General features: G+C 66.8%; 433 protein-coding genes, 4 tRNA genes and 1 pseudogene (2 of these 438 running past the window's edge). 181 read left to right on the forward strand and 257 right to left on the reverse strand.

Annotated features, from left to right (window positions below; all coding sequences use genetic code 11):
* A protein-coding gene (locus ACFVUS_RS12945; RefSeq protein ID WP_387764554.1) for a substrate-binding domain-containing protein crosses the window boundary here: on the forward strand, positions 1–268 show its end. 1,244 nt of this gene lie to the left of the window's left edge; only the last 268 of its 1,512 coding nucleotides appear in the window; its start codon lies beyond the left edge, outside the window; its stop codon occupies positions 266–268.
* A gap of 75 nt (positions 269–343) precedes the next feature.
* Here ACFVUS_RS12945 and ACFVUS_RS12950 read toward each other — a convergent pair whose 3' ends face one another.
* The 4 genes from ACFVUS_RS12950 to kdpF are packed head-to-tail and all read right to left on the reverse strand — an operon-like array spanning position 344 to position 5,133.
* Positions 344–1,225 (reverse strand): potassium-transporting ATPase subunit C, encoded by an 882-nt coding sequence (locus ACFVUS_RS12950; RefSeq protein WP_387764556.1) that lies wholly within the window; start codon positions 1,223–1,225, stop codon positions 344–346.
* Position 1,226: 1 nt separating this feature from the next.
* On the reverse strand, positions 1,227–3,374 hold the full coding sequence (kdpB, locus tag ACFVUS_RS12955) for a potassium-transporting ATPase subunit KdpB (RefSeq protein ID WP_387764558.1): 2,148 nt from the start codon (positions 3,372–3,374) through the stop codon (positions 1,227–1,229).
* 1 nt (position 3,375) lies between these two features.
* Positions 3,376–5,046, reverse strand: coding sequence for a potassium-transporting ATPase subunit KdpA (gene kdpA / locus ACFVUS_RS12960; protein WP_387764560.1), 1,671 nt, complete (start codon positions 5,044–5,046; stop codon positions 3,376–3,378).
* Positions 5,047–5,133: a K(+)-transporting ATPase subunit F gene (gene kdpF, locus ACFVUS_RS12965; RefSeq protein WP_387765547.1), complete on the reverse strand. Its 87-nt coding sequence runs from the start codon at positions 5,131–5,133 to the stop codon at positions 5,047–5,049.
* A 293-nt stretch (positions 5,134–5,426) separates the two neighbouring features.
* On the opposite strand from kdpF, the gene ACFVUS_RS12970 reads away from it, so the two are divergent.
* From ACFVUS_RS12970 to ACFVUS_RS12985, 4 genes are all read left to right on the forward strand, one after another.
* Complete coding sequence (locus tag ACFVUS_RS12970) at positions 5,427–6,095, forward strand: hypothetical protein (RefSeq protein ID WP_387764562.1); 669 nt, start codon at positions 5,427–5,429, stop codon at positions 6,093–6,095.
* Positions 6,096–6,419: 324 nt separating this feature from the next.
* On the forward strand, positions 6,420–6,572 hold the full coding sequence (locus tag ACFVUS_RS12975; RefSeq protein ID WP_387764564.1) for a hypothetical protein: 153 nt from the start codon (positions 6,420–6,422) through the stop codon (positions 6,570–6,572).
* On the forward strand, positions 6,569–9,067 hold the full coding sequence (locus tag ACFVUS_RS12980) for a DUF4118 domain-containing protein (RefSeq protein ID WP_387764566.1): 2,499 nt from the start codon (positions 6,569–6,571) through the stop codon (positions 9,065–9,067). Before ACFVUS_RS12975 ends, ACFVUS_RS12980 begins: the two co-directional genes overlap by 4 nt.
* Positions 9,064–9,765 carry a response regulator gene (locus tag ACFVUS_RS12985; RefSeq protein ID WP_387764568.1) on the forward strand — a complete coding sequence of 234 codons (702 nt, stop codon included), beginning with the start codon at positions 9,064–9,066 and terminating at the stop codon, positions 9,763–9,765. The genes ACFVUS_RS12980 and ACFVUS_RS12985 overlap by 4 nt, the downstream gene beginning before the upstream one ends.
* A 3-nt stretch (positions 9,766–9,768) precedes the next feature.
* Here the strand turns inward: ACFVUS_RS12985 and ACFVUS_RS12990 are convergent, their stop codons facing one another.
* Complete coding sequence (locus tag ACFVUS_RS12990; protein ID WP_387764570.1) at positions 9,769–10,965, reverse strand: cytochrome P450; 1,197 nt, start codon at positions 10,963–10,965, stop codon at positions 9,769–9,771.
* 148 nt (positions 10,966–11,113) lie between these two features.
* Positions 11,114–11,551, reverse strand: coding sequence for a MarR family winged helix-turn-helix transcriptional regulator (locus tag ACFVUS_RS12995; RefSeq protein WP_387764572.1), 438 nt, complete (start codon positions 11,549–11,551; stop codon positions 11,114–11,116).
* Positions 11,552–11,633: 82 nt separating this feature from the next.
* On the opposite strand from ACFVUS_RS12995, the gene ACFVUS_RS13000 reads away from it, so the two are divergent.
* From ACFVUS_RS13000 to ACFVUS_RS13030, 7 genes are all read left to right on the forward strand, one after another.
* Positions 11,634–12,299 carry a maleylpyruvate isomerase family mycothiol-dependent enzyme gene (locus ACFVUS_RS13000; RefSeq protein ID WP_387764574.1) on the forward strand — a complete coding sequence of 222 codons (666 nt, stop codon included), beginning with the start codon at positions 11,634–11,636 and terminating at the stop codon, positions 12,297–12,299.
* A 60-nt stretch (positions 12,300–12,359) separates the two neighbouring features.
* Positions 12,360–13,028 carry an HAD family hydrolase gene (locus ACFVUS_RS13005; protein WP_387764576.1) on the forward strand — a complete coding sequence of 223 codons (669 nt, stop codon included), beginning with the start codon at positions 12,360–12,362 and terminating at the stop codon, positions 13,026–13,028.
* 153 nt (positions 13,029–13,181) lie between these two features.
* Positions 13,182–13,646, forward strand: coding sequence for an OsmC family protein (locus ACFVUS_RS13010; protein WP_387764578.1), 465 nt, complete (start codon positions 13,182–13,184; stop codon positions 13,644–13,646).
* A complete protein-coding gene (locus tag ACFVUS_RS13015) occupies positions 13,643–13,924 on the forward strand; it encodes an acylphosphatase (RefSeq protein ID WP_387764580.1) in 282 nt (93 codons plus the stop codon). Before ACFVUS_RS13010 ends, ACFVUS_RS13015 begins: the two co-directional genes overlap by 4 nt.
* 36 nt (positions 13,925–13,960) lie before the next feature.
* A complete protein-coding gene (locus tag ACFVUS_RS13020; RefSeq protein ID WP_387764582.1) occupies positions 13,961–14,959 on the forward strand; it encodes a hypothetical protein in 999 nt (332 codons plus the stop codon).
* Entirely contained in the window at positions 14,959–16,125 is a 1,167-nt protein-coding gene (locus ACFVUS_RS13025) for a glutathionylspermidine synthase family protein (RefSeq protein WP_387764584.1), read from the forward strand. The genes ACFVUS_RS13020 and ACFVUS_RS13025 overlap by 1 nt, the downstream gene beginning before the upstream one ends.
* Before the next feature lie 39 nt (positions 16,126–16,164).
* Entirely contained in the window at positions 16,165–16,614 is a 450-nt protein-coding gene (locus ACFVUS_RS13030) for a DUF350 domain-containing protein (protein ID WP_387765550.1), read from the forward strand.
* On the opposite strand, the gene ACFVUS_RS13035 is transcribed toward ACFVUS_RS13030, so the two are convergent.
* From ACFVUS_RS13035 to ACFVUS_RS13060, 6 genes are all read right to left on the reverse strand, one after another.
* Entirely contained in the window at positions 16,611–17,198 is a 588-nt protein-coding gene (locus ACFVUS_RS13035) for a dihydrofolate reductase family protein (RefSeq protein ID WP_387764586.1), read from the reverse strand. The genes ACFVUS_RS13030 and ACFVUS_RS13035 overlap by 4 nt on opposite strands.
* A 111-nt stretch (positions 17,199–17,309) precedes the next feature.
* Complete coding sequence (gene mutM, locus ACFVUS_RS13040; RefSeq protein ID WP_387764588.1) at positions 17,310–18,167, reverse strand: bifunctional DNA-formamidopyrimidine glycosylase/DNA-(apurinic or apyrimidinic site) lyase; 858 nt, start codon at positions 18,165–18,167, stop codon at positions 17,310–17,312.
* Positions 18,168–18,173: 6 nt separating this feature from the next.
* On the reverse strand, positions 18,174–18,938 hold the full coding sequence (rnc, locus tag ACFVUS_RS13045; protein WP_364630453.1) for a ribonuclease III: 765 nt from the start codon (positions 18,936–18,938) through the stop codon (positions 18,174–18,176).
* 19 nt (positions 18,939–18,957) lie between these two features.
* Complete coding sequence (gene rpmF / locus ACFVUS_RS13050; RefSeq protein ID WP_330182376.1) at positions 18,958–19,140, reverse strand: 50S ribosomal protein L32; 183 nt, start codon at positions 19,138–19,140, stop codon at positions 18,958–18,960.
* A gap of 81 nt (positions 19,141–19,221) precedes the next feature.
* Entirely contained in the window at positions 19,222–19,836 is a 615-nt protein-coding gene (locus ACFVUS_RS13055; protein WP_387765553.1) for a YceD family protein, read from the reverse strand.
* 76 nt (positions 19,837–19,912) lie between these two features.
* Entirely contained in the window at positions 19,913–20,659 is a 747-nt protein-coding gene (locus ACFVUS_RS13060; RefSeq protein WP_387764591.1) for a DivIVA domain-containing protein, read from the reverse strand.
* Positions 20,660–20,911: 252 nt separating this feature from the next.
* Here ACFVUS_RS13060 and ACFVUS_RS13065 point away from each other — a divergent pair, with 252 nt between their 5' ends.
* Both ACFVUS_RS13065 and ACFVUS_RS13070 read left to right on the forward strand, forming a co-directional pair.
* Complete coding sequence (locus tag ACFVUS_RS13065) at positions 20,912–21,448, forward strand: GtrA family protein (RefSeq protein ID WP_387764593.1); 537 nt, start codon at positions 20,912–20,914, stop codon at positions 21,446–21,448.
* Positions 21,449–21,895: 447 nt separating this feature from the next.
* The gene (locus ACFVUS_RS13070) at positions 21,896–22,750 is read left to right on the forward strand and encodes a hypothetical protein (RefSeq protein ID WP_387764595.1); all 855 of its coding nucleotides are present in this window, start codon (positions 21,896–21,898) and stop codon (positions 22,748–22,750) included.
* 138 nt (positions 22,751–22,888) lie between these two features.
* Here the strand turns inward: ACFVUS_RS13070 and coaD are convergent, their stop codons facing one another.
* From coaD to ACFVUS_RS13085, 3 genes are all read right to left on the reverse strand, one after another.
* Complete coding sequence (gene coaD / locus ACFVUS_RS13075) at positions 22,889–23,374, reverse strand: pantetheine-phosphate adenylyltransferase (protein WP_387764597.1); 486 nt, start codon at positions 23,372–23,374, stop codon at positions 22,889–22,891.
* Between the two features lie 140 nt (positions 23,375–23,514).
* Positions 23,515–24,072: a 16S rRNA (guanine(966)-N(2))-methyltransferase RsmD gene (rsmD, locus tag ACFVUS_RS13080; protein WP_387765556.1), complete on the reverse strand. Its 558-nt coding sequence runs from the start codon at positions 24,070–24,072 to the stop codon at positions 23,515–23,517.
* Positions 24,073–24,148: 76 nt separating this feature from the next.
* Positions 24,149–27,553 (reverse strand): pyruvate carboxylase, encoded by a 3,405-nt coding sequence (locus ACFVUS_RS13085; protein WP_387764599.1) that lies wholly within the window; start codon positions 27,551–27,553, stop codon positions 24,149–24,151.
* Positions 27,554–27,997: 444 nt separating this feature from the next.
* Between ACFVUS_RS13085 and ACFVUS_RS13090 the strand changes: the two genes are divergently transcribed.
* The gene (locus tag ACFVUS_RS13090) at positions 27,998–28,177 is read left to right on the forward strand and encodes a DUF1737 domain-containing protein (protein ID WP_387764601.1); all 180 of its coding nucleotides are present in this window, start codon (positions 27,998–28,000) and stop codon (positions 28,175–28,177) included.
* Positions 28,178–28,180: 3 nt separating this feature from the next.
* Here ACFVUS_RS13090 and ACFVUS_RS13095 read toward each other — a convergent pair whose 3' ends face one another.
* Both ACFVUS_RS13095 and ACFVUS_RS13100 read right to left on the reverse strand, forming a co-directional pair.
* On the reverse strand, positions 28,181–28,552 hold the full coding sequence (locus ACFVUS_RS13095) for an SgcJ/EcaC family oxidoreductase (protein ID WP_387764603.1): 372 nt from the start codon (positions 28,550–28,552) through the stop codon (positions 28,181–28,183).
* Positions 28,539–29,447 carry an IclR family transcriptional regulator gene (locus ACFVUS_RS13100; RefSeq protein WP_387764605.1) on the reverse strand — a complete coding sequence of 303 codons (909 nt, stop codon included), beginning with the start codon at positions 29,445–29,447 and terminating at the stop codon, positions 28,539–28,541. The genes ACFVUS_RS13095 and ACFVUS_RS13100 overlap by 14 nt, the downstream gene beginning before the upstream one ends.
* A gap of 102 nt (positions 29,448–29,549) precedes the next feature.
* On the opposite strand from ACFVUS_RS13100, the gene ACFVUS_RS13105 reads away from it, so the two are divergent.
* On the forward strand, positions 29,550–30,764 hold the full coding sequence (locus ACFVUS_RS13105; RefSeq protein ID WP_387764607.1) for a DUF445 domain-containing protein: 1,215 nt from the start codon (positions 29,550–29,552) through the stop codon (positions 30,762–30,764).
* A 216-nt stretch (positions 30,765–30,980) separates the two neighbouring features.
* Entirely contained in the window at positions 30,981–32,402 is a 1,422-nt protein-coding gene (locus tag ACFVUS_RS13110) for a short-chain fatty acyl-CoA regulator family protein (protein ID WP_387764609.1), read from the forward strand.
* A gap of 83 nt (positions 32,403–32,485) precedes the next feature.
* On the opposite strand, the gene recG is transcribed toward ACFVUS_RS13110, so the two are convergent.
* Positions 32,486–34,753, reverse strand: coding sequence for an ATP-dependent DNA helicase RecG (recG, locus tag ACFVUS_RS13115; protein WP_387764611.1), 2,268 nt, complete (start codon positions 34,751–34,753; stop codon positions 32,486–32,488).
* Entirely contained in the window at positions 34,754–36,664 is a 1,911-nt protein-coding gene (locus tag ACFVUS_RS13120; RefSeq protein WP_387764613.1) for a DAK2 domain-containing protein, read from the reverse strand.
* 195 nt (positions 36,665–36,859) lie between these two features.
* Here ACFVUS_RS13120 and tnpB point away from each other — a divergent pair, with 195 nt between their 5' ends.
* From tnpB to ACFVUS_RS13135, 3 genes are all read left to right on the forward strand, one after another.
* Complete coding sequence (gene tnpB, locus ACFVUS_RS13125; protein WP_387764615.1) at positions 36,860–38,275, forward strand: IS607 family element RNA-guided endonuclease TnpB; 1,416 nt, start codon at positions 36,860–36,862, stop codon at positions 38,273–38,275.
* Between the two features lie 193 nt (positions 38,276–38,468).
* Complete coding sequence (gene rpmB, locus ACFVUS_RS13130; RefSeq protein WP_039799620.1) at positions 38,469–38,660, forward strand: 50S ribosomal protein L28; 192 nt, start codon at positions 38,469–38,471, stop codon at positions 38,658–38,660.
* A 92-nt stretch (positions 38,661–38,752) separates the two neighbouring features.
* Entirely contained in the window at positions 38,753–39,247 is a 495-nt protein-coding gene (locus ACFVUS_RS13135) for a GNAT family N-acetyltransferase (protein ID WP_387764617.1), read from the forward strand.
* Between the two features lie 15 nt (positions 39,248–39,262).
* Here the strand turns inward: ACFVUS_RS13135 and ACFVUS_RS13140 are convergent, their stop codons facing one another.
* Genes ACFVUS_RS13140 through ACFVUS_RS13150 form a run of 3 tightly spaced genes read right to left on the reverse strand, consistent with a single transcriptional unit; the run spans position 39,263 to position 41,256 of the window.
* The gene (locus ACFVUS_RS13140) at positions 39,263–39,532 is read right to left on the reverse strand and encodes a hypothetical protein (protein ID WP_387764619.1); all 270 of its coding nucleotides are present in this window, start codon (positions 39,530–39,532) and stop codon (positions 39,263–39,265) included.
* Positions 39,533–39,568: 36 nt separating this feature from the next.
* Positions 39,569–40,246, reverse strand: a complete 678-nt coding sequence (locus ACFVUS_RS13145; RefSeq protein ID WP_387764620.1) for a uracil-DNA glycosylase — start codon at positions 40,244–40,246, stop codon at positions 39,569–39,571.
* A gap of 47 nt (positions 40,247–40,293) precedes the next feature.
* A complete protein-coding gene (locus ACFVUS_RS13150) occupies positions 40,294–41,256 on the reverse strand; it encodes a thiamine-phosphate kinase (RefSeq protein ID WP_387765559.1) in 963 nt (320 codons plus the stop codon).
* Positions 41,257–41,457: 201 nt separating this feature from the next.
* Between ACFVUS_RS13150 and ACFVUS_RS13155 the strand changes: the two genes are divergently transcribed.
* Positions 41,458–42,225 (forward strand): DUF3515 domain-containing protein, encoded by a 768-nt coding sequence (locus ACFVUS_RS13155; RefSeq protein WP_387764622.1) that lies wholly within the window; start codon positions 41,458–41,460, stop codon positions 42,223–42,225.
* A 1-nt stretch (position 42,226) separates the two neighbouring features.
* Here ACFVUS_RS13155 and ACFVUS_RS13160 read toward each other — a convergent pair whose 3' ends face one another.
* The 3 genes from ACFVUS_RS13160 to ACFVUS_RS13170 all read right to left on the reverse strand — a co-directional run bounded on the left by ACFVUS_RS13160 (position 42,227) and on the right by ACFVUS_RS13170 (position 44,785).
* Positions 42,227–42,523 carry a DUF6191 domain-containing protein gene (locus ACFVUS_RS13160; protein ID WP_387764624.1) on the reverse strand — a complete coding sequence of 99 codons (297 nt, stop codon included), beginning with the start codon at positions 42,521–42,523 and terminating at the stop codon, positions 42,227–42,229.
* 80 nt (positions 42,524–42,603) lie between these two features.
* The gene (locus ACFVUS_RS13165) at positions 42,604–43,704 is read right to left on the reverse strand and encodes a D-alanine--D-alanine ligase family protein (protein ID WP_387764626.1); all 1,101 of its coding nucleotides are present in this window, start codon (positions 43,702–43,704) and stop codon (positions 42,604–42,606) included.
* Positions 43,705–43,789: 85 nt separating this feature from the next.
* On the reverse strand, positions 43,790–44,785 hold the full coding sequence (locus ACFVUS_RS13170; RefSeq protein ID WP_387764628.1) for an NAD(P)H-dependent glycerol-3-phosphate dehydrogenase: 996 nt from the start codon (positions 44,783–44,785) through the stop codon (positions 43,790–43,792).
* 152 nt (positions 44,786–44,937) lie between these two features.
* Between ACFVUS_RS13170 and cofC the strand changes: the two genes are divergently transcribed.
* The 3 genes from cofC (at position 44,938) to ACFVUS_RS13185 (ending at position 48,832) form a co-directional block, all read left to right on the forward strand.
* Entirely contained in the window at positions 44,938–45,627 is a 690-nt protein-coding gene (gene cofC / locus ACFVUS_RS13175) for a 2-phospho-L-lactate guanylyltransferase (protein ID WP_387764630.1), read from the forward strand.
* A gap of 62 nt (positions 45,628–45,689) precedes the next feature.
* A complete protein-coding gene (locus ACFVUS_RS13180; RefSeq protein ID WP_387764632.1) occupies positions 45,690–47,879 on the forward strand; it encodes an RNA degradosome polyphosphate kinase in 2,190 nt (729 codons plus the stop codon).
* Positions 47,876–48,832, forward strand: coding sequence for an NUDIX domain-containing protein (locus ACFVUS_RS13185; RefSeq protein ID WP_387764634.1), 957 nt, complete (start codon positions 47,876–47,878; stop codon positions 48,830–48,832). The genes ACFVUS_RS13180 and ACFVUS_RS13185 overlap by 4 nt, the downstream gene beginning before the upstream one ends.
* 195 nt (positions 48,833–49,027) lie before the next feature.
* Here ACFVUS_RS13185 and ACFVUS_RS13190 read toward each other — a convergent pair whose 3' ends face one another.
* The 3 genes from ACFVUS_RS13190 to leuC all read right to left on the reverse strand — a co-directional run bounded on the left by ACFVUS_RS13190 (position 49,028) and on the right by leuC (position 51,914).
* Entirely contained in the window at positions 49,028–49,669 is a 642-nt protein-coding gene (locus tag ACFVUS_RS13190; protein WP_364630377.1) for an HU family DNA-binding protein, read from the reverse strand.
* Positions 49,670–49,825: 156 nt separating this feature from the next.
* The gene (gene leuD, locus ACFVUS_RS13195) at positions 49,826–50,434 is read right to left on the reverse strand and encodes a 3-isopropylmalate dehydratase small subunit (protein ID WP_153807886.1); all 609 of its coding nucleotides are present in this window, start codon (positions 50,432–50,434) and stop codon (positions 49,826–49,828) included.
* Positions 50,435–50,489: 55 nt separating this feature from the next.
* Entirely contained in the window at positions 50,490–51,914 is a 1,425-nt protein-coding gene (gene leuC / locus ACFVUS_RS13200; RefSeq protein ID WP_387764637.1) for a 3-isopropylmalate dehydratase large subunit, read from the reverse strand.
* Between the two features lie 138 nt (positions 51,915–52,052).
* Between leuC and ACFVUS_RS13205 the strand changes: the two genes are divergently transcribed.
* The gene (locus tag ACFVUS_RS13205; RefSeq protein ID WP_364630371.1) at positions 52,053–52,754 is read left to right on the forward strand and encodes an IclR family transcriptional regulator; all 702 of its coding nucleotides are present in this window, start codon (positions 52,053–52,055) and stop codon (positions 52,752–52,754) included.
* Positions 52,755–52,898: 144 nt separating this feature from the next.
* Complete coding sequence (locus tag ACFVUS_RS13210; protein WP_364630368.1) at positions 52,899–53,402, forward strand: PPOX class F420-dependent oxidoreductase; 504 nt, start codon at positions 52,899–52,901, stop codon at positions 53,400–53,402.
* Between the two features lie 58 nt (positions 53,403–53,460).
* On the opposite strand, the gene ACFVUS_RS13215 is transcribed toward ACFVUS_RS13210, so the two are convergent.
* The 4 genes from ACFVUS_RS13215 to ACFVUS_RS13230 all read right to left on the reverse strand — a co-directional run bounded on the left by ACFVUS_RS13215 (position 53,461) and on the right by ACFVUS_RS13230 (position 56,095).
* Positions 53,461–53,533 (reverse strand) — tRNA-Glu (locus ACFVUS_RS13215).
* 75 nt (positions 53,534–53,608) lie between these two features.
* Positions 53,609–53,680, reverse strand: a tRNA-Gln gene (locus ACFVUS_RS13220).
* A gap of 167 nt (positions 53,681–53,847) precedes the next feature.
* Positions 53,848–55,308, reverse strand: a complete 1,461-nt coding sequence (gene gltX, locus ACFVUS_RS13225) for a glutamate--tRNA ligase (protein ID WP_387764640.1) — start codon at positions 55,306–55,308, stop codon at positions 53,848–53,850.
* A gap of 13 nt (positions 55,309–55,321) precedes the next feature.
* Complete coding sequence (locus ACFVUS_RS13230; RefSeq protein WP_387764643.1) at positions 55,322–56,095, reverse strand: fumarylacetoacetate hydrolase family protein; 774 nt, start codon at positions 56,093–56,095, stop codon at positions 55,322–55,324.
* Positions 56,096–56,420: 325 nt separating this feature from the next.
* Between ACFVUS_RS13230 and ACFVUS_RS13235 the strand changes: the two genes are divergently transcribed.
* Positions 56,421–57,599 (forward strand): MFS transporter, encoded by a 1,179-nt coding sequence (locus ACFVUS_RS13235; protein WP_387764645.1) that lies wholly within the window; start codon positions 56,421–56,423, stop codon positions 57,597–57,599.
* 271 nt (positions 57,600–57,870) lie between these two features.
* Here the strand turns inward: ACFVUS_RS13235 and ACFVUS_RS13240 are convergent, their stop codons facing one another.
* Both ACFVUS_RS13240 and serA read right to left on the reverse strand, forming a co-directional pair.
* Complete coding sequence (locus ACFVUS_RS13240) at positions 57,871–58,878, reverse strand: 3-isopropylmalate dehydrogenase (protein WP_375954823.1); 1,008 nt, start codon at positions 58,876–58,878, stop codon at positions 57,871–57,873.
* 218 nt (positions 58,879–59,096) lie between these two features.
* Complete coding sequence (gene serA, locus ACFVUS_RS13245; RefSeq protein ID WP_387764648.1) at positions 59,097–60,695, reverse strand: phosphoglycerate dehydrogenase; 1,599 nt, start codon at positions 60,693–60,695, stop codon at positions 59,097–59,099.
* A 198-nt stretch (positions 60,696–60,893) separates the two neighbouring features.
* Here serA and ACFVUS_RS13250 point away from each other — a divergent pair, with 198 nt between their 5' ends.
* On the forward strand, positions 60,894–62,015 hold the full coding sequence (locus tag ACFVUS_RS13250) for an alkaline phosphatase family protein (RefSeq protein ID WP_387764650.1): 1,122 nt from the start codon (positions 60,894–60,896) through the stop codon (positions 62,013–62,015).
* 110 nt (positions 62,016–62,125) lie between these two features.
* Here ACFVUS_RS13250 and ACFVUS_RS13255 read toward each other — a convergent pair whose 3' ends face one another.
* The 5 genes from ACFVUS_RS13255 to ACFVUS_RS13275 form a co-directional block, all read right to left on the reverse strand.
* Positions 62,126–62,542 (reverse strand): globin domain-containing protein, encoded by a 417-nt coding sequence (locus tag ACFVUS_RS13255; protein WP_387764652.1) that lies wholly within the window; start codon positions 62,540–62,542, stop codon positions 62,126–62,128.
* Between the two features lie 43 nt (positions 62,543–62,585).
* Complete coding sequence (locus ACFVUS_RS13260; protein ID WP_387764654.1) at positions 62,586–63,305, reverse strand: DivIVA domain-containing protein; 720 nt, start codon at positions 63,303–63,305, stop codon at positions 62,586–62,588.
* Positions 63,296–64,483: a globin domain-containing protein gene (locus ACFVUS_RS13265; RefSeq protein WP_387764656.1), complete on the reverse strand. Its 1,188-nt coding sequence runs from the start codon at positions 64,481–64,483 to the stop codon at positions 63,296–63,298. Before ACFVUS_RS13265 ends, ACFVUS_RS13260 begins: the two co-directional genes overlap by 10 nt.
* A gap of 947 nt (positions 64,484–65,430) precedes the next feature.
* Positions 65,431–65,646, reverse strand: a complete 216-nt coding sequence (locus ACFVUS_RS13270; RefSeq protein ID WP_387764658.1) for a cold-shock protein — start codon at positions 65,644–65,646, stop codon at positions 65,431–65,433.
* Positions 65,647–65,892: 246 nt separating this feature from the next.
* A complete protein-coding gene (locus ACFVUS_RS13275) occupies positions 65,893–67,923 on the reverse strand; it encodes an ATP-binding protein (protein ID WP_387764661.1) in 2,031 nt (676 codons plus the stop codon).
* Between the two features lie 285 nt (positions 67,924–68,208).
* Here ACFVUS_RS13275 and ACFVUS_RS13280 point away from each other — a divergent pair, with 285 nt between their 5' ends.
* Positions 68,209–68,862 carry a dihydrofolate reductase family protein gene (locus tag ACFVUS_RS13280; protein WP_387764663.1) on the forward strand — a complete coding sequence of 218 codons (654 nt, stop codon included), beginning with the start codon at positions 68,209–68,211 and terminating at the stop codon, positions 68,860–68,862.
* Between the two features lie 181 nt (positions 68,863–69,043).
* Positions 69,044–70,156 (forward strand): MBL fold metallo-hydrolase, encoded by a 1,113-nt coding sequence (locus tag ACFVUS_RS13285; RefSeq protein WP_387764665.1) that lies wholly within the window; start codon positions 69,044–69,046, stop codon positions 70,154–70,156.
* On the opposite strand, the gene ACFVUS_RS13290 is transcribed toward ACFVUS_RS13285, so the two are convergent.
* Together ACFVUS_RS13290 and ACFVUS_RS13295 are read right to left on the reverse strand one after the other, a co-directional pair.
* Positions 70,157–70,663 carry a GNAT family N-acetyltransferase gene (locus tag ACFVUS_RS13290; protein ID WP_387764667.1) on the reverse strand — a complete coding sequence of 169 codons (507 nt, stop codon included), beginning with the start codon at positions 70,661–70,663 and terminating at the stop codon, positions 70,157–70,159. It abuts the gene before it with no gap.
* Positions 70,664–70,802: 139 nt separating this feature from the next.
* Positions 70,803–71,258, reverse strand: coding sequence for a winged helix-turn-helix transcriptional regulator (locus tag ACFVUS_RS13295; RefSeq protein ID WP_387764669.1), 456 nt, complete (start codon positions 71,256–71,258; stop codon positions 70,803–70,805).
* Positions 71,259–71,337: 79 nt separating this feature from the next.
* On the opposite strand from ACFVUS_RS13295, the gene ACFVUS_RS13300 reads away from it, so the two are divergent.
* Genes ACFVUS_RS13300 through ACFVUS_RS13310 form a run of 3 tightly spaced genes read left to right on the forward strand, consistent with a single transcriptional unit; the run spans position 71,338 to position 73,512 of the window.
* Positions 71,338–72,015, forward strand: a complete 678-nt coding sequence (locus ACFVUS_RS13300; protein ID WP_387764671.1) for a nitroreductase — start codon at positions 71,338–71,340, stop codon at positions 72,013–72,015.
* A gap of 40 nt (positions 72,016–72,055) precedes the next feature.
* Positions 72,056–72,637 (forward strand): TetR/AcrR family transcriptional regulator, encoded by a 582-nt coding sequence (locus ACFVUS_RS13305; RefSeq protein WP_387764673.1) that lies wholly within the window; start codon positions 72,056–72,058, stop codon positions 72,635–72,637.
* A gap of 8 nt (positions 72,638–72,645) precedes the next feature.
* Positions 72,646–73,512 (forward strand): oxygenase MpaB family protein, encoded by an 867-nt coding sequence (locus ACFVUS_RS13310; protein WP_387764675.1) that lies wholly within the window; start codon positions 72,646–72,648, stop codon positions 73,510–73,512.
* A gap of 730 nt (positions 73,513–74,242) precedes the next feature.
* Here ACFVUS_RS13310 and ACFVUS_RS13315 read toward each other — a convergent pair.
* The 6 genes from ACFVUS_RS13315 to ACFVUS_RS13340 all read right to left on the reverse strand — a co-directional run bounded on the left by ACFVUS_RS13315 (position 74,243) and on the right by ACFVUS_RS13340 (position 82,904).
* Entirely contained in the window at positions 74,243–75,070 is an 828-nt protein-coding gene (locus tag ACFVUS_RS13315; protein WP_387764677.1) for a DUF6339 family protein, read from the reverse strand.
* A gap of 17 nt (positions 75,071–75,087) precedes the next feature.
* Positions 75,088–75,984 carry a hypothetical protein gene (locus ACFVUS_RS13320; protein ID WP_387764679.1) on the reverse strand — a complete coding sequence of 299 codons (897 nt, stop codon included), beginning with the start codon at positions 75,982–75,984 and terminating at the stop codon, positions 75,088–75,090.
* The gene (locus ACFVUS_RS13325; RefSeq protein WP_387764681.1) at positions 75,984–77,972 is read right to left on the reverse strand and encodes a hypothetical protein; all 1,989 of its coding nucleotides are present in this window, start codon (positions 77,970–77,972) and stop codon (positions 75,984–75,986) included. Before ACFVUS_RS13325 ends, ACFVUS_RS13320 begins: the two co-directional genes overlap by 1 nt.
* Positions 77,969–78,985, reverse strand: a complete 1,017-nt coding sequence (locus ACFVUS_RS13330; RefSeq protein ID WP_387764683.1) for a PD-(D/E)XK motif protein — start codon at positions 78,983–78,985, stop codon at positions 77,969–77,971. Before ACFVUS_RS13330 ends, ACFVUS_RS13325 begins: the two co-directional genes overlap by 4 nt.
* Positions 78,986–78,987: 2 nt before the next feature.
* The gene (locus tag ACFVUS_RS13335) at positions 78,988–81,546 is read right to left on the reverse strand and encodes a Z1 domain-containing protein (protein WP_387764685.1); all 2,559 of its coding nucleotides are present in this window, start codon (positions 81,544–81,546) and stop codon (positions 78,988–78,990) included.
* A gap of 125 nt (positions 81,547–81,671) precedes the next feature.
* Positions 81,672–82,904, reverse strand: coding sequence for a DNA cytosine methyltransferase (locus ACFVUS_RS13340; protein WP_387764687.1), 1,233 nt, complete (start codon positions 82,902–82,904; stop codon positions 81,672–81,674).
* A 166-nt stretch (positions 82,905–83,070) separates the two neighbouring features.
* On the opposite strand from ACFVUS_RS13340, the gene ACFVUS_RS13345 reads away from it, so the two are divergent.
* Positions 83,071–84,258, forward strand: a complete 1,188-nt coding sequence (locus tag ACFVUS_RS13345) for a DNA cytosine methyltransferase (protein ID WP_387764689.1) — start codon at positions 83,071–83,073, stop codon at positions 84,256–84,258.
* 27 nt (positions 84,259–84,285) lie between these two features.
* On the opposite strand, the gene ACFVUS_RS13350 is transcribed toward ACFVUS_RS13345, so the two are convergent.
* From ACFVUS_RS13350 to ACFVUS_RS13365, 4 genes are all read right to left on the reverse strand, one after another.
* Complete coding sequence (locus ACFVUS_RS13350) at positions 84,286–87,219, reverse strand: Z1 domain-containing protein (RefSeq protein ID WP_387764691.1); 2,934 nt, start codon at positions 87,217–87,219, stop codon at positions 84,286–84,288.
* Positions 87,220–87,223: 4 nt separating this feature from the next.
* Positions 87,224–88,756: an ATP-binding protein gene (locus ACFVUS_RS13355; RefSeq protein WP_387764693.1), complete on the reverse strand. Its 1,533-nt coding sequence runs from the start codon at positions 88,754–88,756 to the stop codon at positions 87,224–87,226.
* A gap of 131 nt (positions 88,757–88,887) precedes the next feature.
* On the reverse strand, positions 88,888–89,826 hold the full coding sequence (locus ACFVUS_RS13360) for a lipase family alpha/beta hydrolase (RefSeq protein ID WP_387764695.1): 939 nt from the start codon (positions 89,824–89,826) through the stop codon (positions 88,888–88,890).
* Positions 89,827–89,957: 131 nt separating this feature from the next.
* Positions 89,958–90,590: a TetR/AcrR family transcriptional regulator gene (locus tag ACFVUS_RS13365; protein WP_387764697.1), complete on the reverse strand. Its 633-nt coding sequence runs from the start codon at positions 90,588–90,590 to the stop codon at positions 89,958–89,960.
* 120 nt (positions 90,591–90,710) lie between these two features.
* Between ACFVUS_RS13365 and ACFVUS_RS13370 the strand changes: the two genes are divergently transcribed.
* Positions 90,711–91,481, forward strand: a complete 771-nt coding sequence (locus tag ACFVUS_RS13370; protein WP_387764699.1) for an SDR family NAD(P)-dependent oxidoreductase — start codon at positions 90,711–90,713, stop codon at positions 91,479–91,481.
* Between the two features lie 107 nt (positions 91,482–91,588).
* Positions 91,589–91,951, forward strand: coding sequence for a hypothetical protein (locus ACFVUS_RS13375; protein ID WP_387764702.1), 363 nt, complete (start codon positions 91,589–91,591; stop codon positions 91,949–91,951).
* Between the two features lie 87 nt (positions 91,952–92,038).
* On the opposite strand, the gene ACFVUS_RS13380 is transcribed toward ACFVUS_RS13375, so the two are convergent.
* From ACFVUS_RS13380 to ACFVUS_RS13395, 4 genes are all read right to left on the reverse strand, one after another.
* Positions 92,039–92,785 carry a short-chain dehydrogenase/reductase gene (locus tag ACFVUS_RS13380; RefSeq protein ID WP_387764704.1) on the reverse strand — a complete coding sequence of 249 codons (747 nt, stop codon included), beginning with the start codon at positions 92,783–92,785 and terminating at the stop codon, positions 92,039–92,041.
* 24 nt (positions 92,786–92,809) lie between these two features.
* Positions 92,810–93,667: an SDR family oxidoreductase gene (locus tag ACFVUS_RS13385; protein ID WP_387764706.1), complete on the reverse strand. Its 858-nt coding sequence runs from the start codon at positions 93,665–93,667 to the stop codon at positions 92,810–92,812.
* Between the two features lie 148 nt (positions 93,668–93,815).
* Entirely contained in the window at positions 93,816–94,340 is a 525-nt protein-coding gene (locus tag ACFVUS_RS13390) for a PadR family transcriptional regulator (RefSeq protein WP_387764708.1), read from the reverse strand.
* Between the two features lie 61 nt (positions 94,341–94,401).
* The gene (locus ACFVUS_RS13395; RefSeq protein WP_387764710.1) at positions 94,402–95,220 is read right to left on the reverse strand and encodes a TetR/AcrR family transcriptional regulator; all 819 of its coding nucleotides are present in this window, start codon (positions 95,218–95,220) and stop codon (positions 94,402–94,404) included.
* Positions 95,221–95,299: 79 nt separating this feature from the next.
* On the opposite strand from ACFVUS_RS13395, the gene ACFVUS_RS13400 reads away from it, so the two are divergent.
* The gene (locus ACFVUS_RS13400; RefSeq protein WP_387764712.1) at positions 95,300–95,980 is read left to right on the forward strand and encodes a hypothetical protein; all 681 of its coding nucleotides are present in this window, start codon (positions 95,300–95,302) and stop codon (positions 95,978–95,980) included.
* 3 nt (positions 95,981–95,983) lie between these two features.
* On the opposite strand, the gene ilvC is transcribed toward ACFVUS_RS13400, so the two are convergent.
* The 3 genes from ilvC to ACFVUS_RS13415 are packed head-to-tail and all read right to left on the reverse strand — an operon-like array spanning position 95,984 to position 99,495.
* Entirely contained in the window at positions 95,984–96,985 is a 1,002-nt protein-coding gene (ilvC, locus tag ACFVUS_RS13405; RefSeq protein WP_364632745.1) for a ketol-acid reductoisomerase, read from the reverse strand.
* A gap of 57 nt (positions 96,986–97,042) precedes the next feature.
* Complete coding sequence (gene ilvN / locus ACFVUS_RS13410; RefSeq protein ID WP_153810031.1) at positions 97,043–97,546, reverse strand: acetolactate synthase small subunit; 504 nt, start codon at positions 97,544–97,546, stop codon at positions 97,043–97,045.
* Positions 97,543–99,495 carry an acetolactate synthase large subunit gene (locus tag ACFVUS_RS13415; protein ID WP_387764715.1) on the reverse strand — a complete coding sequence of 651 codons (1,953 nt, stop codon included), beginning with the start codon at positions 99,493–99,495 and terminating at the stop codon, positions 97,543–97,545. Before ACFVUS_RS13415 ends, ilvN begins: the two co-directional genes overlap by 4 nt.
* 300 nt (positions 99,496–99,795) lie before the next feature.
* Between ACFVUS_RS13415 and ACFVUS_RS13420 the strand changes: the two genes are divergently transcribed.
* The 3 genes from ACFVUS_RS13420 (at position 99,796) to ACFVUS_RS13430 (ending at position 102,939) form a co-directional block, all read left to right on the forward strand.
* The gene (locus ACFVUS_RS13420; RefSeq protein WP_387764717.1) at positions 99,796–100,656 is read left to right on the forward strand and encodes a PH domain-containing protein; all 861 of its coding nucleotides are present in this window, start codon (positions 99,796–99,798) and stop codon (positions 100,654–100,656) included.
* Between the two features lie 129 nt (positions 100,657–100,785).
* Entirely contained in the window at positions 100,786–102,627 is a 1,842-nt protein-coding gene (gene ilvD, locus ACFVUS_RS13425; RefSeq protein ID WP_387764719.1) for a dihydroxy-acid dehydratase, read from the forward strand.
* A gap of 12 nt (positions 102,628–102,639) precedes the next feature.
* Positions 102,640–102,939, forward strand: a complete 300-nt coding sequence (locus tag ACFVUS_RS13430; RefSeq protein ID WP_387764721.1) for a hypothetical protein — start codon at positions 102,640–102,642, stop codon at positions 102,937–102,939.
* A gap of 81 nt (positions 102,940–103,020) precedes the next feature.
* Here ACFVUS_RS13430 and ACFVUS_RS13435 read toward each other — a convergent pair whose 3' ends face one another.
* Entirely contained in the window at positions 103,021–103,962 is a 942-nt protein-coding gene (locus tag ACFVUS_RS13435; RefSeq protein WP_387764723.1) for a DoxX family protein, read from the reverse strand.
* 135 nt (positions 103,963–104,097) lie between these two features.
* Here ACFVUS_RS13435 and ACFVUS_RS13440 point away from each other — a divergent pair, with 135 nt between their 5' ends.
* Positions 104,098–105,246 carry a PQQ-dependent sugar dehydrogenase gene (locus ACFVUS_RS13440; RefSeq protein ID WP_387764725.1) on the forward strand — a complete coding sequence of 383 codons (1,149 nt, stop codon included), beginning with the start codon at positions 104,098–104,100 and terminating at the stop codon, positions 105,244–105,246.
* Between the two features lie 121 nt (positions 105,247–105,367).
* On the opposite strand, the gene gatB is transcribed toward ACFVUS_RS13440, so the two are convergent.
* The 4 genes from gatB to ACFVUS_RS13460 are packed head-to-tail and all read right to left on the reverse strand — an operon-like array spanning position 105,368 to position 110,530.
* A complete protein-coding gene (gene gatB / locus ACFVUS_RS13445) occupies positions 105,368–106,882 on the reverse strand; it encodes an Asp-tRNA(Asn)/Glu-tRNA(Gln) amidotransferase subunit GatB (RefSeq protein ID WP_387764727.1) in 1,515 nt (504 codons plus the stop codon).
* 14 nt (positions 106,883–106,896) lie between these two features.
* A complete protein-coding gene (locus tag ACFVUS_RS13450; protein ID WP_387764729.1) occupies positions 106,897–109,392 on the reverse strand; it encodes an ABC transporter permease in 2,496 nt (831 codons plus the stop codon).
* On the reverse strand, positions 109,389–110,147 hold the full coding sequence (locus tag ACFVUS_RS13455; protein ID WP_387764731.1) for an ABC transporter ATP-binding protein: 759 nt from the start codon (positions 110,145–110,147) through the stop codon (positions 109,389–109,391). The genes ACFVUS_RS13450 and ACFVUS_RS13455 overlap by 4 nt, the downstream gene beginning before the upstream one ends.
* Before the next feature lie 53 nt (positions 110,148–110,200).
* Complete coding sequence (locus ACFVUS_RS13460) at positions 110,201–110,530, reverse strand: hypothetical protein (RefSeq protein ID WP_387764733.1); 330 nt, start codon at positions 110,528–110,530, stop codon at positions 110,201–110,203.
* A gap of 199 nt (positions 110,531–110,729) precedes the next feature.
* On the opposite strand from ACFVUS_RS13460, the gene ACFVUS_RS13465 reads away from it, so the two are divergent.
* The 6 genes from ACFVUS_RS13465 (at position 110,730) to ACFVUS_RS13490 (ending at position 117,794) form a co-directional block, all read left to right on the forward strand.
* Positions 110,730–112,115 carry a sensor histidine kinase gene (locus ACFVUS_RS13465; protein WP_387764735.1) on the forward strand — a complete coding sequence of 462 codons (1,386 nt, stop codon included), beginning with the start codon at positions 110,730–110,732 and terminating at the stop codon, positions 112,113–112,115.
* 13 nt (positions 112,116–112,128) lie between these two features.
* The gene (locus tag ACFVUS_RS13470) at positions 112,129–112,788 is read left to right on the forward strand and encodes a response regulator (RefSeq protein WP_387765562.1); all 660 of its coding nucleotides are present in this window, start codon (positions 112,129–112,131) and stop codon (positions 112,786–112,788) included.
* Between the two features lie 51 nt (positions 112,789–112,839).
* Positions 112,840–114,732 (forward strand): protein kinase, encoded by a 1,893-nt coding sequence (locus ACFVUS_RS13475; protein WP_387764737.1) that lies wholly within the window; start codon positions 112,840–112,842, stop codon positions 114,730–114,732.
* A gap of 133 nt (positions 114,733–114,865) precedes the next feature.
* Positions 114,866–115,675, forward strand: a complete 810-nt coding sequence (locus ACFVUS_RS13480) for a hypothetical protein (protein WP_387764739.1) — start codon at positions 114,866–114,868, stop codon at positions 115,673–115,675.
* Positions 115,676–115,775: 100 nt separating this feature from the next.
* The gene (locus ACFVUS_RS13485; RefSeq protein WP_387764741.1) at positions 115,776–116,675 is read left to right on the forward strand and encodes a hypothetical protein; all 900 of its coding nucleotides are present in this window, start codon (positions 115,776–115,778) and stop codon (positions 116,673–116,675) included.
* Between the two features lie 87 nt (positions 116,676–116,762).
* On the forward strand, positions 116,763–117,794 hold the full coding sequence (locus ACFVUS_RS13490; RefSeq protein ID WP_364630227.1) for an ATP-dependent 6-phosphofructokinase: 1,032 nt from the start codon (positions 116,763–116,765) through the stop codon (positions 117,792–117,794).
* Positions 117,795–117,800: 6 nt separating this feature from the next.
* On the opposite strand, the gene ACFVUS_RS13495 is transcribed toward ACFVUS_RS13490, so the two are convergent.
* From ACFVUS_RS13495 to ACFVUS_RS13515, 5 genes are all read right to left on the reverse strand, one after another.
* Positions 117,801–118,001, reverse strand: a complete 201-nt coding sequence (locus tag ACFVUS_RS13495) for a DUF397 domain-containing protein (RefSeq protein WP_364630224.1) — start codon at positions 117,999–118,001, stop codon at positions 117,801–117,803.
* A complete protein-coding gene (locus tag ACFVUS_RS13500; RefSeq protein WP_387764744.1) occupies positions 117,998–118,879 on the reverse strand; it encodes a helix-turn-helix domain-containing protein in 882 nt (293 codons plus the stop codon). Before ACFVUS_RS13500 ends, ACFVUS_RS13495 begins: the two co-directional genes overlap by 4 nt.
* 280 nt (positions 118,880–119,159) lie before the next feature.
* Positions 119,160–121,349 (reverse strand): protein kinase, encoded by a 2,190-nt coding sequence (locus ACFVUS_RS13505; RefSeq protein WP_387764746.1) that lies wholly within the window; start codon positions 121,347–121,349, stop codon positions 119,160–119,162.
* Positions 121,350–121,421: 72 nt separating this feature from the next.
* Positions 121,422–122,081, reverse strand: coding sequence for a response regulator transcription factor (locus tag ACFVUS_RS13510; protein WP_364630215.1), 660 nt, complete (start codon positions 122,079–122,081; stop codon positions 121,422–121,424).
* A gap of 176 nt (positions 122,082–122,257) precedes the next feature.
* Positions 122,258–123,475, reverse strand: a complete 1,218-nt coding sequence (locus ACFVUS_RS13515; RefSeq protein ID WP_387764748.1) for a sensor histidine kinase — start codon at positions 123,473–123,475, stop codon at positions 122,258–122,260.
* 166 nt (positions 123,476–123,641) lie between these two features.
* Here ACFVUS_RS13515 and ACFVUS_RS13520 point away from each other — a divergent pair, with 166 nt between their 5' ends.
* From ACFVUS_RS13520 to ACFVUS_RS13530, 3 genes are all read left to right on the forward strand, one after another.
* Positions 123,642–124,604 carry a hypothetical protein gene (locus ACFVUS_RS13520; protein WP_387764750.1) on the forward strand — a complete coding sequence of 321 codons (963 nt, stop codon included), beginning with the start codon at positions 123,642–123,644 and terminating at the stop codon, positions 124,602–124,604.
* Positions 124,605–124,699: 95 nt separating this feature from the next.
* Positions 124,700–126,202, forward strand: a complete 1,503-nt coding sequence (locus ACFVUS_RS13525; protein ID WP_387764752.1) for an alpha/beta-hydrolase family protein — start codon at positions 124,700–124,702, stop codon at positions 126,200–126,202.
* A gap of 85 nt (positions 126,203–126,287) precedes the next feature.
* Positions 126,288–127,151: an SDR family NAD(P)-dependent oxidoreductase gene (locus ACFVUS_RS13530; RefSeq protein ID WP_387764754.1), complete on the forward strand. Its 864-nt coding sequence runs from the start codon at positions 126,288–126,290 to the stop codon at positions 127,149–127,151.
* Between the two features lie 87 nt (positions 127,152–127,238).
* On the opposite strand, the gene gatA is transcribed toward ACFVUS_RS13530, so the two are convergent.
* Positions 127,239–128,708, reverse strand: a complete 1,470-nt coding sequence (gene gatA, locus ACFVUS_RS13535; protein WP_387764756.1) for an Asp-tRNA(Asn)/Glu-tRNA(Gln) amidotransferase subunit GatA — start codon at positions 128,706–128,708, stop codon at positions 127,239–127,241.
* The gene (gatC, locus tag ACFVUS_RS13540; RefSeq protein WP_364632740.1) at positions 128,705–129,004 is read right to left on the reverse strand and encodes an Asp-tRNA(Asn)/Glu-tRNA(Gln) amidotransferase subunit GatC; all 300 of its coding nucleotides are present in this window, start codon (positions 129,002–129,004) and stop codon (positions 128,705–128,707) included. The genes gatA and gatC overlap by 4 nt, the downstream gene beginning before the upstream one ends.
* Positions 129,005–129,280: 276 nt before the next feature.
* Here gatC and ACFVUS_RS13545 point away from each other — a divergent pair, with 276 nt between their 5' ends.
* The 3 genes from ACFVUS_RS13545 (at position 129,281) to ACFVUS_RS13555 (ending at position 131,034) form a co-directional block, all read left to right on the forward strand.
* Complete coding sequence (locus ACFVUS_RS13545; protein ID WP_364630203.1) at positions 129,281–129,931, forward strand: amino acid-binding protein; 651 nt, start codon at positions 129,281–129,283, stop codon at positions 129,929–129,931.
* A gap of 166 nt (positions 129,932–130,097) precedes the next feature.
* Positions 130,098–130,511 (forward strand): hypothetical protein, encoded by a 414-nt coding sequence (locus ACFVUS_RS13550; RefSeq protein ID WP_387764759.1) that lies wholly within the window; start codon positions 130,098–130,100, stop codon positions 130,509–130,511.
* Position 130,512: 1 nt separating this feature from the next.
* The gene (locus ACFVUS_RS13555) at positions 130,513–131,034 is read left to right on the forward strand and encodes a hypothetical protein (protein WP_387764761.1); all 522 of its coding nucleotides are present in this window, start codon (positions 130,513–130,515) and stop codon (positions 131,032–131,034) included.
* 101 nt (positions 131,035–131,135) lie between these two features.
* Here ACFVUS_RS13555 and ACFVUS_RS13560 read toward each other — a convergent pair whose 3' ends face one another.
* Positions 131,136–131,636 (reverse strand): GNAT family N-acetyltransferase, encoded by a 501-nt coding sequence (locus ACFVUS_RS13560; protein WP_387764763.1) that lies wholly within the window; start codon positions 131,634–131,636, stop codon positions 131,136–131,138.
* Between the two features lie 45 nt (positions 131,637–131,681).
* On the reverse strand, positions 131,682–133,760 hold the full coding sequence (gene ligA, locus ACFVUS_RS13565; protein ID WP_387764765.1) for an NAD-dependent DNA ligase LigA: 2,079 nt from the start codon (positions 133,758–133,760) through the stop codon (positions 131,682–131,684).
* Positions 133,761–133,880: 120 nt separating this feature from the next.
* Between ligA and ACFVUS_RS13570 the strand changes: the two genes are divergently transcribed.
* Positions 133,881–134,300, forward strand: a complete 420-nt coding sequence (locus ACFVUS_RS13570; RefSeq protein WP_387764767.1) for a PPOX class F420-dependent oxidoreductase — start codon at positions 133,881–133,883, stop codon at positions 134,298–134,300.
* A 56-nt stretch (positions 134,301–134,356) separates the two neighbouring features.
* On the opposite strand, the gene ACFVUS_RS13575 is transcribed toward ACFVUS_RS13570, so the two are convergent.
* Positions 134,357–135,073 (reverse strand): SDR family oxidoreductase, encoded by a 717-nt coding sequence (locus tag ACFVUS_RS13575; RefSeq protein WP_387764769.1) that lies wholly within the window; start codon positions 135,071–135,073, stop codon positions 134,357–134,359.
* Between the two features lie 100 nt (positions 135,074–135,173).
* On the opposite strand from ACFVUS_RS13575, the gene ACFVUS_RS13580 reads away from it, so the two are divergent.
* Positions 135,174–136,022 carry a LysR family transcriptional regulator gene (locus tag ACFVUS_RS13580; protein WP_387764771.1) on the forward strand — a complete coding sequence of 283 codons (849 nt, stop codon included), beginning with the start codon at positions 135,174–135,176 and terminating at the stop codon, positions 136,020–136,022.
* Between the two features lie 13 nt (positions 136,023–136,035).
* Here the strand turns inward: ACFVUS_RS13580 and ACFVUS_RS13585 are convergent, their stop codons facing one another.
* Positions 136,036–136,830 (reverse strand): ArsR/SmtB family transcription factor, encoded by a 795-nt coding sequence (locus ACFVUS_RS13585; protein ID WP_387764773.1) that lies wholly within the window; start codon positions 136,828–136,830, stop codon positions 136,036–136,038.
* A 149-nt stretch (positions 136,831–136,979) separates the two neighbouring features.
* Here ACFVUS_RS13585 and ACFVUS_RS13590 point away from each other — a divergent pair, with 149 nt between their 5' ends.
* The gene (locus ACFVUS_RS13590) at positions 136,980–138,233 is read left to right on the forward strand and encodes an ATP/GTP-binding protein (protein ID WP_387764775.1); all 1,254 of its coding nucleotides are present in this window, start codon (positions 136,980–136,982) and stop codon (positions 138,231–138,233) included.
* Positions 138,234–138,318: 85 nt separating this feature from the next.
* The gene (locus ACFVUS_RS13595) at positions 138,319–138,684 is read left to right on the forward strand and encodes a hypothetical protein (protein ID WP_387765565.1); all 366 of its coding nucleotides are present in this window, start codon (positions 138,319–138,321) and stop codon (positions 138,682–138,684) included.
* Between the two features lie 43 nt (positions 138,685–138,727).
* Here ACFVUS_RS13595 and ACFVUS_RS13600 read toward each other — a convergent pair whose 3' ends face one another.
* From ACFVUS_RS13600 to ACFVUS_RS13635, 8 genes are all read right to left on the reverse strand, one after another.
* Positions 138,728–139,567, reverse strand: a complete 840-nt coding sequence (locus ACFVUS_RS13600; RefSeq protein ID WP_387764777.1) for an SAM-dependent methyltransferase — start codon at positions 139,565–139,567, stop codon at positions 138,728–138,730.
* A gap of 112 nt (positions 139,568–139,679) precedes the next feature.
* Entirely contained in the window at positions 139,680–140,726 is a 1,047-nt protein-coding gene (locus ACFVUS_RS13605) for a methionine synthase (protein WP_387764779.1), read from the reverse strand.
* 224 nt (positions 140,727–140,950) lie between these two features.
* Entirely contained in the window at positions 140,951–142,072 is a 1,122-nt protein-coding gene (gene mnmA / locus ACFVUS_RS13610; protein WP_387764781.1) for a tRNA 2-thiouridine(34) synthase MnmA, read from the reverse strand.
* Between the two features lie 2 nt (positions 142,073–142,074).
* Entirely contained in the window at positions 142,075–143,295 is a 1,221-nt protein-coding gene (locus ACFVUS_RS13615) for a cysteine desulfurase family protein (protein ID WP_387764783.1), read from the reverse strand.
* 103 nt (positions 143,296–143,398) lie between these two features.
* Positions 143,399–144,205, reverse strand: coding sequence for a helix-turn-helix domain-containing protein (locus ACFVUS_RS13620; RefSeq protein WP_387764785.1), 807 nt, complete (start codon positions 144,203–144,205; stop codon positions 143,399–143,401).
* Positions 144,206–144,209: 4 nt separating this feature from the next.
* Positions 144,210–144,776 (reverse strand): hypothetical protein, encoded by a 567-nt coding sequence (locus ACFVUS_RS13625; RefSeq protein WP_387764787.1) that lies wholly within the window; start codon positions 144,774–144,776, stop codon positions 144,210–144,212.
* 286 nt (positions 144,777–145,062) lie between these two features.
* On the reverse strand, positions 145,063–146,094 hold the full coding sequence (locus tag ACFVUS_RS13630) for a fused (3R)-hydroxyacyl-ACP dehydratase subunits HadA/HadB (RefSeq protein ID WP_387764789.1): 1,032 nt from the start codon (positions 146,092–146,094) through the stop codon (positions 145,063–145,065).
* A gap of 157 nt (positions 146,095–146,251) precedes the next feature.
* Entirely contained in the window at positions 146,252–147,229 is a 978-nt protein-coding gene (locus tag ACFVUS_RS13635; RefSeq protein WP_387764791.1) for a helix-turn-helix domain-containing protein, read from the reverse strand.
* 482 nt (positions 147,230–147,711) lie between these two features.
* Here ACFVUS_RS13635 and ACFVUS_RS13640 point away from each other — a divergent pair, with 482 nt between their 5' ends.
* Together ACFVUS_RS13640 and ACFVUS_RS13645 are read left to right on the forward strand one after the other, a co-directional pair.
* A complete protein-coding gene (locus ACFVUS_RS13640) occupies positions 147,712–149,487 on the forward strand; it encodes a hypothetical protein (protein ID WP_387764793.1) in 1,776 nt (591 codons plus the stop codon).
* On the forward strand, positions 149,484–149,885 hold the full coding sequence (locus ACFVUS_RS13645; RefSeq protein ID WP_387764795.1) for a hypothetical protein: 402 nt from the start codon (positions 149,484–149,486) through the stop codon (positions 149,883–149,885). Before ACFVUS_RS13640 ends, ACFVUS_RS13645 begins: the two co-directional genes overlap by 4 nt.
* Here ACFVUS_RS13645 and ACFVUS_RS13650 read toward each other — a convergent pair.
* On the reverse strand, positions 149,882–150,682 hold the full coding sequence (locus ACFVUS_RS13650) for an alpha/beta fold hydrolase (RefSeq protein ID WP_387764797.1): 801 nt from the start codon (positions 150,680–150,682) through the stop codon (positions 149,882–149,884). The two genes, ACFVUS_RS13645 and ACFVUS_RS13650, sit on opposite strands and share 4 nt — an antisense overlap.
* Positions 150,683–150,887: 205 nt before the next feature.
* Here ACFVUS_RS13650 and ACFVUS_RS13655 point away from each other — a divergent pair, with 205 nt between their 5' ends.
* The 6 genes from ACFVUS_RS13655 to ACFVUS_RS13680 all read left to right on the forward strand — a co-directional run bounded on the left by ACFVUS_RS13655 (position 150,888) and on the right by ACFVUS_RS13680 (position 154,392).
* Positions 150,888–151,418: a phenolic acid decarboxylase gene (locus ACFVUS_RS13655; protein WP_387764799.1), complete on the forward strand. Its 531-nt coding sequence runs from the start codon at positions 150,888–150,890 to the stop codon at positions 151,416–151,418.
* Between the two features lie 32 nt (positions 151,419–151,450).
* Complete coding sequence (locus ACFVUS_RS13660; RefSeq protein ID WP_387764801.1) at positions 151,451–151,939, forward strand: MarR family winged helix-turn-helix transcriptional regulator; 489 nt, start codon at positions 151,451–151,453, stop codon at positions 151,937–151,939.
* Positions 151,936–152,748: an ABC transporter ATP-binding protein gene (locus ACFVUS_RS13665; RefSeq protein ID WP_387764803.1), complete on the forward strand. Its 813-nt coding sequence runs from the start codon at positions 151,936–151,938 to the stop codon at positions 152,746–152,748. The genes ACFVUS_RS13660 and ACFVUS_RS13665 overlap by 4 nt, the downstream gene beginning before the upstream one ends.
* Positions 152,708–153,556, forward strand: coding sequence for an ABC transporter permease (locus tag ACFVUS_RS13670; protein WP_387764805.1), 849 nt, complete (start codon positions 152,708–152,710; stop codon positions 153,554–153,556). Before ACFVUS_RS13665 ends, ACFVUS_RS13670 begins: the two co-directional genes overlap by 41 nt.
* Positions 153,557–153,660: 104 nt before the next feature.
* Positions 153,661–153,816: a DUF6131 family protein gene (locus ACFVUS_RS13675; RefSeq protein ID WP_387764807.1), complete on the forward strand. Its 156-nt coding sequence runs from the start codon at positions 153,661–153,663 to the stop codon at positions 153,814–153,816.
* A gap of 216 nt (positions 153,817–154,032) precedes the next feature.
* Complete coding sequence (locus ACFVUS_RS13680) at positions 154,033–154,392, forward strand: STAS domain-containing protein (RefSeq protein ID WP_387764809.1); 360 nt, start codon at positions 154,033–154,035, stop codon at positions 154,390–154,392.
* Positions 154,393–154,400: 8 nt separating this feature from the next.
* Here ACFVUS_RS13680 and ACFVUS_RS13685 read toward each other — a convergent pair whose 3' ends face one another.
* The 7 genes from ACFVUS_RS13685 to ACFVUS_RS13715 all read right to left on the reverse strand — a co-directional run bounded on the left by ACFVUS_RS13685 (position 154,401) and on the right by ACFVUS_RS13715 (position 160,612).
* A complete protein-coding gene (locus ACFVUS_RS13685) occupies positions 154,401–155,342 on the reverse strand; it encodes an anti-sigma factor RsbA family regulatory protein (RefSeq protein ID WP_387764811.1) in 942 nt (313 codons plus the stop codon).
* Positions 155,343–155,350: 8 nt separating this feature from the next.
* Complete coding sequence (locus ACFVUS_RS13690) at positions 155,351–155,797, reverse strand: ATP-binding protein (protein WP_387764813.1); 447 nt, start codon at positions 155,795–155,797, stop codon at positions 155,351–155,353.
* A gap of 45 nt (positions 155,798–155,842) precedes the next feature.
* Positions 155,843–156,286 (reverse strand): response regulator, encoded by a 444-nt coding sequence (locus tag ACFVUS_RS13695; protein ID WP_387764815.1) that lies wholly within the window; start codon positions 156,284–156,286, stop codon positions 155,843–155,845.
* Positions 156,283–157,899: a CHASE3 domain-containing protein gene (locus ACFVUS_RS13700; RefSeq protein WP_387764817.1), complete on the reverse strand. Its 1,617-nt coding sequence runs from the start codon at positions 157,897–157,899 to the stop codon at positions 156,283–156,285. Before ACFVUS_RS13700 ends, ACFVUS_RS13695 begins: the two co-directional genes overlap by 4 nt.
* The gene (locus tag ACFVUS_RS13705) at positions 157,896–159,083 is read right to left on the reverse strand and encodes a PP2C family protein-serine/threonine phosphatase (RefSeq protein WP_387764819.1); all 1,188 of its coding nucleotides are present in this window, start codon (positions 159,081–159,083) and stop codon (positions 157,896–157,898) included. Before ACFVUS_RS13705 ends, ACFVUS_RS13700 begins: the two co-directional genes overlap by 4 nt.
* A gap of 102 nt (positions 159,084–159,185) precedes the next feature.
* Positions 159,186–159,725, reverse strand: coding sequence for a TerD family protein (locus ACFVUS_RS13710; protein ID WP_387764822.1), 540 nt, complete (start codon positions 159,723–159,725; stop codon positions 159,186–159,188).
* 59 nt (positions 159,726–159,784) lie between these two features.
* On the reverse strand, positions 159,785–160,612 hold the full coding sequence (locus ACFVUS_RS13715) for an RNA polymerase sigma factor SigF (RefSeq protein ID WP_387764824.1): 828 nt from the start codon (positions 160,610–160,612) through the stop codon (positions 159,785–159,787).
* Between the two features lie 199 nt (positions 160,613–160,811).
* Here ACFVUS_RS13715 and ACFVUS_RS13720 point away from each other — a divergent pair, with 199 nt between their 5' ends.
* Positions 160,812–161,576 carry a GAF and ANTAR domain-containing protein gene (locus ACFVUS_RS13720; RefSeq protein WP_387764826.1) on the forward strand — a complete coding sequence of 255 codons (765 nt, stop codon included), beginning with the start codon at positions 160,812–160,814 and terminating at the stop codon, positions 161,574–161,576.
* A gap of 9 nt (positions 161,577–161,585) precedes the next feature.
* Here the strand turns inward: ACFVUS_RS13720 and ACFVUS_RS13725 are convergent, their stop codons facing one another.
* The 10 genes from ACFVUS_RS13725 to ACFVUS_RS13770 all read right to left on the reverse strand — a co-directional run bounded on the left by ACFVUS_RS13725 (position 161,586) and on the right by ACFVUS_RS13770 (position 171,542).
* On the reverse strand, positions 161,586–162,626 hold the full coding sequence (locus ACFVUS_RS13725; RefSeq protein ID WP_387764828.1) for an AraC family transcriptional regulator: 1,041 nt from the start codon (positions 162,624–162,626) through the stop codon (positions 161,586–161,588).
* A 135-nt stretch (positions 162,627–162,761) separates the two neighbouring features.
* Complete coding sequence (locus tag ACFVUS_RS13730) at positions 162,762–163,718, reverse strand: lysophospholipid acyltransferase family protein (RefSeq protein WP_387764830.1); 957 nt, start codon at positions 163,716–163,718, stop codon at positions 162,762–162,764.
* Between the two features lie 6 nt (positions 163,719–163,724).
* The gene (locus ACFVUS_RS13735) at positions 163,725–164,570 is read right to left on the reverse strand and encodes a GNAT family N-acetyltransferase (protein ID WP_375954967.1); all 846 of its coding nucleotides are present in this window, start codon (positions 164,568–164,570) and stop codon (positions 163,725–163,727) included.
* 211 nt (positions 164,571–164,781) lie between these two features.
* Positions 164,782–165,849 (reverse strand): S-adenosylmethionine:tRNA ribosyltransferase-isomerase, encoded by a 1,068-nt coding sequence (locus ACFVUS_RS13740; RefSeq protein WP_387764832.1) that lies wholly within the window; start codon positions 165,847–165,849, stop codon positions 164,782–164,784.
* Positions 165,846–166,532, reverse strand: a complete 687-nt coding sequence (locus ACFVUS_RS13745) for an SDR family NAD(P)-dependent oxidoreductase (RefSeq protein ID WP_387764834.1) — start codon at positions 166,530–166,532, stop codon at positions 165,846–165,848. Before ACFVUS_RS13745 ends, ACFVUS_RS13740 begins: the two co-directional genes overlap by 4 nt.
* A 122-nt stretch (positions 166,533–166,654) precedes the next feature.
* A complete protein-coding gene (locus tag ACFVUS_RS13750; protein ID WP_387764837.1) occupies positions 166,655–167,410 on the reverse strand; it encodes an ABC transporter permease in 756 nt (251 codons plus the stop codon).
* Positions 167,407–168,426 (reverse strand): ATP-binding cassette domain-containing protein, encoded by a 1,020-nt coding sequence (locus tag ACFVUS_RS13755; RefSeq protein WP_387764839.1) that lies wholly within the window; start codon positions 168,424–168,426, stop codon positions 167,407–167,409. Before ACFVUS_RS13755 ends, ACFVUS_RS13750 begins: the two co-directional genes overlap by 4 nt.
* A gap of 55 nt (positions 168,427–168,481) precedes the next feature.
* Complete coding sequence (locus ACFVUS_RS13760) at positions 168,482–169,099, reverse strand: PadR family transcriptional regulator (protein WP_387764841.1); 618 nt, start codon at positions 169,097–169,099, stop codon at positions 168,482–168,484.
* Between the two features lie 9 nt (positions 169,100–169,108).
* Entirely contained in the window at positions 169,109–170,137 is a 1,029-nt protein-coding gene (locus ACFVUS_RS13765) for a hypothetical protein (RefSeq protein ID WP_387764843.1), read from the reverse strand.
* A 112-nt stretch (positions 170,138–170,249) separates the two neighbouring features.
* Positions 170,250–171,542, reverse strand: a complete 1,293-nt coding sequence (locus ACFVUS_RS13770) for an NAD(P)/FAD-dependent oxidoreductase (protein ID WP_387764845.1) — start codon at positions 171,540–171,542, stop codon at positions 170,250–170,252.
* Between the two features lie 113 nt (positions 171,543–171,655).
* Here ACFVUS_RS13770 and ACFVUS_RS13775 point away from each other — a divergent pair, with 113 nt between their 5' ends.
* Both ACFVUS_RS13775 and ACFVUS_RS13780 read left to right on the forward strand, forming a co-directional pair.
* Entirely contained in the window at positions 171,656–172,513 is an 858-nt protein-coding gene (locus ACFVUS_RS13775) for a LysR family transcriptional regulator (RefSeq protein ID WP_387764847.1), read from the forward strand.
* Between the two features lie 64 nt (positions 172,514–172,577).
* A complete protein-coding gene (locus ACFVUS_RS13780; protein ID WP_387764849.1) occupies positions 172,578–172,988 on the forward strand; it encodes a DUF1707 domain-containing protein in 411 nt (136 codons plus the stop codon).
* Positions 172,989–172,991: 3 nt separating this feature from the next.
* Here ACFVUS_RS13780 and ACFVUS_RS13785 read toward each other — a convergent pair whose 3' ends face one another.
* The 4 genes from ACFVUS_RS13785 to ACFVUS_RS13800 form a co-directional block, all read right to left on the reverse strand.
* Positions 172,992–173,933, reverse strand: a complete 942-nt coding sequence (locus ACFVUS_RS13785; protein WP_387764851.1) for an aminoglycoside phosphotransferase family protein — start codon at positions 173,931–173,933, stop codon at positions 172,992–172,994.
* A 74-nt stretch (positions 173,934–174,007) separates the two neighbouring features.
* Positions 174,008–174,460: a hypothetical protein gene (locus tag ACFVUS_RS13790; RefSeq protein ID WP_387764853.1), complete on the reverse strand. Its 453-nt coding sequence runs from the start codon at positions 174,458–174,460 to the stop codon at positions 174,008–174,010.
* Positions 174,461–174,604: 144 nt separating this feature from the next.
* Positions 174,605–175,564, reverse strand: coding sequence for an electron transfer flavoprotein subunit alpha/FixB family protein (locus ACFVUS_RS13795; protein WP_387764855.1), 960 nt, complete (start codon positions 175,562–175,564; stop codon positions 174,605–174,607).
* Between the two features lie 36 nt (positions 175,565–175,600).
* Positions 175,601–176,386 carry an electron transfer flavoprotein subunit beta/FixA family protein gene (locus ACFVUS_RS13800; protein ID WP_387764857.1) on the reverse strand — a complete coding sequence of 262 codons (786 nt, stop codon included), beginning with the start codon at positions 176,384–176,386 and terminating at the stop codon, positions 175,601–175,603.
* Between the two features lie 192 nt (positions 176,387–176,578).
* Here ACFVUS_RS13800 and ACFVUS_RS13805 point away from each other — a divergent pair, with 192 nt between their 5' ends.
* The 4 genes from ACFVUS_RS13805 (at position 176,579) to ACFVUS_RS13820 (ending at position 181,404) form a co-directional block, all read left to right on the forward strand.
* Positions 176,579–177,361 carry a class I SAM-dependent methyltransferase gene (locus ACFVUS_RS13805; RefSeq protein WP_387764859.1) on the forward strand — a complete coding sequence of 261 codons (783 nt, stop codon included), beginning with the start codon at positions 176,579–176,581 and terminating at the stop codon, positions 177,359–177,361.
* On the forward strand, positions 177,358–178,917 hold the full coding sequence (locus ACFVUS_RS13810; RefSeq protein ID WP_387764860.1) for a 1,4-alpha-glucan branching protein domain-containing protein: 1,560 nt from the start codon (positions 177,358–177,360) through the stop codon (positions 178,915–178,917). Before ACFVUS_RS13805 ends, ACFVUS_RS13810 begins: the two co-directional genes overlap by 4 nt.
* A complete protein-coding gene (locus ACFVUS_RS13815; RefSeq protein WP_375954989.1) occupies positions 178,914–180,176 on the forward strand; it encodes a glycosyltransferase family 4 protein in 1,263 nt (420 codons plus the stop codon). The genes ACFVUS_RS13810 and ACFVUS_RS13815 overlap by 4 nt, the downstream gene beginning before the upstream one ends.
* A 76-nt stretch (positions 180,177–180,252) precedes the next feature.
* Positions 180,253–181,404 (forward strand): serine hydrolase domain-containing protein, encoded by a 1,152-nt coding sequence (locus ACFVUS_RS13820; protein ID WP_387764862.1) that lies wholly within the window; start codon positions 180,253–180,255, stop codon positions 181,402–181,404.
* Between the two features lie 4 nt (positions 181,405–181,408).
* Here ACFVUS_RS13820 and ACFVUS_RS13825 read toward each other — a convergent pair whose 3' ends face one another.
* The 3 genes from ACFVUS_RS13825 to ACFVUS_RS13835 are packed head-to-tail and all read right to left on the reverse strand — an operon-like array spanning position 181,409 to position 183,159.
* Entirely contained in the window at positions 181,409–181,843 is a 435-nt protein-coding gene (locus ACFVUS_RS13825) for a cupin domain-containing protein (protein ID WP_387764864.1), read from the reverse strand.
* 27 nt (positions 181,844–181,870) lie between these two features.
* Positions 181,871–182,416, reverse strand: coding sequence for a DUF1697 domain-containing protein (locus ACFVUS_RS13830; protein ID WP_387764866.1), 546 nt, complete (start codon positions 182,414–182,416; stop codon positions 181,871–181,873).
* A complete protein-coding gene (locus ACFVUS_RS13835; RefSeq protein WP_387764868.1) occupies positions 182,413–183,159 on the reverse strand; it encodes an acyltransferase in 747 nt (248 codons plus the stop codon). The genes ACFVUS_RS13830 and ACFVUS_RS13835 overlap by 4 nt, the downstream gene beginning before the upstream one ends.
* Positions 183,160–183,378: 219 nt before the next feature.
* Here ACFVUS_RS13835 and ACFVUS_RS13840 point away from each other — a divergent pair, with 219 nt between their 5' ends.
* Positions 183,379–184,539: an FAD-dependent oxidoreductase gene (locus tag ACFVUS_RS13840; RefSeq protein ID WP_387764870.1), complete on the forward strand. Its 1,161-nt coding sequence runs from the start codon at positions 183,379–183,381 to the stop codon at positions 184,537–184,539.
* A 136-nt stretch (positions 184,540–184,675) separates the two neighbouring features.
* On the opposite strand, the gene ACFVUS_RS13845 is transcribed toward ACFVUS_RS13840, so the two are convergent.
* Positions 184,676–186,232: a multicopper oxidase family protein gene (locus tag ACFVUS_RS13845; RefSeq protein WP_387764872.1), complete on the reverse strand. Its 1,557-nt coding sequence runs from the start codon at positions 186,230–186,232 to the stop codon at positions 184,676–184,678.
* 202 nt (positions 186,233–186,434) lie between these two features.
* Between ACFVUS_RS13845 and ACFVUS_RS13850 the strand changes: the two genes are divergently transcribed.
* The 3 genes from ACFVUS_RS13850 to ACFVUS_RS13860 all read left to right on the forward strand — a co-directional run bounded on the left by ACFVUS_RS13850 (position 186,435) and on the right by ACFVUS_RS13860 (position 189,882).
* Positions 186,435–187,670, forward strand: coding sequence for a sensor histidine kinase (locus tag ACFVUS_RS13850; protein WP_387764874.1), 1,236 nt, complete (start codon positions 186,435–186,437; stop codon positions 187,668–187,670).
* Entirely contained in the window at positions 187,667–188,317 is a 651-nt protein-coding gene (locus tag ACFVUS_RS13855) for a response regulator (protein ID WP_387764876.1), read from the forward strand. Before ACFVUS_RS13850 ends, ACFVUS_RS13855 begins: the two co-directional genes overlap by 4 nt.
* Positions 188,318–188,511: 194 nt before the next feature.
* Positions 188,512–189,882: a PQQ-binding-like beta-propeller repeat protein gene (locus ACFVUS_RS13860; protein ID WP_387764878.1), complete on the forward strand. Its 1,371-nt coding sequence runs from the start codon at positions 188,512–188,514 to the stop codon at positions 189,880–189,882.
* 5 nt (positions 189,883–189,887) lie between these two features.
* Here the strand turns inward: ACFVUS_RS13860 and ACFVUS_RS13865 are convergent, their stop codons facing one another.
* Positions 189,888–190,340 (reverse strand): MarR family winged helix-turn-helix transcriptional regulator, encoded by a 453-nt coding sequence (locus ACFVUS_RS13865; RefSeq protein WP_387764880.1) that lies wholly within the window; start codon positions 190,338–190,340, stop codon positions 189,888–189,890.
* A 111-nt stretch (positions 190,341–190,451) separates the two neighbouring features.
* Here ACFVUS_RS13865 and ACFVUS_RS13870 point away from each other — a divergent pair, with 111 nt between their 5' ends.
* Positions 190,452–191,450, forward strand: coding sequence for an SMP-30/gluconolactonase/LRE family protein (locus ACFVUS_RS13870; protein ID WP_387764882.1), 999 nt, complete (start codon positions 190,452–190,454; stop codon positions 191,448–191,450).
* A 200-nt stretch (positions 191,451–191,650) separates the two neighbouring features.
* Positions 191,651–192,985 carry a hypothetical protein gene (locus ACFVUS_RS13875; RefSeq protein ID WP_387764884.1) on the forward strand — a complete coding sequence of 445 codons (1,335 nt, stop codon included), beginning with the start codon at positions 191,651–191,653 and terminating at the stop codon, positions 192,983–192,985.
* On the opposite strand, the gene ACFVUS_RS13880 is transcribed toward ACFVUS_RS13875, so the two are convergent.
* The 5 genes from ACFVUS_RS13880 to ACFVUS_RS13900 form a co-directional block, all read right to left on the reverse strand.
* Positions 192,926–194,134 carry a class I SAM-dependent methyltransferase gene (locus ACFVUS_RS13880; RefSeq protein WP_387764886.1) on the reverse strand — a complete coding sequence of 403 codons (1,209 nt, stop codon included), beginning with the start codon at positions 194,132–194,134 and terminating at the stop codon, positions 192,926–192,928. The genes ACFVUS_RS13875 and ACFVUS_RS13880 overlap by 60 nt on opposite strands.
* Before the next feature lie 12 nt (positions 194,135–194,146).
* On the reverse strand, positions 194,147–195,124 hold the full coding sequence (locus tag ACFVUS_RS13885; protein WP_364629992.1) for a class I SAM-dependent methyltransferase: 978 nt from the start codon (positions 195,122–195,124) through the stop codon (positions 194,147–194,149).
* Positions 195,125–195,172: 48 nt separating this feature from the next.
* Entirely contained in the window at positions 195,173–195,940 is a 768-nt protein-coding gene (locus ACFVUS_RS13890; RefSeq protein WP_387764888.1) for an enoyl-CoA hydratase-related protein, read from the reverse strand.
* A gap of 79 nt (positions 195,941–196,019) precedes the next feature.
* Positions 196,020–196,790, reverse strand: coding sequence for an NUDIX hydrolase (locus ACFVUS_RS13895; RefSeq protein ID WP_387765568.1), 771 nt, complete (start codon positions 196,788–196,790; stop codon positions 196,020–196,022).
* 61 nt (positions 196,791–196,851) lie between these two features.
* Positions 196,852–198,075: an MFS transporter gene (locus ACFVUS_RS13900; RefSeq protein WP_387764890.1), complete on the reverse strand. Its 1,224-nt coding sequence runs from the start codon at positions 198,073–198,075 to the stop codon at positions 196,852–196,854.
* Between the two features lie 83 nt (positions 198,076–198,158).
* Here ACFVUS_RS13900 and ACFVUS_RS13905 point away from each other — a divergent pair, with 83 nt between their 5' ends.
* The gene (locus ACFVUS_RS13905; protein ID WP_387764892.1) at positions 198,159–199,031 is read left to right on the forward strand and encodes a LysR family transcriptional regulator; all 873 of its coding nucleotides are present in this window, start codon (positions 198,159–198,161) and stop codon (positions 199,029–199,031) included.
* Positions 199,032–199,048: 17 nt separating this feature from the next.
* Here the strand turns inward: ACFVUS_RS13905 and ACFVUS_RS13910 are convergent, their stop codons facing one another.
* The 8 genes from ACFVUS_RS13910 to ctaD form a co-directional block, all read right to left on the reverse strand.
* Positions 199,049–199,501: a MoaF N-terminal domain-containing protein gene (locus tag ACFVUS_RS13910; protein ID WP_387764894.1), complete on the reverse strand. Its 453-nt coding sequence runs from the start codon at positions 199,499–199,501 to the stop codon at positions 199,049–199,051.
* 199 nt (positions 199,502–199,700) lie between these two features.
* Positions 199,701–200,534: an ABC transporter ATP-binding protein gene (locus ACFVUS_RS13915; protein WP_387764896.1), complete on the reverse strand. Its 834-nt coding sequence runs from the start codon at positions 200,532–200,534 to the stop codon at positions 199,701–199,703.
* A 25-nt stretch (positions 200,535–200,559) separates the two neighbouring features.
* Entirely contained in the window at positions 200,560–200,796 is a 237-nt protein-coding gene (locus ACFVUS_RS13920; protein ID WP_387764898.1) for a hypothetical protein, read from the reverse strand.
* 136 nt (positions 200,797–200,932) lie between these two features.
* On the reverse strand, positions 200,933–201,688 hold the full coding sequence (locus ACFVUS_RS13925) for an aminoacyl-tRNA hydrolase (RefSeq protein ID WP_387764900.1): 756 nt from the start codon (positions 201,686–201,688) through the stop codon (positions 200,933–200,935).
* A 70-nt stretch (positions 201,689–201,758) separates the two neighbouring features.
* Positions 201,759–202,211: a protease inhibitor I42 family protein gene (locus ACFVUS_RS13930; RefSeq protein ID WP_387764902.1), complete on the reverse strand. Its 453-nt coding sequence runs from the start codon at positions 202,209–202,211 to the stop codon at positions 201,759–201,761.
* A 93-nt stretch (positions 202,212–202,304) separates the two neighbouring features.
* Positions 202,305–203,534 carry a phosphoserine phosphatase SerB gene (gene serB / locus ACFVUS_RS13935; protein ID WP_387764904.1) on the reverse strand — a complete coding sequence of 410 codons (1,230 nt, stop codon included), beginning with the start codon at positions 203,532–203,534 and terminating at the stop codon, positions 202,305–202,307.
* A 168-nt stretch (positions 203,535–203,702) separates the two neighbouring features.
* Positions 203,703–204,650, reverse strand: coding sequence for an NAD(P)H-dependent flavin oxidoreductase (locus tag ACFVUS_RS13940; protein WP_387764906.1), 948 nt, complete (start codon positions 204,648–204,650; stop codon positions 203,703–203,705).
* A 196-nt stretch (positions 204,651–204,846) separates the two neighbouring features.
* Positions 204,847–206,586 (reverse strand): cytochrome c oxidase subunit I, encoded by a 1,740-nt coding sequence (ctaD, locus tag ACFVUS_RS13945; RefSeq protein ID WP_387764908.1) that lies wholly within the window; start codon positions 206,584–206,586, stop codon positions 204,847–204,849.
* A gap of 188 nt (positions 206,587–206,774) precedes the next feature.
* Between ctaD and ACFVUS_RS13950 the strand changes: the two genes are divergently transcribed.
* Positions 206,775–207,878 carry an ABC transporter substrate-binding protein gene (locus ACFVUS_RS13950; protein ID WP_387764910.1) on the forward strand — a complete coding sequence of 368 codons (1,104 nt, stop codon included), beginning with the start codon at positions 206,775–206,777 and terminating at the stop codon, positions 207,876–207,878.
* Between the two features lie 85 nt (positions 207,879–207,963).
* Here ACFVUS_RS13950 and nrdF read toward each other — a convergent pair whose 3' ends face one another.
* Together nrdF and mgtE are read right to left on the reverse strand one after the other, a co-directional pair.
* The gene (gene nrdF / locus ACFVUS_RS13955; protein ID WP_387764912.1) at positions 207,964–208,926 is read right to left on the reverse strand and encodes a class 1b ribonucleoside-diphosphate reductase subunit beta; all 963 of its coding nucleotides are present in this window, start codon (positions 208,924–208,926) and stop codon (positions 207,964–207,966) included.
* A 122-nt stretch (positions 208,927–209,048) separates the two neighbouring features.
* Positions 209,049–210,473, reverse strand: coding sequence for a magnesium transporter (mgtE, locus tag ACFVUS_RS13960; RefSeq protein ID WP_387764914.1), 1,425 nt, complete (start codon positions 210,471–210,473; stop codon positions 209,049–209,051).
* Between the two features lie 468 nt (positions 210,474–210,941).
* Between mgtE and ACFVUS_RS13965 the strand changes: the two genes are divergently transcribed.
* The 4 genes from ACFVUS_RS13965 to ACFVUS_RS13980 all read left to right on the forward strand — a co-directional run bounded on the left by ACFVUS_RS13965 (position 210,942) and on the right by ACFVUS_RS13980 (position 215,024).
* A complete protein-coding gene (locus tag ACFVUS_RS13965) occupies positions 210,942–211,607 on the forward strand; it encodes a response regulator transcription factor (RefSeq protein ID WP_387764916.1) in 666 nt (221 codons plus the stop codon).
* On the forward strand, positions 211,604–212,899 hold the full coding sequence (locus ACFVUS_RS13970; RefSeq protein ID WP_387764918.1) for a sensor histidine kinase: 1,296 nt from the start codon (positions 211,604–211,606) through the stop codon (positions 212,897–212,899). The genes ACFVUS_RS13965 and ACFVUS_RS13970 overlap by 4 nt, the downstream gene beginning before the upstream one ends.
* 47 nt (positions 212,900–212,946) lie before the next feature.
* Positions 212,947–213,621, forward strand: a complete 675-nt coding sequence (locus ACFVUS_RS13975) for a histidine phosphatase family protein (protein WP_387764920.1) — start codon at positions 212,947–212,949, stop codon at positions 213,619–213,621.
* Between the two features lie 128 nt (positions 213,622–213,749).
* Positions 213,750–215,024, forward strand: coding sequence for a PucR family transcriptional regulator (locus tag ACFVUS_RS13980; RefSeq protein WP_375955046.1), 1,275 nt, complete (start codon positions 213,750–213,752; stop codon positions 215,022–215,024).
* Between the two features lies 1 nt (position 215,025).
* Here the strand turns inward: ACFVUS_RS13980 and ACFVUS_RS13985 are convergent, their stop codons facing one another.
* Positions 215,026–216,243 (reverse strand): lipase family protein, encoded by a 1,218-nt coding sequence (locus ACFVUS_RS13985; protein ID WP_387764922.1) that lies wholly within the window; start codon positions 216,241–216,243, stop codon positions 215,026–215,028.
* A 270-nt stretch (positions 216,244–216,513) separates the two neighbouring features.
* Between ACFVUS_RS13985 and ACFVUS_RS13990 the strand changes: the two genes are divergently transcribed.
* The gene (locus tag ACFVUS_RS13990) at positions 216,514–216,774 is read left to right on the forward strand and encodes a hypothetical protein (RefSeq protein ID WP_375955049.1); all 261 of its coding nucleotides are present in this window, start codon (positions 216,514–216,516) and stop codon (positions 216,772–216,774) included.
* Here ACFVUS_RS13990 and ACFVUS_RS13995 read toward each other — a convergent pair.
* The 7 genes from ACFVUS_RS13995 to ACFVUS_RS14025 form a co-directional block, all read right to left on the reverse strand.
* Positions 216,748–217,806, reverse strand: coding sequence for an alpha/beta hydrolase (locus tag ACFVUS_RS13995; protein WP_387764925.1), 1,059 nt, complete (start codon positions 217,804–217,806; stop codon positions 216,748–216,750). The two genes, ACFVUS_RS13990 and ACFVUS_RS13995, sit on opposite strands and share 27 nt — an antisense overlap.
* Before the next feature lie 433 nt (positions 217,807–218,239).
* Entirely contained in the window at positions 218,240–220,345 is a 2,106-nt protein-coding gene (gene nrdE, locus ACFVUS_RS14000) for a class 1b ribonucleoside-diphosphate reductase subunit alpha (RefSeq protein ID WP_387765571.1), read from the reverse strand.
* Positions 220,346–220,377: 32 nt separating this feature from the next.
* The gene (nrdI, locus tag ACFVUS_RS14005; protein WP_387764927.1) at positions 220,378–220,848 is read right to left on the reverse strand and encodes a class Ib ribonucleoside-diphosphate reductase assembly flavoprotein NrdI; all 471 of its coding nucleotides are present in this window, start codon (positions 220,846–220,848) and stop codon (positions 220,378–220,380) included.
* Between the two features lie 4 nt (positions 220,849–220,852).
* Positions 220,853–221,092 (reverse strand): redoxin NrdH, encoded by a 240-nt coding sequence (locus tag ACFVUS_RS14010; RefSeq protein ID WP_387764929.1) that lies wholly within the window; start codon positions 221,090–221,092, stop codon positions 220,853–220,855.
* 451 nt (positions 221,093–221,543) lie between these two features.
* Positions 221,544–222,434, reverse strand: coding sequence for a G1 family glutamic endopeptidase (locus tag ACFVUS_RS14015; RefSeq protein WP_387764931.1), 891 nt, complete (start codon positions 222,432–222,434; stop codon positions 221,544–221,546).
* A gap of 107 nt (positions 222,435–222,541) precedes the next feature.
* Positions 222,542–223,108, reverse strand: coding sequence for an NAD(P)H-dependent oxidoreductase (locus ACFVUS_RS14020; protein ID WP_387764933.1), 567 nt, complete (start codon positions 223,106–223,108; stop codon positions 222,542–222,544).
* A 205-nt stretch (positions 223,109–223,313) separates the two neighbouring features.
* Positions 223,314–223,883 carry an NADPH-dependent FMN reductase gene (locus ACFVUS_RS14025; protein ID WP_387764935.1) on the reverse strand — a complete coding sequence of 190 codons (570 nt, stop codon included), beginning with the start codon at positions 223,881–223,883 and terminating at the stop codon, positions 223,314–223,316.
* Between the two features lie 157 nt (positions 223,884–224,040).
* On the opposite strand from ACFVUS_RS14025, the gene ACFVUS_RS14030 reads away from it, so the two are divergent.
* Positions 224,041–224,664 (forward strand): TetR/AcrR family transcriptional regulator, encoded by a 624-nt coding sequence (locus ACFVUS_RS14030; protein WP_387765574.1) that lies wholly within the window; start codon positions 224,041–224,043, stop codon positions 224,662–224,664.
* 4 nt (positions 224,665–224,668) lie between these two features.
* Entirely contained in the window at positions 224,669–225,508 is an 840-nt protein-coding gene (gene nadE, locus ACFVUS_RS14035) for an ammonia-dependent NAD(+) synthetase (protein ID WP_387764937.1), read from the forward strand.
* A gap of 62 nt (positions 225,509–225,570) precedes the next feature.
* Here nadE and ACFVUS_RS14040 read toward each other — a convergent pair whose 3' ends face one another.
* The 3 genes from ACFVUS_RS14040 to moaA all read right to left on the reverse strand — a co-directional run bounded on the left by ACFVUS_RS14040 (position 225,571) and on the right by moaA (position 227,082).
* Positions 225,571–225,705, reverse strand: a complete 135-nt coding sequence (locus tag ACFVUS_RS14040; protein ID WP_387764939.1) for a hypothetical protein — start codon at positions 225,703–225,705, stop codon at positions 225,571–225,573.
* 83 nt (positions 225,706–225,788) lie between these two features.
* A complete protein-coding gene (locus ACFVUS_RS14045) occupies positions 225,789–226,031 on the reverse strand; it encodes a MoaD/ThiS family protein (protein ID WP_387764941.1) in 243 nt (80 codons plus the stop codon).
* The gene (moaA, locus tag ACFVUS_RS14050) at positions 226,024–227,082 is read right to left on the reverse strand and encodes a GTP 3',8-cyclase MoaA (RefSeq protein ID WP_387764943.1); all 1,059 of its coding nucleotides are present in this window, start codon (positions 227,080–227,082) and stop codon (positions 226,024–226,026) included. The genes ACFVUS_RS14045 and moaA overlap by 8 nt, the downstream gene beginning before the upstream one ends.
* A gap of 86 nt (positions 227,083–227,168) precedes the next feature.
* Here moaA and glp point away from each other — a divergent pair, with 86 nt between their 5' ends.
* The 3 genes from glp (at position 227,169) to ACFVUS_RS14065 (ending at position 229,899) form a co-directional block, all read left to right on the forward strand.
* Positions 227,169–228,374: a gephyrin-like molybdotransferase Glp gene (gene glp, locus ACFVUS_RS14055; RefSeq protein ID WP_387764945.1), complete on the forward strand. Its 1,206-nt coding sequence runs from the start codon at positions 227,169–227,171 to the stop codon at positions 228,372–228,374.
* 87 nt (positions 228,375–228,461) lie between these two features.
* Positions 228,462–229,478: a bifunctional molybdenum cofactor biosynthesis protein MoaC/MoaB gene (gene moaCB / locus ACFVUS_RS14060; RefSeq protein ID WP_387764947.1), complete on the forward strand. Its 1,017-nt coding sequence runs from the start codon at positions 228,462–228,464 to the stop codon at positions 229,476–229,478.
* A complete protein-coding gene (locus tag ACFVUS_RS14065; protein WP_387764949.1) occupies positions 229,471–229,899 on the forward strand; it encodes a molybdenum cofactor biosynthesis protein MoaE in 429 nt (142 codons plus the stop codon). The genes moaCB and ACFVUS_RS14065 overlap by 8 nt, the downstream gene beginning before the upstream one ends.
* An 11-nt stretch (positions 229,900–229,910) precedes the next feature.
* Here ACFVUS_RS14065 and ACFVUS_RS14070 read toward each other — a convergent pair whose 3' ends face one another.
* On the reverse strand, positions 229,911–231,275 hold the full coding sequence (locus tag ACFVUS_RS14070) for a uracil-xanthine permease family protein (RefSeq protein ID WP_387764951.1): 1,365 nt from the start codon (positions 231,273–231,275) through the stop codon (positions 229,911–229,913).
* Positions 231,276–231,456: 181 nt separating this feature from the next.
* Between ACFVUS_RS14070 and pucL the strand changes: the two genes are divergently transcribed.
* Complete coding sequence (gene pucL / locus ACFVUS_RS14075; RefSeq protein ID WP_387764953.1) at positions 231,457–232,377, forward strand: factor-independent urate hydroxylase; 921 nt, start codon at positions 231,457–231,459, stop codon at positions 232,375–232,377.
* A 1-nt stretch (position 232,378) separates the two neighbouring features.
* Here pucL and ACFVUS_RS14080 read toward each other — a convergent pair whose 3' ends face one another.
* Positions 232,379–233,887: a PucR family transcriptional regulator gene (locus ACFVUS_RS14080; protein WP_387764955.1), complete on the reverse strand. Its 1,509-nt coding sequence runs from the start codon at positions 233,885–233,887 to the stop codon at positions 232,379–232,381.
* Positions 233,888–234,004: 117 nt separating this feature from the next.
* Here ACFVUS_RS14080 and ACFVUS_RS14085 point away from each other — a divergent pair, with 117 nt between their 5' ends.
* Positions 234,005–235,084, forward strand: a complete 1,080-nt coding sequence (locus tag ACFVUS_RS14085; RefSeq protein ID WP_387764957.1) for a CobW family GTP-binding protein — start codon at positions 234,005–234,007, stop codon at positions 235,082–235,084.
* A gap of 3 nt (positions 235,085–235,087) precedes the next feature.
* On the opposite strand, the gene ACFVUS_RS14090 is transcribed toward ACFVUS_RS14085, so the two are convergent.
* The 7 genes from ACFVUS_RS14090 to ACFVUS_RS14120 form a co-directional block, all read right to left on the reverse strand.
* The gene (locus ACFVUS_RS14090; protein ID WP_387764959.1) at positions 235,088–235,384 is read right to left on the reverse strand and encodes an MTH1187 family thiamine-binding protein; all 297 of its coding nucleotides are present in this window, start codon (positions 235,382–235,384) and stop codon (positions 235,088–235,090) included.
* A complete protein-coding gene (locus tag ACFVUS_RS14095) occupies positions 235,336–235,647 on the reverse strand; it encodes a hypothetical protein (RefSeq protein WP_387764961.1) in 312 nt (103 codons plus the stop codon). Before ACFVUS_RS14095 ends, ACFVUS_RS14090 begins: the two co-directional genes overlap by 49 nt.
* A gap of 235 nt (positions 235,648–235,882) precedes the next feature.
* Positions 235,883–236,908 carry a sulfate/molybdate ABC transporter ATP-binding protein gene (locus ACFVUS_RS14100; RefSeq protein ID WP_387764963.1) on the reverse strand — a complete coding sequence of 342 codons (1,026 nt, stop codon included), beginning with the start codon at positions 236,906–236,908 and terminating at the stop codon, positions 235,883–235,885.
* Complete coding sequence (cysW, locus tag ACFVUS_RS14105; RefSeq protein WP_387764965.1) at positions 236,905–237,714, reverse strand: sulfate ABC transporter permease subunit CysW; 810 nt, start codon at positions 237,712–237,714, stop codon at positions 236,905–236,907. The genes ACFVUS_RS14100 and cysW overlap by 4 nt, the downstream gene beginning before the upstream one ends.
* Positions 237,711–238,595, reverse strand: coding sequence for a sulfate ABC transporter permease subunit CysT (cysT, locus tag ACFVUS_RS14110; protein ID WP_387764967.1), 885 nt, complete (start codon positions 238,593–238,595; stop codon positions 237,711–237,713). Before cysT ends, cysW begins: the two co-directional genes overlap by 4 nt.
* 35 nt (positions 238,596–238,630) lie before the next feature.
* The gene (locus ACFVUS_RS14115) at positions 238,631–239,671 is read right to left on the reverse strand and encodes a sulfate ABC transporter substrate-binding protein (RefSeq protein WP_387764968.1); all 1,041 of its coding nucleotides are present in this window, start codon (positions 239,669–239,671) and stop codon (positions 238,631–238,633) included.
* Between the two features lie 197 nt (positions 239,672–239,868).
* On the reverse strand, positions 239,869–239,958 hold the full coding sequence (locus tag ACFVUS_RS14120) for an Ms4533A family Cys-rich leader peptide (RefSeq protein WP_324192512.1): 90 nt from the start codon (positions 239,956–239,958) through the stop codon (positions 239,869–239,871).
* A 70-nt stretch (positions 239,959–240,028) separates the two neighbouring features.
* On the opposite strand from ACFVUS_RS14120, the gene ACFVUS_RS14125 reads away from it, so the two are divergent.
* On the forward strand, positions 240,029–241,087 hold the full coding sequence (locus tag ACFVUS_RS14125; protein ID WP_387764970.1) for a M48 family metallopeptidase: 1,059 nt from the start codon (positions 240,029–240,031) through the stop codon (positions 241,085–241,087).
* Between the two features lie 39 nt (positions 241,088–241,126).
* Here ACFVUS_RS14125 and ACFVUS_RS14130 read toward each other — a convergent pair whose 3' ends face one another.
* Both ACFVUS_RS14130 and ACFVUS_RS14135 read right to left on the reverse strand, forming a co-directional pair.
* A complete protein-coding gene (locus ACFVUS_RS14130; RefSeq protein WP_387764972.1) occupies positions 241,127–241,381 on the reverse strand; it encodes a hypothetical protein in 255 nt (84 codons plus the stop codon).
* A gap of 152 nt (positions 241,382–241,533) precedes the next feature.
* A complete protein-coding gene (locus ACFVUS_RS14135; RefSeq protein WP_364629863.1) occupies positions 241,534–241,770 on the reverse strand; it encodes a hypothetical protein in 237 nt (78 codons plus the stop codon).
* Positions 241,771–241,835: 65 nt separating this feature from the next.
* Between ACFVUS_RS14135 and ACFVUS_RS14140 the strand changes: the two genes are divergently transcribed.
* The gene (locus ACFVUS_RS14140) at positions 241,836–243,890 is read left to right on the forward strand and encodes a glycoside hydrolase family 15 protein (protein WP_387764975.1); all 2,055 of its coding nucleotides are present in this window, start codon (positions 241,836–241,838) and stop codon (positions 243,888–243,890) included.
* Positions 243,891–243,899: 9 nt separating this feature from the next.
* Here ACFVUS_RS14140 and ACFVUS_RS14145 read toward each other — a convergent pair whose 3' ends face one another.
* The 4 genes from ACFVUS_RS14145 to ACFVUS_RS14160 form a co-directional block, all read right to left on the reverse strand.
* Positions 243,900–245,720, reverse strand: a complete 1,821-nt coding sequence (locus ACFVUS_RS14145) for a hypothetical protein (RefSeq protein WP_387764977.1) — start codon at positions 245,718–245,720, stop codon at positions 243,900–243,902.
* The gene (locus tag ACFVUS_RS14150; RefSeq protein ID WP_387764979.1) at positions 245,717–248,191 is read right to left on the reverse strand and encodes a hypothetical protein; all 2,475 of its coding nucleotides are present in this window, start codon (positions 248,189–248,191) and stop codon (positions 245,717–245,719) included. The genes ACFVUS_RS14145 and ACFVUS_RS14150 overlap by 4 nt, the downstream gene beginning before the upstream one ends.
* 397 nt (positions 248,192–248,588) lie before the next feature.
* On the reverse strand, positions 248,589–250,442 hold the full coding sequence (gene lepA, locus ACFVUS_RS14155; RefSeq protein WP_387764981.1) for a translation elongation factor 4: 1,854 nt from the start codon (positions 250,440–250,442) through the stop codon (positions 248,589–248,591).
* Between the two features lie 85 nt (positions 250,443–250,527).
* Positions 250,528–250,956: a hypothetical protein gene (locus ACFVUS_RS14160; protein WP_387764983.1), complete on the reverse strand. Its 429-nt coding sequence runs from the start codon at positions 250,954–250,956 to the stop codon at positions 250,528–250,530.
* A 124-nt stretch (positions 250,957–251,080) separates the two neighbouring features.
* On the opposite strand from ACFVUS_RS14160, the gene ACFVUS_RS14165 reads away from it, so the two are divergent.
* The 5 genes from ACFVUS_RS14165 to ACFVUS_RS14185 are packed head-to-tail and all read left to right on the forward strand — an operon-like array spanning position 251,081 to position 257,133.
* Positions 251,081–251,656, forward strand: coding sequence for a type II toxin-antitoxin system PemK/MazF family toxin (locus tag ACFVUS_RS14165; protein WP_375955094.1), 576 nt, complete (start codon positions 251,081–251,083; stop codon positions 251,654–251,656).
* Positions 251,657–251,711: 55 nt separating this feature from the next.
* Entirely contained in the window at positions 251,712–253,175 is a 1,464-nt protein-coding gene (locus tag ACFVUS_RS14170; RefSeq protein WP_387764986.1) for a serine/threonine-protein kinase, read from the forward strand.
* Entirely contained in the window at positions 253,162–254,406 is a 1,245-nt protein-coding gene (locus ACFVUS_RS14175) for a hypothetical protein (protein ID WP_387764988.1), read from the forward strand. The genes ACFVUS_RS14170 and ACFVUS_RS14175 overlap by 14 nt, the downstream gene beginning before the upstream one ends.
* Before the next feature lie 9 nt (positions 254,407–254,415).
* Complete coding sequence (locus ACFVUS_RS14180) at positions 254,416–255,840, forward strand: serine/threonine-protein kinase (protein ID WP_387764990.1); 1,425 nt, start codon at positions 254,416–254,418, stop codon at positions 255,838–255,840.
* Positions 255,841–255,852: 12 nt separating this feature from the next.
* The gene (locus tag ACFVUS_RS14185; protein ID WP_387764992.1) at positions 255,853–257,133 is read left to right on the forward strand and encodes a hypothetical protein; all 1,281 of its coding nucleotides are present in this window, start codon (positions 255,853–255,855) and stop codon (positions 257,131–257,133) included.
* A 93-nt stretch (positions 257,134–257,226) separates the two neighbouring features.
* Here ACFVUS_RS14185 and ACFVUS_RS14190 read toward each other — a convergent pair whose 3' ends face one another.
* From ACFVUS_RS14190 to ACFVUS_RS14205, 4 genes are all read right to left on the reverse strand, one after another.
* Complete coding sequence (locus ACFVUS_RS14190; RefSeq protein ID WP_364629836.1) at positions 257,227–258,006, reverse strand: aquaporin; 780 nt, start codon at positions 258,004–258,006, stop codon at positions 257,227–257,229.
* A 54-nt stretch (positions 258,007–258,060) separates the two neighbouring features.
* Positions 258,061–258,903, reverse strand: a complete 843-nt coding sequence (locus ACFVUS_RS14195) for a transglutaminase domain-containing protein (protein WP_387764994.1) — start codon at positions 258,901–258,903, stop codon at positions 258,061–258,063.
* Positions 258,900–259,868, reverse strand: a complete 969-nt coding sequence (locus ACFVUS_RS14200; RefSeq protein WP_387764996.1) for an alpha-E domain-containing protein — start codon at positions 259,866–259,868, stop codon at positions 258,900–258,902. Before ACFVUS_RS14200 ends, ACFVUS_RS14195 begins: the two co-directional genes overlap by 4 nt.
* 63 nt (positions 259,869–259,931) lie before the next feature.
* Complete coding sequence (locus tag ACFVUS_RS14205) at positions 259,932–261,566, reverse strand: circularly permuted type 2 ATP-grasp protein (RefSeq protein WP_387764998.1); 1,635 nt, start codon at positions 261,564–261,566, stop codon at positions 259,932–259,934.
* Between the two features lie 208 nt (positions 261,567–261,774).
* Between ACFVUS_RS14205 and rpsT the strand changes: the two genes are divergently transcribed.
* Together rpsT and ACFVUS_RS14215 are read left to right on the forward strand one after the other, a co-directional pair.
* Positions 261,775–262,038, forward strand: coding sequence for a 30S ribosomal protein S20 (gene rpsT / locus ACFVUS_RS14210; protein WP_375955107.1), 264 nt, complete (start codon positions 261,775–261,777; stop codon positions 262,036–262,038).
* A 189-nt stretch (positions 262,039–262,227) separates the two neighbouring features.
* Positions 262,228–262,971, forward strand: coding sequence for an LGFP repeat-containing protein (locus tag ACFVUS_RS14215; RefSeq protein WP_387765000.1), 744 nt, complete (start codon positions 262,228–262,230; stop codon positions 262,969–262,971).
* Positions 262,972–263,082: 111 nt separating this feature from the next.
* Here ACFVUS_RS14215 and holA read toward each other — a convergent pair whose 3' ends face one another.
* From holA to sigI, 9 genes are all read right to left on the reverse strand, one after another.
* Positions 263,083–264,057: a DNA polymerase III subunit delta gene (gene holA / locus ACFVUS_RS14220; RefSeq protein WP_387765002.1), complete on the reverse strand. Its 975-nt coding sequence runs from the start codon at positions 264,055–264,057 to the stop codon at positions 263,083–263,085.
* Positions 264,058–264,099: 42 nt separating this feature from the next.
* Complete coding sequence (locus ACFVUS_RS14225) at positions 264,100–265,677, reverse strand: ComEC/Rec2 family competence protein (RefSeq protein ID WP_387765004.1); 1,578 nt, start codon at positions 265,675–265,677, stop codon at positions 264,100–264,102.
* A 240-nt stretch (positions 265,678–265,917) separates the two neighbouring features.
* Positions 265,918–266,934, reverse strand: a complete 1,017-nt coding sequence (locus ACFVUS_RS14230; RefSeq protein ID WP_387765006.1) for a helix-hairpin-helix domain-containing protein — start codon at positions 266,932–266,934, stop codon at positions 265,918–265,920.
* A gap of 458 nt (positions 266,935–267,392) precedes the next feature.
* Positions 267,393–268,235: a DegV family protein gene (locus tag ACFVUS_RS14235; RefSeq protein WP_387765008.1), complete on the reverse strand. Its 843-nt coding sequence runs from the start codon at positions 268,233–268,235 to the stop codon at positions 267,393–267,395.
* A gap of 167 nt (positions 268,236–268,402) precedes the next feature.
* Positions 268,403–269,182: a diglucosylglycerate octanoyltransferase gene (octT, locus tag ACFVUS_RS14240; RefSeq protein ID WP_387765010.1), complete on the reverse strand. Its 780-nt coding sequence runs from the start codon at positions 269,180–269,182 to the stop codon at positions 268,403–268,405.
* On the reverse strand, positions 269,172–269,831 hold the full coding sequence (locus tag ACFVUS_RS14245; RefSeq protein WP_387765012.1) for a histidine phosphatase family protein: 660 nt from the start codon (positions 269,829–269,831) through the stop codon (positions 269,172–269,174). The genes octT and ACFVUS_RS14245 overlap by 11 nt, the downstream gene beginning before the upstream one ends.
* Complete coding sequence (gene rsfS / locus ACFVUS_RS14250; RefSeq protein ID WP_387765014.1) at positions 269,831–270,244, reverse strand: ribosome silencing factor; 414 nt, start codon at positions 270,242–270,244, stop codon at positions 269,831–269,833. Before rsfS ends, ACFVUS_RS14245 begins: the two co-directional genes overlap by 1 nt.
* Positions 270,241–270,885, reverse strand: a complete 645-nt coding sequence (gene nadD, locus ACFVUS_RS14255) for a nicotinate-nucleotide adenylyltransferase (RefSeq protein ID WP_375955120.1) — start codon at positions 270,883–270,885, stop codon at positions 270,241–270,243. The genes rsfS and nadD overlap by 4 nt, the downstream gene beginning before the upstream one ends.
* 21 nt (positions 270,886–270,906) lie before the next feature.
* Positions 270,907–271,773, reverse strand: a complete 867-nt coding sequence (gene sigI / locus ACFVUS_RS14260) for an RNA polymerase sigma factor SigI (RefSeq protein WP_387765017.1) — start codon at positions 271,771–271,773, stop codon at positions 270,907–270,909.
* 125 nt (positions 271,774–271,898) lie between these two features.
* Here sigI and ACFVUS_RS14265 point away from each other — a divergent pair, with 125 nt between their 5' ends.
* Complete coding sequence (locus tag ACFVUS_RS14265; protein WP_387765019.1) at positions 271,899–272,774, forward strand: hypothetical protein; 876 nt, start codon at positions 271,899–271,901, stop codon at positions 272,772–272,774.
* 194 nt (positions 272,775–272,968) lie between these two features.
* On the opposite strand, the gene ACFVUS_RS14270 is transcribed toward ACFVUS_RS14265, so the two are convergent.
* Positions 272,969–273,322 carry a hypothetical protein gene (locus ACFVUS_RS14270; RefSeq protein ID WP_387765021.1) on the reverse strand — a complete coding sequence of 118 codons (354 nt, stop codon included), beginning with the start codon at positions 273,320–273,322 and terminating at the stop codon, positions 272,969–272,971.
* A gap of 190 nt (positions 273,323–273,512) precedes the next feature.
* On the opposite strand from ACFVUS_RS14270, the gene ACFVUS_RS14275 reads away from it, so the two are divergent.
* Both ACFVUS_RS14275 and ACFVUS_RS14280 read left to right on the forward strand, forming a co-directional pair.
* Complete coding sequence (locus tag ACFVUS_RS14275) at positions 273,513–274,829, forward strand: helix-turn-helix domain-containing protein (RefSeq protein WP_387765023.1); 1,317 nt, start codon at positions 273,513–273,515, stop codon at positions 274,827–274,829.
* A gap of 107 nt (positions 274,830–274,936) precedes the next feature.
* A complete protein-coding gene (locus ACFVUS_RS14280) occupies positions 274,937–275,347 on the forward strand; it encodes a hypothetical protein (RefSeq protein ID WP_387765025.1) in 411 nt (136 codons plus the stop codon).
* A gap of 95 nt (positions 275,348–275,442) precedes the next feature.
* Here ACFVUS_RS14280 and ACFVUS_RS14285 read toward each other — a convergent pair whose 3' ends face one another.
* From ACFVUS_RS14285 to ACFVUS_RS14310, 6 genes are all read right to left on the reverse strand, one after another.
* Positions 275,443–275,790, reverse strand: a complete 348-nt coding sequence (locus tag ACFVUS_RS14285) for a DoxX family protein (RefSeq protein WP_387765027.1) — start codon at positions 275,788–275,790, stop codon at positions 275,443–275,445.
* Between the two features lie 119 nt (positions 275,791–275,909).
* Positions 275,910–276,596 carry an RsiV family protein gene (locus ACFVUS_RS14290; protein ID WP_387765029.1) on the reverse strand — a complete coding sequence of 229 codons (687 nt, stop codon included), beginning with the start codon at positions 276,594–276,596 and terminating at the stop codon, positions 275,910–275,912.
* Positions 276,597–276,725: 129 nt separating this feature from the next.
* Positions 276,726–277,052, reverse strand: a complete 327-nt coding sequence (locus tag ACFVUS_RS14295) for an MmcQ/YjbR family DNA-binding protein (protein ID WP_387765031.1) — start codon at positions 277,050–277,052, stop codon at positions 276,726–276,728.
* Between the two features lie 10 nt (positions 277,053–277,062).
* Positions 277,063–278,511 (reverse strand): VWA domain-containing protein, encoded by a 1,449-nt coding sequence (locus ACFVUS_RS14300; protein ID WP_387765577.1) that lies wholly within the window; start codon positions 278,509–278,511, stop codon positions 277,063–277,065.
* A 46-nt stretch (positions 278,512–278,557) separates the two neighbouring features.
* A complete protein-coding gene (locus ACFVUS_RS14305) occupies positions 278,558–279,502 on the reverse strand; it encodes an AAA family ATPase (protein ID WP_387765033.1) in 945 nt (314 codons plus the stop codon).
* A complete protein-coding gene (locus tag ACFVUS_RS14310; protein ID WP_387765035.1) occupies positions 279,463–280,731 on the reverse strand; it encodes a glutamate-5-semialdehyde dehydrogenase in 1,269 nt (422 codons plus the stop codon). The genes ACFVUS_RS14305 and ACFVUS_RS14310 overlap by 40 nt, the downstream gene beginning before the upstream one ends.
* A 297-nt stretch (positions 280,732–281,028) precedes the next feature.
* On the opposite strand from ACFVUS_RS14310, the gene ACFVUS_RS14315 reads away from it, so the two are divergent.
* Positions 281,029–282,555, forward strand: coding sequence for an MFS transporter (locus ACFVUS_RS14315; protein WP_387765037.1), 1,527 nt, complete (start codon positions 281,029–281,031; stop codon positions 282,553–282,555).
* A gap of 78 nt (positions 282,556–282,633) precedes the next feature.
* Positions 282,634–283,491, forward strand: coding sequence for a ribokinase (locus ACFVUS_RS14320; RefSeq protein WP_387765039.1), 858 nt, complete (start codon positions 282,634–282,636; stop codon positions 283,489–283,491).
* A 54-nt stretch (positions 283,492–283,545) separates the two neighbouring features.
* Here the strand turns inward: ACFVUS_RS14320 and ACFVUS_RS14325 are convergent, their stop codons facing one another.
* Positions 283,546–284,124, reverse strand: a complete 579-nt coding sequence (locus ACFVUS_RS14325) for a TetR/AcrR family transcriptional regulator (RefSeq protein WP_387765041.1) — start codon at positions 284,122–284,124, stop codon at positions 283,546–283,548.
* Positions 284,125–284,243: 119 nt separating this feature from the next.
* On the opposite strand from ACFVUS_RS14325, the gene ACFVUS_RS14330 reads away from it, so the two are divergent.
* A complete protein-coding gene (locus ACFVUS_RS14330) occupies positions 284,244–285,941 on the forward strand; it encodes a nitroreductase family deazaflavin-dependent oxidoreductase (RefSeq protein ID WP_387765043.1) in 1,698 nt (565 codons plus the stop codon).
* A gap of 272 nt (positions 285,942–286,213) precedes the next feature.
* Positions 286,214–287,056 (forward strand): class I SAM-dependent methyltransferase, encoded by an 843-nt coding sequence (locus ACFVUS_RS14335; protein ID WP_387765045.1) that lies wholly within the window; start codon positions 286,214–286,216, stop codon positions 287,054–287,056.
* Positions 287,057–287,256: 200 nt separating this feature from the next.
* Here ACFVUS_RS14335 and ACFVUS_RS14340 read toward each other — a convergent pair whose 3' ends face one another.
* The 7 genes from ACFVUS_RS14340 to ACFVUS_RS14370 form a co-directional block, all read right to left on the reverse strand.
* Positions 287,257–288,288: a zinc-binding dehydrogenase gene (locus ACFVUS_RS14340; RefSeq protein ID WP_387765047.1), complete on the reverse strand. Its 1,032-nt coding sequence runs from the start codon at positions 288,286–288,288 to the stop codon at positions 287,257–287,259.
* A gap of 1 nt (position 288,289) precedes the next feature.
* Positions 288,290–289,495, reverse strand: coding sequence for an LLM class flavin-dependent oxidoreductase (locus ACFVUS_RS14345; protein ID WP_387765049.1), 1,206 nt, complete (start codon positions 289,493–289,495; stop codon positions 288,290–288,292).
* A gap of 98 nt (positions 289,496–289,593) precedes the next feature.
* A complete protein-coding gene (locus tag ACFVUS_RS14350) occupies positions 289,594–290,472 on the reverse strand; it encodes a VOC family protein (RefSeq protein WP_387765051.1) in 879 nt (292 codons plus the stop codon).
* 18 nt (positions 290,473–290,490) lie between these two features.
* Positions 290,491–291,570: a 2Fe-2S iron-sulfur cluster-binding protein gene (locus ACFVUS_RS14355; RefSeq protein WP_387765053.1), complete on the reverse strand. Its 1,080-nt coding sequence runs from the start codon at positions 291,568–291,570 to the stop codon at positions 290,491–290,493.
* Positions 291,571–291,706: 136 nt separating this feature from the next.
* Positions 291,707–291,952, reverse strand: coding sequence for a hypothetical protein (locus tag ACFVUS_RS14360; RefSeq protein ID WP_387765055.1), 246 nt, complete (start codon positions 291,950–291,952; stop codon positions 291,707–291,709).
* An 11-nt stretch (positions 291,953–291,963) separates the two neighbouring features.
* Positions 291,964–293,118, reverse strand: a complete 1,155-nt coding sequence (locus ACFVUS_RS14365) for a Rieske 2Fe-2S domain-containing protein (protein WP_387765057.1) — start codon at positions 293,116–293,118, stop codon at positions 291,964–291,966.
* A gap of 86 nt (positions 293,119–293,204) precedes the next feature.
* Complete coding sequence (locus ACFVUS_RS14370; RefSeq protein WP_387765059.1) at positions 293,205–293,717, reverse strand: flavin reductase family protein; 513 nt, start codon at positions 293,715–293,717, stop codon at positions 293,205–293,207.
* Positions 293,718–293,965: 248 nt separating this feature from the next.
* Here ACFVUS_RS14370 and ACFVUS_RS14375 point away from each other — a divergent pair, with 248 nt between their 5' ends.
* From ACFVUS_RS14375 to ACFVUS_RS14405, 7 genes are all read left to right on the forward strand, one after another.
* On the forward strand, positions 293,966–294,802 hold the full coding sequence (locus ACFVUS_RS14375; RefSeq protein ID WP_387765061.1) for an IclR family transcriptional regulator: 837 nt from the start codon (positions 293,966–293,968) through the stop codon (positions 294,800–294,802).
* 68 nt (positions 294,803–294,870) lie between these two features.
* Positions 294,871–295,521 (forward strand): PadR family transcriptional regulator, encoded by a 651-nt coding sequence (locus tag ACFVUS_RS14380; protein WP_387765063.1) that lies wholly within the window; start codon positions 294,871–294,873, stop codon positions 295,519–295,521.
* Positions 295,522–295,600: 79 nt separating this feature from the next.
* Positions 295,601–297,316, forward strand: coding sequence for an MFS transporter (locus ACFVUS_RS14385; RefSeq protein WP_387765065.1), 1,716 nt, complete (start codon positions 295,601–295,603; stop codon positions 297,314–297,316).
* Positions 297,317–297,464: 148 nt separating this feature from the next.
* A complete protein-coding gene (locus ACFVUS_RS14390) occupies positions 297,465–298,685 on the forward strand; it encodes a bifunctional 3,4-dihydroxy-2-butanone-4-phosphate synthase/GTP cyclohydrolase II (RefSeq protein ID WP_387765067.1) in 1,221 nt (406 codons plus the stop codon).
* Positions 298,686–298,717: 32 nt separating this feature from the next.
* Complete coding sequence (locus ACFVUS_RS14395; RefSeq protein WP_387765069.1) at positions 298,718–299,341, forward strand: hypothetical protein; 624 nt, start codon at positions 298,718–298,720, stop codon at positions 299,339–299,341.
* A gap of 86 nt (positions 299,342–299,427) precedes the next feature.
* Positions 299,428–300,030, forward strand: a complete 603-nt coding sequence (locus ACFVUS_RS14400) for a hypothetical protein (protein ID WP_387765071.1) — start codon at positions 299,428–299,430, stop codon at positions 300,028–300,030.
* A 24-nt stretch (positions 300,031–300,054) separates the two neighbouring features.
* Complete coding sequence (locus tag ACFVUS_RS14405; protein ID WP_387765073.1) at positions 300,055–300,999, forward strand: alpha/beta hydrolase fold domain-containing protein; 945 nt, start codon at positions 300,055–300,057, stop codon at positions 300,997–300,999.
* Positions 301,000–301,007: 8 nt separating this feature from the next.
* Here ACFVUS_RS14405 and ACFVUS_RS14410 read toward each other — a convergent pair whose 3' ends face one another.
* Positions 301,008–301,370, reverse strand: coding sequence for an MmcQ/YjbR family DNA-binding protein (locus ACFVUS_RS14410; RefSeq protein ID WP_364632730.1), 363 nt, complete (start codon positions 301,368–301,370; stop codon positions 301,008–301,010).
* A 173-nt stretch (positions 301,371–301,543) separates the two neighbouring features.
* Between ACFVUS_RS14410 and ACFVUS_RS14415 the strand changes: the two genes are divergently transcribed.
* Together ACFVUS_RS14415 and ACFVUS_RS14420 are read left to right on the forward strand one after the other, a co-directional pair.
* The gene (locus tag ACFVUS_RS14415) at positions 301,544–303,844 is read left to right on the forward strand and encodes a LuxR C-terminal-related transcriptional regulator (RefSeq protein WP_387765075.1); all 2,301 of its coding nucleotides are present in this window, start codon (positions 301,544–301,546) and stop codon (positions 303,842–303,844) included.
* An 83-nt stretch (positions 303,845–303,927) separates the two neighbouring features.
* Positions 303,928–305,547: a GMC family oxidoreductase gene (locus ACFVUS_RS14420; protein ID WP_387765077.1), complete on the forward strand. Its 1,620-nt coding sequence runs from the start codon at positions 303,928–303,930 to the stop codon at positions 305,545–305,547.
* A 9-nt stretch (positions 305,548–305,556) separates the two neighbouring features.
* Here ACFVUS_RS14420 and ACFVUS_RS14425 read toward each other — a convergent pair whose 3' ends face one another.
* The 9 genes from ACFVUS_RS14425 to ACFVUS_RS14465 all read right to left on the reverse strand — a co-directional run bounded on the left by ACFVUS_RS14425 (position 305,557) and on the right by ACFVUS_RS14465 (position 314,971).
* Positions 305,557–306,237 (reverse strand): DUF998 domain-containing protein, encoded by a 681-nt coding sequence (locus ACFVUS_RS14425; RefSeq protein ID WP_387765079.1) that lies wholly within the window; start codon positions 306,235–306,237, stop codon positions 305,557–305,559.
* Positions 306,238–306,279: 42 nt separating this feature from the next.
* On the reverse strand, positions 306,280–307,068 hold the full coding sequence (locus tag ACFVUS_RS14430) for a TetR/AcrR family transcriptional regulator (RefSeq protein WP_387765081.1): 789 nt from the start codon (positions 307,066–307,068) through the stop codon (positions 306,280–306,282).
* 7 nt (positions 307,069–307,075) lie between these two features.
* Complete coding sequence (locus ACFVUS_RS14435) at positions 307,076–308,614, reverse strand: cytochrome P450 (RefSeq protein WP_387765084.1); 1,539 nt, start codon at positions 308,612–308,614, stop codon at positions 307,076–307,078.
* Positions 308,615–308,703: 89 nt separating this feature from the next.
* Entirely contained in the window at positions 308,704–309,936 is a 1,233-nt protein-coding gene (locus ACFVUS_RS14440) for an RNA polymerase sigma factor (protein ID WP_387765086.1), read from the reverse strand.
* On the reverse strand, positions 309,937–310,353 hold the full coding sequence (locus tag ACFVUS_RS14445) for a YciI family protein (protein ID WP_387765088.1): 417 nt from the start codon (positions 310,351–310,353) through the stop codon (positions 309,937–309,939). It abuts the gene before it with no gap.
* 96 nt (positions 310,354–310,449) lie between these two features.
* Positions 310,450–310,971 carry a DUF664 domain-containing protein gene (locus ACFVUS_RS14450; protein ID WP_387765090.1) on the reverse strand — a complete coding sequence of 174 codons (522 nt, stop codon included), beginning with the start codon at positions 310,969–310,971 and terminating at the stop codon, positions 310,450–310,452.
* A gap of 105 nt (positions 310,972–311,076) precedes the next feature.
* Positions 311,077–311,931: an alpha/beta fold hydrolase gene (locus tag ACFVUS_RS14455; RefSeq protein ID WP_387765092.1), complete on the reverse strand. Its 855-nt coding sequence runs from the start codon at positions 311,929–311,931 to the stop codon at positions 311,077–311,079.
* Positions 311,932–313,092 carry a 3-hydroxy-9,10-secoandrosta-1,3,5(10)-triene-9,17-dione monooxygenase oxygenase subunit gene (hsaA, locus tag ACFVUS_RS14460; RefSeq protein ID WP_387765094.1) on the reverse strand — a complete coding sequence of 387 codons (1,161 nt, stop codon included), beginning with the start codon at positions 313,090–313,092 and terminating at the stop codon, positions 311,932–311,934. It abuts the gene before it with no gap.
* A gap of 121 nt (positions 313,093–313,213) precedes the next feature.
* Positions 313,214–314,971 carry an alpha/beta hydrolase gene (locus tag ACFVUS_RS14465; RefSeq protein ID WP_387765096.1) on the reverse strand — a complete coding sequence of 586 codons (1,758 nt, stop codon included), beginning with the start codon at positions 314,969–314,971 and terminating at the stop codon, positions 313,214–313,216.
* A 402-nt stretch (positions 314,972–315,373) separates the two neighbouring features.
* Here ACFVUS_RS14465 and ACFVUS_RS14470 point away from each other — a divergent pair, with 402 nt between their 5' ends.
* Positions 315,374–316,399, forward strand: coding sequence for an ATP-grasp domain-containing protein (locus ACFVUS_RS14470; RefSeq protein ID WP_387765098.1), 1,026 nt, complete (start codon positions 315,374–315,376; stop codon positions 316,397–316,399).
* 49 nt (positions 316,400–316,448) lie between these two features.
* On the opposite strand, the gene ACFVUS_RS14475 is transcribed toward ACFVUS_RS14470, so the two are convergent.
* Complete coding sequence (locus tag ACFVUS_RS14475) at positions 316,449–317,957, reverse strand: FAD-dependent oxidoreductase (RefSeq protein ID WP_387765100.1); 1,509 nt, start codon at positions 317,955–317,957, stop codon at positions 316,449–316,451.
* 168 nt (positions 317,958–318,125) lie between these two features.
* Between ACFVUS_RS14475 and ACFVUS_RS14480 the strand changes: the two genes are divergently transcribed.
* The 5 genes from ACFVUS_RS14480 to xylB all read left to right on the forward strand — a co-directional run bounded on the left by ACFVUS_RS14480 (position 318,126) and on the right by xylB (position 325,335).
* Positions 318,126–320,519 (forward strand): PEP-utilizing enzyme, encoded by a 2,394-nt coding sequence (locus ACFVUS_RS14480; RefSeq protein WP_387765102.1) that lies wholly within the window; start codon positions 318,126–318,128, stop codon positions 320,517–320,519.
* A gap of 221 nt (positions 320,520–320,740) precedes the next feature.
* Complete coding sequence (locus ACFVUS_RS14485; RefSeq protein WP_387765104.1) at positions 320,741–321,685, forward strand: tyrosine-protein phosphatase; 945 nt, start codon at positions 320,741–320,743, stop codon at positions 321,683–321,685.
* Positions 321,686–321,806: 121 nt separating this feature from the next.
* Positions 321,807–322,811 carry a glycoside hydrolase family 172 protein gene (locus ACFVUS_RS14490; RefSeq protein ID WP_387765106.1) on the forward strand — a complete coding sequence of 335 codons (1,005 nt, stop codon included), beginning with the start codon at positions 321,807–321,809 and terminating at the stop codon, positions 322,809–322,811.
* A gap of 111 nt (positions 322,812–322,922) precedes the next feature.
* Positions 322,923–323,930, forward strand: a complete 1,008-nt coding sequence (locus tag ACFVUS_RS14495) for a zinc-dependent alcohol dehydrogenase family protein (protein WP_387765108.1) — start codon at positions 322,923–322,925, stop codon at positions 323,928–323,930.
* 16 nt (positions 323,931–323,946) lie between these two features.
* Positions 323,947–325,335, forward strand: coding sequence for a xylulokinase (gene xylB / locus ACFVUS_RS14500; protein WP_387765110.1), 1,389 nt, complete (start codon positions 323,947–323,949; stop codon positions 325,333–325,335).
* 87 nt (positions 325,336–325,422) lie between these two features.
* Here the strand turns inward: xylB and ACFVUS_RS14505 are convergent, their stop codons facing one another.
* A complete protein-coding gene (locus ACFVUS_RS14505; protein ID WP_364629662.1) occupies positions 325,423–325,593 on the reverse strand; it encodes a CopG family transcriptional regulator in 171 nt (56 codons plus the stop codon).
* A gap of 190 nt (positions 325,594–325,783) precedes the next feature.
* Between ACFVUS_RS14505 and ACFVUS_RS14510 the strand changes: the two genes are divergently transcribed.
* Positions 325,784–326,647 carry an alpha/beta fold hydrolase gene (locus ACFVUS_RS14510; RefSeq protein ID WP_387765113.1) on the forward strand — a complete coding sequence of 288 codons (864 nt, stop codon included), beginning with the start codon at positions 325,784–325,786 and terminating at the stop codon, positions 326,645–326,647.
* Between the two features lie 52 nt (positions 326,648–326,699).
* On the opposite strand, the gene ACFVUS_RS14515 is transcribed toward ACFVUS_RS14510, so the two are convergent.
* The 4 genes from ACFVUS_RS14515 to ACFVUS_RS14530 form a co-directional block, all read right to left on the reverse strand.
* Complete coding sequence (locus tag ACFVUS_RS14515; RefSeq protein WP_387765115.1) at positions 326,700–328,175, reverse strand: FGGY-family carbohydrate kinase; 1,476 nt, start codon at positions 328,173–328,175, stop codon at positions 326,700–326,702.
* 1 nt (position 328,176) lies between these two features.
* Entirely contained in the window at positions 328,177–329,595 is a 1,419-nt protein-coding gene (locus ACFVUS_RS14520) for an L-fucose/L-arabinose isomerase family protein (protein WP_387765117.1), read from the reverse strand.
* A gap of 63 nt (positions 329,596–329,658) precedes the next feature.
* Positions 329,659–330,525: a glycosyl hydrolase family 32 gene (locus ACFVUS_RS14525; RefSeq protein WP_387765119.1), complete on the reverse strand. Its 867-nt coding sequence runs from the start codon at positions 330,523–330,525 to the stop codon at positions 329,659–329,661.
* An 18-nt stretch (positions 330,526–330,543) separates the two neighbouring features.
* Positions 330,544–331,656 carry a DUF6236 family protein gene (locus ACFVUS_RS14530; protein ID WP_387765121.1) on the reverse strand — a complete coding sequence of 371 codons (1,113 nt, stop codon included), beginning with the start codon at positions 331,654–331,656 and terminating at the stop codon, positions 330,544–330,546.
* 193 nt (positions 331,657–331,849) lie between these two features.
* Between ACFVUS_RS14530 and ACFVUS_RS14535 the strand changes: the two genes are divergently transcribed.
* Positions 331,850–332,938 carry a winged helix DNA-binding domain-containing protein gene (locus tag ACFVUS_RS14535; RefSeq protein WP_387765123.1) on the forward strand — a complete coding sequence of 363 codons (1,089 nt, stop codon included), beginning with the start codon at positions 331,850–331,852 and terminating at the stop codon, positions 332,936–332,938.
* Positions 332,939–332,945: 7 nt separating this feature from the next.
* Here ACFVUS_RS14535 and ACFVUS_RS14540 read toward each other — a convergent pair whose 3' ends face one another.
* Both ACFVUS_RS14540 and ACFVUS_RS14545 read right to left on the reverse strand, forming a co-directional pair.
* Complete coding sequence (locus tag ACFVUS_RS14540) at positions 332,946–333,725, reverse strand: tyrosine-protein phosphatase (protein WP_387765125.1); 780 nt, start codon at positions 333,723–333,725, stop codon at positions 332,946–332,948.
* A complete protein-coding gene (locus ACFVUS_RS14545) occupies positions 333,715–335,880 on the reverse strand; it encodes a pyruvate, phosphate dikinase (protein ID WP_387765127.1) in 2,166 nt (721 codons plus the stop codon). Before ACFVUS_RS14545 ends, ACFVUS_RS14540 begins: the two co-directional genes overlap by 11 nt.
* Before the next feature lie 387 nt (positions 335,881–336,267).
* Between ACFVUS_RS14545 and ACFVUS_RS14550 the strand changes: the two genes are divergently transcribed.
* The gene (locus tag ACFVUS_RS14550) at positions 336,268–337,887 is read left to right on the forward strand and encodes a FadD3 family acyl-CoA ligase (RefSeq protein WP_387765129.1); all 1,620 of its coding nucleotides are present in this window, start codon (positions 336,268–336,270) and stop codon (positions 337,885–337,887) included.
* An 18-nt stretch (positions 337,888–337,905) separates the two neighbouring features.
* Here the strand turns inward: ACFVUS_RS14550 and ACFVUS_RS14555 are convergent, their stop codons facing one another.
* The 7 genes from ACFVUS_RS14555 to ACFVUS_RS14585 all read right to left on the reverse strand — a co-directional run bounded on the left by ACFVUS_RS14555 (position 337,906) and on the right by ACFVUS_RS14585 (position 343,889).
* Positions 337,906–338,499: a Dabb family protein gene (locus ACFVUS_RS14555; protein ID WP_387765131.1), complete on the reverse strand. Its 594-nt coding sequence runs from the start codon at positions 338,497–338,499 to the stop codon at positions 337,906–337,908.
* Complete coding sequence (locus ACFVUS_RS14560; RefSeq protein ID WP_387765133.1) at positions 338,496–338,822, reverse strand: hypothetical protein; 327 nt, start codon at positions 338,820–338,822, stop codon at positions 338,496–338,498. The genes ACFVUS_RS14555 and ACFVUS_RS14560 overlap by 4 nt, the downstream gene beginning before the upstream one ends.
* Positions 338,819–339,721 (reverse strand): LLM class F420-dependent oxidoreductase, encoded by a 903-nt coding sequence (locus ACFVUS_RS14565; RefSeq protein WP_387765135.1) that lies wholly within the window; start codon positions 339,719–339,721, stop codon positions 338,819–338,821. The genes ACFVUS_RS14560 and ACFVUS_RS14565 overlap by 4 nt, the downstream gene beginning before the upstream one ends.
* 111 nt (positions 339,722–339,832) lie before the next feature.
* Positions 339,833–340,648: an SDR family NAD(P)-dependent oxidoreductase gene (locus tag ACFVUS_RS14570; protein ID WP_387765137.1), complete on the reverse strand. Its 816-nt coding sequence runs from the start codon at positions 340,646–340,648 to the stop codon at positions 339,833–339,835.
* Between the two features lie 11 nt (positions 340,649–340,659).
* The gene (locus ACFVUS_RS14575) at positions 340,660–341,391 is read right to left on the reverse strand and encodes a glucose 1-dehydrogenase (protein WP_387765139.1); all 732 of its coding nucleotides are present in this window, start codon (positions 341,389–341,391) and stop codon (positions 340,660–340,662) included.
* A gap of 1 nt (position 341,392) precedes the next feature.
* Positions 341,393–343,120, reverse strand: coding sequence for a 3-oxosteroid 1-dehydrogenase (kstD, locus tag ACFVUS_RS14580; protein WP_387765141.1), 1,728 nt, complete (start codon positions 343,118–343,120; stop codon positions 341,393–341,395).
* 13 nt (positions 343,121–343,133) lie between these two features.
* Complete coding sequence (locus tag ACFVUS_RS14585; RefSeq protein WP_387765143.1) at positions 343,134–343,889, reverse strand: glucose 1-dehydrogenase; 756 nt, start codon at positions 343,887–343,889, stop codon at positions 343,134–343,136.
* A gap of 162 nt (positions 343,890–344,051) precedes the next feature.
* Between ACFVUS_RS14585 and ACFVUS_RS14590 the strand changes: the two genes are divergently transcribed.
* The 5 genes from ACFVUS_RS14590 to ACFVUS_RS14610 all read left to right on the forward strand — a co-directional run bounded on the left by ACFVUS_RS14590 (position 344,052) and on the right by ACFVUS_RS14610 (position 348,025).
* Entirely contained in the window at positions 344,052–345,173 is a 1,122-nt protein-coding gene (locus ACFVUS_RS14590) for an LLM class flavin-dependent oxidoreductase (RefSeq protein ID WP_387765145.1), read from the forward strand.
* A gap of 33 nt (positions 345,174–345,206) precedes the next feature.
* A complete protein-coding gene (locus ACFVUS_RS14595; RefSeq protein WP_387765147.1) occupies positions 345,207–345,959 on the forward strand; it encodes an SDR family NAD(P)-dependent oxidoreductase in 753 nt (250 codons plus the stop codon).
* 98 nt (positions 345,960–346,057) lie between these two features.
* Positions 346,058–346,999 carry an alpha/beta hydrolase gene (locus tag ACFVUS_RS14600; RefSeq protein WP_387765149.1) on the forward strand — a complete coding sequence of 314 codons (942 nt, stop codon included), beginning with the start codon at positions 346,058–346,060 and terminating at the stop codon, positions 346,997–346,999.
* A gap of 62 nt (positions 347,000–347,061) precedes the next feature.
* The gene (locus tag ACFVUS_RS14605) at positions 347,062–347,523 is read left to right on the forward strand and encodes a pyridoxamine 5'-phosphate oxidase family protein (RefSeq protein WP_387765151.1); all 462 of its coding nucleotides are present in this window, start codon (positions 347,062–347,064) and stop codon (positions 347,521–347,523) included.
* A gap of 88 nt (positions 347,524–347,611) precedes the next feature.
* Complete coding sequence (locus ACFVUS_RS14610) at positions 347,612–348,025, forward strand: DUF4189 domain-containing protein (RefSeq protein WP_387765153.1); 414 nt, start codon at positions 347,612–347,614, stop codon at positions 348,023–348,025.
* A 122-nt stretch (positions 348,026–348,147) separates the two neighbouring features.
* On the opposite strand, the gene ACFVUS_RS14615 is transcribed toward ACFVUS_RS14610, so the two are convergent.
* The 3 genes from ACFVUS_RS14615 to ACFVUS_RS14625 form a co-directional block, all read right to left on the reverse strand.
* A complete protein-coding gene (locus ACFVUS_RS14615; RefSeq protein WP_387765155.1) occupies positions 348,148–348,516 on the reverse strand; it encodes a DUF5313 family protein in 369 nt (122 codons plus the stop codon).
* Positions 348,516–348,980: a MarR family winged helix-turn-helix transcriptional regulator gene (locus ACFVUS_RS14620; RefSeq protein WP_387765581.1), complete on the reverse strand. Its 465-nt coding sequence runs from the start codon at positions 348,978–348,980 to the stop codon at positions 348,516–348,518. Before ACFVUS_RS14620 ends, ACFVUS_RS14615 begins: the two co-directional genes overlap by 1 nt.
* A 91-nt stretch (positions 348,981–349,071) precedes the next feature.
* Positions 349,072–349,506, reverse strand: a complete 435-nt coding sequence (locus ACFVUS_RS14625) for a nuclear transport factor 2 family protein (RefSeq protein ID WP_387765157.1) — start codon at positions 349,504–349,506, stop codon at positions 349,072–349,074.
* A gap of 103 nt (positions 349,507–349,609) precedes the next feature.
* Here ACFVUS_RS14625 and ACFVUS_RS14630 point away from each other — a divergent pair, with 103 nt between their 5' ends.
* Together ACFVUS_RS14630 and ACFVUS_RS14635 are read left to right on the forward strand one after the other, a co-directional pair.
* Positions 349,610–350,164: a TetR/AcrR family transcriptional regulator gene (locus ACFVUS_RS14630; RefSeq protein WP_387765159.1), complete on the forward strand. Its 555-nt coding sequence runs from the start codon at positions 349,610–349,612 to the stop codon at positions 350,162–350,164.
* A 166-nt stretch (positions 350,165–350,330) separates the two neighbouring features.
* Complete coding sequence (locus tag ACFVUS_RS14635) at positions 350,331–351,551, forward strand: RtcB family protein (RefSeq protein WP_387765161.1); 1,221 nt, start codon at positions 350,331–350,333, stop codon at positions 351,549–351,551.
* Positions 351,552–351,605: 54 nt separating this feature from the next.
* On the opposite strand, the gene ACFVUS_RS14640 is transcribed toward ACFVUS_RS14635, so the two are convergent.
* Together ACFVUS_RS14640 and ACFVUS_RS14645 are read right to left on the reverse strand one after the other, a co-directional pair.
* Complete coding sequence (locus ACFVUS_RS14640; RefSeq protein ID WP_364629602.1) at positions 351,606–352,088, reverse strand: hypothetical protein; 483 nt, start codon at positions 352,086–352,088, stop codon at positions 351,606–351,608.
* 101 nt (positions 352,089–352,189) lie between these two features.
* Entirely contained in the window at positions 352,190–352,936 is a 747-nt protein-coding gene (locus ACFVUS_RS14645; protein WP_387765164.1) for an MBL fold metallo-hydrolase, read from the reverse strand.
* 71 nt (positions 352,937–353,007) lie between these two features.
* On the opposite strand from ACFVUS_RS14645, the gene ACFVUS_RS14650 reads away from it, so the two are divergent.
* On the forward strand, positions 353,008–353,610 hold the full coding sequence (locus tag ACFVUS_RS14650) for a TetR/AcrR family transcriptional regulator (RefSeq protein ID WP_387765166.1): 603 nt from the start codon (positions 353,008–353,010) through the stop codon (positions 353,608–353,610).
* A gap of 192 nt (positions 353,611–353,802) precedes the next feature.
* Entirely contained in the window at positions 353,803–355,920 is a 2,118-nt protein-coding gene (locus ACFVUS_RS14655) for a RecQ family ATP-dependent DNA helicase (RefSeq protein WP_387765168.1), read from the forward strand.
* Here the strand turns inward: ACFVUS_RS14655 and ACFVUS_RS14660 are convergent.
* Positions 355,917–356,405, reverse strand: a complete 489-nt coding sequence (locus tag ACFVUS_RS14660; protein ID WP_387765171.1) for a MarR family winged helix-turn-helix transcriptional regulator — start codon at positions 356,403–356,405, stop codon at positions 355,917–355,919. The genes ACFVUS_RS14655 and ACFVUS_RS14660 overlap by 4 nt on opposite strands.
* A 111-nt stretch (positions 356,406–356,516) precedes the next feature.
* Between ACFVUS_RS14660 and ACFVUS_RS14665 the strand changes: the two genes are divergently transcribed.
* The 4 genes from ACFVUS_RS14665 to ACFVUS_RS14680 are packed head-to-tail and all read left to right on the forward strand — an operon-like array spanning position 356,517 to position 360,433.
* On the forward strand, positions 356,517–357,359 hold the full coding sequence (locus tag ACFVUS_RS14665; RefSeq protein WP_387765173.1) for an NAD(P)H-binding protein: 843 nt from the start codon (positions 356,517–356,519) through the stop codon (positions 357,357–357,359).
* A 46-nt stretch (positions 357,360–357,405) separates the two neighbouring features.
* The gene (locus ACFVUS_RS14670) at positions 357,406–358,872 is read left to right on the forward strand and encodes an MFS transporter (RefSeq protein WP_387765175.1); all 1,467 of its coding nucleotides are present in this window, start codon (positions 357,406–357,408) and stop codon (positions 358,870–358,872) included.
* Positions 358,873–358,878: 6 nt separating this feature from the next.
* A complete protein-coding gene (locus ACFVUS_RS14675) occupies positions 358,879–359,295 on the forward strand; it encodes a MarR family winged helix-turn-helix transcriptional regulator (RefSeq protein WP_387765177.1) in 417 nt (138 codons plus the stop codon).
* Between the two features lie 40 nt (positions 359,296–359,335).
* On the forward strand, positions 359,336–360,433 hold the full coding sequence (locus tag ACFVUS_RS14680) for a methyltransferase (RefSeq protein ID WP_387765179.1): 1,098 nt from the start codon (positions 359,336–359,338) through the stop codon (positions 360,431–360,433).
* Between the two features lie 195 nt (positions 360,434–360,628).
* Here the strand turns inward: ACFVUS_RS14680 and ACFVUS_RS14685 are convergent, their stop codons facing one another.
* Complete coding sequence (locus ACFVUS_RS14685) at positions 360,629–361,153, reverse strand: DUF4254 domain-containing protein (protein ID WP_387765181.1); 525 nt, start codon at positions 361,151–361,153, stop codon at positions 360,629–360,631.
* Between the two features lie 379 nt (positions 361,154–361,532).
* Between ACFVUS_RS14685 and ACFVUS_RS14690 the strand changes: the two genes are divergently transcribed.
* Positions 361,533–363,953: a DUF6585 family protein gene (locus tag ACFVUS_RS14690; protein WP_387765183.1), complete on the forward strand. Its 2,421-nt coding sequence runs from the start codon at positions 361,533–361,535 to the stop codon at positions 363,951–363,953.
* A gap of 8 nt (positions 363,954–363,961) precedes the next feature.
* On the opposite strand, the gene proB is transcribed toward ACFVUS_RS14690, so the two are convergent.
* The 9 genes from proB to ACFVUS_RS14735 all read right to left on the reverse strand — a co-directional run bounded on the left by proB (position 363,962) and on the right by ACFVUS_RS14735 (position 376,563).
* On the reverse strand, positions 363,962–365,062 hold the full coding sequence (proB, locus tag ACFVUS_RS14695; RefSeq protein WP_387765584.1) for a glutamate 5-kinase: 1,101 nt from the start codon (positions 365,060–365,062) through the stop codon (positions 363,962–363,964).
* Between the two features lie 132 nt (positions 365,063–365,194).
* Positions 365,195–366,646 carry a GTPase ObgE gene (obgE, locus tag ACFVUS_RS14700; RefSeq protein ID WP_387765185.1) on the reverse strand — a complete coding sequence of 484 codons (1,452 nt, stop codon included), beginning with the start codon at positions 366,644–366,646 and terminating at the stop codon, positions 365,195–365,197.
* A 157-nt stretch (positions 366,647–366,803) separates the two neighbouring features.
* On the reverse strand, positions 366,804–367,070 hold the full coding sequence (rpmA, locus tag ACFVUS_RS14705) for a 50S ribosomal protein L27 (protein ID WP_153806057.1): 267 nt from the start codon (positions 367,068–367,070) through the stop codon (positions 366,804–366,806).
* A gap of 40 nt (positions 367,071–367,110) precedes the next feature.
* Positions 367,111–367,422, reverse strand: a complete 312-nt coding sequence (rplU, locus tag ACFVUS_RS14710; RefSeq protein WP_067568881.1) for a 50S ribosomal protein L21 — start codon at positions 367,420–367,422, stop codon at positions 367,111–367,113.
* Positions 367,423–367,805: 383 nt separating this feature from the next.
* Positions 367,806–371,144: a translation initiation factor IF-2 N-terminal domain-containing protein gene (locus tag ACFVUS_RS14715; RefSeq protein WP_387765188.1), complete on the reverse strand. Its 3,339-nt coding sequence runs from the start codon at positions 371,142–371,144 to the stop codon at positions 367,806–367,808.
* Positions 371,145–371,552: 408 nt separating this feature from the next.
* Entirely contained in the window at positions 371,553–371,969 is a 417-nt protein-coding gene (ndk, locus tag ACFVUS_RS14720) for a nucleoside-diphosphate kinase (protein WP_376069818.1), read from the reverse strand.
* Between the two features lie 60 nt (positions 371,970–372,029).
* On the reverse strand, positions 372,030–372,437 hold the full coding sequence (locus tag ACFVUS_RS14725; RefSeq protein WP_387765191.1) for a DUF4233 domain-containing protein: 408 nt from the start codon (positions 372,435–372,437) through the stop codon (positions 372,030–372,032).
* On the reverse strand, positions 372,434–373,804 hold the full coding sequence (locus ACFVUS_RS14730) for a bifunctional folylpolyglutamate synthase/dihydrofolate synthase (RefSeq protein WP_387765587.1): 1,371 nt from the start codon (positions 373,802–373,804) through the stop codon (positions 372,434–372,436). Before ACFVUS_RS14730 ends, ACFVUS_RS14725 begins: the two co-directional genes overlap by 4 nt.
* 65 nt (positions 373,805–373,869) lie before the next feature.
* Positions 373,870–376,563: a valine--tRNA ligase gene (locus tag ACFVUS_RS14735; protein ID WP_387765194.1), complete on the reverse strand. Its 2,694-nt coding sequence runs from the start codon at positions 376,561–376,563 to the stop codon at positions 373,870–373,872.
* 432 nt (positions 376,564–376,995) lie between these two features.
* Here ACFVUS_RS14735 and ACFVUS_RS14740 point away from each other — a divergent pair, with 432 nt between their 5' ends.
* Complete coding sequence (locus tag ACFVUS_RS14740; protein WP_387765197.1) at positions 376,996–377,787, forward strand: alpha/beta fold hydrolase; 792 nt, start codon at positions 376,996–376,998, stop codon at positions 377,785–377,787.
* Between the two features lie 23 nt (positions 377,788–377,810).
* On the opposite strand, the gene ACFVUS_RS14745 is transcribed toward ACFVUS_RS14740, so the two are convergent.
* Complete coding sequence (locus ACFVUS_RS14745; protein ID WP_387765199.1) at positions 377,811–378,602, reverse strand: helix-turn-helix transcriptional regulator; 792 nt, start codon at positions 378,600–378,602, stop codon at positions 377,811–377,813.
* Positions 378,603–378,845: 243 nt separating this feature from the next.
* Here ACFVUS_RS14745 and ACFVUS_RS14750 point away from each other — a divergent pair, with 243 nt between their 5' ends.
* The 5 genes from ACFVUS_RS14750 (at position 378,846) to ACFVUS_RS14770 (ending at position 384,839) form a co-directional block, all read left to right on the forward strand.
* A complete protein-coding gene (locus ACFVUS_RS14750) occupies positions 378,846–380,069 on the forward strand; it encodes a 2-deoxy-scyllo-inosose synthase (RefSeq protein ID WP_387765201.1) in 1,224 nt (407 codons plus the stop codon).
* A gap of 2 nt (positions 380,070–380,071) precedes the next feature.
* Positions 380,072–381,370 (forward strand): DegT/DnrJ/EryC1/StrS family aminotransferase, encoded by a 1,299-nt coding sequence (locus ACFVUS_RS14755; RefSeq protein WP_387765203.1) that lies wholly within the window; start codon positions 380,072–380,074, stop codon positions 381,368–381,370.
* Positions 381,371–381,426: 56 nt separating this feature from the next.
* Positions 381,427–382,509: a cytochrome P450 gene (locus ACFVUS_RS14760; protein WP_387765205.1), complete on the forward strand. Its 1,083-nt coding sequence runs from the start codon at positions 381,427–381,429 to the stop codon at positions 382,507–382,509.
* A gap of 7 nt (positions 382,510–382,516) precedes the next feature.
* On the forward strand, positions 382,517–384,076 hold the full coding sequence (locus tag ACFVUS_RS14765) for an MDR family MFS transporter (RefSeq protein WP_387765207.1): 1,560 nt from the start codon (positions 382,517–382,519) through the stop codon (positions 384,074–384,076).
* 79 nt (positions 384,077–384,155) lie between these two features.
* A complete protein-coding gene (locus ACFVUS_RS14770) occupies positions 384,156–384,839 on the forward strand; it encodes an AAA family ATPase (protein ID WP_387765209.1) in 684 nt (227 codons plus the stop codon).
* A gap of 35 nt (positions 384,840–384,874) precedes the next feature.
* Here ACFVUS_RS14770 and ACFVUS_RS14775 read toward each other — a convergent pair whose 3' ends face one another.
* The gene (locus ACFVUS_RS14775) at positions 384,875–385,801 is read right to left on the reverse strand and encodes a YegS/Rv2252/BmrU family lipid kinase (protein ID WP_387765211.1); all 927 of its coding nucleotides are present in this window, start codon (positions 385,799–385,801) and stop codon (positions 384,875–384,877) included.
* A complete protein-coding gene (locus ACFVUS_RS14780; protein ID WP_387765590.1) occupies positions 385,798–387,375 on the reverse strand; it encodes an FAD-binding oxidoreductase in 1,578 nt (525 codons plus the stop codon). Before ACFVUS_RS14780 ends, ACFVUS_RS14775 begins: the two co-directional genes overlap by 4 nt.
* Before the next feature lie 116 nt (positions 387,376–387,491).
* On the opposite strand from ACFVUS_RS14780, the gene ACFVUS_RS14785 reads away from it, so the two are divergent.
* Both ACFVUS_RS14785 and ACFVUS_RS14790 read left to right on the forward strand, forming a co-directional pair.
* On the forward strand, positions 387,492–388,118 hold the full coding sequence (locus tag ACFVUS_RS14785; protein WP_387765213.1) for a TetR/AcrR family transcriptional regulator: 627 nt from the start codon (positions 387,492–387,494) through the stop codon (positions 388,116–388,118).
* Entirely contained in the window at positions 388,115–389,656 is a 1,542-nt protein-coding gene (locus ACFVUS_RS14790) for an FAD-dependent oxidoreductase (protein WP_387765215.1), read from the forward strand. Before ACFVUS_RS14785 ends, ACFVUS_RS14790 begins: the two co-directional genes overlap by 4 nt.
* Positions 389,657–389,849: 193 nt before the next feature.
* On the opposite strand, the gene ACFVUS_RS14795 is transcribed toward ACFVUS_RS14790, so the two are convergent.
* Positions 389,850–390,335: a hypothetical protein gene (locus ACFVUS_RS14795; RefSeq protein WP_387765217.1), complete on the reverse strand. Its 486-nt coding sequence runs from the start codon at positions 390,333–390,335 to the stop codon at positions 389,850–389,852.
* A gap of 233 nt (positions 390,336–390,568) precedes the next feature.
* Here ACFVUS_RS14795 and ACFVUS_RS14800 point away from each other — a divergent pair, with 233 nt between their 5' ends.
* Complete coding sequence (locus tag ACFVUS_RS14800; protein WP_387765219.1) at positions 390,569–391,936, forward strand: FHA domain-containing protein; 1,368 nt, start codon at positions 390,569–390,571, stop codon at positions 391,934–391,936.
* A 180-nt stretch (positions 391,937–392,116) separates the two neighbouring features.
* Here the strand turns inward: ACFVUS_RS14800 and ACFVUS_RS14805 are convergent, their stop codons facing one another.
* From ACFVUS_RS14805 to ACFVUS_RS14815, 3 genes are read right to left on the reverse strand one after another with little or no spacing between them, the layout of a single operon-like run.
* Positions 392,117–394,462 (reverse strand): protein kinase, encoded by a 2,346-nt coding sequence (locus ACFVUS_RS14805; RefSeq protein WP_387765221.1) that lies wholly within the window; start codon positions 394,460–394,462, stop codon positions 392,117–392,119.
* A complete protein-coding gene (locus tag ACFVUS_RS14810) occupies positions 394,459–396,027 on the reverse strand; it encodes a hypothetical protein (protein ID WP_387765223.1) in 1,569 nt (522 codons plus the stop codon). Before ACFVUS_RS14810 ends, ACFVUS_RS14805 begins: the two co-directional genes overlap by 4 nt.
* Positions 396,024–396,626: a hypothetical protein gene (locus ACFVUS_RS14815; RefSeq protein ID WP_387765225.1), complete on the reverse strand. Its 603-nt coding sequence runs from the start codon at positions 396,624–396,626 to the stop codon at positions 396,024–396,026. The genes ACFVUS_RS14810 and ACFVUS_RS14815 overlap by 4 nt, the downstream gene beginning before the upstream one ends.
* Before the next feature lie 31 nt (positions 396,627–396,657).
* On the opposite strand from ACFVUS_RS14815, the gene ACFVUS_RS14820 reads away from it, so the two are divergent.
* The 9 genes from ACFVUS_RS14820 to ACFVUS_RS14860 all read left to right on the forward strand — a co-directional run bounded on the left by ACFVUS_RS14820 (position 396,658) and on the right by ACFVUS_RS14860 (position 404,131).
* Entirely contained in the window at positions 396,658–396,891 is a 234-nt protein-coding gene (locus tag ACFVUS_RS14820) for a hypothetical protein (protein ID WP_387765227.1), read from the forward strand.
* Between the two features lie 33 nt (positions 396,892–396,924).
* Entirely contained in the window at positions 396,925–397,182 is a 258-nt protein-coding gene (locus ACFVUS_RS14825; RefSeq protein ID WP_387765229.1) for a hypothetical protein, read from the forward strand.
* Between the two features lie 433 nt (positions 397,183–397,615).
* Entirely contained in the window at positions 397,616–399,916 is a 2,301-nt protein-coding gene (locus tag ACFVUS_RS14830; RefSeq protein WP_387765231.1) for an FdhF/YdeP family oxidoreductase, read from the forward strand.
* 6 nt (positions 399,917–399,922) lie between these two features.
* Positions 399,923–400,735, forward strand: a complete 813-nt coding sequence (gene fdhD / locus ACFVUS_RS14835) for a formate dehydrogenase accessory sulfurtransferase FdhD (RefSeq protein ID WP_387765233.1) — start codon at positions 399,923–399,925, stop codon at positions 400,733–400,735.
* Between the two features lie 100 nt (positions 400,736–400,835).
* Entirely contained in the window at positions 400,836–401,210 is a 375-nt protein-coding gene (locus ACFVUS_RS14840; protein ID WP_387765235.1) for a nuclear transport factor 2 family protein, read from the forward strand.
* A gap of 82 nt (positions 401,211–401,292) precedes the next feature.
* Positions 401,293–401,844 (forward strand): hypothetical protein, encoded by a 552-nt coding sequence (locus tag ACFVUS_RS14845; RefSeq protein ID WP_387765236.1) that lies wholly within the window; start codon positions 401,293–401,295, stop codon positions 401,842–401,844.
* Between the two features lie 6 nt (positions 401,845–401,850).
* Positions 401,851–402,078 carry a hypothetical protein gene (locus ACFVUS_RS14850; RefSeq protein WP_387765238.1) on the forward strand — a complete coding sequence of 76 codons (228 nt, stop codon included), beginning with the start codon at positions 401,851–401,853 and terminating at the stop codon, positions 402,076–402,078.
* Positions 402,079–402,103: 25 nt separating this feature from the next.
* On the forward strand, positions 402,104–402,673 hold the full coding sequence (locus ACFVUS_RS14855) for a carboxymuconolactone decarboxylase family protein (RefSeq protein WP_387765240.1): 570 nt from the start codon (positions 402,104–402,106) through the stop codon (positions 402,671–402,673).
* Positions 402,674–402,748: 75 nt separating this feature from the next.
* Complete coding sequence (locus tag ACFVUS_RS14860) at positions 402,749–404,131, forward strand: ATP-binding protein (RefSeq protein ID WP_387765242.1); 1,383 nt, start codon at positions 402,749–402,751, stop codon at positions 404,129–404,131.
* A 43-nt stretch (positions 404,132–404,174) separates the two neighbouring features.
* Here ACFVUS_RS14860 and ACFVUS_RS14865 read toward each other — a convergent pair whose 3' ends face one another.
* The 6 genes from ACFVUS_RS14865 to ACFVUS_RS14890 all read right to left on the reverse strand — a co-directional run bounded on the left by ACFVUS_RS14865 (position 404,175) and on the right by ACFVUS_RS14890 (position 410,414).
* Positions 404,175–405,089, reverse strand: coding sequence for a DUF389 domain-containing protein (locus ACFVUS_RS14865; protein ID WP_387765244.1), 915 nt, complete (start codon positions 405,087–405,089; stop codon positions 404,175–404,177).
* 205 nt (positions 405,090–405,294) lie between these two features.
* Positions 405,295–406,575 (reverse strand): ATP-dependent Clp protease ATP-binding subunit ClpX, encoded by a 1,281-nt coding sequence (clpX, locus tag ACFVUS_RS14870; protein ID WP_364629498.1) that lies wholly within the window; start codon positions 406,573–406,575, stop codon positions 405,295–405,297.
* Between the two features lie 267 nt (positions 406,576–406,842).
* Positions 406,843–407,520, reverse strand: a complete 678-nt coding sequence (locus ACFVUS_RS14875; RefSeq protein ID WP_364629495.1) for an ATP-dependent Clp protease proteolytic subunit — start codon at positions 407,518–407,520, stop codon at positions 406,843–406,845.
* 33 nt (positions 407,521–407,553) lie between these two features.
* Positions 407,554–408,135 (reverse strand): ATP-dependent Clp protease proteolytic subunit, encoded by a 582-nt coding sequence (locus ACFVUS_RS14880; protein ID WP_364629492.1) that lies wholly within the window; start codon positions 408,133–408,135, stop codon positions 407,554–407,556.
* Positions 408,136–408,287: 152 nt separating this feature from the next.
* Positions 408,288–409,682 carry a trigger factor gene (gene tig / locus ACFVUS_RS14885; RefSeq protein ID WP_387765247.1) on the reverse strand — a complete coding sequence of 465 codons (1,395 nt, stop codon included), beginning with the start codon at positions 409,680–409,682 and terminating at the stop codon, positions 408,288–408,290.
* A gap of 171 nt (positions 409,683–409,853) precedes the next feature.
* The gene (locus ACFVUS_RS14890; protein ID WP_387765249.1) at positions 409,854–410,414 is read right to left on the reverse strand and encodes an FKBP-type peptidyl-prolyl cis-trans isomerase; all 561 of its coding nucleotides are present in this window, start codon (positions 410,412–410,414) and stop codon (positions 409,854–409,856) included.
* A gap of 179 nt (positions 410,415–410,593) precedes the next feature.
* On the opposite strand from ACFVUS_RS14890, the gene ACFVUS_RS14895 reads away from it, so the two are divergent.
* Both ACFVUS_RS14895 and ACFVUS_RS14900 read left to right on the forward strand, forming a co-directional pair.
* Positions 410,594–412,162 carry a 3' terminal RNA ribose 2'-O-methyltransferase Hen1 gene (locus tag ACFVUS_RS14895; protein WP_387765251.1) on the forward strand — a complete coding sequence of 523 codons (1,569 nt, stop codon included), beginning with the start codon at positions 410,594–410,596 and terminating at the stop codon, positions 412,160–412,162.
* Positions 412,162–414,738: a polynucleotide kinase-phosphatase gene (locus ACFVUS_RS14900; RefSeq protein WP_387765253.1), complete on the forward strand. Its 2,577-nt coding sequence runs from the start codon at positions 412,162–412,164 to the stop codon at positions 414,736–414,738. Before ACFVUS_RS14895 ends, ACFVUS_RS14900 begins: the two co-directional genes overlap by 1 nt.
* 130 nt (positions 414,739–414,868) lie before the next feature.
* On the opposite strand, the gene ACFVUS_RS14905 is transcribed toward ACFVUS_RS14900, so the two are convergent.
* Positions 414,869–416,917: an ArnT family glycosyltransferase gene (locus ACFVUS_RS14905; protein WP_387765255.1), complete on the reverse strand. Its 2,049-nt coding sequence runs from the start codon at positions 416,915–416,917 to the stop codon at positions 414,869–414,871.
* A gap of 80 nt (positions 416,918–416,997) precedes the next feature.
* Entirely contained in the window at positions 416,998–417,477 is a 480-nt protein-coding gene (locus ACFVUS_RS14910) for an NUDIX domain-containing protein (protein ID WP_387765257.1), read from the reverse strand.
* Positions 417,478–417,671: 194 nt separating this feature from the next.
* Between ACFVUS_RS14910 and ACFVUS_RS14915 the strand changes: the two genes are divergently transcribed.
* Positions 417,672–418,433 carry a hypothetical protein gene (locus ACFVUS_RS14915; RefSeq protein ID WP_387765259.1) on the forward strand — a complete coding sequence of 254 codons (762 nt, stop codon included), beginning with the start codon at positions 417,672–417,674 and terminating at the stop codon, positions 418,431–418,433.
* On the opposite strand, the gene ACFVUS_RS14920 is transcribed toward ACFVUS_RS14915, so the two are convergent.
* The gene (locus tag ACFVUS_RS14920) at positions 418,434–418,772 is read right to left on the reverse strand and encodes a hypothetical protein (RefSeq protein ID WP_387765261.1); all 339 of its coding nucleotides are present in this window, start codon (positions 418,770–418,772) and stop codon (positions 418,434–418,436) included.
* A 130-nt stretch (positions 418,773–418,902) separates the two neighbouring features.
* Here ACFVUS_RS14920 and ACFVUS_RS14925 point away from each other — a divergent pair, with 130 nt between their 5' ends.
* Positions 418,903–419,616 carry a GntR family transcriptional regulator gene (locus tag ACFVUS_RS14925; RefSeq protein WP_387765263.1) on the forward strand — a complete coding sequence of 238 codons (714 nt, stop codon included), beginning with the start codon at positions 418,903–418,905 and terminating at the stop codon, positions 419,614–419,616.
* A 1-nt stretch (position 419,617) separates the two neighbouring features.
* Here ACFVUS_RS14925 and ACFVUS_RS14930 read toward each other — a convergent pair whose 3' ends face one another.
* The 4 genes from ACFVUS_RS14930 to pflB all read right to left on the reverse strand — a co-directional run bounded on the left by ACFVUS_RS14930 (position 419,618) and on the right by pflB (position 424,345).
* Complete coding sequence (locus ACFVUS_RS14930) at positions 419,618–420,454, reverse strand: hypothetical protein (protein ID WP_387765265.1); 837 nt, start codon at positions 420,452–420,454, stop codon at positions 419,618–419,620.
* 97 nt (positions 420,455–420,551) lie between these two features.
* Positions 420,552–421,226 (reverse strand): response regulator, encoded by a 675-nt coding sequence (locus ACFVUS_RS14935; RefSeq protein WP_387765267.1) that lies wholly within the window; start codon positions 421,224–421,226, stop codon positions 420,552–420,554.
* A 120-nt stretch (positions 421,227–421,346) separates the two neighbouring features.
* Positions 421,347–422,093: a pyruvate formate-lyase-activating protein gene (gene pflA, locus ACFVUS_RS14940; RefSeq protein ID WP_387765269.1), complete on the reverse strand. Its 747-nt coding sequence runs from the start codon at positions 422,091–422,093 to the stop codon at positions 421,347–421,349.
* Positions 422,093–424,345: a formate C-acetyltransferase gene (gene pflB, locus ACFVUS_RS14945; RefSeq protein WP_387765271.1), complete on the reverse strand. Its 2,253-nt coding sequence runs from the start codon at positions 424,343–424,345 to the stop codon at positions 422,093–422,095. Before pflB ends, pflA begins: the two co-directional genes overlap by 1 nt.
* 120 nt (positions 424,346–424,465) lie before the next feature.
* Here pflB and ACFVUS_RS14950 point away from each other — a divergent pair, with 120 nt between their 5' ends.
* On the forward strand, positions 424,466–425,716 hold the full coding sequence (locus tag ACFVUS_RS14950) for a GAF domain-containing protein (RefSeq protein WP_387765273.1): 1,251 nt from the start codon (positions 424,466–424,468) through the stop codon (positions 425,714–425,716).
* On the opposite strand, the gene ACFVUS_RS14955 is transcribed toward ACFVUS_RS14950, so the two are convergent.
* Together ACFVUS_RS14955 and ACFVUS_RS14960 are read right to left on the reverse strand one after the other, a co-directional pair.
* A tRNA-Pro gene (locus tag ACFVUS_RS14955) sits at positions 425,695–425,771 on the reverse strand. The genes ACFVUS_RS14950 and ACFVUS_RS14955 overlap by 22 nt on opposite strands.
* 41 nt (positions 425,772–425,812) lie before the next feature.
* A tRNA-Gly gene (locus ACFVUS_RS14960) sits at positions 425,813–425,883 on the reverse strand.
* A gap of 421 nt (positions 425,884–426,304) precedes the next feature.
* Here ACFVUS_RS14960 and ACFVUS_RS14965 point away from each other — a divergent pair.
* The 5 genes and pseudogenes from ACFVUS_RS14965 (at position 426,305) to ACFVUS_RS14985 (ending at position 432,921) form a co-directional block, all read left to right on the forward strand.
* A complete protein-coding gene (locus ACFVUS_RS14965; protein ID WP_364629462.1) occupies positions 426,305–427,309 on the forward strand; it encodes a GGDEF domain-containing protein in 1,005 nt (334 codons plus the stop codon).
* Positions 427,310–427,535: 226 nt separating this feature from the next.
* Positions 427,536–428,415 (forward strand): annotated as a pseudogene (locus ACFVUS_RS14970) (DUF1542 domain-containing protein).
* Positions 428,416–428,794: 379 nt separating this feature from the next.
* Positions 428,795–430,069 (forward strand): phosphatase PAP2 family protein, encoded by a 1,275-nt coding sequence (locus ACFVUS_RS14975; protein ID WP_387765593.1) that lies wholly within the window; start codon positions 428,795–428,797, stop codon positions 430,067–430,069.
* 60 nt (positions 430,070–430,129) lie between these two features.
* Positions 430,130–431,404, forward strand: coding sequence for a glycosyltransferase 87 family protein (locus ACFVUS_RS14980; protein ID WP_387765276.1), 1,275 nt, complete (start codon positions 430,130–430,132; stop codon positions 431,402–431,404).
* Between the two features lie 20 nt (positions 431,405–431,424).
* The gene (locus ACFVUS_RS14985) at positions 431,425–432,921 is read left to right on the forward strand and encodes a DUF4246 domain-containing protein (RefSeq protein WP_387765278.1); all 1,497 of its coding nucleotides are present in this window, start codon (positions 431,425–431,427) and stop codon (positions 432,919–432,921) included.
* On the opposite strand, the gene ACFVUS_RS14990 is transcribed toward ACFVUS_RS14985, so the two are convergent.
* Positions 432,888–434,132: an MFS transporter gene (locus ACFVUS_RS14990; RefSeq protein ID WP_387765280.1), complete on the reverse strand. Its 1,245-nt coding sequence runs from the start codon at positions 434,130–434,132 to the stop codon at positions 432,888–432,890. The two genes, ACFVUS_RS14985 and ACFVUS_RS14990, sit on opposite strands and share 34 nt — an antisense overlap.
* 203 nt (positions 434,133–434,335) lie before the next feature.
* On the opposite strand from ACFVUS_RS14990, the gene ACFVUS_RS14995 reads away from it, so the two are divergent.
* Positions 434,336–434,779 carry a hypothetical protein gene (locus ACFVUS_RS14995; protein WP_387765282.1) on the forward strand — a complete coding sequence of 148 codons (444 nt, stop codon included), beginning with the start codon at positions 434,336–434,338 and terminating at the stop codon, positions 434,777–434,779.
* A 14-nt stretch (positions 434,780–434,793) separates the two neighbouring features.
* Here the strand turns inward: ACFVUS_RS14995 and ACFVUS_RS15000 are convergent, their stop codons facing one another.
* Together ACFVUS_RS15000 and ACFVUS_RS15005 are read right to left on the reverse strand one after the other, a co-directional pair.
* A complete protein-coding gene (locus tag ACFVUS_RS15000; protein ID WP_387765284.1) occupies positions 434,794–435,606 on the reverse strand; it encodes an Fpg/Nei family DNA glycosylase in 813 nt (270 codons plus the stop codon).
* 82 nt (positions 435,607–435,688) lie between these two features.
* The gene (locus tag ACFVUS_RS15005) at positions 435,689–436,162 is read right to left on the reverse strand and encodes a ribose-5-phosphate isomerase (protein ID WP_364629447.1); all 474 of its coding nucleotides are present in this window, start codon (positions 436,160–436,162) and stop codon (positions 435,689–435,691) included.
* 189 nt (positions 436,163–436,351) lie between these two features.
* On the opposite strand from ACFVUS_RS15005, the gene ACFVUS_RS15010 reads away from it, so the two are divergent.
* Entirely contained in the window at positions 436,352–437,272 is a 921-nt protein-coding gene (locus ACFVUS_RS15010) for a M48 family metallopeptidase (protein WP_387765596.1), read from the forward strand.
* Positions 437,273–437,371: 99 nt separating this feature from the next.
* Positions 437,372–438,358, forward strand: a complete 987-nt coding sequence (locus ACFVUS_RS15015; protein WP_387765599.1) for a M48 family metallopeptidase — start codon at positions 437,372–437,374, stop codon at positions 438,356–438,358.
* A gap of 64 nt (positions 438,359–438,422) precedes the next feature.
* Here the strand turns inward: ACFVUS_RS15015 and ACFVUS_RS15020 are convergent, their stop codons facing one another.
* Positions 438,423–439,064 (reverse strand): DsbA family protein, encoded by a 642-nt coding sequence (locus ACFVUS_RS15020; protein ID WP_387765286.1) that lies wholly within the window; start codon positions 439,062–439,064, stop codon positions 438,423–438,425.
* Between the two features lie 163 nt (positions 439,065–439,227).
* Here ACFVUS_RS15020 and ACFVUS_RS15025 point away from each other — a divergent pair, with 163 nt between their 5' ends.
* The 3 genes from ACFVUS_RS15025 to ACFVUS_RS15035 all read left to right on the forward strand — a co-directional run bounded on the left by ACFVUS_RS15025 (position 439,228) and on the right by ACFVUS_RS15035 (position 442,208).
* Complete coding sequence (locus tag ACFVUS_RS15025) at positions 439,228–440,448, forward strand: NAD(P)/FAD-dependent oxidoreductase (protein WP_387765288.1); 1,221 nt, start codon at positions 439,228–439,230, stop codon at positions 440,446–440,448.
* Between the two features lie 104 nt (positions 440,449–440,552).
* On the forward strand, positions 440,553–440,957 hold the full coding sequence (locus ACFVUS_RS15030) for a YciI family protein (protein WP_387765290.1): 405 nt from the start codon (positions 440,553–440,555) through the stop codon (positions 440,955–440,957).
* Between the two features lie 9 nt (positions 440,958–440,966).
* The gene (locus ACFVUS_RS15035) at positions 440,967–442,208 is read left to right on the forward strand and encodes an RNA polymerase sigma factor (protein ID WP_387765292.1); all 1,242 of its coding nucleotides are present in this window, start codon (positions 440,967–440,969) and stop codon (positions 442,206–442,208) included.
* Between the two features lie 142 nt (positions 442,209–442,350).
* Here the strand turns inward: ACFVUS_RS15035 and ACFVUS_RS15040 are convergent, their stop codons facing one another.
* A complete protein-coding gene (locus tag ACFVUS_RS15040; RefSeq protein ID WP_387765294.1) occupies positions 442,351–443,274 on the reverse strand; it encodes an AraC family transcriptional regulator in 924 nt (307 codons plus the stop codon).
* Positions 443,275–443,392: 118 nt separating this feature from the next.
* On the opposite strand from ACFVUS_RS15040, the gene ACFVUS_RS15045 reads away from it, so the two are divergent.
* The gene (locus tag ACFVUS_RS15045) at positions 443,393–444,067 is read left to right on the forward strand and encodes an NAD(P)H oxidoreductase (RefSeq protein WP_387765296.1); all 675 of its coding nucleotides are present in this window, start codon (positions 443,393–443,395) and stop codon (positions 444,065–444,067) included.
* 98 nt (positions 444,068–444,165) lie between these two features.
* Here ACFVUS_RS15045 and ACFVUS_RS15050 read toward each other — a convergent pair whose 3' ends face one another.
* Positions 444,166–444,999, reverse strand: coding sequence for a phosphoribosylaminoimidazolesuccinocarboxamide synthase (locus tag ACFVUS_RS15050; RefSeq protein ID WP_387765298.1), 834 nt, complete (start codon positions 444,997–444,999; stop codon positions 444,166–444,168).
* A 171-nt stretch (positions 445,000–445,170) separates the two neighbouring features.
* Here ACFVUS_RS15050 and pepN point away from each other — a divergent pair, with 171 nt between their 5' ends.
* The 3 genes from pepN (at position 445,171) to ACFVUS_RS15065 (ending at position 449,147) form a co-directional block, all read left to right on the forward strand.
* On the forward strand, positions 445,171–447,759 hold the full coding sequence (gene pepN / locus ACFVUS_RS15055) for an aminopeptidase N (protein ID WP_387765300.1): 2,589 nt from the start codon (positions 445,171–445,173) through the stop codon (positions 447,757–447,759).
* Positions 447,760–447,954: 195 nt separating this feature from the next.
* Positions 447,955–448,560 carry a ClpP family protease gene (locus ACFVUS_RS15060; protein ID WP_387765302.1) on the forward strand — a complete coding sequence of 202 codons (606 nt, stop codon included), beginning with the start codon at positions 447,955–447,957 and terminating at the stop codon, positions 448,558–448,560.
* Positions 448,557–449,147, forward strand: coding sequence for a ClpP family protease (locus tag ACFVUS_RS15065; protein WP_387765304.1), 591 nt, complete (start codon positions 448,557–448,559; stop codon positions 449,145–449,147). Before ACFVUS_RS15060 ends, ACFVUS_RS15065 begins: the two co-directional genes overlap by 4 nt.
* Before the next feature lie 347 nt (positions 449,148–449,494).
* Here the strand turns inward: ACFVUS_RS15065 and ACFVUS_RS15070 are convergent, their stop codons facing one another.
* From ACFVUS_RS15070 to ACFVUS_RS15090, 5 genes are all read right to left on the reverse strand, one after another.
* Positions 449,495–449,782, reverse strand: coding sequence for a helix-turn-helix domain-containing protein (locus ACFVUS_RS15070; protein WP_387765602.1), 288 nt, complete (start codon positions 449,780–449,782; stop codon positions 449,495–449,497).
* Between the two features lie 499 nt (positions 449,783–450,281).
* Positions 450,282–450,749, reverse strand: coding sequence for a DUF5130 domain-containing protein (locus ACFVUS_RS15075; RefSeq protein WP_375955361.1), 468 nt, complete (start codon positions 450,747–450,749; stop codon positions 450,282–450,284).
* Positions 450,736–451,017 (reverse strand): hypothetical protein, encoded by a 282-nt coding sequence (locus tag ACFVUS_RS15080; RefSeq protein ID WP_364629408.1) that lies wholly within the window; start codon positions 451,015–451,017, stop codon positions 450,736–450,738. The genes ACFVUS_RS15075 and ACFVUS_RS15080 overlap by 14 nt, the downstream gene beginning before the upstream one ends.
* A gap of 77 nt (positions 451,018–451,094) precedes the next feature.
* On the reverse strand, positions 451,095–452,690 hold the full coding sequence (locus tag ACFVUS_RS15085) for a glycoside hydrolase family 13 protein (RefSeq protein WP_387765605.1): 1,596 nt from the start codon (positions 452,688–452,690) through the stop codon (positions 451,095–451,097).
* Positions 452,691–452,868: 178 nt separating this feature from the next.
* Complete coding sequence (locus tag ACFVUS_RS15090) at positions 452,869–453,273, reverse strand: globin (protein WP_387765307.1); 405 nt, start codon at positions 453,271–453,273, stop codon at positions 452,869–452,871.
* 235 nt (positions 453,274–453,508) lie between these two features.
* Between ACFVUS_RS15090 and ACFVUS_RS15095 the strand changes: the two genes are divergently transcribed.
* Positions 453,509–454,204 (forward strand): HNH endonuclease, encoded by a 696-nt coding sequence (locus ACFVUS_RS15095; RefSeq protein ID WP_387765309.1) that lies wholly within the window; start codon positions 453,509–453,511, stop codon positions 454,202–454,204.
* A gap of 17 nt (positions 454,205–454,221) precedes the next feature.
* Here the strand turns inward: ACFVUS_RS15095 and ACFVUS_RS15100 are convergent, their stop codons facing one another.
* The gene (locus ACFVUS_RS15100; protein ID WP_387765311.1) at positions 454,222–454,794 is read right to left on the reverse strand and encodes a helix-turn-helix domain-containing protein; all 573 of its coding nucleotides are present in this window, start codon (positions 454,792–454,794) and stop codon (positions 454,222–454,224) included.
* A gap of 272 nt (positions 454,795–455,066) precedes the next feature.
* Between ACFVUS_RS15100 and ACFVUS_RS15105 the strand changes: the two genes are divergently transcribed.
* Together ACFVUS_RS15105 and ACFVUS_RS15110 are read left to right on the forward strand one after the other, a co-directional pair.
* A complete protein-coding gene (locus ACFVUS_RS15105) occupies positions 455,067–455,975 on the forward strand; it encodes an AzlC family ABC transporter permease (protein ID WP_387765313.1) in 909 nt (302 codons plus the stop codon).
* Positions 455,976–456,071: 96 nt separating this feature from the next.
* The gene (locus ACFVUS_RS15110) at positions 456,072–456,389 is read left to right on the forward strand and encodes an AzlD domain-containing protein (protein ID WP_387765315.1); all 318 of its coding nucleotides are present in this window, start codon (positions 456,072–456,074) and stop codon (positions 456,387–456,389) included.
* A gap of 8 nt (positions 456,390–456,397) precedes the next feature.
* Here ACFVUS_RS15110 and ACFVUS_RS15115 read toward each other — a convergent pair whose 3' ends face one another.
* From ACFVUS_RS15115 to ACFVUS_RS15130, 4 genes are all read right to left on the reverse strand, one after another.
* Complete coding sequence (locus ACFVUS_RS15115) at positions 456,398–457,129, reverse strand: dienelactone hydrolase family protein (RefSeq protein ID WP_387765317.1); 732 nt, start codon at positions 457,127–457,129, stop codon at positions 456,398–456,400.
* Positions 457,130–457,221: 92 nt separating this feature from the next.
* Positions 457,222–457,899 (reverse strand): hypothetical protein, encoded by a 678-nt coding sequence (locus ACFVUS_RS15120; RefSeq protein ID WP_387765319.1) that lies wholly within the window; start codon positions 457,897–457,899, stop codon positions 457,222–457,224.
* Positions 457,900–457,915: 16 nt separating this feature from the next.
* Positions 457,916–458,362, reverse strand: coding sequence for an acyl-CoA thioesterase (locus ACFVUS_RS15125; RefSeq protein WP_375955372.1), 447 nt, complete (start codon positions 458,360–458,362; stop codon positions 457,916–457,918).
* A 14-nt stretch (positions 458,363–458,376) separates the two neighbouring features.
* Positions 458,377–458,714 carry part of the coding region annotated (locus tag ACFVUS_RS15130; protein WP_387765321.1) for an NAD-glutamate dehydrogenase domain-containing protein on the reverse strand (this coding region is incomplete at its 5' end). Its footprint extends 1,485 nt past the window's final position, so 338 of the 1,823 annotated nt are shown.

Consider the following 458,714-nt stretch of genomic DNA (forward strand, 5'->3'; position numbering starts at 1 on the left):
CGAGAACGCCGACGCCGCAAAGGCTTCCGATGTCAAACCGGTGACCATCGCGGGCCAGTCCCCCACTCGCGAACAGGTCGCGGCGCACACCTATCCGTTCTGGAATGTCGAATACGCCTACAGCAACGGCGAACTGCCCGCCGACTCACTGGCGGCGGCCTTCCTGCGCTATCTGACCGATCTCCAGGGCAAGGATGTGCTGCGGTCGTACGGCAACACCCCCTGCACGGAATTGCCGAATCCGACCACCTGCACCCCGAATCCCTGACGCGCGAGGGCCACGGTCACCCGAGGGAAAGTGACTGTGGCCCCGCGTCTTCCACCGGCGCACGCCTGGCGGGTATCAGGCCCGGAACGGGTACCTGTTGTCCAGGTCGAGGTTGAGTTCGACCACGTTCACGCGCGGCTGGCCCATGAAGCCGAGTACGCGGCCGCTGCTGTGGGCGTCCACCAGTTCCCGCACCTGGTCCTCGGAGATGGTGCGGGCCTTGGCGATTCGAGCGATCTGGATATCCGCGTACGCCGGGGAGATGTGCGGGTCCAGACCGCTGCCGCTGGCGGTGACGGCATCGGCGGGCACCACAGGCTGGGCGGGGGCGTCACCGCGGATGGGGACGATGAGCCCGGCCGAGTAGTCCTCGCCGTCGACGGCGCATTCGACCTTCACGCCCTTGTACTCGGCCAGGAACGGCGTCTTGGTCACCGAGCAGAACTCGTTGACGCTCACCACTTTTTCCGGATGATCGACGGTGCCGTTGGTCTCGCGCGGGCCGATCACCGAGAGCACCGCGCCCACGCCGCCGGGGGTGCAGAACGGGCGGCTGCCGTCCACACCTTCCAGTTCGCCGATGGTCTTGCTGCGAGCACACACGGTGGTGAGCAGACCGGTCTTGTCCGGCGCGCTGTCCACGATGTTCTCCGGACCGAGATTGCTCGCGGCCGTTGCGGTCGGATCGTAGCCGCTGGAACCGGCGGCCGACGGACGGCTCTGGAAGTACTGCACCAGCGCGTTGCCCTTGTCATCGGTGAAGGATTGCCCGATGAGGCTGGAGCCCACCGTCTTTCCGCCCGATTCGATGAGCGAGCCGTTGGCGTTGTCCTTCAGGCCGGGCAGCTGCGCGACCGCGAAAACCGCCAGCGGATAGATGATTCCGGTGATCGCGGTCAGTACCAGTAGCGCGCGCAGGGCCGCCACATGCTGCCGGATCCAGGTTGACATGCGCATTTCAGGACATCCCGGGGAGGAATTGGACGACGAGGTCGATCAGCTTGATCCCGATGAACGGGGCGATGATCCCACCCACGCCGTAGACGGCCAGGTTGCGGCTCAACAGCTTCGAGGCTGCCGCGGGCTTGTAGGCCACGCCGCGCAGCGCCAGCGGGATCAGCAGCACGATGATGATCGCGTTGAAGATGACCGCGGACAGGATGGCGGACTGCGGGCTCGCCAGCCGCATCACATTCAGCATGTCCAAGCCGGGGTACAGCGCCACGAACAACGCCGGAATGATGGCGAAGTACTTGGCGATGTCATTGGCGATGGAGAACGTGGTGAGCGCGCCGCGGGTGATCAGCAATTGCTTGCCGATCTCCACGATCTCGATGAGCTTGGTCGGATCGGAGTCCAGATCCACCATGTTCCCGGCCTCTTTGGCGGCCGAGGTGCCGGTGTTCATGGCCACGCCGACGTCCGCCTGGGCGAGCGCGGGCGCGTCATTGGTGCCGTCACCGGTCATGGCGACCAGGCGGCCACCGGCCTGCTCCTTCTTGATCAGCGCGAGCTTGTCCTCGGGAGTCGCCTCGGCGAGGAAGTCGTCCACACCCGCCTCATCGGCGATCGCCTTGGCGGTCAACGGATTGTCGCCGGTGATCATGACGGTGCGGATGCCCATCTTGCGCATCTCGTCGAAGCGCTCGCGCATGCCCTGCTTGACCACATCCTTGAGATGGATGACGCCGACCAGCCGAGCCGTACCGTCCTTGACCTCCGCGACCACCAGCGGGGTGCCGCCGGAAGCGGAGATGCCGTCCACGGTCTGACCGACCTGCTCCGGAATCGAACCGCCCTGTGCGCGCACCCATTCGGTGACCGCACTGGCCGCGCCCTTGCGCAGCTGATGCCCGCCGGACAGGTCCACACCCGACATGCGGGTCTGGGCGGTGAATTCCACCCAGGTCGCGCCGGTGAGCTCACCGGGGGTGCGCTCGCGCTTGTTGTACGCGGTCTTGGCGTACACCACGATGGAGCGGCCCTCGGGGGTTTCGTCGGCGAGGCTGGAAAGCTGTGCGGCATCGGCCATTTCGTCGGCGGTGACACCCGGCATCGGCACGAAGTCCGAGGCCTGGCGATTGCCGAGGGTGATGGTGCCGGTCTTGTCCAGCAGCAGCGTGTTCACATCACCGGCGGCCTCGACCGCACGGCCGGACATGGCCAAGACGTTTCGCTGCACCAGCCGGTCCATACCGGCGATGCCGATGGCCGAGAGCAGCGCCCCGATGGTGGTCGGGATCAGGCAGACCAGCAGTGACACCATGACGATGCCGGTGATGCCATTTCCGTTGAGCGCCAAGCTGTCCGGCACGCCCGGCAGGTTGACCTTGGAATAGATGGCCAGCGGCTGCAGGGTCGCCACCGCGAACACGAAGATGATGGTGAGCGCGGCGAGCAGGATGTTCAGCGCGATCTCGTTCGGCGTCTTCTGCCGCGACGCGCCCTCGACGAGGGCGATCATCTTGTCGATGAAGCTGCCGCCCGGCTCCTGGGTGATCTTGACGACCACCCGGTCGGACAGCACCGTGGTGCCGCCGGTAACCGCCGAGCGGTCGCCGCCGGACTCCCGGATCACCGGCGCGGATTCACCGGTGATGGCCGATTCGTCCACCGAGGCAATGCCTTCCACGACATCGCCGTCACCGGGAATGACCTGACCCGCCTCGACGACCACGAAGTCGCCGCGCTGGAGTTCGGCCGCGGCGACCTTCTCCTCGATCACCCGCGCACCGGGTGACCAATTGGCCAGGCGGCGAGCGACGGTGTCGGTCTTGGCTTTCCGCAGCGTATCGGCCTGCGCCTTACCCCGGCCCTCGGCGACCGCCTCCGCCAGATTGGCGAAAAGCACCGTCGCCCACAGCCATACGACGATGGCCCAGCCGAAGAAGGAGGGATCGGTGATCGCGAGGATGGTGGACCACACCGCGCCGATCTCCACGATCAGCATCACGGGGTTGCGCCACAGGGTGCGCGGGTCCAGCTTCATGAAGGCGTCCGGCAACGACTTCAACAGCAACTGCGGGTCGAACAGTCCGCTGGTGACCCGGCCCTTGGGCGGCGACGCTTCCGGCGTCACCGCGGGTTCGATGGTGGGAGCAGACATGTCAGTGGATTCCTTCGGCGAGCGGCCCGAGCGCCAGCGCGGGCAGGAAGGTCAGGGCGACCAGGATGATGGTCACGCCGACGACCATGCCGATGAACTGCGGCCGATGGGTCGGGAGCGTGCCGATCGATTCCGGCGTGGAGCCCTGCTGTGCCAGCGAACCGGCCAGTGCGAGAACGAAAATGATCGGCAGGAAGCGGCCGAAGACCATGGCCAGGCCGAGCGCGGTGTTGTACCACTCGGTATTGCCGGACAGGCCCGCGAAGGCCGAACCATTGTTGTTGGCGGCGGAAGTGAAGGCGTACAACACTTCCGAGAGTCCGTGCGGTCCCCCGTTCGCCATACTGGCGCGCTGTCCGGGCATGGCCATCGCCGCCGCCGTGCCGATCAGCACGATGAGCGGACTGATCAGGAAATACGAAGCGGCGAGCTTGATTTCGCGCGGGGTGATCTTCTTGCCCAGGTATTCCGGGGTGCGCCCGACCATGAGGCCCGCGACGAACACCGTGATGACCGCCAGGATCAGCATGCCGTAGAGACCGGATCCGGTACCGCCGGGCGCGACCTCGCCGAGCTGCATATTGAACATGGTCATCATGCCGCCGAGGCTGGTGTACGAATCGTGGAACGAGTCCACCGCACCGGTCGAGGTGAGCGTGGTCGCCGAGGCGAAGGTCGCCGAATTCGATACGCCGAAGCGGGTTTCCACGCCTTCCAGGGACGCGCCGAGCGCGGTCGGGACCGTGCCGTGGTGCTGCAACTGGAACAGATTGGTCAGCATGGTGCTGGCCAGCGCGATCACCGACATGACCGCGACAATGGCGTAACCCTGCTTCTTGGAGCCGACCATGCGCCCGAAGGTGCGCGGCAGCGAGAAGCTGATCACCAGCAGCAGGAAGATCTCCAGCCAGTTGGTCCAGGCGTTCGGGTTCTCGAACGGATGCGCGGAGTTGGCGTTGTAGAAGCCGCCGCCATTGGTGCCGAGTTCCTTGATGACCTCCTGGCTCGCCACCGGTCCGCCCGTAATCGTCTGCGTCCCACCGGTAATGGTCTGCGCGACCTGATCGTGCAGGTGGAAGTTCTGGATCACCCCGCTCGCGACGAGCACGATGGCGGAGACGAATGCCAGGGGCAGCAGAATACGGATGGTTCCCCTCACCAGATCCACCCAGAAATTGCCCAGATCGCCGGTGTGCCTGCGCGCGAAACCGCGCACCAGCGCCACCGCCACGGCCATACCGACCGCGGCCGAGACGAAGTTCTGCACCGCGAGCCCGGCCATCTGCACCAGGTGACCCTGGGTCGATTCACCGGAGTAGTTCTGCCAGTTCGTATTGGTGACGAAGCTGACGGCGGTGTTCCAGGCCAGCGCCGGGGTCATCTCGGTGCCCGGATCGTTCAGGTGCAACGGCAGTTTGCCCTGAATCAGCTGGAGGAAGAACAGGAACAGAATGCTGACGGCCGAGAAGGCCAGCACGCTGCGGGCGTAGACGCCCCAGGTCTGTTCGACCCCGGGCTGGACGCCGATGGCGCGGTACAGGCCGCGTTCGGCCTTGGAATGCTTATCGCTGCTGTAAACCCGGTACATGTAATCGCCGAGCGGTACGTGCACCAGGGCCAGCGCGATCACCAGGGCCATCGTGAAGATGAGCCCCGCGGTAGTCGTGCTCACTTAGAACCTTTCCGGGTACAGCAACGCCGCGATCAGAAAAACGGCGATGCCGACGGCCAGAACCAAACCGATAATGTTCTGCGTCACAGCCGTTCCACCCCGCGCTGGATCAGGCCGAGCAGGGCGAAAATCGCCACCGTCAGCACCGTGAACACCACGACGGACATGTATCGAAACCTCTCTCTAACCGGTGCCGCACCTCAGGTGCGGCAGAGCGAGTCAAGCGGTCGATTGGTCGCTATTCGAGGTCCTTTACGCCTTCTTAGCGTCCCGCACCCCCGCATTGACGTTCCGCTTACGCACTCGGCTCGGTGTGTCGGAATCCCGGCGTGGCGGGGGACTTCCGTACCCTCGATCAGGCAGCCGACAAGGGAGGCCCCATGTTCGAACGCGCACTACAGAAGTCAGTGGAGCTGGTCCTGCGGGGCAGCACCGGAATTCAGGCCCCGCTCGCCGCGAAATACGTGGCGCGACTGCACCGCAAACATCCGGATCGGTCCCCGGCAGGCATCGAACAGGGCCTGGAATTGCGCTATTTGACCGTAGTCACCATCAGCGGCACCCTGGCCGGGCTCTCGGCCGCGGTCCCCGGTGTCGGCACCCTGATCGGATTGGCCGTCAGCGGCGTCGAATCGGTGTTCTTCCTGGAGACCTCGGCGCTGTACGCGGCCTCGCTGGGCGCGGTGCACGGGATGGGCGACCTGCCCGCCAAACAGCGCCGCACGCTGGTTGCCGGGGTGGTGCTGGGCGAGACCGGCGAACAGCTGCTCGGCAAGGGCGCGAGCCAATCCGCGCGCGACTGGGCCAGCACCGTCGGCGATCACCTGCCGGTGATCAAGAACATCGACAACGCCATGGCCAAACGCTTCATCGTGCAATTCGTCGTCAAACGCGGTGTGCTCATGTTCGGCAAGACATTGCCCGCGGGCATCGGCGCGGTCATCGGGGCCGTGGGCAATCGCGCCCTCGCCAAAACCGTGATCGGCAATGGCCGGCGCACTTTCGGCCCCGCGCCGACCAGCTGGGACCGGGCGTTCGCCACGAAATAGCTTTGGCACGATCGGTCACATCGCAAGCCGCGTTAGGTCATAACTCGCCCTTTACAGTTGGCGACGGTTCTGGGAATCGTGTGGGTAACCAGACCACTTCGAGGGGTGGAGGTCCCGCCCTCGCGCTCCCGGTGGCCAGTACCCGCGGGGCGGGCCCTCCACCGAAAACTCCGCCCGGAAATCCACCGGGGCGGCCACTGTCACCGGGATCACGACGCGCGGGCGTTAAGAAAGCGTCAGTGCCGGTCGCTTCGGCGAAATCGACGGTAATCCTTGGGAGTCCGGCCATCGCGGCCGGGCTTTTCCGTTGATTGAGGAGAGATCGTGCCGGACATCGTCGTTCCATTGATGGTGATATTCGGATTCCTGGCTGCCGCGCTGTTGCTGCGCGTCCTGGCGACCGCCGAACCGAATCGCGTGCGGGTGCGCGCGGCCCGCCCGGACTTTCCGGCCCCGCGCGTGATGATGGACGAGTGAAACGCGGCCAGCTACGGATCTACCTCGGCGCTGCCCCCGGAGTGGGCAAGACCTTCTCGATGCTGTCGGAGGCGCATCGGCGGATCGAACGCGGTCGCGATGTGGTCGCGGCCGTGGTCGAGACGCACGGGCGATCCAAGACGGCCGAGATGCTGGCGGGCATCGAGCGGATCGCCCCCAGGATGATCGAGTATCGCGGCACCACGCTGCCGGAACTGGATGTGGAGGCGGTGCTGCGGCGCGCGCCCGCGGTGGTGCTGGTGGACGAGCTCGCGCATACCAATGTGCCGGGCAGCAAACACGAAAAGCGCTGGCAGGACGTACAGGAACTGCTGGACGCCGGAATCGATGTGGTGTCCACGGTGAATGTGCAGCACCTGGAGAGCCTCAACGATGTGGTCGAGCAGATCACCGGGGTGGTGCAGCGAGAGACGGTGCCGGACTGGGTGGTTCGCTCCGCGGATCAGGTCGAACTTGTCGACATCACTCCGGAAGCGTTGCGGCGCAGGATGTCTCACGGCAATGTGTACGCGGCGAGCAAAGTCGATGCCGCACTGCGCAATTACTTCCGGCCCGGCAATCTGACCGCGCTGCGCGAACTCGCGCTGCTGTGGCTGGCCGATCAGGTGGACGCTGCCTTGGCGAAATACCGTGCGGATCACCAGATCACCGATACCTGGGAGGCGCGCGAACGCCTGGTGGTGGCGGTGACCGGAGGCGGCGAATCCGAGACCATCGTGCGGCGCGCCAGCCGCATCGCGGCCAAATCCAGCGCCGAACTCATTGTGGTGCACGTGGTTCGCGGTGACGGGCTGGCCGGGGTGTCCGCCCAGCGGCTCACCCGGCTCCGCGATCTGGCCACCGGACTGGGTGCGAGCCTGCACACCGTCACCGGTGACGATGTTCCCACGGCGCTACTGGATTTCGCGCGTCAGGTGAACGCGACCCAGCTGGTGCTGGGCACCTCGCGGCGCTCGCGCTGGGCGCGCATGCTCGACGAGGGCATCGGCGCGACGGTGGTGCAGGAGTCCGGCAAGATCGATGTGCACATGGTCACGCACGAGGAATCCAATCGCGGCTTCCGCTGGTCCTCGCTCGCACCGCGCGAACGCAAACTCGGATCCTGGTCCGCCGCACTGCTGGTGCCCTCGATCATCTGCCTGATCACCGCGCTGTGGCTGGACAGCTGGCTGAATATCGGCGGTGAGAGCGCGGTGTTCTTCATCGGCGTGATCGTGGTGGCGCTGTTCGGCGGCGTCGCGCCCGCGACGCTGTCGGCGCTGCTCTCGGGGGTACTGCTGAACTGGTTCTTCACCGCGCCGCGCTACAGCCTCACCATCGCCGATCCGGACAACTTCCTCACCATCGTGGTGCTGCTGATGGTCGCGGTGGCGGTATCGGCGCTGGTGGATGTGGCGGCCAAGCGAACTCGCGAGGCGCGCAAGGCATCCCGGCAGGCCGAACTGCTGACGCTGTTCGCGGGCGCGGTACTGCACGGCGCGGATCTGCCGGATCTGCTGGAACGCGCGCGCGAGACCTTCAATCAGGAGGCGGTCAGCCTCATCACCGATGACGAGATGGTGGCCTCGGTCGGCGAGGATCCGCCCACAGAGGTGATCGACGCCTTCACCGCGGTGGAGGCGGGCGATGATCTGCACTGGCTGCTGCTGCGCGGCCGGGCGCTGTCCTCGGGTGATCGGCTGGTGCTCGGCGCGGTCGCGAATCAGGCCGCGGGACTGGTGAATCAGAAGCGTTTGCAGCAGGAGGCGGGTGCGGCCCAGGCGGTCATGGAGGCCGATAAGCTGCGCCGCGCGCTGCTGTCCGCGGTCAGCCACGATCTGCGCACGCCACTGGCCGGGGCCAAGGCTGCGGTCTCGAGTCTGCGCAGCGACGATGTCGAGTTCTCGCCCGAGGACACCGCCGAATTGCTTGCCACGGTGGAGGAATCGGTGGATCAGCTGACCGCGCTGGTCGGCAATCTGCTCGATTCCTCGCGGCTCGCGGTGGGGGTGATCAAACCGCAGATGCGGCGCACCTACCTCGACGAGGTGGTGCATCACGCGCTCATGGGCATGGGCACCCGGGGTATGGGGCGCAGTGCCATGAACCGGGTCGAGGTGGAGGTGGGCGCGGTCTGCGTGCGCGCGGATTCCGGACTGCTGGAGCGGGTGCTGGCCAACCTCATCGATAACGCGGTGCGCTACTCCCCCGGCGACTCGCCGGTGCGGGTGACGGCGGAGCACACCGGGAAGCGGGTGGCGATTACCGTGGTCGATACCGGACCCGGGGTACCGACCGGTATGGAAGATCAGCTGTTCGAACCCTTCCAGCGGCTCGGTGATCGTGACAACTCCACCGGCGTCGGCCTCGGCCTGTCGGTGGTGCGCGGATTCGTCGACGCCATGGGCGGCACGGTGCACGCCGAGCCAACCCCAGGCGGCGGCTTGACCATGGTGATCGACCTACAAGCATGCGATGAACAGGAGAATCCGTGACGAACGCGGCGCCGGCGCCGACGAAAGTCCTGGTCGTCGATGACGAACCGCAGATCCTGCGGGCACTGCGCATCAACCTGTCGGTGCGCGGTTACGAGGTGACCACGGCCGCCACGGGAGCCGCGGCGTTGCGCGCGGCCGCCGAGAAACATCCGGACGTGGTGGTGCTCGATCTCGGGCTGCCGGATATGGACGGCATCGAGGTGCTCGCCGGACTGCGCGGCTGGTCCACCACCCCGGTCATCGTGCTGTCCGCCCGCACCGACTCCTCGGACAAGGTCGAGGCGCTGGACGCGGGCGCGGACGATTACGTCACCAAACCCTTCGGCATGGATGAGTTGCTGGCCCGGCTGCGCGCGGCCGTCCGCCGCTCGGCGGGCACCGCCGACACCTCCGAACCGGTCATCGAAACCTCGTCCTTCACAGTCGATCTCGCCGCGAAGAAGGTCACCCGGCACGGGCGCGATGTACACCTGACCCCCACCGAATGGGGGATGCTCGAGATGCTGGTGCGCAACAAGGGCAAGCTGGTGGGCCGCCGCGAAATCCTGCGCGAGGTCTGGGGTCCGTCCTACGCCACCGAAACCCATTACCTGCGTGTGTATCTCGCCCAGCTACGGCGCAAACTCGAAGACGACCCATCCCGCCCCAAACATCTGCTCACCGAGGCGGGAATGGGCTACCGCTTCCAGGTCTGAGCGCTAGTCGCGACTCAGGCGCAGCGGCAGCGACTTCAGTCCGTTGTTGAGATTGGAGCGGATGCGGCGGGCCTCGCCGGTCTGCTCGATCGCCGGGAAGCGGGCGAGCAATTCCTCGAAGAAGACGCGGCCCTCCATGCGGGCCAGGTGGACGCCGAGGCAGAAATGCTGGGCCAGGCCGAAGGACAGGTGCGGGTTGGGGTTTCGGGTGATGTCGAAGCGCTGCGAATCGGTGAAGACGTCCTCGTCGCGATTGGCGGAGGTGTACCACATGGCCACCTTGTCACCGGCCTTGATGGGGACGCCGCGAATCTCGGTATCGGCGGTGGCGGTGCGCCGGAAGTAGTGCAGCGGATTGGCGAAGCGCAGAATCTCTTCCACCGCACCGGGAATCAGCGCCGGGTTGGCGCGCAGGGCGGCCAATTGTTCCGGATGCTCCAGCAGCAGTTGCAGTCCCGAGGACAGCATGGTTTTGGTGGTGTCGTTCCCGGCGATCACCAACTGGGTGAAGAAACTGCCGAACTCGATGTCCGACATGGCTTTTCCTCCGAATTCACCGGCCAGGATGAGCGAGGTGAGATCAGCCCGCGGCTCCTGCTCGCGCCGCGCCATGGAGAACTGGATGGCGTAGATCGCCATCTTGGTCATCTCGGCGGTGGTGTCGAAATCGCCGACCAACTCCGGATCCTGTTGGCTGGTGGACTGTTCCGCCCAGTGCCGGATATCGGGCCAATCCGCTTCCGGAATCCCGAACAGTCCGCCGACCACCTGACTCGGCAGCACCCCGGCCACCTCGTGCACGAATTCCACGTCACCGCCGGTGTTTTCGAGCAGCCGCCGGGTCAGCTCCCGAACCCGGTCCTCCATCTCGCCGATCACCCGCGCCTTGAAATGCTCGGCCAGTGGCCTGCGGTAATCGGTATGCCGGGGCGGATCCATCATGAGCAGCATGTTCCGGGTCTGCTCCAGCCGTTCGGGCGGCTGATTCTCCAGCATCACGCCCTCCTGTTCGGCGGAGAACAGCAGCGGATTGCGCGCCACATGCGCGACATCCGCATGTTTGAGAATCGCCCAGTACCCCGGCTCACCGGGCATGTCCTGCCAGTACACCGGCCGCGTGCCGCGCAGTTCGGCGAACATCTCGTGGATCGGCCCGTCCACATAGAGTTCCGGATCGTAGATATCCATGACCGTGCCCACGGCCCACCTCGGTATTCACTTGCGGGTGTATGTCTTTCACGTCGGACGCTAACCGCGCGGCACTCCCCGCGATCGCGTTTCCTACACACCATCTCATTCAGTGGACACCGTGTCAGCGAAATCCGCGGAACAGCGGTCCGCCCACGTATCAGGCGTAGGGATCGGTGATTTCACGCAACCGCGACAACGCCTCGCGCAGTTGAGCCGTACGACGTTCGCCCAGATGAGCGGCCCACTCACGCTCGATACCCGCCGACACCCCATTGCCCAACTCGGCCATCCGCCGCCCGCGTTCGGACAACCGCACCAGCCGCGCACGCCCGTCGGTCGGATCGGGCACCCGCTCCACATATCCCGCACGCTCGAGCTGGTCGACCAGAAATCCCGCGGTCTGCTTGGTCACCTGCGCCCGCTCCGCCAATTCGGTGAGCCGGGTGCCATCCGGACCGATCTGCGCAGCGAGGCGGCCCTGCGCGATGGTGATGTCTCCGTACCCGGCCTCGACCAGGGCATCGAAGGTGCGCTGTTCCATCGACCGATGGGCGATGAACATGAGCAGACCCACGTTCATCTCATCGTCTGCCATCGCAACTCCTTGACGTTTAGTCAGATCCTCTTACTATATTAGACAGAGAGGCTGACTAATCCTATCGGAAGCGGGAACCATCATGGATCGTGAATCCAGTTGGCGGATCATCGAACAGCAGCGACTGGCCATCGCGGATCTACTGGCCGACCTCTCCGATGCGGAATGGGAGCAGCCGTCGCTGTGCCCGGGGTGGCGGGTCCGCGACGTAGCCGCGCACATCGCCTGCGCGCCACGGCCGCCATCACCGAAAACCATGCTGCGCACCGCGATTCGAGCGCGCGGCAACTACAACCGGCTGATCGATATGCTCACCCTCGACTACGCCGCCGAACCGGGCCACGACCTGGTCGCCGAACTGCGCGCGCACGCCGCATCGCGAAAGCTGCCCGCGCTCACCAACTATCGCAATATCCACTTCGACACCATCGTGCACGGTCAGGACATCGCGATTCCGCTGGGCCGCACACTGCGGGTCACCCCGGTGGCCGCTGCCGCCGGAGCCGATCGCGCCGTCGAGGTCGGCTGGCCGGTATGGAATCGCCACCGTTTGGACGGCCTGCGCCTGATCGCCACCGACACCGTCTGGACCTACGGCCTCGGCAGTGAGATCCGCGGACCCGCGCTCGCGCTGCTGCTGCTGGTCACCGGCCGTGCCGCCGGACTCGCACAGGTCCACGGCCCGGGCGTGGCCACCCTGGCCGCCCGGCTCGAAAACACCTCGGCCGCACCGGCGGAGTTCGACTGACCGGCCCGTCCGGTCACCCCCGGCGCGCGGGGTCCGGGGGTGACCGGGACGATGGAGCACATGTCTGTTGCCGCGATCGTCTTCGATATGGACGGTGTACTGATCGACACCGAACCCATCTGGGAGGAGGTGCGCCGCGCGTATATCGCCGAACTGCACGGGCGCTGGCTGCCCGATACCCAGGACCGGTTCATGGGGATGAGCACCGCCGAATGGGCCACGTACACCAGCGAAGATCTGCTCGACGGCCGCCGCACACCCGATGAGGTGGCCGAGGATGTCATCTCCCGCATGGCCGCGCGCTATGCCGAGCATCTGCCGCTCATGCCGGACGCGGTGGAGACCGTGCGCCGCTTCGCCGATAGTTTCACCCTCGGCCTGGCCAGTTCCTCACCGCGCAGGCTCATCGATGTGGTGCTGGACCATATGGGTGTCACCGACCTGTTCCACACCACCGTCTCCACCGAAGAGGTCGAACGCGGCAAGCCCGCACCGGACGGCTACCTCGCCGCCGCGGCCGGACTCGACATCGACCCCTCGAACTGCGTGGCCATCGAGGATTCCAGCAATGGCCTGCGCGCCGCCCACGCCGCCGGCATGACGGTCATCGCGGTCCCACACCCGCGCTACCCACTCAAACCGGACGCGCTCGCGCTCGCCTCCCACGTCGCCGAGAACCTGAAGTCCCTCACCCCCGAGCTGGTCGTGGACCTCACACCGGTGCGCTGAGCGGAATTCCGCTGCCTACAGCGCTGTTTCGAACCGAACGGTAGAGAACACGGGCGCATCGTCCCGCGACCCATACCGACGGCCGCCGTCATCGGCCGGTTCGCCCGGATGGGCCTCGCGGCGCGCCCCGAGCACGAATGCGAGGATCTTGGTATGTCCGAACAGACCGCCGCGCCCCAGAACGCCGCAGCCGCCCCGTCCGCCGAACCGGTCGAACTGTGGGCCGAGCGCACCGGGACCCGGGCCTACACCGGCCGCAATAATCGCGGCGGCGAGGTGCTCATCGCGTCCGCGGGTGTGCCCGGCGCGTTCACCCCGGGCGAGTTGCTCAAGATCGCGCTGGCCGGATGCACCGGGCTCAGCGCCGATTTCACTCTCTCCCGCAAGCTCGGCGAGAGCTTCGACGCCACCGTGCGCGTCTCCGGCGACGCCGACCGCGAGAACGAGACCTACCCGGAGCTCAATGAATCCTTCGAACTGGATCTGAGCGAACTCGACCAGGCCACCCGCGAACGCCTGCTGGTCGCCGCGCAGCGCTCCATCGACAAGGTCTGCACCGTCGGCCGCACCCTCAAGGCCGGAACCACCGTCAACCTGACCTTCCGCGTCGACGAATGACCGAAACCCCCGTCCGGCTCAGCGCCTGGGCGCACGGGCAGGTGCAGGGCGTGGGCTTTCGCTGGTGGACCCGGTCCCGCGCCCTGGAGTTGGGCCTGACCGGGTACGCCCGCAATCACCGCGACGGCCGCGTGCACGTGGTGGCCGAAGGTCCGCGTACGGCGTGCGAAACCCTGCTGAGCCTGCTACGTTCCGGCGACACACCCGGTCGGGTCGACCTGGTCGTTACGGACTGGTTGGACGCCCAGGGCGGCATAATCGGATTCGAGGAGCGCTGATGTGCGCGCAGGTCGAGAAGCCCCAGGAGTCGATCGTTGGCCATTGAACGTTTCGGCGGCACCCCGGACGACCCGAACCGGCAGCCAGACCCGGATAGCTCCGCGAAAACTCCCGATCCCGCGATCAACCCGGCCACCGGACGCCCGTGGGGCAGCGGGGGACGCACCCTCCCCACACGCGGCGACTCGCAGGAGACCACCCCCGAGCCCGCCGCGGCACCCGAGCCTGACGGTTCCACCGCGCCCACGGTGTCCTCCGAACCCGCCGGTTCCTCCGAGCCCGCCGCGTCCCCCGAGCCAGCTGTGTCCCCCGAGCGCGCCGCGCCTTTCGATGCGCCGACCGCGCCGACCGCTCCGGTAACCCAGCCGACCGGATTCGCGCCGCCGCCCACCTTCGAACTTCCGGTGCCGCCGGTGTATCCGCCGTCGCCGCCGCAGCCCGCCCCCCAGCCGCGACGCGGCAGCGTGAATCGGCAGGAGGCCGGGGTCACCGCGCCCCGCCCGCCGACGGTCGCGGAGGCGCGAGCGCGGGAGAAGGCGCGCAAGCGCGCCGAGGAGGCCGAGCAGGCCGCCACCGAGGCCGCGGAGACCAAGCGCAAGAAAAAGAAGAAGGTGCTCATCGGCGGCGCGGCCGTGGTCGGCGTGGCGGCGCTGGTGGGCGGCGGATATCTGGCCTATGACGCGCTGACCACCCCCGAGGTGACCGCCTACTGCACGGTGGTGGCCAAGAAGGGTCAGGTGGTCGCGGTCGGCAACGGCCAGACCGTCACCGCCACCAGTGACAATCAGGAAATCGTCATTCCGGACAACTACTGCGATGATGCCAAGCGCACGGGCAGCACCGGACTGGGCGGAATCTTCATTCTCAATGGCAGTCAGTACCGCTACTACTACGGTGGCAGCGGCAACACCATCGGCCACGCACCGACCGGCGGCAGCACCGTGCTGCCCAAGGGCGCGGACGTGAAAACCAAGAGCGGCAGCACGATTCAACGCGGCGGGCTCGGCTCCAAAATCAGCGGTGGAGGTTCTTGATGCGGCGAGTGCGGAGCACTCCGCGCCCGGGTTGGCAGCAGATCATCGAGAGTCAGGGGCTGGTCTACGGCTCGCCCGGACGCGATACCAATGGCCAGCCGCGCCCGTACTGGGACGAATCGGTGCACTACGAATTCGATATGGCCGAGATCCTCTCGCTGGAGGCGCAGGTCGAGGTGCTGCACACCATGTGCCTGCACGCCGTCGAGCAGATCATCCTGACCGAGCGTTTCGCCGATTTCGGTCTGCCGCAATGGAGTTGGGAACCGATCGCCAATTCCTGGAAGCGTTCGGACCCGCATATCTACGGCCGTTTCGACCTGCGCTACGACGGTCGCGGCCCCGCGAAACTGCTGGAGTACAACGCCGATACCCCCACCTCCCTGCTGGAGGCGGCAATCGTGCAGTGGCACTGGCTGACCGACACCCACCCGGACGACGATCAGTGGAACTCGTTGCACGAGAAGCTGGTCGAGCGCTGGGGCGAGGTCCGCGACCTGCTGCCCAGCGCCGAACTGCACTTCACCTGGTCCGGCGCGGACTCCTCCGGTGAGGACAATGTCACCACCGCCTATATGCAGGAAACCGCCGCCGAGGCGGGCTTCGACACCATCGCGCTGCCCATCGAGGAAATCGGATTCGACACCGAGCTGGAACGTTTCGTGGATCTGGCCGAGGCCCCGGTCGATTCCATCTTCAAGCTCTACCCCTGGGAATGGGTGCTGGACGACGACTTCGGCAAGCGCGTCACGCAATCCCTGCCGGGCACCATGTGGATCGAACCACTGTGGAAGACAATGCTTTCCAACAAGGCGCTACTGGCGGTGCTGTGGGAGATGTACCCCGGGCACCCGAACCTGTTGCCCGCCTACCTCGATGACCCGCACGAGCTCACCGAATACATTCGCAAACCCAAGCTCGGCCGCGAGGGCGCGAATATGACCATCGTGGGCGCGGGCATGGAAACCGCCACCGGCGGCGTCTACGGCGAAGAGGGCTTCGTCTACCAATTGCTGGACCCGCTACCGGAATTCGACGGTATGCGCCCGGTGCTGGGCGCCTGGATCGTCGGCGACACCTCCGCGGGCCTGGGCATCCGCGAAACCGTCGGCCTGATCACCGATGACACCTCCACCTTTGTGCCCCACCGCATTCCGCAGCCCTGACCCCCAACCTTCCACCCCTACTGGAGGACCCACCAGATGATCACCACGCTCGCGCTCGAATCGGGATATTGGAGCTCACTCGGTCGTGGCGTAGGCGCGATCCTCCTGTACGCGCTGATCGGCCTGGCGCTCATGCTCATCGGCTTCTACGCCGTGGATCTGACCACCCCGGGCAACCTGCGTCATATGGTCGCCCAGGGCCTGCCCAACGCGGTGATCGTCAGCGCCGCGGGCATGCTCAGCATGGCGTTCATCGTGGTGCTGGCCATCTACGCGCAGGCGGGCAAGCTGTCCGAGGGTCTGATCGCGGCGCTGATCTACGGCCTGGTCGGCATTGTCGCCCAGGTGATTTCGGTGCGCGTGATCGAAGCGGTGCTCGGCATCAATATCGGCGACGTGCTGAAGAGCCCCACGTTCTCCACCGAGGCTCTGGTCGTCGCCGCCGCGCATTTCGCGCTCGGCCTGGTCGTCGCGGTCGCGATCCTCTAGCGCACCCGGCTGTACTTGAGGAAGGCCACGCCGTCCTCGAAGACCCGGCTGGTGAGCACCCGGTAGCGGGTGGCCTCGGGCAGCCGGGATCCGGCCGTGCCGAACAGCGGGCGGCCGTGCCCGAGCACGATCGGATACAGCTTCAGGAAGATCTGATCGATCTCGGGCAGCAGGGTCTGCGCCAGCTCACCGCCGCCGCACAACCAGATGCCGAGCCCCTTCTCCCGCTTGAGCTCCCGCACCCGCGCCAGCGGATCCCCGGTGATCAATTCCCCATCCGGATCGGGCGCCTCGGGCAGCGTCTGCGAGACCACGAACTGCCGCAGATGCGAATACGGGCTGGACGTCCCCGTGCGTACCCCGAAATCGTGCGTCTTACGTCCCATGATGACGGTGTCGAAGGTGCTGAAGGGCTTGCGGTCCACACCGAGCGCCTCGCGGACCTTGGTCGGTAGCGTCTCGGGATACTGCGCGATGATCGCGGGACCGTGGTCACCCCCGACCGGGAAGAAATCCACCGAACCATCCTCGGAAGCGATGAATCCGTCGATGGTGGCTGCCACGTAGTAGGTCAGTTTGCGCATTGGTCCCTCCAGCCGGCACCACACATGCCGCTGTCAAAAAGGTAGCGCTTCAATGCCTTCGATAGGGAGACTAGTCCGAACAGCGGGCATGAACTGTCAGTGACGTGGCGATCAGCCGCGGGGCCGGGGCTGGCAGCGCGGGCAGGAGAACGACGACCGGTTCATGAACTTCTCCCGGATCATCGGGGCCCCGCAGCGGCGGCAGGCTTCGCTCTCGCGCCCGTAGGCGTTGAGCGAGCGCTCGAAGTACCCGGATTGCCCGTTCACGTTGACGTAGAGCGCGTCGAAGGAGGTGCCCCCGGCCTGGAGTGCCTCGCTCATCACGGTGCGCACCTCGTCCAGCAGGCCGCGCGCGACGGGACGGGTCAGCTTGGCCGCCACCCGTTCCCCGTGCAGCTTCGCCCGCCACAGCGCCTCGTCCGCATAGATATTGCCGACCCCGGACACCACGGTCTGATCGAGCAGTACCCGCTTGATCTCCGAATTCTTGGCGCGAATGGCCGCGACGATCTTGTCGTCATCCACGAGCGGATCCAGCGGATCGCGCGCGATATGCGCGACCGGTTCGGGCACCAGCGTCCCGTCCACCTCGACCAGCTCCGCGAGCTGCCAGCCGCCGAAGGTGCGCTGATCCACGAACCGCAGCTGATCGCCGGTATCGAGATTGGCGATGATGTGCGCGTGCTTCTCCAGGGCGGCGTCGGCAGGCTGCACCAGCATCTGCCCGCTCATGCCCAGATGCACGACGAGGGAGAGATCGGGCTCATCGAAGGTGAGCCAGAGGAATTTGCCGCGCCGCTGCGCGGATTCGACCCGCAGGCCGGAGAGCCGGGCGATGAGATCATCGCCGCCCTCGAGATGCCGTCGCACCGAACGCGGATGCTTGACGGTCACCGAATCGACGACGCGGCCCACCACATGTTCGGCGAGCCCGCGCCGTACGACTTCGACTTCGGGAAGCTCGGGCATCGGCGGCTACTGCGCCGATTCCCCGGCGGCAGCGGCACTTTCGGCGTTCAACGCCTGATAGGCGGCGCCCGCGGCCTTCTGCTCGGCTTCCTTCTTGGAGCGGCCCACCCCTTGGCCGTACGCCTTCCCACCGATCACCGCGGTGGCGGTGAACTCTTTATCGTGGTCGGGTCCGGTGGAGGTGATCTCGTAGCTGGGCACGCCGATACCGCGCTCGGCGGTCAGCTCCTGCAGACTCGTCTTCCAGTCGAGCCCGGCACCCATGCGGGGTCCACGCTCGAGCAGGTCGGCGAACAAGCGCAGCACCACGCCACGGGCGGTGTCGATGCCGTGCTCGAGATGCACCGCACCGAGCAGCGATTCCATGCCGTCGGCGAGAATGCTCGGCTTGTTCCGGCCACCGGTGAGCTCTTCGCCCTTACCGAGCAGCAGATGAGTACCGAGTCCGCCCGCGCCGAGGGTGCGAGCCACCTCGGCCAGGGCATGCATATTCACCACGCTGGCACGCAGTTTGGCGAGCTCGCCCTCGGACTTATCCGGATGCTCCAGATAAAGACGTTCGGTGATGCTCAGGCCGAGAACTGAGTCGCCCAGAAACTCCAGGCGCTCATTGGTCGGGAGCCCACCGTTCTCGTAGGCATACGACCGGTGAGTGAGCGCGAGGCGCAACAGGTCCGGTCGCAGGCCGACGCCGAGCGCTTCGAGCAGGCTGGAATGGTCGGCGGAGTCACCCACGGCGGGCACCTCCGCCGCGTCCTTGCTGGCGGTCACGATCGGCTGGATCAGAGAATCAGACCGCAGCGGTGACCTGGCGGCCCTTGTACGTGCCGCACGAGGGGCACGCGATGTGCGGCAGGGTCTGCTGGCCGCAGGCACGGTTCGGGCAGGTGATCAGGGTAGGCGCACTGGCCTTCCACTGGCTCCGGCGCGAGTGGGTGTTGGAACGGGACATCCGGCGCTTCGGAACGGCCACGACTACTTCTCCTCTGTCCTCTGACTCACGGCGCCATTGTGGCCCGCAAGGATAAATCTGTTGATGGGTCCGGTACAGCGCCTAAGCGCCGCTTCCGGGGGCTGCGTCACCGACGACGTTGTCGTCCGCGACATCCAATTTCGCGAGCCCGGCCCAGCGAGGGTCAAGTATCTCATGACCATGGCCGGAACCCGCAATCGCCATCCGTACGCCGCATTCGGGGCACAATCCGGCACAGTCCGGCTCGCAGAGCGGCTGTAGCGGCAGCTCCAGACCGACGGCGTCGATGACGGCCGCTTCGAGTTCGATCATGTCATCGACCAGGCGATGCACTTCGTCTTCCTCGGTGGTCTTCTCGGTATTGCTGTCCGGGTAGGCGAACAGCTCGGTGAGATGCAGCTCGATATCGTCGGTGAACGATTCGAGACAGCGCGAGCACTCACCCTCGATGGGCGCGTGCACGGTACCCAGCACCAGCACGCCCTCGGAGACCGACTGCAGGGTCAGATCGAGTTCGACCTCACCGCCCGCGGGGATGCCGACCATTTCCAGGCCGATCCGGTCGTCGGTGCTGAAGGTGCGCTGGACCGGGAGGATCGAGCCCGGCTTGCGGCCCAGGCGTCGCGTATCCAGATTGAAGCCCGCGTCGTCGACCGTGGTGCGACGGTGACGCGGCTTGGAACCGGATTCGGACATCAAGGACTCACTCACGTTCGGTATGGAATGGGCAACCACCCAACAATACCGAAACGCGCTGCCGCACCCAAACCGGCTAGCGGCGGAACTCGGCGGCGTAGTCCTGCACGCTCGTACCGGAACGCACCTGGTTGCGGCCGCGGCCGATGATGCGCAGGGTGCCGTGCAGGGTTTCCTCGAAGTCGGCCAGCTTGCCGTCGACGTAGTCATCGCATTCGGTGCGCAGGCGATCGGAATCGGCCTGGGCGGTATCGATGAGCCGGGCGGATTCCACGTGCGCGGCCCGGACCACCTCGGTGGCCGAGACCAGGCGTTCCTGTTCGGCCTTGCCGTCGGCGACCGAACGGTCGTAGCTGGCCTGGCCCGAGGCGGTCATGCGATCGGCCTCGGCACGGGCGCGGCCGGTGACCATGTCGTATTCCTTGTTGCCGTCGGTGACGACGCGTTCGGCCTCGGCTTCGGCCGAGCTGACCAGGTGTTCGGCGTGCGCGCGGGCCTCGGCGACCATGCGGTCGGCGTGCGCCTTGGCATCGGACAGGATGCGGTCCGCCTCGTCACGCGCCCCGGTGACGGTGTCGTGCGCCTGCTGATTCGCGCCGCTCACCGTGCTCTCGGCGGAATTGCGGGCATCGACCACGATCTTGTCGCGGTGGTCGAGCACGTCCTGGGCGTCGTCGAGTTCACCCGGCAGCGCCTCGCGCACATCGTCGAGCAGTTCGAGCACCTCACCGCGCGGCACGATGCAGTTGCGCGTCGGCGGAATGCCCCGCGCCTCCTCGATGATGGCCACGAGTTCGTCGAGCGCTTCGAATACGCGGTACATGTTGCTACCCCACTCTCCTGCCTGGACTACACGGCGAGACCTCCGCGGGAACAAGTCTGCCCTTCCGAGCGCTGTCACCAAGGTTCGAACCCGGCGTGTCGGAGACCTGTTTCACACCACACGAAAAGAAGTGGAGGAAACCCCTCCAGTTGGTTTACATTCAAGCAACAAGAAATTGTTGTGTCGGGACGGCGGAGCCTCTACAGGGATGACTCCGCAGGGCACGTCCCGACGTGTTCGAGGGATATGACGATGGCTGTTCTGGACATGCCGCAGCGGGCCGCAGCGCCCGGCACCGCGCTGGTCGACGCCTACGCATATGGCGCCGAGGCCATGGTCTCGGGCACCGAGGCCGTCCGCACCGCCGGTGCGCGCTGGACCGAACAGGTCGGCGCGTGGTTGCGCAGCGAACACGCCATCGCCCAACTGCTGCGTTTCGCCCTCGTCGGCGGTCTCAGCAATATCGGATACCTGCTGCTGTTCCTGGCGTTCTACGGCGGCGGGCCGCAGCTGGCCAATCTGGCCGGATCGATCGTGAGCACGGCGCTGGCCAATGAACTGCACCGGCGGTTCAGCTTCCACGCGGCCGGGCGGGTGCGCTGGTACACCGCGCAACTCGAGGGCGGCGGGCTGGCGCTGGCGGGTCTGGCGATCACCTCGGCGGGACTGGCGCTGCTGGAATCGACCGCGCCGGGACTCGGCAATATCGCCGAAGCCGCTGCGGTACTGGCGATCACGGCCGCCGTCGGCACCATTCGCTTCCTGACCCTGCGGCTCTGGGTCTTCTGACACCCGCTTCCCCGAATCCTCGCACTCGCCGAAAAACGGCCATGGGTGCGAGGATTCGCTATTTCCGGGAGTAGGGAACCCACTCGGCGATGCCTGCGTCAAAGCAAGCATCGACCGATTGAAAGGGGTTCCTCCCATGCAGAGATCGCACGGATGCCTCGGCGGACGGCGCGATACCCGCCGCCCCACTCCCCCGCGCCCCGCCGGACGAGCCCACGCATCCTGCGTCAGACATGGCTGGCGGCGCGGACGCCCGCGCGGGGAGGGCGAATGAAGCGCCCGCGCGAGTCCACCCCGAATGCCGACACCGAACGCCGACGGCATTGCGCGCCAAAGGGATTGGCCCGGCGCCTGCTCGAAGGATGCAGCCCGCCGGATGACACCGCACCCGGCCGGGAGGGGCGCGGGAGATCATTTGCGAGTGATTCGACGCCATGGGGTATCGCTATGGCCGCGGGTGTGTCCGCCCAGAATTGGCGGGATCGGCATCGGCTGTTGATCGAGGCCGTGCTGCCGGAGATGGCGGAAGGCAGTGTGGTGAGCCATCAATCGGCCGCGGTGCTGTACGGCGCTCCGCTGTGGCGGACCACGCTGGATCGGGTGTGCGTGACGCGCAATCGGCGCGGCGGTGGGCGGACCAGGCCGTACACGAAAGTGCATGGGTCACCGCTGGATTCGGCGGTCGAGATCGACGGGATGCTGGTCACCCCGCCCGCGCGGACAGTGATCGACCTGGCGCTCGCCCTGCCGTTCGAGGCGGCCGTGGTGGCGGGTGACGGCCTCACCGGGATGTTCGGCCTCACCGAAGCCGAACTGGCCGAAGAACTCTCACGCGCGAGATGCCGTCACGGTATCGCCCAGGCCAAACGGGTGGTCGCGGCGCTGGACGGCCGCAGTCAGAGCGCGGGCGAATCGCTGAGCCGCCTGATGCTGCGCCGCCAGGGTCTACCCGCACCCGCCACCCAGGGCAATGTGCTGACCCCCGACGGCCGTTTCGTGGGCCGAGTCGACTTCTACTACGAGGAATTCGCCACCCTCTGCGAATTCGACGGCCCCCTCCGCTACGGCCGCCTGCTGCACGCCGCGGGCAATGTCCCCGAAGCCCTCCGCCGCGAACAGGTCCGCGAAACCTACTTGCGCGCCTTGGGTTTCCACGTCATCCGCTGGACCTGGAACGAACTCCACACCGACGACCCGGCCCGCCGCCTACGCGCCGCCCTGTCCCGCCCTCGCCGCGCCGACGGACGCATGGAACCGGCTCCCGCCCCGGCCCCACGCCAGATCCCGACACTGCGCCTATAGGCGGGGTGGCGCTAACGCAGAGGCCGGTGTGGTGCGATCGGTCCGATCGCACCACACCGGCCTTTGCGAGTTCCCTTGCGGCAGTCGGCCTGCCGCCCAAGCGCCCGCGACCGAGGCCACCTGCCACTGCGGAGCGGATCAGCCCTGGTTCTCCGCGATGCGGGCCATGAGCGCCTTGTGCACGACCGGGGGGAGCAGGTCGGAGATGTCTCCGCCGAGTTTGGCGACTTCCTTGACCAGTGAGCTGGAGACGAAGGTGTACTCCGGGTTGGCGGCGATGAAGTAGGTGTCCACCCCGGTGAGCTTGCGATTCATCTGCGCCATCTGGAGCTCGTACGCGTAGTCGGTGGCGTCCCGCAGACCCTTGACGATCGCGGTAACCCCTTGCTCGCGTGCGAAATCCACGAGCAGACCCCGCCAGGACTCGACGCGAACATTCGGCAGATCCGCCGTCACCTCGCGAATGAGCTCCATCCGCTCCTCGACGGTGAACATCCCCTGCTTATTGGGGTTCACCACCACCGTGACGATCACCTCGTCGAACTGCTCAGCCGCGCGGGCGAACACATCGACATGTCCCTTGGTCACGGGATCGAACGACCCCGGGCACAATGCTCCAGCCATGGCCGAACGCTACCGCAGCCGCCGGGAATCAGCCCACGCGCCCACCGACCGCCAGTGCGTTTCATCGTGGGGGTAACCACGGCGGGAAACGGGCGAAACCCGGCCGTGAGTGCCCCTCTCGCGACAGTGTCGCGCGGGCCTCAGCCCTCGTATTCGGCTAGGTCCAGGCGGGTTTCGCCGTATACGCGGGACTTCAGGGGCGCATACCCGTCGGGCCAGATCAGTTCGGGTGAGCGGGTTGAGCGTTCGACCACGATCAGCGCACCGTCGTGGAGCCAGCCGTGGGCGATCAGTGCGCGTAGGTTGTCCAGCACCTCGTCGATCTCGACCGCGTAGGGCGGATCGGAGAAGACGAGGTCGTACGGGGCGGTGGGGGCGCCGCCGAGGGTGCCGGCGACAGTGGTCATTCGGAGTTCCGCGCCGGGGAGGCCCAGGTCCGAGATATTGCCTCGGATGATCGTGGCTGCCTTGCGGTCGGATTCGACCAGCAGTGCGTGGGATGCCCCGCGGGACAACGCTTCCAGGCCCAGCGCGCCAGAGCCCGCGTACAGATCCACCACTCGCATGTCGTCGAAATCCATGCGGGCTTCGAGGAGGTTGAACAGGGCCTCGCGGACCCGGTCCGAGGTGGGGCGGGTGCCCGCGGGCGGGACGCGTAGTCGGCGTCCGCCCGCGGTACCGGAGATGATGCGGGTCATCGGCGGGCCGCCGATTCCCCCCGCGCGCACGATGTCTCGTGCCGCGCGGAGTCGATGGCGAGCCGGGTGGCGACCGTCATTCGGCCGCGGCCTCGGTGAGGCGGAGTTCGACGAGCAGGTCGCCGCCCTCCACCTGCTGGACCTTGCTGATGGCGACGCGCTTGATGACGCCGCCGCGAGGGGCGGTGATGGCGGCTTCCATCTTCATGGCCTCGATGGTGCCGATGGTGTCGCCCGCGGAGACCGAATCGCCTTCGGAGACAGCGAGGGTCACGACGCCCGCGAACGGTGCGGCGAGGTGGCCCGCGTTGGTCTTGTCGGCCTTCTCGGCGGTGGGGACCTCGCTGGCGATGGAGCGGTCGCGCACCGTGATGGGGCGCAGCTGGCCGTTGAGGATGCACATCACCGTGCGCATACCGCGCTCGTCGGGTTCGGAGATGGCCTCCAGGCCGATGAGCAGGGTGACGCCCTTGTCGAGCTGGACGCGGTGTTCCTCGTCGTGGCGCAGGCCGTAGAAGAACTGGTTCGCGGACAGGTTGGTGGTGTCGCCGAACTTCTCGCGGTGCGCGAGGAATTCGGAGGTGGGCCCGGGGAAGAGCAGGTTGTTGAGGGTGGCGCGGCGTTCGTCGGAGGTGCCGTTCAGGGCGGCCTCGTCATCGGCGGTGAGCTGGGTTTCGGGCTTGGCCGGACCGCGACCGGCGAGCGCGCGGCTGCGGAACGGTTCGGGCCAGCCACCGGCGGGGGTGCCGAGTTCGCCGCGCAGGAAACCGATTACCGAATCGGGGATGTCGTAGCGCCCCGGATCGGTGGCGAAATCCTCGACGTCGACGCCGGTGCCGACCAGGGCGAGAGCGAGATCGCCGACGACCTTGGAGGACGGGGTCACCTTGACCAGGCGGCCCAGGAGCCGGTCCGCCGCAGCGTATTTCGCTTCGACCTCTTCGAACTGATCGCCCAGGCCGAGCGCGATGGCCTGCTGGCGCAGATTCGAGAGCTGACCACCCGGAATCTCATGGTGGTACACGCGCCCGGTCGGGCCGGGCAGCCCGGATTCGAACGGCCCGTACACCTTTCGCAGCGCCTCCCAGTACGGCTCGAGGTCGCACACGTTCTGGAGATTGAGTCCGGTGTCGTGCGGCGAATTCGCCGCCGCGGCAACGATTGCCGAGAGCGCGGGCTGAGATGTGGTGCCCGCCATGGGTGCGCTCGCACCGTCGACGGCGTCCGCACCGGCCTGCCAGGCGGCCAGGTAGGTGGCCAGCTGCCCGCCGGGGGTGTCATGGGTGTGCACATGCACCGGCAGGTCGAATTCACGGCGCAGCGCGGTCACCAGGGTCGCGGCGGCGGGTGCGCGCAGCAGTCCGGCCATATCCTTGATGCCGATGATGTGCGCCCCGGCCTCGACGATCTGCTCGGCGAGCTTGAGGTAGTAGTCCAGGGTGTAGAGGTCTTCGTTCGGGTTGGACAGGTCCCCGGTGTAGCTGAGCGCGACTTCGGCTACGGCGGTGCCGGTTTCGCACACCGCGTCGATGGCCGGGCGCATCTGGTCGACATTGTTGAGCGCGTCGAAGATGCGGAAGATGTCGATACCGGTCGCGGTGGCCTCGGAAACGAATGCGCGCGTGACCTTTTCGGGGTACGGCGTGTAACCGACGGTATTGCGTCCGCGCAACAGCATCTGCAGGTTGATGTTCGGCACCGCTTCACGCAGCGTGGCCAGACGCTCCCACGGATCCTCGTACAGGAACCGCAGTGCCACGTCATACGTTGCGCCGCCCCAACATTCGATCGACAGCAGTTCCGGCGTCAGCCGCGCCACATGTCCGGCGACGTCGAGCAGGCCGTTGGTGCGCACGCGGGTGGCGAGCAGCGACTGGTGCGCGTCGCGGAAGGTGGTGTCGGTGACCGCCACACCCTGCTGCTGCCGCAGTGCCTTGGCGAACCCCTCGGGGCCCAGTTGCAGCAGTCGCTGCCGCGATCCGGGCGGCGGGGGCACGGTCATATCGAGCGCGGGCAGTTTGTCGTGCGGGTACAGCTTGGTGGGCCGGGTGCCGTGCGGCTTGTTCACGGTGACGTCGGCCAGGTAGTTCAGGATCTTGGTGCCGCGGTCCGCCGAGCTCTTGAGCGTGAGCAGTTGCGGCCGTTCATCGATGAACGAGGTGGTGACGCGGCCGGCGCGGAAGTCCGGATCGTCCAGCACCGCCATCAGGAACGGGATATTGGTCGTCACGCCACGAATACGGAATTCGGCGACGGCGCGGCGAGCGCGCGCCATGGCGGTCTGGAAGTCCCGGCCGCGGCAGGTGAGCTTGACGAGCATGGAGTCGAAGTAGGCACCGACCTCCGCGCCGACATTGGTGCCGCCGTCGAGGCGGACGCCCGCGCCACCCGGGGACCGGTAACCGGTGATACGACCGGTATCGGGCCGGAACCCATTGGCCGGATCCTCGGTCGTGATCCGGCACTGCAACGCCGCACCACGAATAACAATCGAATCCTGGCTCAACCCAAGATCTTCCAACGACTCACCCGAAGCGATCCGCATCTGCGACTGCACCAAATCCACATCGGTGATCTCCTCGGTCACCGTGTGCTCGACCTGGATACGCGGATTCATCTCGATGAACACATGATTGCCACGCTCATCCAGCAGGAATTCCACGGTACCCGCGCACGAGTAACCGATCTCCTTGGCGAACGCCACCGCGTCCGCGCAAATACGATCCCGCAGTTCCGGATCCAAATTCGGCGCCGGAGCCATCTCGATGACCTTCTGATGCCGCCGCTGCAACGAACAATCCCGCTCGTACAGATGAATCACATTGCCCTGCTGATCAGCCAGAATCTGCACCTCGATATGACGAGGATTGATCACCGCCTGCTCCAAGAACACCGTCGCGTCACCGAACGCGGACTCGGCCTCCCGCGCGGCGGCCTCGATGGCCTCACGCAACTGAGCCTTATCGGCCACCCGGCGCATACCGCGCCCACCACCACCGGCCACCGCCTTGACGAAGACCGGGAACTCCATGCTCTCCGCGGCCGCCAGCAGCGTGTCCACATCCGAGGACGGCTCACTCGACGCCAGCACCGGCAGCCCCGCGGCCTTGGCGGCGGCAATGGCCCGCGCCTTGTTACCCGTCAGCTCCAGCACATGCGCGGACGGCCCGACGAAGGTGATCCCCTCGGCGGCGCACGCGGCGGCCAGATCCGGGTTCTCGGAAAGAAAACCGTAACCGGGGTAGATGGCATCCGCGCCGGAAGTCTTTGCGGCCTTGATGATCTCGGCGATGGACAGATACGCCCGCACCGGATGGCCGGGTTCGCCGATCTGGTACGCCTCGTCGGCCTTCAACCGATGGACCGAGTTGCGATCCTCGTACGGGAACACCGCGACGGTGCCGGTGCCGAGTTCGTAGGCCGCGCGGAACGCGCGAATGGCGATCTCGCCGCGGTTGGCGACCAGGACTTTGGAGAACATTCGACCAAGGTACCTGGCCCCGGGTATCGAACGGGCATCGAAGTCGGCTTCGCAGCAATCTTCACAGTCACATACCGGTCGGTTGCGAATTTGTGTTCATCACCTGGACACATAGCCTCCGGTGAGGTTAGCCGGAACTGCGCACGGGGATTCGCCGACTTGCTAAGGCCAGCCGCCGAAAACGTCCCCGCGCTCACCTCGGCGTCCCTACCGAGCGAGCAACCGGTGCGAATCCGGCACCGTCCTGCGGCGTGACCAACGCCTCTCCCTGCCCCGCAACGGTTCTCCACGGGACGCGCGATAGGGCGGCGGCGTCAGCACGCCACGAGTCCTGCTGGGCGGGACGCACAGACCGCCCCTCCATTGGACGCGACAGCCGAGGCCCGGTTACGGGCGCGGCCCAATGCTCACACCGCGCGAAATCCACGCCTCTAGGCTCGACCCATGACCAGCCTCCCGCGCCTGCGCTACCGCCTGATCACCGGACCGGACGACGCGACCTTCTGCGAGCGGGTCAGCGCGCTGCTCGACGAGGGCTACCGTTTGCACGGCTCCCCGTCGGTGACCTTCAACGGCGCGAATGTGATTGCGGCACAGGCGGTCATCCTCGATTCCGAGGACTGAGCCTCAGCCCCCGAAGGCGCGGGTGATGGGTGCCATGTCGAAATAGTCGCGCCAGGCGGAGATTTTGCCGTCGGCGATTTCGAAGGTGCCCATGACCGGGAGGTCGGTGGCAGTGGTCGCGGTGCGCAGGGTGTCGGTGCGTTCGTTCATGACCAGATTGCCCGTGACCAACTGGCGGTGAATGGTGAAGTCGATGCCGTCCAGGGCGGCGGCGAAACCGGCGATGAAGTCGCGAATGGCCTGGCGACCGACCACCGGTTCCATCGGAATGTTGTGGTAGACGGCGTCTTCGGTGAAGAAGGAGGCGATATGGTCCGGATCGGGTTTCGCCCAGGCGGCGCACATTTCGCGGACCAGGGCATCAGGGTCGGACATTGTTCTTCCTTTCGACGCCGTCGCCGATGCGGCGGGCGGCGGCGGCCAATTCGGTGAGATAGCGGCGGCGTTCGTCGCGGGTGACATCGGTGCGGAGCGGGCCGATCTGGAGTTCCATCACCGCGTGGCCGCTGCCGTCGAAGACGGGGGCGCTGATATAGCTCAGCGGCAGTGGAACATCCTCGTCGAGGGTGGCCCGGTCGTAGGCCGGGCCGACGATGGTGGCCAGTTGCGCCAGTACGCGCCCGCGCAGATCCTTGTTCGCGGGATGCTCGGACAGGTGATCGGCGACCTCCGACAGCACCCGGGCGGTGGGCAGACTGTCGGGTTCCAGCCGCCAGGCGCAGAAGCCGTTGGCGCGCAGTGTATTCAGGACTTCGCGGTATTCGTCGCGGCGTTCGGGGCCGCGGGTGTCGAGCCAATCCTGTTGGCGGCCCGGACCGCAGTGCGCGATCATGCCCGCGCCCGCCGGGGCGCGCAGCGGGATGCGGACACCGGATTTCATGCCGACGGTGAGCCGGTCGCGGGTCACCGCCAGGAATTCGAGGTATTCGCCGTCGATGGTGGTCAGGGCCGCACCGCAGTCGACCTGTTCGGCCAGCCGCTCCAGTTCGGTATTGAGCCAGGCGCGGTCACCGCGCGAATCGGCGGCGCGGACGCCGAGCGCGGCCAGTGCGGGGCCGACGCGGTAGGTCAGATCGGGCAGGCGGCGCACCCAGCCGCGTTCGGTGAGCGCGGCCAGAATGGCCCCGGCGGTGGAGCGATTCAGATCGAGGTTGTCGGCGATCTCGGCGGAGGTGAGCGGGGTGCGCTGGGCGGCCAGCAATTCCACGATGGAGATGACGCGCTGGGTGGGCGGGGAGCTGTCGGCGGTCCTCGTCTTGCCAGCGGGCACGCGTGTCTCCTAGCCTCTCGATACGAATAACCGAATCACAGGATTCGAATAATCGCACCAGGGAGCGGTCATGGCAATACGTACAGCGCGGCAGCTCGCGTCGTGATCGCTGATTTCACCGAGCACTGGCTGCTGTACTGCTCGATCCCGGTGGTGGCGGCGCTCATCGGCTGGGTCACCAAGATCGTAGCCGTGCGGATGCTGATGTATCCGCTCGAATTCCGCGGTATCCCACCGTGGTTCGGCTGGCAGGGCGTGATTCCCCGGTCCGCACCACGCATGGCAACCATCGCCGTCGACCTGATGTTCGGCAAACTCATCGATCCGCGAGACATCATCGCCCGCATCGATATCGCCGAGCTGACAACGCGTTTGCGCGAACCGCTCGACGCGGGCGTGGACTACATGGTCCGCGAGATGATGCTCGAGCATCAACCGCGCCTGTGGGTGAACATGCCAGATGTCGCGCGGCGCGCGATCATCGAACGCGCGCAACGGGATCTGCCGCGGCTGATCGAGGACATCGTGTTCGATCTGCGCACCAATATCGATCAGGTGATGGATCTGCGCGGTATGGCGATCAACGCGCTGGTGGACGATAAGCGGCTGCTGGTGGAGATGGTGCGCCGGGTGGGCGCGCCCGAGCTGCGCTTCATCGTGCGATCCGGGCTGATATTCGGCACCGTTCTGGGTTTCGTGCAGATGATCACCTGGTCGTTCACCCATTCCCCCTGGCTCATGCCCGCTTTCGGCGGTTTCACCGGCCTGGTGACGGATTGGCTTGCGCTGCAAATGATCTTCCGGCCGATCAGACCGGTCGGCATCGGACCGCTGCGCTGGCAGGGCCTGTTCCATAAGCGCCGCGAACAGGTGTGCGCCGATTACGGCGATCTGATCGCCACCGAAATCCTCACCCCCGCACGGATTCTGGAAGCCGTGCTGAACGGCGAGCGTGCCGACCGGTTGGCATCACTGCTGAATCATCATGTGAGCGAATTCCTCAACGTACAGACCGGTCCGGCGAAACCGCTCATGCTCATGGTCGCGCGGGACAGTTACACCGCCATCGAGCGCGATGCCGTCGGCTTCGTGCTCGAGTATGTGCGCGCGGCGGCCCATTCCGGACTCGACCGGCATGCCATCGAGGCCCTGGACGTGCGCAGTCTCGTGATCGAGAAGACCAAACAGCTCACCGACGACGAGTACGAGGGCCTGCTGCGGCCGGCGTTCAAACAGGACGAGTGGAAGCTGGTCGCCATCGGAGCGGTCCTCGGATTCCTCGTCGGCGAACTTCAGGTTCACCTCATACTGACCTGACCGGACCGATCCGCTGTCCGATTGCTACCCCGGTTCGACAACGGCCGGGGTGGCTCCCGCGTACGATGAGTGCCTTGCGTATGAGAATTCATCTCCCCGAATTCGCACGCTACGCAGCCGCATCGCGAAGGCGAAACGCCACGCAGTAATACGAAATTGCGGCGAGTCCTTTCAAATTGCGATGTTTGCGAAGCGCGATCGGTAGCATCCTGCACTGTGCGCAAGATGTATGCGGGTGCTCGACTACGGCGGTTGCGCGAGGAACGGCGAATGACCCAGGCGGCCCTGGCCAAATCCCTGGATCTCTCGCCCAGCTACCTCAACCAGCTAGAGCGGGATCAGCGGCCACTCACCATTCCGGTACTGCTCAAATTGAACTCCACGTTCGATCTTGATGTGCAGTTCTTCGCCGCCGATTCCGATGCCCGGCTGGTCTCGGACCTACACGAGATCCTGGTCGAGGCCGCGGGCGGAAACGCGGCCCCGGTCGCCGAGGTCGAAGACCTGGCCACCCGGATGCCCGAAGTCGCGAAAATCGTTGTGGCCATGCACCGTCGACTACGCGCGGCCACCGATCAACTCGATCTGCTGTCCTCGAAAGTTGCCACCCCGACCGGGGCCCCGGGCGTACCCATGCCCTACGAGGACGTGCGGGACTTCTTCTACGACCACCACAATCACATCGCGCAACTGGATCTGGCCGCCGAGCGGCTGTTCGAGGACTGCGGGCTGACGGTGGGCTCCCTCGATCGCCAACTCGCGCGCGTCGCCGAGGAACGCGCGGGCGTCACCGTACTGGTGCGCGGCGACGGCGCGGACCCGAATGTGCCCAAGCGCCACTATGAACCGGAAACCCGCACGCTCACCCTGGCGCGGCGATTGCGGCCCGGGCAGCGCGCCTTCCAGATCGCCTCGACGCTGGCATTCCTGTTGCACGGCAACCTACTCGACGAGGTGCTGGACGAAACCCCTTCGCTCAGTGGGGAATCCAGAACCCTGGCCCGCATCGGCCTGGCCAATTACTTCGCGGGCGCACTCGTATTGCCCTACAGCAAGTTCCTGCGCTCGGCCGAGGAACTGCGCTACGACATCGACCTGCTCAGTCTGCGTTTCGAAGTCGGCTTCGAAACCGTCTGCCATCGCCTGTCCACCCTGCAACGCCAGGGCCAGCGCGGGGTCCCGTTCTTCCTCATTCGCACCGATCGCGCGGGCAATATCTCGAAACGCCAGTCCGCCACCGCCTTCCACTTCTCCAGAGTCGGCGGCAGCTGCCCGCTGTGGGTCGTGCACGAGGCCTTCGCCCATCCCGGCCGCATGCTCACCCAGGTCGCGGCCATGCCGGACGGCCGCCGCTACCTCTGGATAGCCCGCACCACCACACCGACCCCCACCGGATTCGGCACCGCCGGAAAAGAATTCGCCATCGGCCTGGGCTGCGATATCGAATACGCCGACCGCCTGTCCTACTCGCGCGGCCTGCAACTCGAGGACCCCACCGCCGCCATCCCCATCGGCGCGGGCTGCAAGGTCTGCGAGCGCCCCAACTGCGCCCAGCGCGCCTTCCCTCAGATAGGCCGCCCCCTGGCCATCACCGAAAACACCAGCAGCGACCTGCCCTACCCCCGCCTCCCGCGCTAGACGGACGTTCACCAGGAACTGATGGTCGCCGGATTGGGCGAATTCAGTGCATGAGTTCCTGGTGAACGATTGTCCGAGCGAGGTTATGACTTGGCGAGGTATTCGAGGCGTTCCCCGTCCACAGCGGCGTGCATCATGCCGGCCAGGCCCGGATGCTTCTTCAACCCCGGATCGGATTCTGTTACCTCCCTGGCCAATTGCTGCGCCGCGGTGATCACCTCGAGGTCGTCGAGCAGGGAGAGCAGGCGCAGGCTCCGGGCGGTGCCGGATTGGGCGGAGCCCAGCACATCGCCTTCGCGGCGCTGGCGCAGGTCGAGCACCGCCAGTTCGAAACCGTCGGTGGTTCCGGCGACCGCCTCCAGGCGGGCCATGGCGGTGCCGACCGGGCCGGATTCGGTGATGAGCAGGCACAATCCGGGGTGTTTGCCTCGGCCCACGCGGCCGCGGAGCTGATGCAGCTGGCTGACGCCGAAACGGTCGGCGTCCATGATCGCCATGACGGTGGCGTTCGGAACGTCGACGCCGACCTCGACCACCGTGGTGCAGACCAGTACATCGATCTCGGCGTCGTTGAAGGCGCGCATGACGCGGTCCTTCTCGTCCGAGTGCAGGCGGCCGTGCAGCAGGCCGATGCGCAGGTCTTTCAGCGGTCCGGTGCTCAGCATCTCGAAGATGTCGACCGCCGAATGGGTGGTGGGGCCTTCCTTCTCTTCCTCGGACTTCTTGCGGCCCTTGGTTTTCCCGTTCTCCTCTTCATCGCCGATGCGGGAGCACACCACATAGGCCTGACGGCCCGCGCCGACCTCCTCGTGAATGCGTTCCCAGGCGCGGTCCACCCAGGACGGTTTCAGCTTGGCGGGCACCACCTTCGAGGTGATCGGCGAGCGGCCGCGCGGGAGCTGGGTCAGGGTGGAGGTTTCCAGATCGCCCAGGGTCGTCATGGCGATGGTGCGCGGGATAGGGGTCGCGGTCATGACCAGCAGGTGCGGGCTTATGCCGTTCTTGGCCTTGGCGCGCAAGGCATCTCGCTGTTCCACACCGAAACGGTGCTGTTCGTCGACGATCACCATGCCGAGATCGAAGAATTCGACCGAATCCTGGATGAGGGCGTGCGTGCCGATGAGGATGCCCGCCTCGCCGGTGACGGCGTCCAGCAGTGCGGCGCGTTTCTGGCCGACCGACATGGAGCCGGTCACCAGCACCACCTTGGTGGCGATATCGGCCGCACCGAGTTCACCGGCCGTGGCGAGGTCGCCCAGCATTGCCTTGAGCGATCGATAGTGCTGGGAGGCAAGAACTTCCGTCGGTGCGAGCAGCGCGCACTGCTGGCCGTTGTCGACGACCTGGAGCATGGCGTGCAATGCGACGATGGTCTTGCCGGAGCCGACCTCACCCTGGAGCAGGCGGTGCATCGGATGGGTGCGGGACAGATCGGCGGAGATCTCGTCGATCACCGTGCGCTGGCCCTCGGTCAGTTCGAAGGGCAGGCGCTTGTCGAAAGCGGCTGCGATGCCGTCGGTTCGGGGCGGGCTCGGCTTGGCGGTGCGACCCTCGGCCTGATGCCGGCGCTCGGCGAGCACCAACTGCAAGGCCAGGGCTTCGTCGAAACGCAGTCGGCCCCTGGCCTGATCGATATCGGTCTTGCTGTCGGGTAGGTGAATCAGGCGCAGCGCGTCCGAGACCGGGAGCAGCGAATGCTCCTCGAGCAGATCCACCGGGAGCGGATCCTCGATGGGGTCGAGCTGATCGAGCACCTGACGCACACAGCGCAGCAGATCCCAGCTCTGCACCTTGGCGGTGGCGGGATAGACCGGGATGAATTCGCGTTCGAAGAACGAGACATCCACGCCGCCCGCACCTTTCGCGGTCGCCGCCAGACCGCGCAGCGCACCGCCGCCGCGCACCGAGGTGAGGTTCTCGATGGAACCGCCCTCCTTGTCCGGCAGGATCAGATAATCCGGATGCGAGAGATTCCAGCGGTCCGGCCGCCACCAGTGCACGGTGCCGGACATCATGGCGCGCACGCCCTCCTTCACCAGATGGCGCACCTTGTCGCCATTGAAGAAGGTGACCTCGATGGGTTTCGAGCCGCCGGTATCCAGGCTCACCTTGAGCAGGCTGCCGCGGCGGTTCTTCATCGGGCGCAGATCGGTTTTGGTGACCCGGCCCATGACGGTGATGTGCTGGCCCTCCTCCGGCGCCTCCTCGGTGAGAGGCTGGCCCTGGGTGGCGTAGCGCAGCGGATAGTGACGTAGCAGGTCCTCGACGGTATGCATGTCGAAGGCCTCGGCCAGCGGTTCGGCGGCTTTCACCCCGAGCACATGGTCGAGCCGATCACCCAGTGTCGCCACCTATTCCACCCCGATCTGCACCAGATCACCGGCCTGCCCGCCGGGATACACCACCACCTCGACACCCGGGAACGCGGCGCCGATGTGCTCGGCCAACTCCTGCGAAAGTCCTTGCGGCGCATCCGCGCCGATGAGCATGGTGACCAATTCGCCGCCCAGGCCCAGCATTCGATCCAGCAGCGTACGCCCGGCCGCCCGCGGATCGGGGTCGATCACCACCACATCGTGCCCGACCAGGCCGAGTCCATCACCCGCATCGCACATGCCGACGATCGTCAGCGCGCGTTCGGGCGCGATTCGCAAAGCGCCCCAACGGGTTCCGGCGGCGGCCTCGGACATGGCGAAGACATCGTCGGCGGCGGCGCGCCCGGCGTCGTGCATGGACAGCGCCGCGAGTCCCTGCACCATCGATCCGCTCGGCAGCATCAGCACATCGCGATTCCCGTCGCGCGCCGCCACACTCACCGCCATCAACTCGTGCGCGGGCAGCGCGCCGTTCGGCAGCACCAGCACCTCGCGATGCGGCAACCGTCTGATCCCGGCCAGCAGCGACTCCGCCGTCACCCGCCCCTGAAGCACCTGCGCCCCGGCGTCCTCGAACAGCCTTACCACCCCGTCCCCGGTGGCCACCGCCAGAATGCCGCGCTCGCCCGTACCCAGCGGCACCGGCCCCGCGGCCGCCAGCGTCTCGATCCGAATCCCGCTCAGCTCCCCGGCCGCGATCCCCGCCTCGACCGCGGCCCCCGCATCCGCACAGTGCACATGCGCCGACCAGGTACCCGCCCCATCCCCCACCACGACAACCGAATCCCCCAGCCCACCGAGCTTTTCGCGCAACTCGGCCACACCCGCCTCATCGGCCCCGGTCAGTAGGAACATGACCTCATAGTGCGGTGCCCCACCGACAAGTACGTGCGCACCACCGTCATCCGCATGCTCGGCACCGTTATTCGCATGCGCGCCACGGTCATCGAGCGCCCCCTCCCCCGATCCGGCCACCCGATCAATAGGCCCCGTCGCCACTTCCCCGCGCTGACCACCGGCACCCGACCCGGTGGACACCGCGCGCTCGGCCTGCCGCAGATACTCGGGACGGCCCGGAGCCTGCCCACCGGTGACGACCACCAATTCATCGAGCAGCACGAGCAACCCGCGCGCCCCGGCATCAACCACCCCCGCCCGGCGCAGCACTCCCAATTGCGACGTCGTCTCCCCCAGCGCCTTGGCCGCCCCATCGGCGGCGGCCAGCGCCACCGCGCTCAATACCTGTTCCGTACATTCCGCCGCGTGATCGGCCGCCCGATCCAGCACGGTAAGCATGGTCCCCTCCACCGGCGAACTCAGTGCCCCACGCACCAGCCGTGCGGCTCGCCGCAGAGCCAGCCGCAGCGTCGCCTCAGTGAGGTCTTCATCACGCACCGCATCGGCCATCCCCCGCAGCACCTGCGAAAGGATGATCCCCGAATTCCCCCGCGCCCCGATCGTCGCCGCCCGCGCCATGGCCGAGGCAACCACCCGCGCGGGCAGTCCCCCACCTGCACCCTCGGTCGATCCGCTCCCAGCCTCGATCGATCCGCCCCCAGCCTCCGGCGATCCGACCGCCGCCCGAACAGTCGCCACCCGCGGACCCGGTACGGCCGTGGCCTCCGCCTCAGCGCCCACACCGTCCGATACCGCCGCGAGCCCAGCGGGTTCGACGATCCGGCGGGTCGTGCCGCGATTGGCCGCCTCCTCGGCGGCAAGAATGGCGGCGCGCATGGTGGCCAGGAGGTTGGTACCGGTATCGGAATCCGCGACCGGGAACACATTGAGGGCGTTGATCTCATCGCGGTGCCGTTCCAGCCCGGACAGGCAGGCCTGTCCCCAGCGCAGCAGCGCCTCACCGTCGAGCACGTCCCCTACCCCGGGCACCGGCACCGTCCTTTCACCGCACATCAAAGTCGCTGTTCCCCCCGGCTGCCAGCCTAGTCGGGAGTCCCCGCACCGCGCCGTCACCTGACGTTCCGACGCTTTACAACCGGTTCCGACGAGTTCCGGTGCAGAACTGTTTGCGTGTCGGCCGATACATGGTGCCGTGTCGCATCCGAGCCACTTAACATCGAACAAGTGAGCGAATCCATTGTTCATTACGACCTGGAGACCGAGAAGGTCACAGTTCTTCAGGCATACCGCTTCGCGCTCGATCCGAGGCCCGATCAGGAACACGAGCTGGCCTCACACTGCGGAGCACAGCGTTTTGCCTACAACTGGGGTCTGGCACATATCAAAGCCAATCTGAACCAACGGGACGCGGAAAGAACCTATGGGCTGTCGGGCCAGGAACTGACCCCACCGGTGTCATGGTCCGCCTACAGCCTGCGCAAGGAATGGAATCGAGCCAAGGACGACGTCGCGCCCTGGTGGCCCGAGAATTCAAAGGAAGCTTACGCGTCAGGTCTGGCGAATCTGTCTGCCGCCCTGACGAATTGGCAACGGTCACGCACGGGACAACGCGCTGGTCGATACGTTGCGTTTCCCACGTTCAAGACCAAATCCACACGGCTGTCCTGCCGGTTCACCACGGGCAGCTTCGGCCTCGTCGCTGACGACCGCCGACATGTGCGATTGCCCCGGATCGGAGGCGTCCGCACCCACGAATCGACTCGCAAACTGGCTCGCCATATCGCACGCGGAACCGCCCGCATCCGCTCGGCCACCGTCACCTTCCGCGCGGGCCGATGGTTCGTTTCCTTCTCGGTTGAGGTCGAACGTGCCCCCCGGACGCCAACTCAGCCAAATTCGGTCATCGGTGTCGATGTGGGAATCCGATCGCTCGCGTTCCTGTCGACCGGCGAATCGATCCCGAATCCGAAGCACCTCGACGCCGACCTAGGGAAGCTGCGTCGCTTGCAGCGCCGAGCCGAGCGACGGCGAGGACCGGACCCGCGAAGAGAAGCCGCACCATCGAGGCGGTGGCACAAGACCCGGACCCAGATCGCCCGGGTGCACGCACGAGTCGCCAATGCGCGCCGTGACGGTCTTCACAAACTGACCAGCGGTATGGCCTCCCACCACGGCACGATCGTGATCGAACAGCTCAACGTGTCCGGGATGCTGAAGAACCGAACCCTGGCACGTGCGATCGCGGATGCGAGCTGGGCCGAGTTACGACGACAACTGGAGTACAAGACCCACCGGAATGGCGGATCACTCCAGGTAGCCGATCGCTGGTACCCGAGTTCCAAAACCTGTTCGGCCTGCGGCGAAGTGAAAGCCAAACTGCGCCTCCAGGACCGGATCTTTGCCTGTGATCACTGCGGGTTCACACTGGATCGAGATCTCAACGCCGCCCGCAATCTCGCGGAGCTGGCGACGTCCACGGCGAGTTGCGCCGGGACGGAAAACATGCCCGCTGGAAACCCGGGTAAGCCCCGCCTCGCGCGGGCAGCGGGTACTGCCACGGGAAGACCCTCCCACGCACGGGCGGGCCAACCCTGCCGGAGTAATCCGGCAGGTCGCGGAGGCCGTCCGGCGGCTTCGTGAACGGCAATTGGACATGGCCTGCCGGGGACGGTTACTCTTGCACGGTTGCCCGACGCGGGCACTGATCCTTCTCAGGCATCAGAAACGCGTTCGCTAGCGATTCGCTGGCAGGCACGTCCCCAGACATTACGTTTCCGGACTCGCTGTTTATTCGAGCAGCGCGTCCCAACATGACATGAAGGAGCTCGCGACTATGGCTGCCGTCTGCGACGTCTGCGCCAAGGGCCCCGGCTTCGGTAAGTCGGTTTCGCATTCGCACCGGCGCACCAACCGTCGTTGGAATCCGAACATTCAGACCGTGCGCGCCCAGGTTGCCCCCGGCAACACCCGCCGCATGAACGTGTGCACCTCCTGCCTGAAGGCCGGCAAGGTCGCCCGCGGCTGATTACCGCTTTTCTGTAAGAGCCCCGGCACCCACAATGGGTGATCCGGGGCTTTTGCTGTGCCCGGGGCACATTCATCGGGCAGGGGGCGAAAATGCGTGAGTGGCAGGTGGTTCCGCTCGGAGCCGAACACGTCTACAGCATGGCCGAATGCCATATCGCGTGCTGGCGTGAGGCGTATCAGGGATTGGTGCCCGCGCATGTGCTCGACGCGTTCGATGTCGATAAGCGCGCGGCGGCATGGGAGAAGATCCGGGTGAACTATCCCGGTCGCAATATCGTCGCCGTGCGCGATGACACGGTGATCGGATTCGCCAGCGCCGGACCATCGCGCGATGAATCACCGGTCGCGGAACGCGAAATCAGCGCCATGTATGTCCGGAAAGCCTGGTATGGCACCGGAGTTGCGCACACCCTCATGGAAACGGTGCTGGCCCAGGACGCCGATACCTCCCTCTGGGTGTTCGAGGAGAATCCGCGTGCCCGGGCCTTCTACCGCAAATTCGGCTTCGAACCCGACGGTGAACGCCGAGTCGAAGCCTTCACGCCCTCCATCGAAATTCGAATGGTGCGCCGCGCGGGGCGCTGAGGGCGTGCTGGTCGATCAGCGATCGCCGGTGAAGCAATCCAGGTTCTGGCTGATCGTCATCGGCAGGCAGGCGATCCGCGAGGTCACCTGCGAGCTCATCGTGGTGGCGCTATTGGTGTCGAACAAGCTCGCCACCTGGGTGCCACCCTCATTGTTCGTCGCCACCGGCGCGTTGGTGAAGGGCTCGAGCGTCAACGGTGCGGCATTGGCGGCAGCCGGAGCGGCGGCGAGGGCCGCTCCCGCCGCGAGCACCACGAAAACACCACGGGCAGTCTTGTTCTGCATTCACATGCTCCTGAATCGGATCAACGGATTCGCGCTCTAGGGCAGACGCCAGTCCACCGGCGCGGCACCCAATGTACCCAGCAATTCATTGGTTCGGGAGAACGGGCGCGATCCGAAGAATCCGCGCGAGGCGGACAACGGTGAGGGATGGGCGGATTCGATGTACGGCGTGGACCCCAGCATCGGCTTCAACGTGGAGGCGTCCTTACCCCACAGAATGGCGACGAGCGGCTGATCACGGGCCACGAGCGCGCGAATTGCCTGCTCCGTCACCGCTTCCCAGCCTTTACCGCGATGCGAGGCCGCCTGGCCCGGCTGCACGGTGAGAACTCGGTTCAACATGAGCACACCCTGATCCGACCACGGCGACAGATCACCGTTCGACGGCATCGGCAGTTCGAGATCCTTGGTGAGCTCGGAGAAGATATTGGCGAGGCTGCGCGGCACCGGTTTCACATCCGGTTCCACCGAGAAACTCAGCCCCATGGCATGGCCGGGAGTGGGGTACGGATCCTGGCCGACGATGAGAACCCGGACCTTGTCGAACGGCCGCTGGAAAGCGCGCAGCACATTCTCCCCCTTGGGGAGATAGCCACGGCCCGCGGTGTTTTCGGTACGGAGGAATTCGCCCATCTCGGCAATGCGGTCGGCCACCGGTTCCAGGGCCTCGGCCCACCCTGAATCGACGACCTCCGACAGCGGTTTATTGCCCATGTCGGGAGAACTTATCGTGACGAGTTTCGGGAGGGAAGACCGCCCACCTATGCGAAGGATTCCCAACCGGCGGGTCCGTTTCGGGCGATGCCGTCGACCGTCACACCGGAGCCCTCGATGACGCGGCCGATACGCACCCAACCTGCGGGAAGATCAACGGCATCAGCGAAAGTCGCGGCGAAGGCGTGATCCTCGCCGCCGGTCAGCACCCAGTCGAGGGCGTTCGCGTCGATCGCGTCGGCGATCACCTCCAGCACCGGATCGCGCAACGCCACGGAATCGAGATCGACAGCCACACCGGAGGATTCGGCGATATGACCCACATCCGCGAGCAGGCCGTCCGAGACATCGGTGAGGGCGGTGATCCGCACCATATCCGGCAGCGTCAGCACCTCGTCGTACGGTGGCTGCGGAACCTTGTGCACGGCAATGACATCGGCGAAACGTGAGGTGTCGACGCAGCGGAAGTGCTCGGGCTCGACGCCACCGTGCAGCAGCGCGAAACCCGCGCCCGACCAACCCAGCAGCCCGGCCACCGCGACGATATCGCCCGGCCGCGCACCGGATTTCAGGATCGGCTCGCGTCCGTCCGGATCGCCGAACGCGGTCACCGAGATCACCAGCAGCGGGGCGCTCACCACATCGCCGCCCGCGATGGAGGCCCCGGCCCGTTCGGCCTCGGCCCACATGCCGTCGGCGAGATCGGTGACGAAATCGATGGGGGTCTCGGGCGGACAGCCGAAGGACACCACGAACGCGCTCGGCGTGGCTCCCATCGCCACGACGTCGGCCGCGTTCTGCGCGATCGCCTTGCGCCCGATGTCATGCCCACTGGACCAGTCGAGCCGGAAATGTCGGTCTTGCACCAGCATGTCCGTTGTCACCACGAACCTGCCATCGGGCGCGGCCACCACCGCGGCGTCATCGCCGGGTCCGAGCAGCACCCCCGGGCCCTGTTTGCGCCCCGCGTTGATCCGGGCGATCACCCCGAACTCCCCCACCTCGCGCACCGTCCGCGCATCGGCCGCGTACCCCGGAAATTTCACACGGGAGCCACGACGCTGACTGCTGCTGGCGGTGATGACGGTCTCCTCGGCAATGAGTGGGCTGCGGACGCTCGACCTGGAAACGGTACCCTCGGACACGCAATCGACGACCACCAGCCGGGACGCGCTGTGCCCGGCCCGGCACGATCGGGGACCGACAACCGGATGAGCACCGACACCCACGGCAGCGACGCCACCGAACCCGGCACGGTAGATATCGCCAAGCCCGCCGCAGACGCGAGTGACAGCGCTGCCGCCGATACGCGGGCGGCCGCCGAGGAGTCGAAGTCCGGCACGACCACCGAGCCCGCGAACTCGGCGGGCAGCGGCGCACAGGCGGCCGCCGCGGGCGCGGAGAAGTCCACGGGCACCGGCGAATCCGATGACGAACCGGCCGAACGCCGCTCACCCGCGCTGATCGCGACCGCCGTGGCGCTGCCCATCGCGCTCGTGGCGGGCGTGCTGGTGATGGGTGTGCTGGCCAATCGGCATCCCGCGCGCGAGCCGCTGGTGCTGGGTGCGGTGCAGGCTCCCGCCGCGGCCGGGCCGCTGTGCTCGGCGCTGCTGCCCGCGCTGCCCGAGAAGCTCGGCGACTACACCAATTCCGAACTGGTGCAGCCCGCACCGGTGGGCGCGAAGGCGTGGCAGCTGTCCGACGGCGGGGACGCCATCGTGCTGCGCTGCGGCCTGGATCGGCCGCTGGAGTTCAATCGCGCCTCACCGTTGCAGGTGGTGAACGGCGTCAACTGGTTCGATGTGCGCGATCAGACCAGCGGTGCCGCCTCGGGCACGTACTGGGCGGTGGATCGCGGCACGTACATCGCGCTGACCATGCCCGACAATGCGGGACCGACTCCGCTGCAAGAGATTTCGGATGCCGTCAGCAAGGCGATGCCGCAGCAGGCGCTGGATCCGGGACCGCTGCCGAACTAGGTCAGAGCTTGGGCAGTCGGGCTTTGCCGGTGGTGAGGTCGATTTTCAGGCCGTCGGTGCCGTCGCCCGGATTCTCCCGGTGCATCAGGACCGATTGGCGCTGTTCGAATTCATGCTTCTTGCCGGATTCGAAGACCGAGCCGAATTGTTCGAAGCCGATGGCGGCGGCACTGCGATTCTCGTCTTCGCCGCCGCGCATCCACGGGAGCCCGGTGCGGCCGGTCACCTTGCGGTAGCCGACCTCCGCGAAGGCGACCACGATTATCAGGATCGCCAGGCCGGGGATGGTCATAGCCATGAGCACGCCATCCAGGTTACGCGGCGCCCCGGCGGCTGCCATCGACCTCAGGTCTGACGGCAGCTCCACCGGTTGGGGGGTCAGCGCAGGCCGGTGCCCCGGGCCAGCGCGGTTTCCACCAGCGTGGTCACCAGTTCGCCGCGGTCGATGCCGGTGGCCTCCCACATGCGCGGGTACATGGAGATGGCGGTGAACCCGGGCATGGTGTTGATCTCGTTGATGACCGGGCCGTTCGCGGTGACGAAGAAGTCGACGCGAGCCAGTCCCTGGCAGTCCAGCGCCCGGAACGCCTGTACGGCGAGTTCCCGAATCTGTTGCGACACATCGTCGTCCAGCTTGGCGGGGACATCGAATTCGCACACGTCGTCGAGGTATTTGGTGTCGAAGTCGTAGAACTCGGGGCCTTCGGGGGTTTCCTCCGGCATCCGAATCTCCGCCACCACACTGGCTTCCACCCGGCCGTCCGGGAATTCCAGTACGCCGCACTCGACTTCGCGGCCGATGATCCCGGCCTCGATGATCACCTTCGGATCATGCCGGCGCGCAACGGCGATGGCGGCGTCGAGCTCATTCCAGGCGTCGACCTTGGTGATGCCGATGGAGGAGCCGCCGCGCGCGGGCTTGACGAACACCGGCAGGCCGAGCCGATCGCGATCGGTCTCGGACAGCGTCGCGGTGCCCGCCCGCAGCACCACCTGAACGCCGATCGGAAGACCTTCCGCCGCAAGGAGTTTCTTGGTGAATTCCTTGTCCATACCGGCGGCGCTGGCCAGTACGCCCGGCCCCACATACGGCACCCCGGCGAGTTCGAGCAGGCCCTGGAGCGTGCCGTCCTCACCGAATGGCCCGTGCAGCACCGGGAATACCACATCCACGCTGCCGATCGCCGCGTCCGCGCTGTCGAGCGGAACCAGTCCGCCCGCGCGACTGGGATCGGCGGCCAGGGTCAGCTCGGTGCCGATCGAATCCACCGACGGCAGTTCCCGGCTCGCGTCCGCGGTGAGCGCGTGCGAGTCCGCGGCATTGAGCACCCAGGTGCCGTCCCGGGTGATGCCGATCGGAACCGCCTCGTACCGTTCGGGATCGAGGCTGCCCAAGACCGTACGGGCCGACACACACGAGACGCCATGCTCGTTGCTGCGCCCGCCGAACACCACCGCCACCCGGATCCTGTTGGTCATGCCCGGAACCATATCCGGCGGTGATGGCAGCGCGGTTACGCGGTAGCCCCAGGTCGCGTCGCAATCACGCCATGCCGCATCGCGATCACTCGGATTTGAGGCGACGCCCCAGCAGTTGTCCGACGGCATCGGCGGTGGGCAGCCCCTCGTGGCAGACCTGATGCATGGCATTGGTCAGCGGCATCTCCACCCCGTGCGCCGCGGCCAGCGCCCGCACCGATGTGCAGGACTTCACACCCTCGGCGACCTGGCCATGAGTGGCCTGCTGCGCGGCCTCCATGGTGCCGCCCGCGCCGAGCACATGTCCGAAGGAGCGGTTGCGCGAGAGCGGTGAGGTGCAGGTGGCGACCAGATCGCCGACCCCGGCGAGTCCGGCGAGCGTCACCGGTTCCGCGCCGACCGCCACACCCAGCCGGATGATCTCGGCGAGCCCACGCGTGATGAGGCTGGCAATCGAGTTGTCGCCCAACCCCATTCCGGAGGCGATACCGCAGGCCAGCGCGATCACGTTCTTGCACGCGCCGCCGATCTCGCAGCCGATCACATCGTGATTGGTGTACGGCCGGAAGTATCCGGTGGCGCTGGCGTGCTGCACCGCCTCGGCCCGCGCGGTATCGGTGCAGGCGACCACGGTCGCGGCGGGCTGCCGATCGGCGATCTCGCGCGCCAGGTTCGGCCCGGACAGCACCGCGACCCGGCTCGGATCCGCACCGCTGACTTCGGCGATGACCTGACTCATGCGCAGCAGCGTGCCGGTCTCGATGCCCTTGGCCAGACTCAGCAGCGTGGCGTCCGCCGGAATATCCGGCTGCCATTCGGCGAGATTGGCGCGCAGCGATTGCGATGGCACGGCCAGCACCACGATGTCGGCTCCCGCCAACGCGATCCGATGATCATCGGTGGCGGCGATCGGCGGCAGTGTCACCTCGGGCAGATACCAGGGATTGCGATGCTCGCTACCGAGCACCTTGGCCACCTCGGGCCGTCGCGCCCACATCGTGACGTCGGTTCCCGCCTCCGCCAACACCTTCGCGAACGCGGTCCCCCACGACCCCGCCCCCAACACCGCTGCCCTAGCCATCTGCCCAATATAAGCGCGCCCGAAATCCACCGCGCCGAGCATCGCAAACCGGGTACTCCGGGCGCAGGGAAGCGAGAGCGGGTACTACGGGTTATCGAGGAGCGTGGGCGGGCGCTCACATGGTCGTCACTTTGGAGTGGGAGGATTCGGGCATGCGGTCGACCGTGCACGCCGTGATCGCGGTGAAGAATCTCGAGCTGGCCAAGAGTCGGCTCGCGGATCGGCTGCTGCCGCGTGATCGGCCCAGATTGGTGCTGGCGATGCTGACCGACACCGTGACCGCGGCGGTGAATACGGCGGGCGTCGGATCGGTGACGGTGGTGACGCCGGATCCGGTGGTGAGTGAATTGGTGCGCGGGCTCGGTGCGCGCGTACAGCCCGAACCGGCGATTCCGGGTGGGCTCAATGCCGCGCTGGCGGCCGGGGCGGCGGCGATCCGCAATGCGCACGGCCCGGTCGATCTGCTTGCGCTACAGGCTGATCTGCCCGCGTTGCGGCCGCGCGAACTGGCCGACATGTTGAGCGCGGCGAAACATCGACGCTCGGTGGTTGCTGACCATGACGGCAGCGGCACCGTGGCACTGCTGGTACGGGATCCGGGCACGGCCCTGGATCCGCTCTTCGGCCCGGATTCGGCCCGCAGGCATATCGCCGCGGGCGCGGTCGAATTGCTCGGTGACTGGCCCGGATTACGGCAGGACGTGGACACCGCGGCGGATCTGGATCGCGCCGCCGCGCTCGGCGTCGGCGCGGCCACGGACACGCTCCTCAGTGAAATCGGCGTGTCGCAGGCGTGTCGGGGAGTCGAACAAGTACAGCGAACCGGTTCCTCACTGTGCTGACCGGGCGTGATCTGCGCTGCAATGGACGGTGTCAGAACGGCACCCCGCACACGACATAAGGAATGATCGTGAGAGTGAGCGATACGGATACCGTCAAGCAACCGCCGCTACTACCCGCGGCCCCGCCCGCGGCCACCCCACCGCCCACTGCCACGGCAGCGGCACGTTTGCCACAGGATCGGTACCTGAACCGAGAACTCAGCTGGCTCGACTTCAACGCGCGCGTGCTCGCGCTCGCCGAGGACACCTCGCAGCCCCTGCTGGAGCGCGCGAAATTCCTCGCGATCTTCGCGTCCAATCTCGACGAGTTCTATATGGTGCGCGTCGCCGGACTCAAACGCCGCGCGGAGACGGGTCTGTCGGTGCGGTCCGCCGATGGGCTGTCCCCCACCGAACAGCTGGAGATGATCGCGGCCCGCACCCAGGATCTGGCGGCCCGCCATGCCCGGGTATTCCTCGATCAGGTGCTGCCCGCCCTGACCGCGGAGAACATCGCCATCACCCGCTGGGCCGATCTCGACGACGGTGAACGGCAGCGGCTGTCCGGGTATTTCCAGGATCAGGTCTTCCCGGTGCTGACCCCGCTGGCCGTCGATCCGGCGCACCCGTTCCCGTACATCAGCGGCCTGAGCCTGAATCTGGCTGTCACGGTGAAGGATTCGGTCACCGGCGGCGAGCACTTCGCGCGCGTCAAGGTGCCGGACAATGTGGACCGCTTCGTCCGCGTGCGCCGTTCGCCGCGCGAATCCGGTGCGGCGCAAGGCACCGGACTGGCCCCGTTCCTGCCGATGGAAGAACTGATCGCCGCGCACCTGGATCAGCTTTTCCCGGGAATGGAAGTGGTGGAACACCATTCGTTCCGCATCACCCGCAACGCCGACCTAGAGGTCGAGGAGGATCGCGACGAGGACCTGCTACAGGCCCTCGAGCGCGAACTCGCGCGCCGCCGCTTCGGATCGCCGGTGCGGCTCGAGGTCTCGGACGATATGACCGAGCACATGCTGGATCTGCTGCTGCGCGAACTGGATGTCGATCCCGGCGATGTCATCCAGGTGCCCGGCCTGCTCGACCTGTCCTGCCTGTGGCAGGTGTACGGCGTGGACCGCCCCAATCTCAAGGACGCCCCGTACGTGCCAGCCACCCCGCCCGCCTTCGGCGAACGGGAAACGCCCCGAAACGTTTTCGCGGCGCTGCGCGAGGGCGATGTGCTGGTGCACCACCCGTACGACTCCTTCTCCACCAGCGTGCAGCGCTTCATCGAACAGGCCGCGGCCGATCCGCAGGTGCTGGCGATCAAGCAGACGCTGTACCGCACCTCGGGTGACTCCCCGATCGTGAACGCGCTCATCGACGCCGCCGAGGCCGGCAAGCAGGTGGTGGCGCTGGTCGAGATCAAGGCCCGCTTCGACGAGCAGGCCAACATCAAATGGGCTCGCGCACTGGAACAGGCGGGCGTGCACGTGGTCTACGGCCTGGTCGGTCTCAAGACGCACTGCAAGACCTGCCTGGTGGTGCGTCGCGAGGGCGCGACCATCCGGCGCTACTGCCATATCGGCACCGGTAATTACAATCCGAAGACCGCGCGGTTGTACGAGGACGTCGGCTTGCTCACTGCCGCACCGGAAATCGGCGCGGATCTGACGGATCTGTTCAACTCGCTGACCGGATACTCCCGAAAGTCGAGTTACCGCAACCTGCTCGTCGCGCCCATCGGTGTGCGGCAAGGGATTATCGAGCGCATCGAGCGCGAGGTGGAACTGGCCGCGCAGGGTGAACCGGCGCGAATCCGCTTGAAGGCCAACGCCCTGGTCGACGAGCAGATCATCGACGCGCTGTATCGGGCGTCGCAGGCGGGCGTTCCGGTACAGGTCGTGGTGCGCGGCATCTGCGGGCTGCGCCCGGGCGTGCCCGGGATGAGCGAGAACATCGAGGTGCGCTCGATTCTCGGCCGCTACCTGGAGCATTCGCGCATCCTGCACTTCGCCGCCCAGGATCAGTACTGGATCGGCAGCGCCGACATGATGCATCGCAATCTGGACCGGCGCGTGGAAGTGCTGGCGCAGGTGAAGGATCCGAAGCTGGCACAGCAGTTGGGCGAGGTCTTCGACTCCGCGCTCTACCCCACCACCCGCTGCTGGGTGCTGCGGCCCGACGGCAGCTGGGTGGCCCAGCCCGATCCCGATGTCGACGGCGAAGAGATTCGCGACCATCAGGACTACCTCATGCGACTGCGGCGTCCGGATCGCCCGTGACTCCACCGGACTACTCCCCCGCCGCCGATTTCCCGGATCCCCGGGTGAAAGCCAACATTCCGGCCGCGGGGGCCGTGCTGTGGCGTTACGCGCCCGACGGGGGCATCGAGATCGCCCTCGTCCACCGGCCCAAGTACGACGACTGGTCGCTGCCCAAGGGCAAGGTGGATCCGGGCGAGAGCCTGGTGATGACGACGGTGCGAGAAGTGGCCGAGGAGACCGGGATCCGCTCCCGGCTCGGCCGCTACCTCGGGCACGTCACCTATCCGGTGACCGGGCATCGCAAGCTCAAGCGCGTGGACTACTGGGCCGCACAGATTCTCGACGGCGATTTCGAATCGAACGCGGAAGTCGATGTGCTCCAGTGGCATCGGATCGACGGGCTGATGGACGCGCTGTCCTATCCCATGGATCGCCACATCGTGCGCAATTTCCTTCGGCTGCCGCCGGATACGGCCACCATGCTGCTGGTGCGCCATGCCAAGGCGGGCCGCCGGGACCGGTTCTCCGGCGATGACGACGAACGCCCGCTCGAAAAGGCCGGGCGCGCACAGGCTCGCGAGCTGGTGCCGAATCTGCTGGCGTTCGGCCCCACCGAAATCCATTCCGCCCCACCGGTGCGCTGTGTCCAAACCGTGACCCCGCTCGCCGAAAACCTGGGCCTGGACATCGAACTGGAGCCGCAGCTGTCCGAAACCGGTTATGCCGCCGCCCCCGACACCGCGCGCAAGCGCATTCGGGATCTGGCGGCCGAGCGGGAGATTCCGGTGATCTGCAGTCAGGGCAAGGTGATTCCGGATCTGCTGGAGTGGTGGGCGGACAAGGACGGCGTGACCCTGCCGCCCGCCCGTAATCGCAAGGGCAGCGTCTGGGTGCTCTCGGTGCAGCAGGGCCGCCTGGTCGCCGCCGATCATCTCGATCGCGCATTGAAACCGACCGACATTCAGCGCTAGGGCATTTCGAGCCGCCGGGATATTTCGCACTAGAGATTTGCGGCAATTACCCGGCGGCCGAACCATTTCCGGCCTCTGACGGGCCGAATGCCCGCGAACAACTACCCCCGAACGTGCGAAACGGCCCGGCGATGCCGGGCCGTCTCACATGTTGTGCCTTGCCGAAAACCCGTCAGCGACGGGCTGTTCGAGCTATCAGCGGCGGGCGGTGCGCTTCGCCGCGGTCTTCTTGGCCGGCGCCTTCTTGGCCGGAGCCTTCTTGGCGGCGGTGGCCTTCTTGGCGGCGGTGGCCTTGACGGCGGTCTTCTTGGCCGGCGCCTTCTTGGCGGTGGCCTTGGTGACCGTCTTCTTGGCAGCAGCCTTGGTGGCCGTCTTCTTGGCGGTGGCCTTCTTGGCCGGAGCCTTGGTGGCCGCCTTCTTCGCCGTGGTCTTGGCCGGTGCCTTGGTGGCGGCCTTCTTGGCGGTCTTCTTGGCAGCGGCCTTCTTCGCACCGGCCGGCTTGCCCGACACCGGAGCAGCCACACCACGTTTCACGGCCGGGCCGCTCGCGGTGATCTTCTGCTTGCCGGCGATGATCGCCTTGAACTGAGCGCCGGGACGGAAGGCAGGCACCGAAGTCGGCTTCACCTTGACGGTTTCGCCGGTGCGCGGGTTACGAGCAACGCGCGCTGCGCGCTTACGCTGTTCGAACACACCGAATCCCGTGATGGTGACGCTCTGACCTTTGTTCACAGCACGCACGATCGTATCTACCATCTGCTCAACTGCAGCAGTAGCGGTGCGCCTGTCAGTACCCAACTTCTCGGTCAGAACATCGATCAGTTCCGCCTTGTTCATTGAATCCTCCGCAGACTAATGGCCCGTCGTCGGACCGACTAGGTACCACGGTAAACCTTCTTTGAGCAAGAGTCTATCTGCCACACCCATTTTGATGAGAGATGGCACACGACCAGCTACCTCGTTTGGGGGCGTTCAGCTAACGCCCCCCAATGATTACGTCTGCGAAATACGCGCCGGAATGGTGGTGGGTTTCCATGTCGGCCTTGCGTTTTCGAACTGACCGATCTGGTCGCTGTGCCGCAGAGTGAGGCCGATGTCGTCCAAACCTTCCAGCAGTCGCCACCGCGTGTAGTCGTCAATATCGAACGGCAACACGACCGTTCCGGCCGTCACGGTGCGCGCCTCGAGGTCCGTCGCCAATTCCAAACCGGGCTGTTCCTCGAGCAGTTTCCAGAGCAATTCCACATCGCTCTGCGCCATCCGAGCGGTCAGAAGCCCGTCCTTACCGGCGTTTCCGCGGAAGATGTCCGCGAAGCGGGACGAGATCACCACGCGGAACCCGTAGTCTTTCAGCGCCCAAACCGCGTGCTCGCGTGAGGAACCGGTGCCGAAATCCGGACCGGCGACCAGCACACTGCCGCGGTTGTAGGGCTCGGCGTTCAGAATGAAGTTCGGATCCGTTCGCCATGCCGCGAAGAGTCCGTCCTCGAAACCCGTTCGGGTAACGCGCTTCAGGTAGACGGCCGGGATGATCTGGTCGGTGTCGACGTTGGATCGGCGGAACGGAACACCGATCCCCTTGTGGACCTTGAAGGCTTCCATCGTGTTTCTCCTGATGTCTGTGAGGGCAGCGGATTACGGGCCGGTAAAGCCGAAATCAGTTGAGATCCGCCGGTGAGGACAGGGTTCCGCGCACCGCGGTGGCGGCCGCGACCAGCGGCGACACCAGGTGGGTGCGACCGCCCTTGCCCTGTCGCCCTTCGAAGTTCCGGTTCGAGGTGGAGGCACAGCGCTGACCGGGCGAAAGCTGATCGGGGTTCATTCCCAGGCACATCGAGCAGCCCGCCTGCCGCCATTCCGCGCCCGCCGCGGTGAAAATCTCGCCCAGCCCTTCGGATTCGGCCTGCGCGCGCACCCGCATGGAACCGGGAACGATCAACATGCGCACGCTCTCGGCGATCTTGCGGCCCTTCAAAACATCGGCCACCGCACGCAAATCCTCGATGCGGCCATTCGTGCAGGAGCCCACGAAAACGGTATCCACGGTCAACTCGCGCAGCGGGGTGCCCGGCGTCAGGTCCATGTACTGCAACGCCTTTTCGGCGGCCTGACGCTCGTTCTCGTCGACGATCTGCTCCGGGTCCGGCACCGATTCCCCCAGCGGCAGACCCTGTCCCGGGTTGGTACCCCAGGTGACGAACGGGGTCAGCGCACTCGCGTCGATATGCACCTCGGCATCGAAAACCGCGCCCTCATCGGTCTTCAGCGCGTCCCAGGCGGCGACGGCGGCATCCCAATCCGCGCCCTCGGGGGCATGCGGACGGCCCTTGAGGAACTCGTAGGTGATCTCGTCCGGGGCCACCATGCCCGCGCGCGCACCGGCCTCGATGGACATGTTGCACATGGTCATCCGGGCTTCCATGGACATCGAGCGCACGGCCTCGCCGCGGTACTCGAGCACATAGCCCTGACCGCCGCCGGTGCCGATCTGCGCGATGACCGCCAGAATCACATCCTTGGAAGTCACCCCGTCGGGCAGCGTGCCGTCGATATTGATGGCCATGGTCTGGAACGGGCGCAGCGACAAAGTCTGCGTTGCCAGAACATGTTCCACCTCGCTGGTGCCGATACCCATTGCGAGCGCGCCGAAAGCACCGTGCGTGGAGGTGTGCGAATCACCGCAGACGACGGTGGTGCCCGGCTGGGTCAGACCCAGCTGCGGACCGACAACGTGCACGATGCCCTGATCGAGATCGCCCATGGGGTGCAGGCGAACACCGAATTCCTCGCAGTTCTTGCGCAGGGTGTCGACCTGCAGCCGGGAGACCGGATCGGCGATCGGCTGGTCGATATCGATCGTCGGGACGTTGTGGTCCTCGGTGGCGATGGTGAGATCCGGGCGGCGCACCGGGCGACCGGCCGCGCGCAGGCCGTCGAACGCCTGCGGGCTGGTGACCTCGTGCACCAGGTGCAGATCGATGTAGATGAGGTCGGGTTCGCGATGCGCGCCTTCACCTTCGCCTTGGACGACGACGTGCTGGTCCCAGACCTTCTCCGCCAGAGTGCGTGGCCGCTCGGCCATATCTCCATCACCTCTCGATAGACATTCCCGTGCCGGGGCTGTTGACGCGGGGAGCGCCCGACCACCCGGGCCGAATGGCTCCGGGGCCTGGGCGACGCGGTTTGCGTTTCCCAGTATGCGAGACGCTAATATCGTTCTATGAGACAGCATAGCGGTATCGGTGTTCTGGACAAAGCCATGGCGGTCCTGCACGCCGTAGCCGAGCAACCCTGCGGCCTCAATGAGTTGTGCACCCGCACCGGCCTGCCCCGCGCCACCGCGCATCGCCTGGCCGTGGGCCTGGAGACACATCGCATGCTGGCCCGCGACAGCCAGGGCCTGTGGCGCCCGGGGCCCGCCCTCTCGGAGCTGGCTACCACCGCGAGCGATCCGCTGCTGGACGCCGCCGCCACCATCCTGCCGCGCCTGCGCGAGATCACCGGCGAGAGCGTGCAGCTGTACCGGCGGGACGGCAACGCGCGCGTCTGCGTGGCCTCGATGGAGCCCGCGTCCGGGCTGCGCGACACCGTTCCGGTGGGCGCGCGCATGCCGATGACCGCCGGTTCCGCGGCGAAAGTCCTGCTGGCCTGGGCTGATCCGGATCTGCAGCGCACGGTGCTGCCCGAGGCGGTATTCGGCGAGCGCGCGCTGGCCGAGGTGCGGCGGCGCGGCTGGGCGCAGAGCGCGGCCGAGCGGGCGGCCGGGGTGGCCAGCGTGTCCGCTCCGGTGCGCGATGCGACCGGCGTGGTGATCGCGGCCGTCTCGGTCTCCGGGCCGATCGATCGGATGGGCCGCCGGCCGGGCGCGCGCTGGGCCGCCGATCTCGTGGCGGCGGCGGACGCCTTGCACAAACGGCTCTGACGGGCCCGCACAGCCGTTTTCACGCCCCCGCCGGGAATCCGGTGGGGGCGTCGGCGTTTTCGGGCCGCAGCGGGACGATCAGCGCATCCGATACCGGACGGTCCGGTGTGACCCGCCTCATACGCCGTAAATTACAGTCGGCCGATGGGAGTTAATCAACGCGCTCAGATCACGATGTCCGACCCGGAGATCGCGGAATTCCTGCGGCGCAGCCGAATCGCCAACCTCGCCACGCTCGGTCCCGCGGGCACCCCGCACCTGACCGCCATGTGGTACGGCCTGATCAACGGCGAAATCTGGTTCGAGACCAAGGCGAAATCGCAGAAGGCGGTGAATCTGCGCCGCGATCCGCGGGTGACCGTGCTGCTCGAGGCCGGGGACACCTACGACCAGTTGCGCGGGGTGTCCATCGAGGGCCGCGCCGAGATCATCGATGACGATCCCGCGGCGCTGTTCCAGGTGGGAATCAGTGTGTGGGAGCGGTACACCGGGCCGTACAGCGAAGAGATGAAGCCGTTCGTGGAGCAGATGCTGAACAAGCGCATCGCGATTCGCATCGTGCCCGAGCGAGTACGCAGCTGGGATCACCGGAAACTGGGACTTCCCGCAATGCCGTTGGGCGGCAGCACGATCACCGATCAGGATTGAGCAGGGCGTATGTGAAAAGCGAAGGCCCCCAGCCGATTGGCTGGGGGCCTTTACTTTGTAGTCCCGACGGGATTTGAACCCGCGCTACCGCCTTGAGAGGGCGGCGTCCTAGGCCGCTAGACGACGGGACCAGGAGTGCTGTCGATTTCTCGGTGGCCGGACCACCGAATCTCCAGCATTTCGAAAGCTTCGAAAAGCTCTCGGAGCTGGGGTACCAGGACTCGAACCTAGAATGGCTGAACCAGAATCAGCTGTGTTGCCAATTACACCATACCCCATTGACCTGGGCTTTCAGGTTGCTCCCAGTGGGAACTCCCTGACCGCTTCCGGCCGAGAAGAAGATTAGCAGCACCTGCCGGGTTATATACAAATCGGCTGGTCAGAGGCCGGTTTTCGAACTGTTCGAGCGTTGTTCACCGGCGCTCTGCCAACCTCTTGCTCCCGACTAGCCCGCGTTCGCGGCGCGCAACCGGCGCAGCGACTCCGCGCGGCCGAGCAGTTCCATCGACTCGTACAGCGGCGGGCTGATGTGCGATCCGGTCAGCGCGACGCGCACCGGGGTGAACGCCTTACGCGGTTTGAGACCCAACTCGTCGACGAGCGCGGTCTTGAGCGCTTCCCCGAGTGCGGCCGCATTCCATTCCGAAACACCGTCCACTGCCGCGATAGCCGCCTGTAATACCGGAACGGCATCGGCGCCGAGATTCTTTTCCCGTGCGGCCGGATCGATCGTGAAATCTTCGGCGGGCACGAACAAGAACTCCAACAGACCCCACGCGTCACCCAGAACCACGATGCGGGTCTGCACCAAATCTGCGGCCGCAAGGAAGAGCTTCTCGTCGATCTCCGCGCCGATATGACCGTGTTCGGTCAGATACTCACGGAGCCGGTGAGCGAAATCACCCGGCTCCAGCAACCGAATATGTTCGGCGTTCAGAGCGTCGGCCTTCTTCTGATCGAAACGGGCCGGATTCGAATTTACTTTCGATATATCGAACGCGGCGACCATGTCGGCCATGGAGAAGACGTCATGATCATCGGCGATGCTCCAGCCGAGCAGCGCCAGATAATTCAGCAAACCCTCGGGAATGAACCCGCGATCGCGGTGATGGAAGAGATTCGACTCCGGATCCCGCTTGGACAGCTTCTTGTTGCCCTGGCCCATCACGAACGGCAGATGCCCGAACTCCGGGGTGCGCTCGGCGACGCCGATCCGAATCATCGACTCATAGAGCGCCAACTGCCGGGGCGTAGAGGACAAAAGGTCCTCGCCGCGCAAAACATGGGTGATCTTCATAAGCGCGTCGTCGACGGGATTGACCAGCGTATAGAGCGGATCGCCATTACCGCGGGTGAGCGCGAAGTCCGGCACCACCCCGGCGCGGAAGGTGGTCTCACCGCGCACCAGGTCGTTCCAGGTGAGGTCGTGGTCGGGCATCCGCAGCCGGATCACCGCGGGACGGCCCTCGGCCCGGTAGGCCGCGATCTGCTCGGCGGTGAGGTCGCGGTCGAAGTTGTCGTAACCCAGTTTGGGGTCGCGTCCGGCGGCCTTGTGCCGAGCCTCGACTTCCTCAGGGGTGGAGAAGGATTCGTAGGCCTCCCCCGCCTCCAATAGCCGTCGCACCACGTCGAGATGAAGGTCACGGCGCTGGGACTGCCGGTACGGCTCGTACGGGCCGCCGACCTCCGGGCCCTCGTCCCAGGTGAGGCCGAGCCAGCGCAGCGCGTCCAGAATGGCCCGGTAGGAGTCCTCGGAATCCCGTGCGGCGTCGGTGTCTTCGATGCGGAAGACGAATTTTCCGCCGGTGTGGCGGGCGTAGGCCCAGTTGAACAGCGCGGTGCGGACCAGGCCGACATGCGGTGTGCCGGTGGGGGACGGGCAGAATCGGACCCGAACGTCAGTCATGTCTCTCTCTCGATCAGCGTTTGGCGGCAACGGGATTGGTGAGGGTGCCGATGCCTTCGACGGTCACCGACACGCTCTGACCGGCCTGCAGTGGGCCGACACCGGCGGGAGTGCCGGTCAGGATGACATCGCCGGGCAGCAGCGTCATCACGGTGGTGATCCACTCGATCATCTTCGGAATATCGTGCAGCAGAAGTGAAGTGCGACTGCGTTGCTTCACCTGGCCGTCGAGCTCGGTGCTGATCTCCAGATCCGAAGGGTCCAGCGAGGTCTCGATCCACGGGCCGAGCGGGCAGAAGGTGTCGTAACCCTTGGCGCGGGTCCACTGGCCGTCATGCTTCTGCTGATCGCGCGCGGTGACGTCATTGGCGATGGTGTAACCCAGAATCACCTGATACGCCTGGGCGGCGGGCACATCCTTGCACGGGCGGCCGATGACGATGGCCAGTTCGCCCTCGTAATCCACCTGAGAGGAGCTGGGCGGCAACACAATCGGCACGTTCGGGCCGATGATGGAGGTGTTCGGCTTCATGAAGATGACCGGGTCAGCCGGTGCGGGACCGCCCATTTCGGCCGCGTGGTCGGCGTAATTCTTACCGATGCAGATCACCTTGCTGGCCAGAATCGGCGCCAGCAGGCGGACATCGGCGAGCGGCCAGCTGCGGCCGGTGAACGTCGGGTTGCCGAACGGATGTTCGGCGATCTCGCGGGCCACGGCGCTCGGGCCGTCCCCTTCGATGCTTACGAAAGCGACCCCATCTGGGCTGGCAACTCGACCTAGGCGCATGTTTCGCATCCTATCGACCGGCTTCCACCTGCCCTAATGCACCCGACCGGCGGGAGCGGGGGCGATCGGGGCGGGCCCCGGGGCCGCGGGCGCACGACCCACTGAGAGGCTGCGGCATGCCCGCCCGCATCGGGTCATCGGAAATGTGGAAAGCCCTTGTACGCAAGACAACTCGATGCCCCGGCGGGGTTCCCCGAACCGCCCCGAGAGGTGTGAGCAAATAGACAGCATGCCCCTGAAATAGCCAAATGCCCCAGGTGTATCGTAAGGTCCGATGTTCACAGAGTAAGACATCAGTTCCACATAGTGAGATAGAGGTGCGGACATGACCACCGTGACACAGATCGGATCGGCCCAACGGTGGAGCATGCTGGCCCTCGGCGTCTTCGCGCAGAGCGCCAGCGCGGTCTTCGTGAACGGCACCCCGTTCCTGCTGCCCGCCCTGACCGATCGCGGATTGTCGCTGGCCACGGCCGGTTTACTGGTCGCCATGCCGGTCGTGGGACTGGTCTGCACGCTGATCGCGTGGGGTTATGTGGTGGACCGGATCGGCGAGCACAAGGTCTTGGTGGCCGGTCCCGCGCTGATGTTCGTCGCGGGCGTCGCCGCGGCCACCGTCACCAACTACATCGCGCTGGGCGCGCTGCTGTTCATCGGCGGCGTCGGCGCGGCGAGCACCAACGGCGCCAGCGGGCGCGTCATCGTGGGCTGGTTCCCGCCGGATAAACGCGGACTGGCCATGGGAATTCGGCAAACTGCACAACCGCTGGGCGTGGGCATCGGGGCGCTGAGCATTCCGGCCATCGCTGCGGCACATGGCTTCTCGACCGCCATCCTGGTGCCCGCGCTGATGGCCGGCGCGGCCGCGATCGCCTGCCTGGTCGGCATCATCGATCCGCCGCGCCCCCAATCAACCGGTGACACAGGACGTCCCGCGAATCCCTACCGCGGCGATTCCACGCTGTGGCGCATTCACGCGGTGTCGGTGCTGCTGTGTGTTCCGCAGGGCACGCTGTGGACCTTCGCACTGCTGTGGCTGCACCGCGATGTCGGCTGGTCACTGGCGGCGGCGGGGGCGCTGGTCACGATCACCCAAATCCTGGGCGCGGGAGGGCGAATCGGCGCGGGCGTCTGGTCCGACCGGGTCGCGAGCCGGTTGGGTCCACTGCGCACGGTCGCCATCGCGGCGGCAATCTCCATGGCCGCGTTGGCCTTCGCGGCATGGGCGCAGTGGTGGTGGGCGGCGATTCCGATTCTGGTCGCGGCCTCGGTCATCACCGTCACCGATAACGGGCTGGCCTTCACCGCCGTGGCCGAGATCGCGGGTCCGTACTGGTCCGGGCGCGGTCTGGGCATTCAGAACACCGGTCAGAATCTGGCCGTGGCGGCGGTGGCGCCGGGTTTCGGCGCGTTGATCACGGCGGCCGGATTCCCGATCGTCTACGCGCTGGCGGCGGTGATCGCGGCGGTCGCAGTCCCGTTGGTGCCCAGGGCTTCCCGTTGATCTTTCAACCTCGGGCACGCTGACCGCTGATCTCCCGCAAATCCGGAAGGGCTGCCCCCGTTACGTTTTCGCATCCGAATGCATGAATGCGATATGTCTCACTGCCCCACCAGGTTTCAATTCCAGACACCCGAAATGCCGCGAAACGGAGCTTACTCGCCGGTAAACACCTGTGCGACTCAGGGATTCGGAACGCGAACGGCCCCGCCCCGGGAATCCGGGAACGGGGCCGTTCGGCGTTCTCAGCGCCGGATCGGGTGGTGCGGTCCGATCAGACGGCGGCGGCGATGCGGTCGCCGACCTCGACGGTGGAGGCCGGGCCGGTGCGGACCGACAGATCCTTGGCCACGGCGGCCTCGATGCGCGCGGCCTCCTCGGTCTTGCCGAGATGGTTGAGCAGCAACGACACCGAGAGAATCGCGGCGGTCGGATCGGCCTTGGACTGACCGGCGATATCGGGGGCCGAACCGTGCACGGGCTCGAACATCGACGGGTTGGTGCCGGAGGCGTCGATATTGCCCGACGCGGCCAGGCCGATACCACCGGAGACCGCGGCCGCCAGGTCGGTGATGATGTCGCCGAACAGATTATCGGTGACGATCACGTCGAAGCGGCCCGGATCGGTCACCATATGAATGGTCGCGGCATCGATGTGCTGGTAGGCGGTTTCGATATCCGGGTACTCCGCGCCGACCTCGGCCACGGTGCGGGTCCACAGCGAACCGGCGTAGGCGAGCACATTGTTCTTGTGCACCAGGGTCAGATGCTTGCGGCGCGCCCGCGCGGCCTCGAAGGCGTAGCGCACCACGCGCTCGACACCGAAACGGGTATTGGTGGAGACCTCGGTCGCGACCTCGTGCGGGGTGTTCACCCGGATCGCGCCACCGGTACCGGTGTACGGACCCTCGGTGCCCTCGCGGACCACGACGAAATCGATCTCCGGGTTACCGCTCAACGGGCTGGTCACGCCCGGGTACAGCTTGGACGGACGCAGGTTCACGTGGTGATCGAGCTCGAACCGGGTGCGCAGCAGCAGCCCGCGCTCGAGCAGTCCGCTCTGTACCGACGGGTCGCCGATCGCGCCCAGCAGGATCGCGTCGTGCTGCTTCAGCTCCGGAATCACGTTGTCGGGCAGGATCTCCCCGGTCGCATGGAACCGCTTGGCGCCCAAGTCGTATTCGGTCTTCTCGACACCGGGCACCACCACGTCGAGCACCTTGAGTGCCTCGGCGATGACCTCGGGACCGATACCGTCGCCCGGGATGACAGCGAGTTTCATGAGATCCATGCTCCGTTCGATAAGCGCGGGGTGAGTCCTCCCCACGCCGTGCGGGAGAGTCCTCAGCCACCCTAGCGAGTGCCGGGAATAGCCCTTTCACCAGGGGCGACCGCTCCCAACCACTGGGATATGGGGTGTCTCTCGCAGATGCGCGACGCCCCTCCCGAATGGTGGGAGGGGCGTCGTTTCACGCGTTTTCGGGCAGCGCCCGGGTTCTGCTAGTCCAGGTTGACCTGGGCGACCTTGGCCGCACCGACGGCCTCGGCGATCGCGGACTGCACCTCGGCCGGAACCTCGGAGTTGACGCGCAGGATGACGGTGGCGCCGTCCTGGTCCAGGTCCTGGGTGAGCTGGGCGGCCAGGATGTCGATACCGGCTTCGCCGAGCTTGGTGGCGAGGCGGCCGAGCTGACCCGGCTTGTCCTCGTACGCCAGCACGGCCAGGTTCAGGCCCTCGGCGCGCATATCGTAGTTGCGGCCGTTGATGTTGACGATCTTCTGGACCTGGTGCGGCTCGGTCAGGGTGCCGGCCACGTTCAGGGTGCTGCCGTCGCCGAAGACGGCGCGCAGGTCCACCAGGCTGCGGTGGGTGGGGCTCTCCGACACGGTGGTGACGGTGGCCTCGAGGCCGCGTTCCTTGGCCAGCGCCGGGGCGTTGACGAAGGTGACCGAGTCTTCGATGAGGGCGGAGAAGACGCCGCGCAGCGCCGAAAGCTCCAGCACCGCAACATCACTCGCGCTCAGCTCACCGCGGACCTGGACCTCCAGGCTGACCGGGAGCTCCGAGGACAGCGCGCCGAGCAGGGCGCCCTGCTTGCGGACGATCTCCAGCCACGGGGCGACCTCTTCGGAGACCGAACCGCCGGTGACATTGACCGCGCCGGGGACGAACTCACCGGCGAGGGCGAGCTTGACCGACTTGGCCACATCGGTGCCCGCGCGATCCTGCGCCTCGGACGTGGAAGCGCCCAGGTGCGGGGTGACCACGACCTGCGGCAGCGCGAAAAGCGGGCTGTCGGTGCAGGGTTCGGTCTCGAACACGTCCAGACCGGCGGCGCGCACGTGGCCCGAGGTGATGGCGTCGGCCAGGGCCTGCTCATCGATCAGACCGCCGCGGGCGGCGTTGACGATGATGACGCCCTTCTTGGTCTTGGCCAGGGTCTCGCTGTTCAGCATGCCCTTGGTCTCGGGGGTCTTGGGCAGGTGAATGGAGATGAAGTCGGCGCGCTCGAGCACCTCGTCCAGGGTCAGCAGTTCGATGCCGAGCTGGGCGGCGCGGGCCGGCGAGGTGTAGGGGTCGTACGCGACGATCTTGGTCTCGAAGGCCGCCAGACGCTGCGCGAACAGCTGGCCGATGCGGCCCAGGCCGATGACGCCGACGGTCTTGCCGAGGATCTCGACACCGTTGAACTTGCTGCGCTGCCAGGTGTGCTCGCGCAGCGTGGCATCGGCGGCCGGGATTTGGCGCGCGGCCGAAAGCAGCAGCGTCACAGCGTGTTCGGCGGCGGTGTGGATATTCGAGGTGGGCGCGTTGACGACCATGACACCGCGTTCGGTGGCGGCCGGCACGTCGACATTGTCGAGGCCGACGCCCGCGCGGGCGACGATCTTCAGGTTCTTGCCGGCCTCGAGGACCTCGGCGTCGACGGTGGTCGCGGAGCGGACCAGCAGCGCGTCGGCCTCCGGGACGGCGGCGAGCAGCTCGGGCCGGTTGGGGCCGTCGACCCAGCGAACCTCGACGGCGTCACCGAGTGCGTCGACGGTCGACTGGGCGAGCTTGTCGGCGATCAGAACTACAGGACGGCCTGCTTGGCTCACTGTGGGGTACTCCTGCGGGAAAGGGATCCGGGATTTACGGGCGCTAGCTTAGTGGTCCGGATTTGATCTCGGATTACCGCCCGGTAGACACGTGCCATCACATCGGTGACGTGGGCCTTTTCCCGGCCATCGAGACTCTCGTGGTCAATTGTCCAGTTTTGCCGCGCGAGCGGGGTCCGATGATCTAGGTTGCGCGGCATGTCTCCAAGGTCGACTCGCGCTCCCCTATCGCCCCGCACCGCTCGCGTACTCGCGGCGGCGGCGCTGACCACCCTGCCGCTCGCCGCCGCGGCGCCCGCGATCGCAGCACCCACGGTGAACAAGGTCGTGGTCATCGGCATCGACGGCACCCTGTACAGCGAGGTGCTGGCCGCCAACGCACCCAACCTCGGACTGCTGGCCGCGCAGGGCACGCTGGCGCGCACCTCGATCGCGCCGCACACCACCATGTCGTGCGTCTCCTGGGCCACCGCGCTGACCGGGGTCTGGGATAACAAGCACGGCATCAAGGACAACGACTCCACCTGTACCCCCGCGCCTTTCGCGCAATATCCGACGGTCTTCACCCAGCTCGAACAGGCTCGGCCGAACCTGATCACCGAATCGCTGGGCACCTGGGACAAGATCGGCATGATCGCCCGCACCGGAAATCCGCACGCGGACAAGGTGTCCGTGACGCAGATCGACCCGACCGGCGCGGGCGTCTGCGAGACGACCGCGGATTCGAACGCGGCGGCGCAGGTGGTTTCGGCGGTCACCGATGACGGCCCGGATCTGGTGTTCACGCATCTGGATCAGGTCGATATCACCGGACATACGCTGCGCGGGATCTGGCCGCAGGCATATCGGGACGCGATTCAGCGGGCGGACGCGCTGGTCGGGAAGATCACCCGCGCGGTCGACGCGCGGGCGGCCGCGCATACCAACGAGCGCTGGACGATCCTGGTCACCACCGATCACGGACATAAGCCCGAGGGCGGGCACGGCGGCCAAAGCGCCTATGAGACAGCTAGTTTCGTGATCGCACGCGGGCCGGACTTCGCGGGCGGCGCACAGAACAACGGATACACCCTGGCCGATATCACCCCGACGGTGCTGGATCTGCTCGGCGTGCCCGCGCCGTCGAACCTGGACGGCCGGTCGATGCGGGACGGCGGTTCGGGCAATCCCGCCGCGCCGGTGCCGAATACGCCCGCCATCGATTCCGGTGCGACGGGTTCGTCCTCCGGCTCGGCCGAGGCGGCGATGGTGAACAACCCGCTGTGCATCCTGGGCACCGGCTCCGGGAGCGGTTCCGCCAGCGGCTCGGCCGGTAAATGACCTCCGCCATTCCGGCCTGAGCCTTCGTCATCCCGGCATGCTTTTGGCCGGGATCCACAGCCGCAGTGTGGATCCCGGCCAAGAAGCGCGCCGGGATGACGAGGTGGGCGTCAGGCGGTAGCGGCGGCCGGTTCCGCCGCGGCGGAGATCATGATCTCGGCCACCGCACCGTAGGCGGCGGTCCAGGTGGCGGCGAGCTCCGGCGTCCACTGCTCACCGAGGAAGTACTCGAGGGTCGCGAGCAGCGAGGCCCCCGCGACCGGGTAGTGGTCCGCGATCACGCCGAGCTTGCCGTGCCGGCGACCCAGCCCCTGCACGAAAGACGGGTCCGCACCCAGGGTTTCGACATTGGTGACGATCCGGCCCAAACCGTTCAGGAAGCGCGTGCGCTGTTCGCCCATATCGTCGGGGAACATGCCGCGCACCTCGGGATGCGATTTGAACAGATGATCGTAGAAGTACTCGACCGCTTCCGGACCGGCAGCGCCGACCTGAACCCAACTCGACTGCAATGCTTCGATATTCACTGTGGTTCCCCCACTTCTCTTTCCTGCGTTGATGATTCGGTAGTCAGTTGTCCGAAGGCTGCCATGAGCCGGTGACCGGCAGATCACGCGAACGTGAAGAGCCGCTGGTGATTTCCGTGCCGGGATCGTTCGCGCCGGGCATGGGGAGCAGGGCCAGTTTGTCCACTTCCACCGACAGCGTCATGATCATCGCCTGCAATTGATTGCGCAGCAGTCCGGAGTAGGCGCGCAGCTGTTCGGTCGACTCGTGGCTGCCGCCATTGCCGCGCACCCCGGATTCCCTTGCCTGATAGAGCATTTCGCGCTGCTGCTCCCGGGCGACCCGCATCAGGTCGCGGGCGTGCTCCTCGGCCTGTTCCACGATGGAATCCGCGGACAATTGCGCGCGATTGAGCACATCGACCGCCTGGGCGCTGATGCCGAGCGCGTCCTTGGCCATCTCACCCTGCAGCCGGGAGATCTCCCAGTTGGCGTTGGCGAGCTGGCGCTGCATTTCGGCGAGTTCACCGGCGGAGGCCATGGTCTGCATTTGATTCTGCAGCGCATCGCATTTCGCGGCCAGCTGCCGATTCTCCCGTTGCAACCGGGCCAGTTCCTCGGAATTGCTGGTCAGCGTCAGCTGCCGATTCTCGCGCGCCACCTTGGTCATGGCACCGCGCACCTGGGTGAGGAACAGATCGACATCGTCCGCGTCGTACCCGCGGCGCCCCAGTCGCGCACCCTTGAACCGGGCGGATTGAATGTCTTCGGGTGTCACATCCATTGGCCAACCTTGTCGAATCCGCGCTGCTGGGCAGCCTGATCGGCCGCCGCCGATTGGCCGAACGTCTCGAATCTGATTGCGTGCCGGGGCATTCCGGCGCCGGTGAGCGCGGAAACGGTGGCGGCGACCATATTCGGCGAACCGCACACCAGTGCGGTCGCGCCGCCGGTCAGATCGCGCCCGCGCGCCGCGACCGCGCCGACCGTGCCCTGCACACCGTGGAATCCCGGATCCTCGGAAACGACCGGGGTGTAGGTGAACCACGGATTCTCGGTGCGCAGGGTCAGCGCCTCGTGGTCGTAGAGATTCCAGGCGGTGCGCACCCCGTGGAACAGGTGCACGCGCGGTGCGATCCCGGTGCCGTGCGCCTCGTCCTCGATGCTGTCCAGCACCGCGCGCAGCGGGGCCAAGCCGGAGCCGCCCGCGATGAGCAGCAGATTGTCGACCGCGTTCGGCGGAATCACGAAGGCCGTGCCCACCGGTGCGCCCAGCCGCAGGCGATCACCCGGCCGGACCGATCTGGCGAAGGTCGCGCTGACCTCACCGCCGTCCACCACTTGGACGTGGATATCGAAGGTGCCGTCGGCGCGCGGCGCGTTGGCGGGCGAGTAGTAGCGCCACAGTCGCGGGCGCTGCGGGATCTCGATGGCCAGGGACTGGCCCGCGGCGTACCGGTAGGGCTGCAACGGTCGCACCGTGTGCACGGTGACATCGATGCTGCGCTTCTCGGTGGCGACGATTTCCGCCTCCCACCAGGCGGGCTGGCCGTCGATCTGTTCGGCCTGTTCGGCCGCGGCGATCATGATGCCCGCGACGGCCTGGTACGCGGCGGTCCAGGTCTGCGCCAATTCCTCGGTCCAGCGCGGACCGTGGAAGTGCGCGAGGGTGGCGAGCAGGGATCCGCCCGCGGCCGGATAGTGCGCGGCGACCGCGCCGAAGCGGCGGTGGTCGCGGCCCAGTTGGGCGACGAATTCGGGATCGGCGGCCAGGGTTTCGACATTGCTGACGATGCGGCCGAGAGCGGCGAAGAAGCGGCCGCGCTGGGTGGTCATCCGGATCGGGAACATGTCCCGGACCTCGGGGTGCGCCAGGAACAGGTGAGCGTAGAAGTACTGGATGGCTTCGTCGCCGGCGCGTTCTACGAGGCGCCAGCTGGCTTTGAGGGCATCGACGTTCATCGGCCCCGCTTTCTCTTGGACGGCCGTCTGACCCCGGCCAACCTAGGGCATCGGGAGAGGGCTGTCGAAACGAGAGAAAACTTCGTTTGACCGGCTAATTATCGGCTATCACAAGCGGTTGCGATGCAGGCCACATACGGGCCGTGATGGGCATGTGATCGGTCACGAATTCGCCGGAAATGACAAAAGGCCGACCTCAGGGCTGCGAAACCCGAGGTCGACCTTTTCAGCTTGTGTGGCGCTATTTAGCGGCCGAAAGAGCCGGTCCACAGCGTGTTCAGGATGCCATGCAGTGCGGCACCGAAGGTGTCGAACAGGCCACCCAGAGCAGCGGAACCGGTGTCGATGATAACGGGGATCATGTAAATGCCTCTCAATGAATCTCGGTTGTACTTCCGACAGCCAGCATATCGGCGGACTTTTCGAGCTCGTTACGGGGCATTAGCGTGATGTGATCGGCGTCACAGGATTCAGATTGTGTGACCCGAGTCATCTTCAGATCAAATTCGCGTCTATAACGCGCCAATCACGCCCCTATTTCCATGGGCATGCGCATCGTGAAAATGCCTGGACCAGCCGGTATTCCGGCGCCGGAAGACGGTTCCGTGACACCACCACTCCCCCGCCCCACACAACTCCACCGGAGAGCACGGCGACAGTTGCCACCCGATTCGAATCGACCATCGGAGAGAGTGTTCCGTTCGGCACGGGATCGCGCCGACCACGGATTATTCGATATTGCTCGAAATATGCGGGCCGCTCGCGCATTTCGCCGAATTCACGATCGCGCCGAGGCAAACAGCGCGCAGGTACACGACAATTGCGATCGCAATGTGCCCGTCAAATGCCTGGTACAGCCGCATCGAAGTCGCACGAGGCGCAATGGAATTCACCGGTTGCGCACCGGCCCATGGCGGACCACGCACCATCCACTATCGCGGAATTACTCAGAAACTCGCCGCGATGACCCGCACGATGACCGCCTCCGGTCCCGGCTTGGTGCGGCGCACCTCGAACTCCACGCGCTGCCCCTCGGCCAGCGAACGAAAACCGTCACCCTCGACGGCGGTGTACTCCACGAACACATCCGGACCGCCGCCGTCGGGGCTGATGAATCCGAAGCCCTTCGCGCTGTCGAACCACTTGACCGTGCCGTACAGCATTACCAAACCTTCTCGACCGTGCGGATACCTGAGTCGCGCCCCCGCGCGCGGGTCCATGGTGTCACGCGGACGGCGGCCGCACGCACGCGCCCGGACGGGGCGTCCGACTCGTCCGTTTCGCCGGGACGGGGGCGATCCCGATGTGACAAGTCCCGAAAGTCCGAACCCGCGAAAAGCGACGCGACACCCACGCCGTTGGAGGTGCCGCGTCGCGCTGGGGGGTTGCCCGCCGCGCGGGCCGATTCGCTAGCCCGCCCGGGCCGTGCCTTCGTCCTCCTGGCCGCCGCGCATGGCGTAGACGCGGTCCAGGAAGTCGCGATGCGCGCGCAGGGTGGCGTCCAGCAGTTCCCGCCAGGTGCGGCGGTCCACCCGCTGATCGCTCATCAGCGAGGACAGCGAGGCCGGGCCCAGGCGGTCGATGTGGTCGACGATGAAAGTCAGCCTGCGGCGCGGGAATTGGGCGCCGATGCGGGGATTCTCATCGAGGAAGCGATCGAGTTCGTAGAGGTAGTTGACCGCGCGGTTGTACTCCTCGTCGGTGAGGTGATAGTCCATCCGCTTGATCTCCACGATCCACAGCTCACCCGAATCGTGCAGCAGGACGAAGTCGGGTTCGCGTTTCGGGCTGCCGATGGCGCTGGTGAGCAATGCGGTGCCGAATTTGTGTGCGTACCAGCGTTCGAAGCTGGCCCGCACGCGTTTGAGCGATTCGTTCATGCCCAGCGGCGTCCATTCGGGTGCGAGCAGCCAGGGCGCGCTCTCGATGAGCTCCTGGAAGGGCCGCTCGAGCGAACGGCGCTCATCGATGAGCGCGCGCAGCCGATCGACCACCGCGACACGTTCACTGGCGATCTGGCCGAGCGAGTAGATCTCCGCGATCCGGGCCCGTTCGAACAGCGCCACCACCACATCGAGCTCCTGGTCGGCGTCATCCGCTATCTCCTTGAGGGTTTCGAGCAGGCTGCGCTGCGGACCGAGCGAAAGCGCCAGCCGCACCATGTTCTCGATATGGGCGGGATCGTCGAGTGAGGCGCGATCCTTGTGCGCCACCAGGATTCGCGCGGCGTCGATCACCGAATCGCGGAACAGCCGGTCTCCCGGCGCGATCGACTCCAGGGTCTGGCGCAGCCGGGAGCGCTCCACGAACTCCTCCCAGACCCGGCGTCGAATGGATTTCTCACCGACCCGGCCGATCTCCTTGATCAGCGCCTGACCCCACTGGGCGAGCGCCTCCCCGCGCGGGGAATTCCACATGATGTCCTGGCGGTCGGAGCGGACCAGATCCTCCTCATCGTCGAGCCAGTCCACGTGTACCGCGCCGACCAGGTAGGAGCGCAGTTTGAACTCGCCGGTGAATCCGGCGGGGATGCCGAAATCCCTTGTCTGCGCGACGATTTTGCCGCGCGCGTAGATGCGCACCCCGGCCATGGCGTCATCGCGGTACGGCTGTTTCGAGTAGGCGATCCAGCCGGTGATCGGCAGGAATTTATGCCCGAAGCGCACCGGCACCCGGCTCACGTCGATGCGGGTGTCCTCCATGACATCGATGGCCAGATCACTGAGCGTGAAGCTCTCCTGTCCGATGCAATTGCGCACCTGCACCCGCCAGTCCGAGCGTTCGATACCGAAGCGCGAGGCGAGCTGGCGGCTCAATTCGGTGCCGGTATTCACCCTCTTGCGGAAGAAGTTTCGCAGAATGACGGTCGTGCCGCGCTTGGCGGTGAAGGTGCCGTCCAGCGGACCCGGCTGCGGGTAGTAGTCCCGTTCGGTGTCCGAGAGCATATCGTCCAGATCCATCACCAAATGGGAGACGGGCCAGCCCAGTGCGCCCTCATCGCCGGAATGGCTGCCGGCGGTGATCACTTCGATGGTCCGGCAGATGCCGAAGGCGGCGAGCTTGCCGATTCCCTTGCGTCCCATCACCGGTCGCCCGCGGTCGCGGGACAGGTCGGTGCCGTAGCGGACGCGCCGGTCCGAGCCGACCATCAGATAGTGCTGATTGATCTCGTCGGTGGTCATGCCATGTCCGTTGTCGGACACCACGATCTGGTACGCGGGCTCGTCCGCGGCGCGTACCGTTCCGGCGAGGGTGACGCCCCACGGTAGTGAGACCTCCACCTCGGTGGCGTCGGCATCGTAGGAGTTGGCGATGAGTTCGGCCAGTACGGCCGAAACCCGGTCGTAGAGCCGGATTCCGAGTTTGTCTATGGCCAGCCGACTGATCCGCATCGTGTACTTGTGGTCGTCCTGCGCGGCCGCATGCACGTCGTTGTACATGGTGGTCCCCAATTGCCCTATCGATAGCCTTCGTTCAGCTATCCCTGATATCGATGCAACGCCACGTGATTAACAAAGGGCTGAACATTCACCTACCAGTTCGTCACGGTCATGTTCCGACATTCACCGAGGGGTAGCCCAGTGCAACGGCAAGGTCTCGGTTAACGGTTAGGTGACCGAATCGTGCTCTGATCAAAGCTTTTTCGCCGAACCGATTGCGGATCGCAACCGGTTGGATCTATGCTACTAACCGATTGCAAAACACAACCAGTTATGAGGTGCGTCATGCCGAAACTTCGAGTGCACAACCTGTCGATCTCCCTGGATGGCTACGTCGCCGGGCCGGACCAGAGCCCGGACAATCCCCTGGGCGTGGGCGGAGAGGATCTGCACACCTGGATCTTCGATACCGACTACGGTCGCGGCATGTCCGGCGCGGCGGCGACCGGCGAGGACAGCGTCGACCAGCGCTACGCCGTCGAGGGCGATGTCAACATCGGCGCGACCATCATGGGGCGCAATATGTTCGGGCCGATCCGCGGCGAATGGCCGGATCACTCCTGGACCGGCTGGTGGGGGCCGAACCCGCCCTACCACCACGACACGTTCGTCCTCACCCACCACCCGCGGCCATCGGTGGAGATGGAGGGCGGCACCGTCTTCCACTTCGTGAACGACTCCCCCGAAGCGGTATTGAAGCGCGCCTTCGACGCGGCGGGCGGCCAGGATGTGCGGCTCGGCGGCGGCTCCGCCACGGTGCGCCAGTTCCTGCGCGCGGGGCTGGTGGACGAACTGCACCTGGCCCAGGTGCCACTGCTGCTGGGCGCGGGGGAACGCCTCTACGACGGGCTGGGCACCCTGCCGGGATACGAATGCACCCGCGTGGATTCCGCGCCGAAGGTCACCCACCTGACCTTCACCCGTCGCGCGGAGCACTGAGAATCGCAGCGAGAGGGCCTGGCCGCGCCCAGTCTCCGCCGGCGCATGCGAGTTTCCGCTGGGCGGCGGCATCTGATTTCCGCCCGATCCCGGTGCTGCCGGACGCTGACAAGCCGCGCGAATCCGGGCAGAATGCGGGCGACGGGGCGGGGCCGGTGGTTCCGCGGGCGAGAGGACTACCGTGGCGCGCAAGCCTGAGCTGGGCAATCTGGGCGAATCGATTCAGCGTGGCCTGGTGGAACCGCTGCGGCGCGGCCTGGGCACGCTGGCCGAGCGCGTCAGCGCGCAGCCCCTCCCCGAGCCGACGCTCGCGGAGACCATCGCGGCGCGGCGGCGCTTCTTCGGCGCCGATATGGTGGACGCCGAAACCGGTGCCGTGCGCTCGGATCAGGTGCTGCTGAGCTGGTTCGGGTGCGCGAGTTTCGCTGTGGCGCTGGGTGGTTCGGTGTTCCTACTGGACGCCTGGGTGCCGCGCGGCGCGACCTCCGGATATGTGCCGACCACGCCCGCCGAGGTGGCCGCGCTGCGACCGGCCGCGATCTTCATCGGGCACGGGCATTTCGATCATGCCGCCGATGCCGGGCCGATCGCGCAAGCCAGCGGCGCGGTGATCCATGGCACCGCCGAGCATTGCGCCACCGCGCGCAAACAGGTCAAAGCACCCGAATTCGCCTGTGTGACATTGGGTTCGAGCACCTCGCTACCGGGTGCCCGCTACGATTTCGAGCTCGCGCCGGGGGTGTCGGTGACCGCGATCCGGCACATCCATTCCGCGCGCACCGAACGATACGAGGGTGCGGACGCCTGCGAGCCGGTGAAACCGATTCCGCAGATCGGCGATATGCGCAGGTATCCGACGACGCTCGCCGACACCGCCCATCTCACGCGGCGATTGACCGATCCGGAAGGCGGTGTGCTGCTTTACCAGTTCCGCACCGGGAACTTCACGCTCACCTGGCACGACTCGTCCGGTCCACTGTTGGACAAGGCTCCGGAGGTGCTGGACGCGCTGCGCGAGCTGCCACCGTCGGATGTGCACGTGGGCGCGGTACAGGGGTACAACCAGTTCACCAACGGTCTGCGTGACCCGCGCAGCTATATCGAGGCGCTGCGGGCGAAGGTGTTCGTGCCCAACCATCATGACAATTGGCTGCCGTTGATCACCGCGCGCGGCTCGGCCTTCCGGGCTCCGTTGGAGACCGCGCTGGCGGGCATCCCCGACGGCCCGAGGCTGCGCATGCTGCTCGATCCGGACGACTACATCACGCCCGGAGTGCTCGCCTTCGACGCGTAATCAGCTGAACCGCAACAGCATTGTCAGGCTGGTGCTCCCGGCCGGATTGGTGTGCGCGGAACTCGGGATCACCACGAAACCCAGGCGTTCATACAGTCGCAGCGCCGGATTCTCCTGTCGCACACTCAAACTCACGCGTTCATAGTGCGGACGGGCGAGCTCGAGCAGCCCGGTCATCAGCGCGGTGCCGATCCGGCCGCCGCGCTGTCCGGGCGCGACTCCGATTGCCAGCTCCGGAGTTTCGTCATCCACATACCCGTAGGCGGCATTGTCACCGGCGAACAGCCGCAGCCATGCCGCTCCACGCAGTGCCCCGTCCCGCTCCGCGATGACGCCGAGATCCCCCGGTGCGCCCCAGCCCTCGACGTAGTGCGCCAGTGACGGCACATCCCGCAGTTCCTCGGGCGAAACCCGGCCCTGCTCATGGGAATACGACGCTTCGAACAGCATCGCCCACAGGAATTTCTCGTCCGCGGCCTCGGCAGGACGCACCGTCAACTCACCCATGCCGCCGACTATAGGACCGGCCGGCCACAGTGGTGCCGGATCGCCCATGCCAGCGCTGGCGACTCCCCCTGTAGGACCGGCGCTCTCCGCCGAGCTGCCAGCTCACCACTGAGCCGGCGGCTCACGGGTGGACGAGCGGTCACATCTGCGCCAGCATCCCCGGTCCCGCCTCGGGCACGACATCACGCGCGGTGAGTTCGTGTTCGCAGCGATCACACGCCAGGTGGACGTGCGCCTCACCCTCGCAGTCCCGATGCCGGTAGTACACGGGCGGCCCGTCCGGGGCCATATGCGCATCGCCCCAATCCTTGAACGCCATCAGGATGGGATACACCTCATGCCCCTTGGCGGTGAGCCGATACTCCTCGTGCACACCGACTTCCGGCTTCTGCTTAACGAGAATCCCATGCTCGACCAGCCGGTCCAGCCGATCCTGCAACCGCCCCCGCGAGATCCCCAAATAGTTCTGAAACCCATTGAACCGCCGCACCCCCGAGAACGCCGCCTTCAGCACCAGCAGCGTCCACCGATCCCCCAGCACCACCAGCGACCGGGTAATCGAACAGGGCTCCTCGGCAAGCTCCTCATACCGCATCTCCCAATCCTACCCATTTGGTCCTAATATGAGACCAAGTTCAACCGGTCTCATTTCGAGACCAAAGGAGAGGCGACCCATGACCGACCCCTACACCACCCTGCGCACCCTGCTCGACGACCGCTACACCTGCCGAGCCTTCCGCCCCGACCCGGTCCCCCGCGAGACCATCGAACAGATCCTGACAGCGGCTCAGCGCACCCCGTCCTGGTGCAACACCCAGCCCTGGCAGCTGACCATCACCGACGGCGACGCCACCAACCGCTTCCGCAAGGCATTGCTGGACCACATCAACGGCACCCCCACCGAATCCGACCTCCCCTTCCCCCCTGCCTACAACGGCGTCTACCGCGACCGCCGCCGAGAGTGCGGCGGCGCGCTCTACACCGCCGTCGGCGTAGCCCGAGGCGACCACGAAGGCTCCCTCCGCCAAATGCTCCGCAACTTCGAACTTTTCGACGCCCCCCACGTAGCCATCCTCACCACCGAGGCCGACCTCGGCATCTACGGCGCAGTCGACTGCGGCCTATACCTCACCTCCTTCCTCCTCGCCGCCCAAAGCCTCGGCATCGCGACCGCGCCCCAAGCCGCGCTGGCCTCCTATTCCCCGTTCCTTCACGAGTACTTCGGCATTCCCGAGGAGCGCCAGATCATCGCGGGGGTGTCCTTCGGCTATCCCGACGCCGACCACGCCGTCAACGGATTCCGAACCACCCGTGCGGATCTCGCGAACGTGATCACCTGGCACACCAACTGATTCCACCTCGCGATCCGCGAGACCGGGTTAACCTACACACGTGTCGGTTAACCCGGTCCGCCGCCTGAAGGGCGCAGAACGTCGCGTACTCGTGCTGGAGGCCGCCCGAAACCTTTTCGCCGCCAACGGCTATGACGCGGTCTCGATGCGCGATATCGCCACCGCCGCGGGCATAACCCGCCCCGTCCTCTACGACCATTTCCCCTCGAAGAAGGATCTGGTCCTGGACCTGCTGACCACCGAAACCGAAGCGCTACTGGCCCGCATCACCGCGGAAGTGGCCGCCGCACCGGAGTCCCGCCTCCCTCGCGCCCTGCGCGCCTACTTCACCTTCATGCTGGAACGCCCCCTCGCGACGCGCCTGATCCTTTCTCCCACAAAGGATCCCGATATCGCCGAGGTGGTGGCGCACCTGAGCGCCCTGTCCCACCGGGGCATCCTGGCCCTACTCCCGCCGCCGAACCCCGACGCCTCCCCGCACACCCCGGAGATCGCGGCAACGATCCTCGTGTCATCGGTTGTGGCGGTGGCGAATTGGTGGCTGACCCATCCCGAGGTCCCCGTGGACGAGCTGGTCGACACCACGCTCGCCCTACTCTCCCCCGGCTTCTCCCAGAGTTAGGCATGCCCGTGTTCGACAAACTCCCCGGCTGGAACACCTCCGCACCCCTGGGTCCGAACTCCTTGACCTGGAAGCACTTCGGCGATATCCGCTCGATGCTCATCCTCGGCCGCGCCGGCACCCTGCAGAACATGCACCCCGTCCTGAACGCCGCCCTACAGGAACATTCGAACTTCTTCACCGACCCCATGGACCGCTTCGACCGCTCGGTGGCCCCCATCCAAGCGATGATCTACCAACCCGACGCCGAATCCCGCGCCCGCAAGGTCCGAGACTTCCACAAACCGATCAAAGGCATTGCCCCCGAAGGCAACCGCTACCACGCCCTGGACCCCGAAGTCTTCTGGTGGACCCACGTAACCTTCTACGAATCCATCATCGCCACCCAAGAATTCTTCGGCACCCCCTTCACCGAAGCCGAAAAAGCCCAGTTGGTCGCCGAGGGCCTCACCTGGTGGCGCCTATACGGCCTCTCCGACCGCCCAGCCTTCGGCGACTACGACAACTACCGCGCCTACTGGCTCCACATGTGGCAGGAGGTCCTCCAATCCAACAAAACCACCACCTTCGCCGCCACCATCCACAAAGCCAAAGTCCCCACCCCACCCTTCATCCCAGCCCCCCTCTGGCCCCTGATCCGCTACCCCATCATGTCGATAGGCGTCTGGCTCTCCAACGCCACCATGCCCCCCGAAGCCCGAAAGATATTGGGCTGGAACTGGACCCGCACAGACCAACTAGCCTTCACCCTCTTCCGGCACACAGTCCGCACAGCCTGGACCCTCGCCCCCGAACGCCTTCGCTACATCCCCGACGCCTGGGATGGGATGCAACAAACAGCAACTATTCACAACGAGAAGTTATCCGCAGGCTGACCAATTCCGCAGCTCGCGCAACCGCTGGTCAACCGCCGGTGGAGGATGCTCAATGGCTGTGATCAGAACCCGCAGTGACCTACCGACCGAAGTCCCCGTCGCGATCTTCATCGACCCCGGCCACTTCGACCACGCCGCCGAGACCGGCCCGATCGCGCAAGCTAGCGGCGCGGAGTGCACGGCACCGCCGAACACTGCGCCACCGCCTGCAACCAGGTGGACGACGCAGCCGAATTCACTTGTGTAGAACTGGGTTCCACCACTTCCCAACCCGGCGACCGTTACGATTTCGAGCTCGCACACAGCGCTCTCAACTGTGAACACCCGCCACTAAGCCGCTCCCTGCAACATACCTCCTTCCCCACCCAGCACCCCGAAATCCGCAGGCGAACCCCACCCTTCGACGTACCGCGCCAATGCATGCATCGCCCAGAGCCCATCCGACGACACCTGGCTTTTCGCATGCGAGCAGGAAGCCTCGAACAGCATGTCCCACAAGAATTTCTCATCGACCACCTCGTCCGGGCGAATCATCAACCGACCCATCCCGTGACTGTCGAGGCGCGTGATCCAGATTGACCCGTCGCTGAGGCCTGTGCAACTCATCCCCAACACCGGTTCTGCGATCCTCACACGGCGATTCGTACCCGCGTTGAATCCGCCTATCTACGGTTCCAGCGCTGGTTGCCAACGTGTCCTTCACCAACGGAATCGATCGGTCGGTCGAGACTCAGGTCGAACCAATCTGCGCGCTCAAGGGTGCCGCGACGTCGGCCCGTTGCGACGCGGCGTAGCCGGACCATCCCGCGAGAACCAATGCAGCCAAGACTGTTTCGCGTGCTATTGCTCGGAGTTCGGCATCGAGAGCTTCTTCGTCCACCGCGTCGAAAACGACGAACGGGGCCAATCGCAACAGCCGTTTCAGGAAGTCCCGCAGCGTCTCTCGCTCCGGAATACCCTTCAGGTCGAGACTGTTCCATACCCGAAGGATCGACTTCACCAGATGCGGACTACCGCCCAGCGCGGAGCGGCGCGCATAGATCTGGTCGAACGCGGCTTCTCCCAAGACACGCAGCGCGGCATAGGGATCGAGATCATCAGGGGCATAAACCAACTGCGCTCGCCACCAGAGTCGGCCGAAAACATGTCGGTCCAGACGCGAACCCAGGATTCGTTCACGATACGCCCGGTTAGAGGCAGTAGGTCCCGGAAAGCGCCACTGCGCGATATCCGGCATCAGAACGAGCGACAGGAAGGCCCACACGTCACTCGCCGCGGCTTCCGCGGGCGCCAAATGCATAGTGCGATGCAAACATTCGGCGACCCTTAGGTCGAATATTGTCGACTGATCCGATGTCGGCGCGTCGGGATAGCCTGAGGCCGCCGCTAAGGAAAGGATCTGGTCGCGAAGTTCGGTCAATACATCTGCAGTCGCGCGGGCGCCACCGGTCGCCACGTAGACTGCGGACTCGTCTGTGGCAGACCATCGTCCGATCAGCTCAGCGACGCCGAGTTCCTTGTGCTCACGCTCCAATTCCTTCGCACGTACCTTCAACAATCGGGGATAAAGTAGTGTCATCCGAGACCGTCCAGATTGTTGATGGCCGCCTGAATTTCCGTGGCAAGCCTGCTCGGTGAACGGTCCGCGAGCGCCCGAACCTCGCCGATGGACTGCTGCGGGAACAGCTTGCCGAACAGGGCTTGTAGGGTCGCGCCCAGCGACTCGTCAGGGAAGTTCGCCGAATCCTCGAACTCCGAGTGCGCGAGAGCATGTTCGATCATCGTCCGAGCCACATCCACGTAAACCATCGACATGGCTAGCTGATCCTGAGCGCGCGGTTTCGACGCATTCTCCAGAGCGCCTGAGATCGCCCGTTTCCGCTCGTTCACCAGCAGTAGCAACGAACCCATCGTGGCGGCCTCTAAGTTCGATCCAATCTCCAGGTACCAGGAAGCATCGGTCGGGTAGTTGGTCTTCTCGAAATCGATTACAGCCATGGGGAATTGAGGGGCATCACCTTGGAGGCGGATGCTGTGGCGGTCGCTCCACAGCACAGAGCCCGCACGGCGCGCAGCGATCGGTCGGTCGACCCCGTCGCGACGCCGCGCAAGCACAACAACGGTATCCAGTAAAAGGGTTCCGCCCAGATCAGTGCCGGGCAGCACCACCTCCAAGCCAATCGGACCGTCGGAGGTGAGCGCAACTCGCGCAGCCGTACCCCTTAGCTTCGAACCCGTCGACGTCCAGACCACCGCCACCGAAATCGGCGTTCCAGGTGCAAGTCTCGCGGCGGCGAGCGCGCCGTCCAGGTCGACGGTCACTCGGCGGCGCAGTGTGAGCACCGTTTGGTAGTCCCAATGTGGGTACGCAGCAGGCAATGGAAGTTCGTCACCGTCCAGATCGATCCGCCACTCCTCGGCACGGATGAGCGCTGAATCCGGAATGCGGTATGGCAACGCGCGCACCGGCATCAGGCATTCACCGCCTCTACGGTGAGGCCGATCTCGGTCATGGTGTCCACTGCCGGTTTGACGACCGCCTTCCACGTTCGGCCGTCACCACCCTCGATGACGAAAGTCGGGCTAGCGCTCAAATGTCCTTGTTCATTCTCCCATCCCACAAGCCCAGGTTGTTCCGCACCAGCCGGCGGATCGATTTCACGGCCGCCATCGGTGGTCAGAGCAATGGCCAGTTCCGCACCAACTCGCTGCAGCATTTCCACTGGCAGGCGGAACTCCTGGATAAGTACGGCAGTGCCCAAGTACTCGTCGAGATATGGCTCACCCACATAAACGACTTTCGGGCGCGATACCCGACGACGTTGCGGCTTAACTCCGTTCGAGCCAGCCGCAGCGGCACTGTCACCGTACAAAGCAGTACAGCCTTCTGAAGGATCATGACCGCCATCGGGGATCGACGGATAATCGTCACCATCCATAAGCGGTTGGGCGGGAAGCTCCGGTTCATCGAGTATTTCCGGCCTACGCCGCAGCACCGGCGCTCTGGTATCGCCGGGGCGGCCGTAATCTGTTGCCGCTCCGATCCCCCACGCACCCCCAACCAGTGGCGAGAATTTGTCGCTCGCGGCGCCGAGCGATACCTGCGCCACATCCAGCGATCCGCTACCCTGCAGGTCGAGAAGCCCTTCGACCTCCTCGCGAATGCGTTTGAAAGTAACACTGACGAACGTGCGATCTGGAAGTTCCAGCGACTGAAAATTCCAGCTGTCGTGAGTCGGCGGTTCAGCCGATGCATACACCTCGTCCAGCGCTGTGTCTGCCCGGAAAACCCCCGCGTACGAGATGAGTTCACTCGCCGGCTTTGGACCCGGCCAGTAGGTGACCACGAGTTCGGCAGGTCTCATCAGGCACACATGATGAACGTTGCGTTCAAATCCGGCCATCTCCGACGCTCGATCCGATTCGAAGGGCGGGGCGACCTGCCGCGTAAGGCCGAGTCGGCCCAGCAGACGTTTGGGTCTCTGCGACCGCAACTCACGCCCCTCAGCTCCAGCCATAGCCTGATAAGCGCCGACGAACAAGCGGAGCGGGTAGGTCTGAGTCGGGTCGGGCACAGTGTGCGTGATGCCGTCACATGTCACGGTGAATCGCATGGGGACCACGCCGTTCAGTCGTGCGAGCATCTTCGGCCACAGCTGCCAGGCGATCGTCTCCGCCAGATAGTCGGCTACCTCGGCAGCCTCATTACCCTCCAGATCGGGATCGACCAGCGTGACCGTGGTGCCGGTTTCATCGTCGCTGAAGGGCCGCAATCCCAACTGTCGGGCTATGGCCTCGGCCTCAGCACCCACGAGCGGCTCGATGACCTCGCCCGAGTTGTCGCCCCACCAGTGCCGACCGGTGTAACGACGATCGCCGTTTCGCTCCACAGCCTGGTAGCTCTTCCACAGCGCCGCGCCCATCAGACGGGTCTCCAACCGTCCTTCGTACTCGCAACGGGTGTGCACCAGAACGACTCCCGGGCGAGAGACCAGGTACAGGATCCCCTTGCCGAACCCATAGGTTCCGCCGCCCAGAATCATGTCTCGGGGCTCGCCGATATTGCGGATAAACGAGACAAAGTCTCGTTGACCATCGGTGACGATATCCGCCCGAGTGGGTCCGCCGAGGCCGGTGGTTCCCAGATCGGAGATCGAAAGCAGACGAATCAAGCCTTGCTGCAACGATTTTCGGAGCGGAAGGTACGCGTCGACGGGTGCGTTACGCAGCAAATGCTGACGCCACGCCGACGTATCGGCCGCACTCACCGTCTGCAGATCGATGCGATAGTCGACAGTCGTCCTATCATCGATCCGGGCATCCCAGCTGTTCTGCGCCGATTCACGCACCAGAATGGTCATATGGTCCAACTCGGGTTTGCCAAGCTGGTTCCTGATTCCTTGTGCCGCACTCGCCCCTTCGGGCGGATACGGCTGCGAGAACCACATCGGAGCGGTCATACGGACTCCTCGATCATGCTGCGCAGGTACCGAACCGCCTCATCGTCAGTCAGTGGAAGCGGCGGCTCCGACGACAGATCGACGATGTACTCGACATCTTGCACATTCATAGGAACTCCAGCAGCGCTGAGCATGCCGAATGTCAACTTGGGGAAGGCGGAATCCACTCGGTACCAACGTTCCTCAGAGATGTTGAAGCGCACTTCGCGATACTGGTCGACATCCGCAGCACGGTATCCGGCTTCGACGAGAAGGCTCGAAAGGCCGCTTTCGTCATCGGAGAACACCATGATTCGGTCGACAAGATCCTGCAACGCCAGGCCCCCTACATCGGTGGGCTCCAACCGGAACCAGACCAGTCCAAGCGAGCCATCGCGTGGGGCGTCCAGCTGATCCAGACCGTGTACCCGAATCCTCCGACCCTCCGTGGACAGCGATGCCTTGACTTCCAATGCCGTTGTCGCACCGGAGAAATCGTGGCGGTACCTGGTGGGTCCTTTCCAGAGCAGATGAGCACTACTACTCAGCTCCAACATGCGTTGCAGGATGAGCAGCTCCGCGAACAGGCCCGCCATTTGATGCGGACCCAGGAGCGAGCCAGAGGTCTTGAAAAGCGCCTTCCAGTGATCGAGAACAGAGTTCATGCCCTTGAGAGGGCTTCCGCTCGATCCTTCTACGGCGATGAGCACATCGGCGCAGAGCGTGGTGAAGACACCGTTGAAGTCACGCTGCAGACAGGCCAGATCCGCGTAGAGCTGGTATGAGGTCTTCGATTCCAACGGTCGCTTGATCAACCGCAGAACCGGACCGTCCATGTTCCTGCGCACCTTCTGATGCGATTCCACCGGTATCAGCACATGCCGATTCCCCAACGAATCAACCGCTGCCGCTACAGGTCCGCTGGGGGTGTCGACCGGGAGATCTGAAACGCGCAGCGTCTGCTCCGTCGAGGCCGGAGCCGCCTCCAACAGCTTCCAGTGCTCCTCGATGATGCCGCGTAGGCCGGGCCCCATAGTCAGTCCTCTGCGTCGAGGACGCTATAGTCGACCTCTTCCGGCTCCACGCCGGACAGGTCCGCGGAAACATAGTGCGCTTCCCATGGCACGGTGCTGTCGTCACCGGTGGGCTCAGGAAAGACAAGGCCCACTCCTATCACATGCTCGTCAGCATTCAACGAAACACGCGTCGTTCTATCGATACTCGGCTCCGACACCTTATCGATCGGGTACAGAACCAGCAGACCTGTATCGGGGAACTGTAGCCGCCGCTCCTTGGTGATCTCCTTCTCCGTGAGCGATGAAATGTTGCCTGCCAGGTCGATTGCCGCATCTTTACGACTCATCAAGGTCTTGATATATGCGAATCCGGACTCGGTAGTCTTCATCCGGGAACGAATCACCCGCTTGACCGCGATGCCGTCGGCGAACTCGTAGCTCTTGTCAGGAGTCCCGACGGCATTGCCGATGATGGCCAAGTTCCATCGCCGCAGCGCACCGGCGTTGCGAATGCGCTTTTCGATGTAGCGAGACATCAAATCGGCGTCAGCCTCGTGGGAAGTCTCGTGGAACCGATACGTCCTCAGGAACTCAAGTACGAGATCGCTCGGCACACCACGAAAGACGTAAAGCCCCTTCTCCGGCTGCTTCTCGACCGGCACGCCGACCTGTAATGCTTCCGAGACCAGTGCACCCGCAGCCCTCTGATTCTCCAGGAGCCATTCGGAGTCGGTACGGAAGTAACGTGTCTGAATCCGCTTGCCGCCGTAGCCTGCTGCCGCCGTGACCGCATCCTCCATCTTCGCCGCGGCGGTTACCTTCAACGCGGGATGAGTCCGAATCCGGACCGCGAAGGTCATCGGATCTTCGTCCTCGGTCAGATACACGTCTATGTCACGTCGCATCTCGGCTTCAACCGTAGCCAGATGCCGGAACCAATCCGACAACTCCTCGGTCATCCAGATACGGGGTAGATCGGCATACCCGTTGCGGTACCCGAACCATCGACCCATCTGCAGGAGCGTGTCGTACACGGTGACCGCACGGACGAAGTAGCTGACCATCAGCCCTTCAAGGGTCAGACCCCTGGAGAGGGTATTACCACCTACCGCGACAGCAACCACAGGACCGTTTTCATAATCGAGCCGCTCAGTACTGCCTGAGTTATCCATGATCACGCGGCAATCATGAAGAACCCCAGGTAGTTTCGCCAACAGCTCATCAAAAGCAACCTTGGTCTCACCGAAGTCCGCCGCGGCCACTCGCGCGGTTTCCTCGTCCCAGATCGTACGCAGCTGCGATAGGATCTCCGTATCATCGAGTCGATGCTTGATCTTCTCGCGGAGCCCCTCCAACGGTGCACGGAAGCTGTTGTGTACAGAGGTTCGCACACTGGTGTGAATCAGCATGGTGGAGTGGGGATTTCCCGTTCCACGTACTCGCCGAGCCGCGGTCCCGAGCCAGAAGTACAGCACGGACCGACGCAACGAATCAGTCAATTCCGGTAGAAATCCCTCGGCCTCGGCTCGCGTCTTCGGCCGAACGAGCGGGACATCCTCCTCGGGAATGATGCGAATCATGTCGAAGCCGTCGTCGACGTCCTCGGGATCTTCACCATCCAGCGCATACCGCCCGAACAACACCTCTGTCCCGAAATGCCCCTGTGGCTGCGGTAGATTGACGATGAAGTCCTTCGGGTAGAGATCTTCCGATGAGGGATCTATGAGCAGATTCGCAAATGGAGACGCGGTATATCCCACGTAGGCCGACTTCGGCAGGCAGTCGAGGATCTCCCGTATCAAGGGGTTGATCCTCGTTGTCGCGACGGTCGCCTGATCTGCCTCGTCATCAATGATGATCGCCGGCGTGTCCCCCAGGTAATCCGAGGCGTCACGCAGCCATCCGACCAGCTTGCGCAGCACCGGAGCGTTCTTCTTCACCACACAGAGCACATGGGTCTTGTTGTTCTTGCCGAAGTAGCTCGCCGGGTTGGCCGTCGGTGTGAAGTCACGATCCAACCCGGTGATCTGTGACCATCCGGTTGGATTCGGTTCGACCAGTTGCTTGATCAGGCGAGCTTGGGTCTGACGGCGCAGCCCGTTGTGGATCCCGGCGAGCACGATGAAGAGCTTGTATCCACGGTCCGCGGCCTTAGCCGTCACCGCTGTGAAGCTCGTTGTCTTTCCCGACTGGACGTAGCCGACAACCAGCCCCCGCGTGGAGAACTTCTTCTCACGGGGATGGTTGAGCAGTGAGACGATCCGAGTCGACGACTCGTCGAGCTTCTTAATCGCGGTATCGGACCAACCGTCGCCAGTCAGGATCTTCTCGAGGTTGGGCCAATTCTTGTCGCCGGACTGTGGACCGGTGTACCAGGTGTACCGATTGCCGAGGACGACCGAGCGCGGTTCCTCCATTTCACGGATCTCGATCATCTTCTGCTCATGCCTGTCCCGAATCGCCTGGACCACGCGCTGGTCCACGCCAAGCACAGCAAGCTGCTTGACCGCGCCCTCGGGTGTCGTCCTGTCCAGCAGCATCTTGAACACGTTGTACTGGTCTTCGACGGGGTCCGCCACGGCACTCCTAGATCTCGGTTTGTTCGATACACCCGAGGAAAGCCTAGACAAACAGGCCGACGATCACGGAGATCGCGAGCACCGCGATGACAATTCCCCGTTATTGGCACGATCCGTCATATCGGTTATGCCAATACCTCGTCCAGATTGACTGTGAACAGCTCACTCTGGTGCCCGAGCTCGACGACGTCAGCCCGCTGCGGCATTACTTCGAGCGTCGATCGCAGTCGACCCTCACCGCCTTTTGTGCGTTCCCAAGAGTCCCCGACGGCTTGGCTGAGAGCAGCTTCGTTGGGCTTCTTACTGAACACGGCAGCGGCCAAGATGTGGGCACCTACCCGTGGCGGAATAGCATTTCCAACCTGCTGGTACTGATCACTACCCGACCAGGGGTAGTCGAGCGGGAACGTCTGCAATCTCCCGGCTTCTTGTGGATACAACCGTTCGAGCTCATCCTTGCCGACGACGATCTTGTTGCGGCGCACCTTTCCTGTAATAGTCGCGGATGGCTCGGTCGATTTGCGGCGGCCACGCAGCTTGGGGTTACCGCCGGTCCCATAATTGGAGACGACTTCGAACGTCAACGGGCGATCGGGAAGATCGAGATCCTTTGCCCATTCCGGTCGCGCGAGCGCCTCTCCCATGGTGTTCCACTCCAGCCATTTTGTGTCACCCTCGGAGCGGGTCCGACTCTTGTAGTACGGGCGGTGGGTTTGCCGCGGAAATTGCGCGTCCCGGTTCCTGCAAGCAATTAGTATTGCTCGACGGCGAGTCTGCGGTACGCCGAATTGTTCGGTGTGTACCAGATCTACTACAGCGTCGTAGCCATGCTTGAGCAATACTCTCTTATAGGCGTCCCATACCGGCTTCACCGTCGGCACCTGCTCCAAAACTATTGTCTCGAAAGGCCTTCCCAGATTCAAAGCGGCGAGCGTCCAAAGCAGTGGTTGCAGAACCAGCCCCGTCCGAACGTCGTCCAATTTCTCGAGCTCCTCGGTGACATCCTCGCCGTTTGCGATTCGCTCAACGAACCCGAGCACCTGTGTCAATGCCTTCCGACCGGCGCCCGCGCCCGCGACCGAATATGTCTGGCAGGGCGGGCCTCCGGCGAGAATGGTCGCATTGGGAAATTCATCCAGGAGTCCAGGGAGACGAACATCGGCCTTGCGCGTGCCGAGCTCGGCCGCGACGCGGGTCATGCACGCGTCCGCGTCGAACTCGATGCCGACAGCCGGGATACCGAGCCACCTCGCTGCGACGTCCAACCCGCCAGGGCCCGCGAAGAGGTCGATCATCTCGACTTCCGAGGGAGCCACGGCGTCGAAGGAGAGGTCGTCGTCCACGGGGTCGAAGGGCATGTGATCAGATCCTAGTCAGCCGGAACGTTGCCCGATCGCCAAGTCCGAAAGTGCCTGCGATCACAGCCTCACCCGACGAATCCCGTTCGCCGACTTTGTCGGTATGTCTCGCTACTGTCGTGCGGACCGCTCGCACCTAGCGAGCATCCGCGTGAGGGGCTTGATCGTGACGTTGGAATCTGAGCAAACCAAGTCGCACAGTCGGCAGGGCTTCACGTCGATAGAGATCTGTGCTGGCGCTGGTGGTCAGGCGATTGGCCTGCACCAGGCCGGCTTCGATCATCTGGCCCTGGTTGAGATCGACCCATTCGCAGTCGAGACACTCGAGCTGAACATCCGACAGCACGATGTTTGGACAGGGTCGAAGAGTGAAATCCTCCAGATCGACGTCAAGACGTTCGACCCCTTCCATGACCTGGTACGAACCGATCGAAGGCTCGCACCCGGCGAACTCGATCTGCTAGCCGGGGGCGTGCCCTGCCCACCGTTCTCGCAGGCGGGCAAGCAACTCGGCAAGGACGATGAGCGAGATCTGTTCCCCCGCATGCTCGAACTGATCGAGATTCTCCGGCCACGAGCAGTGATGATCGAGAACGTCCGCGGGATCATGGATCCGAAGTTCTCGACCTATCGCGACTGGATCACGGTAAAGCTGGAGGGCGGCATGCTCTTCGGCGACGACGGCCAGATCGTGCAGGACAAGGGCCTGGGATACCAGGTTTGTGCTTGGAATGTTCTGGAGGCCAGCGACTTCGGAGTGCCACAGTTACGTCCTCGCGCAATCCTCGTAGCATTCCGCGAAGACGTGATCCAAGGCTTCGACTATGTACTGCCCACCGCCACACACGCGCAGCCGATCAGTGTCGCGGAAGCCCTCGAATCGTCGATGTACAAGCGATTTTCACCGTACCTTGCAGGCGCTCACGCACCGACGGCCCGCTCCGCTTTCGATCGATGGCTGAAGGTGTGTCACCAGCGCAGTACCGAGCCCGACGGCGGAATTGCGCCCACGCTGGTAGGTGGATCGAAGAAGCATGGTGGCGCAGATCTTGGGCCCAGCCGGGCCAAGGCGGCGTGGAGACGGTTCGGGGTTGACCCGATGGGTATCGCGAACGACCCCGAAATCCCTGCCACGAAGCGCACTGAAGATCGAGACCTCTTCCGTCCGGATGGCCCGATGCTCACGGTGCGGCAAGCCGCCATCCTGCAGGGATTCCCCAGCGATTGGGAGTTCGCAGGAGGGAAAACGGCGCAATACAGGCAGGTGGGAAATGCATTCCCACCGCCGGTAGCCAAGGCGGTCGGTATCTCAATCAGGGATGTGTTACAGGCCGCGAGGGAACGTGACTGTTAACGTTTCACCCCCCGACCGCAGCGACGATCACGAATGATCGCCAGTGTCGATGATCGCCGTGTCCTTCGACGAATCCCTGGTCGTGAACCGTAGGACGCGGTCTCCGTTGGGGCGGGCGGAGGCGGGAGCGATGAAGGCGAAGGCCGAGACAACGTGCCCTGAATCGACTGTGCCGGAAGCTGCTTCGTCACGGTGAGCGGGTTCGACTATGGGGTAGAGCACGATTACGCCACGACGGCCTGCTGCCAAGCGTTCGACGTTGGGGTCGCCAGAGTCTGCTAGAGCGTCAGCGATCCGGTATGCGACACCACGGTGTTTCGGGTCGCTGATGGCACCGAATAGCGGGCCGCGACGGCGGTCTCGGTCGAAGTACGAGTACTGGCGTTCGGAGGTGCCGATTCGGGCACGCCTACCGGACTTGTTGTGTTGGGGCGCCAGCACGACCCAGTCGTCGACCATCGAACGGTCGGAGATCTGTTGCAGGTAGGTCAGGTGGGGTTCGAATTGGCTTGGCGCACACCAACGTAGCGCTTCGAACATTTCCAGCGCTTCGGCAGCCTCCAGAATGCCTGTGAAGGCCGAGAAGGCATGGACGCCTACGGAATTGCCGAAATCGTAAGTCAGTCTCGTGCTTTCGACGGATAGTGACTCGAGTACAGGAAGCCACAGTCGGGTGTTGTGGCGCAGGTCGGGCTTCGATGTCGGGTAGGCGGTTGGCTCTTCCCATCGTCCGGCGGACTGGATTTCCACCAGGCGGGCGTTGTACATCTTGTTCGGGCTGGTCGGCATGAGGGTCGGGAGGTGCTGGGAGACCAAGGGGGGCACCTGGGCCGGGGTCAGTTGGGGTACGCCGTCGATCATGACCGCGTATTGCTCCAGCTCTTGGCGGAAGCTCTCCTCGTCCATGCACACCGCTTCGAATGCCTTGTACAGGTCGATGTCCTGCTTGCCGTGCGTCTCTTCGCGACCGATGTAGAGGCGAACAAGATCTCGGTAGCCTTTGCGGAAGCCGAACCAGCGACCCATCTGCATGAGCGAGGAGGCGTTGGTGGAACGTCGGCGGAAGTAGGTGACCGTCAGGCCCTCGACTGTGAAGCCGCGGGACAGCTTTTGACCGCCGATCAGGATCTTCCAGATCGAACGGCGGTCGAAATCGGCGTCGCCCGTCTCCAGATCCTTGTCACCATTCACGACAATGATCGGCTTTTGATCGGCACCGATGTTCATCACGGCGGGACCCACGTAGGGCATCAGATCTTCGTACGTGGTGGGGACCGAGTACCCATCAGCACGAACACCGGACACCGGGGCTATGTCGGATTCGAAGAGAGCACGAAGACGCTGGTGGCCGCGGGAGCTGGAATAGCCTGCCTCCCACCAGATTTTCGTGATTCGGCCGAGAAGTTCGCGGTGTGACTCCACCCAGTTGGATTCATGAATGAGCATGGTGTGGTGCCGGAAGTAACCCTCGCCGAGCCCATCTCGGTCCTGGCGATAGAGCTTGACCGCGGCGGTGAGGACGAACATGTCAACGGCCCGCTCCAGCGGCACGGTGTCATCCTCATCCGCGACGACCACGTCACGCACATGGGCAAGCTCGTTGGAGTTGCTCAAAGATCGTTCCACGTCCGGATCCTCGGGATCGAAATCGTGGAAGTCGCTCGCACCCATGTAGCCCTCGGGGCGGGCGAGCGAGATGATGAAGTCCTTCGGGAAGATGTCGGCGCTGTCGCTCGGATCGACGAAGACGTTGGCGTATGGGGTCGCCGTATAACCGACGTACTGGGCTCGCGGCAACATCGTGAGCAGCTGAGAGATCTTCTCGTTGATGGCCGTTCGTTCCGTGTCCGGCTTGGGACGCGAGGTATTGACCGATGCTTCGTCGGACTCGTCGTCGATGATCAGGACCGGGATTTCGGCGAGGGGCGTGCGGATCTTGTTCAGGTCCTTGACGAGCTTGGTGAGGACGGCCTTGTTCTTCTTCACCACCATCAGGCGGGCGGCCGCCCGGTGCAGGTTCACCGGGTCGTACAGCGGGAGCGCCGGCTCCTGCTTCTCGAACTCCAGAGCGACGATGCCTTGCAACAGGCTCTTGTAATCGTCATAGCGTGTGGTGAGGCGGTGAATGTCGAAGCCGCCCAATATCGAAGGCGCAGTGCCGAACTCGACGAACTTGCGCTGGATCCACTCCGGGTCGTCGGCATAGTCGGATTCGAATTCGCTCGCACCGCGCAGCACATTCTCGCGGCCGACCAACTCCATGTCGAGGCGACGCTGTGTCTGGTCGCGAAGCAGGTTCAGTGTCCCTCCGAGCACAATGACGAGCCGATATCCGGCATCCATCGCGCGGGCTATGACACCGGTGAAGTTGGCAGTCTTGCCGGATTGGACGTAGCCCACCACCAACCCCTTCGACTGATATGCCTCCGGTCTGGTGGGATCGGAAAGTCTTTCCACCACACTTTCGGTGGCCATATCCAAAGTCGTGATCGCTTGGTCCGGCCATCCCTTGCGTGCGAGAAGTTCGGTGTACATCGGCCAGTACCATTCGCGGCCCAGATGGGTGGTGTACCAGGGGACGAAGTCGTCGCTGATCACGACCGGCATCGAGGCTTTGATGACCGGCGACATGGCCTCGAGTAGTTTGCAGGTGGAGGGATCCAGATCCAATTCGCGGTAGATGTCGATGCGACGGTCGTCGGTGCACGGGTCGGCGGTCGACCATTGCGGAGTCAGCGCGAAATCCCAGGCGCGCAGTTGCTTTCGCCACATATCGATCAATTGACCACCCGAAGCGGTGGTGAGGAGTTCCTGACGGAAGTCCTCTTCTGCTGCGAAGCCTGCAGATCCGGGTAGATCTTCCGCCTGGTACTGCATGGCGCGCACCAGGCGTTTCGGCTTGCTTCCTGCCATATCGGCCAGCACCGCGGCATGCAGGGCGATTCGAAGGTCGATGTCCATCAAGCTATTCCCCATCATCTTGACCGGCCTGCTCCGCCCGCGCCGCCGCGACCAGGATCGATTGCCACAGTGCGAGATTGTCGCGTTCGCGGACGCCGGAGCGTTCGCGTTGGAAGACCTCGTTGAGCATCAGGTAGAGCAGGGATTTGATTATCGGGATGTCGTCGAGGCTGCCGCGGCGGCCGGCGAGGATGGCGGAGCGGTAGCGGAGGTTCAGGAGGATGGTGCGTTCTTCGCGGTCTATGTCGAAGAAGGTGTCGCCGTCGAGGACTTGCCAGCGGACGGTGATGGGGTCTTCGCCGATCAGGTAGGGGAGTTCTTCCGAAATCGCTTCTCGGACAGCGGGTGCTATGCCGGTGCCGGGTGGGATTACCGGTTTGCGTTCGACGCCGGCGCGGCGGCGGGCGTCGCGGTAGCGGCGGTCGGCGGCGGCGAGGTATTCGGGGAAGGCGAGGCCGGATTCGTCGACGGCCGTATCCAGGGCCGTGATGAAATCGGGAGATACCTCTACGCCGTCCTTTTTCACGGTGAGGCGGAAGGTGTCTCCGGTCTGCTCGGGCAATTCCACCGCGACGCGGGCCAGGACCAGTTGCTGTTCCGGCTGCCGGAAGTTGTTCCAGCCGCCCGCCTGCACCAGCCTGTCATTGCGGTACAGATAGAAGCCCTGGGTGTTCTGGAGTGAGCCGATGGCGCGGAATTCGGGCAGGGAGGACCGCGGCGGCCAGATGTGAGCATTCAGTTGCACCGTGCCCACCGCGGGCAGTTCGGCGGTGAAGACGCGCGGGTATTCCGGATCGCCGGTGACGGGGTAGCCGAACGGATCCAGTGGCAGGACACCGAAATCCATGACGACGGTGCCGGTGGCGATATCCTCGACCGCGATGGTGATGTTGAAATCGCCACGGGCCAGGTAGCGATGCAGCTGCAAGCCGAGGTGCATGCCGAGCGCGTTGATCGTGCGCGAGAGATAGCGTTCGGTCTGTTCGGGACCGCCGTTGCGGGGGAAATCCTTCACCCCGTCCCAGCGAATGACCGTGCCCTGCCAGGTGATCGGATTGCCGTGATAGCGGTCGATGAGGGTCTGCGCATACCCGGGTTCGACTATGTCGCACTGGAATCCGGTCTTGGCGCGTTCCATGACCCAGCGGCGGCCGGAGGGACGACTCGTCCGGGTGCGGCTCACCACGGTGACCGCGGCGGCATGACTCAACGATGCCGATTTCAGGCCGGTGCCGAACATGCCGAGGGAACCCGCGCGGTAGTCGCGACGGCCACCGACCGTCATGGCGACATCGAGTTCCTCGTCGGTCATACCGCGGCCGTCATCGATGATGAGCAGGCTGACCAGGCGGTCGTCGTCTCGAAGGAAGTGCACCACAACGTCTTTGGCGCCGGCGTCGATGGAGTTGTCGACGAGGTCGGCGATGGCGGCCTCGAAGCCGTAGCCCTGGCTGGTGAGGGCTTCCATATAGCGCGGGTCCGGCGGAAGGGTCTTGGTTCCCGCAACGGGAACATCGAACTTCCACTCTTCCGCCATGACCCACCCCTGCACGAACGACGATAACCGGAGGACTATAGCGAATGATCTGTCCGCAACATCACGGCGTTACGTGCCAGATCACCGCCCGGATATGCCAATTCGGCGTCGAATAGCCGAGCTCACATGATTCAGATGTAGGGCGACGGGGACGGGGCGCAGGGGACTTCGGTTTGAGTGCCGAAGGTGTTGAGCATGAGGGCGGCGACCGTGGGGTCGACCGAAACGCTGTTGTGGCCTGCGAAATTCACGGGGCAGACGTCCTGGAGGACGATATTGGTGGCGTTGGGGGCCTCGCGGACGCCGCTGGTGTACGGGACGACTTCGGTGTCGGCTCGGGTTACCAGGTTGGTGTAGTGGACGTTCGGGGCGTAGACGCCCGCGGCTTGCAGGTTGTGGATGAAGTCGGAGACGGGGAGCATGTCGACGCAGCCCTGGCAGATGGGGCGCAGGGCGGCGAAGACTTCGGGGGCCACGTTGAGACCGTAGGCGGCGTTGACGATGGGGTCGGCGGCGTGGGTGCCCGCCCAGATGGGGACCAGGTTGAAGGATTGGTCGACCACCTCGTTGCCGCCGTCGAAGAGGAGGTAGTTGGCGGCTACCAGGGTGCCTTCGGACCAGGTGAGGAGGTTGACCTTCTGAGCGCCGGTCTGCTGTAGGACCTGGTTGACGAAGTCGCGTAATTCCTTGCTGGACTGGGGAATCGGCTCGAGGCCGCCCGCGCCCGCGATGAGGCCGCCCTGGCCGGGGTAGATGCCGTAGGTGACGGAGTAGACGCAGTAACCGTTGTTGTGCAGCAGGGGGGACATGGCGGGCCAGCCCGCGCCGTTGCCCGCGATGCCGTGCACCAGGACCACCGGTTCGGGGTGGGCGGCGGTGGGGACGCAGGTCCAGTCGTTGCCGCCCGGCGGGGTGAAGGGTGCCTTGGCGGTGTTGGCGTCGATGAACCACTGCGCCACCGAATAGTTGACCGGAAGTTGCTCGGGTTCGGCGGAGGCGGTGCCCGCGGTGATGAGCAGGGCTACCGCCGCTGCTACGGAAAGACTGATACGACTACAGATTCGATGCAACTGATTCCTCCGCGGGTCGGCACGCATGGTAGGTAGCCAGAAGGTCGCTCGGCGTACCTTAGCGGGCGCGAATGCGAGGAATGGGGACGAAACGCCGAGCGGGTCGGCGAACGAAGACCGGTGCCCGAGCGCTACAGGCCCGCGCCCAATGCGCGAATGCAGCGGACCACCAATGCAGCGGGGGTCGATTCCCCGGCCGCTGCCGACGCACCGACGCTCCCGGTTCCATCGGCAATCGCCCACTGCTCCAACGCGATTCGAATCGCTCCGGCAGCGGCGGCGGCGAGCAGGCGCAGTCGCACCGGATCCGCGTCCGGCCCGGCCAATTCAGCCAGGGCACAGCGTAATTCGCGCTCACCCTCCATATTGATGCGATGCCAGACCGCGCGCAGCGCCGGATCGGTCTCCATGGCGCGCAGCAGGCCGCGGGTGAGCTCGAAGTCCTCCCCCACTTCGACGGTCACCGCCTGCACCGCGGCGACTTCGAGTTCATCCAGGGTCGGCAGACGGTGCGGGCCGGTCGAGATCGCCTCGATCCAGCGTTGCGCGCCGGTGGTGAGCATGGGCTCGACCGCGTCTTCCTTGGTGCGCGCGTAGCGGTAGAACGTGCGCAGGCCGATGCCCGCCTCGGCGGCGATGCGATCGGCGGTGACCTCGGCGGTGCCGTGTTCGGCGAACAGGCGCGCGGCGATGCGGGCGATATCCAGGCGCGTTTCGGCCTTGCGGCGCTCGGCCAGGGTGGGGCGCTGCTCGGCTACGGGCATGGGGTGTCCTTCGGTCGGATGGTTCACATCCTAGTCTCCGGATGCCGTTCTGGCACGACATGCCACATAGGCGTAGCGTGTCAACTACGGGGGATCGAGACGTTAGAGGAGAAGTTCGCAATGGAGCGTTTCACCGATCGCCGAGTACTCATCACCGGCGCGGGCTCGGGTATCGGCCGGGCCACCGTGCATCGCGTGCTCAATGAGGGCGGGCGGGTCGTCGCGGCCGATGTCAACGAGGCCGGGCTCGCAGAGACCGTCAAGCAGGCCGCCGAGCAGGGCAATGCCGACCGGCTCAGCACCGTCACCGTCGATATCGGCAATGAGGATTCGGTGCGGGCGGGTGTCGCCACCGCGCTGGAGAATCTGGGCGGGCTGGACGCGCTGATCAATGCCGCCGGAATCCTGCGGTCCGCGCATACCCACGAAATGCCGCTGGCCGATTTCACCAAGATCATCACCGTGAATTTGACCGGCACCTTCCTGATGATTCGCGAGGCGCTGCCCGCGCTGCTCGCCTCGGATAAGGGCGTCATCGTCAACTTCACGTCGACCTCGGCCTTCTTCGCGCATCCTTACATGTCCGCGTACGCGGCGTCCAAGGGCGGCATCATGTCCATGACGCACGCGCTCGCCGCCGAATACAGCAAGCAGGGCCTGCGCGTGGTCGCCGTCGCGCCGGGCTCGATTTCGAGCGATATGACCGACGGTCGCGGCCCGGGCCTGCCCGCCGACGCAGATCTGAGCCTGTTCATGAAGCTGGCACCGGGCATCGGCCAGGGCTTCGCGTCGCCGGATACCGTTGCGGGCGTGGTGGCCATGCTGGCCTCCGATGACGGCGCGTTCATCACCGGCACCGAAATCCGCATCGACGGCGGCACGCACTACTGACCGGCTCGGGGAAAAGTCATCCCCGAGGCGTAGCCGCACCCTGAATTCTCACCGAACTCCTTTGAAGTCATATCTTTTCAGCACCCGAGTTCGGCACAGTGAACGATATGAGCTCGCCGAGAAACAATTCCGCACGACGGATGATCGCCCGGGTGGCCGTGGCCGGGGCGATCGTCGCGATTCCCCTTGCCACGGTTGCGGTTCCGGCCATGGCGGACACCACCGCCGGACCGGACGTCACCGAAATCAACCGGCCGCACCACAACGACCGCGATGATTGGAACAATCCCTGGGACCGGAACAACCCGTGGGATCGCACCAACCCGTGGGATCGCAATAATCCCTGGGACCGCAACGATTGGCGCGATCACCGCAATGGGTGGGACAGCCGCGATCAGTGGAATCGCGGACACGATCCACTGCGATCGCTGCTGCGGCAGTGGCTTCCGACCGGATCGTTCGGGAGTTAATGCTCCCCTTGGGAAAGCGCGGCCCGGCATCGGTTGGGATGCCGGGCCGCCGCGTGTCCGGGGACCGGCGCGCATGCTCACCGCCGTTCAGGCCGCGCTGAGCCCGCCGTCCACGGTGAGAATCGTTCCCGAGGTGTACGCGGAGCGATCCGAGGCGAGAAATGCCGCGGCGTACGCGATTTCGCGCGGCTCCGCCGGGCGGGCGAAGGGAAAATCGGCCGCCATGGCACGGAATCGAGCACTCGAGTCGATCAGTTTCGTGATGCGTTCGGTCGCGACCGGACCCGGATTGATGCCGACCACTCGAATACCGTCGCGCCAGCTGCGACCACCCAGCGCGCGAGTGAAGGCCATGAGCGCGGCATTGCCGGTGCTGCCGGCTATGTACTCGAAGTCGGGGCGCTCCCCCGCCGCGCCGATGTCATTGACGATGACGCCTCGACCCCGCTCTTTCATGCGCTCGTAGATCAGCCGGGTCAGTCCGATATAGCCGAAGACCTTGAGCTCCCAGCCGTGCCGCCAGGCGGTATCGTCCACGGCCGCAAGGGATCCGGCGGGAATATCACCCGCGTTGTTGATCAGGATGTGCGGGCCGTCGGTCACCTCGGCGAGGCGTTCGATATCGGCGTGAACGCGCAGATCGACGCGATGGGTGTCGATGCGCACGCCGTGATCGGCGCGCAGACGGTCGGCGATAGCGTCGAGTTTCTCTTTGCCGCGCGCGGCGAGATGCAGGTGGCAGCCTTCGGCTGCGAAGACCTCGGCCATGGCCGCTCCTATGCCCGCCGAGGCTCCGGTGATGAGCGCGGTGCGCCCGGAGAGTCCCAAATCCATTGTTCGGCTTCCTCTTTCGATCGGTCAGTGGGCGGCTTGGATTCCGGAGACGCCCAGGGCGCGGGCGATCAGGCGGTCCCGCAGCCGCGGGGAGAGACGGCTCAGCCAAACAGCTTGGCGCGCATCCGATCCCGCCGTGTAGTACGGCTTCGGAGCACGGGACTCGACCGCCTTGACGATCGCGGCCACCGCGATATCGACCGGGGCGAAGCGCTGGGCGGCCATCACCTTGTCGAGGGCGATGAGCTGCTGTTCATAGAGCGCCACCGTGCGCGGATCCGCCTCCGCTCGCGCTTCCCGCGCCGCAGCGCCGGACTTGGCGAAGATCTCCGTTCGCATCGCACCGGGCTGGATGACCGACACCGGAATCTCCCAGGGCGTCAACTCGACTCGCAACGCGTCCGAAAACGATTCCAGCGCAGCTTTACTCGCGGCGATCGGCCCGAGGAACGGCAGCGATACACGCGCGCTGGCGGCGCTGATATTGATGATCCGCCCACCACCGGCGCGCAGCAGCGGCAGGAAGGCCTGGATCATCTGCACCGGGCCACCGACATTGACTTGGAATTGACGGCGCAGTTCGGCGGCCGGGACCAGTTCGACCGGGCCCTGTACCAGGACTCCGGCATTGTTGATCAGCGCGTACAAGCCTGCGCCGACTTGACGTTTCGCCACCTCGTCGACGGCTGCGGCAATGCTGTCCGGGTCGGTGACATCGACGCGGATTTGGGTGATACCGGTGACGTCCAGCTCCGGAGTCGCGGTACGCACCCCGGCATAGACGTGAAAACCCTTGTCGGCCAATGTGATCGCGGCCGCTTTGCCGATACCGTCGGTGGCTCCAGTGATCAGGACTGTACGAACGGAACTATTCGTTGCCATGGTGATCCTCGGGATCGAATCGTTGAATGGCACCCTCCAGGTGCATGCCCCAGAGTACATGTCCCTTGGGACATGTCAATGGGAACAGCTCAACCACGATGAGCCGAAAACGGCTGCCGCCCTATCGATTACCGCGAACTACCAGCGCTTACCGCTTGTTCTCCTCGCGCGCCCACTCCGCCCATTCGGCCAGCGCGTCGTACAGCCGGATACCGGCCTCGATGGAAATCCGCTTGGAGCGATTGTGCGGTTCGGTCCCGAAATCCCCGCGATCCTTGGCCGCCGCCAGCTCGCGGTACATGGCCGCGGTATCGCTGAAGAACTTCTCCTCCTGCTCCAGATGCCGATCCAGATCCTCGGAATCCATGAGCCAGAAGAAGAATGAGCGCAGCAGCGGTTCGACGCGCAGGGTGTGGTCGACATCCTCCTCGGTGAGCCAGCGCCGCACCTCGGCCAGACCGGTCGCGGTAATGCGATACGACTTGCGGCCGCGCGCGCCCTCGCTCTCCAACTCGATCAGACCGCCGTCGAGCAGGCGCGCCAATTCCGCGTAGATCTTCGGATGCCGCGCGGGCCACACCGGACCCAGCGCCTCCTGGAACCGCTGCGCCAGGTCGTATCCGCTCGCCGGACCCTCGGCGAGCAATCCCAGCAAACCGTGCCGCAACGACATCGAACAGCCTCTCCTCGCACCTGCACCCATCATCACACGCGCGGCGACGCCGCTCGCACGCTCAGCGTTCGACGGCTGCCGCCACCCCGTCGAGCACCAGGTCCAGGCCGAACGCGAAGTCCTGATCGGCGGATTCGGGTGCGTCCGGAACAGATTCGAAGAGTCCGGAGCCGAGCAGCGCGGTGACATCGGGAAAGCGGTCGGCGTCGACGACCGCGGTCAGCTCGCGCACGTACCGCCGAAGCGCCTGCCGCTCATCGACATTCGCCGCTCCACGACTCTCGGCCAACTGCCGATCGAGCGTGAACGCCTGCCGCACATACCCGCCGACCACCGTGATCACACCGATCTTGGCGGCCCAGTCCAGCCCGGTCCCCCGCAGGGCTCGCAATCCGGCATCCATCCAGGCGAGGGCATTCGGCCCGCGCGGCGGTCCCGTCACCGGTAACTGCGCCAGCCATGGGCGGCGGCGGAAGACCTCCGACTGCGCCACGGCCCACGCGCGGAGCGCGGGACGCCATGCCGGAGAGGCAGATTCGGGCACCCGCATCACCGTGCCGCCCGTCACGGAGTGCGTATTCGGCTCCGCGGTCACCTTCGACGTGGACGAGCCACCCGGCGCGGGTCCCATCGCCGCATCGGCCATCAGCCCGATCAACTCGTCCTTCGAGCCGATGTGCCGATACAGCGACATCGGCGTCACCGCTAACGCTGCCGCGATCTTGGGCAGCGTCGCGGCGGCCAGCCCACCCTCGTCGGCCAATCGCACCGCGGTGTCGACGACTCGGTCGATATCGAGTTCGGCCGGTCGCCCCAGCCTGGGTCCGGTCCGCAGTCGCCACAGTCGCGCCAGGTCGTCGGGCATTTTCGGCTCGGGCATGCCTCGGGCTTCCTCCTCTTCGAGTCTGCCGCCGAGATTAGCATAGCCCTTATAGTATAAGTCTTATACTATCGCTGGCATGGATACCGACCTGCTGCGCAGAGTGACCGGAACGGCCGCCATCATCGGGGCCGCGCTCACCCTGATCGAAATACCGCTGTACTTCATCTACGACGGCCCACCGCCGGACTGGAATGTGCTGACCCGCAGCCTCTTCGGGCTCGCGGGCATCACCACGCTGATCATCTTCTTCACCGGCTTCGGCTACCTGGTGAAACGCGCACTCCCCGAAGCGGATTGGATCGCAGGGATCGCCGTCAATGCCGGACTCATCTGGCTCACGGTGGCTTTGGTCTCCACCGGCCTCGAGGTCGGCGCGGTCATCCAGGCCCCCGACCCCATCGACCCGACCATCACGGTCAGCGGCACCTACATCCTGTACGGCACCATCTCGCGCTTGCTCGAGGCACTCATGTTCTGCGCCTTCGGTTTCGCCGTGCGCCGCACCGGACTACTCCCCCGCTGGACCGCGACCACGGCCTTCGCCCTCAGCCTGATCAACCTGGCCTTCGTCCCGTCCATGTTCTTCGGGAACACGCCCGCGAACTTCTACGCCGCCAACGGCTGGGGCACCACCGCCACCCTCGGCGGTTTCACCATGATCTGGTTGCTGGCCGTGGGCATCACCACGGTCAGAGGAACGACAACGGCCCGGCACCCCCGAAAGGTGCCGGGCCGTATCAGCGCCGAAAGCGCCTGAGACTTAGGCGGTCTCGGTGATGGGGCGGTCGACCCAGCTCATCAGGCCGCGCAGCTTGGCGCCGGTGACCTCGATGGGGTGCTCGGCGTTGGCCTTGCGCAGGCCCTCGAGCTCGGTGTTGCCGTTCTCGACGTTGGCGACCAGGCGCTTGACGAAGGTGCCGTCCTGGATGTCGGACAGGATCGCCTTCATGCGCTCCTTGGTGCCGGCGTCGATGACGCGCGGGCCCGACAGGTAGCCACCGAATTCGGCGGTGTCCGAGACCGAGTAGTTCATGCGGGCGATGCCACCCTCGTACATGAGGTCGACGATCAGCTTGAGCTCGTGCAGCACCTCGAAGTACGCCATCTCGGGCGCGTAGCCGGCCTCGACCATGACCTCGAAGCCGGTCTTGACCAGCTCTTCGGTACCACCGCAGAGCACGGCCTGCTCACCGAACAGGTCGGTCTCGGTCTCTTCCTTGAAGGTGGTCTTGATGACACCGGCGCGCGCGCCGCCGATGGCCTTGGCGTAGGACAGCGCCAGCGCCTGGCCGTCACCCTTCGGGTCCTGATCGACGGCGATCAGAGCCGGAACGCCCTTGCCGTCGACGTACTGACGACGCACCAGGTGGCCCGGGCCCTTCGGGGCGACCATGGCGACGGTGACGTTGGCCGGAGCCTTGATCAGACCGAAGTGGATGTTCAGGCCGTGGCCGAAGAACAGCGCGTCGCCGTCCTTGAGGTTGGGCTCGATGTCATTGGTGAAGATGGACGCCTGCGCGGTATCGGGCGCGAGCACCATGATCACGTCGGCCCATTCGGAGACCTCGGCGGGGGTGCCGACGGTCAGACCGGCCTCTTCGGCCTTCGGGCGGGACTTGGAACCCTCGGTCAGGCCGACGCGGACGTCGACGCCGGAGTCGCGCAGGCTCAGCGAGTGGGCGTGGCCCTGGCTGCCGTAGCCGATGACCGCGACCTTCTTGCCCTGGATGATCGACAGGTCAGCGTCGTCGTCGTAGAACATCTCGACTGCCACTTTGGGTTTCTCCTTCTGGTTCTGTGTCTAAGAGTGTTGGTGGTACTAGCGAGTCGCGGTGATGGACTTGGGTCCACGTCCGACCGCGACAACTCCGGACTGCACGATCTCACGGATGCCGTAGGGCTCCATCATGCGCAGCAGCGCGTCGAGCTTGGAGCGCGTGCCGGTGGCCTCGATGGTCAGGGCGTCGGGAGACACGTCGATCACCTTGGCGCGGAACAGGTTCACCGCCTCGATGACCTGGGTGCGCACGCTGGCATCGGCGCGCACCTTCACCAGGATCAGTTCGCGGGCAACGGAACTGTCGTCGTCCTGCTCCACGATCTTGATGACGTTCACCAGCTTGTTGAGCTGCTTGGTGACCTGCTCGAGCGGCAGATCCTCAACCGTCACAACGATTGTCATGCGCGAGATCTCGGGGATCTCGGTGCCGCCGACCGCGAGCGACTCGATATTGAAGCCGCGGCGGGAGAACAGGCTGGCGACACGCGCGAGCACGCCGGGCTTGTCCTCCACCAGCACGGAGAGGGTGTGGGTCGTGCTCATTCCTCGGAACCCTTCTGGGCGGCCTTGTCGTGGGCGGTCAGCGTGGCCTTCTCATGCGACATGGCCTCGTGGATGACGGCGGGCTCGTCCACGGCCTCATCGTCATCGAACAGCGGGCGGATGCCGCGCGCGGCCATGATCTCGTCATTGGAGGTGCCGGCGGCGACCATCGGCCACACCTGCGCGTCCTTGCCGACGATGAAATCGATCACCACGGGACGGTCGTTGATGGACTGCGCCTCGCGGATCGCGGCCTCGACGTCCTCTTCCTTCTCCACGCGAATGCCGTGGCAGCCCAGGGCTTCCGCGAGCTTCACGAAGTCCGGGATGCGCAGGGTGTGCGTGCCCAGATCGGTGTTGGAGTAGCGCTTCTCGTAGAACAGTGTCTGCCACTGACGGACCATGCCGAGGTTGCCGTTGTTGATCAGCGCGACCTTGATCGGCACGCCCTCGACGGCGCAGGTGGCGAGTTCCTGATTGGTCATCTGGAAGCAGCCGTCACCGTCGATGGCCCAGACCTCGCGGTCCGGCATGCCCATCTTGGCGCCCATGGCGGCGGGCACCGAGTAGCCCATGGTGCCCAGGCCACCGGAGTTCAGCCAGGTGCGCGGCTTCTCGTACTTGATGAACTGGGCGGCCCACATCTGATGCTGGCCGACGCCCGCGCAGTAGATGGCGTCCGGACCGGCGAGCTGACCCAGCTTCTCGATCACGAATTCCGGGGACAGCGAGCCGTCGCTCGGGGTCTTCCAGCCCAGCGGGTACTGATCGCGCACGCCGGACAGGTACTTCCACCAGTCGCCGAGCTCCAGCAGCGGGGTGCCGGTGGCGGCCGGATCGGCCTTGAGGGTTTCGATCAGCTCGGCGATGACCTCGCGGCAGTCGCCGACGATCGGGACGTCCGCGTGCCGGTTCTTACCGATCTCGGCCGGGTCGATATCGGCGTGGATGACCTTGGCATTGGGTGCGAAGGAATCCAGCTGACCGGTGACGCGGTCGTCGAAACGCGCGCCGAGGGTGATCAGCAGATCCGACTTCTGCAGCGCAGCAACGGCTCCCACGGTGCCGTGCATACCGGGCATACCCATGTTCAGGGTGTGCGTGTCGGGGAACGCGCCGCGGGCCATCAGCGTGGTGACGACCGGGATGCCGGTCAGCTCGGCCAGCTCCAGCAGCTCCGCAGACGCGTCGGCCTTGATGACGCCGCCGCCGACGTAGAGCACGGGGGCCTTGGCCTCCATGATCATGCGGGCGGCTTCACGCACCTGCTTACCGTGCGGCTTGGTCACCGGACGGTAGCCGGGCAGCCGCATCTCCGGCGGCCAGCTGAAGGTGGTCTGGGCCTGGAGCACATCCTTGGGGATGTCGACCAGGACCGCGCCCGGGCGGCCGGAGGCGGCGAGGTAGAACGCCTCGGCCAGCATGCGCGGGATATCGATCGGGTCGGTGACCAGGAAGTTGTGCTTGGTGCACGCCATGGTGATGCCGGAGATATCGGCTTCCTGGAAGGCATCGGTGCCGATCAGGCTGCGCCCGACCTGGCCGGTGATGGCCACCAGCGGCACCGAATCCATCTGGGCGTCCGCGATCGGGGTCACCAGGTTGGTCGCGCCGGGACCGGATGTGGCCATACACACACCGACCTTGCCGGTTGCCTGGGCGTAGCCGGTGGCCGCGTGGCCGCCGCCCTGCTCATGGCGGACCAGCACGTGGCGGACCTTGACCGAATCGAACAGCGGGTCGTAAACGGGGAGAATCGCGCCGCCCGGAATACCGAATACCGTGTCGACGCCGAGCTCCTCGAGGGAGCGGACAACGGACTGCGCGCCGGTGACCCGCTCGGGCGGGACCTGGCGGCGGTTCGGAGTGGTGGCCGGAGCCGCGGCCGCGGAGGCCGAAGGCGCGGGCCGTCGGGCCGAGGGCCCGGGTCGGGCGGTAGGTGCGCTCACCGTCTGGATTCCTTACTGCTCTGTCGTTCGGAGTTCATGGACTTGCCTGAACACAAAAAAGCCCTCGACAGCCGGGGCTGTTCGAGGGTGGCGCGTCGCAGCTGCGAGCTGACGTAATTGACTCTATAGTCGTCGGCTCAGCGCTGGACGCGCCGGCCGATTACGAGCAACTCGATTCGATTCACGCGCTCGACGGTATGCGCGCATGAGCCGCGGAGTCAAACATCTGACCATGTGTGTCTCATTATGTGAGACATAGCGGTTGTTCGGGTTAGTTCAACACAATGCGAGGATGGGGGTGTGTCATCACCGCATCAGTCCGTGCCACCGGCACAATCGTCCCACACCCCCGACCCCGGATCGGACACGGGTCCGATCCCGCAGGTCCGCTTCCGCAGTGACTGGCTGTGGTTGCCGGGAGTCCTCATCGCACCGCTGATCGTCGTGCTCCCGCTCTGGCTACTCAGGTTGCAGACCGACCTGACCAGCGAGGGAGTGGAAACTCGGGGACTGACGCGCACGCGCAAGGTGCCGTGGTCGAAGGTTGCCGGAGTTGGGATTCCGGGGTTCGGCCGGGTGCATCTGCACACCACCGACGGCGCGGACATCCCGCTGCCGGGCGTCGATTTCGCGCGGTTGCGGGCGCTCGTGCTCGGCGGACTCGGGCGCATTCCGGTCCCGAGCGTGCGGGTGATCGGACTGACTCGGCTCGCGCATATCGCGGTGTTCATGGTGCTGATGGGTGTGATTTTCCCGTTCTCCGGGATGCCGAAGGTGCTGTGGGTGCTGTTCGCGATTCCGATCGCGATGGCGGTGTGGATCGAGCGCACGCGCACCAAGGTCTCGGCCGATGGGCTGGAATTGCGGACCCTGTTCTCCACCCGGCATATCGATTGGGAAGAGGTGAAGGGGCTGCGGATTCCCAAGCGCGGCTTCCTGCAGGTGCATCTGGCCGATGACTCGGATGTGAGTTTGCCCGCTGTCAGTTATGACCGGTTGCGCGATTTGGTCGAGGCATCGGACGGGCGCATCCCGGATCCGTTCATCGAACCGGAGGACGCGGACGAGATCGAAGCGGTTGCGGCCGAGGCGAAAGCGCGCGCCGCGAAGTCCGGATCGGGCGAATCCCAGCCCGATGAAAGCGACAACCCGGGCAACTGACGGCGTGTTGGGGTGCGAGGTTTCGGGCGCTGACGGGGATCGATTCGTGCGGGAGTAACGTTGGAACACGCCGAAAGTTATTCGGCGTAGTCGCCGATCAGCCCCCTGCGACGAGAACCCGAGGACCCAATGCCACCGCTTCGCTCACGCACCACCACCGTCGGACGCAATGCCGCGGGCGCTCGCTCGCTCTGGCGCGCGACCGGCCTCACCGACTCCGATTTCGGTAAGCCGATTGTCGCGATCGCGAACTCGTATACGCAGTTCGTACCCGGCCACGTGCACCTCAAGGATGTCGGCGAGATCGTGGCCGAGGCGGTTCGCGCGGCGGGCGGCGTACCGCGCGAATTCCACACCATCGCGGTCGATGACGGCATCGCCATGGGTCACGGCGGCATGCTGTACTCGCTGCCCTCGCGCGAGATCATCGCCGACTCGGTCGAGTACATGGCCAATGCGCACACCGCCGACGCGCTGGTCTGTATCTCCAACTGCGACAAGATCACTCCCGGCATGTTGAACGCCGCCATGCGGCTGAACATCCCCGCCGTGTTCGTATCCGGCGGTCCGATGGAGGCCGGTAAGGCCGTGGTCGTGGGCGGTGTGGCGCAGGCGCCGACCGATCTCATCACCGCCATCTCCGCCAGTGCCTCCCCCAATGTCACCGATGACGGGCTCTCCGAGGTCGAGCGGTCGGCCTGCCCGACCTGCGGCTCCTGCTCGGGCATGTTCACCGCCAACTCGATGAACTGCCTCACCGAGGCGCTGGGACTCTCGATGCCCGGCAACGGTTCCACCCTGGCCACACATTCGGCTCGCCGCGCGCTGTTCGAGAAGGCCGGACGGGTCATCGTCGATATCGCCAACCGCTGGTACCGCGATGACGACGCCTCGGTGCTGCCGCGAAATGTGGCCAATGTCAAGGCATTCCACAACGCCATGGCCCTCGACGTGGCCATGGGCGGTTCCACCAACACCGTGCTGCACACCCTCGCCGCGGCGCAGGAGGGTGAGATCGACTTCGATCTGCAGACCATCGACGAGATCTCGCGCCGGGTGCCCTGCCTGTCCAAGGTGTCGCCGAACTCGGATTACCACATGGAGGATGTGCACCGCGCCGGTGGCATTCCCGCCATCCTCGGTGAGCTGCGCCGTGCGGGCCTGCTCGAAACCGAGGTGTCCACGGTGCACACCAAGTCGTTCGACGAATGGCTGGACACCTGGGATATCCGCTCCGGCAAGGCATCCGAGGAAGCGGTCGAGCTGTTCCACGCCGCGCCCGGCGGCGTGCGCACCGTCGTGCCGTTCTCCACCGACAACCGCTGGTCCTCGCTGGACACCGATGCCGAGGGCGGCTGCATCCGCGATCTCGCGCACGCCTACACCGTCGAGGGCGGGCTGTGCGTGCTGCGCGGCAATATCGCGCCCGACGGCGCGATCCTCAAGACCGCGGGCATCGATGAGGATCTGTTCACCTTCGAGGGTCCGGCCGTGGTGGTCGAATCCCAGGAGGACGCGGTCTCCAAGATCCTGAACAAGGAGATCCAGCCCGGCGATGTGATCGTCGTGCGCTACGAGGGCCCCTCGGGCGGTCCGGGCATGCAGGAGATGCTGCACCCCACCTCCTTCCTCAAGGGCCTGGGCCTGGGCAAGGTGTGCGCGCTCATCACCGACGGCCGGTTCTCCGGTGGCACATCGGGCCTGTCCATCGGCCATGTTTCACCCGAGGCGGCCAGCGGCGGCGCCATCGGCCTGATCGAGAACGGCGACCGGATTCACATCGATGTGCACACGCGTGCTCTCGAATTGCTGGTACCCGATGAAGTTCTCGCCGAGCGACGCGTGAAAATGGAAGCGTCCGAACGGCCTTGGCAGCCCGTGAACCGCGAGCGCCCGGTCACCACCGCGTTGCGGGCATACGCCGCGCTGGCGACCTCGGCAGACAAGGGCGCTGTGCGGCGGGTGCCGTAAGAAAGAGCAGGAATGACAATCGAATACGTCGGCAAAGCCGACACGATGCTGGCCGCGTACTCCTCGATGCTGGAGCGTTGCGATGCCCGCAACGCCCAGGCCAAGGCGCTACTCGCCGAGGCCGACGAGCTGAACGCCCAGTCCCGTGAACTCGCCAACCAGGAGTTCATGGCGAGCCCGGCCGAGGCCGCGAATATCGCGGCCCACCGGGCGCTGTTGAACGACCAGATCGACGACAAGTCCAATCAGGTGATGCGCCTGCACCAGGAGACTTTCGAAGAATGGGAACGCTTCAACGCCACGCAGTGGTAGCGGTCCGCGCATAGCGAACGGCCCGGGCAATCCGATGGGATCGCCCGGGCCGCTTGCTGTTTCGAGTCGCCGCCGCGCGGATCAGAAGGGGCCGACGCCCTCCAGCGGGTTGCCACCGTGCAGATAGATGTAGGTCAGGATCGCGGCGGCGATGGCGGCGATCAGGGCGGCCAGCGAGCCGAGGAACGGGCGGGTGGCCCAGCCGCGGCCGCGATCGAAGGACAACCGGCCCGGACCGGTGAGGATGATGGCCGCCGCGGCTCCGGCGAGAATGGATTCGGTTTCCACCGAGACCTTTTCGGCCTTGTACTGGAATCCCGGAGCCATGCCCTGCTTCCACAGCCAGGCGTCGATGATCACCGCGAGGACAGCGCCCGCGGCCAACGGCGTGGCCAGACCCAGCGCCACCAGGATGCCGCCGCCGAGTTCGCCCGCGATGAGCATGGGAGCGGCGATATCGACGTGCTTCCAGCCGCCGTTCTCCATGGCGGTGCGGATGCCGTCGTAGCCGGGGCCGTTGAACCAGCCCGCCGCCTTCTGCAGGCCGTGGTAGACGAAGGTGCCGCCGACCACCAGGCGCAGTAGCAGCAGGCCGAGATCCAGGGTGCCGCGGCGTTCGTCACCGCGACGGCGAATGCGGGTGGTGGGTTCGGTGCCGCCGTTGGGGGCGGGCGGGATGCTCGCGAAGGCGTAGGCCGGCGTGGACTCGGCGGCGGGTACGGCGGTGCTCGCGCCGGTGATCGCCTCCTTCATCTCCGCGTACAGCGGGACTTCGGGATCGAGGCCCAATTCCTCATCGGTGCGCGGCGGTTCCTTCCGCAGATCCGCTTTCGGCGTCGGCGCGCCGTTCTGGTCCAGCCGCACGGTCGGGTCCGAGCCGAGGTCCGCGTGCACCGCGGCGGTGGAGAATTGCTCGGTCGGCGAATCGAATGGGGAGCGCACCGGTTCACCCACCGGCCTTGGCGTTTCGGGCGCGGTACTGCCCGGCGCGGCGGCAGCGGGCTCGGTCGGCTTGTCGGTCACGCGGCCAGACTATTCGGCAACCGGGCTCGACACACGGCTGTCGGCGGGCGTGTCCACTGTCCAGTTCCGATGACGGCCACAACCGAGGCGACCCCGTTCGCGCATTCGCGCCGGGTTTTCCGTAACGTCTCAACCATGAGTTTGGTTGCCGCGGGCCGGTTCGGGGTGGGCGCACGGAGAATCGTGGTGGGCGTACTGGCGGGCACCCTGGTGTTCTCCGGGTGCGCCCGGTTCGATGATCGCGCCTCCACCCCGTTCACCACCGAGCCGAACTGGCAGGATGCCGAGCAGGGCACCACGAAGCCGAATCCGCCGAGCAGTACGGCCAAGCGTCCGGCCGCGCCGTGTGTGGATCCGGATCCGCTGGTGGTGGTGTCCTGCCTGGATACCACGGGCGGTCTGGTGACGCTGCCGGATGGCGCGAGCGCGCTGGTGGGTGAGCGCACCACGGGCCGCATTCTCAAGGTGGTCGCCACCGATGAGGGGATGCCGCCCGCGCCGATCGAGGTGGCGCGCCTGGATGTGGACTCCTCCGGTGACGGCGGTCTGACCGCACTCGCCCTGTCCCCCAGCTATTCCGAAGACGGACTCATCTACGCGTACATCACCACCGGCGGCGACAACCGCGTGGTCCGCATCTCCTCGGACGGCGGCGCCCCCAAGCCCATCCTGACCGGAATCCCGAAGGGCCCCACCGGAAATCGCGGTTCCCTCGAATTCCACACTTCGGACCGCATGCTGGTGCTGACCGGCGACACCGGAAACCCGAACGCCGCCAACGACAACGGCTCCATGGCCGGAAAGCTGTTGAGCGTCAACTCCCCCGCCCCCGGCGCGACCGCCGACGTGGTGCTCGCCGGAATCGGCGTAGCGGGCGGCGTCTGCTCGGACCACCAGGACTCCATCTGGGTCACCGACCGCACCGCCACCGAAGACCGCCTCCAGCGCATCGGCCCCGACGGCACCGCCATCAAGGCTTGGAGCTGGCCCGACCACCCCGGCGTAGCCAACTGCGCCGCCGCCACCGACGGCGTAGCCATAGCCCTAACCAACCAAAAAGCCATGGCAATAGCCAAGGCCGACAAGGACACCCACGCCGTAACCGCCGCCCCCTCCCTCTTCGCCCAAGACAAATACGGCCGCCTCGACGGCGCCGCCATAGGCGGCGACGGCAACATCTGGTCCTCCACCGTCAACAAAACCGACGGCCAACCCAACCAATACGACGACCGCGTCGTCCGCATCCCACCCCCGTCCAACGGCCAGGGCTCCGGACCGGACTAGACCCTCGACGGTGTGCGCATCTCCGGGTGCGCACACTCTCCTGCTCGGGTGAGCAGCACCGCGACCCGCGAAAAGCAATGGCGCACGGCAGGATTGCCGTGCGCCATTTGTGTTGCGGTGGTTATTCGGAGACGCCGCAGGCGGCGAGGACGAGTTCGCGGACTCGGGCGGCGTCGGCTTGGCCTCGGGTGGCTTTCATGACGTCGCCTACTACCTTGCCGGCGGCTTGGATTTTGCCGGAGCGGATCTTGTCGGCGATGGCGGGGTTGGCTTCGAGGGCCTTGTCCACTTCGGCTTGGAGGGCGGAGTCGTCGCTGACCATGCCGAGGCCCTTGGCTTCGACGATGGCGGCGGGTTCGCCTTCGCCGGCGAGGACGAAGTCGACTACCTGCTTGGCTACCTTGTTGTTGATGGTTTTGGCTTCGACCAGGGCGGCGACCTCGGCTACCTGCTTGGGGGTGATGGGGAGGTCTTCGAGGGCTACCTCGCGCTCCTTGGCCTTTTCGGTGAGGTAGGCGACCCACCAGGAGCGGGCGGCGTCCACCGAGGCGCCGGCGTCGACGGTGGCGATGATGAGGTCCAGGGCGCCGGCGTTGACCAGGTCGCGGAAGACCTCGTCGGACAGGGCCCAGTCGGACTGGATGCGGGCGCGGCGCAGCCACGGGTATTCGGGGATGGTGCCGCGCAGCTGCTCGACCCAGGCGGCGTCCGGTGCGACCGGCTCGAGGTCCGGTTCGGGGAAGTAGCGGTAGTCCTCGGCGGATTCCTTCGGGCGGCCGGAGGAGGTGGTGCCGTCGGTTTCGTGGAAGTGCCTGGTTTCCATGGTGATCGAGCCACCGGAGGCCAATACCGCTGCCTGGCGGCGCATTTCGAAGCGGACCGCGACCTCGACGCTCTTGAGCGAGTTCACGTTCTTGGTTTCGGTGCGGGTGCCGAATTCCTTGGCGCCCTTGGGCATCAGCGAAACGTTGGCATCGCAGCGCAGCGAACCCTGTTCCATCTTCACATCGGAGACGTCGAGGGATTTGAGCACCTCGCGCAGCGCGGTGACGTAGGCGCGCGCCACCTCGGGCGCGCGTTCGCCCGCACCCTCGATGGTCTTGGTGACGATCTCGATGAGCGGTACGCCCGCGCGGTTGTAGTCCAGCAGCGAATGCGAGGCGCCGTGGATGCGTCCGGTCGCGCCACCCATATGGGTGGACTTGCCGGTGTCCTCCTCCATATGCGCGCGCTCGATCTCGACCCGGAACACTTCGCCGTCATCGAGGATCACATCGAGGTAGCCATTGGTGGCGATGGGCTCGTCGTACTGGCTGATCTGGTAGTTCTTCGGCTGATCCGGGTAGAAGTAGTTCTTGCGCGCGAACCGCCCCCACGGGGTGATCGAGCAGTTCAACGCCAGCCCGATCCGAATGGCCGACTCGACGGCCTTCTCGTTCACCACCGGCAGGGAGCCCGGCAGGCCCAAACACACCGGGCACACCTGGGTATTGGGTTCCGCGCCGAATTCGGTGGGGCAGCCGCAGAACATCTTCGTCGCGGTCCCCAGCTCGACATGCACCTCCATACCCAGCACCGGCTCGTACCGGCTGATGACGTCGGTGTAGTCCATCAAGTCGACCGTGGCTGCGCTCATGGCGTCCATCCTATTCAGTCGACGGCGAGCGCCTCGACGATGGGCAGGCGGGCCGCACGCAGCGCGGGTGGTATCGACCCGAGCAGCGCCAGGATCAGGGCGATGACCGCGTAGATCACGAGCAGGATGCTCGGTTGGTAGTGGATGTCGATGGAGATGGCACGGCTCAGCGCCACGGTCGCCAGATAGTGCACGGCCGATCCGACCGCCAGACCCAGTGCGGCCCCGGTCACGCCGATGCCGACCGCTTCGGTGAGCACCGTCCGCAACAGGAATCGGCGACTGGTCCCCATGGCGCGCAGCACCCCCAATTCGCGGCGGCGTTCCAGCACCGAGAGCATCAGGGTGTTGAGCAGCGCGACCGTCGCCACCAGCACGACGATCCAGAGAATGGCGGCACTGATGGACGAGCCCTGCCGAACACTGCTGGCGATGGCGTCGACCGCGGATCTGCCGGTGGCCACGTGGAAGTCCGCGGGAACAACGGCCCGAATGGCATCCAGCACCGCGGCGTGATCCGCGCCCGGGGCGAAGTCGACGCCGATGATGGTTTCACCGGGCCGCTGATACCACTGGCGCAGAATGTTCAAGTCCAGCACCACAATTCCGGCGATCGCCGAGAAGTACGGCACGATGCGCAACACCGTGACGTGGTGGATCCCGGTCGGTGTGGGCAGATCGAGCCCGGAGCCCTCGTGCACATCCAGCGACCGAGCCACATCCCGGGAGATGACCACACCTTCACCGGCGGCCATGCGCGCCAGATCCCGTTCGGAGGTCCCGTCCAGCGCGGAGCTGCGAGCCACGCCGCCTTCGTACCCCTGGAGCATCACACGCCCGCGCCCGAGCGTAGCGAAAGCCATTTGCGCCGAACCACTCTCGCCGACGCCCGGAATGGCGCGGATCTTCTCTTTCAGATCCGCGGGCAGAATGGGCCCGGTCGGGAATTGCTCCATCGCGGTGGCGCTGACGAAAATATCGGTGCGGCCCAGACTTTCGAAGGTGGCGGCCGCCGCGTCGACCATATTGCGCGAGGCATTGCCCATGGCGACGGTCGCGCACACGCCGATCATCACGGTCATGGCGGTGGCCCATACGCGACGCGGCGACCGTTCCAGGGTGGTCGCGCCCAATGCCCCGGGCGCACCGAAAAGCCTTGCCACCGAGGCGATCACGCGCACGATCGGCCCGGTCGCGGCGAAACAGAGCACGACCGCGCCGGTGATCGCCAGCGAGATGGCGGCCAGCGAGTATCGGCCGATATCGGCATTGGCGATGACGACCGCGCCACCCACCATGATCGCACCCAGTACCAGCGCACCGTATTTCATGATCGGGTTCACCACGTCCGCGGTGGAACTGCCGACCGGTGCGAGCGCCTCGATGGGCGCGACCTTGTAGACCTGCCGCGCCGCGATGGCGGCCGCGGCCACACTCGCCAGCACGCAGGCCGCGATGGCGACCGGAATGGCATAGCCCGGCACCACGTATTCGGTCCGTGCCTCGACCGATTGCACGATGGCCGCGGGTAGTTTGTCGATGGCCGCGCGCCCCATGAAGATGCCGATGATCGATCCGCTGATCCCGCCGAACAGTCCGAGGATGGCGGCCTCGACCAGTAGCCCGAGCACCATGGGCCCGCGTTTGCCGCCGATGGCGCGCAACAGCGACAGCGTCGGACGCCGTTGCGCCACAGCCATACTCATGGCGTTGTAGATCAGGAACGCGGACACGATGAGTGCCGAGGCCGAGGAGGCCAGCGTCGAATACCGCACCAGCTGCACCGATCCGCCCGCCTGCGCGGTGCGCAGATCGGGATCGGCGACCACGGCGCGACCGGCGACCACCTGGGTGAGCGTCGAACGCAGTTGTTCCACATCGGTATTCGCGGCGGGAATGATCTGCACCGAATCCAGTCGCCCGGCACGGTCGGTGATCTTCTGCGCCACCGGCAGCAGCGCGATGACGATATGCCCGTCATTGAGTTTCTTGGACGCCGAATCATCCAGTACCCCGGCCACGGTGGCGGTGAGCGCCCCGAGCTGGATGCGATCGCCCTCCTTATGCCCCATCGCGGAACCGATGAGCACACCGTTGGAGACGGTCAGCAGCTTGCTCGCCTGATCCTTCAGTGGCCCGCCGAGATCGCTGCCGAGCTCGGACACGCTGGCGTCCGCGCCGACCAGCAGCGCCCGGGTATCGCCCGCGCCGACCGATTGACGCAGCATCGGCACCGCCGTCCCCACCCCGGCGGTACCCCGAATCTGTTGCAGCAGCGCCTGATCGAATCCGGCGTCGGTGACGCCGCTGATCTCCAGCGCCGCATTGCCGCCGAGGCTGTGCGTGAGTTTGTCCACCGATCCGGTGATCGATCCGGAGATGCTGAAGACCGAAACCAGCAGTCCGGCCGAGACTCCCATCACCACCATGGACATGGTGGTGCGGCCGCGGTGGGCGAAGAGTTCGCCGATATTGAACAGCCGCAGCCGATCCCAGACCGCCTGGATCATGCGCGCACCCCGGCGTCATCGGCGTCGGCGGCCGGTGCGGTGGTCACCGGAACGGTGCGCACTTCACCGTCGTCGGTGCGCTCCACCCGTTCGGTGGAGCCGATCAGCCCGTCCCGCAACGTGATAACGCGGTCGCAGTACCGCACCGCGCCCATATCGTGGGTCACCATCACCACCGAATTGCCTTCCCGGGTGATGTCACCGAGCAATTGCAGAATCGCCGCGCCGGTCTTGGAGTCCAGGTTGCCGGTGGGCTCGTCGGCCAGGATCAGCGGCGGGTCCATGATCAGGGCGCGCGCCACCGCGACGCGCTGCATCTGACCGCCGGAGAGTTCGGCGGGCCGGTGTTCGGCGCGTTCGCCGAGCCCGACCATATCGAGCAGTTCCAGCGCGCGCGGCTTGGCCTTGCGAAGTCCGGTGCCGTCCAGCAGTTTCGGGATGGCCACGTTCTCCCAGGCCGACAGGGTCGGCAGCAGATTGAAGAACTGGAAGATGAATCCGACCTGATGGCGGCGGAATTCGGATTGCCGATCGTCGTCCAGGTCGCCGATCTCCTTGTCCCGGAACCGAATCGATCCGGTATCGGGTGAGTCGAGCGCCCCGAGCAGGTGCAGCAGCGTGGATTTGCCCGATCCGGAAGGACCGATGATGGCGGTGAACTCTCCCGGTTCGATGCGCAGGCTGATGCCGTCCAGCGCGCGCACGGTTTGCCCGCCCACCCGGTATTCCTTTGTCACGTCGGTCAATTCCAGCATGGTGCGTCCCCTCGTAGATCAGCGTGCGGTAGTGCGTCGAGCCCGTGGCAGGCTCAGCGTGCCAGCGCCCGCGTCCGCGGGCGCTGGTAGAGCTGGTCGGTGTCGTAGGCGTCCAGGACCGCGCGCAGGGCGGGTTGTTCGGCGGAGAGCTCGAGGAATATCTCGACCGCCGACTTGCCTTCCGCCAGTGCGTGATCCAGTTTCACCGAGAGATGGTTCTCCCAGCGATGCCGCAGTGCGAGCAATACTCCCTCGCGACCGCCGAACAACCGGTCGAGTTCGGGAATATCGTCGAATAGCCTGGCATCTGCGGGGTTTCGCGCGGCGCGGTCCAGGATGGTGTGCAGGATGTCGGTGCGAGCGTGCTGATCTGCCCAGGTCATGGCCCCCAACCTTTCGTGGAAGGTGCTCCCGTCACGGCCCGGCCGGAGCGGCGGCGGACCGGTATGACCGAGAACGCTACGGAGGCGAGCCTGTGCTGTCTTCGTGCCGCGGCAGCGACTTGGCCTCCTACCCCGGTAGGAGCACGGCCCCTGCCCGCGAACGATGTACGCCGTCAGATTCGGCCATTAGCCTTGCAGAATGAACGTGACCGACGCCACCCCCAGCGCGATCGGGCGTGCGCTGCGGGATTTTCAGGCCTGGGTACGGGACAGCGGACACCGGATCCGGGAGTTCGCGCGGCATCCGGTGACCGAGTTCCAGCGCAATGCGGAGCAGTTCGGCTATCCGGCCAATATCGTCGCGCTCATCGATCTGGTGCTGTTCGCGGTGGCGGGTCTGGCCGTGTTCCAGCGCTATCACCAGGGGTATTGGCCGAGTCTGCTGCCGATTCTGGGCCTGCTGCTGAGTTACAGCACCGGTCCGCTGTACGCGTTCTTCGGGCTGGTGCCGAAACCGCTGTTGATCGCGGGCCTGACCATGTCCTCCGAGGCGGTGTTCCTGTCCCAGCCGGTGCCGACCGATTCCGCGCCGTTCGTGCTGATCGCGGCCGCCGGGGAGATCGCGGCGCTGGCGCCGATGATCGCGAGCATCCCGCTGGCGCTGGCCATGGTCGCGGAATTGATGTTCTTCTCCTCCATCGGGCATCTCGATATCGGCATGCCGATCTGGTTCTTCGCGGTGACCTGCGGCTGGATGACCGGGCAGATGCTGAACTATCAGCGCCGCTACCTCTATCAGGAACGCGATTACCAGGAGATCCGGGCGACTCAGGCCGCCGATGAGGAGCGCCGCCGCATCGCCCGCGAGGTGCACGATGTGATCGCGCATTCGCTGAGCATCACGCTGCTGCACGTCACCGCCGCCCGGCATGCGCTGCAAACCGATCGCGATGTGGATGACGCGGTGGAGGCGCTCACCGATGCCGAGCGCCTCGGCCGCCAGGCCATGGCCGATATCCGCCGCACGGTCGGACTGCTGGATCAGCGGCCCGCCTCGCAGACCCCGGAGCCGGGGCTGGAGGATGTGCCCGATCTGGTGGCCGATTTCGTGCGGGCGGGGATGCCGGTGGAATACGTCCTGGACGGCGATCCCTCGAATATCTCGGCCGGAGTCGGCTTGGCGCTCTATCGGATCAGTCAGGAATCACTGGCGAATATCGCCAAGCACGCCCCCGGTGCGGCCGCTCGTTTGCGAATCACACTGTCCAGCAGGGATATCAGGGTGGAAGTGATCAATACCCTGCCCACCGGCGTGGCGCTGCGCCCCGGCCGCGGTATGGGCATATCCGGTATGCGCCAGCGTATTTCGTTACTCGGCGGCACCCTCACCGCCGGGCGGGTGGATGACGGCTGGCGGGTGTACGCCCAGATTCCGATGACCAACCAGCTGGCGTGCATGGCGGTCAGCGCCGAGGATTCGCTGCGCGGCGCCCTGCAGTCGATGGCGCGCAAACTGCACGATCGGCCGAATCCCATGGTCGCCAAGGAAATTCAGGAGAGTGCGCGTGACATCGCAGCCGGATGAACAACTCGTCGGGGTGCTCGTGGTCGATGATCAGGAGCTGGTGCGCGGCGGCCTGCGCCGAATCCTGCGCCGCCGTGACGGTTTCGCGGTGAGCGAATGCGCCGACGGCGATGAGGTGCCCGCCGCGGTCGCCGCCAATAACCCCGATGTGGTGCTGATGGATCTGCGGATGAAGCGGATCGGCGGCATCGAGGCCACCCGTACGCTGCGCACCCGCGCGGACGCACCGCCGGTGCTGGTGCTGACCACCTTCGATGATGATCAATTGCTATCGGGCGCATTGCGCGCGGGCGCGGCGGGCTTCCTGCTCAAGGACTCCCCCGCCGAGGATTTGATCCGGGCGGTGCGCACGGTCGCCGCGGGCGGGTCGTGGCTGGATCCGTCGGTAACCCCGCGGGTGCTCACCGCATACCGGTCGGCACGTCCAACGCCCGCGCCGGCGGGCAGCCGCCTGTCCGAACTCACCGTGCGCGAACTCGAGGTACTCGAACTCATCGCGAAAGGCCGCTTGAACTCCGAGATCGCAAGCGCGCTCGGCATCTCCGAAGTTACGGTGAAAAGCCACGTGGGACACATTTTCGGGAAGCTCGGGTTACGTGATCGCGCCGCGGCTATCGTGTTCGCGTTTGACCATGGCGTAGTCGCACCGGGAGAATCCAACCTCGAGGGGTGAGGTGCGAGCGAATTCTCGCATCGTGCCTGATGAGGTTGGAGGTTTGACGGGGTGGATGCACCGCCATCGCGGGCCGGCGGCAGGTTCGGGCCGTACGAGTTGCGCTCGCTGCTGGGCAGGGGCGGCATGGGTGAGGTCTACGAGGCCTACGACACCTCCAAGGATCGGGTGGTAGCGCTCAAACTGCTACCCGAGGAACTCGCGAAAGACCCCGCCTACCAGGAACGTTTCCGCCGCGAATCGCAGGCGGCGGCGCGCCTGGCCGAACCGCACATCATCCCGATCCACGACTGGGGTGAGATCGACGGGCAGCTGTACATCGATATGCGGCTGGTGCGCGGGCAGGATCTGCGCAGTCTGCTGGAGTCACAGGGGCCGATGTCGCCGATGCGCGCGGTCGGGATCGTCGAGCAGATCGCCGCGGCGCTGGACGCCGCGCACTACTCGGGTCTCGTACACCGGGACGTGAAGCCCGCCAATATCCTTGTGACTGATGCGGATTTCGCATATCTCGCGGATTTCGGCATCGCGCGCGCCGAGGGCGATACCACCATCACCGTCGCGGGCACCGCCGTCGGCTCCTACGCCTATATGGCTCCCGAGCGCTTCGACGATTCGGGTCCGGTCACCGGGCGCGCGGATCTGTATTCGCTGGGATGTGTGCTGCACGAATGCCTCACGGGCAATAAGCCGTTCGCGGCACACAATATGAGCGTGCTGATCCGGGCGCACCTGTCCGATCCCGCGCCCCGGCCGAGCCTGCAACGCGCCGGAATCCCGGTCGCCCTGGACGCGGTGGTGGCGCGGGCACTGGCCAAGGATCCCAACAGCCGATTCCTGACCGCGGGCGAATTCGCCAGGGCCGCACGGACAGCCCTGGCGGGCGGCGTGGTCGATGCCGCGCCGACCGAGTTCCTGCAACCGGGCCGCACGGTGCCGCCCGCGGCGCCCGGCACGCTGCCGAGCGGACCGCCCGGAACCATGCCGCCCGGCGCGCTGACACCCGGCGTACCCGGCGCGCCCGCCACCGGCGGGCTGGCGCACGGCGCGTCGGCGGCCGGGGTGCCGCCGTTCCCCGCACCGGCCCAGCGCGGCCAGCAGCCCAGCCCGCCCACCACCGTGCTGCCCATTCGCAGTTCGGATCCGACTGTGGTGCAACCGAATACGGGTGCGTTCGCCTACGTCACCGGATCCTTCCCGGCCCCCGATCCGGCCGAGGGTCCGGGCACCTCGGACCTGCCGGTGATCGTGCCGACCGATCCGACCGTGGTGCGGGTCAGCGATTTCCACTACAGCCCGCTGCCGCAGAACGCGCAGGAACAGAGCCGCCAGCAGGCGTGGGGGCATGCGCAGCGGGAGCAGGACTTCCCATATGCGCCAACGCCCGATCCGTCGCTGTACCCGACCTCGGACCATCCGCGCGTGGATACGCCACCGCCGCCGCGACCGTATCGGCGCTCGGGTCGCAAATCGATGGCGGTGCCGATCTCGATCGGCGTACTGGTGGTCGCGATCGCCGCGATCGCCGGTGCGGTGGGCTGGCAAGTCCTGGATCGCTCCGGCAACGAAGCACCGAGTGTGACCGTGGCACAGGGCAATCCGAGCTATACCGCGCCGACGTCGCAGCCTCGCACCTCGACCGCGCCGAGCACCACCTCGACCGCGCCGGTACAGCTGCCCGCGGGCGCGTCGCCGTGCCAGCTGTCGTATCCGGTACTCAATGGCTACACCGGGTCCGCGACCGGATCCACCGTTACCAGTTGCCCTTTCGCGGAGGAAGTACGCCGGGCGTATGCCGACGCGACTACAGGACGACCGGGTACAACAAGTAGTGTGGTGGTTGTCAGCCCGGTAACAAATCGGGCGTACACGATGAACTGCACGGCGACAGGGAAATTGGTCACCTGCATCGGTGGTGAGAACGCGGTGGTGTATGTCTACTGATCCGGTACCGGCCTGTCGCAAGGCCATTGCTCGATGTTTCTCTTTTGCGACACTGCTGGCGGTATCGGCGTGCGCGATGCACGTGAGTTCGGCGGATGCGCCGGCCACGGGCTCCGCGGAGGTCCCGCCCGCTTTGGAGACGACCGAGACGCCGGCGCTGTCGATGATCGCGCCGAACTTCCCGGATATGTTCGGGTTGCCGAAATCGATTACGTTCGCAGCGGATTTCGCGGATCTGCAGTCCGCGCTGGACGGCCGGGTCGGGCTCGCGGTGATGCCGGTCGGCGGCGGCGATATGACGGTGCTGGGCAACTGGACCACCGGCATCGCCTGGTCCACCATCAAGGTGCCGCTGGCCCTTGCCGCCATGCGCCAGGATCCGACCGGATTGCGGGAGCTGGCCGAGGCGGCCATCACCTTCTCCGATAATGATGCGGCGCAAACGCTTTGGACCTCGCTGGGCAATGGCTCGCAGGCCGCGGCCGCGGTCGAGTCGATCCTGCGCGAGGCGGGCGACGCCACCACCGATGTGGCCGCGCGGCACACCCGCCTGGCCACCCTCGGCTCGGATGATCTGCTCGCCTTCGGCGCGACCGATTGGTCGCTCACCGATCAGGTGAAGTTCGCGTCCAAACTGCCGTGCCTGCCGCGCGCGAATTCGGTTGTCTCACTGATGAGTGAGATCACCCCGAGCCAGAGCTGGGGTCTGGGCCGATTGCTCGGCGCGGAGTTCAAGGGCGGCTGGGGACCCGATGACGACACCGGCAATTACACGGTGCGCCAGTTCGGTCTGATCCCGACCCTCGCCGGTCCGATCGCCGTGGCGCTGGCCGCCGAACCCACCTCCGGCAGCTTCGACGACGCCACCGACATGATGGACAAGATGGCGCTGCTGCTCGGCGATCATCTGCCCGACCTACACGGCGGGCTCTGCTCACATTGACGGAAAGCCCCGGGCGGCACCGCAATCCTCGAGATTGAGAGAGCATTCTCGAGATTGACGCATACCGGTGAGTCCGCTAGGAAACAGGGACTCGCCGGAGATGATGGAGGTAACCCGGGTGGACGCACCGTATTCGCCGCGCGGACGAATGGCTCGAATCGTGAGCTGTTGTGCGGCAGCACTGCTGGTGACGGCCGGATGCGCGAGCAAGCCGGCGGTCGTCCCCACCGCCACCACCGCGGCGACCAAGGCCCCGGGTTCGCTCCCGTCCACGCTGGTGGCGGCCATGCCGGGCACGCTGGCCTGGGATTTCGAGAATGAGCTACGCCAGGGCCTGAATGGCAAAGTGGCGCTGGCGATCCTGGCGGTGAACAGCGATCGTGCCATGACACTGGGTGATTGGACCGTCGGGCCCGCCTGGTCCTCGATCAAGGTGCCGCTCACCCTCGCCGCGCTGCGCGCGAATCCGGGCTATACCGGGGCCGCCAGCAATGCGATCACCAACTCCGACAATGCCGCCGCGGACATGCTGTGGCAGTCGCTCGGCACGCCGGAGGTCGCCGCGCAGGCGGTACAGGATGTGCTGCGCGAGGGCGGCGACAACACCACCAAGGTGCCCGCGAATCGTTCCCGCTCGGATTACTCGGCTTTCGGGCAGGCCGAATGGGCCATCGCCGATCAACTCACCTTCGCGGCGCATCTGCCCTGTCTGCCGCAATCGGATTCGGTGACCACGCTGATGGGCAAGATCAGTTCCGGACAGCGCTGGGGGCTCGGCACGCTCACCGGGGCGCAGTTCAAGGGCGGGTGGGGGCCCGATACCAGCGGGGACTACCTGGTGCGGCAGTTCGGGCTGATCCCGGTCACCGGCGGGCAGGTGGCCATCGCGATTGCCGCCCAGCCGACTTCGGGGTCCTTCGATGACGGCACTGCCATGCTCACCAAGATCGCCGGGCTGATCGACGCACATCTGAGCGAGCTGCGCGGCGGTAAGTGCTGAGCTCCGCGCGGACGCTGAGGGCCTCGTAACCAGCGGTTCACGGGGGCGCGCCCCACGGCGACCCCGACTCGGGGCAAGATAGACGCCATGCGCATCGGAGTCTTGACCGGAGGCGGAGACTGCCCTGGACTTAACGCGGTGATCCGAGCTGTCGTTCGCACCGCGAACGGCCGCTGGGGCGACGCGATCGTCGGGTTCCAGGACGGGTGGCGCGGGCTACTCGAGGATCGCAAGATCCAGATTCTGAACAATGACCGCACCGACCGGCTGCTCACCAAGGGCGGCACCATCCTCGGCACCGCCCGTACCAATCCGGACGTACTGCGCGCCGGACTGCCGCGCATCAAACAGACCCTGGACGACAACGGAATCGACGCCCTCATCCCGATCGGCGGCGAGGGCACCCTGACCGCCGCCAGCTGGCTCGCCGACGAAGGCGTGCCGGTGGTCGGCGTCCCCAAGACCATCGACAACGATATCGACTGCACCGACACCACATTCGGGCACGACACCGCCATCGCCATCGCCACCGAGGCCATCGACCGGCTGCACACCACCGCGGAATCGCATCAGCGCGTCATGCTGGTCGAGGTGATGGGGCGGCACGCGGGCTGGATCGCCATCAACTCCGGTATCGCCTCCGGAGCGCATCTGACGCTGGTGCCCGAGGTGCCGTTCGATGTGGACGAGGTCTGCGCCATGGTGAAACGGCGCTTCCAGCGCGGGGATTCGCATTTCATCTGCGTGGTCGCCGAAGGAGCGCATCCGGATCCGAAGTCCATGGCGCTGCGCGACGGCGGCATCGACGAATTCGGGCATGTGCGATTCACCGGTGTGGCACAGCAGCTCGCGCCGGAGATCGAACGACGCATCGGCAAGGAAGTACGCGTGACGGTGCTGGGGCATGTGCAGCGCGGTGGCACGCCCACCCCGTACGACCGGGTGCTGGCCACTCGCTTCGGCGTGCATGCGGCGGAAGCCGTGCACGCCGGTCAATTCGGGCAGATGGTCGCGGCACACGGCACCGAAATCGAACTGGTGCCACTGTCCGAGGCGACCAAACAGCTCAAACTCGTTCCGCAGGAACGCTATCGGGAAGCCGCGGCTTTCTTCGGCTGAGTTCGGTCACACCTCGAAACGCCCCTGCCGCAGTGCGGCGGTGAATCTGTCCCATTCGGCGGGTCCGAATAGCAATTCGGGCCCGGCCGGATTCTTGCTATCCCTAACTCCCACACCTGTTTCCAGGAATGCGATCTCCACGCACTCCTTCGCCCCGGTGCTGCGGGCGCTCTTGAACCACCTGTTGCCGGACGGTTCGTCACTCACGTTCCGTACTCCTTCGCTGCCTTGCGCAACAGATCCCGACTGCTGGCCTCGTCCAGCGCCGAGTGCTGGAGAGCCTGGTATGCCTGGCGATACTTTTCGACCGCGGCCTGCTTTTCCAGATAGAGGTCGCCGAGAAAGTTCTCCAGGTACACCACGGTGGGTTCGACCGGTCGGTTTACTGTGTCCCGGCCGAAATCCAGAATCACGAACGGCCCCACGGTATGGCCGATCGGGACGCCCGCGGAGAAGGGTAGTACACGCACAGCGATCGTCGGGAGTGTCGACATGTCCGCGACGCGTCGCAGCTGTGCCGCCATCACCCTCGGACTGCCTACGACCCGGCGTAATGCCGTTTCATGGACGATGACGGCGAAGCTGGCGGCACTGCGTTTTCTGGTCAAATGGGACTGCCGGCGCATCTTCAACTGCACTCTGCGGTCGATGTCACCGTCTTCAGCATCCGGCCAGTAATCACTGATCAGGACGCGTGCGTAGTCGGTGGTCTGGAGCAGTCCGGGGATGAGATCGGGTTGATAGGAGACCAGGCTGCGGGCCGAGGCCTCCAGGCCCACATAGACATTGAAGCCCTCGGGAATGAGGTCGTCGTATTCGTGCCACCAGGACTTGACACTGGCCTGCTGGGCGAGTCCCATGACGGCGGAACTGAACTCATCGTCGAAGTCATATATGCGACATAACTCCCGAATGTCCAGTACGCGAATCTTTTCCGCGTTTCCGGTCTCCAGGCGCTGTAGTTTCGACTCGCTCCACTCCATCATCGAAGCGGCTTCGGCAATGGTCATATTGCATTGCATCCGCCCTTCGCGCAGGTATCGCCCCAACTGGCGGCGCGGCAGCGTAGAACCATGATCGGACATCGAGTCCTCCCCCGCGAAGGCGGTTTTCGGTCACTGTGAACGATGCTCCCACGCAATATGAATGCCGACCTGGAGGTTTCACAAACTTTCCGCCGACACGCGAATTCCATTGCCCGCCCGCATCCACCAATGCTGGACTGGAACAGCGCCCGGCGAGAGCCGGAGCCCTGATTTCGGACCCACTCGTCCCCGAGCCGGGCGCACCACAAACTCCCGCGAGTCGCACCGCGCGCCAATTCCAGCCGGCCGCACCCGAACCGACCGGGCACAGTGACAGCGCCTACCCGGCCACCTGTACGACGACGACAGCCAGGAGCAACAGCAGCACCAGCGCGGCCACGGCCAGCACCACCAGGGCGGTGAGTTGCGATCTGCCGACCGATTCCGGGACCTGCTGCGGCGGAGCGGAATTCACCGGAAAGCCGGGCGGAATGAACTGCGGCGCGGGTGGCACCGGTCCGAGGTCCGGAGTTCGGGCTGGTTCGGCCGGTGAAACCGAACTGGGGTCCGAGGCCTGGACGGGCTCGCTCGGCGGCACACCCGCGCCGGGGCCGCGCGCCCACACCCGATCCGGATCCGCGGCGTCGGGTACCACAGCGGGCTGGCTCGGCGGGGTCGCACCCTTTCCGGCCGAGGGGACGAACGCCCCGGACTCCGGATTCCGCTGCGCCGCATCGGGATAGCCGGACGACTTCCCGGTCGCGCCCGCAGACGGCGATGCGCCATCCGAATCCGAGTCCGACGTGCGTTCGATCGCGGATTCACCCGATGTGAGCGAAACGCTGTCCGAACCACCCGATTGCGCGGGGGCGGCGGTCTCTACCGGCACGGACTCCTCGGCCTGAGACGAATCCGGTTCTCCCGCCTCGCTTCGCGGCGCCGTGCCCGGCGCATCGGAGCGATGCGATGGCTCACTATCGGACGACGAGGATTCCGAACTCGCGGAAGGGGATTCGGCATCTGCCCTTCGAGTGGGGAATGAATCCGTGGGACCAGTGGAAATGTCCGGGTTCGTCGGCGGATGCGGTTGGGCCGTCAGCCGGCGGGGCGAATCCGGCGGTTCCGGGGTCTCGGATCGATCCGAATCCGTCGCGACCGGATCCTGTGCGGTGGGTCCGGCGGGACTCGCCGAGTCCGATGGCGGCGAATCCGCGGGAGCGCGATGCGTCGGGAAGGAATCGGTGGGGCGGAACGCCGAATCATCCAGTGGCGCTGACTGATCCGGCCCGGAACCGGGCGGAACCGAGGCGTCCGCGCCGGGCTGGGCCGGAGGCAGTTGCGGAACCTGATAGTTCGGTGCGGCGGGCTGTTGCGCCGGTTGCTGGGCTCCGGGGACCTGGGGTGCCGGATGGGGCTGCGGTGGAACAGGTGCCGCGCCGGCGGGCTGCTGGGCGGGCGCATATGCCTGGCCGGGTGCCACACCCGGCTGCGGAACGGGTGAATACGCCTGTCCCGGTTGAGCCCCCGGCTGCTGGGGCGCGGGATAGGGCTGCGGTGCGGGCGGGTAGGGCTGGGGCTGTTGGGGTGGGTAGTTCGGGGCGGGGGCGTAGCCCGGCGGGGCGGGGTAGGCACCGGCGGGGGGAGCGCCGTAGACCGGGGGTGCGACGTTGTACGGGGTGCCCGGGTGGATGGGGGTGGTGTTGGTGAGGGCGCGGCGGGCGGCCTTGGCGAAGTCGGAGCAGGAGGGGAAACGGTCGGCGGGGCGTTTGGCCATGGCCTTGGTGAGGACGGCGTCCATGGCCTGCGTGAGGCCGGGGCGGCGCAGCGAGACCGGGGGCGGGAGCAGTTGCAGGTGACCGCGGATGAGTTCGCCGGGGTGCGGGGAGTCGTAGGGGCCCGCGCCGATGAGGAGCCAGTAGAGGGCGCAGGCCAAGGAGTACTGGTCGGTGGTGTGGTCGAGGTGGCCGCCGGTCATCTGTTCCGGGGAGGCGTAGGCCAGGGTGGCGGTGAACATGCCGCGCTGGGTGAGGTGGGTGGAATCCTCGCGCAGGCGGGCGATGCCGAAATCGGTGAGGAAGACGCGTTCACCGTGGCCCGCGACGGCGCGCGCCAGAATGATATTGGCGGGCTTGACATCCCGGTGCAGCACGCCGCGCGCGTGCGCGTAATCCAGTGCGTCCGCGACGCCCTCGATGATCTGCACCGCGCGCTCGGGCGGCAGCTGGGTGACATTCACCCCGGCGGCGTCGACCCCGTCGATGAACTGCATGGAGATCCACAGCTGCTCATCCTCGGTGCCGCGGTCGTACACCTCGACGATATTGGGGTGATCGAGCTGCGCCACCAGATCCGCCTCGCGCTCGAAGCGCGCGCGAATCTCCCTGTCCGCGAAGAGTTCCCGATTCAGCAGTTTGAGCGCGGTGAGCCGTCCCAGCCGGGGGTGGCGGGCCAGGAACACCGACCCCATCCCACCCTGTCCGAGCAGCCGCTCGATGGTGAAACCGGCGAATACGTCACCGTTGTTCAACACTGTGACGACCCCCTTCCGGTGCCGTTCGAGTCCGTGAGCCTACGCGCAAAATACCTTCCGGCCGGACGGATTTCAGCCCGGTGTCACCAGCCCCGACTCGTACGCCAGCACCACCGCCTGTGCGCGATCACGCAGATTCAGTTTGGCGAAAACCTTGGACACATGGGTCTTCACGGTCTGCTCGGCCACGAAGAGATTCTCGGCGATCTCGGCATTGGACAACCCGCGCGCGACCAACTCCAGCACTTCCCGCTCGCGGGGAGTCAAAACCCCGAGCGCGGGTGCGGGCGCACGGCGATTGCGGCGCTTGGTGACATCGGCGATGAGACGGCGGGTGACCGTCGGGGCGAGGAGCGCGTCACCGGCGGCGACCACCCGCACCGCGCGCACCAGTTCCTCGGCGGGCGCGTCCTTGAGCAGGAAGCCGCTCGCGCCGATGCCCAGCGCCTCGTACACGTAATCGTCGATATCGAAGGTGGTGAGCATGAGCACCCGCACCGGCGGATCGAAATTGGCGGACAGAATCGCCCGCGCGGCATCGAGCCCATTCATCTCCGGCATGCGCACATCCATCAGCACCACATCCGGGCGTAGCCGTTTCGCTTCCGCCACAGCGGCTTTCCCGTCGGGAGCGTCCCCGATCACGCTGATATCGGGTTGCGCCGCCAGCAGCGCGCCGAAGCCCGCACGCACCATCGCCTGATCATCGGCGATCAACACCGTTATCGCCACAGTCCCACCTCACGCACCCAACCGAGTTTGCCACGCCACGCGCCGAACAGCCGCAGCCATATCGACTTCGCACCCCGACGCGCCGCGATGTCCGGTGAATCGGAGCCCGAGCGCGCCCCGCCCACACACGAACGCGTCCCCCGCACAGGTGGTGCGGGGGACGCGAATCGCGGGAATCAGATCGCGGGGTACAGGTCCGCCGGTCCACTCACGGTGGCGACACCGGGCGTGAGCGGCAGCTCCGCGCGCACCTCGAAACCACCGTCGGGGCGCGGGGCGGCGGTGAGATTGCCGCCGACCGCGGCGGCCCGGGACTGCATGCCCGCGATACCGCTGCCCCCGACATGCTCGGTATGCGGAGCGCTCAGCGCCCGATCGTTGACAATGGACAGGTTCAGCGCGGCCGTGGTCGCGATGCGCACCCACACCGGGGCCCCGGGTGCGTGCCGGGACGCGTTGGCCATCGATTCCTGCACGATGCGATACAGCGCGAGACCGGTGGTGTCCGGTACGGCGTCCAGATTCCCGTCGATGGTCCAGGTGAGCGGTACCCCGGCCCGGCGCGCACCCTCGAGCAGGGCGAGCACATCGGTGGCGGTGGGTTGCGGTGCGTGCTCGGGCAATTGCCCGTCACTGCGCAGCACGCCGAGCAGACCGCGAATCTCGTTGAGCGCGGCGCGCGCTCCCGAACCGATGGATTCGAATTCCTCGCAGGCGGCCGGGGACAATCCGTCGATGCGGTAGGGCGCGGTCTGCGCCTGCACCACGACCATGGACATATGGTGGGCCACCACATCGTGCAGATCGCGGGCGATGCGCGCCTTCTCCTCCAGGATCGCGCGGCGGGCGCGCTCCAGCTCGGTCTCCTCGGATTGCTTGAGCAACTGCTGGCGGGACACCACCACCCAGCGCACCAGCAGACCGAACACCACCAGGCCGGTAATGGCGATGGGCCAGCCGAATCCGGCCTCGGCGAAGCTGTCGCCGGTCTGGGCCATGGTGGTGGCGAACAGCAGCGACGTCGAGATCCAGGCCACGCCCACGATCTGCATGGGCGCGCGCACCGCGACCGCGAAGACCAGTACGAACAGCGACAGGATGTGCACCACCTGGAACGGCAGCGTATTGCCCGGCTGATGCGGTACCGCCAGCGTGATGAGCAGCGCGGATCCGGCCGAGACCGCCCAGCCCAGCGCCGGATTCACCCGCACCAGCAGCACCGGGAAGGCCGCGAATCCCGCGATGAACGGCATGGCCGCGGCGGGCACCTGATGGGTGAGCTGCAACGTCGGCCACGCCACCGCCATGAACACCAGCGCGACGAACACCGTGACGATGTCGAACCACTGCCGGGCTCGCCCCGAATTCACCCGTTTGCCCAAGTTACCGACCATGCCCTCGACGGTAGAGAACTCCCGGCCCATCCACCTCATACCCCCGGCTCATCTTGCACCCCCTACCCCGGTATCACTCCCACCCCGCCCTCCCCCACCTCACCCATCCCCGAACACCCCCGCAGCGTGAAGCCCCCCGGTCACCGCCATTCCTAGCGTCTTCCCCATGAGAGCGTTCCCGTCCCACCCGGGCACTCCGGACCTGGATACACAGCCCACAGCCGGCGCGAGCCGCACCACCGTCGCAGGCATTTCCACCCCTGACAACGACCATCGCGCAGGCCGCTTCGCGACCGATCACACCGTTGAGCCGATCGCGGCCACCGCGGATCACACGCAGCGTCGTGATGATGCGGCAGCGGATCTGCCCGGCTCCGGCACCTACGCACGGCGTGCTGATGCTCCGGGCGCGAGCCCGCTGCACCGGGTCGGCATGCTCGCGGGTGCGGCGACCGTATTGTTCTCCGTCGCAGTGGCTTTCGCGCCGTCGGCGGGAGCCGCCGCGACCGCGCCGGTGATCGCCGAGAACGCGGCAGCGCGAGTCGGGATCATGGAGTCGACTGCCGCACAGCCTGATCCGAGCGCCATCGCGGACGGGTTCGTCGCCGAGTTCGGCTACCGCCCGATCATCGAGGACGGCATGCTGGTCAACCCCGGCGGCGATTGCTCCTCCCCGATCCCGCTCCCCCGCGAGTTCGACACCGCGTGCAAGGCACACGATCTCGGCTACGACATGCTGCGCTACGCGGGTAACCACGGCCAGCCGCTGGGCCCGTGGGCGCGCCAAACCGCCGACGCCGCACTGGATCAGCGCATGCACGAATCCTGCCTGGCCCGCGCCGACGGCCTCTCCCGCGCCCGGTGCCAGCTCATGGCCGGAGTCGCCGCCACCTTCGTGGACCTGAACTCCGCTCGCCAGGATTACGGCGTCCCCGTCCACGAAGCCATGTTCGATTCCACCGATAACGCCCCCGCCCCCATCGTCCGCTACAGCGCCTTCGGTCTGCTGGCGGCCGTATTCGCCGCCACCGCAACCTTCTTCGCCCGCAGATCCCGCAGGCCGAGTCCTGCTCGGGCCGCCGATGCGCGAGCGCCGCGGGTTGCCACGTCACCGGCGGTGGCGCTGTGAGCCCGCGCCCCGGACAGGCCGCGCCTGGCAATTCAACGCGGCCCGCCACGTCGGCACATACCTCGAACAGCACTGTGGTGGAGACCGAATCACACATGAGCCGACAGACCACCCGCGCCGAAGCCGCATATCGCGGTGAGATCCGCCCCGCACCCGGTTCCACGTCAGTGAAGCCGACGTACCGGCCCGAACCTCGCGCCGGGGGCAGTGGTGATGCTCTCGCCATAGATCAGCGCGAGTCCATGGTTACCGGCGGTGCGAGAGATCGGCTCGGGTGGCCGCGGTTCGGGACGACCCTCGGAGTCGTCTTCGGAGTGCTGGCGTCGCTGGCTCCGGGACTGTTGCCGCGAACTCCTTCGGCGCAGGGGATTCTGACGGCACTGCTGGTTCTGATCGGTCTGAGCGTGGTCGGGCTCGGCCGAGTCGCTTTGCGCCGGATGGGGTTCGAGCGGGGCACGGTGCGGGAGCGTTGGCGGATGCCCGCGGTGCTGGCGGCGGTTCCGGTGCTGGCGGCCGCGGTGGCGTGGGCACAGCATTGGCAGAACCGGTTGCGGGATGCGATGGATGTCTCACCGGTTGGCCCGCTGTACTGGGTGCAGTGGGCGATGTGGTCGACCGCCATCGTCGCGGCGGTGGTTGGATGCTGCCTCGGAATTCGCTGGGTGGTGCGGAGATTGGGGCGGCTGCGGAGCCTGCTGGCGCTGGTCGCCCTCGCGGTGACGGCACAGTTCGCGGTGGTGCCGACCGTGGTGGATTGGCGGAAGGCGTCGTATGCGGCGGCTAATGCCTATGTGGATCCGACGCTGGTGCAGCCGGTTTCGCCGAATCGGTCGGGGAGTCCGGTGTCGGCGGCCGGTTGGTCCTCGCTCGGTTCGCAGGGGCGCAAGTTCGTCTCCGGATCGCCCGCACGGGGTGTGCGGGTGTACGTGGGGTTGAATTCCGCGCCGGATTTGAACGCGCGTGTGGCGCTGGCGATTCGGGAGCTGGAGCGCTCGGGTGGGTTGGAGCGGGCGAACCTGGTGGTGACCGTGCCGACCGGGTCCGGGTGGATCGACGGTGAAGCGGCCACCGGATTGGATCAGCGGTTCGGCGGCGATGTGGCGCTGGTCGGATTGCAGTACTCGGACGCGCCCAGCTGGGTCACCTTCGTATTCGGCCGGACAGCCGCGGAGGAGTCCGCACGAGCGCTGTTCACAGCTGTCGAGCAACGGATTTCGACCCTGCCCCATCCGCCGAAGCTCTACCTCTACGGTCAGAGCCTGGGCGCGCTCGGCGGCAATTCCATCTTCGCCACCGACGCCGAACAGGATCGTCGCACCTGTGCGGTGCTGTGGGCCGGACCGCCCGCCAACGATGTCCATCGCGGCGGGGCGACCATCCTGGCGAACGCCTCCGACCCGGTGGTGCACTGGTCGCCGTCGCTGCTGTGGAGTCCGCCGAATCTCACCGGCACCCGCCCGGACGCCCCTGTCCCGCAGTGGCTCCCGGTGCTGAGCTTTCTGCAGACCAGCGCCGATCTGCTGGCCGCGCTGGACGCTCCGTCCGGGCACGGCCACCGCTACGGCACCGATCAGGGCAACGCCATGGGTTCCTGTTGAGCCCGCGAAATAGCGGGCTGAATAGTCAGCGAACTTCTGGCATGGTTGATTCCTGACCCATTTGTCCGTTTCGAAAGGAACATCGTTGACACGAACCTGGTTCATCACCGGCGCGAACCGCGGCCTGGGCCGCGCTTTCACCGAGGCGGCCCTGGCGGCCGGGGATGACGTGGTGGCCACCGCCCGCGACCCGAAGACCATGAGCGATCTCACCGATCCGCGACTCACCGTGCTGCCCATGGACGTTCGCGATCGCGACCGGGTGTTCGACACCGTGGCAGCGGCTTTCGCGGTGACCGGCAGACTCGACGTCATCGTCAACAATGCCGGTTTCGGCCTGGTCGGCGCGGTCGAGGAAGTGACCGAGGCACAGATCCGCGAGCAGATGGACACCAATTTCTATGGCGCGCTATGGGTTTCCCAGGCCGCGATTCCACTGCTGCGCGCACAGGGTTCCGGGCACATCATCCAGATCTCCACGGTCGGCGCGGTGGGCGCGCTCCCGCTGTTCAGCATGTACAACGCCTCCAAGTGGGCGCTGGAGGGGATGAGCGCCTCACTCGCCGATGAGCTGAAGCCGTTCGGCATCACCGTGACCATCGCCCAGATGGGCGGTTTCGACACCGACTGGGCCAAGTCGAGCATGAGGTTCCCGCAGGCCGATCCGGCATACGCCGAGCTACGCACGGCCATCCTCGGCATGCCGGACTATCCGGATCCGGCGGCGACCCCCGCCGCCACACCGCCCACCGATGCCGAGCCCGTGCCGGACGAATGGGCCGACGCCGCACCGGAAGTGGCCGCCGCGGCCCTGCTGGAACTGGTGAACGATCCCAATCCCCCGCTGCGCAGGATTATCGGCCCGAGCGCGCACCTCATGGTCGCCATGGCCCTGGATCAGCGCCGCCAGGACTACCAGCGCGATCCGGAATTCACCTGGCCCGCCTGACCTCCCGGCCCGTCACAGGCGAACGGCTCCCGGCTGACAGTGTCAGCCGGGAGCCGAATTCGCTTATCGCGCTATGCGATCGGAGGGTCAGGCGATCTCGCCGCGCGCCGCCTCGTAGGCCGCGCCGACCCGGTACAGGCGGTCGTCCGCGAGTGCCGGGGCCATGATCTGGAGGCCGACGGGCAGGCCGTCGTCCGCGCTGAGCCCGGACGGGACGGACATGCCGCAGTGCCCGGCCAGGTTGGTGGGCAGCGTGCACAGGTCCGAGAGGTACATGGCGAGCGGGTCGTTGACCTTCTCGCCCAGCTTCCACGGGGTGAACGGGCTGGTCGGGGAGACCAGCACATCGACCGATTCGTAGGCGCGGTCGAAGTCGCGCGCGATGAGCGTGCGGACCTTGAGCGCCTGACCGTAGTAGGCGTCGTAGTAACCGGCCGAGAGCGCGTAGGTGCCGATCATGATGCGGCGCTTGACCTCCGGACCGAAACCGGCCGCACGGCTGAGCTGCATGACCTGATCGGCGCTGTGCGAACCGTCATCGCCGACCCGCAGGCCGTACCGCATGGCATCGAAGCGCGCCAGGTTGGACGACACCTCGGACGGCATGACCAGGTAGTACGCCGCGAGCGCGTGCTCGAAGTTCGGGCAGGACACCTCGATGACCTCCGCGCCCAGATCCTTGAGCTGCGCGACGGCGGCATCGAAGGAGGCGATGACACCGGGCTGGTAGGAGTCCGAGTGCAGTTCCTTGACCACACCGACCTTCACACCCGACAGATCACCCTTCGCGCCTTCGCGCGCGGCCGCGACCACCGGGGCCACCGGCACATTGCGCGAGGTGGAGTCGCGCGGGTCGTATCCGGCGATGACCTCGTGCAGCAGCGCGGTATCGAGCACGGTGCGCCCGCACGGGCCGCCCTGATCCAGCGAGGACGCGCACGCGACCAGGCCGTACCGGGACACGGTGCCGTAGGTGGGCTTGGTGCCGACGGTCGCGGTGACCGCGGCGGGCTGGCGAATGGAGCCACCGGTATCGGTGCCGATCGCCAGCGGAGCCTGGTACGAGGCCAGCGCCGCCGCCGAACCGCCGCCGGAGCCACCCGGAATCCTGGTGGTGTCCCACGGGTTTCGGGTCGGCCCGTACGCGGAGTTCTCGGTGGAGGAGCCCATGGCGAACTCGTCCATATTGGTCTTGCCGAGAATCGGGATGCCCGCCGCGCGCAGTCGCGCGGTGACGGTCGCGTCGTACGGCGCGGTCCAGCCCTCGAGGATCTTCGACCCGCAGGTGGTCGGCATATCGGTGGTGGTGAAGACGTCCTTGAGCGCGAGCGGTACGCCCGCGAGCGCGGAAGCGGTCTTGCCACCGGCGATTTCGCGATCCACCTCGGCGGCGGTCAGCAGCGCGGCCTCACCGGCGACGTGCAGGAAGGCATTGATCTCGCCGTCGACCTCGGCGATGCGCGCGATATGGGCCTCGGTCACCTCGACCGAGGACACCTCGCGGGCATGGATCTTCTCCGCGAGCGCGGACGCGCTCAGCTTGGTCAGGTCGCTCATTCGCCTTCTCCCAGAATCTGCGGAACCAGGAACCGCTGCTCCTCGACCGCGGGCGCGCCGGACAGCGCCTGCTCCGGAGTGAGGCACGGCTGCACCACATCCGGGCGGGTCACATTGGTCGCCGGATTCGGGGAGGCGGTGGCGGGGACATCGGCCGCGGCGACCTCGGAAATCTGTGCGACGTGGGTCAGGATGGAATCCAACTGACCGGCGTACAGATCGAGTTCGTCATCGGTCAAAGCGAGCCGGGACAACCGGGCGAGATGAGCGACCTCGTCCCTGGAGATGGCGGGCACCGCGGGACCCCTTTCGACTGGTTCGAGCGTGGTGATTCGACTCGTGACAGCCTAGCGGGGCGTGTCGGACCGGCGGTGACAGGTGTCGCCCGGCGCTGAATCACGGCCCGCGATACCGTTGTTGGACACACCCCGAATTGATAGGTGACCGATCGGTAAGTGGTCCGGGTCACACGGTTCCCTTCGATTCGATAACCATGACCCGAGGGTGTAAATATTGCGGGACTCGGGTACCCGTCCGAAAGTTTCGGTCGCATAGGAATGAAAGGAAGGCACGTGTCATACCTGCTTCGCGTGCAACTTCCGGATCGTCCAGGCAGTCTCGGTTCGCTCGCTCTCGCGCTGGGTTCCGTGGGCGCCGACATCCTTTCGCTGGATGTCGTCGAACGCGGTGACGGTTTCGCGATCGACGACATAGTGGTCGAGGTACCGTCGGGCGCTCTTCCGGACACGCTCATCACGGCGGCGGAGTCGCTGCACGACGTACAGGTGGATTCGCTCCGCCCGTACTCGGGCATGCTGGACACGCACCGCGAACTCGAACTCATCGACCAGGTCGCCAATGCGCGCGACGACCGGTTGCAGGTGCTGGTCGACGGCGTACCCCGCGTCCTGCGGGTGGGCTGGAGCACGGTCATCGATATGGGCCCGTCCGGTGCGTACCGGGTGGTCGGCAGCCAGAGCGCGCCGTCGACGCAGGCGGCCGAGGCCCCGTGGATGCCACTGGAGAAGCCCGCCGTACTCGACGGTGAGGGCGAGTGGGTGCCGGAGCTGTGGCGGGATATGGACACCAAGCTGGCCGCCGCGCCGCTGGGCAATACCGGCAAGGTACTGCTGCTCGGACGCCCCGGCGGACCCGATTTCCGGCCGTCCGAAGTGGCACGGCTGGGCTACCTCGCGGGGATAATCGCCACCGTTTTGGGCTAGTACTTCTCGAATCGCGCCGGTGTGAGTCAACTCGCACCGGCGCGATTCGTTTGCGCGGCAGGCGTTTTCGCGTCCGTCATCGTTTCGGGACCATCTTCTCAGCTTTTACCTACTATTCAGCTACGTAGGTCATCTACGGTGTAGGTACGTAGATAGCAGAGAGGCAATGACGCCCATGCAGCACAATCGCTCGACCTCGAACCTCCGCCGCGTATCCCTGACCCTGGCACAGGTCATCGGCGCCACCGCCGCCGCCACCATCACCGCGGGCGCCGCCACCGCGGAATCACTGTCCCGCGACGACGGCGCCCGGGACAGCACCCGCTCCGCCCCGAGCCGCAACACACCGCTGAACATGGGCGGCACCGGTATGCACGCCATCGATCCGATGGGCTTCCACCACACCGACTCCAATCCCGTACTGCGCAATCAACATCAGCAGTACCTGCGCGAAATGCGCGCCACCCCGCCCGAAGCCACCCGCAATCGCCCCAATGGCGGCGATCAGACCACCTGGAATACCAATGCGAATCCCGATGGCAGCTGGACCGTCTGCCGCGCCCAGGCGAGCTGGTGCTGATATGACCATCACCATCGCACCCCGCCGCCGCACCCTGGCACCGCTGGCCGTCGCCGTATTGACCACTGCCGCACTACCTTTCGTCGCGGGCACCGCGGAAGCCGATACCCGCGGCGCTCGCCCCGCCGCCAGCTGCCTGTGGGCCGGTACGCCCTATGCCGCCGGCAAGACCGTCGTCGCGGGCGGGGCCACCTACCGCTGCGGCAGCCAGGCGAACGAGCCCTACTGGTTCGGTGAGGGCAAGACCGCCAAGGCGAGCACCGCCGCCACCCCCGGCGCGATCGCCAACCCGATCGGCCAATTCAGCCCGGGCGCACGGCAACCCGGCACCGCCTACAACGACTACTGCACCGGCAACCAGCTCATCGAGGGCACCGATGACGTCTACCAGGTGGTGCGCATACCGGGCGGCGGACTGATGTGGAAGGCCGCCACCCCGATCTCCGACTGGAAGTTCGACTCGCCCAAACCCGCACCGACCTGGCGCACCGCCAGCCTGTGCATCGACGGCGTGCTCACCTAGCCCCACGCACCACCCCTGTCAGGGCTGCCTGCCATGACCGGGATCCGCGCCCGGGTCCATCGTGATTCGCTCCGATGGACTCGGGCACACGCGTCACTCGATCAATTGATCGGTAGCCGCATGACCGTCAGCGGCAGGCCGCTCATGGCCTTCCAATCCCGTTCCGGCACATGTTCGAAACCCAGCCGGTCGTAGAGGCGGCGGGCATCGCGCATGGTCGGCATGGTGGTCAGCACCACCGCCTGCCAGCCTTCCGCGCGGGCGATCTCGATCACCTTGTGCACCAGCGCGGTTCCCACACCCAACCCGCGACCTTGCTTGCCCACCACCAGCATTCGGAATTCCAGCTCGCCGGCGCGGGCGATATCGGCGAATTCGGTGCCCGCGCGGGCCACCGTCACCGAGCCGACCACCTCGCCGTCCGCGACCGCCACCAGGATCTCGGCACTCGCGGCGCGGGTCGCGGTATCGCCGAGCTCGGCGACATACGGGCTTTCGGGGTTCACATGCCCCTCACCCACGTACACATCCACCGTCAGCGCGCCGACGGCCGCGAACTCGCTCGGCTCGACATCCCGGATCGTCACACCCGCGTCACCCATCACCACTCCATCCTCGACCCCAACGCCCCCAACACATTCGAACAATTACGCCACGGCTTCGGGGCCGCCCTCGAGGAGGCGTTTGAAGCCCGCTTCATCGAGGATGGGGACGCCCAACTCCTCGCCTTTGGCGGCCTTCGAGCCGGGGGCCTCGCCGATCACCACGTAGGCGGTTTTCTTCGAGACCGAGGCGGCCGCTTTGCCGCCTCGGATGAGGATGGCCTCCTTCGCGCCGTCGCGGGTGAAGTCCACGAGCGAACCGGTCACCACGATGGACAGGCCCTCGAGGTTGCGCTCGATGGATTCGTCGCGCTCATCGGCCATGCGGACGCCCGCCGCGCGCCATTTGTCGACGATATCGATATGCCACTGGACGGTGAACCATTCCTTCAGCGCGGTCGCGATGGTGGGACCGACGCCGTCGACGGCGGCCAGCTCCTCATCCGTGGCTTCCTGTATGGCGTCCATACTGCCGAGCGCCGACGCCAAAGCCCTTGCGGCCGTGGGGCCGACGTGCCGGATGGACAGTGCCACCAGCACCCGCCACAGCGGGCGATCCTTGGCCGACTCCAGATTCTGCAGCAGCCGCTTGCCGTTCTGCGACAGCGTGCCGCTCTTATTGGTGAAAAGTGTTGTGCCGAGCAGCTTTTCCTCATCGAGGGCGAACAGGTCGCCTTCATCCTCGATCGCGCCGGACTTGAGCAGATCGATGGCGGCCTCATAACCGAGCGCCTCGATATCGAACGCGCCGCGCCCCGCGACGTGGAATACCCGCTCCCGCAATTGCGCCGGGCAGTACTGCTGATTCGGGCAGCGGATATCGGCGTCGCCCTCCTTGGCGGGGGCGAGTTCGGTACCGCATTCGGGGCAGTGCGTGGGCATGATGAATTCGCGCTCGGCACCGGTGCGCGCGTCCACCACCGGACCCAGCACCTCCGGAATGACGTCACCGGCCTTGCGGATGGTGACGGTATCCCCGATGAGCACGCCCTTGCGCACCACCTCGGCGGCATTGTGCAGGGTCGCCATGGCCACGGTGGAACCCGCGACCGTCACCGGCTGCATGACCGCGAACGGCGTAACCCGGCCGGTACGACCGACATTCACCTGGATGTCCAGGAGTTTGGTGGTGGCCTCCTCGGGCGGATACTTGTACGCGATGGCCCAGCGCGGGGCCCGCGAGGTCGCGCCGAGGCGGCGTTGCAGGGCGAAATCGTCGACCTTGATGACCTGGCCGTCGATCTCGTGCTCGATATCGTGCCGATGCTCGCCCCAGTAGGCGATGCGCTCCAGCACCGGTTCGATGCCCTGCACCCGAACGGTGTGCGCGGAGACCGGCAGCCCCCAGGCCGCCAGCGCCCGGTACGCCTCGTATTGCGATGCGGCGCTGAAGCCTTCGGTGCGGCCGAAGCCGTGGCAGATCATCCGCAGACGGCGGCGCGCGGTGACGGCGGGATCCTTCTGGCGCAGTGATCCGGCGGCGGTATTGCGCGGATTCGCGTACGGCGCTTTACCTTCGGCGACGATCGAAGCGTTCAGGTTCTCGAAATCGGCGAGCGTCATATACGCCTCACCGCGCACCTCGAGCAGTTTCGGCACCGGGAACTCGTCGGTGCCGACCAGCTCGTGCGGGATATCGTCGATGGTGCGGGCATTGAGCGTGACGTCCTCGCCGGTGCGCCCGTCACCGCGGGTCGCGCCGCGCACCAGCTTGCCGTTCTCGTAGACCAGGTTCAGCGCGACGCCGTCGATCTTCACCTCGCAGACGAAATGCGTATCGGCTCCGGTCTCCACCTCGACGCGGGTGATCCAGGCGCGCATCTCATCGGCGTTGAACACATTGTCGAGCGAGTACATCCGCTCCAGATGGTCCACCGGCGCGAACTCGGTGGTGAATCCGCCGCCGACCACCTGGGTCGGCGAATCGGGCGTGCGCAGATCCGGATGCGCGGCCTCCATGGCCTCCAGCGCCTGGAACAACTCGTCGAACTCACCATCGGTGATGATCGGCGCGTCCCGCACGTAGTACCGGAACTGGTGATCGCGCACCTGCTCCGCCAGCTGCTGCCACGCCACGCGCTCGTCCCCACTAGCCGGGGTGATGTCGATGCCCGATTCGCTCACAACCTGCACATTAGCCCAGCCCACCGACACCTTCGCGCAGCATTCCCGCACGTCGCGCGGGTCGAGCGGACATTCATCGGGTGTGGGAACACCGGTGCGGGCGGGCGGGTTGTCAGCGGTATGGACATCGCCACCGCGATCGAATTCGCGCGCCCGCAGCACAACTCGATCCTGACCACCATTCGTAAGAACGGGCGGCCGCAGCAGTCGAATGTGACGCACTGGGTCGGGGACAACGGGGTGATCCGCATATCGATCACGGCCGATCGGGCCAAGTACTTCAATCTCGTCCGGGAGCCCTGGGCCGCGCTGCACGTGAGCAGTCCCGACTTCTGGTCGTACGTGGTCCTCGAGGGCGAGGCCGAGGTGTCCCCCGTGGCAGCCGAGCCCGATGACGCCACGGTCGAGGAATTGATCGCGTACTACCGGGCGGTCAGCGGCGAACATCCCGATTGGGACGACTACCGCCGGGCGATGGTGGCCGATCGGCGCGCGGTGGTCCGGATCAGGCCGAACCACGCCTACGGTCTGACGCGCTGATCGGGTTGACCCGGTATCGCGTGCGATCGGCGATCGGACCTCGCGCCCGCCTCGGCTCAGGCCAGCACCGCGCCGCCGTCGAGGGTGACGATGCTGCCGGTCGCGTGCGGCTGTTCCAGCAGGAACAGGAACGCCCGGGCGATGTCTCGCACCTCCCCCACGCGGCCCAGCGGCGTGTTCGCGGCGGTATCGCGGTAGAAGTCCGCGAGCACCTCTTCCGGGAGCGCCCACAGCGGGGAACGAACGACGCCGGGCATGACCGCGTTCACCCGGATCGGGGCCAATTCGACTGCGAGAGCACGGGTCAGGGCCTCGATCGCACCGCAGAGGCTGGACGGCACCGTGGAACCGGGTACGGGGCGCGGGCTCGCGGTACCGGTGGTGAGGGTGATGGAACCGCCGGGTCGCACCCGCGATGCGGCGGCCTGGACGGCGGCGAGCACGCCGAAGTACCTGAGTTCGAAGAACTTTCGGGCCGCGGCGATATCCAGATCCGCGAGCGGCGAGAGCAGCAGCGCCTCACCGGCGGTGTAGACCAGGTGATCGAACGGGCCGATTTCCTCGAACAGTTCGCCGATCCGTGCCGTATCGCCGAGATCGGCGACGAGACCGGTTGCACCCGAGGGCAATTCGGCCAGGGCGCGTTTCACCGATTCGTCGCGGCTGGAGACGACGGTGACCCGCGCACCCTGTTCGGCGGCCTCGGCCGCGACCGCGAAACCGATGCCGGAGGTACCGCCGAGGACGACTACGTGCTGGTCCGTGAGGGACATGGGGTGTGCCTTTCGATCGGAAACTGTCCTCTCACTCTCGGCTCGGGCGGTGTCGTCCGTCCAAGACCTATATCCACCGCTGTAATACCCTGAGGGCATCATGGGCGATCTCGATCTCCGTAAACTGCGCTATTTCGTCGCCGTGGCCGAGCAGCTGCATTTCGGCCGGGCGGCCGAGCGGCTGTTCATCGCCCAGCCGGTGCTGTCCCGGCAGATTCGAGCCCTGGAGCAGGAACTCGGGGTCGCACTCTTCGAGCGGGACCGGCGCGGCACCGAATTGACCGCGGCGGGTGAACAATTGCTGACCGATGCTCGGCGACTGCTCGACAGCGCACAGGCCGTACAGCGCCGGGCGGTACGCGCGGCGCGCGGAACCGGTTCCCTCACAGTGGGATTCATGCCGGGGCTGATTGTCACCGCACCCGTGCGGGCGCTCGCCGCCCGCCATCCCGGCCTCGATATCGAACTGGTGCGCACCACCTGGGACGACCAGATCGCCGTATTGCACGACGGCCGGGTCGATATCGGTTTCGTGCGCCCGCCCATCGATCCCACCGGGCTGCGCGTGCGCGAGCTGTATACCGAACCCAGGGTCGTACTGGTGTCCACCGGACACCGACTGGCGGGTAAGCAGGCGGTGGAGATCGCGGATCTTGCCGATGACGTGCTTTTGCAGAGTGTCGAGATCGTCCCCGAATGGCGTTCCGTCGCAGGCGGATCGGAGCAGCCCCCGGTCCCGGCGTACCGCAGCGTCGAGGAAAAGCTCGAACATGTGGCGGCCGGGCGCGGGATCGCGTTTCTGCCGCTGTCGGTCGCGACCTTCTACACCCGGCCCGATGTCACCTATATCCCCGTCTCCGATATCGCGGACGGGCAGGTGAGCCTGGCGTGGGCGGCCGATCGACACGGTCCGCTCATCGACGAATTCGCCGCTCTCGCAGCCGAATAACGCGCCCGGCGGCTCAGTTCCCGGTGGGTTCGGGCAGTGTCTCGCCAGTTTCCAGCAGGGTCTTGAGGTTGGACAGGATGCCGGGCCAGCCCTCGCGGATACCGGCGAGCATGAGGCTTTCGGGGCCGAATCCGTTGTGCACCACGGTGAGTTTCACCGTCTCCCCCACGGGCGTGAGCTCGAAGGTGACCGTGGAGCGGGGTTCGGTGGAAAGCCGCTCGAAATCCTCGGCGCTGAAACCGAATTGGTCGGCGAACGCCCTGTCGACGGTATGCCACGTGTAGGACAGGGTGGTGTACGGATCGGCGGTGACGATCACCTGTTCGGGATCCTTGCTCACCCAGCCCTGCTGTTCCCAGGTCATGGATGAACCCGGCCGCCAATCGGTTTCGAAGGTGGCGCCCCAGTAGCGACGGGTGAAGGCCGGATCGGTGAGTGCCTGCCACAGGCGCTCGGGCGTGGTTCGGATGTAGGTGGTGTAGACGAATTCCTCACTCATGGTGACGCTCTCCAATGCGGTTTTGAGGTCGGCCAGGGCGTGCACCCGGCCGCGGTCATAGCGGTTGATCCAGCGCTCGGCGATGGCGTTCACCGGTTCGGCATTGAGGTAGTGCAGTTTTTCGCGGCCGCGCCACCGGGTGGTGACCAGATTCGCGGCCTCCAGCACCGCCAGATGCTTGCTGACGGCCTGGCGGGTCATAGCCAATTCCGCACAAAGTTCGCGCAGGGTTTGGCCGGTGCGATCGTTGAGACTGTCCAGCAGCCGACGGCGGCTGGGGTCCGACAGCGCCTTGAAAACCTCGTCCACCTGCACCTCATTCGAACCGGAACACCTAATGCAACCATTGGGTTGCCTGTTTGATGATAGGCAACCGTTCGGATGCATGTCAACCAAATCCATTCTTGCGAAACATGTCCGATACGGGCGAGTCGCTTTAACGCCCGCGTACCGGCAGGATGACCAGGGTGTTGCGCAGTTTTCAGGTGGCGAACCACCGATCCCTCGCCGAACCGCAGGAGTTGCGGCTCACCCGCGGCAACGGCCCGGTCGCCGCGCCCGTCACCGCCGTCTACGGCGCTGCCGCAACCGGCAAGACCAGCCTCGTCGACGCCCTCGACCGGATGCGGGACGCGGTGCTCAACTCCGTCACCGGCTGGGACCCGTTCTCCGGACCGGTGCGCACCCCGCACCTCGGATTCGCGGACCGCCCTTCGGAATTCATCGCCCAGTTCGTGGCCGAGGGCTGCCCCTACACCTACGGCTTCCGGCTCGACAATGCCGATGTGAGCGCCGAATGGCTGCATTCGCATCCGCACAATCGCAAGCGCATCGTCTTCGAGCGCGCGGGCGAGGATATTCGCATCGGGCCGATGTTCGAGGCAGCGCGCTACGGGCTGGGCGCAGTGGTGCCGCTGGTGCGCCCGAATGCCTTGCTGCTGAGCCTGTCCGGGCAGTTGTACGCCGAACCCCTGGTCCCCGCCTACCGCTGGTTCCAGTCGCTGCTGGAGGTGCAGTGCGGCCAGCCCGATTCGGCCGATATCGCACACCGGGTGGGCAGTCACATCTCGCGCTCCACCGATCACGCGGTGCGATTGCTGACGCTGCTGCGCTCGGCCGATCTGGGCATCACCGATCTGCTGCTGCCGGGCGACGATCCCATGTACGGCGACTACCTACGCGACCTCGACAACGATATCGCCACCACCACAAAGGAAATCGAGTCCTGCACGGTCTCGGCGAGCTATGCCGAGGAGCTGTTCCTCGAGCACGGCATCACCGTCGTGCTGTTGCAGCGCGAACTCTCCAACCTGTTCGCCGCGCGGGACGCGCTGTACTCGCGCATGGTCAACCGGCGCGGTGTGGGACTGGGCCTGGTGCACGAGGGCATCGACACCGCGTTCGACATCACCGACGAATCCAGTTCCACCCTGGCCATGCTGCGGTTGCTGCCGCCCATGCTGGATGCCCTCGATACCGGCGGGGTGCTCATCGCCGACGATATCGACGCGCAGCTCACGCCCGAGACCGCGGACAGCCTCATCCAACTGTTCCAGAATCCCGAAACCAATACCCAGGGCGCGCAATTGGTGTTCACCACCGCCAATCGCACGCTGATCGATCGCGGCAACGGGCGCTCGCAGACCAAGCGCACCACGGTGTGGGGCATGCGCCGCACCGCCATCGGGACCTCCGAACTGCAACCGCACTGAGCGCTACGGCCCGATTCAAAGCAACTCTTCAGCTACTGTCCGGCGGCGCGCGCCGCCGGACGCGCCTAGAGTGGATGCCATGCTCATGCAGCTGCTATTCATTCTGGTGATCGGTGGTGCGCTGATCGCGACCATCACGATGTTCCGGCGGGGCCGGGGCAGCGGGCCGATAGCCGAACCCGAATCCGGCTTCCTGTACGTGACCGGGGTGAGCCCGCTCCCGAACGCCTCGGGTGAGCAGTATGTGACGATCAGCGGCAGCATTTCCGGGCCGATGGTGGTGGCGCACGAGGTGTACGGACGCTTCGCCTGGGACGTGAACCAGTGGCCCGCCATCGGCGATCAGATTCCGGTGACCTATCCGGCGGGTAAGCCGGACCACTGGCAGCTCGCGCATCCGGGCGTGCGGCCGTACTTCGGCTCTCGGCAGCAGCGCAATCCCGGCAACTGAGGTTTCGGCGAGGTAGGGCTGACGCCTGGGCACCACCGACGCCTCAGCGGCGGACCGCGGCGATATTCCGGATCTCCGGACCGCCGTCGGTGTCCGGGCGGCCGACGGACGCGGCCTGTTCGGCCCAGGTCTGGTGCGTGGTGTCCCAGCCGTGCTCGTGCAACCACTCCTCGATATCCGCACCCAGACCGGCCGCCTCGGGCTCGCCCTCCTGGGCCCCGGAGACCAGCCGCCGCAGTGCCAGGAACGCACCGCTGTTCGGGTCCACGGCGAAGGTGCTGAGATCGAGACGGCTTCCCGGCGCGGACAATTCGGCAAGGGTCGCCAGCACCCGGCGAGCATCGGGCCGCAGCAGGTATCCGAGGACGCCCTCGTCCACCCACAGCGTCGGCTCATCGGGCCGGAATCCCTGCGCGGGCAGGGCTCGCGCCCAGTCGTCGCGCAAATCGACCGGCAATACCCGCCTTTCGTAACGCGGCGTCGCACCGCCTCGCGTCAGTACGGGTTCCTTGAACTCGAACGTCTCGGGCAAATCCAGTTCGAAGAATCGGGTATCCGCCGGGAGATCCATCCGGAACGCCCTGGTGTCGAGCCCCGCGCCGAATACGACTATCTGCCGAATCCCCTCGCGCACAGCCGCTTCCACCCGGTCATCGACCAGCCGTACGGCCACGGTGCGGGCCGGGTAGAACAGGTCCAGCACCGGCGTGAGCTGATCCCACCGCTCGGCGAAGCTCGGCTTGGCGGCGTCGACGAACCATTGCGCGAACGGATCACTGTACAGCCGGTCCGCGCGCTCGCTCTCGCGCGCCCGGACCACCGCGATGCCGATCGCGGTCATGGCTACCCCGGCAACCGGTACCGGCGCTGCTGCTTCGGTCATGATTGACTCCCCATTTCGACCCGCGGCCCGCGGTAGTCAGCGGGCCACCGTCGACGCTAGACGGCCGGAGGCAACCGTGCGGCATTGCGCTGGAAGTGAAAGCCGTTGCCGCTCACTCGAAGTTGATCGACTCCGGTTCGTCGGCGTAGACGGCGGCGGTCTCGGCGGCCAGGGTCAGCGCCTGCCGTGCCCAGGACAGCGGTGCGCCCGCCAGCCCGCACGCGGGCGATACCAGGACCTGTTCGGCCAGCAGACGGCGGGAGAAGCCCAGCCGATCGATCAGGCGCACACCGGGTTCGGCGATCTCACGCCAGGTGACCGGCTTGTCCGGAGCGGTCGTGGGCACCAGTCCGAGTACCAGATGCCTGCCGTCGTCGAGCAGTTCGCCGACCCGGTCCAGATCCCTGACGCCGATCGTCGCCATATCGAATCCGATTGCGGCGGCACTGCTTCGGCGCAGGAACCCGAGGGCGGGTTTCGAGGCGCAGGTGTGCACCAGCACCGGGCCGGACTGCACGTCGATCACGGTGTCGAGAATGTGCAGCGCCTCCGGTTCCGGCATGGCGCGCACGGTATTGAGCACGCTCACCCCGCGCAGGGTGCCATCCAGAATGTCGGTGAGCAGCGGTTCGTCGAACTGCACCAGTACATCCGCGCCCAGCCGCTTACCGATTTCCGCCGCGTGCGCGGCGACGCCCTCGGCGAGGGATTCCGAAAGATCGCGCACCGCACCGGAATCGGTGAGCACCCGATGCCCGAGCGGCAACTCCACCTGCGCCGCGAGCGTCAGCGGTCCGGTGACCTGCACCTTGATCGGCCGCCCGCTACCCGCGAGACCCGCCGTCTCCCAAGCCTCTTCGAGCGCGTCCATATCCGCGCGAAGCAGATCGTTCGCGCGCCGGGATACCGCCCCGGGCCGCACCGCGAGCCGATAGCCGCGCGTGGTGCTGTCGAAGCGCATATCGACCAGCAGCGCCGAGACCCGCCCGATCATGTCCGAACCCACACCGCGCCCGGGCAGTTCGACCAGGTGCGGCAGCGCGCCCAACTCCCCCACCACCGTGGTGGCGGCCTCCCGGGGGTCCGCGCCCGGCCACGAACCGACGCCGGTGGCGATGCCGCCCTGTAATACGCCGGAACCGCTCTCGATCTCGCTCATCCACGTACCCCGTATCGCTCGGCCCTACAGATTCGATTTCCGGCACTGCGCACCGGCACAGGCCGAGGCCCGGGATCGGCGCACGTTACCACCGGGCGATACCCGGGAACATCGCGGTGCCGACCGCCCGCGCCGATATCCAGTCGTGCGTTTCAGCCGAACGCACACCGCACTATCCGGTGGGGCAGGGTGCGGTACGTCGGCCGGCTATCGCGTGGCCGGTCTCACTGCGCGCTGTCCGAAACCAGTTCGGTTGCGGGCGAATGCGGTTCGCGGCCGGTGCCGGTGATGGTGCCGCTGCCGATGACCTGATCGCCGGTGGCGTCGGGCAGGTAGAGGACCACGGCCTGGCCGCGGGCGACGCCGGTGAGGGGTTCGCGCAGGCGGACGATGAGGCCGCCGTCGACGGCCTCGGCGACCGCCGGGGCGGTGCCGCCGTGCGCGCGCACCTGGGCGACGCAGTCGATCGCGCCGACGGGGGTTTCGCCGGAGGTCCAGATGGCGCGATCGGACAGCACCGTCCAGACCTGGAGATCCTCGGCGGAACCGACACGGACGGTGCCGGTTTCGGAATCGATATCGGTGACGTAGCGCGGCTTGCCGTCGGCGGCCGGACCGGGCAGGCCCAGCCCCTTGCGCTGACCGATGGTGAACTCGTGCACGCCCTTGTGATCGCCCAGCTTGGTGCCGTCCGAGTCGAGCACCGCACCGGGGCGGATGCCGATCTTCGCGCCCAGGAACGCCTGGGTGTCACCGGACGGGATGAAGCAGATGTCATGGCTGTCGGGCTTGTTCGCCACCGCGAGACCGCGTTCGGCGGCCTCCTCGCGAATGCGCGGCTTCGGGGTGTCGCCGACCGGGAACATGGCGCGGGACAGCTGCTCGGCGGTCAGTACCGCGAGCACATAGGACTGATCCTTGTCCTCGTCCACCGCGCGGCGCAGCACACCGTCTTCCAGGCGGGCATAATGCCCGGTGACGACGGCGTCGAAGCCCAATGCCACCGCGCGATCCGCGAGCGCGGAGAACTTGATCTTCTCGTTGCAGCGCAGGCACGGATTCGGGGTTTCGCCCGCGGCGTACGCGGCGACGAAATCGTCGATCACGTCTTCCTTGAAGCGGTCCGCGAAATCCCAGACGTAGAACGGGATTCCGAGCACGTCGGCGGCGCGGCGGGCATCACCGGCGTCCTCCTTGGAGCAGCAGCCGCGCGAACCGGTGCGCAGCGTGCCCGGGTTCGCGGACAGCGCCAGGTGTACCCCGACCACCTCGTGTCCGGCCTCGACGGCGCGCGCGGCAGCCACCGCGGAATCGACGCCACCACTCATCGCGGCAAGCACTCGCATCTCTAGAAGCCTCCTTTCGCGCCGGCCATTCCGGCCGCCTTCGCCCGATCCACGACCTGCGGCAGCGCGGCCAGCAGGGCGTCGATATCGGCGTCGGTCGAATTGTGTCCCAGGGTGAATCGCAGTGACCCGCGCGCCAGTCGCGGTTCCACACCCATGGCCAGCAGCACATGGGAGGGTCCGGCGACACCGGCATTGCAGGCCGATCCGGTCGAGCATTCGATCCCGGCGGCGTCGAGCAGCATGAGCAGCGAATCGCCCTCGCAGCCGGGGAACGTGAAGTGGACGTTGCCGGGCAGTCGGCGGTCACCGGTCGGCCCGTTCAGAATGGCCTCGGGCACCTCGGCGAGCACGCCGTGTATGAGCCGATCCCGCAGCCGGGTGAGTTCTACTGTGCGCGTGGACATTCCGGCGACCGTTTCGCGAATCGCGGCGGCGAGTCCAGCCGCGCCCGCCACATCGGAGGTGCCCGAGCGCAGATCCCGCTCATGCCCGCCGCCGTGGAACAGCGGCACCGCGGACACCTGACGGCCCAGCAGCAGTACGCCGACACCGTGCGGCCCGCCGACCTTGTGCCCGGCGAAACTCGCGGCGGCCAAACCACTCCGGCCGAAATCGATGGGCAGCTGCGCACCCGCCTGCACCGCGTCACTGTGCATGGGCACATCGAATTCCTGTGCCACGGCCGCCAATTCGGCGATCGGCTGTACGGTGCCGACCTCGTTATTGGCCCACATGACGCTCACCAGCGCGGTGTCCTCGGCATGCGCGGCCAGCGCGTCGCGCAGCACCCGCGGCGAGATGACGCCCTCGGCGTCGGCCTCCAGCCAGGTCACCTGCGCACCCTCATGCTGTTCCAGCCACTCCACGGTATCGAGCACCGCGTGATGCTCCACCGAGCTGACCAGAATCCGGGTGCGCACCGGATCGGCGTCCCGCCGCGCCCAGTAGATGCCCTTGACCGCCAGATTGTCGCTCTCGGTGCCGCCCGAGGTGAAGATCACCTCCGAGGGCCGCGCCCCCAGCCCCGCCGCGATCGATTCCCGCGACTCCTCCAGCAACCGCCGCGCCGCCCGCCCCGACCCGTGCAGCGACGACGCATTGCCACCGGCCCCCAGGACAGCGGTCATCGCCTCGACAGCGACCGGAAACATAGGTGTAGTGGCCGCGTGATCGAGGTAGACCGTCTGGGCACCGACCGGACCCGGGAAAGCCGACTTCATAACCGATAGAGCCTAACCCATCGTTGACCTGCGAAATCTCAGGGGATCCCCTCAGCGGTGCAACCCACCGGCCACCGCCGGGTATTCCCCGGGCGGCAATCGCTCACGGTTCCAGACAGGTCATGGTGTGCAGGCTCCACGCCGCGGGATCGGGCCAGTCCTGCCCCAGGGATTTGACCGCGTGCTCGCGGCGCACCCCGTCGGGACATTTCACCGACAGCACGATGTCCGAGAACTCCGCTTCGGTCGGCATGACCGACATCATCTTCTCGAATTCGGGATTCCGGCGGCACAGGTCGAAGATCTCCGCCATTCGCTCCGCCGGAACCACCGCGGGGCAGAAGATCATCAACCACATCGCGGACCGTCCGGCAATCAACTCCCAGGAGTCGCCGAACGACTCACGTGCACCGGGGTTGGTGAACAACTGCACGGGCATATCGACGGGATTTCCCTCCGACGGCACCGGCATCCAGGGGAAGTACTCCTTGAACGACTTATTGGTGGCCATAATGCGGCCCTCGGGGTTCTTGGCGAAGTAGGCGGGACCCGAAATCGATTCCAGCAGCGCGATATCGCCCGGCGCGAACTGCGGGGGCCAGCTCCCGGTCTCGTCCGGCACCAGCCCGGGCAGTACGGCCGCGGCGATCTTCTTTGCCAACGCTTTGGGCATACCCAGCTCATTACAGATATCGACCAGCACCGAGTTGGGCATCTCACGGTCGCCGCGAAAGTATTTGGCCAGGGTCGCGGGGCTGGTATGGACCGCCTCCGCAATTTCCCTACGGCTTTTTCCGACCACACGCGCGGTGGTGTCGAGTTCGTGCATCAGGCGCAGGAAGTGATCCCTGGGCTGTACCAGTTTGTCGAACGGTGGCTTCTTTTCGCGCCTTCCACCCGCGTTCGCCATCTCGTCAGTGGAGCTTTCCGAGTGCGTCCGATAGGGCTCGGGACGCGCCGTCCACCGCGGTGGCCGCGTCGATACCCGAGGTGAAGGTCACCGTTGCCACGGCGCCGTTGTCCAGGCGGCCGATCGCGCGGGCTTCGAAGAGTGCGGGATTGATGCGGGATCTGCCGCCGCTCACCTGCGCCGCGTTGCCGATCTGGAGCGGGTTCGAGATCTGGATATCGTGCGCGGAATCGAACAGGTCGACCGCGCCCTTGGCATCGTCGTACATCCGCTTGGGTTCGGTTGTGCGAGTGAGCGTCACGTTGATCGCGGTGGGATCGTTCCTGCCCGATTCCACCGTCCAGGTCGGGGATACCGAAATCGATTTACCGGTGAACGCCTGTGTGCGGCAACCCGCGCCGGGGGCGATGGCGGAGAGGGTTTCCGGGGAGATGAGGCTGCATTGATCGGGCAGTTCTGTGATCGTCTTGGCCGCGGTCTTATCGGAGGAGGAATCCGAATTGGCGACGACGACCGCAATAACGCCACCGATCAGCACTACGGCGGCGACCGCCCCGCCGACCAGCCACATCGTCCCGGGGTTACGCGGGGAAGGTGCCGGTGCGGCGCTCGGCTCTCCGCTATCTCGCGCGCCAGTCGACCTGACAGTCGGTCCACCGTTAATCATGCCTTGCCCCAATCGAATTCACGCCGATAACACTGGGACGGGACGTTAACAGACTGTGCGCGAATAGGTGTTCAAGAGAATGGGAAGGGATAGACAACATCGGTCGACCTGTTCGGACAGCTGCCCCGCCCACGCGGCACGCCGGCGCCGCCCGCGCGGTACGGGCGGCGATCCGGCAGCCGGTTTCGGCCTATTCGGGCTGGTCGGAGAGTTGTACGGTGGCGGTGGCGCGGCCGAAGATCTTGCGGCCCGCGTGGGTGGCGGTGAGGGCGATGACCGCTTGATCGGTGCCGGGGTCGAATTGTTTTACGCGGCCCTGGAATTCGATGGTGCTGGGGCCGTCGGCGGTGACGGGGACCGGGCTGGTCATGCGGACGCTGTACTGGCGCAGGGCGGCGGGGTCGCCGACCCAATCGGTGACGAATCCCGCAGCCAGGGCCATGGTCAGCATGCCGTGGGCCACGGTGCCGTCCAGGCCGACCAGGCGGGCGGCGGCGCCGTGCCAGTGGATCGGGTTGGTGTCTCCGGCGACGCCGGCGTAGTTGACCAGATCGCCGAGGGTCAGGTCGACGACGCGGTCCGGTAGTCGATCGCCCTCGGTCACCGAACGTGCCGCGCGGGTGCGGATATTCGGCGGTACGGGAGTGCGGGAGGGCTCGGCAAGCTCGGGGGCGAGGGTCACGACGCGGGTTCGCGGGGTCGGCTGGCGCATGATCTTCGACAGCGATTCCACGATTCCGGCATTCGACTCGGACGGCGCGGAGCGGGCGATCAGACCGGTGCGCGCGGTGAGGACGACCTGTTCGTGCTGGTTGGTGACGATGTTCTCGACCACCAGCAGATCGCCGCCGAAGGCCTGCCGGAACGAGTGCAGGGAGACATTGCTGGTGAGGCGGTCGCCGACGACGATCGGGCGCAGATAGTCGAAGGTCTGGTCGGTCTGCATCGTCGAACTGAGGTCGTAACCGGTGAGAATCTCGCCGAGCGCGTCCTGCACCGCGCCGACCAGCAGCGCGCCGAAGGTCGGCGAGGCCACCAGCCCGGGATAGCCGTACTCGGCCGCGACGCTCTCCACCCGGTGCACCGGATGAGCATCTTGTACGGCGCGGGCGTACTCCCGCACCTTCTCGCGCCCGACCTCGTAATGGTCGGCGACGCGATAGCGGCGACCGACCACCGACAGGGCATGGGCGACCGGATCCAGAACTGCGACGACCTCCACGTAAACCCTTCTCCTTCGCTCGAAGTTTCGCTCGCGCAGTAGTCGGAGCTGACGACCACTAAGGATTGCTGCGAATGCGCCAGCACGCTGCGAACGACACGCGAGGTCAAGCGGGGTGGAAGGGTTCGAGCGCCTTTCAGCGCGGCGATCAACCGGGTCAGTGCCGTAAAGCCTGGCTCGGCGGATGACCGAAGACGCGCTTGTAGTGCTGGGCGAATCGCCCCGGATTTCCGAATCCCCACCGAGCCGCGACGATTGCGACGGTGTAGCCATCACTGGGTTCGGCGGCCAGCAGATCCTGGCGGGCATGTTCGAGCCGCAGCTGTCGCAGATAGTCCATGGGGTTCATCTGATATTCGGTCCGGAACGCGTATTGCAGTGCGCGCGGACTGGTTCCGGCGTGCGTGGCGAGCTCGGTCACGGTGGTCGGCGACAGCGGATTGGCCCGCAGATAGTCGACCGCGCGCTGCAGCGCCGTCGCCGGTACCGCGCCCGGACCGCGTCGCGGCTGCGCGTCCATCCCCGTATTCGGGAAGACCGACAGGGCGGTGGCCGCGAGGGTGCGGGTCAGGTTCTGCACGATCAGTTCGGTGAGCACCGAATCGGGTGCGGTGACCTCGTGGTGCACCAGATCGAACAGCCTGCCCCACATGCGTTCCCGGCGTGCGTCTATCGGCACCAGGGAGGTGAATCGGAAAGCGCCGGTGTCGATTCCGGATTGCGCGGCGGCATCGGCCAACTCCCCGTAAGGAATATGCAGCAGGTTGGTGTCATGGCTCTCGCAATCGGTGAGGATGGTCGACCCGATCGGATACACCGCGAGCTCATTGCGCTGCTGGCGCAGATCATGCCCGTCCCCGCGCAATCGGATGCGCCCGCCCAGGGTGCGCTGGAAGTAGACATGGTCGCGAATCGGCTCGATCCGGCAGCTGTAGCCGAGTGTGCTGCGAATCTTGGTCGCCATGATCTGCTCGCACACCGCAGTGTTGGTGCGCACCTGTGACCGCGGCGCGGCGCGATGGAACCGGAGCTGATTGTCCGCGTACATCTCGGTCACATAGGCGATGGTCTCCTCGGCGTCATTGGACGCCAGCTCCGCCCGTCGCATCTCGATGAACAGCGTCTTGTCGTCCACGCCCGCCTCCTGCGATCTCGAACCCGATTCCGGCCCTCCAATATTCGGCCGGGTCACCCGGATGGATCGTTTTCGGCGGCCACCCGAACCGCTCGACGCTGCCGGACCCGCCGCCCCGCCCTAGGATCGCCTCAGACGCAGGCACATTCGGGGCGGAGCATTGGGGGCCGCGCCGAGAAGGAGGGGGTATGCCGGAGTCCGAGGACAGACAGAATTCCGGGGCGCTACCGGGTCCACCTCAACCGGGGCAACCCGCACCCGGTTGGCAAGGCGCAGCACCCGGTTGGCAAGGCGCAGCACCCGGTTGGCAAGGCGCAGCACCCGGTTGGCAAGGCGCGGCACCCGGTTGGCAAGGCGCAGCACCGGGTTGGCAAGGCGCGGCACCCGCGGCCGGTTGGCAACAGCCGCCGGGCACGATGCCGCCCGGATACGGCGCACCGCCGAATCCCTATGCCCCGCAACCGAATGCCGGGGGCTACGGCATGCCGCAGCCGCAGCCGTTCGCGCCACCGCCGCAGGGTGCGCCCTACGGCGGGCCGCCGTACGGATACGGTCCGCAACCGGCGTATTTCACGCCGCCTCCGGCCCGCCGGGGCGGTAAGACGCCGATAATCATTGCGGGCCTTGTCATTCTGCTGGTGCTGGCGCTCGGTATCACCGCGCTGGTGGTGCGATCGGGCGGCGACAGCGGTTCGACCCCGGAACAGCGCGGGCGGACCGCACTGGCCACCGCACAGGTGCGGATGCTGCATACGGCCGCGGTGCATTACACCGGGACGCTGACCAATACGCCGCTGGGGCGATCCGGGCTGCACGTGGATCTCACGGTCACCAATGTCGGGGATGCCACCGGAACGGTCTCGGTGCGCGACAGCGCGCGACTGGACTATCTCGGTGTCGGGGGCAAGTCATTCCTCACCGGCGACAAGAGCGCCTGGATCTCGCTCGGACTGGATGCCGACAATGCCGGGGATTACGCCGATCATCCGGTGTTGATCGGACCGGATCTGTTCGGCGTCGATCTGGCGAGCACGCTCGCGCCCGCACGGCTGGCCCTGGCGCTGGATCCGAACGCGGTCCGGGACAAGCCGATTCGCGTCGGTACGCCGGTGACCATCGGCGATCACGAATCCACGCCGATCACCAGCGGCGGCATCACCACCTACGTCCGGGGCGTGCGCCAGGGCGGGGCAACGCCGACCACGAGCGCCGACGGCGATCGGCAAAGCGATCCGATCGTCGATCGGGTGGTGAGCGATACCGATCCGGATCCAATGTCCGGGGATCCGGACCTGCCGGAGTTCACCCTCGACACCGAACCGCTGCAATCCGATGACGCCGGGGACATCTACGCCCAATTGCCCGGCCGCATAGACGGATTGGACAAGGCCGTCGATTCGCGGGTCGCCCTGGACGGCACCCTGAACGGGCGCTTCGTACAGAATCCGTGCCTGGGCACCTGCACCGTCGAATTCACGATCAAGAACACCGTCAAGACCGCACCGGACATCGTGATCAAGACGATCGCCTACGAGTACACCGTGTCGGTGACCTCGTCGGTGCCCATCGCGACCGGACCCGACTGTGCGGGCTCGGGCACCATGGCCCCGAACAGCTCGGTCACCCTGCGCTGCACTGCCACCTACGACGCCTATCGCATTCGCGCGGGCACCACCGTGCCGATCAACGCCTCCGCCCAGGTGATCATCCGGGCATTGGACCCGGAGCAGGTGCGGGCGCTCAAGGATCAGGTGCAGGGGCGCGGCGCGAATTCGGGCAGCATATCGCCGGAGATCCCGGTGACCATCGCCGACGACTGGAACGACTACACCGCGGCGGGCGGCAAGCTGTCCAAGGACGACTGGACCGCCGCGCGCACCGCGCTCGGCGACCGGTCGAAGCCGAGCACCCCACCCGCTCCGAACACCGATTGGCTGGCCCCGGGCGCGACGCAGAAGGTGCCGAGCGGTTGGGGCAGCCCGTCGGCCAACAGCAAGACGGGCCGGGCCGGACGCGATGCGAAACCCGGCGTGCGCTGGGCGGATCCGAACAACAAGGGCAATTCCATTCGAATCGACAAGGGCGATCCGAACAATCAATTGCCGTCGCAGCAGGTCGACCACGTGGTGGTCAATGTGAACGGTCGTATCATCGACAGGTTCGGCAATCCGATCATCGCGCCCAAACCCTCCAAGACCGCGGAAGCGCATATCCCGCTGTCGGAGTGGCTGACCTGGAAGACCTGGGATCATCCATGAGCAAGGTCCGATTCCCCTATATGCGCAGCGCCGTGATCGATGCCGTTGCGACGCTGGCGGATCCGCAGTACCAGCGGCGGGTCTGGATCGATCGGATACTCCCCGATCCCGCCCTCGTCGATGATCTGGACGCCAATATCCATGTGCTGTACGACGACTGCCGGGTACTGCCCGATCCGGACGACATGATCGGCGATGTGCTCATCGCGGGCGATGAGATCACCCGGTTGCGCGCGCTCGGCGCGGTGCTCGATCCGCTGATCGAGCGCCTGGGCGATAGCGCCGACGCGCACTACCTGGCCGATGCGCACTGGCCCGCGGTCGTCGCCGCCGCGCGCGACGCCCTCCCCGCGCTGATTCTGGCCGGTGGCTGGACCGCCGAAGCCCAGGATTCCTAGAGCGCGTCGAGGAATTCGCGGATCAGCGGATCGGTCAGGTGCGGGTGGGTCCAGGTGATGGTGTGGGTGGCCCCGTCCGCCTCGATGGTCTCGACGCGGGTCGGCCCACCCAATTGCCCGGCCAGTTTCCGCATGCGGATCTCGGTGTGCACCACATCGCCGGCACCGTGCAGCAGCAGCGCCGGGGCGGTGATCCCATCGATGCGGTCCTCGATGCCCTCGCGTTCGAGCAGCGCGATGATGGCCTGTTCCAGACGGCGGCGGTCCGAGCGCTCCCACTTCTCCAGCCAGTAGCGGCGCTGCTCCCGGTCACCGCCGATCATCTGTTCCGCGATGAGCCGGGCGATCGGCTCCAGCGGTTCGGTCCCGAGCACCCATTGCTTGAGCAGGATCGACTTGTACCCGGCGTATTCCTCGGGGTTGTAGGCGTCGGCGCGGGTGCCGATGAGCAGCAGGCCGCGTACCCGGGCGGGTGCGAGCAGGGCGGCATGGAGGGCGACGATGCCGCCGTGGAACAGACCGCCGAGGACGACCGCGTCGAGTCCGAGCTCATCGGCGACGCTCCAGCAGTCCCGGGCCAGCCGCGGGTAGTCGAAGGGCGTTCCCGGATCGCGGGTTTCGCCGTGGCCGCGGGTGTCGACGGCGATGACCCGGTAGTCGGGCGTCAGCGCGGCCAGCTGTGGCTGCCACTGGGAGGCGTCGAGCAGGATGTCGTGCACCAGGATGACGGCCGGGCCGTCGCCGCCGGTGTCCAGATAGTGCACGGCGGCTCCGTCACCGGTGGTCACGAACGGCATAGCGCTTCCCTCCCAAGGACTTTCGTTTGCGCCACAGCCATGCCCGCGACGCCGGCTCGACGATAACAGGAACACGTTCTAGCCAGCGCGTCCAGCACCACCCCCGGCTCGACCGGGAAAACCCCAGGCCGCGGGACTTTCGCGGTTACGCTGGCCAGCGGAACTCGAAACTCGCAGGGAAGCCTTCCGACCCGAGGAGCTACCGATGAGCGCAGGCACGTCCATCCCGTCGAGCTCACCCGCCACCGGCGATCTGTCCGGCCTCATCGGCAGTCATCTCATCTACGCCTACGACAACGGCTGGAAATACGAGCTGTACGTGCGCAACGCGGAGACGGTGGAATTCCGCTGCCTGATCGGGCCCATGTTCGGCCGCTGGTCGAAGAATCAACCGGCCAAAATGGTCCGGCTGGGCGCGGATCTGTACAAGCTCGCCTGGGTGGAGCCGACCGGGACCACCACCATCGTCATCCTGTGGCTGGACGAGCGGCGCGTGCACACCACGATCACCTATCCGCAGTGGATGCTCGACTATCCCGAGAGCACCCTCGGACTCTACGAGGACAACGCCGACGCCATCATCGCCGACCGCGAACGCGGGCCGACCTATCCCCTGACCCTGGTCTCCTCCACCGGGCAGGTCACCTTCCTGGAGCGGTGCGCACCCGATGACGACACCGTCATCGATCGGCCCCCGAACAAGCTCCCGCTGGGGTATGCCGCGCGCACGAACTGAAATACCTCTGAAACAGAGGTATTATCGAGGGCATGGCCGACCCACACCCCGATGACGCCGATGCCGAACTGTTCAGCCTGCTGTTCAGCTCCATGGGACGACTGCGCCGCCAGGTCGGCCGACTCGCCGGGCGCACCTTCGACGAGCCCGCGCTCTCCGGCACGCAATCGGAATTCCTGCGCCTGGTCGGCCGCAGGCCCGGCATCTCGGTGAAAGAGGCGGCCGCCGAACTGGGTTCGGCCGCCAACAGCGTCTCCACCCTGGTCACCGAATTGGTGAAGACCGGACTGCTGGTGCGCGAACCCGATCCGCGGGACCGGCGCACCATGCGCCTATCGCTCACCCCCGAATCCCAGCGCATCGCCGATGCCACGCGGCAGCAGCGAATCACGGTGGTGGCGCGGGCCTTCGAACAACTCACCGCGACGGAGCGGGACGAACTGCACGCCGGACTGCGGGCCATGGCCCGGCTGACCGATGTGCTGCACGACTACGAGCAGAACCGAGGCGACAGCAGATGACCGACTCCCCGCCCGCCGTCGAATGCGCGGGCCTGACCCATCGCTACGGCAGCCATACCGTCGTCGACGACCTGAGCATCAGCATCGCGCGCGGTGAGGTGTTCGGCCTGCTCGGCCCCAATGGGGCGGGCAAATCGACCACCATCAAACTGATCACCACGCTGACCCCGATCCAATCCGGCGCGGTGCGGATCTTCGGACTGGACGTGCGCACCCGGGCCGCCGATGTCCGCTACAACCTCGGCTATGTGCCCCAGCAGCTTTCGATCGAGGCCGGGCTGACCGGTCGCCAGAATGTGGACTGGTTCGCCCGGCTCTACGATCTGCCGCGCAAGGATCGCGCCCGCCGGGTGAGCGAAGCGCTCGAGGCGATGGATCTGACCGAGGTGGCCGATCGGCTCGCGGGCGGCTACTCCGGCGGCATGATCCGCCGCCTGGAATTGGCGCAGGCACTGGTGAACCGGCCCGCACTGCTGGTGCTGGACGAACCGACCGTGGGCCTGGATCCCATCGCGCGCGACAGCGTGTGGCAGCGGGTGGCCGAATTGCGCGCCGAGTACGGCACCACCGTGCTGCTCACCACCCACTACATGGCCGAGGCGGACGCGCTGTGCGATCGAGTCGCACTGCTGCACAAGGGAATTCTGCGCGCCACCGGATCCCCCGCGGAGCTGAAGGCGGCCGTCGGACCCGAGGCCACCCTGGAAGACGTGTTCCGGCATTACGCGGGCGAACAGCTCGAAGACACCACCGAAGGAGCCATGCGCAATGTCCGAAGCACTCGCCGCTCGGCCGCCCGTATGGGCTGAACAGCCCGCGTTCACCCCGATCCTGGCCCCGCGCGGCTGGCGGCGTATCCCCCGGCTGGCCTCCCGGATCGGCACCTTCGCGCTGGTGGAGGTGCGCAAGCTGCGCCACGATCAAACCGAGATCCTCACCCGCGCAATACAACCCGTGCTGTGGATGGTCATCTTCGGCACCACCTTCGCGCGCCTGCACACCCTGCCCACCGGTTCGGTGCCGTATCTGGATTTCCTGGCGCCCGGCATCATCGCGCAGTCGGCGCTGTTCATCGCGATCTTCTACGGCATCCAGATCATCTGGGATCGCGATGCGGGCATTCTCACCAAACTGCTGGTGACCCCGACCCCGCGCGCGGCGCTGATCACCGGAAAGTGTTTCGCCGCGGGCATTCGCGCGGTCGCGCAGATCGTGGTGATCGTCATAGTGGCGCTGCTCATGGGCGTCGGACTGACCGATAATCCGCTGCGCATCCTGGCGACGGTGCCCGCGGTGTTCCTGGGCACCGCGTTCTTCGCCTGCCTGTCCATGACCATCGCCGGTCTGGTGCAGGCCCGGGATCGACTGATGGGTATCGGCCAGGCGATCACCATGCCGCTGTTCTTCGCCTCGAACGCGCTGTACCCGACCGATCTCATGCCGGGCTGGTTGCAGGCGGTGAGCCGGGTGAACCCGCTCAGCTACGAGGTCGACGCACTGCGCGGGCTGCTCATCGGCACCCCCGCCGATCTCTGGCTGGACTTCGGTGTGCTGACGGTCGCCGCCGCGATCGGTGTCGCGACCTCCGCGGCGCTGCTGGGCAGGCTGGTGCGATGAGGCGGTACCGCCGCATGACGCACACCCGGCGATGATCACGGGTTTGACGACCGGTTTGCCGGGAACAGCGTGGGTGTCATATTCACCCGCACAAAGGATTTCTCATGATCGTCCTGGGAATCATCGTCCTGCTCGCCGGAATCCTGCTCGGCATTCCGATTCTGACGACCGTCGGCGTGGTGCTGCTCGTCGCCGGCGCGGTGCTGATGCTGCTCGGCGCGGTCGGGCGGCCGATCGGCGGGCGCAGCCACTACTTCTGATCGGCCCGGGCGACACGCTCTTCGGACCCCGGTCGGCGCGGGAAAACGCGACCGCCCGCCCCGAAAATATGTTGTCCGCGAAATCGGTTGCGTACCTTTGCTGGAGATCCCGTCACACGGGTAGTGTTACCGCGTCGGCGGGACCAAACCCGGTCGTGCGACGCCCAAATGTGTTTTCGGAGGTGGCGACGTGACGGTGCGACAGGGGAACGCTCGGTGAGCAGCGAAACCCGTGAACTCACGGTGCAGACCAGATCCGCCGGGGCAGCCGTGGTGCTGGCCGCGGCCGGTGAGGTCGATATGGTGTCGGCGCCGAAGCTGTCGGCCGCGGTGGCCGAGGCATTGGCCACCGGCGCCGAGTTGATCGTGCTGGATCTGTCCGAGGTCGGATTCTTCGGTTCCGCCGGGCTCAGTGTGCTGGTGCAGGCGCTGGAGACCGCCGGTGATCGCACGGTGCGCGTGGTCGGGTCGTTCCCGGTGCGCCGCCCCATCGAACTGACCGGGCTGGATGAGCTGCTCGATGTCTACGAGACGCTGGAAGCGGCTCTGGCAGTCGAGGATTCACCGCACGAGTAGGCGCGCCCTCACCGGGCGAAATGCATTTGCAGCGTGGTGCCCAGCGGGGTGGTGTGCATGCGGACCAGATCGCACAGCTGATTCACCAGCAGCAGCCCGCGGCCGCCGCGCCGAAGTCCGGGGGCCGGAATGCGCCCGGCCAGCGGATCGGAGATATATCCCCGATCGCGGACCTGGCAGACGATCTGCCTGCCCACCGTCCACAGCGCGAAAATCCCGCGGCCGCCGCCGTGCACCACGGAATTCGTCGTCGCCTCGGCGACCGCCAGTTCCAGGTCGAGGCCGCGTTCGGCGCTCAGTCCGGCAGCACGGGCGAACTCGGTGACGGTGTGCCGAATGCCGGGCAGGGACGCCTCATCGAAGTCCAGGACGTCCGTACCCGTCGGCGGTGCGGGCAGCGCCTGGTTGTAGGCCGCCACGACGCGCCCGGGATCGTAACTCGGGCTGACCTTTTCGATGCCGGTGTCGATGCTGGTCGGATGGCTCATGAGGGCGTCCCGCACCACCCCGGGATCGAGTCGCGCGATATCGTACGGGCACAGGATCGTCACCGCGCGCCCCGCGAACGCGGTATTGATCAGCGCCTCGTGTTGGGCGCAGGCCGGATACTCCAGGGCCGACCGTCCGGCCCAGATCGGTTCGCCGATGATCCGCACCCGCGTGTTCGGATGGCGATCGGTGAAGGCGCGCAGTACGCCCGGAATGATCCGGCCCGGATTGCGTCCCGCGACGGACATATCGAGCAGTCGCACCGCCGCGGCGTCCGCACCGAGCGCATCGCGCAGCAGTGCCAGATTCTCCGGGGGCACCGCGACCGCGACGGGTTCGGCGTTCGCCAGCCCGCCGCGGATGAATTCCATTGTGCCCGCCAGGTATTCATCGCTGTCGCGATAGAAGAAGGCCGGGTGTAGGAAGGGGTCCGCCGGGGTGCCGCCGGTGTCACTGCTCATGGATTCGCCTAGGTATGCGGTCGGCCGGGTCCTCGCGCGTGCTGGCGCAGTCGCCGGAATTCGATGACGATGGGGTACCCGCGCTGCGGGATGGCGTATGGGCCCTGGTCGATCTCGAGGGTGTCGGTCAGGGTGCGCACGATATGCCAGCCGAGCCCGCGGCCGTCCGCGTCGACCATCGCGGCGGTGACGGCCGCGATGCGCGCGGACAGCCCGTGCTCGTCATAGCTCAGGTCGCAGTCGAGGGTGGAGCCGGGCACCGCCGCACCGATCACCACGGTGGCGATCTCATCCAGGGCGAGCCGGATATCGCTGACCTCGTCGATGCCGAAATCCGCTATATAGGTGACGGTTTCGGCGAGAGCGCGCAGCATGACCAGCTGATCCGGCGTGGCGGACACCCGGAGCCCGACCGTGGTCGGGGCCGAACACGATTGCGGGGAACCACTATTCATGTCACCCTCCGTTCTGGAATGCTACGCGATCGCCTGGATCGGAATTCACGACCGTCCGGGCAATCGGACAACCTGGACGAAGAAGTCATCGATTTGCTTGATGGCCAGCACGAATTGGTCCAGATCGACCGGTTTTGTCACATACGCGTTCGCATGCAACTGGTAGCTGCCCAGAATGTCCTCTTCGGCGGCCGAGGTGGTGAGCACGACCACCGGGATATGCGAGAGCTCGGGATCCTCCTTGATGCGCCCGAGCACCTCGCGGCCGTCGTATTTCGGCAGGTTGAGATCGAGCAGAATCAGATCCGGGCGCGGAGCCAGCTCGAACGCGCCGCGCTGATACAGGAAGTCCAGCGCCTCCGCGCCGTCCCGCGCCACGTGCAGGGTATTGCCGATCTTATTGTGCTCGAAGGCTTCCCGGGTGATGAGTTCATCACCGGGATCGTCCTCGACGAGCAGGATGTCGATGGGCCGGGCCAATTGCGTCACTCGCGAAACTCCTTGTCGGGGACTGTGGATTCCTCGGATCGCGGCGAAGCGTCGAAGAGCGTGAAGTAGAAACGGGTCCCGCCGGTGTACTCCGGATCGATCCAGATCCGGCCGCCATGGAACTCCACGATCTTCTTACACAGCGCCAATCCTATTCCGGTTCCGCTGTATTCGTCCCTGCTGTGTAACCGTTGGAAGATCACGAAAACCTTATCGGCGAACTCGGGTTCGATACCGATACCGTTGTCCGCCACCGAGAGTCGCCATCCCGGCAGCTCACCCGGCTCGGGTTCGCAGCCGATCCGCACCACCGGCGGCACGCCGGGACGGTGGAATTTGATCGCGTTCCCGATCAGGTTCTGCCACAGCATGATCAGCAGCGTCGGATCGCCCGTGATCTCGGGCAGCTGTTCCGGGCGATCCAGGTGCATTCCGGTGTCCTCTGCCGAGGCCAGGTTGGCCACTGCTCGATCGAGTGCCCGATCCAGCCCGGTTCTAACCGAATCACCGTCCACCCGGCCCACCCTGGAGAAGGTCAGCAGATCCTGGATGAGCACCTGCATGCGCTTGGCGCCGTCCACCGCGAATTCGATGTACTGCTTGGCGCGGTCGTCGAGTTGATCGCCGTAGCGTTTCTCCAGCAGCTGGCAGAACGAGGCAACCTTGCGCAGCGGCTCCTGGAGATCATGCGAGGCGACATAGGCGAACTGCTCCAGTTCGGCATTGGAGCGGCGCAATTCCACCGTCTGCGCGTCCAGATCGGCGGCCAGCGCGGCCAGCGCGGTCTCCTGGACCCGGGTGGATTCGAGTTCGGCGACGATGCGGCGGCGCATACCCTCCACCGCCTCGCCGACCGCCGCGAGATCGGCGGGTCCGGAAATGCTGATCCGATGGCCGAAATCGCCGTCCGCGACGCGCTCGGTCGCCGTGCGCAGCGCGTGCAGCGGGCGGGCGATCAACCGCCGCACCAGCATCATGAGCGCGAGCCCGGTCAGCAGGAACGCGGTCACCATGCCGACCAGGGCGGCATTGCGCACCGTGCGCTGCCGCATCAGATCGTGATTGCCCTGCCGTACGGCCGCGGCCAGATTCGTGCTCTGGGTCGCGAATCGTGTTCGCACCTCGTCGAACTCGGTTTTGCCGCGCGCGGCGGCGGCGCTGTCGAGCGGGCGCGGGGCGCCGGGGGTCACGGTGACGCGGGTCGGCTCGGCGAAGTCGCGGCGCCAGATGTCCGCGGCGTTTTCCACCGCGTCCAGATCGTCCAACTGCTCGGGCCGGTCGTGCAGGAGTTCGCGCAGCCGGGCCACCGACCGCGCCTCATCCTGCCTGCCCTCGGTGTAGGGAGCCAGGAATTGCGGATCGGCCGCGATGGCGTAACCGCGAATCCCGGTCTCCTGGTTGGTGAGTGCGGCCTGCAAGCGGTACGCCTCGGTGGCGGCGGGCTGAAGCTGGCCGGAGAGGCGATCCGAGACCGTCGTGGTGCGCGCGATGGCGAGACCGGCCACCCCGGACCCGGCCACCGCGACGATCACCATGAGCGCGAGCACCAGCTGGAACCAGGCCTGCACGGTCATATGACCGGTCCGGTTCAGCACCCGATCGGTTCTGTTCATCGGCGGTCCGCGGTCCAGCGCAGGTACATGGCCGCGACATCATCGGCCAGGCCGCCGCGCTGTTCGGCCAGCGACTCGGCGCGGGCGATGAGCTCGTCCAGGAAATCGTCCGGGCGTTCGGCGGTCACCGTGCGCGCCAGCGCGAGCAGACCCTGTTCGCCCAGACGCTCGTCCCCCGGGCCGATATGCCCTTCGAACAGTCCGTCGGTGAACAGCACCAGACCTGCCCCGGGCGGTACCGCATGTTCGTGTATCGGCCAATCCGCTTGTCCCGGAAAGAATCCGAGTGCGGGGCCGCCCGGCACCTCCAGCCAGGACACCCGCTCGCCGGTGCGCACCAGCATGCCGGGATGACCGGCCCGCATGACCCGGATGGTATGGCTGCCGGGCAGCAGGGTCACCGTGGTCAGGGTGGCGAAGGTATGCGGCCCGGTGCGTTCGGCGCGCAACAGCTCATCGAGCAGCCGGAACTGCCGGACCCCGGTGATCCCGCTGAAAACCAGTGTGCGCCAGGCCAACCGCAGTGCCACCCCGGTGGCGGCCTCATCCGGGCCGTGCCCGGAGACATCGCCGATGAGCACGTGCACGGTACCGTCGGACTGCTGCACCACATCGTAGAAATCGCCGCCCAGCAGCGAATGCGCGCGACCGGGCCGATACCGGGACACCACATCCACCGCCGGATCACCGCGGAACAGTGGGGTGGGCAGCAGGCCGCGCTCCAGCCGGGCGTTCTCCCGCGCCCGCATCTGCCCGGACCGCAGCGCCACCGCCGCCCGCTCGGCCTGTTTGCGCTGAATCGCGTAACGCACAGCGCGACCGAACAATTCGGCTTCGACGCGCCCCTTGACCAGATAGTCCTGCGCACCCGCGGCCACCGCCGCCGAGCCATTGCGCTCCTGATCCAGTCCGGTCAGCACCACCACCGGGACGTCGTCGTTCACCGCCCGGATGCGCGCGAGCGACTCGAGTCCATCGGAATCGGGCAGGTGCAGATCGAGCAGCACGCAATCCGGCGGCGCCACCGCCAGCCGTTCGCAGGCGAGCGCCAAACTGCGCACCCAGTCCAGTCGCACCTCGAGGGCAACCTCGGCGACCAGTTCCTCGACCAGCATCGCGTCGGCTTTATCGTCTTCGACCAGCAGCACCGTGAGTTCCCGGTGCCGCATGTGCCCGCTGGACATCGATCGCATCCTCCTTCGGACGCTCACCATGTCACACCCCGGGCCGCGCCGGAAGTTGGTGCACGGTGTGCGCGCGTCGCCGACCGGCCGAGAGCGCGGCGCTCACGGCAGTGGCGCCAGATACGCGGCCGCGTGCGGAACGGCCTCGGCGACGTGTACCGCGGAGATGCCGACCCCGATTCCATCGAAGCCCCAGAATTCCGGCGTGCGAAAGAGTTTGCCCATCACCAGGGCCGTATAGGAGCCGCCGGTGAGCAGGTTCCGGGTGATCTCGTTCGAATTGTCGATATCGAGCAGACGGCAGTACGCGTTGTCGATGTCCTCGAAGCTCTGCCCCGTATAGGAGGTCACGACCACCATGATCGAAGTCACCTCCGGTGCGAGCTGGGCCAGATTGAACGAGATGACCTCGTTGTCGCCCCGGCCCTCCCCGGTCTGGTTGTCGCCGGTATGGCGGACCGAACCATCGCGGGAGAGCAGTTGCTCGTGATAAACCACATCCAATAACGCGTCACCGCCGAACAGCAGCGCCGCGATATTCAGGTCGATCCTGTTCGCGACGGTGCGCTCGGCATCCCAACCCAACGCCACCGCAACGCATTCGAGCGCAGAGCCGTCCGGGTGCTGTAGAAGAATTGCCACCGGGTATCACCTTTCGTCACCCCGGCTATGCCCGGTCCACCCCGGCCGAAACGGTTCGATCAATCGCGGAGGGCTTGCTCGCGCAGGGTGTCCAGGGTCCGGCACAGAATGCGCGAGACCTGCATTTGCGAAACGCCGAGCAACTCGGCGATCTCGTTCTGGGTGCGGAATTCGAAGAAGCGCAGCACCAGTACGCGCCGCTCCCGCTCGGGCAGCTCCGCGATCAGCGGCCGCACCGCCAGATAGTCCTCCACGTGCCGATATTCGGGATCCTCGGTACCGATCGCCTCATTCAGGGCGATGGCGGTATTGCCGTTCTCGTTCTCGATGGCCGCGTCGATCGAGGCGGCCTGGTAGGCATTGCGGGCCACCAGCGCCTGGGTGACCTCCTCCATATCGACCTGGAGCTCGGCCGCGATCTCGCGGGCGGTGGGCGCGCGCCGCAGCCGATGGGTCAGCGTTTCGGTCACCGGGCCGAGCAATTGCTGAATCTCCTTGACGCGCCGGGGAACTCGCACCGACCAGGTGAAATCCCGGAAATGCCTGCGCACCTCGCCCATGATGGTCGGAATGGCGAAGGCCAGGAAGCCCGAGCCGAAACCCGGATCGAAACGATCCACCGCGTGCAACAGCCCGAGCCGGGCGATCTGCAGCAGATCGTCGAAAGTCTCACCGCGCCCGGAGAATCGGCGCGCGATATGTTCGGCGAGCGGCAGACAACGCGCAATCGCCGCTTCCCGCAGGACTTTTCGGTGCGGATCCGCGGGGTCCGTACCGGCCAATTCGATCAGCAGCGGTTCGATGTCGTCGTAGCTGTCGCCGCCGCGACCTCTGCTGCGCGCGGGGTCGCCACCGGCCGGAGTACGGAGCTGGGTTCCGTTATGCACTGTGACACCCTCTGTCGTCGCGCGGATGCGAATCGACTGCCGGGGTCAAGGACAGCGGTCGTGGAGACCACAACTCAGCCTAGCAGCGATTCAGAGCACGAACCGGGTATGGCGGTCGTAAGTGGGTATCCGGTCGTGCAGCGCGCCTCGAATCGCCGCTGTCGCACCACCCTCGAGAACGGGAGTCAGGAGATTCCGCATGTCCAACGCCTCACAGACGAACCACGATCGGGAGCCCCGGCTGCTGGACGCCTTCGTACAGATGGCGGACACCCTCGTCGACGACTACGACGTCGCGGAGCTCCTGCACGGCCTCGTCACCCGCTGCGTGGAACTCCTCGGCGCCGCCGCGGCCGGAATCCTCATGGCCGACCAGCGCGACGGGTTACATGTGCTGGCCTCCTCCTCCGAAGAGAGCGGCGCCCTCGAACGCTTCCAGATCGAAGCCCGCGAGGGTCCGTGCTGGGACTGCGTGCGCTCCGGGCAGCGCATATTCTCCGACGATCTGGCCACCGATCCGAATCGCTGGCCCATCTTCGGTCCGCGCATGCTCCGGGAAGGCTTCACCACGGTGCACGCGTTTCCGATGCGGCTGCGCCAGGAAACCGTCGGGGCCCTGAATCTCTTCGGCCGGGAGCCGACCGGACTGCCGGACAGGGATATTCGCGTCGCGCAGACACTCGCCGATATCGCGACCATCGGGATTCTGCAGGAACGCGCCATCCACCGCGCCGGGGTACTCACCGGACAATTGCAGAGCGCGCTGGTCAACCGGGTCGCCATCGAACAGGCCAAAGGCATGCTCGCCCAGGCGGGCAATCTGGATATGAACCGGGCCTTCCAGGCACTGCGCGGATATGGACGACGCCGCAGCACCCGATTGTCGGAGGTGGCACAGCAGTTGATCGACGGCGTCCTGACACCGGAGGTCATTCTGACCGAACAACCCCCCGAGGGCAGTTGACCGAATGCGTCAGCGCACCCCGCGCAGCGGTGTGAGCAGCCGGTTCTCGCGGGCGTACTGGCCCGGCGTCTGACCGCGCCAGCTGCGGAACGCGGTGCCGAACGCCGAGACGCTGGCATAGCCGAGCCGATCGGCGACGCTCTCCACGGTGAGGCCGGTACTGAGCAGTTCCTCGGCGAGCAGGCCGATGGTCTCGGAGCTGAGTTCCCGAAAGGTGGTGCCCTCGGCGGCGAGTCGGCGGCGCAGCGTGCGCACGCTGATACTGAGATCCGCGGCGATATCGGACTGTTCGGCCAGTCCGTGCCGGTGGATGAGCAGCTCGCGCACCTGCTCGCTGACCCCGAAACGATTGCGGCGGCGCTGCACGATCTCGGCGCACTGCTCCTCGTAGAGCTTCATGCTGGCCGGATTCGCTTGCGGCAGCGGCAGTTCCAGCGCGGCGGTGGGCACCGTGAGCGCCGATCGGGTGGCGTCGAAGATCATTTCCGAGACACCGAGCAGGGTGGAGACCGCCTCGTACATCGGATGCATGGGCAGCGCCAGTTCCAGCCGCACCGCGGGCAGTCGCAGCGGCAGCAGATCCTGCTGGGTGATGCCGATCGCGACCATATCCCGCTCCAGGGTGAACCGCCGCAATTCGGGCGGCACCGCGCTGTCGTCCCGAATGATCTCCACCTGTGCGCCTTTGGCTTCCAGCCGGATCTCACCCGCCGCGAAGGACAGATCCAGATAGCGCAGGCCGAGTTCGAGCGCCTGCCGCAGGGTGGCGCTGGTGCTGAGCGCGAAACCCCAGATTCCCAAACTGGTCGGATGACACAGCATGCCCGCCAGCAAACCCAGACCGGGTTCGTCATCGGTGCCCGCCACGATATTTCGCATGAGCGCGAATTCCTGCTCACAGGTGATCATGACGTCCGGGTCGCTGAGATCGTCCGGCGTTATGCCCGTTCCCGTCAACACATTCCGCAGCGGCAGCCCGCGCTGGACCGCGAATTCGACCAGCAGAGCGGCATTGTGGATGGCGCGAAGACGCCCGGGCGCTTCAGACATGTCGCCATCTTCGCAAACATCCGGCTCGCGACTACCCGAAACCCGTGCGCACGGCACGCGGTGACAGAGTTCGCGTCACCGTCCCCGGTATCCCGGCCGATCGATGTTCGTCCGGGATGACGGGTGCGGCGGCTGTCAGACCCGAACCGGGAGTTTCGGGTGCCGGTGTTCGGGGGCCTGCACGGTCAATTCGGTACGGTCCGAACCGGGTTCGTCGCGGCCGACGATATCGGCGAAGGCGCGGTCCACCGCGTCACCGCGAATGGCCCGCTCACACCGTTGCGCCAGTTCACGGCGATCGGTTCCGGGCTGTTCCAGCGGTTGCAGCACCAGCTCGGCCACCACGCCGCGCGAGCGCAGCACCCGGCGGAAGGAATCGGCCATGGTGTCGATGCCGACGAAACCCGGGACGGTGCAGACCTCGCCGTGCCGATCCAGATAGCGCAGGCGAATCGGCTGCACCGGGGTATCGGTGTCGATGGCCGCCTGGAACAGTGCGGGCCGCAGGCGGCCGTGCGCCCGGCCGCACCAGGTGGTGCCCTCCGGGAAGATGCCGATGCGCTCACCCGCGGCGAGCCGTTCGGCGATGCGCTGCACCACCCCGGGCAGTTCGCGCAGGCGTTCGCGCTCGATCGGAATGACACGCACCTTACGGGCGATATCGCCGAGCACCGGCCACTCGATCATGTCGGCACGGGCCACGAAGGCGGTGGGCTGCACCGCCGAGAGCGCGATGATATCGGTCCAGCCGATATGACCGGCCACCACCAGCGTGCCGCGCGGTTCCGGCACGGCACCGCGCCGGTCCACGACGCGAACCTGAATTCCACAGCAGGACAGCAGGGTTCGGGCATACCGCGTTTGCAGCCGACCGCGGAAGCGACGCGGCGTGGCCAGATAGGCGATCGGGAAGGAGACCGCCACCGCGCCGATGCCCGCGATCCGGGCCGCGAACCGCAAACGGCCTGCCTCAGGGGCGGTTTCGACGCATTCGGGTCCGCACGGGCTGGACGGCATCCAGGCGTGCGCGGTCGGGGCGGCCGGCGGGCATTCGAGTGCACCGGAACCGGGAGAAAGGAAGGCGGGCATCATGAGTCATCACCGCTCGAGAGTGGCTACCGCGCCCTGCAGGCGCTCGAGGTAGCGGGTGTTGATGGTGTCCAGGCCCAGCAGGGCGACGAAATCGGCGACGGCGAACTCGGGATCGTGTGCGGGCTCACCGCAGATCTCCGCGCCCAGGCGCAGGTAACCGCTCAGCAGCGGCGGCATCTTCGGGCGGGCCGGGGCTTCCAGCTCGTCCAGGGTGCGACCGTCCACGACGACCGGGTTGTACGGACGCACATGCCGATCGGCTTGCAGCGCATGCTTTTTCAGCAGCAGGTCACGCACGCCGCGCACGTTCACACCGGGCGCGTCGGCCGGGGTGGCCTGCATCGGCACCGAGACACAGCCCATGATCCAGTCGTAACCGGTGAGCTGGATGTAGTGCAGGATGCCCGCCCACATCAGGGTCAGCACCGAACCGTTGCGGTGATCGGGCACCACGCAGGCGCGGCCCATCTCCACGATTCGGTTGCCGGTGGGATCCAGTGCGGCCAAATCGAATTCGGTCGCGGTGTAGTAGCCGCCGGCGGCGGTCACCTTGTCCGGCGGCAGCATGCGGTAGCAGCCGACGAATTGTTCGGTGAGCTCATCGCGCACCAGCAGGTGATCGCAATGCTCATCGAAACGGTCGGCGTCCAGGCCGGTGCCGTTATCGGGGATGCTGAAGCCCGGTTCGGCGGCGAACACCTGATACCGCAGGCGCTGCGCCGCTTCCCGATGCTCGGCATCGGAGGCGACAACCAGGGAGTACTGGGAGCGGCCGGTGGTGCGGGGCGGCTCCGGAGCAACATATGACTCGCGTGGGAGCAGGCTGGAAGTCGACGCTGCCTTGGTGGTCATACGGTTGATCAAGCCAGTCCCAGACTGCGCCGGAGCGACCGCCGGATGGCCTCTCGATGCCAGTCCGGTGAACGCGACGCAGACCACACCGCGCGTTCATCCGACCGCTACGAAACGTTCCCTACCAGGACTGATGCTCGTATCCCGAGTGGGTACACCCCCCGCCCGAGCCCTCGAATCGAGTGCCCCGCAAGCGCCGGAGATGGCGACTCTACGCCTCGCTCGCGGGCCTGTCCGCGCCGGGTCGGTCCGCGAACAACAGCGCGGTATCGCCGAATTCGTGCCACAGATATCCGGTGTCCAGCGCGATGCGATAGGCATGCCGCACCACCTCCGGTCCGGCGACCGCCTCCAGCAGACGCAGATGTGAGGCACCGGGTGCGTGCCAGCCGGTGATCAGGCCGTCGACCACCCGTGCGGGATGATGCCCGCCCAGCACCAGCTCGGTCCAACCCGACGCCGCGTGCACCAGACCGTCCGCCCCGACGGCGGATTCGAGGGCGCGGGTGACCGTGGTGCCCACCGCCACCACCCGGCCGCCCATGGCATGGGTGAGGTTCACCAATTCGGCGGTGAGCGCGGGTACCGCGAAGCGCTCCGGGTTCGGCGGCTCGCCGGTCTCGGGTGAGGAGACACCGGTGTGCAGGGTGATCGCGGCCAGGCCGATACCGCGCGCCACCAGTTCGGTGACCAGCGCATCGGTGAAAGGTCTACCCGCACTGGGCATTTCGGCGCTACCGGGCTCGCGGCCGAAGACGGTGCGGTAGTAATCGGCCGACCAGCGTTCGGCGACATAGGAATAGGTGATCGGCCGGCCGTACCGCAGCAGCAGCGCGGGCACATCGGTGTCCGGATCCGCGATCCACAGGCGAACCGCGCCCGGGAACCACGGTTCCCGCAGCAGCACCCGGTGACCGCCCGGAATCAGAACGGGCACATCGGCTTCCGGCGGCGCTCCGGTCCACGGCGTACCGCGCGGATCACGCAGTTCGACCACCCAGCCGCCGTCATCGAGTCGTGTGGAGAAGTGCAGGACCACCGCGTCCGCACCGTACCGGGCCGCGACGGCGGCATTGACCATGGCCGAATTGTTGACCACCACAAGATCTCCCGGGCGCAGGAAATCGGGCAGCTCGCGGAAGCGGGCGTGCGTCACCGTATCGCCGTCGCTGACCAGCAGGCGCACCGCATCGCGCGCCAGCCCGCGCGCCTCCGGCGGACTGGTCGCCGACAACTCGTCCGGCAGGGTGAATTCCACCGCTTCCAGCTCGACCGTCATGACGACACCGGCAGTTCCGAGGCCGCATAGCGGCCGCTCACCGGGCGGGTGTCGAGCAGGTGCAGCAGGGCGGGCACCACGGTCTCCGGCTCCGGGCGATCGGAGATGTCCTCACCGGGGAACGCCGCCTGATGCATGGCCGTGCGCATATCGCCGGGATCGAAGCTGTAGATCCGCAGCTCGGGCTGCTCCGCGCCCAGCACCGCCGTGAGCTGATCCAGCGCCGCCTTGGACGACCCGTAACCACCCCAGCCCGGATACGCGCCGACGGCGGCATCCGAGCTGATGTTCACCGCCACGCCGTCGGCGGCGCGCAGTAGCGGCAGGGTCAGTTGCAGTACCGCCAGGGGCGCAACGACATTGGTCTCCAGGATGGCGCTCAGGTCGGTGAGCGCGAGCCGGTCCAGGGTCGGCAGCGGGCTCGGGCCGAGTGCGCTCGCGTTATTGAGCACCAGGTCCAGCGGATCGGATCCCAGGGCCGCGGCCAGCTGTTCGCGGTGACCGGGATCCGCGATATCTCCGGCCACCGCCCGCGCTCCGGTCGCGGCGGCGACCCTGTCCAGCTCCGCCGCACCGCGCGCGGTAATGATCAATCGCCACCCTTGTTCGGCGAGCGCGAGCGCGACCGCTCGCCCGAATCCCGCCGAAGCCCCGGTGATCAGGGCTCGCTTCTGCTTGGTCATGATCCCATCGTGAAACCTGAACCTCGGTTCAGGTCAAGGTCTTTCACCGGGAGCGAAATACCTGATGACACCGCGAATCGCCCCGACCCCGGGGTGCGGGGCCGGAGCGAATTGCGCTGTCGTCACGCGTTCTCGCGGGCGAAGCTACGCGCTCCGATCACCATGAGCAGCAGGGCCACGCCCACCGTGACGGTGGTACCGACGTACACGTCGGAGGAGGCGAAGTCGCCGCGGAACAGGGCGCGGGCGGCATCGACGGTGTGCGAGAACGGATTCGCCTTCGCGATATTCTGCAACCAGGTCGGGCCGACATTCATCGGCAGCAGAATCCCGGACAGCAGCATGATCGGGACCGAGACCGAATTCAGCACCGAGGCCAGGGTCGATTCCTCCCTGGCCCACAGACCCAGGGCGTACGACGCCGAGGCGAGTCCGGCCGCCATGACCGAGATCAGCAGCACCGACAGCACCAGGCCGAGCGGATCGGGGCGCAGACCGAAGGCCGCCATGGCCACCCCGACCAGCACCAGCGCCTGCACGATGAGCACGACCATATCCTTGAGCACCCGGCCCACCAGCAGCGCACCGCGCGGGGCGGGGGTGACGCGCTGACGTTCGACCACACCGGCGCGCAATTCGCCGACAATGCCGAAACCCGCGAACATGGCCCCGAACAGGCCGATCTGAATGACCAGCGCGGGCGTGAGCAGCTTCCAGGGATCCGCGCCGAACGATCCGGCCACACCCTTCAGCAGCGGGCCGAACAGCACCAGGTACAGGATCGGCTGGGTCAATCCGATGATGACCCATACCGGATTTCGCAGATTCGACCGGAGCTGGGACCAGAACAGCAGACCGGTATCGCGCAGGAATGTCATGAGTGGTTTCCTTCCCGGAGCGAACGGCCGGTGAGGGTGAGGAAAACGTCATCCAGGCTGGGACGTTTGATGGTGAGCGCACCCGGGGCGATACCGCGATCGCCGAGGGCGTGCAGCAGCGGCACCACCGCGGCATCCCCCTTGTCGACGGTCAGATGTACGAGAGTCGTTCCGGCATGGCCATTCTCATGCCCGTCGGTGCGCAACCGGCTCCGCACGGCGACCGTGGCTTCGGCGATCTCCATGGCGAGATCGGCGCTGTCGCTGTCGATTTCGAGGCTGATCACATCGCCGGAGATACTGCGCTTGAGCTCCTCGGGTGAGCCCTGCGCGACGATCTCACCGTGATCCATGACCAGCACCCGATCGCACAGGGCGTCGGCCTCCTCGAGGTAGTGCGTGGTCAGCACGACGGTGGTGCCCTCATCGCGCAGTCGCCGAATGTGCTCCCACAGGTTCGCGCGCGATTGTGGATCCAGCCCGGTGGTCGGCTCATCGAGGTAGATCAGGAATGGCCGATGCACCATGCCCAGGGCGATATCCACCCGCCGCCGCTGACCGCCGGACAGCTGACCGCATTTGCGGCGGCCCAGCCCGTCGAACTCCAGGGCTTTGGCCAGCTCCGCCGCATTGGCCATCGCCTCGGCCTTGGACAGGCCGAAAAGCCTTGCCTGCAAGACCAATTCATCGTCGACCAGTTCATAGTCCGAGGTCGATCCGCCCTGCGGGACATACCCGATGCGGGAGCGCACGGTGCGCGCGGCGGTCCGCAGATCCGCCCCGGCAATGGTGGCCTCGCCCGCCGTGGCCGCCAGCAGGGTCGAGATCATCCGCAGCGTGGTGGTCTTGCCCGCCCCGTTCGGCCCGAGCAGCCCGATGATCTCCCCGTCGTACACATCGAAGTCGATACCCGAAACCGCTTGCACGGCACCGGTTTTGGTTTTGAATGTGCGAGCCAGCCCGCGAACCCGGATGGCCGGGTCCGCGTCGTGGCGTCGCTCGAGTGTCGTTTCCACACCCCAACGGTAGAAACGATATTTTTAATAGTCAAGCTTGACTATTAAAACTTGACTAACTGATCGTCGGCACCGACCAGGAACCACCCTTACCGTCGGTCCACACGTCCAGCTCACCGCGCTCGATACGCGCCAGCGTGCGCCGCGACCACTCCAGATCCGCCCGGGTGTGATCGGCCGACAGCCGGATGGCATCGGCCACGTGATAGGGCTCGGCCTCCTCGGGCTTACCGCTGCCCGCCAGAATCCGCTCCTCCTCCCGCTCCAGAAACACCAGTGCCGCTTCGAATTTCAGAATCCGGCTGCGCAACGCCGCGATCACATCCTGCTTGGGGGCATGCGGAAACAGCGCCACCGTGGCGAAATACGGATGCTTGAGCTGATCGGCGTCGAACAGCGCGTCCCGCAGCATCTCCCCGAACTGCTTCTCCCCCTCCGGCGTCAGCCGATAGGTGGTGCGCTCGGGCCGCGCCCCCTCCTGCCCCACCTCCCCCACCGAGATGAGCCCGTCCCGGGCCAGCGTATTCAACGCCCCGTACACCGACCCAGGCTTCACATTCGCCCAATCATCCGCATGCCAGGACAACAATTCCCGCCGCACGTCATACCCGTGCACCGGCCCCAGCAGCCGCACCACCGCCAACACCAGCAAACGCGTTGTAGGAACACCCATATCCGCAGGTTAGCGCGCCCGATGATGCCTGCGGGTTGGAGCCTGGTCAGCAGGATCCAGCACACTTACCGGTGTACCGTCGCGCACCACGAACAGCAGCGGGGTGATCGCGGCATGGCCGTGGGAATCGTCGACATAGGTGCGCTCGACCAAGCGCAGCATCTGCTGCGTCGACTCCATCGTGTCCAGGGTGCTGTGCGGGAACGCGTAGAGCACGGTGCGCCGGGGTACCGCGACGATCATCTCCCCGGTTCCCAATAGTCGATGCGCCTGGCGCATAGCGGCCGGATCGAACAGCTTCTCCGCGGCGAAGTCGTACCCGGAGAAATGGGCGATGCGTAGCCACTGCAACTCGGTGAACTGCCACTCGTAGTGCAGCGCGGCAAGATTGGCCATGGCTCGATCCGGCAGCCGCTCATCATCGGCCTCCGGATGGCCATCGAGGATCGCCTGATACGAATCGGGCCGATCGTGTGCGTAGGAGACGACAATGCGCTGCAGCTCCGACCCGAAGGTGAAATGCGGCGCATGCGCGGCGTCAGGCCAGCCGCCCGGCTTCAGCAACGGATACACATCGGCGAGCGGATCCGCGACCGCACTCGAAGGAGCCTGCCGCGCTTCGACGGTCCGGGTCTCCGTCGTCAATTCCGCTGGCAGCCATAACCTCTGGACTTCACGCTGCACCGCTACAACGAGCGTGGCCAGTTGCTCGTAGTCGGAAACCGCTGCGGAGCATGGCAATCCGCGACGCCAGTTGTGTGGAGCATCCGAATCGGGCTCATCCCAGCCCTGTGCGGTCAGCCACGCCGCCACGGCCGCCGCCTCTCCCGCACCGACGTCGACCACGACTTCGCAGTAGAGCTCAGTGCTGCCCCGCATGAATTGCGCCGACAACTCACGCGCGGTAAGCGACAGGTATGTTTCCGCCGGAAGGTTGAACAGTGTCCGACCCAACGCCGCCGAAAACGATTTCCACAGCAGAGTTTCCGGCGTGCCGGGCGCCAACTGCTCTCGCTCCCAGAAAGTTCCGTTCCCCATTCGAATTCTCCCTCCCCGTCGAATAACCGCAGCTTACCGAGGGCCACCGACAGGTTCGGGCAGCAAGGAGCCGCCCGGTGGGGACTACCGGGCGGCTCGGGACGGAGGCGGGTCAGGCCGCGCGGGGCGGTTCCAGAGCCTTTGCCTCCGTGGTCTTTTCGACCTCGGCGAAGCCGGGGCGGCCGGTGCCGATGAAGGCGACCAGCCAGGAGAACACCGCGGCGAAGCGGTTGCGGAAGCCGACCAGGTAGAACAGGTGGACGGCGAGCCAGGTGAACCAGGCGATGGTGCCGGTGAACTTGATCTTGTCGTTCAGTTTGGTGACGGCGCTGAAGCGGCTGATGACCGCCATGCTGCCCTTGTCCCAGTAGTTGAATTCGGTGGCGGCCTGCTTCTTGCCGCGGATGATGTCCGCGACGTGGCGGCCCTCCTGCATCGCCACCGGCGACTGGCCCGGGTAGCCCTTGAGCGAGGTCATATCGCCGATGGCGTAGATATCGGCGTGCCCGCCCACGGTGCAGTCCGGATTGATGAGCAGCCGTCCGGCACGGTCGGTTTCACAGCCGGTGGCCTCGGCCAGCAGTTCGGCGAAACCGCCGACCTGCACACCCGCCGACCACACCACGGTCTCGGCGGCGATACCGCGCTCCACACCGTCCTTGCTCTTGACGGTGACCTTGCCCTCGTCGATATCGGTGACGAAGGTATCGACCAGCACCTCGACCCCGCTCTTGGTGAGCGAGCCCTTCGCGTACTCCGACAGCCCGCCGCCGAACGGGGGCAGCACCACGCCCGCGCCCTCGACCAGCACGACCGAATCATCGGTGTCGTAGTAGCGCTTGGCGAGTTCCTTGAGCTGGCCCGCGACCTCGACACCGGTCGCGCCCGCGCCCACCACCACGAAGCTGAGCAGGCGGCGGCGCGTCTCGGGATCGGCGGTCTTGGCCTCGGTGAAGACGCGATCGATCTGCGCGCGCAGCGCCTTCGCGTCATCGATGGTCTTGAGCGAGTAGGTCTTCTCGGCGAAATCGTCGCGGCCGAAATAGGACTGGCTGGCGCCGGTGGCGGCGATCAGCGAGCCGTAGCGGATCTGCTTCGGGCCCTCGGCGGTCTCATAGGTGAGGATCGCGTTCTCGGCGTCGATCGCGGTCACCTTGCCGACGCGGGTCTGCCCGTTGCGGTGATGCTCCAGGATGTTCTTGATGGGCGGGGCGATCTCATCGGAGCCCAGCACACCCGTAGCGACCTGGTAGAGCAGCGGCTGGAAGAGATGTTCGGGGGTACTCGAAATAAGAACGTAGGGAACCTTCGACTTATTGAGCTGTTTGGCGGCGGCAAGCCCACCGAAGCCCGAACCAACAATGACGACCTCTACGGTCTCTACACCCGCACCCGCGAACGACATGACAGCCTCCTTCTCTCATGACTAACCGCGATTCGGAACGTGAATGTTCCAGGGGTCAGGGCGCATAATCAATATGACTCTTATCTAGATTGATCATGAATTGGAGAAGTGCCGTGGAGCTGCGACAGCTGGCCTACTTCGTGGCCGTTTGCGAGGAGCTCAGCTTCAGCCGCGCGGCCACCCGCTGTTTCATTTCGCAATCAGCGATCAGCCATCAGATCGCGCGATTGGAACGCGATCTTGGCGTACCGCTCTTCGAAAGGTCGACAAGATCGGTCGTACCCACCGACGCGACCACTCGGCTACTTCCTCTTGCGAAGCAAATGTTGAGCCTGGAATCCGCCATTCGCGCAGCTGTACGGGCCTCCGGCCCACGAATTCGCCTCGCCGCCAATATGAGCTTCGCAACAAGATCGCTGTCCGCCATCGCCGGAGCGCGCGAGGCGCATCCCGGCGCGGAGATCGAATTCGTCATCAAACCGTTCCGCCAGCGCATTCAGGCGGTCGCGGACGGCGACTGTGATCTTGCTCTCATCCGGGGCAGCGTGGATCAGCCCGGGCTCACCGTGCAACAGCTCTGGGTCGAGGATCTGGTCATCGCCACCTCCACCGCGCATCCGCTCGCGGGCCGCACCGATGTCACCCTCGCCATGCTCGGCGCGTACCCGCTGCTGCTCCCCGGGGAACACGATCAGGTGCTGCTGCACAATGTGGTGCGCTCGGCCTTCGCCGATCTACCCACCGGCCCGGCCTACGGCCCGCCCATTCCGCCGGATCACACCGCCACCATGGAACTCATCAACCGGCCGGACGCCTGGACCATCCTGTACGCGGACAGCCATACCGAGGGCATCGCGACCCTGCGGCTCACCGGACATCCGCTGCGCATACCGGTATCGGCGGTGGTGCGCAGCGATATTCGCCCCTCCCCCATCCTCACCACGCTGCTGGCCGCCCTGCACTGCGCGTGAATTTTCCTACTCCCCTGCACAATCGGGGCAGCGAACGGCCGCCGACCGCCCTACGCTGAGGATCGTGAGCCAGGAGAACATGCGGGCCTCCGATGCAGACCGCGAACAGATCGTCACCAAACTGCGGTCGGCCATGGACGACGGCCGGATCAATCTGCACGAATTCGACGAGCGCGTGCAGCAGGTCTACGCCGCCCGAACCTACGGCGAACTGACGCCGGTGCTGTCCGACCTGCCGGCACAGCGCAATGCCAAGTCGCGACCCGCGATCGCCAAGGAACCCGGGGTGTTCCCCACCTGGGTCAAGATCATGTGGACACCCTGGGTCTTCGTGAGCATCCTGGTCACGCTCATCTGGCTGGCCACCGGCATGGGCTATTTCTGGCCGTTCTGGGTGGCCGTGCCGTGGGGCCTGGCGCTGTTCATCCCGACCACCGTCGGCTATCTGGTCAACAAGGACCAGCACAACCGCTGACGACTACACCAGCGCGTGGGCGACCGCGAGATGCAGTCGCAGATCATCGGGTTCGTCATCCTCGACCGCCCAGACGATCTCCTCCATGGCACGCATGAACGCCCAGCCCCGGGCGCGCTCGGCCGAGACCCCGAGCGCGGCCGCGGTCCGATCAACCACCGCCGCAGCGTGTTCGGGCACCGGATCACCCTGCACCTGGATCATCACCAGGAAACCCGCGTCGAACGCCGCCTCACCCAGATACGCCTTGGGATCGATGAGCAGCCACGGCTCCCGTTCGGCGGCAACGATATTGCCCAGATGGGTATCGCGATTGACCACCAGCAGCGGACCGTCCGGCACCGCCAAACGCTCGCACCATTCCCGCGCGCGATCCAGTAGTCGATCCGGAATCACCTGTGCGATATCGGGTTCCGGCGCGGTGAACATCTCCACCCATTCGGCCACCATCCCGGCCGCCTCCGGCAGCGGCGGGAATTCGGCGGGCACGGCCGCGGGCTCGCGCCGCAATCGGCGGTACAGCGCGCACGCCTGCTCGATCAGGCCGATATTCTCCGGCCGCCCTTCGAGACTCGGAAATCCGGGCTGTACGAGCAGCGGACTGCCCGGCCGCGCCCATTCCAGCAGCATCGAATTCGTGCCGGAATCGAATTCGTAGAGCCGCACCGCGCCATCGCCGCCATAGCAATGCAGTCCCGCGGCCTCGCCCAGGTTCTCCGGATCGATCACCGGAATCTTCAACACCGCGACCGATCCATCGATCCGCCGCACCGGCGCGACGTAGGAATGCGTTCCACCCCCGAAAGCCTCCCCGATAACCTCCAACTCCCAAGCGGCGCAACGCTCGGCGATGACCTTCGGCAAATCCGCCAGCCATTGGAGCCCGCGCTCCTCGAAGACCTCGGCAATGTTCTCGGCGACCTCGGGCGGCAGCATGATCGACATGAGATCAGCCTGCCAGATTTCCGGCGCGCCTTGGTTTTCCGCCAACCGGCCGGGCGCGGCACCGGCGAATTCGACTACTCCGGAACCGCGGTCTCGTGCACGGTCCGCCAGAGGTAGGTGCGGCCGTCGGTGACCAGGACCGCGGTCACCGTCCGGCGCGTCTTCACTTCGCCGACGATGTTCTCGGCCACGAAGCGCAGCACGATGAGATTGCCGCTGCGCGCGATCTCCCGGACATCGGAGACCTCGATCGCCAACCCCGGCTGTAGGTTTCGCGCCGACCACAGTCCGCCGAGCAGGGTTTCGCGATCCACCGCGTGCCCGGTGGTCACCACCGAGGTGAACGCCTCGTCCAGTGCACCGGAGAGCCGGTCGAATACCTTGGGCGGCGCATCGGTGCCGAGCCATTCGGCCAGGTCCCAGTGGAACGCGGCGACGATATCCGGCAGTCCGGGCAGTCCGGGGGCATCGGCCGTCCCGGCATCGGCACGACCGTCCGACGCTTCTTCTCTTCCACGTCGCCCCACGGCGCAACACCTCGCGAACCTCGACAAGCCTGACGATCTTCACATGTGCGGCCCGGCCCCGATGCGGCGGGTAGTCCGAAAATGCCAATCGGCCCCCGGCTGAAAAGCCGGGGGCCGATCGTAATGCGCTCAGCGCGAAGCGTTTCAGCCCTTGTGGGCCTTCACGGCTTCGGTCAGCTGCGGGGCGACGTTGAACAGGTCGCCGACGATGCCGTAGTCGCTGATCTCGAAGATGGGGGCTTCCTCGTCCTTGTTCACGGCGACGATGGTCTTCGAGGTCTGCATGCCCGCGCGGTGCTGGATCGCGCCGGAGATACCCAGGGCGATGTACAGCTGCGGGGAGACCGTCTTACCGGTCTGACCGACCTGGAACTGGCCCGGGTAGTAACCCGAGTCGACAGCGGCACGGGAAGCACCGACTGCGGCACCCAGGGCGTCGGCCAGCGGCTCGACGACCTTGCCGAAGTTGTCGGCCGAACCGACGCCGCGGCCACCGGAGACCACGATCGCGGCCTCGGTCAGCTCGGGGCGATCGCCGCCGACGTTCGGCTCACGGGAGACGACCTTGGTGACGCCCTCTTCCTGGGCGGGCACCTCGACGACGACCTTCTCGCCGGCGCCGGCCTGCGGGGCCGCCTCGATGGCGCCGGGGCGCACCGAGATGACCGGCACATCGCCGGTGGCCTTGGCGGCCACGGTGAACGCGCCACCGAAGATGGAGTGCTGCGCGGTGCCATCGGCATCGATCGCGATGACGTCGACGAGTAGACCGGAGCCGATGCGCGCGGCAAGGCGGCCCGACACCTCCTTGCCGTCGGCGGTGGCGGCGACCAGGATCGCGGCCGGGGCGGCGGACTCGGACAGACCGGCGAGCACGTCGACCTTCGGGGTCACCAGGAAGCCTTCGGCCTCATCGGATTCCGCGACGTAGATCTTCTCGGCGCCGGCGGCGGCCAGGGCATCGGCCAGCTTGTCGGCGGTGCCGGGGGTGGCGACCACGACGGCGGCCGGGGTGCCCAGACCACGAGCGGCGGTGAGCAGTTCGGTGGTCACCTTCTTGGGCGCACCTTCGGCGTGCTCCACGAGCACGAGTACTTCTGCCATTGTTCTTTCTCCTGAAGTTGGTTCGGCTCGGGGGCTTTAGATGATCTTCTGACCGACGAGGTAGGTGGCGATCTGCTGGCCGCCCTCACCCTCGTCGACGATCTTCGCGCCCGCCGTGCGCGCCGGCTTCGGGGTCACACCGGTCACCTGGGTGCCGGCGTTCGCAACGCCGACGGTCTCCGGGTCGACGCCCAGATCGGCCAGCGTGAAGGTCTGAACTTCCTTCTTCTTCGCGGCCATGATGCCCTTGAAGGACGGGAAGCGCGGCTCGTTGATCTTCTCGGTGACCGAGACGATGGCCGGGAGCGAGGCCTCGAGCTTGAAGACGCCCTCGTCGGTCTCGCGCTCACCGGAGATGCGGTCGCCGTCGACGGTCAGCTTGCGCAGGTGCGTCAGCTGCGGCAGGCCCAGGTACTCGGCGATGATCGCCGGAACCGCGCCCGCGCGACCGTCGGTGGCCTCGTTACCGGCGATGACGAGCTCGATGCCCTCGATCTGGCCGAGAGCGGCGGCCAGCACGTAGGCGGTCTGCACGGCGTCGGAGCCGTGGATCGCGTCGTCATTGATGTGGATGGCCTTGTCGGCACCCATCGACAGCGCCTTGCGAATGGCCTCGGTGGCACGCTGCGGGCCCATGGCCAGCACGGTCACCTCGCCGCCCTGGGCCTCCTTGATCAGCAGCGCTTCTTCGACGGCGCGCTCGTTGATCTCATCGAGGATGGCGTCGGCGGCCTCGCGGTCGAGGGTGTAGTCACCATCGGTCAGCTTGCGCTCGGACCAGGTGTCAGGAACCTGCTTGATCAGTACGACGATGTTCGGCATGGGTCTTCGTCGACCTCCTGTTCTGATGGCACGGGTGTGGCGGTCGCACGATCTGTCCGTCCGTACGTCCACAAGTAGCTCGCGCTGGAGATTACCCTACGTTAAGTTACTCGTGGGTAACTTAGGCTGTGATGTTCTCCATCGGCCGATCCGGTCGTCGCTGTGATATGGGCAACCGCTAACGTCGATCCAATGAGCGAGGCCGTGATACCCACCGAAAACCACACCGATCCGCTGCCTTTGACCGGTGAACGGACGGTGCCCGGTATTGCCGAGGAGAACTACTGGTTCCGTCGGCACGAAATCGCTTATGCGCGTTTGCTGGAGCACTGCGCCGGTAAGACCGTGCTCGAAGCCGGATCGGGAGAAGGCTACGGCGCCAATATGATCGCCGGGGTTGCCGAAAAGGTGACCGGACTCGACTACGACGACAGCGCCGTCGCCCACGTGCGCGCCAAGTACCCGGCCGTGGAAATGGTGCAGGGCAATCTCGCCGATCTGCCCCTGGCCGACGAATCGGTCGATGTCGTGGTGAATTTCCAAGTCATCGAACACCTTTGGGATCAGTCGCAGTTCATTCGCGAATGCCTGCGGGTGCTCAAGCCCGGTGGAAAACTGCTGATCAGCACGCCCAACCGAATCACTTTCTCGCCGGGGCGCGACACTCCCCTGAATCCGTTCCACACCCGCGAACTCAATGCCGCCGAACTCACCGAACTCTGTGTCGAGGCCGGTTTCCAGGTCGAGTTGATGGCGGGCGTATTCCACGGCGCGGCCATCACCGCCCTCGATGAGAAGTGGGGCGGATCGCTCATCGACGCGCAGATCGAGCGCGCCATCGCGGGCGAGCCGTGGCCCGCCGACCTGGCCGCCGATGTCGCCGCGGTGCGCACCGAGGACTTCGAACTGCTCGCCGATACCGACTCCGATATCGATGCCAGCCTCGATCTGGTCGCCATCGCGGTGAAACCGTGAGCGGTAAGGCGACTCCCGTGCCGGGCCAGTTCACGCTGGTCCTGCACTCGCACCTGCCGTGGCTGGCGCATCACGGGCGCTGGCCGGTCGGTGAGGAATGGCTGTACCAATCCTGGGCGGCGTCCTATCTTCCCGTCGCGAAGGTGCTGAGAACCCTTGCGGCAGAGGGTCGTTCGCATCTGCTGAGCCTGGGTATCACACCGGTGCTCGCGGCACAGCTGGATGACCCGCACAGCCTGTCCGGCATGCATCACTGGCTGGGCAATTGGCGACTGCGCGCCGATGAGGCGTCCATGTCCGGGAATGTCGCGCTGGGCAGCCATGAGCATCGGCTGGCGAGCGAATCGCTCGAGGACTTCGAAACCCGATGGCGGCACGGCGCGTCGCCGGTGTGGCGCGAACTCATCGACGCCGAGGCGATCGAACTGCTCGGCGGTCCGCTGGCGCATCCGTTCCAGCCGCTGCTCGATGAGCGCCTGCGCGCCTACCAGCTGCGCGAAGGATTGGCCGACGCCCGGCAGCGCTGGGGTCACACCCCCACCGGAATCTGGGCTCCCGAATGCGGATTCACGCCCGGAATGGAACGCGGTTACGACGCCGCGGGTGTGACGCACTTCATGGTCGATGGTCCGGCGCTGCGCGGCGACACCACCCTGGGCCGCCCGGTGTGGGACTCGGACGTGCTGGCGTTCGGACGCGATCTGCACGTCAGCTATCGCGTCTGGTCGCCGAAATCCGGGTATCCGGGGCATGCCGCCTACCGTGATTTCCATCACTATGATCACGCCACCGGTCTCAAACCGTCGCGGGTGACGGGTAAGACCGTGTCCGGTCCGGACAAGGCCCCTTACGATCCCGCACTCGCCGCGGCGGCCATCGAGCACGATGTCGCCGATTTCGTGGCGACCGTGCGCGAGCGGCTGATTGCCGAATCCGCGCGCATCGGCCGTCCCGCCCTGGTCGTGGCCGCATTCGATACCGAACTCTTCGGCCACTGGTGGCATGAGGGTCCGCAGTGGCTGGAGCAGGTGCTGCGCGCGCTGCCCGAGGCGGGCATCACCGTCGGCACCCTCGCCGATGCCCGCGCCAACGGCTATGTCGGGGAATCGGTGCAGCTCAGCGACTCCTCGTGGGGTTCGGGCAAGGATTGGCGGGTGTGGGCCGGGGATCAGGTCCAGGATCTGGTCGATCTGAATGCCGAGATCGTGCGACTCGCACTGGACACCCTGGACAAGATGCGCGTCGAAATCCCTTCCGGCGATGGGGAATCCAGCTTCGGCGGGTTGCGCGACCGGGTCGCCGATCAGCTGTTGCGCGAGGCCATTCTGACCGTCTCCAGCGACTGGGCGTTCATGGTCTCCAAGGATTCCGCGGCGGGTTACGCACGTGACCGAGCCCATGAACACGCACACGCCGTGCGCGAGATCGCGGCCGCGGTGGCCGCCGGACAACTCGCCAAAGCGGAGCAGTTGGCGGCAGGATGGTACGCGGCCGACGGATTCTTCCCGGCGCTCGACGCGCGCAGGCTCGGCCCCGCTTCAGAAGGACCCCAATGAAGATTTTGATGGTGTCGTGGGAGTACCCACCCGTCGTAGTCGGTGGGCTGGGCCGCCACGTCCATCACCTGGCCACCGAGCTGGCCGCCGCCGGGCACGAGGTCGTCGTGCTGGCGCGCCGCCCCATGGGCAGTGACGCCACCACGCACCCCACGCACTCGTTCATCGAGGACGGCGTGCTGGTGGTCGCGGTGGCCGAGGACCCGCCGGTCTTCGATTTCGGCACCGACATGCTCGCCTGGACCCTGGCCATGGGCCACGCCATGGTGCGCGCGGGCATCGCGCTGAACAAGCCGGGCATCGGCGAGGGCTGGACCCCCGATGTGGTGCACGCGCACGACTGGCTGGTCGCGCATCCGGCGATCACGCTGGCCGAGCACTACGACGTGCCGCTGGTGTCGACCATTCACGCCACCGAGGCCGGACGGCACAGCGGCTGGGTATCGGGCCGGGTCAACAAGCAGGTGCATTCGGTCGAATGGTGGCTGGCGCACGATTCCGATGCGCTCATCACCTGTTCGGAATCGATGAAGGACGAGGTCGAGCGGCTCTACAACCCCGAGCGCACACCGGTCACGGTGATTCGCAACGGTATCGACGTGAGTTCGTGGACCTTCCGCGAGCGTGCGCCGCTGTCGGGTCCGCCGCGGCTGCTGTACGTCGGGCGGCTCGAATACGAGAAGGGCGTGCAGGACGCGATCGCCGCGCTGCCGCGCATTCGCAAGGCGCATCCGGGCGCGACGCTGACCGTCGCCGGTATCGGCACCCAGATCGATTGGCTGCGCGAGCGCGCGCGGGCGCATCGGGTGGCGCGTGCGGTGAATTTCGTGGGCCGCCTGGATCACACCGATCTGCTCGGCTGGTTGCACAGCGCCGATGCGATCGTGCTGCCCAGCCGGTACGAGCCGTTCGGCATCGTGGCCCTCGAGGCGGCCGCCGCGGGCACTCCGCTGGTCACCTCGACCGCCGGTGGTCTCGGCGATCTGGTGACCGACGGCGTCACCGGCGCGTCCTTCGAACCGGCCGATGTGAACGGCATTGTCGAGGCGGTCTGCACGGTGCTCGATGATCCGGCGGCCGCGCAGGATCGGGCCTGGGCCGCGCGCGAACGCCTGACCGCCGATTTCGCCTGGGATGTGGTGGCGCAGGAGACCGCGCTGGTCTACCAGTCCGCCAAGCGCGGGGTGCGCAATCCGATCGGACGCCCGGTCATCGTGGAACGTCCACTGCCCGAACGGGATCCGAACCAGCCGTACTGAGCCCGGCGCGCCGTGCGCCGGACTTTCCCGTGGGATCGCTGGCGGCGCAGAACTGTAACGTGTTCTAATTCACGGCATGGATGTGCGAGTCGACGGCTATGCCGATCCGGCGTTCCGGGGCGTGCGCGAGGTCTTCGAGGCGAGCTTCGCGGACGGGTCGAATCTGGGTGCGGGCGTCACGGTCTACGCCGGAGATCGGCTGCTGGTCGATCTCTGGGGCGGGCTCGCCGACTCCCGGACCGGGCGCGCCTGGGAGCGCGAGACGCCGTGCGTGGCGTTCTCCTGCACCAAGGCGGTCACCGCGACCGCCGCGCTCCAGGTCGCCGATGAGCACGGCGTGCGACTGGACGAACCGGTCGGGCGCTGGTGGCCTGAATTCGCCTGTGCGGGAAAGGAATCGACCACCACGGTCGAACTGTTCAGCCATCAGGCCGGGCTACCGGCGTTCGACGGGCCGGTGTCCGTGGCCGAGGCAGCCGATGCGCGGGCGATGGCGGCGCGGCTCGCGGCCCAGACTCCGGAATGGGAGCCGGGCACCCGGCACGGTTATCACGCAATGACATTCGGCTGGCTGGTCGGCGAACTCGTTCGCCGCCATACCGATTCGACCGTCGGCGCGTACACCCGGGCGCGGCTGGGCGCGGAACTGCATATCGGCGCGGACTCCGAGGTGCGCACACGTGCCGCGCGCAGTGAGTTTCCCCCTGCCGCACAACAGGTCTGGTCCGATACCGATCCCCTGGACGCGGCGACCGTGGCGCGGCTGACCGAGATCTTCCACGATCCGGAGTCGATGCTGCTGCGCGGCACCACCGCGCCCAAAGGCTCGTACAACAATCCCGAGGTGCAGGCGGGCGGCTGGCCCGCCGTCGGCATGTTCACCACCGCCCGGGCACTGGCCGGGTTCTATCGAGATCTGGTGCGGGGCAGCCTACTTCGGCCGGAACTGCTCCAGGTCGCGGTGCGCGAACAGGTGCGCGGGGTCGACGCCGCGCTCGGGTTGGAGAGCGCGTTCGGCCTCGGGTTCATGCGCCCGTGTGAGAACTTCATCGTCCCGGAAGCCGCGCGCCCCACCGTATTCGGGCATCCGGGCGCGGGTGGAGCGTTCGGCATCGGCGATATCGACAACGGTATCGCCATGGCGTTCATCCCGAATCTGCGCCGGGACTGGCTGGCCGGAGACCGGCGGGCATATCGGCTGATCGAGGCGGTGTACGCCGCGCTCTGAGGCGTTATTCGAAGGGGCAGCCGGGATTCGGCGCGTCCTCGGACAGCGGACTCCCGGCGGGCAGCACGTAGAGCACATCCAGGATCTGCGGTTCGGTGCCCAGATTGCGTTCGATGTGCACATTGCCGCTACCGGCGCGCTCGACGATCGGGGTGCCCGGACCGCCCGCGCCGTCCTGTTCGCAATTGGCGTCGTAGTGGAACATTTGACCCTGGCGGAAGATCGCGTAGAGCGTGCCGTCGTGATAGTGCCAGCCGGTGGAACCCCCTGGCGCGATGGTGATTTCGCGCAGGATGTAATCCATATCGCCGATGGTGGTGCGGGACAGGATGACCGCGCTGACACCGTCCGGCGGTGTCGCATGCGCGGTACCGGCGAGCGCACCGGTCAGGGCCAGAGCTGCCAGACCGGTGATGGCGGTGCGAAGACCCGAAGTCACCGCATCAGCGTATCGGGCCGGATCGGCTCAGGCACCCAGCTTCTTCAAGGTCTTCTGGACCGTGAGGAAGGTGCGGGTGGTGATCTCCTTGCCGTAGCTCTTCTCGATCCAGGCCATGAAATTGGTGGTGCTGGGATCGGTGTTGTCGATGACCGAGAGCACGGCGGCGGCGGGCTTGTCGAACGCGAGCACGCGCACGGCCTTGGCGGTGGTGTCATCGAGCGCCCCGGGTGGGCCCGCCGCGACATCCTTGACGAAGGTGACCGTCAGATATGTTTCGCGGCAATGGGTCAGACCGGTGAACGGGTCCGAGTCGACCAGTTCCTGCAACTGCTCGCGGCTGCGAATGATGGTGCCGCCACCGATGCCGAGTTCGGCCTGCAATGCCGCCTGAATCCGCGATTCCAGTTCCGGCACATCGGTTTCGGGGCTCTCGAAGACGATATTGCCGCTGCTGAGCAGCGATGCCACCTTCGTGAACCCGAGACCCTCGAAGACCGCGCGGAGCTTCTCGTTCTTCATATTCGGATTCGCGGGCATGATCCCGCGCAGGAAAGCGGCATAGCTGGTCATGACGCGGCGACGCCGTTCTTCTTGCGTTCGATATCGGCGAGCGCGGCCATATGGGCTTCGCGGGCTTCGGCGGCGGCGTCCCAGGCGTCCTTGCGGTTCTTCACCACGCGGGCGGGAGCGCCGACGGCAATGCCGTAGTCGGGCACCTCGCCCTTGACCACGGCGTGCGCGCCGAGCACGCAACCGCGGCCGACACGGGTGCTGCGCAGCACGGTGACCTTGGCGGCGATCCAGGTGTCGGGGCCGATGCGGACCGGGGATTTCACGATGCCCTGATCCTTGATGGGCATGTCGATGTTGTCGGTGACGTGGTCGAAATCGCAGATGTAGCACCAGTCGGCCACCAGGGTGGATTCACCGATCTCGATATCGAGGTAGGTGTTGACCACGTTGTCCTTGCCGAACACCACCTTGTCGCCGATGCGCAGCGAACCCTCGTGACAGCGAATGGCGTTGCCGTCGCCGATATGCACCCATTTGCCGATTTCCAGGCGGGCCAGATCGGGGGTGGCGTGCACTTCCACGTTCTTGCCCAGGAAGACCATGCCGCGCAGCACGATATGCGGGTTGGCCATCTTGAACTTCCACAGGCGGTAGTACCGCACCAGGTACCAGGGCGTGTAAGCGCGATTGGCGAGCATCCACTTGGCCGAGGCCACGGTGAGGAAACGCGCCTGCTCCGGATCGTTTCGACGCGACCCACGCCACCGCGTGCGCAACGGTGCGCCCCACATGCTCGTCACGAACTGCTCCCTGTTTTCCGCTGGGCCGATACTGCCGCCCGATCGGGCAATCTCGCCTCACACCATATGACCCGCGTCTCGCGCGCGACGACGCGGGGACACCGATTCCGACCGCTTTTCGATGCCAGCGCGGCGCAAGGCGGGCGCAAGCGGGGGCGCGCAGGGTGAATTCGCACGGTTCGTGCGGTGACGAGCGCTAATGGAGATTGAGGTATTGGCATGGTTCGGATCGCGATCATCGGCGCGGGACTCGGCGGACTCGCTCTGGCCCAGGGGTTGCGTAAACGCGGGATCGAGTTCGACGTCTATGAGAAGGATCCGGGCGTGGACAGCCGGACCCAGGGGTATCGCATTCGAATCGACGAGACCGGGCAGCGTGCGCTCGCCGATTGCCTGAGCGCCGATGAGTATGAGACGTTTCGCGCGACCTGCGCGGTGAGCACCACCGGCGGGCGGTTCATCGATACGGAGCTGCGGGATACGGCGGGGCGGGTGGTCGAGACCTGGCGACCATCGGAAGTCGAGGACGCCGAGCCCGAGGACGCGCCGGGCGATCTGAGCGCGAACCGGCTGACACTGCGGGAGGTGCTGCTGCACGGTATCGCCGATCGGGTGCATTTCGGTAAGTCGCTGGATCGGGTCGAAGAGGGCGAGGGTCACGTGACCGCGCATTTCGAGGATGGGACGAGCGCGGTCGCCGATGTGCTCGTGGCCGCCGACGGAGTGCATTCGGTGGTCCGGCGACAGCTGCTGCCCGATGCCGAACCGGCCGATACCGGTGCGCTCTGCGGATACGGCAGAACCACGCTGACCGGTGCGCTCGGCGAGACCATTCCGGTAGCCCTGCTCACTGGAACATCGGTCGTGTTCGCGAATGGGTTTGTGGCGGTGCTGGATTCGATGACATTCCGACAGTGGGAGTTCACGGCCGACCTGACGCCGGTCGCGGACTATCTGTACTGGGCGGTGTTCGGCCCGCGCGATCGATTCGGACTGACCGATACCGCCGACACCGGACAGGTGCTAGCCGCGATCGAGCACGCCACCGCCGACTGGCATCCCGCGCTGCGCGAAGTTTTCGCCGCGGCGGACCCTGACGGGTTCGCCGCCATGACGGTTCGCAGTGCAGCGGCGTTGGAGACCCGGCCCAGCGGCCGCGTCACCCTGCTCGGCGACGCGATCCATGTGATGAGCCCCGCCGGTGGGCTCGGCGCGAATACCGCACTGCGCGATGCGGCGGTGCTGGCCACCGCGTTGGCCGCGGGACGGGATGATCCGCTGCGCGCGATTGCCGGGTACGAATCGGAGATGAGGGTGTACGCCGGTGACGCGATCAGCGCCTCCCTGCTGGGCACCGCGATGCTGGCCTCACGCATATGAGCGCGGGTCCGCGCCTCCTCGTCATTCCGGCGTGCTTTTGGCCGGAATCCACCTCGCGCGTGGCGATCCAAAGGTGTGGATCCCGGCCAAGAACGTGCCGGGATGGCGAGGTCGGGCCTGAAATAGCGGGGTGAGGTCAGCCGTGGCCGCCGTGAGTTCCCGTGCCGGGCATGGTCATTCCCGGCATCTCGTGGCCTGCCATGCCGGGCATATCCATTTTCATGGGGGCGGGTTGCTGGCCGGGGGCGAGGATGAGGAATTGGCCCATCATGCCCGCGTCCTCGTGCATGAGGAGGTGGCAGTGGTACATGTACGGGTAGGTGGGGTCGGTGTGGCCGGCGAAGCGCATGGCGAGGGTGTAGGCGGGGCCGGGGGTGGTGTAGACGGTGTCCTTCCAGCCGGAGAGTTCCGGGGGCGGGGTGCGGCCGTCTACGGCGGTGATCTGGAATTGGACGTCGTGGACGTGGAAATTGTGCGGCCAGTCGTCGCTGTTGCGGACGGTCCAGACCTCGGTGGTGTCGACCGGGATGGTCATATCGATGCGGTTCATGTCCATGCGCTGGTTGTTGATCATGTGCCAGCGCAGGTCGAAGGTGCGGGTGGCGGGGGTGCCGGGGGCGACCAGGGCGGGGATGGCGACCAGTGAATCCGGTACGGGGGCGGACGGTTTCACCTTCGCGGCGGGTCGCAGGCGCAGAATGTCGAAGGTGTCGTCGAAGCCGAAGGCGGCGGGTTTCTTGATGCCCGCGCGCTGATCGATGGGAAGGGTGCGCAGGGTGACCGGATCACCGGCGCGTACTTCCACCACGAGTTCGACGCGCTCGCCGGGACTGATCTGTATGCGCCGCAATAGAACCGGGGCGCCGAGCAGGCCGCCGTCGGTGGCGATGAGCTGGAATTCGCGATCATCGGAGAAGGCCAGGTTGTAGAGGCGACCGGAGGAGCCGTTCAGAATCCGGAGCCGGACCCGCTCGGTGGTGACGTCCAGGTGCGCTCCCGCAATGCCATTGGTGATGATGAGATCACCGAGCAGGCCGATATCGCTGGGATCGGATTCGTCCAGCGCGCCGTCGGCGGTGAGGCGGCGATCCTGGATGACCAGCGGAATATCGTCCACGCCATAGTCTTTCGGCAGCTCCAGACGCGCGGAATCCGCGTCGTCGAGCAGGAAGAAGCCGGAAAGCCCACGGTAGACGTGCTTTTCGGTGCTGCCGTGCGGATGCGGGTGGTACCAGAGGGTGGCGGCGGGCTGCTCCACGGTCCAGCTCGGCTGCCAGACGCCGTCGGGCTCGATGGTCTGATGCGGGCCGCCGTCGCACGCGGCGGGGACGTGCATACCGTGCCAGTGCACGGTGGTGGGTTCGGTCAGCGCGTTGTGAATGGTGAACGCGACCTGTTCGCCGCGGGTGGCCCGCAGCGTCGGGCCGAGGATCGAACCGTTGTAACCCCAGGTCGGCGTGGACTGCCCGGCGCGCATCTCGGTGCTGCCCGCCTTGGCTTCGAGGGTGAAGCGGCGCACGCCGTCCGCGCCGACGGTCGCGGTCGCGAGCGGCGGGATCGGCAGCGGGCGGGTTCCGTCGGCTCCCGGCCCCGTTCCGGATGACGGCCCGCCGGATCGCTCACTCGCGCATCCGGCGGTGAGCGCCAGCGATGACACGGCGACCACGGTGAGAAACCCTCGCCTCGAGACCACGACTGCTCCTTCTATCGACAACTCCTCCAGCTTCGATTGCCAGGCGATTGCCTTCGATCCTGCGCGGGGTCCGAGATGAGCCGCCCGCACTCCTCCCCGCGGACCTTGTGGGGTCGCGGAAAACGTGCTAACCAGCGCCGATCCCGCAGCGCACGGCCCGGTCGGCGTACGGATCGACGGACCGATCGCCTACGGTGGGAGCGTGATCGAGACCCCGGATCGGCAGCGCGTGGCGGCCATCGCGCGCGCCCTGCCGGTGCCGCTGGTCCCACTCCTGTTGGCGGCCAGCACCTTCCCCGGCCAGTACCGAGTGCCAGGTGTTTACTGGCTGCTCGCCATGGCCGCCAGCGTGGTGTTCGTGTTCGGCGCGCGCTGGCCGCTGACGGCTTCGCTGATCATTTCCGCGCTCGCGATTCCGATGTTCCGGATTCCAGCGTGGGGTCTGTCCGGGCTGGTTCCGTTCCTGGGCGCGGTGGCTTTGGTCGATGTAATCCGGCGCTCGCACCGCAATTCGATCGTGGCGCTGGCGACGGCGGGCTGGGCGGTCGCGGTGCTCATCGGCCGCACCGGCTATCACGATCCGGCGGCCTCCCGGGCGACGCTCGCACTCGAGGTGGGCGCGTACGTCGGACTCGCGGTGCTGCTCGGCCTCTATCTGCGCGGCCAGCGCGAACTCGCGGTGAGCCTGCGCCTGCGTGCCGCCGATGCCGAAAACCGCCGCGCCGAAGCCGAACAGCGCACCCGGCTCATGGAACGCGGGGCGCTGGCCCGCGAACTGCACGATCTGGTCGCCCATCACATGGCCTCGATCGTGTTGCGCATCGGCGTCGCCCGGCACGTGGTCGCCGATGCCGATCCGCGCGTGCACGCGGTGCTGGACGATGTGCACGGCACCGCCTCGGACGCGCTCACCGATATCCGCCGCCTGCTCACCGCCCTGCGCGATCCGGCGCTCGGTGAAGTGGCGCTGGTGGATTCGGCCGCCCTGCGCACCGAGATCGAGGCGGCCGCCGACCGGGTGCGCGCCGCCGGTTTCACCGTCGACGCCGAAATCCGCACGGGCGCGGACGGATTGGATGCCATCGGCCGCCTCACCCTGCTGCGCCTGGTGCAGGAATCGCTCACCAATGTGATGAAGTACGCGGATCCGGCGCGCCCGGTGCGACTCATGATCGTCCCGGCGGGAGACGCCATCCAGGCACACCGGGATCAGACCGGCGCGAGCAGTGCCGCCTCGGATCGGCATGGCGTCACTTTGCATGTGCGCAGTGGCCTGGCGGCCGGACGCGCCACCCGCGCGAATCCGCCGGGCGCGCACGGCATTATCGGAATGCGGGAACGGGTCGAGCTCGCCGGTGGCCGGGTGGCCGTCGGGGAGAACGGCACAGAGTGGATCGTCCATGCCTGGCTGCCGGATACGAACGGAGCGGACGCGTGATCTCGGTACTGCTGGTGGATGATCAGCGACTGGTGCGAGCCGGGCTGCGCATGCTGATCGAATCGACCGAGGATCTTCAGGTGGTCGGTGAGGCCGCCAATGGCGTGGAGGCCATTCGGCTGGCGGCCGAACTCGCACCGGATCTGATTCTGATGGATCTGCGCATGCCCGGTCTGGACGGTGTCGCCGCCACCGAATCGATCGTGCGCGGCGGGGCGCGCGCGAAGATCCTGGTGCTCACCACCTTCGATGACGATGACCATCTCTTCCCCGCACTGGCGGCGGGCGCGACGGGTTATCTGGTCAAGGACACCGAGCCCGCGGATCTGCTCGCCGCGATCCGCCGCACCGCCGAGGGCGACATGCTGTTCTCCCCGCCGCTGCTGCGCCGCCTGGTGGATCGCGTGGTCGCCGCCCGTGAACCCGCCGAGTCCGGCACCGCGCCAACCGATCTGACGCCGCGCGAGCGGGAGGTGCTGGCGCTGGTGGGCGCGGGCTTCGGGAATCAGGAGATCGCGGACCGCCTGCACCTGGGCGTCACCACGGTGAAAACCCATATCGCCAATCTGATGGAGAAGACCGGCCGGGACAACCGGGTGCGGCTCGCGGTGTACGCGCACCAAATCGCTCCCACGCCACCGCGATAGTGCGACCCGCGCGGCCCATTGGCGTGTCCGCGCACGACCCGCCGTGGCGAGCGCGGGGCGCTCCGCCCGGGGTATCGGGATTGCCGTACGGCGGCGAAGTAGGCTGTGCTGCGGCTGCGTCAGCCCGAGCATTCCGCTGTATCAGCCCCCACGGCATTTCAGTGACTCCGTACTGGCAGAAGGGACACCAGCAGGTGCGAAGCGGCAGGCGGCAGACCGGACGTGACGAACAGGGCTCGCGCACATCGGATCGCCTCGCGCCGGCCTGGCTACGCTCCGGTACGCGGGCGCTCGCACTGGCGGCCGTCGGGGTGCTGGCGCTGAGTGCCTGCGGCAGTACCACTGTCGACGACATCAAGGTCGGTTCCGGTAAGGGCTGGCCGCTGGCCTTCCACGATGCCCGCAACAGCGCGACCAGTCCGGTCACCGGATCACGCGCGCTCACCCTGAGCTGGTCGCGCCCGGTGGGCGGGCCGCTGGCCGCGCCCGCACTGGTCGGGCCGGACGGCCAGATCGTGGTCACCACGCGCACGCAGTCCTGCCAGATCTTCTCGTTCCTCATGCCGACCGGGCGCAAGCGGTTCTGTAATCCCATGGGTATCAGTGCCATTGCGGGCGGTATGGCCGTGGACGGCACCACCAATATCTATGTCGGCGATGACGGCGGGGTGACCTCGCTGAACGCGCTGGGTCAGCCGCGCTGGCGCACGCAGCAGGCGGGCGTGCCGATCTCGGTGCAGTTCACCGGGGACAGCAAGGTTTTGACGGTGACCCAGCTGGGTCAGGTGGATGTGCTCAGCCGCCAGACCGGCAATCGCGAGGTCTCCACCTTCCAGCTGCTCGGTGATCCGGACTTCCTGAAGTTCCCGGATCTGCCGCGCCCGCCGGATTTCACCGGCCTGGACGACTGCGCGACCGGTGGGCCGCAGTGCCCGGTCGCGAATGTGTCGGCGGTGGACGAGAAGTCGGGCCGGTTCTACGCCACGGTGTGGCGGCCGGGTCAGGGCAGCGCCGATCTGGTGGCGCTCACCTATGACGGTAGGGAGATCCGCAAGGACTGGACCGCCACCATGCTCGCGGGCGGCAGCGGCACCAGCCCGACACTGTCCGCCGACGGTTCCACCCTCTATGTCGGTGACAACGACAATCACCTGATGGCCGTGGACGCGTCCAACGGCAAGACCAAATGGGTTCAGGATCTGGGCTTCCCGATTCGCGGTTCGGTCTCGGTCGCGGACGGCCTGCTCATCCCCGCCGGGGACGACGGTCACCTGATGGCGCTGCGCGATAAGGGCGATGCCCCCGAAATCGTCTGGGAGCGCAAGGATCTCGCCCTGCGCGGCCGTCCCGTGCAAACCGCGGGCGGCACCGGCTACACCGTCGCCCCGATCGGCGACAACCTCACCCTGGTCACCTTCGACACCCACTCCGGCGCAACGGTCGACTCGCACGAACTGCCCGGCGCGGAGGGCACCACGGTGGGCACCACCATCGGCGCGAACGGCGAGATCGTGGTGGCGACCCGCATCGGCGAACTGTTCGTCTTCAAGCCCGGTAAGCAGTAACTCGGCTATTCCGGACGAATCGAGTCCAGCCGGACGGCCGCGCGCTCGAGCAATGCGGACAGCGTCTCCCGTTCGGCGGGGGTGAATTCGTCGGCGAGCGCGCGCTCCACCCGCACCGCGCGCTTGTCCGCATCGCGCAGCACCTTCGCGCCCGCGTCGGTGAGGCGCGTCTCGAGCACGTTCCGATGCCACTCGTGCGGGGTGCGCTCGATGAAGCCGCGGTCCTGGAGATTGGCCAGGACGGTGTTCATCGTCGGTGGGGTGACGCCGCATTGGCGGGCCAGGGCGGCGGCGGAGATGCCGGGGCTCTCGCTCAATACGAACAGGGCCGCGTACTGCGGGACGGTGACGCCCGCCGGTTTGAGCGCGGGCAGTTTCGCGCCCTGCAGGGCCTGTTCGGCGCGTTTGATGTACGAGCCCAGGCGCTCGGAGATAGGCATCGACGTCACCTCACGCATGGTAGTCGACCCTATCGGTTGTTCGAACCTTGACGATCATTAGAACTCTAATCTATGTTCGTGTCCGCACTACGGTGTTATCTCTATCGATCCGTATCGGAAGGCCGAACCATGTCCCGCGTGACCCGACTCCGCATCGCCGTGCCCGCCACCGCGCTCCTGCTGGCGCTGGCCGCCTGCGCCAACGGGCAGGAAGCGGCAGCGCCCACCGCCGCACCGCGCATCAGCACCGCGTACGAACTGCCCGATGCGCAGGCGTACCCCGAAGGCATCGCGGTGGACTCGCGCAATGGCGATGTGTACGTCGGATCGTTCACCAATGGCGCGATCTACCGTGCGGCCGAGGGCAATTCGAAGGCCGAGATCTTCCTGCCCGCGGGTGCGGACGGCCGCCGGACCGCCAACGGCCTGCGAGTGGACACCGCCGGACGCCTCTGGGTCATCGACCACACCCGCGGAGTCACGGTGTACGACACCGGAACTCGCGCCCGCCTGGCGAGCTTCGAACTCCCCGCGGGCCAGCCCTTCGTGAACGATCTCACCATCACCCCCGACGGCAGCGTCTACCTCACCGACAGCGTCGCCCCGATCGTCTACCGCGTCACCGCCGCCGAACTCACCGACGCCATGGCGCACGGCGGCAAGGGTGAACTGCGCACCTTCAGCGACCTGGGATCCGCGAAAGATCCAGCGGCACAATCGCCCATCCTCCTGAACGGCATCGTCTCCGACCCCGCGGGCCGCTACCTGCTGACGGTCGACATGAGCACCGGCACCCTCTACCGCATCACCCTCGACACCGACCGCACCGTCGGCAAGGTGACCCGGCACGGCGGCACCATGATCAACGGCGACGGCCTGGAAATGCGCGACGACACCCTCTGGGTCGTGCAGAACAAGGACAACACCGTAAGCCGTTGGCAGATCAGCGATAACGGCATGACCGCCACCCAACAGCAGCACATAACCGATGCCGCCCTTGCCGTTCCGACCACCATCGCCCACACCGGAGACCGAGCCCTGGTGGTCATCTCGCAATTCGACCGAGGCGGCCCCATGGGCGCGGGCACCCCCGCCCCCTTCACCGTCGCGGCCATCGACGGCATCTGACCCGGCCCGCGGCCCGCGCACACCGGAGAACCGATCCGCAATAGCAATTAGCTATAAAGTCGCTGCGCGTCGCTCCTGGATGATCACCGTGCTGACTGGGAGGGTGATCGCTATGACTTGCGCGGTCACCGGCACCTCCTCGGCCTTCCTGATGCTCGGCGCGAGGATCAGCTGATGGGTCGCGGCTCGAGGGGGTGCGCATGAATCGCCGGAGCACGCTGTGGGGCATCGAGATTCGGTGGAACATGCTGGTGCGCATCGGGGCGGTGTACACGGCGACGGCGACCGCGGGGCTGGCGATCATGATGCCGGTCAGTTACGGGTGGTATGGCTTGCCGCCGTACAAGGTCGATCTCATGATTCGCAGCGTGCCGCGGGCGATGGAATCCGGCGCCATGGTGGCGGTGCTCGCGGCGGCGCTGGTGGTCGGCATCGGCAGCGCTCGCGCGGCCTGGTTCGCCACCACGCTGGGGCTGCTGGGGATTCTGGCCAATCACGCCGGATTGCCCTGGGTCGATATCGATTCGCTGACCACGTTCAATTTCATCGACTCGCTGTGGGCGGGCGTGATCGTCGGCAGCCTGGCGCCGGTGGTGTGGACGAGCCGGAAGGCGACGAGCGTATACCTTTTCGGCGTGGTCAGTTCGGCCGCGCTCGGCAATATCGTGCAGCGGCCCGCCGCCGACGGCACCCTCAATCCGATCGAGCGCGTACTCGGTGACGCACCGCCCATCTGGCTGATCGTGCTGGCGCTGGTGCTGATCGGGCTCGGCCTGTTGATCCGCGCGATCGGGTTTCCGGTGGCCCCGCCCGATGAGCGGGTGTCGCTCGCGACCGTGGTGTCCGGCGCGGTGGTCATCTTCAGCGTGGCGATGACCTCGAAATGGCTCTCGCACAGCGGTGCGCATCCGGCGGTCGTGGTGGTGGCGGTGCTCGTGGTCATCGCGGGCAGCACCATTTCGGCGTTCATGCTGCCCGGGCGCGATGGCATGCCGGTGCTGCTGCTGGTGGCGTTCGCCGCCGCGGCCAGTGCGACGGTGACCGTCCCGCGCCCGTGGTGGGCCGACGCACTGGTCGTGGTGTCGGTGGGGCTGGGGCTGGTCGCGGCGCGGCGCTGGCCGCTGCCGCCGGTGGCGATCTCGCTGTCGTTCGCGATGGCACTGGTCGCCATGATTCTCGCGCTGGTCACCACGCCCGGACAGGTGAGCGCGGTGATCGGGGTGGTGTGCATCGGCCTGGTCGGCGGCTACAGCGTGGCGGCCGCGCTACCGGCCCTGGCGACCAGCATGGTGGTGGCCATCGGGGCGCTGTTCGTGCCGTCCGCCGCGGTGGCGCTGCGCGGTCGCCTGTTCGGCCGGGTCAGCTACTCCCCCGGCTGGTATCGGGTCGCCCCGGCCCCGCACGATCCGGTGCCCGCCTATGCCGCCCTGGGCATCGCGACGGGCTGCGCCGGTGTGATCTATCTGCTGTACCGGCTACGGAGTGTCGCAGAGAAAGACGGTGGCGGTCTTGCCTATCCGGGTAATAACCAGTGAGTGCGGTTGTTTCCCACGGGGTTTGAGCTTGGCGCGAAGGGCATCGGGATCGAGATCGACACCGCGGGTGAGGATCTCCAGCGGACCGCAATCACGGCGGTGCAGTTCGGCACGCAACGGCTTCTCGCGGAAATCCATCCGGTCGAGAATGCGGAAGCCGCGCATACCCTCGGGAACGGTGTCACCGGTGAGATAGGCGATGCGCGGATCGAGTTGCCACAGACCGTGTTTGGCGGCGTAGTGCCGCACCAGTCCCGCGCGGATCACCGCACCGTCCGGATCGATGATCCATTCGCCGGGCTCGCGCTCGGGGATATCGTCCGGTTCGGCATCGGTCAGGATCTCCGGCGGGCGCGAGCTGGAAAGCACTGTGGCGCGGCGGGTTACCCCCGCCTCCGCCAAACCCGGTGACCACAGGCAGGCTTCGCGCACCGCACCGTCCAGCGAGGCGACCTCGATCTCCCCCGCCCAGCCGAGGGTGTCGAAATCCAGTCCGGGAGCGCATTTCACGGCCAGATCCCGGCCCGCGTACGCCGCCAGCAGATCCGGCAGCGGCGGTTGCAATTTCGCGGGGTCATGGGTGCGGCGGCCATCCGCGCGGCGGGCCGGATCGGCGATCACCACCTCGGCGGTACTGCACGGCCGCAGCGCATCGGCCTTGGCCAGCAATACATTTCCCGCCGGTGCGGAGTCCGCCGCAGCGATGGCGTGCGCACCCACCGGGGGGACGCGCAGATTGTGGGCCGCTATCGCGAGCCGAATGTCATCCAGATCGCTGCCGATGACCGCCGGGCAGACCCGCGCCAATTCGGCGAGTTCGGCTCCGATGGAACAGGTTACGTCGTGGACGCTGCGGCCCTTCAGGCGTTCGGCACGATGCCGGGCCACGGCCGTAGGCGTGGCCTGCTGGAGAGCGTCATCGGTGAACAGCCATTCCCCCGCACCGGAGAGTTTGGCGGTGGCGCGGCGGCGCAGGCGGACGGTTTCCACCAGGGCGGCCGCGCGGTCGCCGTGCGCGCGGCGGATCCGCTCCAGATCGCGCAGCAGCGAGGCCGGGGTCAGCGCGAGCGCGCCGACCTCGGCCAGCGCGGCCGCACCGGCCGCGCTGCCCAGGTGGGCGACGTCATCACGAGAGAAGGCGTAGCCCACCGGGTTTCGGTCCTACTTGGCCGAGACGCCGGGCTTCACGCCGGTGATCATGGCGTTGTAGAAGAACTGGCGCGGCACGATGTGGCGCATGACCTTCTCGTCCAGCCAGCTGAAGCCCAGCCACGCGCGGTACTGCGCCATGCGGTAGCCGATGGTGAGCTTCTCGGCGGGCACGGCCGCCTCGAAGGTGCGCACCGGCCAGCCCCACAGGGCGGCGGCGAACTCTTCGGTCTTGGCCTGCACCTCGACGGCGCCGGCGCTGCGCGCCATGGCCTCGAGATCCGACGGATCGAAGGTGTGCAGATCGACGACGGCCTCGAGGGCGGCCGCGCGCGAGGACTCGTCGAGCTCCTCCTGCGGGCGACGCCAGTCCTTGAGGAACGGCAGCTTGGTGATCTCGGTGGTCACCTTCCAGGTGGCCTGGCCCAGGCGGCGCGCGTAGATATTGCCGATGGTGGTCGGCTCACCGGCGAAGACGAAACGCCCGCCCGGCTTGAGCACGCGCAGGCACTCCTTGAGCGCCAGCTCCACATCCGGAATGTGGTGCAGCACAGCGTGTCCACACACCAGATCGAAGGTGTCGTCCTCATACGGGATGGTTTCGGCGTCGGCGACCCGGCCGTCCACGTCCAGGCCCAGGTTCTGGCCGTTGCGGGTGGCGACCTTGACCATGCCCGGGGACAGGTCGGTGACCGAACCGCGCTTGGCGACACCGCCCTGCATCAGGTTCAAAAGGAAGAAGCCGGTGCCGCAACCGAGTTCGAGAGCCCGCTCGTACGGCAGCGGGGCATCCGGCACGACGGCGTCGAAGCGGCCGCGCGCGTATTCGATACAGCGCTCGTCATAGGAGATGGACCATTTGTCGTCGTAGGTCTCTGCTTCCCAATCGTGGTAGAGCACCTGCGCGAGCTTGTTGTCGGAATACGCGGCCTGGACCTCCGCCTCGGTGGCGTGCGGGTTCGGCGCGGGGTCTTCAGGACGAACGGTCATAACAGGGCAGCCTAATGAATACCCCGGTGGGGCCGGTTATCGGCCCGGCTAACGGCCTGTGAACGAGGCCGCACCTGGACCATCGGCCAAATAAGAACGCGTTCCAACCTGCTGATCTTCGGTGCCGAACAGCGCGGTCCACTCGGTGCGCGCGCGATCATGCCCGTGCGTACCCGCCTCGAAGACGCGCTTGGCCGCGGCCAGTGCGAGGGCCGGACCACCGGTGAATTGCCGCGCCCAGCGCAGCGCGGACTCGAAGACGTCATCGGGTGCGACGACCTCGTCGACCAGGCCGATCTGCGCGGCTTCCTTCGCATCGACGAACCGGCCGCTGTAAACCAGATCCTTGGCCCGCGACGGCCCGATGAGCAGGCTCAGGCGACGAATGCCCGCGACCGGGATCAGCCCCGCCTTGATCTGCGGCAGGCCCAGTTTCACGTTGTCGCCGATGATGCGGCGATCCGCGCCCAGGGCCAGTTCCAGACCCGCGCCGAGCGCGTAACCGCTGATGGCCGCGACCGTCGGCTGCGGCAACCGGGCCAGGCAGCTCAGCGCCGCCTGGAAATCCTTGACAACGGCCTCGGCCTGTTCGGGGGTGAACCCGGCCAGTTCGGCCATCTCATCACCCGCGGAGAACACCCGCTCATCGCCGTACACCACGACCGCAGCAATGCTCGCGTCCGCCGCGATCGCATCGGCGGCGGCCGCGACCTCGAGGGCCACCTGCAGATCGATCAGATTCATCGGCGGGCGCGCGATGCGAAGCACGGCAATGCCCTGCGCCACACCACGGTCAACGGTCACGAATTCGGCCACAGCGGTCACCCTACTTCCGTCCAACGGCCCGGTCCGACACCGGTCGCCGCGCGCGCCACGGGCGAAACCGGACGCGCACTCACTCCGGGCGCTGCGAACCCCGCAGGCGGGCGTTCTCCGGGAGATCGGCGAAGTAGCGATCCGCGTGCGGGAACGCCAAGGCGAGCTTCGCCTCGGGGTCATAGATCGGCATGATCGGATCGATGGTCCGAACGGCTTCCAGAATGGCGGCGGTGGAATCGAATTCACGCAGCGCGACCAGCTGGGTCCAGGTCGGCGGCAGCAGCACGTCCAGACCCTGCTTCCAGCGATCGATGGCCTCGTCGGGGGTACACCAGGTGACCACATCGGCCTCGGTGGTCGCACCGTCGGCGAGCTGTCCCGCGGGCAGCACCGCGACGAAGAAGCGGGTGTCATAGCGGCGCGGTTCCACCACGGGGGTGATCCAGTTGTCCCAGGGCCGCAGCAGATCCGCGCGCAACACCAGGTTCTCGCGGGTGAGGAATTCGGCGAAGGAGAGTTCGCGGCGCTCCAGCTGCCCGCGCGCCTCGGCATAGATCGAGGTGTCGGAGACGACCGTATCGGCGGTCGGCCCCGCGAGCAGCACCCCGCATTCCTCGAAGGTCTCGCGCACCGCCGCGCACACCAGGGTCTGTGCGCGCCCGGCATCGGTGCCGAACCGCTCGGCCCACCAATTCGCGTCCGGCCCGGCCCAATCCAGCGTGACCGCGGCGTCGGAGCGGTCCACGCCGCCGCCCGGGAACACCGTCATACCGGCGGCGAAGGCCATACCGACGACGCGCCGCTGCAGGAAAACCTCGGGCCCGCGCGCGCCATCGCGCACCAGCATCACCGTGGAGGCGTCCTTGACGGGCGCGACGGCGGGAACAGTCTCACTCACCTTTCGCACCCTAACGGTTGCTAGGTCGCCTGGCGAACATCCCCCACAGCGCCAGCGCCAGCACCGTCGCGCCGATGCCGATACCGCAGATCAGACCCCATCCCCCGGCCTGGTACGCGGAACCCGCCGTCACCGAACCGGCCACGCCGCCCAGGAAGTAGGTGACCATGTACGCGGTCGTGAGCCGACTGCGCGCGGCCGGATCGAGCGCGTAAATGGCGCTCTGATTGGACAATTGGATGCCCTGCACGCCGAAGTCGAACACCAGCAGCGCGATGATCAGCACCCACACATTGATCCCGCCCCAGGCCAGCAGTCCCCAGCCGACCAGCACGGTCACCCACACCAGCGTGGTCACCATGCGCAACCGGCCCTGATCGGCCAGTCGCCCCACGATCGGCGCGCCCAGCGCACCGGCCACCCCGGCCAGCCCGAACAGGCCGATGACGAACTCCGAATAGTGGTAGGAACTGGATCCGGAACCCGCGAGCAGGAACGCCAATCCGGTCCACATGCCCGAAAAGCAAGCCATGGCAAGGAATCCCAGCGCCATGCGCTGGCGCAGCACCGCGTGTTCGCGAATCAAGCCGAGCACCGAGGCCAGCACCTCCGGATAACTCTCCTCGGTCGCCGCCCGTCCGGTCGCGGGCACCAGCAGGTACACGCTGATCGACATGATCAGCTGGATTCCGGCGGCCACCAGCAGCACCCCGCGCCAGCCCGCGAATTCGGCGATGGCCCCGGAGATGACCCGGGACAACAGGATTCCCAGCAGCAGCCCGCTCATCACGGTGCCGACGATCTCGCCGCGCTTGTGCGGATCGGCCAGCGCCGAGGACCACGGCACCACCACCTGCGCCGCCGACGCGGTCACGCCGGTGGCGAACACGCCCAGCAGCAATAGCGGGAGATTCGGCGCGGCGGCGGAAAGACCCAGTGCCAGCACCGAAACCGCGAGCAGCCCCGGCACCATGCGCCGCCGCTCCAGGAAATCCCCGAGCGGCACCAGCAGCGCGACACCGCTGAGGTAGCCCACCTGAGCCGCGCTGACCAGCAGCGCCGCGGCCACCGACGAGACGCGCAGATCGCTCGCGACCTGATGCAGCAGCGGTTGCAGGTAGTAGAGGCAGGCGGCGGACGAACCCGCGGTGACCGCGAACACCAGCACGGTCAGGCGGGTCAGCGGCGAGGACACGGCGTCCGGGGCGTCAGGACGAGCGGGCGAAATGGTCACGATATCCATGGTCCGACCTGAGGCGCATCAATGGAAGCGATGAGTTTTGATGGAGCCATCTACGGAATAGATATACTGACGCGGTGGAGATCCGGCAGATCGAATGTTTCCTGGCCTGCGAGCAGGAAGGGTCGTTCACCGCGGCCGCGCGCACGCTGAATCTGGTGCAGTCGGCGGTGTCGACCAGCGTCGCCAAACTGGAACGCGAACTCGGGGCGCGGCTGTTCGATCGCACCCCGCACGGACTGCGCCTCACCGAGGCCGGGCGCGAGGCGGTGGCTCCGGCCCGAATCATGTTGCGGGCCAGGCACGATATCGCCGACGGCATCGATCGGGCCCGGGGGCAGGTGCGCGGCGAGGTGGTGATCGGCAATTTCATGAATATCCACACCCTCGATTACGCGAACATCATCTCGGAACTGCGCGTGCGCTATCCCGAGGTGACTTTGCAAATGCGGCAGAACATTTCGGGCGTGCGCGGCAATATCGCCGGATTGCGCGACGGCAGTCTGGAGATCGCGCTGGTCGCCGGAATGACCGAGGAGATCGACGGGCTGACCATGTATCCGATCAGCTCGGAGACCATCGTGCTGGGCACCGCGCCCGGTCATCCGCTGGCCGGTCGGCCCTTCGACGCGGCGGATCTGGCGGGTATCCGATTCATCGATTTCGCGCCCGGCTGGGGTATTCGCGGTGTGGCCGACGCATTGTTCCCCGAACGCGACAGCGTGATCGAAGTGGCCGATCAGATATTCGCGATGGAATTGGCGGCCAAGGATTTCGGCGTGCTGCTGATACCGCGCTCAACCGCCGAGACCACCGATTCGATCGTCTGGTCCGAACGCGCGGGCACACCCATTCCCTGGCATCTGGCGGTCGCGCACGATGCCCAGCGCACCCCGTCCAATGCCGCGCGCACGGTCATCAGGGCGCTGTGCCGCCGCGATCGGGAATGACCGCGATCGGGAATGACTCAGTCGATCAGATGCACCGATCCGCTGCGGGTCTCGATGCTGAACGGTGCGGCCGAACCATTGGGACGGGACCAGGTGCCGCTCACCTTGCCGGTGTGGAAATCCTGCACCTGACTGATCACCGCGGCGCTGGCGTCATCGGTCCAGGTGACCAGGAAGACACCGGGTTCCACCGCCGCCACCGCCACCGGCGAGGTGGTTTTGCGCCCGGTGTCCGCGGCGACATAGGTGAGCGTGCGCCCGTCGCCGCCGAAGGTCGCGGTGCCGCCGGACCCGCTGTCGTAGGTGAGTTGTACGGTCTTGCCGACCAATTCGGCGGGAATCGCGGCGGGCGCGAGTCCTTCCGCCGATTCCGAGGGTGAAAGTTTGTGCGGTGGTGCGGGATCGGCGGCGCAGGCCGCCGCGGCCAGCGCTACCGCCATGAGCGCCACGATCCCGAGTGTGCGACCCACCCCTGCTCCCTCCGCCCGCGCCGAATATTCGCCACGATGTGGCGCTATGTCGGCGATTGCATCGACAGACCAGTTCAACGCTGAAACTGGAGATATTGCCGACAGTTTGCCCGCTGTCGGCACTCGATGCAATGGCAGCGCGCCGAACACACACGAGCAGTGCGGCCGCCGCGCGAAAACGGCCCGGCGGAACCGGGATTCAGCGGTTGCGGTGCCGCCCGAAACGCTGGGCGCGGCGCGCGAAATACCGGCCGTCGATCTTGTCCAGCGCGATCGACTGCCGGAACGCCTCGCTCAGATTCTCGGCGGTGAGCACATCGGTGAGCAGCCCCTGCGCCACCACACTGCCCTCGTTGAGCAGCAGGCCGTGCGTGAACCCGGGCGGAATCTCCTCCACGTGATGGGTGACCAGCACGGTCGCGGGCGCGTCCGGATCGGCCGCCAGATCGCCGAGCCGCTCCACCAATTCCTCCCGCCCGCCCAGATCCAGCCCGGCGGCGGGCTCATCGAGCAGCAGCAGTTCCGGATCGGTCATGAGCGCGCGGGCGATCAGCACCCGCTTGCGCTCACCCTCGGACAGGGTCCCGTAGGCGCGATCGGAAAGATGTTCCGCACCCAGGCTTTCCAGAATATCCACGGCGCGATCGGTATCGATCTCGTCATAGCGCTCGCGCCAGCGCCCCAGTACCGCGTATCCGGCGGACACCACCAGATCGGACACCTTCTCATCGACCGGGATCCGCCCGGCGATCGCGGCCGAGGACAGGCCGATGCGCGGCCGTAGCTCGTTCATATCCACTTTGCCGAGGGTCTCCCCCAGCAGATTGGCGGCGCCCGACGTCGGGAACATCTCGGCGGCGGCCATCCGCAGCAGTGATGTCTTGCCGGCGCCGTTGGGGCCCAGCACTACCCAGCGTTCGTCGAGTTCCACCTGCCAGGTGACCGGTCCGACGAGCGTATGGCCCGAACGTCGGACGGTGACATCGTTGAAGTCGATGAGCAGATCGGGATCCGGTTGCGGCACGGGGTCCATCTTGGCCCACCGCCCTGGACGCTCGTCAACGTGGTGGGAAAACTCGATGCGTGTCACCTTCTCCCGCACCGTATCCGGAACCGGATCCGCGGGATAGCTCCGGTTCCTCAGGGCTGCGCGCATGACCCTGGCGGTGCCGGTTATGGGTCTGGCCGCGCCCGCGCGCATCCTCGCCGGTGCCGCGGAACATGCGGGCCAGCAGCAGTGCCACCGGGATGGAGAGCACCACCCAGACGATGAGAACAATCAGCAGTGTCGTCATATCGTGTTTCCTCCTGCGGAAACTCGTGCACCGATCCTTCTCCTGCAGCTCGGTGAAGTCGATACCCTCAGCGCACATAGGCCAGTGTGCGGACCGGATGGTTCGCGGCGTGGACACTTTCGGGCATTCGCCTTATTCAGTTCGGCGGCACCGCGATCACGGTGAGCGAGCCGGGGGCCACCTCGGTGAATCCGGCGTCGCGCACCGCGGTGGCGGTACCCTCGGCCACTGCCCGCCGCAGCTGTGCCCAATGCTCGGGATCGGCGTCGGCCACGGTGCAGCGGAAACCGCGTTCGGCCCAGGCGTGCGCCTGCCCCACCGGCATGAACCCGGCCAACAGCATGCTCGCGTGCCCTACCTGCGCGGCGGCCTTACCCACTGTCATACCCAATTTCGCGTCGACCCATAGCGTGGGATACCCGGGATCGATCGAGATCGGTTCATCCACTTCTAATTCGGTGCCGCCGATCTGAAGGCGTTTGATCCTCGGGTCGATTTCTCCGACCGCGCCGGGCACCAGCGCCCGCGCCTGCGCGCCTGCGAATTCGATCGTCACCCCGGGCACGTCCTGCGCGGCCAGCCATTGCGCGCCGCGAGCGCGCCTGGCCACCTTGCGAATTCGGGAGCGCTTCCAGGTGAGGTAGCGCTCCTCCCATTCACCATCCGTGCCGACGCGCTCGTCCAGGCACAGCGTCACCACCGCGGTGGCGGCCGCCGCGAGCAGTGCGCTGCGACGCGGCGGATCGATCTTGGGAATGTGCAGCACCATCTGCATGGCCTGTACCAGCGCCGGGTCCTCGGGATCGCCGCCACCGCCGTAGCCCCGCGCCAGTTCGGCGTGCCGGGCCACGAACCCGGCGTCGATGGTGGATTCGACACTGGACACCGGCATCACACTCCTCATCACACGACAACTCTGAGCCAGGGTAATCACATTTCGAAAAGCCCCGGCCCAGCCCCGATTACGTGACCTTCAGATTCAGGGTGAAGCGTTCGGCGGGATCGATGCCCTGCTCCCACGGCCGCCGATATTCGAGCACCAGCTGGGTCGCGCCCGGAGCCTGCGCCGTGAACTTGAAGATCGAGGTGCCGCCCACCCCGACCATGCCGTTGGGGCTCGGATCCTGTTCGTACTCCATGCCACCGTCCTGCCTGACGATGTTCTGCTCCAATTCGGTCAGCTGCCACAGGAATCCGGTGGTGGGGTTGCCCGCCAGGCGCACGGTCAGGCCCTGGCCCAGCGCCAGCGGTATCTCCTTGCCGTCCTGCTCCTTGCCCGCGGTGACCGGACCGGGGGCGGGCTGTGCGACGGAACTGGTTGTGGTGGGCCGTACTTCGTTCGGATTGTCGTTACCGCCACAGCCCGCCAAGGCCAGCCCGAGCAGTACTACCGCCAGTGATACGCGCACCCGCACGGACAGCCTCCCATCGTCGTGATCGAAGCATTGCGATCACGCTACCGACGGGAGGGCCGCCGATCGTGCAGGCGGCCCAACACGTTTTGGTCTCTAGCGCGGCAGCGGTACCCGGCGGATACCGCCGTCCTGCGCGTCGGCCGCCTCGAGTTCGGCACGGGTGACGCCGAGAATGAACAGCACCGCGTCCAGGAACGGATGTGAGAGCGCGGTATCGGCGACCTCGCGCAGCGCGGGCTTGGCATTGAAGGCGATGCCGAGCCCGGCGGCATTGAGCATGTCGATATCGTTCGCGCCGTCGCCGACCGCGACGGTCTGCTCCATGGCCACGCCCGATTCGGCGGCGAAACGGCGCAGCATGACCGCCTTCGCGGCCCGGTCCACGATCTCGCCGACCACGCGGCCGGTGAGCTTGCCGTCCACGATCTCCAGGGTGTTGGCCTGGACGAAATCCAATTCCAGCTCATGCGCCAGCGGTTCGATGACCTGACGGAAACCGCCGGACACCACACCGCAGCGGAAACCGATGCGGCGCAACGTGCGAATGGTGGTGCGCGCGCCCGGGGTCAGCTCGATCTGATCGGCGACCTCGTCGATGACCGACGCGTCCAGCCCCGCGAGGGTGGCCACGCGCTGGCGCAGCGATTCCGCGAAATCGATCTCACCGCGCATGGCGGCCTCGGTGACGGCCCGGACCTCGTCCTCGACACCGGCGTGCGCGGCCAGCATTTCGATGACCTCGCCCTGGATCAGCGTCGAGTCCACGTCGAACACGATGAGCCGCTTGGACCGGCGCGCCAGGCCCGCGCGCTCGACCGCGATATCCACGCTCTCCTTGGCGGCCACCACGGCCAGCATGGTGCGCAGCGTGGTCTCGGCCTCCGCCGAGGACGGCACGGTGATCATGAGCTCGAGGCCCGTCACCGGATAGTCGGCGATACCGCGAATGGAGTCGATATTCGCGCCCTGTTCGGCGAGCTTGCGCGAGATCGCGCTGAACGCCCGCGCGGTGACCGGGCTGCCGAGGACGACCACGGCGTGGGTGGACAGTCGCGCTCCCGCGACGGTGTCCGCACCGATCTCCACATCGACATTCATGCCGACACTGGCCATCGCGTCCTCGAGCTGATCCTGCAAACCCTCGGGATCGCACGGACAGGACACCAGCACACCCAGCGTCAGCCGCCCCCGAATCACGACCTGCTCCACATCCAGCAGGCTGACCGCGTTATTGGACAGCGCCGCGAGGAGTACCGACGTCACGCCCGGCTTGTCGGGTCCGGTGACCGTGACCAGAACCGTCGTGTCAGACGTCGTGCTCAATCGAAACTCCCGTTCTCGCGACTCCCCCCGCGTGACATGCGGCGAGGCGCGTCCATTCTGTCAGGTAAGTCGTCCCGCGCTCGCGCCACCCACCGTCACGGAGATCACAGCGGCATGAGCGACCCGGCGGCCGGGTCGGCGAGCATATCGGCCGGACGGCCGCGGATGTCACAGCAGCTTCGCGGCACCGGAGCAGAGCTCGTCCAGGACCTGCGCCACCGGGCGCACCTCGGTGATCGCGCCGACGCCGGTGCCCGCGTACACCGGAACGATGTCGTGGTCACCGGTTTCGAGCCCGGCGCGCAATTCGGCGCGGGCCTGGTCGGGCAGCTCGTCGGTGCGCTCGGACCAGCGGTCGGTGAAGGCGTTGCGCAACAGGCGCGCGGGAAAGTGTGCGGGCCACGGCAATCCCTTTGCCACGTCGAAGAGCCGGGTGACGACCGCGTCCCCGCCCCGCGCCGCCACCATGGCCTGACGTTCGGGCTCGGCGAGCAGTGATTCGGTGCAGGCGGCCAGGCAGGTGCCCAGCCACGCCCCGCTCGCCCCGGCGGCCAGGGCGACCGCGAGATCGCGCGGGGTGGCGATACCGCCCGCTGCGAGCACGGGCACGGGGACCTGCCTGACGATCGACTCCAACAACGGCAGCGTCGCCACTTCCACCGCACCGTGGCCGCCGCCCTCCAAACCGCGCGCGACCAGCACGTCGACCCCGGCGTCGGCGGCCCGGTGCGCGTCCTCGAGGCTGAAAACCTGTGTGGCCGCGAGGATTCCGGCCTCGTGCAGCTGCCCCACCCAGGACAGATCGGTACCGAAACTCACCGAGATCAGGGCGGGACCCGCGGCGATGGCGGCGGGGAGCAACCCTGACTCCTTGCGAATCACCCAGTCCACCAAGCCGATTCCGAAGGACCCCGGCAGCCCGTCGAGATGCGCCAGCTCGGCCGCGAGCGCGGCGGGCGATCCCGCACCGCCCATACCGATCATGCCGAGCCCGCCCGCGCGGGTGACCGCCGCGGCGAATCGCCCGCCCGCGACGCCTCCCATAGGTGCGTTCACCACGGGTAACCGCAGCCCGATCGCCCGCGACCAGGCGGTGGAAAGTACAGCCTCGGGCATAACGACTCCTCCTTCGTGGCTTCGTCATCCCGGCATGCTTTTGGCCGGGATCCACATCCTCAGCGCTACAACCGATATCGGTGGATCCCGGCCAAAACGCGCCGGGATGACGACGGGGCTTCGTTCCCAGTAAACCCGGAAAACAGCCGCGGCGGCCGTCAGATGACGACCGCCGCGGTGGTATGCGCTGTGCGAGCTACTTGGACGCGCTGTCCGTGAGCTCGTGCACGGTGTGGGGCTTGGTGCCCCAGCCCACGTGGGCCTCGGCGCGCATGCGCTCGACCATGTGCGGGTAGTGCAGCTCGAACGCGGGGCGCTCGGAGCGGATGCGCGGCAGCTCGTAGAAGTTGTGCCGCGGCGGCGGGCAGGAGGTCGCCCACTCCAGGGAGTTGCCGTAGCCCCACGGATCGTCGACCGTGACGACCTCGCCGTAGCGGTAGGACTTGAAGACGTTCCAGATGAACGGCAGCATCGACGAACCCAGGATGAAGGCACCGATGGTGGAGATGGTGTTCAGGGTCGTGAAGCCGTCGGTCGGCAGGTAGTCGGCGTAGCGGCGCGGCATACCTTCGTTACCCAGCCAGTGCTGGACCAGGAACGTGGTGTGGAAGCCGACGAAGGTGGCCCAGAAGTGCCACTTGCCCAGGCGCTCGTCCATCATGCGGCCGGTCATCTTCGGGAACCAGAAGTAGATACCCGCGAAAGTCGCGAACACGATGGTGCCGAACAGCACGTAATGGAAGTGCGCCACAACGAAATACGTGTCCGAGACGTGGAAGTCGATCGGCGGGGCGGCCAGGATGACACCCGACAGACCACCGAAGAGGAACGTCACCAGGAAGCCGATGGACCAGAGCATGGGCGTTTCGAAGGTCAACTGACCTCGCCACATGGTGCCGATCCAGTTGAAGAACTTCACACCGGTCGGAACGGCGATCAAGAAGGTCATGAAGGAGAAGTACGGCAGCAGCACCGCGCCGGTGGCGTACATGTGGTGCGCCCACACCGCGATGGACAGCGCGGCGATACCGAGCGTCGCGTAAACCAGGGTGGTGTAACCGAAGATCGGCTTACGGCTGAAGACCGGGAAGATCTCCGACACGATGCCGAAGAACGGCAGCGCGATGATGTACACCTCGGGGTGACCGAAGTACCAGAACAGATGCTGATAGAGCAGCGCACCGCCATTGGCCGGGTCATAGATATGACCACCCAGGTGACGGTCGTACGCCAGGCCGAACAGCGCCGCGGTCAGCAGCGGGAAGGCAAGCAGCACAAGCACACTGGTGACGGCGATATTCCAGGTGAAGATCGGCATCCGGAACATGGTCATACCGGGGCAGCGCAGGCAGACCACGGTGGTGAGCATGTTGACGCCACCGAGGATGGTGCCCAGACCCGAGACCGCCAGGCCCAGGATCCACAGGTCGGCGCCGACGCCCGGGGAGTGCACGATGTCGGACAGCGGGGTGTACGCGGTCCAGCCGAAGTCGGCCGCACCACCGGGGGTGATGAAACCAGCGGTGGCCATGGTGCCGCCGAACAGGTACAGCCAGTAGCTGAACGCGTTCAGGCGCGGGAACGCCACATCGGGCGCGCCGATCTGCAGCGGCAGGATGATGTTGGCGAAGCCGAACACGATCGCGGTCGCGTAGAACAGCAGCATGATCGTGCCGTGCATGGTGAACAGCTGATTGAACTGCTCGGGCGACAGGAACTGCATGCCCGGGCGAGCCAGCTCGGCGCGCATCAGCAGCGCCATGAGTCCGCCGACGAGGAAGAAGGACATGGCGGTCACGAGGTACATGACGCCCAGGACCTTCGGGTCCGTCGTGGTGACCATCTTGTAGATAAACGAACCCTTGGGACCCACCCGCTGTGGGTAGGGCCGAGCCGCCTCCACTTGACGGACTGGCTGTGGCTCTACGGCAGTCACAAATCCTCCTGAACAGGTGCCTACTGGTCGTTCGTACGCGGGTCTTCCGGCGTCCAGTTCGCTGCATGACGAACGACGGGGGGCCTAGCGCTTCAAGGATCGTAAACCGTGCTCCCACAGCGGTCGCGGGCTGGTCCTACTCTGTGTCGTAATTGGGTGTCGGGGTCGCCGGATGTACGCTGCCAGCCATGCCGGTGCGCGAGTCCGCTTCCACCCGAATCACGTTCGCCTCCACCAATGCCCCCGTGCGCCGTTTGCGCACCTGGGGCGCTGTTCTGGCCGCCGCGGCGGTGCTACCGGCGGGTCTACTCGCGGGGTGTGGCAAGGGTACGGACGATGCCATGAGCTCGATCGTGCGCACGACCACCAATATCGCCGGGGCCGGCGTGGTGGGTCTGGAGCGCGATACCCGGGCCGCCTGCGCGCTGCCGAGTTCCGCCGACGCGACGTCGGGGACCGTCTCGGTCAACCATGCCGCCGGAACCACCGAGGTGCCCGCCGACGCCAAACGCGTTGTGGTGCTGTCCACCGCCGCCCTGGACGCGGTGTGCGCCCTGGGGCTGTGGGAGCGAGTGGTCGGGGCCGCAACGACTTCCGGCCCCAGCCCGCAACCCTCCTACCTGGGCACGGGTGTACTGCTGATCCCCGCGGTCGGCACCGTCACCGCCCCGGATCCGGCGAAAGTGGCGGAGCTGAAACCGGATCTGATCCTCGGCTCGGGCGCGGACGGCGCGCAGTACGACGCGTTGAAGGCCATCGCCCCCACCGTGCTCGCGGGTTCGGAGAACGGCTGGCAGGCCGAGTTCAGCACCTACGGCGCGGCGCTGGATCGCAAGACCGCCGCCACCAAGGCCCTGGACGACTACCGCACCGCCGCGCGCGATGCCGGAAACGCGCAGTCCGCCAGCCTGACCCAGGCCTCGGTGCTGCGCTTCGATCCCAAGGTCATCCAGGTGCAGGGCGGCAACAGCTTCGCCGGGCTGGTGCTGGGCGATGCCGGGGTGCAGCGCCCGCAGTCTCAGCGCGGTAACTCCTATGACGTGGCGAGCCTGGGCAGCGAGACCGATCGCAACAAGGTCGAGGGCGACATCATCTTCCTGATGTTCGACGGCAAGGACGGCCAGAAGAACGCCGAATCGATCATGCACGGCGACGACTGGAAATCCCTGAGCGCGGTCTCGGACCGCCGGGAATTCGTTGTCGAGGACAGCATTTGGCACGGTTCGGGCATTACCGCCGCCCGCGCCATCCTGGAGGATCTGAAGATGCTCAACGCCTATGTGAGCGACTGAATTTCGTCTTCGTCACACAGACGAAAGCCCGGCATCCGCTGATCGGATTGCCGGGCTTCGCTTTTCAGGAGCCGTCCTCAGGAGCTCAGAACTCCCAGTCCTCGTCTTCGGTGTTGACCGCCTTGCCGATGACGTAGCTCGAGCCCGAGCCGGAGAAGAAGTCGTGGTTCTCGTCGGCGTTGGGCGAAAGCGCCGACAGGATGGCCGGATTGACGTCGCACTCGTCCTTGGGGAACAGGCCCTCGTAGCCGAGGTTCATCAGCGCCTTGTTGGCGTTGTAGCGCAGGAACTTCTTGACGTCCTCGGTGAGCCCGACCTCGTCGTACAGATCCTGGGTGTACTCGACCTCGTTCTCGTACAGCTCGAACAGCAGCTCGAAGGTGTACGCCTTGAGCTCGTCGCGCTCGGCCTGCGAGACCAGTTCCAGACCCTTCTGGAACTTGTAGCCGATGTAGTAGCCGTGCACGGCCTCATCGCGAATGATCAGGCGGATCATATCGGCGGTGTTGGTGAGCTTGGCCCGCGAGGACCAGTGCATGGGCAGGTAGAAGCCGGAGTAGAACAGGAAGGATTCCAGCAGGGTGGAGGCCACCTTGCGCTTGAGCGGATCCTCGCCGTTGTAGTACTCGAGCACGATCTCGGCCTTGCGCTGCAGGTTCCGATTCTCCTCGGACCAGCGGAAGGCCTCGTCGATCTCACGGCTGGAGCACAGCGTGGAGAAGATCTGGCTGTAGCTCTTGGCGTGCACCGACTCCATGAAGGCGATATTCGTCATCACGGCTTCTTCGTGCGGGGTCAGCGCATCCGGGATCAGGCTGACCGCGCCGACGGTGCCCTGGATGGTGTCCAGCAGCGTGAGGCCGGTGAAGACCCGCATGGTGAGCTGCTTTTCGCTGGGGGTCAGCGTGGCCCACGACGGAATGTCATTGGAGACCGGTACTTTCTCCGGCAGCCAGAAGTTTCCGGTGAGCCGATCCCAGACCTCCGCGTCCTTGTCATCGATCACGCGGTTCCAGTTGATCGCCGATACTCGACTGATCAGTTTCACGCCCGTTCACTCACCCTCTCCAGCCCACCGGCCCGTTGCAGACGTCCTTGCCCTGAACACTACTACTGGTGGCTGACATCGAAGCGCAACACAACACCTTGTGTCTTCAAGTGGTTTGCTGATCAGATGCCGAGCACCAGTTTCGCCGTCATGAAATAGATGACCAGGCCCGTAGCGTCGACCAGCGTAGTCACCATGGGCGCGGAGATCACCGCCGGATCGATCCGCAGTTTTTTGGCGAGCAACGGCATGGTGCCGCCGATGGTCGCCGCCCAGCCGCAGATGACGATGAGCGTGATACCCACCACCACACCGATTTTCGCGCCCACGAACATGCCGGCGATGAGCATGCCGACCACGGCCAGCATGCAACCCAGCAGCAGGCCCACCCGGCATTCGCGCCAGATCACCTTGAACAGGTCCGATACCCGCACCTCGCCGACCGCGAGCGCGCGCACGCAGGTGGTGGCGGCCTGTGCCCCCGCATTGCCGCCCGCGCCGATGAGCAGCGGAATGAACAGCGCCAGATGCGCGGCCTGTTCCAGGGTGCCCTCGAAGAAATCGGTCACCGTGACCGTGAGGGTCGCCGCGACCAGCAGCAGCATCAGCCACAGCGCCCGGTAGCGCGCGAGCTGGAACACGCCCGCCGCCATATAGTGACCGGCCCACGGCGTGGTGCCCGCCTGCCGCGCCACATCCTCGGAATCGGCGGCCTCGATGACCTCGATGGCGTCGTCGATGGTGAGCAGGCCCACCAGCCGGTCCTCACTGTCGACCACCGGCAGGTTGATCAGGTTGGCGCCCTGCATGAGCCGGGCCGCCTTCTCCGCCGAATCGGTGGCGCGCGCGTACACCGGTTCGGAGACAACGAGATCCGCGATCATGGCATCGGGTGAGGAGAGCACCAGCTCGCGCAGTTCCACGATGCCGATGAGGCGGCGGCCCGCGTCCACCACGGGCAGGGTGTAGACGGTTTCGGCGTTCGCGCCCTTGGCGCGCACGGTCTGCAATGCGGCCGACACCGGCAGATTGCGCGGCAGCGCAACGACTTCCGGCGTCATGTACAGCCCGACCGAACCCTCGGGATAGCCCAGCAGGGTGGCGGTCATGCGGCGCTCGTCCGAACTCAGGCCCGCCAGTACCTTTTTGGCGACCTTGGCCGGGGCCTCGCGCAACATGCGGGCGCGATCGTCGGGATCCATTTCCTCGACCAGATCGCGGAAGCTCTGATCGCGCAGCCCGTGCAGGATCTGCTGCTGATCGACCGGTTCCAGCTCCTCGAACACATCGAGGGCGCGATCCTTGTCCAGCAGCCGGAAGGCCATCACCGCCGAGACGGCGTCCATGCGCGCGAGTTCATCGGCGATGACGTGCGGCGGATGGTTGTCCAGCCATTCCATGGTCGCCGCCACATGGTGGCAGTCGACGATATCGCGGAGCGAAACACCCTGTGCGCGTAGCGTTTCCACGGCGACGGGGCTGTTGTCGGGCAGCGTCGGGAGAACAGGGGGCAGCGTCGAGACGACGGGCAGATCGGTCTGCGTCATGGCGGAACCTCAGCCGGAAGGCGAGTCAAGGGTGAACGGATGGACACATGTGGTCACACCGCGGGGCACCGACCCGTCACAGCGGAGAACTACCGGCAGTACGAGGGGGCGGCGCCGCGCGGCCTTCGACTAGGGGGCTCGCTACGCATGCGACCCACCTCCTCGAAGCCGTCGTGCACCGATAAAGTCACCCGCCGATCGCGGGTCATGCCTGCCCGACCGGGGAATTTCCCGCATCCGGCAGATAAGCATCCCTGTGCAGGATACAGCCCGCGCCGACGACCCGCCGCACGGTGTAGCGGCCTCCGGCGCGGCGGGAGTCGCGGATCACATCCTCGACCGCACCGCCGGTTCCGTGAGAGGCTCGATGACGACGAATGAACGGCACATAATTTTCCGATCATTTCGCGGTCATCACCGCACCGGACGCGTTGGGTGGGTGTCCGAAATGGCTTAATGTCTGGCCCTGTGCGCGTTTTGGTATTGGAGGACGACCAGCAACTCGGTCGTGAGGTGACCGATGGGTTGCGGTCGGCGGGGTTCGCGGTGGACCACGCCTTCGATATCGCCGACGCCGATTTCAAGATAACCATCAACCGGTACGACTGCCTGGTGGTGGATCGCGGACTGCCCGACGGCGACGGCCTGGACCTGGTCGCCGGGGCGCGCCATGCCGGGCACACCATGCCCGCGCTCATGCTCACCGGACGCGACGGGCTCGACGACCGGCTGGCCGGGTTCGAACAGGGCGCGGACGACTATCTGACCAAACCCTTCGCGCTGCCCGAACTGGTGATGCGGGTGCGCGCGCTGTGCCGCCGCCGCGATCAGCCCACCGCCGCGCGAATCGCGGTGGCGGACATCGATATCGACCTCATGCGCCGCCGGGTCACCCGCGCGGGCATCATGCTCGCGCTCACGCCCAAGGAATTCGCCGTGCTCGAACTCATGGCGACCCGGCTCGGCAGCGTGGTGACCCGCACCGATCTGATCGAATGCTGCTGGGACGAAATGGCCGAGCCCGCATCGAATGTGGTGGACGCGGTGGTCGCGAAGTTGCGCCGCAAGCTCGGTGAGCCGTGCGTGATCGAAACCGTGCGCGGGACAGGCTTTCTCATGGGCGGGGTGGCGTGAGTTCGCACCGCTCCCCCGCCGTGGCGCGGCTGCGTCGCGCGCGCCGGCTGATGACCGGACTGGTCACCATCATCACCGCCGCCACCGTGCTGGTGCTCGGATATGTTGCCGCGACCATCGATTCGCACGCGCGCGCCATCGAAGCCGATCGGCAGGTGGAGAAGGTGGCGGGCGGTCTGGCGCGCGCCATCCAGCACGATGAGAAGAACACCCTCGATCTGTCCACGGTGATCGACGACGAACTCGCACAGGGTGGCACCGGGGTCGTGGTCCTGGTCCGCGAGCCGGGCCAGCCCTGGAAACAGACACACACCTATCAGCGCTCACTGATGCCCGCCGACAGCGAACTGTCCACGCTGGCAACGCAGGTCGAGGACAATTCCGAAGGCACGCTGTACCGATCGCTGCTGCGGAATTCGACCGCCATCACCGGCCGCCCGGTCACCGTCTCGGGAACCCCGGTGTACTGGACCGATTGGGACAATATCGTCGTCATCCTGGCCGCGGACGATGCCATGGACAATCCGGACGATCATCTGATGCTGGTGTGGGCCTTGCTGATCGGCGGCACTCTGCTGGTGCTGGCCGCCACCGCGGTGGCCTATCTGCTCTCGGGCCGCAGCCAGCGCCAGGCCCTGCACATGCTGGACGAGCACGAACAGTTCCTCGGTGACGCCGCGCACGAATTGCGCACGCCCCTCACCACTTTGAAACTCCTCACCGAATCCCGCCCGAAACCCGATGAGGTGCAGCAGACCCTGGCCGAGGCCCGCAAACTCGCCGATCGGATGGCCCGCCTGGTCACCGGTCTGCTCGCGCGCGCCCGAATGCAAACCGGCATAGCCGAACCCGAGCGCACCATGCTCCGCCTGGACCAACTCGCCGAAGCCGTCGCCGAGGAGGCCGCCGACGACCGCATCCTGGTCACCGCCCATCCGTCGGTGGTCGTCGGCGACCCGCAACTGCTGAGCCTGGCCATCCGGAACATGCTGGAGAACGGCCTCACCCACGGCGCGGTCAATCGCTCCGCCCCGGTCGAGATCCATATCGCCGAGGGCCGGGTGAGCGTGCGCGATCACGGCCCCGGCGTCGATCCGATCATGTCCGCCAGCCCTTTCAATCGCGGGTCGGCGGGCCGCACCGGCCGCAACGGCATCGGTTTGGCGCTGGTCGCGTGGGTGGCGCAGGCGCACGGCGGCAATGCCGCCATCGAGCCCGCGGTGGGCGGCGGCACCATCGCCACGCTGTGGCTACCCCCGGCCGATATCACCGTCGGCGTTCCGGCCCGCTAGGCGCTTACCGCGATCCGGCGGCCCCGGCGGCGTAATCTGGGGCTCCCATGACTCTGCAATCGCTCACGATGGTCCGGCACGGTGAGAGCGCGAGCAATGCGGCCGCCGCGCGACTGGCGCATACCGACGCCGAGGAATTCGGGGACGGCACAAGGGATCCCGATGTGCCGCTGACCGATCTCGGGCGGCGGCAGGCGACGGCGGTCGGCACCTGGCTGGCCGGACAGTCCGGACGCCGGTGGACGGTGCTGTGCTCACCGTATCTGCGGGCGCGCGAAACCGCCTCCCTCGCACTGGAATCCATCGATTCGGCACCGGTCCGGGTCGATGAGCGGCTGCGGGACCGGGATATCGGGACGCTACAGGGGCTCACCGATCGGGGCTGGAATCGGCGCTATCCGGATGAGCGACTGCGACGGGAACGGTTGGGGCGCTTCTACTATCGGCCGCCGGGCGGGGAGTCCTGGACCGATGTGGCATTGCGGCTGCGCACCCTGCTGCCCGAATTGAGCGGGCACGTGCTGGTCTTCGCGCACGATATCGTGGTGGTGATGACCCGGTACATCCTCGAGGGGCTGGACGAGCAGGCCATTCTCGGGATCGAACGGAATCAGATCCGCAACGGGTCCGTCAGCCGCTGGGAACGCGACGGCGCGGGACTCACACCGGTCTATTACAACGCGACGGCGCATCTGGATCGGCTGGACGGTCGGGTTTTGTGAGATGTCACCGAATCGCCGACGTGACATTGCGGCGGATCACAGCTCGCGGCCAACTTCCCCCTCTACGGGCCGTCATACGTTAGCGTTTCGTTACCGGAGGGTTAGCCCCCGGTAGTGGAAGGAGCGCTATGGCCGTCGAGATTCCGGCCCGCGCCGGGCTGATCATCTCCGGAACCCCGATGTCCTCGCCACTGCAGGACGTCGGTCCGCTGGCGCGGCATATGGTCGGGCACTTCGTGGAGACCGTCGCACCCTGCGGCACCCTGCCCGGCGACGCCATTCACGGTGACGTCACCGCCATCACCCGCATGTGCCTGGAACTGGCCGTGGGCATGCTGGACGGGAAGGACCTGCCGGAGAAGACCAAACGGCTCGAGGAGGCCGCCGCGCAGTGGGCCCGCGAGGGCATCCCCATCGACACCATCCACCACGCCATCCACGAGGGTTTCAAGATCGGCTCGGATCTGGTGATCGCCAATGCCATGTCCCGGCATATGCGACAGGACAGTCCGGACGGCGACGTCGAACTGGTGGTCGCGGCCGGGGATATGGAGAGCATCATCGGCGGCGCCGCCATGGTGGTGGAACTGCTGGACCGGATGACCTGCGCGGTCTCACTCGCCTATGTGCGGGAACTGCGCTCGGTGGTCAGCGAACACCACACCGCGGTGCACACCCTCACCTCGGCACTGCTCGGCGGGCACAGCACCTCGACCATGGCGCGCGAATGCGGTATCGAGATCGCGGAATCGTATTACGTGCTGGCGGTGTCGATTCCGGAACATCCGGAAGAGCATTCGCCGACCGTCGAGGGCGCGGTGGTGGCGCGGCGCAAACTGCGGCGACTACAGGCCGAACTCGCGCACGGCTACGCCGCCAAGGTGCTGTCGCTGCTGAGCGTGGACGGCGGCACCATCCTGGTGCCCGGTGACGCACTGGCCGACGATCAACTCGACGAACTCATCGAACGACTATCGCGGGCGGCCCGGGTACCGATCGCGGCGACCATGATTTCCGCTACGCCGCAAGGGATTCCGGATGCCGCCGATCAGGCGCACGAACTGCTCGACATCGTGCACCGGCTGCGGCTGACGCGCGGACTGTTCCGCTTCGACGAACTCGCGCTGGAGTATCAGCTCACCCGGCCCGGTCCCGGACGCGATCACCTGGGTTCCCTGCTGGATCCACTGGACCTGCATCCGGAACTGCTCGAGACGCTGCGCACGCACATCAGCAATAACCTCAATCGCCAGCGCACGGCGCGAATCCTGCACGTGCACACCAATACCGTGGACTACCGGCTCAAGCGGATCGGGCAGCTGACGGGCTTCGACCCGACGCAGGCCGCAGGTCTGTGGTACCTGCGGTCCGCGCTGGTCGCCCGTACATATCAGGCGGGGTGAATCACGCGCAGTTGCTGACCACCGGCTTATCGGTGAGCCTGGCCTCGAGCCAGGACACCGCCGCCGGCAGGCCGAGCACCGCCGCGGTCAGATGATCGGGCACCGGCACCTGTTCGGACCAGACCTTCACCCCCGACGCGCAATAGCGGTGAATGGTGTCCACCACCGCGTCGATCGGGATCAATCCGTCGATCGGTGAATGCCATTCGAACACCGGCATATTCGGCACACCCGAGTACAACTGGAGGCTGTTCTCCTCCACCACGCCGCGCGCGGTCGGATCCTCGGTCATGATGGTGGTCTTGGCGACATCCATGGCGCCCACACCCGCCCCCGCGGTGAGAATATCGTTGGTGCAGCTGTTCGCGAGCTTGTCCCGAATGGCCAGGCCGCGATCATTGAGCTGGGCGCTGAGCGGGAATCGATCCGGGTACTCGCGCTCCAGGCCCAGACCCGCCGCCATCGCCAGGCCGAACACCGGATGCCGGTTCAGCCCCATGGCCTCCAGCATGGTCACCAGATTCATCGGCACGCCGCCCATGGCCGCACCGGCGATATGCAATTCGGGGGCATAGGACTGGGCCAGCGCCGCCGCCCACGCGGTCGCCATACCGCCGCCCGAATAACCCGCCATGGCGACGGGGCTGTGCTGCACCTTCAACTCCGGTACGCGCTGCGCCGCGCGAATGCCGTCCAGGGTGATCTGGCCGCCGAGTTTGGCCGCGCCGTAGGCGAAATGGGGCCCGAGGTGATCGGGCAGCGCGATGCTCCAGCCGCGCTGCAGCACCACATTCCACGCGGGGGCCTCGCGCATCATCAGGTTCGGGTCGCTGGTGTAGAGCACGCGTGAGACCGCGCACTGCGCACCGAGACCGTTGATGATCTGCTGCAATGACAGCATCGGCGCGTCCGCGGCGCGATTGCGCGGGGACAGCACGGTGGTGGTGGCCGCGATGGGATCACCCTCGGAACCGGTGGAACGGAACTCCACCAGGGTGACATCGGTGTTGGGGAATTGCGGCAGCGCGGGCATGGCGCGTACGGCGAGCACATCGCCCGGCTGGTGGTTGCCGATATCGGCGGGAGCGGCGTAGAACGGGTCCGGGTCCGCGATCGGGTAGACCGGTCCGGCGGCGGCCACCGCCGGGGCGACGGCGCACCCCACCGCGATCAGCGCCGCCAGTCGTAGTCGATGTCGGTAATGGGTTCGAATCCTCATCCGGGTCTTTTCCTCTCTCCGGCTGAACGCAGGATCTCCCCGCGCAGCCTAGAGCGAATGCGCATGGGTGTGGGAGAGCTGCGGAAAACCTTCCGAAAGATCACAACGCCACTCGAAAGTTGTTGTGAGCACCGGCCATTCCAGTTCCGACAAATGACAAGAAGAGTCGCGACGGGCTTGTGAACCTTCCAAGCACCCGGCGGAATCGCCTCCCATGCAACAGGTTCCAGTTACGGTCGGTAACAGGAACAATTCGATGGGGAGCCCGAGATGACCAGCACCACCGAGAGCACCAGCATCACCGCAGGCAGGCCCGTATACGACAGCTCCGGCGAAGCCCTCACCCACCGGGTCACCGTCTACCTCGGCGGACCCGACGACGGTGCGGAGCTGGCCATGGAATACGCGGCCACCTGGCCCGAGGCCGCCGCCTTCGCCGCCGCCGCGGTGCGGGCCGGACTCATCGTCACCGTCGACGGCCGCATTCGGCCCGGTCTGCGCCGGCTACCGCGGAACGGCCTGCGGCACTAGCGCGGTCGCCAGCGTCTCCCAGGCCGGGCCGAGTTCGGCCGAGAAGTCGGCCCAACCGTGAATTCCGGTGTCCTCGAAATGCACGGTGGCGGGAATTCCCAAGTCGCTCAGATGCTTCGCGAACAGTTCGGTGCACAGCCGCGCGCCCGCCTCCAGCACCACACCACCGCCCGCCTCCTGCAACGCCTTCACCGGATCCGGTGCGCGCATCAGGTCGGTCATATCCGGGACGGTCGGGATTCCGGTATTGGCCGATAGGTGAATAACCATGCCGCGCAGGGCTTCCGCACCCAGGGTGCTGTCATGCGTACGCCATTCCTTACTTCCGGGCGGGCCCCACAGATTGACCACATTTCCACCGCGCGAGGCCACCGTCAGCGTGGTGGCCGCCGAACCCGCGCTGTCCATCGTGGAATAGCAACCGCTCATTCCCGCGACGGCCCGATAGAAACCGGGATGCCGATGCGCGAGCATCATCGCGCCCTGCGCACCCATCGATACGCCCGCGATGGCGCGCCGGCCGTTGGAATTCAGATACGGCTCGATGACACCGGGCAATTCCCCGGTCAGAAAGGTTTCCCAGCGATTCCAGCCCAGCACCGCGTCCGGCCGCTGCCAATCGCTGTACATACTGCCGGTGCCGCCCGACGGCAGCACCACATCGACCGGCTTGTCGGCGAAGAAATCGGCCGCCCCGCCCTTGGTGAGCCAATCCGAAACCTGTTCGGCGTCAACACCATCGAGCAGGTAGAGGGTGGATCGCGGACCGGTTCCGGTGCCGCGCAACACATCCACCGCCACCGCCCGGTCCATGGCCGCGGAAGCGACGAACACCCGCTCCCAATGCGGTCCGATGGGCTCGACCCGAATAACGTTCGACCGCAGCGCGATCGGCGCCGATGAGCCGTCGACACCGCCCGCGGGCAGCCCCGCGGCCAAAGCCAGCGCCACCGCCACCCCCACTCCCGCACGGCGCAGCAGCGCACCCGTCGGCATCCGCTTCTCGGTTGTTCCGTTCGATTCCCGCACCACGGGGGCTCTCCTCACAGCGGCCCTCGCATACCGAACCGGATCTGGAGTTGATTTGCGGAAACCCGCCGAGCGGCTGCGAGGTGTGCTGCTCGGCGGGTGGGTACCCGGTATTGCCGCGGCTACGCCGCGCCGGAGTTCCGATGTAGATCTATTCAGCGGTCCCTCTTTCACGGGGGCAGGAGAAGGACCCGTCCTCACCTCCAAAACACTTGTCCCGGTGCGATTTCCGATCACGGGATCGGCCGCGCATCTGATTCCGATGCCGTGACACAGGCGAGCGTAATCATCGCCACACCCCGTCGAAAGCGTCCGGCGCAGGTTCTGGAGACCTCACAATGGCTTCGTTCGAAGGCCGGGACGATCCACGACGAAAAAGGACGCCCCCGGTTTTCACCGGGGGCGTCCTATTCGTTTTGTAAGTGCGGTTGTGACCTCAGAGCATGCAGCTCACGCAGCCCTCTACTTCGGTTCCCTCCAAAGCCATTTGGCGGATGCGGATGTAGTAGAGGGTTTTGATGCCCTTGCGCCACGCGTAGATCTGCGCGCGGTTCACATCGCGGGTGGTGGCGCTGTCCTTGAAGAACAGGGTCAGCGACAGACCCTGATCCACATGCTGGGTGGCGGCGGCGTAGGTGTCGATGACCTTTTCGTAGCCGATGTCGTACGCGTCCTGGAAGTAATCCAGGTTCTCGTTGGTCAGGTAAGGGGCCGGGTAGTAGACGCGGCCGATCTTGCCTTCCTTGCGGATCTCGATCTTCGAGGCGATCGGGTGGATCGAGCTGGTGGAGTGGTTGATGTACGAGATGGAACCGGTCGGCGGGACGGCCTGCAGGTTCTGGTTGTAGATGCCGTGCTCCATGACCGAGGCCTTGAGCTCGCGCCAATCGTCCTGGGTGGGGATGTGCACGCCCGCCTCGGCGAAGATCTCGCGGACACGATCGGTCTTGGGCTCCCACAGCTGATCGGTGTACTTGTCGAAGTACTCACCGCTGGCGTACTTGGACTCCGGGAAGCCGCCGAACGCCCGGCCGCGCTCCTTGGCGATCAGGTTCGAGGCGCGCACCGCGTGGTAGGCGATCGTGTAGAAGTAGATGTTCGTGAAGTCGATGCCCTCGTCGGAGCCGTAGTAGACGCGCTCACGAGCGAGGTAACCGTGCAGGTTCATCTGACCCAGGCCGATGGCGTGAGACTCGTTGTTGCCCTGCTCGATCGAGGGCACCGAGTTGATATGGGTCTGATCCGACACCGCGGTGAGCGCGCGGATCGAGGTCTCCACCGTCTTGGCCAGATCCGGCGAATCCATCGTCTTGGCGATGTTCAGCGAACCCAGGTTGCACGAGATGTCCTTGCCCACTTTGGAATAGGACAGATCATCGTTGTACAGCGACGGGGTGGAGACCTGCAGGATCTCCGAGCACAGGTTGGAGTGGGTGATCTTGCCCTTGATGGGGTTCGCCCGGTTCACGGTGTCCTCGTACATGATGTACGGGTAGCCCGACTCGAACTGCAGCTCGGCGATGGTCTGGAAGAACTCGCGAGCCTTGATCTTGGACTTGCGAATTCGCTTGTCGTCGACCATCTCGTAGTACTTCTCGGTGATATTGATATCGGCGAACGGCACGCCGTAGATGCGCTCCACGTCGTACGGCGAGAACAGGTACATGTCCTCGTTCTTCTTCGCCAGCTCGAACGTGATGTCCGGGATGACCACGCCGAGGGACAGCGTCTTGATGCGGATCTTCTCATCCGCGTTCTCGCGCTTGGTATCGAGGAAGCGGTAGATATCGGGGTGGTGCGCCTGCAGGTACACCGCGCCCGCGCCCTGACGCGCGCCCAGCTGATTCGCGTAGGAGAACGAATCCTCCAGCAGCTTCATGATCGGAATGACGCCCGAGGACTGGTTCTCGATCTTCTTGATCGGCGCGCCGGTCTCACGAATATTGCTCAGCAGCAGGGCGACACCGCCGCCGCGCTTGGACAGCTGCAACGCGGAGTTGATGGAGCGCCCGATGGACTCCATATTGTCCTCGATGCGCAGCAGGAAGCAGGACACCGGCTCACCGCGCTGCTTCTTGCCCGAATTCAGGAAGGTCGGGGTGGCGGGCTGGAAACGCCCGTCCATGATCTCCTCGACCAATTCCTGCGCGAGGGTTTCGTCACCGGCGGCCAGGGTCATCGCGACCAGGCAGACGCGATCCTCGAACCGCTCCAGGTAGCGCTTACCGTCGAAGGTCTTGAGGGTGTAGCTGGTGTAGTACTTGAACGCGCCGAGGAAGGTCGGGAAGCGGAACTTCTTGCCGTACGCCTGCTTGAACAGCTTCTTGGTGAAGTCGAAGCTGTACTGGTCGAGCACCTCGGTCTCGTAGTAATTCTCTTTGACCAGGTAGTCGAGCTTCTCGCGCAGGTTGTGGAAGAAGACCGTGTTCTGGTTGACGTGCTGCAGGAAGTACTGGTGCGCGGCCTCGCGGTCCTTGTCGAACTGGATCTCGCCATTGGGGCCGTACAGGTTCAGCATCGCGTTGAGCGCGTGGTAGTCCAGCCCCGCGGTGGATTCACCGCTGACGGGGCGTTCTACGCGGGCATTCTTTCCGACCGGTGCGGTTGTCGTTGCCAAAACGATTCCAATCCCTCTCGGACGCGCTCGACGTCCTCAGCAGTTCCCATGAGTTCGAAGCGATACAGGTACGGCACTCCGGTTTTGCGCGAAATCACTTCGCCCGCAAAGCAGTACGTATCGCCGAAGTTCGTATTGCCGGCCGCGATGACGCCGCGCAGCAGCGCGCGGTTGTGCGGATCGTTGAGGAATTTGGCCACCTGCCGGGGGACGAATTCCTTATCGGGCCGCGCACCACCCAGAACGTGCCGACCGCCACCGTAGGTGGGGACGATCAGCACGTAGGGTTCGTCGACTCGCAGCGAGTCGGCGGTATGAAGCGGTATGCGGACGGCGGGAATGCCCAGCCGTTCCACGAAGCGGTGCGTATTCTCCGACGCGCTGGAGAAGTAGACCAGATTCGTTGTCCGCGTGGGCAATTCAGCCACCTAACTAGGCGACGGCGACAGCCTCGGCGAGCGCCTTGATGCGATCCGGGCGGAAGCCGGACCAGTGATCGTCACCGGCCACCACGACGGGAGCCTGCAGGTACCCCAGCGCCATCACGTAATCGCGGGCCTCGGGGCTCTCGGAGATGTCGATGACGTCATACGCGACACCGGCCTTGTCGAGGGCACGGTACGTTGCGTTGCACTGCACACAAGCGGGCTTGGTGTAAACGGTGATGGTCATTGGTATCTCCCCTTCTCCTTGCCTTAGATCCGATGCAGTGCACGGCTGAAAACAAGAACCATGTAGTAAGTGCGCAAACCCCTGGACGCGAGACCGAAGTCCCTGGTCGCGCGGCTCCCTTCGAGGGTCTCGCCGCGTGCCCTTCCAGCTCCCAAGACACTACACCTAGTGGCCGACAGATTCATCCAACACGACATGTTGCGAACCACAAAGGTGAAATTCGGATGAACGAAGTGCCAGGACGCTCGATTCGCAACCCGCCACGACTGAGGCGCAGATCACAATTTCGGCATCCAGCACACTTCCGGCAAACACACCATTCACCCTGATCAACACGTTTCCCGCGTGTCCCACGCGCCACGCGCGAGGTGGGGTTATCCGGATCCGCCACGACCTCCGGCGATGCCATATCGAGACGAAAATCCGCACCGCCCCGGCGTGTCACGCCCCGTCAGCCGATGGTGAAGCTGGAACCGTCCACCGGACCGGGCGCGAGCAACCGATTCGTCGCGGCGATGCCGTAGGTCTGGGCGTCATAGGCCGAGAGCGGTTTGCCGTCGATCCGGATATCGCTGAAGGTGATCGGCGCGAATCCCGGCAGCGCGGCATCGAGATGCCCCTCGATCACGATCTCGGCGGTGCGCGCCGGCGCGTCGGACGGCCGCGTCGTGGTGCGCGTCCAATTGCCGGTGCGGTTCTCCAGCGTCATCACATAGTTGTGCCCGTCCCAGCCGACGGTCGAGCGCATGACATCACCGGGCCGCACCTCGACATCGTCATAGCTCACCGGCGCGGCCGGGTACGCCTCCCACCACCCGTCGACATCCTTTTCGGGCGTGCACATTCCGCTCAGCATGCCCGTCGCGCACACACCGTCCATCGCACCGCTGAGCGCGTTGGAGACCTTGTCACCGGCGTGCATGATCAGACCCGAGAGCCGGGGATCGGTATAGGACAGGTCCGCGGCGAGATTTTCGAACTGCAATCCGGGCAGCGCCGCGTAGAAGGCGGCATCGCTGGCGCACAGCGATTCCACTCCGGTCTGCATGAGCGGCAGCGCCACCTGACCGTTCAGATCGTTCGCGCCGTTCAACCCGACCCAGGGCACGATCCGTTGCAGCGTGCCCTCATTGGTGCAGGAGATCTCGGGTTGCGTCCAGGTGGCGCTGACCTCCCGGAAATCACCCTTCACCACGTATCCGGCCCAATTGCCGAGATAGAGGCGGACATTGGCTTCGGCGGCGGCATCGCTCGCGGTGACCACGGCGGCGGTGGCGGAGACGGCCAGCGCGGCGGTCAGCAGGCAGCGACTCCACGATGAGTTGCCACTCGGTTGCTTCATCAGTTGAAGGTATCCCGGAGCACCCCGGAAATGCGGCAGGCCACGGCTGAAAAGCCGTGGCCTCACACTGGATTCAGCGGATACCGCTGGAGTCACCCGATAGTTGCTCAGACGTTGACTTTGGCCTGCGCGGTCTCCGCGAGCAGGCGCACCGTGGCGGCCAGCTGGGTGAGCGCCTCGGCATCGTCGGCCGGATGCGTCTCACCGAAGCGCTGGCCGATGGTGCCGAAGTTCAGCGACGCCTCCTCGACCACCTTCGAACCCGCCACGCCGAGCGACTTGACCGCGTCGTCATGCGACCACTTGGCCGCGTTCGAGCTGATCGACGCGCTGATCACGGCCGACGGCTTGGCCTTGAGCGCACCCGCGCCGTACGGCCGGGACGCCCAGTCGATGGCGTTCTTGAGCACCGCGGGCAGCGTGCCGTTGTATTCGGGGGTCACGAGCAGTACCGCGTCGGCCGCGCCGACGGCCTCGCGCAGCGCCGCGGCGGTGGCCGGAACCTGGCCCTGCACATCGAGATCCTCGTTGTAGAAGGGGATATCGCCCAGACCCTCGTAGATGGTGATCTCGACATCACCGGCCGCGGTCTGCGCGGCGGCCTCGGCGAGGCGGCGATTGATCGAGGCGGCGCGGAGGCTGCCGACGAGGGCGAGGATGCGGGTCTGCGACATGGTGATCACTCCTGCGGTCTGTATCCAGTGGCGGTATTCGTACTCTGAACTAACCGGACTATGGTCCGTTTTCATTCCGGGGCGGCGGCAGAGCAGCTATGACCTGCGACACCCCTCGAGGCAAAACTCCTGCGCACCTTGATTCGGACGCTAATGAGTGAGGCCAAGGCTGAAAAGCCTTGGCCTCACTGGAATTAAAAGCGGATCAGGCGGCAGCGCCGACCCGCTGCGCCTTGCGGATCTGCGCCACCAGCGCCTCGATCAGCCCGGCGACCAGGCTCCGGCTGGTCTCATCGGTGAGATTGCCCTGATCGTCGAAGCGGGTGTAGTTCGCCCCGACATGTACCTCGGGCTTGGTGACGACCTGCGAATCCAGCCAGTGGAAGACATCGCGCAGGTGGTTCTGGGCGCGCACGGTGCCGAACTGCGAACCCGAGGCGCCCATGATGGCGACCGGCTTATCGGTCAGGAAGGACTGACCGTACGGGCGAGAAGCCCAGTCCAGCAGGTTCTTCAGCGCGCCCGGAATGCTGTAGTTGTATTCGGGGCTGGCGATCAGCACGCCGTCCGCGTCGCGAATCCGCTCGCGCAGCTCGACGACCGCGGCGGGCACGTCACCCTCGAGATCCTCATCGAAGTAGGGCAGGTCCCGAATGCCGTCGTAGATCTCGATCTCGACGCCCTCCGGGGCGAGTTGCCGCGCCGCGCGCAGCAGCGCGGTATTGGTGGAGGCGGCGCGCAGTCCACCGGAAATGGCGAGAATCTTGATCGTCATGGCATTAACTCCTGATGCTCTCTGGCGCTGGGCGGCGCTTACGGTAGCATTTAACCGGACCACGGTCCACTTTCATCCCGGCGATTTGAGGTGCACTGTGAGCTCGGCCAAACCCCCCGGCGCGGGTACGCCCGTACCCCTGGCCCAACCGCTCGGCATCGGGCCCGCGCTGTCGATCGTGGACAGCGAACCCGCCGAACGCGCGGACGCCGCCCGCAACCGAAAGCTGTTGCTGGACGCGGCCGTAGAGCTGGTCCGGCGCGACGGCGCGGACGCCCTCACCATGGACGCCGTCGCCAAACAGGCCGGGGTCGGCAAGGGCACGGTCTTCCGCCGCTTCGGCAATCGCGCCGGACTGATGTACGCGCTGCTCGACGAATCCGATCGAAACCTACAGGCCGCGTACATGTTCGGGCCGCCGCCACTGGGACCGGGCGCACCGCCGCTGGAACGCCTGGTGGCATACGGCCGCGCCCGCCTGACCCTCACCGAGATCGAGGGCGATGTGCTGCGCGCCGCCACCATCAGCAGTCCGGACCGCTACGCCGGCCCGCCCTACAACCTCACCAAGACGCACGTGTCGATCCTGTTGCGCCAGGCCGGAATTCCGGGCGAGATCGCCCTGATCGCCGACGCCCTGCTCGCCCCCTTGGACGCGAGCCTGGTACTGCATCAGACGCGGCAGCTCGGCTTCACCCTCGCCCAGGTCGGCGATAATTGGGAAGCGCTGGTGCGGAGAGTCGTTCCGGCCGCCGGTGAAGATCACCGCGCAGTAGAGTGAACGTATGGGAGACCTGCGCGAATCGATCATCGCCGAACTCGGCGTGCTGCCCGCCATCGAACCGAAAACCGAAGTGCGGCGGCGCATCGACTTCCTCAAGGACTATCTGCGCTCCACGCCCGCAAAGGGTTTCGTGCTAGGTATCAGCGGCGGCCAGGACTCCACGCTGACCGGTCGCCTGTGCCAGCTCGCCGCCGAGGAACTCCGTTCCGAAGGCCGCGACGCCAGCTTCGTCGCCGTGCGACTGCCGTACGGCAAGCAGGCCGATGAGAAGGACGCGCAAATCGCGCTGCGCTTCATCAAGCCGGATCGCTCGGTCACCGTGAACGTCAAGCCCAGCGCCGACGCCGCCGCCGAAGAGGCCGCGTACGGCATCGACGAACTGCTCGGCGGCGCCACCCGACTGCGCGATTTCGTGCGCGGCAATATCAAGGCGCGCGAGCGCATGGTGCTGCAGTACGCGGTCGCCGGACAGTTGAACATGCTGGTGGCGGGCACCGATCACGCGGCCGAAGCGGTCACCGGCTTCTTCACCAAATACGGTGACGGCGGTGTCGACATCACCCCGTTGACCGGACTCACCAAGCGGCAGGGCGCGGCCCTGCTGCAGGAACTCGGCGCACCGCCGAGCGTCTGGCAGAAGGTGCCGACCGCCGATCTGGAGGACGATCGCCCGGCGCTGCCGGACGAGGAAGCCCTGGGCCTCAAGTACTCCCAGATCGACGACTATCTCGAGGGCAAGGATGTCGAGCCCGAAGTCGCCGACCGCCTGGAGTCGATCTTCCGGAATACCCGCCACAAGCGCGCGGTCCCGGTGACCCCGCTCGACACCTGGTGGAAGTAGCGCTCTGTCGAACATCGCCCGCCGCATTCGAGAATGCGGCGGGCGCTTTCGTTTTCGGGGATTCAGTGCGGTGCGGCGGGTGCGACCGCCACTCTCGCTTGTTCGCAATGCAGTGAGGTGACCGAACTGCCGGTGGCCAGGGATACGGCGGCGATGATGAACGCGCCGAGGAGTAGAGCGGGCAACAGTCGCGCCATCGCGACACCTCCCGATCAGAGGGACTGGACAGTCCGAATATCGGGATGGCGAATGGATCGTTACCGGACGGACGGTCCGGAAATCAGCCTCCGGCAAATGGCGGCAGCACGTCCACGCGGGGAGACAGCACGGTCGTCGCGTCCCGGGTCAATTCATCGTCGATGAGATACGCGCAGACCTTGAGCATCGGCTCGAGCTTCGGTCCGTAGGTCTGCGTCAGCGTGCTGCGCAGATCGCCCACGGTCGCACCGGACGGCAATTCGAGCAGTTCGCCCGGTTTGCCGACCGCATCCGCGATCGCGGCGAAATAGCGAACCTCAACCACCGATGGCTCCCATCGTTCGAGTGGGCGGCACGAAACCGACGGCGTCGATACCGTGCCCCGCGGACTTGTTCCACATGGCGCCGCGCCACAGCGTGGCGATCTCGGCGTCCGAGGCGTGTGAGCGCAGCGCGGCGCGAATGTCGTACTCCTGATCGCTGAACAGGCAGGAGCGCAGGCGGCCGTCCGCGGTCAATCGGGTGCGATCGCAGTCCGAACAGAAGCTGCGGGTCACCGAGGCGATGATGCCGACCGTCGCCGGACCGCCGTCCACCAGCCAGCGCTCGGCCGGGGCCGAGGGATCGTCGCGATCGGTCTCGGTCAGGGTGAAACGCGCGCCGAGCACCTCGAGCAGTTCGGCGGCGGTGATCATATTCGCGCGCGCCCATTCGTGATCGGCGTCGAGGGGCATCTCCTCGATGAAGCGGAGATCGCAGCCCTCGTCGAGGCACCAGCGCAGTAGATCGCCCGCACCCGCGAGGGTTTCCCGCATCAGCACGGCATTGACCTTGATCGGGGTGAGCCCGGCCCGGCGGGCGGCGCGGATTCCGGCGAACACCGAATCCAGTCGATCGCGGCGGGTGAGTGCGGCGAAACCCTCGCGGTCGACGGTGTCCAGCGAGACATTGATGCGATTCAGTCCGGCTGCCGCGAGTTTGCTCGCACGATGTTCCAGACCGACGCCGTTGGTGGTCATGGCCAGCGGGGTACCGGGCAGTTCGGCCCGGCAGCCCGCGATGATTTTCTCCAGGTCACGACGCATGAGCGGTTCGCCGCCGGTGAAGCGCACCTCGTGTACGCCGAGCTCCCGCACGGCGAGGGTGACCAGCCGCACGATCTCGGCGGCGGTGAGCAACTCGTCGGCCGGAATGGGCGGTAAACCCTCTTCCGGCATGCAGTACGTACAGCGCAGCGAACACTTCTCGGTAATGGATACCCGCAGGTCACGCCCGATGCGACCGTATCGATCCAACAGCAGTGGAGTGTCCGGGCGGCCATCGAGGGAAGGCTGCCCGGTACGTACGGCGGGCATCCCCATAGCGACCACGGTCATTCGACCATTATGTCCGCCCGCGCAAGCCCCCGCCTGGATCGGCGACCCGGCTTGTCCGGATCGAGTGCGCGTATAGGCTCACCGACATGAGTTCCCGGCATGCTCTGGCCCCGGTTCGTTCCGTCGACGACCACCGGCAACGCATCGAGGATCTGCTGCGACCGCTGGCCGCGCGCGAGTCCGAAGCGGTGCCGATGGCCGCCGCGCTCGGACGGCGCTTGAGCACCGATGTGTACTCCCCCCTGGATCTGCCGGTGTTCCGGAATTCGTCCATGGACGGGTACGCGGTGCGCGCGGAATCGGTGGCGATCGTGCCGGTGACGCTGCCGCTGGCGGGTGTGGTGGCGGCCGGGAACACCGGCGCGACAACGCTGCCCGCGGGTGGTGCGCTGAAAGTCATGACGGGAGCGCCGATTCCGGCGGGCGCGGACTGCGTGGTGCCGGTCGAGCACACGCGCGTCGACGGCGATACGGTCATCATCGAAAGAAGCCGGGCCGCAGGTGATTTCGTGCGCGAGGCCGGAACCGACGTGCGCACCGGGCAATTACTGGCGGCGGCGGGCACGCTGTTGAAGCCGCGCCATATCGCCGCGCTGGCCGCGGTCGGACTGCCCGAACTGCCGGTCTACCGGCGGGTGCGGGCCGCGGTCATCACCACCGGCGATGAGCTGGTGCAGGCCGGATTGCGACTGCTGCCGGGGCAGATCTACAACTCGAACGGGCTGGCGCTGGCCGCCGCGCTCACCGAGAACGGCGCGGAGGTGGTGTCGATCGCGCACTCCACCGACGATCACGCCGAATTCCGCCGCCGCCTGGACGAGGCGGTCGCCGCGGCCGATCTGGTCTTCACCTCCGGCGGTGTGTCGATGGGCGATTTCGAGGTGGTCAAGGAGGTGCTGAGCGGACTCGGCGGCGAATTCGGCCATGTCGCAATGCAACCCGGCGGGCCGCAGGGCATCACCGTGGTCGACGGCATCCCGATCCTCAATTTTCCGGGCAATCCGGTGAGCACCGTGGTGTCCTTCGACATGTTCGCGCGCCCGATCCTGCGTGAGCTCGGCGGCCTGCCGCCGATCGTGGCGGCGGAGCTGCCGGTGCTGGCGGCGCTGCACTCCCCCGCCGGTAAACGCCAACTGCTGCGCGGGCTGCGCACGCCCGAGGGGGTCCAGCCTTTGGCCGGTCAGGGCTCACATCTGATCGCGACCATGGCCCGGGCCGATGTGCTGATCGACATTCCCGCCGCCGAAACCGACATCCCCGCCGGGACCATCGTGCGCACCTGGCCCCTGTAGATCCACCCGAACGAACCTCGGCTGCCGGGGCGTGATCTGTGCTGCCCTCTGATGTCGCGGCGCGGACGGCTGTGCAAGGCTGGTGGGATGAGTGAGTTGTCGCATGTCGATCACGAGGGCCGCGCGCGCATGGTCGATGTGAGCGCCAAAGCCGACACGGCCCGGGTCGCGGTCGCGGCCGGTGAGCTGCACACCACCGCCGAGGTGGTCCGGCTGGTGCGCGCCGACGGTATGCCCAAGGCCGATGTGCTGACCACCGCCCGGCTGGCCGGTATCAACGGCGCGAAGAAGACCTCCGAACTCATCCCGCTCTGCCATCAGCTGGCGCTGTCCTCGGTGAACGTGAGCTTCGATTTCACCGAAACCACCATCACCATCGAGGCGGTCGCCAAGACCAAGGGCCCCACCGGCGTCGAGATGGAGGCGCTCACCGCCGTCGCCGTCGCGGGCCTGACCCTGCACGACATGATCAAGGCCGTCGACCCCGCCGCCTCCCTGCACGCGGTCCGCCTGCTCACCAAAGACGGTGGCAAGCACGGACATTGGGTGCGCGAGCGCGAAATGGCCGCGCACACCGCGGATGCGGGGCAGCACGCCCCGCACCTCACCCCCACTCCCGCGTACGGCACCGGCCGGACCGCCGTGGTGCTGGTGGCCTCCACCGGTGCGGCGGCCGGGTCGCGCGAGGACACCACCGGGCCGGTACTCGCGAAATGGCTTGGGGAGCAGGGGTTCTCGGTGCGCGGTCCGCTCGTGTACGCGGACGCCGATATCTCGTACGGACTGTCCGAGGCGCTCGCGGCGGAACCGGCGCTGGTGATCAGCACCGGCGGCACCGGGGCCTCCCCGACCGACGGCACCCCCGAGGCCACCTTGGCCGTGCTGGATCGCGAACTCCCCGGTGTGGCCGAATCGATTCGCCGGCGCGGTACCGCGAAGTTCCCACTGGCCGCCCTGAGCAGAGGTGTCGCGGGTCTCGCGGGTCGCACCGTCATCGTGAACCTGCCCGGCTCCCCCGGCGGCGTGAAGGATGGAATCGCGGTCCTGACACCGCTTCTCGAACATCTGCTGGCCCAGGTGGCCGGAGGAGGCAGCCATGAGTGAGGGCACCGAATTGCTCGCCTACATCAGTGATCAGCCGCTGAACCCGGCCGAGGTCGAGAAGGCCGTGATCGGTCCCGAGCACGGCGCGGTGGTCGTCTTCACCGGCACCGTCCGCAATCACGATGGCGGCCAAGCGGTTTCGGCCCTGGAGTACTCCGCGCACCCCGAGGCCGAGAAGTTCCTGCGCCGGGTCTGCGCCGAGGTCGCCGAATCCTCCGGTCTGCCGGTGGCCGCGATCCATCGCATCGGTCCGCTGGCCATCGGTGATCTGGCCATCGCCGTGGCGGTGGCCTCACCGCATCGCGCCGAGGCCTTCGCCACCTGCGCCACGCTGGTGGATCGCATCAAACATGAAGTCCCCATCTGGAAGCGGCAACTGTTCACCGACGGCCTCTCCGAATGGGTGAACGCCTGCGGCTGAGCCGCCGGACCTCACGCGGCGACCGGGTCCTGCGGTTCCGGTTCGGCCGGGACGGGTGTGCTTGCGCCACGGGCGATTTCACCGAGTTTGGTGTGGTTCAGGAGCAGATTCAGGGCGAAGGCCGTGGCCGCCGCCAGTGAAATGCCGCTGTTGAGCAGGATCTGCGCCGAGGTCGGGAACTTGTCGAACATGCCCTTGGTGAGCACCGGTACCAAGCCCACGCCGATCGATACCGCGACAATGGTGAGGTTCACCCGATCCGCGAGATCGGCACGGCGCAGGGTGTCCACGCCGATCACCGCGATGGTGGCGAACAGCACCAGGCCGACACCGCCGACCACCGGCTGCGGCACCGCCGCCACCACCGCGCCGAAACGCGGTACCAGGCCCAGGATTATCAGCAGCGCACCGCTCACCGCCGTCACATAGCGGCTGTACACCCGGGTGGCGGACACCGCGCCGACATTCTGATTGAAGACGGTGTCGATGAACGAGCTGAAGACACCGGCCAGCACCGCCGAGAGTCCGTCACCGATCAATCCGCGCGCCAGGTCCGCGCGCTCGAGCTTCTTACCGGTGATCTCGCCGATGGCCAGCATGCTCGCGGTGGATTCGGCGAAGACGACGGCCATCACGATGCTCATGGCCACCACCGCGGCGATCGGGAATTGTGGTGCGCCGAAATAGAAGACGTGCGGCGCGCCCAGCCAGGCCGCCTCCGAGACGCCGTCGAGGTTGATCAATCCCATCGGGATGGCGATGAGCACGCCGACGATCAACGCGATGAGAATGCCGAGCTGCGACCAGATGCCGCGGCCGAATACGGTGCCGATCAAGGCGATCAGCAGTACGACCGCGGCGAGCACGATATTGGAGATGGAGCCGAAGGACGGGGCCTTGGGATTGCCGCCCACGATCAGCCCGCCCGCGACACCGATGAGCGATACACCCACCACCGTCAGCACGGTCCCGCTGACCAGCGGCGGGAAGAAGCGCACCACCATGGCGAACGGCCACGCCAGCGCGATGCCGACCAGACCGCCGATGAGCATGGAACCGTAGACGGCGGGCAGGCCGTACTCCTTGGCGATCAGGATCATCGGGCTCATCGCCACGAAGGTCGCGCCGGTGATGATCGGCAGCCGAGCGCCCGCGATCCGGCCCAGCCCGAGGCTCTGGATGAGCGTGATGATGCCCGCCACCAGGAGATCCGCGCTGATCAACAGTCCGATGGTGGCCTTGTCGAGCCCGGCGGCCGCGCCGAACACCAGCGGTACGGTCACGCAGCCGGTGTACATGATCAGCACGTGCTGAATTCCGAAGGCCAGCAGTCGATGCCAGGGCAATCGGGTGTCGACGGGGTGGGGCGTGGTCATGAAGGCTCCTTGCGGCGCGTGCGGTTGATTCAGGCTAGGCAGCCGGTGCGGTGCGACGGTTTGTTCGAAATGCCAAGCGGAGCGCGAATCGCGAGCGGGGTTTTGTCTCGGGAACCAGCGTGTGCGGCGGTGTCGATCCGCCACAGTGGGGCAAGGTGTTCATCGACCACGGGAGGCGACCATGACCGAGTTGACCGGCAAGATCGTGCTCGGCCCGCATCAGTATGGCAAGGCCGAGAACCGGGTGGTGCGCATCTATCGCGACACCGCGCGGCACGAGATTCGCGATCTGAACGTATCGTCCTGTCTGCGTGGGGCTTTCGACGAGGCGCATACGGTGGGCGATCAGGGCGGGGTGCTGCCCACCGATTCGCAGAAGCAGACCATCTTCACCTACGCCAAGACGCACGGCGACGGCAGTATCGAACAGTACGGGCGGGCGCTGGCCCGGCATTTCGCCGATGACATCGCGACGGTGGCGTCCGCGCGCATCGAGATCGAGGAGTACGCCTGGCAGCGGGTGCCCGTCGACGGCGCAGGCCACGACCACACCTGGACCCGGATCGGCCCCGAGGTCCGCATCGCCGCCGTGACGGTCACCGGAACCGGTGCCGCACAACGGGAATGGGTGATCGGCGGCGTCAAGGACCTGGTCATTCTCAAATCCACCGGCTCGGAATTCGCGGGCTTCCTCACCGACGAGTTCACCGTCCTGGAACCCTCCTACGACCGCATCCTGGCCACCAGCCTGACCGCCCGCTGGCGCTTCGCCACCGATCCGGACGACTGGGACGCCACCTACAACGGCATCCGCGCCGTCATGATCGCGAAATTCGCCACCCTGCACTCCAAGGCCCTCCAGCAATCCCTCTACGAAATGGGCCGGGCCGCCCTCGACGCCTACCCCTGCCTAGCCGAAATCCGCATGTCCGCGCCCAACAAACACCACTGGTCCTTCGACCTCTCCCGCTTCGACGTCCCCAACAACGGCGAAGTCTTCTACGCCGACGACCGCCCCTACGGCCTCATCCAAGCCGCCGTCCGCCGCGAAGACGCCCCCGACGCGGGCACCGCCTGGGACCCCTACACCGGCGCGGTCTGACCTACGCCGGGGTGGCGTGGGTGGTGAGGGTGCGCATGGCGAGGTAGAGGTCGAGGCGGTCGTCGAGGTGGCCGAGGTCGCGGCCGGTGAGTTCCTCGATGCGCCCGATGCGGTAGCGAACCGTGTTGAGGTGCAGGTGCATTCGGTCCGCCGCCTGCCGCCAGGAGCCGTCGCAGCCGAGGAATACCTCCAGGGTTTGCAGTAGGTCAGCGCCGGTTTTGCGGTCGTAGTCCAGGACCGGGCCGAGGACGCGTTCGGCGAAACGGCGTTGCAGGCCGCCGGGGACCGCGGTGAAAAGGCCTACGGCCGTATCGATATCGGCGATGCGGATGCTGACGGGGGTGTCGTCGTCTCGGGCTGCGGCGGCAGCGGCGGCGGCCGCGGCGATTGCGCCGGAGAGGGATTCGTCCCGCTGCTGCGCGCTGACCCCGAAGGCGATCCGAACGCCCCTACCCCGTTCGGTCTGGATCGGTCGCGGTGCGGTGAGGGCGGGAGCCAGGCGGCCGAGGCGGCGGCGGAGCACTTCGGCGGTGTCGTCCTGGGTGCCTTCGGCGATCGCGACGAGTCTGCCGTCGCGGTCCACCGAGGTGGTGACGCCGGGCAGGGCGTCGTGCAGGGCGACTCGCACTTCGGGAAGCCCTATGGCGGAAGGGGTTTCGTCCGAATGGAGTTCGCAGACCACGGCGACCGCCCGTGCGGCGGCGCGGTCGTCCGGGGCGGCGGGGAATCGGTCGACGAGTTCCCAGTCCAGGTGGAGGCGATCCAAGGTGCGCTGGCGGTAGAGCTCGGTGATGGCGGCGAGATCGGCCGCGAAGACCTCGGGTTTGGGAGCGGCGGGACGAATCACCAGGTACCAGGCGGTGATTCGGTCCCCCGCGCCGACCTGGAGGACTCGCATCGCGCCGGTGGTGACGGCGGGCAGGCGGGGCGCGGTGAGGGCGGTGGCGACGATTCGGTCGAGTTCGGCTTCGGAAATGGGTGCGGTACCGGCGATTACCCGGCCCGTGGCGGTCACCACCCAGGCGGCGATCTCCTGCTCCAGGGCGATATCGGCGATCAGGTCGGCGATATCGCTGCCGCCCGCGACAGCGGCGAGCAGCCTGCGCTGTCGATCCACGCGGGATTGCACGCGCCGCCAACGCAATTCGGCGGCCTGTTCGGCAAGGTATTCGATGATGCGGCTGAAGGGCACGCTCTGGGGCGCGGACAGCAGGGGTAGGCCGTGCCGGGCGCAGGCGGCGATCACATCGTCGGGGATGTGGCCGTGCAGGGCCTGGCCCGCGATCAGTCCGGCGATTCCGGCCTCGGCGAGCAGGCCGATATAGCGGTCGGAATCGGCGGGAGCCTGCCGCCACACCAGTCCGGTGCACACCAGCGCGCCCGCGGTCACGAAGGGCCGGGGGTCGGGCATATCGGTCGCGCAGACCCGCGCGACCGGTCGGTCCAGTTCTGTCGTATCGCCGTGCAGCAGTCGCATTCGCAATTGCGGCGCAGCGAGTATGTCCCGCACCAGCACGGCGCACCTCCCGTGTTCGGTCCGAATGTCCGCCACGCTAGAACCCGGGTATTTCCGCGTCGTTTCATCCATGCTGCGTCCGCCGCACCGCCCCTCGGTAGGGTGGACCGAATGAGTCGGCGCATCCCCGTTCTGATCGTGGCCGGATTCCTGGGCGCCGGTAAGACGACCCTGCTCAACCGCCTGCTGCGCAACCGTGAGCTGCGGATAGGCGTGGTGGTCAATGACTTCGGCGCGGTGAATATCGACGCCATGCTGGTGGCCGGACAGGTCGACGCCATGGTCTCGCTCGGCAACGGGTGCGTCTGCTGTGCGGTGGATGTCACCGAACTGGACGATCTCTTCGATCGGCTGGCGCATCCGAAACAGCGCATCGATGTGATCGTGGTGGAGGCCAGCGGTCTGGCCGAACCCCGCAATCTGATTCGCATGGTCACCGGCAGCGATAACCCGCGCATCCGCTACGGCGGCCTCATCGAACTGGTGGATGCCGAGCATTTCGCCGAAAGCCGCGCCCAGCACCCCGAACTCGCCACCCATCTGCGCCTGGCCGATCTGGTCGTACTCAACAAGGCGGACCGCGTCAGCCCCGCAGCGCTGACCGCGCTGCGCACCGAGATCACCGATATCGTCGGCCAGGTCCCGGTCTACGCCACCTCGCACGGCCGGATCGAACCCGCGCTGCTGTTCGACCTCCCCGAGCGTCCCGCCACCGAACTCCGTGTGGGCCAACAGCTCAGCTTCGACGAACTGCTGCTGGACCACCCGGACGATGAACACGACAACCATGACGGCCACGCCTGCGACGGCACCCACGATCATGCCGGGCACCGACACCTGCATGACGCCTACGAAAGCGTCTCCTTCACCAGCCCCGCCGATCTGAACCCGCGCGAATTGATCGCCGTCCTGGAGGACCCGCCCCCGGGCCTGTTCCGGGCCAAGGGCATCCTGGCCTTCGCGGTCCCCGAGGATTCCCGAAAGTTCGTGCTGCACATGGTCGGCCGCCACATCACCATCGAGCCCACCACCTGGTCCCGCAATGAGCCCCGCACCAGCAATCTGGTGCTGATCGGCCCCGGCTTGGACGCCGAACTGATCACCAAGCGACTCGAATCCACCATCCACACGGCCCCGGAGCCACTGGACGCCCAAGCGCTGCTCCCGATCTGGCGCTACACACCCCAGTAGGGGCTAGTCCTGGGTCAGGTAGCGCTCCACGGTGGCGACCTTGGCGGTCAGCATGTCGTCGTATCCGGGCCGCACATCGGCTTTGACCATGATGCTGCACCGGTTCGACACCGCCAGCACCGCGTCGGTGGCCTTCTTGATGACGGCGAACACCTCATCCCATTCGCCTTCGATCTCGGTGAAGCTCGCCGAAGTCCGGTTGGGCAGCCCGCTTTCGCGAATCACCCGAATGGCCGCCGCCACCGGTTCGCCTACGTCTTCACCTGCGCCGATAGGGGTGATCGAGAATGCGGCGAGCATGCGGGTGGCCTCCTGCGGGTGAGGTAGTCGCGATAGATCGGCGTATGGATGGTGAGCCGGCCGCGCTGGGTGGCCTGCCAGGTGGCGGGGGTGTGCAGGGTGGACAGCGCCAGCCCGGTATGGGAGAGGCCGTGCAGCGCGCGGCGGGTTGCCCCGGCGGTGAGACCCGTTGCGGCACAGACCTGCCGGACGGTGAGCGCGGCCGGGAATTCCGGTCGCGATAAGGCGGCGAGTACCCGGGCTTCGGATTCGGTCAAGGCCATGTGTGGGCCTTCCATCGGTCGATCGAGAACGAGTGGTCGGTATCCACTGCTGCTAACAGCGTCGCGCACCGATCGCCGACGGTAAAGCTCTGGAAAAGGTTCGCACCCTCACGCCCGGCGTGTCGCACCGAAACCGGTGGATCCCGGCCACAAACACGCCGGGATGACGGTCAGTGGTGCGCCGCGCCCGGGTAAGACGCCGACCGGTCGGTCCGCGACACCCGAGGGCGCGCGGCTAGAGCGCCTTGGCGGGTACGGGCGCGGGCTCGGCCACCGGCAACTCCGGAATGCGGGTGGCGCGGGCGTACACGGTTTCACCTTCGGCCAGGTGCAGCGCCTCGGCGTCACCGCGGGTCACCTGGGCGGTGAAGATATCGCCGGTGGCGGCGTTGCGCAGTTCCACGCGCACCTCGAAGCCGAGGTGGACCACGCGCTCCACGGTGGCGCGGGTGACGCCCGCGGACTGCGCGGTGCCCTCGTGCGCGGCCAAGGCCATCGACGGATCGCGGCCGACGCGAATATCGTGCGGGCGCACCAGATGCCCGTTCAGCTTGGCCACCGCACCCAGGAAGGACATGACGAAATCGTTGGCCGGACGGTCGTAGACGTCCTCCGGCGTGCCGACCTGTTCGATGCGCCCCTTGTTCATGACCGCGATGCGATCGGCCACATCGAGGGCTTCCTCCTGATCGTGCGTGACCAGCACGGTGGTCACGTGTACCTCTTCGTGCAGCCGCCGCAACCAAGTGCGCAGATCCGCACGGACTTTCGCGTCGAGCGCACCGAACGGCTCATCGAGCAGCAGCACCTGCGGGTCGACCGCGAGCGCGCGCGCCAATGCCATGCGCTGGCGCTGGCCACCGGAAAGCTGTGCGGGATACCGGTGCTGGAACCCGTCCAGTCCGACGATCTCGAGCAGATCGTCGACCTTCTTCTTGATCTCCGGCTTGGGCCGCTTGCGGATCTTGAGCCCGAACGCCACATTGTCGCGCACGGTCATGTGCTTGAACGCCGCGTAATGCTGGAAGACGAATCCGATATCGCGCTTCTGCGGCGACACATTGGTGACATCGCGCTCGGCGATGGTGACGATCCCGGAGTCGAGGGTCTCCAGTCCCGCGATCGACCGCAGCAGCGTCGACTTGCCCGATCCGGACGGCCCGAGCAGCGCGGTCAGCTCACCGGACGGGATGTCCAGGCTGACATCGTCGAGCGCGGCGAAGGTCCCGTAGTGCTTGTTGGCATTGGTCACGGTGATCATTTGGCAGTGCCCCGCTTGCGTTCGAGGAGAGTCATCAGAAGAAGGACAATGAGGGCGATTCCCATGAGCAGGGTCGCCGCGCAGTACGCGCCGAAGGTGTTGTGATCGTTGGTGTATCGCCCGTGCACCAGCAGCGTCAGCGTCTGTGATTTACCCGGCAGCGCCGTGGACACCATGATCACCGCACCGAATTCGCCGAGCGCACGCGCCACGGTGAGCACGATGCCGTAGGTCAGGCCCCAGCGGATGGCGGGCAGCGTGATACGCCAGAACGTCTGCCAGCGGGAGGCTCCCAGCGTGGCGGCGGCCTGTTCCTGATCGTCGCCGATCTCGTGCAGCACCGGCTCCACCTCGCGCACCACGAACGGCAGCGTCACGAAGATGGTGGCCAGCACCATGCCCGGCAGATTGAAAATCACCTTGATGCCGTGGTTTTCGAGCCCGCCGAACCAGCCGTGCGCACCCCACAGCAGGATGAGCGAAACACCCACCACGACAGGGGAAACCGCGAACGGCAGATCGACCAGACCCTGAACCAGGTTGCGGCCCGGGAACTTTCCGCGCACCAGCGCCAGTGCGGTGAGCACACCGAAGACCACATTGATCGGCACCACGATCGCCACGATCAACAGCGACAGTTGCAGCGCCGACTGTGCGGCCGGGGTGGTGATGGAATCGAAGAACGCGCCGATACCGCGCTCGAACGTGCGCCAGAAGATGATGACGAGCGGCAGGATCAGCAGCACACCCAGATAGGTGAGCGCGATGGTGCGCAGCGAAATCCGCGTCCACGGAGCCAGTTTCATCGCGATTCCTGTTCCTTGCGGGCGGTGCGGTCCGCGAACAGGCGCAGTACCAGCAGGGACAGGAACGAGATCACCAGCAGCGCGACCGATACCGCGGCCGCGTTGACCGGCCGGTCGATCTCGATCTGCTGCTGGATGTACTGCGAGGCCATCTGCGTCTCGCGCGGGATATTGCCGCCGATCAGCACCACGGACCCGTATTCACCGATGGCGCGGGCGAACGCGAGCCCGCCGCCGCTGATGATGGCCGGGGCCAGGGTCGGCAGCAGAATGCGCCGGAAGGTGGTCCAGTTGTCCGCGCCCAGCGACGCGGCGGCCTGCTCCACTTCCTTGTCGACCTCGATCAAGACCGGCTGCACCGAGCGCACCACGAACGGCAGCGTCACGAACGCCAGCGCCACGATGATGCCCGGCTGGGTGGCATTGAGATGCACGTTGATCGGGCTGCGCGGCCCGTACAGCGCCAGCAGCACGATGCTGGCCACGATGGTGGGCAGCGCGAACGGCAGATCGATCAGCGCGTTCACGATCCCCTTGCCCGGGAATTCGTCGCGCACCAGCACCCAGGCGATCAGGGTGCCCATGATGACGTTCACGACGGCGACGATCACCGAAACGAAGATCGTCACCTTCAGCGAATCGATCGCCGACGGCGCGGTGACCGCATCCCAGAAGCCGGACCAGCCGTCGTCGAAGGAGGTGTAGGTCAGCGCCGCCAGCGGCAGCAACACGATGATGCTGAGCCACAGCACCGACGTGGCGATGCCGATCGGGCCGACCGACCCGGTCACCCGCAGCCAGGACCGGCCCGACTTGGGTTTCTTGTCTACCGAAACGCCGGGACCCCGATCGGTCCCGGCGCTCGTGCTGCTGTCACTCACGGTATCGAGTATCGCTTGTGCTTCAGGTCACTCGGCTACTTGGTGGCCTTGTCGTAGATCTGCGCCACCGAACCGGTGTTCGCGGTGAACAGATCCTTGTCCACGGCCTTCCAGCCGCCGAGGTCGGCGATGGTCCACTGCTTCTGCGGGGTCGGGAAGTCCTTGGCGAACTCGGCGAAGACCTTCGGGTCGACCGGGCGGAAACCGGCAGTGGCCCAAGCCTTCTGGCCCGCCGGGGTGTACAGGAAGTCACGGAAGGCGGTGGCCTTGGCGGCGTTCTTGCTGTTCTTGAGGACCGCGACCGGGTTCTCGATCTTGAAGGTGACCGGCGGGATCACATGCTCGATCGGATCGCCGTTGCGCTCGGAGAAGATGGCCTCGTTCTCGTAGCTCAGCAGCACGTCACCGGTGCCCTGCAGGAACGTCTCGGTGGCCTCACGACCCGACTTCGGCTGCACCTTCACGTGATCGCGGGTGATCAGCTGCGCCAGGTAGTCCAGACCGGCCTGCGGGTTCTTGCCACCCTCGCTCTTGGCGGCGTACGGCGCGAGCAGGTTCCACTTGGCCGAACCCGAGGAGAACGGGTTGGGGGTCACGACCTCGACACCCGGCTTGAGCAGGTCGTCCCAATCCTTGATGCCCTTGGGGTTGCCCTTGCGGACCGCGATGACCACGACCGAGCCGAACGGAATTCCCTTGTTGGCGTCCGCATTCCAGCTCGCGTCGACCAGACCGGCATCCACCAGGCGGGTGACGTCGGGTTCGACCGAGAAGTTCACGACGTCCGCTTCCGCGCCGTCCTTGACCTTGCGGGACTGATCGCCCGAGGCGCCGTAGGAGGCCTGGAACTGCACGCCCTTACCGGCATCGGTCTTGTTGAACTCCGGGATCACCTTGTCGAAGCCCGGCTTCGGGACCGCGTAGGCGTACAGGTTCAGGGTGCCGCCGGAGCCGTCCGCGGCGCCCTTGTCGGAGGTATCGCTCGCGCCGCCACCGCACGCGGTGAGCACGGTGGCTGCGACCGCGGTCAGGGCGACGGCGATAGATCGGCGAGAAAGCCGGGAGTTGCGAGACATCGGGTGGACCTTTCGAGAAACCCGCCGGGTGTACACCGGGGAGGCGGGACAGAGGTGATGCCGTAGACCCGTCGTTGAGAAGCGACGGTGGCGCTGCGGTCCGAGAATGAGATCGGGAACCGCCTGGGATCCGGGAACTACTGCGAAAGGTGCGCGCGCCAGTCTACTTCAGACATGCAGCGGTGCCCGGTCGGCAATCAGCGACAGTGAATGTCCGCGACCACGAGGCAGCCCACAGCGATCAACGCCAATTCATGGCGGACCTGGGGCACAACACTCGACGACACGCGGCAGACTGTAGCAGAGCGGCCGGTACGGCCGCGAATCACTGTGAATATGCACACGGGGGATTTACCTATGACGAGTCCTGATCGAGTTCGCCGGGAGTTCCCCGGCATTTCGACCCGCGCCTGGGAGCATCCGGCCGACCGCACCGCACTGGTCACGCTGCGCTCGCTCTCGGGTTTCGACGTCCTGCTGCGCACGCTGTCCGGGCTGCTCGCCGAACGCCAGCATCGGCTGCTGTACCTGGCCACCGCGGTGCGCGTGGATGAGCGGCAGTTCAAGAACATCCACCACCTGCGCGCGGACGCGGTGCGCATCCTGGACGCCAAGACCACCCCGGAGCTGTTCGTGCTCCAGGATCCCCAGGCCAATGCCTTCACCATCGGCATGGACCGGCCGTTCATCGTGCTCACCACCGGACTGCTGGATCTGCTCGATCCCGAGGAGCTGCGCTTCGTGGTCGGGCATGAGCTCGGGCACGCGCTGTCCGGGCACGCGGTGTACCGGACCATGCTCATGCATCTGATGAATCTGGCCGCGGGCATCGGCTGGGTTCCGGTGGGCGGCTGGGCATTACGCGCGATCATCGCGGCATTGATGGAGTGGAGCCGCAAATCCGAACTGTCCGGTGACCGCGCGGGCCTGCTGTGCGGACAGGATGTGGACGCCTCGGTGCGCGTGCACATGAAGCTGGCGGGCGGCTCACGGGTGGATCAGATGAGCCACGCGGCATTCCTGGCACAGGCCGATGCCTACGACCGCGCGGGCGATCTCCGCGACGGGGTGCTCAAACTGCTGAATCTGGAATTGCAGACGCACCCGTTCTCGGTGCTGCGCGCGGCCGAACTGCGGCGCTGGATCACCAGCGGTGAATACGACCGGATCCTGTCCGGGCAGTATCCGCTGCGCGAGCACGACCGGAACGTGAAGATCAGCGATCAGGTCAAGGAGGCGGCGCGGACGTACCGGCAGAACTTCGATCAGTCCGAGGATCCGCTGATCCGCACCGTGCGCAACCTCGGACGCGATGTCGGATCCGCGGTCGGCACGGTGGGTCAGGAAGTGAGCGAAACGGTTTCGAAGATCGGGAAGCGTTTCAGCGAATGGCGGGACGGGGAGAACAACAACTGACGGGGTTTCCGGGACGGCCCGGAAACCCCACACGGATGGTTACTCTTCGCCCTCGACAACGGGCGGGGCTTCCAGGATGTCGAGAATCCACTCTTCGGTGGCGCTCTCGGCATCCTCCTCATCGGGGCGGATGCGATTGACGAGGCGAACGCCCAGGCCGAGCAGCTGCGCCGCCTTCACCATTTCGATGGCCTCATCGGGGCCAGCGAGGTGAGTGGCGATCAGGCGCGGCTCGTCCTCGAAATCCTCCTCGGACAGCAACGTCTCCAGTTCCAAGCCTTCATCGGTTGACATGGTGCAGCAGCGTACGCGCAGCATCCGACAATGCGGGTCACAAGTGCCGATTCACCCGATGAACAGCCGACCAACTCAGCGCGCGAAAAACCAAGCGACGATGACGAGTACGAGTAGCGCGATCAGAGCGAGCTGAACACGAGAGCGGGGCATCAGGCGGCTTCCTTACGCATGCGACGCGGCTGCGCGGCGGGCGCCGCGGCCTCCTGTGCGGCCACCCGATCACGGCCCAGCGCGCGCAGCGCAACCCGCAGCACGCGATCCAGTACGTAGGCGATGGCGAAACAAACCGGCACCATGGCGGCCAGCACCACGGCGAACTGGGGAACGAACGGCAGGCCGGCCACCCAGAGTTCGACGCCGTCCCACCATCCTGCGATCCGATGCACGACATCAGCCTAGGCCGAACACGCGATGGTGGACGATTCGGGCTGATTGGACAGAAGATATGTACATGGAGTCCTACGACGAACCGGAGTCCGACACCAGGCCGCTGGGCAGCGAGACCGGCCCGCTGGGCGGCGATTCGCTGGATCCACCACGCGATTCGACCGATCGGCCCGATGCCCCGCTCAATGACGGATTCCTGCCCTCGGCGACGGGGACCGGCCACTATTCGCCGTTCCCGCCCATCGACGATTACGCGTTCCTGTCCGATTGCGAGACCAACTGCCTCATCGCCCGCAATGGTTCGGTGGAGTGGATGTGCGTGCCGCGACCGGACTCCCCCAGCATTTTCGGGTCCATGCTGGACCGCAGCGCCGGACACTTCCGGATCGGGCCGTACGGGCGCAATGTGCCCGCCGCACGGCGCTATCTGCCCGGCGGGCTGATCGTGGAGACCACCTGGCAAACCGAGACCGGCTGGCTCATCGTGCGCGATGCCCTGGTGCTCGGGCCGTGGCACAACAATCGCTCGCGCAGCCGCTCGCACAAGCGCACCCCGATGGACTGGGACGCCGAGCACATGCTGCTGCGCACGGTGAAATGCGTGAACGGCGTGGTCGAGCTGGAAATGAGCTGTGAGCCCGCCTTCGACTATCACCTGGGCGCGGCCAATTGGGAGTACAGCGGTGACGTGTACGAACAGGCCACCGCCTCGAGCGAGCGCGAGGGCTGCCCATCCCTGACCCTGACCACCGATCTGCGGCTCGGACTGGAGGGGCGTGAGGCCCGGGCGCGGACCCGGATGAAAGAGGGCGATCAGGTCTTCGTAGCGCTGTCCTGGTCGGATCTGGAGCCGCCCAAGACATTCGAGGAAGCCGCCGAGAAGATGTGGACCACCACCGAGGCGTGGCGGCAGTGGATCACGCTGGGGCGCTTCCCGGATCATCCGTGGCGCGGGTATCTCCAGCGCAGCGCGCTGACGCTGAAGGGGCTCACCTACGCGCCGACCGGCGCGCTGATGGCGGCGGCCACCACCTCGCTGCCGGAAACCCCCGGCGGGGAACGCAATTGGGACTACCGGTACACCTGGGTGCGCGATTCCACCTTCGCGCTGTGGGGCCTGTACACGCTCGGCCTGGATCGCGAGGCCGATGATTTCTTCGCGTTCCTGCACGATGTCACCACCGAGGGAAACGGGAAAGCCCTTCCGCTCCAAGTGCTTTACGGCATCGGCGGCGAGCGCGAGATCACCGAATCCGAGCTCTCGCACCTGTCCGGATACGACGGGGCGCGGCCGGTGCGCATCGGCAATGGCGCCTACAACCAGGAGCAGCACGATATCTGGGGCACCATCCTGGATTCGGTGTACCTGCACGTGAAATCGCGCCAGCAGGTGCCGGAGACGCTGTGGCCCATGCTGGAACGACAGGTGCAGGCGGCAATCGAGAACTGGCGCAACCCGGATCGCGGTATCTGGGAGGTGCGCGGGGAACCGCAGCACTTCACCTGCTCCAAGGTGATGTGCTGGGTGGCGCTGGACCGCGGCGCGAAACTCGCGGAGTGGCATGGTGAATTCGACTACGCCAAGAAGTGGCACGACATCGCCGATGAGATCCGGCAGGACGTGCTCGACAATGGCGTGAACTCGGCCGGGGTCTTCACCCAGACCTACGGCAGCGACAATCTGGACGCCTCACTGCTGCTGGTGGGTCTGCTGCGCTTCCTGCCGCCGACCGACCATCGGGTGCGCGCCACCGTGCTCGCCATCGCCGACGAACTCACCGAGAACGGGCTGGTGCTGCGCTACCGCACCGACACCACCGATGACGGATTGTCCGGCGAGGAGGGCTCTTTCACCATCTGCTCGTTCTGGCTGGTGTCCGCGCTGGTGGAGATCGGCGAACTGGCGCGCGGCCGCCAACTCTGCGAACGCCTGCTCGGCTACGCCAGCCCGCTCAAGCTCTACGCCGAGGAGATCGACACCCGCACCGGCCGCCACCTCGGCAACTTCCCCCAGGCCTTCACCCATCTGGCGCTGATCAACGCGGTCATGCACGTCATCCGCGCCGAGGAGACCCACCACTCCGGCCAGTTCAACCCGGCGCACCCCGGCCGATCGTAGGAAGCCCCGTCAGTACGCCTGGCTCTGACCGCCGTGGGCGTCGGCGCGCTCGCGGAGGTCGTGCAGGCGCACGAGGGATGATTCGATTTCGGTGAGGCGCTGTTCGCGGCGTGCGCCCGAGTGCACGGCGGCGGCCTCCTCGGCGGCGCGCAGTGAGGCGTCCACCGAACGCAGTGTCTCGTTGGCGATTTCGGTGAAGTGGTCGCGCAGGTTGCGCTGCACCGCGCGCAGGCGGTAGCGCGATTCCTTGCTGACCTGGAAGATCACATCGTCCATGAGGCGCGCGACCGCGACCTTGGCCTCGGCCTGACGGCGCTGCTTGCGCGATTTGCGGTCGTCCCACAGCGCATTCACGCCGAGCAGTACGCCCGCACCGGCGGAGTACCAGTTCACCAGGGACATGCCGAGCAGGCTGGTGGCCAGGCCGACCATCAGGACGCCGCCGTAGGAACCGCGCAGCATATTCAGGAATTGTTGCGCCACAGCGGGTTTGGCACTGTCCAGCTTGTCCAGCGAGGTGACCGGCTCCAGCACCTCGCCGACCTCACCCGGATTGTCCAGGCGCAGTTCGGGTGTCGGGATACCGCGGTCCGGGAACTTGGCCGCCACCTGTTCGGCCAGCTCCACCGAGCGGTAGTGCGCGATGACGAAGTTCTCCTCCACCGCCTCACAGATCTTGGCATCGAGGTCGGCGCCGAAATCGCCCCAGCGGCGGGCCGGATCGCGCTTCATGATGTCGGCCTCGGCATCGCGGATCAGACTCCGGAGCCGGTGCCGCAGATCATGTTCGGTATCCGCCATCAGCTCACCCGCACCGTCGGCGAGGGTGACCTGCCAATTCGCGGTGCGCTGGCGCAGCTGTTCGGCTTCCTCGCGGGTGCGCCGCAGCTGTTCGGTGATGACGCCGTAGCGGCGCGGATCGCGCAGCGTCTCGGCCTCGGTGCGCAGCGCGAGCGCGAGATGGTCGCTGATGAGCCCGATATCGCGCACCGCGGCATCGGCGGCGACGGCATCGGCATTGCCGAGCACATAGCCGCGCAGATGGTCGAGCAATTGCGGCACACCGGATTCCAGGTCCATCTGCTGATCGCCGGTGGCGCGGGCGTGCTCGTGCAGCCGCGCCGAGGCGGGCGCGACGGCGAAGGCCAGTCCGGCGGCGTCGAGCAGTCGCCGGTCGTGCTGCTGCACCTCGGGCCACTGCGGATACTGATCGATCTTGTTGAGCACGCAGACGACCGTCGGGCACACCTGCTGAATGCGTTGCAGCTGCCCGATCTGCCCGGCGGTGAACGGCCGGGCGGCATCGGCCACGTAGAGCACGGCGTCGGCGACAGCCAGCAGCGACCAGGTGGCCGGGGTGTCCGCGGGCGATCCGGGCGCGTCCAGCAGTACGAAGCCCTCCGCCAGAAGCGCACTGGGCTCGGTGAATTCGGCCCGCAGCACACCACCGGCGGTCATTTCGTCGACCGCCTGGCGCGGATCGACGGACTGCCGTTCGGCCACCCCGCCGCCGCTGCCCGCGCGCACCAGGGTGGCGCTGGAATGCGGTCCGTACTCGGCGATCACCGGCACGCTGGCGGTGCTGTCGGTCGCGCTCACCGGCGCGCCGATCAGGCTGTTGACCAGCGTGCTCATTCCGCTCTTGGACTCACCGACCACGACCAGGCGCACCCGGGGATCGGACAGCCGGGCGCGCGCGATGCCCAGCCGTCCGGCCAGATCGGCGCGGCCGGCGGCGTGCACCGGCTCGAGCAGCTCGTCGAGCAGCCCGAGCAGCGGGCCCATGGTGTCCGGATTCTTCACTGCGACAAGGCGTTCGACACCGCTCACAGCAGCGTATGGTCGAACGCGGCATGCACCGGGAAGTGGCTGTCGGTCAGGGTGGCGTCCGGGATGAGATGGGTGCCGAGTCCCCCGTCATGCATCAGGTAGACCGGATGCAGGGCGGAATCGTCGGCGATCGGCATCAGGTGCTGACCCGAATCATTCACCTCGGCAATGGGTTTCGCCGGCTTGGGGGCATCCTGCGGTTTGGGCGGATTGGTCTGGGGTTGCCCGGTCGGCACGGCGGGCACGGTGGCGACCGGCGGATCCAGCGTGACCGGCGGGACGGTCGGCGCGACCGTCGGCACGGTCCCATCCGAACTCGGATGAGCCGGATTGGTCACCGGCGGCTGATGCGTCGGAACGGAATCGCTCGGCGGCGTGACGGTCGGCGGGGTGCTGTGACCATCGCTGTCACCGCCCGTATTCGGCCGGGTGGTGCCGGTATCGGGATCGGTGGTGACCGGCGGGACCGTGGTGTGCGGTGCGGTCGTATGCGGCGCGGTGGTGGTCGGCAGCGTGATGCCGGGCAGCTTGGTCGCGGCCGGATCGGTGATGCCCGGGATCTTGGTGGTCGGCACCGACGGCACGGTGGTGAGCGCGGGATCGGTCTTGGGCGGCACGCTGATCTTGGGCACCGTGGTGCCGGGCTCGGTGGTCACCGGCGCGGGCTTGGCGATCGTGCTCACATCCGGGTGACCGCCATTGGCGAGCAGCACCGGATGATTGCCGTGATGCTCGAACAGCGCGGGCGCCTGCGCCGCCGAGGCGTACAGCGGCGACTGGCTCGGCGTGGTGAGCAGATTCGCGATGGGATGCTGTGCGGCATCGGGCTGAATCGTGGTCTGCAACGGGGTCGCGACCACGGGCTGGGCCACCGCTACCGGAGCCACCACGACGGGGGCGACCACCGGAACCACCGGGGCGACCACGATCGGAGCCGCCGGAGCGACCGGGGACGCGATCGGCGCGGGCGCGGCCGGGGCAACGTAGGTGGGCGCGGGCGCACCCGTTCCGCCACCGGGCAGACCGAAGGAGGAACCGGGAGTCGCACCGGGGGCAGCGCCACCCGAACCACCCAGCGGCGCACCACTTCCGGGGCCGTGCGAGCCGTAACCCGTTCCGTGCGAACCGGTTCCGCCACCGTGCGCCCCGGGCGCACCGATACCCGCACCCGGCGCACCGGCCCCGGGACCGTGCGGGTCGGCGCCCGGCACCTGCGCGCCCGGCACACCACTGTGCGGTCCGGGAGTCGCGCCGTGCGGGTCGGTGGCCGCCGCGGTCTGCGAATTAGGTTGCTGGCCGGGCAGATTCGCGCCGGTGGTCTGCGTGCCCGCGTTTACGGCATCACTGCCCCAGGGCGCGGAACCGGCGGGCAGCGGATTGCCGTTCGGATCGATGCCGTTCGGAATATGCCCGATGCCCTGGCCCATATCCTGGGTGAACTGGTCGAGCTGATGGCCGACATTGCCGACGCCGATATTGACCTGCAAATTCGATTCGAAGTGCACGCCGTCCAGGCCGACATGCATGTTCACGGCCCAGTTGGTATCGATCGCGATGCCGATGGGGCCGTCGCCGATACCGTCGAAAATGCCGCCGTGCGAACCACTTCCGATCGGATCACCGGCACCGGGCAGGTTCCCCATCCCGGGTAGGTGACCGTCCGCGCCGGGTAGTTTGAATCCGCCGGGGATCTGCCAACCGTGCCCGGCATCGCCGCCCGGCATCTGCCAGCCGAAACCGCCACCGCCGTCCGCGCCCGGGATATGCCAGCCCGAACCGTCCGCGCCGGGCAGCTGCCAGCCAGAACCGTCGGCGCCGGGGATCTGCCAACCACCACCGGAGCCATCGGTATCGGGAAGATGCCAGCCGCCGTCCGAGCCGCCGGTATCGGGGAGTTGCCATTCCGAATCGCCGGTGCCCGGCTGCTGCGGATCCCACGGCTGGTTCGAGTCGACCGGTCCGCCGCCGTTCGGCAGCTCGTATCCGGGCCGCTGCTGATAGTCGGGCAGCCGGAAGGACAGCGGCAGATCGGTGTCGGGGATGCCGACGCCGTTGAATCCGGACATGCTGGTATCGGCGGAGGGCTGTGAGCCGTAATCGGCCGGAAGCAGTCCGGCGTCGGTGCCGTAGTGCTGATTGTCCTGCAACGCGGTCGGCAGAATGCCGGTGGGCAGGTGCGCGGGCGGGAGTTGATCGGCGGTCAGGTCCGGGAAGGTGAGGGTGGGGCTGGGCACGTCCGGCTGCGGATCGTTGGCCTGCTGCCAGCTCACATTGCGACTGTCGTGGTCGATGGCCGGAGCCGGGCCGTCACCGCTGCGGGTCCCCGCGGAGGCGATGAGCGCTCCGCCTGTCACGTACGCGCCAGCCCTCGCCGTGCGCGCCACACCGTTGGCGATTTGGTACGCGGTATCGCCCGCGTAGTCGTCGCCCGCCCCGGATGCGTCGTCGTCGATAGGCCGCTCACGCGTCATACAGGCTCCCGCTCTCAAGGATCGGCGGTCCGCCGCTGGCGGACCGCCGTCTTCAAACTCGTTTCACACCCTATTTCCGGATACCCGGTCTGTCACATCCACCAGGTAGGAGCCGGTGTGTACAGCCGTGCGACACATAGCTTGTCACCCTGCATATCAGGACGGAAGCCCCAGAATCCTCCTGCAAAGCCAACCCTTGGTCCGACCGGCAGATGACCTCGGAAATCGCACGCCCACTGCCCAACTCGAACTTCGCAAACCTCGCATGACAAGCCTTGCACCGCGAGCCTTCACCGGCCGAGCCTCTTGCTCGCGGTGGCTTCCCAACACCCCCACAGCACAGTGCCCCGCTGCCGTCAGGCAGCGGGGCACTGAGTGTTTCTCTCGACTCCGAGAGTTACTTCTTGGTCTTGCTGTCCGAGGCCGAATCGGTGGACAGCGCCGCCACGAAGGCTTCCTGCGGGACCTCGACGCGGCCGATGGTCTTCATCCGCTTCTTGCCTTCCTTCTGCTTCTCCAGCAGTTTGCGCTTGCGGCTGATGTCACCGCCGTAGCACTTGGCCAGCACGTCCTTGCGGATGGCGCGAATGTTCTCGCGCGCGATGACCTTGGATCCGATGGCGGCCTGAATCGGCACCTCGAACTGCTGACGCGGAATGAGTTCGCGCAGTTTGGTGGTCATCTTGTGCCCGTAGGCCTGGGCGGCATCCTTGTGCACGATGGCCGAGAACGCGTCCACGGCCTCACCCTGCAACAGGATGTCGACCTTGACCAGCGCGGCGGCCTGCTCGCCCGCCTCCTCGTAATCGAGTGAGGCATAGCCGCGGGTGCGCGACTTCAGCGAATCGAAGAAGTCGAAGATGATCTCCGCCATGGGCAGCGTGTACCGCATCTCCACGCGGGTCTCGGACAGGTAGTCCATGCCCAGCAGTTCACCGCGGCGGGACTGGCACAGTTCCATGATGGTGCCGATGAATTCGCTCGGCGCGATCACGGTGCACTTGGTGATGGGTTCGTAGATCTCCTTCACCTTGCCCTCGGGCCAGTACGAGGGGTTGGTGACGACGTGTTCGGTGCCGTCCTCCATGACCACCCGGTAGATCACGTTGGGCGCGGTGGAGATCAGGTCGAGCCCGAATTCGCGTTCGAGGCGCTCGCGGGTGATCTCCATGTGCAGCAGTCCGAGGAAGCCGCAGCGGAAGCCGAAGCCCAGGGCCACCGAGGTTTCCGGCACATAGGTGAGCGCGGCGTCGTTGAGCTGGAGCTTGTCGAGCGCGTCACGCAGGTTCGGGTAGTCCGAGCCGTCGACCGGGTAGAGCCCGGAGTAGACCATGGGCCGCGGTTCGCGGTATCCGGTCAGCGCCTCGGTCGCGCCGTCGCGGGCGCTGGTGATGGTGTCACCGACCTTGGACTGACGGACGTCCTTCACACCGGTGATGAGGTAACCCACCTCGCCGACGCCCAGGCCCTGGGTGGGCTTGGGTTCGGGTGACACGATGCCGATTTCGAGCAGTTCGTGGGTGGCCCCGGTGGACATCATCTTGATCTTCTGCCGCGGGGTGAGCTTGCCGTCCACCACACGCACGTAGGTGACGACGCCGCGATAGGTGTCGTACACCGAGTCGAAGATCATGGCGCGCGCCGGGGCGTCGGCCTGGCCGACGGGCGGCGGCACCACGCGCACGGCCTCATTGAGCAGTTCGGCCACGCCGACGCCGGTCTTACCGGAGACCCGCAGCACATCCTCGGGCTCGCAGCCCACGATGTGCGCGATCTCGGCGGCGTAGCGATCGGGGTCCGCGGCCGGCAGGTCGATCTTGTTCAGTACCGGAATGACCGTGAGGTCCTTGTCCATCGCCAGATACAGATTGGCGAGCGTCTGCGCCTCGATGCCCTGTGCGGCATCGACCAGCAGGATCGCGCCCTCACAGGCTTCCAGCGCGCGCGACACCTCATAGGTGAAGTCGACGTGCCCCGGCGTATCGATCAGGTGCAGGACATAGTCCTCACCGTCGACCTGCCACGGCAGCCGCACATTCTGCGCCTTGATGGTGATACCGCGTTCCCGCTCGATATCCATCCGGTCCAGGTACTGCGCGCGCATGGCCCGCTCCTCGACCACACCGGTGAGTTGCAGCATGCGATCGGCCAGGGTGGATTTCCCGTGGTCGATGTGGGCGATGATGCAGAAGTTCCTGATCTTGGACGGATCAGTGAACGTCGTATCGGCGAAACTGCTAATCGGAGTCACTCCTCGGCATGGCAAACCAGCGGCATGTCAACCCCGAAGTCTACGGTGCGTGCCGGGGTGCATCGCGCCCCGGCTCGACCGTTGCCTACCCGGCGCTGCCGGTGAGCAGATCAGAGCTGCCGCTGCTCGGCAGTGTGGTGACATTGACGTCGGCCGCCCGGGAGGTGAGCACCGAACCGTCGGCGGCGCGCTGTTGGGCCACGATGTGGTGGGTTCCCAGCGTTTTCGGATACCAGGTGATTCCGACCCAGCACGAGCCGGGGCACGGCGCGGTCTCGTCGATGATGCGCTTGGGCGTCATCGGACTCCCCGAGATGACCGTGCCGTTGTCGAGGAACCACACCGGGCCCAGGTCATCGGTGAACGCGTCCAGCACGAAAGTGCCCGGAGTCTGGTAGCTCTCATGATTGATCGTGAGGTTGTTCACGGTCGCCGAGGCGTTCGGCGCGGCCAGCGTGAGTACGGACACGGTTGCGGCCACCACCCCGGACAGGCTCGCGAATCGTTTGGTCATCACGCAATTCCCCTTATGTGAAACATGTTGATTTCGAACCGTCGGACGGTACCGCGAAATCCCCGTACGCACAGGCGAATCCGGCCCGGATGAGAACCGGGCGCGACGCCACTATGCTCCCCGCATGGCTGGCAGGTGGAACGCGCTGGGGAAGCAGTTGGGGATCGTGGCTAAGGAACAGGGTTCTCATCTGGTGAAGCAGCAGGGACCGAAGTTGATCGAGCGGGTGGCCGGGTCCTCGGTGTGGGGGCGGGCGGCACGCGCGATCTCGCCCAAGCCCGCGCCGGTGAAGGTGCGGCCGACCTCGTCGGCGGGGGTGCCGTCGCGGGAGCGCGCGCGGCAGATCGTGTACAGCCCGCAGCTGGACGGGCGCGCCGATCCGGGCGAAATCGTATGGACCTGGGTGCCTTACGAGGAGGATCCGAACAATGGCAAGGACCGGCCGGTGCTGGTGGTCGGGCGCGAGCGCGGCACGCTGCTGGGATTGATGCTTTCCTCCAATGAGGATCACGAGCATCATCCCAACTGGGTCGGTATCGGACCGGGCGCGTGGGACCACGCGGGGCGCTCCAGCTGGGTGCGTTTGGATCGGGTGCTCGATGTGCCGGAGGACGGTATCCGGCGCGAGGGTGCGATCGTGCCGCGCAAGATCTTCGACCGCGTCGCGCATCGGCTGTGCGCCGAATACCACTGGCATTAGCCGATATTTATCGCAGGGTATTGACGAGACCGGTCGGTAAACGGACACTCTGTCCGTGCGGGCGGGAGAAGTGTTCGCGGGCTTTCGGATTGAACGCAAGCTCGGTGCGGGCGGTATGGGTTCGGTCTACTTGGCGCGCCATCCGCGACTACCCCGGCAGATCGCGCTCAAGGTGCTCTCGGACACCAGTAGTTCGGACGACGAGTTCCGGGCGCGCTTCCTGCGCGAGGCCGAACTCGCCGCCCGCCTGGCGCACCCCAACGTGGTGGCGATTCTCGACCGCGGGGTGCAAGACGAATCCCTGTGGATCGCAATGCAGTTCGTCGAGGGCGCGGATGCCGCCGACCTGCTGCGCGAGTTCCCGGCGGGCCTGCCGCCCGAGCGCGCGGTGCACGTGGTCACCGAGGCGGCGCGCGGATTGGACGCCGCGCACGCGGCCGGACTACTGCACCGGGATGTCAAACCCGCCAATATCCTGGTCTCCCCCGAGCCGGACGGCCCGGATCGGGTGCTGGTCACCGATTTCGGAATCGCCCGCGCCATCGGCGAATCCACCGAACTGACCGCCGCCGGTGAGGTGCTCGCGACGGTGGCGTACGCGGCTCCCGAGCAGCTGCGCGGCGAAACCCTGGACCATCGCGTCGATATCTACGCGCTCGGCGCGACCCTGTACCAATTGGTCACCGGCGGCAAACCTTTCCCGCACGAGACGGCCGTCGCGGTGATGCAGGCGCATCTCATGGAGCCGCCGCCGCGCCCCAGCGATATCGTGCCCGGACTGCCGAAACAGTTCGATCGGGTGATCGCGCGGGCGATGGCGAAGGAGCAGGACCAGCGCTATCAGAGCTGCGGCGCGCTCGCCGAGGCCGCGGGCGCGGCGCTGCGGGGCGAAACCGTCGCGCCCGTCCCGCATCCGGCGGGGTACCGCAAACGCCTGCTGTCGGGAGCGGTCGCCGCCGTCGCGCTGGTGCTCGCCATCGCGGCCACGGCCTTCGTGCTCGGCACCAACCATCCCGAGAAGCACTCCCCCGCAACCACTTCCGCGGCTCCGATCGCCGATGAGAGCGGCCCGTGGGGCGTGGCCGGATTCGCCGTCGCGGCCTTCCCGAAACTGCTGCCGCACTCCCCCACGAGCAGCGGCTTCCACGGTCTGTGGTGTCAGGCCAAGGATGACAATGGCAACTCCGTACCGCTGGACGTGCGCCGGGACCAAGTCTGGCTGGAGTGCAGCAGCGACGGCGATCCGGTGGACGTGCTGTCGGTGAATTGCATTACCAGCCGCCTGAATTGGCCGGATATCCCCTACTCCGGCGTCTCCGCGGGCACCCGGCCGTGGACGCGCGGCAATGGCTCGGGCCGTGTCATGTGGGGTGACAGCACCGTCGGCGGCAAGCCCAAGGGCAATCTGCGCGTCGCCTTCGATGACGCGGCCCGGAACTTCTGCGTCGTGGATCTTTACAGTCTGACCGTCTCCGGCCAGGCCCTACTCGATACCTGGTGGCCGGATGCTCCGATCTGACCGATCCGGCCGAGTGACGCTCGGCGCGCTCGCCTTCCTCGTGATCGGGATGCTGATCGCCGTACTGCTGTGGGGTGCGCGCACCGTGCCCGGTCGGGCAACCTCCGCCGATATCGACCTGAGCACACTGGATTTCGGTGAATTCGGCGCGGAATCGATTACCGAACCCCGCAATGACAAGGATAAATACAGTCGCCTGATCGAGTCGGCACGCATGTCCGAGGCAATCGCGGATCCGCGCGAGGTGGACGCGTCACTGGTTCCGAAGCTGCCGGTTCCGCTGTCGCGGGCGGCCGACACCACCGGCATCCTGGCCGATGTTGCGGTGCCGATTCTCAGCAGATACGGCATGCTGGCGGGCTATTCGGTGGCCGGGTGCCCACCGAAGAACTGCCCCACCTTCAACCGTCCGTGGTCGGTGCGCACCACGGTGCTGCGACTTCCGGACGATGCCGCCGCCAAGAGCGCGGCCACCGAGATCGAGGCGGCGGATTTCGCCCTGAATCCCGCCAACGCGCCGGTCACTCTTCCGGAATATCCCGGAGTGCAAGGACATTGGCGGCCGAACGTTCCCACCCTCGGGATGATGCTCGCGCACGGGCCGTTCGTCGTGGCCATCTTCGTCACCTTCCCGTCCCCCGATCTGGGCGAACTGAGCAGGCTCGCCGCCAAGGCGATCGCCGTCGAACTACCTCGCCTGGATCGATTCCAGCCCACCCCGGTCGCGGATCTGCCCAAGCTGCGCTTCGATCCGGACGGCATGCTGCGGCGGATGGTGCACACCACGCGCGGTGAATGGTCGTACCCCTACATCACCAAGTTCCAGCCGAACGCCATCGCGGGCGATGGCTACTACATGGAGCCGAGCGGACTCGTCTTCGGCCCCATCGGTTCCCGGCAGACCCTGCCCGGAGCGAGCGAGGCGGCCGGTATCGCCGACGATGCCATCGAGAGCACCGCCACCCTCGACCGCGACTGGCTGTTCCGGTTGCGCGACGCCGGAGCCGCTCGCCGCCTGGCCAAGTCCGAATCCGCGTACGGGCAGATGCAGACCCCGATGGCCGATCCGCCTGTCCCGGACGCGAAATGCCTTCGGCACGAACAGATCGTGCCGGTCTACTACTGCGTCGTCCAGGACGGCCGCTATGTGGCGGTGGTGAACGCGACCGATGAGAAGACGGTTCATCAGCGGGCCGCCGCACAGTACGCGCTGCTGGTGCGGAACCGGTAGGGCTCGCACATGCGCACATTGGCAGCGGGGACGCTGGTGGCCGGATATCGCATCGAACGGCGGATCGGCGCGGGCGGTATGGGCAGCGTGTACCTGGCACAGCACCCGCGACTACAGCGCCGGGACGCACTGAAGATCCTGTCGCATGGGGCGGACGCCGAATTCCGGGCGCGCTTCCTGCGCGAGTCCGAACTCGCCGGGCAGCTGGACCATCCCAATATCGTGTCGATCTACGATCGCGGCGATACCGGCGACCTGCTCTGGATCGCCATGCAATTCGTGGACGGATACGACGCCGCGCAACTGCTGAAACAGCATCCCGGCGGACTGCCCGCCGAACGCGCGGTGGCGATTGTCGCCAGCGCGGCCCGCGGGCTCGACGCCGCGCACCGCGCCGGACTGCTGCACCGGGATGTGAAACCCGCGAACATCCTGATCGAACCGGGCGAGAACGCGGACCGGGTCTTGGTCACCGATTTCGGAATCGCCCGCGTGCTGACGGAATCGGACGCGCTGACAGCGGTGGGCACGGTACTGGCGACGCTGGCTTTCGCCGCGCCGGAGCAGATCGGGGGCGGGCGGCTCGACGAACGCACCGATGTGTACGCGCTCGGCGGCACCCTTTACCAATTGCTCACGGGGACAGTGCCGTTTCCGCGCGAGACGGCCGCCGCCGTGATGCACGCGCATCTGACCGCGTCGCGACCCGCGCCGAGCGGCATCACTCCCGGACTGCCGATTGCACTGGATTCCGTTGTCGCGCGGGCCATGTCGACCGATCCGCGGGATCGGTACCGCAGCTGCGGCGAATTGGCCGAAGCGGCGGCCGCCGCCCTGCACGGGCAGCGATCCGTATCGCCGCGGCGACGCCGCGCCCGAATACTGATCGCGGCGGCGACGGCAGCCGTGATCGCGGTCGCGGTCGCCGTCGTGGCGCTCATCCGCGGCGCCGATTCCGGCCCCACCGGACCCGCCCCCACCCCGCTGGCCGGATCACCCTGGCGTGCTTTCGGTTTCATCGTCGACGCCTTCCCCGAACTGCTGCCGCCCACCCCCGCCTCGCGTGGCTATCAGGATCTGCGATGCAAGGCCGCCGATGACAAGAGCAACGCCGTCCCCATCGACGATGTGCTCGAGGTACCGACCCTGGTCTGTTCGAGTGGCGATGTATCGCTGTGGGTGACCTGCGCATCCGACCGATCGGTCAGACCCGCGCTGGAGATCACCGATAAATCACAGGGCAGCGACTCGTGGTCGCGGGGCTCCGGTACCGGCAAGGCCGAGTGGAAGACCTTCGATTCCGACGGAAAACCCCGGGGGCAGTTGAACATCCGCTTCGACGCCGCCGCACGCAACTATTGCGGAATGCGGATCACCGGTGCGAATTCCGGTCGCGAACTCTACGACCAGTGGTGGCCCAGCGCCCCGATCTGACGAGGACCAGGTGTGACGAACAACGAATTGCGACGGCGGACGCTGCGGCGCACAAGGGCCTGCGCGGCAGGCTTGTTCGTGCTGTCCGGGCTGATCACAGGATGCGGTGACGGCGCGGTCATAGCCGGCACCGCCAGGCCGAGCACCCCGGACCTGTCCGCACTCGATATGGGCGATCTGTCCGCGCACCCGATGGCGGTGCCCGCCAATGACAATGACACCTACGGGCGAGTCCTGGAATCGGTGCGCCTGGCCGAGGTAGTGGTCAAACCCACCGACACCGATGGGGATCTGATCCACGGCGGTGGGGTCCTGCTGCCCACCGCGGGGCGGGCCGCCGCCCTCGCGCCCGAGATCGCTCTCGATCCGATCGCGCAGTACGGCATGATCGCCGGCTACGCGGTCAGCGGCAGCGATGATCCCGGAGGCGGGAACGGCCCGACGGTCGGCGAGTCCAAGATCATGCGCATGACGGTGCTGAACTTCCGCACCGATCCCATCGCGCGATTGGTCGCGGGCCGGATCGCGGCCGCCGATCTGGCCCGCAATCCGGATACCATCCGCGTGGATATCCCGGGAGTGGCCGACGCCTACGGTATTTCGCGGAAACGGTCACCGGTGCTGGTGACCGCGCTGGCGCATAAATCGTTCGTGATCGTGGTGTACCTGGCCGACCGGGTGGTGGACGCGGCCGCGCTGAGCGCGCGCACGGCCGCCGCGCTCACGGCCGAACTGCCGCTGTTGGACCGATTCCAGCCCACCGCGCCGAACAAGCTGTCCGCCATGCCCTTCGACGAGGACGGCATGCTGCGTCGGCTGCTGCGCCCCGACACCTCGAAATGGCCGTATCCCTCCGCGGGTGGCGCGGTGCCGGAGGGAACCACCTGGTTCACCTTCAACCACGGCAGCGGGGTGGTCTATGGTCCGCGCGGCATCTCGCATCTGTTCGGTCGCGGCGGCACCGGCAAGTTCGAGTCCGATCAGATCGATCGCGCGGCTTTCGTCGGTGACTGGTGGCTACTGCGGCTCTCGGATCTGGCGCATGCGCGCACCATGCACGCCCGCATCGTCGCGGCCGCCACCGCCCAGGGCGATACCCCGGCCGCGACCCCGGCGGGAGTCCCCGACGCGGCCTGCTTCCGCGGCAAGAACGTCCCCGACAACGACCGCGAAGCCCGCTACCGCTGCTTCCTCACCGACGGCCGCTACTGGGCCGTCGTCAGCGGCAAGGACGAGAAGACCACCTCCCAGCGCGCCGCCGCCCAATACGCCCTACTCGTGAACAACCGCTGACCCTCCCGTCAGCGCACACCGCGCCCCACTCCCTCTCTACGCACCGTGCCCCCGTTCCGACAGGAACGGGGGCACGGGAATCGCGAAGAGGTGTCAGCTCACCATGTTGCGTGAGCGGCCGAACATGAGGCCGTAGACGAGCGAGCCGAGCACGCCGCCGATGAGCGGGAAGACGATGAACACCCACAGCTGGGCGGGTGCGCCGTCCTGGAAGAACGCGACCGCGAGGCTGCGCGCCGGGTTCACCGAGGTGTTGTCCACCGGGATCGAGATCAGGTGGATGACGGCCAGGGTGATGCCGATCGACAGACCCGCGAGCGGCACATCGGAGAGCTGATCGGTCGAAGCCAGCACCACGAATACCAGCAGCGCGGTGAGAATCACCTCGACCGTGATGGCGGCGGCCAGGCCGTAGCCATTGGTGGTGATCCCGGCCAGTTCGACCTTGGACGGGCTGTGCGCGCCCCAGCCGTTGGCGGCCAGTCCATCCTTGGCCCGGTCATAGGACGGCAGGTTCTTGGCGATCGCGTAGATGACCGCGCCCGAGAGCAACCCGCCCACGAATTGCGCCACCATGTACGCCAGCGCCACCCCGGCCGACACCCGGCCCAGCAGTAGCTGACCCACCGTCACGGCCGGATTCACATGGCAGCCCGAGACCGGCCCGATGGCGTACACCAGGAACAGCAGCGTGAATCCGAAGGCCAGGGCGATTCCGAGCGCACCGACGCGCTCCCCGGCCAGCACCGCGGTGCCCACACCGCCGAGCACCAGTACGAAGGTGCCGAAGCCCTCCGCGAAGAGTTTCCGGCTCAGCGAGATCGGTTCCATCTCGCCCAGTTCTTCGACGACTTCCTGCGCTGTGGGAGACATCAGCCACCTTCCCGGATCGACCCGCCCTGATGGGAGAGCACCTGTGTTCTGACCTCACGCGAGTCGAGTGACCTCCACTTCCACTTCCAGATCAGTCGACCCACTTCCGCTGAAGATACCTTTGAGTGGGGGCACATCCGCGTAATCACGGCCTACTCCGACGGATACGTGTTGTTCGGTGACGGGGATGTTGTTGGTCGGGTCGTAGCCCCACCATTGCCCGGTCCAGGCTTCCACCCAGGCGTGCATCTGCCCGGCGACCGTGCGGCCCACCTCGGCGGTGGGGTCGGGATGCAGGTAGCCCGAGACATAGCGGCTCGGAATTCCCATGCCGCGCAACAGCAGCAGGGTCAGATGCGCGTAATCCTGGCAAACCCCTTGCCTTTCCGCGAACGCCTCGACCGCCGAGGTGTGCACGTCGGTGGTCCCCGCCAGGTAGTTCATCTCCCGGTGCACCCATTCCGCGCCGCGCACAACGGCTTTGGCCGGCGGCACGCCGCGTGCGAGCTGGCGGGCGATCGGGGCGAGGCGGCGTTCGCGCGGCACATAGGCGGTGGGCGTGAGCAATTCGTCGAAGCGGTCGGCGATATCCCCGGACCGCAGTTCCTCCCAGGAGAGTTCCTCCGCGGGCCCGGCGAAGGGTTCGGTCTCCACCACCGAGGAGCTGGTGACCTCCAATTCGGTATGCGGGGCGTGCAGGTCGAACGCGGATACCGCGGTGCCCCAGTAGTCGATGTAGCGGAAGGAGCGGGTGGAGGGCACCGTCTCGACCCGATTGAGGATGACGTTCTGCCTGCTGTCGGCGCGCGGGGTCAGGCGCGCCTCGTTGAACGACCGCGCTACCGGTGCGTCGTAGACATATCCGGTGGTGTGCACCACCCGCATGCGCCAGCTCATACCGTTTCCTCGACTCGGCTGCCGTTGCGGCCGTGCAGTCCGGTCCAGGACACCCAGGACTCGGCGTGAAAATATTGCAGCGCCACCGCTTCTCCCACTTCGTGGCAGGTTTCCTGCAACCAGAGCAGGCGGCTGGGTAGGTCTTCGAGCAGGACGGTCGCGGGCAGGAATTCCAGTTCGCTGCGTGCCCGGCCCAATAGTCGATGCGCTTCCTGACGCGCGGCGAAGCGACTGTTGGGGCGCTGATCCAGTTCCTGCAAACAGGTTTCGGCCACCCGCAGCGAATGGAACACCGAACGCGGGAAAAGCCGGTCCAGCAGGATGAATTGGGCGATCTGATTGGCGTCCAGCACACCGCGGTGGGTGCGCAGATAGGGATCGTGCGCACCGGCCGAGCGCAATACCGTCACCCAGGCGGGTGAGGAGGTGCGATCACCGGCTCGTGAAAGCAACAGCCGCACAGTCATATCCACCCGTTCGATGGAGCGGCCCAGCAGCAGGAAACGATAGCCGTCGTCCCGGCTCAGCGTGGAGTCGGAGAGTCCGGCGAACATGGCGGCGCGATCGGTGATGTAGTGGCAGAACTCGTGCGGGCCGAGTGCCCGCGCGGCGCGTTCGGCCGCGGCCAATCCGTTGTAGGTGGAATTGAGGCATTCCCACATTTCGGTGGATGCGACTTCCCTTGCCCCCCTGGCATTCTCGCGAGCCCTGCTGATCGAGTCGACAATGGAGCCGCCGTGGTCCCGGCCGAAGGCGACGCGTTCGGTCACCGACCAGACGTCGAGTTCCTCTTCGGGGGGCTCGATACTCAAGACCCGCAACAGCACTCGCGAGGTGCGATCCGGGTCCACGGTGGCATCCTCGAGCAATTGATGCACCGCGACGTCGAGTATTCGCGCCGTGTACTCGGCGCGTTCGATGTACCGGCCGATCCAGAAGAGGGATTCGGCATTGCGCGCCAACATAATTCAACCGCCTAACGCTGTAATTCCACCCATCAGCAGCGCCGTTGCTATTGCTGTTGTTTGCTATTGCTGTTGTTGATTCGCCCGGGCGGGCGAGGGTTCTCGCGCCTGATCGCGATCCCCCGGAATGAGCTGTTCGCTCACCAATTGCTCCCCGGCCAACTCCCGTTCCGCCCCCGAGGTTCTCGGGGCCAGCACCCAGGTGTCCTTGCTCCCGCCGCCCTGACTGGAGTTCACCACCAGCGAGTCCTCCGGCAGCGCCACGCGGGTCAAACCGCCCGGCAGCACCCAGATGTCCTCACCGTCATTGACCGCGAACGGTCGCAGATCCACATGCCGCGGGGCCAGCTTCGGCCCGATTTTGCTTGGCACCGTGGACAATTGCACCACCGGCTGGCCGATCCAGCCGCGCGGATCGGCACGCACCTTGCGGCGTATCGCCTCCAATTCCTTCGGGGTGGCGTCGGGTCCGATGACGATGCCGTAGCCGCCGGAGCCCTCCACCGGTTTCACCACCAGTTCGGCGACCCGATCGAGCACCTCGTCGCGCTCCTCGGGTTCCCAGCAGCGATATGAATCCACATTGGGCAGAATCGGTTTCTCGCCCAGGTAGTACTCGATGAACGCGGGCACATAGGTGTAGATGAGTTTGTCGTCACCGACGCCATTGCCGACGGCGTTGGCCAGCACCACCGTCCCGGCGCGCGCGGCGTTCAGGATTCCGGCGACGCCGAGCATGGAATCCGGGCGGAACTGCATGGGGTCCAGATAGATGTCGTCGATGCGGCGGTAGATGACATCGACCTGCCGCTCCCCCGCCGTGGTGCGCATATAGACGACGCCGTCGCGGCAGAACAGGTCGCGGCCCTCGACCAATTCCACGCCCATCTGCCGGGCCAGCAGCGAATGTTCGAAGTACGCGGAGTTGAACACACCGGGTGTGAGCACCACCACGGTCGGATCGGCCTCATTGGCCGCGGCGGCGCAGCGCAGGGCGCGCAGCAGATTGCTCGGATAGTCACCGACCGCGCGCACCCGGTGCGAGGCGAACAGGTCCGGAAACACCCGCGCCATGGTGCGGCGGTTCTCCATGACGTACGAAACACCGGACGGTGAGCGCAGATTGTCCTCGAGCACCCGGAAGTCGCCGTGCTCATCGCGGATCAGATCGATGCCCGCGACGTGGATGCGCACACCGTTGGGCGGGACGAGTCCGGTGGCCTCGCGATGGAAGTGCGCGCACGAGGTGACCAGCCGCATCGGGATGACCCGGTCGCGCAGGATGGTCTGTTCGCCGTAGACATCGGCGAGGAACGCCTCGAGGGCGCGCACCCGCTGTTTGATGCCGCGCTCGAGTTTGGTCCATTCGGTGGCGGCTATTACCCGGGGCACCAGGTCCAGCGGAAACGGCCGCTCCTGGCCCGAAAGGGAGAAGGTGATGCCCTGATCCACGAAGGCCCGGGCCAGCGCCTCGGCTCGCGCCGCCAGATCGGAGGCGTCGATGGTGGCGAGCGCGGCGAAGATGCCCCGATAGGGCGCCCGCGGCTTGCCGGAGGGATCGAACATCTCGTCATAGGCCTTCGAATAGCGCCCGGGGCGATATCCCTCGAAGACTCCTGTGTGCGCACCGTTGGTCTCGGCACGGCCGTTCGTTATGGGAGCGGCCGCGGCCACTCGTGCGGCTGCGGCGGGGGTCATGCAAAAATAGTCCATCACGCAGGAGCAACACGCAGTTGGACCGGGATAAATTTCTCGTATCGGGGGTATTTCGGGCAGGGTCGATTTCATACCCCGGACTGTTGCCTGGTAACCTCGACCGTCGGTGCTGCGCTACAGGCTGCGTAGTGCGCCCGAAGACTTTGCTTCCCGCATAAACCACCAAACGAAGGAACACGAGGAAACAAGCGTGGCCAACATCAAGTCCCAGATGAAGCGGATCCGTACCAATGAGCTTGCGCGTCAGCGCAACCAGTCGGTGAAGTCCGCGCTGCGTACCTCGATCCGCAAGTTCCGCGAGGCCGCTGCGGCGGGCGAGAAGGACAAGGCGAGCGAGCTGCTGCAGTCCGCGAGCAAGAGCCTGGACAAGGCCGCCTCGAAGGGTGTCATCCACACCAACCAGGCCGCCAACAAGAAGTCGGCGCTGTCGCTGGCTTTCAACAAGCTCGGCTGATCACCCCGGTATACGTACCGGCATCATGCTTCGAACAACCACCGTGGCCACGATGACCACGGTGGTTTTGTCGTTTCACGAACCTGGGAACTTGCCGAGTCGCGCGGTTCCCTGCAAGATGGCTGCGGTTGGCCGCAGGGGCCGCCGGAACGTCGGGGGACGTACATACCAGCTGCATTGGGAGATCTCTTGACATCGCTGAGCCCGAAGAATTCGTCCTGGACCAGGACGGCGGTGGCCGCCGGTGCGGTCGCGGTCGCGCTGGCGACCGGAGTCGGCACGGCTGCCGCCCGGCCGATCGGACCGTTCGATGTGGGCGGGGCGATCGAGGTCGAGTACGACGCGGCGGGCGGGCCGGGATTCTTCGGTGATCCGACCGGGCCCGAAACCGATGCCGCCGCCGGCGGTAAGAAGCAGGAGTTCGCCAACAACGTCTCCATCTACTGGACGCCCGCGACCGACGCGCACGCCATCGGCGGTGCGATTCGGGAGAAGTGGCGCGGGGTGGGCGCGGAATCCGGTGCGCTGAAGTACCCGACCACCGATGAGGGCGCGACCGGCAAGCCGGGGCGGTTCCAGCACTTCCAGGGCGGATCGATCTACTGGTCGATCGGTTCGGGCACGCACGTGGTGAGCGGCGCGATTCGCGACAAGTACGCCGCGGCCGGGTGGGAGAACAGCCCGCTGGGCTTCCCCATCTCCGATGAGGCAAAGACCAATAAGGGTGACGGCCGCTACCAGCTCTTCGAAGGTGGCGCGATCTACACCTCGCAGAAGGGCGGCACCCGCACCATCTGGGGCGCGATCCGCGACGAGTGGGTGCGCAACGGTTCGGAGAACGGCCGCTACGGCTACCCGACCAGCGATGAGTACAACTACAAGGACGGCAAGGCCCAGCAGTTCGAGGGCGGCCAGATCACCTGGGAGCCGTGAGGCGCTCACGGCATCGGTGAATTCGGCTCGGCGAGAGTGATTCTCGCCGGGCCGTTCGCGCCTTCCGGTGAATTCGACTGGGCGGAGGTGGTTCCCGCCGAACCCGTTCGCTCAGGAGGCGGATTCTCGGAGGTCGAGGATGCGTGCGAGGGCGTGTTCGAGGGCGTAATTGGTATCGGCCGCACCGCCTTTGACGTCGGCGTTCAGACCGGCGACGACCTTGAGTGCCTGGCCGATGGTGACTCCGGTCCAACCGCGCGCCTGGCCCTGGGCCTTCTTCACCTTCCACGGCGGCATGCCGAGATCGCCCGCGAGTTTGAACGGGTCACCGCGCCCGGCCGAACCCACGCGCGCGATGGTGTGCACCGAATCCGCCAGGGCGTCGGCGAGCAACACGGCCGGCACACCGCGGTCGGTGGCCCAGCGCAATGCCTCCATGGCGGCGGCGCGATCGCCCGCCACCGCGAGGTCGGCGACATCGAATCCGGTGACCTCGGCCCGGCCGGAGTAGTAGCGGTGCACGGCGGCGATATCGACCTTGCCGCCGGTATCGGCGACCAATTGTGAAGTGGCAGCGGCCAATTCGCGCAGATCGTTGCCGACCGCCTCGATAATGGCCTGCACCACGTCGGCCGAGGCGCGCACATTCGCGGCGCGGAACTCATTGCGCACGAACTCGACCCGCTCACCGGCCTTGGCGACCTTGGCGGCCTGATGCACCACCGCGCCCATCTTCTGCAATGCCGGTGCGAGCGCCTTCGCGCGCCCGCCGCCCGAATGCAGAATCACCAGCACCACACCCTCGGGTGGCGAGGACGCGGCATCGGTGACCACCGCGACGGCATCCTTGCCCGCCTCGGCCGCGGCCTCCAGCACGATCACCCGATCCTCCGCGAAAAGCGAAGGACTCAGCAGCTCAGCCAACTCGGCCGTACTCGCATCCCCCGCTCGCAGCCGATCCACCGGCATGGAATCCGGCTCCGACGTAGCGGCCCGCGCCTGCGCGGTGATCCCCGACACCGCCCGCTCGATCAACAATTCTTCATCACCGAGCACGAGATGCAGGGGCGCTGGTCGTTGGCTCACCCCGCGATCCTACGAGCCCACCCCGACAACCCCGCATCCCGGCTACGACGGTGTGTCCGGTCGCGGCGCACGTGGCCGCAGCCCGGCCAGCAGCAATCCGCACAGCACCGCGGCGACCACACCGGAGCGGACACCGGTCGGCAGCGTGATCGACGCACCCAGGGCGGCGAACCGCTCGGCCACGGTGAGCAGCCACCATAGCGGCGACGCGGTGCAGTACAGCACGAGCTCCGCGATCGGGGTCCAACAGCAGGACAGGATCGCCCCCAGCGCACCCACGATGGTGATCGGCGCGATCACCGGCTCCACCAATACATTCACCACGATCGCCACCAGGCTCAGGTGCCCGGTCAGCGCGATCACCACCGGTGTGGTGACCACGAAGGCGGCCGCCGCCACCGCGAACGCATCAGCCGGAATTCGCCACCACCCATGCGCGCGAAGCCAATCCGACCAACCGGGGGCAAGCACGATCAACCCCGCCGTGGCGAGCGCCGAGAGCGCGAATCCGGCATCCATCGCCAACTGCGGCGACCAACCGAGCAGTACGATGATCGCCGTACACAGCGCGGGTAGTGCCTGTTTCCTGCGGCCCGTACACAACGCGAGCAGCGCGACCGCGCCCATCACCGCGGCCCGCAACACACTGGGAGAGGGGCGCGCCAGGATTACGAACATCATCAGCGCGATGCCCGCCGCTACAGCTCCGACGCGCGGGTCCACGGTCAACACACGCATCGAAACCAGTACGGCCGCAAGCAGAATGGTGATGTTCGCACCGCTTACGGCGGTCAGGTGCGCCAGATCGGTTTCCCGGAAATTCTCCCGCACTCGATCCGGAAGTCGAGAGGTATCACCGATCACCAGTCCGGGTAACAGCCCCGCCGCATCCCCGGGCAGGGACCGTTGCGCAGCCGTCGCGAAATCCCCCCGCACCTGTCCCGCCGCCCGCTGCCACCACGGCGGCTCGCCAACCCGCATCGGCGGGCCTTCCGCTCGAAGTATGGCCACCGTCAGATCGGCACGCCCCGCGTTTGCCACCCGCGACCGAAAAACCACCTCCTGCCCGGGCAGCAATCCCCGCCACCCGGCTTCCGGCGCGAGCACCACTACCGCTCCCCCGCCCCGAACAATCTTCCCGCCCGCCCGAAACTCCACCAGGTCACCCCGCAGCATCACCTTATTCCCCCCGAACTTCTTCTCTGCCAACACCTTCGGGTCATCAGTCACAACAACGGCGATTTGAACGCGCACCCCCTTCCCCACCGCCCGCAACGGATGCCCCGCCACCCGCCACTCATGCCAGGCCCCCGCCCCCGCAAATCCCGCCCCCACCGAGAACGCCGCCAACATCACCCACCCCGCACCCCTGCGCCAGCCCCCGGACCTGATCAGCAGCGCCCACACCCCCACCCCCAGCAACAGACAACCGACCGCTGTGAATATCCCGATCCGCCAGCCGCCCACCAGCGCCACAATCGTTGCCCCCCAACAGCAGAACGCGGCAGGCACCAACCGAGCATCCAGTTCCTCGGGCACCTCTTCCCCGAGTTCGCCCGCCCCCTCACCTTCGCCGCCCGCACCGGATGTCATCCGAGCCCCGTCCTCACCGGTTGCCACGGGGACACCGCCCGCCTGTCGAAGGTCGACACTCCTTGCCGCACTCGGCATCAACGCACCCGGACTTCGGCGTTCGCACCATGCTGACAGGAATCAGCATCTGCCGTTCGATGTCCCCGCCACTCGGGTTCCACTCGCCGCCGACATCGCACGACACTCCTGCATGAATGCGCATATGCCCACATCGTGAATTCCTTGCGGCGGGTCGCCGGGGGCCATATGAATCAATCTTCGGGCGGGTCATACCGTCACCGCCGGGCGGAGGCGGTTGAGGCGGGCGGGGCCGATGCCTTCTATTTCGGCGAGTTGGTCTATCGAGGTGAAGCGACCGTGCTGGGTGCGCCAGGTGAGAATGGCGCGGGCGGTGATGGGGCCTACGCCGGGGAGAGTGTCGAGTTGGGCCTCGGTGGCGGTGTTGAGGTTGACCTTTTGGGGCGGGCCGGTGGTTCGGGTTGCTCCGGCGGTCGCGGATGCGGATGCGGCAGAGGGGGTTCCGGACGAGTTGACTACCTTGCTGCCGACCTGTTGGGTGCCGGGGCGGGGGCCGGTGCGGCCGACGATGAGTTGGTCGCCGTCGCAGAGGTGCTGGGCCAGGTTGAGGCCGGACAGGTCGGCTTCGGGGCGCGGGGCGGCGGCTTTGAGGGCATCGGCAATGCGGGCCCCGGGCGGGAAGCGGCGCAGGCCGCCGTGCTCGACCAGGCCGATAATGCTCACCACCACCTCTCCGGTATTGGCGGGGTGCCCGTTCACCTCGGCGTCCGAATTCGGTTCGGCGGCAGGCGTTTGCGCCGCGAGCCCGCCACCCGATGGGTTCGATCCGCCCGCGGGAACCTGCGCGGCCAGTGCACCGCCAGGCGGATTCGAGCCGGCCGGAATCTGTGCGGTCGACCCGCTACCCGGCGGATTCACGCGTGCGGGCGCGGTGGTTCTGGGCACCGCGGGTTTGGCGGCGGGGACCGTCGCGGCTGAGCCACCCGAGCCACCTGAGCCGGCGTCCGGATCGGCGATGGCGCTCGTACCCGCGACCGTGATCGGCGGAACCGCCTGCGCCACCGGCCTTTCCCGGAATGTCATGAGTGCCGCGAGCACGACGACGGCAACCGCGACGGCGGTCAGGACCACCGCGCCGCGTGGACCCGGGTCCCAGCGGGTGCCCCGGAAGCGCTCGGGCACCAGGCGTTCATGCCAGAGCGAGACGGGACCGCAGGGCTCGGACAGCCATGCGGGAGTTGATGATCCGCCCGAGTCTCCGCGCATTCGGCCCGACTGGTCCGGCTCGTCGCGATCTGCGACATCAATGGCGGACGGGTGCGGGTCCGGCGGGTCTGTGTGCCCTGCGGCTCGGGTGCCCCGGATTTCGCGCCGGCCGGCGGAGTCCTGCGGGATCTCGGCGTGGTCGCTGTCCCAGCCGTCCGACTCACAGCTTCTGACCGTGCGGGCCGGGGTCAGAGAATCGTCGTCCCAGCGCGGCCGGTGGGGCGGAGTGGGTGCGAATGGCGCCGGGGCGGCCGGTGATTCGGGTTGAGGAGTGGGCGGTCGGGGGTGGGTGAGGCCGCCGAGGCGGCGGCTGACCTCGCTGCGTTCGTCGGTTTTCGGCATGGGAGCGACGGTATGGGTCGCGCCGGATCGGGCCGTGGGAGCGACCTGGGATTTCGATCAGCCTGTGGATGGTTCTTCGGTTGTGGATAACCGGATTCCGCACGCGTTCCGGCTGGTCAGCCGCAGCCGCCCGGCACCACGAGCGCGCCGACCGCGCCCATGCCGAGATGTACTCCGAGCGTCGGCCCGAACTCGGCGACGATCAGTTCGCGAATGCCGGGGATCAGGTCGCGGAGTTGACCGGCGATGGTGTTCGCCGCCTCCTCCGCGCCCAGATGCTGCACCGCCACCGTCGCGCCGTCGTCACCGGCCGCGTCGACCGCGGCCGCGACGAGCTTGGCGAAGGCCTTGGAGCGAGTGCGGGCCTTCTCACGCAATTCCAATCGCCCGTCGACGATTTGCAGAATCGGCTTGGTAACCAGCTCGGTGCCGAAGAACGCGGCCGCCGAGCTCAATCGTCCGCCGCGGCGCAGCTGCTCGGTGCGGTTGACCACGATGAACGCCCGTCCTCGACTGGCGGCGGCGACCGCCGCGTCGTAGACGATATCGAGCGGTGCGCCGGTCCGGGCGCGACGTGCGGCGGCCAGCACGGGCAGGCCCGTCCCCAAACCGGCGCTGAGCGAATCGACCAGCCGCACCTTGTCGGCGGCGTCCATATCGCGCACGGCCTGCCGCCCGGCCTCCCAGGTCCCCGACAGCTGTCGCGAAATGTGCACCGCGACAACGCCATCCCCGCCACTGAGCTCCAGCGCCTGTTCGTACACCGCCTTCAGATCACCCGGCGATGCCGCCGAGGTGGTCACCGTGGACGAGCTGTAGTCGATATCGCATTCGTCCACGCCCTCCCGGATCTCCCGGTCGTCGACGAGAATGTGCAGCGGCACCGCGAGCACGCCCAATTCCGCGGCGAGGTCGGCGGGCAGACTGGCCGACGAATCGGTCACTACCACCACGGGCATCGGCTAGCGATCCCCCTCGCGCACATTGCCTTTCACACCGTCAGAGTGTCGCGTGCCCATGCCGCCGCGCGCGCCTGACGTACCGTCCGGCCCGAGCGCGCCCGCCCCACCGAGCGCACCGGTCGCGCGGTTCGACCCGCACGAGCCCATTCTGCCGTCCGAGCTTCTCATGCAGTCCGAACCTCGCGGGCCGTCGCCTCGGACAGCGCCTTGACCATGGCCTGCGCGACCGCGACGTGCCCTTCCCAGCCCCAGTGGATGCCGTCCGGATTAGCTTCACCGTGGAAGACGTTCTCGCGCACGGCTTCCCCGAGGTCGACCAGCGGAATCGAATGGGTGTCAGCCCATTTCGTGACCGCTTTGACCATGGGCTCGCGTCCGCTGTGATGCCGCGCGTACGCATCGCACTGATGCACCGAAGGCAGTACCGCCACCATCGGAAGCTCGGGCCTCAACCCCGCCAGCGCGTTTCGCGACTGCTCCAGGTAGTCGACGCTCACCGCGGGCGGCAGCGCCACCGGCCACCCCAGCGGGGAAAGCTTGGGCTGCACCCAGTTGTACGCGGTGCGCACCTGTCGCCGCGCGAAAGACGGTCGCACATAACGAATCAGCTCGCGCAGCGCGGTCGGCAGCGGTGACGGCAGCGAATCCATGCCGCCGGTCGCGAACACCACGGCTCCCGCGCGCGGCACGGTCGCCCACACCCGCGGATCGCCGATCAGCGCCCAGTAGGCGTCCCGGCAGGTCCATCCGATGCGCGCCACCAACTCCACATCCCAGCCCAGTTCGGCCGCAACGAGATTCGGCCAGATGCGGGGATGATCCGCCGCCAGCCCGCCCTTGGGCCCGAAGTAGGACAGCGAGTCGGCGATGACCAGCAGCACCGGCCGTTCGCCGGAGGCTTGCTGTTCGGGTATATCAGCGGACTCGGAGGTGTCAGAGGACATCGGGAGCTACCTTCGCCAGCGCGTTCCATACATCGAGTCGCCAGCCGGGCCGGTCGAGGCTCGGACCGTGGCTGGTCAACTGCACCCAGCTGGTGTTGGCGAGCCCGCCCAGGGCCGGCCAGTTCACCGGCGGGAGGTCGAGGATCGCCGCGGTCAGCGCCGCGATCAATCCGCCGTGCGCGACCAGGATGATGGTACGGCCGGGCCAGTCGGGGCGCTCGGTGAACAGTTCCTGCACCAGGGGCAGTGCGCGAGCGCCCACTTGGAGTTTGGATTCACCGCCGGGCGGGGTGAAGGTGGCGTCCATCCGCCACTCCTTGCGCGCGCCGGGGGCGAGGGCGTCGACCTCGTGATGGGTCAGCCCCTCCCATTGCCCGAGATCGGTTTCGCGCAACCGGATGTCGGTGGTCACCGGCAGCCCGGCGTGTTCACCGACGCACAGGGCGGTGTCGTGGGCGCGCCGCAGATCCGAGGAGATGATGGCCAGCACATCGCTGGACGCCATATCCGGTGCGCAGTCCTTGGCCTGTCGTCGGCCGACATCACTGAGTTCGGTGTCGATCTGGCCCTGCATGCGATCGGTGGCGTTCCATTCGGTTTGCCCGTGCCGCAACAGGATCAAACGGCGGACGCCGGCAAGCTTGCTCACTACTCGGCTCCGGCCTCGTCGTCTCCGGCCTCGGCGGCCTTCGCGCGCTGATCTTCCAAACCTTCGACCGGCACCTGCGGGCAGTCCTTCCAGAGCCGTTCCAGGCCGTAGAAGTCGCGCTCGTCATTGTGCTGGATGTGGATGACGATCTCGACGTAGTCGAGCAGCGCCCAGCGGCCCTCGCGGGTGCCCTCGCGGCGCACCGGCTTGTATCCGGCCTCGCGCAGCTTGTCCTCGACATTGTCGACGATCGCGTTGACTTGGCGCTCATTGGGCGCGGACGCGATCACGAAGCAGTCGGTGATCACCAGCTGCTCGGAGACGTCCAGAATCACTACGTCCGTTGCCAGTTTCTCGTCGGCCGCCAATGCGGCCACCGTTGCCATCTTCACCGCTTCGACGGATGCGCTCACCCTGTTGCTACCTTCCCGTTGCTGTCCGGCACATACAGGTGCCGCTTAGATATGTATTGCACGACCCCGTCGGGGACGAGGTACCACACCGGCCGGCCTTCACTCGCCCGCCTTCTGCATTCGCTGGACGAGATCGCCAACGCCGGGATCTCGATCATGGTGACGGCGTCGGCGGGGTAGTTGCGGAGATGGTCGGCCAGATGGTCGATGTTCAATTCGTACCCCGGACGACTCACTCCGACGAATTTCGCCAGTTCGAACAGTTCGGCCCAATCCTGCCAGGTGAGGATGCTGGCCAGCGCGTCGGCACCGGTGATGAAGTAGAGATCGGCTTCGGGATACTGTTCGCGCAGCTCACGCAGGGTGTCGACGGTGTAGGTCTTCTTACCGCGGTCGATATCGGTGCGGCTGACCGAGAAGCTGGGATTGCTCGCGGTGGCGATGACGGTCATCAGATAGCGGTCTTCCGCCGAGCTGACGTACTTGTCGGCCTTCTGCCAGGGCTGTCCGGTCGGGACGAAAACGACCTCGTCCAGCGCGAACCGATTAGCCACCTCACTGGCCGCGACCAAGTGCCCGTGGTGGATGGGGTCGAAGGTGCCGCCCATCACCCCTAGCTTGCGGCGCCCGTTCGTATGCACAAAACCCGAGCTTACCGGGGGCTATCCGGAACCGGGCGCAGCGGCGGCTCGCCCGGGGTCGACAGTGGTGTCGATGCGCTGGATCAGGCCGTCGGACAGGGTCAGTTTCAGTGCCGCGAACAGGCGTTGCGCGCGGAAGGCGAGCAGTACGGGGTTGGTGGCCGGGTACGAGACCAGGGTGATGTGCGGGCCGTAGTAGCGGATCAGGCTGTCGGCCACGCTGTTCGGTCCCTGGGTGATGACGGACGCGAGACCGGAATCGGTGGTGAAGGTGACGCGCCCCCACGCCTGCGGATGCAGTACGTCGAGCAGTTCGAGGAGATCGCCGCCCGCGCAGGCGGCGATGAATCGTTCGGTGACGCGCCGGTGTTCGTACTTCTCGACGAAATTCAGCCCCGCGTCGGCGGCGATCTTGAGCCGGGCGCGGCGCGCCAGCTGACGGCAGGTGCCCGGCGGCTTGCCGAGGGTTTCGGCGATGTCCTCGAAGCGCATGGCGAAGACATCGTGCAGCACGAAGGCGACCCGTTCGGCCGGACTCAACCGCTGCAGCAGGAGCAGCAGCGCCAATTGCACTTCGTCATCGAGGGTTACGCGGTCCGCGGGCGAGGCGGGATCGGCGAACGCCGCCAGCGCCACCGCCGGATCCCCCGGAAACTCATGCCGCACCCGGGCACAGCGCAGCACATCCAGACAGAGCCGACTGGTCACCACGGTCAGCCAGGCCCGCGGATCCTCGATGCTGCCCGGCGCGGCGAGCGCGAACCGCATGAACGCTTCCTGCACAGCGTCTTCGGCCTCATCCACCGTCCCCAGCATTCGATACGCCAGATCGACCAGATAGGCGCGATCGGCCCGCCAAGTATTGATGAGTGCGTCAGACACGGTCACATTTCCAGGACGAGACAGCCCCGCGAAAAGTTACCGATGCCGCCGGTAACTTCCCATCCCCGTGCCCCGTCCTTGCCTGTAGTGGGATTTCAGCAGCGAACTCCCGTAGCAAGAACGGAACCATCATGGGCCACAACGCACTTCGCCGCCGACTACGCGTCGCCCTCACCGCGGCCGCCCTGACTGCATGGGTCCTGGCCACCAACGCCATCCCCGATCCGGCGTCGGCCGCCGACCCGACCGACGCCTACCTCGGCACCTGGAACTACACCCATCCCGACCGTGCCACCGGCACCAATATCGCCGGCCTGGAAATCCCCGTCCCCGTGCAATTCCCGCAGGTAGGTACCGTCACCTTCGCTCGCGAACCCGGCGGCGTCACCGGCACCAGCGACCAGGGCTGCACCTGGCACTTCATCCCCGCCCCCGACGGTTTCGTCCTCCGAGACACCACCCAGTCCTGCTTCAACAAGGTAATCGGCTCCGCCTACACCATGACCGTCTGGAACATCCGATTCCAAGGCGACCGGGCGTCCGAAACGATCCACGCCATCAGCCACCAACCAATAGGCGACATAGGCTTCACCCTCCCCCGAGGCGAACGCCAACGCGCAGGCACCACCTCCCGCCAGGAAACCCTCCAATCCCTCACCGGCACTTGGACCTACACCCCCGCAAACGTCCTGACCGGCGTAAACACCCTCAACTGGTTCACCGGACCCACACCGCTGACCGGCACAATCCACATCAGTCCGGCCCCCGCCAACCGCATCCACCTGACAACCCTCGAAAACGGCTGCACCTGGACCTTGTCGGCAGATGGCAATACCGCCGAACTCTCCCCACCCACCCAAACCTGCCAAACCCCCAAAGGCCAACTAACCATGACCTTCTGGTCCATCAGCGCCAACGGCACCACCCAATACTCAATCCTCACCGGCCGATCCCCCGACGGCACCCAATTCCAATCAGCCACAGGAGAACTCACCCGGACCACGTGAGAACGGCATCCTCCGGCGCGGTATGGAGTGTCGCGAATACCCGCGCCGACGATCGGCGCGGTGACGACCGCCGGTTCGGCATTTCGATGCGGATTCGGTAGATGGCGACCATATTCCGCCTATGAGAATCATGGCGGCCATCGCCAATTGACCGATTACCGCAAGAGCGAATGTGCTCCAGTCCGCCATTGGAATCAACGCCCGCCGCCATAGGTGTGCAAGCGGGGCAATATCAGTTCGGGTGATCCGACGATCAGGTCGCAGGTGCGGCGGATCGGTTCGGGAGGGCCGATGTGGTCGAGGGTGGGGGTGAGGACGGCGCGGGCGTCCAGGCGGCGTACGACGATCAGTAGGCGCTGCACCGGTTCCCGGATTTCGAGGGCGATTCGGAGGGTTTTGACGAGGTCGTAGCCGTGCTGGCTCGCGAGCTCCAAGAGTTCCAATTCGTCTCGCTCCCAAGCGGTTCCGCTCAGGTCGAGACGCAGGTAGCCGACCGCCTTGGGTAATGAGGATTTGAGAGGCCGTGGGGCCATGTACGGACGAGTCATCCTGAACCTCCCTGAGCCGATGTGAATGAACTCAGCCTGGGCTGCGGAGGAGGCCGGGGCGACGGCGGAATTTTCCCCGGTGTGCGCAGTATCTGCCGTTGACAAAATGGGAATGTGGTGAGCGCGACCCGGTGGGTATTCGCAGGTCTTACAGTCGCTTTCATCATCGGTCGTGTCCTGGAGGGCTCGAATGGCCAGTGGTAGTGGCGAATCGCCTATTTGGGGGTCTGCGCGGTTTCGTCAGCTGCTTGCCGACGGACAGGTCGGTTTGGCATTGTCGGCCGTGCGCCGCGAAATGGGTTTGAGTCAGGCCGATCTCGGGGAGCTGTTGCACTGGGATCGGTCGCATGTCGGGCGGGTGGAGCGTGGCGAGGTGGACACGCTGTTCGATATTCGGGAACTACTGCGTGTGGCGGACGTGCTCGGGGTTCCACGCGCCGCCTTCCTGCCGGTCTTGCTAGGAACCGCCAACCCGTGGACGATCGAAATGGGGTGTGGCGAAGGAGTCGACGACGTGGACCGCAGGCAATTCGGTATCGCAGCGACCATGACGCTCATGGGAGCTGCTGCGCCGGTGACGACCGCGAGCGGGGCGATGCTCATCGGCACCGACCATGTCACCGCGCTTCGCGATGTCACCGAGCAGCTGTGGGACCACGACAATCGCCGGGGCGGCGGGGCGATAACCGAATTCGCGCTCCAGCACCTTCGGCTGGCGCGCCGAATGCTGGACCACGGTGAGTACGGTCCGCGAACCGGTGATGCGCTTGCTGCCGCCACCGGGAGGTTGTGCAGTTGTGCCGGATGGCTGGCTCATGACAGTGGCCACCCGGAGATCGCGCGCTGGTGCTACACCGAGTCGATGCTGTTGGCCGAGCAGACCGGGGATGGCGAAATGCTGGCGGCCGCGCTCGGCGGCTTGACGATCACCGCGACTGATCATCCACGGCACGGCCGCGAGCCCATTCGGATCGCGCGCAGGGTCACCGAACTCGCGAACTCGGTGCCCTCTCCCCGGCTCAAAGCGTTACGCCTGGCCCGAGAAGCGGTGGCACACGCGGCAATAGGCGATCATCGCGAATTCACGCACACGATGACACGGGTCTGGCACGAATTGGAGCGCGGCTTCGATAATCCCGACGATCCGATCTGGCTGCACTTCGTCACCGAGGCCGAGTTGCGGGTGCATGAGGCGCGGGGGCGCAAACTGCTGGGGCAGCACACTCGGGCGGCGGATTTGTTCCGCGACAGTATTGATCGGGCGGAGAATCTGCCTCGGGATGAGGCGTCGTATCGAGCCTATTTCGCGGCTTCGCTTGCCGGGCTCGGTGATTCGGCGGCGGCGATCGGGGCGGGGCACGGGGCGCTGGATTTGCTCGAATCGCAGGTTGATTCGCCTCGGCTGGTGGCGGAATTGCGGCCGGTGCGGCGCGCTGCGGCGGGTGTGCGGGGCTCCGAGGCAGAGCATTTCGGGCGGCGGTTCGATGCGCTCATCCGGGCGGCCTAGCGGATCTTGATCGCGGAGGTGCGGTCGTCTCGTAGGGTCGGGTATCGCAACAATCGATCCTGGAGGTGTTCGTGGCTTGGCGTCGCTCGCTGTGTGGGGTTGCCGGTGTGATTGTCGGTCTGGTGGGTGCGACGGGGATTGCGTCGGCCGATCCGGTCACCACCATCGATCCCGCGATGACCCTCGGCGGTGGAATAGTGCCCTGCATCGGGCAGGTGCGGGGGTTCTATGATCCGGCGCGGAATTTCAATGGCGATCAGGTGATGTGGATTCGGGCCGAATTCACCACGCTCGCATCGGGTTCCGGGGGCTGTGCGGTGAATGCGACGGTGAGCTGGCGCAATCTCGATACCGGGGCGAGTGCGGTCAATCCCATTGTCCCCCTTGGTGATGACGGGAGTCATACCGCGCTGTGGGTGCCGGTCTGGACCGGGAAACTCCCGGGGCGGATCGAGGTCACCATCGATACCGATCAGCCGCATATCGCCGGGCACGGGAGCTTCGTGATCCCGGGCTGACCGCTGAAATGACAGCGACCGGGTAATGGTGGCGGCGAGGGCCGCGCCACTATTACCCGGTCGGCGCTGTGTCACTTCGGGATTGGGACGCATGCTCAGGCGGCGGCACCCAGACCAACCGCGACCGCCACGGGGATCAGGTACAGCAGCGGGAAGGCGACCGTCTTGTACGAGCGGGCGCGCAGCACCGTGATGACCGCGCCGCCGAAGTACAGGATCAGGCCGATGGCGGCGGCGATGCCGATGGCCGGAATGAACAGGCCGACGATCAGCCCGATCGCGCCGAGTGCCTTGGCAATGCCCAGCGGCGTCCACCACGACTGCGGCACACCGTATTCGATCAGCGGATCGACCACGAACGCGGCCTTGCGCAGCAGTGAGAACGCCGAGAAGCCGACCCAGGCGGCCGCGACGATGGTGACGATGATGTAGGCGGTATTCATGGCTACTACTCGATTCCTGTTGCTGGGCCCTGGTTTCGGGCCGGTTCATCAGGAGGACGACGCAGCGCGCCGGGGTGTGACATCGGTGTGCGCACACCGCCGAAACACCCCTCGGGCGATCAGGAGACCAGCGCCTTCATCTGCGGTGACAGCACCGAGGACAGCGCCGACCACGGGACGGTGATCACGATGTTCCCGGCCGCGTGCGAACCGATCTCCCCGAAGTAGATGCGCATACCGCCCGCGTCGACCGCCCAATTGCGATAGTTCTCCGCCGTAGGGGTGATGCCGTCCTTGTAATAGGTGTCGCCCGCATTGGTCTTGGGAACCAGGATCGCGGCCTGCTTCGAGAGCACGGTCAGACCCGCGTTCAGATCGGTGAAGACGTCCTTCAATTGAATGGCTTTACCGCTGTCGAGGCTGGTGGTGTGGGTGGTGAAGTCCTCGTACGGATGCGCGGCATGCTCGGCGAAGTAGTCGACGCCCAGCTTGGCGCTCAGCAGATGCGGACCCACGTAGGTGAAGTTCACCGACGTGGAGAGATTGAGGGTCGGGGTGACCTTCGCGATGTACCCGTCGGCCGCCCCGCGCAGCGAGCTGTTGAACTCGTCGCGAGCGGCCAGGTACGGACCGTCCACACCGTCGATATCGGTGCGCGGTACCGAGATCTTGTAATTGCTCCCCGTCAGCGTGTACTCCGACATGCGAAAGCCGGTGTCGGCGTGTGCGATCACGGTCGCGGCGGACGCGGTCAGGCCCGCCAGCACGGCGGCGGTGAACAGGTGAGCGAGGGCACGGCGTCGCATATCAGGCTCCGGTTCGGCAGGGCGGGAGATTCCCGTCGTTGCCGCTACCTTCCCGGTGCCCGCCAACGAATCACCAATGACCGACCAATGACGCTGCTCACGGCCGCCCGAACCCGCCGGTGACGCCACTCAGGGGCGCTTGGACTTCGGCAGCTTCGCGACGATGGCGTCATAGGAGGCGTCGATGAGCTCCCGAAGGTCGTCCGCGGGCACCTTGCCGCCCACCTTGACCGACACCCACCCGTACCGCCCGATATACGCCGACGGCGAGACATCCCCGGGATAGATGGCGATCAACTCATCGGCCTCGGGCTTACTACCGCATTTGAGCGTCACCGCCGCCCCACTCCCGACGAACGCGAAGATCTTGTCCCCCACCTTGGCAACCACATCGCCCTCCCACGGTTCGTCCTGCCAGGCACCGGGTTTCGCGAGGCAGTAGGTCAGGAGATCCATGGGTGGCTCCTCAGACGGGTAGCAGGCGGCCGACTACGGCGGTGAGTTGGCGGGCGGAGCGGCATTCGTGCATCTCGATTACCTCCGCGTACTTCTTGGCGGCGGAATCGCCGGTGCCCCACATCTTTTCGGCTTCGGGGTTGAGCCAGTAGGCGTGTTTTGCCACCGCGACCAGGTCGGCGAGGGTGCCCAGGGCCGGGTCGCGATAGTTGTTGCGGGCGTCGCCGAGGATGAGCAGGGAGGTGCGGCTGGTGACGGCGTCGGGGAAGTTCTCGGCGAAACCCTCCAGGGCGGAGCCGTAGTCGGAGTGGCCTTCGATGCCGACGACATCGGCTTCGGTGAAGATGCGACGGGTGATCTGGTCCAGCGGCGTCACCGAGTCGAAGAGTTTGGTCACCTCGTCGGCGCGATCCACGAAGGCGAAAATCCGTACCCGGGAGAACTGTTCGCGCAAAGCGTTCACCAAAACCATGGTGAAGCTGGAGAAACCGGCCACCGAACCCGAGATATCGCACAGCAGTACGAGATCGGGACGACCGGGACGCGGCTTACGGGTGACCAGGTCGATGGGTACGCCACCGGTGGACATGGATTTGCGCAGCGTCTTGCGCAGGTCGATCTCACCCCGGCGGGAGCGGCGGCGGCGAGCGGCCAAGCGGGAGGCCAGGATTCGAGCCAGGCGCTGGCTGGAGCGGCGCAGATCATCGAGTTCGTTCTGCGAGATGCGCAGGAAGTCGGCGTCTTCGGCCTGACGCGCGACACCGTAGGTGGCTACGCGTTCGCGGCCGATGCGTTCGGCGACGCGGCGGCGGGTCTCGGCTTCCACCGTGCCGCGGAAACCCTTGATGCGCTGACGCGCGGTGCGCCGGGCAACCTCGGTATCGAAATCGGAATTGTCCATACCGGCGGTGAGACCGGCGAGCAGTTTGGCCACCAGAATCTCGGGCTGGAGATCCTTCAATGTCTGATACGCGGAGAAGGACGGGCCACCGGCCGCCTGATACTGGCCCATCTGCTCGACCATCTGCGCGGCCAGGGCCTGGAGCTGACGCTCCTGATCGGCGGAGGGGTCCTGAACCAGCAACTCCGCCAGCATCTTTCGCAGCTCGATAATGTCGACCGCGCCGTTGGGCTTGAGCGGGATCTCGACCTCTTCGGCCCCGACGCGCTCACCGAGCGCGGCCGGGAACCACAGATCGAACAGGCCGTCGAAGGTGGCGCGCTGGGTGGTGCGGCGCAGCAGCGCACACGCCAGCCCCTCCCGCAGGGCTTCCCGGTCCATCAGATCCAGCACCGTGACAACCTGTGCGGCATCGACGGTTTCGGACGGCCCGACCGGAATTCCCCTGCCGCGCAACGCCTCCACGAATCCGACCAGATGCCCGGAGAAGCCGAACTCGGCGGTCGACGTGGCCGCCGTGGGCGGTTTGGCGGCGGGCGCACCGCTCACCGCGCGCATGGCCGCGGAGACCAGCCCGCGGGATTTGTTCGACGAGCCGGCCATCTCAGGCCAGCTTCAGCTCGGACTGCGCACGCAGATGGTCGGCCTGATGTTTGAGCACCACACCGAGCGTGGCGCGCACCGTCTTCTCGTCCAGATCCTTTGCGCCCAGGGCGAGTAGCGTGCGCGCCCAGTCGATGGATTCGGCGACCGAGGGCAGCTTCTTGAGCTGCATACCGCGCAGCACATGCACGACCCGCACCAGCTGCGCGGCCACGGCGGGCTTGAGCTCGGGCACCCGGCTGGCCAGGATGCGGCGCTCGAGGTCCTCATCCGGGAAGTCGATGTGCAGGTACAGGCAGCGGCGCTTCAACGCCTCGGACAGCTCGCGGGTGGCATTGGAGGTCAGCACCACGAACGGCTTGCGCGTCGCGGTGATGGTGCCCAATTCCGGGACGGTGACCGAGAAGTCGCTCAGGATCTCGAGCAGCAGGCCCTCGATCTCGACATCGGCCTTATCGGTTTCGTCGATCAGCAGTACGGTCGGCTCGGTGCGCCGGATGGCGGTGAGCAGCGGCCGCGAGAGCAGGAATTCCTCGGTGAAGACGTCGGCTTTGGTTTCGGCCCAATCGTTTTCCGAGGTCGCCTGGATGCGCAGGATCTGCTTGGCGTGATTCCACTCGTAGAGCGCGCGGGCCTCGTCGACGCCCTCGTAGCATTGCAGGCGCACCAGTTCCGCGCCCGCGACCTCGGCGACGGCCTTGGAGAGCTCGGTCTTGCCGACACCGGCCGGACCCTCGATGAGCAGTGGTTTGCCGAGCCGGTCCGCGAGGAAAACCGAAGTGGCGGTGGCCTTATCGGCCAGATAGCCGGTTCCGGCCAGGCGTTCGATCACATCGTCGACCGATTTGAAGATCGGCTCCTGGATCGGTGCTGTAGAAGCCACGGGTGCTGCCTTTCCTCGAAGTGCTAGACGGGCCGGATCTGGCCGTCGCCCCACACGATCCATTTGGTGGAGGTCAGTTCCGGCAGGCCCATGGGGCCGCGCGCGTGCAATTTCTGCGTGGAGATGCCAATCTCCGCGCCGAAGCCGAACTGCTCACCGTCGGTGAACGCAGTCGAAGCATTGACCATGACGGCGGCGGCGTCCACCCGGCCGGTGAATTCGCGGGCGGCCTTCAGGTCGCCGGTGACGATGGCCTCGGTGTGGCCGGTGCCCCAGTGGTTGATGTGCTCGACGGCGGCATCGAGATCGGGGACGACCTTGAGCGCGATATCGAGGGAGAGGTATTCATCCGCCCAGTCGGTATCGGTGGCGGGCACCAGACCGGGCAGATCACCGTGAATGGTGACGCCGCTGGTCTCGAGAGCCTTGATCAGCCGCGGCACGGCCGTATCGGCGATGGCCGCGTCGATGAGCACCGTCTCGGCGGTATTGCAGACGCTGGGCCGCCGGGTCTTGGCATTGATCAGAATCGATTCGGCCATATCCAGATCGGCGTCGCGATGCACGAAGATATGGCAGTTGCCGGTACCGGTCTCGATGGTCGGCACCAGCGCATCGCGCACCACGGCGTTGATCAGGCCCGCGCCGCCGCGCGGAATGACCACGTCGACCAGCCCGCGCGCCTGGATCAGATGGGTGACGCTGGAGCGGTCGTCGGCGGGCAGCAACTGCACCGCGTCCTGCGGAAGGCCCTGTGCCGCAAGCGCTTCGCGCAGCACGGTCACCAGCGCCACATTGGAGCGCACCGCCGAGGACGAACCGCGCAGCAGCGCCGCGTTACCGGACTTCAAGGTGAGCCCGAAGGCGTCGACCGTGACATTCGGGCGGGCCTCGTACACCATGCCGACCACACCGAGCGGGACTCGCGTCTGCCGGATCTCCAGACCGTTGGGCAGCGTCGACCCGCGCACCACATCGCCGACCGGATCGGGCAGCCCGGCAACCTGGCGCAGTCCGGACGCGATGCCGTCGATGCGGGCCTCGGTCAGGCGCAAACGATCCAGCTGGGCATCGGCGGTGCCACCGGCACGCGCGATCTCGATGTCCTCGCCATTGGCGATGAGCAGCCGATCCTTCGCGGCGAGCAGGGCATCGGCGGCGGCGTGCAGCGCCGCGTCCTTCACAGCGGTGGTGAGCTGGGCGAGCGTGCGCGACGCCACCCGGGCCCGGCGCGCCGCGGCATGCACCACCTCGCGGACGTCGTCCAGTTCAGTGGTGGTCGAGACAGTCATGGCTACAGCGTACTTACCGCCGGGTACGACCCACTTACCCGGCCCGAACGGCTATTCGGCGACTCGGCGGCCCATTCCAGCGCGCCGCGCACAACCGGCCGAGCCCGCGCACCTGCCACGCCGAACTCCGCCACGGTGGCGAGTTCGACCCACACCGCATGAGACACCGCACCGGGCATGGCGGGCTCCGCAATGCCGCGGGCTCGGGATCGCCGCCCGGTCAGGCTGTACACACCGGCCGGCCCGGCCGATTTCCCGCGTCCGGCGAGTGTCGGCAGTCCGGGCTACCGTGACCCTATGACCGCGAGCATTCGTCTCTCGTCCGCTGCCGGGCGCTGGGTTCTGTTGGCTACGGTGCTCGGTTCCGGGATGGCGATGCTCGACGCCACCGTGGTGAATGTGGCGCTGCCCAGGATCGGTGACGAATTCGGTGCCTCGATGGCCGGATTGCAGTGGACGGTCAACGCGTATTCGCTCACGCTCGCGGGGTTGATCCTGCTGGGTGGCGCGCTCGGCGATCGGTATGGCAGGCGACGGGTTTTCATCGTCGGCGTCATCTGGTTCGCGCTGGCTTCGGCGCTCTGCGGTGCGGCACAGGATATTTCGATGTTGGTCGCGGCGCGGGCACTCCAGGGCGTCGGCGGGGCGCTGCTGACGCCGGGATCGCTGGCGATCATCCAGGCCTCGTTCGAACCGCAGGATCGCGCTCGCGCGGTCGGGGCGTGGTCCGGGCTGGGCGGGGTGGCGGGCGCGATCGGACCGTTCCTGGGCGGCTATCTGGTCGAGTATGTCGGCTGGCGCTGGGTGTTCCTGCTGAATGTGCCACTGGCACTGGTGGTTATCGCGGTCGCCGCACGGCATGTGCCCGAGACCTACGATCCGCGGGCGCACGGGAAATTCGATGTGCTCGGGGCGGTGCTGGCCGCGCTATGCCTGGCCGGAATCACCTACGCGCTGACCACCGCACCCGAACATGACACCAATCGTGTGCTGTTGATCGGCAGTGCGGTCGCGGGTGTGGCGGCCGGTATCGCGTTCGTGGTCGTGGAGCGACGCCGGTCGGCGCGGGACGACGGTCCATCCCCGATGGTTCCGGTGGACGTGTTCGCCTCCAAGCAGTTCACGGCGATCAATGTCGTCACCTTCGCCATGTACGGCGGGATGAGCGTGGTGTTCTTCCTGCTGGTGCTGACCCTCCAGGTGGTGTCCGGATTCAGCCCGATCGCGGCCGGCACCGCACTGCTGCCCGGCACCGTGCTCATGCTGCTGTTCTCCGCCCGCGCGGGTGCGCTGGCGCAGAAGATCGGCCCGCGTAAACCGATCACCCTCGGCGTGCTGCTGGCCGCGCTGGGCATGCTGATGATGGTCCGCATCGGCGAGCACTCCTCGTATGTGACCGTGGTGCTGCCCGCGGCGATCGTCTTCGGCATCGGCCTCACGCTGGCCGTCGCCCCGCTCACCGCCACCGTGCTCGCCACCGCCGACGAACGGCATGCGGGCGTGGCCAGCGGGGTCAACAACGCCGTCGCCCGCGCCGCCGGACTCCTTGCGGTAGCGGCGATTCCGCCGCTGGCCGGGCTCACCGGCGACGCCTACGGCAACCCCTCGACCTTCCAGCACGGCTTCCGCATCGCCCTGCTGATCTGCGTCGTCATCGTCGTCGCGGCGGCGGTGCTGGCCTTCTTCACCGTCCGCGATGACGCGCTGGCCACCGCTCCCGCGGGCTCGGAACCGCTGTGCAAAGTCAATTGCGCGGTGGCCGGGCCGCCGCTGGAACCCGGCCGCAGCACGCCGACGGCGAGCGGTCCGGATAAGGCCCGCTGACCGCACGATTCGGCGAGACTTGCGGCGCGATCCGCACGGTGCGCCGAAGTCGGCGCCGAGGCGACTACCGTGACGCGCATGGCACGGATTGTGGTGGTGGGCAGCATCAATATGGATCTGGTGACAACCGTGCGGCGGCGGCCGGAACCGGGCGAGACGGTGTCGGGGGAGAATTTCGCGCTGGTGCCCGGCGGTAAGGGTTCGAACCAGGCCATCGCGGCGCGACGGGCCGGTGGATCGGTGGAGTTCGTCGGCGCGGTCGGCGATGACATCTTCGGCGATGAACTGCGCGGGGTGCTTGCCGATGCGGGCGTGCAGGTTTCACGGCTGCGCCGGGTGAGCGGGGCCAGCGGGACGGCGGCGATCATCGTGGACGCCGGTGGGGAGAACAGCATTATCGTGGTGGGCGGGGCCAACGCCCGGATGACAGCATTGGATGTCGGCGACCTCGAGGCCATCGCACAGGCCGATGTGCTGCTGTGCCAGTTGGAGATTCCGTTGCCGACCGTGCTGCGGGCGGCTCGGCACGCGCGCGCCAATGACACCGTGGTGATTCTCAATCCCTCACCGGTGCGCGAACTTCCGGACGAGCTGTGGGCCGAGATCGATATCGCGGTGGTGAACGAGGGTGAGGCCGCGCAACTCGGTGCGGTCCTGGACGCGGTGCCGCATGTGATCACCACGCTCGGCGCGGATGGGGCTGTCTACCGTGGTCCGGACGGAATCACCCTGCCGCAGCCGGGCGTTCGGGTCGATGTCGTCGACACCACCGGGGCCGGAGACACTTTCACCGGCGCGCTCGCCGCGCATTGGCATGAGGGTCCGGAGATCGCGCTGGCGTGGGCATGTACCGCCGGTGCCCTGGCGACCACGAAACTCGGTGCGAGCGTGTCCATTCCGACGCAGCGGGAGATCGAGCGACTGCTGTCCCGCTGATCCTGTTGCCCGCGACGGCCTCCGCATTACCGCCATGCCCGGTCCCGCCTGGCTTCAGGCGGCGGTGATCTTCTTCCCGGTGTGGATGCTGACCAGATCGGCGAGTTGTTTTCCGGCGCGTTCCAGCGGATCGGTGGAGCGGGTGGCCAGGGACATGACGACCGCGCCTTCCACGGCCGCCACGATGGTGGTTGCCAGGGAGCGGGCGGTTTCGGGGGCGACGGATTCGGCTTCGAGGCGTTCGGCCAGGATGCCTTCCCATTCGATGAAGGTCTCCCCCGCCACATCGGCGGCCTCGGGTGATTCCGAACGACCCAGGGCGGCGGCCACGATCGGGCAGCCCGCGGTGAAATCGCTGGCGACCACGACCTCGCGCCACATGGCGGGGAAGGCGGCGATGACGGTGGCCAGGTCGGTGCCCGCGGTGAGGGTGCGCATGAGGGCGCTGGACGCCTGCCCGGCGGTGCGGGTGGCCTCGGCGATGAGTTCGGATTTGCCGCCGGGGAAGTTCAGATAGACCGAGCGCCGGGAGATGCCGCTGTGCTCGAGTAATTGGGCGATTCCGGTTCCGGCGATCCCTTTGCAGCGCATGAGGGCGATGGCGCTGTCGATGAGGCGGTCGCGGGCTCCCATGGACTACTTCCTTTCTTGCCGTATACCGATCGGTGTACTACCGTCCGAGATATACCGATTGGTCTACCATTGCCAGTGTAGACCGCCGCCACTGACTCGACGACGAATCGGGGTCACCCATGCCTACGAAAACCCTGCACGATCCCCTGCCGCTGGCCAGTGGCCAGGTACTCCCGAACCGCTTGATGAAATCCGCCCTGAGCGAGGGACTCGGCAATTCCGCCCTCGCCCCCGACGAACGGCTGCAACGACTGTACGCGCGCTGGAGCACCGGCGGGTACGGGTTGATCGTCACCGGCAATGTCATGGTCGACGGCCGCCACCTGGGCGAACCCGGCAATGTGGCCATCGAGGACGAACGGCACCTGGAAGCACTGACTCGTTGGGCCAAAGCGGGCAAAGACGGCGGCGCGAAGCTCTGGATGCAGTTGAATCATCCGGGCCGCCAGGCCAATCCGCTGGTGACCCGCAATCGCACGGTCGCGCCGTCCGCCATCGGCATCAGCATTCCGGGCGTACCCACCCCGCGCGCGCTCACCGAGGACGAGATCCACGACATCATCCGTCGCTTCGGCACCGCGGCGCGGGTCGCGGAGGCCGCCGGATTCGACGGTGTGCAGGTGCACGGCGCGCACGGATATCTGGTGTCGCAGTTCCTGTCTCCGCTGTCCAATCAGCGCACCGATGGCTGGGGCGGGGATGCCGAGCGGCGGCGCCGCTTCGTGCTGGAGGTGGTGCGCAGTATTCGCGCCGCCGTGAGCCCGGGTTTCGGCGTCGGCATCAAACTCAATTCGGCGGACTTCCAGCGCGGCGGCTTCACCGAGGACGAATCGCGCGTGGTGATCGAGAAGCTTTCCGCCGAGGGCCTGGATCTGATCGAAATCAGCGGCGGCAGTTATGAATCCCCCGCCATGCTGAATCGGCCGCGTACGGTCGCGGCGAGCACCAAGGCGCGCGAGGCCTACTTCCTGGAGTACGCCGAGTCCGCCCGGCAGGCGGCGGGCGCGGTGCCAATCGCGGTCACCGGCGGCTTCCGCTCGCATTCGGCCATGACCGAGGCGATCGCCGAGGGCAACTGCGATATCGTCGGCCTGGGCCGCCCGGCCGCCGTAATCCCCACCGCCGCAGCGGATCTGCTGAATGGCACGGACCGGCTGCACGCTCCGGCCATTTCACTGAAACTGCCCCCGCAGCTCGCCGCGAACAATGGCCTGAAGGCGTTCGACGGCGCATTGGATCTGCAATGGCACACCGACCAACTGCACCTGCTCGGCGCGGGCAACGACCCCGACCCCGACCGCTCCCCCTGGCGCACCGCGGTAACCATGCTGCGCCGCAACGGTTTCGACGCCCTGCGCAGCAAACGCTCCCCCGGTTCCGCCCCGGACAAGAACGCCACCAAGTTCCGCCGCGAACGCGCCCTGGGCCGCTACCTCCTGAACCCCACCGTCCGCGCCCTGAGCCGAGTCGGCGTCCGCACCGCCCTGGCCACCGAAATCGAAACGGTAGGCCGCAAATCCGGCCAACCCCGCCGCGTCCCCGTCTCAGTCCTCTTCGACGACAAGGGCGCCTGGGTCATCTCCCAACACGGCACCCGCTCCGGCTGGGGCGCCAACCTCACCGCCAACCCCGAAATCCGCGTCCGCCAAGGCAACCAATGGCGCACCGGCACCGCCGCCCTACTCCCCGACGACGACGTAGTAGCCCGCGCCCGCACCTTCGCCCCCCACCCCCTCCTGGCCCCGCTCGTCACCAACACCTTCGCCGCCCTGCAAACCACCCCCATCACCGTCCGAATCACCTTCGCCGACAACTGAAACCGCCTCAGCGCGCACGTCCCGACAGCGTGAGTACACACGCGAAGGCATCGGCCGATTCTGGCGATGCACCGATGTCATCCAGGATCAGGGTCGACGGTGCCTGCGTCATCCGCAGCACCGTCGACCGCAGCACCCGCCGGGTGATGCCCGAGACAAGCGAATCGGGCGAATTGCGTTATCGGATATTTATTTTCGTGTGATATGCTGAATGCGAATTCCAATTTTCCTGTCTACCATCGGTTTTCCCGACGACGACGCAGGAGAATTCGATGGATGGCGGACCCAGCAGAACCGCGATGATGGCGGCGGGTGGGCGCGCGGCGCATCTCGTGGTGGACAGTGAGCCCTACCTTTTCCGCGACACCCTGGCGGCCCAATTGCTCGGCGCGCGAGCCGAAGAGCTGCTCGGCTATCACCGGCAGTTCGGCGATCACGTCGTACTGCGCGGAACGCGTGTGCAGGTCAACGCCCGCAGCAGCTACACCGAAACACGTGTGGCAGCGGGCTTCCCGCAGTACGTGATCCTCGGCGCGGGCCTCGATACCTTTGCCTACCGATCCCCGCTCGCCCGGGAGATCGCGGTGTTCGAGGTGGATCACCCTGCCACCCAACAATGGAAGCGGGAATTACTCGAGGCCGCGCGAATCGATGGTGCTGCCGCACAATTCGTCGGCGTGGATTTCGAACGCGATGACCTCGCCGCGGAATTGGCCGCGCACGGATTCGATCTCGAAATTCCCGCCCTGGTGAGCTGGCTCGGCGTGAGCATGTACTTAACCGAATCGGCGATCGCGGCAACGCTGGCGGTCCTCAGTGGATTCGCTCCCGGCACCGAACTGGTGATGGAGTACGCACTGCCACCCGAACTGCGCGACGAATCCGGTACCGCCTACGCCGAATTCGCCCTCCCAGCCGCCGCCGACCAGGGCGAGCCATGGTTGAGCTGCTTCTCACCCGAAGCGCTTACCGGCTTACTGACTCAGTACGGATTCGCTGTGGCCGAACATGTTTCGCAGCGAGACGCGGTGCGGCCCGCATTCTGGCAGCGCACCGACTCGCTGCAACCGGCAGACCTCTGCCGTCTCGCGCGAGCCGTCTTGCGCGCGACGTAGTCTTCCGCGGCCTCGTCGAAGTCACCGCGCCGCCCCATCGCGACCAGCCTGTCGAATGCTTCGACTCGCCGGAGTTGCTTATCGTTCTCGCTGACTGTCATGGCTGGCCTTCGATGTCGGTGATACGCATCAGCTATTCACGGCCATCATGCACCCGACAACGCCGACCCGTCTGGCATCGGGTCTGCGCTGGTCGGGGGTTAGAGGGTGGGGCGGACAAGGATTTGGATGTGGTCGTCGGGGTGGCGGAGGGATTCTATGGCGTCGGAGACGCCGTCGAAGCCGACCTGGGTGGTGATGAGGGATTCGGCGTCGATTACGCCGTCGGCTATGCGGTGCAGGGTTTTGGCGTATTCCTCGTGGGGGTAGACCATGCACATTTGCAGGGAGATGTCTTTGTAGATGCCTACGATGGGGCGGATTACGTCGTCGGTCATGATCGAGCCGATTTGCAGGATCTTGGTTTCCCTGGGGACCTTGTACATGAGGTCGTTGAGGAGGCCGGGGACGCCGGCGCAGACCCAGACGTGCAGGAGTTGGCCCGGGGAGGCGAGTTCCTGCCATACCTCCACGGGATCTTCCACGGCCGGATCGACCACGCGGTGTGCGCCGAGGCGCAGGGCCGCTTCGCGGCGGAGCTTGGACGGGTCGGAGGCGACGATGGGGGCTACGCCGCGTTCGACCAGGGCCGCTACCGCACCCAAACCCACTGGGCCGCAGCCGATGACGATACCGGTGCCTTCGGGGCCGATGCCGGTGCGCGCCACATTGCCGAAGCCGACCGCGAGGGGTTCGGTCATCGCCGCGACGTGCGGGGGCACATGTTCGGGGATGGGTTCCAAGGCCATGGCCTGCAACACCATTCGCTCACCGAAGCCGCCCGGAAAATCATTGGAGTAACCGACGCCGTGGATGCCGCCCGCCGAGTCCAGCGCCCAGGGCAGGGCTACGACGTTCTGGCCCTCCACGAACGGGGTGTCCGGTCCCGCGCCGATGACCCGGGCCGACAGTTCGTGCCCCAGCACCATGTCGCGGCACGGATCGAACAGGAAGGTCGGCACACCGCTGTCGCGGGATGCCTGGAGGAACTCGTCGGTGTAATCGAGCGCCGCCTTATCCGAGCCGCAGATACCGCAGGCGATGGTCTCGACCAGCACCTGACCGGGACCGGGGACCGGATCGGGCACCTCGTCGACGATGAGCTTGCGATTGCGCATGACTACCGCGCGCATGTCACTTCCCTTCGGGGGTCAGGGCAGCCGCCAGGGCCTGGCTGTGCCGTTCGAACGCGGCTTCCACACCCGCGCGCATACCGGACATGAGACGTTCGCTGTTCGCGTTCGCCCAGTCCAGCGAGGCGACGCGACTGCGGTTCGCACCGGTGAAATGCGGAATCACATGCTCGGCGAACAACTTCACCGAACGCCGCGAGGCTTCGGGATCGGCGACATTGAGCGCGAGCACCAGGAAAGTGCCGAAGCCGCCGGACTGTTCGGCGAGTGCTTCGATGGCCGCGATGGCGTCATCGGGCGAACCGATGGTGGCGCGGCCGAAGGCCGGGAAGCCCGGACCGGTCCACTGTTCGATGGCCTCGGCGGCGGTATCGCCCCACGGCACGTCCATACCGCTCAGACGTTTGATGTAATCCACCAAATGCCCGACGCCCCATTCGGCTTCGCGGCGCGCCTGTTCCCGGGTCTCGGCGATATGCATGGGTGCGACGAGCCGCCACCTGGACCGATCCACGGTATGCCCGGCGGCCGCCATGGCCTGTTCGTAGACCTTCCAATTCGGCAGCAGCGCTTCATATCCCGAGGGATCCGAAGCAGCCAGCGACAACAACCCCGCGCCGTGCTTTCCGGCCAGCACCGAACCCGATGGCGAAATGGTCGATGCCACGGCCATTTCCAGCCCATCGTGCTGGTACGGCAGCAGTTGCAACCGCGCCTCGTTGAGCTCGAACCAATCCGTCTTGGCGGTGACGGCCTCCCCGCGCAGCAAACGCACGATGATGTCCATGGATTCGTGCATCATGTCGCGCTGACGCGGCTGCGGCACCCCCATCATGGAGGCGTCCGAGGCGAGCTGCCCCGGGCCGATGCCCATCATGACGCGGCCCTTGGTGAGGTGATCGAGCAGGCAGAGCCGATCGGCCAGCATCATGGGCTGGTGGTACGGCAGCGAATTCACACCGGTGCCCAGCCGGATTCGGCTGGTGCGCTCGGCGGCTGCCGCGAGGAAAACCTCGGGCGCGGCGATGATTTCCATTCCGGCGGAATGATGTTCGCCGACCCAGGCTTCCTGATAGCCGAGTTCATCCGCGAGCTCGACCAATTGCAGATCCCGCTGGATCTGCAAGGTGGGATTGCCGTTCAGCGGATGGTAGGGCGCGATGAAGAATCCGAACCGCGTGGGTCCGGATGCAGTGGGCAGAGACAACTTTCGACGCTCCTTTGCGATGTGTTCAGTTGTGCTCCGAAACGGCCGCACCCCCGCCGGGGCTCTGGCGGAGGCGCGGCCGGGTCTGTGCGGGCGGGTCAGCCCCTAGCCCATTCGTGGCCCCAGTAGCTGTCCGCGGTCATCTCCTCGGCGACGTAGTCGTCGCCGACCAGCATTCCCTCGCAACCGAATTCGAGATCCCAATTGCCGGGGGTGCGGACGTAGAAGGAGATCATCTTGTCGTTGGTGTGCCGCCCCAGCGTGGAGGACAGGTGATAGCCCGCCTTGGTGACGCGATCCAACGCCCGGCCCACATCGTCGAGCGAATCGACCTCAACCATGATGTGCACGATGCCCGGCCCGTCCGGGCGGCTGCCCGGAATCAGCGCGAGGCTGTGATGGCGCGGGTTCACGCCCATGAAGCGAATCCAGATGGGATGTCCGGGCGGACCCACGCGGAATGAACCGCGCGAGGCGAAACCCAGTACCTCGGTGTAGAACTTGCGCGCGTCCTCGATATCGCGCACCGGCAGCACCACATGCCCCAGGCCCAGATCACCGTTGACGAACCGCGCGCCGAACTTGGTCAGCACCGGCGTGTGATCGAGCAGCGGGCCGTGGAAGACCTCGATGGTGAACCCGGACGGATCGACGAAGCTGATGGCCTCCTCGACATGCCGGTTCGCGGCGTCCTCGACACTCAGTGTGGCGACGGCGATTCCGGCCTTCTCCAGGGTTTCGCGCACCAGGGCCAGCGAGCGGGTGTCCGCGACCTGCCAGCCGACGGCGATGACCTCGTCGCGCTCACCGGGCACCAATTCCAGGCGGTAGGTGTGCTCATCGGTGCGCAGGTAGATCGAGTCCGGGTTGGGACCGTTCCCCTCGGCGAAACCGATGGTGTCGAAGGCGAATTCACGCCAGGCCGCGACGTCCGCGATGCGGGCCCGCACGTAGCCGAGAGAGCTGAAGGCAGCCATATTGCACTCCTTGATATTTCAGGAATAGGTGACGGAGACGTCGTCGGTCACCGGAACCGCCTGGCAGGCCAGCACATAGCCGTCTTCCAGGTCGGCGTCTTCGAGGACTTCATTGCGCCGCATGGTGACTTCGCCGGAGACCACTCGGCACACACACGCGCTGCACGCGCCTTCCCTACAGGAGAAAGGTGCTTCAAGGCCCTTGGCGAGCAGCACATCCAACAGTGTCTGCTTGCGCGGCCAGCTGAATTCGTGGTTTTCACCGTCGAGTTCGACTTTGACGGTCGCATTGTCACCATCGGCCGCGGCGGCGTCGATATCGACGGCGGTGCCGTCGGTTTCGAAGGGATTGCCGGACAGCGAGACGAATTTCTCCGAATGCACACGCTTGCGATCCGCGCCGAGCGAGGTCATGGCGGCGCTCACCGCGTCCATGAACGGCGCGGGTCCGCAGACGAACGCCTCACGCCCGGCCCACGGCTTGACCAGCGCGGCAAGCAGTTCCACCGTGGGCAGGCCCTGCACCGATTGCAGCCAGTGCAGCACCAGTAGCCGATCCGGGTGCGCGGCAGCCAGTTCCGCCAGTTCGGCGGCGAAGATCACCGAGTTCTCATGCTGGTTGGCGTAGACCAGCGTGATGTGTCCGGTGCCCTGCGCCAGCGCGGATTTCAGGATGGACAGCACCGGGGTGATACCGCTGCCACCGCCGAACAGCAGCAGATCGGTATCCAGCGAACCGGGGGTGAACAGTCCGGCGGGTGGCAGCACATCGAGGGACATGCCCTCGACAGCGTTGTCACACAACCAGTTCGAGCCGTATCCCGCGGCGGTCCGCTTGACGGTGACCTTGAGCGGACCATCCTCGTGCGGTGCGCTGGACAGCGAGTAGCACCGGCTCACCGACCCGGTCAGCTCACTCGGAATCCGCAGCGTCAGGAACTGCCCCGGCTTGTACTCGAACCGCCCGGCATGAGCCGTATCCGGCGCGAGCTCGAGCGACACCGCGTCGTCGGTCTCGCGCACCACGCGCACGACCCGCACCGACGCGATGCCACCGGCAAGCTGCGCCGGCTCCGGCTCGATGTCTGTCACGGTCATCGCAATTCCATTCCTATGCTGATCAATTCGGTCGGGCTACCTCGTCATCCCGGCGCGCTTTTGGCCGGGATCCACACGTCTCGAGTGGGTCACCGTGGATCCCGGCCAAATACATGCCGGGATGACGGGGGAACATTCATGCCAGGGTGCGGCCTCTGGTCTGCACATCCACATCGCGTGTGCTGGCGGACAGCTCGCCCGCCGCCACCGCCGCGTCGATGCTGTCGCGCAGCGCGTGGCAGGTGTGCGACTTCAGGCCGGTGGTGGAGAGCTCCGTGCAGGCCGCGACGGCGGCGTTGTTCCATTGCACGCTGGTGTGCTGGGGGCTGAATTTCTCCACCAGCACGCAGGTCCCGCAGGACCGGCACGAAACCTTATCCATGGCAGGGCCTTTCAGGCGTTTGCTTCGGCGGCGGCACGCTTGGCCAGGTTGTCCGCGACTTCGGCCTCCCAAGCGGTGACCGCGCGAGTGGTGTCCACCTCGAATTCGAAGCGGGTGGTCATCTCCTCGGTGACGGCCGCGGCATCGGTGTAGAACTGCTCGTACCAGCGACGCAGCTGGTAGACCGGCCCGTCCTCCTCGCACAGCAGCGGATTGTTGATGCGCGACTTGCGCTTCCAGATATTCGCGTCCTGTTCGAAACCCTTGCCGAGCCCGCCGACGAACTTCTCGGCGATCTCATCGGCCTGCTCGGGCGAGACGCCGGAGGGCTTCTTGGCGATAGCGCCGTACATGAGCACGAACTGGTTCTCGTTGATCGGGTAGTGGCAGTTGATCAGGTAACCCTCGACGACCAGGCCGTTGGCGCTCTCGCTCTTGAGGTAGTCGATCATGTAGGACGGCCCGTAGTACGCGGCCTCGGATTGCAGAACGTTCTTGCCGCCCAGCGCTTTCGCGGTCGCGCCCATCATGTCCTCGCGCGAGACCGAGGTCATGTACTGGCTGGCGGTGTGCCCCTCGAAGACATTCCTGAAGAACGTCGGGAACCCGTAGTGCACGTAGAAGAAGTGCGCCATATCCACCACGTTGTCGATGACCTCGCGGCAATTGGCGTCCACGATCATCGAATTCCAGGTCCAGTCGGTCCACTGCTCGTCGAACGCGGCGTCGATGCGCGGGATGGCGACCTCGGCCGGGGGCTGCTTGCCCTCCGGGTCGTTCCATACGAAGAGCTGCTTGTTCTCGACCATGGTCGGCCACGCCTTGGTGCGGGCCAGCGGCGGGACGCGGCGCGCGTACGGGATGCCGGAGCATTTGCCCTTGCCGTTCCAGCGCCAATCGTGGAACGGGCAGGCCAGCGAATCACCCTTGACGGTGCCGTCGGCGAGGTTGCCGCCCATATGCGGGCAGAAGGCATTGAGCACGTTCAGGCTGCCGTCCTCGGCCGCGAACACCACGATCTCGGTGCCGAATGCCTTGATGGCGTGCGGCTTTCCGTCCCGGAAGTCCTCGGCCAGCCCCAGGCAGTGCCAGCCGCGCGCGAATCGGGTGGGCGGCGCGCCCGCGTCGATCACTCGCACTTCCGTGGCACCGTCGGTGGTGGTCATGTGAATTCCTCTCCCTTGCCTATGTATTGATGGTTGCGGCCGATGTGACGCCGGTGACAATGGCTGTCCCACTGGCCGGGAGGTTGCTACTGGTGTGCGAGACGACCGAAGGCCGCGCGGTAGAAGAGCAGCGGGGCAGCCTCGGAATGTTCGTTCAGACCGGTCACGCGGGCAATGACCACGGTGTGATCCCCGCCGTCGACCTCATCGTGGAGTTCGCAGTCGATGGTTGCCAGCGCACCGGTCAGCAGCGGTGAACCGTTCCGCGACGCGATCCACTCGACCCCGTCGAACTTGTCCGCGCCCGGCCGCCCGAGCTGACGGCAGAGCTGATCCTGATGGTCGGCCAGGATATTGACGGTGAAGCGCCCGGCACGGCGAATACGCGGCCAGGTGCTCGAGGTGCGTGCGGGGAAGAAACTCACCAGCGGCGGATCGATGGACAGCGAGGCGAAGGACTGGCACGCGAAGCCCACGGGCTCGCCGTCGTCAATGGCGGTAATCACAGTGACCCCGGAGGCGAAGCGCCCGAGCACTGTCTTGAATGCTGCCGGATCGATCTCGGTAGGCACCCGATCCACCTCCAACACCGGTTCCACGGCGACTCCCTGTTATTTCGGTTCGAAATATGGCTGCCAGTCATAACAGCAGGTCAGCGCGGGGAGGCGTCAATATCGGGGTTCGGTCACCGAGACATGAATCCGTAGAACGGGACAAAAGCTACGTAGTTCTCCCGATTCCCTCCGGTGTGGCCCAAGGCACTGTGATGGGTAGCACAAGGTCCGAACTCGATACATACCTAATCGGCATATCCCTAGACTGGATGTCTGCACCAACGGAGGCTCAAATGTCCGTCGCCATGCTCCCCTCGGCGGAAGCGCGAAACACTCACTCGCCCGTGCGCGCCAAGGAGTCTCGTAACTCCGGCGCCGAGGTTCCGGTCTCGATGATCGAGCGGATGACGCTCATTCTGGACGCATTCGACGCCTCCACCCCCACGCTCACCCTGCTCGGCCTGGTCGAGCGCACCGGTCTGCCGCGCTCGACCGTGCACCGCATCCTCGATCAGATGATCAAGCTGCGCTGGCTCGCGCACACCTCCGGCGGTTACCGCCTGGGCATGCGCGCCCTCGAACTCGGCGGACTCACCGCCGACCACAACGAGATTCGCGATGCCGTCAGCCCGCTGCTGCACGAGTTGAGCCAGCGCACCGGCATGGTCGGCCACCTCGCGGTGCTCGACGGCCGCGATGTGGTCTACCTGGACAAGGCCGGCGGCCGCTTCGCCGCCAGCCTGCCCACCCGGCTCGGCGGCCGAATGCCCGCGCACGCCACGGGTGTCGGCAAGGCCATGCTCGCCTGTCTGGAGCCCAATATCGCCGAGGCCGCGCTGCGCAACCGCCTGCCCCGCCTGACCCCGCGCACCATCTGTGAGCCCGAGGCGCTCTCGCGCGAACTCGCGCAGATCCGCCTGCGCCAGGGCGTGGCCATCGATCGCGAAGAGGCCGTGGTCGGAATCGCCTGTGTCGCAGCGCCGTTGCGGGGCCGGGGCACCGCGCCCGCCGCGCTGTCGCTGTCCGGTCGCGCCGACGGTATGAGCTATGACCGGCTGGCCCGCGTCGTGCTCGAGGTCGCGCACGAGGCCGGTCGCACACTGTTCCCGCGTCGCGCGCACTGGCGCTGATCGGATCGGTTCCTCACCTTTCGCCGAATAGAGAAGGCAGTCATATGCGGGGGCGATTCCCATCAGCCATGACCGATGGCGCGGCGCACGGCACCAATGGCGAAGAGCCGCAGGTGATTCCGGAGCTGCCCACCACGGCATGGGCGGTACTCGGCATGCTCTCGCACGCCGATGAGCTCTCGGGCTACGACCTGAAGAAGTGGGCGGACTGGTCGCTGCAGTTCTTCTACTGGAGTCCGTCGTTCAGCCAGATCTACGCCGAACTCAAACGACTGGAGAAGCACGGCTACGCCACCTCGCGCACCGTGGTCTCCGAGGACGGTATGCGCGGTAAGCGCATGTACGCCATTACCGACAGCGGCCGGGAAGCCGCCTCGCACTGGGTGAATCACTCCCCCGTCGAGGCCCCCGTGCTCAAACACAGTGTGATGCTGCGGGCTTGGCTCGGCCATCTCGCCGAACCCGATCGCATGCGCGAAATCCTCACCCAGCACATCGATTACGCCGAGAAGATGCAGCGGCGCGCGCAGATCGACGCGGACGGCGCGGACGCCAATCCGGAGTGGGCGTACCCGAGCGCGGTACTGCGCTGGTGCGTACGCCATTACGAGGCGGAACGCGAATTCGCGCAGGACCTGCTGGCCGATCTGGACAAGCTGGCGAAGCAGCGTAGCCGGAAGAAAGCCACTGGTAGAGAGAATTCGAAGAATTCCCACTGAGCGGATTAGTCCATAGGCGGCGGCCCCGGGCTGTGACACGGTTCACCAATCGTGTTACCTACCCACTGGAGGACGCAATATGTCCACCTCCGTCGCCCCTGAGGTGCCCACCGGCACCATCGACGACACCGGTCGCCTCGACGGTGCGTCAAAGCTTCGGATTTTCTCCGTCCTCGCGGTGATCGTGCTGTTCACCGAGGTCGCGCCCATGCAGTACGTGATGGTCTCGGCCGCGCTGCGCCAGATCGCGCCGACGTTCCCGAGCCACGGTGCGAACATCAACTGGGCCATCATCATCTTCGGCGTCGTCGGCGCCGCCACCTCGCCGATCATCGGCAAGCTCTCCGACATCGTCGGCAAGAAGCGGATGTTCCTGGTCTGCGGTGTGCTGTTCATGATCGGCTGCGCCATCTGCGCCGTCACCAGCAACTGGGGCCTGTTCCTGATCGGCCGCGGCCTGCAGGCCACCGCCATTGCCACCGCGGTCATTTCGTACGGCCTCATTCGAGACCTGATGCCGCGCAAGCTGGTTCCGGTCGGCCTCGGTGTCGCCTCCACCGGCCTCGGTGTTTCCGCGCTGGCCGGACCGCTGATCGGCGGCTGGATCGTGGAGAGCCACAGCTGGCGCGCCATCTTCTGGTTCCTGTTCGCCTTCACCGTCGTGATGATTCCGCTGGTGATCGCGATCGTGCCGGAGTCCAAGCTGCGGGTGCCGCAGAAGCTCGACCTGGCCGGTGCGACCCTGCTGGGCGCGGGCCTGGTGCTCACCCTGATCTACCTCGACAACGGACAGCAGTGGGGCTGGAGCAAGCCCTCCGCGCTGGCCTGGCTGATCGGCGGCCTGGCGCTGCTGGTGCTGTTCCCGATCGTGGAAAAGCGTGTCTCGCAGCCCATCATGGATATGAAGCTGCTGTTCACCCCGCGCGTGAGCGTACTGCTGTTCATCGCGCTGCTGGCCTCGTTCATGATCGGCTACCAGTCCTACGCCACCGGTTATATGACGCAGTCGCCGCCGTCGGCGGAGGTTGTCGAGCAGGTCAAGACCGCCACCTGGGATCAGGTCAAGGCCGGTGCGCTGGCACAGGCGCAGGCGCAGGCCGAAGCGCAGGCAAAGGCCGCACTGCCGCCGGGCGTGGAATTGCCGCCGGGTGCGGTGAAGGTGCCGCCGGAGGCCGTCTACGCGCAGCTGCCGCCGAATATGGTGGATGTGCAGTTGCAGCCGGGCTATTCGTACGGTGACGGGTTCAGCCTGCTGAAGTTCGCCACGCACATCACCCTCGCGCAATCCCTGATCGCCATGCTCTTCGGTTTCCTCGGCGGTCTGTGGATTCGGCGCTCGGGTGGACGGCAGCCGCTGGTGTTCGCCCTGGTGATCTTCGTCGGCGCGGCGCTGGCGTACGGCGCGACCTCGCACGGCTGGGGTATGCAGGCCGCGATCAGCGCGGTGTTCGGTATCGCGTTCGGCCTCTACTACGCGGCCACACCGAATCTCATGGTCGAGGCGGTGCCCGCGGAACAGCAGGGCATCAGCGCGGGCATGCTCGGCGTCATGCAGGCCATGGGCGCGGCCCTGGGTCTGGCGGTCGCCACCGCCTTCCTCAACGCCAATCCGGTGAAGGCCGATGTGACGGTGATGGGCGCACCCACGGTCACCAAGGAAATCCCGATGTTGTTCGCCGACAAGGGATATGAGATCAGCTTCTACGTGATCGCGGCTACCTCGGCGCTTGCGCTGGTCGGCGCGATCATCATGAAGGCCGGTCGCTCCCCCGCAACGGGCGGTACCGCGCACTGATTCGCGGCCGGTTGTATGGCCCGGAGGCTTATGCCTCCGGGCCATATTTTTTGTCTTCGGGCGGTATCGCCATCCGGTGACCGGGACCCCACCTCGCTGTTCCGCGCCCCGCATATTTCTATTAGGCATAACAGAGAGGTGGTCGACGATGACCGGTGAACTCGATGCCATTGTGACCGCGGTGGCCACCATCGCCGCCGGCGGCATGGTGCTGGTGGTGGATGACGAGGATCGTGAGAACGAGGGCGATCTCATTCTCGCGGCCGAATTCGCGACGCCGGAGAACATCGGCTTCCTGGTGCGCCACACCAGCGGCGTGGTGTGCGTGCCGATGGCGGGCGAGGATCTCGATCGGTTGCAGCTGCCACCCATGACGGCGGTCAATCAGGATCCGAAGGGGACCGCGTACACCGTGTCCGTGGACGCGATTTCCGGTGTGAGCACCGGGATTTCGGCCGCCGACCGGGCGCGCACCATGCGGGTGCTGGCCGATCCGCGCACCACGCCGGAGGAACTGTCGCGGCCGGGTCACGTGTTCCCGCTGCGCGCGAATCCTCTTGGCGTGCTGGGCCGCCCGGGACATACCGAGGCCGCCGTCGACCTGATGCGTTTGGCCGGACTGCGGCCCGCCGGTGTCATCGCCGAGGTCGTCAATGACGACGGCTCCATGGCGAGACTGCCCGAACTGCTGATCATGTCGCATGAGCACGGCATCCCGATCATCTCCATCGCCGATCTCATCGCGTATCGCAAGAGTCTGGAGAACGGCGTCTCCCGCGTGGTCGAGACTCGACTGCCCACCCGCTTCGGCGAATTCCGGGTGGTCGGCTACGCCGACGAGCATTCCGGCACAGAGCATTTGGCGCTGGTCTTCGGCGATCCCGCCGGGGACGACACCATGGTGCGGGTGCATTCGGAATGCCTCACCGGCGACGCCTTCGGCTCCCGCCGCTGCGATTGCGGTGAACAACTCGACGCGGCTCTGGAGGCGGTGGCCGAGGCGGGCCGGGGCGTGATCGTCTACCTACGCGGCCAGGAGGGCCGGGGCATCGGACTGCTGAACAAGCTGCGCGCCTACGAACTTCAGGATCGGGGCGCGGACACCGTCGACGCGAACGTCCAGCTCGGGCTGCCCATCGACGCCCGCGAATACGGCGCGGCCGCCCGCATCCTCACCGACCTGAACGTGCGATCGGTCCTGCTCATGAGCAACAACCCCGCCAAACAATCCGGCCTGGAAACGCACGGCATCCCGGTGACGGCCCGCATCCCCCTGCAGACCCAGCCCACCGAACACAACGTGCACTATCTGCGCACCAAACGCGACCGAATGAGCCACCACCTCGAGCAAATCGACGCCGCGGGTTAGCATCTCGGCATAGTCACCTCGAGGGGGAGCACGTGTCGCAGTCTCCGGTACCACCGGCGCAGTATCCAATTCCGCAGCAGCCGTTTCCGACCGCGCCGAAACGCTCCAGGACCGCGTTCGTCGTCGCGATCATCGCCGGGGTGTTCGCGGTGCTGTTCCTGGCCGGAGCGATCGGGGCCTTCGCCCTGTATAGCGGTGAGCACGACAAGGTTTCGGATCTCCAGGTCAAGGTCTCCGGTCTCGACACAAAGATTTCCGAACTCACCGCCGTGCCCGACCGGCGCGATACCGCCCAGCAGGCCGCATGCCATTTCATGTCCCTGATGGGCAACTATTCGTACACCGATCTGGACAGCTACTTCACCTCGGTCCAGAACGACTCGACCGACGCGTGGCGCAAGAAGTTCGAAGACACCGGCAACACCCTGCGCGAGGTCATGACCAGCGCCCAGGTCCGCAGTACGGCGAGCGATATGCACTGCGGCACAACATCGCTGACCGCCGATACAGCCGAAGTGCTGGTGGTCTACAAGCAGTCGATCACGAACACCACCAACCCGCAGCCGACTGCGAACATCATCTCCATGCTGATCTCGCTGCGGGCACAGGCGGACGGCCGCTGGCTGGCCGACGACGTCAACGTGGTCGCGAAGTAAGCGGCACAGCATGTTCCCCGCCGCGGCCGCTATCGCCGGTGCGGGCGGGATAGCATCTCGGCAGGGTCATGACGAGGAGAACTGCCATGTCGATGCCGGGGTACGGCCCGCAGGCACCGGGGCCGCGGCGGAATCGGGGGCTGCGGTCGCCGGTGGCGGTGTCGTGGATATCGGCCGGGCTGGCGCTGATCTGCGTCGCGGCGGCCATCGGGTTATTGCTGCTGTATTCCGGGGAACATCAGTCGGCGCGGCGCGGTGCGGACACCGAAGAGCAACTGCGGCAGGACGTCTCGGATCTGAACGCGGCGGCGGACCGGCGGGAGAAGGCGCGGCGCGCGGCATGTGAGTTCGCGGTGCAGATGGCGACCTACGATTTCACCGATCTCGACAAGTACCGCGCGGCGATGCTGGACGTCTCCACCGGGGAATGGCGGCAGACGTTCATTCAGAACTGGCCGTCCCTGCGTTCGTTCCTGACGCAGGCGCAAACGCGGAGCAAGCCGGGTGAGACGCGCTGCGGACTCACCACGATGGCCGCGCATCACGCCGAGGTGCTGGTGTTCGTCAATCAGACGGTGGCCAGTATCGCCAATGAGACGCACGCGACGTCGATGTCCGCGCTGGCCCAGCTCGACGAGCAGGCGGACGGTCGCTGGCTGGTCAGTGAAATGAAGGTGCCTCCCGCATAGCCCCCGCGACGGTATGGTCGCCGCATGACGGCGTTCCACGCATCTCGGGCGAGCTTTCTGAGCCGCCGGGTAGTTCCCGCCTACCTGCGCGTTATTCGGGCGAATCGACCATTTCTCACCGTCGAACCCGCGCGCAAGCATCTGCGCGAACGGAGTCTGCGGCCCAAGACCTACGGACCGCCGCGGCGGTTGCGCTCGGATGTGGTGGTGTCGGTGGATCACAGCCGGGGCTGGCCGATCTACACGATCATTCCGCGCACCGGGCGGCCGCGCGGGAATGTCGTCTATATGCACGGCGGCGCGTGGGTCAACGAGATCGCGCCGCAGCATTGGCAGTTGGCCGCCGATATCGCCGCCGAGGCGGGCACCACGGTGACCGTGCCGATCTATCCGCTGGTCCCGTTCGGCACCGCCGCACAGGTGATCGAGGCGGTCGTGAAACTGGTGTTGGACAACAGGTCCCGGTACGGCGAGGTCTGCCTGGCCGGTGATTCCGCGGGCGGGCAGATCGCACTGTCCGCGGCGCAGGTGCTGCGCGATGAGCATCAGGTGCCGCTGCCGCGCACGGTATTGATCTCCCCCGCGCTGGAACTGTCGCTGAGCAATCCGGATATCGATGTGGTGCTGCCCGATGATCCGTGGCTGGGCAAGGAGGGCACCCGGGTATTCATCGACCTGTGGCGCGGTGAGCTGCCGCTGACCGATCCGCGGGTCAGTCCGCTGCTCGGCGAGATGCGCGGGCTGGGGCCGCTGACGGTGTTCAGCGGCACCCGCGACATCGTGCTGCCCGATACCCGGCTGCTGGTCGACAAGGCGCGCCTGGCGGGCGTCGAGGTCGAGTATCACGAGGGCGCGGGGCTGGTGCACGTCTACCCGCTCACGCCCACCCGGGAGGGACGCGTGGGCCGCACCCAGATCCTCGACGCGCTACGGAACGCCCTGACGCCGGTGAAAACCACTGCGCCGTAATCGAAATGCTAGGAGTGCTCGGCGAGCCACTTGCGCGCGCGAGTGGGCGAGGCGCGGGACAGCCAGGCGTCCTGGATCACCTCGGTGAGCTCGGCCAGGCTGAGCTCACCGAGCCGGGAGGAACGCACCAGCACCGAGAGGTGCCCGTTGAAGTGCGGTGTGGTGAAGAACGGCGAATCCGGGTCCTGGACCATGGCCTGCTTATCGGATTCGGACGGCACCCAGAAGACGATGACGTCCGGATAGCGCTCACCGGTCTCAGGATCGACGGCATCGGGTCGCGGTGTGCGGAAGAAGATGAAGGACTTCCCGCCCACCTGATAGACCGGATTGTCCGCGACCGGCCCCCGCACGGTGGTCACGTGCGGCATGCCCTCGGCGAGAGCGTGCACATCGGCGAGCTTGGCGCGACGCGATTTCGGCGGCACCAACGCAGTCTAACCGGGTCCGCAACAGCGCTTGACAAACGCTTACCAGACGACGCGAACTGCGTTTATGCCCCGGTGGTAGCAGGGAGCGTGACAGATCACATAGGTTGGAGCTCATGGCGCGGCGTGTCAATGGAAACCTCCCTGCCGAGGTGACTTCCTTCGTGGGCCGCCGCGACGAGCTGGCTACCGCCAAACGGCTGCTGCCCACCACCCGGGTGCTGACCCTGCTCGGTCCCGGCGGTATGGGTAAGACCCGGTTGTCCCGGCAGATCGGGCAGTTGGTCGCGCGCGCGTTCCCCGACGGGGTGTGGCTGGTCGAGCTCGCGGACCTGCACGATCCGAACCTGGTCACCTTGAGCGTGGCCGAGGCGCTGAACCTGCGCGACGAATCCACCGCACCGCTGCCCCGGCTCACCGAATTCCTCGCCGATAAGCGCCTGCTGTTGATTCTGGACAATTGCGAGCATCTCATCGAGGCGTGCGCGGCGCTGGTCGGGCGGATCATCGCCACCACCCCGGATGTGCGGGTGCTGGCCACCAGCCGCGAGGTGCTCGGCATTCCCGGCGAACAGGTGATGCCGGTGCCGCCGCTCACCATTCCCGAAGCCGATACCGGGGATGAGAGCGACGCGCTGCAACTGTTCATCGAACGCGCGAGTGCCGCGAATCCGGAATTCGAAGCGACACCGGGCAATCGGGAAGTGCTGGCCGAGATCTGCCGCCGGCTCGAAGGTATGCCGCTCGCACTGGAATTGGCGGCGCTGCGGTTGCGCATGTTCACCCCGGAGCAGATTCTGCATCGGCTGGACGACACCATGGGCCTGCTCAGCGCCGGACCGCGCACCGCGCCCGAGCGGCAGCAGACCATCGAGGGCGCGATCCGGTGGAGCTACAACCTCTGCACCGCCGCCGAACAGTCTCTGTGGGAACAGCTTTCGGTCTTCGCGGGCGGCTTCGACATCGAGGCTGCGGAGGCGGTGTGCGATCTCGGCCGGGGTTCGCTGATCGACGCGCTCACCGGTTTGGTCGACAAATCCGTTGTGGCGCAGCGCTATGACGGCGATGTGGCGCGCTACTCCATGCTGGAGCCGATCCGCCAGTTCGCCGCGGACCGACTGCTCGAGCGCGGCGATCTGCACGCGGTGCGTGCCCGCCATCGCGTGCACTACCGGGATCTGGCACTGCGCGGTCAGACCGCCTACTGGACCGCCGACGATGTGCAGTGGTTCCGCGAACTCACCCGCGAACACGCGAATCTGCGTGCGGCACTGCGCTCCGGGCTCGAGGACGAACCGCTGGAGACCATTGCCACGGTGACCGTGCTGCGGCCGTTCTGGGAACACAATCGCTTCCTGTCCGAGGGCTATCGCTGGCTCACCGAGGCGCTCGAGCGCAATCCGGAGCCGACCGCCGAACGCGCCAAGGCGCTGTCCTCGGCCGCCTCGCTGGCGGCGCTGCTCGGCGATCAGGTCTCGGCCGCGCGCCTGGTGCAGGAATGTCTGGAACTGGCTGCCACGCTGGAGGGTTCGGAGATCATGGCGGAGGCGGCGCTGGACCGCTCCCTGCTCGCCTTCGCCGAAGGTGACCGCCAGCGCTCGCTGGAATTGGGCCGCACCGCCATCGAATTGGCGGTCGAGACCAATCAGCAGGCCATTGAAATGGACAGCCACGCCTTCGCTTTCATGTGCGCCATGGTGCTGGATGCTCCCGGCCGCACCGAACTCGCGAACCGCTTCCTGGAATTGACCACCGCCAGCGGGTCACATCTGCTGGGCGGGCTGGCCCTGTGGACGGTCGGCATCGATCACTGGCGTCTCGGCGATCTCACCGCCTCGGCCGAATTCCACAGCCGCGCGATCGAACAGCTCGCCCTGTTCGACCGCTGCGTCTGGCTCTCCTCCGCCTTCGAGGGCCTGGCCTGGACCGTATCCGCCAATGGCGACCACGCGCGCGCCGCCCGCCTGCTCGGTGCGGCGGAATCATTGCAGCGCAGCACCATTCGACTGGCGCACACCATCACGGTCGCGGTCGGCGACAAGGAACGGCTCAAGGTTCGAGACGCCCTGGGCGAGGACGCCTTTCGCGCCGCGTTCGGCGTCGGCGCGAATATGCCGCTGTCCGAGGCCATCGACTACGCCCTCGGCCGCACCGCGATAGCCGCGCGACCCGAACCCACGGCCCCCAAGCGCGCACCCCGTAAGACCCCCGCCGCGGTATCGGAGACGAATGTGCTGACCCGCCGCGAAAAGGATGTGGCGCGCCTGGTGGCCGCCGGGCACAGCAATAAGCGCATAGCGGCCGACCTGGTCATCTCCATCCGCACCGCGGAAACCCACGTCGAGCACATCCTCACCAAACTGGGCTTCACCTCCCGCACCCAGGTGGCGGCCTGGGCGCACGAACACGATCTCTGACCTTGAAACGGGTTACCACGCGGCCGATTTCGGAGTAGCTTCGCAACACGTTCCAGTTTCGCCGCAGGGGCGCGGCGTGGAGTGTGCTGACAGAAGGGCTGATCGTGGCGACGGCGGACTACATCATCATCGGTTCCGGCAGTGCGGGGGCGATCATCGCGCGCAGGCTGGCCGATACCGGGGCGAGTGTCACGCTGATCGAAGCGGGGCGGCGGGATAACACCAGGCTGGTGCGCAAGCCCGGGATGATCGGGCCGATGCACGCCGTGCCGCAGCTGAAGAAGATCATCGACTGGGGGCACTACACCGTCGAGCAGAAGCACGCGCTGGGGCGGCGCGTGCCGCAGACGCACGGCAAGGTGGTCGGCGGTTCCAGCTCGGTCAACGGCATGGTGTTCGTGCGCGGCAATCGGCGCAATTTCGATGATTGGGCTGCCGAGGGCAATACCGGCTGGGCGTATGACGATGTGCTGCCGAGCTTCAAGAAGTTCGAATCGTTCGAGGACGGTGCGAACGAATTCCGCGGGGAATCCGGGCCCATCAAGGTGATTCGGGCACGGGAGCTGACGGGCGCGTCCGAGGCGTTCATGGGTGCACTGACCGAAACCACCGGTGCGGCGGTCAATCCCGACTACAACGGCGCGGAGCAGGAAGGCGTTTCGCTCTTCCAGCAGAGCAACAGCAACGGATTGCGTTCCAGCACGGCCGTCGGATATCTCGACGATCGGCCGAAAAACCTTACGGTGCTGCCGAATACACAGGTCGAGCGCATTCTGATCGAGAACGGGCGGGCCACCGGCGTACTGGTCCGCACCAAACGCGGCACCGAGACACTGCGGGCCGAGCGCGAAGTCATCGTCAGCGCGGGCACTTTCGGCTCGGCGCAACTGCTCATGCTCTCGGGCATCGGCCCGGCCGATCACCTGCGCGCCTTCGATATCGATGTCGTCGCCGATCTGCCGGTGGGCGATAACCTGCACGATCACCTGTTCGTGCCGATGACCTTCGCCATGCCCAGCGCGGTGCGCCGATCCTCGCCGGGCTACTTCGCCAGCGCGCTGCTGCGAGAATCATTGCGCAACAACAGCACCTGGCTCGCACGCAGTGTGTTCGAGGTGGTCGCGTTCCTGCGCACCCCGTATGCGGCCGAGGTGCCCGATCTCCAATTGCACGTGCTCCCGTGGAGCTACCCCGGCCCGAATCAGGACGCCCCGATCCGGCACACCCCGGACCCGCGCCAATCGCTGACCATCATGTCGACGCTGATCTACCCGCAGAGCCGGGGCACGCTACGGCTGACCTCGGCCGACCCGGCCGCCGCGCCCGCCATCGACCCCAACTATCTCGCCGAACAGCGCGACCTCGACACGCTGGTGCACGGTATGGAGCTGATCCGCGAGATCATGGCCGCGAAATCACTCGACGGGCTGGTCGACACCGAAATCGAGCCCGGCACAAAGTATCCCGGCCGCGCCGAACTGGCCGCCGAGGTCCCGAACCGGGCGACCACCGTCTACCACCCCGTCGGCACCTGCCGCATGGGCGTCGACGAGCGCGCGGTGGTGGACCCGACGCTGCGGGTGCGCGGGGTGCAGGGGCTCCGCGTCGCCGACGCCTCGATCATGCCCAGCATCGTCGGCGGCAATACCAACGCCTCCACCATGATGATCGGTGAGCACGCGGCCGCGCTCATTCTGGGTTGAGCCGCAAGGCTATTCGGACACGGCGGCCGCACCGCGCGCGCCGAGGAGCAGGTACGCACCACACAGGATGAGCCAGATCAGCACCGGGAACGCGGCAATGCGTTCCCACAGGCCGAACCTGGCGGGTCCGCCGACCCGCGCCGCCATCACGATGAATCCGCAGATGGCCGCCACCCCGAGCACGATCCCGGTCCGGGCCACCGGCAGCCACTGCCCGGCCCGGCGCAGGGCGATCGACAGGCACAGCATGGCGGCGATACCACCGGCGATGGCGATGACCGCACCGATGCCGTGCAGGTGCGAGTCGGCGTCCTCGGGGTTCAACCCCACCACGATCAATCCGATACCGGCCACGGCATAGAGTCCGGAACCGATGTGGGACAGCTTGTTCCGGGGAAAGAGACGATAGAGGGCCAGTGCGCCGATCGTCATACAGGCACCGGCAATCACCCAGGACACGTTCGCGACGCGATGCCACGGCGAGCACACCCACGCCTCGACCGAATCGGATCGAAAGCACGTGGTGGCCCCGAGATCGCTGATGGCGTTGCGAATCCAGCTGTACGGGGTCGTCCAGCGCGCCTGCACCACGAACAGGAAAACGAAGTACTGGATGATCGACACCCATGCCAGCGCACCCAACCGCCCGATGCGATCCGGGCCGGGACGGTCGAGCGGCGCATCGGTCATCGCCACAAGTTACCGCTCCCGAGCGGTCCGGGGCGGGAGGCGCTACCGGCCGGATTCCTCGGTGGGAGGGCGCTTTCCGTCGGCGGCGGTGCCGAGCAGGCCGCCGAGCAGGGCGGCGGTATTGGCATCGCGATCGAAGCGGTAGCCCTTGTCGGCGGCGTGGCCGGAGAACAGGTGCCATACCGAGGTGGCGAGGAGTTCGGCGATGGCCTCGGGATCCACGGGGCCGGAATAACCCGAATCGCCGGAATCACTCGGGGCGATGATGTACTGGTTGACCACGCCCTCGACCAGGCCGATCACGCCGTGCGCGAGTGGATGGAAGGGCCGCACGTCGATGCCGAGCACCGCGGTCACGGTGGAGAACCGCTGCCATACCAGCTCGGCGAGCCGCTGCCTGCCGACGACCGCGCCCGATTGCGGCGACGCGTACCCGTGCAACCGTCCGCTCTGCTCGAATCGGTAGAGGTTGGGATGTTCGGCGGCCCAGCCCACCACCGTGCGCATGATGTCGAGCAGGGTTTCCCCGACCGTCTTGCCGTGATCGAGAACCATTGCGGTTTCGAACTGTTCGATCGCCCGCAGCTGGATGAATTCGCGAATGCGGGCGTCGAGGTCCTCGCGATTGTCGAACTGGCGGTAGAGCACCGAGCGCGCCAGCCCGGCGCGCTCGGCGATCTGCTGGATGGAGATCTCCGCGCCGGAGTCGTGCTCCTCGATCAACTCCACGGCGGCTTCGAGGATCAGGGTCTGCCGGGTCGAATTGTGTTCGGTCCACCGCCGCCGATGCGATTGTTTGCGGCGTTTTCGCACGTCGATCGGCAAGTCCACGATCCGACTATACGGCGCGGCCCACGGGCTCCGGTGTGGCCGGGAACCGCGGGCGCATGGTCAGCGGGCCGTCGGGACCGCCGGTGAAGGAGATCTGCCGGCGGACCCGTTCGGGTGAGACGGCCTCGAAACGCAGGTGCTGGGCGAAGGTGGCGACCACCAGGGTTGCCTCCATACTCGCGAAACCCGAGGCGACGCACATGCGTTTGCCCGCGCCGAAGGGAATCGACGCGCGTTTCTGTTCGCGTTCCAGATTTTCCGGCAGATAGCGGCCGGGGTCGAATTCATCGGGCCGGTCCCACACCCGTTCGTGGTGGTGCACACCGTGGATGACGATGGCGACCGTCGTACCGGGCTTGATCGAATATCCCGCGATGGTGTCCGAGGCCTTCGCGGTGCGCGCGAGGCCGATGACCGGTGGCAGTACCCGCATGGTTTCGGCGATGACCGCCTGGGTCCAGGGCAGGTGTTCCAGGTCGGCGGCGGTGGCGGGCCGATCGCCGAGCACTGACTCGACCTCGGCGTACAGCCGTTCGCGCGCCTGTGGATTCTCCGCGAGCAGCTGCCATACCCAGGTCAAAGCCGTTGCGGTGGTTTCCATCCCGGCTCCGATGAAGGTCATCAGCTCATCGTGGATCTCCTGATCGCTGTAGCGGTAACCGGTTTCGGGATCCTCGGCGTCCATGAGCAGGGCGAGCAGATTGTCCTTGCGGTCGATGCGCCCGTCCCGATGCGCGGCGATCAATCCGTCCACCACGTTCTCGGCATGGCGCAGATCGCGCATGGCACGCGGTTCGATGACCCAGCCGGCGGTGCGCATGGCCTGGATCGACCAGCGCGAGTTGGCGGCATTGCCGTCCCGGCCGGTGCGCCGGTGCAGCCAGACCGCGAAATTGTGCAGTGGGTGACTGGCATTGGTCATGAACCCGCGGCCGAAGAAGCGGAGCAGCCGCGCCAACACCACTTCGGACATGGGACCGGTGATATCGGTGCCGAACATGGTGCGAGCGGTGACATCCAGTGTGAGCCGGTTCATTTCGGCGTTCACGTCGACGGTCCCGGCGTGCTCGGTGAGACCGCGAATGCGTTCCACCGCGTCCCGCGCCGCCGCCACCATCACCGGCGCGAAGCCGTCCACATTGCGCTTACCGAAGATCGGCCCCACCAGCCGCCGATTGCGTTGCCACAGTTCATCGTTCATATCGGTGACGAGTCCGCGGCCGAACGCCACGGCGAGCATGTCGTACTCGGGGCTCTTGGCGTAGTTGTTCTGATTGGTGACCAGGATCTGGCGCGCCAGTTCCGGACTGCGGATCACCACGAATTTCTTGAACGGCACCCGCGCCACGATGACATCGTCCGCGCCGGGCAGGCTCGCCACGTAGTCGAGCACGGTGTGATCGCGCACCCGGGGCAGGATGCCCAGCGCCAGGCGCACGGACTGCCGCCAGGTGATCGGCGTGCGGTGCCATCGAATGAAGGTCGGCGTCCACTTCGGTGGATGCAATCGCTGCGGCTGCACTGCGGAATCGACACCAGCGGCCATGGCCGGGCTCCCTTGCCAGTCGGTATGTTCCCCACGTGGGACGTGATGTCCCATTGAGAGTAGTGAGACACCGTGCCTCGGTCAATGGTTCATCCGGCGGCCTGGGCGCGCAGATATCGCTGTAGCGACAGGTTGGTGGTGAGCGTCGCGGCCTGTCCGAACGCCGCGCGCGCGGCCTCGTGCTCACCGAGCATGTTCAGCAGATGGCCGCGAGCGGCGTGCAGGCGATGGTCTTCGGCCAGCCGGGGATCGGCGCGCAGCTTGTCGATCAGATCCAGGCCCGATCGCGGACCACGGGACATCGCAACGGCGACAGCGTGATTCAGGGCGACGACGGGGTTGTCGGTGCGCGCCAGCAGCTGTTCGTAGAGCAGGGTGATCTGCGGCCAGTCGGTGGAATCGTAGGTCGGCGCTTCGTCGTGCAGGGCGGCGATGGCGGCCTGCAATTGATAGGGGCCCACCGGACCGCGCGGGAGAGCCGCGGTGACGAGTGCGATGCCCTCGGCGATAGCGGCGGCGTCCCAGCGGGTTCGGTCCTGCTCCGCCATCGGGACCGGGGTGCCGTCGGGGGCGGCGCGGGCCGCGCGCCGGGCATCGGTGAGCAGCATCAGGGCGAGCAGACCGGCCACCTCGCCGTCCTCCGGAAGCAGTCGAAATAGCATGCGCGCCAAGCGAATTGCCTCGGCCGAGAGCTCCACGCGGTGCAGGGCCGGGCCGGTGGTCGCGGCATAGCCCTCGGTGAAGATCAGGTACAGCACATGCAGCACCGAGGCGAGCCGGTCCGGACGCTCGGCGGCGGCCGGGGCCGCGAACGGCAGTCCGCTCTGTTTGACGGTCGCCTTGGCCCGGGTGATGCGGCGGGTCATGGCCGACTCCTGCACCAGGAAGGCGCGGGCGATCTCGCCGGTGGTCAAGCCGCCGACCGCCCGCAGCGTCAGGGCCACCTGGGAGACCGGCGGCAGTGCGGGATGACAGCACAGGAACAGCAGGATCAGGGTGTCATCGGTGGATCCGGATCCGGATCCGGAGTCGGCCGGGTCGGTGGTCCGGGGCGGCGGCGGTTCCCAGGCGATGACCCGATCCTCGCGGCGGCGACGCGCCTGTTCCGCGCGCAAGAGATCGGTGAGTTTGCGCGCGCCGACCGCGATCAGCCAACCGCGCGGATCATCGGGCACGCCCTCGCTCGGCCACCGGGTGGCCGCCGCCAGCAGCGCTTCCTGGACCGCGTCCTCGGCGGTGTCGAAATGGCCGTAGCGGCGTACCAGCGCGCCCAGGACCTGCGGCGTGAGCCGCCGCAGGTCCGAGTCGGGGACGAAGGTCATTCAGAAGACCAGTTCGGTCGCGCCGTCCACGATCGGGCGGACATCGGCGTAGCCGCGCCCGGCGAGATGTCCGGGGGCCGGGCACTTACCCAGCTGGATCGCGATTTCCGTTGCGCGGTCGAAGCTTTCGCATTCCACGATCCAGTATCCGGCCAGCACCTCCTGTGTCTCGGCGTAGGGGCCGTCGGTGACGAAGGGAGCGCCGTCGCCGTTGCCCACCCGCCGGGTGTGCACGGGTGCGGCAAGTCCACGGGTTTCGACCAGTTCGCCGGAGTCGGCCAGTTCCTGATTGGCCGCGGACATGAATTCGGTCATGGCGGCCAATTCCTCGGATGTCCACGCCGGTGTCTCGGCGGTGCCGCCCGCCATACCGTCGTAGTCCCGCTGTGAGGCGTAGGCCAGGATCATGTACTTCATGACTGTTCCTTTCCGGCTGATCGCACCGGGAAGGCGCGATTCACAGGGGACGTCGAAGCCGAACTCCAGTTTCGGACACGGCCGGTGAAATCGCGATCAGTACCCGGTCACGCCGTCGATGCGTTCGCGCAGGAAGTCGGCGTGACCGTCGTGACGGCCGTACTCCTCGATGAGATGCAGGTAGATCCAGCGCAGGGACATGTCCAGACCGGTGCGGGGATGCGGCACGGTGTAGTCGAGCGGCAGGGCGGCGACCGCCTTGTCGCACAGGTCGATTTCTTCCAGGAAGCGGTGGTAGTCGGCTTCGGCGGCGTCCGGATCGGTGTCGTCGAAGTCGCCGTCCCGATTGGTCTCGGAACTGTAGAGGTAGTCGAGCTGTTCGCCCGCGGCGCGGATGCGGAACCAGCCGCGTTCGCATTCGGTCAGATGCCGGAGCAGGCCGAGCAGGGACAGTGTGGAGGGTTCGACGCTGCGGGTGGCGAGCTGGGTTCCATTGAGGCCCTGGCATTTCCACAGCATGATATTGCGGCCGCGATCGAGCAGGGATTGCAGTACGGCGCGCTCATCGCCGACGAGCAATTGGGTGGTGCGTTCGACGTCCGGGGCGATCCAGGTCATGAGGGGACGCTACCGGCGGTCGCCGCGGTGCGATACCGGGTTTCCCTCGAACGACTTCGCGCCCGCCCCGGAATCGGGGCGGGCGCGAAAGTCTCCGGCGGGTGACTACAGGCCGTGGTTCAGGAAATCGATCACGGCGCGCTCGAAGGCGTCCTTGCGCTCCACCTGCACCCAGTGGCCGCAGCGCGAGAAGATGCGCAGATCGGCATTGGGGAGCTGGCGGGCGGGAAAGAGCGAACCCTCGACCGGGGTGACCCGATCGTCGCGGCCCCACAGCATGAGGACCTCATGTTGCAGGGACTTCAGCCGCGCCCACAATGGCAGCGGCTCAGCCATTTTCGGGTTGTAGAAGGTGGCGTAGGCGTCGCGCAGCGCGGCCTGCCCCTTCGGATCGGCGGCCGCCTTCAGACGGGTGGCGACGAGTTCCTCGGTGAGCGTGGCCTCGTTGAAGACCATGGCACGCAGGAAACCCATGGCGTGCTCGTCGGTGGGGTTGGCGTTGAACTCCATCAATCGCCGAATGCCTTCGGACGGTTCGGGTCCCAGTACATTGACCCCGACGCCGCCCGGGGCCATGAGCACCACGCGATCCACCCGGCCCGGATGATCCAGGGCGATCATGGCCGCGACACCGCCGCCCATGGAATTGCCGAGCAGATGCGCTTTTTCGATACCCAGCTCATCGAGCAGTCCGATCACCGCGTCGGCGGCGATGCGAAGGTAGTTGCGCTCGTACACTTCCGGGCGTCCGCTCGCGCCGAAGCCGGGCTGATCCAGGATGAGGCAGCGGAAGTGCTCGGCCAGAATCGGCAGGTTGTCGCCGAAATTGGCCCAGCCCGAGACGCCAGCGCCGGAGCCGTGCAGCAGTACCAGGGGCGCGCCGGAGCCCGCCTCGTGATACCGCAGTTCATGCCCGTCGACGGTGACCCAGCGCTCGGTATTCTCAACCGTCAGAGTCATTTACAGCATCCGATCCGTGACCTCGAGGCCCATCGCGCCCTTGCCGAACATGGCCAGGGCCCGCTCGACGTCATTGATGGCGTGCACGCTACCCGCGTGCGCGTCGCGCCAGTGCCGCTCGATCGGATTCGGCTTCTTGATGGAATGACCGCCGGAGTTCTTGAACAGCAGATCGATTGCCTCCAAAGCGCGTTCGGTGCCGCGCACCTGATCGCGGCGGGCGCGCAGGCGCACCTCGAACGGAATCTCCTCGCCCGCTTCGGCATAGCGCAGCTGTTCGGTGGTGTTGCGCTCCATCTGGAGAATCGCGGCGTCGATCTCGCTGGCGGCGCGGGCGATTCGCACATGCGCGAACGGATCGTCGGACACCTTCTGGCCGCCGTAGGACAGCCGCACGCGCTCGCGCTGGCGTTCGATATGCGCCTCGTACGCGCCCTCGGCCGCACCGATGATGGGGGCGGTGATGGTGTTGGAGAAGACACTGCCGAACGAGATCTTGTACAGCGGAGCGGTATTCACCTGCTGGCCGGGTCCGATCAGGTTCGCCTGATCGGTGGCGGAGTACATGCGGTAGTCCGGGACGAACGCCTTCTCGATGACGATGTCATTGGAGCCGGTGCCGGACAGGCCGGACACCTGCCACACATCGTCGATGACATAGTCGGTACGCGGCACCAGCACCGTGAAGTAGTCCATGCCCTTATCGGTGGGCAGCAGTGCGCCCAGGAACACCCACTGCGCGTGATCGCAACCCGAGGAGAAGCTCCAGCGGCCGGACATCTCGAACCCGCCCTCGACGGCGGTGAGCTTGCCGGTCGGCGCGTAGGAGGACGACACCCGCACATCCGGATCCGCGCCCCACACATCCTGCTGGGCGCGATCGTCGAACAGCGCCAGCTGCCACGGGTGCGCGCCGAGCACCGAGGTCACCCACGCGGTGGACGGGCAGGCGGTCGCGACCGCGCGCACCACCTGATAGAAGTCCACCGGGGAAGCCTCGTCGCCGCCGAAACGCTTGGGCTGCAACATGCGGAACACCCCGGCCTCGGTGAGTTCGGCGATGCTGGCGTCGGGCACCCGCCGCTGCTCCTCGGCCTGCACCGCGCGTTCCCGGATAGCGGGCAGCAGATCGCGAACCCGATCGAGCACCTTGTTAGTCATGCGGGTGTTTCCTCCTCGTGCAGTGGTTCCTGCACCCGACGCTATGGCGCGCGGCACTATGCCGAGTCGAAAAGTCCCGGTCAACGGAATTGTCGGCAGGTAAATGCCACACCGTCCCGCATTACTTGTGGGCGTACTCCCAGGTGATGTCCTCGTCGAGGGCCTGGCGGATGCGCTCGACGCGGTCGGGGGTCCAGTCGGCGGGTTGGGTTACCGCGGCCCAGCCGTCCAGGACGGTGGTGCCGTAGCGGTGGCCGTGGCCCGACGGGACCTTCTGGGCATGGGCGAGGTCGGCGCTGATCTGCCAGAAGGTGACGATGGGCCACCAGCGGATGGATTTGGAGACGTCCGAGCCGCGGGGTTCCTTCAGCCAGTCGGGCTGGGTGAACAGCAGGTCCGGGGACCACCACACGATCGGGTCCGAGGCGTGCTGGAGGTAGACGATGCGGGGCGAAAGCCATTGCCGGTCGGGGCGTTTCAGGTCATCGGCGGTCGCGCCGAAGCGGACCACCAGACCGTCGGCGTAGATGGGCAGGATTTCCGGGGTGCCCGGATCGCGGCGCTCGGTGATCTGGGTCCACAGCCGGTTCGAATTCGGCGGGCCGACCCACAGCACCCCGTCGACCAGGGTGCGAATGTCATCGAGCCCGGTGAACGCGGCCTCGGAGCCCTGCGAGCCCAGACTCTCCCCGTAGATCAGCAGTTTGGGCCGATGATCCGGCGGCAGTTGCGCCCAGCGCTCATGTACCGCGTGCACCACCAGCCGCCCGGCATTGGCGGCTTTCTCCTTATCGGACAGGAACGACAGCACACTCGGCAGATACGAGTACTGCGTCGCGGCGATCGCACTGTCCCCGCCGTACATGTATTCGATGGAGGCGGCGGTGGTGGAGTCCACCCAGCCGGTGCCGGTGGTGGTCACCACCACCAGTGCCTGGCGGTCCCAGGCATTGGTGCGGTCGAGTTCCTTGACCACCAGGTTCGCGATGTCCTCCTCGGTCTTCGCCGATTCCAGCCCGGCGTACACCCGAATCGGTTCGCGCGCGGGCTTTCCGGTGACCTCCGCGATGCGCTGCGCGGTCGGTGCGTAGGACACGAACCAGCGCCCTTCCGAGCCCAGGGTGTTCCACGGCGCGAGCGATTGCGGACTGCCCGACCGCTCCGGCTGCTGCGGTTGCACCGCCGATGGCGAGGTATTGCTGTTGCGCACGCTGAACGCCGAATTCGCCACGGAGAAAAAGGCTTTCGCCAGCACACCCTGGAACAGCAGCACCGACAGCACCACGATCACCACCACCGCGCCCGGTACCGCGATACCGCGCGGAATCCGCCAATCGATATTGAGCACCCGGATCAGCAGCCGGAAGAGCCAGCGCACCGCGCGGTACGCGCCGACCACCAGCGCCACGGTCGCCGCCGCGAGCAATTCGGTGCGCAGATAGCTGGAGGTGTTGGTCGGGGCCATTCCCATCAGCACCTCGAGGTCGCGCTGCCAGCGTGCCGAGCGCGCCAGCACCGCCGCCGCCCCGACCGCCGCGCCCACCACGATCACCAGCTTGGTGATCTGCCGCGCCCGGTCCGAGGGCTGCCACCGTCCCGCCCATTCCCGCCACGAGGCGGGCAGCCGCGGCCACACCCATTTGCGGAACGCCCACTCCAGGACGCACCCCACCCCGTACCCGATGACCGCGCTGATCCCGCTGACCAGCCCCTGGAAGATCCACTCGCGAGGCAGCAGCGAGGGCGATACCGACCATGCGAAGAAGATGGCCGCCACCACCACCCCGGCATAGTTCGGCCGGACCGCGTGTTCGGCCGCTCGCAGCCAGCCCCAGATCCGCGTGGGCACCGATTCGCCCTGCCGTGGCTCGGTAGTCATACCCGCAGTCTCCCCGCCCTCGGCAACTCTCCGGCTACGCGACACGCCGAGTCCTCGAACCAGCCGCGCGGGGGCATCCGGACCCTGATCCAAATGTGTTGATACCAAATCGATTTCGATACCGGCGACCGGGCCGCATCGGCGCGCGGACCAGCACGGTTCGGAGTAGCGTGCTCGCGCAGAGGTTGGTTTCCACCCGCGCGCATTTGGCAGATGTTGGGCGGCAGGGAAACCGGGGGTCTTTCTCGCCGAAATCTGGGCGTCACCGAACCGGGCTACGATCCGCGCACCACCCGATCGCGCCAAGGTTCGCACCGCTCGGCCGCAGTAGAAGTAGAGAGGAGCGTTGCTATAACGCTTCGGATTTGGCTGAGCAGCGCCGGGGCCGTCAGCGCCCAGGTGATGCGGTTGCTACGAGGAAACCCCGATGGGGTCGATGTCACCATTTACGCCGGAAATGTGGATCCGGAAGCCGTCGCGCTCTCGGTCTGCGATGTGCCGGTCGTCGAACCGCGACATGTCGGGGATGACGAGTACGCCGAGTTCGCGCTGGACTTCTGCCGCGAACACGGGATCGACGTGCTCATCCCGCCGCGCCGGCTGACCGCGCTGGCCGGGCGCGGCGCGGATTTCGCCGCGATCGGCACCAGCCTGATGTGTTCGCCGCTGTCGGCGGTGCAGGTGCTGACCAATAAGGTCTCCACCTACGAATCCGCCGGTGCCGCAGGCATTCCCGTGCCACCGTGGCGGGCGGTGGATACCGCGGAGGGGTTGCTCGCGGCCGTCGAGGAGCTCTCGCTCACCAATGAGTCGCTGTGCGTCAAACCCAGCGGCGAGTATTCGGCCTTCGGCTTCCGCATCCTGCAGGACCGGCCGCTGAGCATGGCCGATCTACTCGCCCCGCCCATGCCGACGGCCTCGGTCGCGGCCGTCGCCGATGCCATGCGGCGCGCCGCCGAACTGGGTGAACGGGTGCCCGAACTGCTGGTCATGCCGTTCCTGGACGGCCCGGAGATCAGCATCGACTGCCTGTCCGCGCCGGGAGGTGAACTGCTGGTTGGCATTCCGCGTTCCAAACAGGGCCGATTCCGCATGCTGCTGGAGGATCCGGCTGCGGTCGCCATCGCGCGCAGGCTGGTCGAACACTTCGAGCTGGCCTACCTGACCAATGTGCAATTGCGCTTCCACAACGGCGAACCCGTACTCCTGGAAGCCAATCCGCGCCCCTCGGCGGGCCTGTTCCAAACCGCCTTCGCCGATGTGAACATGCCCTGGGCAGCGGTTCGCCTACTGCTGCAGGGCGATTCGGGCCTGTGCCACCCACCGCGACTCAATGTCCGGCTCGCGGTGGCCGAAGCCGTCATGGAGGTCACCCCCGCACCCGCCGTCCCGGACCCGTCACCGACCTCGCTGGTCGTCATCAGGTAGGAGCCGGTCGGTATCGAAAGGCGCTAAGCGGGAACAGCATTCAATCCCGCTACGCCGTACGGGCGGCGGCGGTTCCGGCGCGGCGGCCGAAGAAGGTGCCGTCGCCCAGCGAGGTGCCGGAGATGTAGCCGAAGCCGTGCAGGCCGTTGGCCGCACGGCCCGCGGCGAACAGCCCCGGGATGCGGTCACCGTTCAGGTCCAGGACGTGGCCGTCGAGGTCGGTGTGCAGCCCGCCGAGGGTGAAGACCGAGGCCCCGGTGCCGCGGCGGTCGCCCGCTTCGGCGGGCGGGCGGATACCGGCCTTCACATCGATGGCGGCCAGCGGCGGGGTGAGCGGGCGCAGCCAGCGGGCCGCCTTGTGCAGGTCGAGATCCGTTTCGGCCGAAGCGGATTCGTTGTAGCGCGCGATGGCGGCGGTCAGCGAGCCGATCGGGAGGCCGGTGAGTTGTTCGAGTTCGGCGGGGGTTTCGGCGACATGGGTGGGCTGGACGCCCCAGCGCTGGGGTTCGGGGACGTCCTCGAAGCCGTGTTCGTCGACGATCACCCAGACGGCCGAGTCGCCGCCCGCCCAGGCACCGCCCATATTGTTGCGGTAGAGCGCGGCCTGGCCGATGCGGCCGGGATAGGTGTCCTCATTGATGAAGCGCTGACCGCGCGCGTTGACCACCATGCCGCGCGCGGCGAGCCCCGGGATCAGGGACATGCCGACCTGGCCGGAGGACATATGCCGCACGGCCGCGCCGAGCGCCTGGGCCATGCGGATACCGCTGCCGTCGTCGGTGCCCGCGCTGACCTTGGTGTGCCCCAATAGTTCCGGGGCGTGCGCGGTGAGCATGGCGTCGTTGTCGACGAAACCACCGGTGGTGAGGACGACGCCGCGATGGGCGCGGATGGTGATCTCCTTCCCGTACCGCCGCGCGATGACACCCGCGACCACACCGTCGTCGGCGACGATCAGGGTCGTCGCCTGGGTATCGAACAGCGCTGTGGCACCGGCGGATTCGGCCGCGGTCGACAGGCATTCCATCAGCAGTTTGCCGCCGAAGTTCGCGGCGGTGGGCCGATGTCCGCGCGGCGCGGGTGCGGCCAGTTCGGTGAAGGGCCAACTGTTCTCGCCCAGCCACATCAGCCCGTCATCGGTGGGCGGCACCCAGGTCGGCGCATCCCACATGGTCGGCCGGAACGGCACCCCGCGATCCACCAGCCAGTGGAAGTGCTCGACGCTGCCCGCGCTGTATTCGTCGATCTTGGCGGTGTCCGCGCCCGCGCCCATGGCCGCTTTCAGGAAGGCCGCCATGGCCTCCGGGGTGTCCGCGAAGCCGCAGGCCAGCTGGATCGGGGTGCCGCCGCCGAGGTAGATCTCGCCGCCGGACATGGCCGAGGCCCCGCCCGCCCCGCCGGAGCGATCCAGGATGAGCACCCGCGCACCGGTGCGCGCCGCCTCGAAGGCCGCGCTCGCACCCGCCGCGCCGTAACCGACGACCAGTACATCGGTCTCGATGTCGTAGTGGCCCACCTCGACGGCCGCCCGGGGCGTGACCGAATTGCGCGCTGTCATGCCTGCACGGTGCCCGCTCGCACCCGCCGGACATAGCGTCCCATCTTGCTCACCGACTCGCCGATCCCGTTGATCGGGACTGTGACCGGTACCCGGGCAGCGCACTGGGGATGGTGTGTGAACGGCGTCACTGTGGTTGGGGACGCCGCACGAGTTGGAGGAGAGTCAATGCGGATTCTGGTCACCGGAGTCACCGAGCCCAGCGGACGGTCTGTGGCGCGCATGCTGCTGGCCGCCGGGCACGAGGTCGTCGGCCTGGACCGGCAGCGCAGCCGCTATGTGGACCCGCGCGTCGAGGTGGTCGTGGGCGATCTGTCCGATGCGCAGGTGTGCGCCCGGGCCGCCGCCGGTGCGGATGCCATCGTGCATCTGGCGGGCCGCGCGGTCGCCGGGATCGTCACGGCCGCGCACGCGACCGGGTCGCGCCTGGTGATTCCCGTTGCGGCGGGCTCGGATTCAGCGGTCGAACAGATCGTGGCGAACAGCAGCGTGGACGCGCTGATCGTGCGCACCGCCCTGGTCGCCGGTCGCCGCATCGACGGCGGTAGCTGGCGCACGCTGGAGAATCTGGCCGGTGCGCGCGGCGATACCGCGTTGCAGGTGCTGCACTACGACGATCTGGAGCGCTTCCTGGTGCTGGCCGCGCTGTCCCAGCGCACCGGGACCGTGGGCCTGGCCGCCCCCGGCGAGGTCTCCGGTGACGACGTGCGCAAGGCCCTGGCCGATGAAGGCGTCAAATACTCCGCGTGGCTGCCCCGTTCGGCCGCGAACCGCACGCTGGTCGATACCGTCGCCGCCCGCGAGGACTGGGGTTTCCGCTTCGGCTGGACCGCGCGCGAGACGATCGCCGATGTGGTGCGCGGCCTGCACGGTCGCAAGGCCTCCGGCTCCGGTATCCGCAGTCGCCGCGGCGCGATCCCGCTGCCCGCGCACGTGGTGCCGCAGAACGCGCCCACCTCCGATGGCTACAAGCTGAAAACCTCTGCGCCCGAAGGCCTTCAGGGCGAGTTCGACGATCTGATGGACGACCGCATCCCGGTCTTCACCGCCACCAACACCTCCGAGGCGCTGCCCGGCCCGCTCACCCCGCTCACCATCGACCTGCAGGCGGGCGCCATCCGCCTGGGCAATGAGGCGATGGGCCATATGATCGCCATCGAGGGTGTGGCACTGGAACATTGGGTGTCCCGGGTGACCGGCGTCATGGGCCACAATATGTACATCAACGCCTCCATCGGCGTGTTCTCCGCCGAGAATATGCCGGGCTGGGATGAGGAGAGCGTGCGCCGCGATGTCTACGGCGCCATCGGCGATGTGGAACTGCACCCCAAGGGCCGCCCGGCCATGGCCAGCGGTTTCGCCGCCCGCCTGGGCACCTTCAAGGCGCTGGGCCGGGTCGGCGCGACCGCGCTGAGCTTCCGCAAGACCGCCGAGCTGATCAATGCCGCCTCGCATGCGGAAGCCCTTGACCGCGACCGCATTTCCGAGCTCACCGATGAACAGCTGCATGCCCGCGCCCTGCTGTGGCGGGACCGCCTGAACCAGGCGTGGCAGGCCGCCTCCATCGGCGTCATGATGACCGGGGCCGCCACCGCCGCGCACAAGGGCGAGGTGAAGATCAATCTGGAGCGGCTGGAATCGGCGAAGACCATGCTGGCCGTGGAACGGCTGGCGGCGTTGTGCCGCAAGGATTCCGGACTCCAGAACATCGCCAAGAGCGGTGATGTCGGCGCGGCCCGGGAGAAGTCGCCGGAGTTCGCCAAGGCCCTGGATCAGGAACTGGCCCGGATCGGCCATCGCGGCCCGGGTGAGTGCGAACTCATCAACGCCACCTTCGGTGATCGCCCCGAACTGCTGGTGACCGCCGCCGGTCGCGCCGCGGAAATGCCCGCGCCGCATCGGGAACCGGTCGCCGATCCGACCGGCCGCACCGCGAAGATGGCGGTCGGCGCGACCGTCTACCGCGAGCGCGCCCGCGATGCCGTTGTGCGCGTTACCAATTGCCTGCGCCTGGTCACCCAGGAGCGCGCGGCGCGCCTGATCAAGGCGGGCAAGCTCACCGAGATCGAGGATTCGGCGTTCCTGACCCTCGATGAGATCCTCTGGGCCCCGGCGGATCTGAAGGAGCGCGTGGCACGCCGCCGCGCGGAGCGGATCCGCTTCCAGGGCATCCGGATGCCCGATGTGATCAACGGTGTCTGGGAGCCCGAGGAGATCTCCGGCGCACTACCGGTCGGCGAGACCCTCACGGGTCTGGGCGTGAGCCCCGGCGTGGTCGAGGGCGTCGTCAAGAAGGTGCTGTCGCTGGACGACGATATCGAGCCCGGCGACATCCTGGTCGCGGCCGTCACCGATACCGGTCACACCGCCATGTTCGGGTACGCGGGCGCGGTGGTCACCGATATCGGCGGCGCCGCATCGCATGCCGCGATCGTGGCCCGCGAATTCGGCGTGCCCTGCGTGGTCGATACCAAGACCGCCAGCACCAGCCTGAAGGACGGGCAGCGGGTGCGGGTCGACGGCGCGGCGGGCACCATCACCCTGCTCGCCGACGCCGAATAACCGCGCCGTCGCAATTCGATTCCCGCTCACCGGGACCCGATGCCCGGCCACCGAGCAGTTCGCCGGGATCTCATCGGCCGTACCCGATCCCGTCGACGATGCCTATGAGCCTGCTCTGGCCCGGCATCCGGGCGAGCAGGCTCCGGGCAAGCCACGAGCGGGCCCATGAACCCGGGCCGGATACCCACTATCCGGCCCGTGATGGAAAGGAAAAATCGATAGTGACGATTTCGCGCGCAGTACGCGGCACCCTGACAGGTGTGGCCGCCGCGCTGATCACCGTCTTCCCGATCGCGATGACCCCCGCGACGGCCGCACCGATCGCGATCGCGCACCAGGCTCCGATCGGTGTGGACTTCAAACTCCAGGCCGCCCCCAACGCCCGTGACATCGGCGGCGTGACCGCGCAGAACGGCAAGATCAAGGCGGGCCTGGTGTTCCGCGCCGACGCGCTGAACCGGCTCACCGACGCCGATCTGTCCACGCTGACCGCCGCGGGCATCACCAAGGTGATCGACTTCCGCAGCCCGACCGAGAGCGGCGCCAACCCGGACAAGCCGCTGCCCGCCGGGATCACCGGTCTGAAGCTGCCGATCTACGATCCGGCCAACGACTTCTACGTGTTCTTCGGCAAGCTCGTACAGGGCGGTCCGGACGCGCAGCAGGCCGCGCTCGGCGACGGCAAGGGCGCGCAGTACATGCGCGACTACTACAAGTGGATGATCACCGACGCCACCTCGCGTGGCCAGTTCGGGCAGGCGCTGAAGGAGATCGCCACCACCTCCGGCGGCGTGCTGTACCACTGCACCGCCGGTAAGGACCGCACCGGTCTGATGACCGCGTTCCTGATGAATATCCTGGGCACCCCGCAGGCGCAGATCAACAGCAACTTCCTGCTGTCCAACGATCGCCTGGCGGCCGGCAACAAGGCCACCCTGGACGCGCTGGTCGCCCAGGGCCTGGTCAAGGATCGCACCCTGTTCGAGCCCGTGCTGGGCGTGCAGCAGGACTTCCTGGACGCGGCGCTGACCCAGGCCGTGGCGTCCTACGGTTCGATGAACGATTTCATCTCCAAGGGTCTGGGCGTGGACGCGCAGACCGTGAAGCTGCTGCAGGACAAGCTGATCGAGAAGGGTGGCATCTCCACCGGTTCGTTCGGTAGCTAGTCGCTGAACCACCGAATGCCGGCGCCACGTGTGGGATGGCGCCGGCATTCGCGTATCCGGGGACACTCCGAAGGCCGCATGTCCGGGACACGCGGCCCCGGCACGTGCGAAAATTCGCACGGTGCAGGAGATCTGGCAGCTCGACGGGCGGCGCACCCGCTCGATCAGCGCGGAGAACCCCACCGGCGAGCCCGGTGCGGGCGGCCGTGCCATCTCCGGGACCGGGGCGTTCGCGGCCGCCGGACTGGGCCGCGGCTGGAAGGTCTCGCCCTCGGTCGATATCGAACCCGGACAAACCGTCACACTCGCCGATATCACCGGACCCGGTGTGATCCGGCATATCTGGCTCACCACCGATCGCACGCTGCTGCGGCACTTCACCCTTCAGGTGTATTGGGACGGTGCGGCCGAACCCGCGATCGCGGTACCGCTGGGCGATTTCTTCTGCAACGGCTGGGACCAACTGGCACTGGTCAATTCGCAGATGATCGTGGTGGCCCCGGCTGGCGGGCTGAACAGCTACTGGCCCATGCCGTTCGGCGCGCACGCGCTCATCACGCTGCACAATGGCGCGGAACGCACCGTACCGGTGTACTACCAGATCACCTATCTGGAAGAAGACGTGCCCGATACCGCCGGATATCTGCATACCCGTTGGCGCTGTAGTGATCCGCTCGGCTCCCCCGCGGTGCATCCGCTCGTCGAAGTCGTGGGCGGACCGGGCCGCTATGTGGGCACCTATTTGGCCATCGAACCGCGGGTGCCCGGCTGGTGGGGTGAGGGCGAGCTCAAGTTCTATCTCGATGACGACGATGAATTCCCGACCATCTGCGGCACCGGTACCGAGGATTATTTCGGCGGCGCTTGGAATTTCGATCTCAACGGCGCGCAAGTACCGTACTCGACACCCTATCTGGGGCTGGTGCAGGTGCAGCCGCGCGATCGCATCTACGAACCGCAGCAGCGATTCGGCATGTACCGCTGGCACATTCCCGATCCGATCTGTTTCGAACGCGGTCTGCGCGCCACCGTGCAGGCGCTGGGCTGGCGCGAGGACGGGCACTATCTGCCGCTGGAACACGCGCATGTTTCGACCACCGCACTGTGGTACCAATCGGTTCGTTGATCCCCCACTCCCCCTAATTCCGCCCGCAATCAGGACGAAATGAGATCGACGTTGTGATTGCTATTGGGTAAAACGCGCCGACCGGGCGGTGATCGGGTGCATGGTATTTGTATGCGCGCGTTAGTCGTCGAGAAGCCCGCGAAGTTCTCGGTCGAAACAGTGCCGGATCCCACGCCGGGGGCGGGGGAAGCGGTGGTTCGGGTCGATGCCGTCGGGATTTGTGGTACGGATATCCATATCGTCGAGGGGGAATTCCCGCCGACGCCCTATCCGATCATCCCGGGACACGAATTCGCCGGGGAGATCGTGGCTCTCGGTCCGGGCGAGGCCGGGGTGCGCGTGGGTGATCGAGTGGCGGTCGATCCCTCACTGTTCTGCGGTCGCTGTCATTACTGCGCGATCGGGCGCGGCAATCTCTGCGAGAACTGGGGCGCCATCGGCGATACCGTCGACGGCGCGATGGCCGAGTACGTGAAAGTGCCCACCGCCAACTGCTATCGGCTACCCGGGCACCTGTCCGCCGCGCACGGCGCACTGGTGGAACCGCTCTCCTGCGCCGTGCACGGATTCGATGTGCTGCCAAGGCAACTGGGTTCGCACTATCTGATCTACGGCGCGGGCACCATGGGGCTGCTCATGCTGCAATTGGCGATCGCGGCCGGGGCGGCCTCGGTATCGATGGCCGATACCAATCCGGATCGGCTCGCGGTCGCGCGCACGCTCGGCGCGGACGCGGCCGCGGTCTCCGCCGACGATATGGATCGGCCGCAGGGCTGGGAGATCGTCATCGATTGCAGCGGAACGATTGCCGCCATCGAGGACGGGCTGTCGCGGGTGCGGCGCGGCGGCACCTATCAGCAGTTCGGGGTGGCGGCGGCCGACGCGCGCGCGGTCATCTCCCCGTTCCGCGTGTACAACGACGAGATCACCATTGTCGGTTCGATGGCGGTCCTGCACAGTTTCGGGCGAGCCGTGGATCTGCTCGGCGAAGGCGTCATCGACGCCGACACCATGATCACCCACGATTTCGCGCTCGACGAATTCGGTGATGCCCTGCGGACTTTCCGCGCGGGCACCGGCCGCAAAATCCAGCTGCATCCCGGACGGGCGGCACGATAGGGACGGGTAGGGGCCAATGACGGTCGTTGCCGGAGTGGACTCTTCGACGCAATCCTGCAAACTTGTGGTGTGCGACGCCGACACCGGAACGGTGTTGCGGCAGCGGCAGATACCGCATCCCGAGGGAACGGAAGTGGCACCCGCGCTGTGGTGGGACGCGCTACGTTCGGCGTGCGATCGCATGATGCGCGACGTCGAGGCGATCGCGGTCGCGGGACAGCAGCACGGGCTGGTCGCGGTGGATGTCGCGGGCGTGCCGGTGCGGGACGCGCTGCTGTGGAACGACACTCGCTCCGCCGAGGCGGCAACACAACTGGTGTCCGAATTGGGCGGGCCGCAGGCGTGGGCCGATGCGGTGGGCAGTGTGCCGCTGGCCGCGCACACCGTGGCCAAACTGCGCTGGTTCGCCGATCACGAACCCGAACTCGCGGACCGCACCGTGCGGGTGCTGCTGCCGCACGACTATCTGACCTGGCAGTTGCGCGGCGGGCATCCCGAGGAGGAACCGACCACCGATCGCGGGGAGGCGTCCGGGACCGGATACTGGTCGCCCGCCACCGGACACTATCGAACGGACCTGCTGTCCATGGCTTTACGCGGGCGCACGCCCGGACTGCCCCGGGTGCTCGATCCGGCCGAGGTGGCCGGGCATACGCCGGGTGGGCGGCTGGTCGCGGCCGGAACCGGCGACAATGCCGCCGCCGCACTGGGATTGGGCATCGGCGACGGTGATGTGGTGGTCTCGCTGGGTACCAGCGGCACCATCTTCACCCGGTCCACCCAGCCCAGCGCCGACGCCACCGGGGCGGTCAACGGGTTCGCCGACGCGACCGGGGCCTTCCTGCCGCTGGTGTGCACGCTCAATGCCGCTCGCGTGCTGGACGCGACCGCCACCCTGCTCGGCACCGATATCTCCGGGCTGGAAGTGCTTGCCGCGCAATCCCCGGCGGGTGCGGACGGTCTGACCCTGCTCCCGTACCTCACCGGTGAGCGCACGCCGAATCTGCCGAACGCCACCGGCAGCCTGCACGGCCTGCGCCCGGCGACCATGCGCCCGCATCATCTGGCCCGGGCCGCCATCGAGGGCATGCTGTGCAATATCGCCGACGCCTTCGACCGCCTGCCCACCACGCCGCGCCGGATCCTGCTCATCGGCGGCGCGTCCCGGTCCCGGCTGATCGCGCACGCCGCGGCCACCATCTTCGGCCGCACGGTCGCGGTCCCCAATCCGGGCGAATATGTGGCCTTGGGCGCGGCCCGGCAAGCCGCCTGGGCGCTGCGCGGCGGACCCCGCCCGCCGCGCTGGCCGATGGCGCAGCCCACCGAATTCCACACCGCCACACCGGCGACCGGCGCGGCGATCCGCGAACGCTACGCCACCATTCGAGACGCCTACTACAACTGAGCCACCGGCCGCATCAGCGTGCGATCATCCGTCGTCCCGGCACACTTTCGGCCGGGATCCACGCCCATGTCTATCCGAACACCACGTCTATCCGAACACCACCGGATCGTCGGAAAGGAATTCCTCCCAGGTGCGCTGGCGCTCCAGATAGGTGCGCAGTGCGTCCCGGGTGATCTCCTGCTTCGATCGCCCCTCCAGTGCCGCTTGCGCATGTAGCGCAGCCTCTTCTTGCTCATTGAGCCGCAACGTCCATGCCACGGCGCAAGTTGTACCACTTCCGGGCCGCCCTGTCTGCCGATCCGAGGTCGGGCGCAACCGGCGGGTAACCAGCGACTGAACTATCGGAACCGGGGCGGCGGCGCATCGGGGCGGGCACGCCGGAAGGCTCGAACCTGTCGGTGGTGAAAGCTACTGTCGCCCATACCTGCAACGAGATCGAGGAGTGGTCATGGATTCTCTCGAACGGATCATCCGGGTGAACGACGTCGACCTGTGTGTGGCGAGCGCCGGGGATCCGGGCGATCCGGCCATCGTGCTGTTGCACGGTGCGGGGGAATCGCTGGTGGCGTGGGAACCGGGATTCGTCGAGCGACTGGCGGCGGGCGGACGCCATGTCGTCCGGGTGGACAGCCGCGATGCCGGGCGCTCGACCACCTTCCCGGTGGGCGAACCCGGTTACGGATTGGGCGATCTGGTGGCCGACACCGCCGCGCTCATCCGGGAACTCGGGATCGGGCGGGCGCATCTGGTCGGCATGTCACAGGGCTCGGCCGTCGCGCAACTGCTCACGCTGGATCATCCCGAACTCGTCGCGAGTCTCACCATCGCCTCCGGTACACCGGGCGGTCCGGGCCATACCCAATCGGATCTACCCGGTATCTCACCGGAACTGGAGAAGTATTTCGCCGCCGAGGAACCGGCTCCGGACTGGGCCGACCGCAATGCGGTGGTCGCCTATCTGGTCGAGGCGATGCGCCCGTTCGCGGCGCACTCCCGGCCGTTCGACACCGACGCACAGCGCGCACAGGCCGAGCTCGTGGTGGACCGCGCGGCGAATATCGCCGCCCAGCTCACCAACCCGTATCTCATCGACGCCGGGCAGCCCTGGCGAGATCGCCTCGGCGACATCGCGATCCCCACCCTGGTACTGCACGGCGATGAGGATCCGCTCTTCCCGATCGAGCACGGCCGCGCCCTGGCGGCCGAGATTCCCGGCGCGCGCTTCGTACCGCTGGAGCGGACCGGCCACGAAACCCTGCCCGCGCACACCTGGGATGCCGTCGTGCCCGAGATCCTTTCGCATACCGCCTGATTCCCGTCGCCCCCGCCGGATCACCCGGTGGCACATCGCCGGACGCGACGATTCATCCGGCGGCGCGGTGCTGTTCCGCCGCGAGGAAATGCGCGGTGGCCCGGGTGGATTCATAGAGGCTGCGGTAGTGGCGGTAGTAGGGCGCGTATCGAGCCGTATTCCCCGGATCCGGCTCGATGGTGGTGGTGATCGGGTTCCAGCCGGAGGTATCCAGGCCGATGGCCTCCGCCGCCACCAGGGCATCACCGAGCGATGCGCCGATGGTGTCGGCGGGGAGTTGCTGTGGGAGACCGGTGATATCGGAGATGATCCGGGTCCACAGCCCGCCCTTGGTGCCGCCGCCGACCGCGACCAAACGTGTCGGCGTACCGCCCGCGGCGGTCATGGCTTCGAGATTGTGGCGGACGCCGTAGCCGATGCCCTCCAGGATCGCGCGGTAGATATCGGCGCGCTGATGGGTCAGGGTCAGGCCCGCGATGATGCCCCGGGCATCGGGATCGAACAGCGGGGTGCGCTCGCCCGCGAAATACGGCAGCACCAGCAGACCCCGGCTACCCGGCGGGACATTCGCCGCCTCGTCGACCAGGTCGGTGAAATCACCGCCGGACAGGGTGCGGAACCAGTCGGTGACCGCGCCCGAGGTGGCCATGCCCGCGGCGGATGTGTATGTGCCGGGCCAGGTTCCGCAGGTGGTCCACAGACCCGGATGCGGACTGGGCGCGGTGAGCACCTGGGTGAGGAACAGGGTGGTGCCGTACATGATCATGACGTCGCCGGGGGCGCGGACGCCGACGCCCGCGGCTTCGGCCCAGGCGTCGATGGTGCCGGTGGTGACCGGCAGACCGGCCGGAAGTCCGGTCGCCGCCGCGGCTTCCGGGGTCACCCGGCCGACTATCTCGGTGGGCCAGGCCAATTCGGGCAGTGGCAGGCCGGGGGCGACCGAATCGGCCCAGTCGGTGGCCCAGGTGCGGGCAATCAGGTCGTACATGGGCACGCACTGGCTGGCCGATTGATGGTCCAGCACATAGCGGCCGGTCAGTCGATGCACCAGGAATGAACTGGCCATCAACAGCATTCGGGTCTGCCCCCACACCTGCGGCTCATGCCTTGCCAGCCAGCGCAGTTTCGGGCCGACGGCCTGGCTGGTGAGCGGTGAGCCACAGCGCTCCAGCACCGTGTCCGCGCCCAATTCCGCTGTCAATTCCTCGATTTCGATGCCCGCGCGGGTGTCGACGCCGTACAGGATGGCCGGTCGCAACGGCCGCCCGGCCTGATCGGCGGGCAGCAGGCAGGGTCCGATACCGCTCACCGCGATGCCGTCGATGCTCGCGCCGCCGGACGCGGCAACCAGCTCGCGCGCGATGGCCACGAAGTCCGCCCACCACACCGTCTCCGCGTCATGTTCCACCCAGCCCGGGCGCGGCGTCGAAACACCGTGCGGCCGTTCGACTCGCACCGTCACCATGCCGTCGTGGTCGACGAGTACGCCCTTGGATCCGGAGGTCCCGATATCGATCCCGAGCAGCATGTCAGCCCGCCCTGGTGAACTCGTCCACCGTGACATCGAGCAGTTCGCACGCCGCTCGCACCGTCGCCCGGTGATCACCCGGTACGGCGTGAATGTGATTGGCCCCGAAGCGGGATAGGAAATCCCCGGCGGGCGCGTCCAGCCGGGCGAAGGCGTGCGGCCATTCGAGCGTGGACTGCTTCATCAGCTCCTCGTTGGTGGCCTCGTCATAGGTCTCGAAAGCACCGAGCATCAACTGCATTCGGTACTGCCCGTCCTTGCGGGTGAGCCTGGCCAGGGTCATCTGTCCGGGTGCGGCCAGATGATGCACCGACGCACCGCCCGCCGGGAAGAAGAACACCTCCGGGTACAGGTGCACGCGCGCCAGATTCTCCGCCGGATCGTCGCTGCGCGCCGCGAACCAGGTGGCGTGCTGTCCGGAATTGCACAGATCCCAGATATCGCGATCGGCGTGATAGTGCCGCACATCGGCGAAAAGCACCGGCGTGCCACTGATCTGCTTGAGCAGCTGCATGGTGAGCGCACCGTCCATATCGGCCTCGGTGGCGCAGACATGGGTCTGTTTCGGCCCGTTCCAGTCGTACGGATCGTTCAGGAACGCCTCGGTGACATCCATGGTGGCGAAATATTGGGTGAGCTCGGGCTGACCCTTGATGCCGGAGAAATCCAGGTGCCATTCGGCGATCAGATCGCGCATGGCCAGGTATGAGCGAATCTGCCGCTCCAGCAGTTCGGGGGTCAGCTTGACGCCGTCGTAGTGCACCCCGGCGGTAGTGCGCTCCAACCACTCTCGCGCACCCTTGGCCTCACCGGCGTCGGCGAGATCGGCGCGGCGCACGATCTCCCACTGATCGATCTCCTCCACGTCGACGCCGAATATCCGCTGCCACTGATCGGTATTGGCGACGGCGGTGTTCATACCCATGGGCCGCCCGCCGATGCGCCCGAAGGTGGTGCCGCGCAGGCTTTCCACCGCCGCGGCCGCGCCGGCGCGCACCCCTATCGCGGCGATGAGTTCGGCATCGCCCGGATCGCCCCACAGCCGGGTGTGCGCCCGCCCGATCTGATCCAGCGCGCCCCCGGCGGCCAGCATGCCGACCATGCCCGGCTGCACCGGATCGATATTCGACAGCAGCAGTAGCGGACTCGTCAGCTGTCCGGCCGCGAGCATGGTGAAGTGCGGGAACGCCCACACCGCGTAGTGCAGTACGACGAGGTCGACCCCGGCCGCCTGCACCTGCCGGGCCACCGCGACCGCCTGCCGATTGCCACCCACCGGTTCGCGCCCCCGCACCACCGTGTGACCGGCCGCGGTGAGTTCGGCTACCAGCCGATCCTCGGTCGTACGAATGAATCCGACGATTCCCCCGTGCACATAGTCACGTCCATCGGAAATGCTGATAACGCCGATCCGGGCCATTGCCTTGCCTCCCCGCGGTGGGTGGACACTCGACTCCCCTTCAGAATCCCAGTTCCCCGGGCCTCATACGCCCGAATCCGGAAGATCGACCGCGCGCGGGAAGCGCAAGGGCGCGAGCCAGACTCCGCGCTGCCCCCAGCCCGCGTGCGTGATCCAGTACTGCCCGCCATCGCACACCACCTCGGCGGCGTGGGCCGGGATATGCGCCACGCGGTCGGCGGGCCGGAAGTGAAAAGGGCTGTCACCGTGAAAGATCTCGGTGCCGGTGTAGTCCGGGCGCGGTCCGATGAACAGGTACCAGTCATTGCCGTCGCGCAGCACGAAGGGCGATTCGGTCGGTCCCGCCTCGGTGCCCGCGGCCGGATCGGTGTAGGCGATGCGGCGCTCGCCCCAGTGCAGCAGATCGGTGCTGGTGCGGTAGGCCACTACGTGATGGCCGCCCGCGGGAGATGCGGTGGCGCAGTAGTACATCACCCATTCGCCGCCGATGCGCAGCACCATGGGGTCGCGGGCGTCGTAGCCGTCGCGGAACAGCGGTTCGGGGTGGCGCGTCCACGTGAACAGGTCCGTCGAGGTCGCCAGGCGCATGGCGGTGGCGGTGCGATCGGGGCCGCCGCTGTCGTAGAACATGACGTAGCGATCATCGTGGCGGACCACGAACGGGGCCCACAGATGGGTCTCACCGCGTTCGCGATCGACGGTCAGGGCCGGAATGCGCTGTGCCCAAGGGCCGCTCAGGCGCTTGGCGGTGGCATGCGCGAAGACGGTTTCGTCGAAGGGGTTCGCGGGTTCGCGATGGGTGATTCCGAACAGGTGCCACAGCCCGGCCGCATCGCGGATCACGGTGTGGTCGTTGACATACCAGCGCCCGCCCGCGCGCTCGGGCTCGAAGATCCGCCGAAAGCGTCCGGCCGTAATCCCCCGGGTCATGGTTCCAGTGTGCGGGATTCAGCGGCGCTTGAAGAGCGATCTGCTCGCCAGATCCCGGTCCACCGCGAGCAGGTACGCCACCGAGGACTGTTCGCGCAGTGCGCGCCTGGCCTTGAGGCGGCCCGCCACATACGGGGCGATGGTGAGCGTCAGTCCGGCCGCCGCGACCACGGGTTGTCCGGCCGCCGCGGCGAAGCCGCCGACCACGGTGCCGGACGCGCCCGTGAGATCCACCTTGAGGCCGAGCATGCCGGTACCGGATTCGAGGCCGAATCCGCGTAGCGCCCGGCGTAGTTCATCGAGCTGCGGTTTGGTGGTGGCGCGGTAGACGCTGTGCAGATGCGCGTGCGCGGCGACCGGACTCTCGATCGCGCCGATCCGGGCCAGCTCCTCGGCGAGCGATCCGACGTGTTTTCGGAAGGCGGCGAGTTCGGCGGCATGGCGTTCGCGGAAATCGATCAGCGTGCGAACGGGCACCTCGGCGATATTCACCGGCCGCAGTACCGCTTCGACCGCGATGTGGATGTAGGCGTGATCGATATCGCCGATGGCGGGCCGGGCCGCGCCCTTGTCCAGCAGCAGTTCGTACAGTCGGTCCAGGGTACCGACGGCACTGTGCGCGTCCCGGTCGTCGGTGACCGGGCAGAGCAGCGCGTTCTCGGTCACCGCGTCGGCGAGCGCGGTCAGGTAGATGCGCGCGAAGACCGGGTGCAGGCCGACATGGGTGACGCCGTCCTCATCCTGGACCACCGCCAGTTCCGCCTCGACCAGCGAGAGCAGCAGCGCGTGCGCGATCTTGCGTCCGGCATCGCCGGCGTACACCCACACCAGACCCGGATATCTGTCGCGCAGCCCCGCCGATCGGGGTTGCGGCGGGGCCGCGAGCGCACCGTGCACGCCGAAGCGATCACGCAGCTCCGCGCCACCGAGTTCGACGATCTCGCCGAACACCTTGCCCACCGTGCCCAGATCCCGCTCGCTCGGCTCCAGATCGAACAGGAAATCCGATTCCGCCGTCAGCTCCCGCACCAGGTCGGAATCGGCGTCCATGGCCAGTCGAGGCCGTATCCGCCCCACCTGGTCCCAGGTCAGCATGGCCAGCTTGAGCCAGTCCTCGCTACGGAAACGCATCCATGGGTAGTACAGCGCAATCGTCGACACCGACCCAGCATGACAGCTCATTCAACCCGCCGGATCAAGATTCTTTGCGACTCCCGTTGCGCGCCAGCACATTCGAATTCACAGATGCACAGTCGGCATGCGGGCCGCAAACCCCTGCCGAGCTAGGACACAAGCTGACCTAATTGGGTTCGACAATGGATTCATGACGGAGATCTCGCTGCGCCAACTCAACCGGACGCTGCTCACGCGGCAAATGCTCGCCGAGCGCGTCACCATGCCCGCCGCCGACCTCATCAGCCATCTGGTGGCCGTGCAGGGGCAGGAGGCGAACTGGCCGTTCATCGGACTGTGGACCCGGCTCACCGATTTCCGCACCGCCGAACTGGATTCGCTGCTGCGCGACCGGACCGTCGTGCGCGCCACCATGATTCGCCGCACCGTGCACCTGGCCACCGCCGACGACTACCGCTGGCTCTACCCCACCATCCGGCCGGCGGTGGAGTCGATGCTCCAGGTCGCCTACTACCGCGAAGCGGTCGAACACCTCGATCACGCCGAGTTGCGCACCGCCGGAAGGAATCTGCTCACCGGTCGCACCCTGACGCGCACCGAGATCAGCAAAACCCTCGCCGAACAGTTCCCCAGCCCGTATCCCGAGCGCCTGTCCTCCGCGCTCGGATTGCTCACCCCCGTGGTCCATTACGAGGAAGCGGGCGTCTGGGGAGCGTGGCGCAACCGCCGCGTCTCCATCGCCCTCGCCGAGGAATTCCTGGGCGCTCCCCTGGCGGCTCCGGCCCCGGAGACGATGATCCTGCGCTATCTGGCCGCCTTCGGCCCCGCTACCGTCGCCGACGTCCAATCCTGGTCCGGTACAACCAAGCTGGCGGAGGTGATGGCGCGGCTGCGCCCTCGCCTGCGGGTGCTGCGCGACGAGTCCGGTCGCGAACTCTACGACCTCCCCGATACCCCGCTGGCCGATCCGGACCTGCCCGTCCCCGTGCGATTCCTGCCCGCGTTCGACAATGCCCTGCTCGGCCACAAGGACCGCCGCAGGGTGATCGGCGACGCGGACCGCACCCGGATAGCCAAGATCGCCTCGGGCGGTGTGCCGATGTACCTGGTCGACGGATTCGTGCACGGCCGTTGGGATCTCGACGGCGAAACCCTCCGGGTGACGCCGTGGCATCCCCTCACCCGGGCCGCCGAGGCGGCGGTGTACGCGGCCGCGCAGGAGTTGCTACCGGCGCTGCTCCCCGGCGGCACCGGGGACATCCGCGTCACGCCCGCGTAGGCGCGCGTCAGGCGGGATCGACCATGGCCGCGCGGAACTCCCGCAGTTCGGCTTCCGAAAGACCGTTCGCCAGCAGCCACTTCGCCGCCCCGCCGTGATCGGCGTACAGGTTCTCCAGGAAGCCGAGCATCACCTGCGGGGTGATGGCCAGGATGCCGGTATTCGCCTGCGGGAGACCCGCGTACGAGGGCAGCGCGTCCAGCCGGTCGCGGACCCGCTGCATGCGCTCATTGGTCAGGGCGTAGTCGGCGGCGATCACCTCGGCGGGCACGCCCGCCGCGTCGAGCAGGATCGCGGCCAGCACACCGGTGCGGTCCTTGCCCGCGGCGCAGTGGAACAGCACCGAGCGGCGGTCCGGATCGATGATCAGCCGGACTGCCTCGACAATGTGGTCGCCGCTGCCCGACAGCAGTTGACCGTAGAGGTCGGTGAGGTCGACCCGGGTCTTGTCGGGGACCAAATCCCGTGCTGCCAAGGAGGACTGGGGCGACTTGCGGATGGGCAGGTTGGCGATGTGCACCGCCGCGTCGCCGAACAGGCCGTAGCCTTCGCGTTCCACCTCGTCGGGCAGGCGCAGATCGATGATGGTGCGCAGGCCCAGGGGTTCCAGCAGCTGGGCCAGATCGGCGCGGGTGGCCTGCTGGAGGGTGCTGGAGCGGTAGACCACGCCGTAGCGGGTGGTGCCGCCGCCGGTTACCGGGAGGCCGCCGAGATCACGGACATTGTCGATCTCGGCGAAGTCGATCCAGCGCGAGACGGCCATGGCGGCCGCGGGATCAGTGGGCACGACCGGCCGCCGCTTCCTCGGCGCGGGTGAGACCGCACAGGCCGATGAGGTCTTCGTGGAGTTCGAACCAGACGGTGTGGTAGCTGTCCATGATGGGGCGGGCCACGTAGGTGTGATCGCCCTCGGCGATGCGCTCGACCGCGCGGTCGAGGCGGTCGGTGTAGCGGGTCAGGCGCGGGGCCAGGGTGCCCAGGCGCCGCACCAGCGGGCGCAGGGCGCGGTGGGTTTCGGCCAGGCGCGCGAGCACCGCCGCGTCGTAGTCGGCATCACCGTGATCGTTCACCGTGGCCGGATCCTTCATCTGCCAATCGGTGATGATGACCTTGAGATCGGCGTTGTAGACGCAGAATTCGTCGTAGGCGGTGGTGAGCGCCGCGGCGTCGACGGTGCCGCGCTCCTCGGTGAGAAGCTGCTCCAGGCGGGGACGGCCCGCGGGGGTGAGGCGGAAACCGGCGGGCGTGTTGGCACACAGGCCCGCGTCCACCAGACCGGCGCAGTGCGTGGCGATTTCGGTCGCGTCGGCGAACAGGCTGAGTGCGAGGTTGTCGGCGTTCACGCGGCCCTTGATGCCGACCAGGCGCAGTAGCGCGAGTTCGGTAATGGGGGCGTGCGCGGCCGAAACCTGCTCCTGCTCAGTGCTTTCGGACCCGGTGGCGCGCTCCTCCAAGCGCTGGGCGAGCTGATCGTCGGCCACATCCGCCCACTGGGCGAGCTGTGCGACATCGGCGAGAATCACCTGTTCGACCGGCTTGGCGACGATCTCGCCGTCCAGCACGAGTCCGGCCCCGCCGTCGACGGTGACCGTGCGGCCGACCAGCACGTCCACCACGCCCGGACCACAGCCGACCACGCAGGGGCGGCCGAGTTCGCGGCTCACCAGCGCGGCATGCGAAGTGGTGCCGCCCAATTCGGTGACGATGGCGCGCGCGGCGATCATGCCGTGCAGATCGTCCGGACTGGTGGTGGGACGCACCAGGATGACGTCCTCTCCCGCTTCGGCGCGGGTCTCGGCCTCATCGGGATCGGTGACGACAACACCGGAAGCCAGTCCGGGACAGGCGGATTCGCCGCGCGCCAGGGGTTCGCGACCGGCGGTGTCACCGGAGGCCGGGCGCAGCACCTCGCGGACCTGATCGGCGGTGATACGATCCAGGGCCTCATCGGCGCTGATCAGGCCCTCGGCCACCATGGCGACCGCGGTGCGCACCGCGGCCCGCGCCGAACGCTTGGCCGCGCGCGACTGCAACATCCACAGGGTCCCGGATTCCACGGTGAATTCGATGTCCTGCATATCGCGGCCGTCGCGCTCGAGCAGTTCGGTGGCGGCGATCAGGCGCTCGTGCACCGCGGGCTGGGTGGCGGCGAGGTCATCGAGCGGGCGCGGGGTGAGGCGGCCCGAGACCACGTCCTCGCCCTGGCCGCCGACCAGCCATTCACCGTAGACCGGTCCGTCGCCGGTGTTGGGGTTGCGGCTGAACAGCACGCCGGTGCCCGATTCGGCATCGAGATTGCCGAACACCATGGCCTGCACGGTGACCGCGGTGCCGAGGGTGTCCGGCACCCCGCGATTGCGGCGATAGGTCTTGGCGCGCGCGGAATCCCACGACCGGAACACCGCCTCGATGGCCCCGCGCAGCTGCGCCCAAGGGTCCACCGGCACATCGCCGTTCGCGTCCCCGAGCACGGTCTCGCGGTACTGGTGCACGAAGCGCGCGCGAGTGTCGTCGGCGTACGCCGGATTACCGGTCTCCGCGGCGAGCGCGCGCTGCACCGCATCGGTCATACCGAGATTCAGGACGGTGTCCATCATGCCGGGCATGGAGATGGCCGCACCCGAGCGCACCGACACCAGCAGCGGCCGCTCGGCGGATCCGAACCGCCGCCCGGTCCCGCGCTCGATCCCGGCGATGCCCGCCCGCACCTGCTCCCAGATCCGCGCCGCGATCGCACCGCGTTCGGTGTAGTCGGCCCAGCCCGCCGTGGTGATCACGAACGCGGGCGGCACCGGCAGTCCGAGGGCCCGCATGTGATTGATGCTCCACGCCTTGCCACCGATCCGCTGCCGCGACAGCTCGACCGCGCCGTCGAGTTCGACAACGGTCACGGCGTCGGCCGCCACATCGGGTCGCTGCGCAAGCTCCGCTCCGGCGCTCATGTCACTCCTTCGATGTTCTGAATTCATCAGCACTCCAGCGCTCGCCGCTCACCGCGGCCTGCGGGGCCGAACCGCACGCCAACAGCTGCGGTCATCTCTCTGCCATCGAGCGTGCCGCGTGACCCCCCTCACCCCCAACCCGCATCCCGTTGACCGGAATTACAGAACGTTCAAAAACGCACGCCCCAAGTTCGCGGCCCGGCTCGGTTCTGGACTGACGGAGAGAAGGAGCGCAGCGACTGAACGGAGGAGGGAAGAACCGAGCCATCGGGGGCCGCGAACCGCCCGGAGCGAAGCGGAGGGCAAATTGGATACGGCACGGCCGGTCAGCGGGATGGCACTGTCAAAACGGGCATCGGGGACTGGGGCTTGGGGCAGGATGGGCGGATGGATCGGCGGTATGCGGACTCCATCGGCGGCGGCACCGCGAACGCCCCGGTCTCGACCATCCCCGCCCTGGTCGCGGACCGTGCGCGGCGCTATCCCGATGCGGTGGCGGTGGCGGGGCCCCTGGGGCGATTGACCTTCGGTGAGCTGGCCGCGGAGGTCGGTGCGGTGACCCGGGCCGCGATCGCCTCCGGGATCGAAACCGGGGACCGGGTGGGCATGTGGGCACCCAATGGCAATCGGTGGATCGTGACCGCGCTGGGCATGCTGGGGGCGGGTGCGACGCTGGTGCCGATCAGCACCCGATTGCGTGGACCCGAGGCCGCGGAGGTGCTCACCCGCAGCGGCGCGAAAGCGGTGTGCACGGTGCAGGAATTCCTGGACCGCGACTATCCGGCCATGCTGGCCGAATCCGGTTATCCGCTACCGGCATTGGAACATCTCATCCTGCTCGACGATGCGGTCGGCGAGGCCGCGGAGAACTGGGATATCAGCTCCTGGGCCGGATTCCTCGCGCCCGGCACGGTGGTGCCGCCGGAGGCAGTCGCCGAACGCACCGCCGAGATCGATCCGGAGTCCATCTCCGACATCCTGTTCACCTCCGGCACCACGGGCGCCCCGAAGGGCGTATTGGCCACGCACCGGCAGACTTTGGAGGTCTTCGCGCTCTGGGCCGATGCCGTGACCTTGCGCCCGCGCGATAAATACCTGCTGGTGAATCCGTTCTCGCACACCTTCGGATACAAGGCGGGCATCATCGCCTGCCTGCTGCGCACCGCCACCATGATCCCGGTGGAACGCTTCGAGGCCGAGGCCGTGCTGCGGCTCATCGAACACGAGCGGATCACCGTATTGGCCGGGCCGCCAACGCTGTTCACCGATCTGCTGCGCGCCGACCACAGCGACTACCTGCTGGGTTCGCTGCGCCTGGCGGGCACCGGCGGCGCGCCGATACCGGCCGAGCTGGTGGAGCGCATCCGCACCGATCTCGGTGTGCCGTACGTCTTCACGGCGTACGGGCTGACCGAATCGATCGGCGTGGTCACCATCTGCCCACCCGACGCACCGGCCGAACTGCTGTCCGAAACCGCCGGAAAGGCGCTGCCCGGCACCGAGATCCGCATTGTCGACACCACCGGCGCCGATACCGCGCCGGGCGAGCCCGGCGAGATCATCGTCAAGGGCCCCAATGTGATGCGCGGCTACCTGGACGATCCGGCGGCCACCGCCGCCGTCATCGACGCGGACGGCTACCTGCACACCGGTGATGTCGGCACCCTGGCCCCGGACGGCTATCTACGCATCACCGATCGCCTCAAGGACATGTTCATCGTCGGCGGCTTCAACGCCTACCCCGCCGAGATCGAACGAGTGCTGTTGCAGCATCCCGCCGTTCACGATGTCGCGGTGATCGGGGTCCCGGATCCCCGGCTCGGCGAGGTGGGCCGCGCGGTGGTCGTACCGTGCGATGACGCCGAGGCCGATCCGTCCGACATCATCGAATGGTCGCGCAGCCGCCTCGCGGGGTACAAGGTCCCCCGCGAGGTGGTCTTCACCGAACACCTGCCCCGCAATTCCGGCGGCAAGGTCATCAAGGGCGAACTGCGAAATCCGGCCTGAGCGAACGCCTTCGGCGGATCAGATCCCCAGCACCGGCCCCGACGCCCACCGGTACAGATGCGCGATGGCCGGTTCCACGATCGCGCCCGGCATCTCCGGATCGAACCAGCGATCCACGCTGGTCCAGTGATACGGATGCGCGAGGTATTCCCCGTTCAGCCCGTCGGGATCGGTGAACTCCTGCTCCCAGACATGGGTCCAGCGACTGTCCCCGCCGACCCGGCTCAACGCCCAGGATTTAATGGATCCGATGTGATACGGCATCCCCATCAGGTCCTGTTCGAACTCGGCCACGGCATCGGTGGCGGTACCGGCGCGCACGGTGAGCAGCAGCGTGCGCTTGACCCGCCGCAGCTGCTCCAGCGGCTCGATATGCGTGGCGACCGGGCGGAGCGGCACCACCTCCACCGCACCCGGCAGCTCCGAGATCAGCTGTGCGGGATCGGTTTCGGCGGTCACATCCCAGACCGCGCCGAGTCCGCCGGTGCTGCCCGGCAGCTCCGCGCCCGCCGAGCACAGGCGTACCCCGCTCGCCAGCGCCGCCAGTTTCGCCAGACCCGTCTCGGGATGGTCCCCGGCGGGCAGCTCACTCAGGATCACCCAGCGCTTCATACCTGTTCCTCCTGTACCGCCATGACGTGCCGTTCCCGGCCGAGCGCGAGCGCGTCCGTGGCCGCCCAGAATTCGGTCACCGCCGGATCGGCCGCGGCGGCGGCGCGCATCCCGTAGAAGTCGTAGACGCCGGGCAACTCCCAGATGATGTGCAGCGCAACCGCGTCCGTACCCGCGTGTTCGCGCAGCAGTTGCGGTCCGAGCAGTCCGCGAGCGGTGGCCCCGGGCAGATAGTCGGTGCGCCAGCGGGTCAGCCACCCCTCGACCTGATCGGCGGGCAACACCACCCGATCCAGTACGCGCACAGCGTTTTCCGCGCTCACAGCTTCGCCTCGATCTCATTGCGGTACCGGTCCACATATCCGGCGAGCTGTTCGACGCCGTTCAGCAGCGATTCCGGACCGAACAGCGGCGGGGTGAGCACGATCCGGCTCACGCCCGCCGTCACATACGGCCGCACGAAGTCGATATCGAATTCCCGGGTGAAATCGCAGGAGCCCGGCCAGGCCGTCAGCTCCACCGCATCCTCGGAACGTCCTGCGGCAAGGGCGGTTTCCCGGATCGTGTCCGCGCCGCGCGCGAAATCCTCCGGGGTGATGGTGTACGGGAACCAGCCGTCGCCCACCCGTCCGGCCCGGCGTACCGCGGGAGCGCTGTTGCCGCCCAGCACAATCGGGATGGATCGCTCGGGTTGGGGCAGGCAGAACTGCTTCTCGAAGCCGACATGCCGACCCGAATAACTGGCCGGAGACTCGGTCCACAGCGCTCGCATGGCTCCGATGCACTCGTCCAGGCGTGCCCCGCGCTCCTCGAACGGCACCCCGATCGCGGCGTATTCCTCTTTCTGCCAGCCGATTCCGAGTCCGAGCAGCAATCGCGCGTCGGATTGGCGGTCCAGCGTGGCGGCCCGTTTGGCCAGCACCACCGGACTGTGCAGCGGGGCCACCACCATGGCGGTGCCCAGTTTCAGCGTGCTGGAGGCGGCCGCCAGGAAGGCCAGGGTCTCCAGCGGATCGGTCATGGGTACGCCGAGATCGCCGCCGGGCATCTTGCCGTCCGGCGCATACGGGTAGAGCGGTTCGTAATCCTGTGCCACCACAACGTGTTCCACGGTCCACACCGATTCGAGCCCGCATTCCTCCGCGGCGGCCGCGAATTCGCGCAGGAACTGACCCGAGGTGACCAAACCATCGAAATAGGGCATGAGCATGCCGATGCGCATCGACTGCCTCCAGTTATCCGAGTACCGGCCCGCTACGGGCCTTGCCCCGATAGCCCCGCACCCGGGCGGGGTGCGGGGCTGCGGGAAACCGGCCCGGGCTGGTGGCCGGTGTCAGATCTCCTTGCGCATCTGCGCGGTCAGCGGCTTCATGTACGCCGAGCCGAGCAGGCGGCGCATCCAGTTCATCGCCTTGGCGTCGGTGCCGATCAGGATGAGCGGCTTGTTCTTCTTCATGCCGTTGGCGATGATCTGCGCGCACTGTTCGGGCGAGGTCTTGGCCAGGCTGTCGAAGTTCGAGGCCAGGGCGTCGCGGTCGCGATTGGCCGAAGCCCGTGCCTTCCAGGCGATTTCGGTCTTGATCATGCCCGGGTGCACGGACGAGACGCCGACATTGTGGCCCGCGATGATCATTTCCTGGCGCAGCGCGTCGGTGAACGCGTGCATGGCGTACTTCGAGGAGCTGTACCCGCTCTGGCTCGGGCACGCCACCAGACCGAACATGGACGACACATTGGCGATATGCCCGTCACCGGAGGCGATGACATGCGGCAGGAAAGCCTTGGTGCCGTTGGCCGTTCCCCAGAAATTGATATTGAAGATCCACTCGAAGTCGTCCCAGGAGACATCCTCGACATTGGCGGTCAACGAGACGCCCGCATTGTTGACGACGATATTCACCCTACCGAAATCGGCGATCACATCATCGGCGTGCGCGTAGACCGCGGCGCGATCGGTGACGTCCAGCTTGTAGGCGCGGGCCTTCGCGCCGGCCTGCTCGCACAGCGCCGCGGTCTCGGCGACACTCTCGATATTGCGGCCCGACAGCGCCAATTGCGCACCGCCCCGGGCGAGTTCGAGGGCCAGGGCGCGACCGATACCGGCACCGGCGCCGGTGATGACGGCGACTTTGCCGTGGAAGTCCTTCATAGCGTTTCCTTTTACTGAGTGGTGAAGCCGCCGTCGGCGATGAATTCCGACCCGGTGCTGTAGGAGGACTCGTCGGAAATGAGGAACAGAACCAGATTGGCCAGTTCCTCCGGGGTGCCCGGTCGCGCGATCGGCTGTTTGGCCGCAATCGATTGGGAGCGTTCGGAAGTCGCGACCATCTCGGTGGCGACAATGCCCGGGTGCACGGAATTGACCCGGATATTGTCGGGCGCGAATTCCTGTGCGGCGGTCTTGGACATACCGCGCACCGCCCACTTCGAGGCGACATAACCCAGGATGTTCGAGTAGCCGATCAGCCCGCCGGTCGAGGAGATATTCACGATCGAGCCGACGCCCGCGCGGCGCATGGAGGCCACGACCGCCTTCATACCCAGGAACACACCGACCTGATTCACATCGATGACCCTGCGGTAATCCGCCTCGGACAGCTTCTCGATCGGATCGACGTGCACGATGCCCGCATTGTTGACCAGCCCGGACACCGGGCCGAACCGCTCCTCGGCGGTGGCGACCACATCGTTCCAGGCCGCCTCGTCGGTCACGTCCAGGGGCAGGAACAGCGCGTTCTCCCCCAGTTCGGCGGCCAGCGCCGCGCCCTCCTCGATGAGCACATCGGTGATGACGACCTTGGACCCCTCGGCGGCGAGCTTGCGCGCGAACGCCGCGCCCATACCGCGCGCACCGCCGGTGACGATCACATGTTTGGTGCCAACTCGTCCCATATCACTTCCCCTGATTCGCGGCGGCGCGGCGGGCCGGGCGCTTGGCCGGGGCCTCGGGCTCGTCGGCCGGTTCCAGATCGGCGAGATGGTTGGCGGCGATGTATCCGAACACCATCGCGGGTCCGATGGTCGCGCCCGCACCGGCGTAGTCATTGCCCATGACGGCGGCCGAATTATTGCCCGCCGCATAGAGACCGGTGATCACGGTGCCGTTGTCATCCATGACGCGCGCATGCTCGTCGGTGACCAGACCGCCCTTGGTGCCGAGGTCGCCGGGCACCATTTCCACCGCGTAGAACGGGCCGCGGGTCAGCGGCGCCAGGGTCGGGTTCGGCTTGACGGTCGGATCGCCGTAGTAGCGGTCGTACGCCGAATCGCCGCGCAGGAAGTCCTCGTCGCGGCCGTTCGCGGCGAAGCCGTTGAAACGCTCGACGGTGGCCTGCAATTTGTCCGCCGGAATGCCCAGCTTGCCCGCCAGTTCGGCCAGGGTATCGGCCTGCTTGATGATGCCCTTGTCGAAATACGCCTGCGGCAGTGGACGTTTGGGGAAATTACCGAGGAACAGGTACCGATCGCGGAAGTTCTGATCGAAGATGAAGTGCGCCGGAATGCTGCCGATCCCGGCGGCCTCCTGCTCGTACATCTTGTGCACCACGTTCACATACGGCGCCGATTCGTTGACAAAACGCTCACCATGGTCATTGACCATGATCGCGCCCGGCTGCGAACGCTCGGCCAGACAGAAGAACGGCGGACGGCCCTCGGGGCTGCGCACCGACGGACCCCACCAGGCGTCATCCATGAGATCTACCGCGCCACCGGCCTTTTGGCCCGCGACAATGCCCTCACCGACATTCTCGGTCGCGCCGACGGTCCATTCGGTGGACTGCGGACCGGGGATGTACTGCTTGCGCATTTCCAGGTTGTGCTCGAAACCGCCCGCCGCCAGCACCACACCGCGTCGCGCCTTGATGGTGACCTGCTTGCCCTCGTGCTCGGCGACCACGCCGACGACCGCGCCGCCCTCGGTGATCAGCTCGGTCAGCGGGGTATTCAGCCACACCGGCACCCCGGCATCGCGCAGCGACAGCCACAACCGGGCCGCGAGCGCCTTGCCCAGGCTCAGCGGCAGCGCGCCCTTGGCCAGCGCGAGCGCGGTGCGCGCGCCCACCTTGACCGCGGTCTTCTTACCGGCCCAGGTGCGGGCGATCATATTCAGATCGTGGAAATCGCTGACCGTGATGGCGATGCCCTTGGGCGCGGACATGGTCGGCTGGTTGATCTTGTGCAGATCACCGCCGAGCAGTCGCCCGTCGATCACCTTGGGCTCGATGCTGCGACCCTGTGCCAGACCGCCCGGGAACTCCGGGTGATAGTCGGAATAGCCGCGGTCGTAGACGAATTCCCAATGCTGTGAACGAGCGCCGAGGTAGGAGAACATCTCCGGGCCCTTGTCCAGGAACGCGCGCTGCTTGGCCTCCGGAACCCGATCGCCGACAACGGCTTTCAGATAGGTGCGGGCCATGGTCGGGCTGTCGGGCACGCCCGCCGCCTGCAATACCGGGTTATTGGGCACCCAGATGCCGCCGCCGGAGCGCGCGGTGGAGCCGCCGAACAACCGGCTCTTCTCGATCAGGGTCACCGACAGTCCGCGGTAGGCGGCGGTCAGCGCGGCGGTCATACCGGCCGCGCCGGAGCCCACGACGACGACGTCGAATTCGAATTCCATTGCGTATCAGTCCTTAATAGCCGCAGCTGGTGAGCATGCCGCCGTCGACGACGAATTCGCCGCCGGTGCAGTAGCTCGAGGCATCGGAGGCCAGGAAGAGCGCCACTTCGGACACCTCGACCGGCTGACCCCAGCGCGGAATGGGCAGATCGGAGAAGAAGGAATTGCCATCCAGACCGGTCGCACCGGCGACCGAGGCGGTCATGGGGGTGGCAATGCCGCCGGGATGGATGGAGTTCACCCGGATACCCGAATGCCCCAGCTCCCGCGCGGCGGATTTGGTGAGACCGCGCAGCGCGAACTTGCTCGCGCTGTAGGCGGACAGGCCGGCCGCGCCCACGAAACCCTCGACGGAGGAGACGTTGACGATGGAACCGCCACCGGATTCGATCATGGCGGGCGCGGCGGTCTTGATACCGAGGAAGGACCCGGTCACATTGATCGACTGCATGAGATTCCACTCATTCAGGGTCATGTCCAGGAGCTTCTTGAAACGCAGGATGCCCGCGTTGTTGACCAGCACATCCAGGCGGCCGAACTGCGCGATGGTCGCGGAAACCGCTGCCTGCCAGTCGCTTTCGCTGGTGACGTCCTGATGCACGAAGAGCACGGCGTCACCGAGCTCGGCCTCGAGGGCCTTACCCTGTTCGTCGAGCACATCGCCGAACACCACGCGTGCGCCCTCGGCCACGAAGCGGCGCACATGCTCGGCTCCCATGCCACGCGCACCGCCGGTGACAAGCGCGACCTTCCCGTCCAGCTGTCCCACCGAATCCCGTCCTTCCTCAGCGTTTGAACCGACGCTAAGACCGGGGCCGGGGTGCGGCACGGTGTGGTCCCGGCCACTGAGACATCCGAATGACCTGAGGGTTTGAGTCCTGAACTATTCCGGTTAGGCATAGCGGCCGGATAGGCGGTAGGGAGCACCCGGATGAAGTTCTCGATGATCTTCGAGGCGCAAATGGCCGACCCCACGGCGGCCCATGAGGCGCGGGTGCTGCACGACTCGGTCGAGCAGGCCGTGCTCGCCGATCAGGTCGGCTTCGACACCGTCTGGGCGGTCGAACACCACGGGCTCAAGTGGTACGCGCACATGAGCGCGCCGGAGATCTTCCTGACCTGGGTGGCGGCCAAGACCGAGCGGATACGCATCGGGCACGGCGTGGTGTGCATGCCGTTCAACTTCAATCATCCGGTGCGGGCGGCCGAACGCGCGGCCATGCTCGATGTGCTGTCCGGCGGACGGCTGAATCTGGGCGCGGGGCGCGGATCCACCGCGGTCGAAACCTCCATGTGCGGAGTCGATCCCGGGCGCACACATCGGGAGGTGGAGGAATCACTGCGGATGATCGCCGCCGCCTGGCAGGATCCCGAGGGCGAATTCTCCTATCACGGTGAGCTTTTGGATATCGAGCCGCACTATCTGCTGCCGCGGCCGGTGCAGCGGCCGCATCCGCCGCTGTTCATGGCGTGCACCCGCAAGGACACGCTGAAACTCGCCGCCGAGTACGGAATCGGTGCGCTGGTACTGGGTTTCGGCGGTATCGACGAGATCGCCGAGCTGCGCCGCATCTACGACACCGCGATCGCCGAGCGCACCGGGGAGCATTTCGTCTCCACCGTGGTCAACGATCACTTCGCGGCGCTGTGCCCGACCATCGTGCTCGATGATCGCGAACGCGCGCGGCAGATCGGCGCGCGCGGGCAGCGGTTCTTCGCACAGGCCATCAAGCACTACTACGGTGCGGGACCGGTGCCGGACGAGGCCGTGGACCCGGACGCCGACGAGATCGCCGCAATGCGCGAGGCGGCCGAGGAACACGTCGCCTACCTGCACGAAGCCAAGATTCCGGTGAAATCCGGGTCCACCGCCATCTTCAACACCGACCACGCCTACGGCACCGCCGAGGACGCCATCGCGTACGTCGAGCGGCTGCGGGCGGCGGGCGCGGACGAGATCCTGTGCCTGATCCAGATGGGCACGGTGCCGCAGGACGCCTGCATGGAAACCATTCGCCAGTGGGGCGAGAAGGTCATTCCCCACTTTCAGTAGCAAGCAAGCAGATCTAGTAGAAGGAAGCTCCACATGGCTGATCTCACCGGCAAAGTCGCCCTGATCACCGGCGCGGCGCGCGGACAGGGTGCGGCGGAAGCGCGCCTGTTCGTCGAGCGCGGCGCGCAAGTCGTCATCACCGACGTACTGGAGACCGAGGGTAAGGAACTCGCCGAATCCCTCGGCGAGGCAGCACGTTTCGTCAAGCACGATGTCTCGGACGTGGACAGCTGGGACGCGGCCGTCGCCGTGGCGGTCTCGACCTTCGGCAAGCTGGATGTGCTGGTCAACAATGCCGCCATCTACATTATGAAGCCGCTCATGGAGACCGATTCCGCTGAGCTGGAACGCATTCTGAAGGTGAACCTGATCGGCGCGTTCAACGGCATCAAGGCCGCGGTTCCGGCCATGATCGCGGCGGGCGGCGGCTCCATCGTCAATATCTCCTCGCAGTCCGGGCTCGAGGGTCTGATGAATCACGCCGCGTACGGCTCCTCCAAGTGGGGGCTGCGCGGTTTGAGCAAGGTCGCCGCACTCGAGTTGGGGCTGAACCAGATTCGCGTCAACTCCATCTACCCCGGCCCGATCGCCACCCCGATGGTGCCCTACCTGACCACCGGTCCGGGCAGCTTCCCCAACCTGCCGCTGGAGCGCAGCGGGCTGCCCGAGGAAGTCGCCGAACTCGTCGCCTTCCTGGCCTCCGATGCCGCCGGTTACATCACCGGCGCGGAAGTCTCCATCGACGGCGGCCTGGCGGCGGGCAAGTTCATTCCGCGCGGCATGTAGTCAGACCTCATGGCGGGAGCGCCGCCCGTACCTGCGAAGCGGGCGGCGCTCCACTTATCCGAAACCCACAGTTCCCCAGCCCATCCCAGGAGTCCGCGATGCCCCTGTCGCCGGAATGGCAAGCCTTCACCGATGCGGCCACCGCCGCTTTCCCCGAGCTCGGCACCAAGGTGGTCGATGCCGCCGAGGCGCGGGCATTCCTGGCCGCGCGACCCGCGCCGCCCGCCGTCGAGCCGATTCCCGTTGCGGGAGTGGAAGATTGGCTGGTGCCCGGACCCGAGGGCGCGCCCGAGGTGCCGGTGCGGCTCTACCGGCCCGCGCTGACCGAGCAGACGCCCGGGGTCGTGGTGTTCTATCACGGCGGCGGATTCGTACTCTGCAACCTCGAGAGCCACGACAAATTCTGCCGGGTCATGGCGAATGAGGCCGGGGTCATTGTCATTTCGGTCGACTACCGGCGCGCGCCGGACGCTCGCTTTCCCGCCGCCGCGGACGACGCCTACGCCGTATTGCGCTGGGTCGCGGACAATGCCGAAGCGCTCGGCGGCGATCCGGCGCGGCTCGCCGTGGCCGGTGACAGCGCGGGCGGCACGCTCGCCACCGTCGCGGCCATCGCGGCCCGCGATAACGGCGGACCGGATATCGCGTTCCAGCTACTGCTCTATCCCATGCTGGATCCGGCGTGCGATTCGGCCTCGCATACCGAGAACGCCACCGGCTACTTCACCACCGCGGCCCAAATACGCTGGTACTGGCAGCAATACCTGAACTCCGACGCCGACGCGGCGGACCCCTACGCCAATCCGATGATCGCCGATCTGACCGGACTGCCGCCCGCGTACATCGCCAGCGCGGAATTCGATCCGCTGCGCGATGAGGACGAGACCTACGGCCGACTGCTGCGCGATGCCGGGGTGCCCACCGAGATCCACCGCTGGGACGGGACCACCCACGGATTCATGACGATGGCCTGGCATCTGCCCGAGACCCGGCAGGCCAATAGCTCCGCCTTCACCGCCCTGCGCAAGGCGCTCTCCTGATCGAAGTAGTACGATCACTCCATATAGAGCAAACGATCTATATGGAGTGACGGGAGAACGCCATGTCCGAGGGTTCGAACAATGCCGCACTATTCGAGGTGGCCGCGGAACTGCTGCGCGCCAACACCTACGGCTTCCTCATCACGATCGGTGATGAGATCCCCAATGCCCGGCTGGTGCAGCACGTCGGCCTCGACGAGGACGGGACCATCTGGATCGGCACCAGCCCGAAGTCCCGCAAGGCCGCCGATATCGCCGTGCACCCGAAGGTGACCTACGCGGTGCAGGACCGGGACACCCCCGCCTATGTGAGTGTGCACGCCACCGCCGAGATCGTCGATGACCTCGCCACGCGAAAAGAGCGCTGGATCAACGGTTTCGAGAAGTTCTTCCCGGCCGGGCCGGACGGTGACGACTTCGTGCTGCTGCGCCTGCGCCCGCACGCGGTGGAGGTGATGGACTTCGCGCGGCAGATCCATCCGGACCCCTTCGGGCTGCTACCCGCGCGTGCGGTGCGCGACTGATTCGGTTCACCCAAGGCGACCAGGCGGGCAAGGTCGATCGTCTACTATCGGCCTCGTTCGCCCAGTTTCTGAAACGTCAGGAATTCTCTTGCCGGTTGCCCGAATCACCGCCCTCACCGCGGCCGTGACCATGTCCTGCGCCCTGGCAGCCGCCACCGCGCACGCCGCACCGCAGTACTACGGCGCGATAGCCGTCTCCAAGCTCAAGAACGGCGGTGTCGTCACCGCCGAGAACACCAAGGTGACCGCGGACGCCGCCGCCATCCGCGACTGCGCCAACTACGACTGCGAAATCGTCTTCCGCTTCACCGACGGCTGCGGTGCGCTCGCCCAGGGCGCGGACGGCGCATTCGGCTGGGCCGCAGCGGGTTCGCGCGAAGAGGCCGAAGCGGCGGCGGTCGCCGGACTCGGCGAGAGCAACCCGCCGTTCCCCGACCTCGGCAGCGCCAGCCCGCGCGCGGCCAAGGTCCTCACCTCGGCCTGCACCAAGAACGCACAGTAGCGGCTCACCTCGTCATCCCGGCATGCTCACCTCGTCATCCCGGCATGCTCTTGGCCGGGATCCACTGCCACAGTGTGGATCCCGGCCAAATACGCGCCGGGATGACGAGTCTCCGGGCAGGGTCAACGCCCGTAGCGAGCCTCGTAGGCCGCCCGTTCGGCAGCACGCTGCGAAGCCCGCGTCGGACTCTCCAAATCCGCTGGGAGCCCGTGCTTTTCCAGCCGATGCGCACGGTTCATCGGCATGTACGCGATGATGTAGAACCCCGCCAGCAGCACGGCCAGCAGAATCATGCTGGCGCGCAACCACAATTCGCCGGGGAAGAGCAGGAACGCCGCGAAGATCGGCAGCAGCGGGAACATGCCGCGCACCAGATGCCTCGGCACCGCGAACTTTCCGGTCAAATCATTGCGGACCCACTCCTGGAGCTCATCCGGGAGCCGCATACCGCACGAGTAACCGATCCACTGCGCCGGATTGGGATGCTTCATCACCGGGTTCCCTTCGTCTCCGACAGCACCGACCGGCGCGCCGCTTGATTCACGCGATTGAGCACCTCGCGCAGATCCTCCAGATCGGCCAGGCTGACCCCGAGCCGCTCCACCACCGCCGGCGGAATCCGCTCGGCCTGATTACGCAGCTCGCGCCCGGCCTCGGTCAGATCGATGACGAGATTGCGCTCATCGTGCGCGTCCCGCCGCCGGGTGATGAGCCCGGCGGCTTCGAGCCGCTTGAGCAGCGGCGACAGCGTCGGCGAATCGAGTTGGATGGCCTCGCCGATATCCTTCACCGACATCGGGGCCTCCCCCCACAGCGCCAGCATCACCAGATACTGCGGATGTGTGAGGCCCATCGGTTCGAGCAGCGGCCGGTAGACGGCCAGCACCGCGCGATTGGCGACGGCCAGCGCGAAACACACCTGCCGGTCCAACCGCAGCGGATCCTCGACATCCAACTCCACAGCTCAGCCCTCCTCGATCGCTACCGTTAGGGCAATAATAGTTAATACACTAACTATTGGCACGCGATCGAGTGGGTTGCGCCGGTCACACCTGCTCGCGCAGCCTTTCGGTCAGCGCGAGCAGGCGCGCGGTATCCATGTAATCGCGGAAGAGCACGACCTCACCGTCGCGCACCCGGACCACATTGACCGAGGTGCGCACCCGGACCCGCGGTTCGCCCGCGCGAGTGAGCTCGACATCGTTCTCGACGAAAAACAGTCCCGGATCGGTGGTTTCGTAGATGGCCGCGTCGATGGCGTGCACCTGGACTTCCGCGACGCTGCCCGACCACCAGCGGGACAGGTGTGCGCGGATCTCGTCTCGGCCCTCGAAGCGGGTCTGCATTCCGGGAATCGTGAAGGGGATTTCGAAGACGGCATCGGGGGCCATGAGGGCGGCGAAGGCGTCCGGATCGCGATCCGGCAGGCCGTTGAAGAGTCGTTCTACCAGTTCGCGAGGGGTTTCCACGGCAGTGGACATGAGGTCTCCACGGGATTCTGAAGTGATCGGAATTAAACGGAACGTACGCCCCGATTAGTATTCGGGGCGCTCGCCCCGGTTGTCAATGGGTAGGCTGCCGGTGATGACCGAACGCCCGCTCCGCGCCGACGCCCGCCGCAATCGCGAGCGGGTGCTCGCCGCCGCACAGGAAGCCTTTGCCGCGGAGGGCATTTCGGTACCCCTGGACGAGATCGCGCGGCGCGCGGGCGTCGGCGCGGGCACCGTGTACCGCCACTTCCCCACCAAAGAGGCACTTTTCGAGGCCGCCATCGTGGATCGCGTCGACCGCATGACCGGCCGCGCCCGCGATGCGCTCACCGCCGACGACGCGGGCGCGGCCTTCTTCGCCTTCCTGCGACAGATGGATTCCGGCGGCGGGGTCAAACGCGATCTCGCCGATGCGCTCGGACCGCAGGGCGCGCACATCTACGCGGGCCCGACACGAGAGCTGCAGTCCACCATCGGCGAATTGCTGACTCGCGCACAGCAAGCCGGGGCGGTGCGCGGCGATATCGAACTCGGCGACCTGATGTCGGTCCTCAAGGGTTTCTTCATCGCCGTACATCTGGACGCCATGGACGCCGCGCAACGCGAACGCGGATTCACCGTCATCCTCGACGGCCTGCGCCCCCGCTGAACTATTCACTCGCGAATCGCCGGCCATTGGCATGATGGTCTCCGTTCCCCAGCAGTCGATTTCGTCGAACCCTGACCTGTTCCGGGGCGTACACCCGTTGAAAATGCGGTGCGCCCGAGCGGATGGGCACCTACGGTGAAGGGCAATCCGAAGGAAGGAATGTCCAATGTTTCCCGTAGAGCTGCGCGGAACTCGAGCGCAGACGCTCATGTGGGCCCACGAGCACGAAGTGGAGCCCGCCGCCCTGCAACAGCTGCGCAATATCGCCGCGCTGGAATGGGTGCACGGGGTACGGGTCATGCCGGATGTGCACCTCGGCAAGGGGGCGACGGTCGGATCCGTCATCGCGATGCGGGACGCGGTTTCACCCGCGGCGGTCGGTGTCGATATCGGGTGCGGAATGGAAGCCGTGCGGACCTCGCTGAAGGCGAGTGATCTGCCCGACAGCCTGCACGCGCTGCGCACCCGGATCGAGGCGGCGGTACCGGTCGGCTTTGCCGCACACGATGATTCGGTGAATGTGAATCGGCTGAACGCGGAGGTCTCCGGACACCAGGTCAGCAATTCGCAGCGCGCCGGATGGGATCGGTTCTGGAAGGGTTTCGCGGCACTGGATCCGGCGGTCCAGTCGCGAGAGTCCAAGGCGCACAAGCAGATGGGCACGCTAGGCGGAGGAAATCACTTCTGCGAGGTTTGTCTGGATTCGGAGCAGCAGGTATGGATACTTCTGCATTCCGGAAGCCGGAATATCGGTAAGGAACTGGCCGAGCGCCATATGGCCGTCGCGCGCGTGCTCCCGCATAACCAGGACCTGCCGGACAAGGACCTCGCCGTATTCGTCGCCGGTACACCGGAAATGGATGCGTACCGCCGCGATCTGACGTGGGCGCAGGAATACGCGGCCCGCAATCGAGCGGTAATGCTGGCGCTGGTGTGCAGGGCGGTACGCGAGGAATTCGCCGAACGCGAAGTTGTTTTCGACAAGCCCATTTCCTGCCATCACAACTATGTGGCGGAGGAGATTATCGACGGGGTTCCCATGCTCGTCACTCGTAAGGGTGCGGTGCGGGCGGGGAAGGGGGATTTGGCGTTGATTCCCGGGTCGATGGGGACGCGGTCGTATGTGGTTCGGGGGAAGGGGAATCCGGATTCGTTCTACTCGGCTTCGCATGGGGCGGGGCGGCGGATGAGTAGGAGTGCGGCCAAGCGGCAGTTCACGGTCGCGGATCTCGTCGCGCAGACCGAGGGGGTGGAGTCTCGGAAGGATGCGGGGGTGGTGGATGAGATTCCGGGTGCGTACAAGGACATCGATCAGGTGATCGCGGCGCAGGGGAATCTGGTGGATGTGGTGCACACGCTGCGACAGGTGCTGTGCGTGAAAGGGTGACGGGTGTTTCGGCGCAATCGGATTCGGTTGTGCCGGAACGGGTTCGGCGACCGGTCAGCGGCGGCGCAGGGTGGTGGCCACGCCCGCGCCGATGAGCAGGATGCCCACTATCAACGGGAAGCCGGATTGCAGCCATTGGTAGAGGGCCACGTGCAGGTCGTCGCTGATGCGGGGCAGATCGCCGATGATGCGGAAGGTGTCGTCGGGGAAGATCAGGTGCAGCAGACCGGGGAGTACACCCCAGATCAGGCCCGCCACAATGGTTCCCGCCGGAGAGTAGGCGGCCAGGGCGGCCACGAGTAGGAACAGGGCCGCGCCGAACAAGATTTGCAAGGTGGAGCCGAGGCGGTCGGCGAAGTCACCCAGGATTCCCCACTGGCGCATATCCGCCGCGCCCCGGGCGGCGAAGACGATGCCGATGGGGGTGAGGATCAGGCATACGAGCGCACCGGTGAGAGCCCTCGAAACCCCTCCGCTACTGCGAAATTGCGCCCCCGGTGGCGTCCACCCGGCGGGCGACGGAAACTTCTCCGGCATCACCGTCTCCCTGTCACCGGAAGACCGCGCGGTTCCGGCACCTCATTGTCCGCCACCGCCGGGGATTGTGCGCGATCTTGACCGAGCCGCAACGAAGCTGGTCACACGGTGAGCGGTATGCCCGGATCCAGGATGTGCACCTTGGTATCCGGGGCCAGATCGGACGCGGCATCGAGATAGAGATCGGGGCGATTGCGATCGGATTTGGTCATGACGCGATCACCGATCGGGCCGCTGGTGAAGGCGTAATGGATGGGCACCGACAGCCTGGGACGCAGGACGCGGGTGAGGTCGGCGGCCTCGGCCGCGTCCATGACGACCTGATGATTCAGCAGCGGGCGAATGCGCAGGCCATTGATGGGGAGCAGCGCCAGATCGATCTCGGGGAAGCGGCGGGCGACCTCGTCCAGTTCGGCGATGCGCAGGGTGTCGGCACCGAAATAGACGGTGTGATCGTCCGCGCGCAGGACGAAAGTGACTTCCGGGACACCGTGTTTCGCGGGTGCGGCGGTCACTTCGACCGGTCCGAGATGGGTGCTTTGCCAGGGCGCCAGCTCGGTCACATTGTGGAAGCCCGCGGCGCGCACCTTGGCGGCCAGGCCGGGAACCACCGCGAAAGGCACTGCCCTGTCCGGATATCCGATCAGGGCATCCAGATCGCAGTGGTCGTAGTGCTCGTGGCTGATGACGATGCCCGCGAGCTCGGGCAGATCGGCGGCGGTGGCGATGCTGCGCGACTCACCCTGGTAGTAGAAGCGGCGTTCGGAGAGCCACGGATCGGTGAGGATGCGCGCACCGCCGAAATCGAGCAGGACGCTGGCGTGGACGACGCGGGTGACTGTGAGCATGGGTTCTTCCTTAACAAGACAGCCGTCTGCTTACGGATGTAAGTAGACGGCTGTCTTGCTACGCTGTCAAGGTGTCGGACAAACCCATTCGCAGCCGTAATCGCCGTGGCGAGGGTGCGCTGCTGCGCGCGGAACTGGTGACCGCGGCCAGCACCCTGCTCGAAGATCTGGACGGACAGGAGGCGCTGTCCCTGCGCGCGGTGGCCCGCGCCGCCGGGATCGCCCCGCAGAGCGTGTACCTGCATTTCGCCGATCGGCGCGAACTGCTCACGGCGGTGTATCAGCTCCGCTTCGCCGAGCTGCGCGAGACGCTGGAGAGCGCCCGCGAGGCGGTGGCGAAAGATGATGCCGCCGAACGACTTTCCTCGGTCTGCCGCGCCTATGTCGACTACGGCACCGGACACCCCGGCCACTACCGCGTGCTGTTCGGCACCGCCGGTACGCCCGGCTGGGAACCCGCCGAAGGCCAGCTTCCCGGCCTGCGGACCATGCGGCTACTCATCGACGCGGCCGCCGACTGCGGCAGCGCCGACCCGGAGGCGACCGCGATCTGTCTGTGGTCCGCCATGCACGGCATGATCACCCTGCGCCAAGACCGCCCCAGCTTCCCCTGGCCGCCGCTCGACACCCTGGTCCGCACAATGGTGGACGCGCACCTCGCGGCGGCGAACTGAGCCTCGTCATCCCGGCGCGTTTATGGCCGGGATCCATACGATCAGCACGTCCACGCCGTTTGTGTGGATCCCGGCCAAAAGCATGCCGGGATGACGAGGGTGCGCCTCAGCCGGATAGCGGAGGGTGAGTTTGCGGCGTGGCGGGGTGCGAAGTCGGGTTGGGGCTGGGTGGTGTCGGTGCGGTGAGGCACGATGGAGCGCGTGACCTCGACCGACGCGACCCAGACCGGTACCTCCAGCGAGCTGCGGCCCGATGCCGAACGGCTGCTGCGTGAGCTGGCGGGGCCGGGCGCGCGATTGCGCGAGGATCAGTGGGTGGCCATCGAGGCGCTGGTGGTGCAGCGGCGGCGGGCACTGGTGGTGCAGCGCACCGGCTGGGGTAAGTCGGCGGTGTATTTCATCTCGGCCAAACTGCTGCGCGCGGCGGGACGCGGGCCGACGGTGATCGTGTCACCGCTGCTGGCGCTCATGCGCAATCAGGTCTCCGCCGCCGAACGCGCGGGAGTGGTTGCGGCGACCATCAATTCGGGCAATGTCACCGAATGGGATGAGATCCACGCCCAGGTCGCGGCGGGCGAGGTGGATGTACTGCTGGTGAGCCCGGAACGGCTCAACAACCCCGACTTCCGCGATGCGGTACTGCCCAAACTGGCCGCCGACGCCGGGCTCGTGGTGATCGACGAGGCACACTGCGTCTCGGACTGGGGGCATGACTTCCGCCCCGACTATCGCCGAATCCGCACGCTCATCGCCGATCTCGGCTCCGATGTGCCGGTGCTGGCCACCACCGCGACCGCCAATGACCGCGTGGTCACCGATGTGGCCACCCAGATCGGCACCGACACTTTGGTTTTGCGCGGCGGCCTGGACCGCGAATCGCTGCACCTGTCCGTGGTGCGCATTCCGGACGCGGTACAGCGCACCGCCTGGCTCAGCCGCAGACTGCACGAATTGCCCGGCAGCGGCATCGTTTACGCGCTCACCGTGGCCGCGGCGCACGATCTCGCCGATGTACTGAACTCCCACGGCCACAATGTCGCGGCCTACACCGGTCAGACCGACCCCGCCGAACGCGAAGCGCTCGAGGCGGCCCTGCTCGACAACAAGGTCAAGGCGCTCATCGCCACCTCCGCCCTCGGCATGGGTTTCGACAAGCCCGATCTGGGTTTCGTGGTGCACGTCGGCGCGCCCTCCTCGCCCATCTCCTACTACCAGCAGGTCGGCCGCGCGGGCCGCGGCACCGAACGCGCCGAGGTGGTGCTGCTGCCCGGGCCGGAGGATCGCCAGATCTGGAGCTACTTCGCCTCGGTGGCGTTCCCGCGCGAGCACATCGTGCGCTCGGTGCTGGCCGCGCTGAATCCCGATCGCGCGCTCTCCACGGCCGCGCTCGAACCCCTGGTGGAGCTGAATCGCTCGCGCCTGGAGATGGTGCTCAAGGTGCTCGATGTGGACGGCGCGGTGCAGCGGGTGCGCGGCGGCTGGATCGATACGGGACAGCCCTGGGAGTACGACACCGAACGCTATGAGCGCCTGAGCATCGCGCGAAATGCCGAGCAGCAGGCCATGATCGACTATCAGTCCACCGCCGAATGCCGGATGAACTTCCTGCGCCGCCAACTCGACGATCCCGGCCTGCGCGCCGACTCCCCCGGCTGCGGCCGCTGCGACAACTGCACCGGAACCAGTCAGGACACCGCAGTCGACGCCGCCGATCTGGCGGCCATCCGCACCCGCCTGGATCGCCCGGGCATCGACCTCGCGCCCCGCAAGCAGTGGCCGACAGGCATGTCGAAACTCGGAATCTCACTGTCCGGCAAGATCACTCACGGTGCCGAGACCGGCCGGGTACTCGGCCGGCTCAGCGATCTCGGCTGGGGTCAGCGCCTGCGGGCACTGCTGGACGCACCCGACGCGCCGGTTCCGGACGAGGTCTTCAAGGCCTGCACCATCGTGCTGCGCGAATGGGATTGGGCCGAACGCCCCACCGCGGTGCTGGCACTGGACTCCCCCGGCCGCCGCCTGCTCACCACCTCACTCGCCGCGCGCCTGGCGGAGATCGGCCGCCTGCGCGACCTGGGCACCCTCTACCTGCGCCCCGATCTCCCGCCGGTCTCCGCGGTCAACTCCGCACACCGCGTCGCCGCGCTCGACAATGCCTGGGAGACACCGGATCTCACCGATGTGGACGGCCCCATCCTGCTGGTCGACGCCCTGACCGATACCGGCTGGACCTTCACCATGGCCACCCGCGCCCTGCGCGCCGCCGGCGCGGACGCCGTCCTACCCTTCGCCCTGGCGACACCCTCCTAGGCGTCTTTGGCGAGCCCTCGATCCTTGAGGGTTTCGAGGGAGTCGACGTACCGGAGCATGAGCCGGGCGAAATCCAGGCGATCCGATTCGGGCCAATCGGCGGTGATGTAGTCGTATGCGTCGCGCTGATGCTTGCGGAAGCGGGTCATGAGTTCCTCGCCCTGCGGACTCAACTCCAGCACGGTGCGCCGGCCATCCTGCTGCGAGGCGGCGCGAATCAGGTAGCCCGCCTTGATGTTCTCGCTGACCATGCGACTGGCCACCGACGGATCGGTGCCGAGTAGTTCGGCGACCTTGCCGACGGTCACCTCGGCCCCCGGCTGAAGGTTGTGTTCCTGGATGAGATTCAGCACCAGGGTGCGGCTCAAATCCTTTGCGGAGATGGGGTTCTCGACCTCCAGCAGCGACGTACGGCGCAGTTTGCCGAAGGCCGGACCCACGGCATTGAGCAGGTCATCGGCGGTACGGGTGTCCTTGGCGGTCATATGCACATCGTATATCCATGCCAGATCGAAGACATGTGTTGACTTACAATTGTGTGCATGACAGCATGCATATGTACACAAGCACAGAACATCAACCCGATGGAGAACCCCATGACCACCCTCGTCACCGGCGCCCGCGGCAAGATCGGCCAGTCGCTCATCACCAAGCTGCGCGCCGCCGGACTGCCGGTCCGCGCCGCCAGCGCCGACCCGAATGCCGTATCCGTCCCCGCCGGGGTGGAGGTCGCCGAGCTCAACCTCACGGCCCCCGAAACCTTCGACGCGGCCCTGGCCGGAATCACCCAGGTGCTGCTCTACGCCGAGCCCGCCGGTATCGACGCCTTCATCACCGCCGCGCGGGCCGCCGGAGTCGAGCACATCGTGCTGGTGTCTTCCTCCGCGGTGCTGAGCCCGACCGCCACCGAAGACTCGCTCGCCGCGCACCACCTGAATGTCGAGAACGCGCTCGCCGCCTCCGATATCCCCACCACCGTGCTGCGCCCCGGCGCGTTCGCCAGCAATGCCCTCGGCTGGGCGTACTTCATCAGCAACGGCCTGCCCATCGAGCACGCCTACGCCGACGCCGCGATCGTGCCCATCCACACCGATGACATCGCCGATATCGCCTACGCCGCGCTCACCGGACACGAATTGCGCGGTGGCACATACCATGTGACCGGCGAACAGTCGCTCACCTTCCGCGCTCAGCTCGCCGCGATCTCCGAGGTGCTCGGCCGCGATATCCCGATCGTCGAGATCACCCCCGACGCCGCCCGCGCCCAACTCGCCCAGCACATGCCCGCCGCCATGGCCGATTCGCTGCTCTCGTACTGGGCTTCGACCAGCGAACGCCCGGAGCCCGTCGCCGACACCACGCACTCGCTGCTCGGCACCCCCGCACGCAGCTTCACCCAGTGGGTGCGCGAACACGCGGACGCGTTCTCCCCCAATTGATTCCGGTCTCACCACGGTGAGACCCATTCTCCCCCAAGGCATTCCAATGGCAACCTCGCCACACGCCCGGCCCGCCAACACCCCATCCACACCGCCCACCGTGAAACCGGATGCGTCACCCGTCCCACCGGCGGACCTGTCCCCCATGACAAGCCGCGCCCGCTGGGCCGTGCTCGCGGTCATCCTGTTCGCCTCGATACTCGACCTGCTCGACTCCACCATCACCAATATCGCCGCACCCACCATCGCCGCCGATCTCGGCGGCGGCACGGCCCTGATCCAATGGCTCGGCGCGGCTTACGCACTCGCCATGGGCGTGCTACTGGTGGTCGGCGGCAGACTCGGTGACAAGTTCGGCCGCCGCCGCCTGTTCCTGATCGGCATCATCGGCTTCACCCTCGCCTCGGTGGCCTGCGGGCTGGCCCTCGGACCCGCCGCGATCATCGGCTTCCGATTGCTTCAGGGCGCTTTCGGCGCACTGCTCATCCCGCAGGGCTTCGGCATTCTCGGCGCGGTCTTCCCCCGCGACGAGATCGGCAAGGCGTTCGGCGTCTTCGCACCCGCGCTGGGCCTGTCCGCCATCTGCGGCCCGATCCTGGCCGGATTCCTCATCGACGCGGACCTGCTCGAGCTCGGCTGGCGCGCCATCTTCCTGATCAATATCGTGCTCGGCACTCTCGCGACGGTGCTCGCGATCCGGCTGCTCCCCCGCGATTCCGGTGACCGCGCCGTCGTCGTCGACGGGCTCGGCTCGGCACTGCTCGCCGCCGCCATGCTCGGTGTGCTCTACGGCCTCATCGACGGACCCGCGCACGGCTGGACCGCCCGCCCGATCCTCGCGCTCACCGCCGGACTGCTGCTCTTCGGCGGGTTCTGCCTGCGCCAGCGGCAGGCCGCCGCACCGCTCATCGAACCCTCACTGCTGCGCAATCGCGGTTTCACCTCGGGCCTGCTCCTAGGCCTGATCTACTTCGCCGCCACCTCGGGCCTGCTGTATGTGCTTTCGCTGTATCTCCAGAATGTGCTGCGCCGCACACCCACACAGGCCGCGCTCGCGCTGGTCCCGCTCTCGATCGGCATCATCGTGGCCTCCATCGCCACCCACCAGCTGCTCGCACGCCTGGGCCGCACCCTCGTACTCATCGGCCTGCTGCTCACCTTGACCGGCAGCCTCATCCTGTACGCGCTCATCCACCACTACGGTTCGACGCTATCGGGCTGGGCGCTCATCGCTCCCGTGCTGCTGACCGGCCTCGGCCTCGGCGCGTGTTTCGGCACCATCTTCCGGGTAACCCTGGGCGATATCGATCCCGTCGAATCCGGCAGTGCCAGCGGCGCGCTCACCGCCGTGCAGCAACTCGCCAACAGCATCGGCGCGGCCGCTGTCACCACCGTCTACTTCCACACCACCGGTGGCGCGTCCGCCAGCCTGCTGGTCGTCGCCGCGCTAGCCCTGACCTGCTGTCTCGCCTACCGGCTGCTGCCCGAACACGCCGCCGCCGAATCACACTGAAGGACAATGATCGTCATGAGGCCCATCGGCTACTGGCTCAACCGCACCGACCGCGCCATCACCGACTATATGAACGACACGCTCGCCGAATTCGGCCTCACCCGGCTGGCCTGGCAGGTACTCAATGCCGTTCGCGACGGGAAGGACATCTCCGATATCGAGGTACGCGACGTCCTGGTCGCCAATGCCGATACCGCCGACCTGGATTCCGCCATCACCCTGACCCTCACCGACGGCTGGGTATCGCGTCCCGGCCCCGAACGCCTGGCGCTCACCGCGGACGGGCTCGAACGCCTCGGCAAGGTCGGCGAACATATCGACACCTTCCGCGAGATATCGGTCGCGGGCATCAGCGATGACGAGTACCGCACCGCCGTATCGGTCCTCGAACGCATGACCAAGAATCTCGAAGCCCGGCGGTAGGCTCGACGCATCCGCTGCCTGAAAACGGTTGGAGTCCACCATGACATCCAGTTCCGCATCAGTTCCGCCGCTCCCCCTCATCCGCGCACTCGGCTGGTTCCGGGACGGGCTGGCCGCACTGCACCGGCGGCTGGTTCCCGGGCATATCGCACTGCTCGAACTCCAGATGACCGGATTCCTCACCCAGGGCATCCACGCGGCCGCCGCACTCGGCGTCGCCGACGCGCTCGTCGACGGACCCAAACAGCCGGATGAACTGGCCCGCACGCTCGGGGTGTCCGAGGACGGGCTGCGGCGGCTCATGCGGTTGCTGATCAGCTTCGATATCTTCAGCCAGCGGCGCAATGGTTCCTACGCGCTCAATGGCATGTCGCAGGCACTGCGCAGCGATGCGGATGTCACGCTGCGCGATGTGATCCTGTTCTTCGGATCGGATTTCCACCGCAATCACTGGACGCATCTGGCGGACGCGGTGCGCACCGGACATTCGGTGGGGCCCGCGCTGGACGGGCTGCCGTTCTTCGAATACGCGGCCGCGCACCGCGATATCGGCGACATGTTCGACAAAGCCATGACCAGCATCAGCACGCTGTCCACCGAACCGCTGTTCGCCGCATACGATTTCGGGCGATTCGGAACACTGGTCGATATCGGCGCGGGACACGGCAGCCTGCTCACCGAAATCCTGCGCCGCACCGACGCGGCACGCGGCATCATCTTCGATCTACCCGACGTGGTCGCGGAACTGCCCGCACAGGTGGCGAAACTCGGCCTGGCGGAACGACTTTCGGTCGAACAGGGATCATTCTTCGAAGCCGTGCCCAAGGGCGGGGACGCGTACATTCTCAAGCACATCATTCACGACTGGTCCGATGAGGAAGCCGAACGGATTCTGCGCACCGTGCGCGCCGCCATGGAACCCGACGCCTGCCTGCTCGTCATCGAGATCGTGCTGCCCGAACATCAGCGCCCGCACGCCGGAAAATTCATCGACCTGGAAATGCTGGTCAATGCCACCGGCCGGGAACGCACCGCAGCCGAATTCCGGAATCTGCTGGCCCGCAGCGGTTTCCTGCTCACCCGCATCGTGCACACCGCGGCCCCGGACTGTGTCCTGGAAGCCCGCCCCGCACGCTGATCTCCCCCGGCGGTGATCGGCCCCCGTGCGCCGATCACCGCTGGCAGGAATACGCGTCATAGCACCGGATTGCTCGGACAACCGCCGCACCAGAGCATTCCAACACCGCGACTTCGCATCCCAACCCCGGCGCACCCAATTGCCACCGGGAGTCTCCCAGGCCTTACCCCGCAACGCGCGCCTCAATCGGGCGCGCTAGGCCGATCTTCGTTCCTGTGCGCCAAGCACATTCGCCGCGCGATCGGTCCACCCGGCCGCCATTTCCGCCAGGTCGTACCAGGCCGCGTGCACCTGCTGGTCCGAGACGCGGTCCACGGTCTTGAGCAGGTGCACCGCGCGCACGTGGGCGGCGGCCATCGCGTCGATGAGGGAGCCGAGGGATTCGGGGCGCGTCTCGCGCCGGCGGGCCCGCCTGGTCACCCACTCATCGATGAAAGTGACCGTCTGGGCGCGACGTTCGTCGATGCCGCGCGGATCCGGCGCACCCGGATCGCCGCGTTCGGCATTGCGTTCCAAATGTAGTTCGGCCAGGCCACGGGCCCAGCGGGTGACCGGATGATCATCGGTTTGGTCACCGATATGGCCGCAGAAGGCGGCCAGCAGTTCATGCCAGTCGGGCAGTAGGGGACGATGCGCGCAGCCATCGTCACGGCGAGCGAGGACATTGTCACGGCCACTCGCCCACGACAACTGCGTGTCGTCCGGTTGCGGTATGTACATACCTACCTCCACGGCGGTGCGGGCGCACCCGGCGCCGCGGGCGGTCGCCGGACCGCGAGCCCGGCGCGGCAAGGGCGGACCGCGCCGGATCCAGGCAACCGCTATCGGCGAAGGGCACATCTACGATGCGGCACCGGGTGCAACTTCCAGGATGCGCGGAAAAGCTCGCCCGCCCACTGCCCTTTCCATGGCCTTCCGATGCCCCTCGGTCGCCGCGCCGGGCGGACACGCACGGAAATGCGGTATATGGGACCGACCGGTCGGTGAAAATCGCACTACCTGGCCCGTTGTCGACGATTCCGGATCTGTGGCACAGTCGCTTTCGCACATGATCATCGGCGGGAGGGCGCGAAACTTCCCACCGCACAGGGGGTAGTGAATGACGCGCGTGGTGGGGATCGACCTGGGCACCTCGAAATCGATTGTCTGCGTGCTGGAGAACGGACGGCCCCGGATACTCGCCAATGCCCAGGGCGCGCACCACACCCCCACCGTGGTCGGCTTCAATGACGACGGTTCGGTCATCGTCGGTCAGAAGGCCGCCGACCGGGCCATTGCGCATCCCGGGCAAACCGCCGCCGGCGTACGGCGGCACCTCGGCACCGACTGGACCTTCACCGACCACGGAAGGGCCTACACCGCACCCCAAATCACGGCCTGCGTACTGCGCAAACTCAAACGCGACGCCCAGGCCGCGCTCGGCGAGGAATTCACCGACGTGGTGCTGTCCATGCCCGCCCACTACGGCGAGGCCGAGCGCCGCGCCACCGAGGAAGCCTGCGAACTCGCGGGCCTGCGGGTGCGGCGCTTCGTCGGCGAAACCAACCTGGCCGCTTTCGCATACACGCTGCACGCCCGGCCCGCCGATGAGACAACACTCGTATTGGACCTCGGCGCGGGCACATTCAGCGTCGCGCTATTCGAAATCGGCGCGGGCGTCACCGAGGTCCGGGCGATCGGCGGCGATAACGCACTCGGTGGCGATGACTGGGATCAGCGCCTGGCGGACTCGATCGTGCGACGGTTCCGAGCGAACACCGGAATCGACCTGAGCACCGATTCTCATGCGCTACAGCGAATTCGGGTGGCGGCCGAACAGGCGAAGATCGAACTGTCCAGTGCGGCGACCAGCACCGTGAACCTTCCGTACATCGCCACCGACAGCGGCGGAAATCCGATGTTTCTGTCGGAGAACATCACTCGCGCGGAATTCGCCGAACTCACCGCCGATCTACTCGACCGTTGCCGCGCCCCGATCGCGAAAGTACTCGCCGATGCGGGACTCCCGATGCGCGAGGTGAATCGGGTGGTCCTGGTCGGCGGCGCCAGTCGGATGCCCGCCTTCGTCGCACTGGTGACCGAACTCAGCGGCCGCGAGCCCTACCGAGGCATGCACCCCGACGAATCCGCCGCCATCGGCGCGGCCATTCTGACCGGTGTATTCACCGGCGCCATCCGCGACCAACTGCTGCTGGACGCGACCCCGATCAGCATCGGAATCGCTACCAGCGGAGGCAAATTCACCGATCTCGTACATCGCCACACCACCATCGCCACCACACGCGACGCATTCGTCACCACCGTGGCGGACAATCAGACCGGCATCGATCTCGAGATCTTCCAGGGCGAACACGAGATCGCGAAGCACAACCACCTCCTGGGAGTCCTGTCCCTGAGCCCGATCGCACCCGCGCGGCGCGGCACACCTCGGATCAAAGTCAATGTCAATATCGATGCCAACGGCCGAACCGTGGTCACCGCAACGGATCCCGCATCCGGGGCCGAGGAATCGCTGACAGTCATCGGTGGAGTCGAAGCGCCCGTACCACGCAACCCCTTCGTACCGCCGACCGAAGTGGAGATGCACCCGGACCAAGACACCGGAACCAGCCGGGAACGCAAGCCACAGGCCGAAAGTTCAGCGGCCGGGCCGCAGCAGACCACTCCGGGCCGGACCGCCACCATGCCATCCCGCGAGAATCCCTCGCAGCTCATCACCGCTGCGGCGGCCGAACACCTTCTGGGACAACATGTCTCGACCCATCCGCATCGTTGGTTCGGTGGGTCGCCGAAGTGGATCTACGGCATCCCGCTGGCCATTCTGGGCGTGATCGTGATCGCCAGTTTCATCACCGACGGTGCGGGCAGCGCACTCGCGGTCGCGATCCTGTTCCTCGGCGTCGCGGGGCTGGTGTGGCTGCGACAGTTCATCTCATCGCCCAAACACACCGCGGCGCGGGTGAAGTACGCGAGCAGCCAGAGCACCGGATCGCAATTCCGCGATGCGCAATTGAGCCTTTTCGAACGCGGCGCGGTGGTGCAGAGCGGTGGGCGGACGCACGTATTCCGTTGGGAGACAGTGTCGGTGATCGAGGACATCACCCGCGTCTCGCACCGCATGTACGGCTCCGAGACCGGCGTCTCCTGGACCTACCGGTATCAGCTGACCGATCCCTCCGGGGCCGACTACCTCATCACGGACCGCTTCGTCGGAGCCGAGCAGTGGGGGCCGGAGATCCGGCGGCGGGTGACGGCCGCCCAATTGCCGCTCGCCCTGGCCGCCGCCGAAACCGGGAAATCCCTGGAGTTCGGCTCGATCACCCTGAGCCACGGCGCGATTCGCGCGCACAACCGCTCGGTGCCCTGGGGTGAGGTGCAGGAGATCCGAGTCGACAAGGGCTACATAGCGATTCGCGTCGCCGGGGAGTGGCTCTCGCTCACCAAGGTGGCGGCGAACGCCATCCCGAACGTCTTCGTCTTCCTCGAACTCGCCGAACGCCTGCGCACCCTGGCACGCTGACCCTGCGATCAGACCTTGACCAGATCGTCGGCGTGCACGACCGGGCGCTGCGAATTCTCGGGCAGGTCGCCGGTGGAGCGGCCCTTCATGGATTCGAGTTCGTCACTGTCGTAGGCGGCTACGCCGCGCGCCACGATCGCGCCGTCCGGTGAGATCAGGTCGATGACGTCGCCGCCGTGAAAACGACCGGCCACCTTGGTGATCCCGGCAGCCAACAGGGAGCGGCGGCGTTCGGCCACGGCCTGCACCGCACCCGAATCGATATGCACCGCGCCGCGGCTGTCGGCGGCATGCCGGACCCAGAACTTGCGGGCCGAGAGCCGAACCGGACGGGCGGCGAAGGCGGTACCGACGGTCGCGCCCGAGAGGGCGGCGGCGGCATCGGAGGCCGCGGCGAGCAGTACGGGGACTCCGGCATCGGCGGCGAGCCGCGCGGCTTCGAGCTTCGAGGCCATCCCGCCGGTGCCCAAAGCACCACCGCTACCGGCGATCACGCCGTCCAGATCGGCGCTGCTGCGCACTTCGGGAATGAAATTGGCGGAGCCCTTGCGGGGATCGCCGTCGTAGAGACCGTCCACATCCGATAGCAGGATCAGCGCGTCCGCGCCGACCAGATGCGCCACCAACGCCGCGAGCCGATCGTTATCGCCGAACCGGATCTCTTCCGTCGCGACGGTGTCGTTCTCGTTCACCACGGCGATGGCGTGCAGCGAGCGCAGCCGGTCCAGGGTGCGCTGGGCATTGCGATGGTGCTCGCGGCGGCCGAAATCGCCCGCGCTGAGCAGCACCTGACCGACCACGCGGTCATAGCGTCCGAACGAGGTGCCCCAGGCGTGTGCCAGGGCCAGCTGACCGACGCTGGCGGCGGCCTGCTTGGTCGCCAGATCCTTGGGCCGCCTGGACAATCCGAGCGGCGCGATACCCGCGCCGATGGCCCCGGAGGACACCACGACCACATCCGAACCGGCCCGCATGCGCGCCTCGACGGCATCTGCCAGCCGGTCCAGTCGCTCGGTCTCCAGACCGCCCGCGAGGCTGGTCAGCGCCGAGGAACCGATCTTGACGACCACACTGCGCGCGGTCGCGATCGCCTGCCGGGCTTCGCTCAGCTCGGACTCGGCCCGCGTGATACTCGAACTCACCTGCGCCACACCTCAATTCGCCCGCGGTACGGTACCGCCGCCTCGAATCCCTATCACCCGCACCGGTATTCGCGCGAATCCCGGTGCGGGCCGGTACTGCTAGCCTTCGTCGTCGATCAGACCGCGGCGCGCCCGCGAGGCGTGCTTGCGCTCAGCCGCGCCGATGCGCTCGGTCTGGTCCAGGCGGGGATCCGCGCCACGACGGGTCATCATGGTCTCCACGCCGGCGGAGATCTGCGGTTCCCAGTCGAAGTAGAAATCGCCGATGGTCACCGGGGCACCGGGCTCGGCACCCAGCTTGACCAGCTCTTCCTCGACACCCAGGCGAGCCAGGCGGTCGGCCAGGTAACCCACGGCCTCCTCGTTGTCGAACTGGGTCTGCGCCACCCAGCGCTCCGGCCGCTCACCGCTGACGATGAAGCCGCCCTCGACCTCGGGATCGCGAATGACCTTGAAACCGCTGTCGCCCTTGACAATCGGGCGGATGATCGCACGCTTGGCCTCGGCCTTGGGATGCGCGTCGCGGTATTCCTTGATCAGATCCGCGAGCGCGAAGGTCAACGGCCGCAAGCCTTCCCGGCTCACCGCGGAGATCGTGAAGACGGGCCAGCCACGCTTCTTCAGCTCCGGGGTCACCATCTCGGCGAGCTCGGCGGCATCGGGCACATCGGCCTTGTTCAGGATGACCACGCGCGGCCGGTCCGCCAGATCGCCCAGTCCCTCATCGCCCTTGAGCGCGGGCTGGTACGCGGCGAGCTCGGCCTCGAGCGCGTCGATATCGGAGATCGGATCACGACCCGGATCCAGCGTCGCGCAGTCGACCACGTGCGCCAGCACGGCGCAGCGCTCCAGATGGCGCAGGAAGTCCAGGCCCAGACCGCGGCCCTCGCTCGCGCCCGGAATCAGACCCGGCACATCGGCGACGGTGTAACTCGTCTCACCCGCGAGCACCACACCGAGATTCGGCACCAGCGTGGTGAACGGGTAATCGGCGATCTTCGGCTTGGCCGCCGACAACACCGACACCAGCGAGGACTTACCGGCCGACGGGAAGCCCACCAGGCCCACATCCGCCACCGACTTGAGCTCCAGGACCAGCTCGCGCTCCTGGCCGTCCTCACCGAGCAGCGCGAAACCGGGGGCCTTGCGCGCCTTGGACACCAGCGCGGCATTGCCGAGCCCGCCGCGGCCGCCACGCGCGGCGATGAACTGGGTGCCGACGCCGACCATATCGGCCAGCACCTCACCGTCGGTGCTCATCACGACGGTGCCGTCCGGCACCTTCAGCAGCAGGCCCTCACCGCGCTTACCGCTGCGGTCATTGCCCTCGCCCGGCTTACCGTTGCCGCCCTTGGCATGCGGGTGGAAGTGGAAGTCCAACAGGGTGTGGACGTTACCGTCGACCTCGAGGATCACATCCCCGCCATTGCCGCCGTTACCGCCGTCGGGTCCACCCAACGGCATGAACTTCTCGCGGCGCACCGAGGAACAGCCGTGCCCACCCTTGCCCGCACGCACGTGCAGTACGACACGGTCGATGAATTTGGACATATCGGTGATCATCCTCCTTCAGGACAGTCGTCTTGCGATCGCACGGCCGGAGCGGCACGTGTCATGGCGAACTATGTAAAAACAGCAAAACGGGCCAGGGCTATTTCAAACCCTGACCCGTGTCGCGAAGTGCGTGTGGATTAGCTCCGAGACGGCGTCAGGCCGACACCGGCTCCGGAACCACGATGTTGATGGTCTTGCGACCACGCTTGGTGCCGAACTGCACCGAGCCCGCCGCCAGGGCGAACAGGGTGTCGTCGCCGCCACGGCCGACGTTCACGCCGGGGTGGAAGTGCGTGCCGCGCTGGCGAACCAGGATCTCACCGGACTTGACGACCTGGCCGCCGAAACGCTTGACGCCGAGCCGCTGGGCATTCGAATCGCGACCATTGCGCGAGCTGGATGCACCCTTCTTATGTGCCATTTCAAACTCCTCGTGCCGGGGTGACGAACCCCAAGTCGGATTACTTGATGCCGGTGACCTTCAGGACCGTCAGCTTCTGACGGTGGCCCTGACGCTTGTGGTAGCCGGTCTTGTTCTTGAACTTGTGGATGCGGATCTTCGGGCCCTTGGTCTGTTCGACGACCTCGGCGGACACGGAAACCTTCGCCAGCTTGTCAGCATCGGTGGTCAGCTCGGCGCCATCAACCAGCAGCACCGGCGCCAGCGACACGGAAGTGCCCGGCAGACCCTCGATCTTCTCGACCTTCACCAGGTCACCAACCGCGACCTTGTACTGCTTTCCGCCGGTCTTGACGATTGCGTACGTTGCCATCGGTCGGCTGCCCTTCTTCCTGTAGTACTACACGGCTGATCCTCCGGCTTTGCACCGGAAACCGCCGAATGACTGGTCTGGTAATCACCGCCGCCTCGGGCCTGTGGTTCACATTTGAACCGGACCCTCGTACACACAGCGCATTTGCTGAATCATGCTGCACAGCAGAGCGCTGTCGCCGGGGGCAGCGACTGTCCAAGACTACAGGACCGGCCCGAGCGGTCCAAACCGGGGGTTCCGCGCCCGTGAACGGCGAGGAAACCGGCCTGGCCTGGGGGTCTGGCGTACGCCGTCACACCCTTCGGATCGGCCGTGCGGGGCCCTGGAACGAGGGTGGCCCCGCCGTAGCAACGGCGGGGCCACCCGGTGTCAGAGCTCCGGGGTCAGTTCTCGCCCTCCGGGGCGCCCGCGGGGCGTCCGGCGGCGCGACGACGCGGGCGGGCCCGCGGTGCCACCTCCGCCGGGGCCAGATCCGCGAGGGACAGGCTCGGCGTCTGCGGCTGATCCGCGCTGGAGAGCACGAATACCGCGCCCTCGCTGGCGGAGGCCGGTGCGGTGACCGCACGCGCCACCCGGCGGCGTCCGGCCCGGCGACCGGGCTCGGCCGTAACCTTCTCGGTCACCTCCGGTGCGGCGACTGCCAGCTTCGGCTCGACGACCGGCTTCGGCTCGGCGACCACCGGATCCGCGGCGACCGAGACGGATGCGGCGGCCTGCGCCTGCTCCACCAGCACCGCGGCTTCGGCGGCGGCCTCGATGGCCTCCTCCTCGACCACCGCGTCCGCGGCGGAGGTCAGCACCTCGGATTCGACTGCGCGCGAAGCGGAATCGACCGAATGCGCGGCGGTGCCATTGGTCGAGGCCTTGACCGCGTCCGCCGAACCGGCGGTCTGCGCGGCGGCCTCGGCCACCGCTTCCGCACCGGCTACCGCGGCATCGGCCAAAGCCTGCTGCGCGTAAGCGACCTCATCGGCGACATCGTGCTGTTCGTCGTCGTGACCCTCGACGTGATGCGGATCATCGTCGTGGTGCGAGGCCATGGCGAGCGCGACCGGATGAGCGCGCTTGGCGGCGGCCTTCTCCTTGTTCTCGCGCGGCTCCTCGACGACCACCGGGGCGGCCTCGACAACGGCCGGAGCCTCCGGGGCCGCGTTGCCGCGGTCCTTGCGACGACGACGCGAACCCTCGCGACGACCAACGCCCTCCTCGGCCGGAGCCGATTCGACCGGGTAGTTGTGCACGATCAGACCGCGGCCGTGGCAGTGCTCACAGGTGGTGGAGAACGCCTCGACCAGGCCGGTGCCCAGCTTCTTACGGGTCATCTGGACCAGGCCCAGCGAGGTGACCTCGGAGACCTGATGACGCGTGCGATCGCGGCCCAGGGCCTCGGTCAGCCTGCGCAGCACCAGATCCCGGTTCGACTCGAGCACCATATCGATGAAGTCGACGACGATCATGCCGCCGATATCGCGCAACCGCATCTGGCGCACGATCTCCTCGGCCGCCTCCAGATTGTTGCGGGTGACGGTCTCTTCCAGGTTCGAGCCGCCCGCACCGGTGAACTTGCCGGTGTTGACGTCGACCACGGTCATGGCCTCGGTGCGGTCGATCACCAGGGTGCCTCCCGAGGGCAGCCACACCTTGCGATCGAGGGCCTTGGCCAGCTGCTCGTCGATGCGCAGGCTGCCGAACACGTCGACATTCTGGTGCTCGTACTTCTCCACGCGGACAAGCAGATCCGGGGCGACGGTGCGGACGTAGTTCTCCACCGTGGTCCAGGCGCGGTCGCCCTCGATAATCAACTTGGAGAAGTCCTCGTTGAACAGATCGCGAACCACCTTGACCAGCAGATCGGGCTCTTCGTACAGCGTCTTGGGCGTACCGGAGCCGCCCTTGGACTGCTCTTCGATGGTGCGCCAGGTCTGCTGCAGCCGCTCCACGTCGCGCGCCAGCTCGGGCTCGCTGACACCCTCGGACGCGGTGCGGATGATGACACCGGCGTCCTGCGGGACGATATCGCGCAGGATCTCCTTGAGCCGCTTGCGCTCGGTATCGGGCAGCTTGCGCGAGATACCGGTGGAGGTGCCACCCGGCACGTACACCAGGAAGCGACCGGCCAGGCTGATCTGCGTGGTCAGGCGAGCGCCCTTATGGCCCACCGGATCCTTGGAGACCTGCACCAGCACGGTGTCTCCGGGCTTGAGCGCCTGTTCGATCTTGCGCTCGCGACCGCCGAGACCGGCGGCCTCCCAGTTCACCTCGCCCGCGTACAGCACGCCATTGCGGCCGCGGCCGATATCGACGAACGCCGCCTCCATGGACGGCAGCACGTTCTGCACCTTGCCCAGGTAGACATTGCCCACCATGGACGCGGAACCGGTGCTGGTCACGAAGTGCTCGACCAGCACGCCGTCCTCGAGCACCGCGACCTGCGTGGTGGAACTCGGATGATCGGGGAAGTGCTTGTCGCGCACCACCATTACCCGGTCCACCGATTCGCGGCGGGCCAGGAATTCGGATTCGGTCAGGATGGGCGGGCGACGGCGACCGGCCTCGCGACCGTCCCGGCGACGCTGACGCTTGGCCTCCAGGCGGGTCGAACCGCTGATGCCCTGCACCTCGTCGACATCCTTGGTGGCGGCGGCGCGGCGCTTGCTGCGCGGCTCCCGCTCGTGCACCACGGTGTTCGGCGGATCGTCGTCCGCGGCCTCGGGCTCGTTATCGGTGTCCTCGCCACCCTTGCGGCGACGACGGCGACGGCGACGACGGCTGCTCGAGCCCTCGGGCACGGCCGAATCGTCCTCGTCCTCGGAGTCCTCGGCGTCGGCCTCGGCATCGGCGCGGATCTGATCCTCGATCTCGGGATCGATCTCGCCATCGGCGTCATCGGGATGCTGTTCGCCGCGACCCCGGCCGCGACCACGACGACCGCGACGGCGACGCCGGGAAGCACCGTCACCGCGCTCCTGGCGGGTGCCGTCGTCCTCCCAGTCCTGCTCATCGTCGCCCTCGTCGGATGCGGTCTCCTCGGTGACCTTCTCCTCGGCGACCTTGGTCTCGACCCGGACCTTCTCCTCCGCGCGGGGCCGGTCCTCGCGGACCTTCTCCTCACGCGGCTTGTCCTCGCGGGGCTTGTCTTCGCGCGGCTTGTCCTCGACCTTGGGCTTGCGCTCGGACCGCAGTTTGCGGCGGGTTTCCTCGGCGGCGGCGAGATCCGGCGACAGGAACAGCGGCGCGGCCACGGGCGCGGACGGCTGATAGACCACCGGATCCTCGACCGGCAGCTCGGGCTGCTGGAAGGGACTGGTGAAAAGTTTGGGGGCACGCTTGCGCGTGGGTGCGGCCTGGACGGGTTCGGCGATCTCGGGCTGGGAGATCGCGGCCTCGGCGGCTTCCACCTCTTCGGCGGCCAATTCGTCGGCGGCCAGCTCATCACCGGCGATGATGGCGGCGTCGACGGTGGCGGGCGGTTCGACCGAGCGCGGACCGAAGGCGTCGCGGACGGTTTCGGCGACCGTGCGGTCCAGACTCGATTGCGGGCTGCGCGCCTGCGCGCCCATCTCGGTCAGGTGGGCCAGGATACGTTTGCTGGTGGTTCCCAGCAGCTTCGCCAGTGCGTGCACTCGGATCCGTTCCGGCAACTGTTCGGCGGCCGGGAGGGTGTCCGCGGCCTCCCCGTCGGCGTTCACCTGTGTTGCTTCGTGCGGCTCTTTTTCGGCCACGAAATCTCCTTGGGCCCCCGGGCGCGTCCCTCCGAAGAGTGACAGAGTGACGCGGCCGACGCGGGGGCACTGTCTTCGCCTCGCGTCCTGCGGGCGCGAGATCAATGGTCTGCGCGCCGCGTGCCCGTTATCACCTTGTATTCGTCGTTCGGGCTAACTGGTCACGTGGCGCCTGGGTGTGGTTTGGCTCAACTCCACGTCACGAGCGTTCATCCAGCGTGCCTAGCCGACAACCGAGTCTTTGAAGCCGTCGGCGGCAGCGATGATCGTCCGTCGTGCCGTGGTGTCAATCAGAGGTGGCCAGCACCCACCGCACATGGCGGGCAGGGACCACTTCCGATGCCAGTATCCCACACTGCGCCGCTGCCCCCGCAGCGGCGCACGAGAGTCCCGGGAGTCGGGACCGGTTCAGAGGGTGAATTCGGGGAACCAGAGCGCGATTTCCCGCTTGGCGGATTCGGGCGCGTCCGAGCCGTGCACCAGGTTGTACTGGGTCTCCAGGGCGTAGTCGCCGCGGATGCTGCCGGTGGCGGCCTTCTCGACCGGATCGGTGCCGCCGGCGAGCTGACGGAAGGCGGCGATGGCCCGGGGGCCTTCGAGCACGGCCGCGACGACCGGGCCGGAGGTGATGAATTCGATCAGCGAGCCGAAGAACGGCTTCTCGCGGTGCTCGGCGTAGTGCGCGACGGCGATCTCCTCGGAGACGATCACCTGCTTCAGCGCCGCGATCTTCAGACCCTTGCGCTCGATGCGGGTGATGATCTCCCCGATCAGGCCGCGGGCCACGCCGTCGGGCTTGATGAGTACCAAAGTCTGCTCAGTCACGCCGCAAAGGGTATATGGCTTTTACCAGGGAGAAAATTCATGCGGGAAAAGCGACCGGATTCAGGCTTCGGACACGCGCTGGCTCGGCAGCAACCCCCCGGCGATTCGTTTTCGCACATCGGCGCGCAGGAACAGGATGAAGAGCCAGACCGCGGCGAAGACCACGCCGATGACCAGGATCGATAGGTGGATGAAGCCGCCCGCGAGCAGGGCCGCCTGGGTGGCCAGATTGAAGGACATGGCCCAGGGGCGGCGCTGGACGCCCGCGCCGAGGAACATGAGCACAGCCAGGCCCACGAGGTAGAGGACGGACCACCATTTGAGGCCGCCGCCGACCACACCGACCACCGGTAGTGCCAGCAGGACGGTGATGGCCTCGAGGACGAGGGTTCCGGCCATGACGCCGCGGAAGCCCTTCCACGGGTCGGTGCTGGGCTCCGGCACGCCCTCGGGCGCCACGTCACTCATGCGGGGTCCTTTCCGAACAGTGAGCGAGCCGAACCGGCGGTGACCACCGATCCGGTGACCACGATGCCCGCTCCCGAGACCAGTTCGCCACTCTCGCCCTCTTCGGCCAGGGCGATGGCGGTTTCGATGGCGTCGGCCAGATCGTTGGCGACGGCCACTCGCTCATCGCCGAAGCGCTGGACGGCAAGGTTGGCCAGATCGTCGACGGGAAGGGCGCGGGGAGAACCGTTCTCGGTGACGACGATTTCGTCGAAGATCGGTTCCAGGGCGTCCAGGATGCCGCCGGCGTCCTTGTCACCGAGCACCGCGATCACGCCGACCAGCTTGCGGAAGTCGAATTCGCTGGTGAGCGTTGCCGCGAGAGCCTGTGCGCCGTGCGGATTGTGCGCGGCGTCGATGAAGATGGTGGGCGCGCTGCGCATGCGTTCCATCCGGCCCGGACTGGCGACCGAGGCGAATCCCGCTCGGACAGCGTCGATATCGAGCTGGCGGGACGCGCCCGCACCGAAGAACGCCTCGACCGCGGCCAGCGCCAGGGCCGCGTTCTTGGCCTGATGCTCACCGTGCAGCGGCAGGAAGATGTCGTCGTAGACACCGCCCAGGCCCTGGAGTTCGAGCACCTGGCCGCCGATGGCGACGCGGCGCGCGAGCAACCGGAATTCCGATCCTTCGCGGGCGACGGCCGCGTCCATCTCGACGGCGCGGCGCAGCAGCACTTCCATGACCTCGGGCTGCTGTTCGGCGATGACGGCGACGGTATCGCGCGGCACCAGCTCATCGGCCGGGGCCTTCTTGATGATTCCGGCCTTCTCCCCCGCGATGGAGGTGAGGTCCGGGCCCAGGAAGTCGGTGTGGTCCAAGCCGATCGGGGTGATGACTGCGACCTGCCCGTCGATCACATTGGTGGCGTCCCAGGTGCCGCCCATTCCGGTCTCGACGACCGCGACGTCCACCGGCGCTTCGGCGAAGGCCGCGTAGGCCATTCCGGTGAGCACCTCGAACTTGCTCATGGCCGGACCGCCCGCCGCCGCGGACTGCTTGTCGATCATCTCGAGATACGGCAGCAGTTCGCGGTACAGCTCGACGTAGCGCCCGGGCGGGATGGGCGCGTTGTCGATGGCGATGCGCTCGGTGGCCAGTTGCAGGTGCGGGCTGGTGATGCGGCCGGTGCGCCGGTGCAGGGCGGTGAGCAGCGCGTCGATCATGCGGGTGACCGAGGTCTTGCCATTGGTGCCCGCGATATGGATTGCGGGATAACCGTTTTGCGGTGAGCCCAGCAGATCCATCAGGGTGGAGATGCGGGTGAGCGAGGGCTCGATCTTGGTTTCCGGCCAGCGCTTGTCGAGTTCGGCCTCGACCAGCGCCATTTCGGCCAGGTCCACCGGGGAGGTGGTTATCGGGCCTTCGACGTACTGGCGTTCGGGCTCGCCGTTCACTTGCCCTCCCCCAGTTTGGCGATCTCGGTGAGCCGCGCGCCGATGCGCTCGACCTCGGACTGCGCGATCTCCTTGCGCGCCTTGATCTTCGCGACCACATCGTCGGGCGCCTTGGCCAGGAAGCCCTCGTTGCCGAGCTTGGCCGTGGTGGTGGCCAGATCCTTCTGGGCGGCGGCGAGATCCTTTTCGAGGCGGCGTGCCTCGGCGACCAGGTCGACGGTCCCGGAGGTGTCGATCTCGACGGTGACGGTGGCACCGCTCAGGCGCACCTCGACCGAGGCGGTGGCGGCGAAGTCGTCGCCGGGCGCGGTGAGGCGGGCCAGGTTGGTGACCTCGGCCTGCTGTGCCAGCAGATCCGCGCCGTCCAGGCCGATGAGCTTGGCCGAGACCTTCTGGCTGTCGGACAGGCCCTGATCGCTGCGGAAGCGGCGGATCTCGGTGATGAGGCGCTGCGCGTCGGCGATGCGGGTGGCCGAAACCTGGTCCGCGGCAATGCCGGTGGCCTGCGGCCAGCTGGCCACCACCACCGATTCGCCGCCGGTGAGCGCGAGCCACAGCTGTTCGGTGACGAACGGGATGGCCGGATGCAGCAGGCGCAGCACCGCATCGAGCACATTGCCGAGCACGGTGCGGGTGCTGGCGGCGCGCTCCTCGGATTCGGCGAACTGCACCTTGGCCAATTCCAGGTACCAGCTGCAGAATTCGTCCCAGGCGAAGTGGTAGAGCGCTTCGCAGGCCTTGCCGAATTCGTAGCGGTCGAAGCTGGCGTCGACTTCGGCGCGCACCTCGTCGAGGCGGTCCAGGATCCAGCGGTCGGTATCGGTGAGTGTGTCGCGGGCGGGCAGCTCGCCCGGCTGCGCGCCGTTCATGAGCGCGAACTTGGTGGCGTTGAACAGTTTGGTGACGAAGCTGCGCGAGGCGGTCACGTGCGAGGTGCCCACGGACAGGTCGCCGCCGGGCTGTGCGCCGCGCGCGAGGGTGAATCGGGTTGCGTCCGCGCCGTATTCGTCGATCCAGTCCAGCGGGTCGATGCCGTTGCCGCGCGACTTGGACATCTTCTTGCCGTGTTCGTCGCGCACCAGGCCGTGCAGGAACACGTCCTGGAAGGGGACCTGCTTCTGGTCGGCGGGCTTGCCGGTGGTGAGCACCTCGTCCTCGGCGACGTACATGCCGAACATCATCATTCGGGCGACCCAGAAGAACAGGATGTCGTAGCCGGTGACGAGCACGCTGGTGGGATAGAACTTCTCGAGTTCGGCGGTGGAGTCCGGCCAGCCCATGGTGGAGAAGGGCCACAGGCCCGAGGAGAACCAGGTGTCGAGCACGTCCGGGTCCTGCACGTAGCCCTCGGGGGCCTGCTCGTCCGGGCCGACGCAGACGATCTCACCGGCGGGGCCGTACCAGATCGGGATGCGGTGACCCCACCACAGCTGCCGGGAGATGTTCCAGTCGTGCATATTGTCGACCCAGTCGAACCAGCGCGGTTCCTGGCTGGCGGGGTGGATCTTCACATCGCCGTTGCGCACGGCGTCACCGGCGGCCTTGGCGATGCCCTCGACCTTGACCCACCACTGCATGGACAGGCGCGGTTCGATGGGTTCGCCGGAGCGCTCGGAGTGGCCGACCTGATGCTTGTACGGGTACTTGCGCCCGACGACGCGACCCTCGGCCTCGAGGCGCTCGCGGATCTTGAGCCGGGCTTCGAAGCGGTCCATACCGTCGAATTCGGTTCCGCTGTCGGCGATCTTGCCGGTCTTGTCCATGATGGTCGGCATGGGCAGGTTGTGCCGCAGGCCGAGCTCGAAGTCATTGGGGTCGTGCGCGGGGGTGATCTTGACTGCGCCGGAACCGAATTCGGGGTCGACGTAATCGTCGGCGACGATCGGGATCTGGCGGCCGGTGATGGGGTGGTAGACGGTGGTGCCGATGAGCGCCTTGTACCGCTCGTCATCCGGGTGCACCGCGACCGCGGTATCGCCGAGCATGGTCTCCACTCGGGTGGTGGCCACGATCACATGCGGTTCATTGTCATCGAGCGAACCGTAGCGCAGCGACACCAGTTCGCCGTCGACCTCCTTGTGGTCGACCTCGAGGTCGGAGATACCGGTCTCGAGCACCGGCGACCAGTTCACCAGGCGTTCGGCGCGGTAGATCAGGCCCGCGTCGTAGAGGCGCTTGAAGATGGTCTGCACGGCGCGGGAGAGCCCGTCGTCCATGGTGAAGCGGTCGCGGCTCCAGTCGACGCCGTCGCCGAGGCGGCGCATCTGGCCCTGGATCGCGCCGCCGGATTCGCGCTTCCAATCCCAGACCTTGTCGATGAAGAGTTCGCGGCCGAAGTCTTCCTTGGTCTTACCGTCGACGGCGAGCTGCTTCTCCACCACGGACTGGGTGGCGATACCGGCGTGATCCATACCGGGCAGCCACAGCACCTCATATCCCTGCATGCGCTTGCGGCGGGTGAGCAGGTCCATCAGGGTGTGGTCGAGGGCGTGGCCCATGTGCAGGGTGCCGGTCACGTTCGGCGGGGGCAGCACGATCGAGTAGGCGGGCTTGGCGCTGCTCGCGTCGGCGGCGAAGTAACCAGCGGCTACCCAGCGCTCGTACAGGTCGGCCTCTACCTCACTGGGGTTCCAGCTTTTGGGGAGGGCATCGGCACGATTACGCGGGTTCTCAGAGGCTGTGCTGGTCACCGTGCGATTCTAATTGAGGGCCCGGCAGGGCTTGACAGCGCCGCTGTGTGGCGTCGCGGCTCGGCCGGGCGAGGTGCACGACCCCGGACAGCCGAAGGGCGAGACCTTCGGCGGATGAGGGACACCGAAGGCCTCGCCTTCGAGAGCAAGCCTACCGCCGTTTCGGCGACGACCCCGGATTCCATAAGCAATTCTCAGGTTCTGCGCCAAATGGGCCAGGGTAGGCCACAATTCGTTGCAACTGCGTTGCGTGCGCCGCATGGCCTTCGCTACCCGCAGGGATGCTGCGTACGCGGGCGGGGTGTTTCGGGGCAAGACCCGAATATCACTGGCGGCCAGCGGTTTTCGCACGTCAGCGGACTCGTGTGACTGCATTACATTTCACACTCGGAGTCGGGGTTACCGGTGGTGCCGCTGTCGTAAGGTCCGAAGATGCCGTTCGTAGCTCGCGGGGGAGCGAAGATCCATTACACCGATACGGGAGGGAACGGACCGCCGGTCCTGCTGGGGCACAGCTTCTTCATGGACCAGGAGAGCTTCGCGCCGCAGCAGCGCGCACTCGCACCGCACTATCGCGTGGTCTGCGTGGACTCACGCGGGCACGGTCTTTCCGAAGACGACGGAACACCATTCAGCTATTGGGATCTGGCGCGCGACACCTGGGCGGTGGCCGATCGACTCGGCATCGAGCGCGCGGTGATCGGCGGGGTCGGGCACGGGGCGTTCACCGCGGTCCGGATGGCACTGCTGGCCCGGCCGCGATCACGGGGAGTGATCGCGATCGGTTCCACCGCCGATGCCATGCCCGCGCGCCGCAAACCCGGATACCGCGAGGTACTGGACGCCTGGGCGGGCAGCGCGCCGCTGACCCCGATCATCAAGATGGTGTCCGCGCTGACCGTCGGCGGCACCGATGACGATAAACAGCCGTGGCGCGACAAATGGGCGGCGGGTGATCGCACCCGGCTGCGACTCTCGGCCGAATGCCTGATCAACCGGGATTCGGTGCTGCCGCTGCTCGGCGAGATCACCTGTCCCGCATTGGTATTGCGCGGGGTCGGCGATCAGACCGCCGATGCGGAGGAGGTGGCGCGGATGGCGCGATCGTTCGGCGTGCCGACCACGGTGCACACCATCGCCGGGGCCGCCATGTCCCCCAACCTCACCCACGCCGACGAGGTGAACGCGCTGGTGCGCGCCTTCCTCGACGGGTTGCCGGAGTAGGCACACGATATTCGCGCCACTGCTCAGGCCGCGCCGACCAGGCCGATGAAGAGCTGGTGCGCGAATTGCGGTGTGGTGCTGCGGTATCGCTGCACGATGACGTCGAATACGGTGGCGGTATCGGGATTTCGCAGCCGGAACTGGGATTCGGGGCGACCGATGCGCACATGCGCGTCCTCCCAGAGGCGGCGGAAGTCCGCGTGTTCGCCGAGTTCGCCAAGCAGCGCCTCGATTTCGTCCGGATCGGCGGCATCGGCGGCGTAGGCGCGGAAGCGGCCGACCATGAGCCGGGCCTCCTGCTCCCACTCCTCTATCACTATGCGGGCGCGCGGATCGGTGAACAGCCAGCGCAGTACGTGCCCGCCCCGGCCCAGACCCGGGAACGCCGCGTCGAACGCGCTGTTGCAGTCGACCACGTACCAGCCCTCGTCGAGTGCGGCGGCCAGATGCGGCAGTAGTGCGTCCAGCGTGGTGCGCACGGTGCTCGCGGCGATGCTGTTCGGCCGCAATGACTCCGGTATCGGCGGGGTGGGACGCTGCTGCGCCAGGTGATAGAGGTGCACGCGTTCGGCCGAATCCAGGCAGAGCACATTCGCGATCGAATCCAGAATGGCCGGACCGGGATTGAGCGCCTCACCCTGTTCGATCTTGGCGATATAGCCGAGGCTGGCGTGGGTGGCCTCGGCGAGCTGTTTGCGGGTCAGCCCGGCCGGATGGTTGGAGGTGGGGCCGCTGCGCCGCTCCCGGACGAATTCGGCGAGGGTCGGCGCACGCAGCAGTTCCCCTGCCGTCAGCGCGATGTCATTGTCGGACAACGGTTCTCCGCTCAGCTCTACCGGCCCCCGAATCGCACCCTACCGGGCGGCGCGGCCCTCCCCCAGCCCGTGCGGGCCGGCGCGCTACCCCTGTCGGTGGCACCGGGACAAGCGGGTGTCCCGACGAGTGGTACCGCCGTACCGGGCAGATCCTGACTGGGGCATCCCAGCGGTTGCCGCGCCCGCGACCGCGCGTCGATATTTGCCTGCGGGGCAGCAGCGAGACCGGGCAGGAGCTAAACCATGGGCATCACCACGCGCACCATTTCGATCGGCGCGGAATCCTATCCGTATTCGTTCGGCGAGGATTGCCTCACCGACATAGCGGACGGCATAGCCGACATGCGAGCCGACACACTCATTTTCGTCACCGACGATACGGTGCTGGGCTTATACGGGCCGATTATGGAAAGGCTCTCCGGCGATACCCCGGCGATCGTGCTGAGTCATCGGGCGGGTGAATCCATGAAGACGCTGACCTGTCTCACCGATCATCTGGAGCGGGCGTTGCGCGCGGGTGCGACCCGCCGTTCGGCGGTGGTGGCCTTCGGCGGCGGGATCCCCGGGAATTTGGCCGGGTTGATGGCGAATCTGCTGTTCCGGGGCGTGCGCCTGGTGCATGTGCCGACCACGACCATCGCTGCCATGGATTCGGTGCTCTCGCTCAAGCAGGCGATCAACAGTCCGGTGGGCAAGAATCACCTGGGCACCTACTATGCGCCGACGGCGGTGTACACCGATGTGCGATTCTTCGCGAGCCTGCCGTCGGACGAATTGCGTTCCGGCTATTGCGAAATGGCGAAGAATTGCCTGGCCATTCGACCAGCCGCGCTGGAACGGCTGCGGGAGATCATCGCCGCCGGCGAATTGGCCGCGCCCGCGGCGCTCACCTGGTTGCTGGAGGCCAGCATCGAGGCCAAATCCGCTGTGACGCGGACCGATACCCAGGAACGACGATCCGGTCTGGTGCTGGAATACGGTCACACCGTCGGGCACGCCATCGAAATCTGTGATCACCGGGTGCGCGGATCCGCCGGTATCGCGCACGGCACGGCGATAGCGGTGGGAATGCTGGTGGCCGCGCATATTTCGCACGCGCGGGGCTGGCTCACCGATGACGAGGTGAGCGCGCACTACGAGATCATTACCGGACTCGGCGTGGAACCGTGTCTGCCGCCGTCGGTTTCGGTGGCCGATGTGCTCGCGGTGGTGCGGGACGACAACAAGAAGGGCTATCTGGAGGCGAGGCCGGAGTCGCTGCCGTTCGTGCTGCTGCGTGGGCTGGGCAGGCCCGCCATGACCGGTGAGCTTCCGCTGGTTCATGTTTCGGTGCCCGAGATCCGGGAGGCGCTCGATGTGATCGCTCGGCCCGCTCCCGCCGCGTCGATGGCCGGAACGCGGCTGGCGGCCGCCGGGACCGCACCGAGCTATGAGCATGCCCCTCGCGCACCGCGTCGGGACGTCTGATCATGCTCGCGATTCACGGTGGCGCACCGGTACGCGGTGCACGGGACTGGCCGGTGTGGCCGCAGTACGACGTCCGCACGGAGACGGAATTGCTTGCCGCGCTGCGCTCCTCGCGCTGGTCGGTGAGCTGGTACGCACCCGAGGGCGGCAAATCCCGGGAGCGGCTGTTCGGGGAGGCGTTCGCTCGCTACAACGGCGCGGCCTACGGGGTCAGCGTCGATCATGGCTCCAGCGCGTTGGTCATCGCGCTGGAGGCGCTGGGCGTCGGGCCCGGGGACGAGGTCATCGTGCCCGCGCTGACCTGGGTGGCCCCGGCCACGGCGGTATTGCGGGTCGGCGCGCTGCCGGTGCTGGTGGATGTGGATCCCGAATCCGGTTGTCTGGCACTCGATCAGGTGCGGGCCGGATGGTCCGCGCGCACCCGGGCGGTGATAGCGGTGCATCTGGCGTGCACGGTCGCGCCGATCGCGGAATTGACCGAGTTGGCGCGGGCGGCCGGAGTGGCGCTCATCGAGGATTGCTCGCAATCGCACGGAGCACGCTGGGACGGGCGCGCGGTCGGCACCTTCGGCGATATCGGGGTATTCAGTCTCGGCGCGGCCAAATCCCTCGCGGCGGGCGAGGCCGGGGCCGCCATCACCGACGATCCCGAGCTGTATCGGCGAATGCTCATGCTGCGCGCGGATTCTCGCGCATACACCGAGTCAGCCCCCGCGCCCGGCGAATACGAACTGGTCGAACTCGGCGAGATCATGGGCGGCAACTACTGCATGTCCGAACTGACCGCCGGGATACTGCTGGATCAGCTACCGCGACTCGACGACCAGCACGCACGGCGTGAGATTCGGGCGCGACAGCTCGAGGACGGCCTGGCCCGGATATCCGGTCTCTCCTCGATTCCCGTTCCCGCCCAGGTGGATCGACGTGCGATCTACGAATACGGCATCCGATTCGAGCCGGGCGCGTTCGGCGCGGCATCGGTCGAGCAGGTCGCGGCGGCGCTCTCCGCCGAGCTGGGCACCAGGGTCTATCCGCCACGGGTACCGCTGCCGAGCGGCACTCTGCTTCGGCCACAGACCAAACCGCGTTTCTCCCGGCTCTGGGACGCGGTCCGCGCCACCGGCCGTGACTTTTCCGGCGCGCACCACTACCGCGATCACACCCTGCTCATGCATCACAGCGTCCTGCTCGGTGAGCGCGGCGATATCGACGACATTCTCACCGCTCTGGCGAAGGTCCGCGCGTCGGCGGAATCACTGTCGGATGCGGATTCACCCGCACTGAAAGGCATTTCGGCATGACGCTCTCCGACCCACCGCTCTCCGAGGTCCCGGCACCGGGTTGTCCGGTAACCGGGATGAGCGCGACTCGCACACCGATCGGGGATCCGGCCTGGCTGGCCACCGGGTATCACCTGGTGCGGGAGTTGTTCACCGAGCCGAATCTGGGGCGGTCGCATCCGAATCCCGACACCGCCGCGCGGATGGGGGAATCCGCGTTCTTCGGTGGCCCGGTGGGCGACTTCACCAGTGAGCGGGCCGATCACCTGCGGATGAAATCCATTCTGCAGCCGCATTTCTCGGTGCGCAGGATGCGGGAGTTCCAGCCGCGGGTGGAGGCCATCACGACCCGACTGCTCGATGAGATGGCGGCGCGGGGGTCCGAGGCGGATCTGCATACCGCGCTGGCGCTACCGCTGCCGCTGCTGGTGATCTGCGAATTGCTGGGGGTGCCCTATGAGGATCGGGATCGGTTCCGGGAGTGGGTGACCGCGGTCGGCGATGTGCGGGATCGGTCGAAGGTGGAGTGGGGTGTCGCCGAACTCTTCGAGTACTGCCGCCGGTCGGTGGCGCGCAAGCGGCGCGATCCGGGCGATGACGTCACCTCGCGATTGTGCGCCGATCCGGAGTTGACCGAGCAGGAGATCGCCACCTTCGCGATGATGCTGCTGTTCGCCGGACATGAGACCTCGGTGGTGCATATCGGCGTCGGAGTGCTCATGCTGCTGGCCGATCCGGAGCTGTGGCGCACCCTGCACGAACATCCGGAACTGTTGCCCACCGCCACCGAGGAACTGCTGCGCGCCTGCGAGCCGACGAACCTGCCGCGTTATGCCCGTACGGATCTGGAGATCGACGGGGTGCGGGTGGCGGCCGGGGATCTGGTGTTGCTTGGGCTCACCTCGGCCAATCACGATCCGACGGTCTTCCCCGAGCCGAGCCGGGTGGATTTCACCCGGCAGCAGGGCGCGCACTTCACCTTCGGGTACGGGGTGCGCTACTGCATCGGCGCGCCGCTGGCCCGCATCGAGCTGCAAACCGCCTTCGGGCAACTGGTTTCGCGGTTTCCGGAAATGCGGCTCGCGGTGGACAAGGAGACGCTCATCATGCGGGACGATGTGTTCACCGGCGGCCTGCGCACGCTCCCGGTGCGGTGGTGAACCGCGAATGACCACGGACTCCGCGCCGAATGTCATGACGCAGCGGCGTATCTGGCTGATCTTCGGCGCGCTCAGCGCCGGGTTGTTCCTGGCCAGCCTGGATCAGATGATCACCGGGGCCGCCATGCCGACCATTGTCGGACAGCTCGGTGGGGTACCGCATATGGCGTGGACCACCACCGCGTATCTGCTGGCCACCACGATCGTGATGCCGATGTACGGCAAGTTCGGGGATCTGTTCGGCCGCCGAAGGCTATTCCTTTTCGCCATAGCGGTTTTCACCGCCGCGTCGGTGGGCGCGGCCATGTCCACCGGGTTCTGGGAGTTCATCGCGTTCCGCGCGCTCCAGGGCGTGGGCGGTGGCGGGTTGATGATCCTGGCGCAGGCCACCATGGCGGATGTGGTGCCCGCCAAGGATCTCGGTAAATACGGTGCGCCGATGGGGGCGATCTTCGGTCTCACCGCGGTGGGCGGGCCGGTGCTGGGCGGGCAGTTCGCCGACCATATCGGCTGGCGGTGGTGCTTCTGGATCAATGTGCCGATCGGGTTGGCGGCCTTGGTGATCGCGGCGCGCTATCTCACCATTCCGAACAAGCGCCCGGCGGTGCGCCCGGACTACACCGGTGCGGCGCTGATGTCGGTCGCGACCACGCTGCTGATTCTGATCAGCGATTGGGGCGGAAAGCGTTACGGCTGGGGCACACCGGCGATGCTCGGCCTGATATGCGCTGTGGCCGTGGTAATCCCGGTGTTCCTGGTGGTGGAATCGCGTGCGGTCGAACCGATGCTGCCGCTGCGGCTGTTCCGCGATCGGACCTTCGTCACCACCACGGTGCTCGGATTCATCATGGGCCTGGTCATGTTCGCCTCGGTGGCGTTCGTGCCAACCTTCCTGCAAATGGCGACCGGTGTCTCGGCGTCCAGGTCCGGATTGCTGTCCATCCCCATGACGGTCGGCATGTTCGCGACCGTGTCGATCTCGCTGGGCGCGGTCACCCGGACCGGGCGCTATCGGCTGTATCCGCCACTGGGCGTTGCCATTATCGGCATCGGGATGGGCTGGATGACCCGGCTGGACGCGCACACCTCGCAGTGGACGGTATCGGCCATGCTGTTCGTGGTGGGCTGCGGTCTCGGCATGGTGATGCAGTTGACCGTGCTGCTGGTGCAGAACGCGGTGCCGCCCACCGATATCGGCACCGCGACCAGCGCCAACAACTACTTCCGGGAGATGGGCGGCGCGCTGGGCGTCGCGGTGTTCGGGGCGATCTTCACCCATCGGCTCACCGGGGATCTCACCGCGGCGTTCCGCGCGCATCCGCGCGAGGTGCTGGGCACCGGCGTCGATCCGGCCGCGCTGCCGCCCGCACTGGTCGCACGGCTGCCACAGGGGTTGCGCGATGCCATCGTGGGCGCGTACGCGGACGCGCTGGTGCCGGTGTTCGGGTATCTGCTGCCCGCCGTCGCGGTGGCTTTGCTTGTGGCGCTGCTCATTCCGAACATCCCGCTGAAATCGGAGTCGGGCCTGGTGGCGCGGCGGGAAGTGGTGCGCGCGGACGGCGGCTGAACCGATTCCGGGCCTATTCCGGGAAAAATCAGGGGAAATCCCGGTTGTCCGAATGGTGTCCATTACCGATGCTTGAAGGGTGAATCCCCCGCTGGAACCCGCCTTACAGGCCGATAACGACCCTCCGTATCCGGGGCCGCGCACGATGACGCCCCACCGGGTGCACGATCTGCGCGGCCATGCCATTCGCGAATTGCGTTATCCCGCAAGCGCCGCCGTGATCTTCACCGGCGTGCCGGGGGCGGGTAAGAGCACCGCCCTGCGAAAACTCTTCGGCGACTACCCCGATGCGATCGAGCCCGCGCTGAGCCCGGTCGGCGCGCTGCTGGTGGATTCGCATCAGTCGCGCAAATGGTGGCAGCGCCGCTTGCGCGCGGTGCCCTACCCACTACTGCTGCCGATCGTACACCTCACGCACTATCTGCGGATTCGCACCGCGCTGCGGCGCGCGGACGGTCCGGTGATCATCCACGACTGCGGTACCCGGAACTGGGTGCGGCGATTGGTCGCGGCGTGGGCGCGCGGCGTGGGCCGCCCGGTACACCTGGTCATGATCGACGCCTCCGCCGAATTGGCGCGGGCCGGGCAGGTCTCGCGCGGCCGCACCGTGAGTCAGCTGAGCTTCCAATGGCATTGCATGCGCTGGCAGCGGCTGATGGACCGGGCGGGCGCGGGCGTGAAACCCGATCCCGCGCCCGCATCGGTGGTCATCCTGGATCGCGCGGCGGTCACCGACCTCGACGGGCTGTCCTTCCCGGCCTGAGCCGGATGTCGCGGTGCCGCACGCGCTGTGCCGGATCAGGGCACCAGGATCTCCAGTGCGCCCGGATGTGCGATGAAGGTGGCGGGGAGCATGCCCGCCGGATCGCCGTCCGCGGTCGCGGGCGCGTCCGGGGCGGTGAGGGTGAAGCGGGCGGCGGTGTACTGGGTGGTGGCCGGATGCTCGATGCGCTTGCCCGCGGACAGCGCGGGGAGCAGGCGCAGCAGATCGCGGCGCGGCATGGCTCCGACGACCGTCAGGTTGAGCAGACCGTCGTCGATGACCGCGTCGGGGGTGATGAGCATGCCGCCGCCGTAGGTGCGGGTATTGCCGACCGCGACCATGATGGCGTCCTGTTCGATCACGGTGCCGTCCGGATGATCCGGTGAGCCGTGCACTTCGATGCGATAGGGCACCGCGAGCTTGCCGACCAGTTCCAGCAGAGCCGCCACGGTGTAGCGCAGCGGACCCTTGGGCCAGGTCATTCTATTGGCGCGCAAGGTGACTCGGGCATCGAGGCCGGTGCCGGTGACCGTCGCGAACCACATCGGGCGCGCGGCGGCCTCGGCCTGCACGGTGCCCAGGTCGATGGTGCGGGTCTTACCGCCGAGCACCACATCGACCGCGGCGACCGTCTCGTCCGGGATGGCGACCTCGCGGGCCAGGTCATTGCCGGTGCCGCCGGGCACCAGCCCGAGCGGTACGCCGGTGCCGACCAGCGCCTGCAACACCACGCAGGTCAGGCCGTCGCCGCCCGCCGCCACCACGGCGTCGGGCCGGGCGGCCGGGTCGGCGAGCGCGGCGCGCACCTGGTTCTCGGTATCGGTAGCCGACTCACCGCTGACCTCGGTGACCTGAATGCCGCGCGCGGCGAACAGATTGGCGGCGGCGATCCCGACCTGCACGCCTTTGCCGTGACCGGACAGTGGATTGGTCACCAGCAGTACGGAGCGAATCTCTCTCACGGAATGAGCTTCCCAGGGTTCATGATTCCGGCGGGGTCCACGGCATTCTTCACCGCGCGCAATACCTGGACGCCGAGATCACCGATTTCGGCGGTCATCCACGGGCGGTGGTCCGCGCCGACGGCATGGTGGTGGGTGATGGTGCCCGAGGCGGCCACAATGGCATCGCCGACAGCGTGTTTCGCCGTGGCCCACTGCGCGATCGGATCCTCGGCCTGCTTGGCCACGATGGTGAAGTAGAGCGACGCGCCGGTCGGATAGGTGTGCGAGATATGGCACATGACCAGGGCGGGCGTGCCCTGCGCGGTGAGCGAATCGGTCAGTGCGGCGGTGACTTTCGCCTTCAGGTTGGCGAGATTGGACCAGGTGGTGGCGGTTTCGAGGGTCTCGCACAGAATTCCGGCGTCCAGCAGAGCATCTCGCAGATACGGCGCGGAGAAACGGCCGTGCTCCCATTCGCGGGCCGGGTTCTCGCCCAGGGCGGTGCCACCGGCGGCGGTGAGCAGATCGGCCGCCTCGGTGCCGCGGGCCGCGACGTGCGCCGCAGTGCCTTCGAAAGTGGTGACGGCCAGGCAGCCACCGACCGGTGCGCCACCGATATCCCCGGCGCGAGCGAGATTCAGGCCGGTCTCGGCCTCATCGGACAGGCGCATGACCGTGGGGGCCGCGCCCGCCTGGATGACCGTGCGCAGCGCGTTCGCGCCGGTGCTGAAATCGGGGAACGACCAGGCCTGGTAGGCGGTGGTCTCCGGGATGGGATGCACGCGCAGGGTGACGCCGGTGATGATGCCGAGGGTGCCCTCGGAACCGGAGAAGAGCTCGCGCAGATCGGGTCCGGCGGCCGAGGCCGGTGCCCGGCCCAGGTCGAGATCACCTGCGGGCGTGGCGATTCGGAGCCGCTGGATCATATCGTCGAAGCGGCCGTACCCGGCCGACGCCTGACCCGACGAACGGGTGGCCGCGAAGCCGCCGATGGTGGCGTATTCGAAGCTCTGCGGGTAGTGCCCAAGCGAAAGTCCGTGCTCGGCAAGGAGTTCCTCGGCGCGCGGGCCGGTGAGGCCCGCACCCAGGGTGGCGGTGCCGCTGATCGGATCCACCTCGGTGAGGGTGTCCAGGCGGCGCAGGTCCAGTGCGATGACCGCACCGAAAACGCCTCGGGCCGGATCCAATCCGCCGACGACGCTGGTGCCGCCGCCGAACGGAACCACGGCAATGGCTGCGCCGGAACAGTATTCGAGCAGGGCGGTGACCTCGTCGTGGTCGGCGGGGAAGACAACGGCGTCGGGGGCGTCCTGCGGGGCGGTGTCGCGGCGGCGCAGCAGATCGGGTGTGCTTTTGCCGCCCGCGTGGCGGAGGCGATCGCGGTGGTCGAGGGAGAGGTTGTCCGTACCGACCACCGCGCCGAGCCCGGCGTGCTGTTCCGGGGACAGGGCCGATGCGCGCAGCGGCACGTCGCCCTCATCGCGACGGGTCGCCGGCTCACCGGATACCCCGAATACCTGCGCGAGCAGTCCCCGGATTTGTTCGGGCAACGGTTTGTGTCCGGACGGGGAGCCCCAGGCGTCCCACACCATACTCGCGCGGGCCTGCGGCTCGCCCGGGTTTTCCGTCGATGTGGAAGCTGCTCGTGTGTCGACCATGCGTTACAGTCTGACATAGAATGTCAAGCAGTAACGAAACCCTTCCAAGGATGGTGGCAACCGTGGCCTCGACCGAACCATCATCCGCCGTCGATCGGGCCATCCTGGACGCGGCGCGCGCCTGTGTGGCCGAATTCGGCGTGCGGCGCACCACGCTCACCGAGGTGGCGCGGCGTGCTGGCGTGAGCCGGCCGACCGTGTACCGGCGCTGGGCCGATACCGGATCGCTGGTGGCGGATCTGCTGGTGCGCGAATTGCGCGAGATCATCGCCGAGGCCATCCCCGAGGGCGGCACCGCGCGCGAGCGACTGGTGGGCGCGATCGTCGGCGGCGGTTCGATGATGCGGCGGAATCCACTGTTCGCCAAGATCTTCCGCACCGATGCCGATGTCATGCTCACCTATGTCTTCGAACGGCTGGGCCGCAATCAGCGCGCGCTGATCGGGCTGTTCGCCGAAACCATTCGAGAAGGGCAGCGGGACGGGTCCATTCGCGACGGCGAACCCGAACAGCTCGCCGCCATGCTGTTGCTGCTGGCGCAGTCCGCCGTCCAATCCGCGGGCACCGTCACCGATTTCCTCGACTCGGACCAGCTCGATACCGAACTCGGCCGGGCCATCACCGGCTATCTGGCCCCGGTCCTCTCCACCGCACCACGGCGAAAGGTCTTCCCATGAACGGCACTTCGGCTCGGCCCGGCTCGGCGCTCAATGCGGCTCGGCGGCAACGGGAATGGGCGGCACTCGGGGACGAGACCGTCGATGTGCTGGTGATCGGCGGCGGAATCACCGGGGCCGGTGTGGCTTTGGACGCGGCATCGCGCGGGCTGCGCACCGTACTGGTGGACAAGCACGATCTGGCGTTCGGGACCAGCCGATGGAGTTCGAAACTGGTGCACGGCGGGCTGCGGTACCTGGCCAGCGGTGGTGTCGGCATCGCGCACGAGAGCGCGGTGGAGCGCGATATCCTGCTCACCCGCACCGCGCCGCATCTGACCCGGGCACTGCCGCAGGTGGTGCCGCTGCTGCCGAATATCGGTGCGGCACAGAAGGCATTGGTGCGGATCGGCTTCCTGGCCGGGGATGTGCTGCGGCGCACGGCGGGCACGGCGGCGGCGGTACTACCGCGGTCGCGGCGGGTGGCGGCGGCCGAGGCGCTGCGCTTCGCGCCGACGGTGCGACGGGACGGGTTGCGCGGTGGACTGCTCGCCTGGGACGGGCAGCTCGTCGATGACGCTCGCCTGGTGGTGGCCATCGCGCGCACGGCGGCGCTACACGGGGCGTCGGTGCTGACCCGGGTCGCGGCGAGCGATGTCACCGGGACCTCGGCGATGTTGACCGATCGGCTCACCGGTGAAACCCGTACCGTCACAGCTCGTTCGGTGATCAACGCGACCGGCGTATGGGCGGATCAGGTGGATCCGAGCATCGAATTGCGGCCTTCGCGCGGCACCCACCTGGTGTTCGACGCGGCGGCCTTCGGCGGGCTCACCGCCTCGCTGACGGTGCCGATTCCCGGCAGCACCAGTCGATTCATCTTCGCGTTTCCGGCCGCGCACAATCGCGTGTACCTGGGGCTCACCGATGAGGAAGCGCCCGGCCCGGTGCCGGACGTCCCGCACGCCACCGAGGCCGAGATCGACTTCCTGCTCGACAACGTCAATACGGTGCTGCGGGAGCCGTTGACCCGCAACGATATTCGCGGCACGTACGCGGGTCTGCGCCCGCTGCTGCGCACCGGTGACGACAGCACCGCCGATATCTCCCGCGAGCACGCCGTGCTGACCTCACCCACCGGGCTGATCACCGTCGTCGGCGGCAAGCTCACCACCTACCGCAAAATGGCCGAGGACACCGTGGACGCGGCCATCGCGCACGCGCACCTCACCGCGAACCCCTGCCGCACCCGCGATCTCCCCCTGGTCGGCGCGGTCTCCGGCAGGGCCCGCGACGGTATCGAAGCCCCCAACCGCCTGGTCGAACGCTACGGCAGTGAGGCGACCGCCATTCTCGACCTCATCGACCGGGACCCGGCCCTGGCCGCCCCCGTCGCCCCGGGAATCGACGTCACCGCCGCCGAATTCGTCTTCGCCACCACCCACGAGGGCGCGCTCGACATCGACGACCTGCTGGACCGCCGCACCCGCATCGGCCTGGTCGACACCGATCGCAAAGCCGCCACCCCGGCCGCCGAGGCCGCTTTCATCCGGCCCTGACACCGGCGCGCCCGGCGCGAGCGCGGTCGAACCGGTGTCGCACCCGGCAAGATCTATGCGCCGGCCGCCCCGTCATCCCGGCGTGTGTCCACCCGGGATCCACACCTATCCGCCACTGCCAGCCGTAGATCACGGCCACAGGCATATCGGGATAGCGGAAAGGGATTCCCGCACGACGTCGGCGGACACCGCACTAGCCGCCGACGACGTAGCAACCGGAGCCACTGCTGAGCCCGGTCGCGGCGGTGAGGTCCAGCCACGGCACCACATCCTCGCCCGGTGCGCTGTGCTGTACGACGGTGATGCGATGCGGGCCGACCGTGGCCGGCGTCCAGCGAGCCTGGGCCAGCGCACCGGAGGGCCGCGCGACGGCGAACTGAATGCCGTTGTCGTAGAAGACGACCGGCGTCGACGGGTCATCCACGTACGCGTTGATCATGTAACCGCAACCGGTGCCGTAGCTGGTCGCCGAGCCGAAACTCAGTCCCGGCTCCGCGCCGACCCGGGTGGCGGTCCCCCCGGCGGGTGCGGCCAGCGCGGTGGCCGCGATCGCGAACGCCGCCACGGCGAGGGGTCCGGCGATATGCCCTCTCGCGGGCGACCCGGCAGTCGGTTCGGCCGTGCGCCGATTCCCGGCGGACGAGCGGGTGACGCGCGTATTCCTGGTGATCGTGCCCATATGGATTCGGTCCTCATCGGGTGTGCCGGAACCGAATGCACCGGCGCGTTCCCCCGATCCTCGCGCCCCCGGCATGCTCGCGCGGAGTATTCCGGCAAACCGGCGAGTCTCACGCACGGCAGGCGGACCCGGCGCTTCCGGCCGGTCGGCGGTTTTCTCACCGATGCGGGGAGGGCGGGATGCACCCTATGCTGGGCTGCGATGTTGTGGGCGCCGGACATGAGGAGGCGCGAATGGGGCGGATTCCGACAACGGTAGGGCTGCTGCGCGGGGATGGGCTGGTCGCGCGGTTCGGCAATGTCGTCATCTTTCTGGCCGGGGCGAGTCCATCCACGGAACGGATACTCGGGGCGGCCGAGACGGCGGCGACCGCGGCCGATCCGGGGATAGCGATCGCGCAGCGGCTGGCGGCGACCGTATTCAGCAGCGGGTCGGCGCAACCACCGTCGTTCGGGGTGGTCGCACCCACCGCCGGGGGGATTCTGGTGCTTTTGCGCGGGCCGGTGCGCGCGGTGGTCGACGGGCCCGAGGGTTCCCGGCATCTGTCCGGGGCGCGCGCCATGACCTGGGTCGATGAAATCCTGCGGGATCCGGTGCGCAAACTGACCGTCAGCGCGGAAAGTGATCCGGGTAACGCGGTGCCGCATACCGATCTGCGCTCGGGTGTCGCCGCCGCGAGCGGGTTCATCGTGAACGCCCCGCCCAGCGGCATCACCTCACCCCCGCGCACCACGACCGCGGCCATCCCGAAACCGCCGGCTCCCGAAACCAGTCCGGCCACACCCACTCACGACGCGACCCGGCGCACCTCCACGCCGACGCCGTCGCACACCCGCTTCTCCGCCCCCGGCTCGGAGGCGCTGCGGCGCGAGAGCGCCGCAGGCGCGGAGCCGATTCGCCCGGCGGCCGGAGGTTCGGAGCCGGGGCCGCGCCCGGGCGGGGCCGCTCCGGGCGCGACGCCGGAGGAAACCCAGGCCATTTCGGCCCTAGAAGCCGAGGAATCACGGGCCGCCGCCGCGAAGGCGAGCCGCGCAGCCACGGATCCCGCCTCGGGCGAGCAGGCCAATCCGCTGGCGAAGGTGTTGGGGGACAACGGTTCTCCCGAACCCGACGAGGGTGAGACCCGCCCGGATACGGAGGATCTGCCGCCCACCGCCACCTACGACGCCAAATCCGCTGCCGCCGAAGAAGATTCCGCCCCCAGGGTGAAACCCACCGCGGGGCACCAGGAACGCGAGACCGATAAGATCGGCGGTCGACCCGGCGCACTCACCTCCGCCGACGGCGCCATCTACCCCCTGGACCGCCCCTACGTGATCGGCCGCGATCCCATGATCGATGAATCCGTGCGCCGCGCCGCCGCCGCGCCCATCGTCATCCCCCGCGACCGGCACGTATCCCGCGTGCACGCCCACGTTTTCATCGATAAGGGTCTGGTCCTGATCCGCGACGCCGCCACCCCCGGCGGCACCTACGTCGCCGCCCCCGGCGCCCAGGAGTGGATTCGGGTCGGCCAGCGCCCCATGGAACTCAAACCCGGCTGGAGCCTGCGCGTGGGCGACCGCATCCTCACCTACCTCCCCAACCCCAACCGCCGCTGATCCGACCGGCCCGTCATCCCGCCGCTGATCCAACCTGCCCCGTCATCCCGCCGCCGATCCGACCTGCCCTGTCATCCCGCCGCTAATCCGACCTGCCCCGTCATCCCGCCGCCGATCCGACCGGCTCCGTCATCCCGGCGGGGTTGTGGCCGGGATCCACCACCGCGGCATCCGCGCCGGCTAGGCGCGCTCGCGCATGCGCAGGACTCGGATGTAGCGGAAGCGTTTGCCGACTCGGCGGCAACCAGTTGCCAGGGCGGCTCCGGCGGCGGCTCCCACTGCGGCACAGACGATTACGGTCGCGAAGGTAGGTTCGCGGCCCAGCAGTACCCAGGCCGCACCGACCGCCGCTATGCCGAGAACGGCCGTGCTGAGGGACAGGCCGATGGCGGCGGCAATACGGGAACTGCCGCGGCGCAGGGTGCGAGCGTTCGATTCGGCGTAGGCGGCGGCGAACAGGATCAGCAGCAGGGTGCCGATGGCGGCGGCGGTCGTGGTGGCGCGCTGCGTGGAACGCATGCCGAATTCGTAGGCCTGGACCTGGGATCCATTGCGGAACAACGTCAATTCGGCGGTCTGATTGCCGGCGAGCACATACGGATTCACCGGTGGGGAGACCTCGACCTCGGTGCCCGGGCTCATATCGGCCGCCGTACCACCGACCGTCACACCCAACACCTTCAGCGAGAGCCGCACCGAATCGGCGTCAACCCCGTTGAGCGTGACGGGAACCGGTTTGGACAGATCCACATCCACCCGGCTCACCGCAGCCGGATCCACCCCCGCGACGCGGACGGCTCCGGCCGGAACCTCCCGTGCCGCCCCCGTCCCGATCCCCAGCACCGCGGCCGCGACCACCGCACCGCCCAGCACCGCGGCCGCGGCGAACGGCAGCCGCGGTGATCGCAGCGTCACCACCCGCTGCACCGGCACCAGATCCTTGCGATCCACATCGACCAGCCGAACCCCGTTGTGCCGTATGGGTTCCAGCGGCCGCACCCGCACCAGCGGCCCACTGACCCACCCCGCCGCCGCTACGGCCCGAGCCCGATCCGGCGGCCGCACCCGAGGCAGGTTCCCCCCGGTCTGCCCGGCCCGTGGTCCATTCCGCCCGCGCGGTCCTCCCGACGATCCGCCGGTACCGGCACCGGAATCACCGCCGAAAGGCATGGGCGGGACCGAATCGCCCCGTGTTCCATCATGCGGGTGCCGCGACTGTCCGGCCCCCAGTGTCGGATCGAACGGCCCGCCCACCCGGGTGGGAGACGGCCCGGTCCCCGGGAACGGTTGTCCCGCACGGACAGTGGGATCCTCCCGATTGCCCGAAGGCGGGGTTCGCGGGCCGGAGTCGAAGCCTTCGGAGGGATTCGGGGTGGGGCGGAAGCCGCGTCCGGAGCCTGGGCGAACTTCATGGGGGGCCGGGGTTTCCGATGGCTGTGGAGAATTCCGGGTTACGTCGTCGCCGGGGTGGACGGGCGGGCGCGGCGTGTACTCGGGACCGCGCCCGAAGCCCGTGGAGTTCGGGGTGCGATCGCGGCCGCCGGAAGGATAGGGATCGACGGGGAAGGGCGGGGGTGTGTAGGCGCGCGGGGTGCCGGTGGCGGCGGCGACTATGGTGTCCGCGCCGATCAATGGAATGCCCACGGGGGTCAGCCAATTCGTGCCCCAGCAGTGGGCGGCGGGTTCGGCCAGGGCGATGCCGAAGGATTCGGCGGTGTCGAAGCGTTCGTCCGGGTCGGGGGCCAGGCCGCGCATGACGACCTCGGCGATGGGCTGGGGGACGGTGGGGGCGACAGAATCCAGGGGCACGGGTTCGCCGTAGGCGTGGGCGAAGAGCATGGCCATGGCGTCCTGGCCGGGCGGGAAGGGCAGGGTGCCGGACAGCAGTTGGTAGAGCATGGTGGCCAGCGCGTACACGTCGGTGGAGGGCGAGAGTTGCTGGCCGCGCACCTGTTCGGGCGCGATGTAGGAGGGGGTGCCGATGATCTCACCGGCCCGGGTCACCAGGGTGTCCTCGCCACCGACGATCTTGGCGATACCGAAATCGGTGAGTTTGAGTGTGCCATTGGCGGAGAACATCAGATTGGACGGCTTCACATCGCGATGCAGAATCCCATTGCGATGCGCCGCATCCAGCCCGGCGGCACAGGACAGCGCCACCGCGACCGCCGCCGTTGCCTCGAATCCCGCCGTCATGAAACGACTTTCGACGGTGCCGCCGGGCAGATACTCCAGCACCAGCAGGCACATGTCCTCATGTTCGATGTAGTCGTACACCGGCACCACATGCGGATGATCCAGCGCCGCCATCACCCGCGCCTCGGCCACGAACCGCCGCCGCACCTGCGCGTCATCGGCGAACTGCGGCGGAATCTGCTTGATGGCCACCCGCCGCCGCAACCCCCGATGCGTCCCGGCCAGCACCACCCCGCATCCGCCCCGCCCCACCTGCCCTTCCACCACGTATCCGGGCAGCGCGACCCGCACCCGCTCGATATCCCCCTGATTCAAATCCCGTACGCTCATCGCCCCGCCCCTCCCGGCCGAAACCGCCACTCCCCCGGCCCATTCCGAATGGTCGGCTCATCCTCACCGGCGGGCACCGGCTTCCGCGCCGCCGGCTCCCGCCCGATCGTCTCGGCTTCAACTGCCTGGCTTTCCGGACCCGGGGACACCATCGTTTCCGCCGGTTCCGACGGGTTCGGAGCGGCTTTCGCTGACGCGGCGGGTGCGGATCGCGCTGCCGGGTGCCGTTCCGGCTTCCTCAGGTCGGGCTTGGCACCGTCTTTGGGCGCGGTTGGCGTCTCGGGGCCGGAAACCTTTGGGGCGGGCGGCCTTCCGGCGGGAGGTGCGGTCGACTGGCGGCCGCGTACGCTGCCCGCCGGATAGCCGAGGGTCTCGAGTTCGTCGGGGGTGAGGATCGGGGTGCCGGCGGGGCCTCGGCCCGTTGTCTGCGGTGCGGGCGCGGCACGGAATGCGGGGGAACCCGGTATGGCGGTGGCGGGGAGGTCGGGAGCGCCCGTGGGCCTGGGGATTTCGCCGGAGGGGTGCGGTGGCCGCATGCCGACTATCGGCATCGGGCGGCTGGGTGTGCGGCCGGGCTGATAGGTGTTCGAGCGTGGGATGGGCGAACTGCCGGAGTTGAAACCCCGTGCACCGCCTGGGTTGTGGGCGACTCCGCCACCCGGTACGGATCCGACCACACCGCCCGGGCCGGGGCCGACCGCACCGGCGGGGGCCAGGTCGGAGGAGCCTGCCGGGTATCCGTGGGCGTCGAGTTCTCTTGCGGCGGCCAGGTCTTCGGCGTCGAGGTCGAGATCGCTGGGGGTTTGAGGGGTGGGTGAGAGGTAGCCTGCCAGGAAGAAGAGGGTGGCGGTGACGCCCGCGAGGGAGAGCCAGAGGGCGGTACCGGGCACCCACCAGCGGGCCACCGAGGCGGTGAAGCCGATCATCAGGCCGATGCCGATGCCGGGGGCCAGCAGGCGCAGGCCGCGCTGCCAGCGGTTGGCCGAAAGGCGGTGTCTGGCAACGGTCAAGGCGGCATCCGCGATGGCGAGCAGGGTGAGGACGGCCAGGATGATGCCGAAGAGGCCGTAGACCGAGACCAGGGAGCCGCGTACGTCCACGACGGTGTGCGTGCTGGTCAGGGGTTTGCCGTCGGCGCCGATCAGGGTGAGGTCCGCACCGATCAGGCCGGTGGCCTGGCCGTCGAGTCCGGCGGGGTCGAGACGGTAGGTGAGCTTGCCGGATTTGTTCGCCGCGACGGTCAATTCGACCGAGGTGGAGTAGGAGAAGAAGTTCAGGCCGAGGATGTGCCCGGCCAGATCGACGCGGCGCACGGTGACGGGATTCGAGGTGCCGTTGACCACCTCGACCGTCACCTGACTGACCTTGCTCGGGTCCAGGCGCACCGGATTGCGGGCATCCGCGCCCGCGATGGCGCGGCCCTCGATGCTGGCATTGGCGCGCACCCCGCCCGCCGCCGCGGCCGACGCCGCATCCAGCAAGGGGACCGCGCCGAGGAATATCGTTGCGGCACTGAGGAATACAGCCAGTGCCGCGAGGGCACGGCCGCGGCGGCGGATGGTCATCTGGGCCTCCGGGCGGGCAGATGGGATACCAGGCGATGGCCGAAGAACCAGCCGCCGATGAGCAGGAAGAACAGCAGTACGGTGGCGGTACCGGCATCGCCGCCCACCTGGCTGACCAGGACGACGTCCAGATCGGCCGCGAGTTTGGGACCGCATTCCGCGGTCACCTGATGCTGGCCGATATCGGTTGCGCCCGTGGGCAGCGTGGCGTCGAACCCGCCGTCGGCGCGCGCCCGCGCATCACCCGCACTCGCACCGCCGATGGAGAGTTTCACGTTCGCGTTGGCATCACACCCGCGCCCGGTCACCGTCACCGTCGCACCCGGGGAGACCGCGACCGGGTTCAGCGACAGCCCGGAATTGGCCGGGAACACATCATTGGATCCGGCGGGCTTGGGCGTCTCCGGATTCGGCGACTGCGTGGCCGGATCCGGTTGCGGCACAACGTTCCCGCCCGGATTCTCCGGCGGATTCGTGGTGGGCGGCGGCGTCGTGATCACCGGATTCGGCGTCCCGCCACCGGGATTCGGATTTCCGCCACCCGGATTCGGATTGGGATTCCCGCCGCCCGTCGCACATTTGCCGTCGGCCGGTTTCACCGACCCATCGGGACACGTCTCGGGCGGCTGCGTGGTCGTACACACCCCGCTCGCGGGTTTCACCGATCCGTCCGGGCATTTCTCCGGCGGCGTCGTCGACGGACACACCCCATTCGAAGGCTTCACCGAACCATCCGGGCACTTCTGCGGCGGTGTCGTCGACGGACACACCCCGCTCGCGGGCTTCACCGATCCGTCGGGGCAGTACTCCACCGGCTTCGGACAGCTACCGCTCGACGGCTTCACCGAACCATCCGGGCAATAATCCACCACCGGCGCGCATTTACCGCTGGCGGGCTTGACCGAACCGTCCGGGCAGTACTCGACCGGTTTCTGGCAGCTGCCGCTCGACGGTTTCACCGAGCCGTCGGGGCAGTACTCGATGACGGGTGCGCACTTGCCGCTGGCGGGTTTCACCGAACCGTCCGGGCAGTATTCGGGTTGTGTGGCGGGGCATTTGCCGCTGCGCGGTTTGACCGAACCGTCGGGACAGTATTCGGGCTGCGGGTTGCCGTCGTGGGTGCCGGTGCAGTCCGAGGTGGTGCAGCCGTTGTAGCCGGGTGGCGCGGGTGTGGTGGTGCCGGGCGAATCCAGCAGGGCCGGAGGAGTATTGACGGGCAGGCGATCGGCGGAGAGTGCGCCGACGGGTTGCGCGGGCGCGAGAATCGGTTCTGCCGCACCGATACCGGCGGCGAACGTCATGGCGAGCAATGCACAGAAAGCCGCGAGAAGCCCCAGGATGCGGCCCGAATTCCGTACGCCGCGTGGATGTTTCGCACGCCGGTGCTGTTCGCCGGCACGCGGACCGAATACTACCGATATGTCCATCCCGCGCAACCTCGCTGGTTAGATGGTACGGCCCAGCGCCCCCCGTCGCGCGCGTGTTTCCGTGCTCGGTATATCGCGGGCGAGCCGCGGAATGTTCACGGGCCTAGGATTCATAGGACCACTTCGGTACCCCCGGTCCGCGCAAGAGGAGAATGGCCGTTATGCATCGTGCCGCGCCGAAAAATGACATCGATGAGGCCGCGCTGACCGTCACCCCGCCGAAAACCGAGGCGGCGGGCGTGAAGGCCGTGACGGTGGCCCTGGAGCGCGCCGTCGAGGAAATGGGCGTGATCCGCACCGCCCGCACCCTGACCCGGGTGAATCAGCGGCACGGCTTCGATTGCCCCGGGTGCGCCTGGCCGGAACCGACCGGCACCCGCCGCCCCGCGGAATTCTGCGAGAACGGGGCCAAGGCCGTCGCCGAAGAGGCCACGCTGCGCACCGTCACCCCCGAATTCTTCGCCGCGCACTCCATCGCGGACCTGGACGGCAAATCCGGTTACTGGCTCGGCCAGCAGGGCCGCATCACCCATCCGATGGTGCTGCGCCCCGGCGATACGCACTACTCCCCCATCGCCTGGGATGACGCCTACCGAATCGTCGCCGATGAGCTGCGCGGCCTGGACTCCCCCGATGAGGCGGTCTTCTACACCTCCGGGCGCACCGCGAACGAGACCGCGTTCCTGTATCAGCTGCTGGTGCGCAGTTTCGGCACCAACAATCTGCCGGACTGCTCGAATATGTGCCACGAATCCTCCGGCGCGGCGCTGACCTCCTCGATCGGCATCGGCAAGGGTTCGGTGACGATCGACGATTTCAAGGCGGCCGATCTCATTATCGTGGCCGGGCAGAATCCGGGCACCAATCATCCGCGCATGCTGTCCGCGCTCGGTGAGGCAAAGGCGCACGGCGCCAAGGTGATCGCGGTCAATCCGCTGCCCGAGACCGGGTTGATCGGCTTCCGCGATCCGCAGACCGTCAAGGGTTTCACCTCCGGCATCACCATTGCCGACGATTTCCTGCAGATCCGCCTCGGCGGCGATATGGCGCTGTTCCAGGGCCTGGGCAAACTGCTGTTCGAGGCCGAGGATCGCAGGCCCGGCACCGTGGTCGACCACGAATTCGTGAACGCGCACACCGCGGGTTTCGCCGAATACGAGAAGCAGGCGCGCGCGGTCGATCTCGGTGTGGTCGAGGAGGCCACCGGGCTGACCCGCGCCGACCTCGATCGCACCGCCGCCCTGCTGGCCGAGTCCAAGGCCGTGATCATCTGCTGGGCAATGGGTTTGACGCAGCAGGTGCACGGCGTCGCCACCATCGAGGAGGCGACCAATCTGCTGCTCATGCGCGGCATGATCGGTAAACCCGGTGCGGGCGTGTGCCCGGTGCGCGGCCATTCCAATGTGCAGGGCGATCGCACCATGGGCATCTGGGAGAAGATGCCGGACGCCTTCCTGGACGCACTGGATCGCGAGTTCGGTATCACCAGCCCGCGCGAACATGGCTGGGACACCGTCGATTCCATTCGCGCCATGCGGGACGGGCGCGGCAAGGTGTTCTTCGGCATGGGCGGCAATTTCGTGTCCGCCACCCCCGATACCGCGGTCACCGAGGCCGCGCTGCGCAATTGCGCACTGACCGTGCAGGTCTCGACCAAGCTCAACCGCAGTCACGTGGTGCACGGGCGCACCGCGCTCATTCTGCCCACCCTGGGCCGCACCGATGAAGACGTGCAGGGCGGTGCGCGCCAACAGGTTTCGGTGGAGGACTCGATGTCCATGGTGCATCTGTCCACCGGCCGCCTGAAGCCCGTCAGCGCCGAGTTGCGCAGTGAGGTCGCGATCGTCTGTGAACTCGGGCAGGCGCTGTTCGGTCCCGAGCATTCGGTGCCCTGGGCGCAGCTGCGCGGCGATTACGACCGGATCCGCGACGCCATCGCCGAGGTGGTGCCCGGATGCACCGATTACAACGCGAAAGTGCGGGGCCGCAACGGTTTCCAGCTCCCACACCCGCCGCGCGACGCCCGCGAATTCCGCACCACCACCGGTAAGGCCAACTTCGCGGTGAACGAACTGCACTGGCTGCCGGTCCCCGAGGGTCGCCTGATCCTGCAAACCCTGCGCAGTCACGATCAGTACAACACCACCATCTACGGTCTGGACGATCGCTATCGCGGCATCCACAATGGCCGCCGCGTGGTGCTGGTGCATCCCGAGGACATCGCCGAATTGGGTTTCGCCGAGGACGATCTGGTGGACGTGATCTCCGAATGGACCGATGGCAGCGAACGCCGGGTGGAGGGCTTCCGCCTGGTCGGTTACGCCACCCCGCGCGGTAATGCCGCCGCCTACTATCCGGAGACCAATCCGCTGGTCGCGCTCGACCATGTCGCGCGCCGGTCGAACACCCCCGTCTCCAAGGCCGTCACCGTCCGCTTCGAGCGCCATATCCATAGGACCTAGGACGTCGTGAGCCGAGTAACCGCCCGCCGCCGCACCCTGCGCATCTCCCCGACCGGTGTCATCGACCGGCCCGACACCCTCGCGGTGGAGGAGCCGCTCGAAATCCGCACCGGTGGTGAGTCTTTGACCGTCACCATGCGCACCCCCGGCGCGGATATCGATCTGATCCACGGTTTCCTGTTCAGCGAGGGCATCATCGCCACCGCCGAGGACATCGTCACCGCCCGCTACTGCGCCGGAACCGATGAGAACGGCCAGAACACCTACAACGTGCTCGACGTGCAGTTCCGCCGGCCGGTCGAGGTGCGCCCGCGCAATTTCCTCACCAACAGCGCCTGCGGTCTCTGCGGTAAGACAGCGCTGGACGAGGTGCGCACCCTGACCCGGCATCCCATCCCGGCCGACGGCATCGAGGTCAAGCCGAGCGTGCTGGCCACGTTGCCCACCGAACTCCGTTCCCGCCAGGTACTTTTCGATGCCACCGGCGGCCTGCACGGCGCGGGCCTGTTCACCCTGGACGGTGAAGCGCTGGTGGTGCGCGAGGATGTGGGCCGACACAACGCGGTGGACAAGGTGATCGGCTGGGCGGTGCGCGAAAACCGCATTCCCGCACACGATCTCATGCTGATGGTCTCCGGCCGCGCTTCCTTCGAATTGGTGCAGAAGGCCGTCATGGCGGGCATCCCGCTGCTCGGCGCGGTCTCCGCCCCGAGCTCGCTCGCGGTGGATCTGGCCGCCGAATCGGATCTGACGCTGGTCGGCTTCCTGCGCGGCGAATCCATGAACGTCTACACCGCCACCCGCCGCATCGCCGTCTGATCCGGACGAGTTCCACAGAGTGGGGCTGACAGGGGCGTGTGAGCCCGGTCGGCTGCTACTCTCCGACTTAGAACACGTTTCAATTCTTATGGGAGATGCCATGGCAGCGCAGGTTCGCGATGTGGTCGAGCAGTATGTGAAATTGGTGGCCAGCGGGCCGACCGACGACATCGTGCAGCTGTACGCCGCCGATGCCGTGGTGGAGGATCCGGTCGGCAGCGAACCGCGCAAGGGCCACGAGTCCATTCGCGAGATGTACGCCGCGCTCGAACATATGCAGAACAAGACCACCGAACTGCTCGATATCAAGGTCGCGGGCAAGCACGCCGCCGTATCGTTCACGCTGGTGGGCGGTTTCGGCGATCAGCGGATGACCCTGTCCCCCATCGACATCATGGAATTCGACGATGAGGGCAAGATCGTCCTCATGCGCGCGTACTGGGGACCGGACAATATGGCCATGGGCCCCGCCTAGTCACCACCGGCCGCTTGCCCCCTTCCGATTGCCGAATTACGGTGTCAGCACTGAATGATTCGGCAACGGAACGGGAGGGCCGATGCGAATCTCCTTGCACGGCAGCGAGAACGGCATCCGGGTGCGCATGCGCCTGGAAATCAACCGGCGGCGCTGGCTGGCATTGCAGATCATGCTCGGAATTTTGGCGCTACAGGGGCTGATCGTGGGCGCCTGGGCGGTATTCGCGCCGCACTCCTGGTACACCAGCTTCCCCGGTTTCGGGATGCGCTGGATAGCCGTGGACGGCCCGTACAACCATCACCTGGCCTCCGATGTCGGCGCGTTCTTCCTGGGCGCGGCCGCGGTCACCTGCGCCGCGCTGTGGTTCATGGACAGCCTGCTGGCGCGCGCCGCCGGACTCGGCTGGCTGGTCTTCGGCGTCCCGCACCTGATCTATCACACCTTTCACCGGCCCGATGAGATGGGCACGACCAGCTTCACGCTCAGCGTGATCGCCGCCATCGTGCTGCCCGCCCTCGGTCTGGCCTGCATTCTGGTCGCCCCGCGTGAGCGCCGCCCGATTCCCGAGCCCGCGCCGTTCACCCTGAAATTCCCGCGTCGCAACCGGTCGGGATCGCGCCCGCCGCGATGAATTTCGGTGCCTCGCATCGTCGTAACAGGTGAAGAGCGAGCGCCGATTTTCAAGCAAAGGGATAAAGGTTCAATGGCGAACCACGGGGAGTCAACGGCGATTCCCGGGCCGGGCGCGATCGATTCGTCGATCGTCACCGATTCCATACATATCGACCGGTATTCGGGGTGGAGTGAGCTGGTTCACAGCCCGCTGAGCGTCACGTTCGACGGCGGTCTCTCGTCCAAGGGATAGCACCCGCGGATCGAAGGAGACCACCATGGGCGTCACCCGCATCCCCGTCGTCGGCCCGAAGCAGGCCGGACCGCTGACCCGAATCCTGTACTGGTACATGAAGCGCCGCTTCGGCGAGGTCCCGGAACCATTCACCGTTTCCGCCAATCATCCCCGGCTGTTCCTGGCCGCCTCCATCCACGAGGGATTGGTCGAACGCGCCAGTACGGTGCTCCCGGCGAATATCCGCGAGATCGCGGTCTATCAGGTGGCGCGTACGGTCGGCTGCTCCTGGTGCGTGGATTTCGGCACCATGCTCATGCGCCTGGACGACCTCGATATCGACAAGCTCCGTCATATCGAGGACTTCCGGACCAACCCGGCCTACAGCGAGGACGAACGCGCGGCCATCGCCTACGCCGATGCGGTGACCGCGACCCCGCCGACCGTCACCGATGAGCAGGTCGCCGATCTCCAGGAGCGTTTCGGCCCCAAGGGCGTGATGGAGCTGACCTATCAGATCGCGTTGGAGAACTCCCGCGCCCGCGCCTATCACGCGCTCGGCATCACCGATCAGGGCTTCAGCCGGGATTCCTGCCGGGTGCCCTGGGCCTGATCGATATCGGCGCGGCGCACCCGCACCGCGCCGATATCGATAGCCATAGATTTGCTGCTATGTAAGGATCGGAGCATGCCGGCCGATCCCACTCCGCTGTCCGCTCGCTCCGATGACGGCCGCTCATTCATTGTCGGAGACGCGGCGGGCAGCGCTTTCGTCGCCGGATCGCTCATCGTGATCGTCGGTGGCAGCGGCCGAAGGCAACTCGCGCTGGTGGAGGAGCGATCCGAAACCACCCCGGTGCGACTGCGCGGGCGACTCGTCGGCGAACTCGACGAGGACGGCATCAATACCCGGGCCAGTCACGCCTTCGAGCACGGATCGGTCGAGGCGGCCGATTCGCGCACCGTGCAGGCGCTGCACGACACCACCGGCGCGGTGCTCGAGGTGGGCGTCAACCTCACCCAACCCGGCGGACCGGCCCGGTTGCTGCCGCAGCGCTTCAACCGGCACACCTTCTGGTGCGGGCAGAGCGGATCGGGCAAGACGTACGCGCTCGGGGTCGTCCTCGAACAGCTCATCGCGCACACCGCGCTCCCGGTGGTGATCTTCGATCCGAACTCCGATTTCATCCGGCTCGGCGAACTGGTTCCGGAAGCGACCGGTCGCACCGCGGATGCGTTGCGGCAGCGCGATATTCGAGTGCTGCGCCCGAATGCCAGGCCCGGATCGCGGTTGCGCGCCGCCTTCCTCGGACTGCCGCTCGCCTCGAAAGCCGCCATCCTGCACATAGATCCGATCGCCGATCGCGAGGAGTTCAACGAACTCATCCACCTGCGCACGGTCATCGAATCCGGTGAGCTCTTCGATATCCTGCCGCCCATGCTGGCCTCGGATAATCCGGTACTGCGCCGCCTGGGCCAGCGCGTGGAGAATCTGGGCCTGCTGGACTGGGAGGTCTGGGCCGGTAAGGACGCGCCGGTCACCGAGATCGTCGATACCCGCCCCGATGTCACCGTGCTCGATCTCGGCGGTTTCTCCACGCCCGAACAACAATTGGTGGTCGCGCTGGCCCTGCTGGACGACCTGTGGGAGCGCCGCGAGGAACGCCGCCCGGTGCTGCTGGTCATCGACGAGGCGCACAATCTGGCCTCCCCGCACCTGGATTCGCCCATTGCCGTCGCGGTACGCGAACGTCTGCTCCAAATCGCCGCCGAGGGCCGGAAATTCGGCCTCTGGCTACTGCTCTCGACCCAGCGCCCCGCCAAGGTCCACCCGGGCATCCTGTCCCAGTGCGACAATCTCGCCCTCATGAAAATGACCTCCCCCGCGGACCTCGCCGAACTCGGCACCTACTTCGGCTACGCCCCCACCGCCCTGCTGGAACGCTCCCCCTGGTTCCGCCAGGGCGAAGCTCTCTTCGCGGGCGGCTTCGCCCCCGCCCCCGCGCTGGTCAAGGTCCGCACCCGCCTGACCCGCGAGGGCGGCAGCGATGTGCGGGTGCCGCTGCGCTGAGCTGGCTCAGTAGATCCACGGCGTGCATGAGCAGCCCGCGATCTCACCCACGCCGGGTGGCACGCGGACGCAACAGCAGCACCGCCACCCCCGCCAGCACGATGCCGGTCAAATTGATCGCGAGCTGGGCGATCGAACTCCCGGCGACGTGCCATTTGCCCGCGATGGCCGCCACCACGGCCAAACCGGCGGCGGGGACCGTGGTCACCGAGATGAACACGCCCACCAGCACCGCCGAGGTCGAGGTCACCAGCGCCAGCATGCCCGCTGCCCCCGCCAGCAGCGCCACGACCAGTGAGAACGGGCCGACCTCGTAGATGAAGTCGAAGTTGCGCGCGTTCTCCACATCACCCACCCCGATCCAGCCGAGGCGGATCCACAGCAGCGTCGCCGCGCCCGTGACCAGCATGGCCGCCGGGAAGGAGAGCGCCAGCGTGCCGAGCGAGCGCCGGACCAGCTGCCGATCACGGCGCACCATGCCGACCGAAAGCGCTGCGAGAGGCTGGAATTCGGGACCGACGACCATCGCACCGACCAGGGTCAGCGGTGACGCCGTGGTGACGCCCACGGCAGACAGCAGGAACGCGATGGTCAGGAAGGCGAAGAAGGTCGGGGTCAGCTCCGACGCCCGATGCACCTGATTGCGAATCTGCTCCCACACCACCGACTCGTCCGCACGGCCCGGTGCGGCCCGTTCCGCCCGCGCCGCGGCGGCTGAGAGCACCGTCCCCGTCGCATCGAGCGTAATCGCGCCCAGCTCAACCAGATCCAGCGTCCGCAGCGCAGCGATCAGCTCGTCCGCGACGGCCCGCGAGACGTCCGCCTCGATCAGATCACCCGCGGGCTCGACCGCCGCGCCGCGCAGCACGCTCACATTGGTGACCGCGGATTCGTCCGCGAGCACATCCAGCACTCGATCGGTTCGGCCGGCCGGGCAGATCACTCGCAGATGCAGCATCGAATCGCCTCCTTCGCAGCCGACGTCACCCCCCGCGTGGACCGGGCCTGCCGATCGCCACCCGCAGTCACCGCGGGTGCGCCTCAGCACTCAGTGATCGTGGCACAGCGGTCGCGGGAATCGCGGAATCGCCATTCGGTGCCGCGGACACAAAACGGCCCCGCGAGAAACGAGTTCTCGCGGGGCCGGCTGCGGATTGTGGGGCTTACGCCGACTTCTCGCGGCGTTCCGGGGACTGACGCTTGCGCGGCACGATGGTCGGCAGCACATTGTCGTTCACGGTGTCGGCGTTGACGACGACCTTGGCGACATCGTCGCGGCTGGGGATGTCGTACATGACCGGAAGCAGGACTTCCTCCATGATGGCGCGCAGGCCACGGGCGCCGGTACCGCGCAGGATCGCCTGATCCGCAACGGCTTCCAGCGCGTCCTGGGTGAATTCCAGGTCGACGCCGTCCATTTCGAAGAGGCGCACGTACTGCTTGACCAGTGCGTTCTTCGGCTGGGCCAGAATGCGGACGAGAGATTCCTTGTCCAGGTTGGTGACCGAGGCGACGATCGGCAGGCGGCCGATGAACTCGGGGATCAGACCGAACTTGATCAGATCCTCGGGCATCACCTCGGCGAAGTGATCGGCGGTGTCGATCTCGGACTTCGAGCGCACCTCGGCGCCGAAACCGATGCCGCGCTTACCAACTCGATCCTGCACGATCCGCTCCAGACCCGCGAACGCACCGGCGACGATGAAAAGCACGTTGGTGGTGTCGATCTGGATGAATTCCTGATGCGGATGCTTGCGACCGCCCTGCGGCGGCACCGAGGCCTGGGTGCCCTCGAGAATCTTCAGCAGCGCCTGCTGTACGCCCTCACCGGAAACATCACGGGTGATGGACGGGTTCTCCGACTTGCGGGCGATCTTGTCGACCTCGTCGATGTAGATGATGCCGGTCTCGGCGCGCTTGACGTCGTAATCCGCGGCCTGGATCAGCTTCAGCAGGATGTTCTCGACATCCTCACCGACATAACCGGCCTCGGTGAGCGCGGTGGCATCGGCGATGGCGAACGGCACGTTCAGCATCTTGGCCAGCGTCTGCGCCAGATAGGTCTTACCGCAGCCGGTCGGGCCGAGCATGAGGATATTGGACTTCATCAACTCGACCGATTCGCCTCGGGAGTCGCGGCCCTTATCGCCGGCCTGAATTCGCTTGTAGTGGTTGTACACAGCGACAGCCAGGGTTCTCTTCGCGGCGTCCTGCCCGATCACGTACTGCTCGAGGAAGTCGCGGATTTCCGCGGGCTTCGGCAGCTCATCGAGTTTGACCTCGCTGCTTTCAGCGAGCTCCTCCTCGATGATCTCGTTGCACAGATCGATGCACTCGTCGCAGATGTACACCCCTGGTCCCGCAATGAGCTTCTTGACCTGCTTCTGACTCTTCCCACAGAAAGAGCACTTGAGCAGATCGCCGCCATCACCGATGCGCGCCATCTCCTGGGTCCCTACTTCCTTGTCCGCGTGCAACCATCTATCCCGGCTGCCGGCGAAGTGCCACCTATAAAGCGTATGCCGCCCCCGGCGATTGCGGGTACGGCCGGTGCGGCGGGTGCCGACAACCACGAGCAAAGGTCCCTAGAGTGACCGTACCCGTTATCCGCGACCGAGGTCGACAACTTGGGCACGTTTCTCATCGGACATGTGCGTGGACTCACCCCTGTCCGGGTGGCGGAGACGCACCTGCCCCGCCACCCACCCGCCTTACTTCTGTGCGCTGAGCTTGCGGTACTGGAACACCGTGTCGACGATTCCGTACTCCTTCGCCTCTTCGGCGGTGAGAATCTTGTCGCGATCGGTGTCCTTGCGGATGGTGTCCGCGTCCTTACCGGTGTGCCGAGCCAGCGTGGTCTCCATGAGACGGCGCATGCGCTCGATCTCGGCGGCCTGGATCTCCAGATCCGAGACCTGACCCTGGATACCGCCCGAGGTGGACGGCTGGTGGATCAGCACGCGGGCGTTCGGCAGCGCGGCGCGCTTGCCGGGGGCGCCTGCGGCCAGCAGCACGGCGGCGGCCGAGGCGGCCTGACCCAGGCACACGGTCACGACATCGGCGCGCACGTACTGCATGGTGTCGTAGATGGCCATCAGCGCGGTGAACGAGCCACCGGGCGAGTTGATGTACATGGTGATGTCGCGATCCGGATCCTGCGACTCCAGCACCAGCAGCTGCGCCATGATGTCATTCGCGGAGATGTCGTCGACCTGGTTGCCCAGGAAGATGATTCGCTCCTCGAACAGCTTGTTGTACGGGTCGGAGGTCTTGACGCCGTAGGTGGTCTGCTCGGTGAACTGGGGCAGGATGTACCGCGCCTGCGGCAGCGAGGCACCGGCCGCCGCGAAGGTGATGCCCGCGGACCGCGGGTCGAACGTACTCGACATATGCGTCTCCAAAGTCTGTGTGGTGGGCGGTGATTAAGCGCCGTTGGCCTGGCGCGCGTGCGTGATCACCTGGTCGATGAAGCCGTATTCGAGCGCTTCCGTCGGGGTGAACCAGCGGTCGCGGTCGGCGTCCTCGGTGACCTGCTCCACGGACTTGCCGGTGTGCAGCGCCTGCAGCTGATTCAATTCGCGCTTGGTGTAGGCGAACTGCTCGGCCTGGATGGCGATATCGGAGGCCGAACCACCGATGCCGGCGGACGGCTGGTGCATCATGATCCGCGAGTGCGGCAGCGCGAAACGCTTGCCCTTGGCGCCCGCGGCGAGCAGGAACTGACCCATGGAGGCGGCCAAACCCATACCGACCGTGCGGATATCGCATTCGGCGAACTGCATGGTGTCGTAGATGGCCATACCCGCGGTCACCGAACCACCCGGCGAGTTGATGTAGAGCGAGATGTCCTTTTCCGGATCCTCGGCCGACAGCAACAGGATCTGAGCGCACAGCTTGTTCGCGATGTCATCGTCGACCTGGCTGCCCAGGAAGATGATGCGCTCGCGCAGCAGCCGCTCGTACACCGAATCACTGAGGTTCAGACCAGCAGTCGCGGATGTCATCTGCACCCCTGCCTGATTGATTGTCACGGATACCTGCCCTCTCTCACCGGCTCGGTCCCACCAAGCCACCTACTGATTCGCTGACACAGACACTAACGAAGCAGGGCGGCACCGAACTCCCGGTACCGCCCTGCTTCGCTCACAGCGCAAACTTACTTGGCCTCGGCCTCGGTGGCATCGGCGACCTCGGCGAGCTCCTCGGCGGAAACCTCTTCGGCCTCTTCGGCCGGGTTGCCGAACATTTCCGCGGTGTCCACGGCATTGCCCGCGGTATCGGTGACGGTGGCCTGAACCACCACACCGGCGAGGGCCTTACCGCGGCGCACATCGGCGAAGACCGCGCCCAGCTGACCGGCCTGCTGGATCTGCTGGATGAACTGATCGGGCGACATGCCGTAGCGCTGCGCCTGGAAGATGATCCGCTCGTACAGCTCGTCCTGGCCGACCTGGGTGTTCTCCGCCTCGGCGACGGCGTCCAGGAGCAGCTGGGTCTTGACCGACTTCTCGGCCGACTCCTTGGTGTCCTTGTCGAACTCCTCGCGGGAGGAGCCCTGCGCCTCGAGCGCCTCGGCCAGCTTGGCCTCGTCGTGGTCGAAGCCGTGTACGGCGTCGTGCAGCACGGCGTCGATCTCGGCCTGGACGACCTTCTCGGGCAGCGGGATCTCGACGGTCTCGAGCAGGTTCTCGAGCACCTTGTCGCGGATGGCGCCGGCCTGCTCGACCTTCTTGGAGCGCTCGACACGGCCCTTGAGGTCGGTCTTCAGCTCGTCGATGGTGTCGAATTCGCTTGCCAGCTGGGCGAACTCGTCATCGGCCTCGGGCAGCTCGCGCTCCTTGACCGACTGCACGGTCACGGTGATGACGGCTTCCTTGCCCGCGTGCTCGCCGGCGACCAGCTTGGAGGTGAAGTCCTTGGACTCGCTCGCCTTCAGGCCGATCAGGGTCTCGTCGAGGCCCTCGATGAGCTGGCCGGAGCCGACCTCGTGCGAAAGACCGGTGGTGGAGGCCTCTTCGACCTCGGCGCCGTCGACGGTGGCGGACAGGTCGATGGAGACGAAGTCGCCGTCGGCGATCTCGCGCTCGACCGCGGTCAGGGTGCCGAAGCGCTGACGCAGCGAGGTGAGCTGCTCCTCGATGTCCTTGTCTTCGACCTCGATCGGATCAACCGTGACGGCGATCGCGGAGAAGTCGGGGAGGGTGATCTCCGGGCGGACGTCGACCTCGGCGGTGAACGCCAGCTCTTCGCCGTCCTCGATCTTGGTGATCTCGATCTCCGGCTGGCCGATGACCTTGACCTCGGTGGCGATCACGGCATCGCTGTAGCGCTTGGGGAGGACGTCATTGACGACCTGCTCCAGCACGGCGCCGCGGCCGACGCGGGCCTCGATCAGCTTCGCGGGCGCCTTGCCCGGACGGAAGCCGGGGATACGGATCTGCCCTGCGAGCGCCTTGTATGCCTTGTCGAAATCCGGCTTCAGCTCCTCGAAGGGCACCTCGACGTTAATCCGGACCCGGGTCGGGCTCAGCTGCTCGACGGTGCTCTTCACGGACATGCTCCTTGTTCGTTCGTGGAATGATGTTCATTCCCCCCACAGGCATCCCGACCAGGTTAGTCGACGGTCGATGCGGCCTGATAACCGGTCATGGCAAAGCTCGCCGTACCGCGCGGGTACGGCGTTGCGGCCGTCACTACCCCCTGGTGGACGGCCTGCGGTCGGCTAACCGACCTTGACGGCGTCGGTCACGAAGACCAGCGTCTCGTACGGCTTCATACCGCGTCCGCCCGCACCGTAACCCAGGTCCGGCGGCACGATGAGCAGGCGGCGCGCGCCCTGCTGCACACCGACCAGGCCCTGATCCCAGCCCTTGATGACCTCGCCCGCACCCAGCGTGAGCGCGAACGGCTCGCCGCGATCGAAGGAGCTGTCCAGCTTCTTCTTATCGGACCAGGTGAGCAGGGTGTAGTTCATGGTCAGCTTCTGACCGGACTGCGCGCCCGGACCGCTGCCCGGGGTGAGGTCCTTGGTGATCAGCGTCTTGGGCGGATCGCAGCTGTCCGGAATGGTGATGGTCGGGGCGGTGCCGAAGCCGCCGTCGACCTTGATGTCGTCGGCGGTGCACTCGCGACCCTTCGAACTGGTCTGCGCCGCGGCCGAAGTGGTGGCCTTGGCCGTGGTCGTCGCGGCCGCCTTGGTGTCATCGCCGCTGCCGCAGCCCGCCACCAACAGCACCGCCGCCGCCACCGCGCCGATCACACCGGCTTTGCCCGCCACGCGCATTCCCGCTCCTCGCACCAAGTCACCCGACGCCGCACGGCGTGCGGCACCGGGCCGAAACTACACGGTTGTCCCGAATTCCGGCGGCGAGGCCCAACACGCAGCGCCTTCCCGGGCCGAACAGGGCGTTTGCGGGGGAAATGCGTTTGCCCGGTTTGTCGAGGTACGGAAGCATTCGACGGGTGCTGCTGACGATTACCTGTACCCGACCCGATGACGCCGAATGGGCGGCGACCGAGCTGGGATATCTGCTGCACAAGAACCCCGGCAAGGTGCAGACCTTCGAACAGTCCTACGGGGTGGCGCATGTCCTATATCCCGAAGCCGAGGACGCACGCTGCACCGCCGCGCTGCTGCTGGAGATCGATCCGGTCCGGCTGGTGCGCGGAAAGACCAAGGGGGCAACGGAATTCAGCCTCGGACAGTATGTGAACGATCGGCCCTACGCGGCGTCATCGCTGCTGTCCGTGGCCATTTCGACGGTGTTCGGCTCGGCACTGCACGGGCGGTGCGCGCAGCGGCCGGAACTGGCGCAGACCGCGCTGCCATTGCGCATCGAACTGCCCGCGGTGCCGTGCAAGGGCGGGGCGGAGGCGGCCGAACAGGTCTTCGGACCGCTCGGGTGGACGGTGCGGGCCACTCCCCTGCCCTTGGATCCGGCCTTCCCGGAGTGGGGTGACTCGCACTATCTGCGGCTGGAATTGACCGGCACGCTTCGGCTTTCGGATGCGCTGTCGCACCTGTACGTGCTGCTGCCCGTACTCGACGGCAGCAAGCACTACTTCCTGGACACCGCCGAGATCGACAAACTGCTGCGCTTCGGCGCGGGCTGGCTCAATACCCATCCGGCGCGGGATTGGATCACCCGGCGCTATCTGGCGCGGCGACATTCGCTGGTGCGCGCGGCGCTGGCGCGCCTGGCCGAACTGGACGATCTCGAACCCGAGTCGTTCGGTGCGGTGGACGTCAATATCGATGACCTCGCACGGGAAGTGGCGGCGGCCACAGCGGAAGCCGCCGCCGCGAACGCCCATGTCGACGACGCATCCGGCGCCGCGGTCGATATCGCCGACGCATCGAGCGCCGGCGCGACCGAATCCGCCGAACCGACCGCGGCCGAGGCCCCGGTGCAGTCGCTGGCGGTGATGCGGCGGGCGGCGGTGCTCGAGGCGTTGCGGTCGACGGGCGCGCAGCGGGTGCTGGACCTCGGCTGCGGCGAGGGCGCGCTGCTGCGCGAGCTGGTGGCGGACAAATCGTTCAATGAGATTGTCGGCGTTGATGTTTCGGTGCGGTCGCTGCGCATCGCCGAGCGGCGCATGCGGCGTTTGCCGGAGTGGCAGGCCAAACGGGTCACCCTGCGGCAGGGCGCGCTCACCTATACCGACGCGTCGCTGCGCGGATATGACGCCGCGGTACTCATGGAGGTGATCGAACACGTCGACCTGCCCCGATTGAATGCGCTGGAGCAGGCCGTATTCGGCGCGGCGGCACCGGCTGCGGTGATCGTGACGACGCCCAACGGGGAGTACAACGCGCTCTACGAGGGCATGGCGGACGGCGCTTTCCGGCATACCGATCACCGATTCGAATGGAGCCGAGCCGAATTCGCCGAATGGGCGGGACGGGTCGGCGAAACCCATGGCTATCGGGTGCGATTCGAGCCCGTCGGGATACCCGACGAGGAACTCGGCGCACCCACGCAGATGGCGGTCTTCAGCAGGGCCGCGAACGATGAGAAGGGAGCGGCGTAATGGCTGAGCTCTCCATTCCCGAACTGTGCCTGGTCGTGCTGATCGGCAGTACCGGATCGGGTAAATCCACCTTCGCGCGCAAGCATTTCCGCGCGACGGCGATCGTATCCTCCGATGCCTGCCGCGGCATCGTCAGCGATGACGAGAACGATCAGGCGGCCACGCCCGACGCCTTCGCGCTGCTACATCACATCGCCGGGGTCCGGCTGCGGCGCGGGCTGCGCACCGTCATCGACGCCACCAATGTGCAGCCCAAGGCGCGGCAGGAATTGATCGAGCTGGCGCGGGCGCACGATGTGCTGCCGGTGGCGATCGTGCTGGACGTGCCCGAGCGGGAATGCGCGGACCGCAATGCCTCCCGGCCCGATCGCGATTTCGGGCGGCATGTGGTGGCGCGGCAGCAGCGGGATCTGAAGCGAAGTCTGCGCTTCCTCGAACGCGAGGGCTTCCGGCGCGTGCACGTGCTGCACGGCACCGCCGAGATCGACGCGGCCACCATCGGGAACGAGCGGCTCTGGAACGACCGCCGCGATCTGACCGGGCCGTTCGATGTGATCGGCGATATCCACGGCTGCCGTTCCGAATTGGAGACGCTGCTGGGTGAACTCGGCTACACGCTGACCCGCGATACCGCCGGGCGCGCGGTGGACGCGCGGCATCCGGACGGGCGCACCGCGGTATTCGTCGGGGATCTGGTGGATCGCGGGCCGGACACCCCGGGCGTGCTGCGCCTGGTCATGGGCATGGTGAAGGCCGGAAACGCGCTGTGCGTCACCGGAAACCACGAGTTCAAACTGGTGCGCGCGCTGGACGGGCGCAAGGTCAGGACCACGCACGGACTGGCCGAATCACTCGCCCAGCTGGACGGCGAGGATGACGAATTCCGTAAGACGGCACGGGAATTCATGCGCGGTCTGATCAGCCACTATGTGCTCGACGAGGGCAATCTCGTGGTGGCGCACGCCGGGCTGAAGGAGCAGTTCCACGGTCGCGCCTCCGGGCGGGTGCGCGAATTCGCCATGTACGGCGAATCCACCGGCGAGACGGACGAATACGGGCTGCCGGTGCGCTACCCGTGGGCCAATGACTATCGCGGTAAGGCGCTGGTGCTGTACGGGCACACGCCCATGGCCGAACTGGTGTGGGTGAACAACACGCTCTGCCTGGATACCGGTGTGGTGTTCGGCGGGCGGCTCACCGCGCTGCGCTATCCCGAGCGCGAACCGGTTTCGGTTGCGGCCGAACAGGTGTGGTACGAGCCGACGCGACCGCTGGAGACACCGAGCGTGGTGCCCGGCATCGGAATGGTGCATCGCGATCCGTCGGTGCTGGATCTGGACGATGTGATCGGCCGCCGCGTGGTGGAGACCCGCTATCTGTCCCGGGTGAGCGTGCAGGAGGACGCGGCCAGCGCGGCGCTGGAGGTGATGAGCCGGTTCGCCATCGATCCGCGCTGGCTGGTGTATCTGCCGCCGACCATGTCGCCCTGCGCCACTTCGACTCTCGACGGCTATCTGGAGTATCCGGCGCAGGCGTTCGAGTACTACCGGTCCGAAGGCGTCGAGACCGTGGTGTGCGAGGAGAAGCACATGGGATCGCGCGCGGTCGTGGTGGTGGCGCGCTCCGGCGAGGCCGGTCGCGATCGGTTCGGGGTGAATGACGGCAGTACCGGTGCGGTGTACACCCGCACCGGACGGCCGTTCTTCGACGATCCGGAACAGGCCGAGACGCTGCTGGCGCGGGTGCGTGCGGCGGCCGAAAAGGCCGGGCTCTTCGAGGAATTGGGCACCGACTGGCTGGCCCTGGATACCGAGCTGCTGCCGTGGTCGGCCAAGGCGCTGGGGCTGCTGCGCAGCCAGTACGCGGCGGTCGGGGCGGCCGCGCGGGCTTCGCTCGGGGCGGCGGCACAGGTGCTGGCCGCGGCCGGGGCACGGGGTCTGGACGTCACCGAACTCGCCGCACGCACGCGGGACCGCGAGACCGATGCGGCGGCCTTCACCGCCGCGTACGGCCGCTACTGCTGGCCGGTCGACGGGCTCGACGGCGTGCGCCTCGCGCCGTTCCAGCTGCTGGCCGCGCAGGGCGTGAATTACGCGGTGCGCGAGCACAGTTGGCACCTGGAGCGGATCGACCGCCTGGTCGAGGCCGATCCGGAACTGTTCACCCCGACCCGGCGCGTCTCGGTCGACCTGTCCGACCCGGACAGCGAGGCGGCGGCCACCGCGTGGTGGATCGAACTCACCGCGGCGGGCGGCGAGGGCATGGTGGTCAAACCCACCGGCTCGCTGGTCACCGGATCCGGCACCCGCAGTGGGCGGCCGGTCCAGCCGGGCGTGAAATGCCGTGGCCCGGAATACCTCCGGATCATCTACGGCCCGGAATACCCGCGCCCCGCCAACCTCACCCGCCTGCGCCAGCGCGGCCTCGGCGGTAAACGCTCCCTGGCCCTGCGCGAATACGCCCTCGGCCTGGAGGCCCTGGACCGCTTCATCACCGGCGAACCCCTCTGGCGCGTCCACGAAGCCGTCTTCGCGGTCCTGGCCCTGGAAACCGAGCCCATCGACCCGAGGCTGTAGTCGAAGGGCGAGGGGTGGTGCCCACCATCCGGCATTGGCGGGCACCACCCCTCGTCATCCCGGCGCGCTTCGGGCCGGAATCCACACTGATCGGTGCGGACCTATCGCCCGGCCCGCACCGCCCCTCATATCACCCGGCCTTCGGGGTCGCGGTCAGGTCGTAGAGCGTGACCCCGTCCACCTCGGTCGCGGTGTAATGGTCTTTTACCCAGGCGGTGATCTTCGAACCTTCCGAGGTGCTGGAGCCGCCGGGTCCGCGGTTATCACCCGCGATGAAGTAGTGGATCTTGCCCTCGGTGACGTCCTGCTGGAATTGCGCCAGGGTCGGGGCCGGATCGCCGCCGCCGAAACCGCCGATCGCCATGACCGGGTAGTCCGCCGCCAGCTGATACGACGCCGCGTTATTGGAGCTGATGGTGGCGGCCACCCAGGTGTAGGCGGAACCGTCCTGTTCGAGCAGGGCGAGAACCTTGTCACCGGGCTTCTCATCGCCCATCGGGCTGCCGCCGCGGGCACGTTCGCGCTCGACGTCACCACCCGGGACCGAGGTACCGGATTCCGGATCGGATCGGTCATCGTGATTGCCGCCGGGGAAGCCCGGGAAGCCGGAATCGGTTGCGGGACCGGCTTTCACGATGCCGCCGGTGTGCGGCTGCCGCAGGGTTTCCACGGCGTACGCGGTGGGCGCGGCCAGACCGACGAACACGGCGGCCAGCAACGTCGCGATGGTGAGTCGACGGCCACCGCGCAGGAGCAGCCCGGCCACCGCGAGAACCGCGACGCCGACGATCACCCAGCGCAGCCACGGCACGAAATCCGGTGTGCGCGAGAGCAGTACGAACGCGGTAAGGGCGGTCACAGCCACGCTGAGCACCAGCACGGCGCGCACCCAGCGACGCTCGCGTTCGGCCCACACCACCGCACCGGCCGCGCCGAGGGTTCCAGCCAGCGCGGGAGCCAGTGCCACCGTGTAGTACTCGTGGAAGATGCCGCCCATATAGCTGAATACCAGCCCGGTCACCAGGCCCCAGCCGCCGAGCAGCAGCAGTGCCGCGCGCTTGCCATCGGTGCGAGGCGCCTTGCCGCGCAATACGATCGCCGCGACAAGCAGGATCAGCGCGGCCGGGATGAGCCAGGCGATCTGGCCGCCGACGGTCTCGTTGAACAGGCGGGTGATTCCGACCTGGCCGCCGAACGGGTTGAAGCCACCGTGCATCTGGGGCATGTCACCGGCCGAGGAGAGATCACCGTCCGAAGGCAGGTCGCCACCTGACATCCCGCCCCCGCCCGACAGTCCACCGCCGCCGCTGGAGCCGATGCCCAGCCGGTCCAGGCCGTTGTAGCCGAGGGTCAGCTCGATGATCGAATTATTCGTGGAGCCACCGAAATACGGCCGATCGGAGGCGGGCCACAGTTGGGCGATGAGCACCCACCAGCCCGCGCCCGCCACCATCGCGGCACCGGCCGCGAATAGCTGTGCGATGCGCTTGCCGAGCTTGGGCGGACCGGCGAACAGATAGGTGAGCGCGAGCGCGGGCAGCACCAGTCCGACCTGCAATTGCTTTGCCAGGAAACCGAATCCGACGAGCAAGCCGCACAGCACCAGCCAACGCCAGCGGCCGTCGTCGAGCGCCCGCAGCATGGCCCATACGGCGGCGATCATCAGGAACACCAGCAGCGCGTCCGGGTTGTTGTACCGGAACATCAGGGCCGCAACGGGAGTCCCCGCGAGTGCCAGTCCAGCCAGCAGTCCCGCGGTCGCCCCGAAGTGCCGTCGCACCACCGCCCACAGCAGCGCCACCGACGCCACCCCGAGCAGCACCTGGGGCAGCAGCATGGTCCAGCTGCTGAAGCCGAATAGCCTGGCGGACAACTCCATCGGCCAGAGGGAGGCCGGGGTCTTGTCGACGGTGATGGCGTTGGCCCAGTCGGAGGAGCCGAAGAAGAACGCCTTCCACGACTTCGCTCCGGACTGGACGGCAGCCGCGTAGAAGGAGTTGGCCCAGCCGCTCGCGGTCAGATTCCATAGATACGCGGCACCGGTGCCCACCAGCAGCAGTGCGAGCCAGAGGTATTCGCGCCGCAGTGGTCCCGGCGTGGCCGCCGGACGCCGACCCGCTCGCGTCGGCGCCGCGGGCGGCGCACCGCCGGACCCCGGCGCAGTAGCTGTATCGATCATGCGATCCACCCTCGCGGCCACGCCACGGCTTCAGCTGGGATCACCCTGCGAGGTTGCTGTGAGCGCCGATTCCGGGCAGGTCAGGCCGGGTTTACGAGTTCGGCGAGGCGGTCCAGGAAGGGCCGCTGGCCCTTGCCGAGCTTGTCCTGGGCGATATCGAGGGGGAACCATTCGGCCCGGTCGATCTCCGGAAACTCCTGGAGGCGACCCGAACGCGGCGGCCATTCCATCTCGAAGGTGCCGGGGACCACCAGCGTGGGATCGAGTTCGCCTTCGACGGCCCACACGGTGACCTGTTTGCGACTGCGGCCGCTGCCGTAGGTGACCTCGCCGAGCGCGAGCCAGTCGCCGTCGGGGACGGGGAGTCCGAGTTCCTCGGTGAATTCGCGTGCGGCGGCGGCGCGCTGCTCCTCTTCCTCGGGTTCGTATTCGCCCTTGGGGATGGACCAGGCGGACGCGTCCTTCTTCGCCCAGAGCGGGCCGCCCATATGGCCGAGCAGTACTTCGAGTGCGGGGGTGCGACGGAAGAGCAGGACGCCCGCGCTGTACCTGAGGGTCATGAGCGCAGTGTGCCTCGTTCGGGATGTTTGCGCACATTCGGGGCGTCCGGGGTGGCGACATCTCGGCAAACCGGTCAGGTGAATAGCTTCTTCGGTAATTCCGGACATTCCTCGCAGAAATCCTTTACGACCGAAACCCGGTCGGCCCCTGCGTATTCCACTAAGCTTCGCTGGTTGGATTTTGCCTGAACCTGATGACGATTGGATACCGCATGGCGTTCCGCAGCTCCACCGCGGCAGCTTCCCTCGTAATCGGCGCACTGACCGCGGCAACCGGCCTGGCGAACGCCGAGCCCGCTGCACCCCAGAATGTTTCGTATTCCGCGAAGCTGGTGGAAAAAACGGTCGTCACCACTCTCAAGGGCGGCACTTTCGAGCTCTCCCAAACCCCCGGCGCCGACCCCGCCGGACCGGTGAACGTGGTCAATGTGAAAGACGAGCGGGGCGGCGTATTGCTCACGCTGCCACTCGAATTCCATTTGGCCGGGGTCGATGTTCCGGTCAAACCGGAAATTCAGCGCAATAACACCGTATTGGTGCTCACGCCCGAGAAACCGGCGGGCGTCGATGTGAACCAGCAGATCACCGTGAAACCCATTGCCTCCGCGAATGAGGACACCCGCGCGCTGAATTTCTTCAGCACCCAGTTCGGCCTGGCAACCACCATCGGCACCTTCGTCGGCACGGCATTGGGCGCGACCATCGGCTGCCTGGCCACCATCGCCGCGGGCTGCCTGCCCGGGTTCATGGCGGGCGCGACCATCGGCGGCATTCTCGGCTCGATCGCGGTGGGCGGTCCGGCGCTGATCGCCGCCGGAATCGATCTGCTCACCACCCTGCAGGCTCCGGCCGGCACCTCCAAGTGGGCCGATAAACCGGTGGCCGTGCCGGAGACCACCGCACCGCAGGCACAGAACACCGCGCCGCAGGCACAGCCCGCGGCGCAGCCGAACTAGTCAGCGAAAACCCGCCGGGGGCCGAATTGCCCAGCGCGCGTACGTTTCCTCGGGATCGACGGTGATGACATCGGCGACCTGCACCAGGTCATCGGGCACCGTCGCCCCGTCGAAATGCCGCACGCTGGGCACAATGATCGCTTCGGCGTCCAGGCGAGTGGTGATCGTCTTCAGACCGGCCAAGAGGTGACGCCCGGAGCGGGCGTCCGCGATGACCAGTTTGGCGAAGTCGTAGCCCAGGCGCTGGGCGCGCTCGCGAATCCGGTCCTCGTCCCAGGCCTGCCGGAGGCCGCTGACATCACTGCGCAGATATCCGACTGCGGTCGGCCGAAACTTCATGACGCCCCCTCGATCTACCCGTGGACCGAATGCGTATATCCAGTTGAGTATATCCACAACTGCACATCCGCAACTGGGTATACGGAATATTGTTGAGAACGGGGACAACGTGATTCGAAGGACCGAGCACATGCCAGAACCCGCCTACGTGGCGATCGCAGGTAAGTACGCACGCCAGATCCGCACCGGCGCACTGCCGCCCGGCACCCAGCTGCCGAGCTACGCCGAGATCGCCGAACGCAACGGCGTCTCCCAGATCGTGGTCCGGCACGCGGTGAAACTACTGCTCAGCCAAGGGCTGGTGCGCAGCGTCGAACGGCGCGGCACCTTCGTCGCCGACCGCATCGATCTGGTGCGGCTCGCACCCGAACGTCAAATGGAAAGCCCGGAAACAAGTTTCGGCCAGGAGACGGACCGGGAGGTGAAGGTCGAGCGCACCAGCAAACGCCTCTCCGCCACCGAGACCCTCGCCGAGATCCTGGGCGTACACCTCGGCGAGGAGATCACCCAGATCACCACGCGCGCCAGCGAGGACGGCCGCCCCATCTCGATCTCCGACGCCTACCAGCCCCTCGACGCCGAAGGCACCGACGGCGCGGCCTTCCTGGAAGAGACCATCGCCGACCGCCTCCCCGCCCAAACCCACGCCGCCTGGCTGAACACCCCCGACGGCGCCCTGGTCAAACACGTCCGCCAGCGCTTCCTCGCCCGCGACGACCGAGTCCTGATGGCCTGCGACATCTCCTTCCCCCTGGACCGCTACTCCGCCTTCGTCTTCCGCATGAGCCTGGACCCGGAACCGACCGAGCCGCAGCCGACAGCCGAGCCGGTCCCCACCGCCTGACTCAACGCCGCACCCAGCCCTGTGCGACATCGGATAGGTTCCACCACGAAACGTACTGGGAGTCTTCGGATTCCAGCCGCCAGTCGGTGGCGAGCGCTTCGAAGAAGGCGTCGTCACCGGTCTTGCCGCCCTTGGGTTCACCCAGGAAGATCACCCGTTCGCCACCGGCGCGCACGAAATCCGTCAGCGCCTGCGAGGCCATGGTGCTGCCCCAGCCCGGCGGCCAGCACAGGAACAGCACCTGGCCGGAGCGATCGTCGCGCCGCGCCGTGTATTCGGCGAGATCGCCCACCGGATACCAGGTATCGCGCTGCCCGGCCGCTTCGGGAAAGGACAGATTCGCGGTGCGATCGGGCGGCTCGGAATCGTAGGCGGTGACCCCGAGCCCCGCACCCGCGAGCTGCGCGGCCCAATATCCGCGTCCCGCACCGAGTTCCAGCACCGAACGCCCCGCGCAGAACTCCGCCGCCCACCGCAGCGTCTGCGGCGCGGGAATCGCATAGGCGTACACGGCTTGCAGGATGGTCTGCGCGTAGCCGAGCCTGGCGCTCCCATTGCTCCGCCCGCCGTCCACGACCGCGACACCGTCCCGCTCGGACACCGACGGTCCGACGATGTCCCAGTAGGGATTCCGGCTGATCTCGTCCCCACCGGTCATGAAGTGCACGAACCGCAGATCGAACGCCGAATCGGCGGCCGCGTCCCCGGTCCCCGGCAATCTGGGCGCGGTATCGAGATAGTCGGCCACCTTCGGGAACTCACCCCGCAGCCGCCCCTCGTCCCCCAGCAGCGCACCCAATTCGGCCCGGCGCGCATCGGTCAGCGAAAGCTCGGTCATACCTTTGATTTTCGCCCCGCGAGCCCGCCAACGTGATCGGTATCGCCCCGCCCACCCGTTCTCGCACCCCAGCGGGCCCGAAGCTGAGGTCGGCGGTTCACTCCGCCCAGTTGTCGCCGTGTTCGTGGCGGAGGTGTTCGGCGAGGATGGCGGCTTGGGAGCGGCGGGCCAGGCCCAGTTTGGACAGGAGGGTGGAGACGTAGTTGCGGACGGTTTTCTCGGAGAGGAAGGCTCGGGCGGCTATTTGTTTGTTGCTCAGGCCTTCGCCGATGAGGGCGAGGATTTGGCGTTCGCGGTCGGTGAGGTCGGCGGCGGCCAGGGGCGAGACGGGTTCGGGGGTGCGGGTCAGTCGGGCGGTGAGGTCTTTGGCGGTGGCGGGGTCGATGAGGGATTCGCCGGCGGCTACGCGGCGGATGGCGTCCACCAGTTGCGGGCCGCGGAGTTGTTTGAGGACATAGCCTTTCGCGCCCGCCAGGACCGCGCCGAGCAGGGCCTCGTCATCGGCGAAGGAGGTGAGCATGAGGACATTGAGGTCGGGCAGGTCCGAGAGCAGGTCGCGGCAGACGGTGATGCCGTCGCCGTCCTCGAGACGCACGTCCAGCACCGCCACGTCGGGGCGGACGGCGGGGATACGACGCAAAGCCTCGGCGGCGGTGCCCGCTTCGCCGACCACGGTGAGATCGCCCTCGGCCTCCAGCAGATCCTGTAGGCCGCGGCGGACGATCTCGTGATCGTCGAGCAGGAAGACGCTGATCTTTCCCGAACTGTCCACCGGTGCATCCTCGCAGGTCCGTGCCGGTTGGCAGGTGAGCGGGCGCGGCGGGCGGCGATCCGCACGCACCATCCGCCGCGCTGCCCCTGATCGCCGGGACAGCGTCGGCCCGGCGAGGTTCTAGTGGGCGGTCAACCCTTGGGAGCGGAATTCCGCGCGGGCCCGTTCAACCTGTTCCGGGGTGGGGGCGGGGGTTTCGGCCAGTACGAAGCGGCGGCCCAGCGCCTCCCATTTGGCCTGGCCCAGGGTGTGGAAGGGCAGTACGTCCACGCGCTCGATATTGCCGAGCCCGGCCGCGAACCGCGCCACCGCGCCGATCTCGGCGGGCGCGTCGGTGATCCCGGGAACCAGCACGTAGCGCAGCCACACCGGCTTGCCCAGCGCGGCCAGCCGTTCGGCGAAGCGCAGCGTCGGTTCCAGCGAACGGGAGGTGAGCCGCCGGTACGTCTGCGCCTGCCCCGCCTTGATATCGAGCAGCACCAGATCGGTGGCGGCGAGCAGATCGTCACCGGCCAACCCGCCCAGATACCCGGAGGTGTCCAGGGCGGTATGCAGCCCGAGCTCCCGGAAACCGCGCAGCAGGGCGGTCGCGAATTGCGGTTGCTGGAGCGGTTCCCCACCGCTCAGCGTCGCGCCGCCCCCGCTGGCCGTGATGAACGGCACGCATTTGGCCGCCTCGGCCAGTATGTCGTCACTGCCGAGCCGAATCCCGTTGTCACGCAGCCAGGTATCGGGATTCTGGCAGTACAGGCAGCGCAGCGGACACCCGCTCAGGAATGTCACGAACCGGGTGCCCGGCCCGTCCACGCCCGTGGAGATATCCCAGGAGTGGACCGAGCCGGTGACCGGTGCGAGCGCGGTGGTCATCACAGGCTCGCGTGGAAGGTCCGGTTGATGACGTCGAGCTGCTGTTCGCGGGTGAGCCGCACGAAGTTCACGGCGTAGCCTGAGACGCGAATCGTCAACTGCGGGTAGTTCTCCGGATGCGCCATGGCATCGGTGAGCGTGGCCTGATCCAGTACGTTCACATTCATGTGGAACCCGCCGGTGGCGGTGTACCCGTCCAGCACGCCCGCCAGATTGCCGATCCGCTCCTCGGCGGTGCGGCCCAATCCTTGCGGCGTCACCGTGGTGGTGAGCGAAATACCGTCCAGCGCATGCTCGTACGGCAGCTTGGTCACCGACATGGCCGAGGCCACGATGCCGTGCGTATCGCGCCCGTTCATGGGATTCGCGCCCGGCGAGAAGGGTTCGCCCGCTCGGCGACCGTCGGGGGTATTGCCGGTCTTCTTGCCGTACACCACATTCGAGGTGATGGTGAGCACCGACTGGGTGTACTCGGCATTGCGATAGGCCGGGAAGCGGCGGATCTTGCGCATGAACCGCTCCACCAATCCGGCGGCGATGGCATCGACCCGATCGTCATTGTTGCCGTATGCCGGGAAGTCACCGTCGATGCGATAGTCGACGGCCAGACCGGTGGCATCGCGCAGCACAGTCACTTTCGCGTACCTGATGGCCGAGAGTGCGTCGGCGGCGACCGCGAGCCCCGCGATACCGCAGGCCATGGTGCGGCGAACGGCGGTGTCGTGCAACGCCATCTCGATGCGCTCGTACGCGTACTTGTCGTGCATGTAGTGAATGACGTTGAGCGCGTGCGCGTATGTCGCGGCCAGCCAATCCATCATCCGGTCGAACGCGGCATCGGTCTCGGCGTAGTCGAGCACCTCGGCGGTGATCGGTTCGAACCCGCGCGCCACCACCTCACCGGTGCGCTCGTCACGTCCGCCGTTGATGGCGTAGAGCAGCGTCTTCGCGAGATTGACTCGCGCGCCGAAGAATTGCATCTGCTTACCCACCTCCATCGCCGAGACACAGCAGGCGATGGCGGTGTCGTCACCGAAGCGCGGTCGCATGAGCTCATCGGATTCGTACTGGATGGCGCTGGTGTCGATGGACACCCGGGCGCAGAAACGCTTGAAGCCCTCGGGAAGTCGCGGCGACCAGAACACCGTCAGATTCGGTTCCGGGGCCGGGCCCAGGTTGTAGAGCGTTTGCAGATACCGGAAACTGGTGCGGGTCACCAGCGGTCGCCCATCCGCGCCGAGTCCGCCGATCGATTCGGTCACCCAGGTGGGGTCGCCGGAGAACAGCTCATCGTATTCGGGCGTGCGCAGGAAGCGGACGATGCGCAGTTTGATGACGAAGTCGTCCACCAGTTCCTGGGCGCGTTCCTCGGTGATCAGCCCGGCGACGCGATCGCGCTCCAGGTAGACGTCGATGAAATTCGCGGTGCGCCCCAACGACATCGCCGCGCCGTTCTGCTCCTTGACCGCGGCCAGATAGCCGAAGTACAGCCACTGGATGGCCTCCTGCGCGGTCGCCGCGGGCCGGGCGATATCGAAGCCGTACGCGGCGGCCATGGTCTTCAATTCCATCAGCGCGCGGATCTGCTCGCTGACTTCCTCACGCAGCCTGATGGTTTCGTCATCGGCCCAGCGCTCATCGAGCGCCGCTCGATCCGCCATTTTCGAGGTGATGAGCCGATTCACGCCGTACAGCGCGACGCGGCGATAATCGCCGATGATGCGCCCGCGACCGTAGGCGTCGGGCAGTCCGGTGATCAGGCCCGCGCTGCGGGCGGCGCGAATGTCCTCGGTGTAGGCGTCGAAGACACCGGCGTTATGGGTCTTGCGGTATTGCGTGAAGATCTCCGCGACCCGGGGATCCTCGTCGATTCCGTAGGCGCGCAAGCTGTTCTGCACCATGCGATAGCCGCCGTTGGGCATGATGGCGCGCTTGAGCGGGGCATCGGTTTGCAGGCCGAGGATGAGTTCGGCGTTCTTGTCGATGTATCCGGGCGCGTGCGCGGTGATGGTGGAGGGCGTGTGCTGATCCACGTCGTAGACACCGCGTTCGCGTTCGACGGGGAAGAGCGCGCCGAGCTTTGCCCACAGGCCGAGCGTCCGGGGGGTGGGCCCGCTCAGGAAGCTGTCATCGCCCTCGTAGGGCGTGTAGTTCTGCTGGATGAAGTCGCGCACATCGATCGCGTCCCGCCACAGGCCGCCGCGGAAGCCGTCCCAGGCTCCGATTCGGGGTGTGGTTCCGATCATGGTCATCACGAGCTCCTTCGCCAGCCGGTCCAGATGTCTGAAATGCTCCGATTCCATGTTTGTCCGGGGCCGACACTCGCCGACAGAGACAAATGTCCCGAAGTAGCCGATGGGTAACCTCTCGGTATGCCGACCGATCCAGTGGGTATGACTCCAGCCGAGCGCGGACAGGTTCCGGCGGAACTGCGCGGATTGTCCGCGCCGAGTGAACGTCTGCACGATCTGGTCGAAGCCATTTACACCGTGGTCACCGACCTGGATGTGGCTGTAGTACTACGGCAGCTGCTGGCCGCCGCCACCCGGCTGGTCGGTGCGCAATACGGTGCGCTGGGTTTGCTGGATCCGCAGGACTCGGGCACGCGCCGCCTCGCCGAATTCGTGCAGATCGGCATGGACGAGGACACCGTGCGGCGCATGCCGTCCTGGCCCAAGGGTCGCGGTCTGCTCGGGGTGGTGCTCGCCGGTGATCAACCGGTGCGGCTGGACGATCTGACCACGCATCCGGCCTTCGAGGGCTGGCCGCCCGGGCATCCGCTCATGCGTAGCTTTCTCGGTGTCCCGGTGCGCATTCGCGGCCGGGTACTGGGCGATCTGTATCTCGCCGATACTCGCGCGGGCATCTTCACCGCGGAGGACGAACGGATTATCGAGGCATTGGCGGTGGTCGCGGCGGTGAAGATCACCAATGCCCGCATGTTCGAACAGGTGCAACTCGATGCCGTTCGCCGCCATGAGGATTCGATCAAGATCGCGGTCATGGAGGATCGGGACCGTATCGCCCGCGATCTACACGATTCGGTCATTCAGCGCATTTACGCCGCCGGTCTGACCGCCCAGGCCGCCCTGCGCCTGCGGCCCGCGCCCGAGGTCACCGAACGCCTGGAACGCCTGATCTCGGCACTGGACGACACCATTCAGGACATTCGCGCGACGATCTTCTCCATCCACTCCCCCGAACCCGTCCCCGGCGGATTGCCCGGCGAGATAACCGATCTGGTCACCTCCGCCGCCCGTCACCTGGGCTTCACCCCCGCGCTGCGGCAGTACGGCGCGCTCGACGCCATCGATCCGGATACCGCGCACGAACTGCTCGCGGTACTGCGCGAATCCCTCTCCAACACCGTCCGGCACGCCGACGCAACCCGGATAGACATCACCATCACCGCCGATATGGGCGAATTGCGAGTTTCGGTCGCGGACAATGGAATCGGCCTCGGCGACGCACCCCATCGCGGCGGCCTGCGCAACCTCGCGAAACGCGCGAGCGCCCGGGGCGGGGTGTTGGAAATATCACCCGGTCCGCAATCGCAAGGCACCACCCTGCTGTGGCGGGTACCGCTGGTGGAATCGAAAGATGGTCGGGGTGACAGGATTTGAACCTGCGACCCTCCGCTCCCAAAGCGGATGCGCTACCAAGCTGCGCTACACCCCGTGACCTGTTCGGCCTGGGCCGAAGCTCCCAGACGGGAGAAGAGCGGGTGACGGGAATCGAACCCGCGCTATCAGCTTGGAAGGCTGAAGTTCTACCATTGAACTACACCCGCGTGCGCCCCGAACGTCCCGGTGCATGCGTTGAGCACTGTACCTAATCTCACTCACCCAATGCCAATCGTGCTGGATACGGGCCGATTCGCGCCGGTCGTACGGGTCGTCGGCGCGTCGGGAAGACTCGCGGAAATTGGGTGTAACGCCTGGCTCCCAGGAACGATCACACATCCGATCGCCATTCGCGAGGTATCGGGAACCCGTTCTGAAACAGGGGTTTTCGATGCCGGGTGGCTTGCTAGGATCCTTTTTGTCCGGACGGGGGTATCTGGAAAGGGGGCGGTGAGCGTGCACCACACATGCCGACCGCGAGTTAGTGAGTTCGATCCGAAGGGCAACACCGGCGCGAGCAGCACCATCGCCGGTACCACCGGTCCCGGCGACGCCGGGCCAGACGTCACGTTCGCAGGGTGAGCGCGCATGCCCATCCGCATCGACGCCCGCACCACCGCCGTCGTGACGGCCACCATCCGGGAATGGGTCCGGGCGGTACATCCCGGCGGAACGGGTTCCACCGTGCCCGCACTCGAACCCGAGGATGTGGAACGCATCTTCGGGCGCATCATCGGTGAGCTGTTGGAACTGGCCGGGTCAGAGCCATTCCCGGTGCCCGCGGCCCGCAGCATCGGGCGGCGGCTCGCCGAATCACCGTTCGAGCGCACCCGCATGCTCGCGCCCGCCAGCCGCGCGCTGCTCGGGCTCGCACCGGGCGAACCGGGCTCGCTGATCGCCACCCGGTGGCCGTTCATCGCCAGCCAGGCCATCGACAGCTATGCCGAGGCGCTGCAACAGCGGGCGCTCGCACAGCAGGAACGCAGCCTGTCCGAGGCGGTGTCGGTGCGAGTGCAGGAAATCGCGGCATTGCAGACCCGGCTGCGGCACGAGGCCACCCATGACGCGCTGACCGATCTGGCCAACCGCTCACTGCTCAAGGAGCGGGTGCGGGTGATGGCCACCGATCCGGCACGCGGTATCGGGCTGCTGCTCATCGATCTCGACGATTTCAAGCAGATCAATGACGGCTACGGGCATTCGGTCGGTGACGAGGTGCTGGTCACCATTGCCAAGCGACTGCGTGCCGCCTGCCCGGCCGAGACGGTCATCTCGCGGTACGGCGGTGACGAATTCGTGGTCGCGCTGCCCGCCCGCCGCAATGCGCTGGGTGAGCTGGCGATGCGAGTGCTGGCGGCGCTGTGCGAACCCGTGCACACCGCGGCCGGTCCGGTCCCCGCCTCGGCCAGTGTCGGCACCGCGTTCTGCCCGCCCGGCCGCGACTGCGATTTCGCCGATCTGCTGCGCAGCGCCGACCGGGCCATGTATTCCGCCAAGACCGCAGGAAAGCGGCAATTCGCCATATCGGAGCTCGACCCAGAGGAGGTCGACTCAGCAACCACCACCGGCAGATTCGCCGCGGTAGCGGGCTGAGCGACCTGGGAACGAGCATCGGCGCGCGATCGAGAGCGCCGATTCCGCCACCGTCCGGATGAGCCCGGGGCGGCGGCGAACACGCCGAGCGCCGGAGTGATCAACACCTCTCGAGCCGGGAGCCGTCGGCCGAGGTAGCCCCCGGATATCGAACCGAGCTGGGCAAACGACCGCGGCGCGAGTTATAGCAACTGAACAGCAATTGGCGCCGCGTAGGGTGGTTCGCGTGGCTACGGTTGTCGTACTACTCGTTCTCCTGGTGGTCGTCCTACTGGCGGTGCTGATCGTCAGCCGCGGACAACGGTCCCGCGCGAACACCCAACTCGCCGATGCGAAAGCCGATGCCAGGCGCGTCATCGAACGGCTCGGCGGACAGGTCTACAACCTGACCGGCAACGACGAGCCCGCCAAACAGGCACTCGCCGACGCGGGCGAACGATTCAACGCCGCGGGTTCGCAAATCGAGCAGGCCACCACACCGGCACAGGCCCGGCTCGCCAAGGAGACCGCGCTGGAGGGCCTCTATTACGTCCGTGCCGCCCGATCGGCCATGAAAATGGATCCGGGGCCGGATGTCCCCGAACTCGACGGCCAGCGCAGCGCCGGCAAGGTCACCGAGGATCGCACCGTCGATTTCGAGGGACGCCGCATCGAAGCCTCGGCCAACCCTTCGGCCGAAACGCCCAACTACTACCCGGGCGGGCGAGTCGCGGGCCGGCCCGTCCCCGCGGGCTGGTACTCCGAACCCTGGTGGCGCACAGCCCTTGTCGCGGGTGCGTGGGGCGTCGGCTCGGTCCTGCTCTTCGACGCGCTGTTCACCGGTATGTCCGGAGTCGACTACAACGCGGCCGCGTTCGAGAGGCGGCTACGGCGACGGCTACCAGGACGGGCTGGACGCGGGCGGCAACGGCGATCAAGGCTACGACCCGGGGGCCGCCGATCAGGGCTACGGCGATCCGGGCAACGGCGACCAGGGTTACGGCGCGGCCGACCCCGGCTTCGCGGACGCGGGTTTCGCCGATCCGGGATCGGATCTGGGCGGCAGTGATTTCGGCGACTACGGCGATTTCGGCGGCTTCGACAGCTTCGACGGCGGCGGCTACTGACCCACCCCGCCCACCGACCGGCGCAGGCGCGTCCTCGCCGCCCACCGCCCGGCGCAGGCGCGTCCTCGCCGACGCGGTGACGCGGGCCGGTCTCGGCGTTCACCCGCGCCGGTACGCGCAACGTTCGCCATAGACCGGGTCGCGATGGCGATCGAGCGGTCTCCTCACCGGATGCGGTGAGCGCGACGAGTGCCGGCGGACTCCGGCATTCCGGCGATCCGGTGCCGAGCCCGTTCGGGTGCTGGTCGGTCGCTTGTACGTCTGGCGGTAACCGGAAGTTGTGCCTCCGTTTGGGCTGTGTTATCGATTGACGGTGCTGGTCGACCACGAGGTGAAGATTCCCGGCTCGTCGTTGTCCGGCGGCGGTGCGGGATCGCGGGTGCTGCCTACCGCGGGGGTGGCCGTTGCGGCGATATTGCTGATCGCCGCGCAGTGGTGGGCATCCGACCATGGCGTACTGGGACCGCTACGCAGTCTGATCGACGACTACTTCGCGAATCCGCAGTCGGCGTTCGTTTCGTGGGCCGGTTTGGGACTGGCCTGCGTGGGCGTGACCGCGCGCATCCGGGTCATCAGCCTGGTTGCGGCAGCGGTGCTGGACCTGATGACCCTCGGGCTGCAAGCCCTGTGCGGGTGGCATGTGTCGATCGGGACCGGGCCGACGCTGGCATTGACCGGACTGGCGATCGCCGCATCGCGCTGGGATGGGCAGCGGCGGCGGACAGCCCTGCACGCCATCGCGTTCGGTGTGCTGCTCATCATGGCCTCGAAGGTCGCCGACACCTGGCTGATGGTCAGTGTGATCGCCGGACCGCGGGTGCTGGATCAATACGTGGAACTCGCGGATCACGCCTTGGGTGAGCCCGCGTGGCTGGTCGGGCGGGCGCTGGAGGTGCTCGGGCCGATACCGTCCGGGATTCTGCACGTCGTCTACATCCAGTTGCCGGTGGCGGCGGTGGCGATCGCGGTGTGGCAGCTGCGCAATGTGACCACCAGCCCCTGGCCGCGGCACAATCTGCTGCGCACATTCCTGGTGCTGGGCGTGGTCGGGCCGCTCGGCTATGTGCTGTTCCCCGTGGTCGGGCCGGTGTTCGCGTACGGCCCCGAGGGCAACGGCCTGCAGATCGGGGATTGGCCGCACGTGCTGCCCGCGCTGACCTCCATGCCGAAACCACTGCTGTTCGACACCGTCACCGCGCGCAATTGCATGCCGTCCATGCATACCGCGTGGGCGACGGCGCTTTTCATCCATTCGCGCGGCGGCCCGCGCTGGCTGCGCTGGGCGGGTGCAACCTGGCTGGTGTGCACGCTGCTGGCGACGCTGGGTTTCGGCTATCACTACGGCTGCGATCTGGTGGCGGGCGCGGTGCTGTGCCTGACGGTGGAGTCGGCGCTGCGGGAACCCGATCGCGGCTGGAATCGGTACCGGGTGCGGATCGTCACGCTCGGCGTGACGGTGTTCGCGGGGCTGTTGCTGTCCTATCGCTTCCTGCCGGTGACCATGTCCTCCTATCCGGTGGTGGCCGGGTTTGCCGTGCTGGGTTCGCTTGCCGTAGTTTCGCTGGTCTTCTACGCGACCTGGTTCAGCAGCCCTGACGGTCGCTTGGCGGACTGGGGCGGCCGGCATGCGCGGGTATCCGTTGACATCAACTAGCTACTCCCGCAATACAATCCGGACAACTTATGCGAAGGCCGAAGGGTTAGTGTCTGCCGAATGATCACCATGCGGACGGGGCAGCGGGGCGTGCTGCGCAAAGCGAAGTCCGATGACCTGAGAAATATCCCGCGCATTCCGTTCGCGATCGGAATTCTGCTCTCGGTGGCCATCGCCCTGCTGTTCTCACGCATGCACGGGTTCCTGGATTTGCAGGTGTATCGGGTCGTCACCCGAGCCTGGCTGCACGGCAGCACGCTGTACGGGCCGACGCTGCCGGTGGCCGGGCATACCGATCTGCCGTTCACCTATCCGCCGTCCGCCGCCATCCTGATGATCCCGCTGGCGGTGACACCGCTGTGGCTGGCGGAAATCCTGGTGACGGCGAGCTCGCTGGCGTGTCTCGGGGTGACGGTCTGGCTGGTGCTCTCGCGCATTCGCCCGGATCTGTTGCCGCGCACGAAATTCACGCTGACCACGACGGCGGTGTTCGCACTGCTGGCCATCGAACCGGTGCGCACCACACTGTGGTTCGGGCAGATCAATCTCGTGCTGATGGCTGCGGTCGCGCTGGACTGCCTGACCGAGAAACCGCGCTGGCCGCGCGGTGTGCTCATCGGCATCGCCGTGGTGACGAAACTGACCCCGGCGGCCTTCATCCTCTACTTCCTGCTGCGCCGGGATTGGAAGGCCGCGGCCACCTCCGCGGCGACAGCGGCCGCGGTGGTCCTCGGCGGCTTCCTGCTCTTCCCGCGCGAATCCCGGGACTACTGGTTCCACGCGGTCACCGACACCAATCGGATCGGCTCCCCGGACTACGTCGGCAATCAGTCGATCAAGGGCCTGTTCTTCCGGCTGGGCCTGACGCATTCGGCGGCCACGATCGCCTGGCTCGCCACCGGTCTGGTCGTGGTGGGCGCGGGCGCGGTCCTGATGCACTATCTGTTCAAGGCCGAATCGTTCGCGGGTCAACCCGCGCTCACCGTGTACTCGGTCGCCGCCCTGCTGGTGAATGCCGCGGTCCTGCTGCTGATTTCGCCGGTGTCCTGGACGCACCACTGGATCTGGGCGGGGCCCGCGATAGTGGCCGCCGTCGCCTGGGCCACCACCCAACCCGGCCGGGCCCCGGCCGCGCTGACCGCCGCCTTCACCATCCCGTTCCTGATCGGCCCGGGCATCGTGCCCAACGGCAGGCATCAGGAATTGAATTGGTCCTGGTGGCAAAGCATTTTCGGCGATATCTACATCATCACCACCATCGCGTTGCTCGCATTCGGACTGTGGTGGCTGGTTACGGTGCGCACTCGAACCGTCTCGGCGGTTGACGTCAGCTAGTTCTTCCCTGGGGGATTTTCATGACCGATCTATCCGGCTTTCCACTGCCTTTCGTCGAATCCCATTTGATGCCGGTCGCGCCCGCCAGGGCCGTGCCGGAGCTGCGGATGATGCGGTTCAGTGCGGAGATTCGTTCCAAGGCACTGTGGTTCACGAAAATGCACGATGCCGACATTGTCGCCAAGTGGGCGCGGGAGGCTGCGGAGCAGGGACTGAGCGAGGCCCAAGTTCGTTATGTGATAGCGGAATTGGAGTATTACGCGGAACGGCGCGATGCGGGGACGGGGATCGAGGTTTCGGGTGTCGACGGGGTGTGGCAGTCGGATACATTGATCTCCGATGAGCTGAGAAGTGCGCTGCGGGAAGCTGTTCGGGTGCTGGAGGAGGTACCCGAGAACGAGCGGGATTGGCATCCGGGGTCGAACGAACAGGTGCTGGATCTGGTGCATCCGTCGCTGTTCTGCCTGGTGCGCGGAGTGAGCGGGGTGGATGCGGCGTGGCCGCAGCGTGGGAAAGATATTGCGCGGTACGCGTATTCGGAGAAGTTCCAGTGGCTGCCGACCGATGTCGATATCGACTCCGATGGCGGGGCGGTGTTCCGGTCGTACGTCAACAATGTGGATCCGGTGGCGCATCGTGAGCTCGACGCGGTGCTGCCGGTGCTGTTCGCGCGGCTGCTGCCGCTGTTCGAGAATGTGCTGACCGATCTGCGGTATCCGCGGCCGGTGCGGATCGAGGTCAATCCGTACACCTGGTACGACAACGCGCCGGGTAAGCCGGTCGAGCCCGAGGATCCGAACGACGAAGAGGCCAGGGCCGATTGGGACGCCGCGCGTGACGAATGGTGGGACACGCGTCGCCCGGTCATCCCGGACGCTCCCGAATTCAGTACGCCGGAGATGCCGGACGACTTCGTTCGGGTCGATCTGCGGGGGCGGCGACTCCAGGTCATCGTCAAGCTCGCGACGATTCACCTCACCCCGGATGGGCCCGAATATCCCGGTGGCAGTTGGCATGTCGAAGGGATGATGAACGAGCGCATCGTCTCGACCGGTATCTACTACTGGGACAGCGAGAACATCACCGAGAGTCAACTGAGCTTCCGCGCGTCGATCGACGATCCGGACTACGAGCAGAACGACGGCAATGGCATGGAGGACGTCTACGGCCTCAGCGATGAGGACCCGATGAGTCAGGTGCTGGGCTCGGTATCGACGAATGCGGGCCGCTGCCTGGCGTTCCCGAATATCCTCCAGCATCGCGTCTCACCGTTCCGCCTCGCGGATCCGACCCGGCCGGGGTATCGCAAGATCCTGGCGTTCTTCCTGGTCGATCCCACCGTGACGATCACCTCGACCTCCGATGTGGCACCGCAGCAGCCGTGGTCACCGGCCTCGACCATGACGCGGGCCGAGGCCGAGGGCTACCGCGAGGAACTCATGCGGGAGCGGAAGTTCTTCGTCGACGAGCACAACGAGGAGATCTACGAGCGGGAATTCTCGCTCTGCGAGCACTGATTTCGGCGCTGCCACGGGATGTAGACGGGGATGTAGCGGCCCATCGCCAGTGCGCCCAGGGCTGACACACCGCCCAGGGTCACCACGGCCGCGGCGAGTGGAGCGATCGCGGCCAGACCGCTGACCAGCAGTGGGCCCACGAAGAAGCCGCAGTCGTGGGTCAATCGCCAGGCGGCGAGGAATTCGGCGCGGGTGGCCGCCGGGGCCACATCCGCGCCGATGGTCATGATGACCCCGTTGCCGATGCCATTGCCGATGCCCATGACAATCGCGGCCACGGTGAGGATGGCGATCGAATCGGCGAACGGCACAATCAGATACCCGATCGCCAGAATGGCCAACGAGGGCACGGCGATGAATCGCCTGCCGAAGCGGTCCATCAAATGCCCTGCGGGATAGGCGCATAGGACGTCCAGACCCGCGCCGATCCCGTAGACGAGCGCGGCCGTCGCGGCGCTCGCGCCGAGATGGTCTGCCCACAAAGGCAATATGGCATCGCGCGCCGAGCGCGCCGCACCCATCAGCAGTGATCCGCCACCCAGGGTGAACAACAGGGTGCGATGCGCTCGCCCGATGCTCAGCAGCGACAGCGGTGGCGGCTTATCGATCCCGGATGTCGAGGTCTGCGGATCCGGCAACCGGGTCATGAGATATCCGGCCAGCGCGATCGCGATCAACTGGACGACAAACCCACCGCGCGTACCGAATCCGATGATCGCCGCCGCCCCGAGAAACGGCCCGAGGAAACTCCCCAGCCGCATGGCCCCGCCGAACAGCGCCATCGCCCGCGCCCGCCGCTCGAACGGAATCACCTCGGACAGATAACTCATCCGAGCCAATCCCCATACGGCATTGGACAATCCGACAACCACCAGCCCCACGCACAACACCGGCACACTCGGCGCGACCAAGCACACCAGCACCCCGAGCACCCCCGCGCTACTCGCGCAAATGATCGAAACCCGCTCCCCCAACCGCGAAACCACCTGCCCCGCCGGAATATCCCCCAGCACCTGCCCCAATCCCACCAGCGCCACCGTCAACCCGGCCACCGCCGCCGACGCCCCCAAACTCAGCGCCGTCAACGCCATCACCGGCGCCGCCGCCCCCATCCCGATCCCATAGGCCGTAGCGGGCAGATAAACGGTGAACAGCAACGGCCGCAACGAGGACACTTCCCCTGAACCCTCAACCTGCCGACTGACGGTCATACGCACACCCGAATACTCGCCGACAACAACTTCCAGCCTTCATGAGTGGACCGACAATGCCCACCCACTCTCCGAACCCACCCCACCCCTGACAACGCTCTTTCCACCCCGTGGAAATCACCCTGATTCCAACCCCAAATGTGAAACATATTCAGTTCACAACTGCTAGATTTGCGCCGCCGGATCTACACGGGGAGAGATCAATGAAGTCCACGCTCACAACAGCTTTCGTCATCGCCGCACTCGGGATGGTGATCGCCGCACCATCGGCCCAAGCCTCCGAAACGAAGATTCACACCGGCCCGCTGGAGGGCGCGCCATGCCACGTCAATCAGACCTATCAGCTGTGGCTCTCAACTATCACGCCGTACAAGGACGTCATCGAAGTCACCGACAATGGAGTATCGATACCTGTCCACTGGAGCGACTACCACATCAGCCGAGTCGACTGGACACCAACCACTATCGGTCGCCACACCTTGACCATCTCCAATGACCAAACCGAAATCGCGGCGACATTGATCCAACTCGGCAGCTCGAAGCTGGCCGACCTGGGCACGGGCAGCGGCTTGTTCCGCGCGCCTTCCACCTCGGTGCAGACAACGGTCGTCCCCGCCTCCGATACCACCACCCCCTGCCTGCAATAGCCGCCGAGACGCGGTCAGCTGGGCTGGCAGGTGGGGCACCAGAACAGGTTTCGGCCTTCCATGACCGAGTGCAGGACCGTGGTGGTGCAGAGACGGCAAGGGTCGCCCGCGCGGCGGTAGACGTAGGTGCGGGGGCGGTCCGGGGAGTATGACGGGGCGCCGTGGTCGTCTTCGGGGCGGACCACGACCATGACGCCGCGTTTGACGCCCACCTTCATCAGGGCAACTAGGTCGGTCCAGATCGCTTGCCACTCTTCGTGGCTCACCTGTTTGCCGGGGCGCGTGGGCGAGATGCCGTGGCGGAAGAGGACTTCGGCGCGGTAGACGTTGCCTACGCCCGCGATGACCTTCTGGTCCATGAGCATTGAGCCGATGGCACGCTGGGAGCGGGAGATGCGGTGCCAGGCTCGGTCCGGGTCGGCGTCACCGCGGAGCGGGTCGGGGCCGAGACGGGCTGTGAGGGCGTCGATTTCGGGGGCGAGGAGGATTTCGCAGGTGTTGGGGCCGCGGAGGTCTATGCCGTAGGGGGTGTCTTTGCGGCCGGGGCCGTACATGCGGAGGCGGACTTCGCCGACGGGTTCACCCATGGGGACCGGGGATTCGTAGAATTTGCCGTAGAGGCCCAGGTGGATGTGGACGGCCAGGCCCGAATCGTAGTGGTGCAGTAGGTGTTTACCCCAGGCTTCGGCGTGGGTGAGGACTCGGCCGTCGAGGCGGGCGGCCTCGGCGGCGAAGCGGCCCTGCGGGCTGGAGACGCGCACGGGCGCACCGGCCAGACGCTGCTGATGCAGCTTCGCCAGGCGATGCAGGGTATGGCCTTCGGGCACGACTCACCGGCTCTCAGGAGAAAAGGAATGCCGCCGCGAACGAGAGTTCGCGGCGGCGTGGCCTATTCCGGGGTGGCGGAACTCAGTACGCGGGAACGGCGGGGGCGACGCCGGTCTTCTCGTATTCGGCGAGGATGTCGATGCGACGCTGGTGCCGGGCCTCATCGGACCATTCGGCGGCCAGGAAGGCATCGACGATGGCGAGGGCTTCCTCGGTGCTGTGCATGCGGCCGCCGACGCCGATCAGCTGGGCGTTGTTGTGCTGGCGGGCCAGCTGAGCGGTTTCCACACTCCAGGCCAGGGCGCAGCGGGCGCCGGGGACCTTGTTGGCGGCGATCTGCTCGCCATTGCCGGAGCCACCGAAGACCAGGCCGAGGCTGCCGGGATCGGCGACGGTGCGGCGGGCGGCCTCGATGCAGAAGGCGGGGTAGTCGTCGAGGGCGTCGTACTCGAGCGCGCCGCAATCGACGACCTCGTGGCCCTGGCCCTCCAGGTGGGACTTGACGTGGTTCTTCAGTTCGAAGCCGGCGTGATCGGCACCCAGGTATACGCGCATGGCAGGGATTCTCTCAGGAGTGCCGATCGGCCATTAACGGTGGGTGAGCGGGAGCGCGAATAACAGGTGCCAACTTTCCGGCCTCCGATGCGAAGGTGCGCCATGCCGTCCGATGACCGCCAAGAACGAATGCCCGCTTTGACCGCCCGGACCACGGTCAACGGCCCGGCCTGGAATCCCGTATCGGGGATGACCGGGTGGGATCCGGCCACCGGCCCGCCCGGATGGGGTCCGGTCGCGCCCGATGAGACGCGCCCGCAGCAGCTGCCGCCGCGCATGCCGATCGATCCGCAGACGCGCGGGCTGTCGCCGTTCGGGTTGCCCGCACGGCACAGCTGGGAGATCCCGCTGCTGGTGCTGGTCGTGGTGCTGACCGTATTCGCCTATCCGTACGCGGTTTTCGCGGTGAGCCGAGGTACCGACAATCTGTACCTGTCGATTCTGGCGTTCGCGCCGATTCTGGTGTGGTTCCTGCGCGGTTCGCAATGGGGCGCGGCGCGGGTGTCGGGGGTGAAGATGTCGCCGACGCAATTCCCGGACGCGTATCGCATGGTGCAGGAGGCGGCGACGCGCTTCGGTATGAAGAAGGTCCCGGACGCGTATGTGGTGCTGGGCAATGGTCAGCTCAACGCGTTCGCGGCGGGTCACGGTTTCCGTCGTTTCGTGGTGGTCAACAGCGATCTTTTCGAAATCGGCGGCGCGGCACGCCAACCCGAGGCGCTGGCATTCGTGATCGGTCACGAGGTCGGTCATATCGCGGCGGGCCACACCTCGTATTGGCGGCAATTCGGCACGATACTCATGCAATTCGTGCCCGTGCTCGGTCCGGCGCTGAGCCGCGCGCAGGAGTACACCGCCGATAATCACGGCTACAGCTATTGCTTCCTGGGCGCGTCCGGCGCGATGACCACGCTGTCCGCGGGCAAATACCTCGGCGTCATGGTCGGATTCGACGAAATGGCGGACCGCGCCTTCACCGAAACCGGATTCTTCGTCTGGCTCACCAACCTGCAGGCCGGCCATCCGGTGAACACCTGGCGGATGTGGGCGCTGCGCGATCGCAGCCGGCACGGGAAGCTGTTCCTGCGCCCCACTCCCCCGGCCGCATAGAGTTTGCTCATGACGTCCGACGATCAGTCGCAACCGCCGAACGCCGAGCAGGGGAATCCGGTCACGGGGAGCCATCCGGGGTGGAATCCGGTCACGGGGATGACCGGATGGAATCCGCAGGTCGGCCCGCCGGGTTGGGTTGCCCAGCCCGGGTATTCACCGCCCCAGGTGCCCCCGCATCAGCCGACCCGCGGCCTGTCCCCGTTCGGTATGCCCGCCCGGCACAGCTGGGAGATCCCGCTGCTGGCGGTCGTGGTGGTGCTGACGGTGCTCGCGTACATGTTCGCGCTGCTGCTGCTATTGACCGGCAGCCTGAATCAATATGTGCTGCTGTTCACGTTCGCGCCGCCGCTGCTGTGGTTCGGCCGCGGTGTGAATTACGCGACGCAGCGGGTGAACGGCGTGAAAATGTCGCCGACGCAGTTCCCCGAGGGTTATCGCATGGTGCAGGAGGCCGCCGCGCGTTTCGGAATGCAGACGGTTCCGGACGCGTACGTGGTGCTCGGCAACGGCCAGATCAACGCGTTCGCCTCCGGGCACGGTTTCCGCCGTTACGTGGTGGTGTACAGCGATCTGTTCGAAATCGGCGGCGCGGCACGGCAACCCGACGCATTGGCATTCATCATCGGCCACGAGGTGGGGCATATCGCGGCCGGGCACGTCTCGTATTGGCGGCAGCTGGGCATGTTCCTGGGACCGTTCCTGCCGATCCTGGGCAATTCGCTGATTCGCGCGCAGGAGTACACCGCCGACAATCACGGCTACTGCAATCGGCATGTGGGCGCACCCGGTGCGATGCAGACGCTCGCGGGCGGCAAATACCTCAATGCCATTGTCGGATTCGACGAGATGGCCGATCGCGCACCGCAGGAGAAGGGTTTCTTCGTCTGGGTCGTGAACGCGCTGTCCAGCCATCCGGTGCTGACGTGGCGCATGTGGGCGCTGAGAGATCGCAGTAGACACGGCAAGTTGTTCCTGCGGCCCGTCCCGCCCCCGCTCGCGCAACCGCCCGCACCGTACACCGGCTATCCGCAACAGCAGCCGACACCCGGATACGGCTCCAGCACAACATATTTCGAGCAGTGAACCGCCAAGGGCCCGCCGTTTCCGGCGGGCCCTTCGCATACCGGCAGCCCGGGCGACGCGACTCTCAGTCGAACTGCGGATCCTCGTCGCGGGTGCGCTTGAGTTCGAAGAAGTGCGGGTAGGACGCCAGCGCGACCGCACCGTCCCACACCTTGCCCGCGACCTCGCCGCGCGGAATCCGCGACAGCACCGGACCGAAGAAGGCGACCCCGTTGATGTGGATGGTCGGCGTGCCGACATCCGGCCCGACCTTGTCCATACCGGCGTGATGCGAGACCCGCAGCGCCTCGTCGTATTCGGTGCTGGTGGCGGCCTCGGCCAGTTCGGCGGGCAGGCCCACCTCGGCAAGCGATTCCGCGATCACCGTGGTCAGCAGGTCCGAGCGCGAATCCGTCTCGTATTCGGCGCGGCGATTGTGCAGGCGGGTGCCCATCGCGGTGTACAGCGCGGGCAGCACCTCGTCACCGTTCTTCGCCGCGGCGGCGATGGCCACGCGCACCGGACCCCAGCCGGTGGCGAGCAATTCCTTGTACTGCTCCGGCAGGCCGTCGCGGCCCTCGTTGAGCACCGACAGGCTCATCACGTGGAAGTTCACGTCGATATCGCGGACCTGCTCGACCTCGAGGATCCAGCGGGAGGTGATCCAGCACCACGGGCACAGCGGATCGAACCAGAAGTCGACCCGGTCCTTGTTGGTGTCACTCACGAGTAATCCCTTTCGCAGTCGTCGGCCGGGCATGGCCGTCCCTATGCGCAACAATGCACCTTCTTACCGATATTTCCGCCGGACGGCATGTTCTGCGGGATAGGGTCGAAATATCAGCCTTCGTCGTCGGCAGCCGCGGATGGGCGGCGCAGGGAGGTCACACATGACCACGGCATCCAGGTTTGTCATCGCAGGTGGTGGGCTGGCAGCGGCCAAGCTCGCGGCGGCCTTGCGCGCCAACGATTTCGACGGGACGATCACCCTCGTCGGTGCGGAGGAGCGATTACCGTACGAGCGGCCACCGCTGTCCAAGGACTGTCTACTGGGTAAGAAGACGCCCGCGGACGCGATCGTGGAACAGCCGCAGTGGTATCGCGATCATCACGTCGAGGTGCTGCTCGGCACCACCGTGACCGGGGTGGATCGGGCGACGAAAACCATTACGCTGCCGGATCATACGACGATCACCTACGACAAATTGGCGCTGGCCACCGGATCTCGGCCGCGCAAGCTGCCCATCCCCGGCGCTGATGCGGACGGCGTGTACACCCTGCGCAATGCCGAGGACTCCGAGGCGATCCTCGAAATGTTCTCCACCGCCACGCGATTGGTAGTGATCGGGGCGGGCTGGATCGGGCTCGAGGTCACCGCCGCCGCCCGCACCGCCGGGCTGGAGGTGACGGTGCTGGAATCGCTGGACGTGCCATTGCAGACCGCACTCGGGCCGGAGATGGGACAGGTGTTCGCGGATCTGCATCGCGAGCACGGCGTCGATCTGCGCGTCGCGACCAAGGTCGCCGAGATCACCGTCGCCGACGGGCGCGCGACCGGGGTCCGGCTCGCCGATGACACCGTCATACCCGCCGACGCGGTCTTGATCGCGGTGGGCGCGCGACCCAATATCGAACTCGCCGTCGACGCCGGACTGGCGACCGGCGAGGGCGTACTGGTCGATGAGAGCCTGGCCACCAGCGATCCCGATATCGTCGCCGTCGGGGACATCGCCGATCAACAGCATCCGGTGCTGGAACGCCGAATTCGGGTGGAGCACTGGGCCAATGCGCTCAATCAGCCCGAGGTGGCGGCGGCGACCATGCTCGGTAAGGACGCCGTATACGACCGGCTGCCGTACTTCTTCACCGATCAATACGACCTCGGTATGGAGTACACCGGTTACGCGACCGCCAAGCAGACCGCGCGCGTGGTGGTGCGCGGTGATCTCGGCACACGCGAATTCCTCGCCTTCTGGCTGGACTCCGGGAATCGGGTGCTCGCCGGGATGAACGTGAATATCTGGGACGCGGGCGATCGGATCAAGGAGTTGATTCGCGGCGGCGAGGCGGTCGATCCGGAGCGGCTGGCGGACACGTCGATTCCACTGTGACGACCGTCACCTGACGCGTCCGGGAAACCGTGTCGAATTCACGGATCGGGTTCCGACCTGTCCGTGAAAGCGCCCGTCCGGCGCACCGAACAGAGGAGTCGACCATGAAGTACATGCTGCTCAAGACCTACGGCGGCACCAACGCGTACTGCGATACGCCGATCAACGAGTGGACGCCCGAGGAAATCAAGGCGCACATCGATTTTCAGCGGGCGCTGGGCGAGGAACTCGCCAAATCCGGTGAGCTGGTGGACGCGCAGGGATTGGCCGGACCCGATGACGCGCTGCTGGTCAGCTCGGACGGACGGTCCGCCGCGGTGATCACCGACGGGCCGTTCCCCGAGACCAAGGAATTCCTCGCCGGGTACTACCTGATCGATGTCGACAGCCGGGAACGGGCGCTGGAGATCGCGGCCCAGGCCTCGGCCGGGCCCGGCCCCGGCGGCAAACCGATCGGCGAGTACATCGAGGTGCGCGCGGTGATGAGCGCGCCCACCGGCGATCTGTGACCCGGCGCGATGGGCTCCACCACCTATGCGGTCGAGGACCTGCTGCGCACGCTCGCACCGCAGGTCCTCGGGGTGCTGACCCGGCGCTACGGGGATTTCGACACCGCCGAGGACGCGGTGCAGGAGGCCATGCTCGCGGCCGCCACCCAGTGGCCCGATGAGGGGACGCCGGACAATCCGCGCGGCTGGCTGATCCAGGTCGCCTCCCGCCGACTCGTCGACACCGTGCGCGCCGAAGTCGCGCGCCGCAATCGCGAAACCTCGACGATGCTGCGCGAGGTACCGGCGGCGGCCGAACTCTCCGACGCCGTCGATGAGCGCGATGACACGCTGACCCTGTTCTTCCTGTGCTGTCATCCGGTGCTGTCCCCCGCCAGCGCCATCGCGCTCACTTTGCGCGCGGTCGGCGGACTCTCCACCGAAGAGATCGCCCGCGCCTTCCTCCTGCCGGAATCGACCATGGCGCAGCGCATCTCGCGCGCGAAGAAGCGACTGGCTGCGGTCGATCGACCGTTCGCGTCGGGGGAATCCGGCTATCCGGAGCAGTGGCGGGCGCGGGTGGGCACGGTGTTGCAGGTGCTCTATCTGATCTTCACCGAGGGGCACACCAGCACCGGGTCCGAGCTGCGGCGCAATGATCTTTCCGCGGAAGCCATTCGGCTCGCCCGCGCACTGCATCGACTGCTGCCGGAGGATTCCGAGGTCACCGGATTATTGGCGCTACTGCTGCTGACGGATTCGCGGCGAGCCGCCAGGTCCGGGGCGCACGGGGAGCTGATTCCGTTGGCGGAACAGGATCGCGGGAAATGGGAGCGCGCGACCATCACCGAGGGCATCCGGCTGATCACCGCCACGCTTCCGGGCGGACTGAGCGGGCCGTATCAGATCCAGGCCGCCATCGCCGCGCTGCACGCGCAGGCACGGCGGGCCGAGGACACCGAATGGGATCGAATCCTGTTGCTGTACAACAGGCTCGAACGAATCGCATCCAACCCGATGGTGACGCTGAATCGCGCGGTGGCACTGGCCATGGTCGAAGGTCCGCAGGCCGGACTGGACCTCGCCGCAACTCTCGAAGCGCCACTGAAGGGTTCACACCGGCTGGACGCCGTGCGTGGCCACTTCCATGAAATGGCAGGCGATTACAGCGCGGCGATCACCGCATATACGGCTGCCGCCGGGCGCACCACCAGCACACCCGAACGCAACTACCTGATACTCCGAGCAGCACTGCTCCGCAAGCAGCACTAACCCCCGTCATCCCGGCGCGCTCAACTCTCGTCATCCCGGCGCGCTTTTGGCCGGGATCCACCGAAACCTGTTGGGACGCTGCCAGTGTGGATCCCGGCCAAAAGCATGCCGGGATAACGGGGCGGCCCCGATACCTGGCCGGTCAGGCGGCGGCGCGGAAGCCGGTGGGGCTCACGCCCCTATGGCGTTTGAAGGCGGCGCTGAAGCCGAAGGCGTCCGCGTAGCCGAGGGATCTGGCTATCTGGGCGACGGTGAGATCGGTTGCGGTGAGCAGTTCTTCGGCTTCCTCCATGCGGAGTTCGGTGAGGTAGGCCAGGGGTGGGGTGCCCATGATCGCGGTGAAGCGTTTGGCGAACAGGGCGCGGGAGACGCCCGCCTGCGCGGCCAGCGTGGCCACCGTCCAGGGCAGGCCGGGGCGGGCGTGGATCGCCTCCAGGGCGGGGGCGACCAGGGGATCGTCCACGCCGCGATACCAGCCGGGAGCGTCGGCTCCGGCCTGTTCGAACCAGCTGCGCAGGGTGCACACCAGGCCCCAGTCCAGCAGCCGGTCCATCATGGCCTGTGAGCCCGCGCTGTGGCTGACGGCCTCGGTGGCAACGGCTTCCATCCACGGGCAGATATCGGCGTCCTCGTGGATGACCAGTACCGGCGGCAGCGCGCGCACCAGGCGTTCGTGGCGGCGCGAGGCGGCGCGGTACGCGCCCACCAGCAGGGCGGTCGCCGCACCGGAATCCTCTCCCCAGCTGATCCCGCTCAAATCCGCTGCGGTGCAATCGACTTCGGCGAAGCAGGCGATCTCGTACTCGGTGTGCGGCACCCCGAGCGATTCGGGCCGGTCGGTGAGATGGAACGGTTCGGGACCCCGCACGATCACGGTGTCATCGGCGGCGAGGCGTTGCCGAGTGCCGTCCGCCAGCACCAGGGTGCCGCCGCCGCGCAGCACGGTGATCATGGTCATGGGCGCGCCGTCCGCGAAGCGAATGGTCCAGGGCGCGGTGAGCACCGCGTGCGTGACCACCGATCCTTCGGCGCGAATTCCGCTCAGCAGCTGACTCAAGGGGTCCACGTATCGAGCGTAGACGAATTCCTATCGATCGGAGCGGATCACCCATGGATCGTCCACGCCGCAGCCGGTGTACTGGATGCAGCACCGCACGACCACCGCTCGATCAGGAGGAATTCCCTTGTCGCACAACGATAGTCGTACCGCTCTCATCGTCGTCTCGCATCATCGCGCCGATTCGCTGACCGCGCATATCGCCCGCCGCACCGCCACCCAGCTCGAGGACGCCGGATACGCGATCGATCTGCTGGACCTGACCGCCGAGGGTTTCGACCCGCGCATGAACACCGCGGATCAGCCCGATTGGAATGACCGCGACAAGACCTACTCCCCCGAGGTCCAGGACCATATGCGCCGAATCCTGGCCGCCGACTTGATCATTCCCGTCTTCCCCATCTACTGGGGTTACGCACCCGCCCTACTGAAGGGCTGGGTCGATCGCGTCTGGAACTACGGCTTCGCCTACGGCCGCAGTAAGCCCAAGCTCGCGGGCAAACGCATGCTCTGGCTCGGCCTGGCGGGCGCGACCGCCGACGACATGATCATCCCCGCCATCCAGACCATGCTGGACACCCAGCTCAGCGGCGCGATCGCCTACTACTGCGGCGTCTCCGACTCCCGCACCGTGGTCCTCCCCGATGCCGAGGAACGCCCTCAGCGCCTGGACGCCGAGGGCAAACTCGACATCGGCGACGCGGTCCAGGGCGCGGCCCGCGACGCCCACTTCGCCGCCTTCGAACGCAAAGCGGCGGAACACGTTTCGGACTTCCTGGCGGCCGACCGCGTCCCAGCCTAGCCCCGTCATCCCGGCATGCTTTTGGCCGGGATCCACACCATCAGGCATCAACCACCCGCGTGGATCCCGGCCAAAAACGCGCCGGGATGACGAGTGAACTACGCGCCGGTCACCCAGGGTGTGCCGGTGATGAGTTCATAAGCCTGCATGTACTTCTGGCGGGTCACCTCGACGACCTCCGCCGGAAGCTCGGGACCCGGGTATTCCTTGTTCCAGCCGGTGCCGGTGGACCAGTCGCGCACGTACTGCTTGTCGAAGGACGCCTGCGGGCGGCCGGGAGCGTAGTCGGCGGCGGGCCAGAAGCGGGAGGAATCGGAGGTGAGCACCTCATCCCCGAGGGTGAGAACCTCACCGTCCCAGCCGAATTCGACCTTGGTGTCGGCGATGATCACACCGCGCTCGGCGGCGTGCGCGGCACCGCGCGAATAGATGTCGAGCGTCAGGTCGCGGAGCTTGTTCGCGACCTCCTCGCCCTCCTGGTTGATCACATCGGCGAACGAGATGGGCTCATCGTGGCCCTCATCGGCCTTGGAGGAGGGGGTGAAGAGCGGTTCGGGCAGTTTGTCGCCGTCCACCAGCCCCGGCGGCAGCGCGATACCGGATACGGTGCCGCTGCGCTTGTACTCGGCCAGCCCGCCACCGGTCAGGTAACCGCGCGCGACGCATTCGACCTTCAGCATCTTCAGCGGCTTGACCCGCACCCCGCGCCCGGCGAACTCCGCGGGCACATCGGTGGTGGAGACGATGTGATTGGGAATGGTGTCGAAGAACCCGAACCACCAGTTGGACAGCTGGGTGAGCATGGCCCCCTTGTCCGGAATCGGGGTGGGCAGCACCACGTCGTACACCGACACCCGGTCGGATGCGACCAGGATCAGCGAATCGCCGTCCTCGTACAGGTCGCGCACCTTACCGGCGTGAATGTGCTTCAACTTTGTCCTCCTCAGACTGGATCGCTGCCGCCGCACAGCCTACCGAGGCGCTCACATGCGCCGGGACGGGCATGCGACCGCCACGCGCCGCACCGACATGGCATTGTTGGGACCGTTGGCTTTATGGCGGGCAGCGCCGCCCGCAGCACTTGCGAGAGCGAAGGAGCACCCTTGTCCGCACCGAATCTCACCCGCGAGCAGGCGATCGAGCGCGCCGCGACGGTCCAGGTGGATAACTACCGCGTCGAACTGGACCTGACCGGGCAGCCCACCAGCGCCGAAGCGGCGACCAGTGACCTGTTCTTCTCGCGTTCCACGGTGACATTCACGGCGACGCCGGGCGCGAGCACCTTCATCGACTTCGTCGGCGCGGGCGTGCGCTCCGCAGTGCTGAACGGTGTCGCGGTCGATGTGAGCGATTACGACGAATCCAAGGGCCTGACCCTGACCGGGCTGGCCGCGCGCAATGAACTGATCATCGAGGCCGATGCCGAGTACTCGCACACCGGTGAGGGCCTGCACCGGTTCGTCGACCCCACCGATAACAAGGTGTACCTGTACTCGCAGTTCGAAACCGCCGATGCCAAGCGCATGTTCGCGTGCTTCGACCAGCCGGACCTCAAGGCCACCTACGACGTGATCGTCACCGCGCCCGCGGATTGGGAGGTCATCTCCAACGGTGCTACGACCTCGACCAAGACCATCGGCGCGGTCGTGGAGCACACCTTCGACACCACCCCGCGCATGAGCACCTATCTGGTGGCGCTCATCGCCGGACCGTACGCCAAGTGGACCGACACCTTCGTCGACGAGCACGGGGATATCCCGCTCGGCATCTACTGCCGCGCCTCGCTCGCCGAATTCATGGACCATGAACGGCTTTTCACCGAAACCAAGCAGGGTTTCGGCTTCTATCACACCAATTTCGGTGTGCCCTATGCCTTCGGCAAGTACGACCAGCTGTTCGTGCCCGAATTCAACGCGGGCGCAATGGAGAACGCGGGCGCGGTCACCTTCCTGGAAGATTATGTGTTCCGCTCCAAGGTGACTCGCGCGTCCTACGAGCGCCGCTGCGAGACCGTGCTGCACGAAATGGCGCACATGTGGTTCGGCGATCTGGTCACCATGAAGTGGTGGGACGACCTGTGGTTGAACGAATCGTTCGCCACCTTCGCCTCGGTGCTGTGCCAGGTGAGCGCGACCGAATACACCAATGCCTGGACCACTTTCGCGAATGTGGAGAAGTCCTGGGCGTACCGGCAGGACCAGCTGCCCTCCACGCACCCCATCGCCGCGGACATCCCGGATCTGCACGCGGTCGAGGTGAACTTCGACGGAATCACCTACGCCAAGGGCGCTTCGGTGCTCAAGCAGCTGGTCGCGTACGTCGGGCAGGAGCCGTTCCTGGCCGGTCTGCGCGACTATTTCACCGAACACGCCTACGGCAACGCCACTTTCGATGATCTGGTGGGTGCGCTGGAGAAGGCGTCCGGGCGTGATCTGTCCGATTGGGGCGCGCAGTGGCTCAAGACCACCGGCCTGAATATCCTGCGGCCGGAGTTCACCGTCGACGCGGAGGGCAAGTACGACTCGTTCACCGTCATCCAGGACGGTGCGGAGCCGGGTGCGGGTGAGCGGCGTACGCACCGCCTGGCCATCGGCGTTTATGACGATCAGGACGGAAAGCTGGTGCGCACCAAGCGCGTCGAGCTCGATATCGATCCGGCCGAGCGCACCGAGGTGCCCGAGCTGATCGGTGTCGCACAGGGCAAGCTGGTGCTGGTCAATGACGACGACCTCACCTACTGCTCGGTGCGGCTGGACTCCGGTTCGCTCGAGACCGTGGTCGATCGCATCGCCGATATCGCCGAACCGCTGCCGCGCACGCTGGCCTGGTCGGCCGCCTGGGAGATGACCCGGCAGGCCGAGATGCGGGCACGCGATTTCGTGGCGCTGGTGCAGCGCGGCGTCGGCTCGGAGACCGAAATCGGTGTGGTGCAACGCCTTCTGATGCAGGCGCACACCGCCATCTCCTCCTACTCCGATCCGAACTGGGCCATCGAGACCGGCTGGCCGGAGTTCGCCGACCGCCTGCTGTCGCTGGCGCGGGCCGCCGAGCCGGGTTCGGATTACCAGCTGGCCTTCGTGAACGCCCTCACCGGCGCGCACCTGTCGGTCCGCCACGTCGAGGCGCTGCGCCAGGTCCTCGAGGGCGATCCGGCCGCCGCGCTGCCCGGCCTGGAGGTCGACACCGATCTGCGCTGGCGGCTCATCCAGGCGCTGGCCGCCGCCGGTGATATCGACAACGACGGCACCGAAACCCCGATCATCGACGGCGAACTCGCGCGCGACGACACCGCCGCGGGTCGCCGCCAGGCCGCTGCGGCCGCCACCGCCCGCCCGCAGATCCCGGTCAAGGCGCAGGCCTGGGCCACGGTCATGGATGACGATTCGGTCCCGAACATCACCGCCCGGGCCATCGTCGCGGGCTTCGCACCCGTCGGCCAGGCGCACCTGCTGACCCCCTATGTCGAACGCTACTTCGCCGAAATCCCGTCGGTCTGGGATCGCCGCTCCAGCGAAGTCGCGCAAACCGTAGTGGTCGGCCTCTACCCGCACTGGGCCATCTCCGACGAGGCCGTGGCGGTCGCCGACAAGTTCCTCTCCGGCGACCTCCCACCCGCCCTCCGCCGCCTCGTGGTGGAAGGCAAAGCAGGCATCGAGCGCTCCCTGCGCGCCCGCGCCTTCGACCGCGGCTAGCCCGTAAACCCGTAGTCCCACAGCCCCTTTCGCACTGAGCGGGAGGGGCTGTGGCATTTCTGGGGCCTCTCGTAATCCCGGCACGTTCTCGGCCGGAAGCACGCCGGGATGACTAGGGGAACCACGCTGCTGTGAGCGGATCCGCCGTGGGCAGCATGGGCGGAAATCGCGGATCCGGTGCGGCACGGTGGAGTCATGGCACAGGACGAGAAGACGCCGATGTTCAACTGGCGCACACGGGAACAGCTGTTCGGCAAGCGGATTCTGGTGCTGGACGGCGGACTGGACGATGACAACGGGTCGCTGCTCATGACGCAGCTGCTGCAATTGGCGGCGGAGGATCCCGAGACCGGGATCTCGCTGTGGATTCATTCGCCGGGCGGATCGGTGCCCGCCATGCTGGCGATCCGGGACGTGATGCGGCTGGTGCCGTGTGACGTTTCCACTCTGGCGCTCGGATTGGCTTGCAGCGCAGGGCAATTCCTGCTCTCCTCGGGGACGCCCGGCAAGCGGTTCGCGCTGCCGCACGCGCGGATCCTCATGCATCAGGGATCGGCCGGAATCGGCGGCAGCGCGGTCGAGGTGGAGGTGCAGGCCGATGATCTGCGCTACACCGTGCAGACCGTGCTCGGGCTGATCGCGCAGGACACCGGGCAGCCGTTCGACCAGATCTACGAGGACTCGCTGCACGATCGCTGGTTCACCGCGACGCAGGCCAAGGAGTACGGATTCATCGACGAGATCGTCGAATCCTTCTGGCAGATCATCCCGCAGAAGCAGAAGATGGGAATCTCGGCATGAGCAGCTACACCATCCCCAATGTGATCGCCCAGCATCCGCGCGGTGAGCGCATCATGGACGTCTACTCGCATCTGCTGGCCGAGCGCATCGTATACCTGGGCACCCCAATAGATTCCGGCGTCGCCAACGCCCTGATCGCGCAACTCCTGCACCTGGAAGCCGACAGCCCCGGCCAGGAGATCAACCTGTACGTCAACTGCGAGGGCGGCGACCTGACCGCCATGCTCGCGGTCTACGACACCATGCAGCACATCTCCGCACCCGTCGCGACAACCTGTGTGGGACAGGCGATCGCGGTCGGCGCGGTACTGCTGTCGGGCGGCGCCAAGGGCATGCGCACCATGCTCCCGCATGCCCGCGTGGTCCTGCACCAGCCCGCCATCAGCGGCCGCGGCACCATCCCCGACCTGATCATCCAGGCCGACGAGGTGGTCCGCCTGCGCGGCCAGGTCGAAGCCATCCTCTCCGCCCACACCGGCCAACCCCTGGAAACCCTCCGCCGCGATACCGACCGCGACCGCGTCTTCACCCCCGAAGCCGCCCTCGCCTACGGCCTCGTGGACCGAATCCTCGACCCCCGAGCCTGATTCACCGCTCGTCGGGCGCGATGAGGAAGCGGTGTAGCCCCGCGCTCCGCGCATCACCAGCGGAGCACGGGCACGCCGCGCGCCCGAGGGCCCGAGGGCCCGAGGGCCCGAGGGCCGCGAAGCAGACTGCCACGACGTCCCCGCGATCGAACAACGAAGGCCGGAGTAGCGAGCGAAGGCAGAGATCCCGCGGAAGGCTCGCCCCCAGTCATCGTGGTGGCGACAGAACTATGGCACCCGGGTGCAAGGCCGCCGCGTGGCGAAACACTTTGACCACCCGACCACTCTCGGTCGAATACCCGTGCCTCCCACCGAAGTCGAGGTTGCGGGCGGTATCCGACGGCGGGTCAGGCGGCGAGGAGCAGGGCGTTATATGCCTGGGCGGTGGGGCGCTGGACCGGGGCGGGGCGCGGGGTGGCGGGGATCGCGGCCAGACGCTGGCGGCGCAGAGCGTCCGCGACCTGCTGAGTGAGGCCGATCAGGTCGGTGCCGAGGGCTCCGGCCAGGGCGGCGATCATTTCGCTGGAGGGTTCCTTGCGGCCGCGCTCCACCTCGGAGAGGTACTGCGGTGAGATGCCCGCGCGCCCAGCCGTTTCGACGAGCTTCTCACCGTTCGCCTGACGCATGGCCCGCAGTTCCGCGCCGAGTACCTCGCGCCAGAGCGGTTCGCGGACCGCGCGGAGGGTGCGGGGCTGGTCGCTCGGGCGGCGGGCTTCGGGATGCTTCCCGGGCTCGCCTACGACCGGTTGCAGTGCCGGGCGGGTCAGCTCACCGCGCGCCTCGCCGACGGCTTGCGGGCCTGAGGTTTCGGACCGCTCGGCAAGTCCGCCGGGGATGGAATGAAGACGCGGCAGCTCGGACATGGTCCGAGCGTAAGTCGGACCGCCCCGTGGCGCGCTTCGTTCTGCTCTGAGCAGAAGGAATCGCGGCCGGGGTGTGGATGCCGAAAGCGCGCCGGGATGACGAGCAGTAGACGTACGCGACGACGCCACTTGCCAACGCGCACAGCCCCGGCCCTCAGGGGTTATGCAGCGCACCCCTTCCCTCTGCGGGCACCGGGCAGGCCGGGGCGCGGAGACGGAAGGGGTGCGAAAGTGTCCGGCGTCGCGCGTATTCGCGACGCCGGTGCGGATGTCAGACGCGGCCGATGGCGGCGGCCATGACGCGCACCGCGGAGACCAGGCCGTCGATCAGGTCGCCCTGGCGGAAGGAGCTCTGGGCGGCGGTGGAGCCGAGCTGGCAGACGCGGTCGTTGGCGCGCTCGGCGACATCGCGGCCGGAGCGGACCTCGACGGCGCGGGCGTTCGGGTCGACGGCGATCAGGACCGAGCGGGCGGCCTCGGGGGTGCCGGGGAAGACCGCGTCGGCGCCGGCGCCGGAATCCGCGCCCAGATCACCGATGAAGATGTTGAACCGCACCTTGGTGGCGCGGGTGGCATCGGTGAGCGCGTTGTCCATGAGCAGGCGCTCGTGATCGGTGAACGGCACCTCGCTGAACACATCGCCGGCCTCGTGCACGCCGGAGACGCGCCCGCTGACGGTGACGGCGTAGCCGTGCGGTAGCTCGGCCTCATTCACAGCGGGCCAATTAGAACTTGCCACTTGCCCGGCCTCCGATCAGGTCCGCCGCGGCGGATTCGATAGCAGCATGGTTGCCATGCGATGACTCAGCATTGTCGTGATGACCGGAACCGGTCACCTCGTCGGTCGCGCTCCACAGCACGGGAGGCTGGGTCCACTTGGCGCCCAGCGCGAAGTGGTCCGGCTTCTTGCCGGGCAGCGGCTTACCGAGGAACGACAATCCGGCGATCACCAAATAGATCGCAAGCGGGATGCCGACGTAGATCAGCACTGTCTGGAGAATGCTCACAGCCCAACGGTAATCGATGCCCGGATCGCTTCCGCCGACCGGTGAGCGTGTGCGCGCACGTGTCGTCGTGATCTAGCTCAAACAAGCCACGCAGTCGAGTTTGCCGGAAGTTTTCCAGCGCTAATCGGAGCGCTCGTCAGCAACACCTCTCCCGCGGGTAGCGATATCGCCGCATCCGTGGCATTCAGCACACACAACAGCCCGCCTTCGCGTCGAAATGCCAGGCAGCCCGGCGGACTTCCGTACCACTCCAGTCCGGGCCCGGCGAATTCCTTTCGCTCGGCCCGCAATTCGATCGCCATCCGATACAGCGACAGCATGGAGTCCAAGCGCTCCAACTGTTTCTCCACCGTCAGCGCCGACCACTGCGGCGGCATGGGCAGCCACGGCGCACCCGAGGTGAATCCGAACGGCGGCTGTTCGCCCTCCCAGGGCAGTGGCACCCGGCAGCCGTCCCGGCCGCGCTGGGTATGCCCGGACCGCTCCCAGGTCGGATCCTGGAGTGCTGCCTCGGGCAGGTCGTCGACATTGGGCAGCCCCAATTCCGCACCGTTGTAGATGAATACGCTGCCCGGCAGCGCCAACTCCAGCATGATCATGGCCCGCGCCCGCGCCTGCCCCAGCGCACCGCCGCCGTACCGGCTGACCTCGCGCTCGACATCGTGATTGGACAGCGTCCAGGTGGGACTCGCACCGACCGCGGCGACCGAGCGCAGCGAATTGTCCACGGCGTCACGGATTCTGTCGGGATGGAACGGCGTCTCCGCTAATCGAAAATTGAATGCCAGATGTAGCTCGTCCGGTCGCACGTATTCGCCGAATCTGATGTTGTCGTCGACCCACACCTCACCGATCGACACCGCGTTCGGGTATTCGTCCATAACGCGGCGCAGGCGGCGATGAATCTCGTGCACGCCCGGATTGTTGAACCGCGGATCATCATCGTCGTGCACCACCAAATGGTCTTCGCCGATGGGCCGGGTGGGCAGTTCCATATCGGGTAGACCAGCAGGTTTGGCCATTCCGTGCGCGACGTCGATACGGAATCCGTCGACACCGCGATTCAGCCAGAACCGGATGGTCTGCTCGAAATCCGCTGCCACCTCCGGATTCTCCCAATTCAGATCCGGTTGCTCGGGCGCGAACAGATGCAGATACCACTGCCCGGGTCTGCCATCGGCCTCGATGACGCGGGTCCAGGCCGGGCCGCCGAAGATCCCGGGCCAATTGTTCGGCGGCACACTGCCATCGGGCCCGCGACCGTCCCGGAACCAGTAGCGGGCGCGCTCGGGACTCCCCGGCCCCGACGCCAATGCCGCACGGAACCAACGATGCTGATCGCTGGTGTGATTGGGCACCAGATCCATGGTGACCCGGATATGCCGGTGATGCGCCTCGTCGATCAGATCGTCCAGCGCGCCCATCCCGCCGAACAGCGGATCGATATCGCGCGGATCTGAGACGTCGTAACCGCCATCGGCCATGGGCGAGCGCATGACCGGGCAGATCCACAGCGCGTCCACCCCCAGCAACTCCAGATAGCCCATCTTGTCGCGCAATCCGCGCAGGTCACCGACGCCGTCACCATCGGAATCCGCGAACGAGCGCGGATACACCTGATAGAACACCGCGGATCGCCACCACGGCGGCTGCGGAAACAGCGCATCCGGCACGGCGGGAGGAACAGCGCCGGGCACGGCGGCGAAGTTGTCGGTCACAGCCGTAATGGTGCCTCAGCCCGCCGACACTCGAGGGGGTGACGACGACACTTGTCCAGATTCAGCAAATGATCAGCGGGCGAGCCGCGGAACCGGAAAGGCTCTGGGGGCCTACAACTTCTGCGCCAGGAATTCAGATGGGCGAGTTCATGAGCGAATTGGCGGCCATCTCGAAGTAGTCCAGCAGCTGCTTGCGATGGGCGTCGTCGAGCAGTGCGGGCTCGATCTCGGCGACCGCGATATGCATGGCGCGCAGCCAGGCATCGCGCTCGATCGGACCGACCTTGAAGGGGTGGTGCCGCATCCGCAGACGCGGATGTCCGCGCTCGTCACCGTAGGTGCGCGGGCCACCCCAGTACTGCTCCAGGAACATCCGCAGCCGACGCTCGGCGGGCCCGAGATCCTCTTCCGGATAGAGCGGGCGTAGCACCTCATCGGCGGCCACCTCACGGTAGAAGGCAGCCACGATCCGCTCGAAGGTCTTTGCCCCACCCACCGCCTCGTAGAAGGAAGTCGCTGTCTGCTCGCCCGAAGTCACGCCACCATTGTGCCCGTCCCGTCGATATCGCACGGCCCGGGGCGGTGTTCCGGGGTGATGATCTCGGGGGAACCGGCTGGTCGCGGGCGGTGTCTCATACCGTCATGAGTCGTTCATCCGTTTGTGCCCGACAATGTGCGAAATCACCGTGCAATGTGCGCCGTTCCATGGTCAACTGGGTGGCAGTCTGCCGATTACCACACCATCGGACGAATACGAATTCGGGGTATAGCCCATGAAGCAGCGGCACGGCGCCCGGCACGAGGCGCGCACGCACCGACAACTCCAGCCCGCCGATGTCCACAATCGTGGGTCGGGGGCTACTCCGCTGCACATCTTGTCCGAACATTCCTATCCCGATGCGCATCATGATCATTCCGCGCATCGCCCGGCCGATGTCCCTCCCGGCCTGAGCTGGAGCAAGAGTCGCGTTCTGCTCCTGAACGCCACCTATGAACCGCTCACCGCGCTATCCGCGCGCCGCGCCGTCGTACTGCTCATCTGCGATAAGGCGCATACCGTTCACGACAATCCCGAAGGTCCGGTCGTGCATTCCGCCGGCACCTCGGTGGCGCTCCCCTCGGTGATTCGACTACGCACCTACGTGCACGTCCCCTACCGCGCCCGCGTGCCCATGACCCGCGCCGCGCTCATGCACCGAGATCGCTACCGCTGCGCCTACTGCGGCGGCAAAGCCGAGACCATCGACCACGTGATCCCGCGCAGCCGCGGCGGCGCGCACTCGTGGGAAAACTGTGTGGCCTCCTGCGCCCCCTGCAATCACCGTAAGGCCGACAAACTGCTCAGCGATCTGGGCTGGACACTGCACCATCAACTGGTGTCCCCCAAGGGCCCGCACTGGCGACTACTCACCGCCAGTTCGGAATTGGACCCGACCTGGCTGCAGTACCTCGGCGAAGGCGCCGCCTGACACAGACGCCCACCACTTCAGCTGTATTCGCTGACCAGCAACGCCCACGTGCCGGGCTCGAGCGCCTCGAACACATGCGGCGAATCGCCGGGGTAGCAGATGTAATCCCCCGGACCCAGTTCCACGGGCGCATCGGCCGGGCCGACCTTCGCGCGCCCGCCACCGAGCACGATGTGCTCCACCACGCCGTGACTGTGCGGATCCGAATCGCGAGAGTGGCCGGGCTCGGCCTTGATTCGATAGATATCCCGCCGTGCGTTGGGCGGTGAGGCGGACAGCAGCGTCGTCCGATACTCCGACTGGGACGAGGCGAGCATCGCCCCCTCCCCCGCGCGAATCACCTGAACCATCGGCCGCGGCGGATCCAGCAGGCGCGAGAACGGAATATCCAGCGCCACGCACAGCGCCCACAGCGTCTCGATACTCGGATTCCCCGACCCCGACTCCAGTTGCGAGAGAGTCGATTTCGCGATCCCGGCCTTCTTCGCGACCTCGGTCAGCGAGAGACCGGCGCGGGCGCGCTCCCGGCGCAGGGCAGCGGCTATCGCCTCTTGCGGAGACGCGGCGGAGGGGCTGTCGGACACGGTCATATCGGCTTCACACAGTACCCGGCACATCCACGCGAACACGACTTCGACCAACGCGCCGCCGGCATGCGCGCACGGTTCGATGAATCGGTCCACAACGTCGGAACGACTCACGCACGGGCGAACGCCGCTCACGGATGTGTGAGCGACGGAACGCCCTCCGGCGGCACCGCATGGACACGACGAAATGGCCAGGTGAGGAATGGTTTCCTGGCCGTTGGGCAATGATGTGAACCCTTTGACTTACCGAGCGGGTTGCGTTCAATATAGACGGCATGCGTTCGATATGGCGAACACTCGATCGGGGTGTACTGACTGGGATTGCGGCGATCTGCCTGGCGGTCGCCATGATCGGCGTGTCCTACGGAGCTACGGCCGTGACCGCCGGATTCCCCATCTGGCTGCCCATGCTGCTGAGCGTGGCCGTGGTCGCGGGCGGATCCGAATTCGTCTTCCTGGGCATTCTGACCGCGGGCGGCAGCCTGATCGCAGCCGTACTGGCCGGACTGCTGGTCAACGCCCGGCACGTGCCCTACGGGCTATCCGTGCCCGATGTCGTCGGCACCGGCTGGCGGCGGCTCGTGGGCACCCACGTCATGAACGACGAATCGGTCGCCATGGCCCTGGCCCAACCCGACCGCACCCGCCGCCGCGCCGCCTACTGGCTCTGCGGCCTCGCGGTGCTGGCCGCCTGGCCACTGGGCGCGGCAATCGGCGCGATGCTCGGCTCGGTCGTCCCCAACCCCAATGCCTTCGGCCTGGACGCGGTCTTCCCCGCGGTGCTCATCACCCTGGTGCTGCCCGCCCTGCGCGATCGGCTCACTCGCACCGCCGCACTCGCCGGAGCGGCCATCGCCGCGATCTCCACCCCCTTCCTGGGCGCGGGCCTGCCGGTCCTACTCGCACTGACCGCCGTACTACTGGTCGCGAAGCGCGCGGGAGAGGTCGATTCCGCCGATCCGGTCGATACCCCCGGAACGAATATGCCCGCCGAGACGAGCGACACCGCAGGCATGACCGGCCGCGCCGGGGCGGTCGGCTCGACCGATGTGGACATGCGCGCCACCCCGACCGACACCACCGGCTCCGGCAGACCCTTCCCGGGCGCCGAAGTCGCCGCGGCTGCCGCGAACCAAGCGGAGATGAGTTCCGCGCCATTGGTATCGAGCAGCACACGCACCTAACCACCTGCGGCGCAGCACTTTTCCGGCTCGCCGGAGAGCCGCTCCCCGAACCCGATGTCAACGACCACCGGAACGAATCCCGCGAGAGGGGCCCGGATGACCAGCACACTGCTTGTCGGAGTTATCGCACTTGCCGTGGGCACCTACGCTTTCCGATTCGCCGGACCGGCGTTGCGCAGCCGCGTGAAGGTCTCGCCGCGAACCGTGAAGCTGCTCGAGATCGCCTCGGTAGTACTGCTGGCGGCGTTGGCGGTGACCACGCTGGTGCCGTCCGGGTCCGGAGATTTCGGACTGGCGCTTCCGGCGGGGGTGCTCGCCGCCGCCGTGCTGGCGTGGCGGCGAGCACCGCTATTGGTGGTGATTCTCGCGGCGGCCGTGATCACCTCGGGACTGCGGATGCTCGGCGTGCACTGACGAAAGCCTCAGGCGCGCAGCAGGTTCACCAGGCGAGACCAGGCGTCTTCGGCGTATTCGGGGCGGTACCAGTGGCGGCCGGGGTAGACGAAGCCGTGCGGGGCGTCCTCGTAGACGATTAGTTCGTGGTCGACATTGCTCTCGGCGAGTGCTTTTCGCAGCTCGTCGCGGGCTTCGGCGTCGATCAGAGGATCTTGCCCACCGAAGAACAGCAGGACTCTACCGGTGATCCCGGCGGTGGACTCGATGGTGGGTTCCGGTGTGGAGAGCGGGATTTCGGTGGTGGTGAGCCAGCCGGGGTAGAAGGCGGCCAGCACGTTCAGGTGGAGTTGGGTGGCGGCGTAATAGGCGACGTGGCCGCCCGCGCTGAAGCCCACCATGCCCACCGCGGTGGCACCGCGACGATTCAGTTCCGCGATACAGGCGGAGATGTCGGCTACCGCTCCGGGGCGGTCGAGGGTGCGGAGCAGGGCCAGTCCACGTTCGCGGCCCTGCGGGGTCCAGTCCAGGTCGGCACGAGGTTCGGTGCGGTAGAACAGGTCCGGGACCAGGACCGTGACACCGAGCGCGGCGAGGCGCTCGGCGGCGGCCAGCACCGAGTCGTGCAGACCGTAGATCTCATGTCCGACAACGACTCCCGGATAGTCGCCGGGGGTCTTCGGACGCGCGAGATAGGTGGCCATTACGCCACCGTCGACCTCGATCGAGAGCCATTCGGTCACGATGCCGGTATCACTCATGCGCTCAAGGTAACCACGGCTCTCCGAGCTGACCAATCGGGAAATCTATCGCTGCCATCGGCTTATCGATGGCAGCGATGGATCCGCGAAAGTCAGTGCGAGAGCAGCGGAATCGCGGGGCCGCGACGGCGGGCCACCGAACCGTAGCGCGCGTCCAGGCGCAGCCAGGTGCGGGCGGCCCGGACCCGGACGATCTCATCGACCGAAATGCGCCGGGAGTCGGTCTTCTCGCCGCCGTGCGGGATGAAATCCATTGCGGCGAGCGCGAAGACGACGCGCATGGGAACCTCGACCTCTTCACCCGCCCCGGACACGGTGAGCACCGTCTGATCCAGTAGCGAGGCGGGCGGGCCGTGGCTGGAGCCGTGCTCCTGCGCCAATTCCGCTCCGCGCTCGGCCAATTCGACGAGCATGCGGGCGGGTATGTCATCGATGTGCACGAATCCGGACTCGGGCGGCAGCGCACTGCGCCAGGCCGAATCCATGGCGTAGCCCAGCGGGAACGGTTGCGCCGGGCCCGGGCCGTGCAGCCCGGACAGTACGGTGTCACCGCTCACGGTCACATCGTCGGTGCCGAGCACGGCCACCACGGTGCGCACCGCCAGCGCCTCGAAACCGGTTCCGGCCCAGGCGGAGACATAGCGATCCCCGCGACGGCGCAGCCGAATGACCGCGCCCGGATCCAGGCGCACCGCATGGGTGATGAAGGCGGCCAGATTCTCGCGTTCCGCGGGGTCTGGAATATGCAGGGTGAGTTCGCCGAACGTCACTGTGGTCGGGCTCGGCTCAGTCGGCCAGCCACAGCGACAGATAATCCCGCTCCGCGGGGTCGAGGCGGCGTAGTCGCTGGGTGTCGATATCGAAGGCGGCGAGCTGGGTGGAGGCGATCACCGCGGGCGGGGACGCCGGATCCGCACCCGCGGCACGCACCTCGTAGCCGACGGTGAAGTCGACCGCGCGCATGCGATCGATCCACATGGACACATCCAGCGGCGAATCCTCGTGCCGCAGCTGACCCTTGTACTGCACCCGCAGATCCGCGAGCACGCAGCCCGAGCGTAACCGCACGGTGGGCCGGTCATCGGTGAACAACCAGGGGATGCGAGCCTCCTCCAGCAGGGTCACCATGCGCGCATGGTTGATGTGCTGGAAGGCGTCCATATCGGACCAGCGCACCTCGACCCTGGTGTGGAAGCGGGCGGGTTGCGCCTGCGTCTTGCCCTGGTCACTCAATGAACCGACACTCGTCAACGCGGTACCTCCGATTGGGCGCCCACCCCGCTCACCATGCTGCGTACCTGTCGTGCCGCAACGGACAGCGTGGCCAGGTCGTGGGTTCCGGATTCGAACAGCTCCGACAGAGCGGCGCGAGCGCGACCCAGACGGGACTGATTTTTCGACTCCCAGTATGCAATTTTCTCCTCGGCCGTCTCCTCCGGGTCACCGGCGGAGAGCACATCGAGGGTCAGCGAGCGCAGTGAACCGTACATATCGTCGCGCAGTGCGAGCCGGGCGAGCGCGTGCCAGCGATCACCGCGTTCCAGGTGGCTGACCGCCTGCAACAGCCAATCGATCTTGAGGTGAT

It is taken from the genome of Nocardia sp. NPDC058058 (assembly GCF_042885355.1).
GTDB lineage: Bacteria > Actinomycetota > Actinomycetes > Mycobacteriales > Mycobacteriaceae > Nocardia.

Coding starts and splice junctions, on each gene's coding strand:
- ACFVUS_RS14020 (WP_387764933.1), bottom strand. CDS start 223,108: ATGTCGCAGACCCGCATCCTCGCCCTCGTCGGCAGCCTCCGCGCCGCC.
- ACFVUS_RS13720 (WP_387764826.1), top strand. CDS start 160,812: ATGTCCAACGCCTCACAGACGAACCACGATCGGGAGCCCCGGCTGCTG.
- ACFVUS_RS14495 (WP_387765108.1), top strand. CDS start 322,923: ATGCGCGCGTTAGTCGTCGAGAAGCCCGCGAAGTTCTCGGTCGAAACA.
- ACFVUS_RS14130 (WP_387764972.1), bottom strand. CDS start 241,381: ATGTCAACCGATGAAGGCTTGGAACTGGAGACGTTGCTGTCCGAGGAG.
- pucL (WP_387764953.1), top strand. CDS start 231,457: ATGACCGAGTTGACCGGCAAGATCGTGCTCGGCCCGCATCAGTATGGC.
- ACFVUS_RS13525 (WP_387764752.1), top strand. CDS start 124,700: ATGAGCCGACAGACCACCCGCGCCGAAGCCGCATATCGCGGTGAGATC.
- kdpB (WP_387764558.1), bottom strand. CDS start 3,374: ATGTCTGCTCCCACCATCGAACCCGCGGTGACGCCGGAAGCGTCGCCG.
- ACFVUS_RS14845 (WP_387765236.1), top strand. CDS start 401,293: ATGCGAATCTCCTTGCACGGCAGCGAGAACGGCATCCGGGTGCGCATG.
- ACFVUS_RS13915 (WP_387764896.1), bottom strand. CDS start 200,534: ATGGACCCCGTGCCGCAACCGGATCCCGATCTGCTCATCGACTTCAAC.
- ACFVUS_RS15105 (WP_387765313.1), top strand. CDS start 455,067: ATGCGTTCGATATGGCGAACACTCGATCGGGGTGTACTGACTGGGATT.
- ACFVUS_RS13265 (WP_387764656.1), bottom strand. CDS start 64,483: ATGAACGTCGATGCCCTCAAAGCCAGCTGGCGCCTCGTAGAACGCGCC.
- ACFVUS_RS14140 (WP_387764975.1), top strand. CDS start 241,836: ATGGAGTCCTACGACGAACCGGAGTCCGACACCAGGCCGCTGGGCAGC.
- ACFVUS_RS15025 (WP_387765288.1), top strand. CDS start 439,228: ATGACCACGGCATCCAGGTTTGTCATCGCAGGTGGTGGGCTGGCAGCG.
- ACFVUS_RS14100 (WP_387764963.1), bottom strand. CDS start 236,908: ATGATCACCGTGACCAATGCCAACAAGCACTACGGGACCTTCGCCGCG.
- octT (WP_387765010.1), bottom strand. CDS start 269,182: ATGTCCTCTGACACCTCCGAGTCCGCTGATATACCCGAACAGCAAGCC.
- ACFVUS_RS13300 (WP_387764671.1), top strand. CDS start 71,338: ATGACCGACCCCTACACCACCCTGCGCACCCTGCTCGACGACCGCTAC.
- ACFVUS_RS13160 (WP_387764624.1), bottom strand. CDS start 42,523: ATGGCTATGACCATCCCCGGCCTGGCGATCCTGATAATCGTGGTCGCC.
- ACFVUS_RS13005 (WP_387764576.1), top strand. CDS start 12,360: ATGTCTGTTGCCGCGATCGTCTTCGATATGGACGGTGTACTGATCGAC.
- ACFVUS_RS13060 (WP_387764591.1), bottom strand. CDS start 20,659: ATGTACCGCGTATTCGAAGCGCTCGACGAACTCGTGGCCATCATCGAG.
- ACFVUS_RS14795 (WP_387765217.1), bottom strand. CDS start 390,335: ATGGGCACGATCACCAGGAATACGCGCGTCACCCGCTCGTCCGCCGGG.
- ACFVUS_RS14640 (WP_364629602.1), bottom strand. CDS start 352,088: ATGCCGGAGAAGTTTCCGTCGCCCGCCGGGTGGACGCCACCGGGGGCG.
- mgtE (WP_387764914.1), bottom strand. CDS start 210,473: ATGACGCAGACCGATCTGCCCGTCGTCTCGACGCTGCCCCCTGTTCTC.
- ACFVUS_RS13885 (WP_364629992.1), bottom strand. CDS start 195,124: ATGACCGTTCGTCCTGAAGACCCCGCGCCGAACCCGCACGCCACCGAG.
- ACFVUS_RS13515 (WP_387764748.1), bottom strand. CDS start 123,475: ATGGTCGGTAACTTGGGCAAACGGGTGAATTCGGGGCGAGCCCGGCAG.
- ACFVUS_RS15065 (WP_387765304.1), top strand. CDS start 448,557: ATGAGCAGCTACACCATCCCCAATGTGATCGCCCAGCATCCGCGCGGT.
- ACFVUS_RS13280 (WP_387764663.1), top strand. CDS start 68,209: ATGCCGAAACTTCGAGTGCACAACCTGTCGATCTCCCTGGATGGCTAC.
- ACFVUS_RS13375 (WP_387764702.1), top strand. CDS start 91,589: ATGAGCTCGCCGAGAAACAATTCCGCACGACGGATGATCGCCCGGGTG.
- ACFVUS_RS14205 (WP_387764998.1), bottom strand. CDS start 261,566: ATGACCCCCGCCGCAGCCGCACGAGTGGCCGCGGCCGCTCCCATAACG.
- ACFVUS_RS13325 (WP_387764681.1), bottom strand. CDS start 77,972: ATGACCGCTCCGATGTGGTTCTCGCAGCCGTATCCGCCCGAAGGGGCG.
- leuC (WP_387764637.1), bottom strand. CDS start 51,914: ATGGCCGAGCGGCCACGCACTCTGGCGGAGAAGGTCTGGGACCAGCAC.
- ACFVUS_RS13705 (WP_387764819.1), bottom strand. CDS start 159,083: ATGTCCAGCGGGCACATGCGGCACCGGGAACTCACGGTGCTGCTGGTC.
- ACFVUS_RS13815 (WP_375954989.1), top strand. CDS start 178,914: ATGAAGATTTTGATGGTGTCGTGGGAGTACCCACCCGTCGTAGTCGGT.
- ACFVUS_RS13690 (WP_387764813.1), bottom strand. CDS start 155,797: ATGAATAGTGGTTCCCCGCAATCGTGTTCGGCCCCGACCACGGTCGGG.
- mutM (WP_387764588.1), bottom strand. CDS start 18,167: ATGCCCGAGCTTCCCGAAGTCGAAGTCGTACGGCGCGGGCTCGCCGAA.
- ACFVUS_RS14550 (WP_387765129.1), top strand. CDS start 336,268: ATGGATCGGCGGTATGCGGACTCCATCGGCGGCGGCACCGCGAACGCC.
- ACFVUS_RS13840 (WP_387764870.1), top strand. CDS start 183,379: ATGGTTCGGATCGCGATCATCGGCGCGGGACTCGGCGGACTCGCTCTG.
- ilvD (WP_387764719.1), top strand. CDS start 100,786: ATGCCACCGCTTCGCTCACGCACCACCACCGTCGGACGCAATGCCGCG.
- ACFVUS_RS15035 (WP_387765292.1), top strand. CDS start 440,967: ATGGGCTCCACCACCTATGCGGTCGAGGACCTGCTGCGCACGCTCGCA.
- ACFVUS_RS14790 (WP_387765215.1), top strand. CDS start 388,115: ATGAACGGCACTTCGGCTCGGCCCGGCTCGGCGCTCAATGCGGCTCGG.
- ACFVUS_RS13765 (WP_387764843.1), bottom strand. CDS start 170,137: ATGGGGAACGGAACTTTCTGGGAGCGAGAGCAGTTGGCGCCCGGCACG.
- ACFVUS_RS14530 (WP_387765121.1), bottom strand. CDS start 331,656: ATGCGTTTCCGTAGCGAGGACTGGCTCAAGCTGGCCATGCTGACCTGG.
- ACFVUS_RS13590 (WP_387764775.1), top strand. CDS start 136,980: ATGACCAGGGTGTTGCGCAGTTTTCAGGTGGCGAACCACCGATCCCTC.
- ACFVUS_RS14725 (WP_387765191.1), bottom strand. CDS start 372,437: ATGAGTGACGTGGCGCCCGAGGGCGTGCCGGAGCCCAGCACCGACCCG.
- ACFVUS_RS14510 (WP_387765113.1), top strand. CDS start 325,784: ATGGATTCTCTCGAACGGATCATCCGGGTGAACGACGTCGACCTGTGT.
- ACFVUS_RS14085 (WP_387764957.1), top strand. CDS start 234,005: ATGAGTCGGCGCATCCCCGTTCTGATCGTGGCCGGATTCCTGGGCGCC.
- moaA (WP_387764943.1), bottom strand. CDS start 227,082: ATGACCGTGGTCGCTATGGGGATGCCCGCCGTACGTACCGGGCAGCCT.
- ACFVUS_RS13295 (WP_387764669.1), bottom strand. CDS start 71,258: ATGCGGTATGAGGAGCTTGCCGAGGAGCCCTGTTCGATTACCCGGTCG.
- ACFVUS_RS14920 (WP_387765261.1), bottom strand. CDS start 418,772: ATGAAGTTTCGGCCGACCGCAGTCGGATATCTGCGCAGTGATGTCAGC.
- rsmD (WP_387765556.1), bottom strand. CDS start 24,072: ATGACCCGCATCATCTCCGGTACCGCGGGCGGACGCCGACTACGCGTC.
- ACFVUS_RS13645 (WP_387764795.1), top strand. CDS start 149,484: ATGAGCAAGGTCCGATTCCCCTATATGCGCAGCGCCGTGATCGATGCC.
- ACFVUS_RS14355 (WP_387765053.1), bottom strand. CDS start 291,570: ATGACCGTGACAGACATCGAGCCGGAGCCGGCGCAGCTTGCCGGTGGC.
- cysW (WP_387764965.1), bottom strand. CDS start 237,714: ATGAAACTGGCTCCGTGGACGCGGATTTCGCTGCGCACCATCGCGCTC.
- ACFVUS_RS14340 (WP_387765047.1), bottom strand. CDS start 288,288: ATGCGCGCGGTAGTCATGCGCAATCGCAAGCTCATCGTCGACGAGGTG.
- ACFVUS_RS13870 (WP_387764882.1), top strand. CDS start 190,452: ATGTCCCGCGTGACCCGACTCCGCATCGCCGTGCCCGCCACCGCGCTC.
- ACFVUS_RS14300 (WP_387765577.1), bottom strand. CDS start 278,511: ATGCGCGCGGTGAGCGGTGCGCCCGCCGCCAAACCGCCCACGGCGGCC.
- ACFVUS_RS14475 (WP_387765100.1), bottom strand. CDS start 317,957: ATGACAGCGCGCAATTCGGTCACGCCCCGGGCGGCCGTCGAGGTGGGC.
- ACFVUS_RS13820 (WP_387764862.1), top strand. CDS start 180,253: ATGGATGTGCGAGTCGACGGCTATGCCGATCCGGCGTTCCGGGGCGTG.
- ACFVUS_RS13190 (WP_364630377.1), bottom strand. CDS start 49,669: ATGAACAAGGCGGAACTGATCGATGTTCTGACCGAGAAGTTGGGTACT.
- ACFVUS_RS13010 (WP_387764578.1), top strand. CDS start 13,182: ATGTCCGAACAGACCGCCGCGCCCCAGAACGCCGCAGCCGCCCCGTCC.
- ACFVUS_RS14360 (WP_387765055.1), bottom strand. CDS start 291,952: ATGGATAAGGTTTCGTGCCGGTCCTGCGGGACCTGCGTGCTGGTGGAG.
- ACFVUS_RS13165 (WP_387764626.1), bottom strand. CDS start 43,704: ATGACCAACAGGATCCGGGTGGCGGTGGTGTTCGGCGGGCGCAGCAAC.
- ACFVUS_RS13805 (WP_387764859.1), top strand. CDS start 176,579: ATGAGCGAGGCCGTGATACCCACCGAAAACCACACCGATCCGCTGCCT.
- ACFVUS_RS14570 (WP_387765137.1), bottom strand. CDS start 340,648: ATGAAGGACTTCCACGGCAAAGTCGCCGTCATCACCGGCGCCGGTGCC.
- ACFVUS_RS14905 (WP_387765255.1), bottom strand. CDS start 416,917: ATGATCGATACAGCTACTGCGCCGGGGTCCGGCGGTGCGCCGCCCGCG.
- ACFVUS_RS14445 (WP_387765088.1), bottom strand. CDS start 310,353: ATGAAGTACATGATCCTGGCCTACGCCTCACAGCGGGACTACGACGGT.
- ACFVUS_RS14830 (WP_387765231.1), top strand. CDS start 397,616: ATGCATCGTGCCGCGCCGAAAAATGACATCGATGAGGCCGCGCTGACC.
- ACFVUS_RS13170 (WP_387764628.1), bottom strand. CDS start 44,785: ATGGCTAGGGCAGCGGTGTTGGGGGCGGGGTCGTGGGGGACCGCGTTC.
- ACFVUS_RS13000 (WP_387764574.1), top strand. CDS start 11,634: ATGGATCGTGAATCCAGTTGGCGGATCATCGAACAGCAGCGACTGGCC.
- ACFVUS_RS14555 (WP_387765131.1), bottom strand. CDS start 338,499: ATGAAGCGCTGGGTGATCCTGAGTGAGCTGCCCGCCGGGGACCATCCC.
- ACFVUS_RS13875 (WP_387764884.1), top strand. CDS start 191,651: ATGAATCGCCGGAGCACGCTGTGGGGCATCGAGATTCGGTGGAACATG.
- rpmB (WP_039799620.1), top strand. CDS start 38,469: ATGGCTGCCGTCTGCGACGTCTGCGCCAAGGGCCCCGGCTTCGGTAAG.
- ACFVUS_RS13520 (WP_387764750.1), top strand. CDS start 123,642: ATGAGAGCGTTCCCGTCCCACCCGGGCACTCCGGACCTGGATACACAG.
- ACFVUS_RS13550 (WP_387764759.1), top strand. CDS start 130,098: ATGACGCCCATGCAGCACAATCGCTCGACCTCGAACCTCCGCCGCGTA.
- ACFVUS_RS14865 (WP_387765244.1), bottom strand. CDS start 405,089: ATGCTGCATCTGCGAGTGATCTGCCCGGCCGGCCGAACCGATCGAGTG.
- ACFVUS_RS12995 (WP_387764572.1), bottom strand. CDS start 11,551: ATGGCAGACGATGAGATGAACGTGGGTCTGCTCATGTTCATCGCCCAT.
- ACFVUS_RS14310 (WP_387765035.1), bottom strand. CDS start 280,731: ATGACTGTCTCGACCACCACTGAACTGGACGACGTCCGCGAGGTGGTG.
- kstD (WP_387765141.1), bottom strand. CDS start 343,120: ATGGAATTCGAATTCGACGTCGTCGTCGTGGGCTCCGGCGCGGCCGGT.
- ACFVUS_RS14455 (WP_387765092.1), bottom strand. CDS start 311,931: ATGACTCTGACGGTTGAGAATACCGAGCGCTGGGTCACCGTCGACGGG.
- ACFVUS_RS14365 (WP_387765057.1), bottom strand. CDS start 293,118: ATGACCACCACCGACGGTGCCACGGAAGTGCGAGTGATCGACGCGGGC.
- ACFVUS_RS14525 (WP_387765119.1), bottom strand. CDS start 330,525: ATGACCCGGGGGATTACGGCCGGACGCTTTCGGCGGATCTTCGAGCCC.
- ACFVUS_RS14095 (WP_387764961.1), bottom strand. CDS start 235,647: ATGGCCTTGACCGAATCCGAAGCCCGGGTACTCGCCGCCTTATCGCGA.
- clpX (WP_364629498.1), bottom strand. CDS start 406,575: ATGGCGCGCATCGGTGATGGCGGCGATCTGCTCAAGTGCTCTTTCTGT.
- ACFVUS_RS13670 (WP_387764805.1), top strand. CDS start 152,708: ATGTCCGAAGCACTCGCCGCTCGGCCGCCCGTATGGGCTGAACAGCCC.
- ACFVUS_RS13760 (WP_387764841.1), bottom strand. CDS start 169,099: ATGGGTGTTCCTACAACGCGTTTGCTGGTGTTGGCGGTGGTGCGGCTG.
- ACFVUS_RS13135 (WP_387764617.1), top strand. CDS start 38,753: ATGCGTGAGTGGCAGGTGGTTCCGCTCGGAGCCGAACACGTCTACAGC.
- moaCB (WP_387764947.1), top strand. CDS start 228,462: ATGAGTGAGTTGTCGCATGTCGATCACGAGGGCCGCGCGCGCATGGTC.
- ACFVUS_RS14750 (WP_387765201.1), top strand. CDS start 378,846: ATGGGCATCACCACGCGCACCATTTCGATCGGCGCGGAATCCTATCCG.
- ACFVUS_RS14660 (WP_387765171.1), bottom strand. CDS start 356,405: ATGACCGCCAAGGACACCCGTACCGCCGATGACCTGCTCAATGCCGTG.
- ACFVUS_RS14730 (WP_387765587.1), bottom strand. CDS start 373,804: ATGGCGCTGGTCGAGGCCGAACTCGACAAGCGCTGGCCGGAAACCAAG.
- ACFVUS_RS14990 (WP_387765280.1), bottom strand. CDS start 434,132: ATGACCGTCAGTCGGCAGGTTGAGGGTTCAGGGGAAGTGTCCTCGTTG.
- ACFVUS_RS13490 (WP_364630227.1), top strand. CDS start 116,763: ATGCGCATCGGAGTCTTGACCGGAGGCGGAGACTGCCCTGGACTTAAC.
- ACFVUS_RS14740 (WP_387765197.1), top strand. CDS start 376,996: ATGCCGTTCGTAGCTCGCGGGGGAGCGAAGATCCATTACACCGATACG.
- ilvC (WP_364632745.1), bottom strand. CDS start 96,985: ATGTTCTACGACGACGACGCTGACCTGTCGATCATCCAGGGCAAGAAG.
- ACFVUS_RS14535 (WP_387765123.1), top strand. CDS start 331,850: ATGACGGAGATCTCGCTGCGCCAACTCAACCGGACGCTGCTCACGCGG.
- ACFVUS_RS13145 (WP_387764620.1), bottom strand. CDS start 40,246: ATGGGCAATAAACCGCTGTCGGAGGTCGTCGATTCAGGGTGGGCCGAG.
- ACFVUS_RS13920 (WP_387764898.1), bottom strand. CDS start 200,796: ATGACGACACTGCTGATTGTTCTCATCGTCTGGGTGGTGCTCTCCATC.
- ACFVUS_RS14985 (WP_387765278.1), top strand. CDS start 431,425: ATGACCGATCTATCCGGCTTTCCACTGCCTTTCGTCGAATCCCATTTG.
- ACFVUS_RS13865 (WP_387764880.1), bottom strand. CDS start 190,340: ATGCGTGAGGTGACGTCGATGCCTATCTCCGAGCGCCTGGGCTCGTAC.
- ACFVUS_RS13570 (WP_387764767.1), top strand. CDS start 133,881: ATGGACATCGCCACCGCGATCGAATTCGCGCGCCCGCAGCACAACTCG.
- ACFVUS_RS14780 (WP_387765590.1), bottom strand. CDS start 387,375: ATGGTGTGGGACGCCTGGGGCTCCCCGTCCGGACACAAACCGTTGCCC.
- ACFVUS_RS14755 (WP_387765203.1), top strand. CDS start 380,072: ATGCTCGCGATTCACGGTGGCGCACCGGTACGCGGTGCACGGGACTGG.
- ACFVUS_RS13615 (WP_387764783.1), bottom strand. CDS start 143,295: ATGAAGTCGGCTTTCCCGGGTCCGGTCGGTGCCCAGACGGTCTACCTC.
- nadE (WP_387764937.1), top strand. CDS start 224,669: ATGGGAGACCTGCGCGAATCGATCATCGCCGAACTCGGCGTGCTGCCC.
- ACFVUS_RS13210 (WP_364630368.1), top strand. CDS start 52,899: ATGGGAGTTAATCAACGCGCTCAGATCACGATGTCCGACCCGGAGATC.
- ACFVUS_RS14335 (WP_387765045.1), top strand. CDS start 286,214: ATGGATGGCGGACCCAGCAGAACCGCGATGATGGCGGCGGGTGGGCGC.
- ACFVUS_RS14115 (WP_387764968.1), bottom strand. CDS start 239,671: ATGTCTCGCAACTCCCGGCTTTCTCGCCGATCTATCGCCGTCGCCCTG.
- ACFVUS_RS14680 (WP_387765179.1), top strand. CDS start 359,336: ATGACATCCAGTTCCGCATCAGTTCCGCCGCTCCCCCTCATCCGCGCA.
- ACFVUS_RS14860 (WP_387765242.1), top strand. CDS start 402,749: ATGCCGGCCGATCCCACTCCGCTGTCCGCTCGCTCCGATGACGGCCGC.
- ACFVUS_RS14645 (WP_387765164.1), bottom strand. CDS start 352,936: ATGCTCACAGTCACCCGCGTCGTCCACGCCAGCGTCCTGCTCGATTTC.
- ACFVUS_RS14515 (WP_387765115.1), bottom strand. CDS start 328,175: ATGCTGCTCGGGATCGATATCGGGACCTCCGGATCCAAGGGCGTACTC.
- rplU (WP_067568881.1), bottom strand. CDS start 367,422: ATGGCAACGTACGCAATCGTCAAGACCGGCGGAAAGCAGTACAAGGTC.
- ACFVUS_RS13070 (WP_387764595.1), top strand. CDS start 21,896: ATGGCCGCGGGTGTGTCCGCCCAGAATTGGCGGGATCGGCATCGGCTG.
- ACFVUS_RS14545 (WP_387765127.1), bottom strand. CDS start 335,880: ATGAGCGCCGGAGCGGAGCTTGCGCAGCGACCCGATGTGGCGGCCGAC.
- ACFVUS_RS12950 (WP_387764556.1), bottom strand. CDS start 1,225: ATGCGCATGTCAACCTGGATCCGGCAGCATGTGGCGGCCCTGCGCGCG.
- ACFVUS_RS14320 (WP_387765039.1), top strand. CDS start 282,634: ATGGCACGGATTGTGGTGGTGGGCAGCATCAATATGGATCTGGTGACA.
- gatA (WP_387764756.1), bottom strand. CDS start 128,708: ATGAGCGACCTGACCAAGCTGAGCGCGTCCGCGCTCGCGGAGAAGATC.
- ACFVUS_RS14010 (WP_387764929.1), bottom strand. CDS start 221,092: ATGACCATCACCGTTTACACCAAGCCCGCTTGTGTGCAGTGCAACGCA.
- ACFVUS_RS14625 (WP_387765157.1), bottom strand. CDS start 349,506: ATGTCCACTGCCGTGGAAACCCCTCGCGAACTGGTAGAACGACTCTTC.
- ACFVUS_RS13895 (WP_387765568.1), bottom strand. CDS start 196,790: ATGCTGGTGCGCGATGGCGCGCGCGGGCCCGAGGTTTTCCTGCAGCGG.
- ACFVUS_RS13035 (WP_387764586.1), bottom strand. CDS start 17,198: ATGCGCAAACTGACCTACTACGTGGCAGCCACCATCGACGGATTCATC.
- ACFVUS_RS13025 (WP_387764584.1), top strand. CDS start 14,959: ATGCGGCGAGTGCGGAGCACTCCGCGCCCGGGTTGGCAGCAGATCATC.
- ACFVUS_RS14765 (WP_387765207.1), top strand. CDS start 382,517: ATGACCACGGACTCCGCGCCGAATGTCATGACGCAGCGGCGTATCTGG.
- xylB (WP_387765110.1), top strand. CDS start 323,947: ATGACGGTCGTTGCCGGAGTGGACTCTTCGACGCAATCCTGCAAACTT.
- ACFVUS_RS14325 (WP_387765041.1), bottom strand. CDS start 284,124: ATGGGAGCCCGCGACCGCCTCATCGACAGCGCCATCGCCCTCATGCGC.
- ACFVUS_RS14930 (WP_387765265.1), bottom strand. CDS start 420,454: ATGACCGAGCTTTCGCTGACCGATGCGCGCCGGGCCGAATTGGGTGCG.
- ACFVUS_RS14665 (WP_387765173.1), top strand. CDS start 356,517: ATGACCACCCTCGTCACCGGCGCCCGCGGCAAGATCGGCCAGTCGCTC.
- ACFVUS_RS14520 (WP_387765117.1), bottom strand. CDS start 329,595: ATGGCCCGGATCGGCGTTATCAGCATTTCCGATGGACGTGACTATGTG.
- ACFVUS_RS13350 (WP_387764691.1), bottom strand. CDS start 87,219: ATGGACATCGACCTTCGAATCGCCCTGCATGCCGCGGTGCTGGCCGAT.
- pflA (WP_387765269.1), bottom strand. CDS start 422,093: ATGACCACCGCGCTCGCACCGGTCACCGGCTCGGTCCACTCCTGGGAT.
- ACFVUS_RS13085 (WP_387764599.1), bottom strand. CDS start 27,553: ATGTTCTCCAAAGTCCTGGTCGCCAACCGCGGCGAGATCGCCATTCGC.
- ACFVUS_RS13580 (WP_387764771.1), top strand. CDS start 135,174: ATGGGCGATCTCGATCTCCGTAAACTGCGCTATTTCGTCGCCGTGGCC.
- ACFVUS_RS15030 (WP_387765290.1), top strand. CDS start 440,553: ATGAAGTACATGCTGCTCAAGACCTACGGCGGCACCAACGCGTACTGC.
- ACFVUS_RS14900 (WP_387765253.1), top strand. CDS start 412,162: ATGGCTGAGCTCTCCATTCCCGAACTGTGCCTGGTCGTGCTGATCGGC.
- ACFVUS_RS13455 (WP_387764731.1), bottom strand. CDS start 110,147: ATGCTGGAATTGACCGACGTGACAAAGGAATACCGGGTGGGCGGGCAA.
- ACFVUS_RS14270 (WP_387765021.1), bottom strand. CDS start 273,322: ATGACTCGTCCGTACATGGCCCCACGGCCTCTCAAATCCTCATTACCC.
- ACFVUS_RS14480 (WP_387765102.1), top strand. CDS start 318,126: ATGCGGATTCTGGTCACCGGAGTCACCGAGCCCAGCGGACGGTCTGTG.
- ilvN (WP_153810031.1), bottom strand. CDS start 97,546: ATGAGCACGACCCACACCCTCTCCGTGCTGGTGGAGGACAAGCCCGGC.
- ACFVUS_RS13950 (WP_387764910.1), top strand. CDS start 206,775: ATGCCGGTGCGCGAGTCCGCTTCCACCCGAATCACGTTCGCCTCCACC.
- ACFVUS_RS14295 (WP_387765031.1), bottom strand. CDS start 277,052: ATGGATCTCCTGACCTACTGCCTCGCGAAACCCGGTGCCTGGCAGGAC.
- ACFVUS_RS13380 (WP_387764704.1), bottom strand. CDS start 92,785: ATGGATTTGGGACTCTCCGGGCGCACCGCGCTCATCACCGGAGCCTCG.
- ACFVUS_RS14275 (WP_387765023.1), top strand. CDS start 273,513: ATGGCCAGTGGTAGTGGCGAATCGCCTATTTGGGGGTCTGCGCGGTTT.
- ACFVUS_RS13485 (WP_387764741.1), top strand. CDS start 115,776: ATGATGGAGGTAACCCGGGTGGACGCACCGTATTCGCCGCGCGGACGA.
- ACFVUS_RS13980 (WP_375955046.1), top strand. CDS start 213,750: ATGGCCGTCGAGATTCCGGCCCGCGCCGGGCTGATCATCTCCGGAACC.
- ACFVUS_RS13235 (WP_387764645.1), top strand. CDS start 56,421: ATGACCACCGTGACACAGATCGGATCGGCCCAACGGTGGAGCATGCTG.
- ACFVUS_RS13660 (WP_387764801.1), top strand. CDS start 151,451: ATGGCCGACCCACACCCCGATGACGCCGATGCCGAACTGTTCAGCCTG.
- ACFVUS_RS14015 (WP_387764931.1), bottom strand. CDS start 222,434: ATGAAGCAACCGAGTGGCAACTCATCGTGGAGTCGCTGCCTGCTGACC.
- ACFVUS_RS13400 (WP_387764712.1), top strand. CDS start 95,300: ATGGATACCGACCTGCTGCGCAGAGTGACCGGAACGGCCGCCATCATC.
- ACFVUS_RS14915 (WP_387765259.1), top strand. CDS start 417,672: ATGACGATTGGATACCGCATGGCGTTCCGCAGCTCCACCGCGGCAGCT.
- ACFVUS_RS14425 (WP_387765079.1), bottom strand. CDS start 306,237: ATGACCGATGCGCCGCTCGACCGTCCCGGCCCGGATCGCATCGGGCGG.
- ACFVUS_RS13700 (WP_387764817.1), bottom strand. CDS start 157,899: ATGAACAGAACCGATCGGGTGCTGAACCGGACCGGTCATATGACCGTG.
- ACFVUS_RS13830 (WP_387764866.1), bottom strand. CDS start 182,416: ATGACCAGCTATGCCGCTTTCCTGCGCGGGATCATGCCCGCGAATCCG.
- ACFVUS_RS14565 (WP_387765135.1), bottom strand. CDS start 339,721: ATGCGCATCGGCATGCTCATGCCCTATTTCGATGGTTTGGTCACCTCG.
- hsaA (WP_387765094.1), bottom strand. CDS start 313,092: ATGACTAACAAGGTGCTCGATCGGGTTCGCGATCTGCTGCCCGCTATC.
- ACFVUS_RS13430 (WP_387764721.1), top strand. CDS start 102,640: ATGACAATCGAATACGTCGGCAAAGCCGACACGATGCTGGCCGCGTAC.
- ACFVUS_RS14760 (WP_387765205.1), top strand. CDS start 381,427: ATGAGCGCGACTCGCACACCGATCGGGGATCCGGCCTGGCTGGCCACC.
- ACFVUS_RS14800 (WP_387765219.1), top strand. CDS start 390,569: ATGGGGCGGATTCCGACAACGGTAGGGCTGCTGCGCGGGGATGGGCTG.
- ACFVUS_RS13330 (WP_387764683.1), bottom strand. CDS start 78,985: ATGGGGCCCGGCCTACGCGGCATCATCGAGGAGCACTGGAAGCTGTTG.
- ACFVUS_RS13095 (WP_387764603.1), bottom strand. CDS start 28,552: ATGTCCGACCCTGATGCCCTGGTCCGCGAAATGTGCGCCGCCTGGGCG.
- ACFVUS_RS13785 (WP_387764851.1), bottom strand. CDS start 173,933: ATGTCGATCATGCTGCCGCCCGAGGTCGCCGAGAACATTGCCGAGGTC.
- ACFVUS_RS13925 (WP_387764900.1), bottom strand. CDS start 201,688: ATGCCGGTGTCCAGTGTCGAATCCACCATCGACGCCGGGTTCGTGGCC.
- cofC (WP_387764630.1), top strand. CDS start 44,938: ATGCGGTCGACCGTGCACGCCGTGATCGCGGTGAAGAATCTCGAGCTG.
- ACFVUS_RS13320 (WP_387764679.1), bottom strand. CDS start 75,984: ATGCCGGTGCGCGCGTTGCCATACCGCATTCCGGATTCAGCGCTCATC.
- ACFVUS_RS14605 (WP_387765151.1), top strand. CDS start 347,062: ATGTCCGAGGGTTCGAACAATGCCGCACTATTCGAGGTGGCCGCGGAA.
- ACFVUS_RS14810 (WP_387765223.1), bottom strand. CDS start 396,027: ATGACCATCCGCCGCCGCGGCCGTGCCCTCGCGGCACTGGCTGTATTC.
- ACFVUS_RS13740 (WP_387764832.1), bottom strand. CDS start 165,849: ATGACGGTCGAGCTGGAAGCGGTGGAATTCACCCTGCCGGACGAGTTG.
- ACFVUS_RS14025 (WP_387764935.1), bottom strand. CDS start 223,883: ATGACGATCAAGATTCTCGCCATTTCCGGTGGACTGCGCGCCGCCTCC.
- ACFVUS_RS13065 (WP_387764593.1), top strand. CDS start 20,912: ATGGCTGTTCTGGACATGCCGCAGCGGGCCGCAGCGCCCGGCACCGCG.
- ACFVUS_RS14450 (WP_387765090.1), bottom strand. CDS start 310,971: ATGACCTGGATCGCCCCGGACGTCGAACGCACCACCCAATTGCTCGTC.
- ACFVUS_RS13275 (WP_387764661.1), bottom strand. CDS start 67,923: ATGTACAACGACGTGCATGCGGCCGCGCAGGACGACCACAAGTACACG.
- ACFVUS_RS13500 (WP_387764744.1), bottom strand. CDS start 118,879: ATGTCCGATCATGGTTCTACGCTGCCGCGCCGCCAGTTGGGGCGATAC.
- ACFVUS_RS14350 (WP_387765051.1), bottom strand. CDS start 290,472: ATGGCTGCCTTCAGCTCTCTCGGCTACGTGCGGGCCCGCATCGCGGAC.
- ACFVUS_RS13270 (WP_387764658.1), bottom strand. CDS start 65,646: ATGCTGTACGGCACGGTCAAGTGGTTCGACAGCGCGAAGGGCTTCGGA.
- ACFVUS_RS13975 (WP_387764920.1), top strand. CDS start 212,947: ATGACTCTGCAATCGCTCACGATGGTCCGGCACGGTGAGAGCGCGAGC.
- ACFVUS_RS14595 (WP_387765147.1), top strand. CDS start 345,207: ATGGCTGATCTCACCGGCAAAGTCGCCCTGATCACCGGCGCGGCGCGC.
- ACFVUS_RS14165 (WP_375955094.1), top strand. CDS start 251,081: ATGGCTGGCAGGTGGAACGCGCTGGGGAAGCAGTTGGGGATCGTGGCT.
- ACFVUS_RS13795 (WP_387764855.1), bottom strand. CDS start 175,564: ATGGCAGAAGTACTCGTGCTCGTGGAGCACGCCGAAGGTGCGCCCAAG.
- ACFVUS_RS14690 (WP_387765183.1), top strand. CDS start 361,533: ATGACGCGCGTGGTGGGGATCGACCTGGGCACCTCGAAATCGATTGTC.
- ACFVUS_RS14840 (WP_387765235.1), top strand. CDS start 400,836: ATGGCAGCGCAGGTTCGCGATGTGGTCGAGCAGTATGTGAAATTGGTG.
- pflB (WP_387765271.1), bottom strand. CDS start 424,345: ATGACCATGATCGGAACCACACCCCGAATCGGAGCCTGGGACGGCTTC.
- ACFVUS_RS15100 (WP_387765311.1), bottom strand. CDS start 454,794: ATGACCGTGTCCGACAGCCCCTCCGCCGCGTCTCCGCAAGAGGCGATA.
- ACFVUS_RS14785 (WP_387765213.1), top strand. CDS start 387,492: ATGGTGGCAACCGTGGCCTCGACCGAACCATCATCCGCCGTCGATCGG.
- ACFVUS_RS14435 (WP_387765084.1), bottom strand. CDS start 308,614: ATGGCCGCTGGTGTCGATTCCGCAGTGCAGCCGCAGCGATTGCATCCA.
- ACFVUS_RS13770 (WP_387764845.1), bottom strand. CDS start 171,542: ATGTCGTTCGCGGGTGCGGGTGTAGAGACCGTAGAGGTCGTCATTGTT.
- ACFVUS_RS13240 (WP_375954823.1), bottom strand. CDS start 58,878: ATGAAACTCGCTGTCATCCCGGGCGACGGTATCGGTCCCGAGGTCATC.
- ACFVUS_RS13940 (WP_387764906.1), bottom strand. CDS start 204,650: ATGCCCGAGGCTGTACTTTCCACCGCCTGGTCGCGGGCGATCGGGCTG.
- ACFVUS_RS14470 (WP_387765098.1), top strand. CDS start 315,374: ATGCGGTTGCTACGAGGAAACCCCGATGGGGTCGATGTCACCATTTAC.
- ACFVUS_RS14375 (WP_387765061.1), top strand. CDS start 293,966: ATGTCCGTCGCCATGCTCCCCTCGGCGGAAGCGCGAAACACTCACTCG.
- ACFVUS_RS13655 (WP_387764799.1), top strand. CDS start 150,888: ATGAGCGCAGGCACGTCCATCCCGTCGAGCTCACCCGCCACCGGCGAT.
- ACFVUS_RS14465 (WP_387765096.1), bottom strand. CDS start 314,971: ATGACTACCGAGCCACGGCAGGGCGAATCGGTGCCCACGCGGATCTGG.
- ACFVUS_RS13460 (WP_387764733.1), bottom strand. CDS start 110,530: ATGACCTGGGCAGATCAGCACGCTCGCACCGACATCCTGCACACCATC.
- ACFVUS_RS14175 (WP_387764988.1), top strand. CDS start 253,162: ATGCTCCGATCTGACCGATCCGGCCGAGTGACGCTCGGCGCGCTCGCC.
- ACFVUS_RS14995 (WP_387765282.1), top strand. CDS start 434,336: ATGAAGTCCACGCTCACAACAGCTTTCGTCATCGCCGCACTCGGGATG.
- ACFVUS_RS14230 (WP_387765006.1), bottom strand. CDS start 266,934: ATGCGCGGAGACTCGGGCGGATCATCAACTCCCGCATGGCTGTCCGAG.
- ACFVUS_RS13140 (WP_387764619.1), bottom strand. CDS start 39,532: ATGCAGAACAAGACTGCCCGTGGTGTTTTCGTGGTGCTCGCGGCGGGA.
- ACFVUS_RS14235 (WP_387765008.1), bottom strand. CDS start 268,235: ATGCCCGTGGTGGTAGTGACCGATTCGTCGGCCAGTCTGCCCGCCGAC.
- ACFVUS_RS14380 (WP_387765063.1), top strand. CDS start 294,871: ATGACCGATGGCGCGGCGCACGGCACCAATGGCGAAGAGCCGCAGGTG.
- ACFVUS_RS14385 (WP_387765065.1), top strand. CDS start 295,601: ATGTCCACCTCCGTCGCCCCTGAGGTGCCCACCGGCACCATCGACGAC.
- ACFVUS_RS13725 (WP_387764828.1), bottom strand. CDS start 162,626: ATGTCTGAAGCGCCCGGGCGTCTTCGCGCCATCCACAATGCCGCTCTG.
- ACFVUS_RS13605 (WP_387764779.1), bottom strand. CDS start 140,726: ATGAGCGAGATCGAGAGCGGTTCCGGCGTATTACAGGGCGGCATCGCC.
- ACFVUS_RS14910 (WP_387765257.1), bottom strand. CDS start 417,477: ATGACCCTCAGGTACAGCGCGGGCGTCCTGCTCTTCCGTCGCACCCCC.
- ACFVUS_RS13340 (WP_387764687.1), bottom strand. CDS start 82,904: ATGCCCTTCGACCCCGTGGACGACGACCTCTCCTTCGACGCCGTGGCT.
- ACFVUS_RS14855 (WP_387765240.1), top strand. CDS start 402,104: ATGGGCGTCACCCGCATCCCCGTCGTCGGCCCGAAGCAGGCCGGACCG.
- ACFVUS_RS14880 (WP_364629492.1), bottom strand. CDS start 408,135: ATGACATCCGCGACTGCTGGTCTGAACCTCAGTGATTCGGTGTACGAG.
- ACFVUS_RS13685 (WP_387764811.1), bottom strand. CDS start 155,342: ATGAGCAGTGACACCGGCGGCACCCCGGCGGACCCCTTCCTACACCCG.
- ACFVUS_RS13735 (WP_375954967.1), bottom strand. CDS start 164,570: ATGACCACCAAGGCAGCGTCGACTTCCAGCCTGCTCCCACGCGAGTCA.
- ACFVUS_RS13600 (WP_387764777.1), bottom strand. CDS start 139,567: ATGACCGAAGCAGCAGCGCCGGTACCGGTTGCCGGGGTAGCCATGACC.
- ACFVUS_RS13355 (WP_387764693.1), bottom strand. CDS start 88,756: ATGGCGGAAGAGTGGAAGTTCGATGTTCCCGTTGCGGGAACCAAGACC.
- ACFVUS_RS14040 (WP_387764939.1), bottom strand. CDS start 225,705: ATGGCGCGACTGTTGCCCGCTCTACTCCTCGGCGCGTTCATCATCGCC.
- ACFVUS_RS14630 (WP_387765159.1), top strand. CDS start 349,610: ATGACCGAACGCCCGCTCCGCGCCGACGCCCGCCGCAATCGCGAGCGG.
- ACFVUS_RS13450 (WP_387764729.1), bottom strand. CDS start 109,392: ATGATCCAGGCGGTCTGGGATCGGCTGCGGCTGTTCAATATCGGCGAA.
- ACFVUS_RS14400 (WP_387765071.1), top strand. CDS start 299,428: ATGTCGATGCCGGGGTACGGCCCGCAGGCACCGGGGCCGCGGCGGAAT.
- gltX (WP_387764640.1), bottom strand. CDS start 55,308: ATGACTGACGTTCGGGTCCGATTCTGCCCGTCCCCCACCGGCACACCG.
- ACFVUS_RS14330 (WP_387765043.1), top strand. CDS start 284,244: ATGCCTACGAAAACCCTGCACGATCCCCTGCCGCTGGCCAGTGGCCAG.
- rpmA (WP_153806057.1), bottom strand. CDS start 367,070: ATGGCACATAAGAAGGGTGCATCCAGCTCGCGCAATGGTCGCGATTCG.
- ACFVUS_RS13385 (WP_387764706.1), bottom strand. CDS start 93,667: ATGGCAACGAATAGTTCCGTTCGTACAGTCCTGATCACTGGAGCCACC.
- ACFVUS_RS14285 (WP_387765027.1), bottom strand. CDS start 275,790: ATGAATACCGCCTACATCATCGTCACCATCGTCGCGGCCGCCTGGGTC.
- ACFVUS_RS13180 (WP_387764632.1), top strand. CDS start 45,690: ATGATCGTGAGAGTGAGCGATACGGATACCGTCAAGCAACCGCCGCTA.
- ACFVUS_RS15005 (WP_364629447.1), bottom strand. CDS start 436,162: ATGCGCGTATACCTGGGTGCCGATCACGCCGGCTTCGAACTGAAGAAC.
- ACFVUS_RS13260 (WP_387764654.1), bottom strand. CDS start 63,305: ATGGATGTGACACCCGAAGACATTCAATCCGCCCGGTTCAAGGGTGCG.
- ACFVUS_RS14410 (WP_364632730.1), bottom strand. CDS start 301,370: ATGCCGCACGTGACCACCGTGCGGGGGCCGGTCGCGGACAATCCGGTC.
- glp (WP_387764945.1), top strand. CDS start 227,169: ATGAGTTCCCGGCATGCTCTGGCCCCGGTTCGTTCCGTCGACGACCAC.
- ACFVUS_RS14805 (WP_387765221.1), bottom strand. CDS start 394,462: ATGAGCGTACGGGATTTGAATCAGGGGGATATCGAGCGGGTGCGGGTC.
- ACFVUS_RS14405 (WP_387765073.1), top strand. CDS start 300,055: ATGACGGCGTTCCACGCATCTCGGGCGAGCTTTCTGAGCCGCCGGGTA.
- ACFVUS_RS13625 (WP_387764787.1), bottom strand. CDS start 144,776: ATGTGGCTGGTCGGCGGGGCGGTCGCCGCCGTAGTGCTGATCGGTGGC.
- ACFVUS_RS14590 (WP_387765145.1), top strand. CDS start 344,052: ATGAAGTTCTCGATGATCTTCGAGGCGCAAATGGCCGACCCCACGGCG.
- ACFVUS_RS13555 (WP_387764761.1), top strand. CDS start 130,513: ATGACCATCACCATCGCACCCCGCCGCCGCACCCTGGCACCGCTGGCC.
- ACFVUS_RS13090 (WP_387764601.1), top strand. CDS start 27,998: ATGACCAGCCTCCCGCGCCTGCGCTACCGCCTGATCACCGGACCGGAC.
- ACFVUS_RS13640 (WP_387764793.1), top strand. CDS start 147,712: ATGCCGCAGCCGCAGCCGTTCGCGCCACCGCCGCAGGGTGCGCCCTAC.
- ACFVUS_RS13750 (WP_387764837.1), bottom strand. CDS start 167,410: ATGACATTCCTGCGCGATACCGGTCTGCTGTTCTGGTCCCAGCTCCGG.
- ACFVUS_RS15060 (WP_387765302.1), top strand. CDS start 447,955: ATGGCACAGGACGAGAAGACGCCGATGTTCAACTGGCGCACACGGGAA.
- gatB (WP_387764727.1), bottom strand. CDS start 106,882: ATGAGCGCAGCCACGGTCGACTTGATGGACTACACCGACGTCATCAGC.
- ACFVUS_RS13390 (WP_387764708.1), bottom strand. CDS start 94,340: ATGTCGTTGCGGCACGGTTTGCTGGGATTGCTCGCCGAGGGTCCGGCG.
- ACFVUS_RS14950 (WP_387765273.1), top strand. CDS start 424,466: ATGCCGACCGATCCAGTGGGTATGACTCCAGCCGAGCGCGGACAGGTT.
- ACFVUS_RS14635 (WP_387765161.1), top strand. CDS start 350,331: ATGTTTCCCGTAGAGCTGCGCGGAACTCGAGCGCAGACGCTCATGTGG.
- ACFVUS_RS14965 (WP_364629462.1), top strand. CDS start 426,305: ATGCCCATCCGCATCGACGCCCGCACCACCGCCGTCGTGACGGCCACC.
- ACFVUS_RS13745 (WP_387764834.1), bottom strand. CDS start 166,532: ATGACCAAGCAGAAGCGAGCCCTGATCACCGGGGCTTCGGCGGGATTC.
- ACFVUS_RS14305 (WP_387765033.1), bottom strand. CDS start 279,502: ATGGATCGTGTGGGGCGACGGCCAGATCCGGCCCGTCTAGCACTTCGA.
- ACFVUS_RS14890 (WP_387765249.1), bottom strand. CDS start 410,414: ATGCGCGTGGCGGGCAAAGCCGGTGTGATCGGCGCGGTGGCGGCGGCG.
- ACFVUS_RS14440 (WP_387765086.1), bottom strand. CDS start 309,936: ATGACCTTCGTCCCCGACTCGGACCTGCGGCGGCTCACGCCGCAGGTC.
- ACFVUS_RS14200 (WP_387764996.1), bottom strand. CDS start 259,868: ATGTTGGCGCGCAATGCCGAATCCCTCTTCTGGATCGGCCGGTACATC.
- leuD (WP_153807886.1), bottom strand. CDS start 50,434: ATGGAAGCCTTCAAGGTCCACAAGGGGATCGGTGTTCCGTTCCGCCGA.
- ACFVUS_RS14655 (WP_387765168.1), top strand. CDS start 353,803: ATGGAGCGCGTGACCTCGACCGACGCGACCCAGACCGGTACCTCCAGC.
- ACFVUS_RS13055 (WP_387765553.1), bottom strand. CDS start 19,836: ATGTCCGAATCCGGTTCCAAGCCGCGTCACCGTCGCACCACGGTCGAC.
- ACFVUS_RS13620 (WP_387764785.1), bottom strand. CDS start 144,205: ATGGCGAACGCGGGTGGAAGGCGCGAAAAGAAGCCACCGTTCGACAAA.
- ACFVUS_RS13650 (WP_387764797.1), bottom strand. CDS start 150,682: ATGCCGTTCGTGACCACCGGTGACGGAGCCGCCGTGCACTATCTGGAC.
- ACFVUS_RS14070 (WP_387764951.1), bottom strand. CDS start 231,275: ATGACCACGCCCCACCCCGTCGACACCCGATTGCCCTGGCATCGACTG.
- ACFVUS_RS13990 (WP_375955049.1), top strand. CDS start 216,514: ATGACCAGCACCACCGAGAGCACCAGCATCACCGCAGGCAGGCCCGTA.
- ACFVUS_RS13205 (WP_364630371.1), top strand. CDS start 52,053: ATGAGACAGCATAGCGGTATCGGTGTTCTGGACAAAGCCATGGCGGTC.
- ACFVUS_RS14670 (WP_387765175.1), top strand. CDS start 357,406: ATGGCAACCTCGCCACACGCCCGGCCCGCCAACACCCCATCCACACCG.
- ACFVUS_RS13575 (WP_387764769.1), bottom strand. CDS start 135,073: ATGTCCCTCACGGACCAGCACGTAGTCGTCCTCGGCGGTACCTCCGGC.
- ACFVUS_RS14675 (WP_387765177.1), top strand. CDS start 358,879: ATGATCGTCATGAGGCCCATCGGCTACTGGCTCAACCGCACCGACCGC.
- ACFVUS_RS12970 (WP_387764562.1), top strand. CDS start 5,427: ATGTTCGAACGCGCACTACAGAAGTCAGTGGAGCTGGTCCTGCGGGGC.
- ACFVUS_RS13370 (WP_387764699.1), top strand. CDS start 90,711: ATGGAGCGTTTCACCGATCGCCGAGTACTCATCACCGGCGCGGGCTCG.
- ACFVUS_RS14125 (WP_387764970.1), top strand. CDS start 240,029: ATGACGAGTCCTGATCGAGTTCGCCGGGAGTTCCCCGGCATTTCGACC.
- ACFVUS_RS14265 (WP_387765019.1), top strand. CDS start 271,899: ATGGGCCACAACGCACTTCGCCGCCGACTACGCGTCGCCCTCACCGCG.
- ACFVUS_RS15010 (WP_387765596.1), top strand. CDS start 436,352: ATGACCGGGTGGGATCCGGCCACCGGCCCGCCCGGATGGGGTCCGGTC.
- mnmA (WP_387764781.1), bottom strand. CDS start 142,072: ATGCGAGTGCTTGCCGCGATGAGTGGTGGCGTCGATTCCGCGGTGGCT.
- ACFVUS_RS14980 (WP_387765276.1), top strand. CDS start 430,130: ATGATCACCATGCGGACGGGGCAGCGGGGCGTGCTGCGCAAAGCGAAG.
- ACFVUS_RS14290 (WP_387765029.1), bottom strand. CDS start 276,596: ATGCGACGCCGTGCCCTCGCTCACCTGTTCACCGCCGCCGTGCTGGCG.
- ACFVUS_RS15115 (WP_387765317.1), bottom strand. CDS start 457,129: ATGAGTGATACCGGCATCGTGACCGAATGGCTCTCGATCGAGGTCGAC.
- obgE (WP_387765185.1), bottom strand. CDS start 366,646: ATGTCCAAATTCATCGACCGTGTCGTACTGCACGTGCGTGCGGGCAAG.
- ACFVUS_RS13730 (WP_387764830.1), bottom strand. CDS start 163,718: ATGATGCCCGCCTTCCTTTCTCCCGGTTCCGGTGCACTCGAATGCCCG.
- ACFVUS_RS14065 (WP_387764949.1), top strand. CDS start 229,471: ATGAGTGAGGGCACCGAATTGCTCGCCTACATCAGTGATCAGCCGCTG.
- ACFVUS_RS13985 (WP_387764922.1), bottom strand. CDS start 216,243: ATGAGGATTCGAACCCATTACCGACATCGACTACGACTGGCGGCGCTG.
- ACFVUS_RS13595 (WP_387765565.1), top strand. CDS start 138,319: ATGCAGCTGCTATTCATTCTGGTGATCGGTGGTGCGCTGATCGCGACC.
- ACFVUS_RS14160 (WP_387764983.1), bottom strand. CDS start 250,956: ATGACCAAACGATTCGCGAGCCTGTCCGGGGTGGTGGCCGCAACCGTG.
- ACFVUS_RS14615 (WP_387765155.1), bottom strand. CDS start 348,516: ATGAAGCATCCCAATCCGGCGCAGTGGATCGGTTACTCGTGCGGTATG.
- ACFVUS_RS14415 (WP_387765075.1), top strand. CDS start 301,544: ATGGCGCGGCGTGTCAATGGAAACCTCCCTGCCGAGGTGACTTCCTTC.
- ACFVUS_RS13800 (WP_387764857.1), bottom strand. CDS start 176,386: ATGCCGAACATCGTCGTACTGATCAAGCAGGTTCCTGACACCTGGTCC.
- ACFVUS_RS15015 (WP_387765599.1), top strand. CDS start 437,372: ATGACCGGATGGAATCCGCAGGTCGGCCCGCCGGGTTGGGTTGCCCAG.
- coaD (WP_387764597.1), bottom strand. CDS start 23,374: ATGGCTGGAGCATTGTGCCCGGGGTCGTTCGATCCCGTGACCAAGGGA.
- ACFVUS_RS13290 (WP_387764667.1), bottom strand. CDS start 70,663: ATGGGTGAGTTGACGGTGCGTCCTGCCGAGGCCGCGGACGAGAAATTC.
- ACFVUS_RS13560 (WP_387764763.1), bottom strand. CDS start 131,636: ATGGGTGACGCGGGTGTGACGATCCGGGATGTCGAGCCGAGCGAGTTC.
- ACFVUS_RS14150 (WP_387764979.1), bottom strand. CDS start 248,191: ATGACGCGTGAGCGGCCTATCGACGACGACGCATCCGGGGCGGGCGAC.
- ACFVUS_RS13440 (WP_387764725.1), top strand. CDS start 104,098: ATGAGTTTGGTTGCCGCGGGCCGGTTCGGGGTGGGCGCACGGAGAATC.
- ACFVUS_RS14195 (WP_387764994.1), bottom strand. CDS start 258,903: ATGAGCTGGCGCATGCGGGTGGTGCACACCACCGGATATGTCTACGAC.
- ACFVUS_RS13250 (WP_387764650.1), top strand. CDS start 60,894: ATGTCTCCAAGGTCGACTCGCGCTCCCCTATCGCCCCGCACCGCTCGC.
- ACFVUS_RS13395 (WP_387764710.1), bottom strand. CDS start 95,220: ATGCCCGAGCCGAAAATGCCCGACGACCTGGCGCGACTGTGGCGACTG.
- ACFVUS_RS14190 (WP_364629836.1), bottom strand. CDS start 258,006: ATGTCTCCCACAGCGCAGGAAGTCGTCGAAGAACTGGGCGAGATGGAA.
- ACFVUS_RS15110 (WP_387765315.1), top strand. CDS start 456,072: ATGACCAGCACACTGCTTGTCGGAGTTATCGCACTTGCCGTGGGCACC.
- ACFVUS_RS14925 (WP_387765263.1), top strand. CDS start 418,903: ATGCCAGAACCCGCCTACGTGGCGATCGCAGGTAAGTACGCACGCCAG.
- ACFVUS_RS14685 (WP_387765181.1), bottom strand. CDS start 361,153: ATGTACATACCGCAACCGGACGACACGCAGTTGTCGTGGGCGAGTGGC.
- ACFVUS_RS14180 (WP_387764990.1), top strand. CDS start 254,416: ATGCGCACATTGGCAGCGGGGACGCTGGTGGCCGGATATCGCATCGAA.
- ACFVUS_RS13365 (WP_387764697.1), bottom strand. CDS start 90,590: ATGCCCGTAGCCGAGCAGCGCCCCACCCTGGCCGAGCGCCGCAAGGCC.
- ACFVUS_RS14875 (WP_364629495.1), bottom strand. CDS start 407,520: ATGTCGAGTACGTTCGACCCGCGGTCCGCGGGCATCACCTTCGCGGCG.
- ACFVUS_RS14600 (WP_387765149.1), top strand. CDS start 346,058: ATGCCCCTGTCGCCGGAATGGCAAGCCTTCACCGATGCGGCCACCGCC.
- ACFVUS_RS13230 (WP_387764643.1), bottom strand. CDS start 56,095: ATGCGCCTAGGTCGAGTTGCCAGCCCAGATGGGGTCGCTTTCGTAAGC.
- ACFVUS_RS13465 (WP_387764735.1), top strand. CDS start 110,730: ATGAACGTGACCGACGCCACCCCCAGCGCGATCGGGCGTGCGCTGCGG.
- ACFVUS_RS14090 (WP_387764959.1), bottom strand. CDS start 235,384: ATGCTCGCCGCATTCTCGATCACCCCTATCGGCGCAGGTGAAGACGTA.
- ACFVUS_RS14315 (WP_387765037.1), top strand. CDS start 281,029: ATGACCGCGAGCATTCGTCTCTCGTCCGCTGCCGGGCGCTGGGTTCTG.
- ACFVUS_RS13675 (WP_387764807.1), top strand. CDS start 153,661: ATGATCGTCCTGGGAATCATCGTCCTGCTCGCCGGAATCCTGCTCGGC.
- ACFVUS_RS14390 (WP_387765067.1), top strand. CDS start 297,465: ATGACCGGTGAACTCGATGCCATTGTGACCGCGGTGGCCACCATCGCC.
- ACFVUS_RS13155 (WP_387764622.1), top strand. CDS start 41,458: ATGAGCACCGACACCCACGGCAGCGACGCCACCGAACCCGGCACGGTA.
- ACFVUS_RS13665 (WP_387764803.1), top strand. CDS start 151,936: ATGACCGACTCCCCGCCCGCCGTCGAATGCGCGGGCCTGACCCATCGC.
- ACFVUS_RS14575 (WP_387765139.1), bottom strand. CDS start 341,391: ATGGGACGAGTTGGCACCAAACATGTGATCGTCACCGGCGGTGCGCGC.
- ACFVUS_RS15095 (WP_387765309.1), top strand. CDS start 453,509: ATGAAGCAGCGGCACGGCGCCCGGCACGAGGCGCGCACGCACCGACAA.
- ACFVUS_RS13015 (WP_387764580.1), top strand. CDS start 13,643: ATGACCGAAACCCCCGTCCGGCTCAGCGCCTGGGCGCACGGGCAGGTG.